Genomic DNA, 328,425 nt, shown 5'->3' with positions numbered 1-328,425 from the left:
GTCCGCTATTTCCCCCCCCGGCGACACCTCCCCTCCGGTATCCCGCACGCCGCGGTTTTCGCGGGACAACACTGAACTGACCGCAAGGGTCGCTGGGCAACGACTGTGGGTGGTTCAATGGAGGCAAACCTTTGGGGAAATAGAATTTTGCGTACCTAAAAAGCGCAATGACCAGTGACACGAAAAAGCGGGAGATGTTCGCGATTATGACGCCGAACTTCCTGGCCCGTCAAGCTTTAGGTCGAGCTTCCGCGGGAAGGAGAGTTTTTTTATAAAAATGCCGGAACTTTTCCCTAGCCAGAATCGTCCAACATCGCCCATGCTAGGGAGAAGGCGCGGTGTTGAGGGAATAGCCGCCCTCAAAAATGCAATGCGGCTGGGGCTAATTTCTCCCCCCTAACAGTTTTGTAACAAAAAGTCACAAAGATACCAGGCGACTGAATTTATGCGAAGTCTCATTTTGGGTTATGGTTTAGGTGCGTTATTGGTGATGCTGGGAACAACCTGGACGCTCCTGGCCGAAAAACCACCGGCCAATGATAGCGACCCCCGCGCCGTGGCCAAGCGGCTGTTTGGCGAAGGAAACTACAATGAAGCCTTTGGCAAATATAAGGGATTGCTGCTTGACCCCCAACAAACAGGCGCGCCCGCTGGCGAGGACCTGCAAATGGCGGTCTCCTGCCTGCAACAACTGGCACGGGATAACGAACTGGACGAATTGCGGGAGCAGGCGATTAAATTGCGCCCGCAGGACTGGCGATTTTTGCAAATGGCGGCTCGCACTTATGCGCAGGGAAACCACTTTGGCTTTACCATCGCCGGCAAGTTTGAGCGCGGGCATCATCGTGGCGGGGGAGAATGGACCAGCTCCGCCAACCGCGACTACGTGCGGGCGCTGCAACTTTTGCAGCAAGCCCTCCCCCATGTCGCCGCGGAAGCGGACGCCCCGTCCAGATCGCAATTTTACTGGGACTTGGCACAAACGCTGCAACAACATCCCCTGCATGGGCAATATTGGCATTTTCAAATGCTCAGCGACCTGTCCACGTTGCCGGATTATGAGTCGCAGAATTTTTATGGAGGAAATACCGCTGGCGGGGCGGCGGTCGATGCCGAAGGGAACCCGTTGTTTTATGCCAGCCCCAAAACCTGGGAAGCGGCCGCCAACGATGGCGAACGCTGGCGTTGGGCATTAACTATGGCGGTGGAAAGCGACCCCGCCGCGCTCAATCGCGCCCGCTGGGCGATGGCCCAATTTTGCCAGACGTTGTACGGCGAGCAAACGCTGGCACAATTTGATTTTTATGCGCCCCGCGCAGCAGTCGAGGCCTGGGACGATGGCAGCGAAGATATCCGTAAACGCCAGGACGTGGCCGATGGGCCGTTTGCCGTCCATACGCTGAAGGAAACCGAGACCCTGGCCAAATTGGCCACCGGGGTCAAGCGGTTTGAACTGCCGGATGAGTTTAACTACATCAAAATCTTCCGCCAAATTATCGAAAACAAGGCCGGGGGGATGGCCGATCAGGCGTATGACGCCCTGGCAGGAGTCTTTGAAAATCGCCGTCAGTTCCCGGCGGCGGCCGAAGTCTGGCAAGCCGCGATCAAGGATATTGGCGCTGGCCATGATAATTACCGCCAAAAACGGCTCGATCAAATCATCAAAAACTGGGGCCGGTTTGAAAATAATCTCACCCAGCCGGCCGGAGAGGCCGCCACGATCGACTTTACCTTTCGCAATGCGAAGAAAGTCGCCTTCACGGCCAAGGCGATCAAAATTGACCAGCTCCTTACCGATGTGCGGGCCTATTTACGCACCCGGCCCAACCAAGTGGACTGGCAGCAGATCAACGTCGGAGACATCGGCTACCAACTGGTCAATGCCAATTTCGCCAAATATGTGGGAGAGCAGGTAGCCCAGTGGGATTTGGAACTAAAACCCGCGGATAACCACTGGGATTCGCGGATCACCGTGGAAACACCTCTGAAAAAAGCGGGTGCCTACCTGCTAACCGCCAAACTGGCAGATGGCAACGAAACGCGGATCATCATCTGGCTACAGGACACCGTTATCATTAAAAAGCAACTCGAGGGGCGAAATCTGTATTTGGTGTTGGACGCCGTGACCGGTAAACCCATTCCCAAGGCCAATGTGGAGTTTCTGGGCTTTCAACAGCAACACACGGGGAATAACCAGTTTACCTTTAACCTGCGAAATTTTGCCGAATTTAGCGACGCCGACGGGCAACTTATGCTGGGGGCGGGCAAAATGCCGCAGGATTTTCAATGGCTCATCATGGCCCGGACCGACGCCGGACGGCTAGCTTACCTGGGCTTTACCAATGTCTGGTACGGCGCGCGGCATGACGAGCAATACGATCAAACCAAGGTCTTTACCATCACCGACCGACCCGTCTATCGGCCCGCTCAAAAAGTGAATTTCAAATTTTGGATCGGCCACGCGAAATACGACTTGCCGGATGATCATAGCCCGTTTGCTAACCAAAATTTAATGGTGGAAATCCATAATCCTAAAGGGGAAAAAGTATTAGAAAAACCGATCGCCTCTGATGAGTACGGCGGCGTGCTGGGGGAGTACGAATTGCCCGCCGACGCCCCCTTAGGCATGTATCAGATATTTTTGGTGGGGCATGGCGGGGGAAGTTTCCGCGTGGAAGAATACAAAAAGCCGGAATTCGAGGTCACCGTCGCGGCCCCGACCGAGCCAGTCCGCCTGGGCGAGAAGATCACCGCCACCGTGCAGGCCAAATATTACTTTGGCGCGCCCGTGGCCAAAGGAAAAATCAAGTACAAAGTGCTGCGCTCGCCGTTTACGGATCGTTGGTATCCGCCGGGACCGTGGGATTGGCTGTTTGGGCGGGGATATTGGTGGTTTGCGTACGATTATGACTGGTATCCCGGCTGGCACCGCTGGGGCTGCATGCGGCCCGTACAAATCTGGTGGTTTCGGCCGAGCGCTCCGCCCGAAGTGGTGCTAGACGCCACGGCGGAACTTCCCGCGGACGGCGTTTTTAAGATCGAAATCGACACCGCGCTCGCCAAGGAGCTGCACTCTGACCAGGATCATCGCTACAGCATCACCGCCGAAGTGGTGGACGAATCACGGCGCGTGATTGTGGGTGCGGGAGAAGTTATCGTCGCCCGTAAACCGTTCGAGGTTACAACATGGCTTACGCGCGGCTACTATCGCACGGGGGACACGATTGATGCCCACTTTATGGCGCAAACACTGTCCAATAAGCCAGTCCAGGGAAAAGGGGAATTGGCGCTTTATCGGATTAGCTATGACAAGGATGGCAAACCGACCGAGGAGCGAGCCGAGTTGTGGAACCTCAACACCGGTGAGGATGGCAGCGCCCGCCAACAGATCAAGGCCGGCGCGCCGGGGCAATATCGCCTCTCTTTCCGTGTGACCGATAGCGCGAATCACACCGTTGAGGGGGCGTACATCTTTACAATTGTCGGCCCGCAATTTGACAGCGCGAAGTACCGCTTTGAGCATCTGGAACTGATCCCCGACCTGCAGGAATACCATCCTGGGGACACGGTCAAGCTGCAGGTCAACACCGACCAGGCGGATAGCACGGTCTACTTGTTTGTGCGACCAACTAATGGCGTCTATTTGCCGCCCCAAGTCCTGCGCATCCAGGGAAAAAGCACGATCGTGGAGATACCTGTCACCTTAAAAGATATGCCCAACTTCTTTGTCGAGGCCCTGACCGTCAGCGGTGCCCAGGTACACACTGAAGTACGCGAAATTGTCCTTCCGCCGGAAAAACGGATCTTGAATGTGGCACTAACACCTTCCGCCGAAGTATATAAACCAGGACAAAAAGCAACCGTCAAAATCAGATTGACCGACCACACAGGCGAGGCGTTTGTCGGCAGCACGGTGGTCAGCATTTACGACAAAGCGGTCGAGTACATCAGCGGCGGCAGCAATGTGCCCGAGATCAAAGAATTCTTTTGGAAATGGCGGCGGCACCACCACCCCCAGACCGAGCATAGCCTACAACAAATTTCCTACGCGATAGGCAAGACAAATGAAATCCTGATGGCCCAGATCGGCGCTTTTGGCAATATCACGCAAGAAGCATTTCTAAATACCCGTAAGGCGGGGATGGCGGGGCGGATGAGAGGCGGTCGGCCCGGACTGGCCAAAGCGGCTTTTGCCCTGCGCGATGGCAATGCCCTAGCCGCTCCCATGGCCGCGGCACCGGGCGCGGAAGGCGCTAGCGAGGCCTTTGGAGCCGCCGCGCCGATGGATGCCCTAAAGTCCGAAGCCACCAGCCTTGCCGCCGCGGATACAGGTGGTGGCGTCGGCCCCGCTCCCGGGCCAAATGTCACGCCCACGATCCGGTCCAACTTTGCCGATACCGCGCTTTGGGTGGGGGCCCTCACTACGGCCAAGGACGGTACGGCGGAAGTCGAACTCACCATGCCCGAAAATCTGACCGGTTGGAAAGTCCGCGCCTGGAGCTTGGGCGTAGGAACGCGCGTCGGCCAGGGGGAAACGATCGTTACGACCAATAAGGACGTGATTGTGCGGTTGCAGGCGCCGCGGTTCTTTGTGGATACCGACGAGGTGGTGCTGTCCGCGAATGTGCATAATTACTTAAAGACCGCCAAGCAAGTGACGGTCAAGCTGGACTTGCCGGGGAATCTGCTCAAACTGGTGGAGAAACCGTTGGCCTCCAACACGACCCCGACGCTTGAAACCGTGATCGAAATTCCCGCCGGGGGCGAGCAGCGCGTCGATTGGCGGGTGAAGGTCACGGGCGAAGGAGAAGCCGTGGTCCGAATGTCGGCCTTGACCGATGAAGATAGCGACGCCATGGAGCAAAAATTCCCCGTGTATATCCACGGCATGTTAAAGATGGACAGCTTTAGCGGGATGCTGCGACCCCAAGATGAAAAAGGGTTGGTGACGTTTAAGGTTCCCGCCGAACGCCGTCCAGAACAAAGCCGCCTGGAAGTGCGGTTCTCACCGACGCTGGCGGGAGCGTGCGTCGATGCCTTGCCGTTTATGGTCGATTACCCATATGGCTGCACCGAGCAAACACTCAATCGCTTTTTACCCACGGTCATCACGCAGCGCATCTTGCAGCGCATGGGCCTGGACCTCAAGGCGATCCAGCAAAAGCGAACGAATCTGAACGCCCAGGAAATCGGCGATCCGATGAAACGCGCCGCCCAGTGGCAGCGGTTTGAGCGGAACCCGGTCTTTGATGAGGAGGAAGTGCGTAGCATGGTCCGGGACGGCGTGCAGCGCCTGACCGAAATGCAACTAAGCGACGGCGGCTGGGGCTGGTTTAGCGGCTTTGGCGAGCATAGCTGGCCCCACACCACGGCGGTGGTGGTGCATGGTTTGCAAATCGCCCAGGCGAATGAAGTGGCGCTCGTGCCGGGAATGCTGGAGAAGGGAGTGGAATGGCTCAAGAATTACCAGACGGAACAAGTTCAATGGCTCAAGAATGGGGACGAAGTCCGCAAAAACAAGGGGAATCCGAACAATCTGCGGTGGAAAGACCAGGCGGACAACCTGGACGCGCTGGTGTATATGGTCCTGGCCGATGCCGATGTCAAGGATCAGGCGATGTGCGATTACTTGTACCGCGACCGGACGAATCTGGCCGTCTATGCCAAGGCGCTGTTTGGCCTGGCCCTGCACAAACAGGCCGAAAAAGAAAAGTTGGCGATGATCCTGCAAAACATCTCGCAATTTGTGGTGGTCGATGACGAAAATCAAACCGCCTACCTCAAACTGCCTCAGGACAATTGGTGGTGGAACTGGTATGGGAGCGAAATCGAGGCGCACGCGTTTTATTTAAAGCTACTCAGTGCGACCGATCCCAAAGGAGAGCTGGCCCCCAAGCTGGTCAAGTACCTGCTGAACAACCGCAAGCACGCGACTTATTGGAATAGCACGCGCGACACGGCCTATGCGATTGAGGCCTTGGCGGACTTTATGAAGGCCAGCGGCGAGGACCAGCCCGATATGATCGTCGAGGTCTGGCTGGATGGTAAACAATACAAGCAAGTCAAAATCACCGCCCAGGATTTGTTTACCGTGGATAACACGCTGGTCCTGACCGGCGACGCCGTCACCACCGGTGAACACAAGCTGGAACTGCGCAAGAGCGGCACGGGGCCGCTATACTACAATGCCTACGTGAGCAACTTTACCCTGGAGGACTTTATCACCCGCGCGGGGCTAGAAGTCAAAGTCAACCGCAAGTTTTATCGACTGGAACCCGAGGATAAGCAAGTCGCCGTGAGCGGCAGCCGCGGCCAGGCAATCAAACAAAAGGTCGAAAAGTACAAGCGGATCGAACTGGAAAACCTCTCCGAGGTGAAAAGCGGCGACCTGCTAGAGGTCGAACTGGAAATCGACTCTAAGAACGACTACGAGTATCTGCTGTTTGAGGATCTCAAAGCGGCCGGGACCGAAACAGTCGAGGTCCGCAGCGGCTACAATGGCAATGCGATGGGGGCGTATGTCGAATTCCGCGACAGTCGAGTGTGCTTTTTTATCCGCACGCTGGCCCGCGGGAAACATTCGGTGGCGTATCGCCTGCGGGCGGAAATTCCGGGGCAGTTTAGCGCGCTCCCCGCGCGGGCCAGCGCCATGTACGCCCCCGAACTACGGGGCAACAGCGACGAAATGAAGCTGCGGATCGTGGATTAGCCGCAAAACATTCATGCCGCAAAATAGCCATTTCAGCCGCAATAACAGCAAGAAAGGCAAAAAATTCTTTAAAATGTAAAATGCTGTTGGTCTCAAAAAAATGCCAAAGAGGGTCTGTAGAAATTGTTTATGGTATGATGAAATTGCATCGACGAATTTACGCGCTGTCTGCCTTTTTCAGTCCCTATTGCTTAACCGCGAAGTTGCGATAATGGCAAAATCCTGTAAATCCATTCTAACCTTTTGCATCGCCTGCACGTGCTTGGCCCTTACCACAGCACTCCCCGCCGCGGAGCCACCCACACCTGCGTACCCCCCGCCGCCTGCCTCCGAGGCCGATTTGCAAAAATCCGCCCGCGATCTCCTAGGCGGGGCGGACCCGACGGAAACCAAGTCCGGGCAACCCACCACGGCCCCGGTCAGCCAACTGGGCTTTGTCCGCACGTCGGTCTTTGGCATCGAGGACGAAGGGGCCAAGTTTGTCTATGTGTTCGACCGCTCCGCCAGCATGGGCAGCCCCAAAAACCGCCCCATCCGCGCCGCCCAGGCGGAATTGCTCAAAAGCCTGGCACCCCTGGGCAAGGTGCATCAGTTTTACATTATATTTTACAACCAGGAGCCGCGATTCTTTCAGCCGGGGGGCGAGCGGGGCAAGCTGATCTTTGCCAACGACCAGAACAAGGCCGCAGCCGAAAAATTTGTCACCTCCATCGAGCCGGAGGGAGCGACCAACCACTACGACGCGCTCCGCCTGGCGCTGCAGTATCGGCCGGATGTGATCTTTTTATTGACGGACGGCGACGCGACCGATGACCTGGCCGCCGCGGACCTGGACCAACTGGAAAAACTCAACGCCGGCGGGGCTAAGATTCACGTCATTCAGTTTACTGGCGAGCGTCCCACCGGACCCAACCTGCCCGAACTGGCCAAACGGCATCGGGGGGAGTTTAAAAGCGTCAAGATTGCGGACCTGCCGGGGGAGTAAAACGCTTTTTAGCTAAACGTAGCGCGGATAGCAATTGTGAAGGCACCCAGCATTGTTTGGTTAATACCAGGTGACTCAACCGCGTTGTGGTAGATTACCTCACCCCGGCCCTCTCCCAAAGGGAGAGGGAGTACCGCGCTAAAATTCTCTAGCAGTTTTTCATGAACATCCGGTGAATTCACCCAATTTGACGCGTCGGACATGAGAAGTCTTGAAAGGACGGGGGGTTACGCGGAATCGGGATAGATTGGCCCTTTAACCCTTGGCCTTGTTATAACGCTCGGTCACCGCGCCCCAGTCAATCACGTTGTAAAAAGCAGCAATATAGTCGGGACGGCGGTTCTGGTAGTTCAGGTAATACGCGTGTTCCCACACGTCCAGGCCCAATATCGGCGTGTTACCATGCATGAGCGGGCTATCCTGGTTGGGCGTGCTTTCCACGACCAATTTTCCTGTTTTATCGACGGATAGCCAAGCCCAACCGCTGCCAAAACGGGTCGTGGCGGCCTTGGTAAAGGCTTCTTTGAAGGCCTCAAAGCCCCCTAAATCCTTGCTGATGGCGTCGGCCAGCACGCCCATGGGACCGGTGGGGGCTCCCCCTTTACCGGGACCCATGATTGTCCAAAAGAGCGAATGGTTGGCGTGTCCGCCCCCATTGTTGCGGACGACGGTGCGAATGTTTTCAGGCACGGCGTCGATTTTAGCAACCAGCTCCTCGATGGGTTGGTTCCCCAGGTCGGTATCCTTGATGGCGTTGTTTAGATTATTGATGTAGGCCTGATGATGCTTGGTATGGTGGATTTCCATCGTTTTGGCATCAATGTGCGGCTCGAGGGCGTTATAGGCATACGGCAGAGGGGGCAAAGTGTACGACATAAGGGTGGCTCCCGGCGAATGATGTGCGGCAGGAAAAGTCCTTTTCAGGAGGACTTGGAAAAACCAATGGACACCATCAGCATATCGGATTGTGAAAGCCGGGGCAATCGGGGGGGAAATCCACCGCGAGAAATGTCCCGTCAACTCGCCCAACGTAATAATTCAGGCCTATTTAGGGGTGCCCAATTGTGGGGAAAAAATTCGACCCCTAGGTGCTGTTTTGAGGGGAGGTGGGAAAATCGTGGTCCGCGTTAGCGGAACTGTATTAACCCCGATGATTGAATCCCCATCGTAGCGGGAAAAACAGCAAGCGGCTTATTGCCGGGATGCTTGTTGGTTATCCGCGGCTTTCAATCCCAGAATCATTTCATTGTACATGGTACGCTCGGCGGCGTGCATGTCACGCGCCTTAAAGTTAAAGTTCATGGCCTGGCTCAGGGCGGCCTTGGCAGCGGGAATTTCGCCTAGCTTAAAGTGGGTGACGGCCAAGTGGTAATATTTGACACCAGACGGCTGCAAAACGGCGTCTTGAAATTTAGCCTTGGCGGCGTCCAGGTCTCCGGCAAACAGGTCAACCGTTCCCTGCGTGTCCATCAAGTCCGACTGGGGGCCCATGTAGTCGATGGCTTCGTTGATGACTTTTTTGGCCTCGGTCAGATTTTCGGGCTTGCCTTGAATCGTCAACACATAGGCCAGGTTATTTTTCATGACGGCGCGGGTTTGCTCGGTCACGGCATCGGATTTGAGATTGATCAACTGGCGATAAAGCTCCGCCGCTTCGTTTAGTTCTCCGCGAATTTCGCGAATTTCGGCCAACACCGCCATGACTTGCGGGGTTTGTTCCTTCCCCTCGCTAAAGTTGCGGTACCATTTGGCCAACATTTGGTAATAGGGTTCCAGCTTGTCCCGGGTCATTTCCGCCTGTCTGTAGCGCAGAACATTAATCGCCTGGACAATCACCATGGGAGTCAGGGCGGGATTGGCGGCCAACTCATCTAGTTGCTTCATTCCCTGGTCAAAGTCGCGGTAGCGAGCGATAAAACGGCCTTGGAGGATTTTGCCTTCGTCATTCATATCGGCAAATTCCTTATAGAGCGCCTCGGCGGCGTTGATTTGCTCCAGATCCTCAAGCAACCTCGCGGCCAGCTTTAGCCGGGGCGCCTCGCTGACGCGCAGCGGGCGTGTCCCCAGGGATTCCACCACATAATCCGCCCCCAGGGTTTCCCGCTTGGTCTTGACCAGGATCGTGGCCTTTAACGACACCGCCAAGGGATGCTTGCGGGCGGCGTCGCGTTGGGCGGGGTCGGTGTAGCTTTCGATGAATTTGTTAAGATACGGCTCGGCCTCGCGATATTTTTCGCTCTGCACCAGCATTTCGGCAAATTGCAAGCTCCAAGTCGGTTCGGGATTGGGTTTGCTTAAAAGTTCCAACATCAGTTCCCTCGCCCGGTCTTGGTTGCCGACCCGGCTTTGCAGCTTGGCCAGGGTGAGCAGTTCGACCGTGGCCAGGGGTTGCCGGGAAGCAAGTTCCTCGAACAAGCGTATCGCCTGCCGCATGTGGATTGGTTCTTCGCGGCCAGCCAATAGCGCGATCCGCAAGAGCAGGTCTGGCAGGGGAAGCGATTTGTCATCCCCCACCGCCAGTGATTTTTCCGTCTCCAAGAATTTCTGATAATCAATATCCCCTTGCGAGACCAACGCCACCACCCGCGAGCGGCGGGCCCATTCTTGCAAATCGGTTTTTTCCTTGGAATCGGGCTGCTGGGCCAATTTGGCGACGATTTTATCCAGCTCGGCGATCGCCGTGGCGTTGTTTTTTGAACGGACATAATAGCCCACCAATTGCCGGCGCAGCGACAAGTTATCAGGCTGGTTGGCAATGGCCGTGGCGTACATCTCTTGAATTTGATCAAGGGGGAGTTCGGCCCGTTCGGCGCATTGGGCGGCGATCAGGTCGCGCGTTTCGGCGGGGGCCTTGCTGCGAATTTCCTCAATCAAGGCCGGGATTTCCGCTTTCTTGTTTTCTTGCAGCAGGCTATTGACCAGCAAAAACCAGCCTTCTAGCAAGCTGGGATCGCGATTTACCACAATACGCAAAATATCGGTCGCCTGGGAAGGTTGTTTGATCCTGAGCAGCGATTGCCCGTACCACAGTTGATCGGCAAGGCTGGCGTCCTCGGCGGGACGCATCTTTTCCAAGAGGGCCTGGGCCTGGTCCAGGCGATTTTTGCGCAGATGAATCTCAAATTGGATTTTTTGCAATGTGCCGTCCAACCGGCCCGTCATCCGCTCGAGAATTTCATCCGCCTCGTCCACGCGGCCCGTGCTAATCAGCAATGTGGTCAACTGGCGGGTGCGGTTGTAGTCCAGATCTCCCTTGCGGGCCGACTGTTGCAACTGCGCGATCATGGTCGTGGCGTCATTGTTAAATCCCGCGATATCCGCCAGCAACTTGTTAGGCTCTTGCCATTCGGGACGCATTTTGGCCAGCTTTTCGGCCAGCACCTGGGCTTTATCCAGTTGGGCTTTTTCCGCGTCGGTCAGGGGAGGCATGGTGGTTTGTTCGGGGGTCATCCGCGCTTTCAGGTCCCTGCGCAACGTCGTCAAGATGATCTGCGCCTGGACGGATAAATCGCTGGTGGAATTATTGCCGGCGATTTTACGCACTTCTTCGGCCATTTTTTCCATGCTGGCGACATCGGATTCATCCCGGGCAATCGATAGCAAGGCGTTATAGGGGCGCAGGTCGTTGGGGTATTTGCCCTTGGCCTCCAGAATGACTTGTTTGGCGTCGTCTCTTTTGCCAATCCGCTGCAGATTTTCGGCGACAAACATATAGACCAGGATGCCTTCATCGTTTTTCAGCTTGGCCGCTTTTTCCAGCAAACCCCGCATGCCGGTTAGGGCCTCGTCTCCCCCCAACCGCGTATATAAAAACGCCTGGATTTGCACCATGGGCAAGGAGGTCTGCACCTCCGGGGGAGCGGTTTGCAGTTCCTTGAGGATCTCATTGGGTTCGCTGGTGCGGGAAGCCACATCCACCCAGGTGGACCACAAGGCGACGTTTTGGGGATTAGCGTCGCGCGCCTGGCGTATGGAACTAAGCGCTGTGTCCTGCTTTCCCTGGCGGCTCATGATCGCGCTGCGAATGGCCAGTTTGTCCTGTTGATTGACGATATCGTCGGGCTGCGCTTCGATCTCTTCGACCATTTTGTCAACCAGCGTCCAATCGCGCTGTTCGGCGGGCTTTTCCAGTTGGTCGCTCACCCGCATATCCAATAGCGGCCGCCATAATTGGGGATGGCGGTATAAAAATTCCTTATTGGTATTGGCGGCGACGATTTCATATTCCTCGCGAGCGGAGCTGAGCTTTCCGGCGCGAAGGTATAATGCCGCCAGGGCCAGGCGGGTTTCAATGTTATTGGGATCGCCGTTTTTGGCCTGTTCATAGTACTTTTTAGCCAAGTCCAGCTCGCCCAAGCGTTCGTAACTGCGGGCGATCCACAAATCCGCCCGGTTCAGATCAACCGGATTGCTAAGTTTTTTTCGCGCGGCCAAAAGGGTGTCGCGGGCTTCGGGCCATTTGCCCTCCATGCCCAACAGCGTCCCTTCAAACAGTTGCAGGCGGTCCAGGCCGACCGATGAAACCTTGCGAATGGTCCCCATGATCGCGCGGGCCTCTTTGAGGTTGGCCGGGGGGAGCAGCATGAGATTGAGCTGCATTTCCAACAATTGCAAGTTTTCAGGCTCGCGCTTGAGCCCTTCGGTTATCACAATATTGGCGGAATCCCGCTTGTTCTGGCGATACAATAATTCCGCGTGCAAGGCATAGGCGTTGATGTTTTCGGGGGCTTTCTCGCGGATAGCGCGGGCGAGCGACTCCGCTTCCTCCATTTTGCGATCTTGCAGCAACCATTGAACCTTCGCGAATAAAAAATCCACGTTGTCCGGATCGAGGGCATGGCCGGCTTGGGCCAGTTCGCGCGCCTTGGTCATGCCTTCGGCTTTGCCACTGTACAACCAATACTGATAAGCCTGATAAAGCGCCTTGGCATCTTTACCGTGGCGGGTCTGCAATTCGTTAATGACCTTTTCGGCCAGGGCGTCATCGCTTTTTTCCTTGGCAATAATCCGGGCTAGCTGCAGGTAGACTTCGGGCTTGTCTTTCCAAGCTGCGGAAACCTCGGCGTTGAATTCGCCCGTCTTGAGGTCCAGGCCCACTAATTGCGCAAAAATTTCCCCCGAGCCTAGTATGTTTCCCTTTAAACGCAAAATCTCGGCTTTGTACAGCAAATCCTCGGAATTCAGTTGTTTCTTTTGTTCCAGCAGGTTGATCTGGGTTTCAGCCTGGGTAACATCGCGGCTGAGCAGCAGCATTTTTACGTAATCGCGCCGCAGTTCGGGTTTGTTGTCGATTTTTTCCAGGGCTTTGTTAAGCGATTTGAGATACGCGCTAAACGATCCGCGGGAAGGTTCGGCCTCAAAGCGGGCTTTACGAATTTTGACCAAAAATTCTTTGGCCTCGAGGTCGTCATCGCGCAAATTGATATAGCGGGAAAGGCTTTTGTCCGCTTCGCCGTATTTCTTTTCGGCATGCAGCGTAACGGCATCGTCATACCAGTTTTTAGCGTTACGTTCTTGTTGAAATCCGTGTAAAAAAACCACGCCCGTGGTCAATAACCCCAGGACCGCCAACAACGAAACCGCCAAAATCCAATTTAAACGCTTCATGGTATTTCCCCTCCCCAGGGGACTTCAGGACAGCCAAAGGTCAAATGTTGCAATCTCCGTGGGGGGCAAATCCCCGTTCATGCTCGCTTGATCCAATACGCTTTTCCCACGGAAAAGTTCAAAATCCCGGCTTCTCTATCCCGTCGCCTCCCACCACGCCCCCCGGGCTAAGAAGCAACCCTCCCCCTCCCAGTCTACCTTTCATTCAGGGTGTAAATAGACAGCACTGTCTAATTACCTTTCCCCATAAATTGAAATAGGCAAAAAAGATGCGTGGGAAGTCGTCGAGGATAAACCAGTCGTAAACTGGCATATCCCGGGCTTAACAGGAAAAGTTAATTGTTGGGTAGTGCTGGACTGTGGGGCTGCTCTGTTCAGCGGGTTATTTGCAAATAAAAATGCACAAAAGCCAGTGCCGTCTGTTTTATCTTTGCAAAAACCTAACCGGTGAACGCCCAACAGTCCACGTGTTACGCCTCCTGGCCACCCAGCCCCGCTCTCCCCTAGCGAATCCTCTCTGTCGCTCATCCATTAAGAGACTAAGAAATCTCAGCCAGGATTTCTTTCCGCCAAACGGGGAACACGCCCCGCCTCCCTCTCGCTAGCAAGCCTCATTCTATTTTGCAACCCCCGGTCGTCAACGGACGCTGACGGTCTTAAAAGAATTCTAACAGACAAAAATAGGAAAATTAGGCGGAATTTCCCGGCTGATTTTGTCGGATCGGTTGAATTATTTTGGTTGAGTTTGCCGATTATACAAACTGTAACGACAAATTGGATTCTGTCAGCACTCCGAATTGCGCGAATCTGGGCGGAGTCGGTGCTGTTGGCAACTCCCTGTTTAGGTATACGCCCATGCGGAATTGGTGCTGCATCAAGCTGATTGTTGGCTCCTGGCTGCTTATAGTGGCAATCTCGGGCTGCGCGCAGTTTCGGGAAACTCCGCCGCCGCCACTGCAAGGGCCAATTTTAGACAATGACCATGCGGCGATTCCCATAGGGCGGGAACTGGACATGTTATCCCTCCCCCGATACACCATTGAACCCCCGGATGTCTTGACCATCGAGGTGGTGCGGATCATTCCTAAGTCTCCGTATCGCCTGCAACCACTCGATTCCGTGCAAATCAATGTGCAGGGGACATTGCCCGACAGTCCGATCGGCGGTCAGTTTTTTATCGATCACAGCGGTGCCGTGCAGCTAGGCCCCACCTATGGCAAGGTTACCATTGCCGGTTTGCCCGTGGAGGAAGCCTCGGAAGTGGTCGAGCGTTACCTGCGCCGCACCCTGCGCGACCCACAAGTCTCTCTTTCGCTGGCGGAATCCGCCGGTTTACAGCAAATTACCGGCACCCACCAGGTCGGACCCGATGGCAAAGTTAACCTGGGAACCTATGGGACCGTGGGTGTGACGGGCCTGACAATTCCCGAGGCGAAACAACGGATAGAAGAGCATTTGGAGAATTATCTAGAAAACCCGCAGGTTTCCCTGGATATCTTTTCTTATGCTAGCAAAAGCTATTACGTCATCACCGCTGGCGCGGGTAATGGCGATAACATTCAAAAATTTCCGATCACGGGAAACGAACGGGTGTTAGATGCCATCGTGCAGATTAACGGGATCTCTCAGTTTTCCAGCAAGACCCTCTGGATCGCCCGGCCGACTCCGGCGGGGGACGGTTGCGATACAATCTTACCCGTGGATTATGAGGGGATTGTCGCGGGAGGGCGGACAGCGACCAACTACCAGATACTCCCTGGCGATCGCCTGTTCATCGAGGAAGATCATTTGCAAGCTTCCAACACGTTTATCAATAAGCTTATCAATCCCTTTGAACGGATCCTGGGCTTTACCTTGCTCGGATTTAACACGACCGGTGCCCTACAACGGTTTCCCGGGGGCTTCCGCAGTCGCTAGTCGGAGTTGCTGAATTGATCCTGGCCGGGGGATACATTTACACAACCACAGACCAAATAACGACTTAAAATTATTTTTTGTTTTGCTTGCACCCCCCGGGGGGGATCACCGTATAATTTGGTGTGAAAGACCGGCCTAGCAGTGACAGTTACCCTCGTCACTAGCCATAACCACGGAAATGAGGTTCGTCATGCGATTTTTCCGACTTTTAGGTAGTTCAATTCTGGCAGTGGTCATTTTGGGCAATATGGCAACCCTGGCTTCGGCGCAAAAGCCATTTTCCAATGTGACCCCACAGCGCCCGCAATTAAGCCCTTACTTGAACTTGCTGAATCAAAACGTACCGGGCGTTTCCAATTATTTTACGCTGGTCCGCCCACAATTGGATCAGCAGGCGAATCTTCGTCGGCAAGAAGATCAAATCCGCCAGTTGCAACGTGCCCAGCAGGTCAATAATCGCTCCCCTTTGTCGGCTCGCGGGTCAAATGACATCCGCGCGACCGGCCATGATACGCAATTTATGTATTTTTCCCATTACTTTAATCAACTGAACCGCGGTCGCTAAGTAACTCCATGGGCATTCCGTCGGGTTTGCTTGCAGTTGGTTTGGAAGCGCGGATGACGGGTAAGGGATCTAATTTAAGCCGGTAAAATCCTATTTACCGGCTTTTTCATGCGCGGAATGGGTTAAGACGGGTAAAATGGGAGGTTTTGACATGTAGTCTGTGGTACAATCAAGAGTTAGGGAAAATCGCCGCTTTTTTCCCAAAGCTCTTTATCCAGTATTCCTAGATTGAATTTCTAGGAGTTCGTGGCATGTCCCAGGCTACCCTTCATTCTGTTACCGCCACGGCTACCGCTGTTTCGAGCGATAAGCCAGACGAAAGCAGTCCCCTTGAGGTGGGACTGGATTTGGTGCAACTAGGGGCAAGTCTCGCGGCAAAGGTGCCTGATGTTCCTCGCGGGGAAAGTCTCGGCTCGTTTTCCACTCCCGCCCAAAATAATCCCCCCCCTAGCCCGACCGCCGGGTCGCGATGGCAACGTTGGGTGAATGATTCCACGGGGCAATTACTTGCCAGTGGGCTTAGCAGTGCCGCGGTACACATGGCGTTGTTGATTGCCTTGGCCATGTGGTGGACGATTGCACAAGAAACTCCGTTGCCCCGCACCCTCGATATTTCGATCCAATCCGAGACGGAACCCCTGGACACGGCCAAGCTTTCTTTAACGCCCACCCCGGAGGATGATCCCACCACCGCGGACCCGTTGGTGGGAATGGAACTACCGGGAAGGCAGGATCTAGCGGGTTGGGAAACACCGCTGATCACACGGACGGATTTGTATTCCTTGGATCAGCCTCCGCCAACCGGAGATGTGACGGTAAAGCCCCCTGGCGCGGCCGCAACCAGTGGAACCGGCCAAGAATCAATCCTAGGTGGTCTCAGCGGCGCTGGCCGGGCCGAGCGTCGCCAACGCGCGCGGGAAGTGGGAGCAACCGCGGAGAGCGAATCCGCCGTGGAGTTGGCGCTAGCTTGGCTGGCCAATCACCAGCGCCCCGATGGCAGTTGGCGGTTTGATCATACGGACGGGGCGTGCGACGGGACTTGTGCAAATCCCGGCACGCACGCCAGCACCACCGCCGCCACATCGCTTGCGCTTTTGGCCTTTTACGGCGCAAACTACAATCACTTGGATGGCAAATATGCCAAAGTAATCAATAACGGACTTTATTACCTAGGCAGCCGAATGTTGGTCACGCCGCATGGAGGCGATTTGCAAGAGGGAACCATGTACGCCCAAGGAATGGCGGCGATCACCCTGTGCGAGGCGTATGCCCTGACGGGTGACGCCACGCTACGGGGCTATGCGGAACGGGCGATTCAGTTTGTGATTTATGCGCAAGATCGCCAGGGAGGGGGATGGCGTTACACGCCGGGGGCACCCGGGGATTTGACGGTAACCGGCTGGCAGCTCATGGCTCTAAAAAGCGCACAAATGGCGGGCCTGGAGGTTCCTTCACCGGTTTTCCATCAAGTCAATAAATTTTTGGATAGCGTGCAAGTCGACCAGGGGGCGGGGTATGGCTATAAATCCCCCCAGCGGCGGGATTCGACCACGGCGGTTGGCCTGCTGTCGCGGATGTATTTAGGCTGGAAACAGGACCATCCGGCGCTTGTGCGGGGAATTGCGGCCCTGGAAAAGACTGGACCCGCGCCGGCGGATATGTACTATAACTATTATGCGACGCAGGTGCTGATGCATCATGGCGGACACGCCTGGCAGCGATGGAATCCGCGCATGCGGGAATATTTGCTGGCACAGCAGGTAAAGACCGGACATGCGGCGGGGAGTTGGTATTTTCCCAATCAGCACGGGGATGAAGGGGGCCGGCTGTTTAATACCGTGCTGGCAACCTTAACCTTGGAAGTGTACTACCGCCACCAGCCCCTTTACCAAAGCGCGGCCGTCGAAAGCGGGTTTTAGAATTATTGTGGTGCATTCGGCATTCATGGGGACTCAAGTTTTACTATCGGGAGTTGGTCAACAGATGTCACGACGAATTGGATTTGCGATCATTTGTGTGTGGGGACTTGGTGGTCTCTTGGGTGGCATTACGCATGCCGCGGACGAACCCGCCTCCGCGACCAACGCCAAGGAAGCGACCCCCGTGGAAGCCGCCGCGCAAGTGGCAGCCGACAAGCCTGCGGACCAAAAAAATGAGCCTCAACCCGCGGAGACCAAGCCCGCCAGTGACAATATACCCGCTGAACCGGCCAAGCCCGCCGACACCAAGCCTACCGAAACCAAGCCCAATGAAGCTAAGCCCGCCAAAAAGGCCGATCCCCCCACGATCAAGATCGCGGGGTTTAAACTAGCGGGCGATATTCCCGAAGGAGTCGAGACCGAGTCGCTTTTTAGCGATACCAGCGACACCATTCAAACAGTCATCAACCGCCTGGAAAAAGCGGCTGCGGACGCCGAACTGGCGGGAATCCTGCTCGAACTGGATGGGACGTCGCTGGGCGCCGCCCGCCGCGAGGAACTGCGTGGCGCGATCCAACGCGTGCGCCGCGCGGGGAAGCCGATTTACGCGTTCCTCAAAAACGGCGATAAATCGGACTATCTATTGGCCAGCGCCTGCGACAAGGTCTTCCTCTTGCCGGAAGGAAACTTGTCACTCTTGGGCGTGCGGATGGAGCTGCAATTTTATAAGGACATTTTTGATAAATACGGGGTGCAGGCCGACATGCTGCAGGTCGGGGATTTTAAGGGGACCGGAGAACCGTACACCCGCAACAGCATGAGTCCCGAATTGCGCAGCAAAATGGAAACGTTGTGCGAGGATATGTTTCAGCAAATGATTGAGCAAATCTCCGTCGACCGCAAACTAGAACGGGGCAAGGTGCGGGACTTAATCGATGAGGGACTACTGACCGGGCGGGAGGCCCTGGCCGCAGGACTGATCGATCGACTGGCCTACGAGGACGAAGTGCGGGCCGAGTTGGCCAAACTCAAGCCCGAAGGCGAATTGAAAATCCTACCTAATTACGGCGCGGCCAAGCGGGAGGAAATCGATTTTTCCGGCATCGGGGGAATGCTGAAAATGATGGAATTGCTTAGCGGCGGCGGAGATAAGAAGAAATCCACCGCCAAGGGAAAGAAAATCGCCGTGGTCTATGCCATTGGGGCGATTGTCGATGGCAAAAGCGGCGTCAGCCTGATGAACGGCGAAACGGTCGGCTCCGACACCTTGTGCAAAGCCCTGACCGACGCCGATAAAAACCCCGATGTGGTGGCGATTGTCCTGCGCATCGACAGTCCCGGCGGATCGGCCCTGGCCAGCGATGTCATCTGGCGCACCGTCACCCAATGCCAAAAACCGGTCGTGGCTAGCATGGGGGACACGGCGGCCAGCGGCGGATACTACATCGCGATGGGGGCGGATCGGGTGCTGGCCGAGCCGGGCACCCTGACCGGCTCAATTGGCGTGGTCGGCGGCAAGATTGCCCTAGGGGGCGCGCTGGAAAAATTTGGCGTTAAGACGGAAGTCATCAGCCGGGGGCGCAATAGCGGTTTGGAATCCACCTTTGCTCCGATGAGTGACTCGGAAAAGAACGCCTTCCTCAAAATGATGCGGGACACCTATCAACAATTTACCGCCAAAGCCGCCGAGGGACGCAAATTGGAACTCAAACAACTGGAGGAACTGGCGGGTGGGCGGGTCTTTACCGGCCGCCAGGCGGTGGTCAATAAGCTGGTGGATCAACTGGGGACGCTGGAAGACGCCGTAGCGGAGGCCCGCAAACTGGCGAAGATCCCCGCCGAGGAAAAACTCCCCCGCATCTACCTGCCCGAGGGGGGGAATCCCCTGGGAGGGTTGGGTGGCCTTTTGGGCGTGCAAACAACGCTCCATTCAACCGTGCCGGTGGAAGTGCGCGACGCCTTGGCCACGTTACGGCGGCTGCCGCTTTTACAACGCGGACTCAGCAAACCGGCGGTCATGCTACCGTACGAGCTGCGGATAAGGTAGGAGGGCGGTTAGAGCTAAATTATTTTTTGGCCGTCTACGGCACTGTCAACGATTCGCTATCAGATGAGCCGTAGGACGGTAGCCCCGGGTTGAAGCGTCAAAAACCGTGGGCTAGTGCCTAGCGGTTGATTTGCCTAACTCGAATGTTTAACTTTGACACAGCACGAGGGTTGTAATTTTGTGTAAATTACAATCAGCGGCGTGTCGTGGTCCCTTCAATCTTTACTTTAGTCTTTACTAAGATCATTCCCCCATGGCCGCCGCGCTCTTTCCTTTATTGCCGCTGGCGGATTTTATGCCCGGCCAAGAGGCGGATTGCTTTGCCCTGCTCACGGCCAAGGAGCTGCTTACCACCCGCGACCACAAACCCTATTACAAAGTCACCTTTCGCGACGCGCGCCGCGAAGTCAGCTTTCCCTTGTGGGCGGACTCCGCCTTTTACGCCAACTGCCGTGATCACTGGCAGCCAGGCATGCACTATAAATTGCGGGCGACCTATAAAGAAACCGCCTATGGTCCGCAACTCGATATCCAAAAACTGCGTCCTGTTACGGACAAGGACCGCCAGGATGGCTTTGATCCGTGGATGTGCATCCCCCGCTCGCGATTTAATAGCGAGCGAATGTTCGCCGAGTTGTGTGACCTCGTGCGTGAAAAAGTCACCACGCCCGCCTTACGCGACCTCACGTTGGCCCTGCTCCAACGCCATCAAACGGCGTTGCTGGCCTTGCCCGCCGCGACCAAGAATCACCATGCCTACGTGGGGGGGTTTTTAGAACATGTGGTAAGCGTCACGCGCACCGCGGTCTATCTGGCGGAAAAATACGACGCCTATTACAGCGAACTGATTCCCCGGCTACGCGTCGAACTGGTCGTGGCCGGAGCGGTGTTGCATGATATCGGTAAATTGCAAGAAATCGAGCTAACCCCCCAAGGGGCGCAGTACACGTCCGCGGGGGCGCTCATTGGCCATATGGTCCAGGGGCGCGATCTGGTCCGCGACGCCGCGGTGGAGTTTTCCTTGCCCGCCGATTTGCAGTTGCGGCTAGAGCACATCATCCTTTCGCATCAACGGCTGCCCGAGTGGGGCTCGCCCAAGCCCCCCATGACCCCCGAGGCGTATTTGGTCCATTATGCCGACGATATCGATGCCAAGATGAATATGCTGGCCGAAGCATTGTCCAATCCCGCCGAGACCGGCCCGCTCACCAGTAAAAAAAACCGTCTCTTCCAGCAACTCTACAAAGGTCCCGGCCCGGACTCTGGGGCGGCGCCGGATGCCTCCCTACTGGATCTTCCCACGGTGGAATGACGCGCGGATACAAGTCACAGTGGACGATTTTCGACTGTGAAGAGCGCGCTTCCCGGATTACCGCGTGAATTCACTGTCGGCCCCGGGAGCAAAATATGCTAAACTTCTTTATTAACCCTTTGTTTCCGCGCACGTTTAAACGCGTATGACCGACGCTCTTTCCCAGCCCCCCGCTTACGCGCGTGCTACTTGGCGTGAATGGCTGGCCAATCCCGATCCCGAGGGAGTTTCTGGAACCCTGCGGCTGTTTCGCGTCTGGGGGGTAATCTTACAAATCTTATCCCTGGGAATCACCTGGCCGGTCTGGTTGGCGCACACTTACACCCAGCCGATTCGGGGCTGGGGAGATTGGCTGGGGATGATTTTTGATTTTCAGCCGGATCATTGGAGCGCGCGCAGCGTGCCGCTGTTGCCCGTGGCGGATGGTTCCTACGGCCCTCCCCTGGATTTTTTGTGGTTGCTGATCGTCTCGGCGGGGGTGATGCTGGTCTATTTTCGGATTGGGCTTGCTTGTCACGCCGGGGTATTGATTTGGGCGATCCTGCAGGATGAAATTCGGCTGCAACCGCAAGTGATCTCGCCGCTTTTGCTCTTGGCGGGGACGCTGCCCGGTCCGGCTGGGCGCGATTTAGCCAGAATTCACCTGGGGACCCTTTGGTTTTATGCTGGCTTGCATAAGCTGCTCTCCCCCCGATTTGCTAGCGAGGGGGTTCATATATTTCCAAATTTGTTCCTGTTCCCCGTTGATGAATCGACCGCCCAGGCGCTGGTCGTGGCGATTCCCCTTGCGGAAATGCTACTAGGCGTGATGGTGTTTGTTCCCTCCACGCGGATTTTTGCCACGATAGGGGGGGTGGTCTTGCATTTGCTGATTTTTATCAGTGCCAGCCGACTGCCATCGGCATTTCAGGCGGTATCCACGGGCCAATGGGAAGCAAGCCTGGCGGCGCTCGATCCCGCCACCTGGCCCGATCCCGTCTGGCCCTGGAATCTGCTGCTCATGGCCGCCGCGCCGGTGTTTCTCTGGCCCTGGCAAGGAGTTTCTTTATCCGTTACTTGGAAACAACTGAACTGGCCCGCGCGGGTTGTCGCGATCATGCTCTTGGCGACGCCCTTAACTTATTATCTGGGTTGGTGGCACGCGTATTTGTCGCATTGTCTGGTCTCCGGCAACGTGGTCCGGGGCTACCGCCTGCCGCGGGAAAAAGTCCCCCGCTTTTATGCCCTGCGTCCACCCGGTGACGACATTTGGGCGTGGCTACAAAACAGCGATCCCGCCACGCGCGAGAAATTTTTGGTGGAACTGCCCCGCGTGGTGCAAGCCGATCTGCGGGTCTCGCTTCCCCCTAGCGTGAATATTTTGCAGCGACTGTTCGCGCGGATTGCCAATAAAGGGGATCAACTGTTGATAAAGGTTCCCCAGTTACTTAGTCAATATAGCGGCGCGCAATCGCGGGAAATCATCCACGGCACCGTCGATGGACTCAAGCAGGGGGATGGTTGGGTGGAATACGACCAGGAGGAGCGGCCGCTGTATTCCGGGGGATATGTGGATGACAAGGAAGAAGGTTGGTGGATCGAATGGCGCCCCGATGGGACCAAGGCTCTCGAGGGAGAATACCGAGCGGGAATAATGCATGGCCGCTGGCGGGTGTATGGCGCCGACGGCAGCGTGCGCGAACATCTTTACATCGAAGGGCGGCAAGTGGAGTAAGCGGAAATGTCATCCCGCCCCTGCCGTAGGCGCGCTGGATGTCAGGCGCACGGCTTGTAAGGAAAAGGATTTCCGCTTCCTCCCGGGTTGACTCTGTCGCGCGCGCTAATTTTGACTAAAGTCCGGTGGAAACGACCGCCGCGCGGAGGGATTGGCCCCGTTGGCTGAATTCTGGGACTCGCTTTCGGACGCCGGTTGTCCCGCCAGGATACGTTGAAAGTGCTCTAGCAATCGCTCCGCCCGTCGATCCACCACGGTCTCGGCCAGCAGGCCCACTTTGTTCTCGGGGGGCATATCCAGGGTGTAACTGATGATATCGCACAGGGTTCCCAATGAAATCCGCTGGCCCAGCACTTCGCGCAACTGCTCGGGTCCATCGGCCAATTTGGGCAATGCCCGTTGAAAGACATCTAATAATTGCGCCTGCAGCGCGTCGCGGTGTCCCTCGCTCGCTAGGGGATACTCATCTTCCAAGATGGTAGCCTGAAATTCGCGATAGAGCTTTTCCGGGGGAAGTTCGGTGATCAACTGCAACCGCCGTACCCCCACCAGCAGGACATTGTAGGTGTTTTTATCGGTCAAATGATAATTCATGACCCGGCAGAGGCAGCCGTATTCCAAAAGCGGGGGGCGTCCTTCGTAATCCCCTTCCCAGCCAGGGGCCAGCACGCCCAATGTCAATAAGCCGTCCCCGGCCAGGGCTTCCTGCAGCAGGGCCTTGTAGCGGGGTTCAAAAATATGCATGGGTTGCATGACATGGGGAAAGAGCACCAAGTTTGGCAGGGGAAAAACCCGCGTTATGCCGCTAAACCGCTCGATCTCAAAGGGGGATTCGTCAAACAAAGGGGGTGGCTCCCGCACGAGGTTGATGCATGAAAACGAACCGGGACTTACGTTGTGACTTCCGCAATAACGCCGATTTTGCGGAGATATTAACCTGACAAGGTGCCCCGCGTCACGCCTAATTGGTTGAGCACCCGCAACTGGCGAAAGGTTTGTCGCGCGGGTTCTTCGCCCGCCAGCACGCGGGCATAGCGGTCCAGCAGCCCGGCGGTTTCGGTCGCGGATTCGCGCAAGAGGTCGACGCGAAAGTACCTTACCCCCCGCGTGAGCATCCGGGGCAAATATTCCACGGCTGTTTGGGGCAATGAATTGTACACCGTATTGCGGCAGCCAGTATCCGCGACCAGGGGCAAATCCGCCCCCACCCGGTCGCGCAACTCCACCCGGTGGTGGTCGCAGGGACGGCCGCAGTCGCGCCAGTCCTTGCCCGTGCTCAGCATCGCGGCAAACACGCAATGCTCCATGTGAAACATGGGCATGTGTTGATGAATGACAGGCTCCAGTCCCAGCGGATCGACGGCGTCCAACAAACCGGCCAGTTGTTCCCAGTTCAGGTCATAGCTGGGTACCAGCCGAGTCAGGCCGCTATCCCACAAAAGCGCCGCGGTCAGGGGATTAGACACATTGAGCGAAAAATCGCCGTACAAGGGGAGACCGGGAAAATGCTCTTGAAAATAGCCCAGGCCCCCCAGGTTGCGGATGAGAATGCGGTCCGGTTGCGCCTTGCCAATGATGGATAACAGGCCTTCTTCGCCCGGCTTCAGAATACGCAGCGTGGCCAACCCAATGGGACAGTTTGCCTCCCGCGCCAGGGGAACCAGCGCGCGATAGCGGCGGACATCTTCAAAATCGCAATAAACGGCCTCCAGCGTGATGGATGGGACAGGGGGTTGCCAAGCCAATACCGCCAGCAGTTGCGCTTCGTTTCGCACCAGCACGCTGATTTGTGGTGCGGCGGGGGGAGCGCGACGGGGCGCGCGGGAAATCTCGCGCAGCCGCTGGGAGAGTTTTTCCGGTTGAAATATCGCGGGGCGCTGCTCTTCCCGCTTTATCAGCAGTTCGGTGACCGCCTCGCGGCGCAGTTCATTGAGCACGCTCTTGGGCAGCATGGCCGTCGGGGGCAAGTGAGTGGCGATCTCCCCCAGGGTGTAGGGGGAGTCCCCCAACCGGCCCAGTTGTTCCCGTAATAATTCCAGCGTGACCGGGTGTTTTTGCGCGACAGCCAAAGGTCCTGGCCAGGTGGCGGCGGCGGTCAAGCCTGTCGTGGCATCCCGGGCGGTTAATGTCACCGCACTCCCCAATGTACCGGCAACTTCAAAATTCACCGTTTGCCGGTGCACCACGGTGTCGCGGGCGTAGGTCTGTTCCATGCGGCGGCGCAGGTCAGGGTCGTCGGTACGCCAGACAATGGCCTCCCGTTCGATCGCGGCAAAATTGATCGCACCGGGTCCAAAGCGAATATTGACCAGGGGTGGTTCATGGGGCGCGCCGCCGGAAAGGATCTCCACGTGATAAAGGCGGCCCCCTTGTTCATCCTGTTCGGGATGCCCTTGGTCAAAGACCACGCCGTCACCCGGTTTTAACAGATCTTGTTTGTGCTCTTCGACCTGGACCACAATGCCGCCATGATCCACGCGCAGCACGGTACCCACGCGGACGCCGCGGGCCTTGGGGAAGCGCGCGGGGACCAGCGTTTGATGATTCAAGCCCCCTAAAAATCCGGTCGTAAATCCGCGGGAAAAGCTCTGCTCTAGATCGATCGCCGCCGCTGGACCAAGGACGAAATTTTGTCCCGCCACCGCCGCATCCAGCGCCGCCCGATAGGTCTGCGACGTGGCCGCGACATAATGAGCGCTTTTCAGGCGGCCTTCGATTTTAAAGCTGGCCACACCCGCGGCCAGCAGCGGTTGGATCAACTCGGGGGCGGCCAAATCCTGGGGACTCAGCAGATAGGCCCGCTCGCCAAAATCCCGCGCGGCGCCATCGACCACCATTTCGTACGGCAGACGGCAGGCCTGCGCGCATTGCCCCCGGTTGGCGCTGCGCCCCCCCAGGGCCTCGCTGGTCAGGCACTGCCCACTATACGCCACGCACAACGCCCCATGCACAAAGACCTCGACCGGCGTGGTTGTGGCGGCGGTGATCTGCTGAATCTCACCCACCGACAGCTCCCGCGCCAGAATCACCCGTTCCACCCCCAGGCGACTGACCCAGTCAATGCCGCGCGGTTCTGTGAGCGTCATTTGCGTCGAACCATGCACGGGCAAGTGCGGCGCGACCCGCCGGATCAAATCCGCCACGCCCAGGTCCTGCACAATGACGGCATCCACGCCGGCCCGGACCAGCTCCCCCAGGATCCGCGCGACATCTGGCAATTCATCGGTAAAAATAAGCGTGTTCAGCGTGACATAACCGCGAACATTATGGTCGTGCAAAAAATCGAGGATTTGAGGCAATTCCTCGGGCGGAAAATTTGTCGCGCGAAAGCGGGCGTTAAAGTTAGGCAGGCCAAAATAGACCGCGTTCGCGCCATTGGCCACCGCCGCGCGGAGCGCCTCCCAGTCCCCGGCGGGGGCGAGCAGTTCGGGAGTTGGGGCCAAACGGGCGGGCATCATGAGGTTAATAAAAAATGAGCGGACCGTCATTGTCGACGGATAAACATTTATTATAGTCCTCGGGGCAGGGTTGCAGTAGTTGCTGGAATAAACCCATTTATAGGCGAAAGCGGCGGTTGATCGCTCCCCGCTTTGTAAAAAAGCTGAAATCATCCCACCCGCTCGGTTAGCGGGTGAACGCATCTGCGGCAATCCTCATAAAAAATGCCCGCTTGTTGCCAAGCGAGCTGTTTTTTTTATAAAAGAAATTTCCGTGAGTAGTCCCGCTACATCCCGCCACGCGCAGATTAGGCCGTGCGTGCGCGGCGGGCGGCACACCAACTCAGACCGACCACGGCAAAACCAGCTAATAGCCAAGTCGAAGGTTCGGGTATAACCGATCCAGAAATAATAATGTTATCCACGCGCCAATTGCCCGAGGTGCTGTTGATGGGATTGCCCGCCAAATTCACATATTGGCCGGCATTCGGCCCACTGGGGGCAAAGGCCGAGACCAAACGCACGCCAAACAGCGGATTATTATCAGCGGCGGTCAGTGACGACAGATCGACCGTGATGCCATTGATCCAACCCTCGGTAGCGCCCGCGGTTTGAATCCCCCCCGCATTCAGCCAAGAGCTGCCGTCGGTCGTGTATTGCGCCTGAAGGTGCTTGACCCCTTGGGTGGTGGCGCTCCAGTCAAAAGTCAAAAAGATATCCTGAAAGCCCGTGGTGCTAGCGAGGAATTCCGCCCCTTGGCTGTATTGGGGGGCCAGGGCGGACCAGCCATTGCCGTTCCCCGTCCCCGCCGAGCGAATCCGCCAGGTCTTGTTGCCGGTGGCCGGGCCGGAGGTGCCGTTTTGCAAGATTACATCCGCCATGCTGACACTGGGGGGCGTGGTCAGATTGTTGGTCATGCCCAGTGTCGTGGCCGAGCCGCTTCCCACGGCGGGGGCGGGTGTGTTGTTTATCCCGACGGCCAATTGTTCAAAGGTAAAGGCGGTGATGGTGTCCGCGGAGGTGTTCAGCGCGACACCTGTGGCGAGCGCGAGAGCCAACGAACCAGCGAGCAAATTGAGCAACTTCATGAGCGGTCTCCCCTAAAAAAATTGTGGCAATTGCAAAAAACAAGCGGACCACGATGGCCGCGGGCAAATGCTATTCCGCTGGTCAGCGTAACAGGGAGGGCCGGGACGTGTGTTTGAATGATGTTAGGATTTAAATAAATTATGTAATTTTTATTGCCATGCCGTTAGGGGACTTGCGAAATCCCCCCAGCCACCAGGGCATCACGGAACGGTTGCTTCGTCCCGCGAATCCAAAACCAGCCAGCCTTGTGGCGCTTGCCCAGGAGGATGTGGCTTTGGTTCATCATGATTAAGAGACTGACTGGTAGTGCAATGATTGAAGTTATCGCCAAAATGCCAATTACAACCGACACAAGGCTGCTGGGTACCACCGTAATAATTGACACAAAAAAAATACAGCAAATCGAACCCAAAAAAATCCCCCAGAGCCACCCATACAAGCGCCAACGGCCGCGCAGATGCTCGCGGCACAGGTAATAATCTACAACACAGCTTTTTTGCAAAGTAACCAAAAAGATAACTCCGGGTAAGACACCCAACAGTATAAACAGATAGTGCCACCAGGCATTCACGCCGATCGTCTTTTGCTGTTTGGGGGCATCGTGCGCGTGGGCGCCGCAAAAGATACAGAGTGGCGGTAGCGTTAGGGGATTGGTCGAGACCACGTCCCGCCCCTGAATATAATAACTGGTTTCCACTCCCGGCGGCATGGCCAAGAGCGTGGTCTGCGGCGCGGCGTAGGGATTATCGGCATGCAACGATTGATTAGCGCGCGGAAGCGCTGGGGTTGGGGGCACCAATTCGGCGACCAGGGGAACTTCCTCGGCCACCGGCAAGGACGGCGTCCCCACGGCGGGGGGCGGGATAATTGGTTTTGCAACCGGATTTGAGGGAGGTATGTAACCAAATGGGCCAGTAGGCTTTGCCATGAGAAGTGCCCCGGAGAAAACTATTGTCTAAAAAACGTCCCGCCACGGAGCTAGTTTATTTTGACCAGGGGCAATTCGCAAGCAGCCCCGCGCGGATGGGGCGATGATGATGCCCGGATTCTGTCGCAAGCCAGTGCCGCCGCGTCCGCTAGAACGAAACACAAATAAAATTTTTTCGAAATTATTCAGCTTCAACTAATCTGGGCCGAAACCGCGGGGCATGCATGAAGGAACCAAGCACAACCCCATCCGGCGGCATAGCGGCGGCCGGGTAGGCATAAGGACGCATGAAGCCGTTGCAACACCCTGATTTTGCAGAATGATGATAATACGCTTTCTAGCTAAACGTAGCGCGGCTAGCAATTTGTGAATGTATCCAGGTATTCATGAGTTATTTCCGCATGACGTAACCGCGTTGCGGTAGAATTTCTTGGCTTGCGGTATTCCCAGGGTAGCCGCTACGCGGCAACCCTGGGCTGAGTTCCATAACCGCTTCGCGGTACTTCGCTACCGCAACGGGGTTCTGTAACAAAGCCCACGGGTTGGAGCGCAGCGAACAACCCTGGGAAAAGAACAAAACCAGTGAACTCCTACTCCAACGGAGTTACGGAATCCCTTGGTAAACTGGGTAAAAACCGCGCTATGATTACTTGCAATTAGTATAAGATGCCAATTATAGATTTGTGCACGAAATTACCAGGTATGGGATCAATAACAAATTTCGTAAGGGGATTAACCCCGCAGTTCCTTTAGGTGTCCTGTGCTGTCCCCCAGGGATTCGACATTCGCCCCGGCCACGGCTAGCATGCCCAGCCACAGGTTATTGAGCGGCGTTTGATTTTCTAGCATGACATGCCGACCGGTGGGGACCGCCCCGCCGCCGCGCCCCGCGACCAGGATTGGCAGCTTGTTATGGTTATGGCGGTTGCCATCGCCAATGCAACTGCCATAGCTGACCAGGCAATTATCCAGTAGCGTCCGGTCCCCTTCGCGCACGCCGCGCAGCTTTTCGAGAAGATAAGCCAAATGCTGCATGTGATAGGCGTTGATCTTGCTGATTTTCTCCTGCTTTTTGGGGTCGCGGCCATGATGCGATAACTCGTGATGCGCCTCGGAGACTTCGATTTCGGGATAGTTCTTGTTGCTTCCCTCGTTGGCCAGGGGGAATGTCACAATCCGCGTGGAATCCGTCTGCCACGCTAGCACCAGCATGTCCAGCATCAGTTTGACATGATTGGTGAATTCCTTGGGGATACCCTCGGGCTTGGCCCCGGCTTTGGCTAGCGAAGCCGGATGGTCGCCGCGCGCTTCTTGTTCGGCCCGTGTGATCCGTTGTTCCAGCTCGCGCACGCTGGTCAGGTATTCGTCCAACTTGCGCTGGTCGGTGCGGCTCAGTTTCTTATTTAAACGGCGGGCGTCTTCTTGGGCAAAATCCAGAATGCTCTTTTGGTATTTCTCTCGCTCGGCGCGGGATTCCCCTTGTTCGTTCTTGGGCCCTTCGCCAAACAGCCGCTCAAACACCAACCGCGGATTGACCTCCGCCGGATTGGGCGTGCTTTCGCTTTTCCAAGAGATATTCGACGAATAGGCGCAGCTATAGCCCGAATCGCACTCGCCCGATTGACGGCTGCGCTCGATCCCCAATTCCAACGACGCAAACTTGGTCAGTTTGCCAATTTGCTGTGCTCCGGCCTGATCGACCGACACGCCCACCTTAATATCCGCCCCGCTGGTTTTATAAGCTTGCTTTCCCGTGAGATAGGTCGCCATGCTACGGGCATGATCGCCTGGGCCGTCGCCGTTGGCCTCGGCATGGTGCTGGGCCAGATTGGTAAAGACGTTGATCGTGTCCTTAAACGCCTCCACTGGTTTGAGCAGGGGCGTCAGCTCATTCAGCGGGCCGGCTTCCTTGGGCGTCCAGTCCGGCATGTGCATCCCATTAGGCACATACAGAAACGCCAGTCGCACCGGGGCCGCGGCTGCATCGGCCGCGCGGGACACTCCCGCTAGCCGCACGGCGGGGAGCATGCCATCGAGCAGCGGCAGCGCCAGACCCACGCCCAGCCCGCGCAAGATGGTCCGCCGGGATAGTTTGCCGAATTCGGATTTTTGGCTGTTCATGGTCGAACTCCTGCGCCACGTTTTTGTTGAAAGGGAGCGCTGTTGACGATTTCGGTCAAGAGCGCGGAAAAACGGTAATCCTGGCTAGCCATAGCGGCCGCAATGCGGTCCACCGTGACTTCATCATACTCTTCCAGGCCCCGGCCGACAGCATAAGTCAGCATTTTTTCGGTTAAACAGCGGACGAATAACTCTTTTTTCGACTTCAGAATCTGTTTTAATTCCACAGGTCCGGAAAATTTGACATTTCCGGGCAAAACCCCGCTAGCATCGATCGCCTCGGTGCCGTCCTGCTCGCGCCAAGCCCCCAAGGCGTCAAAGTTTTCCAGCCCAAAGCCCATGCTGTCCATTTGGCGATGGCAGGACGCGCACATGGGATTTGCGCGGTGTTGCTCCATGCGCTGCTTGAGGGTGCCGACCAGGGGCCCTTGGTCTTCCTTGTCATCTTCTAGTTTGGGGACTTCCGGCGGCGCGGGGGGAGGGGGAGTCCCCAATAAAGTTTCCATGATCCATTTGCCCCGTTTGACCGGTGACGTGCGGGTAGGATTGCTATTGAGGGCCAGAATTCCCGCCATGCCCAGGAGTCCCCCCCGTCGCGCGGCCAGGGGGTTGTCGGCGGAAAGGTCCACGCGGCGAAAATGGTCGCCGGCAATCCCCGGAAAGCCATAATGGAGTGCCAGCCGCTCGTTGAGAAACGTAAAGTCGGCGTCCAAAAACTCTAGAACGCTGCGATCCTCCACCAAAAGTGTGGCAAAAAAGAGCGTGGTCTCTTTTTGCATGGCGGCCCGCAGTTGGTCGTCAAAGGCGCTATATTTCGTCGTGTCAAACTGCACATCCGCCAGCCGCCGCGTTTGCAGCCACTGCCCGCCAAAGTTATCCACCAGGGCCTGCGCCTTGCGGTCGCGCATCATTCGTTTGACCTGCGCGGCCAAATTGTTCCCTTGACGGAGCGCACCCTTTTCAGCCAGGGCAAACAACTCATCATCCGGCATGCTATTCCACAAAAAATAACTCAGCCGCGTCGCCAGTTCAAAATCGTTCAGTTCATAGACAAAATTAGGATCATCCGGCTTGGGGTCCAGCTCTATCCGATACAAAAAATGGGGGGAGACCAACACCGCCGTGCAGGCCAGTTGAATCCCCCGCTCAAACGGTTGTTTGTCTTCCTCGACGGTTTCCCAAATTTTTAGCAGGCGTTCTAGCTCATCGCTGGTCGCCGGCCGGCGAAACGCGCGGGACGCAAACCGGTCGATGATTTTTTCCGCCGCGTCGCGACGGGCTTTGCGGCGTTCAGCGCTCGCTTTTTCGGCGGCGGCCTTTTCGGGATCTTTTTTTAATGTGACAATCCGCTTACGCGGCTTATTCAGATCCTCGGGCTGTAACTTTGGCGGCGTCACAAATAAAATTTGCTTGTGCGTCGCCGGGAGCGTGGACTCGTCTAGCCCTAACGGACCCCGCACCTCCACCCAATGGATGATCAGGTTGCGGTCTCCCCCTTTTTTGGGATCGTCATTTTTTGGCAAGTAGTAATCATTGTCAAAGGAAACCGCCAGCCGCTTATTTCCCGCGGAAAACTCTTGCTGGATTTGAAACACCCGTGGTTTAAAGCGATCATTCGCCACGTCCCAGGTCTTTAGCGCTTTGTCATCAATCTTGAGCGACATCCGCGCCGGATCGGGACCGGCCTGGTCTCCCCAGGCCTCGATACGAACCTGGTATTCGCCCGGCGTGGGAAAATTAAAATCGCCCCGCACCGCGCCGTCCGATGTCAGCAGATGGGCTTCGGATTCGGGCACCCGCCCGCCGTTGTCCGCGGTCAGCTTCGCCCCGGTCATCCGGTTGGTGTACATCTTGGCCGGATCGGGAACGACAATCGCCCGATCCATGATTTTCTCGGCCGCCAAAAAATACTTTTCCAGGAGGATCGGCGGCATCGCCAGGACATCGCCGATGTTGTCAAACCCATAGCCGACGTCGTCGCTGGGAAAATCTTCCGCCGGGCGAAAGTCAACGCCCACGAGATCGCGAATGGTGTTGTTGTATTCGGCGCGATTCAAACGGCGAATGGTGACGCGGCCCGGATCGATCGGGGCGTCCGCCAAAGAGCTTTTTAACAATCCCTCAATCAAGGCGGCGGCGTGATCGCTTTCCCCTTCGGCGGGTTGGGTGTCGTGATCGCTGGGGGGCATTTCGCGGTTGCGCAGTTTACTGGCCACCGTTCGCCAGACCCGTCGTTCCCGCAGCAGTTGCTCGCCCGTGGTTGTTTTTTCCAGATCGATCCCCGCTTCGGCCTCCTTTCCCGCGTGGCAGTCCACGCAATATTTTTTAATAAACGGCACGACTTTGCCGGGAACCTCGGCCGACAATTGCGCGGTCGTGGCGGATGCCGGGGAGGATTCCTCTCCCCTGGCTATTCCTTTACTGGAATCTAGTAAGTCGCTGTTTCCCCACAACAACAACCCGCCACACAACATGCCCAAGAGGCTGCCAACCAGCCGGTGATAACGGCTAGGAGAAAACTGGTTTTTGGCGGCGTTGGCGGATTTATCCAGCATGATCGGCGATTGTAGAATGGCTCTTACCGGATTATAAGCGGTTAACCCGTCACGGCGATCCGGCCGTGGCGCGGGCTATCCCACCAACCGTGGGAGGGTGCTTGTTTTAATAAGCGCGGATTCAGCAAAGAAGGAGGGCCTCTAAGGCCGTAGCTTTGCATGAATCCAGTTTGTTCTACGCGGCAGGTGGGACCGGAGATTCCCCGGCGGGCCGCAGGTCTTTCCTATTTAAGCATACTTGACCACCTGAGTCCAGGTTTTTTTTGCCTGGGTAAAAATCAAATCCGCTCCACATTTTTCGTTATATTTGCAACCAATTATTCAGCAACTGGAAATTACTCGTGTCCCTGCCGCAAAATTTACTCCTCATCGGCGCAAGCGTTCGGGCCGCGGCCGCTTCAGCGGTGCAGGCCGGATATCAGCCAGAACATGGACGCCTCTTGTGGTGCGCCGATAGGTTTGGCGATACCGACCTGCAAATGCTGGCCGAAATCACCGAAATCTGCGACCCCTTCCCCACGGGCTTTCCCTCGCTTTTGGCCAATGCCCCCAGCGGCACGCTGATCTACACCGGGGCGATGGAAAATCACCTCCAGACACTTGCCGCTTGCCTGACGCCGCGACATCGCTTGGCGGGCAATTCGCCAGAGGTTGTCGCCGCCGTGCGAGACCCGTTCTCGTGGACTGCCGTCTTGCGACAAGCTGGCCTGCCGTTTGCGGAAATCCGCAATGAACCGCCAGAAAAAACTTTGCCCAAACCTTTACAAGCAGAATCAGTTCTCCCACAGAATCACACCCCACCCCTGTGGCTGTGCAAACCGCTCCGCTCGGGGGGAGGGATAGGCATCAATTTTTGGAGCGCGGAACCGGCCGCCGCAGCCGTACCTGCAAACCACTTTTGGCAAAAATATATTCCCGGCACGCCTGTCAGCGCGGTGTATGTCGCCGCCGGACGCCAAGCGGTCTGCCTAGGGAGTACCCGACAACTGATTGGGCAGTCGTGGTGTTGGGGGGAAACGGCCAGCCCCGCGGATATGGATGTTAGCGGAAAAGCAGGTCCGCGGGGAAATTACGAATCTGCCACGTCGCGACCGCGCTCCTTTCAATATTGTGGCTCGATGGGGCCGCTGCATTTGCCGGATGATATCTTTGCGCAGTGGCAGGCCATTGGCGATGTGCTGGCCCGCGAGTTTGGCCTCGTCGGCCTGTTTGGCGTGGATGCCATTTGGACCGCCGACGGACGGATCGTGCCGGTGGAAATCAACCCCCGCTACACGGCGTCGATCGAAGTACTAGAGCGTTCGAGTCTGTTAGGAACACGGGGCACCCGTGGCGAACGGCTGCTGGCGATCAAACTGCATCTCGAAGCGTGCCTCCTGGGCAAGTTGCCAGCGCGGGCGATCCCGTTTGCCAGACTGGTCGTGGGGAAAGCGATTTTGCATGTTCCGGACGCCGCGCCGCGGAGAACTGAACTAACGCAAGAAGGATTTGATGGATTGCCTAACCAACAACCCTGGCGATTTACCACGGCCGCCGCGCAGTGGTGCGCGATTCGCAATCTGTCCAGCGGCCGACCGAGTGTGGCGGACTTGCCCATGGCGGAAAGTCCCATTTACGCGGGGGAACCGCTACTGACAATTTTTGCCGAAGGGACCGATGAAACGGCCGTGGAGGCGGAACTGCTCGACACGGCCGGGGAGTTGTATGAACTGCTGCAGGGGGAGGTTGAAATAAATTAAGAATGCAGAATGATGAATGCAGAATAGAAATGCCAGCAATTCTGACTTAACCCACAATCCACTACCTCCCACGGGTCCTGCCGAGGCTCGTCCCCCGTCACCCCTGCACACCCGCCACCCTATCCTACCCAATGCGCCACGCGGCGGATGACCCGATCCGGCGCGTCCTCCAGCACCCAATGTCCCGCGTCGGCGATACGTTCCACCTCCGCCTCGGGCCAGACACGTTCAAATTGCTCTAAAAACCACGGCGTAAAGCACCAATCCCGCATCCCCCAAATCAAAAGCTTGGGCATGTCCCCTAAACTGGGCAGCCCCGCCTCGATCTCGGCCAATTTGGCATAGCTGGGGTGCCGGGGCGATAACGGGATATCCTCGACAAATCGTTGGATTGCCACTCGTTCCGCCCAGGAGCCATACGGAGCCGCGTATCCCGCGCGCACCAGGGGAGTAAGATTTTGCCGCTGTTCCACCGCCATGGAAAAGGCGGCAATTTGAAAGGCATTCAGCCCCCTGACGGCCAACGGACCAAAAATAGGCCAACGGCAGACGGCAATCCGCCACGGGATTTTATCGCTGCGAAACGCCCCGGTGTTCAGCAGGCCTAGGCGCGCCACGCGGTCACGGTGTTCGAGGGCGGCTCCGGTGGCAATGGCCCCCCCCCAATCATGGCCAATGAGCGTGACATGGCGTAACTGCAAACCGGTTAGGAACTTACCCAATTGCCGCACTCGGTCCGCCAGCCGATACGGGCCATCCGGTGGTTTGTCGCTCAATCCGCAGCCAAGTTGGTCCACCGCGATGACGCGATAGCGGGTGGACCAGGCGGTAATGGCATTTCGCCAATAAAACGACCAAGTCGGGTTGCCATGGACCAGGACCAGTGTCGGGGTATCAGCGAGTCGGGGGCCTTCATCCACATAGTGCCAGCGGTGCCCTTCGACCGTAAGTCCTTGCGATTCAAACGGATAAAGAGTACGCCAGTCAGTCACAAGAGTAAGGGACAGGGGTAAGGGACGCAGGTCGCGGGATAAAGCCGCCGAAGGTATCGGCGGAACGGGGTGCGAGGGAAAATGCCACGCCTCAACTTAAATCGTAATTTGCCATTCGTAAATTGTAATTACCACTGTAACTCCTTGCCATTTATCATCTTGCGTAAATCGACCAAAATCCAACCTACGATTATCATAAAGGACTTTCCCGCTGCCGCAATGCCCCGCTGCTGCGATAAAATAGGATTATGCGAACCAATGGGCATAGAAGGACCTATAAGCTAAGGTTGACGGTGGAACATTGTTCCGTCGATACAACTTCATTAGATTTTCCAAATTACCTAAAAAGCGAATCCTGCCGTGACTGAGCAATCGTTTCAACCCGAGCATTTTATCAATCGCGAGATGAGTTGGCTGGAGTTCAACGCCCGCGTCTTGGAAGAGGCCGAGGACCCCACCAATCCGTTGCTCGAGCGGGTTAAGTTCTTGTCGATTTTCAGTTCGAACCTGGACGAATTTTTTATGGTGCGGGTGTCGGGCCTGCGGGAACAGGCGTTTGGCGACGGTGCGCCTCAAGATTACTCCCCCGATGGCTTGCGGCCCATCGTGCAGTTGCAGCGGATCGCGCGGCGTACGCAGGAATTGGTCGCGGCGCAGTATCGATGTTGGAACGACGCGATCCGGCCCCTGCTGGCCGAACGGGAAATTCGGCTGTTGGGCTATCACGAACTGAGCGATGTCCAACGCGACCAGCTAGGCAAGTACTTTCGCGAGCGGGCGTTCCCTATCTTGACGCCGATGGCGGTGGATCCCTCGCACCCCAGCCCGCATTACCACAACCGGGGGTTGTATCTGGCGGCCATGCTGGAACGCCGCCGAGGCCTGGGGCCAAAACAGATGTTCGCCGTGGTGCAGGTCCCCACGGTGTTGCCGCGGTTGGTGCCGGTGGGCCTGGCGGGAGAGCAGCACTTTATCCTGCTGGAAGAAGCGATCTCCGCGTGGCTGCCGGAACTGTTTGGCGGATTTGCCACGCAAAGCTGGACCACGTTTCGCATTACGCGCGATAGCGATGTGGAACTGCTGGAACAAGAATCCGACGATATGCTGCGCTTGATCGAGGAACGGCTCAAGGCGCGGCAACATGGGGACGCGGTGCGGCTGGAAGTGGCCGCCGGCGGCAGCGAGGAACTGCTGCGGAGCATCATTGACGAGGAATACATCCGCGACAATGTGCCAGAGGGCTATAGCGAGGTGTACCGCATCGACGGGCCGCTGGATTTGACCGCGCTGATGGAACTGACCCGCCTTCCCAACCATGCGGCGCTGCGCGATCCCCCTTTTACGCCGCAATTGCCCCGTGGCATCCGTCGCCGCGGCGACGACCTGTTTGCCACGATTGCCCGGAGGGATATTTTAGTCCATCATCCGTATGATACGTTTGACACGGTGGTCGACTTTGTCAATCGCGCGGCCCACGATCCCAAGGTGCTGGCCATCAAGCAAACATTGTACCGCACCAGCGGCGACTCCCCCGTGACCCGCGCGCTGATCCAAGCGGCCGAAAACGGCAAGCATGTCACGGCGCTGGTGGAGCTAAAGGCCCGCTTTGACGAGGCGAATAACGTCTCTTGGGCCAGACAACTGGAACGCGCGGGCGTGCACGTGGTGTTTGGCTTTTTGGACCTAAAAACGCATTGCAAACTTTCCCTGGTCGTGCGGCAGGAAGGAAATAATTTGCGGCGGTACGTCCATTTGGGGACGGGAAATTACAATCCCACGACCGCGCTGGTTTACACCGATCTAGGGTTATTTACCGCGAATGAGGATTTGGCGGCGGACGCCTCGGCGCTCTTTAACCTGTTAACCGGGTATTCCCAGGGGCATCAATGGCGCAAACTGGTCGTCGCCCCCACGGATATGCATCGCCGCACGCTGCAGCTTATTGATGAACAAACCGAGATCGCTCGCCAGGGGGGGCCGTCGCGCATATTTGCCAAACTGAACGCGCTGGTTGATCATCGCACGATTGAGGCCTTGTACCGCGCCAGTCAGGCGGGCGTGCCGATCGATATTATCGACCGCGGCGTCTGCTGCCTGCGGCCCGGCCTGCCGGGAATCTCCGAGACCATTCGGGTGCGCAGCATCGTTGATCGCTTTTTGGAGCATAGCCGCATCTTTGTCTTTGGGCCGGATAGCTCGGCCAAGGTTTTTTTGGCCAGCGCCGATTGGATGCCGCGTAATTTTTATCGCCGGGTAGAGGTCATGTTTCCCGTCGAATCGCCCGAGCTAAAAGACCGCATCCTGCACGAGATCATCCCCGCCTATCTGCTGGATAATGTCAAAACCCGCGTGCTGAACGCGGACTCCACCTACACGCGCCTGCTGCCGAATCATGGCGAATCACCCTACCGTTGCCAGGAACGACTATTGTCCCTGCGCAATTCCGGCTTAGCCAGCACTCCGCAGTTGGAATCCCGCCCCAGCCTCAACGGCTATGCCGAAAACTTTGAGCGGGTTGAAGGAAACCCGTAAAGAGCCCAGGGTATTACAACCGGAACGGAGAAAGTTCTAAAGTTGCATGCTAAATTACTTCCCAGTAAAAACCCGCCACGTTTCGTGCTAACGGACATGCGGGGAATCATCATCGGGTTCTTGTTTTTTTTGAGCGACCCCGATAAGGTTTACAAATTTTTACGGGAAGGAGCCGAGGAAGCAGGGGAAAATACAGAGCCGCGTACCTCTTGCGGGATTAGTGTCGATGAGCGCGGATTAGCGGTAAAAAAATACGTAAGGAACACTAATCCGCACTGATCGACACTTATCTATATTTTGTCTGCTCCGCTCTCTCTGTTTCCTCCTGTTTATCCGGTATCCGCATCAGTTTGGGTCGCATAATAACTGACTTGCCGGTGAAAACCAGCTAAATATCGTGCTAACACGCATTTCGTGTATCATCAGGGTTCCTATTTTTTTGAGCGATTCTTAGCGGAGGATAAGAGATCCGCTGGGCACATTAAAAACTCCAAAATAACACGCGAAAATAGACCCAAAAAATATCTCCAATTAAGTACCGATTGAATAGCCCGCTGGCGGCGATCACGCCCAGCATGACAAATGATGGTTGCAGAGAAAATTCCAGGTATCTTTCAAACAGGCGGGGGGGCAGGACCAATTGCCAGATCGCGCTCCCATCCAGCGGGGGAACGGGGATGAGGTTGAATACCATTAAAATCAGATTTTGCAAGCTGACTAAAAAAATGACGGCGTATACCTTGATTAGCGGGGGGGATGGTTCGTTGGTGAGCAATTCCAGGGGATATCGCAATAAACCATCGTCAAACAAATCCTCCGGGTTAATCAGTCCGCCATGCAACAGGGCCATCATCCCGGCCAGCGTCACCACCATTAAAAAAAAATTCGCCAAGGGTCCGGCCATGGCCATCACCAATGCCCGCCCTGGATAACGCAATCTCCAGTGCAAATTGTAAGGAGCGCTGGCCCACCCCCAAATATTGCCTGTTAAGAGATAAGAGAGCAACGGCAGCACCACCGTGCCGATCGGTTCGCGCTGGATATGCGGCAGGGGATTGATCGTAACCTGTCCCCCCAAATATGCCGTTTCGTCCCCCATCCAATATGCCGCCAGCGCGTGCCCCGCCTCGTGCAATGTCAAACTCAACAAAAACACCAGATACCAAATCAGGCCAAACAGCAAAAAATTGGCGGAAAGTTCCGGCATGCTCGCGCTTTCTGCAAAACGAAAACTGAAACGGGTTTTTCGCTAAAAAACTACCTCGCATTCCAAGTTAAGATCCCAACATCGCCAGCCCGGACGCGCAACCGTTTAATCCGGCGCTTGCGCCTACTTGGCTGGCGTTTTGTCGGCCGCTTGCCGCGCTAGGCGCTCGGCATGTACCCGCGCCACATCTCCCATATAGCCCGGCAACGCATACTTTCCCGCCGCCAGTTCCAAATACTTGCGCGCCTCAACAGGCTCCTGTTTGGCGTCATAATACAGGCCCAGATACAAATGGGCGTAAAATTGCCGGCTTTGCAGTTCCTCCGCGCCGGGCTGTCCCTCTGTAACGGCGGCTAGGACATCGGCGGGCTGGGCCTGGTCGGCAAATAGCTTATGCACCACCATCAGCGGCACGCGGCGGTCGAACCGAACCTTCCACAAATCTGCGGCGGCTTTTTCCCACCCCAGTTGCGGGTCGCGGGCCATGCACATGGCCCGCCAGACGACATTTTCGACATCGTTATCATCCACATTTTGATATTGTTCAAATTGCTTGCGTCCTTTTTCGTAATCGCCTAAATAATAGTAGCAAATACCGCGTTGCCAGTGACCCGGCTCGCGTCGGGGTTGAAGTTCAATAACTTTGTCAAAGTCGGCCAGGGACTCGGCCATAAGCCCGGCTTTAAAGCGCAGTTCACCCCGGAGTTGATAGTTATCCGCCGCTGGTCGCTGCTCGACCACTTGATCCATGGCCAAAAGCGCGGCCTTGTGTCGCAATAAGCCCGAATTCCCCTGAGCTAGCAGACGCAACGCGGAGATAGATTGGGGCTCGGCACTAAGCACTTTTTCCGCCAGGGAGATCGTTTCGGCAAATTCACGCCGCTCTAGTGCTAGCTCCGCCGAAGCCAATAACTCCCCGGATGATGGCGCGGCCCGTAGGCCGCTAGCACCCAAACAAAGGCTCAAAAGGAGCACCCACCGCAAATCGAGGGAAACGGTAAGCATGAAAGAATCTCCCGCTGGAATAGCCTGTCAATCATTCCCAGTTATCTCAATTTGAGACAATTAGCTCAATTTGAGAAGCCATAATCCAGCGTGGGCATCAAAAAAATAGCGGCAAAAAAATTATCTTAAGATGCAACTGGCTACCGGACATGGATTTACGACGTTTTAGTTTAATTATATTCAAAACTCACTAAAGTTTGGCCTTGGCTTTGCATTAATACCGTATCGTGACTCAACCAAGTCTGATCCTGGCTTTGTGGAGGGAGACCAAACCATGTTGATATTAAGCCGAAAAGTTGGTGAACGAATCATGATTGGGGACGGCATTGAAATTGTCGTGCAGCGTATTTCGGGCGAGCGTGTGACGCTGGGGATTGCCGCTCCGGCGGAGGTAAAAATTCTGCGCGGGGAGCTGGCGTCCACGGGGCGCCATGTTCCCGCGCGGGACAATTCGCAGCCCGCCACGCCCTCCGTTCCCGATGTTCCTGGATTGCCCGGCACCATGCCTATTCAATCCGCCTCCTTACGGAAAAAAACGGCCGCACTGCCCAGGAGCTCCGGCCTGGCGCAACCGGAAACAGAGCGAGGCCCTGAGCTCGTGGCGGTAATGGAACGACACCGTGATTATCATCGACTTGCCGCCACGAGCACCTTGGCCCGCCGAATTGCCGCGCGTGGCAAAGCGCACATCGCCTGAGAAGACAGAGTGGATTTCAGCCGTGGCCGACTCCCTGGAAATGCCTGACAACGTGTTAACAACCGGAAGGGCCTAATCCAGGTTAGAGGAGGGACAGACCCAGCACCACGAGTTTCAACTGAGTCGGCCACGGTTATTTAGAGATTGTGAAATTTACAACCGCGAATGGGGATTGAGGGTAAAAAAACCCGACCCCCTTTTGGTGAAGAAGATCTCCCGCTGAAACGCGGGAGAGAATGCTAGCTGTGTAGGATCGTTTCATTGTGGAACTCCACCCAGCGGGCGGCTGCCGCGATTTTTGACTTTTTCGCCGAGGGTCAAAGTCGTGGTGGCTGACCGCTGGGTTTTTTTCTGCGCCCGTGGCGGGCCGTGTCGGCATAAGCGGACGAGATAGCTTGTTCATCGGTAGATCGCTGGCGGGGCAAGCGACCTTACCGTTCTCTTTTGGCATTGCCGCTAGCACGCTGGAACTGCGCTTGCCGCAAATGTACAGCGGTCGGTATCATGCCCCACCTGATTTTCGCCCCGGAAAAGGGAGCCGGCCCCGGGCAAGCCGGAAAACGCGAAAAAACCCGGAAGGAACGGCTATGCAGACCCTGCAATTGACGCTGCGCGCGGTAATCATGTTAGCCACGTTGATCGTGGTGCCGTTAATTGCCATCTTTGGCAAACAACTCCCCGAGCTGGCCCAGGGTTGGTGGGATGCCAACATGGCCACTCGCCCTTGGCAAACACGTCCTCCCGAGGGAAGTGTGGCTCCCCCCGCCACGGGAGCGCGGGAACTCTTGGCCAAGCAATCACTGCGAGCGGATTTATCTCTGGCTCCGCGCGCGGCTTCCGCACCCCTCGCGAATACTCCGATTCCTCCGCAACCGGCCCCCCTGCGGACCAACGCGGCGGGGACATCGCCATTTGCGCCAACGGTCGCGGGCGAGCCGCAACTTTTGCCCCCCGGGGCGCCAGCGGCGCCGCTGCTGGCCCGGCAATCTTCCCCGATCACCGGCATGAACGCGGCAAGCGCCGTGCGTCCGGCCTGGGGGGCGGAACCTGCCCCCCCCGTTAACGCGGTTTCTCCGGCATCCACGGGGAACCTCTCGCAAGATCCAACTCCGGCCCTCGTCACGGCCGAATATACCCAGACGATCCCCGCCGCCGCGGCGCAAACCGCGATGTCAACCAACCAGCTCGCGGAGTTGGCTCCCCTGAGCCGACAACTCAAAGAGTTAGGAGCCAGTTACTTTCGTTTGGAAACGGATGGAACTCCGGCAAACCAATTTGTTTGTTATTGCCAATTGACTCCTCCCGCCGGGGGACCGGTAAAAACCTTTACCGCCCGGCACGCCATTCCCCAGGCGGCCATGGGCGACGTCATCCGCCAAATCAATCACTGGAGGGCCGGCACGAGCGCGGAGTCAGTACCGCCCGCAAATAATTCGGGGGTGGTTATGCCTACCACACTGCAACCACCCTCCGCCGCGACGCAGCCCCTCGCGCCGTCAACCACCGGAGCCGGTCCATCACTATGGCGCTAAGCGGTTACAGTAAAGCCAGCGGCTCTGGCGTCCTTACCTAGCAGGCAAAATGACATTGCGACACGCCAGCGCAAGAAAAATGGCCAGGGAGTACTCCCTGGCCATATGGTGATGCCGGATACATACCGAGCAAAGATGCGGGCTGGATTACTTGGCCTTTTTTTCCTCGGCGGGCTTTTTTTCTTCCACGGATTTCTTTTCTTCGACTTTCTTTTCCAGGGCTTCGTCGGTCACTGTGGGGACAACCCAGACTTTTAATTCGCCTTCGATTTCTTGGCCTAGGTGAATATGCACGGTGTACAGGCCCAGTTCTTTGAGGGGGCCCTTGAGCCGGACCTGGTCGGGGGTAATGGTAATGTCATGCTGTTTGAGCGATTTGACGATTTCCATAGCGCCAACAGAGCCGTAAAGATGTCCTTCGTCGTTGGCGTTGGCCTCGATGGTGACGCTTTTGTTGGCCAGTTGTTCGGCCAATTTTCGCAGTCCAGCCAGGCGCTGGTTTTGAATTTCCAGCAAGCGGGCTTTATGCTTTTCGACCATTCGTTTGTGATGGTCGGTTGCCAGGGTGGCTAGTCCCTGGGGCAAAAGATAATTCATGGCGTAGCCGCGCTTGACCGAGACGACTTCGCCTTGTTTGCCCAAATGATCGACGGACTGGATCAATAATAGTTCCACTCCGCCATTGGCGGCGCGGGGGAGGCGGGTGGAGTGAGAGGAGGCTCGTTTAGATTTTGTAGTTTCAGGCATGCTGCACATCCCCTAGCTGGGAAAAAAGTGATTTTGTGAATGTTGAGTAAAAAAAGCCCGGGCCCGCCTGGTATCCCAGACAAAGCAAGCCCAACGACTAACCAGCCCCAAGGGGCAAATTGGCCTAAAGGCCAAATCGATTGTACGCTATCGCTTATCTCGCCCAGCGGTGCGCGGGTGGTGCTCAAAAAGGAATATCGTCACCGCTGGCATTCGTTTTATTGGCGGGGGGGGCGTCAAAGTCCCCTCCGTAATCGCTATCGTCATAGCCCCCTACGTCTTGATTGTCGGGACTGCCGCCACTGGCGGGGCGCCGGCCTGCGGGCTTTCCACCCCCCCCGCCGCCACCACCCCCCTGGCCCCGACTGCCCAGGAGTTGCATCCGTTCACCGATTACCTTAAGTTTACTGTTCTTTTTGCCATCTTTTTCCCAGGTGTCCAGCTTTAGCCGCCCTTCGATCATCACGGGTGAACCCTTTGTGAGATACTCGCTGGCGATTTCCGCCGTGCGCCCCCAGAGTGTGATATCCACAAAGGTGGTTTCCTCCACCCATTCACCGGTTTGGCTTTTGCGGCGGTCATTAACCGCCAGCCCGATATCGGTGACCGCCATCCCGCTGGGCAGGTAACGGATTTCAATATCGCGGGTTGTATTGCCCAACAATATCACGCGATTGAAACTGGCCATGGCAGACTCTTGGCAAGAGGCAAAGGGGGAATGTTAGGTGACGATTTCTTCGACAGGGGCCGCGGAGGGACGCTCAATCACGACACTTCCCCCGGTGAGGGCGTGGCTGACCAAGGTTTCCACGATGCGTGGATCGACCTTTAACAATAAAAACCGCATGATCCCTTCATCCAGACGGTATTGGCGATTCAATGCTCCCAATTGCTTAGCGTCTAGTTTGAAGTAGCTAAGCCAGTAAGTCCCTTTGCGTTGGCCATCAATGGGATAGGCCAAACGGCGTTCTTCCCACAAACGACTGGCCAGCATTTCGCCCCCTAGGGCTTCAACCGCCTGGGTTAACGCGGCCGCGGAGGCGGCGGGGTCTTTGGCGTATTTATTGGAATCAAAAATGAACAAACCTTCATAGACGTTCTGGGACACAAAGAACTCCTGGAGACACACACAAATGCCGCTCTTTCGGCCGGGGTGTCGTTCCGGCATGGACACGTGCGGGCACGCGCGAAAGGCAGGTCAAAATTTTAGCGGACGATTTGTCCGCGATCCACGCTGGAGCAATTTCCCAGCGTAACTATTAGCGGAAAATATCAATTTCCCGCGGTGTTGTATTGATTCATGGCCGCCGACAAGTCACCCGTCCCCGCCCACAAGGCGGCCGCATCCGCCGCCCGCTGCAACTGGATATCGATCTCGGTTTGCTCTGTGGCGGTGAACCGTCCCAGGACGAACTCCGCCGCGTTCCAACCCGGGGGAAGGGGTCCCACGCCAATTCGCAGGCGGGGGATGTTGTTGGTCCCTAGTCGTTTGAGGACATCGGCCAAGCCATTTTGTCCCCCCGCCGATCCAAAGGGGCGAATCCGCAACCGCCCCAGAGGAATGGCAAAATCATCACATATCACCAATATGTCCGTCGGCGAAACTTTATAAAAGTCGCGGGCCGCCAACACGGACGAGCCGCTCAGGTTCATAAAGGTTTGCGGCCAAATCAGCAATACTTTTTCCGCGGCAACCGCTGCCGCCGCTGAACCCGCGCCGCGGAATGCCGGAGCCGCAACCTCGACCACCTCCGCCTGAAATTGAGTCCGACCCGTGCCCGCCTGCCAACGCCGACGGAGGATCTCGAGGACGTCAAACCCGACATTATGCCGCGTTCCGGCGTATTTTTTGCCGGGATTTCCCAGCCCCACGATGAATTTCATGAAACACAACACTTCATGAATGTCAAACCGGGCTTTTTGATCCAATCAGGCAACACAATACCATTCCCGGGATGTTACTTGTCGTCGGCCTCTTCCTTGTCTTCCGCCTTGCGACCGATGACTTCTGGCTCGGCCCCGCCCGCCGCCAGCGTCAAATCCGCATCGGCTGTCGGTTCCACGCACTGTGCGATGATTAATTCCGGATCGCTGAGCAGTTTTACTCCCACGGGGAGGTCAATTTCGCGAGCGTGCAGGGACTGTCCCTTGGCCAGGTTGGTGACATTCAAAAATAGTTTATCGGGAATGGCGGCGGCCAGGCATTCCACCTGCACCTCATGCACCAAATGGCTGAGGACGCCCCCATCCTTTACCCCTTGGGCGGTACCCTTGAGATCGACAGTGACATCCACTTCGATCCGTTCGTCGGTGGAAACCCGGGTAAAATCCACATGCAACACCTCGATACCCCAGGTGTCATACTGCAAGTCCTTAATGAAGGCGCTTTCGTTGACGCCACCGGCCAATTGCACCATGCGGCTATGGTGGCGGAGTGCGGCGGCAAATTGCTCGGCCGGGAGGGCGAGAGAGACGTTGGCTTCGCCGTGGCCATATAAAATGGCGGGAATTTTACCTTCCCCGCGCAAACGCTTATTTGCCCGGGCACCCCGATTTTCCCGAATTTCGACATTCAATACTTCGGCCATGATCACCCTCGTGGAAACACACCTAGCGGCTGCCCCATTGACAGCCACACGCTTAATACCATCGTGCGTCTAATAACACCACACGCCTCATAACTCCGCACGCCTCATAACTCCGCACTGTTAAAAATGATCAAATCATTTAACACTGCGGAAAGACGCGCAGTCGCATGGAACTTGCAACTCAAGATCAATGAAGGAGTTACCATATATCTACCTCAGGAGGGTAACTCGCTATGTCTGCCCGCGCTGATCGCGGGAATCTAGCATTTTCGGGGATTGGAAAAAAAATTCAAGCCCCCTTCCTCTATGGAAGTTAGAAATATTAACTAGAAATTATCATTTACCAGGAGCAAAAAGGGGGTCCAACCCTCTAAATTTAATGATCTGCCCTACCATTCCCCCTGATCCGCAAGGTTTTTCTAAACCCTTTATTTTTTTTATATTACCATACTTGCGTAACAGTTAAATCGGAATTAGGCTTTGGGGTGTTTGCGGGGTTTAGCTGTTATTGATTTTCCAAAGACGTTAGTCGTGGAATATTTGCGGATTTTGATCGTTTTTTCTTTTCACCTGGAGGATGTGTCCTTATGAAGTTGTCGTTGAAAGTACTATTAGCCGCGACGGTCGGATTGCTGGGCTTGGCCCAGGCAACCGCCGGTCATCATCGCGGCGGCTGCGGGGGCTGTGCTCCGGCATGCGCCCCGGCCTGTGAAACAGCTCCGGCTTGTGGTGGCGATGCTTGCGGGGCTGGCGGCGACGCCTGTGCCGCCACGGGAGCCGCCGGCGCGGGGGGAGCGGGATGTGGCCACTATGAATACGTTGACCAGCAGGTCACGGTCATGGTTCCCCAAATGACCACCCAAAAGAAAACCGTGACGGTCACGGAATACAAGACCGAACAGCAGTCCAAGGAAGTCCAAGTCAAAAAGATGGTCCCCGTGACCGAAATGGTGACCCAAAACTACACGGTGATGGTCCCGGTACAAAAGACCAAGCAAGTCACCGAAACCCAATACAGCACTGTATATGAGGACGTGGTCAAGAACTATACGGTGATGGTCCCCGTGCAAAAAACCAAACAAGTGACGTACACCGTCAATCAAATGCAGTATGAGGACGTGGTCCAAAACTACACCGTGATGGTACCGGTCCAAAAGACCAAGCCCGTAACTTACACCGTCAACAAGATCGTGTACGAAGATGTGGTCCAAAATTACACGGTGATGGTACCGGTCCAAAAGACCAAGCCCGTCACCTATACCGTCAATAAGATGGTTTACGAAGACCAAGTCCAAAATTACACGGTGATGGTCCCCGTGCAAAAGACCAAGCAAGTCACCTACACCGTCAACAAGATGGTTTATGAGGACATGGTCAAGAACTACACGGTGATGGTCCCGACCTATGAAAAGATGACCGGCACCCGCACCGTCAACAAGTGCGTGCCGACCACCGAAACCCGCGATGTCACCGTGGATCGCGGCCATTATGAAGTTCAATGCGAATTGGTTCCCGCGGGCGGAACGGGCGCCGCTGGCGGATCGGCCTGTCCCCCGGCTGCCGAATCGGCCTGCCCCCCCTGCGCCAGCACCACGCCGGCCAGCCTAAGCAAGGGCTTGTTTGTCCGCGTGGGCCACCACAAACGTGGCGGCTGCGCTCCCGCGTGCGCCCCGGCTTGTGAAACCCCGGCCCCGGCCTGTGGTGGCGATGCCTGTGCGACTGGCGGCGATGCCTGTGCCGCCGCCGCCGCTCCGGCTGCTCCCTGCATGGTCCAAGTCGCCAAGAAAGTTTGGGTGCCGAATGTCGTCACCGAACAAGTCACCGTGACGGTCAACCGCATGGTTAGCGAACAAGTTCCCTATGAATACACCGTTTGCAAAATGGTGCCGGAACAAAAAAGCGTCACCGTGAAGGTTGGCAAGTGCGTTCCTGAAACCGTGACCAAGGATGTCACCTACACTGAATGCGAAGCTCAGCAAATGACCCGCACGGTCAAGGTCGCCAAGTGCGTCCCTGAAACCGTGACCAAGGATGTCACCTACACTGAATGCGTGGCTGAACCCCGCACCCGCACGGTCAAGGTCGCCAAGTGCGTCCCTGAAACCGTGACAAAGGATGTCCCCTACACCGAATGCGTAGCCGAAGCCCGCACCCGCACCGTCAAGGTTGCCAAGTGCGTCCCCGTCACCATGACCAAGGATGTCACCTACACCGAATGTGTGGCGGAACCCCGCACCACCACGGTCAAGGTGGCCAAGTGCGTGGCCACCCCGGTTACCCGCGATGTCACCTACACCGTCTGCGAAGCACAACAGCAAACCCGCCAAGTGCCCGTCACCAAGTGTGTGGAACAAGTGGAAACCAAGACCGTGACCTACAACGTCACCACACCGGTCCAAGTGCAAAAGGAAATCGACGTCCAAGTTTGCACGATGGTCCCCTCGACCGTCACAAAGAAAGTGGCTGTGTGGGTGGCTGACGCCGTCGCTCCGGCCAATCCCAGTGCCACCGGCGCCGCGGGTTGCGACCCATGTGCCACGGTTGCCGAACCTTGCTGCAACTAAGTTTTTACCAACTAGGTTTTTGACCAAGGGTGTTGGTCGCGACATTCGCGGCCACACGCCAAGTTAATCAACCATCCACCCCCGCCAGCACCGCTGGCGGGGGTTTTTTCTTTGCGCGAGGGGCAAGCACGTGGCACCGCCAGCATCGACCAAGGGAGAATTGGATCATTCGGCGGATATGTCCAAATGCGCGGCAATAGCCCGCCGGATCCAGCTTTCCGCGGCGGCTTCCCGCGCGGCATTCCATTCCAACAAGTATTCCTCGCCCGTTCCCAAAAAATGCAAGACTCCCCCCGCGGGAGCTATCCCCAGCCCCCGGGCCGCCGCCAATCCATAAACTAATAACTGCGGTTCGTATTGCGCGATGACTGCTTGGCGATTTCCCGCATTCAGGCTGGTGGTTTTATAATCGACAATCCACCACGCCCCCTCCCGATCCTGGTACAGCAAGTCCAAAAATCCCCGCACATAACGGGTAAGCCCCGTCAGCGGGGCGCTGGCGGGATCTTCCGGCACGGGCAATAAAAATTCCACTTCGGTTCGAAATTCCCGACAATCCCGATAGGCTGCAAATCGCGGCGACTGCCAAAATTTTTCCAGTTGCCGCGCTACGCGCGATGTTACCGTTGATTCGGTAATCTCTTGTGCTTCAGCCGCGCGTTCGATCCAGCTCCCCGCTAGGCGCGGCGCGGCGGACAGATTTTCCGCCGTCAGTTTTGCGAGCACCGCGTGGGTAAGGATGCCAAATTCACGCCCATCAAAGCTGGCCTCGTCCTCGTGGGCCACGGTGGTGGGATGCAATGCCTTGGCGGGGCGCAGCGGACCGCCCGCCGCGATTGCGGTTGACCGGTGGGGAAAAGCGGAATTAGTCTTTGGCAAAGTGGAAGGGGCAAATGGTTTCGCGGCGTTGTATTCTGTGTCCCACGCGCCTGGGGCCGGGGGGAAATTTAATTGTTCGTCCGGGATCGGGACGGTGGCGGGAAGCAACATTCCCGAAAGTCGCGAAACGGAGAATTCCTGCCTGCATTTTCCATCGATCGCCAAAGGCTCGATCAAACCTTCCGCCGTGTTATCTTTCGCCACGTTCCGGCGGGCAGTTTGGCCCCCCATCTCCCGGGAGCCGCCGCTGGGACGATCATCGTGGTCGGCAGAGGGATGAATGATAGTAGCGGATTCTTCCAGGCTGACTAAAAGCTTGGCCGCTGACAATTGACGCGGGGCGGACTGCCGGGGTGGCGGCGGGGGTTCTTGCAGCGTAACGCGAATTTGCGGGAGCTGCGGCGGAGCGGGTTCGGGGGACTTCCATTGACCTGTTAACAGATCAAATCGGCGCGCCACATACGGCAGCCACTGCGCGGACAATTTGGCGATTTGCCCCTCCTGTTGAATTCCCGCCGCCAAGATGAGGTAATCCGCCCCCCGCGTTAACGCCACGTACAATAAACGCAGGCTTTCCGCTTGTTCCTGCTGAGAGATTAATTTTTTATACAAATCCAATCCGCCAACGACCGCTTCCTCCCCCTCCCCCGGTTTGGTCATCGGTCCCCACTCGTTATCATACGCCGCGCAGTCGCGACTGGCTTGTTCGCGGCGATTTAAATCAGGCAACACCACCAGGGGAAATTCCAATCCTTTGGATTTGTGGATGGTCATGAGTTTGACCACGTCGGTATCCTCGGGATGGGTGGCGGCCAGCGATTCCTTCGGTTGGACGGCGATAAATTCGGATAATTGCAGCAGAAAATCCCCCAACGCCAATTCGCCGCTGGCGTCGCAGACCCGCGCTTGCTGCACGATTTTTTGTAGATTGGCTAATTTACGCTCGCCTAAAAATTCCGCCAGCAGGGTCGCCTCGTATCCAGTCAGGTCCAGGGCCAGTTGCACCAGATCGGCAATCGGCAGGCGGTCCTTCACCGCGCGCAGACGGGCCAGCGTGTTTGCCGCGTGGCGGACCTGGGCGGTCTCGCGCGGGTCCCAGTTGTCAGGCAATCGGGGATGAAACAACCCCTCGGCGAGGGAGCCCCCGCTGTGTCGCAGCCAAAACAACGTGGCGTCCGCCAATCCAAATAGCGGACTGCGCAGCGCGCCCGCCAGGGCGATTTCATGGGCCGGGGATTGGACCGACTGCAGCAAGTTGTACAGATCGTAGATTTCTTGCTGGCTGTAAAAAGCCTGTCCGCCGACCACATAATAGGGGATGCCCGCTTCGCGCAGGGCTTCCTCGTAATAGCGCGAATCGGCTAGCGTGCGAAAGAGGATCGCAATATCGCCAAAGGCCAGCGGTTTCATCGCCCCGCTTTTTTCCTTTTGCGAAACCAGCAACTCCTCATCAATCAATTGCCGCAAACGCCGCGCGATCCACCGCGCTTCCACGGGCAAGCTTTGGTCTTTATGGGTGGTGGCGGGGGTCCAAAGCCACTCCACCGCCGGTACGGGACCGGTCTGTTTGCGGCGGGGGAGAAGTGGTTCATACTCCAAACCCGTCGAGCGAAACTCTCCGGCGAATAGAGCGTTGACAAAGTGCAATAATTCGGGCTGCGAGCGAAAATTTTCCGACAGCGGCAATTGTCCCGCCGGGGGGGTTTCCGCCCGCAAGCGTAAAAAAATGCGCGGATCCGCCCCGCGAAAACGATAGATTGATTGCTTAAAATCCCCCACAAAAAATAATTTGCCGCTGGAACGCTCGGTTCCGCACAACGCGCTCAAAATTTCAATCTGGATCGGATCTGTATCCTGAAATTCATCCACCAACAACACTCGAATTTGCGCTCGCAACCGCGATTGTAATTCGGCGCGCGCGGGATCGGTTAATAAGGCGCGGGCGTGCGACTGCAAATCGACAAAGTCCAATCCCGGCAATTCAGCCTTGCGCCGGTCGTACTCCGCCAGGATGCGCCGGGTGAGCCGCAACAGGCGCAAACTATGCGCGGCGGCGGGAAGGGCGGCGGCGGCCGTAAATCCCAGGGTTTTTAACAACTTGTCCAGCTCCCACCGGAGGTTCTCGTTGGCTTCTTTATACAGCGCTTGAAATTCCGGTTCGCTAAACATTTTGACGGTGATCCGTTTGCCGTCCATCGTCAATAATGTCGCAGCGCGCAATTCATGCAGTAACTCTTCGGGGCGGGTGGTCGTGGGCAATTCGTCTAACAACGCGCTGAGCCGTTGTTGATGCGTCAGGGCCACGCCCGTCACGCCCAGGCCCGCAGCCAGTTTTTGCCACGCGGCGACCTCTGGCAAATGGGCCACATATTCCACCAGGCCCGGCAGATATCGCGTCTGGTATAGTTTATCCCAATGGGCCGCCAGTTCCGCGGGAGAGAGTGTATCCCAGTCGAGGCCAGAGTTTTCCCGCACATCGGCTAACATTTGGCGGAGGCGCGTTTGCAATCCCTCCAGGCCAAATTCCTCCGCCAGGGCCAGGGCGTCCTCATCCCCGGCGACCAGGGCGTTGCGCAGGGAATCTTGAAGGGCCTCGGCCAAAAACGTATCGGACACTGTTTGATCCAGAACGGCAAAACCGGGATCTAGTCCCGCCTCCACCGCGTGCGCGCGTAGCAAATTGGCGCAAAAAGAATGAAACGTGCTAATCCGCGCCCCTTCCAATTGCCGCAACACGCCGGTCCAATACACCGCTTCTCCATCGTCTGCCCCCCGCAGTCGTTCTTCCACTTTTTGACGAATGCGCGTGCGCATTTCCCGCGCGGCCCGTTCGGTAAAGGTGATCGCCACGATTTGCCCCAGTTCCAGGGGTTCTCCGCCGTGGGTCGCGGGATCTAAATAGGATAAATACCGGGCGGTCAGCACAAAGGTCTTGCCGCAACCCGCCCCTGCCGACAGCGCGACAGAAACGTCGCGCGTGGTTAGCGCCGCCTGTTGCTGGGGGGTCAGGGTGCGCGGCGCCAGGGGCGCGGACGCGTCCACCCCGGCTCCGGTGGCGGCCATTGGCTCCGCCAAAGTGTGCGCGTCAGGAGATTTTTTATTCGCCGGTTCTACGGCAGCGGTCTTGCGGGCACGGCCCATGTTTTCTCCAGACTCCGCGCTTGCGCGACGCGGCAAATGGTTTTATAGTCGCATCCGCTGGTGCATTTGTCATTTTCATTAAACATGGGAAACTCACCCCGTTGAATTCCCCGCACCAGCCCCGCCACCCGTCGCGGCAGTTCCTCTGCGGCTGTTGTCCAAGCCTCGGTCGCCATCAATTTTCCCTCTTTTTGCTCCGCTAAACCATGAAATACGGGTCCGTCCCCCTGCAAGGCCCAATAACCAATCTGCCAAGGGACCAGCCCCTGATCGGGGGCCAAATGCGCGCGGACCGCCCAGGCATATAACGAGAGTTGCAGCGCTTGTCCGGCGGCGAGGATGTCCTCGTTTAATTTGGGGACAGTCTTGCCGCTTTTGTAATCAATAATGCGAAAGACCGGTTCGGAGCCAATCTGACCCAGGTCGATCCGGTCGATTTGGCCACTTAAGTTTAAGGTGAATTCCTCGGCGGTAAATTTCCACGGCTTCGAGGTACAGAGCGGATCATCCCGGTCGCTCGTTTTACCGGGTCCAAAGGCCACTTCAAAATGGCGGGGCCGCAGTTCGGCAAGATTTTGCTTTTGATATTTTTCCGCTTGTTGCAGGTGGGCCGTGAGCAGCTTGAGCACGAACTTTTCGTCCAATTGCAAAAAAACCGCCCCTAATTCCCCTTCCCCGCCGTCAGGCGCGGTTTCCCGTGCCACCCGCGCGCACAACCGGGCATACTCGGCGGGGCGGTCGGTCCAATCCGCCAGGGTCTGGCCCGTGGCTTGCCATTCGCGGTACAGTTTGGCCAGCGCGGCATGCAGCCAAATGCCGCGGCGCAGATAATCCGTTTCAAAGGCCAAATCTGCCGGAGGAGCCAATCCCAGGATTTTATCGGCAAAAAATTTGAATGGACACTCGGCGTACAACTCCAGTTGGCTGATGCTCCAACAATGGTCATCCCCAAACCGCCGCTGAAGCTGGGCCAGTTCAGTGTGGCCTAGCATCCCTTCCCAAGAACCAAATTCCGGACCACTGGCCCGCGCGGCGAGCGAGCGCAGGCCGGCCAGCAGCGGAGCGGAAGGCTGCCCCGTGGCGGGGGATAATTGTCTGGCCAGGGGGTCGATCGTTCCGGCCAGCGCGCTATCCATGGCCCGCAGCAGCGCTTCACGCGGAGAGCAAACCACGCGGTCCGCCGGGGGAACCGGGCTAAGACTTTGGATCGGTTGAACAGGTGTTTGCCCGCAAACGCGCAGAACTTCTTGCAAATAAGGGCTAGGCGAAAGCGACTCGGCTTTGTCATCCAGCGCGGGATAGGACAACACCAACCCGCGGACCGGCTTGGTGACCAGCTCATAAAACAATAGCAGCTCTTCATTGGCGCGCTCGGTTCGTTCCGTAAAGCGCGTGCCGGATTGATTCAGACAGCGCATTTCCTCGCCCGAATAAAGCCGATCCGATTGGCCCGGCAGCGGAAACGCCTTCTCGGTCAACCCCGCCAGGAATAAATAGTCCCATTCACCGACACGCGCGGCCGGGGCGGACAAGATCTGCACGCGTCCCACGCCGTCATTGTCCGGAGGAAGGCATTCACTATCACAGATAAGCTGTAGTTCGTGAAACAAATCCGCCAGGGTAATTTGCCGTTCCGCGACGCCGGACCACTTTTCCCAGCGGGCGACTCCCTGCAACGCCCCTAGCATTTGCCGCCAAGCGGCCAAATCGGCGGTATCCTCGGTTTGCCGGGTGGTGGCATTTTGGGGCAACGGAAGTGGCTGGGCCGCCACGCGCAAAATACCCAGCCGCTCTGCCCAGGCGGTAAGATGCCTGCCCCATTCCCGCCAGGTGGCTTGCGGAGGAAGCAACCGAAAGCAGGCGTGCAACTCTGTCAAGGCCGCGGTGGCCAACTCCGCTTGTTGCGCGGCGGATTCCCAGCGGGCACTATTTTCGGATTGATTCGCCCAGGCATTGGCCCGAATTTCCTGTAAGGTGGCCTGCCGGCGCGTCGCCGCCGCCAGCCAGTTCTTTGCACCAGATAAAACCTGCATTTCCCGCACCGCGGCCGTGGTCGCCCGGCGAATTGCCGCCGATGGTGTGTTTGGCAGGGTGATTTCCCAGTAGGTGTTTTCCAATAATGCTAAAAAACCTCGATAGGGCCAATCATCCCGATGCCAGCGCAACGCCGACAACACCAACCGCGGCAGTGGCGACTGGGCCAGCGGCAAGCCCGCTTCGAGGCGGTGGGGGATGCCAAATTCCGTAAAGACCTGCCGGAGCATTTCGGCGGAGGTGTTCAGCGTACGATAGACCACCGCAATTCGTTCCGGCGATACCGGCGGGCATTCGCCAGTTGCTCCCCGCGCTAGAAGTCGCTTTACCTCGCGGGCCACTTGTCGTGCTTCAAGTAACTCCCCCGCGCAAGGCCAGATTTGCAGGCCGTCGGTCTCCACGGGGGGAACTACCGCGCGGGGATTGCCAAACAAATGCCGCTCTAAATGGGCAAAGACCGGCGGTTGCGGCGCTCTGCCAGTACCGCCAAATGTGGTAAGAGCGGGAGCGATCCGGCCCAGATTTGTTTCGGTCGCGTGAGCAAAGCGTCGGCGTAATTCAGCCAGGGTTTGTCCCGGTTTAGCGAATAACTCGGGCCGCTCGTCGGCAGTCACACCGGCTGGCAGGGTAATGCATAATTGCCGCGCGGTGAGGGAGAGAATTTCTAATAGTGTTAATTGAGCCCGTGAAAAGTCCGAAAATCCGTCCACGATGACGATGTCTGGCAAAAAAGACCGGGGAACGCTCCCCTTGCGCAGTTGCTCGCACGCCAGCCAGAAGCGCCCCTCCTGGTCGTAACATTGCCGCTGTTCCAGCAGCTTTTGATATTCGGCATATAATAAGGCCAGTTCCCGATCCTTCGCTCGCCGAGAAAATGCCCTTAGAGCCGCGGAAAAGTCCTCTGGCCAGATTTCCTGGCGTTTCAGATCGCTTATCAGGTCGTCCAGCCAGGACAAAAATCCGTCGCTGGCGGCGATGGAACCAAAATGCGCTAATTGCCCTGCGGCCAGCGCGGACGCGACAACCTGGCCCAGCACTTGGCGTTTGAGGACGTGATCGAGCGGGCGGAGGGGACAATCGCCGCGCAGGAGGATCTCGCTGGCGAACTGGGCAAAGGTAAAAATGCCAGGCGCAATGCACCCAGCGGTGCCGCTGGCCGCTAATCGAGCCCGAAGTCCGCGCACGGCGTGATGATTGGGGGCCAGCCACAGCAATTGACGTCCGCGTCGTTGGGCCAGCGCGGCCAAATATCGTTCCCAAGCGGCGGCGGACTTGCCGCTGCGCGCCGGACCGAGCAGGAATTCGATTTGGGCGGTCATGGGAAAAAAGTTGGGTGTGTGGCAGCAAATCGCAAAACCGATTATAGGCAATTATCGGCACATTTGTACAGTCGATTTGCGGTGAGAGTTAAGTGGCGTTTATTTGTAAATGAGAAAGTGAGAAAGGAATCAATATTGGGAATCTTGGAAAGGGAAAATTCCTTGGTATAAAATCAAATTCAAGATCCGCTTATTATTGGGCCAGATTCATTCACAGAGGTTCCCCCATGCCCCGTTCCCCCTTTGTCCGCTACCGCAATCTACCCGAATTAGCAGGCTTGTGCAGCATGGCCGATGCCCAAGCTCCGGGACTCGCCGTGGGCGAGTGCGTGGACCGGCTTAAACGCTTTCATTATGTTTGGAAACGGCTGCATGGCATTTGGACCGCGCGAATCACCGCTGAACCGATCTACGAGCTAAAATCCGCGTTTAGCCACCATGCTTATTTGGCCGCGGAGCATGCCATGGCCCTGCGCAAGCGGGTGGGAGAGATGCGCGAACCACCCCTGGGGCTAGAGGAAACGCCCCATCCCGGCCTGCAATATGCCTGTGACGAAGTCCTGGCCACGCCCGACACTCCGGCGTTGCTTTTAGGCATTTACGATGTCCTGCTGCCGGCGCTATGTCAGGCGTGTGAACGTTACCAGCGCGAGACGCATCCCCTGGCTGATGCCCCTTCGCGGCGGATCCTCAAATTTGCCATCCTGGAACTGCGCGAAATTCTGGATTTTGGCACGGCGGCAATGGCGGGTCTGGTTACCGCCGCCGAAAAAGCCGAATACGCCGAATGGCTGGCGGAACTGCGCCAGGCCCTGGCGGCCGCCGGTGAAGTGGATGGCGCCGCAAAGCCAGCGGAAGACGCGGCGATCCAGCTTCCCCCGCCGCGCTATACCGCCCAGCCTTATCAATATGATCGCGTTCCTCGGCGGGACGCGCGTTTTCAGGATGGTTATAACGCGGGAGTCAATCCCGAGGCGTTTCTCTACGATGAGCGATATCGCCCACGTGATAAAACGTTGATGATGTATTATAAAAGGCTTCGCGAGATCGACGTGCCGGAAATGATGGCCAGCATCATCGTTGAGACCACCGACAAGCCGTGGGGCTATTACCTGGATATGACGCGGCAACTGTGGGACGAGGCACGCCACGCCATGCTGGGCGAAGTGGGCTTTATCGCACAGGGGGTTGACTGGACTAAAATCCCGATTAATTTTACGTGGTCGCTCAATCTGAATACGCAGCTTACTCCCGCTGAACGGCATGCCGTGTTATATTTTATCGAGCAAGGCCTGATGCCCCGGTCCGGTAAACGCTTTGAATGGGAAGTCGGCACCGCTAGCGGCGACGAACTTTCGAAGACATTTCAGGATTTTGATTGGGCGGATGAAGTTCTGCACGCCCGGATTGGCCGTGATTGGTATGTCAAGGACTTTGCCGATCCCAAGACCGCGCTCGATTACGGCGACAAATGCTGGAGCAAGGTGGTTTCTCACTGGCGCAGCTACTTGGAACGGGGCCTTACCCAGCATCGCAACTGGTGGCCCGAGATTTATTTGCAGGCATGCCAAGTCTGGGGGGTTGCTCCAGACCCGGCTGCATTAGCCTTTGCCACTACGTATGAGCATCAACGGGCGGATCTAAAGTTGCTTTCCTCATCGGGTTAACCCTACAGTATCTTCCAAAATAGGCGTCCACCAACAACCCGCCCAACAGGCGGGAAGCACAATCACTATGGACAATTTTGACCTGTCGGCCCACGAGATCACAGTTACCCAAGTCGTACGGAATGCGGCCCCCGCCCGACTCTATGAGGATGCCGTCAAACATGAGGGGGCGGTAATCGCCGCGAATGGAGCGTTAATTATTCGTTCCGGCAAAAAAACAGGCCGCAGCCCGCTGGATAAGCGGTTGGTCGAACACCCCGACAGTTCCGGAAATGTCTGGTGGGGACCGGTAAACTTTAAGCTGGATGAACATGTGTTTTTAATCAATCGCCAGCGGGCGATTGATTATCTCAACACCCGCGACGAACTTTACGTGCTGGACGGCTATGCCGGTTGGGATGCGCGCTATCAACTCAATATCCGCGTGATCTGTTCCCGTGCCTATCATGCACTGTTCATGCATAATATGCTTATTCGGCCCACCGAGGCGCAGTTGGCGGATTTTGGCACGCCCGATTACGTGATCTACAACGCCGGGCAGTTTCCGGCGAATCCCCACACCCACCAGATGACCTCCCGGACCAGCATCGACCTGAGTTTAGAGCGGCGGGAATTTGTGATCCTGGGGACGGAATACGCCGGTGAGATGAAAAAAGGGGTTTTTACCCTGATGCACTGGTTGATGCCGAGTCAAGACGTGCTCAGCATGCACTGCTCGGCGAATGCGGGGCCCGCGGGAGACGTCACGCTCTTTTTTGGGTTGTCCGGCACGGGCAAGACCACGCTTTCCGCCGATCCCCGGCGGCGGCTCATTGGCGATGATGAGCATTGCTGGTCCGCGGAGGGAATTTTTAACGTCGAAGGGGGCTGCTACGCCAAGTGTTCCAACCTGAGCGCGCTCAAAGAACCTGAAATATTTCAGGCAGTCCGCTTTGGCACGGTGCTGGAAAACACCGCATTTGACCCCCATACACGGCAGGTCGATTACGCCGATCTTTCCATTACTGAAAACACCCGCGCGGCGTACCCCATTGAGTTTATCCCCAACGCGGTTATTCCCTGCATGGGGGGGCATCCCGCCAATATCATTTTCCTGACCTGTGATGCGTCGGGAGTATTGCCTCCGGTCAGCCGTCTCTCTCCGGCGCAGGCGATGTATCATTTTATTAGCGGTTACACCGCGCGCGTCGCCGGGACCGAAATGGGGGTCAAGGAACCGCAGCCGACGTTTTCAGCATGCTTTAGCGCGGCATTCTTGGTGCGGCATCCGACTGTCTATGCCGAGTTACTTGCGGCCAAAATGCGGACGCATGGCGCGCAGGCCTGGCTAATCAACACCGGCTGGAGTGGCGGGCCGTACGGCATTGGTCGTCGGATGCAGTTGGACTACACCCGCGCCTTAATTGACGCGATCCACAGCGGAGCCTTGGCGCAGGTGGCCACCCGGACCGACCCGACATTCGGAGTCGGGGTGCCGACCGAATGCCCCGGCATTCCGGCGGATATTTTGTGGCCCAAGAATACCTGGACCGACCCGTCGGCGTATGACGCGGCGGCCAGTCGGCTGGCGGGGTTCTTTCAAGAGAATTTTAAGAAATACTCCGACGTGGCCAGTGACGAGATCAAAAACGCGGGCCCGGTGGTATAGACATCCGGCATTCTGGCAGTTTTTGGATGAGTCTGGATCAGTGAAGAGCAGTGCCACTTAGTGTGCCACCGTCTGGGGAAATACAAATTCATGGAACACGAATCCGCGCAAATTGACACCACTGATCCAGACCAAATCATAGCGTCCTTCACAGTTGCTTATCCCGCTGGAAACTGTCGGCAATATTCATATAACGCCATCGCGGTCGCGGTATGGACATTATAACTGTACGGCAGTCCCCAAACGGGAATCTCCGCCACCCGGTCCAGGCAGCGCAGTTCCTCGGGCGTTAAGCCCTGCCGCTCGTTGCCGATCACCAGGGCGGTCTTGCGTTCAAAGACAAACTCATGCAAGCTGACAGAGTTTGTCGTTTGCTCCAGGCCCACCAATTGATAACCGGCCTCCCGCAGTTTTTTGAGCACGGGGGGCAACGTGCGATGCACCTCCAGTTGAACGGTGTCGGCTCCGTCGCGGGCGATTTTTTCGATGATTTTGGCTTGGCCGCAACATATCACCCGGCTGACGCCGCAGCAGCCCGCTGTCCGCAAAATATGCGAAATATTGATCTGGCTGCGTAAAGGTGCGCAGGCAATGAGCAGTTCCCGGGGCTGCCGGAGCTCCGCCGGAGGTTTGTGCCGCAAATGTTCAAATTCTGGCATGGGTAAGTTAATTCTAAGGGAAAAAGGAGTAATCCCCGCCGCCGGATTGGCATTTTGACCGGCAATTCGCTACAACAATTCCTAACCTCCCCCGACCGTCATCGCAATGGCGGTGGGGCCTAGGTAGTGGGGCATAAAAGCATCCTCCTCCCATCAAAAGGACTTTTACCATGCGCGCGATTCTGTTGGCCGGACTCCTGGGCAGCCGGGTTTTTGGACTTTGCCTTTCTCTTTCTCTGATTCCCGTCACGTTTGCCGCCGATCCTCCCATGACCAAACCCACCGACAGCTACGCGGAAAAGACGATCACCTTTACAGGCGGTCCGTACAAGGAAGAGATATTCAAATATCGCCTGCTGGCTCCGGCCAAAGTGGAACCCGGCAAAAAATATCCCGTCGTGCTGTTTTTGCATGGAGCGGGGGAACGGGGGGATGATAATGCCAACCAACTCAAATACTTTCCTACATGGATGGCCGAGCCCGCCTGGCAAGAAAAATACCCCTGCTACGTGATCGCTCCCCAATGCCGCAAGGATAAAAAATGGGTCGAGGTCGATTGGTCAACTACCGCACCAATTAATATGCCCCCGGAACCGGGCGAACAAATGCAAGTCGCCCTTCGCATCCTGGATGAAACCCTCAAAAATTATCCCATCGACCCGGATCGCCAATACTTGACCGGCCTGTCGATGGGGGGCTATGGCAGTTGGGACCTGGCCATGCGCCAGCCCACGCGCTTTGCGGCGGTGGTCCCCATTTGCGGGGGCGGTGACGACCGCCACGCCGCGCTGCTCAAGGATCTTCCCCTTTGGGCGTGGCATGGCGACCAAGATCAGGCGGTCCCGGTGGAGCGTTCGCGCAAGATGATCGCCGCGATCAAAGCCGCCGGTGGCCAGCCCCGGTACACCGAATTGCCGGGCGTCGGCCATGATAGCTGGACCCCGGCATACAAAAGCGAAGAACTTCTCCCCTGGTTGTTTGCTCAAAAGCGCGGTGGGTAATCCCGCACGGCAGCAACCGAGTCGGGCGTGCTGGCGGGCTTTTTTTCCCGCTAGCACGCGCGCGGCCGCTCTTGTCCCGTTTTTGCCCGGCAATTATCATTTTGCCGATTTTCCCTATTCACCACCCGCCACGCCCCATACCGTGTGGTCGGCTGGCCATATGGCCCCCCGCGCTGTCGGAGGTCTGATGCTGTCCCATTTTTTTCGGCATTCGCCACAATTGACCATCACGGGGATTGTCCTTTGGGCAATCGCCTGGGGGCTGCCTGTAAGCAGTCAACTTGCCGCCGCTGAGTTTCCCTATGTGGCTTATGTTAGCCAGAATCAGGCTTTCGCGCACAGTGGTCCCGGCACGGCGGGCGAATACCGGACCGAGCGGCTGGACCGCGGTCAGCGGGTGTTAGTCTTTAAGATGGCGCAGGGTTGGTGCGCCATCCGGCCCCCCCGTGGTGCCTACAGTTGGGTGGAGGGGCGCTTTGTGGAACTAGTCAGCGAGGATCTAGGCCAGGTGCGTGTGAACCAGGCGCCATGCTACATAGGCAGTCAAGTGTTGGAACGTCGTGACCGCCTGCAGGTGGAGTTAAAAGAGGGGGAGTCGGTGGAGATTTTGGAGAGTGTGGAAACTCCAGGGGGATTGTGGTACAAAATCGCCCCTCCCGCCGGGGAGTTTCGGTGGATGCAGGCCAGCGACCTGAGTCGGGACCCACCGGCCGAAGAATCCAAATATCCGCCACTTGGCACCAGCTTTGCCGACAAATCCGCCCCCGTGTATGCGCCACCGGATCGCGCGGCTCCCCCCGACGCCAGCGCTGCACCGCCACAATACACCCCGAATGCCAATCCTGAAATGCCCGCGGAATCAGCGCCGGGCGCTCTCGCACCGGTCCGGTCGGTGCAACCGGCGGTTGTCCGCGCTCCTTGGCCGGAAAATACCGAGTCGACGGCCACGAATCGTTCCACTGCCAATCATTCCCCAGGGGACAGTTCCCCCAGCGGACTGTCCGCTTCCATACCCCCGGTCGGGACTGCACCAGCCAAGAACTCCCCTGGCGGTTGGCAATCCCCCGATTGGTCTAAACTAGGTAACGGCGTCTCTGTTGCAACGCCGAATGCGTCAACCTCCGCTTATCCGCAACCTGGTGGCAATTTCAACCCCGCCGTGGTTCGCCCCGTCCCCAACAATGCGTCACAGGCCAACCCCTCCGCGACCGAACGGCAATTTGCCGCTGAACTTGCCAGTCTGGAGCAAGATTTGGCCGCTATGCTCACGGAAGACCCCGCCGCGTGGAGCTTTGCCTCGCTGAATAAGCGAGCGGATAAACTGCTGGACCAGGCGCAATCCGCGCTCGACCGGGGCAAAATTCGCCTCTTACAGAATAAGCTGTCCCGCTTTGAGGAAATCAAACAACGTGCGCTGAATCAACAGGCCTTGACCGCGTTAACACCACCACCGCATGTCCAGGGCACGCCCCCTTCTGTGTCAAATGCCCTGCCAAATGTGCCAAATATATCCGCTCATCCCGCCCCCACCAACGTGGCCACGGGAGGGGAGTATGATGGAATAGGCAAACTCATGCCTGTGCTTGCTAAACGGCCCAATGCCCCCAAGTTTGCCCTGGTTAATGGCCGCAATCAGGTCGTGGCCTTTGTTACGCCCGCCGATGATCTCAACCTCCAGGCTTGGGTGGGCCAGTATGTGGGAATTCATGGGGAGCGGGGTTTTATGCCGGAGTTAAAGGCGACGCACATCCAGGCAACCACCGTTAGCCCCGTGGATCCAGGGGGGTTAGCTCAGCAGGGAAACGTACCCACCCGTCGATAGCCAATTTCGCTTAAGGGTGCATTCATCAATGCCCGGTCGCGGAACCAATGCAGCTAAAAGAAACCGCGAAAACCAGTACACCCGCCATGATCCTGTGCTGGCTGTTGCGCCTGGTTGGTGGTGTGTGCGCGCTGGCGATTTTGGCGCTGTTTATGCCGCACTGGCTGATGGTGGAGATGCACGCGCGATTAGGTCTGGGAGAGTTTCCCCAGGCACCTATTGCCGAATACTTGGCCCGGTCGGTTTCGGCCCTGTGCGCGTTCTATGGCGGATTGCTTATTTGGTTGGCTAGCGATGTCCGCCGCTACGGGCCGGTAATCGCCTATCAAGCCACGGCCATTATGATATGCGCGCTAAGCGGTCTGTATTTGGGGTTATCCGCCGGGATGCCGCTCTGGTTTGTCGGGGGTGACGCCCTGGCCTGCGTGGCCTTTGGGCTACCCACATTGTGGCTGGTGGCTAAAATTTGACGCGACAAAGCTCATCCAGCCGAAAAATAAATCCCGGGGTGGAATACACCTGCCGATCACAAATATCAGACTTTCCACCCGAATCACGCTCTCCGGTGAGCTGACGGAGAAACAACTACCCCATTAGCACACAGGGTTACTCGCCGCCGACCAGGGGTTCTTTCTTTTCGGTGATGACCGGGCATTGGGGGGCCATCTCGGCGTTGAGTTCGATAAAGCCCTTCCATTCTTCCGGCACATTATCCGCGTGAAAAATCGCCTCCACGGGACATTCTGGCACGCAGGCTTCACAGTCGATGCATTCATCGGGGTGGATGTAGAGGATCTTGTCCCCTTCGTAGAAACATTCCACCGGACAAACCACCACACAATCGGTGTACTTGCAACCAAAACACGGTTCGCACACAATGTGGGCCATCGCTACCACTCCCGGGAAAAGAAAAAACTCTAATTAGCCAATTGCCTAAGATTTATCGGCCAACTCGCCACACTTCTGCGGGAATAATAGTGCCTATCGGACAGGCAGTCAACGGTTTCGCACTGGAAAAATAAGGGATTTGCGCTTTGGCACCCATTGGCTTTGCTAATCATCAACTTTCATAATATTTGCTAGAAGCCCCCCTCAATTTTCATGGGCTTATTGAGATTAAATCACAATATGGCCCGTTGATTTTCGCTCCTTGAACAACAAGTTTACTCGGTCACGGGCTTGATGATTAATTCCCCCACCAAGCCGGGCCTTAACTGTCCGGCGGCGTTGGGCAATTCGGCCCAGATGCGAACTTGTCCATTGACGGCGTTGACTTCGGGGCTGACAAAGGTGATTTTTCCAGGAAATGACTGCGCGTTGTTTTTGAGGGCGGGACAGGCGAACTGCACCTCTGCGCTTGCCAAGTTAAGGGTAGCGGCGGCAGGCAAAAACCCCTCCACGCGTAATCTATCCGACCGTATCAATCGCAGGACGGTCTCTCCCGGTTGGACCCATTCGCCGCGCTGTTTACGGACCTCGGCGACGATGCCATCAAAAGGGGCCAGGATGCGGCGTTTTTCCAGCCGTTCGGTGGCGATGGCCAATTCCTGGCGTTTGCGGATCTCGGTCAATTTAGCCAGCTTAAGGTCTTGCTCGGCTTGTTCTATCTCGAGCGCTGATTTTTCCACCACCAGCCGCAATTGGTCCAACTCGGTCTGTGAGACGCTCTTTTCAAATTTTTCCAGCGATTCCTTGGCCCGTTGATACTCCGCCTGGGCCACCGCCAACCCGGCGCGGGCATAGCGTAGCTTGATATCGTTTTCGGCCAGTTCGGCCGCGGCGGCGGCCGCGGCGACGGCTTCCTCCCGGGCGGCATGTTGTTCGGCCAGATCCAGTCTTGCTAAAGTATCACCTTTTTTTACCGATTGACCCTCGGTCACGGTCAATTCCGCCAGCACGCCCGCGTCGCGCGCGGGAATGTCCGCTTTGTCGATCAGCGTCACCAGGGCGGTGTCGATACGGATCGGTTCAGCGGAATAAATGAATTCCGTGGCCCAGGCGGTCAAGAAAACAAACCAGGGCATACCCCGCGCAATTAATGACCCGCCCCGGCGATGATGCTTGTTGCCTTGCATAAATTCGTTCCGCAAAAAATAACGCCCTGAAATCGCCAAATCGCCGGCAATACGCCCACGGCGATCATGCCGCTAGCTAGTTTATCATAGCCTCCGGCGGGTCACAGCCACTGCTTGCGACGAAACTTAACATAGTGGCAAGGGAGGGGGAATTTGCCGATTTGGCAAAGTCTAACGGCTGAAATGCCGATAATGAGGAGAAATGAAGCGGTTGAGTGATGCATCCGGCATAAAAAGCCGGTACGTCCCCCGGTCGTCGCGCGTGATCGCCAAAACTGCTATCATAACCTCCTTGTAACGTTGGAATTGCCCATGTCCGCGGAATCGCCAGCCCCCAACGCGACGCCAGGCGACAGCTTGGAGAGCGCGGCGGAACCCGCGCTGGATTCCGGCGCGACAGTGCCCAGCGCCGAAGCGCGAGACGCGGCCCTGGCAGAGTTATCACCGTCCGCGACCGCTAGCGGAGCCGCGCTGGCCAGCACCATGCCAACGCGTCCCCTGGCAAGCACCGCGGGAGCCAACCGCCGCAATTTGCGCGACTTACCCGCCTATACGCGCAGCCTACTCCGGATCCCGTTGGCAGTTAGCGTGTCGTTGGCATCCAAGAAACAGAATTTGCATCAAATTTTGCAATTTGGACCAGGCTCGATTATCCAGTTTGATAAATCGTGCGAAGAATTTTTAAGTTTGGAAGTTGGCGGGCAAGTTGTTGCCAGGGGGGAGGCGGTCAAAGTCGGGGAAAAATTTGGCCTGCGCATCGCGCAGATCACCCTGCCCCAAGAGCGATTTAGAGCGATGAAAGGGAAGACCGGCGCGGGGTAATGGGTGGAATCTAATGACTCCCAGGCCTGTCGGACACGTATAAAAATCCCTACCGTAAAAAAACCGGTGCGGCGTTTCCTTTGGCAAAGGGATGATCCCCAAAAGAGAGATCACGCGGCCGTTACCACTTTAACCCAAACTGCTCTCCCCCGGATCCGCGGCCCACGCCTCCTTTGAGTGGGACTTTGCGTTCGCGTACGGGGCGGGATTTGGCGGCTTCTTCCGCAGCAGCTTCGGCGGCCGCTTCTTCCGCGGCGGCGGCCGCGTCCTCGGCGGCCTTTTTGGCCAATTCCGGTTTGATGGTCAGGGCCTTGATCGACAGGCCGATTTTTTGATTGTCAATATCCAGCGAGAGCACCTTGGCGTCGACCGGTTGTCCCTCGGTCAGGACATCCGCCACTCGAAAGATCCGCTTGTGCGAAATTTCCGAGATATGCACCAACCCTTCGACGCCGGCCTCCAGCTTGACGAACGCCCCAAACTCCATGATCCGGCTGACGGTCCCGCTGACGATGGAACTAACGGGATATTTGAGGTTGGCGGTTTCCCACGGATTTTGAAAGAGGTCCCGTAGCGACAGGCTGATTTTGCCCGTGTCGGGATCGATTTTTTGAATCTTGACTTTGACCCGCTGGCCCTCGGTCAGGACTTCGCTGGGATGCTTGACCCGTTCCCAACTAAGTTGGCTAATATGAATCAGCCCATCCATTCCACCCAAGTCGGCAAACGCGCCAAAGTCGCGAATTGAACGAATGACCGCTTCGCGCTCTTGGCCGACTTCTAATTCGGCTTTGAGTTTTTCGCGGGCCTCGGCTTGTTCGCGTTCCAGTATGGCCTTGTGGCTGAGGACCAAATTACGCCGTTCGCGGTTAGCCTCGGTAATGACGCAGGTCAGCCGCTGGCCGACAAACTGCGAGAGGTCCTCCACGCGATACAGCGAGACCTGGCCGGCGGGGATAAAGCCCCGCAGGCGGTTCACTTCGCATTCGAGCCCCCCCTTGTTATGGCCAGAAATCCGCGCGTCCACGACCATCCCTTCGCTCACTTCATTCCAGTCCGAGACATTAATGGCGGACGTGGTCAGGTTGACCTCGTACAGGCCTTCTTCGGGTTGAAACCGCGTGACCATTACCTCTAGCACGGTCCCCGGTTCCGGCGGCTTTTCGCCAAACTCGATCGTTTGCAGCGACCCCTGGTTCATCCCCGGCAACTCCACAAACACAAACTCCCGCGTGACCCGCAGGACGCGCGCGGGTTGCTTGGTGTCCTGGGGTAGGCTGGCCCCGATGGACGGCTTGCTCGACTGGTCAATCAACTCATTTAAAGAGTCCTCGCCCAATGCCGCCGCCAACTCTGCCTCTAGATCTTCGGACAACGGGGCCCGGATGCTGGGCTTTTCAATTCGGGGACCGCTTTTTTCCACAATAAACGCCGGGTTCTTGGGGCTTGCGCCCAATGGAGCGGGCTTGGGGCGGTATTGGGGGGCGTCGCCGGGGGTGGCGGCCGGCGCGGGTTCGGCGTGATCCGGTGTCCCACGGAGCGCGGGAGGGGTGGTGGAAACATTGATAACTTCGGCCACCTCGACGGGGTTGGTCGTTGGTGGGGATGGATTGTTCGAAAGTTCCACGGGTCGCTGGGTGGGTGATGACGACTCGGTCGGTGAGAGACCCTGCTGGCCCTGGGGAGGACGCTGTTGGCCGTGGTGAGGACGCTGGCCCTGCCCGGAACGCGGGGGTTGCGCGGGGCGCTCCTTCTGTGGGGGGCGCTGGACCTGCGCGGGACGTTGACCTTGGGGCGGAGTCCCAGGGGCGGGGGCGGGCGCATTAAGTGGAGCAAAATTCCCCTGCGAATCCATTCGCAAAAAGACCTGTTTTGGCGGGGGCAGCGTTTTGAATTCGGTCGTCACCCGCGGGGGGATCTTGGTCGGGCCGCTATCACGCTGCGAGCCAATTTTTATTCGCGGGCGACTGGCGTTTTCTTCGGTCCCGGAAGTACTGGCAGAGGAGGGGGCCGCGCTCGCGGACGGGGGAGAGTTTGCCGACGCCGGGTCGATCGGCGCGGATTGGACCGAACCCTCGGCCGCGGCGGTCGCCGAGGCAATTGATTCCGGCGGGGGGGCGGATTGTGGAGACTGCGCGGGATCGACCGGGGTCGGAACCGCTGTGACATCCTGACTCATACCGACAAACTCCCATAACAATTAAAAACATCTATGCGTCGTGCGGCCTAAACGCAGCCTCCCGATTTGCTGCTTGCAGAGATTCCTTAGTGTACTTCTGGCGGGGTCGGGGGAAAAGCGACCGCCCCCTAAAATTCCACCGAATTCAGGCGGAATTCGTTTTTTTATAGGTTGTCGCGGTGGTCACCGCACGCAAAAAAACGCAATTTTACCCAACTTGCCAATGAATTACCCGGCGGTAAACCTTATGCCCAAATAATTTCGTTTCCCGCTCCGCGGGATAATGCCTCCACTTAGCCCAGCGCTTATTGGCCCAGAGTGCTAGTGTCGATCAGACGGCCATTGATCATTTGCCCATCGTGCCTGTTGCCGGAAACGCGGTGAATATCGGCCAAAATTTCAAAGCTGATCTGCCGCACGCTGCCATCACAAAAGGCCATATTAAAAATCTGCGTGTGGGCGGCGCCAAATGTCTCCAGCTTGGCGGCGTTGCCCGGTCGGTAGTCAAACTCCGGAGTCAAATGCGTCCAACGATTGATGTCGTTATTATAACCGCAGTTCCAGCCTTCGTTATCATCGTAGCCTTTGCCGCTTTCGTAATCGGTGATGCTGATGTGCCGCTCGCCAATCAAATACGTCTTGCTCATGCCGTCCTTGATCATTCCCTCGCGGACTTCGCTGCGGGCATAAAAAATACCCGACGCGTTGATTGCCGTTTGCGGATAAATTGCGTCAATCTGGGCGTCTTTTTTAGTAAGGAAACTAGTATCGCCCGGCCCCTGAAAATCATTCCCCCCTAGGTCTCCGGCGTTTCCCGCGTAATCAGCATGGCCAATGACGCTGGGTCTGTTGATATTGATCATAAAATTCGCATCCCAGTTATATGGCACCGCGGCAGGAATGCGCCGCGTGGGACAGGTCATGATGCGCAGGGGCGTCTCGGCGGCTTTGCGTCCCGCTTCGCGCTTTTCAGCCACGGATTTTCCCTTGCCCAGATCATGCAGGGGACCTTCCTCGATATAGGGTAAAATATTGTAAATCCAGCCGCCGGTTTGCTTGCGGGTAAAGCCCCGGTCGGGATCACCGGCCCATTTAAAGCCCCAACCCCCGGAGGGCAAAAAACGCTGCGCCCCCAGATGGTTGCGGCATGCGGTGGCGATATTTCGCAGGTTATTGGCACAAGAGACACGATTGGCCGCCTCACGCGCGTTCTGGACCGCGGGTAAGAGCATTGATACCAAGACACCAATAATGGAAATCACCACCAGCAGCTCCACCAGGGTAAAGCCGAGCGCGCCGCGATGGCAATGATAACAAGAGGGACGCATAAAATAGCCGCTCTCTGGGATAAGAAAATTCACCGACTCTTGCCGCTATTTTATCAATAAATGCCCTTGCAAGCGAGCTTGTTGGCAGGATTCGGGCAATTTGTTGTTGACTGAAGGGGCCAGAGCGCGACACTGGAAGCTTTTACTCCAGTTGGGAGGCGTATTTAGGCCACCCGTACCAAATCACCCTGCGGTTGTGCGGCGGCTTTCCGCTGTTGGGCATCCTTTGCCGCTGCAAAGAGTCCCGCCAGCACGGACCACAAGCTGTCGGCGTTGGTCAGACGGTAAAGTGAGTTTTCTGGTAATTCACGCATTAGTTTGTTGTGCGCCCGCCGCAAATTGTGATACGGTAGCGACGGAAACAAATGATGCAAGGCGTGAAATTGCAACCCCACGGGGGCCCATAGCCCTGTCAGCAAGGGACGCCGGGGGTAATTGACCGAATCCAACAATTGCTCGTTAAAAGTCATTTCTTGGCCATCCCCTAAAAAGCGATGGGCACCCAGCGTGCGCACGGCATTCAGGCCCACAATCACTAGAGAAGTTAAATACGCCTGGACCAAAAAGCTGAACGGCAATACGCCGTTGCGGATCGGTGTTTGAAGCATTTCCTGGGTGACACCCGGCTGTTGCCCGCGATACAGCAAAACAGCGACTGTCCAGCAGACGACCAGGCAGCCAAATTCTTGCAATCGCCAGATGCGCAGCACCTGCGGCGTGGGCATGGGCCGCACATACGCGGGCTCCATAATCATGGACGAGGCATGCTTAAATACCCAGCGGCGGACGGCGGGTATGAACCAGGTCAGCGGGGTTAAGATCATGAACCGCGCGATGGCCAGGGCGGGAATAATTAGGATTTGGCTAAGATAAAATAAAATCGCGCCGATCGATTGATTCCCTAGGGGGATATACTCGCCGTCATGGGGGGTGCCGTAATGCTTGCGGCGGTGATGGTCCAAATGCGTATAGTACAAAAACGAAGGGATCAAAAACGGGATCCCACACAACAAGTTCCACACCATGCGAAACGCGCGAAAGCTTGTGCTTTTTAAATGGACTAACTCGTGAATAAACAGCACGCAGCGATAAAATAACAGGCAAGACGCCAAAAACAACAAAACCTGCGCCAAGCTGAACAGCGGAAACTTGCGCACCAGCATAAAACAGACCGTCCCCGCGATATTGCTGGCCAAAAAATCCGTCCAATAAATCCAAGGATTTGGCTCAAAATCATCCTTGACGATTTGCCTGGCCTGGGCGAGCGAAAATGTCGTGGCGGGAGTGACGCGGGGGAGTGATTCGTGGGAAATAAGTGGCATGCAAGAATCCTCATTCGGGGCTGCGGTGCTTCATGCACAGATTGTTCCTAAAAAGGGAACCGCACAATTAGTTATCGAGCGGCGGGGTGGGATACTGCGAATTTTGAGCCGCTGGGCGGACTTTTTGACAAACCGGCGCGCCGCACAGACAACCCATCCTGCCCATACCCCCACAATTTAGCTTGCTAGCATGCCGTAAGCAAGCAGTGCCCGTCGAGGGGAATGAACTGATAGAATTGCGTCCCGCTTAACCCACAATTTGGCTAATGGGGTCCACATGTTCCACGCCGACCAGTTTTTGGTCCAGGCCGTTGTAGAAATAGCTAAGCCGGTTAGGGTCCAGGCCCAATTGCCGCAGAATGGTGGCGTGGACGCGTTTGACGTGGAAGGGTTCTTCGACGGCGGCGCTCCCCAGTTCGTCGGTGGTGCCGACGCTGGTCCCCCCTTTGACCCCGCCCCCCGCCAGCCACATGGTAAAGCCGTAGGAGTTATGATCGCGGCCGCTGCCGGTGGCGTTTTCGGCGGTTGGTTGGCGGCCAAACTCGCCCCCCCAGACCACCAGTGTCGAGTCCAATAACCCCCGCCGTTTCAGATCGGTCAGTAAGGCGGCGATGGGCTGATCGGTGTTTCCCGCGTGGTGGTTGTGGTTTTTTTCCAGGTCGCCATGCGCGTCCCAGTTTTCGTCATTATGTGCTCCGCCAGAATAGAGCTGGATAAACCGCACGCCGCGCTCGACCAACCGCCGGGCCAGCAGACACCGCCGGCCAAAGTCGTCCGTACGCTTATTGCCGACGCCATACAGGTCGAGGGTTTCTTGGGTTTCGCTGGACAAATCGACCGCCTCGGGGGCGCTTTCCTGCATCTTAAACGCCAATTCATAGCTGGCGATCCGCGCGGCTAGTTCGCTATTTCCCGCGTGGTCGGCCTGATGCCGCGTATTGGCTGTGTGCAGCTCGTCCAACAGATCGCGCTGCAATTCGCGGGTCATTCCCTCCGGGGGCCGCAAATCCAAAATCGGCGCGCCATTCCCCCGAAACAGCGTCCCCTGGTAGGTGGCGGGCATGTAGCCGCTGGACCAGTTTTTTGCGCCGCTAATCGGTCCGCCGCTGGGGTCCAACATCACGACAAAGCCAGGCAGATTTTCATTCACCGTCCCCAAGCCGTAATTCACCCATGATCCCAGGCAAGGGGCTCCCGAAAGAATTTTGCCGCTATTCATTTGCAGCATGGCAGACCCGTGGATCGGGGAGTCGGCCGTCATGCTATGGATAAACGCGATCTCATCCACATGGTTGGCCAGATGCGGAAACAAATCGCTGACCCATTTGCCGCATTGGCCGTATTGCTGGAATTTCCAGCGCGGCTCGACGATGCGGCCGGAATTTTTCTTTCCCCCGCGGCCAAATGTTTTGACGGGTATCGTTTTGCCATCCATGCCAATCATCGTCGGTTTGTAGTCAAACGTGTCGATATGGCTGGGACCGCCATACATAAAGAGCCAAATCACGCTCTTGGCCCGCGCGGGCAGCATGGGCGTCTTGGGGGCCAGGGGATTAGCGCTGGTCGCGCCAGCGGTCGCGGCCAAGGCCGGTGAATCAAAAAATCCCTCCGCGGATAATAGCGACACCAGCGCCGCCGAGCCAAAACCGGCCCCCGCCTGCCAGAGGAACTCGCGACGGGTGCGCTGGCAAAACGCTGCCCGGCCGGACTTGAGGGGGCGGGGAGTGCAATCGTAATCGTGGGTGGACATGGGAGTGGGCAGAATTAAAAATTAAGAATTCAAAATTAAGAATGGGGAAGGTGAATTACAAAATGGGAATTGGGTAAATTAGAATTGGTGCTGAGAGCAGGGAGTATTTTGGGTATCACAAATCTCAAATTTGAAATCCGAAATTTCCAATTGCCTAAATCCAACACCTGCCAAAAAAACCAAATCGGCGACAGAGTCGCCTCTTCCATTTACTCGACGTAAATCGCTTCGTTACGGTTGAGCACGCTCAGACAATAATATTTTAACGCCTCCGCGTCGCTCAACTTGTGCTGTTCTTGCAATTGACCTATCAGGGCCACGCCGCGATCCACATCCGCCGGGTCGGCGGGACGCTGCAGGGCATAGCCCAGGGCCGTTGCCACCTGGGCCGCGCGGTCATTAGGTTTTTCGCGTGTCACCCGCTCGGCCAGGGCCGCCGCCCGCTGGTGAAAAAATTCTCCGTTAAACATGGCCAGCGCCTGGCTGGGCTGCGTGGTGATAAACCGCCCTTCGCAACTGCTGTCAGTTTCGGGAAAGTCAAACACGGACAAAAGCGGAGTGATTAGCGAGCGCTTGACATGGATATAAATGCTGCGGCGGGCTTCTTCCGCGGCGGAGGATTTACCCCAACCGTTTCCCGGGACGGATTGTCCCGCTAGTACCTCGGCCTGAATTTGGGGGTAAAAGCTTGGCCCAAACATTTGATTGTTAAATTCCCCGGTCACCACATGCATGGTGTCGCGGACTTCCTCCGCGCTGAGCCGCCGCATATCGTACCGCCAATACAACTCGTTCGCGGGATCGCGGGTCACAGCCACTGGATGATCGGCGTAGGCCAGGCGATACACCTGGGAGGACATGATCAACTTGTGCAATGGTTTTAGCCGCCAGCCGTTGTGGATCAGCTCGCCAGCCAAAAAATCCAGCAGCTCCGGATGAGTCGGCGGCGTCCCCAAATTGCCAAAGTTATTTGCCGAGCGCACAATTCCCCGCCCAAAATGCTGCTGCCAGACCCGATTGGCCATGACCCGCGCGGTGGTGTAATTTTCTGGGGAGGCAATCCAGTTGGCCAAGGCCGTCCGCCTGCCCGAGGTTTTTCCGCCCGCAGAGGATTGGACCGCGGGCGTTCCTCCCCCCAACACATCCAAAAACTGCGGCTCGACCGCGTCTCCCGGTGTGTGGGGATTTCCCCGCAGTAGCACTTGGGTGACGGGCGGCGCGGGGTAGGTGACAATACTCAGGGCCTGCGCCGTGGTGGGGCCTTTCTTTTTTAGCTCCTCCAATTGCTGGCGAAAAGTTTGATAAATGTGGTGTTCCTGCGGCTGCAATAGGTCCTTAATCCGTTCGCGGGTGCGGACTAATTGCTCCTCCTCAGACTTGTCCGCCTTCTCCACTTCCGGCAGTTTTTGCAGCGCAATCAGTTCCAGCGCGCGAATTTCCCCCCCCAAGCGCTCTTGCTCGCTAAGCCATAATCGTTGAGCCTCGGCTTGTTCTTCTGTTTGAATAGCAACTTGGTTGTAATTGTTGCCGTCACCGCGGCGGCCATAGGGTTGGATCTCGTGCAGAAATGCCAAAAATGCGTAATAGTCTTTTTGTGGGATTGGGTCGATTTTGTGATCGTGACAACGGGCACAGCCCACGGTCAGGCCCAAAAACACCTGGCTAGTCGTGCTGACCATATCGTCCAATTCATCATAGCGGGCTTGCTCTGGGTCGGCCGGTTCGTCATCCCACAGGCCCAGGCGGTAGTATCCGGCAGCGATGATTCCCTCGGTCCCGCCGTCTGGGAGTTCGTCCCCGGCCAGTTGTTCCTTGATAAAGCGATCGTACGGTTTGTCGCTGTTAAAGGCGCGGATGACATAATCACGATAGCGCCAGGCGTTCGGTTTGACGCCGTCCCGCTCAAAACTATTCGTCTCGGCATAGCGGACCAGGTCCAGCCATTTCCGCCCGGCGTGCTCTCCGTAATGCGGACTGGCCAGCAACCGGTCGATCACACGATCGTGGGCCTGCGGTGAATTGTCCGCCAGAAAGTCCGCAATTTCCGCGGGACTGGGGGGGAGGCCGGTCGTATTAAAGGTCGCTCGGCGAATCCAGGCCAGTTTGGACGCCTCTCCCACCGGGGACAATTCCGCCTGTTCCAGTTTTTGTAAAATGAACGCGTCAATGGGGTTGCGCACCCAGTCGGACTGTCGCACGACTGGCGGCTCGACGGGTTTGATCGGTTGAAACGCCCAATGGGCTTCCCATTTGGCTCCTTGTTCAATCCAGGCGCGGACAAGCGAGACTTCGGCCTCACTGAGGGGTTTACCGGTAGGGGGCATCCGTTCGTCGGCATCTTCGGCGCTGATCCGCCGCAACAGTTCGCTAGAGTCGGGTTTTCCCGCGACAATGGCATGTTTGTCGGAATCGAGCTTTTGAAAGGCCGCCTCGGGCTTGTGCAGTCGCAAACCCCCTTCGTCGTGACCCGGGCCATGACACGAATAACAACGCCTAGCCAGGATGGGTTGGATTTGCGTGGCAAAGTCAATTTGCGGCAATGGCGCATCAGCTACGGCCGCGCGGGGGAGGGAACAAAACAGCCAGACCAGCCAGATCGCTGCGGCCCAAAACCCACTCCGCGCCATGGCGTAATAAAAATGAAATAGAGCCATCCCAAGTACGGGAATATTGATCGTGCGGCACACAGGCATAGGCAACGCGGTGCGGGGCATGCGCAGGAACTTTCACACAAGGTTAAAAGAAGTGGGGAGGCAGACTGATTCTTTCCACCCCCCGCAAACGAACGGCGGGAACACTCAGCTTAACAAAGATTGCGGAGAGAAGCATCCAAAGGGCAAAACCCCGGAAAGTGACCCCTCGCAAAGATTAACATAAACTAGTGTTTCTTGATAAATTTTACACTTGTCGAAAAAGAGAAATCAATGAGATTATCCAACTCTTGGTTGAGAATCTTTTCCTAATCCAACTGCTTGTATTCGCAAATATTGACGTAATTTTAATAAGTCTGATGGAAAAGGCACTTCCCCAAGTTTCCTGCCGCAAGGATCGCCCGGGGAAAAACCGGTTATGTCAAGAATCTCAATCTTGAGAATCTTTGCGCATTGTGGTTATAGTAGGGTAAGGGGAGTGTAAAGTAATTTAACATTTGGAAAGAGGTCAACGTTTGGCAATGGATCGCAAAAATGTGTTGCTCATGGTGGAAACATCGCTTTATTTTGGGCGGGAAGTCCTGCGCGGGATTGCGCAGTATTTGGTTTCGCTCCGGCATTGGTCGGTATCGCTGGATTTGCGGGAACTGATGGCTCCGCCGCCAACCTGGCTGAAAGATTGGCAGGGGGATGGCATTATTACGCGGTCGGCCTCGCCCGAGGTCGTCCGGCTGATCCAGCGGTTGGGTATTCCCGCCGTCGATTTGACGGATATCCATGGCGACCAGGGCTTGCCGAATATTTGGAACAACCACGAGTCCATTGGCGGCATGGCGGCAGCGCATTTGCTGGAAAGGGGCTTTCGTAATTTTGCGTTCTGCGGGTTTGGGAATCACCTGTGGTCGCGGAGGCGGCGGGACGGCTTTTTGGCGGCCATCCCCCAACCGACCAGTTGCGCCGTCTTTGAATCCGACTGGCTGGGAATGAACGCGCTCCCCTGGGACGAACAACAAAAGCGACTCTGCATCTGGCTAAAAAAGCTCAAAAGCCCCGTGGGTGTCTTTGCCGCCAACGACCTGCGCGGGCAAAACGTGCTTGATGCCTGCCGCAGAATGGATTTGGCCGTGCCAGAGGAAGTGGCGGTCATAGGCGTGGATAATGACGAAATCCTCTGCGATCTGTGCGACCCCCCCCTATCCAGCGTGGTGCTTAACCCGCGCAGGATTGGCTTTGAAGCGGCGCAAATGCTTGATCAACTGATGACGGGCCAGACGCCCCCCCTGCATCAAGTCGTGGTCGAACCGGTGGGCGTGGTGACGCGGCATTCCACCGATGTGTTGGCGATCGACAATGCCGATGTTTCCGCCGCGGTGCGATTTATTCGCGAACATGCCTGCCGGGGGATCACCGTGCCGGATTTGCTGCGGCATCTGCAAGTTTCGCGAAGTGTCTTGGAGCGGCTGTTTCGCAAGTACTTGCGCCGCTCGCCGCAGCAAGAAATCCGCTTGGCGCAGCTCAAGCGGGTCAAGGAACTGCTGGCCGAAACCGAACTGCCCCTGACTGAAATCGCTAGTCTGACCGGCTTTCGCCATAGCGAGTATCTGAGCGTGGTCTTTAAACGGGACGAGGGAAAAACACCGGGAGAATACCGCCGCAACATCCAGCCGCGCGTCCCCGCCGCCACGGCGGAAGGCTAAATTGGCGCACCGAATCTAATCATGGCTCAGAAGCTCTTTCCGTGCGTTGATCGTCCAGGCCGAGGGGTGCGCGGTAAAGCCCAAGCGCGGATAGTAATCCACGGCGGCGGGCGCGGATAAGAGAATTAATGTCGCCCGCGGACCTAATTGCGCCTGGGTCCGGCGAATCAGCTCGCGGCCGATTCCCAGCCGCTGATAGGCGGCATCAACCGCCAAATCCGACAAATAACAGCAATACTCAAAATCAGTCAACGACCGCGCGACCCCCACCAGCAACTCTCCCTCCCAGGCGGTGACCAGCAAGTTGGCCCGGGCGAGCATCGCCGTGATCGTCGCCACGTCATCCACGGGCCGCCGCGCCGCCAGTGTGGAACGCCGCAACAGGTCAATAAACTCCGCCGGTTGCAACGTGCGATCGGTGGCATAGTGCATGGGGTGAGGCCTAGCGGAATACATTTTAAAAGACGGGAACACAGATGCTGCGGATTTTACAGATTTTCACGGATCGGCTTCTCAAATTTCTAATTTCAAGTTGAAGCCACGCAATGCGGATGTTTGCTTCTCTTTGAAATCCCCAGTCCCCTTCTTGTCTTAGCGGTTGAGGACTTGGCATTAGCCACTTTCTAACAGTCCCCGCACCGCCGCCGCCAGATCCGGCTGGCGGAGCAGGCTCTCGCCGACCAGCATCGCATCCACGCGGGCCGCGATCAGTTGCTCCACGTCGGCGCGGGTCTTGATGCCGCTTTCGGCGACAAATACGCATTGGTCGGGGACCCGGGGGCGCAACCGCAGCGCATGGCCCAGGTCGGTGACCATGGTTCGCAAATTACGGTTATTGACGCCGATTAGCGTGGCTCCCGCGTCAAAGACCCGCTGCAGATTCTCCGCGTCATAAATCTCCACCAGCGGCGTCATCCCCAAATCCACAATTAGATTGTGCAGCGAACGCAGGTCGCAATCGTCCAGACATTCAGCAATCAGTAGTACGGCGTCGGCTCCCGCCGCGCGGGCTTCGTAGACTTGATACGGATCAATGATAAAATCCTTGCGCAGCACGGGTAGCGCGACCCCCCGCTTGACCGCTGTCAGGTCCTCCAGCGACCCCTGAAAGTACCGCGCGTCGGTCAGCACGCTCAGGCAGCTCGCCCCCGCGGACTCATACACCCGGGCAATCGCCACCGGGTCCAGGTCTGGCCTGATCAAACCGGCGGAGGGGCTCGCGCGCTTGACCTCGGCAATTAGCTTGATCCCCCCCGGCTGGGCGAGCGGCTGAAAAAAATTTCGCACCGGCGGCGCATCGGCCAACCCAGCTTGGATCTGGACCAGCGGTGTTTGGGCGCGCGCGGCGGCGACTTCGGCGCGTTTATGGGCGACAATTTCCGCAAGAATATCCATACGACTAATTTACGCGGATCGGCGCGTTCCCGCCAGCGATCTATAGGGAAATCTGGCAAAATACAACATGTAACTGTTTGGACGTTTACGGCACAGCAACCGTGGGCTAGCGCCCAACGGCTGATTTGACACTAACTGCGTAAATCATCTGCCGCCACGCGCTAGCGTCCGGTTTAATACTCTTAATCTTGCTTACGGAATACGCTACTACCAACCACGCCACGACCACGGATGCGCCCCGGGCGCGGGCTGCACCGGGATGCGCTGACCGTTGGGCAGGCGGTAACCGGGATATTTGCGTTTGACGGCGTTTAATGGTTCAAAGCCCAGGCGATCCATCTCGCGACCAAAGTGGGTGAACATTTCCACCGCCGGGGCGTTTTGCACGAGGCTACAAAAGAGCGCCGCCGCCAGGAATACGCGTGAAAATTTCATGGTCGCCTCCAGGGGAATATTTGATAAATTTAAGGTTGCGGACGGGGGGGCTTTGAATCATCCCGGTTCGCACATTCACTCCACAAGGATGCGCGGTAAAATGCCCCAGGGCAAGGAAAGATGTGGCGTTTTGGCAACATTTTTGGTCCGCAGGGTCCGCCCAGGCGGTATAATAGAATTAACCTCAACTGTATACCCTTTAATGTAGAAAGGTCACAATGAATTGGCAGTCGCATATCGCCTTTGATCCCGCAATTTGTCAGGGTCAAGCATGCATACGTGGCACCAGGATCCCAATCAGTGTGATTCTTGACAATTTGGCCGCAGGTTTGGACCAACGGGAAATCCTACAAAGTTATCCGGCTTTATCATCCCAAGATTTGGCGGCGGCGTTGAGTTATGCCGCCGAACTAGCCCAGGAACGTATCGTGACCCTACCGCAGGGTGTGGGATGATCTTGAAATTCAAAATTGTCGAAAATTTACCCGTGGAAGTTGCCAGCGAACTTAAGAATGCAGGCCATGATGCGGTTACTGTAGGTGAGCAGGCTCTTTCTGGCATGTCAGACATGGTTATCGCACAAGTTTGCCAGCTAGAGCAAAGGGTTGTGGTCTCATTTGATCAAGATTTCGCGGAAATAAGACGTTTTCCACCAAAAGATTATTCAGGAATTATCGTATTCCGACTAGTTCGACAAGATAAGCAGAATTGCTTGTTAAATCTACGTAAAATTATCCCCTTATTTGAGACTGAGCCTTTGGTAGGGAAAACTTGGATTGTGCAAGAATCTCGCATTAGAATTCGTGGTTAAACTGTAATCAAAGTTAGTCGCCTTTGATTTTATTGATAAATGCACTCCTGGTTTCTTGTTTTACCCCTTTACTTTTCATGCTGCACGTGTGTTAACGTTTTTGAATATTATACTCGTTATTTTTTTAGTCGCTGGGATAATATCCCTGGGATCAATATACATATCATTACGCGGGACCACGCTGCTCTACGCTTGGGCGTGGGGAATCCTCTCTGGCGTGGCGATCACGATTGGCCACGGAGTGAGCCTATACCAGCTATGTACGAGCGGGATAACGGCCGAAAACCTAGATGCCGCCGGGCCGGTACGGTTTTTGATGGTGGCGACCACATTCTTGCCCGCGATGGCCATCCTGGGGGCCAAACGCCCCCAGCACGGAGCGTGGCAACTGATTGTGCTGACCCTGTGGGTCACGTTGATCTGGCCCGCGCTCGAATCGCTGCTGTTGGGTTGGACCTGGGAACTGCACCGTCAACCGGTCCGCGGCGGTTTTGTGGTGATTCTCTTGGTAGTGCAACTGAGCAACTGGCTGCCGACGCGATATTTAGGGCCGGTGGCACTATTAACAGCCGCCCAGACGATATTGCTGTGGCCGCAGCTCCCCTGGTCGGGGGGAGCGCGCTTGGGCGAGTGGGATTGGCCGCTGGGGGTGGGGTGCCTGGGTATGGTTCCGTTGCTGATTCGGACACAAATCACAAAGCCGCCGATGGCATCGGCGGAAAAACAGACACCTGGCTTGACACAGCGTGCTGCGCTTACCCTGGAAGCGAATGTCGACGCAAAGGCATCCCGAGATTTCACACCTGATAGGTTTGACCTGGCCGCACTGGCCAATACCCGTTATGCCGCGGCGTGGCGAGAGTTTCGTGATCTGTACGGGGTAGTCTGGGGGTTGCGCGTGCAAGAACGAATCAACGAAGTCGCGCGGCTACAACACTGGGGCCTGGAACTAACCTGGGCGGGCTTTGTGCCGGTGGAGGAGCCAGCGCGGGAACAATTGCATCCGCAACCAGGGCTAAATGCCTATGGTCGTATAATTAACGATGAACCAGTACCTGACCAAGCCACCGTGGCCGCTGCCCCGTCGCGTGATAAAAAAGTTGTCGCGCAGCCGCCCCCAGCGGAAACATTACACCAAATCCAACAGGCCTGGGAAACAATCTGGAGACGGTTTGTGAGTGCGCGGTGGATTGAGGAACGGGTGGGGCTGTTCCATAATAGTTCTATTGCCAATACCTTTGGCAAAGCAACGGTGTTGCGAAGTACAGAAGAGATACTGACACATACGCGCGAGGATCGCGAGGAATGGGATGACCGCTGATTTATCGTGCTACCAACGTGGCCATTCGTTTGTTACAGTAACAATTGATTATCAGTCAATTCAAACAAGCATTGCTCATTAAATTTTCTGTCAAAAGAAAAAATGCCTCCCCAATATCAATGCATGCAACCGATCCCGCCGGTGCCGGTGGAGTATTCTGGGAAATGGATCGCATGGGATTCCACGCATAGGGAGATATTGGCATCCCATCCAGAATTTCTCGCGCTGTGGAATTTAATTCAACAAATGCAACTTAAAGACGCAGTGTTTGAAAAAATTCCCAGGGCTGATGCGCGCTACATTGGCAGATGATGACTCTCCCCTACCGCGGCCGGATCGCCCCCACGCCCAGCGGCGATTTGCACCTGGGTCATGGGCGTACCTTTTGGACTGCGTTTTCCCGCGCGCGGGCAGCCGGGGGGACGCTGATTTTGCGGATGGAAGATCTGGATCAGGCCCGCTGCCGCCCGGAATACGCGACGGGTGCAATCGCCGATTTGCGGGCGATTGGCATCGACTGGTCCGAGGGGCCGGATGTCGGCGGGCCGGATGGCCCTTACACGCAAAGTGAACGGGGAGCGTGGTATCAGCGGGTGTGGCAACTGTTGCAGGCCACGGGGACGATTTATCCCAGTCCGCATTCGCGGCGGGACGTGGCCGCGGCGCTCTCCGCGCCCCATGAACCAGAGGGACCCGCCCCCGACGACGAAGAACCGATTTTTCCCCCCCGTCTGCGGCCTGTAACTGGCACGGGCGTTGAATGCACAGAGCCAGGGCAGGTTAATTGGCGGTTTCGCGTGCCGGACGGACGGCGAATCGAGTTTGTGGATTTATGCCAAGGGGCGACCGCGCGCGTGGCGGGCGTGGATTTTGGAGATTTTCTGGTCTGGCGCAAGGATGGCTTTCCTAGTTATGAACTGGCGGTGGTGGCGGACGATCACGCCATGCATATCACCGAAGTTGTGCGCGGCGCGGATCTCTTGACCAGCACCGCCCGGCAAATCCTGCTGTACGAGGCATTAGGCTGGCCGACTCCGGCATGGTACCACTGCCCCTTGGTCCTGGATGAACGGGGCCAACGCCTGGCAAAGCGGCACGCCGCGCTGTCGCTGCGCAGCTTGCTCGAGCGCGGAGAGGGGGACAAGGTGTGGCAAGCATGAGAACTCAAAACGCGCGGAGATCGGGGCCACAAAGCCACCGATGGCATCGGCGGTGGGCATGGGGAACTGCGTCAGCCGGATCTAGAATTGGCTACGCTTGCTGAATTGATTGATTGAATTTTATCGTTCTTTTATTTTCAATTATGCCACTTCGATAACACACTTATGACAACCTCTTTGGCCGCTGGTTGAGCGCGGTACCAGCGCAAAGCGGCTCACGCAATTCCATGATATGCTTACTACCATATCGTGGTTGCGTTTTGGCATGATGACCCAACTATTTTTCACGTCTTGGACAATATAAAAGCCAACTTATTATTCACAGGAAATCGCATCCCTGTACCTAAGTATTCCGGCGACATTGTCCCACGGCAAGCAAACATTATTTTGCCCCTGGTTGCAATGACGCTTCTTCCAACGCTTCAAACAACACCGCGCTGGCCGTATAGCCATGCAGGTAATTCCCCCCGCATACCGGGCCGATCTCTCCGGCGGCAAAAAAACCAGCCAAGGGCAACTCTCCCCACTGCCGCGCCAGGGCCTGCGCGTCGTGATGCGGTTCGGCAAACAGCCGTTGTCCCCGTCCGTTGCAAGTAAACAACAATGCCCCCGCGTTTCTGCCCGCGGAGAGCGCGATGGGCCGTAGCAATTCCCGCAAATCTTCGCTGGCGGTTTCCGCGTCCCGCACATGAAATTGCATCGTTTGTCCCACCCGGGCGTCATCCCCGATGGCGATCATGCCGCTTTTGGGATCGGCCCCCACAACGCCCCGCACGAGAAAGTCCCCCCGGCGAAATTCATCGCGGTATTCGCTCATGGCCAGGCCCACATGCAGGCCGCTACGTAACAGTTCGCGGTCGGCCTCGGGCAAGGATTCAAAAATTTCGCGCAACTGTAGCATGGCGGGGCGCCCCCCCAGTTCAAAGATGACATTTCGCTCGGCTTTGGTAATGATCCAGGGACGGCCAATTGGTCGGCAACCTTGGGAGACGACGCTGCGGATGCGCACTCCCCCGGCCAACCAGACGCCGACCGCCCCGCTAGGCAGGATTTCATCTTGAAAGAGCAAACGATTTTGCCCGGGCCCCTGCCCCCCGCTTGCCATACCGCCATGCACAGGCAAACGCGGCGCCTCTTTTTGTAGGTGTTCCAGCAAGTAATCCGCCGGAAAACTGTAAGGCTCGCCCAAGATTAACAATTGGCCGCCATCTTGCTGGGCGGGGAGCCAGTCGGGCGGTTGCGCGGTTAACCGGGGACCGTCGGGCGTGGCCGTAAATTGCCAGTGCACGGGTATTACCCGAGTGGCGGGTAAACAGGCGACCCAGGCTGCTAGCGCCGGTCCCGATTCGATTTCTTTTCCGGTGGCGACCAGTGACTCGGCGGTACAACCCAGCAAGACCGCCTGGGGAAAAGCCCGGCGAAATTCCCCGCTTACCCGCGCAAGAAAGGGCAGATATTCGGGAGTGGCAAAGACCATGGCTAAATGCGCGGGTTGGGCTAGTTGCTCTAAGAGCCGCCCCGCGACCGTCGAGATCGCGCGGGATAGGTCGGGATCGGTGCTGCTGGCGGAGGCAAAAGCGGCGGGTGGCATGGCACAAGGGCTTTCAGAAAAAATCAAGGGAGTGAAATCAAGGTGGCAACAATGTAAGGGATAAGTCGTCGGACGCTAGCCAATGGTTGGAGCGGCAAAAACCGAGGGTTAGCTCGCCATGGCTGATCCGACCTATTCAAATCCATCGCTTTGAGACAGCACTAGCGAAAATCCTCTGGTTCGAGGGCATGATTTTTTAAAAGGCGATATAAAGTTCCCCGGGGCAGTTTGGCCTCGCGCGCGGCGGCGGGGACATCCCCGTGGTGCCGCGCTAACAGATCGCTTAAGTATTGCAACTCATACCGGGCCACATGTTGGTCCCGCAAGGCAAAATATCCCTGCGGCTTATCACTGACCGCCTCCCCCCGGGTTCCCGCCGCCACGACAATCTCATCCGGCAAATCATCCACCTCGATCTTGTTCCCTTGCGTCAACGCCAGCGCTCGCCGAATGGCGTTTTGCAATTCGCGGATATTGCCCGGCCAGGGATATTGCTTGAGCACTTGATAGGCCTCGGGCGAAAAGCCGGTGATCATCCGCCCTGTCTCGCGGGCGTGTTTGTGTAAAAAGTACTCCGCCAACAGACCCAGGTCATCCCCCCGCTGGCACAAGGGGGGCAGGTCAATCCGCACGACATTAACCCGATAATACAAATCCTGGCGAAATTGTCCCTGCCGGATCATGGCATCCAAATCGCGGGAAGTCGCGGCAATCACCCGCAGGTCCACATCCAACTCTTCCCGGCCTCCCACGCGGCGAATCTTGCGCTCTTGCAAGGCGCGTAACAGCTTGGCCTGGAGCGGCAGGGGGAGCTCGCCCAATTCATCCAAAAAGATCGTCCCGCCGTCGGCAAATTCCAATAACCCGATCCGCCGCGCCTCCGCGCCGGTAAACGCTCCCCGTTCGTGGCCAAAAAGCTCGCTTTCGATCAGGTTTTCGGGAATGGCGCCGCAATCAATCGGCACAAAGGGCTGCGCGGCGCGGGGGCTGCGGCGGTGGATAGCGCGGGCGATCAGTTCCTTGCCGGTCCCCGTGGGGCCGAGGATCAACACATCCACCGAGCTGCCGGTCAGCCGTTCGATCGTGCCAAATACTTTTTGCATCGGGGGACTGGCCCCGATAATGTCGGAAAAACCAGCATACGTACGCTCGACTTGGCGCCGCAATAAGCGGTTTTCAGCATCACGGCGGCGGTCCCGCAGAACGCGTTCTACCGCCGCGACCAGATCCTCTTCCCCTACGGGAAAAGCCAAATAATCCGCCGCCCCGCGCCGCAGGCATTGGGTCGCCTCGGGAACGCTGGGAGTTTCATCCAAGATGATGACCGGCTGCGCGGGGTCGCTGGCCAGCGCTTGCCCCAGTAATTCCAACGCGTCAAAAGTTGGCGGCGCGTGGGTGGCAATGATCAAGTCGCAGGGGGTGTCCGCCGCAAGACGCAGCGCCTCCGTGGTGCTAGGGGCATGGACCCACTCGACGCGGAGTACCCGTTGCAATTCCTCGCGCGGCAGGGACAGCCCCGCGGGAGAACATACCAAAATTCGTGCCGGTCGCTTGGCCACCGCGGCATTCTCCCCACAACGACCGCCTAAGATCGTAAAAACATGTCTGTAATGTAGGGCCTGGAACGAAAAAGTGCAATTCGGGGAGCGGTTTGTCAGCGACAAATCCGCCCGAACCTAGGGATGATATTCCGCCAGCAATTGACGGAGATGAAAATGAAATTTGCCCAGGTTCCCGCCGTAATTTCCCGCACTCAGGGCGACCACATCCGGTAGGGCTCCCGCCCGCAGGGCCGTGGCCATGGCCCGGCCCACGCTGGTTTCGTCCACCCCATCAAACACAATTTCACAGGCGTGGTTGGCCGCGGGATGCAACCGAGAAGCGACCCTGCCGCGCAACGTCGGGCAAAACGCCTCCGCCGTGCTGGCCCGCAGCTTTTGATACCTGGAACCAACCTTGCTGCCGCTACGGGCGGCTCCGCCGGGAAAAGGAGTGATCACGCCCGGAAGCTCGGCTACCGCCTGGACCGCCTGGCGAACGGCGGCCAGGACCGTCGCTTGTTGGTCGGCTTGGATAATAATGTTTCCCCCGCCAATCCCTTTTTCCACCCCGACCGACTCCACGCACAGGAATTCCCCATCCATGACGGGGATCCGCCAATAGCGCGTGCTGGCAATTTGCTTGCTTTTTTGAAATCCATCTCCAAAAAAACGGAGCATCTGGCCCAGGGGGATGCGTTCGGCGCTCTCGGGCAAGCCATCATAAACGGCGGTGCTGGGACAGGTCATCAGGCACTGGCCGGCTCGTTTAACCAGTGCTGCCCCCAGGGCGGCGGTGGAAAAGCCAAAGAAGAGCAGGGCAACCGCGGGTCGGCCATCCGGCGACTGGTCGGCGGGGAGCCGTCGTTCCGGGCCAGCCTCCGCATCGCAGGCAATAATCGAACAGGCGTAACCCGTCACGGCGCGCGTGGCGGCTGCCAGCCAGTAATCGTCCGCGGCGGTCACAATCAGCCGGGCATAACGCAGGCGAAAGGCTTCGGCGTAAGTGTCGTCGATCCAGGTCGAGCCTAACTGCATATGCCAAGGGGGCGCGGAAGGGGTGAGCAATGCCAATATCGGAGGGGCCGCAAAATTCGCGCGACCCTCCCGCATTGTACAAAGCGGAGTTAGGATAGCGATATGCGCACTCCCCTGGCATATCAAAATGGCATGTTTTTGCCCGCAAACCAAGTCTCCATCCCCCTCACGGATGCCGGATTTGTCCTGGGCGTGACAATTAGCGAGCAACTGCGCACTTTTCGGGGAAGTTTGTTTCGACCGGCCCAGCATTGGCGGCGGCTGGCGCGCTCGTTGGAAATCGCGGGGATGACATCGCCACTCCCCCTGGAAGAAATCGACCGGGCCGCGGAGGAATTGGCCAAATATAATTACGCGCTCCTGGAAAACGGCGATGATCTGGGCTTGGCGGTGGCGATCACGCCGGGAACGCTGCCATCCTTTGCCCGCGCGGGGCAGACCGGGCCAACCGTCAATATCCACACGTTTCCCCTGGCATTTGACCGCTGGAGTAACGCCTACCGCGACGGCGTTCGCTTAAGAACCACTCCGTATCGCCAGGTTAGCCCCGCTAACTGGCCCGCCGAGTTAAAATGCCGCAGCCGGATGCATTACCATCTGGCGGATCAGTCCGCCGCAACCGCCGAGCAAGGCGCGCGGGCGTTGCTGCTCGACGAATTTGGCCAAGTCAATGAAACTTCCAGCGCAAATGTCCTGGTGGTGCGGGGACCGCGCGTCATTAGCCCCCCCCGAGCGCGAATCCTGCGGGGCATTTCCTGGGAAGTGACGGCGGAATTAGTCACCGCCGCAGGTTGGGTGTTTGAGGACCGGCCGATCGAGCTAGAGGAGTTGCAAGCCGCCGAGGAAGTGCTATTGACCAGCACTCCATTTGGAATATTGCCGGCGGTGAGCTGCAACGGACAGGCCATTGGCACAGGCCAGCCAGGCCCGGTCTTTGGAGAGTTGCTGGGGGCCTGGTCTGAATTAACCGGGGTGGATTTGGCCAGCCAGGCCGCGCGGATGAGCAAACCGGAGAACTGGCAAAGCTGAACGTGAAATCCGGAAAGAAACTTAAAACAAGAAGTTTGAAACTAACTTATTGGAAATCTGAATGCCCCGCAACGACCGCTGCCAATTTTAACGATTTTGTCGTTTTTGCGAGCTTGGGAATTTTTTTGTCGGTTTCGGCATCGATAAGCCTTTCTTTAAATTTGCGTCCCGGCCAAATCTATCCCACAGTTTCTAAACGCGGGAACAGAGGTTTCTTTGTCTGGAAATCTCTGCGCGCGGTCCCCGACCGCCTAGCACAAGGGCTGAGATATGCTATTGGAACGTTTACACAAACACCGTCGCCGGGCCGCCACGCTGGTTCTAACTGCGGTGATGATGATCGTGCTGCTGAGCATGGTCGCGCTGAGTATTGACTGCGGTTATGTGGTGCTGGTCCGCACCCAATTGCAGAACGCCGCCGATTCCGCCGCGTTGGCGGCTTCGTTTGAGATAGGCCGCCCCTTGGCGGATGCCGTGGCCAAGGCCCAGGAATATGGCGCGTTTCACAATGCGGCCGGGCGATCCGTGCAAATAGGGGGCTCTGATGTCGAGTTTGGTATTTGGGACCATGACGCCCGCACCTTTGTCCCGACCGGTTCCACGGCCAATGCCGTCCGGGTGACCGCCCGGTGTGATAGCTCTACGGGAGGCGAGGCGGGTCTTTTCTTTGCCCGGATCTTTGGTCGAAACTCTGTCGCCCTCCAGGCCAGCGCGGTCGCCTCTGCTATGCCGCGGGATATCGCCTTTGTGGTTGATCTCAGCGGCTCGATGAATGACGATGCCGAACCCGCCTGGGCGACTTCCCTGGTCAACGCCACCTATGGCGGAGTGGGGAACGCCGTCATGCAAAAAATGTTTACAGATTTAAACTTTGGCAGCTATCCCGGCACCCTGCAATATGTGGGAGCCCCCCTGGGCGTTAGCGCGAATCAGTATGCTTATGCCCAAATGACCAGCAATAATGGCCCCTTGGCCAACCCCGCGATGAACGGCTATTACCGGATTAACCCCAATGATTCCGAAGCCCTCCGCCGTACCAAGGCGTATCGCTGGATTATTGACAACCAACTGGCGGTGATCATGCCCAATGCCACCCCCACCCCCAACAGCAATAGTAATTTTCAATATTGGTCCGCTTATCTGGATTACATGATCTGGGCGGTGTGGATAGACGAACCGGATCCCAATGCCCCGCCCCCTCCTCCGCCGCCACCCCCCCGCCGCCGAATCCCAACCCGAAACCCAAGCCGAATCCAAATCCCAACCCCAATCCAAAGCCCAAGCCGAATCCGAATCCACCCCCCCCTCCGCCCCCCCCGCCTCCGCCCCCCCCGCCGGCGGGACCCTATCGGCTGGAAGAGCGTACGCGGCATTTGGCGGAAAATAGCGCGGCGACAGCAATTCCTGTCACGCAGGTAGCTTATGGAAGTGGCGCGGTCCGCGCGGCCGCGCGGTTGTCTAGCGGCGTTGTCGCGGCCAGTTATCCCACCGTTCCGCCGTACAAGCGCAACTGGTGCCCCCCCATTTCCACGACCCGAAGGCTGGAACGCCGCTTAAACAATCCCAATTCGTCCAACTGGCCTAGCGCGAACGCCAGCGCGATTTGGAACTACAAAAATAAACTGGGATATCTGACCTATCTGCAGTTCATGCTGGATTTTGGCAAGGATATGAAGCCGGATGGGAGCAACGTTTTTACCCCGCTCTCCACGAGCAGTCCCAACTGCGTCCAACATAGCGAAGGAACCGCCGGGGGAACATTTAATTTTCCCGCCAGCGCCCAACCCGAGCATGCCGCCCGACGGTCGTTGATCGCCGCCCTGGCCACGATCAAGGAACGGAATGATCCCATCCCCAATGTCAATTACCGCGATCATGTCACGTTGATCACTTTTGACAATCTCAGCGGAGGGGACGCGGCGGTCATACAACCGCTCACCAGCAATTATAACAACGTCATGCAAAGCTCGTCGCAGCTGCAAGCGGTCAATGACGACGGTTACAGCACCGCAACCGAAGCCGGAATGATAACCGCGTTCCAAACCATCAAGCCCGTCTCGAAAGGAGGGACCGGCCGCGAACGGACCAGCAAGGTCGTGGTGCTGCTAACCGACGGTGTACCCAACCTGTATCGCACACCCCAGTCCACGATTGACAATTATCGCACCAACAACCCTAGTGGCGAGTTTTATAACAACTATGCCTACTGGTACGACGCGCCCCTGATGCAGACCGCCCAAATGAAAGGGGAAAAGTGGGATGTTTACCCCGTTGGGCTAGGCGTGGCGGCGGATTATGCCTTTTTGGATAAAATGGCGCGGATTGGCGGGACAGCCGACGCGGCTGGCCAAGCCCCCCGGGGGACCGGCGACCCGGCGGCCTACGAAGCGGTGCTAACGGACATCTTTCGCGAGATTATCCTTAAGCCGCGCACGCAATTGGTGCAGTAGAATATTCCCCCCTGCTGGTAAATAACATCGCATCCCCCCCACTCCCTGGGGGGCTTGCATTGTACTCCTCTCACTCCGTGAGAGGGGTTTTGTTTTGTACTCCTCTCACTCCGTGAGAGAATCTTTCAATGTACTCCTCTCACTCTGTGAGAGCGGCTATGATTAGTACTCCCCTCACTCCGTGAGAGAATCTGATTAAGAGAATTATACCGCCACGCGGTTATGGACCTCTGCCCCTGCATTACCACGCGGCAACTAACCTGGAAACACCGCAAGCCATCGCATCCACCCGCAACGCGGTTGTGTCACGCGGAAATAAATCAGCAATGTTTGGAGTCTGATATAATACACGCGGGTCCCTGGCTCACGCTGCGGGCTAATCGGCTATGCGGGTCCCTGGCTGACGTTGCGGGATATTTGACGCTGCGGGCTGAGCGGCAAAGTGTCCCTTGCTCACGCTGCGGGCTGAGCGGCATCCCGTGGGCGAGTGCCCGGCTGATCCGTCCAACTAAAGTCCCTATCTTTGCCACAGCACACTAGCCGCGCTCTGCGCTAATAGAATACTTAGACCAGGAAAGTGCGGGGCAAGCGCGTTATTACGGGGAAATGGCCTAACGCGCCGCGACGTTTTTGCGGGTGACTTGTAACGCGGCGGAAATGACGGGATCATTGGCGTTGACAGGGCCATTCTCCGCCGCTGGCTCGTCGCCCGCGGAATCCCCCGGATCACGCAAGCTCAGGCGAATCGCTTGCGAATTGGCGTTTAATTGACCAGCTTGCAAATGCGCGGGGGGAGTGGGATTAGCCAGGATCACGCCGGTCGGCACCGGGGAAGAGATCGTCAGGCCGCTTTCCGCGGGAAGTAGGGGTTTGGCCGCCGCCCGGACCTCGATCGCGGGTTCAACACCAATTTTGCTGTAGGGTTTGCCCAGGGGAGAATAAAACTTGGCCGTGGTAAGGCGAATGCCGGTGTTGCCGACATTCAAGGGAAAGATTCCCTGGACCGAGCCTTTACCAAAACTGCGCACACCAATAATGGTCGCTCGCTGATGGTCGCGCATCGCCCCGGCAAAAATTTCGCTCGCGCTTGCGCTGTCGCCATCGATCAAAACAACCAAGGGCACTTTCCAGGTCCCCGGCTTATTGGCGGTGTATATAAAGTCTTCTTGTGGATTGCGGCCGCGGGTGGAGACAATCGTCCCTTGTTCTAAAAAGCGATCCGCCGCCTCGACGCTGGCGGTCAGCAGACCCCCGGGATTTCCCCGCAAATCGATAATCAGGCTTTTCATTCCCTGGCGATGCAAGTCCCAAAGTGCCCGATCCAAGTCGCTGGCGGTCGTCTTTTGAAAGGCGGTCAGTTTGCAGTAAGCCGTGCCGCTGGACCGGTCCAAAATGTGGGCTTGTTCAATGCTGGGAACTTCCACTTGTTCGCGGCGCACCTGTAACTGACGTGCGGGTTCTCCTTCCCGTTCAATCACCAGTGTGACCAGGCTCCCTTCGATGCCCTGAAGCAAATCCGCGGCCTTGTCGGTGGAAAGGGTTGTCGTGGACTGGCCATCCACCGCGGAAATCCGGTCGCCACGTTGTAAACCGGCCCGCTCGGCGGGGCTGTTGACAATCACACTGACAATAACCAACTGTTTGCCTATGGCCTTTAATTCCACCCCTAATCCCACAAAGTTGCCGTCAATCTGCGAATAAAGGTCGTTGAGCTGGGAATTTGTCAAAAAGCTGGAATACTCGTCCAAGGAGCCGATCGCGCCGCAGGTGAATTCCAGGATGATCGACGGGGCGGAAAGTGCCAGCCGCTGTTGGCCCAGACGGGCGATTTGCTTGACCAGTTGGACCGCCTCGGTCCGGTCACGCGCTCCGCGCTGCGTGATTTGCCTGGCTTCCGCTAGAAACTGCCGCAACTGCTGGTCATCCCGCCCGGTCAAATGCGCATCGCTAAAACCAGGATTATACAGGGCCACCCCCAACGCCCGCGTGCCACGCTCCACCACCTGGGTCCAGTTGGGTTGCGTGACATAATGGGCAAAGATACGGGCTAGCACCTGCTGGTAAAGCTCCAGGGCTTCGGCTTCTTCCAGGCTTAAAAGCGAATTGCGAAAACTGCTATCGGCATAACGACGGGAAAGGTCGTAATGGATCCGCGTGACATCCAGCCGCTCCGCGATGGCGGTCTGCTGGGGATAAACACGCAGGGCATCTTCATAGAGGGTCAGCGCTTCTCCCCAGCGATATTCAGCCTCTAGCTGGGATCCACGGCGCAACACACCCTCCACCTCGGCGGTGACAGGGGGGGGCAATTTTTGCGGCGCGGGGGCTAGTTGGCCCGGCTTGGAGGCGGCGGGGGCCGAAATCAAGACCTGGCCCGAGGCTGTGAAGCTTGGCCACAACCCCGCCAAAATCAGCGCACAACTTATTCTCAGGCAGAAGGCCCAACCACGCAACATGAGTCAATCCCACAGTGGAAAACGCAAGGAAGGGCGGGTGACGCCTTCCATGGCATCCGACCGTTGGAACGGGATTGGCAAACTTCCTGGCACTCCCGGTGATTAACACCACCAAAGATGCAAGTTGCACGCCAATGCGGCACATCTGTTCACTGTGCGTGACTTTTTTTGGGCGAATATCCGTAGCCAGAGTCGCCCGCAAAAAATTCCACACCCAGACAAGCCATAGGTAATATAGGTTGCAAAGCCGCCGCCGTCAAAAAAGCATGCTGATTTTTTGCCTCATTTCATCGCTATAACCGCTGTTTTCCGGTCAAATTATGCCTGGCATAGCTAATATAGGGTTTGCAAAGTCACCTCTAAAAAAGCTGATGCCGGCCCTGTTGTGTGTGCCCCTCTTTTTTATCCAAGGGCGAACTGGCGGCAATTTTCTTGGGACCTGCGCAGGTCGTCCTTGTAAAAAATGACCCAACAGCAGGTTCAAATCTACAATTTGCCAAGTTTCCGCTAGCGAAAGTTTACCTGACAGCTAAACTTAATTGAGGGAGATTGTTTGGTAGCTAAATGATATTTTTTGAAGCCCGATGAAACTATTTGCCAAAACCGAATATGCCTGCGTTGCCATGATGGAATTGGCCATGGCCGCCAACCGGGGTGAACCGCTGCGAATTCGGGACATAGCGACGCAGCAGGGGATACCCGCGAGATTCTTGGTGCAGATTTTATTACAGCTAAAGGGTGCCGGCCTAGTCGTCAGTACCCGTGGAGCGGCGGGGGGATATCAATTGGCCCTCCCCGCCGAAAAAATCACCCTTTGGCAGGTCATCCAGGCTGTGGAGGGAAATGATCCCGTGCAATCTTCCACCCCCCATGCCACGCCGGTGAATCGCGTGATCCTCAACGTTTGGCGCGAACTGAACGAAAAGGAGGCTCAGTTGCTAAGCGCGCTGACGATTGCCAAATTGGTCGAAAAATCCCAAAGCGAGCGGGAAGAAATGTACTATATCTAAAATTAAACCATCTGTGCCGGGGGGCGTTTTACCAATCCGCTAAAACTGCTTTTCCATGGGAAAATCCCGCAGCATGGCAAGCTCGGTGGTTAATTGTTCTTTTTGCCAATTTAGCCAATATTGCACGCGGCTTTGCCAGGGAAACCGCAGCAGCACCGCCAAGAGCGACAGAAACGCGCCCCCTAACAAAATTGGATTCCCGTCAAACATATAAGCCACTCCCGCCACAAAGCCCGCCCCCTCTGGCAGGGCCGCGCCGATGATCGTGCTGGCTTGATAGGCGTCTAATAGCCGGCTTTCTTGTTGTGGAGAAAGCTCACGGTTTTCCCCCGCTGTTGACCCGCCGCGAATTTCCCGCGCTAGCGTGCGGCGGATCGCGCTGCCGATCATCATCGGCATGGCCAAACCTAAGGATATTTGCAACGGCACAATGATCAAAGCCACCATGCTCAGCGGGGAGAGGCCCATCAATCCTGCCGGGGGTGGGGCCGCCTGGGCTTGCGCGGGTTGGTCATCATCCCAGGCCGGGCGGGGAGCGCCGATCTGGTCGGGGCGCCGGTTGGCCTGTATCACCCCCACAACGACTAAAAATCCCAACAGCCCACTTGCCAAGGCCGCCACCAAGATTTGCCAAACGAGCACACGCTTGGCCAGAGTGTTGCCCACGTCGGAGGAGGTAGTGGCGGCGGCCATGTGTGGCGATTCCCGCTAGGGAAAATGCAAGATGGGCAAAGGGACAATTCACCCCGCGTATGGCAATAAGTTGCCCACGGAGGAATTCGCCCATCTTACCACAGCCGACCTAGGCCGCAATCCGGCTGGTCCGGATAACTCGTTCTTGCTTGAGCAACTGACCGAGGACAATTTGCGTCAGGCTTTCCAGAGATAATTCCAGGATCAACGGGGCGAGTTGATCAGCAATCGTGGAGTGCGCTAGTCGCTGGGAAATCTCGGTCCTTACCAGACCGCCAACCTTGGACCGCACATAACCCCGTGCTTGTGGAAAGGTCATGCTGGACACACGGGGAGTCACCAGGCAGAGTGCCGCGGAATGCACACGCTGGGTTACTTCCTGGGCGAGGGGAGCGGCGATCTGGCGAAGTTTGACTGGGGACAGGCGGTTAAATAGTGACATGCGACAGCCTTCCTGTGGCAAAAATGTCCTAGAAGCGAAAAAACGGCACTTAAAATCAGGGCCGTGTTTTTCTTGGGGGGGATATTAGCTTTATCGTCCGCCACAGCGGCAAGGCTCTAGCCTAGTCCTGGCCTACAATTTCCCCGTAAAAGCGGCCTAATTTAACAGTTAAGGGATCAACGGCAATTGCCGCGCGATGGGAAAATTTTTTTAACGCGGCTATGGCGTAAATTGCCTATTTTTACAACTGTGGGGGTTATGCGAATAATTCTGTAAATTCCGCCAGTGAACTTGGCGATACAATACCTTGTCTTCCTTATTCCCGCATCACACGGGAAAAACACCGTTTCCCGGGGCCACCTATCTTGACCGAGCGGCAAGGTTTTCCTAAGTTACGGTGAAGGGTTGGGGGCGGAATCCGGGGTTTCATTGATTTGACCCCCTCGCTCATCCCATCCCGCCTGATTCAATGGGTCCGTCGCCAAGTGGCTAAGGCCGCGGATTGCAAATCCGCTATCGTGGGTTCGACTCCCACCGGACCCTATGCTTAAAAACCCCGCATTTTCCGCACTATTTGTGAGTTTCGGGGGGGTCGCGGTTGTTAAGTAAATAATTTCTGATTCCGGCGGTTTCCGGTCGTTTCCGGGGCTTAATGGTGCGCATTTTGGTGCGCTTTTTTTTGCGGCGTCGGGACCCGGTTGCCGGACCCGGTCAAGGGTCTCCGTTGTGGTCATCGTGTAGTGCCTCATACTGACCGCGACACTATGCCCGATCCAGGCACTGACCGCATGTTGGGGGCAGGTCTCCGCCCACTCGGTTTCACAACTTCGGCGCAGAGTTTGCAGTAGGTCATCCCAAGGGGCAATCCCAGCCGCCAAAATAAATTTCTCCAGGTTCCGGTGAATCCCCCAGTGGGGCAAGGTCACAATCGCGGTAGCCCCCTCTGGCGCTGCGTCAAACGCAATTTGCAACAACGCTAGCAATTCTGGCCGAATGGGCACGATCCGCGTTTTGCCGGTCTTGGGGGCGGCCACCGTCAGCAGGGATTTTTCCCAATTCACGTTCTGCCAGGTGATGCTATGAGTTTCACTGGGGCAACGTAGTCCCGCCCACCGCGCCAGCGCAAAGACAAGTTTCCATTGGGTCGTGGGGCATTGCTGGAGGATCGCGTCAGCCTGCAGGGGTGTCACATACGTGGTACGCTCCGCCGCCACCGAAGCGCTTTTCAGGATGGCAAAGGGGTTTTTGGCAATCAGGTCTCGTTCCACCGCGTCGGCAAAGATGCTCTTGGCGTTGCGGCAATGCGTCCGCACGGTCGCCTCTGACAACGTCGCGGCGTTGTGCTTGCTCCGCCCTACTTTTTGCTGGAGCAACCAAGCCCGCCAACTTTTTGCGGCGTCGGCATTGAGAGCGTCGATCCGAATTTCCTTGCCAAAGTAGGCGGTCAAGCGCGTTATCGAATCTTGCAACCGGTCTAGGCTTCGCGGCTTCAGTTCCGCTTGGCGTTGCTCGATATGCCGCTCCAGCCACTCGGCCAGCGTCGGGGCCAATTTGTGCTGGGGAGTTCGCCGGTATTCACACAGCCCTTTGGCGGCAATGCGGTCATGGAACTTATCCGACAATCCGGCCAGCCACTCCGCCGCTTCGGCGCTCATGGTTTGGTTTAAGGCGCGGTAGACGGCCAGAATTTCAATCCAGCGGCAAAACTTTTCCCCCAGTTCGATCCCGGCTTTGCCCAGGTGAATTCGCAGTTCACGCTGTTTGTCGTGGGGGTCGGTGAACTTGACGGCCAGCGGGGGATTCTTCCCCTTGGCCAGGCGTACTAAACTTGCCATGCGTGCAACTCCCTTGAAAAAAAGGTCGCTTGTGAGTTGGCGGGGACGTGGTCGGTCGCTCGTTGCGCTAGCTGTCCCGCGTCTTGTATTTACAACGGGCAAACCGGGGACACAAGCGCGAATTCCGGGGTGTATGGGATCCCCGTGGATTTTTCGCGGTAGGGGTCATCCCGTGAGGTTTTCGCGTAATAGCGTTTTCACTACTTTTTGGCGGGCAGCCAGCAACTCGGCATCCGGCGCAAGTTGAGTTGCTCCCAATAATGAACTTGGGTCGATCCCGGCCAGGCACTGCGCCAGTGTCTGGCCGGTAGTCTCCCTCAATTTGTTGTCCAGGCAGCGCCGGAAATAGCCGGGTCGATTCTGGCGCATGCCAGCCAGGGCAGCGGCAATTGAATCTTGCATAGCATGCTCCGAGATTCCGCCAGCATCTACCGCCGCGCCGATCCTTGCCCAGAGTTTCACCCCGTTGCTGTCGGTAGGGCGAATCTTACGCGCTAGCTCAAAGGCGTAGCCGCTCAGGTTCCGAATTTGAATTTCTAAGGTCAGTTCAGAATCAGATTTCCGCCGCGGCTTCTGAATCTGACCAGAATATGAATACAGAGACAGAGTCTGATTCTGAATCTGAGTCTGAATGGTTGCGTCGGGGTCAACCGCCGGATCAACCCCCGGGTTATTCCCCGGATCAACCCCCGGGTTATCCCCGGGGTCAACCGCCGGGTTCCGATTTTGTTGGCGGGCTTTGACCGCCAGCTTGCTTTTTCGGCTTTGAAGGGCGCTGTACTCCGCCTGTTTGGCGCGGACTTTTTCCAGCCGCTCATTGGTAAGCATGCCGTCACACTCCACAAACTTAGCCCGGACCGCCGGGGGAATGGGGCAGCCGACTAATTGCGCGGCTCTGTCAGCCGGTAGGGGACCAAGGTTCCAGGCGTGGCACAGCAGCCGGATATAGATTCCGACTTCGTCGTTGGTCATCAGCGCTGTTCCACCCAAAAAATCCGAAGCGTACAGCAGATATGCGGGGGGCTTGGTCACGGGCCACCCCCGGTGGCAGCGCCACAGTCGGGGTCGGGGCGGTCGGGGTGCGCGGCCAGCCACCGCCGCGCGGCGTCGGCATCGACCAGCCGCCATAGTCGCATGGGTCGGGCGTGGGCCTCTGCCCGGCGGGAGGTGGCATACCCGTCCGCGCGGATGATCCCGGCATCGGCCAGCGGGGTAGGGACCGCACCCAGACAGCGGGGATCGATCCCGTGGGGTAGCTCCACCGCCGCGCGCACGTCATCGGCGGTCACGGTCTCCGCCCCCGCCAGCAGCGCCGTCAGCAGGGCGCGGCGGCCGCGCAGGATGTAGACGGAGCGCCGCGCCTCCAGCAGGCGGTGCGCGGCGTCGCGGCGTCTCTCCCCACTGGGGGGCAGGGGTGGCGGCGGCGGGGGTGGCATGGTCGCGGGTGGCAGGGGCGTCGGCGGCGTAGTCGCCGCATGCCACCCAGGCAGGTATGGGGTATCATGGATCATGGATGGAGTCTCGGTTTGGCGCGGCGGTCGGGGTAGTAGCCACCGCCGCGCGGATGGATGGATATGGGTCACGGTCGCGCTGCGCGGGGTCATCCCGCGCGGCGTGGCTCGGCCAGTGTGGCGAGCGTGGGGATGGTCGGGGACGTGGCGCGGGCCAGGTCACGGGCGTATGGCGTGAGATTGCGCCCGCGCGCGGCCAGCCAGGCATCGACCGCCGCGACGGGGTAACGGATCGCTCCCCCGGGCAGCGTCAGATACGGCAGCCCATGCCGCGCACGCCAGGCATGCAGAGTGCGGGGCGTCACTCTGGCCAGCCGGGCCAGGTCGCGGGTCGTGTACGCCGGGGCAGCCAGCAGCCGATCATCCACCGCCGGTCGATCATGGGTCGTGGTCATTTTATTGACTCCTTTATTTTCGGCGTTGCCGTCTTTTCGTCGTCAGAGCGCGACGAATCAGCATCGCGCTTATTGAGTCGTTGCCCGCTGCGCGTACCGTAGCGCGAAGCATTTTTGAAAGTGTGCGGGCAGACAAAGAATCGAGGGTTTTGGCCATGCCAAAGAATCCCACGCAACACATTTTTCGTGCTGCAAAAGGACGTTAGCCGGACGCGCGTCCGGCTAGAAATAGCTGGAAATTGCGCAATAATTTCAGAATTAAAATATTTTGGCGGAGGTTAGACGGACAATTCGCTGGACTACTCAAAGAGCGATTTGATAGCCGATAATTGGTACAAATATTTGGGTTCGCGTTGTTTACGCTCAGTAACTTCCCGCCACCCGTCGTCATTTCTCATTCGCCAACGATCTAAGGTTTTGCGGGTCGCTTCGGGGTCTTTCTTGTAACGCTTGGCAATGTCGATATGAGTCAAATAAGAATCGGCTTCAATTTTCTCCCCCGCCCCGTTCCCGTCTCCCTTGGGCTTGTCGGGGACCGCGGTCGATTCCGCTTTTTGCTGAGGGGGATGCAACCCCTTTAACTCTTGCAAATGCTTCCAAAATCCCTGCATTGCCGGTTCAATTTCGGCGATATAGACGTGGCAATCCGCCACCGTCATCCGCTTTCCCTTGGGCCAATGCTCAACGATTATATCCAGCCCATTTACCAAGAGTTTCAGCCGATTCAGGGTCGGCTTTGGGTAAGCTAGTGTCGCTATTCGTTGCCTGTTTGGATGAATTAACTCTAGTTGCTCTTTCAACACGGCAAAGAAGTCTACAAATTCCAAGTATTCTATTTCTTTGCCAGCGCGGGACTGGTTGACCAGCCATTCATAATCCTTACAGAAATTATCCGCGATTTGAAAGAATTGTTCCCAGACAATTTCGCCGGCGTTGGTCATGGTCGCTTGGGTCGGGCCGGTCAACCGAATGGGAACAAGCGACTATTCCCATTCGGCTAACCGTGTGCGGTAGCTACTCCGCAAACCCGATGTTCGATGATTTTGGAATGTAAGCCAGTCGGATCGCGCGATCGCTGGCAATTGAAAATCCGAATAACAATAATACCACCCCCGCATTTTCCCTGCAAAAGCGCCCAAAATGCGCTATTGTCTGACCCGCGCCCCTACCACCCCCCCGGGGAAGGACCCAAAGGGGGGGCCTGCCCGGTATGGTCATTCTCCAGGATCGACCAGGAATTGCGCCCGCCGTTCGGATCGAATGCCAGGTCAAACCCCGTGGATCGCATTCTAAATCGATTCCAGGCGTTCCGGGGGGATTCCCGTTATCCGGGCATCATCGGCGGCAACTTGGGCCTGTAGGGCCTCCAGCCAGGCATTGTCGGCGTCCAGGGCGGCCAGCAACTCCGTTAGCCGGGCTTCGTCATCCGCAGCCAACTTGACCAGTTGCGCTTCAAGGGCGGGCTGTTCGGCCTCCAGGTCGGCCAGCAACTTCGTCAGGGCGTCATCGGTCATCGCTTGGTTTCCTCCAGGTGATTGCGGATCATGCCCAGGATGGTGTTTCGCAATCGCTCGGGCAGCAGGGGCCAGAGTGCCGCCAGTTCCCCAACTTCGGATGGATCAACCGCCGGGGTAACGTCGTTTTGACCCTCAAAATGGTGCGCATTTTGGTGCGCTCCGTTTGCCGTGGTCTTGGCGGAATTTGCGTAAGCCGTTACGGCTTCAATGCTTGGCGAAAATTCCGCAGGGGGGTGATTGCGGATTGCAAATCCGCTATCGTGGGTTCGACTCCCACCGGACCCTGTTTCTATTTGCCCAATCTTTCATGGGCCTGACCGGCACGATTGTCACAAGTTGGTAAGAATTTGCTTGCGACGGTCTTTTGGCGGGTTCATAATCCAGAAAAGTCGTGCCGTTATTAAACGGCGCCTCTCGAGAATTTCCGCCCACCATGGAGGCAACAATGCCAGCTCCCGGGAACTCCCCTCGATTGATTGCCAAGTATAGCTGGGTAATGTCAATTTTGACGGTTTGGTGTTATGGCTGGACTCTGGCAGCGTTTGGCCAACAAATATTCCTTGCTCCAGTCGCCGAGGATCCATTTGGCGAGCCGCAAGTTCAACGACCGGCGGTACCGTCAGCGGAATCAAAACCAGAGGGTGAACTGGCCATTCCGCCCCCGGCGGCGGTGGCTGGCCAGTTGCGCGCGTCGTTTGCGGATCAGGGCCAGCTTACCTTGCATCTCTTGGATGAAAAATTGGAGTTAGAGACCCCGTTTGGGACGTTGGCGATTCCCGTGGCGGAGATACGGCAGATAGAGTTTGGCCTGCGGATCACCCCCGCGATCCAGGAAAAGCTGAGCGCGGCCTTGGCCAACCTGGCCAGCGAAAACTTTAACAAACGGGAAGCGGGGGGGAAGACCCTGTTGGAACTAGGAGCAGCGGCATATCCTGACCTGGTTAAGCTGTGTCACTCCCCCGACGCCGAGACCGCCACCCGCGCCAAGGAACTTATCGCCAAACTGGAAGAGACGCTGCCCGCCTCCCGGTTGCAGCCGCGCGCTAACGACGTGGTAACAACGGGGGACTCGATCATCACGGGAAAAATAAAGGCGGAAACGTTCAAAGTCCGCACGTCGCAATTTGGCGAGCAAGAGTTGAAATTGGCCGATCTGCGGCGGTTGAGCACGCGGGGCCTCGAAGGGCGGGAGATTCCGCGGGATGTCACGGATGATCCGGGAAATTTGGTGCAATTTCAGCAGCAGATCGGTAAAACCCTGTATTTTAAAGTGACGGGGCAAGCGCAGGGGTATATCTGGGGGACGGGGTCATACACCACCGACAGCCGCCTGGCCACGGCGGCGATCCACGCGGGAGCGCTGCGCGATGGGGAGACGGGCGTGGTCAAAGTAAAAATTGTTCCCTCGCCGGCGCAGTTTATCGGCTCGACCCAGAATGGAGTCAGCAGCTATCCCTATCCGCAATACACGGCCGCCTACCAGGTGTCCAAAGTGCGCGGTAACAGCGATGAGTAATTGCGAGGGGGGCATAAACTGGGCAAAGCAACCACGAAACTTATCCCTACCGCTGCGGCTTAAAGCGGATCTTTTCAATCAGCTTATCGATTTCGCCATCGGGACGGACCTTGCCCGACACGGCCGAGATGCCCGTGATCACGTATTCGTAGTTGAGATTTTTAGAGCAATCCAATTCCACCTCCAGGTCGGTCTTGGCGGGAGCGCCGGGCTGGCCAACAAGCGCGATCACCCGCTGCTGCACCTGTTCAAACGCGGCCTTGACCTCGGCGCGATGCTGCTCCAGCGCGGCCCGGTATTCAGGGGTGGTATTCCCTAACGGACGCTTGGGACGGGGTGATTTGATCGTCCAAGATTTGTCCTCAAACTTAATCGAGGCCAGCGAGCCGTCCGTGTTGGCCCGCAGTTCCAAAGCCTTGGGCAGGCTAATATTGTCCGGCACCTGCTGCGAGCTGGGGCTGGGCATCTTGATGCTAAAATTTCCCTCGGTATCGACGGTCCTGAGCGAGAACAAAAAAAACGTCAAAAGCTGAAACACGACGTCGATCATGGGCGTCATATTCATTTCGATTTTATCGCTGACAGTTGAACTGCGTTTAATTTTCATCGCTTAGATTCCGTCGGCTATGTCGCAATTGCCACTAGCACAATGGTGTCCAGATCGGGCACTAGTTAGTTATCCGCGCGAACCACGGCCCGCAGATTAAAGTTGGTCAAGCCGTTTTTTTGGCAAAGCCGAATCATTTCCTGCACGTCGCCCGTTTTGGCTAGTTCATCGGCCCGCACCAGGACGACTGTCTCGGTCACGTCCCGGTTGAGGGCTTTTTCTTGTTCGACATAGGTCCGCACATACTGCGAAAACTTATCGAGCGGGATGTAATCACCGGCGGACAGCACCTGGCTCTTGTCGGTCATTTGCACGATAAATAGCTGTCCGGGTTTTCCCTCGGGCGGCTTGGCGATTTGACTGCTGGGAAGCTTGATCTTGTCGCTGGCCTCGATATCGCTCACGCGCATCACAAACATAAAAAATGTGATGAGCTGAAACGTCATGTCGATCATCGGCGTCATGTCCGTCTCGGCCGATGGCAGGCTGGAACTGGTTTTGATTTTCATGAACGCACCAAGTCAAGTGGAGTCTAAACCAAGGGAAAAAGTGAATTGTTGGTGGCAATCACTTTTTACCCATTGTGGAAAACCGGCTCATCAGCGTACCGGCGGTGGACCCAACCTCTGACACGAGACTTTGCAGCCAATTCTTTAAAATGCCGTAAACTAACACCGCGGGAATGGCCAACCACAGACCAACCAGAGTGGTCACGAGCGCGGTCGCCACACCCTTGGCCAAAATGCTGGGGGGCGGAGGAGTCTCGCGGGAAGCAATTTCCTTGAACGCCACCACCATCCCGTCCACCGTTCCCAAGAGGCCCAACATCGGGCTAATCGAGCCGACAAGCGCGATGTAACTCAGTAAATGTTCCAGTTTCATCGTTTCGTTCGCGCCGGCTTCTTCCATGGCCGCGACCGAGGCGTCATATCCGCTGGATAATTTGGACATGCCTCCCGCGAGCACCTTGCCCAGAAAGGACGGGTCGGCCTTGGCCATTTCGTACGCTTCCTGAAAGCGTTTTTCGTTCAAATGCGCCTCAAATCCCTGGACTAATGCCGCAGGCATCATCGCCTCGCGCCGGAGGGCCATAAAATTCATGACTAAAATCGCCACAAATAAGAACGAGTCAATCGCAAATAAAATCGTATAGGTCCAGCCCAATGCCTCAAAAAAGTATTCCAGCTGACTTTGCGTTTTGGGAGCGGAAGAGGTTTCCTCCGTGGCGGTTTCATCGGCGGCGGCCTCATCCTGGGCGACGGCGGCGGCGGGATTAATAAGCGCCGCGGTCGTAAAACACGACATCGCCACGGCCAGGGAGAGGACACTCGCGACAAAGAATCGGCCTGCCCGGGGCGTAAACAAAGACAACATGAATTCCTCCGCGTATTCCGGCGTGTGAAAAGGGCAAATGGGATCGAGGGAGCGGCCAAGAATGACAAGAATCTTTATTGTAATTGCCGCTGGCCAAATTCGACAGTCCGGGAGGCGAATACCCCAAAAATTTGGCGTTTTGCCGCAAGCCGGAGCACACTATCCCCCCGTAGTTCGGCAATTCTAGGCGGATTTATTCCAGCGACTGGCTGGATACAGGTTTTGCAGGCGTTCCTTGGCCTCGGCCGCGCGGTCCCCTTTGGCATTGGGGACGGCCCGCCACAATTTGGAAAGTTTTTCCAGCGCCTCGGCCTGCAAGTCGGGATTTTGGTTAAAAACCAAATCCACCTTTAAAAATGACAATAGCGCGTCGTACTTTTGGTCCTTTGCCAGATAAATATTACCCAGCGCCACGTTCGCCCGGGCATGCGTTTCGGCGTCACTGGCGGACGTGTCGGCGATGATTTTTTCTAATTGCTTGAGGGCGTCATCGGCCTTGCCCTGGCCCGCCTGGGCGACGGCAAAAGCCACTTTGGCCTGTTGAAGCAGGCTGATGAGCGCGGGGGAATCGGGGGTTTGGGATGCCAGGGGAGCAAGCAGCCTCACGGCTTCATCGAATTTATTTTCCCGCAAGGCCCCGCGGGCCTTTAATAGTTCGGCCCGGATTTTGTGTTCCTTGAGGGGGGAGGCGGCCAGGTAGTTATAAAACTTGTAGGCATTTTCCAGACGGTTGGGAGCCTCGGTCAAGAGCGACAAATCGCCAATAGCCTCGGCCACCTGATAATATTGATAATAGTTTTTGTTGGCATTCAAAAAGCGAAACAGGTCTCCCGCTGCTTTGTTTGCCGGAAAATTATCCGGCGGGCTCCCTTGGATCACCAGCATCGCCGGCAAATACGCCGCCATAAAATCAAATTCCTGCTTGACCAAGTCACTGCGAAACGCGGGCATGGGATTTTTAGCAATGTACTCCTGCAAGTCGCCATAGGCGCTGCGATAATCGCCGTGGGTGTATTTGTCGCGAATGGCCTGAAATTCAGTGGGTTCCTCGTCAAAACTAATCCCCAGGATTTCATTCGTGGAAATGACATCGCTTTTGTTGTTGCCAAAGGTATAGGTGACCTCGTTGGCGTTCATGTTTTCGGCGGTTACCCGGCCTTTGAGCGAACCAATGCTTTTTACCCGTCCTTGGTTATCTTTTTCGCTGCGGGGAATTTTAAGAAAAATTTCGTCCGCGCGGACGGATCCCTCCGCCAGAAACTGCACCGGCCCCGGCAAGAGAGCCAGACAAACGATCGTCCCGACCACAACGCGCCAAAAAAGCGGGCGGATGGGCAGGCTTACAAAAGTGTTGCAAAGTATAGAGGAAACCACGGTAATGCTGGATTTGGAAGTTACGGGGGGCATGATAGGGGGATAGGCTGGCGAGGCGGGTGGGTTATTTGGCGGAAGTTTGCGCGGTTTTGGCGTTACCGGGTTTTTCGGCGGTGGATTTGGCCGGTTGTTCCGGCGCGGCCCCATCCGCTTGAAATTCCCGCAGGCCAATCGTCGGCTGGCCCAGCGCCTGTTGGATTTTTTTGGTCAAATCTTCATATTCGGCCCGGCGGTCGGGACCGCCCAAACGGGAATCAATGTCGATCATGTCCTGCCGAATGATGGTCTTGGCTTTTTCGTATTCGATGGTTTGCTTCTTTTTGTCCAGTTCCGCCGCGCGTTCAAAGATACAGCGGGCCATATTGTAGCGGGCCTCAAAGAATAAATCCTTTATCGCGTCATTTTCTCGAAAGCCTTTTTGCTGGTACATGGTGCGGGAAATCTTGTTCCAGCCCCAAATGAGCGGTTTCCCTGCTTTGTCCGGTTCGCCATTGGCGGCCAGGACGTAGCGTTTGGTTTTTTCCTTGTCCCCTGACTTTGTCGCGGCGGCCCAATTTTGCAGCGTATAGGCGGCTTCTTTTTGTGCCACCAGCAGCGTCGGCTTGGCGGCGAGTTTGGTTTTTAGTTTTTCGTAGGCCTCGGGAAATTTACCATTGGCCCGCAACAAGCCGATTTGCTTGACCTCGATCACTTCCAATTGCTTTTCGTTGGCGTACTGGGGATTCGCCGATCCTTGATCAATGATTTTTTGGTAGATTTCAGTGGCTTTGGTCAGGAAATCGCTGGATTCGGCGGCACTTCCCGCCAGTTGCTGATAAGAATCCGCCACCCAGGCCAGCGTGGCGTATTCAGGCGGGTTGTCCGCGGTACCGGCAGCGACTTTGGACAATAGGTTATCCAGCGCGGTGGATAGCTCCGCGGCGCGTTTGTCGTTCCCCTCGCCCCGTAATTTTTTGATTTGGCCGAGTAACTCGCGCCCGCCATTCAGCAAGACACCGCGCACGCGCTGCGCGTTGGCGGGGTCTCCCGCGGCCTCGGCCTGTAGGCGATCGATCATTTTGAGTGCTCCGTCGGTATTGCCGGTGGATAAATAGGCCTGAAAAACCAGCCGTGCCAGGTCAAATTTGATCGACTCGGGAATGTCTTCGGGCGATTTTTCAAATTTACCGGCCAGACCCTGGTCGGGATCGTCAATCAAGGGGAGCGCGGCCGCATAACCAGCGGGGTCGCGAGATAAGAGCCGCAGCAAGAAATACGCCCCCAACACGCCGCGCTGATCTAGACTTTTAGCCTTGAGCGCGGCGGCCAGTCCCTGGTCCAACCCGCCAAAAATCAGTTTGCGCAGTTGCTGCAGTTCGGGATCTTGATCATCCAAGACCTCTCCCGAAGTAGGATATTTACGCTGCAAATACTTTACGGCGGCGGTCGTCCCCAGTTGGATTTGGGCCTCCGCCAGGCGGGGGGACGCGGGGGGGATCGCGGCTAAAACTTTTGTCGCCTCGGGCAGGTCGTTTAACTCGATGGCCGCGGCCAGCATGATCATCCGCGCGGTGTCGGCTTCTTTGCTGTCGCTCCAGGTGCGAATGGTATGGTCCGCCAGCGTGCGAATGCGGCGGGTCATGCCGCGCAGTTCCTTGTCCAGGTTGGCGGAGGACGCCACGTCCGCGGGAGCATTTCCAGCCGGGGTTGCTTTATTATTTGTCACCGGGGATTCAGAATCGGGGGGAGGGGCGTCCGCTGGCTGTTTTTTTAGTTCGGCCAGTTCCTGCCGCAGCAGACGGTACGACTCGATCGCGATCAGCGCGGCATTTTTGGCAATAGGGGCCTGCGGCGTGTTGAGCGTGATCATCTCGGCCAGGACGCCCGCCTCGGGATAGTTTTTACTTTCAAAATGAACCGCGCACAAAAAGAAGCGCAGCTTTGCCAGGTCGTCGGGCTTGGCCTCGATCGTCGCCGCGTCCAGGGCCTGCGAAACCGCGTCCTTGGCCGCTTCCCGCGTGGCGGAGACCGCTTCCTTTAAATTTGGTTCTTCTTCTTTGTTGTCCTTCCCTTGGTTGTAATCCTGCTGCGCCAGATTGTACTGGTCGATGGCCACTCCCGCCTCGCGCAGCAGATCGGCGTAGGGCTTGTCCTCGCGCTGGCCGCCGGCCTTGCCACCCAGTTGCTTATACAAGTCCCGGGCCGACACATAATATTCATGCTGCAGGCGGGTCCGCATGGTGTCGCGCAGCCACTTTAACGCGCGATTCGTGAAATCCTTTTTTTCCTTTTCGTCCTTGGCCGCGGCCGCGTTCTTGGCCGCGTTCGCCGCCGCTAAATAGGCAATGTCCGCTTCGATGGGACGCTGGATCAAATTCAGCGTTTTCATGACTTCATCGATCTGCCCCCACGATTCCTTGGATTTCTCGCCCAGCAAAATCGCCTCAAACGCGTACTTCAGGCACTGCCGGTCAATCACCAGCGGAATGCCCTCTTGCTCCAGGACTTCCCAGGCCAATTTCAGCGTGTCATCGTATTTCTTTTGTTCCAGCAAATTACGGCAGGCCAGCGTGGCCGCCTCATACCCGGCGGGGTATTTTTGCGAGGATTTCCTCGCAAATTTGTCATATAAATCCAAGTAGTATTTGGTCGATTGTTCCAACAGATCGCCGCTTTCCTTGGTATTTGCGGGATAAGTGTGGGCCTTCTCGTACAGTGTCTCGCCCAAGAGTTTGCGGGCGAAGATGAGCGATGGATAGAATTTCTTTTTTAGTTCTTCCTCTTCGTCGTTGAGTTCTTGGCCTTTGCCTAGTTTGTCGCTGAGGGGTTTGAGGATCCCCACAAACAGCGCGTCGACTTCTTGGAGCATTTTTTCGGCGAGTTGCAGTTGCACGCGGGCCTGGTCCCACGGTTCGGCCCGTTTGTCGGGCGACAGTTTGTCCCCTTTGACGCGGAGGGTCTGTCCCCGCATAAAGGCAATGCGGGCGAGTTCGGTCTTGGCGGCGGGGATTTTCTCGCTATTGGGGGAGCTGGCGACAAATTCGCTCAACGCGGTTTGCGCCTTGGCCAAATCCGCGTCCCGCGCGGCCAGATCGCGCGAAGAGAGCGCTTTGCTGGTCAGAATGGCCCCTTGTTCATACTGCAAATCCGCTATTTGCTCGGGGGTCAACTGGGAATCCGACATCAATTTTTGCAAATACAGGTCAGCCACGTCGAACCAGTTACGTGCCTTGAGCGCGGATAAAAATTCGTCACGCGGTTCCGCGCCCAGGACATTCCCCCCGACCTGTAGTCCCGAACAGACCGACAAGCACGCCACGCTGATGGCAACGCCTAGCCCCAGCGCCAATCCCCATTGCAAACGCCGGTAGATACTTCCGTGAGGACTGGGCATGGCAAAAGGATTTCCTCTGCTAATTCCGCGGCCCGGACTGACTTAGGCCAAGCGGAGTTATGTGGTGGGGGATAAACGTGGCAAACAGCGTGGAATAATCAGCACATAGGGAATAGTCCTACCCGGAATACACCATTTGGATCAATCAGCGCGGAAAGAGGCATAACGCGCCTGGCCGATGGCGACCGCCGACGGCCGCACAGACTTGAAAATGAATATTTTGCAAGTCGACGGCAAGTAACCCAAAATCCCCTACGCCAACTCCATTATATTCCCTAAACCAGCGATGCAAGTTCAGCCGCCCCCGGAACGGGGGAAAAAGAGCTATTTTTCCGCGGCCAGGACCGCCCGCCACAGTTGTTCTAGCTGCCGCAGGGAATCTTTATTTCGCAGGCGGGGGGACATCCGGGCCGCGACTTCCCGCAATTGCTGCCAATCATGCGCTCCCGCCGGCGTAAAGTACGAGCCGCGCAAGATTTCGGCTGTTTCCGCGGCAAAGGCGGCCAATTGTAACGACCAGGGAGATTCATTAAAGCTAATCGCAAATTGACGGCGGGTGACGGGCTGGACCTGAGTGTGCGTCTCCCCTTGGTCGTCTTTCCACTGCAATTCCGCCACGGCGATTTGGGCCGGGCCGTCGGGCTGGAGCACGACCTCGTACAGGGCGGTCGCGGTGTCACCGCTGAGCAGGTCCACTTCCAGTGGAGGAGGCGTCAGACTGGCCAGCGCCGTCGCTTCATGCCCGATTAATCGATACAACGCGACACTGCGCGGGTCAAACTTTATCCGCAGGCTAACATGCCGCGCCGCTATTTGCGATTTGCCGGTGATCGCCGCGCGGCAAATACTGGAGAGCTCGCGCACGGTAGCGGGATGCTCTACAACGACCGCGGGCGGGGGGGCAAGTTGGGGAGAATTTTCCGCCAGGGGGGTATTCCAACTGGCAAGGTGGGTTAATACCGGATCCAAGGCGTCCGCCGGACGCAGATCCACCACCCGCCAGCTACCACCCCGCGTAACCAATTCGCGCACCGCTTGTTCCGCGGCGGAAAATTCCGCCATATCCGGATTTGTGCCATTACCCAGTTGCCAGTTACCTCCCGTCACCAGCAATACCCGCGGGGTCGAATCCGTGGTGGCCTGTGCGTCAAAATTTGAAGAGCGGGAAGTTACATCCGCGCCCGAAACACGCTGGGCGGCTAGCACCGCCTGGACAAACCCCAGCCGCGACGTTGTGGCGGGAACTTCCTTGCCCGTGGGGAGAGGCGCCGGGGAAAAATTCCAAATACCGCCAGGGGCGTTGAACTGCTGCGCCAAGGCGCGGTCCAGCCAAATGGCAAAATCCGCCGGAGAGAGTCGTTCCGCCAGAACCTGGGCTTGTTGATCAAAGCCAATCACCGAGATGTGATCCTGGGCTGATAGCTCGGAGTTGATTTTTTGCCAAGTCGCCAACAATAAAGATTCGCGGTCCCGACGCAGTCGGATTGCCCGCAGATCAACCACCCAGATCAAATGAGCGGGGGTGGTTGTAATCCGGGGGGTAGAGGCGGTTTGCACGCCGATCTGCAATAAGCGAATATTCGCTGGATGCCAGGGCGCCCGTCCCGCGGCTGTCCGCAGCGCAAGATTGCCCTGGCTAGGGGGGGCAAATTCGTAATCCATCGCGGCTAAAAAGTCCTCGACGCGAATACTGGCCGCGGAGGGGAGTTGCTTCTGTCGCAAGGCCCGCCAAGCCGCTTGATAACTGGTATCAGAAGTGATCAAGGGAACTTGGCTGCTGGCCAACGCGGCATGAGCGGCGGGAGCCACAAACGGATGCACCCCCTGCCGCAACTGAAACATTAAGTCATATTCCCGCACGCGCGGCGGCAATACGCCACGGGGTTGTGGTTCGGTGACGCTGATTAAATCCCCGGTCGTGCCAAAGCCGGGCTGGTTCCCCAAGATACCCGTGGGATTGCCCGGATTAGCCGTTGGCACAGAGGGTGCGGCGCTCATCGCTGGGGCGCCGCCGGAGGAATCGGGGGTGACGGGCACTGGACTAAACGCAATCGGTGATTCAACCGGCAGCTTTGGTAATGGCCAGGGATCCCCCGCGGGAATTTGATTTTCGAGTCCAGAAAAATCAGGCGAGTCGTCACCTTGCTGGGCAAGGTCCGACGAACTAGCGCCACCGGGGGGGGATGGCAGATCCCCGGGAATTCCAGGGAGCGGCTCTTTATTTTTTGGGTCAAATACTGGCGGCCCATCGGGATGGTGGGCCAAGTTGCGGCCAGCCGGGCCCAACCAACGATCCGCCAATTGACCCCATTCACGGGGAAATTGTCCGCGGGTCAGGGCCATTACCAAAATCGCGGCGGCCGCCGCAAGCGCCGCCCAGACGACTCGCCGCCACTTTGGTGCGTGAATAGCCCTGGTGGAGGGGGTCTCCAACGGAATCATTTGACAACGGTCAAGCAAATCCGCGGGAACCGCCACCGCTCGTAATTCGTCATCCAGATCACCGTCGGTGCCGGTGCCAATGGCCAGCAACCGGTCGCGCAATAAGAGACGTGGGCGGACGCCGCGTAATGCCGCGTCCAAGTCAGCATCGCTAAAGGTCCCAACTTCGCGCAGCCTGGCCAGCACATCCTCCGGAACCGGAAGGCTGTTAAGTTCGGCGTCGATCCAATCCGCGGAGGAGGACATGCTATGCCGTCATTCTACAATCGAAAAAAGTACAAATAAACTAGGTGATTTTTCCGCTGATCTGGGTCTATACCTTGCTGTTGGCCAGCAGATGCTCGCGTAAACGGGCGCGCGCCCGACTGACCCGCGACAGCACGGTTCCCAGGGGAATCTTTAACAAATCAGCCGCTTCCTGGTGTGTTAGTTCCGCCACAACAACTAATAGCAGCGTTTCTTTTAGCTCCAAGGGTAAGGTGCCTAGGGCCTGTTGCATTTCGTCGGTGTAGTCATTTGCCAACGGGTCAATACCCGGGATGCTAACTTCGGGCGGGGTGTCGGCCGTAACGACATTCACGTGGGGTTCGCGCCGCCAATGGTCCACCACCCGCCGTCGCAAGATGGCAGTGAGCCACGCCCGCTCGCCACGAGCTTGGTCAAAGGATTCACGGCTTTTCCACGCGGAACGAAAGGCATCCTGCACAAGATCCTCCGCCTCGTGCTGATCACCGACCAAACGATACGCCAGGCGATACATGGATGGACCATGCTCGTACACCCAACGCTGGAATTGGCTTGGTGACAAGGACACAACACGCTCCGCGAGAATTCTCTAATCTGATTTTCGGTCTCAGGCCGCTAAATTATTCCCCAACAGGAAACCTGCGGGAAATGTCAGTGGATACCCTCGAAATACCATAACCATTTACCGTGTATAGGATTAGAGCATATGACAACTGTCATTTTCGAAATTGGCGATACCGCCAGCGAAGTTGTAACCAGCGTAAGGCGACTAATCCGGCAAACGCACCTATTATGGCAAATAAGAGACTGCCGATAACTTGCAAAATGATTGCAAAAACTTGAAAAATCAATCCCCCCAGCATAGCTCCGACCACCCCCGCCAACATATTCCCCAAGACGCCTACCCGATTAACACGCAAAAATTTTCCGACATACCAGCCCACGGCCAGCCCGACGAGCACATAAGATGTCCATTCTAGCCAGAAAAACATGAAAAATCGCTAGCCTCCGACATTTGGCCAGTGCACGAGCAACCAAGCAACCGGGGGGTTGGCAGCGAAGGGAATCGCGTTTTCGCGGGTCGGCGGCAACTTGCCGAATTTTTACCCGCGATATCAGCGGTAATTCAGACTAAACGGCGAACAGCCACTCCTATAAAACAATTTCCCAGAGCAGCTTTTGCAACTTGGCCTCGCTTATGGCTGCTTAGCCAAACTCTGGGCCAACTCCACCAACGTTCTGACATACAGCCCGCTGGCTCCGCCATCCAACCACGCCTTGGGTTTTTCGGAAAAGGCGGGGCCTGCAATGTCCAAATGCACCCACGGTTGACCCGCGACAAACTGTTCCAAAAATTTTGCGGCGGTAATGGCTCCCCCCCAGCGTCCATCGCCGACATTTTTGATATCCGCCACAGACCCTTGGATTTGTTCTTCGTATTCGGGAAACATGGGAAGCGGCCAGACTGGCTCTCCCGCTTGTTTGGCCGCCGCCAGGACCGTAGTTTGCCAGGCGTCATGGTTGGACATGGCTCCCGCGACATCATTACCCAGGGCCACCACACACGCTCCGGTAAGCGTGGCCAAATCCACAATTTTGGCCGCGCCGCGCTCCAAGGCCACATCCAACACATCTGCCAACACCAACCGCCCTTCAGCGTCGGTATTATGAATTTCGATGGTTTTGCCATTCCGCGCGTGCAAGACATCTCCTAGCTTGTACGCGGCGGGACCGGTCATATTTTCGACCAGTCCGGCCAACATCAGCACATTCACGGGCAAGCGCAGGCGGGCTATCGCGCACATCGCCCCCAGGACTGTCGCGGCGCCGCTCATGTCGCATTTCATGGTCAACATGCCTTCGGGGGTCTTCAGCGACAATCCGCCGCTATCAAAGGTCACCCCTTTACCCACAAGCGCCACGGGAGCTTGGTTGGCCGGACCGCCGTTGTAACGCAGGATCACCAGCCGTGGCTCCCGTGAAGACCCCCGGGCCACGGCCAGCAGCGCGCCGCAGCGTTCTTCCGTTAGCCGCCGTTGATCCCAAATTTCGCATTCCAACCCATAGTGCGCAGCTTGCTGGGCGGCTTCGTTGGCAAAACTTTCGGGATAAATCACGTCCGCCGGCTGGTTGATCAGGGTTCGGGTCAGCCAAATCGATTCCCCCAAAATTTGACCGGTTTGCAAATCAGCGGGGGCCAGGTTGGCAAATACCAACGATTGGGCGGGGAACAGTTTTTTTTGCTGACGATATAGATCCTGCCCCTGCCCTCCATTAAAGGCCCCCGCGACTACGTGCGGCCGCAAATCCGGCAATAGCTTCTCCACATCCGCAAAGGCGACTTGGGGTCGGGACTTGGCGGCGAGGGTTTTTGCTGCTGCTGCGGCGGCCTGATAGGCTCGCCCGGCGTGGAGCAATTCCCGCTCGCCCAGCCCCACTAGCAGCACCAGCCGCGCGGCGGCACCCGTGGCGGTGTGTAGCAGGGTGGTCTCCGACAATTTTCCGGTGAGTTCGGCGCTTTCCCGCAATTTGGTTAGTAACCCACCGTTGGCGGCATCCAACCGCGCGGCGGAATCCGTCCAGGGTTGATCGGCGAAATAAGGCACCACCAGGGCATCGATGGCAAGGGAAAGCGGGTCCTGGGTTGTCACCGAAAGTTGCATGGCAGTTGATTCCACAGAGGAAAGGTTACGTCAATCACCGCATCCGCTAACTACCAAAAAAACGGGTCGCAAGTAATTTGCGACCCGTATGATAGCACAGCTTGAGATTCCCCGTGCGTCCCGGGGGGTAATTTGGACCGCCGGAGAGCAGGGTTATTCGCGTTCTGGCTCGGGCAGTCCGGCCATCTTCATCCCCGGCGCGGGACCGCTATTGTCCGCTACTTCGACCGCGTCGGGAATTTCCGATTCTTCGGTGCCCGTGGCGGACTCATCCACCGCTTCGGTTTCAAAGCGTTCGCTAATAAAGGGGACATCCTTGAACGTCGCCTGCGCAAGGACCAGGTCGATGGCCTTGCGCTCAATAATTTGATTGCGCAGGATGTCCATCATATCCCGTTTTTCCAGGCGGGCCCGCACGCGGCGGACGCTTTCGCCCGTTTGTTGGGCGATCAGCCGAATTTCTTCTTCGTAATCATCCGGGGTATCCTCAATTTTTTCATCCTCGGCCAGGCGCTCCAGAATAAAGTGCTCCTTAATCGCGCGGGCGGTTCCTTTAATCACATTCTGCCGCAGATTATTCTCGTGCGCTTTAATGACATCATCGGTAAAGCCGTTCCGTTGCAGTTCCAGCACTTGGCGTTGCAGCTCGCGGTAGCTTTGGCGACGGAGCATATCCGGGGGGAGTTCCCAATTTGCGCTGGCGGTAAGGGCGGCGGTGATTTGTTCGCGGGCCTTTTGCCGCTGATAATAGGTAAGTTGCTTTTTCAACTCGACCAACACAAAGTCCCGCAATTCTTGCTCGTCCCGAAAGTCACCGATATCCCGTAAAAATTGCGGCGTCATGTCGGGAATCTCCAGCTTCTTGAGGTCGAGCACTTCAAATTCCACATCGACCTGTCGGCCCCGGAGGGCTTCATTGGGGGCATCACCCGAAATATTCGCCGTGGTTTGACGCTTGTCACCAGCGACGGCGCCAACCAACGTTTGCCCAAAGTTGTCAATCCGGCCATCCCGCAGGCTCAATACCGCCCGCAGACACAATTGTTGTTCCGTCAATTGCGATATTTGCTGGCCATTGTGGCTAAACGTGATATTAAGCGTCAGGTAGTCACCCAATTGAGCCGGATTGTCGTGGGGGACCAACCGGCCATGCCGCCGCAAGATATTTTTTAGCTGCTGGTCAATGTCACCCGGGGTAAATTCCCGCACGGGACGATCAATGTGAAGTCCCCGCCACTGGGGCATGTCAAACTCGGGGCGGACTTCCAGCTTAAATTCAAATGTCAGCGGTCCGGCGTTGGGTAATTCAATCGCGGCCAGATCCAAGTCCGGCTCGCTAATTGCCGACAGCTTTTGATCGTCAGTCGCCTGGGCGATGCTGTCCATCAGCAACTGTCCCTTGACCTGTTCGGCCACATCCTTGCGAAAGCGGGACTCCACCAGTTTGCGCGGCGCTTTGCCAATGCGAAAACCGGGAATCGCCGCCTTGGGCAGTACCTCGCCAATCGCCTGGTCAAAGTACCGTTCGATGTCCTGGGGAGGAATGGTCACCTTGACCCGCCGTTGGCAGGCCCCCAATGTTTCCACGTTTACATCCAGGTTGAGTTTGACCTGGGGTTCTTGATCCGAAGACATGGTTTCATCGGCGACGGCGGAAGTGCTGGCGGTATCGGCGGACATAGTGACTTTCTACAACAAAAAAACCGGCTACAACAAAAAACTAGAGGACAAGAGTGCGATTTTGCCAATTAACCGGACGTGGGACAACCCCTCGGCGCGGCGGGCGGATGCGGTTATCTTACCGCCAGGCAATGAGCCAGAACAAAGCGGTCATTCATAGAAAATAAAAAAAACAGCCGATGAAAGCGGGTGATGGGGATCGAACCCACGACAATCACGTTGGCAACGTGATGCTCTACCACTGAGCTACACCCGCATCGCTATCGACTGTTCAACTTTCCATCGTCATATCGACCCTGCCATCCCCACTCGAGTTTTTCCAGTGCCAAAAAATGACCCCAAAACATCGAGCGACCCAGCAAGGGGATTGACCCGCATTGCTCCGCGTTCATCGCGGAAAAATCCTAATTAACAGATTATAGATTCCCTGATCCGCGTTGCAAGGGGCCAAAAACCGCTCTCTCCCGGCCCAACAGGTTCCCAGGATTCGCTCATTTCCCAGGGCTAAATCTCTCCGCAGCGTCGTTGGCGGCCAACTGTCCGATTTGGTAATAAATTAATCCCCTCCAATCCTCATCATCCCTAAAAACCCCCCCGGTCGTGAAGCATTTGCCTCTTGCCGAAGGATGCTTTTCACCTCCCTCGGGGGCGCGTATGCCCCTTTACCGGTCATAAAAATGCCCCATTTTCGCCAATTTGCCAAGGTAAATCCAGGGTGGCTTGCTATTCCCCAAAATTGCTGGGAAGATAGGGGTTTTGGCCATGGCAGCGGCTGTTCAGGGAGCGCCACTTGCAACATACTAGCAGAGTCCGTTGTGTGGCCGTTGGTTCGCAAATTGTTAGGATTGATTACCAAAATTTCCGCGGCAGGGTGGCGGGATTTTTGTCAGGGAACATTGCGGGAGTCGGTCCATGGAAATTCGCGTCATCATCACTTCCCCCGAGATCACGCCGAATGAATTTCGTCTGGCCGTGCCTATCACTATTGGACGCAGCCGGGATGCCAATATCAAACTGGTGCATGGGCAGATCAGCCGGTTGCACTGTGAATTGATCGAATTGGACGGGCAATTGACCGTGCGCGATTTAGGCTCGCTCAACGGGACGTTTCTCAATTCGGAACGGGTCAGCGAGGCGGCGGTTCCCCACGGCTCAAAGCTGGTTGTTGGCTTGGTGGAAATGCGGGTAGAGCAGCTCGATCCACCTCCGCCGCCAGAGGGTCAGACCCGGATTACGGACACGGTGAGAACCGGGGATACCCTGGCGGGAGATCTTCCTCCCCCCCCGCCGGAAGAGACCTGGCCGGTTCCCCCCCCGGCGGAAGAGAAATTTGATCCCAGCCAGTTCTTTATTTCCACCGACAAACCAAAACCGTCGGGAACCGCAGCGCGGCAAGATCTTCCCCCCACGATTGTCGTCAAGCCCGCGGGCAAGCCTCCCCTGTCGACTAAACCAGCCCCGAGCGCGGCGGCCACTGCGGCTGGCGCGGCTGCGGCGCAAACTGCTGGCGCGCCCGCGGAAGCCGTGGTCCCCGCTTTTTTACCGGACGAGAAAGCCGCGGCTGCCAATACCGCGCAGCAGTTTGGGCAGTTTTCGACGGATGCGGCGCATGGTGATTCGCCGGTGGGTCAACCACACGGGGCCACGTCGCCGGACATTCGACCCGCGTCTCCCGCCCCGGACGCGCTGGATGTGGATGCCTGGCTGGCGGAGGATGCCCCGGCTCCCCAGGTGCCAGAGGATGACCTGAATAGTTTCTTTGAAAAGCTGAAATAGGGCAAAATCGGGGCGCGAATTCCCCCGCGATACGACACCCTTCTTGAACAAAGTGGCGCTATCGCATGGAACTGTAATCATCGCGATTTTGCAGCGCATCCTTGCTGCCATACCGGGGCACGATAGGTTTGGCCCTCGTTGTTATAAATAGCTATTCCAGCAGTGATTGCAAGAATGGCTTGGCCGCCGGATTATCACAAGACTGTAAAGCTGCCACGGCGATTTCGCTGCGATAAGACGTCACCAGGGGAAGGGGAATAACGCCCTTCCACGGAGTATTCAGCACCGAAGCGGGGACAATCGCTATCCCCAACCCCGCGGCGACCAGGCTTAGGATCGTGGGAATTTGCGAGGACTGCTGGACAATCCGGGGTTCAAAGCCCGCTTGTTCACAGATTTTGAGCACTTGCACGTAGAGGCCGGGCCGCTCGTCCCGCGGGTAAACGATAAAGTTTTCGTTGGCCAATAGCGCGGGCTTGGCTTTTTTTACCCGGGCCAAGGGGTGCTTGCGCGGCACGGCCGCCACAAACGGTTCGTTGACCAACACGTTGGTTTTAACTCCGGCAAAAGTAATCGAAGAGGAACGGACGATGGCCACATCCAGCTTTGAATCCAAAAGCAGTTCAATCTGCTTGGGTGTCGAAAGCTCCCACAACCTCAAGCTGACATCCGGATGCGTCTGCCGAAATTTGCCTATGGCAAACGGAATGCGCGTGTAGGCCGCTGATCCGACGACCCCCACATCAAGCTGCCCCGCTTCGCCCCGTCCGACTTTACGGGCCGCCTCGACCGTCCCCGCGGCCAGGGACATAATCTTGGTGGCTCCTTCTTTCAGGGCGACCCCGGCCCGTGTCAGGGAAATGCCCCGCCCCGAGCGAACAAACAGCTTGACGCCGATTTCCCGCTCCAGTTGCTTGATCTGAAAACTGAGCGGCGGTTGGGCGATGAGCAGTTTTTCGGCCGCCCGGGTAAAACTTTGCTCTTCGGCCACCGCCAGGAAGTACCGTAAGTGACGCAATTCCATCGAAGATACACCCTTTGTCTGGTGGCACGTGCTGGTTGCCATACCTATTTTGTATGGATAACGCGGTACCCATATATTGGACAGAGGGTTCGTCCCCGTCTAGACTTGGCACGTAACGGGCAGGCGGACTATTCACCCCCAGGTAGGTTCAACTCGCTTTTTCCCGGCCTTAGTTACGATAAACCACTTTTTCCGCAGAGCTCAGCATTTATGCCAGTTACAATATTTGGCGGATCAGCGGCGGTGACCATTCTTCGCACGCTGGTTGTCGGTTTCCTGCTCGGATGGATGATGGGCGCTGACCGCGCGGCGCGGGGCCAAGAGCAGACCGCGACGGCCACGGTTCCAGCCGATCCGGCGGAGCTAAAAAAGGTGGAAGCGCGGGTCCAACACGCGCTTGCCAAGGCCTTGCCGTGTGTTGTCGCCGTGGAAGCAGCGCGAAAGTCGCCCCCCCTGCCCGGTTCCCGGCGGGAACCTTTTGGTTCGGGCGTGATCATCAGTGAAGATGGCTTAATCCTGTCGCAATTTCACGTCAGCCATCAACACGATGGCACCGATTCCTTCAAGAGCCTTCCCGCGGGACACGCCCTAACCGTGATCTTGTTCGATGGCCAGCGCAAGCGGGCCAAACTCTTGGGCGCGGACATTGTCAACGATCTTTCCCTGTTAAAACTTGATGACCCCGGTCCCTATCCCTTTGCGGCCGTCGATGCCCAGCGTCGCCCAAAAATCGGGGAGGAAGTGCTAAAACTGGGCCACCCCGAAGGCTACTTAAAAGGGCGGCCTCCCGTGGCGCGGCTAGGCAAGGTGATTTTTACTAGAGACAGAATCTTTGGCACCGATTGCCAGGTTGTCGGGGGAGATTCGGGGGGACCGTTCTTTAATTTAGATGGGGAATTGGTTGGCATTATTTTATCCAGCGCGGGGGGGGCCGGCGCCGTTATCCAAGAATCCGCCAAGATCGGCCGGGGAGGATTTTTCACCGCCGTGACGGGAAATGAAACAATCGCGACCGACTTGCCCGCTTTGCTGCGGGGTGAATTGCTCATCCCCCCCAGCGCGGAAAAAAACCAGGCCAGCACGACTCCCGTCACCGCAGCCCATCCCGAAATCGTCACCCTCCAAGGGGAATACTGGACCCAAGGATCAAAATCCCTGGCCGCGTGGCAAACCGTTCCCCAACTTTCGGCGGTAAAAGTTGTCACGATCCGCAACGGCAGCCAACGCGTGGCCCGCGGTTGGCTGACGCCAGCGGGAATCGTGACCAAGGCGAGCAACCTGCCCCCTCAACCAACTTGCGAATTTGCCGATGGCGTCCGACTGCCGGCGACGATCATCGGGGCCGACCCCGCCACGGATCTGGCCCTGTTGCATATTGAGTCATCGGCGGACAAGCCCGCGGAAAGCGAAAGCGCGGCAATCCCCTTCACGGGAACGTTTGTCGGCGCGGTGGGTGAAAGTTCCACGCCGTTTGCCGTGGGTGTTGTCAGCGTACCGACGCATGATTCCCAGGGGCCATTTCCCCGGGCTTTGCCTCCTTTTCGGCCCGCCCCCGCCGCCCGCCCCGAGATCATCGGCAGCGCCGTGCAGGGGCGCGGGTATTGGGTGGAATTTGTGGATGGATTGGCGGCGGAGTCGGGAATTCTCCCCGGCGATGTACTGCTAAAAATCGGGGAAACGATGGTGCGCCGCCACCAAGATCTGGCGGAGTCCGTGCAAGGGAAGCTGGCTGGCGACACCCTGCCCGTGCGGTTGCTCCGCAATGCGACTCCGCTAACGGTGAATCTGACCTTGCCCGCGAACCGTTTTTATGAACCCAGTGGGCGGAGGGGGGAGTTTCCCCGTGTCTGGGAGACGGATATTCCGCTAAAAAATGACGAGCTGGGCTGCCCCATCGTGGACTTGGCGGGCCAAGTGGCGGGAATCGCAATCGCGCAAACATCAACGGGGACGGCAGTCATTCCGGTGGATGCCGTGAACGAATTGCTTCCCAAACTGTCCACAAAAGCCTTTCGGGTCACCGTGGAAACCGTCTTGCCCAACCGCGCCGCATCCCCCGCGGCAAAAGCATTGCCGGAAAACAACTTGACCGTCGCGGAGTTGACGGATTTATTGCGCGGTCGCCAGGCGGCTATCCACAGCCTGCAGGTGGAGTACGACCTAACTTCTGAGGCGCTGGTCGAGCCCCTAACGCTCATGAGCTGGCAATGGCATCATGTGCGGGATTACACGGAACAGCACCGCATCGCCTATACCGATAAAAATCAAATGTTTGTGAGCGTCATTCGTCCGCCGGGACAATTGGCCTATGCTCCCGCTGATCGCGTTACGCCCGATCCCCAGGCCCCGCCGGATGTCGTTGACGAAATCGAGCGCGCCCGGCAAGCGGCCTCCTTTCGCAAGCGACGGGGGGACTATGACTATTTCATCGCCATCCGGGGGGGAGAAACCATTCAGCGCCTGTTTGACGGGCGGGACTGCTATGCCTGGAACGAGGGCCGCCAATTGTTTGCCAAGACTTCCCGGGATAACTTTTATGCCCCCGTCATGCTCCTGGCAAATTTGGGGTTGCGGCCGCTTGATCCCCAACCCGATCCCAACGCCCTCACCAGTCAAAAATCCCTGCTGTTTCCCGAGAATTTATCACAATTGACCAACGTGCGAATGTTGCCGCAACAAGAACTGGTGGATGATCGCGCGTGCGTGGTCCTGATTGGCGAGCGGGAAAGCGACGTCGCCGGCAAGCGGGTAAAGATCACGGAAAAGTTTTGGTTTGATCCCCAGCTGAACTACGCCCCCCGGCGCTGGACGCAGTCTATCAATGACACCCTGGCCAGCGAACGCATTAACCAGGATTTTGAGGAGTTCGCGCCTGGCGTGTGGCTCCCCTGGCTCGCCAGCTATAACCGGGCCTGCCCGGACTGGGCGGGCGAGGAGTACAAAAACAAGATCGCCGTGCGTTACCACATGCGACTCAAACGGGCCCGCGTCAACGATGTGCCGGAATCGCTATTCAAGCCCTAGGTTGGCAAGGCGCTGGGGGATAAATGCGCTAGCGGTGCCCGGCTGCAGGGAATCGCAGTAGATTGCCAGGGTAGGCCGCCGATGACAGGCGATTGGTTTCTGGCATGACTTGTTTAAGCGAAAAATTTACGAGCCGCAAGGAATTCTCTGCAAAAAAGTCATGACAATGCTATATTTTATCATCGGCATATGTGACGAAACCAATCATTCCAATAAAAATACACTATCCGACAGGATGTAAAATAGATGAACCTTACTCAAGCTTGGCATATACCATCAAATAGTGGTCGAGACACATTAAATTTTGTTCTAGCAGGTATATTAAAACGGGAATCCGCAGTTGCTTTTAATATAATTCTTAGTTCGCAACGTTATAGCACACAAGAGCAATCTCCGCTTACTAAAGAATTCGTGGACTATTCGTTTAACATTCCCGCCGTAGTAATTCATACAGACAAGCTTCATTTGTTAACCACTTGTTTTGAGCAATGGCTCACGGACAATTCTCCGTTTTCAATTGTTTTGGCCGACAGTCCTGGATATAGCCTTCGCATAAAGGCAAAGAAATCGCGACACTTGATCAGCAGTTTAACTAAGCCGGTTTTATCCATTGATTTTCAACATGGCGCTTTACAGCTAAGAAACAAATACGTAGCGGATTTCTCGTGTATAAACATGGCAGCTACAGAATTGCGCGCAATACTATCCCACTATCACAACAGTGACGGATTAAATAGCGGCTGTTGATGATCGTTGGGGTTTTCTTTCAATCGCGAACGTTACTCAGACAGGGGCGTCCCGATCTTAGTTCCGCAACTTTGGCATCTCGTATAGATAAGATTGCCACTAGCGAAAAAAGCATCATTGCACTTTGGACACAATTGAATTCTTGCCGTTATTCCAGCTATCGCCATGAGAACCATAAATAGCACTGCTAACCCAAAATGAATAACGCCAGTGAAAGTCATCGCCAGAAACAGATAGCATAAGAACCGTGACCACCGTAGTGTCGCCCAAGGGTCACCTGGTGGAGTCGCTTGTTCGCTATTGGTTGACATTTCACACACTTGGATAATGTGTATTTTGAAGATTGTGAATTTACCAATGTCAAAGATGTCCATTACAGCGGACTGGGATGGCTACATTACTAGTATCAAAAACCAAAAACCAATCGGCGACGGAGTCGCCTCCTACACCTCCCTTCTCCCGTCCCCCGCCTCCCATCTCCCTCCCCCGCCTCCCGCTCACTCCCGTCCCTTATCCTCCAGAAACTTCGTTTCCCAGTTGCTTAACTGCGCCTGGATGTCGTCCCAGCTCAGGTAGACCAGCGTGGCCGTCGCGATCGGGTCTTCTTGGTCGCGTTGGCGGTCGGTTCCGCAGACCTGGTCGACTTCTTCCTCGAGCGCGGCCAGCCAGTCCGGCAGGTCCAGCCCTGCCCCGGCGGGAATCCCCGCCAGTTCCCCCGCCTCTTGCTCAAGCAACTCAAAGCTCGCGCTGGCGCGGTTGTGCCGGGCGTCCTCGGCGGCATCCTTGACCAAAGCCCGGATCCGGTCAATATCCAGCGGACGGACAAACCGCTCGGCCAGCCGGTCGGCGATCGTCGGCAGCCGCATCCCGTATTTCTTTTGCAGTTGGGATAGCTTCTTGGCATGGGCGTCGGCGGCGTCGCTGGTCCGTTCTGCCATGGTCCGCCGCCACAGTTCCGCCGCGCCGGTCCGCCCGGCGCGCACCAGCACCTCGTGCGCCATGGTGACGGGGCGCAGGTTCCAGTGGATCCGCTCGTAACCCGCCTTGACGCGCAAAAAATCCAATAACATATAGACCATTTCGCCCCGGTCGGACTGCGTGGTGGTGGCGTTGTAATCGCGGTACTCGGTGTAATTTTCGACAATGGCCTCGATCACCAGTTGCAGGTGGCGTTTATTGTCGGCCTTGGTCAGGGCGGCGGCCAGCTTTTCATCCAGCGGGGATTCCGTTAGCGCGGCGGTGCGCTCCAGCAGTTGTTCCAGCCATTGTTCGACCCCTTGGTGCAGGATCGCCCGCAGGTTGCCCAGGTTAAAGAACTTTTGCGTAAACAGTTCGTGGCCGTATTTTTCGACAAAAGCGACAAACTCTTTCCACTCGGCCTCGCTAGCAATTTTTTCGAGGACGGATAAGCGCAGCGTGCGGCTGTGGGACAGCCATTCGCTGAGCAAGGATTCCGTCACTTGCTGCAAGCATTCGATCAGTTGCAAATCGGCCAGTTCATCCTGGTGATGGCGCAATTCCCAATGATCGGCGGAATCAATGAGGCAGGTCACGAGCGACTTAAACCCGATCTCGAACAAGCGGTCAAATTCGGTCACCGCCCCCGCCCCCAGGGGATGGTCCCGCTCCATCGCGCGGGCGGTCTGGATCAGTTGACACGTCTCGCGCAGCAGGCCCAATTGGGGTAAACGGCCTAAAAGTCCGCGGAGCGTTTGCTGCAGGCCGCGCGCGGCGGCGATACGGCGGGGATCGCCCCCTTTGCCCAGGGGGACGTACAACAGGGATTGCTTATGGATCGCGGCCAAAAACGGGGGCCAGGCGTCGCGCGCGGCGGGGACATCCTCGGCCAACAAGGCCCGCCACAGCAACACGGTAGGCCCCCAATGCTCTGGTTCTTCGCTTTCGGCGGAGCCAACCACGTCGGGGGGGAGCACCGCGCGCAAAAACAGTTCCGCCTCCGCCATGCTGACCGTCGTCGCGATCACCCGTTCCAAAAGGGATTCCTTGATCATGCGGCGGCGGTCGTATTCCACCAGCGCCTCCGGCTCCGCCGATTGCGGCACCAACGGCTGCCGTTCAATAGCATGGGCCAGGGCCGAGAGTTTGCGGCGGTTCTTTTTACTATGGTCCAGCCAGGCCCGCAGATGATCGGCGGTCAGTTGCCAGCGCGGCTGCCGCAGGGGATCGGCCAAGGCGACTTGCTTCCACAGGCGGGCCAGCGTGACTAAAAACGCCAATCGCGAATTGATGCGGTTGGCCTCGGCCTCCAGCTCATAATCGGTGGTGCCGCCAAATTCTTGCAGCGAGGAATCGATGCCGTCCGCCGTGCTGTCGCGATAGATCATTTCATCGTACGCCGCGCCGTACAGATTTTCGTCCTCTTCGTCATCCTCCGGCGGATGAAAGAGATCTTCGATATCATCCTCGGCCGATTTCACGGGTTGGCCGTCAAATTGCAATTCGGGCGCTTCCCAAAAGCTGTCGGAGTTTGCCTCTAGCTGGTCAAAAAACCGCGCGACGCTAAACGCCGATTTAGCGGCAGGGGACGACTGACCGGCGATCCCGGGCGGGGCCGCCGCGGCTGACGCGGGGGGGCTGGTTAAATGCGTGATCATTTTTTCCGCGGCCAGCGGCGCGGGGCCGGGGGGGATCTGCGCCGCGCGTGGCGTGCCAGATTTGCCGGTTTGCAAATTGGCGGCCAGCCATTGCCGCGCCAAGTGGTGAAACGAGAATAAGCCTTCTTCCAGCGCCAGGGTTTCGGCATTGGCCAGCCAGTGCATCATCAGCCCCGCCGCGCTGGCCAGATCATGCTTTTCCAGCAATGCCTCGATCACGCGGGCGTAGGCCTGGGGGGAATCAAATTGTTCGGCATGGCCCCGCCAAAAGCCAATGTTCCCCGCGGCGGCTCCGGCCTGGTGCCACGCGCTGAGAGCTTCCGCCACGCGCTGCGCCGCGTCGTAGGCCTCCCGGCCGGAGACCGGCTTGATCCCCTCGATGCCCGTGGTGGCATACTGGTCCCACCATTCCGCCAACCGGCGAAAATCCGCTGAAATATTTTCACACAAGGCGGCATCGTCCGCCACCGCGGCCAAATGCCACGCCCGCGCCGCCAAGGCAAACACCTGTTCCATCAGGTCGATCAATTCATCCACGCGCAAATCCGGAACGGAATTTTCCACCGCGGGAAAGAGCGAAAATTGTCCGCCAAAGCCCAGGATATTCCACGGATCAACAACCGCGCCGCAGTGAATCGCCCGGCGCAACAGGTTTTCTATTTGGGGCAAATACTCCGCCGCCTGAGAGACTTGATTGGCCCGCGCGGCATGCCAGCCGCTGGTCAAGAGGCAATACAGCCGGCAAGTCATCCGGGCGGAGACCGCGGGGATAATGTCCGCCTGCTGGAGCGCGGCTTCGGGATAACCCAACCGGGCAAACAGCACCGCCAAATGCACATGTTGCATCTGCAGCGCGCGGCGGCGGGCGAGCTGGCTATTTAAATGCTGCCGCGCGCCCGCGAACGGTTGCCGCATCGCTTTTAATTCCGATTGCAGCCGCGTGGCGTGCGGGCCATGCAATTTGGACAAAATTTGCCGATAATAGTCGTCCCGATAATTGGCGATGACCGGCAACAGGTTAGATAACGTCACGCTGGAATCGTGGCACTCGGGACCATTGCCGCTGGTCCCCGCGGCCATGAGCATGGTTCCCGCCAGCACCACCGCGGCTTCTTCCAACAATTCCGCGGCGGATAGCTCTCCGGGCGCTTCCACGCGTTCCAAGAGCGCTTCCAGCAAGGTCTGCTGCAGGACAAAACGGCGGTAAAAACCTTGTTGATCCAGCACATGCGGGTCCCACAGGCCAAAGTGGTAATTCGGCCGCTTGTTGGCGGGATGGTTAAAGTCGTACGCCCGCGGATCAAACGCCAGTTCGCTTAATAGCTCTGGATCAAACCAGGCCATTTGCAACAAACCGGGCTGTAGCTTGTTCAAAATCTCCAAAGCCCGCCGCACAAGCGCCTCATAGCGCCCGGTGGCCACGCCCACGCCCGCCAGGTACAACGGCACGGGGCGGCAGCGTTCATGCGAGTAGGGTTCATGCTTGCGGCGGTTATGAAGGACCGCCACGGGGCGAAAGCCCAGATAGTCATTCAGTTTGGCCAGGCTGTGGTGAATGATGCGGTCGGTTTCTTCCCACGGCGCTCCCGCCTGCAGGATCGCCTCCGCCGCTTTCCCAATAAAAAATGGACGAAACAGCCCCGCCGCACTCTGGTGAAACAGCAAATCGCGGTGATGTTCCAGATAGGCGGGGAGCAAGCGGTTAAATAGCAAATCCAAAACCGCCAACACCTGGGTGCTATCTTGAAAGGCGAGGTTGTCGGCCCGCAGTTCGTCCAGGGAGGAAGTGAGTGCCTGGTGTAACACCAAATATGCCCCGCCGCTGGTCCCCGCCGGAGCGGCCTCCCGCGGGAGGGCGGGGTCGGCGGCTTCGATCTCGGCAAACAACGCGCTCAGGTTCGCCAAAAACTTGGGATCGCTATTCCCCGCAGAAAAATTCAAATACCCCAGCACATCCGCCAGTGCGTCCGCGAACTTCCGTGTGGAGGGGGTGGCCGACATGCAACGTCTCTTCGTCGGGGCGTCTCTTCAAGTGTGACTGGATGGGTACAGGCGGGCGGGGCTGGCCATGATTTTTCGTGAAAGCGCGGATGAAACGGCTTTATGGTGGTGGCTACCCCTCCTCTCTTTCCCGGCCAGAGCGACTATTCATCCTAAAAAAACAATGGCTCGACCGAAAGGGGCGGACGAGGCGGCTTTATCGCTGCCGCTTTAAAAATTTGCTTTACAGGCCAAAAATCGTTACCATTTTTTTGTGAGTAGAACTATGGCCCTGAGGCTCTCCGTAGCGGAACTTGCCAAAAGTTTCGTAAGTGACCCCCCGTAGTGAAACTAGCCAAAAGTTCCGCCGGGCAGTTTTGTCAGCCTTTACCCCACCATCCACAGAATTCTGGCGAATTCTGCTACAGTCGCGCAGTTTATCCGTAGCGGAACTTACCCAAAGTTCCGCCGGGCAGTTTCGTGAACCCCCCATGCTCCCGCAGTTTTACTCGCCTTATTCCACATGACCATGATTCCCCCCTACCCCCCGCACAAGCGTCGCCCCGTCCGGTATTTTCTATCATCCTTGGTGATCGCGGCATTATTATTCCTGGGTGCCGCTTTTTCCGCCCTTGCGGCAAATTGGCCCGAATTTCGCGGCCCGACCGCCGACGGCCTGGCGAATGTCAAAAACGCCCCGACCAAGTGGAGCGAAACCGACAATATCGCCTGGAAAACACCCCTTACCGGCAAAGCCTGGTCCTCCCCCGTCATTTGGGGAGAGCAAATCTGGCTGACGAACGCCCCCCCCGATGGTAAAGAAATGCGGGCCATCTGCTTGGACCTGGCATCCGGTCAAATCGTCCATGATATCAAGCTGTGGGACGTGGCGGAGCCGCAATTTTGTTATGACCTGAATAGTTATGCCTCCCCCACGCCCGTGATCGAGGCTGGGCGGGTGTATGTCCACTTTGGCGTGCATGGGACGGCTTGCTTAGATACAACCAATGGCGAAATTGTGTGGAAGCGGCCGCCGTTTGATCCTGAGTTGCAATGCAACCACCATCGGGGACCCGCTTCCTCGCCAATTTTGCATGACAACTTGTTGATATTGACGTTTGACGGCTTTGATCAGCAGTACGTGGTCGCCCTGGATAAGCAATCCGGGCAAATCGCCTGGCGGACGGACAGAAACATTGACTATGGCACCGACGACGGCGACGCGAAGAAAGCTTATAGCACACCCCGCGTGATTATGGTCGACAATCAGCCCCAACTCATTAGCCCCAGCGCGGGGGCGGTAATCGCCTATGACCCCCGCACAGGAGAAGAACTGTGGCGGGTGAAGTGCGGCGGAATGAATGTCTCCTTGCGGCCCCTGTATGCCCATGGATTGTTGTACAACACCACCGCGGCGGGAGGGTTGCAATTGTTTGCCCTTAAACCGCGCAGTCACAAGCCGGGTGAAAAAGCCGCGGACCTGTCCGACCAGGTTACCTGGAAGCAGGAAAAAGGGGCCAGCAAACGGAGTTCGCCGATCATCGTGGGCGAGCGAATTTACATGGCGGGGGATGACGGGATTTTGACTTGTGTCAACGCGCTCAATGGAGAGGTGGTCTGGACCAAGCGCGTGGGGGGAAAATTTTCCGCTTCGCCGGTGTCCGCCGCGGGAAAAATTTACTTTAGCGATATGGAAGGCCAGACCTACGTGCTAGAACCAGGCGATCAGTATCAGGAACTGGCGGTCAACACCCTAAGCGCGGGTTGCATGGCCAGCCCCGCTGTCGTCGAAGGGGGGCTAATCCTCAGGACCAAGGAAGCGGTGTACCGGGTGGGTAAGTGAGTGGGGGGATCAGGGAGGCGGGGGGCAAAGTCAGAAGTTGGAATGAAGAAGTCAGAATTGCTACAATTGCATTTTAGACGTCTGCATTCCACCCTCTCCCGACAGTGGCTTTCCATTTGTGACAACGTCTTATCGGGAGAGGGCGGGGTGAGGGGACTGCAGCAGTGGCGTTAATCAGAAGTATGAATACGGAAGTCAGAATTCAGAGGGATGATTGTTTGGTATTTTATTCTGCATTCTGCATTCATCCTTCTAACTTTGATTGGGGGACGAGCCTCGGCGACCTCGTAGGGCAAAGTCAGCATTCAGCGATACCACCGGAATGTAGCTCATGATTCTCCCTCCTACCGCGAAGCGGTTACAGAACTTAGCCCCGGGTTGGAGCGCAGCGACTACCCGGGGGAAGCAAAACAACCCCCTCGCATGTTTAGCCGCGCAGCGGCGTTAGGAATATCACGGCACCAGGGATGGTGCCTGCTACAATTGCGGATGGCACTGGAACTTGTTCCGGTGTGCGTAGCAAAAGAAGCCTACTTGGATATAATGGAAATATTTGAAGAATTGCTTCTTGCCGCTGCGCGGCCAAGGAACAAGTTCCTTGGGTACCCGGTGAATAACCGGGGCTACCCGCTTGAGTGCTATCAATAACAAGCTTCAATGCAAGTACGAGACACACGAGGTGTTATAATGCACAGCAAATTTATAACTATTAGCATGTTATCTGCTTTAGGTTTTCTTGCTTTCGGTGTGATGTACTATTTATGCTGCTATGACCCCGAGTATCGAGATACTACGGATAGTGTTGACATTCGTCGAGCGATATTTGCAGCAGAGCAACTTGCTGCTGCCAAGAATGAAGATAGTCAGTACCTCGCTGCAATTGCCTTGAATGCAATTAGAATGCATAATCGCCATATTCATATTAGGGTGTACGCGGTTGACCGTAATGGAAATTGGGACGGCTTAGGTAAGGGTGAAATTGTTGCTCTGCGAGTTCACATTAAATACAGAGATATCGAACTGCTTTTAGAACGCATCGAGATCCTAGGCAAACGAGTGTTCAGAGAGTTTTTTAGATTGTATCATCGTTAAAGGGCACACGATAACTTTGTCGCCCTGTGCCAGAAATTGTGCATACCGGCGGGGTGCCAGCGGGTAGACCAGGCTAATCAGATCCAACCGGCTACCTCAGGAACTTGTTCCTGGGCCGGGCAGCGGTGGGAAGCAAATTCTTAACAAGCGCGATTCAGCACCGGTAAACCCGCGGCATGTCCGACCAGCGGCGCGGATCACCGTCGATGAATTGTGCGCGCATTTCCTTTGCTTGTCTGTTGCTCAGAGGAGTGGGAACCGTTTTAGTTCGACTTTCGGCCAGCATGGCCAAGCCCTTTCTGCTATGGATCACGCTGCTGTTCCAAAGTAACTGACTCGGGGGGAGCATCGTCTTCAATGAGCAGAATATCTACTTCAGTATCAGTGGCTTCATAGTGAGGTACTCGATCCCTTCACGGCTTTATCCGACGATAACATCGTCGGCTTTGTGCGTGTTGCGGCTAACCACGCGGCGAGTGGGAACTCGCCGCTACGGGTGAATTCCGGGCTTGGGCTACACCAAGCAGAAAAATCCAAACACAAAACACCAGACTCCCACTCGCGGATCACCAGGGAATTCGATCCCAACCTATGGCTTAATTGCCAGCACCGCCGTCACGGGGTGATGGTCCGAAGGGGTCCGCCCGTCGCGCGCGGCATGGACGATCGCCGCCGCGCTCACCCGCCAATCCCGGCGGGGTGGCACTGTTTAAGTTTCCATTTTCAGGTAACTTTAGCCCTTGTCTTGCCGATTCCATTTCCTTGCACCAGACTTCGCCATTATGAAAAAGCCGGAGTGTGCCACTGGCATTTTGCCAGTGTTTGCCACAGGGTATGCGATTCCCAATAGCTTAGGAATTCTTAGTCCAGACTTTTCCGAAGTCCCATCCGTCTCAAATCATCAAGCTCCCGTCTCGGCACTGGTGTTCCACCAGTGGCACACGACTGTTTCACAAAATGGTCAAGTTTATGGTTATTCGTGGGTGTGCAAGGAAATGGCTGTCAGCAAGAACAGGGCATGGCTATAATGAAATAAATCGCATTCGTCAGTGCCACCCTGCCGCACCTCGTTTAACCGGCAGACTTACGTCAGCCGCTCGCCAGTCCCCCGCACCTCCGCTCCCCCGCCTATTCAGGTTCCCTGACCCCTGCTCCCTTGCCCCTATTCCCTCATCTCCCACCTCTCCACTACGGACCACGGATGGCATCGGCGGCTTTGAGCGCATGGCGGCTAGCCAAAAGCCAATTCGGCGACGGAGTCGCCTCCTACATTTCTTCCCGCTTCCCACATCTCGTAACCCGTGTCTCTCCTCCCTTACCCATCCCCCTCTTGCCGGGCTTGGGCCAATATCGCCCGGATCTCCGCCAGACGGGCCGCGATTTCCCCCTCAAAGCCCCGCTCTGTCGGCTCGTAATAAATTTTCTCCACGCCCAGATAGTCCTGCGCGGCGACCCCCCGGCGGCATCATGGGCGTATTGGTACCCTTGCCCATGGCCCAGGCGTTTAGCGCCGGCGTAGTGTTTATCCCGCAGGTGGACGGGGACGGGGATAAGCGCTCCTTCGCGGACGTCGCGCTGGGCGGCGCCGATGGCCAGCGTGCAGGCGTTGCTTTTGGGGGCGGTGGCCAGGTAACAGACCGCCTGCGAGAGGGTAAGGGCGCACTCCGGCAGGCCGATAAACTCCGTGGCGTGCATGGCGGCCACGGCCAGCACCAGGGCTTGCGGATCGGCATTGCCGATATCCTCGCTGGCTAGGATGACCAGTCGCCGCGTCAAAAAGCGAACATCCTCTCCCCCTTCTAGCATTCGCGCTAGCCAATAGAGGCCGGCGTCGACATCGCTGCCGCGAATACTTTTGATGAGCGCGCTGGCGGCATCATAATGGCTATCGCCGGCGTCATAGACGATGGCCTTGCGCTGGACGCTTTCGACGGCTAGTTCGCGGGTAAACGTGAGCGGCCGCGCGGGACTGCTGAGAATGCCAACTTCCAACGCGCCCAGCGCGCGGCGGGCGTCCCCATCGCTCACTTCGGCCAGAAATGCCAGCGCATCCGGCGTTAATGAAATTTGCTCCCCGCCAAAACCGCGGTACGGATCGGCCAGCGCCGCCAGGATCACCTGTTGAATCTCTTCCCGGGTCAAAGGTTGAAATTGAAAGATGCGGCTGCGACTGACCAGCGCGCTGGTCAGGGCAAAGAACGGATTTTGCGTGGTGGCCCCAACCAGGGTAACATTCCCGCTTTCCACATCGGGTAACAAAGCGTCCTGCTGGGATTTATTAAAGCGGTGAATTTCATCGATGAATAGCAGCGTCTTGCGGCCATCGACTTCTAAACGGGTGCGGGCTTCTTCCAGGACTTCGCGCAGTTCCTTGACCCCGCTGGTGACGGCGTTTAACTGGCGAAACGCGCTGTGGGTGGCCTGCGCCAAAATGCTGGCCAGCGTGGTTTTGCCGGTCCCCGGCGGTCCATAAAAAATCACCGAGCCCAGCCGATCGGCATCAATCAATCGGCGGAGCAGTTTCCCTTCGCCCAGAAAGTGCCCTTGGCCGACAAACTCCGTCAGGGTGCGCGGACGCATGCGCGCGGCCAGGGGTTCGGCCTGGCGGCGGTTGGCTTCTTCGGCGGCTGCAAAGAGGGACATCGTGGAATGGCGTGAAAAGAGGCAGTCCCGCGAAAAGCGGACATTTTTATTCACAGGGATACGCTAGCAGCATTGTACGCGCGACCGTGGCGTGAAGAAACGAACAATTCACATCGGCACATGAATTTATCACTGGGCAAACCAGCCCGCAAAATGCCAGTCGCGGGCGTGGTTAAGCATACACGAGGCGCGGTTTCTCTTCCGGGCTATCTGTACTGACAGGGGTCGTCATGGCAAAATGAACTATTTGGACAACGCGCCCGGCAGGCGAGCGCGATTGTTATCACACGGAGGACATACGTCATGGCTTTTACCCCCCGCACGGATTCACAGCGCGCAGATAAGCCGCATTTGGGTAAAACCAGCGAGTTGCTCGACCGCCAGCCCCCCCGCAGCCACGAGGCCGAACGGGGCATCCTGGGGAGCATGCTGCTGTTGCCCGAAGTTTGCGACGATGTCTTTCCCCTGATCCACGCGGATGATTTTTATGATGACGCCCACCGCCGCATCTTTGTCCACCTGGACGAGATGCACAATTCCAACCGGCGGATTGATATCACGCTGTTGGTCGAGCGGCTCAAGGCAAAAAACGAACTGGAAATGGTCGGGGGGATGGCCTACCTGGCCAGTTTGGTCCGCGAGGTGCAAAACGCCGCGCACGCCACCGAGTATGCGTTGTTGGTGCGGGAAAAATCCACCCTACGGCAGTTAATCTTTGCCAGCACGGAAATCCTGCGCGACGCCTATGATAGCAACCAGGAACCCAAGCATTTGCTCAGCCAGGCCGAGCAAAAAATCTTTTCCATCTTGGAAAATCAAGGCCAGGGGGAAGTCTCTAGCATTTATGACATTCTGCATCAGGCCATGGATCGGATCGATGCCCGGATGCAGGGAACTCACGCCGCCAGCGGTATTCTCACCGGCTTTAAGGATTTGGACACACAAACGGGGGGGCTGCATAATTCCGAGCTGATCATCCTGGCCGCCCGCCCTTCGATGGGCAAGACCGCCCTGGCCATGAACATCGCCGAACATGTCGCGCTCAACGAAAATCAACCCGTGCTGTTTGTTAGCCTGGAAATGTCCTCGCTGGAATTGGGGGATCGCCTGCTCTGCTCCGCCGCGCGGGTCAATGGGCATCGCCTGCGCAATGGAACGATTAGCAAACAGGACCGTCAGCTTTTAATGGAGACCGCGGGCAAACTTGGTGAAAGCAAGTTGTTTGTGGATGATACCCCCAGCCGCACAATGACCGAAATCGCCGCCAACGCCCGCCGCCTGAAACGGCGCCACGGCCTGGGGTTGGTGGTGGTGGATTATTTGCAATTGATCGAGCCGGACAATCCGCGCGATCAACGCCAGGAACAAGTGGCCAAAATTGCCCGCCGACTAAAAATCATGGCCCGCGAACTAAAGGTCCCCGTTATTTGCCTGGCACAGCTTAACCGCCAGGCGGAAATGAGCCGCGATAACAAACCACGACTAGCCCATCTGCGCGAGTCGGGCGCCATTGAACAAGACGCCGACGTGGTGATGTTTGTCCACCGTGACGACTACTACGCCAGCAACGACCAGGAGCGGGCCGAGCTGGCGGGCAAGGCGGAATTAATCATTGCCAAACAACGCAACGGACCCGTGGGGGATGTCAAACTGGCCTGGTTGAAGGACTTTACCCGTTTTGAAAATTTGGCTTTTGAACGACACGAGGATTTTCAGGATTATGGCGGGGGATTTTAGATTGGGACAATTACAGTAGTGCGTACTATAGTCCGCGGAATAAAGTACAAAGACAATGGCACTAAAACGCGGATGACTCTAGTGAGGGCTGTGCCCGCAACACAAGGGATTGGATAACCATGGGGATGGGAGTCTGACGCAGTGAGAGCGCATTTGGCAGACGACCTTATTCGCGGCAGACTCCTGGCCCCCTTGTGCCAGACTCGTTGGTCCACAACTGCCCGGAAAGCGATATAACTGCGCAAAATATGGGACATTTGTAGGTTTATATGACAGGCATAGCTTAATAAAAAATCCGGCCCGGCCAACCTACAAAGCGACCGTCAGGCAAGGTGGTTGCGTAAAATAGAATAGGCCCCGAAAAAGAGAATTCCCCGGAGCGGTAAATTCCCCATTCACGGATAAAACGTATACCCCTGGGTGGTTGACCACCTGGGCGCAGTTCCCATGTCCACCACCCAGCTTTTGCCGACGCCTGGCCTGGCCCAACAGTCGCCCCGGATAGCCGCGCGGACGCTAGAAATTGGCCGTGAATTATTGGCCGCCGCCCAGCAGGCGCGCCCCCGCTGGTGGCAACGGACGTGGTGGGAAGAACGCTTTTTAACGGCGGCGCTGGCGGACGAAAAAGTCAAGGTTGAGGCCTTTCGCTTTGTCGATGTCCTTCCCATGCTGCGGGAAAATCGCCAAATATTGGCACAATTACGGGAACACTTTGCGGCTATCCGCGATCGGGTCCCCTGGTATGTCGGGGTTCCATTTTCATTATTCAGCGGCAATGTTCTGACGGGGATTCCCCTGGCCGCCGTGGTACGCTGGAATGTCCTCGCCCAGGCACGTAAATTTATCGCGGGGACGAATGTCGCGGAGGTACTGGCCACCGCTCGACGGGAACGCCAACTGGGGAGGGCGTTTACGCTGGATTTATTAGGCGAGGCCGTCACCAGCGACGCCGACGCGGATCGCTACCTCGCCTCTTATCTGGGCATGCTGGACCAACTGTCAAATAAAGTCCAGGCCTGGCCCGAGGCGTCGTTGCTGGACCAGGATAGCCACGGACCGATTCCCCGCGTGAATGTCAGCGTGAAGCTCTCGGCCCTGGATAGCCAGTTTGACCCGATCGATCCAGCGGGAACCACCCGTCGGGTCGCGGGACGACTGCGGGAACTGCTGCGTCTGGCCATGCAGCGCGGGGCGCATGTCCATTTAGACATGGAATCGTACCGGACCAAGGACCTGACCCTGGCGATTGCGAGGAACATTTTTGACGAGCCGGAATTTCGCGATTACCCGCATTTGGGTGTGGTCATCCAGTGCTATTTACGTTCCGCCGCGACGGACTTAGCGGAACTGGCCGATTGGGCCAAGCAGCGCGGCACGCCCATCTGGGTGCGGCTGGTCAAAGGGGCCTATTGGGACTACGAGACAATTCATGCCGGTTTGCAAGGATGGCCGGTGCCGGTGTGGACCCGCAAATGGGAGTCGGATTTGTGTTATGAACAACTCACGCGATACGCGCTGGCGCAGTTTCCGCATTTGCGTTTAGCCCTGGCTAGCCATAATGTCCGATCCCTGGCTCACGGCCTGGCCGTGGCGGAGGAATTGGGCATTCCCCGGCGTGATTATGAATTGCAAATGTTGTTTGGCATGGCCGACAGCCAAAAGCGGGCTTTGACCCAACGGGGGGAACGTCTGCGGATTTATATGCCCTTCGGCGAATTAATTCCCGGAATGGCCTATTTGGTTCGGCGGCTGCTGGAAAACACGTCCAATGATTCGTTCCTCAAGTCCGGTCTGGCCGCGGTTAAATCGCCAGAGGAATTGTTACGCGATCCGGCGGAATTTTTACATTTGTCCTCGACGCGGCACTCTTTAAATGCCGCAGGTGGTCGGTCGGAACCTGTGCAAGCCCCGCTTGTTCCGCAAGCCACTAACTCGGTTGACAGCACATGCCTTTCGGAGCCAGCCATGGAACTTTCTCCGTTTACCAATGAACCGTTGGCTGACTTTGCCCAGGTCGAAAATCGCCAACGGATGCAAGCGGCGATTGCCCAGGTAAGGGGGTGGCTGGGCCGGACATGGCCCGCGCGCGTGGCGGGGCGCGATTTACCGCTGACAGCGACCTTTTCGCGGGAAAATCCGTCCCTCCAGACCGAGGTCATCGGCCATGTGGCCAGTTGCACCGCGGAAGATGCACAACAGGCGGTGGCCGCCGCGCGGGCCGCGCAGCCCGCCTGGGATGCCCTAGGCTGGGAGGCCCGCGCTCAACTTTTGCATGCTATTGCCACCGAACTGCGGCGCAGACGCTGGGAATTGGCGGCATGGCAGGTTCTGGAATGCGGGAAGCCCTGGCGCGAGGCGGACGGCGACGTGTGCGAAGCTATCGACTTTTGTGAATACTACGCCCGCGGCGCGCTGCTCTTTTCCCGACCCAATAGCGTGGATCTGCCCGGTGAGGAAAATCGTCTTACGCATATACCCTTGGGCGTGGCGGCGGTCATTGCCCCGTGGAATTTTCCCTTGGCGATTCTCTGCGGAATGACTGTTGCCGCGCTGGTAACGGGGAACACCGTGGTGATGAAACCCGCCGAACAAGCCTCAATCGTCGCGGCGCAATTTCAATCCGTGCTGGAAGCGGCCGGCGTCCCGCCGGGGGTTGTCAATTTCTTACCTGGCGTCGGCGAGGTGGTCGGCCGCGCGCTGGTCGATCATCCCGATGTGCCGCTGATCGCGTTTACCGGCTCGCGCAAGGTGGGCCTGGCGATTCAAGCGCGGGGGGCGGAGCTGGCCACCTATGGCGGCCGGACCATCAAAAGGTTCATTGCCGAACTGGGGGGAAAAAACGCCATTATCGTCGATACCAGCGCCGATCTGGATGAAGCTGTCTTGGGCGTGCTGACCAGCGCGTTCGGCTTTGCCGGGCAAAAATGCTCCGCCTGTTCGCGAGTGATTGTCGTGGGGGATGCGTATCCGACTTTTGTAAAACGCCTGGTCGAAGGGGCGAGGAGTTTGACGGTAGGCCGCGCCGATCAACCAGGTACGATCATCGGACCGGTGATCGACGCCGCCGCGTTCCGACATATTCAGCAGTACATTCAACAGGGCCAAGAGGCCGGACTGACAGCGTATCAACCTAATATCGGTGAATTAGCAGAGCAAGGACATTTCATCGGTCCCTGGATCTTTAGTCATGTGCCTCCCGATAGTCGCCTAGCCCAAGAGGAGATCTTTGGGCCGGTTTTGGCGGTCATGCCCGCGGCGAATTTGACGGCGGCCCTGGCGATTGCCAACGACACGGACTACGCGCTCACGGGAGGGATCTATACCCGCAGCCCGGCGAATTTAGAGCGTGTCAAAGCGGAATTTCAGGTGGGAAACCTGTACATTAACCGGCCCATTACGGGTGCTTTGGTCCATCGGCAACCGTTTGGCGGATATCGCATGTCGGGGCTGGGAAGCAAGGCGGGGGGACCGGAATATCTGTACCACTTTGTCCTGCCGCGCACGATTACCGAAAACACGTTGCGACGAGGGTTTGCCCCGACGGAATAGGCTCTCAGCCCGCCGCGTCAGCAAGGGAATGAACACATCATATATTTCTCCCAGAGCCACTGCTGGAATATAGTGCGGCATGGAGAAGAATCTAGTCCGCAGATGACACTCACCTGACAGATTTACACTGATCAGAAATGACTTTCTGTTCCCGATTCGTGTCACTCAGTGCAAACCGGCTGATCTGCGTTCCACTGGATGAAAACACCAACTACACCGGCTTATTCGGATTGCGAATTTGATTCGCCGAGTTATTGAGCACGTCGTAACGGCGGGGAGCGCTATCCCGCGAACCGGTAGCGCCGGGTTTGGCCAAACCAGCCCGTTCCAGCAACGACTTTGCAAAGATGTGTTGCGGAGTCGTGTCCGCGTCTTCGGCGGGAGGAGGGCCAACGGCGCCAAGTTCGTAGGGGGAATACTTGACCTCGTAATTGTGCTTGGCCACGGCAATCGTGTCCCCCGGTTCGATCAGTTTCTCGTCCGTGGTAATACGCTTGCCGTTTACCTTGACGCCATTTTGGCTCCCCAAGTCCTTGATGTACCAGTAACCGCCGGTCAGCGTTAGCTGGCAGTGATGGGCCGACACATTCGGGAACCTCAGCACGATATCGCAACTCTCGCGACGTCCAACCAACAATTGTTGTTTGAGCAGGGGTATAGGGTCCCCACCACCCAACGGGTGTAATTCGCCTAACATGGTGCAACTCCACTGTTCCTAGAAACTCTGTTTTGCCTCAAATCCTCACGCAACACGTACCCCAGATGTGTCGGACAGCGGAAAGTAAAGTAAAATTATGGCATTTTGTGCCGAGCCGCAAACCCACACATTTTGAATTGTAATTCCTGACCGTCAAAGGTCAACGCGGCAGACCATCACACGCAGGGTGTGAAACCGACCTAAGTCAAAAACTGGAAATAACTTAGGTATCCGCAAGCAGAAATTGTTACATGGAAAGAACCTCATCGGTAAATCACGGACTCTTCCCCTGCGAGAGTCGATGATCCTACGTTATTCGCGGACTTTTGGATCATTTATTCCACCAGGGAAAAACTTTTTCTCCAGTAGAATGCTAGTAATTCTGCCGCGATGCCCTACTTTCCCGAATGTATCCCAGGGTAAAATAAACCACTCGCCTCTCCGCCACGACCTATTTATATTTTTGGTGCTGGCCATGCCGCCGTGGCAAAACCCTCTTTTACCCGTACTATCCGCGGCACCGAATTCTGGATCGGGGGTCAATGACTTGCTGCCCCGACTTCCGTGTTCTAACCACGTGAGTGTGCCTGGCGTATCCCCGCTCGTCCCGCATTACGACTGGCGGGGGGCGGGGCTACGTTTTTACCAGTACAACTATTATTTGCGGCAGCGGTTTGGCCAGCGCGTCCAAAAGGTCAGCCTGGACGCTAAATTCACCTGCCCTAATGTGGATGGCACGGTCGCCCGCGGGGGGTGCAATTTTTGCGATAATCGCAGCTTTAGCCCCAGTCGCCGCCAGCCAAAATTGTCCATCGCCGATCAACTGCAAGAAGGGATCCGGCGGCTGAAAATTCGCTACAAGGCGGATCGCTTTTTGGCGTACTTTCAGCCAGCCACCAATACCTACGCCCCGGTCGAGCGTCTGCGTCCGTTGTACGAGTCGGCTTTGACCGATCCGCGCGTGGTGGGGATGGCTATTGGAACGCGACCGGACTGCGTGCCGGATGACGTGCTGGATCTGTTAGCGGAATTTGCCGGGAAGATTTACCTGTCGGTGGAATACGGCATGCAAACCATGCACGACCGTTCGCTAACGTGGATGAATCGTGGGCAAAACCACGCCGCCATGATTGACGCCATGACGCGCAGCCAAGGGCGGGGATTTGAAATTTGTGCCCATATCATTCTGGGCATTCCCGGCGAGTCCCCGGCCGATATGCTGGCCACCGCGCGCGAAGCGGCGCGTCTGGGCGTGAACGCCGTGAAGCTACATAATTTGTATGTGGTAAAAAACACGGCTTTAGAAGAAGAATACCTGTCGGGTAAATTGAAGCTGCTTTCGCGGGAGGAGTATTTACGCACCGTGGTGGACGTGCTGGAGGCGCTTCCCCCCGGCTGTCTGGTCGAACGGATTAGCGGCGAAGCCCCGCCAGAGTATTTTTTAGGTCCCGCCTGGGCGTTGGATAAGCCCGCCCTGCGCGCGGCCTTGCAACAGGAATTTGAACGCCGCAACACTTGGCAGGGGGCAAAATATCAACCGTGTTAACCAATCTGGAAATCGCCGCCGCTTTTGACCAAACGGCGGACTTGCTGGAATTTCAAGCGGCTAATCCCTTTCGCGTACGGGCCTATCGCAACGCCGCGCGTTTGATCGAGGATTTGCTGGAACCATTGGCAAAAATTGCCTCCGATCCCGCCCGCAAACTGACCGACCTGGATGGCATCGGCGCCGACCTGGCCGAGAAAATCCAATCGCTGTTGGCCACCGGGGATATGCCGCTTTGGGCGGAACTGCGATCGCAAATTCCCCTGGGGGTATTGGAAATTTTGCGTATTCCCGGTTTGGGTCCCAAAAAAGCCGCGGCCCTGCATAAAGAACTAAAAATATCCTCCTTGGCGGATTTGCGCGCCGCGTGCCAACAACAAGCCGTGCGTAAGCTGAAGGGGTTTGGCGCAAAGACCGAAACAGCCATTCTGGCCGGGCTGGACTTTGTCCAATCCCCCGCCGCGCAGCGGCTTACCTGGGCAGAGGCGGACCGCATTGTCCAGGAATTACGCGCGTATTTATCCACCGCGCCGGGAATTCGACAACTAGAGTTTGCCGGCAGCTACCGCCGTGGCCAGGAGACCGTGGGGGATTTGGACATCTTGATCGATACAGCCGACGGGGGACCGCTGATGGATCATCTGGCGGCGTTTCCCGCGGTTGATCAGGTTTTGGCTCGGGGCGAAACAAAACTTTCAGTCCGACTGACGCAGGGGACGCAGGTTGATTTACGAGTCGTCAACGAATCCGCCTTTGGCGCGGCGTTGCAGTACTTTACCGGTTCTAAGCAGCATAATGTCACGCTGCGCGGCCTGGCCAAGGAACGGGGCCTACGTGTCAATGAATATGGCGTCTTTCAAGTAACCGCCGAGAGTGACGGACCGCATCATCTAACCGACGACACCCCGGAAACACCCTCCGCTGACCAACATAACCTAACGTATCTGGCGGGAAAAACCGAAGCCGACGTCTACGCCAGCCTGGGGCTTCCCTGGATACCGCCCGAGTTGCGTGAAAATCGCCGCGAGTTTACCTGGGCCAGCGAGGGAAAATTACCACCGCTAATCACACAAGCCGACCTGCGGGGGGATTTGCACATGCACACCACCGCCAGCGACGGCCAGCAGACCATTGCCGAAATGGCCGCCGCCGCGCGGGAGCGGGGGTTGGACTATATTTGCATTACCGACCATTCTAAACGTGTCAGCATGGCCAATGGCCTGGATGGCCCGCGCCTGTTAGCCCAATGGGCGGAAATTGACCGGATTAACGCCACCCAACCCGGGATATTAATCCTCAAAGGGGTGGAGGTGGACATTCTCGAAGCGGGGGGACTGGATATCGAGGATGAATTTTTGGCCCAGGCCGATTGGGTGGTGGCCAGCGTCCACTATGGTCAAAACCAACCGCGGGAACAAATCACCGCGCGCATCCTAGGGGCTTTGGCAAATCCCTGGATTTCCGCCATCGCGCATCCCACGGGGCGGCTGATTAATCGCCGCAAGCCCTACGAGGTTGATCTGGACGCGGTTTATCACGCCGCGGCAGAATACGGCAAGGCCCTGGAGCTAAACTCTAATCCGGCGCGATTGGACCTGGACGATGTGGCCTGCGCGGCGGCCAAAAGCCGCGGCATTCCCATCGTCATCTCTAGCGATGCGCATGTGATTAGCGGGCTGGATGTGCTGCGGTATGGCATCTTGCAAGCGCGCCGCGCGGGTCTGACTTCGGCCGATGTGCTCAACACCCGCCCCTGGTCCCAAGTCCAAAAAATGCTAAAGCGTCCACCCGGCAAATCCAAAGCCAAGCAACGCTAATCCCGCCGTTGATCTTGGGCATATTTTAGCATAGCGCGGGTGGCGGACTCCCATTCACCCGCCTTTGCGCGATTAGCTATTAATTCCATTGAATTGTGCTCCATGGCGGTAAGTTCTCCGCGCTGCAACGCGGTTTGCATGCGGAGTAGGGTCTTTTCCAGTAGTGCCGTACTTTGGGTATTGCAGGCCGTATACAGTTGTTTAATCAGGGTCATGCTTTCGGGACTGCTGGCGGGGGGGTAGATGCGCCGCTGGGACCACCAGACCGCCGCCGCGCATAAGATTGTCATCCCCAAACAGGCCATTAACACCCGCAACCGCCACGGGTCAGTCGTGGTTCTTTGTCTAGTATTCACCGGGGCGATCTCCCGCGGCGCAACTGCTCAGCGCCGCCCAGGTGGTCAAGTGGATATCCACGCCGATGAATCTGACATTGGCATCGCCAAACAGCACATTTCCCCCGTCCCAGGGGGAATACATTTGGCAGACATGGCAAGTGGGAAATCCCGGCGGATGCACGATCCCCGGCTCATCCGCCGCCGGACCACTGTGGCATAGCACATACGTTGCCGCGGCATCGCAGGTGGTAAACGGGTATAAGTTTGGATCAATCGGACAACTGGCCGTGCCTGGCACCACGCCCACCCAGGTCTTATCGCTGACAGTGGTGTGCTCCCCCACAAACACGGTTTTGCTGAGGCCGTCGGTGATCTGCGCGGCCCGAATTTTGGAATTGCGATACAGCGGACCGGTTGAAACCGGCGCCCAATCCGCTAACGGGGGATCATACCCCCAGGCTTCATCCTGGCCAGCGTTCCCCACGTAATGGGAGCGGCCAAACTGGGCCAATACTGCCCCGGATTCGGTGCGAATGGGAATAGTAGGCCCTTGATTAGGCGCGGCGGGATTGATAAAGACCGATAATTCTTTTTGGACTAAGGGGGCATTGCGCGGATGGTCGCATGCCAGCTTGAGGTCGAGCTGCTTGTATAAGGCTTCTTCCTCGAGATAAGGCAATAGTTGCGTCCCCCAAGCCCAGCCCGGGGGCGCATCCAATGTACCGCTATCTGTGCCGGGTCCTCCCGTTTCAGACAGATACCCTGCGGGAAACCGCTTGCGAGCGTCGTGGAAATTTTGCAGGGCGATTCCCTGTTGCCGTAAGTTGTTCACACTATGCAGGCGCAGCGCGGCAATTCGCGCTTGTTGCACCGCGGGCAATAAGAGTGAAATCAGAATTCCCATGATCGCCACCACCACTAGTAACTCCACTAGGGTAAAACCCCGCGCGCAATGCCGCACATAGGGGCGAGGAAAACATACTGACCGCAAAATCATGACACAACCCATTTTTAGAATCCAGAAAATAATAGTTTTGATTAATCAAAATAATAGATTCTAATGGCCAAATCAAGGGGTTAGAAAAAATTTTTTCAGCAGGTGGAGGAACCCCCGCTCCCCCCTCCCGGGCAAAAATCAGCCTAAGAGATGGGGCTATCGTCAAAAATAGAAGTGTGTCCCCCGGGAGCGTATGTGGGGGCCAAACGATGGATGCCCGTCATGAGCGCCCTAGAAAATGCGCAATCGTAGGCTTAACTGTCTCTCTCCCTTTTTGTCCGCAAGCCAAAAGGCGTGTGCCGGAAAATAGCAAAAAGATCCTGCATTTGCTTTCGCTTGATGGTTAGGGCCGGATCATAATTATCAAACGCACTAATTCCGCCAGCGAGCCCGCTTGCATCTTTTTCATGATGATCGCGCGGCGCATTTCCACGGTGCGCAGGCCCATATCCAGATCGACGGCGATGGCTTTGTTTGGGAGACCGGCCAGCAATTTTTCCAGGACTTGTTTTTCACCGGTGGAGAGGCTGTTAAAGTTAGCCTCAATTTCATTTTTCTGGGCTTGGATAGTGGCTAGATGTTGCTCTTGGTCCAGGGCGATTTGGATGTATCTCCATAATTCCTGATCGCCAGCCGGTTTTTCCAAAAAAGTGACCGCCCCATTGTACATGGCCCGCACCGCCATGGGGATATCGGCATAACCGGTGATCATAATAACCGGCAAGGTGGACCCCCGCTGTTTCAGTTCCTCCTGCAAGTCCAAACCGCTCATTTGGTTCATCCGGACATCCAGCACCAGACACCCGCGCATTTGTGGTTGGTAGTGGGCTAAAAAATCCTCCGCGCTGTTAAACGTTTGCACGGGTAGCCCATGGGACTGCGCGAGCGCTGCCACCGATTGGCGGGCCGCGGGGTCGTCATCCACCACATAAACCATTCGTTCCCGTGGATTTTCAAGTGCCATCGCCGACTCCAGTGCTGATAGGTGCATAATAATAAGCCTTATGTTCCACCGGGAACTCCATTTGAAATTTGAGCCCCCGGGGTTGGTTGGGTAGGGCAGTTAACTTGCCCCCATGCGCTTCGACAATTGATTTGCTAATGGACAATCCCAACCCGACTCCCTCGGGTTTGGTCGTGTAAAAGGGCTCGAAAATCCGTGCCATCCGTTCAGCGGAGACGCCGGGGCCGTTATCAGCCACTTCCAGGCCCACACTCTGGCCCTCATTTTTCCAGGTGCGGATGGAGATTTGCGGATTGTCAACGGCAACGGTCAATAAAGCATCCAAGGCATTTGTGACCAGGTTGATCAATACTTGCTGTAGCTGCAAAGGCTGTGCCAGGATTTGCGGCAAGTTTGGATCAAGATTGTATATTAACCGGATGGGAGCCTTGCGTAGCCGGACCTGGAGGAGATTGTGGCACTCCATGATCAGTTCGTTCAACTGGCAAATCTGGGGAGATTCGGGGCCGCGGCTGCCAAATCCGCTGACACGACGAATGATCTCGTTCATGCGGCGGATTTGCACGGAGACTTCGGTCATCCAGCCCAGCAACTCGGCGGAGGCGCGGCCCGTCTGGCGTAATTGGTTAAGGCTGGCTTCGGTGTAGTTGCTGGCGGCATACAGCGGCTGGTTAAGCTCATGCGCCAGTTCGGCCACTAGTTGGCCCATCGTGGCCAGCCGCGACAAATGCGATAGTTCCTCGAGCAAGGTGCGGGTCTGATCCTCCGCCTGTAGTTGGGGGGTGATATCGATCGCCATCCCCCCCAAAAATTCGTCGCCGTACGAATTTTTCAAAATGAACTTAACGGACCACCAATGCCGTAATTCGCCCGTGGCGATCGGCACGTCTTCCATGCCGGACCAGGGGGCGCGGCTATGCCAGATTTTTAAATCCTGCTCGCGCAGCCTGTTGGCGACTTCCGGGGGATAAATCTCCCGGTCATGTTGACCAATGATGGGCGGAGGGTTGGCAAAGAGCAATTCGCGAAAATTACGATTGACATAGACATAGTACCCTTCGCGATTCTTGATAAATGCCACGCACTGGCTGTTATCCATAAATTCGCGAAACCGCTGCTCACTATCGGCTAGCGCGATTTGGGCCTGCTTGCGATCGCTAATGTCGGCGGTGATACCCTGTAACCGCGACTGTCCCAGCGCATCGCTAACAAACCCTCCCCGCGACATCAACCACCGCGATTTTCCCTGGGCATTGCGCACGCGATATTCCACGGAATAAGGCTCGTGGCTGTTGAGGCAACGCAAAATTGTTTGGGAAAACTGTTCGTGGTCCTCCGGATGAATGTGTTCCAGCCAAATTTCCAAATCTCCCCGTGACAGCCGCTCGTAATCGCCGGCCTGAAAGCCCATCAACTCGGGCAAATTCCGGGAAAACTGCCCGCGGATGCCTCCTACTTCCCAACTCCAGGCCGCAACCCGACAAGCGGAAAACGCCTGCTCCCATAAGCCAGTTAATTCCCCCATACCGGCGGGGTGATTGTTCGACATGCTTATTTGGGAATGCAATACTCTTTGACATTGCAGGATAACGCCCCAAAAATCCTCGATCGTGGTTGCGCGTACCACTCCCGCGGCTCCCAGGGAATAATACCGCTCCACCTCCGACAAATTTGCCTGCGGGGCCACTACCACCCAGACTCGCTGCGAGTGATTTTCAAATAGCTCTTTCCAAAGGGGATCCGGGGTTTGCCCACCGGCGGCTTGCGCTACATCCTGATCCACCATGCAGATTTCCGGCGGGGGGGCAGAGTGAGCCCCCGTCCTCGAGTGGTATTCTTTGAGATCCGCAAAAGCCTGCCAGGTTCCTCCCCGTTCGCGCACCCGCGCCGCAATGGGACCTGCCACAGCGGGGACCGTGCCAAGCCAAACAATTTTTAGCTCCAGCTTCGGCAAGGAAGCAAGATTATGATTTTCCGCCACGTCAAGGAGTAACAGATTCCCGGACATATGAATCGGATGGGGAGTGCCCTGAAATAGTAGTTTTTGCGCATTACCGAAAAAGCAGTACCGATATTTTAGGTCTATTGGGTCCGTTTTTCAGTAAAAATTGCGACAACCCGCAAGTGATTCAAGCAAGACTGCGCACTTCCGCAACTGAAAACTACTTGTAACATGCCTGGAAAACCGACTCTTTGCTAGTAAAAACCCCCGAAAAACAAAAAAACGATATTTAATTGTTATCATAACCGGGGAAAAAGCGGATTTATCAATTTTTCGGGATACAATCATCGGCATTGAGGACAGTTAGCCCCCCCATTTCAACTAGAGCCTGGCATGGCTTTACTGCAAAATTTTTGGCACGGTAGCTGGGCCGCCTGGCAAATTGCCCGGGATTTGATCTTTCCGCCAGTCTGTTTAACCTGCCAGGTAGAGCTTTCCCCTCCCGTATCGCGGCTGATTTGCGAGCCTTGCGCGCGACGGTTAGTACCCACGGGAAAAGCGTCTTGTCCGCGGTGCGGCGCGTACTTAGAGGTGCCACTTTTCGACGGGGTGGACTGTCGCGATTGTCGGGATGCCAAGTTTGCCTTTGAACGCGTAGTGGCCCTAGGATCTTATGAGGGCTTGCTGCGCGACGCCATTTTACGCTGCAAGTCCGCCCACGAATTCCCCCTGGTGCATGCGCTGGGGCAACTTTTCGTGGATTCCCGCCGTGAGGAACTTCGCGCGATTCCCTATCAGGTGGTTGTGCCTATCCCCATGCACTGGTGGCGACGTTGGCGAAGGGGAATCAACGCCCCGGAACATTTGGCTCAGGCCCTGGCAGCCGTGGTTCAGGCACCCGTGGGCCACGGGTTGGTGCGCAAGCGTCCCACCAAACCCCAGGGGGAACTTTCGGCCCGACAGCGGCGATTGAATTTGCGCGGGGCGTTTGCCTTTGCCCGGGGAGTCAACTATGCCGGAGCCACGGTCTTGCTGGTGGATGATATTTTGACTAGCGGCAGTACCTGCCACCAAGCGGCCAAATTACTGCTGGCGGGAGGAGCGGCCCGGGTGGATGTGGCGGTGCTCGCGCGCGCGTTTTTTTCTCAAACCTAACACTGGCTTATTCGTGCTGGTCTTTGATGAGCCACGGATCGCCCGTGGCAGTTTGCCAGGCATGGACTTTTTGCCTCATTTCCCGCAACCGCGGCGCTTGACCGGGTTCACCCGCCAGATTGCGAGCCTCGTGGGGATCGGACTGCAAATCATACAACTCTTCCGCGGGCCGCTGCAAAAACTCCCCTAAACCGCGCTCCCCATACAATGACTTTTCCTCCCGCAATGCCGCTTGCCACGTGGGAGAGCCGTACAAGTCTTGCGCGGTGGGAAACGGCAGTTGGTGCGCCAGATTGCGAATGTACTTATATTGGCGGGTGCGCATGCCGCGCATTGGATAATACATGGTTACTTCGTGAAAGGTATGACTGCCATACCATTCATCCCAACCCACGGGTGCGGATTCTTCTAAAATTTTGAAAAACGACCGCCCCGCTAAATTTGGCGGTAGTTTGCGGCCTAGGTCGGCGACTTGGGCATACTCCAGAATTGTGGGTAGCAAGTCCACCCAAGACACCAGGGCGTTGTTGGTGCCGCCGGGCAATTTGTGTCCTGGTTGTCGGATAATAAGCGGCAAATGCGTGCCGGCGTCATAAAGGGTGGTCTTGGCCCCGGGCCAGGGCATGCCGTTATCACTGAGAAAGAGGATTAAGGTATCCTCCGCGTGTCCCGCGGCCGTAAGGGCATCCACGATCATGCCAAAGGCGGCGTCCATTCGGGAGATAGCGGCATAGTATTCGGCCAGATCCGCGCGCGTTTCCTGGCGATCGGGTAAAAAGCGCGGCACCATCAATTTTACGGGGTCAAATTTTCGGGGGATAACCTGATCATATTCGCGCTGGTTGGCAAAAGGACGATGCGGGTCGGTCGTGCAAACATAGGCCAAGAATGGTTTGCCCGCCGCGTTACTCATAACTTTCTTAAATCCGTTGGTTAATCCGACCGGGTCGTTATTTCCACCGGTCACGGGGTTGATCATGTTAAATCGCACCACCTCCGCCGGTTCGACATGAAACTTTCCCACCACTCCCGTGTAATAGCCAGTCTCGCGTAACAATGCCGGTAGTGTAGAGACTCCCTCCCGCAGGCGAAAATGATGCTCATTGTGCGCCAAGCCATACATGCCGTGCGTGTGGCTATGCTGACCGGTCAAAATGGTTGCGCGGCTGGGGCTGCAACTCGCGGTATTGCAAAAAGCGTGCGTAAAGCGGGTGCCACTTTGGGCAAAGGCATCGATGTGGGGCGTCACTGCCTGCTGATCACCATAACACCCCAACTGCAAACCCAGGTCGTCCGCGACAAAAAGTAAAATGTTGCGTGGGAGCGCGACCGGAGCCGGCCGCGGTTGTTCCCCGCTGGCCGCCACAGCTCCCCCCCCTGCTAGTAACCCTAATAAACTCCAACCGATCAAAAATAATTGCCAGTGGCGGGGATGCATTTGAATTTTAGGAATCATCAAAGAGGAAAGTACGGCAAAAGGGGTAGTTTTTGCTCTAAAAGCAAAAAAACGGGAATTATTGCCCAATAAGCTTATCAGTCATGGAGGGAGGGGGAAAATCCCGCTTAATGAGATTGGCAAATAAGGAATTAACGTGTTGTAAAGCTCTGTCAGTTAAAAGTTTAATCCATATTTTACAAAAATCCCGTCTCAAAAAACGAGACAAATTTGCAATTTGTTACCATACTAAATCACAGAATCTGAGCGTGGTCAGACCAGGGCTTGAGAAAATGGTGCCTCTCAATCTGCTGGCCCGCTCAGTTTTTTATTTTACACCTGTGTCCCCCTCCAAAGGGAGTTACCCAACCACCACTCATCGTTCTTTGTCACATCTTCCTAAAAGCTGATCTGGCTTTTACTTAGAATAATTGATACTCCACGGTACGTTAAAAACTATTTCTCATATCGATCTACATGCGGAACATTTCGAGCCAGTCCTAGCGGTGGCCAGCAGAGGGGTTAAAATAAGGGGTCTTTAACATGCTAGCGATTGCCGTGACAATCCTTGCGGCTTTCCGCGATGGCTATCCCGGCTGGCTCATCCGTCAGGAGGACCGATGTCTGCTCCCTTTGTGCATCTGCATTGCCATAGCCATTATTCCCTTTTGGATGGGGCCAGCCCGATACCCAAACTGGTCAAGCGCGCCAAATCACTGGGCATGAACGCGCTGGCGCTTACGGATCATGGTAATTTGCACGGCGCGCTGGAATTTTACAACACCTGCCGCAAAGAGGGGATCAACCCCATCCTGGGGTACGAGGCGTACATCTCGCCAGGCAGTCGTTTTCAAAAAGACGCCGGCACGCTTAAGGAAGCCAGTTACCACCTGACGCTACTAGCGCAAAATCGGGTTGGTTTTAAAAATCTAATCAAAATGGCCAGCGCGGCTTACTTGGAGGGTTTTTACTTTAAGCCGCGGATCGATAAGGAACTGTTGGCCGCGCATAGCGAGGGGATCATTTGCCTCAGTGGCTGCGTTTCGAGCGAGTTTAGCAAATTGGTCATGCGCGGCGGCCAGCCCAGCCAGCAGGATTATACCGAAGCGCAGGCCGTGGCGGCTTGGTTTCAAAAATTATTTGGCGAGCGCTATTTTGTGGAGATTCAAAATAACGGCTTGGATATTCAACGGATGCAAATGGAAGGGGCGGTGGAGGTCGCGCGGCGAATGGGTTTGCCGCTGGTGGCGACCAGCGACGCCCATTATGTGAACCAGGAGGACGCGGTCGCGCAGGATGTGCTGCTCTGTATCAACACGGGCAAATTTCGGACGGACACCAACCGCATGCGGATGGAGGGGGACCAGTTTTATTTGCGCGGGCCAGCGGAAATGTACGCGCATTTTCCCGGTTTGGAAGAGGCGGTCAAACAGTCGCAGTTGATTGCGGACACGGTGCAGATCGATCTAGAGTTGGGAAAGCGGCATTTTCCCGTTTACACCCCGCCGGACGAAAAAACCCCCGGCGAATTTCTGCGCGCGCTATGCGAACAAGGGTGCCGCGAGCGGTATGCCGACCACCCCCACCGCTGGGAAGGGGAAAAGGCCCCCGGCGTGGACCACGCCAATCCCGCTTATCAACTGAGCGCCGAGGTGCGCGACCGGCTGGACCGCGAACTCGATGTCATCGAAAAGCTGGGCTTCCCCAACTATTTTTTGATCGTCTGGGATTTTGTGAATTACGCCCGACAACAGGGCATTCCCGCCACGGCGCGCGGTTCCGGCGTGGGGGCGATTGTTTCTTATTCGCTGTACCTCAGCCATGTCTGTCCCTTGGAATATGACCTGCTCTTTGAGCGGTTTTTGGATCTTAACCGCAAGGAAGCGCCCGATATCGACATCGACTTTTGCCAGGATCGGCGGCAATTGGTCATCGATTATGTAAAGTCCAAATACGGCTCGGCCAATGTGGCGCAGATCGGCACGTTTGGCACGCTGGCCGCGCGGGCGGCCATTCGCGATGTCGGACGGGCGCTGGGCATGCCGATTCCCGAAGTTGATAAAATCGTGGCGATGGTCCCCGAGGAACTGGGGATCGAACTAGGCGAAGCCCTGACCAAAAGCGCCGACCTGCGCGCTGCCTACGAACGCGACCCCCAAATCCACGAACTGCTGGACCTGGCGCAAAAAATCGAGGGGCTGGCCCGCAATGTCGGCACCCACGCGGCGGCGGTGGTCATTGCCGACCGGCCCCTGGACGAGTATGTGCCGCTGTGCCGGGTCAAGGACAAGGCCGAAGTCATCACGCAATGGTCGATGGGGGATGTGGAGACGGCGGGGCTGTTGAAGATGGATTTTTTGGGTTTGCGAAATTTGACGATCCTGAGCCGCGCGGTGGAGTTGATCGAGCAGACGACGGGGAAAAAAATTGATCCGCATAAGTTCCCCTTGGACGACAAGCAAACATTCGCGCTGTTATGTCGCGGCGAGACCAAGGGGATTTTTCAGTTGGAAAGCGGGGGGATTCGCGATTTATTGCAAAAGATGAAGCCGGACCACTTTCGCGATATTATCGCGACCAACGCCCTGTATCGGCCTGGACCGCTGGAAGGGGGAATGGTGGAGGATTATGTCAAGGTCAAGCATGGCCAGCAGAAAGCTGAATACATTCATCCCATATGCGAAAAGATCCTCAGCGAGACGCACGGCGTCATGGTGTACCAGGAACAGGTCATGCGAATCCTGAATGAATTAGGGGGAATCGAACTGGCCGCCGCTTACACCTGCATCAAGGCCATCAGCAAGAAGAAAGAAGACACCATCGCCAAAAACCGCGAGCAATTTGTCGCGGGCGCGCAGGCCAACGGCGTTTCCAAGGCGCAGGCGCAAGACTTTTGGAATTTGATTATCAAATTTGCCGGCTACGGCTTTAACAAATCGCACAGCACGGCCTACGCGCTGATCGCCTACATGACGGCGTATCTCAAGGCGCATTACCCGATCGAATTCATGGCCGCGCTGTTGTGCGGCGATATCAGCAGCCGCAATTTCAAGACCAAGGACAAACTGGTCGAGCACCTGGAAGACTGCCGCCGCCTGAATGTCACGGTTTTGCCCCCGAATGTGAACACCAGCAATGTGGAGTTTGGCGTGTTGGGGGGGCAAATTACCTTTGGCCTGTCGGCCATCAAGGGGTGCGGCGGCCAGGCCAGCGAGGCCATCGTGGCCGAGCGCCACAAGCGCGGCCCCTTTAAGGATCTGTTTGACTTTTGTGAACGGGTCGATCCCGGCGCGTGCAGTCGCGCCACGCTCGAGGCCCTGATCAAAGCGGGCGCCTTTGACAGCCTGGGAGCGCGCCGCTCGCAATATATGGCCGTCCTGGACCGCGCCATCCAGACCGGCGCCGCCGCCGCCGCCGACCGCAAAGTGGGCCAACTGGGCCTGTTTGGCGATGATCCTGACGAAGGCCCAGCCGCACAACCGCTCCATTTGCCGGATTTGCCCGAATGGGACGATAAACAACGCCTCATGTGCGAAAAAGAAGTGTTGGGCTTTTATCTCAGCAGCCATCCGCTTGCCGCCTACGCCGAAACTTTAAGCGCTTACTGCAGCCACACCACCGCGGCCATCCCCCAACTGGAAAGTCGGACCGAGGTGTTGTTGGGGGGGATGCTCGGTTCGATCAAGTTTTCTCAGACGAAAAACCCCCGCGCCGGCGAAACCAATACGAAATACGCCATGTTTGATCTGGAGGATGTCGATGGCCTGGTGCGCTGTATTTTGTGGCCTAGCGAGTTTGTCAACTTTGGGCACATGGTGCAGCCGGAGGCGATTTTGGCGGTGCGGGGCAGTCTGGAACGCCGGGTCGGTAGCGACGAGGCGAATATCATTGTCAATGAACTAATACCGCTCGACGAACTGGCCACGCGTATGACGCGCGGCGTGCGGATAAGACTCTTGGAAGACCAGCATGGCCCAAAAAAGCTGCAATCGCTGTACGAGATATTGCGCGGATATCCCGGGACCAGCGAAGTGGAACTCTCCCTCTGGCTAGCAGATGGCGCGCGGGTCCACCTGCGCAGCGAGCAGGTGCGCATTTTATGGAACAACGAACTCAAACAACGCCTCGAAGACCTGCTCGGTCCGGGAAACTACCGCCTCTTGGCCAGCCAGCCCAAGAGCCAACCCGCCCCCTCCCGCAATGGCAGGAATGGAAATGGGTATGGAAACGGCCAGCCACGAGGTGCCGGGGGCTATGGGCGGAGATAAATTGGGGCTTTATTAAATCATTTGATGACCATTTCTTATTTCACCCCCACCACCCAGATCTGATTCCAGATTTTTCCCCCCGCGTCCCGCACCGGTTGCACATAAGCGATTTGATCTCCTCGGGGTGAAAACACGCACGCGAGCGGACGGGCCGCCAGTTCTGCCGGTTCCGTCAGAAAACGCGTTTTTCCCGTCGCCACCTCTGTCACACAGACCCGCCCCGCCAGGACGTGGGCGATGAGTCGGCCATCGGGGCTCCAGGTAAACGCCGATCCAATATCCGCCGCGTTGTGCGTGACCTGGCGTGGCGGCCCCCCCAACGGACTGACTGTCCAGAGTTGCACCACCCCGGCCGCATCCCGCCGCAAAAAGGCGATTTGCGCGCCGTCGGGCGAACTTTGCAGCCAATGCCGCGGGCCGGCAATTCCAGGATACGGCTCTGACGCCGTCAATGTCAGTCGCCGCTGCGCGCAGACTAGGCCACTCGGACCCCGGGGGGGAGCGGGTCGGGTGGTCGGTGCGCCGCAAACCCGCGCATGCTCGCTTTCCAGCTGCGCGCACTCCAGCAAGTGTGCGGGCAAATCGACGATAAACACTTCCCAACAAGGTTGGCCAGTCGAGTCAAGAACGCGCCCCTGAAAGGCTAACGCCCGCTCTTGCTGCGTGCCATCCAGGCGAATGTACCCATTCGTCCCCACCCAGGCTTCCTCACAGGCACGATCAATCTGGTCGCTGCCTGGCAACGGCTGATCGTGCGTTTCGGTCACAATCACACAAAAATGGCTGCCAGCGTGGTTGCGGGGATGGTTGTGATTCACCGCAATCCCCGGTGAATATGGTAAGGCCACGCCCAGCTGTCGGTGATTGGCTTGCGCTGGGATGTTAGGGTGACAATGAGCTTGCCGGGCCAACAGGTGATCTTCATAAGTAAAAGAGAGCCATTCGCCAGCGCCATCCCAGACATGGACATGGCTTCCACCGCGTAACGCTCCAGGCACAAAGGGGGGCGCCACATTGCAGGCATCCAGGGTGACCGCGACGCGTGGCTGGTCCGACTTTACGATGACTCCCCGTCGTTGCCAGGGGGCATAACTCCAATCGGGGGTGGGGTTTTCCGGCCCATGAATAAAGACGACCTGGTCCAGCCGGGGATGATAGGTGGCCACGCCGACATGCGCGCCACGTCCACTTTCGTAAAGGATCTCAATTTTTCCGGTGGCGACCTCAACCCGTTCAATGCGGTTACCATCAAAGGCCGCCCCCAATTGGTCGCCGCGCACATCATAGACGATCCAGCGTCCGTCCGGCGACCAGACGCGGCAGTTGGTCAGGATGTGACCATACGGGGCATGGGTGAGCTGGCGGGGTGTGGAAAATTTTTCGCTGGACATGGCTGCAAAATAGACCCCCATCCCCTACATTGGCAAGGGAGGTTTTTTGTCTCGATCCCCCCCATCAGGATTATTTATCATGCGTCCACTCGCGCGAAATGTTTGGTTATTGGGCTTGGTCGGAATTCTTTTACAATGCGCGGCGGTCCCGGCCGCCGATAATGCCCCCGCTGCCCATCCGGGTTACAAAATCCTGGGCTGCGACAATGGCAAAGTGACCATCCTGAGCGCCGCGGGAAAAGTCCTGTGGCAGGCGGATTGTCCGCTGACCGCGCATGATTTGCAGTTATTGCCGGGGGGCAATATTTTAATGCCGATCAGCGACACGACGATTGTGGAACTTACACCGGAAAAGAAAGTTGTCTGGAAGTATGAGTCGCGGCCACGGGCCGGGTATGAGGGCAAAATCGAGGTGCATGCGTTTCAACGATTGGCCGACGGCCGCACGATGATCGCCGAGAGCGGCAATGCGCGGATCATCGAAGTCGACGCCGACGGTAAAATCACGCACGAGGTTCCGCTGACGGTGGACCGTCCCGACGCGCATCGCGACACGCGGTTGGTCCGCAAATTGGAAAATGGCAACTACCTGGTCTGCCACGAAGGGGACGGCAAAGTGCGCGAATATGACCCGACGGGTAAGGTGGTGTGGAGCTACACGCTGGAACTGGGGGACCGCCAGCCCGCCGGAGGGCATGGACCGGAAGGATACGGCAACGCGCTGTATAGCGCGGTGCGGCTGGAAAATGGCAATACCCTGATCGGCGGGGGGAACAGCCATCGCGTGCTGGAGGTCGATCCGCAGGGAAAAATTGTCTGGAGCATCGAGCAAAACGACCTGCCGGGCATTACCCTAGCCTGGGTGACCGCGGTGCAACAACTGCCGAATGGAAATGTGATCATTAGCAACTGCCACGCCGGACCGGATCAACCGCAATTAATCGAAGTCAACCGCGACAAGGAGGTCGTGTGGCAGTTTCGGGATTTTCAGAATTTTGGCAATAGTCTGGCCATCGCCTGGATTTTGGATGTGGAAGGGGTGCGGCGATAAAAAACCCGGCAAGCATGCGCTGCTCCCCCACCACGAAAAGGGAAACATCGATTAGTGCGGCGGTCTGTAATTAAATGTTGCCTTCCTGGCGGCGACGGAGGGGTTCCTCGCTCACGGGGTATTGATATTGGGCCAAAGAAACAAATTGCCCGGACGTCGCGTCAAAGGCAAACACCTCGCCGGTTTCGATCTTATAAACCCAACCATGCAAGTGCAGGTCGCCGCGGACCAGGCGGGACGCCACGGAAGGGAGCGTGCGCAGGTTTTCCAGTTGCACCAGGACGTTTTCCTCGATCGTGGCGGTGAGCAGTTTCTCCCCGTCCAAGTGGCCGTAATTATCCTGCACAATGCGGCGGGTCGTGGCGGCGTGTTCCAACCAACTGGCGACCGCGGGCAGGGTGGAGACATTTTCGGGCCGCAACAAGCCTTGCATGGCACCGCAGTGCGAATGCCCGCAAATAATGATGTCTTTGACCCCCAATCCCGCAACGGCAAATTCAATCGTCGCCGCTTCGCCGCCGTTGGCCGCGCCATGCGGGGGAACGATATTGCCGGCGTTGCGCAGGATAAACAATTCCCCGGGACGCGATCGGGTCAGTAAATTGGGGTCGATGCGCGAATCCGAGCATGTAATAAACAGTGTCTCGGGATTTTGCCCCCGGGATAACTGCTCAAACAACCCTTGCAACGGGCGAAAGTTTTCTTGTTGAAACCGGTGAATCCCCTCAAGAAGTTTCTGCATGGTGATGCTAAAAAAAGAGAACGAAAGTAATCCGCCTGACCATTTAATCGTGCAGTTTATGCCGGACAATTTCCCCTTCGACCATGTAAATGACGTCTTCCGCCACGTTGGTGGCCATGTCGGCGATTCGTTCGAGGTGTTTGGATACCGAGTTGAGCTTTAACAGGCTTTCCACTTGCGCGGGAGAATTGCGAATTTCACGCATGATCACATCGCGGATGACTTCCCGGTGGCGATCGACTTCGTCGTCTTCGGCGCGGACTTGCCGCGCGAGCGCCGGGCTACCGTTGACCAGCGAATCGAGCGATAATTTAACCATGGCCTGGACCTTGGTCGCCATTTCCCGCAGGTTAATGCGCAAATCCTGCGGGTCGCGCTTGGCCAAATAACTGGCCCGTTTGGCGATATTTTTGGCCAGGTCGCCGATCCGTTCCAAGTCGTTATTGATTTTAAGGATCGCCACCACAAAACGCAAGTCGGCGGCCACCGGCTGATACAGGGCCAAAATTTTTAGGCAGTCCTCTTCCACTTCAACTTCCATTTGGTCGATGATCTGGTCCTCGTTGATCACTTTTTGAGCCAAGTTGGCGTCCCGGTTAACCAGCGCGGCGATGGCGTTGGCAATGGCCTCTTCGACCAATCCCCCTTCGTTTAGGATTTTTTGCTTTAACAGTTGTATTTGGCGTTCGGTATGCTTCATGACAATGATTCCCGGCAATCTCCCTCAATTTTATAACAATAAAAAATTATCGTCCACGCGGCAATTTGTTTACCAACACTCGGCCAGCCCCGGTTGTTAACATCTTTTACATCCCCTCAGGCAAATGGCGTGCCAGGATTATCCGAATCGCCCTGTCACGTAATCCTCCGTCTCCTTTAGCAGTGGTTTGGTAAAAATGTCGGTCGTGGGGCCGTACTCGATCAAGCGGCCCAGGTACATAAACGCCGTATAATCGCTGCTGCGGCTAGCCTGTTGCATGTTGTGCGTGACCATTAGCACCGAATACGATCCCTGCAATTCGCTAATCAAATCTTCGATTTTGCCGGTGGCAATGGGGTCGAGCGCCGAGCAAGGCTCGTCCAAGAGCAGCACCTCCGGCTCGGCGGCAATCGCGCGGGCAATGCACAACCGCTGCTGTTGCCCGCCCGACAGGCCCAGGCCGCTTTCGTGCAGGCGGTCCTTTACCTCGTCCCACAGGGCGGCGCCGCGCAGGCTCCGTTCGCAAACCTCGTCCAGGACGCCCCGATTGCGCTCCCCATCAATTCGCAGCGAATAGATCACGTTTTCATAAATGCTCATGGGAAAGGGATTGGGCTTTTGAAAGACCATACCCATTCGCTTGCGCAGGTCGATGACGTTGGTGGCGGTGTGGTAGATCGAATCGCCGTTCAGCCGCATGTCGCCGTCGATCTTGACATTGGTTAGCAGATCATTCAGGCGATTCACGGATCGCAGTAACGTGGATTTGCCACAGCCCGAAGGCCCCACCAGCGCCGTCACTTTATTTTTGGGGATGGCCATGCTGATCCCATGCAGGGCTTTCTTTGACCCATACCATAACTGAAAATTATCAATCTCCAGCACCGGCTGCTCCTTGGCCACCTGGGCGTGCGTTTCGGTGGGAATCACTTCCCCCCGGGTGACACGGGTAAGCCGGTTTTCGGTGATAACAGCCTCGGCCATGATTGATCGCGCTTGAAAGAAAACAGGAAATGATTAAAAGACCGATAAACCGCCCGCCCCGCGCCGCATTAAAACTGGCTGGACTGATATTTGCGCCGCAGGTAATTTCGCAGCCAAATGGCGGTAACATTTAGTATGGTGATGATGGCAATCAGAAGCAACGTGGAGGTCATGACCAGGGGCATGGCGGCGGCGCTATTTGGGCTAAGGAATCCCACGTTAAACACGTGATACGACAGATGCATGAAACTTCGTTCTAAATGCAAAAACGGAAAATTCCAGTCTAATGGCAGGTCCGGGGCCTGCTTGACCACCCCCACCAGCATCAGCGGGGCGACTTCTCCCGCGCCGCGGGCCATGGCCAAGATCAACCCGGTCATGATCCCCGGCAACGCGCGGGGCAGCACAATGCGGCGGATCGTCTGCCACTTGCTGGCGCCGCAGGCGTAAGATCCCTCGCGCATGGAGTTCGGCACCGCGGCCAGCGCTTCTTCGGTTGCGACAATCACCACCGGCAAGGTCAATAACGACATGGTCAGCGACGCCCACAGCAGACCCCCCTTGCCAAAGACGGCCTGACCCTCGGCCACGGCCGCAGGATAAAATAACCGGTCGATCCCGCCCCCCAGCCATGTGCAAAAGAAAAACAGCCCAAACGCCCCAAAGACAATGCTGGGAACGCCCGCCAGATTATTAATGGCGATGCGGATCATGCTGACGATTAATCCCGGTTGGGCGTATTCCCGCAAATAGAGCGCGGCCAGCACGCCAAAGGGCGTCACCAGGATCGACATAAAGAGTGTCATGGCCACCGTTCCCCAAATACAGGGAAACACCCCCCCAGCCAGATTGGCCTCGCGCGGGGAAGAGCTTACAAATTCCCACCAGCGACTGGCGTACACGCCCAGCTTGCCGAACCAGCCCAGTTGATTGGGCGTGACCAGGCGGACAATTTCTGGCAAAGGGACGCGGATTTCGACCCCCTCGTTCGTACGGCTAAAGACCCGCACCAGGATGGCCGCATTCTCTTCCTCGTCCTGTTTTTGTTTTAACCGAGAAGCCTGCTGTTGTTGCGATTCGCGATGCCATTTTTCAAATTCCGCCAGGGCCAGGGCTGGATCCGTGATAGAAGGTCCCTCCGCTGGGACAAACGCGGCCAAGATGCCGATCAATTTGCCATCGCTCAATCGTTCCACCACCACGGCATCGCGGGGAAAAGGCTCCCGCACCGCGGGGGGAAAGGCCGCCAGCGCCGCGGGAGAGAGTGCCTCGGCGGATAAGAGATCATTCCCCCGCACCCATTTGTCCATGCGGCCGCCATTCAGTTGATTGCTCCCCTGGAAACGCCAGCGGGTGGCTGCGGCGTCAGAGGTGTCGGTGGCTTGCAGTTCCCCGACAAACACCCCTCCCGCCGCTAGCTTGAGCGCTTGGATCGGGGCGGGCCAAAACGTGCTCCCCCCCTGAATGACTATGTAGCCGATCAGGCCAAAAATCATCGCCAGCGCGATAAATAATGCCCCCCCGGTCAGCCAGATCAGGGGCTCGCCCTGCGCTTTTAATAAAAAGTAGTTGGATGGCTGGCGGCGATAGCCCCGCCGACGGCGCGGAGTATCCGCGACAGCCGCGCTGGAGGGGGATTCGTCAGAGCTCATACGCCCTCCGGCGGAATCGCTGCCGCACGACCTCCGCAAGGGTGTTTATCACAAAGGTCATCATAAACAGCACCAACGCGGCCAAAAACAACACCCGGTAATGCGTACTGCCGGCGGGCGTTTCGGACATCTCCGACGCAATCCCCGCCGAAAGCGTCTTAAACCCGTTAAATATGCTGAATTCCATTATCGGCGTGTTGCCCGCCGCCATGAGCACAATCATCGTCTCACCCACGGCGCGTCCCAGGCCAATCATCAACGCCGAAAACAGGCCGCTCATGGCCATCGGTATCACGATCCGCACCGCCGTTTGCCAGGGAGTCGCCCCGGCCCCCAGTGAGGCCGACCGTAGATGATTAGGCACGGTGGAAAGCGCGTCATCGGCAATGGTGTAGATCAGGGGAATAATGGCAAAGCCCATGGTAATGCCCACAACCAGGGCGTTCCGTCGCTCAAAGCCCACCGAGTCCGCCCCTCCCCGAATGTCAAACCCCAGCATCAGCCCGACTTGTGTTAAGAGCGCCGCCATGAGGGCGGTCACCAGCACGGTGGCGGCAATCAGGGCAAAAAACCTGACAATATTTAAAAGCGCCGCGCGGGGGCGGGACCAGCCTTGGGACTTTCTCCGCAGCCAGACATCCCCCCATCGGCCCCCGCTGATGGAGATAAAAATTCCCACCAAGGGCAACAGCAATAAAAACCAGCCCCCCCACGGAGAGGATCTCCCCAGCGGGTTGGTCGGGGACTCGTTAAGCCAATCCATGATAGATTTGCCGAAGATCCACTGTTCCAACGTCTGTCCCGACCACACGCCCAAGAGTACTCCGGGAATAATCGCGAGCGCGATTACAACCAACCGCCAGGAGCCAGCCTGCAGGGTGATCCGCTGGGGGAGGAGTTCCCACAAATACGCCGCTAAAATCAAGCCCAGGGGTACCAGTCCCAGCGCTGCAAAGACCTGTCCCAAGTGATGTTCCAAAAATGGGGCAAAGAGCATTCCCGCAAAATAGCCCAGGACGACGCTAGGCAGGCTGGCCATCATCTCGATCAGGGGCTTGACGCGGGCCTTGGTGGAAGGATGCAAAAATTCGCTGGTAAAAATAGCCGCTAAAAAAGCGAGGGGAGCTCCAAACAGCAAACTATAAAACGTGGCCTTCAGCGTGCCAAAAATCAGCGGGATCAGGCTAAACCGCAACTCCGCGCTTTCGCTGCCAGAGGTTTGCCACTGAAAGACGGGCTGGCGTGATCCTTCGTACCAGACAGGCAAAAAGATGCCAGCCAGGGTAATATCGGGATGCAGTGCCTCGTAGTCCCACGCCTGCGCCGCGCGGGTAGCAATCCTCCCCGTGGGGGCGGATGTCGCGGCTTCCGTTACCTGGGAAAGCGTCACCAACCGCGTCTGTTCGGCATTGAGCGCGGCGTGGGTGATAGGCGATTTCCGCCCCTCTTTGGCGGCGGGGATCTCCGCCAGAATTCGGTCCAGGGTGATATACAATAAGCGGAGTGAGCCTGATTCAGCCAGCGAAATAACAGTACGGTTGCGTTCGGTGGCGATCAGTTGGCGGATAGGCCCCCCCTGGCCGAGAAACTGGTGGGCACGAACCAACGAAGGTTCGTTGGGCGTCATTCCCGGAGAAGGGTTCACCGGAAACCACGCCTGCACCAACCCAGCGCTATCGCCTATTAAAAGGGTTGTTCCACCGAGCAGCATTTCCAGGGTGGTTACTTTTGTGCCGCTAGGCAATGTGGAAGAGAGGTTTGAAAGCACCTTCACCGGGGTGTAGGCCAGCGGCCGCTTTCCGGGTTGGGCCACTTCCGTCCCCAGCCGATACCACTCCAGCGTCCCATCTTCCCACAGGCAATACAATAAATCACCTAGCCCCGACAGACCGATAAACCGGGGAGCCTGACCTTGCTCATTTAATACAGGGAAATCCGCGATCAATTTTCCCTGGGTAGGCTGCAACGCCCCCCCCACTAGCGGCATGCGCATGACTTGGCAGGCGCCATCGTCGCGAAGTGCCGCCGCAACCAACGCGGTGGGGTTATTGTTGGCCAGAGCCAACGCGCGGGGGGGGCCACTTAATTGCCAGGGAAAATACCTTTCCCAGACCAGTTCCAGCGTATCCGCCCGCCACTTGCCGGAGGGGAGTTGGGACCACAGCTTTTCTCCCAGAATGAGGGGTTCGTTCCCCGCTGGCGGGGATGGGTCGGCTCCGGCTATGGGAACAGCGGTAGTCGTGCTTGAGGAAGCTTGGCCTTCTTCGGCGTTATTGGCAGGTATTTTGGGGGGCTGATTGTGGAACGTGGTTACGTTGGCTACTCGCCCATAGTGAAATTCCCCGCTGGCGTTGGCTGCCAGTAGTCGACCATCGGGCAGCACGCTAAGCAGAGTGATCCCGGAAAGCCCCGTTTGATCGGATGAGAGCGTGGACAGTGTGCGTCCCCGCGTGGTCTCCCACACGCTCCAAGCGCCGGATTGATCGATTTGCCAGGCGAGCTTGCCATTGGCCGACAAGCGGATCGCCAGCAATGGGGCACCCTGCGCTGGTAAGGCCGAAAGCTCTGCACCCGTGGTCAATCGCGGGGAACTTCCCAGCGGTAGCACCACCACGACCAAAAACACGCAAATGAGCAAAACCACGATGATCGTGCCAATGCCCCCCACCGTGATCAAAGTCCGCGCTAGACTGTCGGACCACTTGACCCAGGGGCTGGTGACCAACCGGCGTTGATGTCCAGTGAATTTAGCGGGGGCATTCATACAACAAGCGGCGGCGAGTGACTCATGTCCAACACGCGGACAGTCCCGGCAAACCCGGATAAGATCAAATTAAGGGAGTTGCAGCTTCGTGAGTTCTTCCTGGACCTGGTCGGCATTGAGGGGGATGTAGCCTTCCTTCCCCACCAGTGCTTGGCCATCGCGGGATAAAACAAACTTTAAAAACTCGCGTTTGAGCGGAACCACGGGCTTGCCCGGTTCTTGGTTGATGCTGAGATACAAAAATCGGCAGAGGGGGTAGGAATTGTCATAGGCGTGATCCACGTTCGGGGGGATTTTTTTGCCCCCTGGTTCCATGCTCAGCGGCAGCACCTTGACCGCGGCGTTTTGGGTGTAGCCCACGCCGCAATACCCGATCCCATAGCGGTCCTCCGCCACGGACTGAATGACGGCGGCGCTCCCCACGTTTTCGTTGGTGGAGGACTTGTACGTGCCGTTAAACAAGGCCCGTTCCTTAAAAAACAAATACGTTCCCGACGCCGAATCCCGGGAATACAGCTTAATCGGTTTGTCGGCGTATTCGCCGGTGACGCCCAGATCGCCCCAGGTCTTCACATCGGTGGGAAAGCCACCTTTGCGTTCGCTGGAAAAAATGGCGTCCAGTTCGGGCAGGCTTAGGCCGGTCAGGGGATTATCGGGATGCACAAAGACCGACAGCATATCAATGCTGGTCTTGATGGTGGTGGGCTGATAGCCATGCGCTTTTTCAAAAGCGGTGATTTCCTCTGGCTTCCAATCGCGGCTCATCGAACCAAAGGTCGCCTGATTGAGCGCGAGGGCCTTGGGCGTGTCGCTGGACCCCTTGTGTTCCAATTGAACTCGAATGCCAGGATGGATTTTGCGAAATTCTTCCGTCCAAAATCCCATCAATTGGGACATGCTGTCCGAGCCTTTGCTAATAAAATCGCCGGACAGTTCTTCGGTCCCTTTTTTATAGGGAGCAAGTTCTTCCAATTGGGACGCATGTTCGGCGGTGGTCGCGGGGGTGGACTGGGTAGGGGCGGTCCCGGTTCCAACGGGCGGGGAGGGAGAGCAACCGGCCAGCAGGCAAAATCCCAGCGAAGCCAGCATCAACCGTGTCAGCCGATGTATTGTGTTCAACGGATATGGCATATCTTTACAACAGGGTTAGCGGCAAAATGTGGATTTTAGCCATAAATTGTGAGAAAATGATGAGGCAATATCCGGTCGTTAGGCATCCCCGGTAAAAACCCGGAAATTTGGCCGAAATCCAGCGAAATTGACGTCGGGTCGGGCGACGGGGCCAGCTTGACCGCGCGAAGTCGTGCATGCAGACTAACACTTGGCAGCGGCGAAAACAACCCAAGCTCGCGTGTTGGAACTTGCTGGTCTGGCCAGTTAGAACGCCGTTCCCAAAGAACACCCGAAAAAATTGTTTTAGCCTGCCAATATCCGACGCGCCTGTATGAGACACATCATGGCTAATTCCCCCAAACTTGCGCCGTTTCATTCCGGCGGAGCGTTCACCACGCCCCGCCAAGAACGTGCCGTTCTGTGGCTCGTCGCGGGAATGTGCAGCCTGGGGTTGTTGTCACTATTACCGGGCTTGGTTCATACCGGCAGCGGGTTTGCCCCGCAGTATGCCCGGGTTGTGATGTTGGTGGGTTTGTGGCAGTTGGGGTTGGCCATTTGGCAGTTGACTATTCCCGACTGGACGACTCTGAGAATCTCGATGGTCGCTTATGCCATCTTGGCGACCGCGTATGGAGCGATCTTTGCCGTTTGCCTGGTGACTCCCGCCGAGAAGCAGCTCTTTTGGGATTTGACGGAGATTCGAGGTTCCGCGCTTCCTTGGTGTGGCGGAATGGTGGTCCTCACCCTTTTTTTAGCGTATGCCTGTGGAATGGTCGGCAGCCGTTGGCGGCGACAATTGCAAAAAGCGATTCGCCAGGCGGCGGTCGGCCCGCGGCCTTAGTGCGCGAGGGATGGGTTGGCCGCGTCCCAACTGGCGGAATCGGGTTGAAGGGATAGCTGCGACATAATTTCCGAAATAAGTCGTTCGCGATTAACAGGCTTAGTGGTGTAACTATCGCAGCCGGCCGCCAAGCATTTTTCGCGGTCGCCGGCCATGGCATGAGCGGTTAAGGCGATAATTTTGCCAGTATATTCCTTGGCCCGCAGCAGGGCCGCCGCTCCGTAGCCATCCAGCAGGGGCATCTGCATATCCATTAGAATTACATCGTAGGGTGTGCCTCTGTCACGCGCTTCCAAGGCCGACTGTACGGCCATTTCCCCGTTTTCCACCACCGTGACCGTGGCTCCCGCTTTGCGTAACAAAAACGAAATCAACCGTTGATTGTCGGGGCCGTCCTCCGCTAACAAAATAAAGCGATTCGCCAGGGGCAAGTCGGCTTCCTTGGCGGGTATAAAGACATTATCCGTCTCTAATTCTTCATTCGCATGGGGCGGCCATATCAACCATGTCTGTTCTAATGGACCGGTGCCAATGATAGCCCGAAAACGCGTCCCTTTTCCCGGCTCGGATTCCACGATGGTGATGTCTCCCTGCAGGCATTGGGCCAGCCGTTTGCTGATACATAACCCCAGTCCCGTGCCTCCAAAGCGGCGCGTTACGGATGTATCCCCCTGCGAAAAAGGTTTAAAGACTTCCGCTTGCTGCTCCATACTCATGCCGATGCCGGTATCCACGACATCAAACTGTAGGGCGGGAGGAATCTGGTCCAACAATCGCACGGACAAGGTGACACTTCCTTGGTTGGTGAATTTAATGGCATTACCCACCAAATTGACTAGAATTTGCCGCAAACGCATGGGATCGGTTGTAATCCGGGCGGGAATTTTAGATTGGTACTGCAAAACCAGGTTGATCTGTTTGGAATTGGCCCGCACGCGCATCGTGGAGAGTACTTCCTCGATAATGTCCACGGGCGCGCAACTCAACATTTCCACCGCCATTTTGCCGGATTCGATTTTTGACAAGTCTAAGATATCGTTGATAATTCCCAGCAAATGGTCGCAATTGCGCTGAATGGTGCGCACGGCATTGATGCGCAGTTCCGGCGCTCTTCGCAAATCCCCTTCTTCCAACAGTAAGTCCGCGAACCCCACAATGGCGGTCATTGGTGTGCGGATTTCGTGGCTCATATTAGCTAAAAATTCGCTTTTGCTGCGATTGGCGGACTCGGCCGCGTCGCGGGCTTCTTCTAGCAATTGGTTATTACGCTGCAACTGGCGCGCGTATTCTTCCACGCGGGATTGTTGGGCGTGCAAATCTTGCAAGGTCTGGCGAAGCTGTTCCTCGGCTTCGCGTCGTTGGCATTCAATTTTCCAGGCGCTAATTAATTGCGCGCTGGTGACTAATAACGGCTCTAGCCCCGCCAGGAGATCCAGCGTGTAGCCTCCGGGCCGATTCGCCAACCCGATCATTCCCACCAATTCATCCCCGTTTAAGAGCGGAATCCCCAAAAATGAGTCCAACACGGGATGGCCTGGTGGTAATCCTCCCCGCCGTGGATCCGTCTGGGGATGGTTGCTTAATACTACCTCGCGCGTGGTCAGCACCACGCCAAACAGCGTTCGCAGATTCTTTAATTCCAACTCTTGGTTCCCGCGCGAGCGCAGGAATGCGGCAGCGGCCTGATTCCACGAGATATCCGCAAAGGCAATGGTAGACAGATACGGCTGATTATCAGGGGAGTACCGCACTTCGGTAATAAACCCATATTCACTGAGGGTTTCGCGCAAGGTCTCGTTTAATAACTCGCTAAAGACCGCGATCGGATCCCCGCCTTGGATAAAATTTACTTTCACGCGCGAAAGGGTTTGCAATTGCGCTGTTTGTTCCACCAGCCGTTCTTCTAAGTTGCGTCGTTCCGTGATGTCAATCATGACACCCCGCAAGATCAATTTGCCATTGGCTTGCCGCTTTACCGAGATGATATCATCAATCCAGATGATTTCGTCCCGGGCGGATAGCATGCGATACTGAATGCGATGGTCCCGGCCGGCCAGGGTCTCTTTTTTACAACTATTCATGGCATCCTCGCGATCGGCGGGATGCAGGGTCTTGGCCCAAAAGCCAGGTTTCAGCCAGTTGGACAGGGGATACCCCCATTTTTCCGCTTGCGGCGACACATACAAAAAGCATTCGTTGGCGGGATCATATTCCCAGACGATTACATCCGTCCCTTCCAGCAACGTTCGCATCCGTTCGCCGCTTTCCTCGAGTATCCGGTTTTGTCTTGCTAATTCTTGCGCGTGGGACGTCAGTTCTCGCTCCATCGTCGTACGATAGCTTATATCCGTGACGGTCATCAACAAGCGTGCCGGACCGGGCGTGGGAACTGCCGTTAGCGAAACATCCAGCAAGAGGATTCCGCCATCTTGGCGCACCCCCCGCACATCCCGTTCTTGGCATAATGTTCCCAGCGGGGTTTGATCTTTGCGTGCCGGGAATTTCACCGCTCCTTCTTGCCACGGCGGCACCAAAAATAGCTCCCGAGCTTTTAGCCCCAACATTTCGCCTGTTTGATACCCAAAAATTCGTTCAGCCGCGGGATTGGCATGGCAGATTATTTGCCACTCGTCAATCAACAACATTCCATTTGGCACGGCGGTGATGAGGGAACTCAATTGTGATTGCAACCGCTCGAAATTGGCGTGGGTTTGTCGCGCATAGCCGGAAATGCGACTCACGCTAGCGGTAATGGCCATCCATCCCACTACCACCGCTCCCCCAACCATAATTAACAACGGGATGGCATCACCGGCCAACAGTCGCCAATCCCACAACGCATAGCCACCAATTGATAAAAGCACCGCCAGGCATAGCCAGGGGACGGGATCTGCTTTTGCATAGGATATTGCACGAGCAAATATTGTTGACATAGAACGCAAGGCGCGACTCGGCAAGACAAAAAAAGAGTGCTAGCTCCGTTTTTATCGTCTCGGTTGAATCACCTGTTAATGCGCCTAGTAAATATTGCGGAATACCCCTTGACGCTAGTTAGTTTATGCGGATGCCCGCAGGTGTGCTGCGCTCTTTGCCAATGCCTTTCCATAAATTCCCGCAAACTCGGTTAACCCGTTTTTTTCCACAAATGTGCTGCAACTGGGGCCAACTCTGGCTCTCTCTAGCTGGCTACCCGCCAAAATCATGCGGTTCCCGGCATAAGCTACACTTGAGTGGCCATAAACCAAGCTTTCCTGTTGACTAAATATGAATTCCCGCTCCGCCACAACTCCGACTGCAACTCTTTTGCAGATGCAGTTCACCTGCTCCCCCGAATGGTGCCACGAGTGGTGTTGGATGATCCTGGGTTTGCTTTTGGTGTTGATTACGGTATCTCCCTGGGCCAGTGGTTTTGCCACGGTGACGCGTTCCGGCGAAGGAGATCCAGCCCTGTACGCTGCGGAAATCGCCCGTATGCAAGCTGGAGAAAATTTCTACGATGCCGCCGCCGCCGAACTTGTCTCCCGTGGTTATCCCACAAAAAGTGTGTTCAACTGGCGCACCCCTTTTCCCATGGCGGTGATTGCCCTGGTGGGACAAACAGGGGGAAGGTTATTGCTAGTTTGCCTGGGCGTATTGCTATTGAGCTTTGCCGGCCAGGCGTTATATCAACGAGGAGGATTGCTGGCGGCGGGAACGGGTCTGGGCCTTTTAATCGGTTGCGTCTTACCCGTGATGCTGGAAACCGCATACTTGCTTCCTGAAGTTTGGTCAGGAATCTTAGTCGGCTTATCCTTGGCGGCTTATGGTTGCCAGCGGCCTGTCACAGCAGTGGCGGCGGGGGGAATGGCCCTGTTTTTTCGTGAACTGGCCGCCCCGTACGTGCTCGTTTGTCTGTTTTTTGCCGCCAAAGAACGCCGCCGCGGAGAATTAGCCGCATGGGTCACGATTTTGATTTTGTATGTGTTGTTTTATGCGGCGCATTTACAAATGGTGCTGCCGAGAATAACACCCCATGCCACGGCCCATAGCCAAGGCTGGCTGGCGTTTGGCGGGGCGGCGTTTGTGATTTCCCTGGTGCAAATGAATGTTTGGTTGTTGGTCCAGCCGCAATGGTTGAGCGCGGTCGTGCTGACCGTTGCCGCCCGGGGGTGGTCGCTGGCGCGGGAGTCGTGGGAACTACGGGTGGCGGCCACGGGGGTCATCTATTTGCTGGCTTTTGGCTGCATTGGTATGCCGATCAATCAATATTGGGGTGCCCAATGGAGTTCCGTCGTCGCCTTGGGTTGCGGGATGTGCGTGGGAAAACTAACCACGCCTGGAGTAAGGGAATCAGTGACAAAGCCATTCCCCGGGCAGGCGGTAGCCTAATGGTGGGACGTGGCAGCCGAGTTTGGCGATAGCAAGATCAAATAATTGACTTTGGTCCAATTTCAGCAGTGCGTTGCTTATCAGGCCCATAAAAAAACGCCCCGGATGTCTCCGGGGCGTTTTTGTTTGATTAGTGCGTCAGTTTCCTGCAACACTTTGCCGTGCGTTGCGCGGCGTTTACTTTTTACTGATAGAGGCGTCCGTCGTGGATTCGTCGGTGGATTCCGCGGACTTGGTTTTAGCGCGGGTTTTGGCTTCTTCCGCGACGGCTTTTTCGATGATTTTGGCAAAGGCCACGGCGGCCTGCAATTCACCCTGCTTGTAGTAAGGGTCATCCGCTCGGCCCAGGCGATTGATCTTCTTTGCGTTCAGTTCTTCCCAGCTCATGTCATTGGCAAAATGCCAGGTAGCGGCCTGCGCCACGCGTTGACTGACTTTGTCATTTGCAAGCGCGATCAAGACTTTTTCTAAATGCGGATCGGAATTAACTTCGGCCAGGGGCTTCATTTCATACTTGATGTAAGCATTTGGCTCGCGTAGCCCGTGGTTCAGGCAAACCATGGCGACTTTTAATTCTCCCACTTTTTCAGGGGCGATATTAAAGATACCGCCACCACCCCCGCCACCACCGATGCCGCCACCCCCCCCGATTCCGCCGCCGCTATTTTGGTTTTGGTTATTACCCCCATTGTTACCGCCGCCGCCACCGATGCCGCCACCCCCCAACCCCCCCTGGGCCAGAACAGGGACCGCGCCAAAAACGGCTGGCAGCCTGACCGCGACTGGGTCCTTGCCATTGTTCTTGATGCGAATTTTTGCTTCGCGCGATTGATCGGTGTGGATGATCTGCACATCCAACTGACCGTTCGACATGCCGCTAAACAACTCCACCTCGACGGCGGGGGTTGTCGCCGCGGGCTTGGTCGCGTTCGAGGGGGATGTTGCGGGGCTGGCACCTTGGCAAAGCCACGCTGGCAGCCCACACAGGGCCATACTCAAAAAGATAGGGAATACGCGCATCGAAACTCTCCCAAAAGCTCGCCGGGCAACTGTGAGCCAGCGAAAAATAAACGAACCGTTCTGTTCCAAAAAAGAAAAGTTGCCGCACTACTCCACGGGCCTAACGGCCGTGGCTATCGTGCCGCGCATCACACTCAGCGAAAGCCAAACGCCAGGGCGGACAGCGGTGCGGTAATTTCTTTAGAATAATTCACCAAAACGCAAAAACCAAGCAAAAAACGATGTTCCTCCGGGATTTCACCAGCAAAACTTATCCCTTTTTGGGGGTTCCTGATCCAGCCGGGTAAAACCGGGAAACAGCCAATACCCGCCCCTGGCGGAGCTGTCCCGTGCGGGGAAAAGAGATCACTTGGTTAAATTTACGCGAATTTGGCCTAAGTTTCGGCTGCTAACTCCGCCAGGGCCGTCAAAACTTGTTGATCATGGCCGTCCACCTTGACCGCTTTCCAGACTTTGGCAATTTTGCCATCCGGACCGATCAAATACGTCGATCGGGCAATACCCATGCTTTTTTTGCCGTACATGTTTTTTTCCCGCCAGGCGCCGTATTTTTCAGCCACTTTGTGGTCAGGATCAGCCAAGAGGGGAAAATTGAGCTGATACTTATCGCGAAATTTGCCGTGAGAGGCCGTATCGTCGGGGCTAACCCCCAGCACCACGGCGCCGGCCTTGGCCAGTTCTTTTTTGCGATCACGAAAAGCGCAGGCTTCGACGGTACAGCCGGGGGTGTCGTCTTTGGGGTAAAAATAAAGGACCACGGGCTGTCCCTTGAAACTGCTAAGTTTGACTTTGGAGCCGTCATCCGCGGCCAGGGTAAAATCGGGGGCTTTGACGCCAGGTTCCAACCAATCGGACATGTTTATTCCTATTTGTATTTCAGAAGGGAAAAAAGCCATTATTTGCGGCGCACAACCGCAAAACCTGCCAATACCCTAGCGACTAACAAGTCTTTGACCAGAGGGGGCGTGTGAAGGGAAGGATTGCCAGGAAAATGAACTGGGTCCAAAAGGATGCTTGCCCGGACATTCTAACCAGATCGACACAAAGTTTTCCCAGTTGTCCCTGGCGAAAAATCCCCAAAAAAAAGGCAATTAGCGCGGTAAAATCAAAAATCCGTGGCAAGAAGCCCCCCCGGACCTTAGAATAATTATTGAAATTACCTGGCAAGGGGATTTCCTCTTGCCCCCTTTTGTTCAATCTTTTGCCCAGCGGGGGGTCTGCCGCTTTATACGCATGACTGCACCAACACGCGCCTTGTCGTTATCTTCACACCCAGAACAGAGCGTCGGTTTGGCCGATCATAGCCGACAACTGGCGCTCCTGGCCGCTAAAATCGCCGATGATAATCGTGCCCGGGAGATCTTGATTTTGGATCTGCGCGAGGTCACCAGTGTCTTTGACTTTTTTGTCATCGCCAGCGGTTCCAGTATTCGCCAACTGCACGCCATCGCCGACGATATAGAAAAAGGGGTCGCGGAGACGCTAGGCGAAAAAAAACTGGGAATCGAAGGGTACTCCACCGGCGGCTGGTGCCTGATCGACTTTGGCGATGTGGTGGTGCATCTGTTTGATGATGCGTCCCGCGAATATTACGGCCTGGAAGAATTATGGGGCAACGCGCGGCGGTTGGAATTTGGCTCTTTAAACGTGGTTGGTTCTTGAGTTTTTGGCGGCGATTCCTCCCCTTGGAATCCCGGGTCGATCACACTCCCGCGGCATGACGACCGCGGGAGTGCTCAATAAGGCTATAGATTTTCGACCGTCTTTGACTAATGGTATTCCGGTTGCAGGACAATGACGCCTAACGGGGGCAAGGTCAATAACAGCGAATGGCTACGGCCGTGGCTTCCCTGTTCCTCCGCCATCAGGCCCGGAAAGTTGCCGACATTGCCGCCGCCGTAGTATTGGGAATCGCTGTTAAAGATTTCCCGGTACCAGCCGCCACGCGACACGCCCATTCGATAATTATGCCGCGGCACCGGTGTAAAGTTGCAAATCACCAGCACAAAATCGTCGGGGTTTTTGCCTTTGCGCAGATAAGCCAGGATGCTGTCCTGGTAATTGTGGCAGTCAACCCATTCAAAGCCGTGATAATCAAAGTCCATCTGGTGCAGCGCGGGATAATCGCAAACCAATTTATTGAGATCGCGCACGCAGTGTTGCAGTCCCTGGTGGGATTCCCATTGGAGCAAATGCCAATCCAGGCTGGATTCGTTGTTCCATTCCTGCCACTGGCCGATATCTCCCCCCATAAATAACAAATTCTTGCCCGGGTGCGTCCACATATAGCTATACAATAAGCGCAAGTTCGCGAATTTTTGCCACAGGTCGCCGGGCATTTGATCCAACAGCGATCGCTTGCCGTGCACCACCTCGTCGTGCGACAAGGGAAGCACAAAATTTTCGTGAAAGGCGTAAATCAAACTGAATGTCAACTCGTCATGGTGATATTGGCGGTGGATCGGCTCATGCCGAAAATACCGCAGCGTGTCGTTCATCCAACCCATGTTCCACTTTAAGCTAAAGCCCAAGCCGCCCAGATAGGTGGGCCGCGACACGCCCGGCCAGGCGGTCGATTCCTCGGCAATGGTCAGCACGCCGGGAAATTGCGCGTGGACTTCTTCATTGAATTTCTTCAACAAGCTAATCGCTTCCAGATTTTCCCGACCCCCGTATTGGTTGGGCAGCCATTCCCCCGCTTTGCGGCTATAGTCCAGGTACAGCATGGAGGCGACGGCATCGACCCGCAAGCCGTCAATATGATATTTATCCAGCCAAAACAGGGCGTTGCTGATTAAAAAGTTGCGAACTTCGTTCCGCCCATAATTAAAGATCATCGTTCCCCAGTCGGGGTGTTCCCCCAGTCGGGGATCGTCATGCTCGTAGAGCGCGGTGCCGTCAAACCGCCGCAAGCCATGCCCGTCCCGCGGAAAATGCGCGGGAACCCAATCCAGGATCACACCAATATTATGCTGATGGCAAAGATCCACAAAATACATAAAGTCCGCCGGCGAGCCGTATCGGCTGGTCGCCGCGTAATAACCTACCGTCTGGTATCCCCACGAGCCGCTAAACGGATGCTCGCTCACGGGAAGCAACTCGATATGGGTGTAATGCATTTCATTGCAATACTCCACTAATTGCCGCGCCAATTCGCGATAATCCAGGTAGCCAGTGGGATTTTCGCCGGGGCGTTTCCAGCTTCCCAAATGGACTTCGTAAATGTTCATCGGGGCGTCCAGGCCCTGTCGGCGTTCGCGTTCGGCTAGCCAACGGCTGTCGTTCCACTGGTAGGTGTTCAGATCGGCCACCTTGGACGCGGTGAGTGGCGGCACCTCGGCGGCAAAGCCATAGGGGTCGCAGCGATCGCTTTCGTCGTGCGCGGTTTTTACCCGGTACTTATAAATTGTCCCGGCGGCCAGTCCCGGTATAAATAGTTCCCAAAAACCGTTCGCGTGCTTGCGCATGGGATGGCGGCGGCCGTTCCATTCATTAAAATCCCCCACCACGCTGACGCCCTGTGCATTGGGCGCCCAGACGGCAAAATTGACCCCCGCCACACCTTGGCGGGTGCGGATTTGCGCTCCCAAATGCTCATAACTACGCCAGTGCGTTCCCTCGCTCAACAAATGTAAGTCAAAATCGCTCAAGGTATTTTTGTAAGCGTAAGGGTCATGAAGTGTGACTTGCTCGCCCCGTTGATTCGTGACGCGCAACAAATATTCATTCAGCGGCTGCTGCTCGTTGATTGGGCACAAGGCTTCGAACAATCCCGCGGGATGAATCCGCCGCATCGGTTGCGAGCGTTGTTGACGCGGGTCCAACAACCAGACTTGGCTACCTGTAGGCACAAATGCCCGCACCGCCAACAAGCTGCGGTTCTGGTCTTTAATTTCGTGGGGACCAAGGATATCAAACGGTTGTTGATGACGCCCCTCGGCCAAGGCGGAAATTTGATCCAATTCGACGTAAGTTCGCACGCTGTAGCCTCTTGCTAAGGAAATTCTGTCGCCAACTTGATGTTGTGTCCAGTTGACGGCGTCAATTTGGGTGAAATAGGTAATTCTTTTTGCTTATGGCGGGGATATGCTAGATAGCAACTATACATTAGTTGGCATCTACTTTTCAGTCATTCTTTTGATTACCGATGTTGAGATAAGTGGTGTTGCGGAAAGCCGCAGAGGTCCGCCCAGACCTGTTTTACTCCGCAGTGATGCAAAAACCACACCAGACTATCGCCAAGTTCCTGGATTCGCCGCCCTGTTCGACCCCAGATTAACCAGACCCGGCGGCGCAACACGCTCGGACACAATGTACGCCAATGAACTGTCGAGGGTCGTTTGGGCGTTCTAAACGCCAATGAGGCCAAACCGTCGTAGTTGCGATTTTTCGCATGTTGGCGTCCACCGACACGGTGGCTTTGGTTAGATGGCGTTAAGCGTTCTTCCACGCCCTCCGTCGGCTGCCATATTTGATAACCAGCTTCATATTCGGCAAATTCGTCTTGCTCGGTCGGAGAAGGGAGACCATGCGCGGTACGACATCGCCCCAGCGTGGGGAGCACTGGTTCTTGTTCTGGCTGGGTCACCAGTTCGTGCCTTGGCCTGGGGGAATGCTGCCCCATGACGACGGAGATGGTGGCATTTGCCCCGGCTGTTTGACGAGAGGCATCATCAAAAGATTCATGGGCCGCATCAATTCGCCAATATTTGAATTCGACTTGATGACACTGCAGCGCCCGGTCGACCCGCCGCCATAAATCGAGATTCTTGATAGGAACCAACTCGCCAAACGCCTCCCAGTGCCATTGATTGGCACGCCATTCCTCTAGGCCGTGGCGAATCCCCTGCCGCACGTATTGGCTATCCGTGACCAGGGTAACACGGGCGGGTTGGGGGACGGACTCTAATCCGCGCACCACGGCCAACAACTCTAGCCGTTCTCGCGAAGGGATTTCCTCTGTCTCTGAAACTTCCAGTTGGCCCCCCCCGTTAGTCCCTCGCAGGGTAAATTGCCAATTGCCCCGCGCGCCCGCCAGCGAAGTCTGGGTGTGCAATAAATAGTGCGGGCGCTGCGTGCGCATGGCATACCTGGCGGGTGGAAGGGCGAGCCGCCTGGCCCCTGGGTTTGCGCGGATCCAGCGGGAATCCAAGGTTGTCGGAATCAACCTTGACTCAACCGCCGCGGACGATCGGGAAACACCGGGGCACAGGCATCCAACACGGACTGTTGCCCAAAACTGTTCAGGAGGCAATTTCGGGAACTAATTTGCCTATCGTCAAAGCTAAGCTAGACTCTGCAAATTACCCGGATGTTAAAGTCTCGCTTTTCGGCACTCTTTTTGGGACCCGCCCATACAACCGTTGAGTTTGCTAAGATAGTCCCGAATCCTGTTTTGCGAAGTGTTGCTGCAATCCGACGCCGCGGATGTAATTAGATCACAAAAATCAGCTTTTCAACGGGTGAATTGGCATGTGGGGGTGGTGGCGGTACATTCACGAGCGGCTCCTTCGATACTGGCGCGCTTGGGCGGGACCGCGCACGCTAGGCCAACGGGGGGAATACGCCGCGAGACGCTACCTGCAAGCCCGGGGGTATCGCATATTACACGTCAATTATGAGATATTAGGTGGGGAGCTGGATATTGTGGCCCTGGATGGGCGGACGATAGTCTTTGTCGAGGTCAAAACCCGCAAGGACGAAAGCGCGGAAGCAGCGCTTTCCGCCGTGGACGTCGAAAAGCAGCGGCAACTCAGCCGAGTGGCGCTGGCGTATTTGCGGCGGTACCACTTGCTGACGGAACGAGCGAGATTTGACGTATGCGGCGTGATCTGGCCAGAACAAGGGGGCCAGCCCATCATTCAACACATCCGGCACGCCTTTGAGGCGAGTTTTTGAGCTAAGAATGGCGTCAAGGTGGCAGATTAGCGGGTGTCGGCCAGGAGGGACCGCTGCCAGGCGGTAATTTTGGTAATTCCCTCCCTGGCGAGTGTTAGCAGGGCCTGTAGTTCGGCATCATCAAAAGTCGCTTCTTCGCCGGTTCCTTGAATTTCCACAAATTTGCCCCGTCCCGTCATGACCACGTTCATATCCACGGCGGCGGCGACATCCTCGACATAATTTAGGTCTAGTAGCGGTCGGCCATCAACGATCCCCACGCTAATGGCGGCAATACTATCCAGCAAGACCGGCCGGGCGGGGTCTAATTGGGAAGAGATCGCCCCCAGGGCATCGCAGAGGGCCAGGTAGGCTCCGTTAATGCTGGTTGTGCGGGTGCCGCCATCCGCCTCGAGCACTTCGCAATCGCAAACGATCGTCCGTTCGCCCAGGGCGTCCAGATCGACAATCGCCCGCAACGCTCGGCCGATAAGGCGTTGAATTTCGGTGGTGCGGCCATCGACTTTGCCGTCGCGTTCCCGTTTTTTGCGGGGAGCGGTGGACGAGGGGAGCATGTTGTATTCGGCGGTGAGCCAGCCGGTCCCCCGGCCAATCATCCATTCGGGGACTTTGGGCTCGACGGCGGCGGTGCAGAGTACCGTCGTGCCGCCAAATTTGACCAGCACACTTCCGGGAGCGGTGCGCGTGAACCGCCGCAAAGCAGTATGGGGGCGTAAATCGGCGGGTTGGCGGCCATCGGAGCGCATGAAAATTGCTTTTCTGTAGGTGACGTATTGTGTATCGCGGGGGGCGGATTATTAGCGCGCCGGAAAGTTTCTGGACAGGACCATAGAGCCAAAATCGCCGTGATCTACTTCAGATATTACGCTATTTTAGAATTCTTTGTTACTGCTCATTTGCCAAGTTAGATCAATTTTTATTTATGAATTTTCATTTTATTGATTGCATTCTTTCCGGTTTCCCCGGCTGCCAACGCTCGGAACAGAGAACCCCACACGGGAAATCCCCCTATTCCGAGCGTTGGAGCATGGGGTGCCGGTCCCCCGATAGCCATGGCGGCGGGTCGTGATCTGCCATTGACCTGCGCCATGGCCGGCAAAAGCGAGAAATAACGTCTTGGGACGCCCGTTCCGAGGAGTGCCATCCAGCGCCTCTCCCCGGGGTCTTGGCGGAAGAACGTTGTGATTGGAACAAAAGCGCGTCGCCAGGCCGGTTATTGAACCGACGGCTGCGTTTGCAGAGCCTGTTGTTCGTTGTAGGCCTTCATCGCGGCGGCTTCTTGGGCAAGCTTAAATTTCGGGCCGGTGGGGAAATATTGAATGTCGTCCTTCAGGTAGTAGCCGCTGGGAAGGGTTTGCCCCCCCACGTCCACCTGGCAACCGGTAAATGCCGCCAGCGTACCACACATGAGGGTGCATCCAATGGTGCGCGAGAGCCAAACCTGACGAGAGTGGGCCGGCATAAATGGAATTCTCCGATCAAAAGCCACGAACCCGAGACATAATGACCGCTTTTTCCGCATGGAAAAGTCGGCACAAAAGTTATCGTCGGCATAGTCGGCAAAATTTAACATTTTTGACAAAATGCCAGCGAATATCCGTTAACTTGCTAGCGGCTGTATACCCCAGGGGGCGGCAGCCGCTGGATTTTCTGATCGCTGTTATTTCGCATTCCCCGGCCAAACCGGATAAAATGAAACGTTAAGTACCGCTAGCACGCGCGGTCCGCGGTTTTCCCTTTGTTACCCAACATTTGACGGGATGATATTTTCCCGTCAGTTTTCCCCGCCTGTCCGAGGCAAATCATGAAACCATCACCAGGGCTGGTTGCTCACGGCGCGCTTGCCGACTCTTTTTTCCTGGCGACCCGGACTGCCGCATGGCAAACAAACCACCCGCTTCATCAACGCCGCGGCTGGCTGGCGATCGTCCCTTGGATCTGTCTGGCTTTGGGGCTAGTGTGGCCCGCGCGGGATTGTCACGCCCAAATGGGGACCGTCCTGAGTCCAACGTACTATAGCGCGGTGGCGGGCTTGCACGAGGGGAGCTATCAGGCCGCGTTGAATGCGTTTAATGACGAACTGCGCGGCAGCATCAAGTTTGGCACCAATCGCTGGATAGACGCGATTTGTTATTACACGATGATCGGCGAGAGCTATTATCGGCTGGGAAACTTTGAACGGGCGGTGGAAAATTACGGCGCGGCCCTGGCGCTATCCATGCAGTATGCCAACTGGTTGCAGTCGATCAATTTTCCCGGGCAGATCAACTCGCAAAATCATGTGGTGTTTCCGTGGGGGACCCGCTCGCCCGAGACCAAAATGGGAAAGTTTCCCGCGACGATCCTCATGTCCCAGGGAGCGCCCGTGACCGAGGCGACCCTGCAAAAAGGGGGCGTGATCAATCCGCCGAAGCAAGTCTCGGTCCCGGTTCAGGAAATCGTGCGCTGCACGATCCTGGCGATCAAGCGGCGGGCGGAGTTGTTAGGCCCCGTGGCCAAGCATGACACGTTGCTCACACAAATGCTGGATAGCCTGCAAAAAAATCCCGGCCCCCCCAATAGCTGGTCGCAGGCCTGGCACGATGTGCAGGTGGGCACCGCGCTTGCCGCCACGGGGGACAAGGGGCAGGCCATCGCGTTTCTTAAACGCGGAATCGCCCTTAATGGCGAACTGGACCACCCCCTGACCTGCTACGCCTTGGTCGGCTTGGGGCATATCTATCTCGAGGATAATAAATTTGACGAAGCGAACGTCCTCTTTGCGCAGGCGACCTGCGCCGCCGCCGAGTTTGGCGATTTAACCATTCTGGAAGAAGCCTTTCGCTATAGCTACCTGGTCCACACCCTCCGCAATCAAAAAGGGGTCTTTAAAGAGCTAGAACCCGCCTCCGCCTGGGCAAAAAAAGGGGGCTACAAGGAACTCTGGGCGTCGCTTACCATCCTGGCCGCGGAAAGTGCCGCGCTCAATGATCAAACAAAATTAGCCAGCGCGCTGCTGACCGACGCCCGAGCCAAGATTGGCCGCAGCCAGTTGTTGATTGGCGAGGTGGGGGTCCGGTTGAATTACATCACCGCGCTCACCGAATATCAGGCGGGCAAACTAGCGACCGGCGACGCCGCCTGGATGAAATGCCAGGAGCTAGGCAAAAACCATAGCAAATGGCTGTACCACTTGCTGGTGACCGCGGCCCGTTTGGCAAATAACAATCTCAGCGAACGGAATGCGCTGCTCATTTTTGAGCAATTGGCCGGCGATCCCTCTTCCGCCGATTGGGCCAAACGCCCGCTGGATTCGTTGTTAACGCTTTCCAATTCGCATCAACCGTTATTCGAACAGTGGTTTGAATTAACCTTGCCCAAGTCCCCGGAGCGGGCGTTTGAAATTGCCGATCTGGCCAAGCGGCACCGACTGTTCAATTCGCTTCCGTTTGGCGGGCGGGCTTTGTCGATTCGTTGGATCCTCGAAGGCCCCGCCGAGTCGCTCGATCAAACGGCCCAACTGCAACGCCAGGATTTGGTGGTTAAATACCCCCAATATGCCGAGCTGGCCCAGCAATCCGCCAAGCTGAAAGCCGCCATCGCCCAGCTTCCTCTGGCCACCACCAAGCCCGAAGATGCCCGCAAGCAGGCCGATCTGATGAACGAATGGCTGCAAGTTTGCAACGCGCAAGAGTTGCTCATTCGCCAGATGACGCTACGGCGGGAAGCGACCAATTTGGTTTTTCCCCCCAAGATCGCGTTTAACGATTTGCAGCAACGGCTCCCCCAGGGCCAGGTCGCGCTATTGACGTATGCCACATCGCGGCACATTTATGCCATGCTAATTTCTAAAAACAAATACGCCCAGTGGCGGGTGGCCGATCCGGCGCTGCTAGAGAAAAAGACCGTGGCGTTTTTGCGGTCCCTGGGAAATATCGACCCCAATCGGGACCTGGGTGTGGCGCAATTGAAAGAGGATGCCTGGAAGCTGGCGGGCAAGGAATGCATTGACACGTTTTTGGCCGGCTCAAAGGTAAATTTTGGCCACTCCTTTGCCGAGCTTGTCATTATTCCCGACGGACTGCTGTGGTATCTCCCCTGGGAAGCGGTCCAGGTGGGAGATCCCCAGGCCCCCGTTTCTTTCTTATCTAAAACGCGCATTCGCTACGCGCCGACCATGGGGCTGGCGCTGGGGCGGACTACTCCCCGCCCGGCCCAGTTAGAAACAGGAATCGTGGCGGGAAAATTTCATCCCCGCGGCGAGGCGAGCCACACCCTTGACGCGCAGGCCAAACTGGCCGACAAACTCCCCAAGAGCCAACCACTGAAAGCGGGGCTAAATGTCCCCTCCCCGCTATTTGGCGGATTTATCGAACAATTGATTGTCTTGGATGATTTGGCGGTCATGGGCAAAGGGGCCTGGGACTGGGCTCCTTTAAATTTAGACAAGGGCGTGGGTATCGGGGCGGTCGCCAATTGGCTGATCCTTCCCTGGAAACGGATCGATATTGTGATTTTGCCCGGCTTTCACACCGTTGCCGAGGACGCCGTGCGCAATACCAAACTAGGGAATGGCCAGGACATGTTTTTGACCGCGTGCGGCATGATGTCGCATGGAGCCAGAACGGTCCTGATTTCACGTTGGCGGACCGGCGGCGGGGTGGCGTATGAACTCATTCGCAATTTTGTCGCGGAACTCCCCCAGATGAGCGCTCCACAGGCCTGGCAACGGAGCGTGGAACTCATCAAGTCCTGGCCCATCGAACCCACGCTGGAGCCGCGCTTAAAAACCCCGCCCAAGGCTGAGGAACTCATCGCTAGCCACCCCTTTTGGTGGGCGGGTTACATTTTGATAGATACCGGTCTGCCCGGCCTGGACGATCCCCCCCCCGAGGTCCCTCCCGCGGCCGATCCTGCGGCTGATCCTCCCAAACAACTCCCCCCATTGCCGCCGGCTGATCCCGCGGCCGATGCTCCTAAAGAACTCCCCCCATTGCCGCCGGCTGATCCAGCGCAAGCAGAGCAGCCAACTCCGCCAAAGGACAGCAAGGAGTAATCACGCATAAGAGTCATGGCGTAATAGAGTCGTAGAGCATGATATTTCTCCAGTATCCCCCAAGAAAAAATTACCAGACATCAAATGCCCGGTTCACCGGGAATGCGAATCGACCACCAGACTGCGCAATTCCGCCGCTAAAAAGAATGAGCCGGTAATACAGATCACGTCATCATTTGCGGCCCAATTTTGCGCGAGTTCCCAGGCGGTCGCGGGGTCGGCGACGGCCAGCGCGCGTGGCGCGTGAAGCGGTTTACGACGAAAAGTAAAGCGGGAAGTTGAGGGGCGAATCGATCCACGGTCAGGGTAACCGGTCATCTCCCACCCCTCGGCGGTTCCCAGAAGCTGGGATTGCGGGGTGGCTCCCTTCTTTCCCGCGCGACGCTGCACAATTTCTGAAAAATCCGCCTGCAATTGTTGCAGCGGGTAGGCTCGCGGGTTATGGGCATATTGGGTCAAGATCACGCCGTCAAAGGCCCCCGCCACCTGGGTGAGCATTTGTTGAACGGGCTTTTCGCGGGTTGTGGCAAAAATCAGCCATTTCTGCCGACCGGGATAATTCTCGCGCAAGGTTTCCAATAAGGCGGCAATCGAGGCTTCATTGTGGGCCGCATCCAAAATCGTCAACGGGTTCTGGCGGACTACCTCGATCCGCGCGGGCCAGCGGCAATTTGCCAATCCAGCTTCGATTGCCGCAGTGGAGACATTCCAACCGGCGGCTTGCAATCGGCTAATCGTTGCCAAGGCCAGGGCAGCATTCGCCGCTTGATGTCTGCCAGACAAACCCAGGTCTAGCTTTTGGAACTGGGGAACTAAGGAACTAGCCTGGTTACTTTGTGCGGAATTTCGGGAAAAATAATCAACCCGGGCCGGCGTGCCAATTTCGGGACTCGGTAAGTAACAAAAGTCAAAGTCCTGGCCCAACTGGGATAATGGGGCATTTTGCCGAAGGGCAATGTTCGTAATGACTTGACGTGGTTCATTTGCTAACACGCCGCTAACAATCGGGGTGTTGGGTTTGATGATTCCACCCTTTTCATAGGCAATCTGCGCCAGGGTGCGGCCTAATTGTTTTGTATGATCAAAACTAATATTGGTGATCACACTCACCAACGGTTTGACAACATTCGTAGAGTCCAGCCGTCCCCCCAGGCCAACCTCGACCACGGCAAGCTGGCAACCCCGCCGGGCAAAGTGCAGCAGGGCCATGGCGGTCGTCAATTCAAAATAGGTTGGTCCGGAGTCAAAGCGGTAATTCCGGGCCTGGGCACAATCGGTGTCGATTTGGTCGGCTGGGTGGCGTACCAGGTTGACTAACTCGACAAATTCGGCGGGTTCACAGGGGGTGCCGTTGATCTGGATCCGCTCTTCAAAGCGTTCTAAATGGGGAGAAGTGTACAATCCGGTGAGATATTCACGGGACAAAATGGCACTTAAGAGCGCCGCGGTCGAGCCTTTTCCCTTGGTACCGGTAATATGCACAATCCCGTACTCATCCTGGGGGTTTCCCAGCAACCGCAGCAACAGCCGCATCCGATCCAGGCGAAACTCTCCCCGCTGGTACGGCTGCATGGGGATCCGCTCATAATTGATGCGTCCCAGCAGATAATCGATCGCTTTGCTGTATCTTCCGGCCACGCCACAACCCGCGCGCAAGCGCGCTAAAAAATGAATCCGCCTGGGGAGGAAAGGGCAAATCCCCCGGGCGCGAACTTGTTCCCGGGGCAAAAGCATTTTATGATAAGATTTTGCCGATTGCCCAGGGAGTGCGCCGGCTGGGGTGGAGGGGCCAGCGAAGGGCGAAGTGCCGGGGCGGCTGCTCCGCCTGAACTAGCCCGCAATTTGAGGCGTAACTACGGGTAGCTTGGCAATTTTTGGCATAAACTCCTCCTCCGCGCGCGTCTGTGGCGCAGTTTTGCTAGGTTTTGACGTTTTTTACCGGAATCAACATGGCTAGTCCTATTGCCACCGCCGAGCTTGCCGACCCAAACGGCTCTTCCCTACCTATTTCGCCAGGGCAGCCCCCCAAACGGGAAATTGTCGCCGAGGCCCGCAATCTGAGTAAAATCTATCGCGATTTTTGGGGAAGGCAAAAAGTCTGGGCGTTAAAAGCGCTGGATCTCAATATCTTGCGGGGGGAGGTGTTTGGTCTCTTGGGGCCAAATGGTTCGGGAAAAACCACCACTATTAAACTGCTGTTGGGGCTGTTATTTCCCACTTCGGGCAAGGCGCTCGTCTTTGACCGCGAGGCGACCGACGTGGAAAAAAACGAGCGTTTGGGGTACTTGCCCGAGGAATCGTATTTATACAAATTTTTGAACGCGGATGAGACGCTGGATTTTTACGGGCGCTTGTTTAACATTCCGGCGGATGTGCGGCGGGAGCGGATCAATCAGTTAATCGAAGAAGTCGGCCTGGCCCGCGACCGCCGGCGGCCGCTGCGGGAATATTCCAAGGGGATGACCCGGCGGATTGGCTTAGCGCAGGCGCTGATTAACGACCCCGAACTTATCGTCTTGGACGAACCTACCAGCGGGCTGGATCCGTTGGGGACGCGGTGGATGAAGGATCTGATCCTCAAGCTCAAAGCCCGCGGAAAAACCGTGCTCATGAGCAGCCATTTGTTGGCCGATGTCCAGGACGTATGCGACCGAATCGCGATACTGCACCAGGGAGAATTGAAAGAACTGGGGCGGGTGGATTCGCTATTAAAGGTGCGCGACCAGACCGAGCTGCGCACCTCTTCCATGTCCGCCGCCTGCGAAGCGGAAATCCGGCAGGTTCTAGCCAGGCATGACGTCCGGGTCGAACGGCTAGATCATCCAACTACGACCCTGGAAGAGCTTTTTTTGGCCATTGTGCGCGATAGCGAGGCCCGACCCGGCCGCCGCTCGATTGATGAGGGTTGATCACGCATTCTCGCGCCTGCCGGGGGGATTATTACCGGACTGGCGGTGTGTAGGATTTTTTCCAGTAATAGGCCAAACGCCAGCGGGCTGATGTTGCGAATAGCTAGCTCAATTTTTTGAAGATACGCATGGTTTACGAATACGAATATCTGCCGTTTTACGACTGGCTGACCGACATCCTGTTGGGAAAAGGTCCGACGTGGTACTTCTTTGCCCTGTTTTTAGGTTTGGTGGGATTGTCCGTAATCGGGGCGTTGGTCGCGCTGGTGAGGTTGGGGCCCGCGGCCAGCCTGGAGGCGACTTATAATCTCTTAACGGGCACTTTTTTTGACATCATAGGTATCTCTCCCCGGCGGGTGTACGCCCTGTCAAAGCTGGTCATCCTGGAGGCGTGGCGGCGGAGAGTTTGGTTTGTGCTGGTGATTTTTGCCGCGATTTTGATCTTTTCCAATTTGTTCTTAACCGCCAATTCCGATGATCCGGGCAAATTATACACTACGTTTTCCTTGGGTTTTACCACGCGCTACTTAGCGCTGTTTTTGCTGTTGATTCTCAGTGTGTTTAGCATTCCCCAGGACTTCAAAAACAAAACCATTTTTACCGTCGCCACCAAGCCGGTTCGCACATCCGAGTTGATTTTGGGTCGTATATGCGGGTTTATGGCCCTGGGAACGTTTTTGCTGGTGGTGATGGGGACCGTTAGCTACTTTTACTTGGTCTTAAGCCTGCAACACACCCATGACCTGGACGCGGAAACGGTGTCCGCCCTGAATAGTCAAAAAGCGGGGCTGGTCAACGGCAAAACGACGCTTGCGCAGGATCATTTTCACCTTTTGCGGCATGACCCCAAAGTGGAGGAAATGTGGACGGAATTTCAGTTTGGGCATCGGCATGAAATTATAAAAAATCCCGATGGCAGTTACACGCTGCGCGAACCGGAGGAACTGTTGCGGGCGCGGGTCCAGCAACTGGGGACCCTAAAAATTCGCGACGAATACAACGACGAGACCAAGGACCGCGGCGTCAGCGTGGGCAAGGAATGGTCGTACCGGTCGTTCATCGAGGGGAGCAGCCCGATGGCGGCGATTTGGACATTTAAGGATATCACGCCCGAACGGTTTCCGCGGGGGTTGCGATTGGAGCGCACGATTCGTGTGTTTCGCACGTCGCAGGGGGTGATTGACCGGCCGCTCTCGGGGACCATTACGCTGCGCAATCCGCAAACCCGGGTGGAAAGCCGTCCGATTGAATTTTTGTGCAAGGATAACGAGATCGACACGTTTGAGATTCCCCTGCTAGTCGAGGTCCAGGACAAGGAGGGAAATTTGCGACAGGGGAATTTATTTGAAGACTTTGTCAGCGCGGACCATGAACTGCAAATTCTCGTGCAGTGTTCCGCCCCCCAACAATACTTTGGCATGGCGCAGCGTGATTTGTACATCAAGGGGGCCGATATCCCCTTTGAGTGGAATCTGGTCAAGGCGCTGTTTTGCATGTGGCTGCAAATGCTCATCATCGTCAGTTGCGGCGTGTTCTTTAGCACGGTGGTCAGCGCGCCGGTCGCGCTCTTATGCACGGTTGGATTTTTAATTTTTGGGATGAATTTACAGTTCATCAACGATATCACCACCAGCGAACTCTTTATGGAAGAAGGGGCCCGGCTCAAAAAGTATTATGGCGGCGGTCCGCTGGAGGCCACGTATCGCATATTTACCGGCATGAATGTCATCATGCCCCTCGAGAAAACCCCCTTAAGCGCCGTCATCAAGTCCGTCGACCGCCCCATTTTGTGGACCATGTATTTTACCCGCCTGCTCATACCCAACTTTGACCAGTTCAACACCGTATCAATATTGCAGCAGGGATTTAATATCCCCGGCGAACTGGTGGCCCAATTGGCTTTTCAAGCGTTTTTCTTTGCCTTTACGGCGTTTCTGCTTGGCGTGGCCCTGCTGCGCCTGCGCGAGGTGGCATCATGAATTTTGATCGCGGCTGGCAACGTAAATTGCTTTATTTGGGCGGGATTATCCTATTGCTATTGCCCCTGGCTTATTTGGGCCAGCCCGCCGGCAAGGCTAGCGACGCCGCCGGCAATGGCGGCGGTTACGCGGGCAAACTGGCCCAACTGCGCAATGAATACAACCTGAGCACGGCCAACCTGGGGGAGATCGATCCCGCCGGGGCCACCATGCAGCAACTGTTGTTTGGCATGAACTGCTGGGCCGTGTCGCAGCTTTCCAGCCAGGCGCACGAGTATCAAAAAAAGGAAGACTGGGAGAACCTGCGCGCCACCTTGGAGCAGATACTCAAATTACAGCCGAATTATTGGAAAGTCTGGGACTTTCAGGCGCATAATCTGTCTTACAACCTCTCGGTCGAATATGACGATTACCGCGCGCGGTACAAGCAAGTGACCGTCGGCTTTAATTTTTTAAAGGAAGGCATTTTACTGAATAAGACGGAGGCCCGCCTGCCCCACAAGCTGGCCTGGTACATCGGCCACAAAATCGGCCGCGCCGACGAAAAACGCCTGTATCGGCGGTTGTTTCAACAAGACTGGATGAACCTCTTTCATGCCAAGGACGACCCCGACCGCCCCCTGGAAAAACGCGACAATTGGCTGGTGGCCAAGGATAAATTCATTGAAGCCACCAACCAGGCGGACGCCCTGATTGATCGCGGGATTCCCCTCAAAACCACCACGCCATACCTCTTTTATAAGGAAACCGCCTGGTCGCAGATTAGCTATGCCGAGGCGCTGATGGAGGAAGGCCAATTAGAAAAAGGCCGTCCCGCCTGGGAACAAGCCAAACAGGATTTGGATGAATTTTCCAATCGCAAGTTCGAAATCGAAAACACCCGCGTGGTCGCGACCGTGGGGGAGCTGGAGGCTATCGACGAAAAAATCGCCGAGTTGTCCAAACAGTTGGACAATCTGGTCCCCGGAGAGCGCGAGCGGCTCACCGCGGAAAAAATCGCGGCGGTCTCGGATCCCCAGGCCCGCGCCGCCCTGTTAAAGCCCAAATTGCAGCGCACCGTCGAGGAATACCAATTGGCCGGCGAACATGAACACGAGGTCAAGGTTACCTGGCATGAACTGGCCGACCAGGCTGTGGATCCCGCCGTGCGCACCCAAGCAAAAAACCTGGCAAACGAGATTATCCGCCAGGAAGAGCGGCAATTTGAAGTCGATAGCATGCGCGGGCCGCTCAATTACAACTATTGGAAGACCCGCGTCATCGTCGAGAACGAGCCGGACATGCGGGCCACGCATCAACATATTTATGACGCCAAGCAACTGTTTAAGGCAGGCAAGCCCCACGAATCCGTGGCCGAATATGAAAAAGCCTGGTGTCTGTGGCGCGGTATCTTAAACCGCTTTCCGTTATTGCGGAATGATTCGATCACCCCCGAGGAAATCAACGACGATATCCAGCTTTACCGCAAAAGCCTGCAAACCGCGCAATTAAAATTTCCCGAAAATTTTGTGTTGCAGGATGTGGTGGATATCGCGGAAAAGGGATTGTATGGCGGCACGGTCCCGTTCCCCCCGGACTGCATCGATGGCCAGCCCGCCCCAGAGCCAACCACTGCGGCTCCCGCCGTTGACCCCGCCAGTCCCGCTGGCGACGCTCCCGCAAAATCCGACCCGGCCACAGCCGGTAGCGACCAGACGAGTCCGGAAAAAGCAAATCCCGCCAAAGCCGCCACAGAATCAGCTCCTCCCGAGGGTCCCACCCCCGCCCCTCAATCCGCGGACCCAACCCCGGACAGCGTCTCCCCGCCCGCACAACCTACAGATACATTGCCTGCCGACCAGCAACCCGCTGAAAAGAGTGCCGACGAAAGCACCCCAACGGCTGATCAACCGGCCAACTCCACCCCTGCGACTACGGAATCTGTGCCAGCCACCTCCGAGCCTGTGCCAGCCACGCCTGACACCCCTGCGGCAAATCCCAAATAGCCAGACAAATCGCTCTCGGGTTAATATTCGTGCCTAAGGTTTTCTTAACCGGATGAATTAGAACTCGCAATCTTGGGAGAGGGCCTCAAATCCGCTTTGTCGCCCGTGGCCAGGGCGTTGACCGGCTTGAAACGCCCGCGGGTAGTTCTTATATTAGTGAATTACCCAATTTTTGCGTGCATTGGGGATAAATTCCCAAATTTACGGCCTGTTGATTGGCCCCGCGCCATTTCTATTGCTGTTTACGACATTTTTTAGTGTGGAGTTCCCGCCATGACGATGGACAAAAGCTTAAAAATTAAACGGGGAACTTCCAGTGCGCGAAGCGTCCTCAATCGGGCCGAACGCATTACCCGGCTCAAAACCGAGGAAAAATGGCAAGACGGCCAAAGTCCCTTTGGTCTGCCCAAGGTCCGGGTGTATAAATTGGCCATGAAGAAAAAGAAAAAAGCCAAGGAAGAAGGGGATGCCGCCGCTCCCGCCGCCAAGGGGGGCAAAAAATAGCCTTGCCGCAGCGCTACCGCGGAAAAACGCCGCTCTGGATTATCCCCGTTGTGCCCCTCCGCGTGGCGTCTGGGGGCTTTAGCCAGGGGGTTACTCTCCGTCATGAGGTTGCATCTTTTTTGGCGGTCAAATTTGCGGCATCACAGGGATGTTACTGGCATCTGGTCTCAGGCTTGGATATTGGCCTCCCGCTGGGTGGGGGGCTAAGGGTGGTAACTGGCCGCGCGTCGCGGCAGATCCAGATTTTTGCACCGCTTTTTCCCCGCGTGCCCTATGGTAGATATTACATTTTCTTGTCTTCCGCTGCGCACGATTGGCCGGTTGGATATACCGCTGGACGCCTCTCCCAAATATCAAGAACGCTGCCAGCGGATCAAAAACGCCCTGGAAAAGCATGGATCCTTTAATAGCTATTACCTTTATGACGCCATTTGTGCGTTTCAACTGACCAATCACCCCGGTCAGGGTCTGTTGGAATTTAAATTTGAAGGGACCGTTCTTACCGATCAATCCGACGCCCAGACCATTGCCACCGATCTGCGGGTCGAATTGCTGCGGGAAACATGTGATTGGCTGCGGCAACCGATTGTTGAATGGTTTCACGAAACCGTTAATCACGCCGTCCAAGCCGAATTTGACCTCTATATCCAATCCGGCGACCTTAACAAGGCAAAACAACGGGCGGAACAACTCCAGGCCAAGGCCGACGAATCCGGCGGTTACATGGGCATGTACTTGTAATCCATGATGTAGGCGTAACCCGCTGGAGGCGGGCTACCTCCCATTTCCCCTTAAAATAGCGGTGAAATAGGTGGATCAGGCAATCTAGGCCAAAAAATACTGTTTGGCGGACGTGCTCTCTCGTCTCCGGGGATTTTCTGATTTGCCGGGCCCCGCCCAGCCTTGACACCCCACCAAAGACCGCTAAATTAAAGGATTCCTGATCCCTCCTGGCATTTGCCGTCGATCAGAATCATTTGCCTGTTTACGCCGGTTATTGGCAGTAGCCCTGTTTGGAATTTTCATGCCCACAATCAATCAATTAATTAAGAGCGGTCGCAAGGTACAGCGTCGGATTACCAAGTCACCGGTGTTGGACAAATGTCCGCAAAAGCGCGGGGTGTGCTTGCAGGTTAAGACGATGACCCCCAAGAAGCCGAATTCGGCGTTGCGCAAGATCGCGCGGGTCCGTCTGAGCAATGGCAAGGAAGTGACCGTGTATATTCCTGGCGAGGGTCACAACCTGCAGGAACACTCGATCGTACTGGTGCGTGGCGGCCGCGTGCGGGATCTGCCGGGTGTGCGTTATCACATTATCCGGGGCGCGCTCGACACGCAGGGCGTGGCCGACCGCAAGCGTTCCCGCAGTTTATATGGCGCAAAAAAGGCCGCTCCCGCCAAGGGGGGCACCCCCGCCAAGAAAAAGTAGTTCCCCTGCTTTGTTGCGGGAGCTTTATTGTTTGGCGGTTGACCCGCCAGTATGTTGCATCGCTTTACCAAACATTACTTTTCCCTATCGCCGGTTGTTATGGGTCGCATTACCGCCAGTCGCACGTCGCTTCACAAAGACGCCAAATACGGCTCTTTATTGGTCAGCAAATTCATCAATTGTTTGATGCACAGCGGCAAGAAAAACATTGCCCAGGGCATTTTTTACGATGCGATGGACATCATTCAGCAAAAGCTGCCGGACGCCGACCCGCTGGAGGTGTTTACCACCGCGGTCGAGAACGTCAAACCAGCCATCGAGGTGCGCAGCAAGCGCGTTGGCGGAGCCGCGTATCAGGTGCCGATGCAGGTTAACCGCAATCGTCAGCAATCGCTGGCGATTCGTTGGTTGCTGGCCGCCGCCCGCGAGAAAAAAGGGCGTCCCATGTTTGAAAAACTGGCGGAGGAATTTATCGCCGCCTACAAGCGGGAAGGGGCCGCCATTACCAAGCGGGAAAACGTCCATCGCATGGCCGATGCGAATAAGGCGTTCGCCCACTTTGCCTGGTAAGCCACTTTCTTCCATTATTTGACACGCAGATCGCACGGGGGTTGAACCCGCCGGACTCCGCCCGAGCCGGTTGTTTCAACCCCCGTGTTTTTTTATAAAATGATCAGTCCGCCGCGCCGTCGCCGCCTGGAGCCAGCTCGCTCCCACCGAGACATTTCATCAAGCATCCGCATTATTTCCTGTATCCTGGCCGTACCGCATGCCCCGCAATATCCAGACCCTGCGAAATATCGGCATCATTGCCCATATCGATGCCGGCAAAACCACCGTCACCGAGCGCATGTTGTATTATGCCAAGGCCACCCACAAAATGGGGGAAGTCGATAAGGGAACCACCACGACGGACTTTGACCCCGAGGAACAGCAGCGGGGAATCACGATTTACTCCGCCTGTGTCAGCTTTCAGTGGCGGGGGTGCGATTTCAACCTGATCGATACGCCGGGGCACGTGGACTTTACCGCCGAGGTCGAGCGCTCGTTGCGGGTGCTGGATGGCGGGGTGGTCGTCTTTAGCGCGCGGGAAGGGGTCGAGGCCCAAAGCGAAACCGTGTGGCGGCAGGCGGATAAATATGGCGTGCCGCGGCTGGCGTTTATCAACAAATGCGACCGCGAAGGGGCCGACTTTTATGCCACGCTTGAACAAATTCGCAAACGCCTGGGAAGCCATCCCCTGTTGGTGCAAATTCCCGTCGGCATCGGCCCGCCGCATGTCAACAATCCCTTTCGCGGCGTCATCGATCTGGTCGCCATGCGGCTACTCACCTTTACTGGCGAAAAACTAGGGGCCGAGGTGATTTCCCAGGAACTCCCCGAAGACCTTCGCGACGAAGCCTCGCTCTACCGCGAGCAACTGTTGGGCGAGCTATTTAACTTTTCCAACGAACTGGCCGAGCTGGTCCTGGCCGATCAGCCGGTGCCGGAACCATTAGTCAAACAAGTGCTGCGCCAAGCCACGATTGACCGTCAGATTGTGCCGGTGCTCTGCGGGTCCGCGCTGCATTATGTGGGGATTCAGCCGCTGTTGGACGCGGTGGCCGATTATCTGCCCAGCCCCGCCGATCTGCCGCCGGTGGTGGGCGTCGATCCCAAAAACCCCGACAAACAACTGACCCGCGCGGCCAAAGAGGACGAGCCATTCTGTGGGTTGGTGTTTAAGATTTTGGCAGATAAGCATGGGGATTTGCATTTTGTGCGAATTTATTCGGGAGAGCTAAAGGCCAACAGCCGCGTGTACAATCCCGGCAAGGATAAAAAAGAAAACGCGGCGCAGTTGTGGCATATTCAGGCCGACCGCCGCGAGCAGGTCCCCACCGCCGGGGCCGGGGATATCGTGGGCGTGATCGGTCCTCGGTTTAGTATCACCGGGGATACCTTTTGCGAGACGCAAGCCCCGATCTTATTGGAATCGATCGCCTTTCCCGATACGGTCATCAGCATGGCCATCGAGCCGGAAAGCTCGCTCGAACGCAAAAAACTGGGCGAAGTTTTGGAAATGCTAAAGCGGCAAGATCCGACCTTTCGCGCGCTGGAAAACGAGGAAACCGGCCAGACGATCATCAGCGGGATGGGCGAACTTCACCTGGAAGTCATCAAGCACCGCTTGCTGCGGGATTTTAAGCTGGATGTCAAGGTGCATAAGCCGCGCGTGAGTTACAAGGAAACCGTGAACGCCGCGGCGGAAGAAACGGGCAAATGCCAACGTGTGGTCAATGGTCAAAGTCTGTTCGCCGAGTGCCGGGTGCGCATCACCCCCGCCAGCGATGACAAACCGGCCACGGTCAGCACGCAGTGGATCGCCGAGGATTCACACCAAAAGCAATGCGTGTACATCCTGCAGACCGCCTTGCGGGAACATGCCGAAGGGGGGGGATTGTACGGCTGCCCGCTATACAACTGTCATTTAGAATTACTCCCCACCACGCTGCCGGAACCGCTCCCCAACGAGGTCGCGCTGCGGATCGCGGCGGCGGACGCTTTTGACCGGGTATTAAAATCCGCGACCGTCACATTGCTGGAACCGATCATGAAGGTCGAGGTTACCACGCCGGAGGACCATGTGGGGGATGTGATTAACGACTTGCAGCAGCGAAGGGCGATGATCACGGGGTCGCAACTGCGCGGGCCGAATACGGTCTTGGACGCCGAAGCTCCACTTTCGGCCATGTTTGGCTACTCGATGGCGGTTCGCAGCCTTAGCCAGGGGCGGGCCAGCTTTACCATGGAACCGCTGCGGTATGGTCCCGCGCCGGCGGACGTGCAAGAAAGCTTTATGTAAGCATAGCCCCCCGCGGATTCAATCCATCGAGTGGAATAAACGTCCCGCCGTGGCGCCGCAATGACAGCGCCAGCACGGGACAAAAATGGCATTCTTGCGGGCGGATCTCCGTGACGGATGCGGGGGATTGATTCTTTACGGGACCAGGCGAACCAGCCAGCAAATGTAGGCCACCGGGCCGGCGTACAACACGGAATCCAGCAAATCTAGCACGCCGCCAAATCCCGGGAGCCAGTTGCCGGAATCCTTGCGCCCGACGTCCCGTTTGATGAGGGATTCAGCCAAGTCGCCGATCATTCCCGCCACGGCCAAAATCGCGCCATAAATCGCCCAGCGAATCAACTTTCCCGTCGTTGACTCCCACAGACTATCCCGCGGCCAGGAAAGCTCTCCCCAGTTACCGGTCGAGGTATCGCCCGGTGGCAAAAAGGGGGCCCACCAATATCCCAGGGCGATCGCCGCCAGGCAGGCAAAGAGGACCGCGCCGGCGGCCCCTTCCCACGTTTTTCCCGGGCTAAGGATGGGGGTCATTTGGGTGCGTCCCAGGATACGGCCCACGGTAAAGGCTCCGATGTCCCCCGCCTTGGTCACAATGACCAGGCTGGCAATGGCCAAGAGTCCCCGGGCATGCAGGTCGAACGCCCGCAGTTGCACCAGTACGCTGAGCAAAAAACCCAGGTAGCACCACGCCAGGCAATTAAGCGCCAGATGCAAGACGGGCTTGCCTGGTTCGTGATAGCGGCGCATTTCGGCGACAAAGGCGACCAGCAGCATGACCATGCCTGTGAGTCCCGGCCACCCCCAGCGTCCCAGGGGAAAATCAACGGGGTAATCGGGCCAAAAAAGCGGGACGGCGTTGCTGGAGACGATGGCCAGATTGCCGAACAGCATCACCCGCGGCGAAGGATCCCAGCCACGGGCCTGAAAGAGCCACAACAGATCGTTGGTCCCCAGAATCGCCCCGACCAGGACCAGGGGAAAGAGCCATGCCGCCGGGGGCGCGCCCCCGGCTTGTGTGCCATCCAGCCAAAACAAAGCCCCAAATCCGACGATCAGGAATCCGCCCAGTAGCAAACGCCAGTACAACACGAAATGACGCTCCTATGAGGCGTAGGGGGCAAGTTATTTTCCGTCGCGGCCAGTATTACGTAGCGGTGAATTTTAGTCGCCGTGGGGGTTCGTAGCGGCGACTTGTAGTCACCGACGCGGATTTCATTGGTTAGGGTTTACTCAATCCCAAACAATTGTAGGCTCGCCACTCTTTCTCGCTTTTATCGGCGAGGGAACTTCGCCGCTGCGTAGCGGCGACTTGTAGTCGCCGATGCGGATTTCAATCACGCAGTTCAACAGTTAAAGCTCAAAATGCCAAGCTGCTCGTCGTGAACATCATGTCGCCACGCCATCACGTGTTTAATCCTCCGAATCTGCGGTCGCGACTGGCAAAGTCCGCCAGGGCCGAATGCAGGTCGGCTTCGGCAAATTCAGGCCAGCAACGCTCGGTCACCCAAATCTCGGCATAACTAATTTGCCAAAGCAAAAAATTGCTGATACGTCGTTCTCCCGCCGTACGGATCAATAAGTCCGGATCGGGCATGCCAGCGGTATATAAATAACGGGCAAAATCATCTTCTTGCAAGAGAGCGGGTTGCAGTTCTCCGGCCAGACAGTCGGCGGCGATGCGGCGCACGGCGTCCAGGACTTCCGCTCGTCCCCCATAATTGATCGCCAGACACAGCCGCAGGCCGGTATTGGCCCCGGACAGTTCAATTGTCTTATCAATTTCCCGCAGGGTGCTTTCCGGCAGGCCTTCGCGGCGACCGATCACCGCGACTTGGATATTTTGCGCCAGGATCGTGGCCCGCTCTTCAATCATGTACTGTTCGAGCAGATGCATCAGAAAGTCCAGTTCATGCCGGGGACGTTTCCAATTTTCGCTGGATAAACAGTACAGGGTGATTTGCTCTAACCCGATGCGGGTGGCCTCCTCGGTGATGCGGCGGACGCTGGCCACCCCGCGCCGGTGCCCTTCAATCCGCGGCAAGCCCTGCCGCTGCGCCCAGCGGCCATTGCCATCCATGATGATCGCCACATGCCGCGGCAGTCGATCACGCGGTATTTCCAGTGTGGCGGCGGAATCAGTCGCGGTCATAATGATGTTAGGAAGGTATCATCACACTCCCGTGCGATGAAATAAGGACGCAGTCCTGCGTGAAAAGTGCAAACTTTGAAGGTGTATTTGAAAAAGTAAATTGGTTGGTAAGGGAGGTTGGCCGCCAATAACAGTCCCTCTCACGGAGTGAGAGGCATCCTTTTATTGCCGCCAGATTGTTTGTTCCCGATCGGGACCGACGGAGACCACCTCCACCGGCTGGCCCACCAACTCGCTCAAACGCTGTAAATATCCCTGCGCATTGGCTGGCAAATCCTCATACCGCCGCACCCCGGTAATCTCCTTTTGCCAACCGGGCAAGGTCTCGTAAATTGGTTTGGCCAGTCGCAAATCTTCGAGTTGGCTGGGAAAATCCGTTACTCGTTGGCCGTTAATCTCGTAGGCCGTGCAAACCCTCAATTCGCCCAACTCGCTCAGGACGTCAAGCAGCATCACTGCCAGGGCGTCCACCCCGCTCAATCGCGCGGTGTAGCGCGCGGCGACCACATCAAACCACCCGCAGCGACGGGGACGGCGCGTAACCGTGCCATATTCGTTCCCCTTGTCGCGGATATGTTGGCCAATTTCGTTATTTTGCTCGGTGGGAAACGGTCCCCCCCCCACACGGGTGTTGTACGCCTTGACCACGCCCAGAATTTTGTTGATCCATTTTCCGGGGACACCAGAGCCGCTGGACACGCCCACGCCCGAGCTATTGCTGCTGGTCACATACGGAAACGTGCCATGGTCAATGTCCAGCAACGCCCCCTGGGCTCCCTCAAACAGCAGTCGCTGCCCCGCTTCCACCGCATTCAGTAAAAATGTGGTGGTGTCGGCCACATAGGGTCGCAGTCGTTCGGCATAGCCCAGGTATTCGGCGTGAATTTTTGCGGGATCGAGAGGTTCCGTCTCGGGTCCGCTCCAAAGGGGCAAAAATCGGTTTTTCGCTAAGGCAATATGCTCCACCTTGTCACGAAAATCCGCTCGGTACAAATCCCCCAGGCGAATCGCGTGTGATCGACCCACTTTATCACGGTAGCACGGCCCAATGCCACGCTGGGTTGTGCCGATCGCTTCGCCCCCCGAAACACTGGCATCCATCGCCCGATCTTCGGCCATGTGCCACGGAAAAATAACATGGGCACGGTCGCTCAACTTGAGATTGGTGCCGACCTGCACGCCCCGGGCAACGAGTTGGTCAATCTCGCCCAATAAGCTGGGCGGGTTGAGAACAACGCCCCCTGTGACAACCGAGATGACCCGGGGATTAAGAATACCACTGGGGATCAGGGAGAGTTTGTAGGTTTGATCCCCCGCCACCACGGTATGGCCGGCATTGGCCCCACCTTGATAGCGAACGACAATGTCATGCTGTTCGGTCAGCAGATCGACCAATTTTCCCTTGGCTTCATCGCCCCACTGCAAACCAATCACACACGTCGCGGGCACGAGAGAGCCACCTTTCGGGGAAAAACGGGATAAATGGGGGAAAATCTGTTGAAAAAGGGGGTTTCCATGCCCGGAAACTTCTGTCGCCACATTCAGTGAAAAGCCCGGAACACGCCCAAAACAACGTATTTTATGAGTTAGAGCGACTGCTCACAAGGGTTGCCCGGGAGCACGGCTGGCATTATCTGCCGAGGAAATAGAGTGTGATATTGACGTAGGGGAGCATTAATCACCAGTAGCTAGGTGGCAAATATGCTGTCTTGATTTTGGAATTTTTGAATTCCGGGATAGATCGTACATCGTCAATATATATTATGAGTCTAATATTAAACCCTGTGTTGGCGGAATTCCGTTTTTTACCATATTTAGCCGCAATAATCAGTTGTTTACGATTCTTACCAAATCGTTGCGGTAAAGTTAAAGTTTCATTAAGATTGCAACAGTTGAAGGTTTCGCTTTTTTTCTTATCATCTTGGGAGGAACGCTCGTGCAACGGACAACATTTTGGCGGTCTCTTTGCAAATTGGCGCTTGGTTGCGCTTTGGCTTGGCATGTCATTGACGGGGGAATCACGACGGCTGAGGCCTATTTGGGAAGCTTTAATCAGAATGACGGCTATCATTTGAACAGCGGCACCATCCTAGGGGATGTGTCAATCTACAATGCCGGGGCATCAGGAATTAACGCCGGTGGCGGGGGATTTGCCTCAATTAACGCGGATACCGGCTTATGGAAAGTTGTCGGCCCGGTTGGTGGGTATTTTGCCACAGCGGCTAACCGCAACGCCGTCGTGTCTGGCGGGCCTCCTTATCCCACCAATCCTGCCACTGCCGTCGCCGCCTATATCGTCGGGGACCACTTTATGGGCCGCCCAACAGATGGCGTGGCTCTGGCCCTACGCAATGACACCCCCCTGGGGACCGGGGCAATGATATATGATTATTCGTTGGATACCTATGATTTTGGCGGGCCTACACCAGCCAGCGTGAACAGCGGTATTGTTCTGATGCAGTTTTATTTTTGCCCCAATCCGGGGGACACCCCGGTTCCTGGAACCGTCCCCCGCGAAAAATTCACCATGTCCTTGGTGGATAGCGTGGGGAATGTTGGCATGCAGTGGGGTTACGCCCGCGATAACTCGGTCTATTGGCGGGATAGTTCTTCAAATCCCTGGGTGCCGACATCGATCGTGGCCAACCAACTGAACTATGACGGGATGCGGATCAGCCTGGACTTGAATACTGATACTTTTGGCGTGGATTATTATGTGGTCAACACCAACACCTGGAGCACCATGGTCCCCGCGGGTACGCCCATGGGTCAACCGATGCAAAATTTTACCAAGTTGCAATGGCAGCTTGAGGATGGACTCTTTGCGGGTTTAGGCGGGAAAAACTTTTTTGATGATTTTAGCTTTACAATTCCCGAACCATCAACTTACGCCATGTTGGCAATGGCGGCGCTCGGGGGATTGATCTGGCGTCGTCGTCGGGGCTAAATTCGCTGTCAGAATGACAGAAAGTGCAAAGCTAGGCCGTCGTCAGAAACAATCTGGCTGCGGCCTTTTTTTATTGGCCTGGTACCTTGCGTATGCTTAAATAAGGTTCACCAGCCTGCAACGCAAATATCAATTGCTGGCATTGCCATAAATTTGCTTGTTGACCACTCATTGTATTTTCACGCTCTACCCATGAAACCAGAGAATAAAATCGTGCATCGACTGCAGCGCCGCTCCTTTTTGCACCAAGGGGCCTATGGGCTAGGGTTGGCCGCGCTCAATTGCCTGCTGAATCCGGCGTTATTACGCACAGCGCGGGGCGCGGATCCCGCGACAGAAAGCATTCCCATGACTGATCACGCCGCCAGCATGCCAGCCCCTGCTCCCGCAGGCCGCTGGATGGGTGTCATTACCGAGCCGCACTTTCCCATTCGGGCCAAGCGGATCATTCACCTGTACATGGCCGGGGGACCTTCGCACGTGGATACCCTGGATCACAAACCCGTGTTAAACAAACTGGACGGTCAGCCCTTTCCCGAATCTTTCACGGCGGGCCAGCAATTGGCCCAACTGCAAAACACCAAGCTAGTCGCACGGGGGAGCTTTGCGCCGTTTTCGCCCGCGGGACAGTCGGGGCAAATGATCGCCGAGATTTTTCCGGAAATCCGCAAAATCGCCGACGATATTTGCATCTTGCGCGGAATGCGGACCGAACAGATCAATCATGATACCGCCCACGCGTTTATGAATTCCGGCTCGATCATCAAAGGGCGGCCCAGTATGGGGTCGTGGCTCTTGTATGGGTTGGGGGCGGAGACGGACAATTTGCCGGGGTTTGTGGTGCTGACGTCGCAGGGACGATCGGGCCAGCAACCGATTAGCGCGCGGCAATGGTCGGCGGGCTTTTTACCCAGCAAGTTTCAGGGAATCTCCTTTCAAGCCAAAGGAGAGCCGGTCCATTACCTGGGTAATCCGGCGGGCATTTGCCAAAGCACGCAGCGGCAGGTCGTGGAGGAAGTGCAGCGGCTCAATGGGTTGCTGGCGGCGGAAACCCTGGACCCGGAGGTCGAAACGCGCATTGCGCAGTATGAACTGGCGTTCAAAATGCAAGCCTCGGTGCCGGAACTGACCGATATGACGCAAGAGCCAAAACACATTTTGGATCTGTATGGCGTGAAGCAACCGGGGGATGGCACATTCGCCTCGAATGTGCTGTTGGCCCGGCGGATGGCCGAACGGGGCGTGCGGATGATCCAGGTGTATCACCGGGCCTGGGACGCGCATGGCAATATCAAAGGAAACCACACGGACGCCGCGCAAGACGTGGATCGGGCGACGGCGGCGCTGATCCTCGACCTGAAACAGCGGGGAATGCTGGAAGACACCCTCATCCTATGGGGAGGCGAATTTGGCCGCACGCCCATGGCGCAGGGGGATGGGCGGGACCATCACATCTTGGCGTTTAGCGTGTTTCTGGCGGGGGGCGGGATCAAACCGGGAGTTTCGTTTGGGGAAACAGACGAATTGGGCTATCGTTCGGTGCAACCCATTCATGTGCGGGACCTGCATGCCACGCTCTTGCGGCAGATGGGAATCGACCACCGCAAGCTGAGCTTTAAATTCCAGGGACTAGACGCCAAACTGACGGGCGTGGAACCGGCGCGAGTGATTGAGGAGATTGTGTAGCAAGGGAATCCCGTCGCCGGAGAGCGGGGAAATGGTCGCAATGCGGAAGAAAATAACCAAACGAAAGCGTCTGAGCTAACTCGGTAAAAACGCTTTGGCGACTAAAAGTCGCCACTACGTAGCGGCGAGGTTTCCTCGCCGTGAAGTGTGGAAACGGGTGGCGATGTGGAAGAAAATAACGAAACGAAAGCGCCTGAGCTAACTCGGTAAAAAAAGCTTTGGCGACTGAAAGTCGCCACTACGTAGCGGCGAGGTTCCCTCGCCGGGGAAATCCTTAATCTCGAGATTAATCATCAGATTTAGCAAAGAGTATTCACATGACTCCCATTCTATTTTATGGTTTTAATGAGTCAGGAAAAGTTACTATTTATCGGCATGGGATATTACCTCATTGGCGTCAAGATAAATGCACATATTTTGTTACATTTCGATTGGCAGATGCTCTGCCTCTTAAACTTCAACAAGAATTAAAATGCCGACGGGAGACATGGCTGCTTGCCCGAAAAATCGATCCAACGGATCCCTCTTGGAAAGATAGATTCGCGCGTTTATCCTCCGCCGAAAAACGCGCTTTCGAAAGAATGCTGGGTGTCTTCATTAATGATTCACTTGACATGAATTATGGCTCGTGCGCACTGCGGCAGCCGGAAATTGCGAAAAGCGTAGCAAATGCATTAACCTATTTTCAGAATCAGAGAGTTCTAACAGGTGATTATGTGATCATGCCTAATCATGTCCACGCGTTAATGACGCCTATGGAGGGAGTTGCATTAGAGAGGTTGTTGCAATCGATTAAAACCCATACGGCTAAATTCGCAAACTCTTTCCTCGGGCAATCCGGAAAATTTTGGCAAAAAGAAAGTTATGATCATATTGTGCGGGATATTGATCAATTGATCGCTTTTCAAAATTATATTGCGCAAAACCCAAAGAAGGCAAAGTTACGACAAAATGAATACATTCATAAGACTAGCCTTTATCAAGTTGCCAATACATCCTTTAGAGAGTGAAATGATAATCTGGTAAAAGTTACGCAGCGAAACGCTTTGGCGACTGAAAGTCGCCACTACGTAGCGGCGAGGTTCCCTCGCCGTGAAGTGCGTGGAATGGTCGCGATGCGGAAGAAAATAACCAAACGAAAGCGGCTGAGCTAACCCGGTAATAACGCTTTGGCGACTAAAAGTCGCCACTACGGGCCACTGGCGACTCAAAGTCGCTACCAGCTTACTTCGTTTCCGGCTCTTCCAGGTACGTATAGCCCTGCAAGCCTTCTTCGTAGTATTTCAGGAACTTCCCCGCTAGCTCGTAGCTGATTTTACCTTCGCGCACAGCGCATTCGACCGAGTCCCGTAATTGCCGCACCAGATGGTTGGGGTCGTATTCGACATAATCCAGCACCTCGCGGACAGTGTCCCCCTTGATCACGTGCTCCAGCACCACCTGGCCGTCATCCCCCAGGCTGACATGCACGGCGTTGGTGTCGCCGTACAAGTTGTGCAGATCGCCCAATATCTCCTGGTACGCCCCGATCATAAAGGCTCCCAGGTAATAGGGCTGGCCCACGTAATTGTGTAGCGGCAGCGTCCGCTTGACATCGCGGCGGTCGATAAACTGATCGATTTTACCATCGGAATCGCAGGTAATGTCACCCAGGACGGCATTGCGCATGGGCCGCTCATTATGGCGGTGAATGGGAATCACGGGAAAGAGCTGCTTGATCGCCCAACTGTCGGGGATCGACTGAAAGAGCGAAAAATTGCAAAAGTAAGTATCGCTCAGGAGCGAATCCAGCCCTTCGAGTTCCTCGGGGATAAAGTCCAGTTGTGCGGTCAGGCGTTTGATCTTGTGGCAAATCGCCCAATACAGCCCTTCGGCAATGCAGCGCTGTTCCAGCGGCAGATACCCGCCGGTGAACAGGTTCATCGACATATCCAGCGCCTGCTGCGCGTCGTGGTAGCTTTCCAGCAAATTGCGGACGGTCACCCCCTGGTACGCCTCCATCAGGTCGACCAGCGGCTGTTCGGGTTCGTCGGGCAGCTTGGGCGTGTAACCATTTTCCCCTTGCTCCGACACGCCCAAAATGCCAAAAACCAGCGCGCTATGGTAGGCCACGACGGCGCGGCCGCTTTCGCTGACGATGGTGGGATGCGGCACGCCGGTTTCGTCGCAAACGCGTTGAATGTGGTACACCACGTCGTTGGCGTATTCCTGCAGCGTGTAGTTCACACTCGATTCAAAGTTCGTTTGTGAGCCGTCGTAATCGACACCCAACCCGCCGCCGACGTCCATGTATTCCAGGCCCGCTCCCAGGCGTTTGAGTTCGGTATAGATGCGGGCGGCTTCGTTGAGAGCTCCCTTGATATAGCGGATATTGGTGATTTGACTCCCCAGATGGAAATGCAGCAGTTTAAAGCAGTCTTCCATTCCGCGGGATTTGAGTTCTTCCAGTCCTTTGACAATTTCGCTGACCGTCAGGCCAAATTTGCTGCGGTAGCCGCCGCTGGACTGCCAGCGCCCGCTGCCGCGCGCGGCCAGCTTGACGCGCATGCCAAAGTTGGGCCGCACGCCGATTTTTTCGGCGTATTCCAAAATCATCAAGAGTTCGGTGTACTTCTCGACCACGGGAATGATCCGCCGACCGATTTTGTGGGCCAGCATGGCCGTTTCGATGAATTCGGCGTCCTTAAAGCCGTTGCAGATGATCGGGGTGGTGTTGTCCGTCATGGCGACCACGGCCAATAGTTCCGGCTTGCTCCCCGCCTCGACGCCAAAGTTGTAGGGGCGGCCAAACTGCAGCACTTCCTCCACCACTTGGCGTTGCTGGTTGACTTTGATCGGGTACACGCAGCAGTAAGAGCCTTGGTACTTGTGCTCTTGCATGGCGGACTGGAACGCGCCGTGAATCTCCCCTAAGCGGTGCTTGAGAATCTCGGCAAAGCGAATCAAAATCGGCAGATCGATCCCCCGCAATTGCAGATGGTCGACCAGTTGCTTGAGATCGATCGCGCGGGCGGGGTCCTTATTTGGCAGGACCGTGACGTGCCCCAGCTCGTTAATGGAAAAATAGCCATTCCCCCAGCGGGCGATGTCATAAAGTTCTTTGGCGTCCGCCACGGTCCAAGGTTTGACCTCGAGATCGATCATGTCGGCTGGTTCTCCGGCAGAAAAGAGTAGGTGTGCAAAGTATTCACCCGCTGGATAACAATTATTCGCAGCGGCGGCTGGCGGAAAGGCTTTTTTTCTCTAAAACTGGCAAAAAAATCCCAGATCGGCGGCTTTGGCCAAAGAATTTCTTATTTAACTGGATTTTGGCGGCAACGTATAGTGGCCACCCCTTTAAAACGGCGATGAACAGTACCAGGCCGCGGGGGAAACCACCGCGCGGCTGGCACCATTGATCCAACAAGTATTGCCTCCAGGGACAATATCGCCGCACTGGCAAAAAATCTTCCCCGGGGCACCCCGCTTGCGAACCTGCGGCGACTGATTTATTCTTTTAGGAAGTGCATTTCCCGCGGATGTGGCGGAATTGGCAGACGCGCAAGATTCAGGCTCTTGTGTCAGAAATGACGTGGAGGTTCAACTCCTCTCATCCGCACTAGGCCGCAGTTCCCCGCAAAACGCGGGAATTGCGGCTTTTTTTGCTAATTTGCGCGTATTTTTCCGCCCGCCAGGAGCCTCACCCATGACCCCCCGCGTGTTCAATTTTTCCCCGGGTCCGGCCGTTTTGCCCTTGTCGGTCTTGGAGCAGGCCCAACGGGACATGTTGGGCTTGCCGGGAATCGGAATATCCCCGCTGGAAATCAGCCACCGGCACAAATGGTTTGATGGCGTCCTCGCCACGACAAAAAGCCTGATGCGGGAATTATTGGGCATACCCGCGAATTATCAAATTGTGTTTATGCAGGGGGGGTCAAATCTGCAGTTTAGCATGCTGCCGATGAATTTTTTACGCGGGACAAATTTGCCAGCGGATTATGTGGTGACGGGGACCTGGGGCAGCAAAGCCGTGGCCGAGGCCCAGCGCGAAGGGACGGTCAATGTGGCCTGGGATGGTAAAAAGTCCAATTACAACCACCTCCCCCCGGCGGCGGAAGTCCGTCTTAGCCCGCAAGCCGCTTACACGCACATCACCACCAACGAGACGATCCAAGGGGTGCAATTTCCGGCCAATCCCGACTTTGGCGCTGCCCCGCTCATTGCCGACATGAGCAGCGACTTTTTGTGCCGTCCGCTGGATGTCAGCAAATACGCCCTGATCTACGCCTGCGCGCAGAAAAACGCCGGGATCGCGGGGGTGACCATCGCCATCATCCGCGACGATCTACTGGAACGTATTCCCGCTGGTCTACCGACAATGCTGGACTACCGGACCTTTAGCAAAAATGATTCGGTCTTTAATACACCCCCCGTTTTTGCCATTTATGTGTTTCAATTGGTCCTGCAATGGCTAAAAAATGACATTGGAGGCTTGGCCAAGATGCAATCCCGCAACGTTGAAAAGTGTCAGTTGCTCTATGAAGTGCTAGACGGCAAATTTTATGAGGGGCATGCCGCCACCGACTGCCGTTCGCTCATGAATGTGACCTTTCGCCTGCCCAGCGAGGAACTAGAAAAAGCGTTTATCAAGGGGGCCGAAGCGCGGCAACTGTTTGAACTCAAGGGGCATCGTTCGGTTGGCGGGATGCGGGCCTCCATTTACAACGCCATGCCGCTCGAGGGCGTGCGTCTGCTGCGTGACTGGATGGTCGAATTTCGCGGGCAACACGCGTAGCGCAACTGCATTTCAGCCCGCCGCGTTAGCCAGGGAATTGTAGCCCGCTGCGGGCTGGGGGAAACGGAATTCTGGCGAATTCCGCTACATGACAGATTTGAGAAAATCTGCGTAATCTGTCAAATCTATGTTCGAACGCGTGCTCCCTGGCTGACGCGGCGGGTTGAGGTTGTTCCCTTGCTAACGCTGCGGGCTGAGTGACGCTGCGGGCTGAGTGACGCTGCGGGCTGAAACTACACCGTCTGCGCCATTTCCGCCGCGTGGTAACTGCTGCGCACAAATGGACCGCTGGCCACTTGCTTAAAGCCCATTTTTTTTGCCTGTTCGCCAATTTCATCAAATTCCGCAGGCGGCACGTACCGCACCACCGGCAGGTGTTCCAGTGTCGGCTGCAAATACTGCCCCAAGGTCAAAAAGTCGCAATCGGCATCGCGCAGGTCGGCCAGCACATCCAGCAACTCCTCGCGCGTTTCACCCAGACCCAGCATCAGACCGCTTTTGGTCTGGATGGCGGGATTTTGGCGTTTGACCCGCCGCAGCAGTTCGAGCGTCCAGGCGTAATCGCTTTTACGCCCCCGGACGGAGCGGTACAACCGAGGGACGGTTTCGGTATTATGATTAAAGACTTCGGGGGCGGATTCGACCACCCGCGCCAGGCCGTGGGGTTTGCCAATAAAGTCCGGTGTGAGGACCTCGACGGTGGCTCCCGTGCGTCGCCGGACCGCCAGCACGGACTGATAAAAATGCTCCCCCCCGCCGTCGGGTAGATCGTCCCGCGTGACCGACGTGATCACCACATGCCGCAGGCCCAGTCGCTCGGCCGCTTCCGCCACGCGGTCCGGTTCGTCCAGTTCCAGTTCCTCGGTTTTTCCTTTGGGGACCGAGCAAAAACCACAAGGGCGCGTGCAGACATTCCCTAGAATCATGAATGTCGCGGTTTTGCTAGACCAACATTCCAGCCGATTGGGGCACTTGGCGCTTTCGCACACGGTCTCTAGCCGCAGATCGGCGATCAAATTTGCCGTATAGCCAAAAGCGCTGGCTGGGGGAAGGTTGCGCCTGAGCCACGAAGGAAGGCGGGGGCCACTTGTGGTAAGGGGACTGGCCGATCCACAGGCGACAGTCTGATCCGACTGTTGGGAGGCAGGGGAGGGAGCCTGCACGATGGTCAGGGGAAATTGCATCGGAAAGAGCAGGGGGATAATTTGCAGACGGTCAGGGACGCCCTTACCGGGGGCCACTGCCGAATGTTATGCTAATGTTACGAACAGCTTTTAAGTGTAACAAAACCGCCCCGTAGAATTAAGTGGATTGTGGGCGGTACCGTTTCCCCCCTGTCCCATGGCCGCAAAAAAACTCCCACAATCCGGCAAATCCCCCACCAAAGGGGCTCCCGCACCGGGCAAGGCCGCGCCCCCGGGGAAGGGGAATGCTGGCAAAGGGGACGCTGGCAAAGCTTCAACCAAGGATACCGGCGGCAAATCTGGCGGTGCCAAGTCCACGGGAAAAGCGGAGCGGCAGCTTTCCGAAGAGAAGCAAAAAGACAACGAACGGACCATCACCGAGAACCGCAAGGCCCGCTTTGAATATTTTGTGCTGGACACGCTGGAATGCGGCATCGTCCTGGTCGGCACCGAGGTCAAAAGCCTGCGCGCGGGGCATGTCACGATCGAGGATGGATTTGCCCGGATTAAGGGGGGCGAAGTCTGGCTGGTGAATGTCGAGATCAAGGAATATCGCCAGGGAAACCATTGGAACCACGAGCCCAAACGCCCCCGCAAACTTCTGCTTCATAAACGCGAACTTCAAAAATTCGCCGCCAAGTCGGATCAAAAGGGCTTTACCCTGGTCCCGCTCAAAATGTACTTCAAAGGGGGCCGGGCCAAGGTGCTGCTCGGCGTTTGCCGGGGTAAACAAAAACATGACAAGCGGGATTCGCTCAAAAAAGCCGACGCCCAGCGCGATATGCAGCGGGCGCTGCGCCGGGGTAAGTAGAGTGGATATTGAATAGTGGACAGTGGGCGGTGGATAGTGGGGAGTGGGTAGTGGGCGGTGGGGAGTGGACAGAAATGAGCGGATCAGGGAAAATTCCGCATTCCCGTATTTTCATTCTGCCTTCTGCATTCTTCATTCTAAATTTTGCATTCCCATGTCCCACGCCGTTCACCAATTGAATCCTCCCGATGTGGTTCCCATCCGCCGCGCGCTGTTGAGTGTGAGTGACAAAACCGGCCTGGTCGAACTGGCCCGGGCACTGGTTGCGGGGGGGGTGGAACTGCTCAGCACGGGCGGCACGCATAAAACGTTAAGTGACGCTGGCCTGCCGGTGATCGATGTCGCGGATTACACCGGATCCCCCGAAATGCTGGATGGCCGGGTCAAAACGCTGCACCCCCGGTTGCACGGAGGGATCTTGGCGTTGCGGGATCTCCCCGAGCATCAAGCCGCGCTCCGTCAGCACAATATCCCGCTTATTGACCTGGTCGTGGTCAATTTATACCCTTTTGCCCAAACGATTGCCCGGCCCGACGTAACGGACGCCCTCGCCATCGAAAATATCGACATCGGCGGACCCAGCCTGATTCGCGGAGCGGCCAAAAACCATGTTTACACCGCCGTAGCCACCGCTCCGGGCCAGTATGGCCGCATCGCGGCGGAGTTTTCCGCGCGCGGGGGAACCTCCCTGGCCCTGCGCCGGGAACTGGCCCAGGCGGCCTACGCCCTGACCGCCGATTATGACTCGCATATCGCCGCTTATTTTACCCGCACCGCCGCCGTTAACCCGGTCGAGGGGGAGACGGCATCCAATGTCACGGGTACCGCCGCAGAGACGACCATCTGGCCCGAGCGATTAACCCTGTCGCTCGCGCGGGTCGAATCCCTGCGCTATGGTGAAAATCCCCATCAATCCGCCGCACTCTATCGGAACATGCCCACCCAACCCGGGACCTTGCTCACCGCGGAAAAGCTGCATGGCAAAGAGCTGTCTTATAACAATCTCCTCGATCTGGACGCGGCCTGGAGCATTGTTCGCATGCTGCCGGAAGCCGCCGCCGTGGTGATCAAGCACAACAATCCCTGCGGGGCCGCCCAGCACGCTCAATTATCCGTCGCGGCCCGCCGCGCCTGGGATGGCGACCCCGTCAGCGCGTTTGGATCGGTCCTGGGCTTTAATCGTCCGGTCGACATCGCTACCGCCGAAATGCTGTGCGAACCGGACCGCTTTGTCGAAGCGATCATCGCCCCCGCGTTTGAACCCGCGGCGCTTGAATTGCTGACCACCAAGCCCAAATGGCGGACAAGCGTGCGGCTATTGGCCCTAGGGTCCGGTGCCTGGGTGGCCGGGATGGGGGAAGCCGCACAACCCGGAACGGTCCGGGAAAGTTTGCGGCAAATCGATGGCGGCTGGTTGGCCCAAGAGGCGGACACGCTGCCGGATGACCCGGCAATTTGGCGGGTGGCGACCGCCACGCAGCCAGCAGACTATTTGTTGCGGGATTTGCGCTTTGCCTGGGCGATCGTGCGCCACGTCAAAAGCAACGCGATACTGCTGGCCAAAGGGGAAATGACGCTTGGCGTGGGGGCGGGACAAATGAGCCGGGTGGATGCCGTGGAGATCGCCATTCGCAAGGCGGGAGAACGGGCGGAAGGGAGCGTCCTGGCGTCGGACGCGTTTTTTCCCTTTGCGGACTCGGTGGCGTTGGCCGCCGCCGCAGGAGTGCGGGCGATCATCCAGCCGGGCGGGTCCAAACGTGATGCCGAGGTCATCGCGGCCTGCGACGCGGCGGGAATCCCGCTTATTTTGACAGGAAAACGGCATTTCAAGCACTAATATTTAGTGTGTGAATTATACACTTTCTAGCTAAATGTAGCGCGGCTAGCAATTTATGAAGGCATTCAGTATTACTGGGTTATTTCCGAATGACGCAACCGCGTTGCGGTAGATTCCCTCACCCCGACCCTCTCCCAGAGGGAGAGGGGGTACCGCAACGCGCCCTGTTCAATGGTAATACTGGGTAACAAAGCCCACGGGTTGGAGCGTAGCGAACAACCCTGGGAAAAAGAACAAAACCAGTGAACTAATACTCCAACGGAGTTGCGGAATCCCTTGGTAAACTGGGTAAAAACCGCGCTATGAGTACTTGCGATTAGTATTAGTCACCAGTACCTAAATAGTAGTGGTTTGTGGCAATCGAAAAGCTAAGGTAAAGCGGCTTTATCTTATTAAGATAAAGGCTCTTTACTTTAACCTGCCAATAGCGTAAATCACATAAATAAATTGACAATAGACTCGATCACTGGAAATTGCTGAATCGCCCATACATTCTTAATGAAAATAATTGGCATTAATAAATTTATTCGAGGGGCGCAATTCGATGAGGCTGTTGCAAATTTGCTGCTGCCGCAAAGGCCTCTAGCAATTCTTGCCGATACTGATCAACCCAATCATGGATCAAGCGTAGTGCTCGTGGAGGTAGATTTCCCTCTAGAAGTTCCTTGCTTTCAATCGCAATCTTTTACCAGTTGGCCAGAGTAATTTGCGTGGAAATGCGGAGGTTGATGATCGCCATAGTAAATTTGAATAACAATGCCGTAAAATCGAGATATTTCAGGCATGAGAAAATTTGTCATTGAGAGAAGGAAAGAGCTCCTTCGCCGTTTTCCCAGTCATCTGGAGATACCAGGCATCCGGGCAGAGATCAAGTTCGCCCGGCCAGCAGAGTGCCCCCTGGGAGCTAATAGTGACTTTTTCAAAAAAACCCGGCTCATTCCAAACTTTAAATACGCCGCGCCCCGCAAAATGAGCTAAGTCCAATTCCCCTGCTAAACCATCTTCAAAAACTACGTGCAGGCGATAATGTTCGAGTGCCTTGACGTGTAGGATTTTCATGTTGAAAAAGCGTCCCACATATAAAACAGACTAGCAAAGCCGCCGATGGCATCGGCGGGTGAAACGCTAGATTCTAAATTTCAATAAAACTCTATATCGCCAAACTTACAGTGCCATTCCTACAGCGGAAAGCCTTCGTTTACCGCTTCGCGGTTCATAAAGCGGGCGGTGCGATAGTAGACTTCTAGCGTCAAGCATGCCAGTGACGTGGTGTACAACCGCCCCCCCCGATCAGTCGAATGGTCCCCGCCGCCAAAGAACCAACTCCCGGCGTTGGCGCCGTCCGTCGCTTGTTCTTTGATCAGCTTGTCCCGCATGGCGGCGTTCCATTTATCCCATTTTTCTTTATACACGGGGTTTTCGCCCAACTGATACAGCACCTGCGTGGCGTAATAGTTAAAGTACATATTGGTTTTGCTAGGGCCTAAGTCGCTCAGGTACTGCACCCCCTCCGCCAGACCTTGGTTGTCGGCCTTCCAACCCAGATGCATCCGGCACAATAGCCCAATGGCCGTGGTGGCGTTCCCCTTGCCGGGGCCGGTGTAGCCATAATAGGCGCGGTAGTCTTTCTCGTCGGAGACTGAATTCAGGAACACAATCGCTTGCTTGATCGTGTTGGGATCAACCTTTAAGTAGGACATCAAACCGCTTTTGAGCGCCATTAGTTGCCAGCCCACCACCGAGGTGTCACCGGCTTCCCGCGGGGCATAACGCCAGCCCCCCTTGGCGGGATCTTGGGCGTATGAGATAAAATTCAGGCTCCCTTGGGCAAAGGGGAGCAGGGATTTATCCTTGGTCATGCCATAGGCCTCGCACAGGGTCATGGCGACTAGCCCATGAGAATACATCGTCCCCTGTTCCTCATGCCAACTGATCACGCCCGTGGCCAGATTGGTGTACTTTTTATTGTAGTTGGCCTTCAGGAATTCGAGGCCGGCATAGACGGTCTTTTGGTATTTGCTGGCTTCCTTATGGGTGTAGCCCGCGGCCAAGAATGGCAAGAGCGCCATGGCGGTCGCGCCGTTGCGGGCGCGGTCGGCATCGCCAGAGTTGGTCACGCCGGGTTTGTTGACTTTGGCAAAGTCAAAGTTCCATCCGCCGTCAGCCCCCTGGACCGAGGCAATCCATTTCAGACCTTTTTCGACAGCGTCTTCGCTTTGGTCGTTACCGCCTCCTTTTTTGGCCATTCCCTTACGACCACCGGCCGTCCGACCGGCGTATGCACTCCCCGCGCCGCTGGCTTTGTTATTGGAAAGGATCGCCGTTTGATCACCGGTGGGATTTAAAAAGTCAGAAGTGTTTCCCGCAATGTCGGGGCTGACTTCTTCGGAGATACTTGGCAATTCGGACAAATCCGTGCTTTCCACGGGAGACGGATCAGTGACGACTTCTTCCGCCTCAATATCAAATTCAGCGGTTTTTTCTTCAATCTCTGGCAGCGGTTCGTCGGCGATCTCTTCGATTTCTTGGATTTCTTCGGACTTGGCCGTGATAATCGTTTTTTGTTCTACACTAACCGGCGTCACCCAGAGAGCCAGCACCAACACGAACACAATATGCACCACCATGCTGCTGAGTGCACTGGGAATCAAAGTATTCCAGTCAACTCCAGAATCTTCTTCATCTTCGCGGGTGACTAGTCCCAAAGGATTAGCAGGCGCAGCCTTGACGGGGACGGCACGACTGGCGGCCGAGGTAGGAGTGGCTACAGCAGGAACCCCATTAGCCATAGCCGGAACCGCGGTAGCAACGGGAGGTAACGAGGTAGCGACAGCAGATGGCGCAGATGCGGCGACCATGGCCGGAGTAGCCGTAATAGGTGTGGCCACTGGGACCCCCTGCGGTAATTTAGAGCTGGGGGTGTTCACGGGAACTGCGGAGGAGGGTTGAGGCGTCATAACACTTGGCTCCGTGCCCAGCGGTTTTTACTGGTGCAATGAAACTGCGCTAAACTAAGAATAGGAGGGGCAACTGAAAATGCCGTAACAGATTACCCCCCAAAACATTACAATAATGCATGCAAGTCAGATTGCAATAGTTTTCCCCAAAATGCCAAGTAGGTACCATCCGCCCAAAACCCGACTAATCCAACGTCCCCTAGGACGGGCGTTAATAAAAACAGCTACCGTCAGGGAGGCTGATTTCATAGCAGACCAAACCGTCATGGCAGGCAGGAGTATTGCCTGTTGCAAACTTGTTATAAATCATTTCGCCTCAATGGTAAAAAATTATTCCCTTTTCCAGAATATCCAGAAACAACGATTTTTTATCTAAGTCTATAAATAGTATAAGCTTGCGCGATTTTAATTAGCTTTCCACCGCAAACTTTTGCAAAATTGCCCATAAAAAGAACTCCTCCTTGGGCGTCTGGGGAAATCAGTCTATTTCCCACTATTAAGCTGGACTTTGCGTCGCTGCGCTCCCTTTGATGGCTTTCTCAGGCTCTCCCCTGGAAAATTGCCACTTCATCTGATTAAATCAGAGATTACCAAATTTTTGACCATGACCGGGGTTGGTCCTGGCGTGGGACGTACCGCTCGGAACTTTGCCGCGATTTTGCTAATTCTCTTGCATTCGTTTTTCCGTGAGTGATTTTAATGGCCAAAAGTAAAAAGAAGATCGAAGTCGTGTTTCTCGTCTGCGAAGAGTCGGGCGACTACAACTACACCCTGCGCCGCAAAACGGGGGGAGAAAAGCTGAAAATCAAAAAGTATTCCCCTCGGCTGCGCAAACACACCCTGCATAACGAAAAGAAAAAATAAGCTTGTTAGGGCTGGATTTGCTTTCGGCCACTGGCTGTTGCACTTCGCTTGGTAGCGCGATTTACCACCGCGCGCAAAGGCATACCCTTTATTATTAGGACACGGATGTCATGCCCAAGATCTGGCGCAAGTTTCCGCATGATGCCGCGCGGATTCGCGATTTAGAGCAATCGGCGCGAATCCCGGCGGTGGTGGCGCAACTCTTGATTTGCCGGGGGATTATCGATCCGCGGCAAGTGCGGGAATTTCTGGATCCCAAGCTCACCCAATTGCGCGACCCGGCGGAATTGCCGGGAATCCCGAACGCCGTAGAGGAAATCATGGCGGCGGTTGCGACCCAGCAGCCGATTGTGGTCTATGGCGACTATGATGCCGACGGCATGACCGCGACCGCGATTTTGTACGACTGTTTGCGATTATTGGGAGCTGTTGTCAGCTATTACGTCCCAAATCGACTGGACGAGGGGTACGGGCTAAATGAGGATGCCATTCGTCAACTGGCCGCCCGCGGGACAAAGCTATTGGTCACGGTCGATTGCGGGATTGCCAGTTGGGAATTGGCCGATACCGCCCGCGAGTTGGGCCTGCGGCTGGTCATTACCGATCATCATGAATTCGGCCAACACCTGCCCGCCGCGCACGCCATTGTCCATCCCCGCCTGCCGGGCAGCGCGTATCCCTTTGGCGAGTTATGCGGCGCGGGAGTCGCCTTTAAGCTGGCCTGGGCGTTGTGCCAACATGCCAGCCAGTCCAAGAAAGTAACCGAAAAACTGCGGCATTATCTGTTGCAGGCGGTTGGGTTGGCGGCGATTGGCACGGTGGCCGATGTCGTGCCGCTCATCGACGAAAACCGCGTATTGGTTCGTTATGGCTTGACCAGCATCCTGCAGTATCCCGTTCTGGGTTTGGAAAAGCTGCTCTCCCTGACCAAGCTGCGACAAAAGCAGCAACTCGACGCCGAGGATATCGGCTTTAACATAGCTCCGCGACTGAATGCCGCCGGGCGGCTGGGGCAGGCCACGCTGGGCGTGGAGCTGCTGACCACCACCAACCCCGAACGCGCCGCGGCGTTGGCGGAATACTTGCATGATCTCAACAGCAGCCGCGACAGCATCGAGCGCAGCATTTATCTGGCCGCGCTCAAACAAGCCCAAGAGCAGTACGACCCCGTGGGGGACGCGGCGTTGGTCTTAGCGGGAAAAGAGTGGCATCCCGGCGTGATCGGAATCGTTGCGGGAAAGCTGGCGGATAAATTTCATCGGCCGGTCGTGATGATCGCCTTGGACGAAATGGGAATCAAACCGGGGGTAGGCTCGGCGCGCAGCGTTCCCGGCGTGAATTTGCATCATTCCCTAGCCGCATGCGCGGAATATTTACTGACTCATGGCGGCCACGCGGCGGCGGCGGGGCTAAAGATCGACCCGGCGCAAGTGGACAATTTTCGCGAGGCTTTTGTCCGGCAAATCGCGGCGGAATTTGCCCACGCCTCCGGTCCGGCGGAATTGTCAATCGATGCCGAGACGACATTCAGCGCGCTGACGATGAAAGTTGTCGAACAGTTGGAACAACTGGCCCCCTTTGGCCATGGAAACACCCGGCCGATGCTGTGCGCCAGTGACGTGGAACTGATCGAACCCCCTAAGCGGATGGGGGGGGACGGGAGGCATCTTTCCCTCCGGCTGGTTCAGCATGGGACCCGCATCCGGGGGGTAGCCTTTGGCGCGGGGGAATGGGCCGAAGCCCTGCAGGCGCATGGGGGACCGGTGCAACTGGCATTTCGGCCGGTAATTAATGAATTTCAGGGGCGGCGTTCAGTGGAAATTCAAATTACGGATTGGCAGGGCCAGTAAAGGTCACCGGGGTAAATAGCAATATTCGCTCGCCATAGCGGTTCACGTGTCCCCTTGCCCCTTTAATTTCGCGATGTCGCGCAGTTGTTCCCCGCGCAAAAAAACCTCGCGGTAACTGCCGCGAGGTGGAAAGCAAGTCGTGATTTAATCAAAGTGCGGGGCGTCCAAAGCTACTTGCCGCTCGCTTTGCTGGTGTCGGACTTGGGGGCGTTGCCTGGACCGTCTGATTCCACTTTTTTCTTCAGGCTTTCGAATAGTTCTTGGGCGTCTTTCTTGTTGACAAACACCGGTTCTGATAATGCTTTTTCCAGGATATTCAATGCTTCCAGATTTTTGGAGCTATCCGCCAAAATCCGCGCCACATAATAGGCACTGTCGGAATTGAGCGCATTATTATTCGCCAATTGCTGCAAAATTCGGGCGGCTTCTTGAATGTTCCCCAGCTTGTATTGAGTCACCGCGACCGCGGTCAGCGCCTCGCCAAGGAGCTGCGGTTGCGTCCCTTGCTTGTTGTTGGCGTTAAATGTTAATTGTGCCAGTTCGGCGCCGCGACGGCGTTTGTTGGCGTCGTTTTGCTCGGCCAGGACCAGGGCAAGTTGATTGGCCACCTGAAAGTTGCCTGGATAGCGGTCATGCAAATCGTCCAGCAGTTTTTCGGCCCGGTCCAGATCGCGGGTAAAGCGGGCCAGGATTGCCGCTTGCAATTGGGCGTCCTGGGAAGCGGGATCAATGGTCAAGGCTTTACTGGAGACGGCCTTGGCATAGTCCAGGTCGTTTTTTGCAATTGCCCATTGTGTGGCCAGAATGTGGCTCCGCAGCAAACGTTCTTTATTGAGGGCGGGGTCTTCCTTGAGCGCAAGCTCAAAAGCTTTCTTAGCTTCTTTGACATCCATTTGTGAAGTTAAAGGATCCTTTCTTTGTTCATACATCATGGCAATCGCTAGATTTGGCGAGATGGCGTTTTTGTCCAAAGTTGCGGCTTTATTAAAGGATTCCCAGGATTCCTTGAGTTTACCCAACTGAAACAGCACCGCCCCCAAGCGGGTGTGCGGGGCGGATTCCTTGCTGGAGGGATCCATGGCGATCCAGGCGTCCAGGTGTTGCTTGGCCTCACCCCATTGCTTGCGGTTTTCAGCGACCAACGCCCGCGCGCTCAGGTAGGCCTTTTGTAGGGTTGCCTTCCGAATGGGATTGTCACTATAGGTTTCGATCAATTTGCCAGCCCGGTCCAAAATGCAGTCGGCGTCGGTGACGCGTCGTTCACTGAGGGCAATCTGGCCAAACAGGACATACGCTTCGGGGTCGGTGGGGGCGGTGCGTACCGCTTGCTCTAATTCGGCACGAGCCGCGGGGGCGGCATTGGCGGCGGCCAACAGCCGGGCCAACATCACTTCTTCCGGCGGCAGTTTGGGAAAAGCGGTCTTCGCCTCGCTCAGCAATTTGCGGGCGCCCTCCAGATCGCGGGCCAAGAACTTGGCGATTGCCTCATTGACCTTTTGATATTGCGGGGTGTCGGCGTCCGCGACGTCATTGGCCAATAGATTTTTGGCCGAGAATTTTTCTGGGCTAGCGTCACCAGCGGGGGGAGTCGCTCCCGTTGCGGGAGTGGTTGCCGCCGGGGGGGTTGCCGGAGTCGCGCCCTTGGCGGTTTCTCCCTTGGGAGCTTGGGCAAACAGGCTTATTCCGCCTCCCAGAACCCCTCCCGCCAGGCACAAGCCCAGGGCGGCGTGACGCAAGGAAGCGGGTGAAGGTAAGGCGAAATGCACAAAATTAGAGGTCTGTGCCTGGAAAAACTTGTTCATCATGTGCGTGTCGGGAAACTGAAGGAAAATGAAAGAACATGCCACCCTTGCAAAGGGTGCGTTATATCAGAATGGCTCCGGTAGGTTTCTCCCCGCTCTCGGCAAAAGTCGTTCAATCAACACATTTTAGCTTACCGGAACAACAGCGGCGACTCTAGGGAAAAGGAGGGAATTTCCTGGCTAGCCCCGAAAAGTCTGGAGATTTATCTCAATATACCAATTTTGCGGGGGTTTAACCCTTTCCCTCCACCGTTACCTACGAGGCGGATTCGCCCAAGGATCAGTGCGGGGAAGCAAATTCGGAAATATTTGCCCGTTTTGCGGCTCCCGCCCGGATTGCCAGAACAATTCGGCTGAAGTTACGATAAGTCCTCCCGCCTCGACGATTATTGGCGGATGTTGTCCCGGGGGGGGTATTTCCGCACGTCTATGCTGATTGGCCCGATATTTACGCGAGAATTTTTGACCGCGCCGACGCGCGTCAAGTTTTATGCGCTTCCCCTCATCTACCTGGGGACGCTACTCTTGTTGCTCTTGGCCGCGTGGTTGCTTTTGGCGGGAACACAGGAATTGCGCACCCCCGCCGATTCCGCCCGTTTTGGCATGACCATCGTCCCCCTTTTGGCCTGGCTGCAACTGTCGCTGGCGGTGTTTTTTCCGGCGGTCCTGGCGGCGGTCAACGTCGCGCAAGAAAAAGACCGCCGCACGCTGATCTTGCTGCTGCTGACACATTTGCGTAATTCCGAGCTGGTCCTGGGACGATTACTGGCCACGCTGTTGCCCTTGGCGGTGGCGTTGGCCGCGACAGTGCCGTTATTCATGCTGCTGCGGGGGTTTGGCGGGTTTTCACTGTATCAGTTATTGGTAATGTTGGGCATTCAGGCGTTAACCGCGCTCTTGACCGCCAGCCTGGGATCGCTGTTGGCGCTGTGGCGGGAAAAAACATTTCTCAGCCTGGCCCTGACCTTGCTCACCATCGGAATATGGCTGGGGTTTTGGAGCGCGGTGGCTAGTGGTCTGCTGGGGGAGTCCTGGCGCGGTTACTCCACCGCGGACTGGGCCGCAACGTTTAGCCCTTTTGCCGCGCTGGGGCAATCCTTGCAACCGCTGGGGTTGGAACGCCAACCCTGGCCCTATGTTGGCTCGCCGGTCTGGGCCTATGTGGCGTTTGCCGCGACTGGGACGCTGGTGCTCAACGGGATTGCCATTTGGCGGTTGCGGGTATGGAATCCCCCGCGCGAGATTGTGCCCGCCAACCTCAAGGAAACCACGACCCCGGATCAGACGGCCAGCCCCCGCGATATCCATGCCGCACCGGGAAAAACCCGCCCAGTCTGGGCCAATCCCATACTTTGGCGCGAAGTGCGCACCTGGGCCTATGGAAAAAAAATCCTCTGGGTCAAGGCCGTGTATGGAATGGTCTTTGCCGCGGTAGTGTGGGCGTTGGCGACTCGGGCGGGGGGAATGGCCCCCACCCGCGAAACGCTGGCGGTGATGCTAGGGCCCTTGCTCATGCTTAGCTTGATTCTCATCAACGCTTTGGCGGTCAATTCGCTCAGCAATGAAAAAGACCTGGGGGCGCTGGATTTGCTTTTGGTGACGGACCTGTCCCCGCGAGAATTTATCTATGGCAAACTGCTGGGGATCGCCTATGGGGCCAAGGAATTGATATTGTTACCCTTGGCGTTAATTGCGGGATTGTGGTTGACGGGGTGGTGCAATACGGCGAGTTTGATTTATCTCTCCCTGGGGTTGCTTACTTTGGTCTCTTTTGCCGCCATGTTGGGCGTGCATGTCGGCTTGACCTATGACAATTCCCGCACGGCCATCGCGGTTAGCCTGGGGACAATTTTCTTTTTACTGGTGGGAATCGGCATTTGCATGCGGATTTTGATCGCGTTTGGGAATACCTCGCTCGAGATTCAACTGGTGGCGTTTTCGGCGGTGATGGCCGGCGGCGGAGTCGGGATGTATGCCGCGCTGGGGCTGCGCAATCCCTCGCCGGCGATTGCCTTAGCGTCTTGTTTATGCCCCATTGGCACCTTTTTGTTATTTATGTTTTTTCTATCCGGCGGCGTGGTGCATGTGTTTTTGCTCACCGTGGGAATTTATGGCTTTGGCACGCTAGCCATGCTGATCCCCGCCATCGACGCCTTTGATGTGGCGACCGGACGCACCACGGAATAACAGCCCCGGGTAAATAGCCACGACGGGCTTTGATGGGAATAGTGTCTTTACTGACGTGAGTAACCCAGGGAAATTACGATATTCAGGATTTCATCATAAGTGATAAAACGGCGGCGATTGGTCAGCTTGTACCGGTCGATGGCAATCGCCAATTCACGGCCATCCGGCGATAAACCTTCATGGCTATTGGTAAATTGGCGACGTTCCACGGCCGGGCTGTCGCCCGTATAACTGCGTCGATTTAAGAGCGTCCCCGCCGGGGCCGGATGATCGCCAATCCATTCCTCCAAAACCTGGACTTCCGTGGATTTTTCGGGCTGGACGGCAAGGGTTTCAAGGCTCATGGCAAACCTGGGCAAGGGGTGGTGTTTTGCTCCGCGGACTGTAAGCAAATTTAAGTCATTATTTTTGGCCAAACCCGCCAACCCTGGAAAAACCCGCGTTTTCCCCCACGGGCGGGGTTCATATTTTGCCATGCGCGCCGGTTATGCTAGCGATTTTTCTCCTAGCTAGCGGAAACGGGTTCGCGGACGTCTAGCGTGATAGCGCCACCCCCTCCGGTCATTTGTCCCCCCAGCCGCTCTTGCCGGGGAAAGCCCCGCCGGTTATTTCCCTGTTATTTTCGGTCGGGTGATGGGGAAAATTGCCGCGTCTGGTCGCTGTATTTTGCCGGTTTGTCAACGGACGCGCTCCGGCAAAATTGAAAATTCCCCAGGGTGTTGTTTCCTTTATTGATTTTATTATTGCCGCCATGAATTCTATTCCCGCCACGATTCCCCTTTCCGCCACCAAGGCCCCGCAAGAAAGCGGCTTGCTTTTGACACTGGCAAACCGCCGCTGGGGCGTGGGCCTGCTGTTGTTGGTTATCGCGATCTGGGGTTGGACCGATGTGCGACGCCGGGCGCGCACCAGCGCAACCGACCCGTTGGTGCATAAGACCGATGTCACCGTTTATACACAGGCTGGCGCCGCGCTGTTTGATGGACGGCCCCCCTACGAAGTCACCAACCCCCGCGGTTGGCATTATCTGTATCCGCCGCTCTTTGCCATTGGCATGGCGCCGTTATCGCTGCTCCCCACGACCGAGCAAGCACTCGTATGGTTTGGCGTCTCTTGTCTCTGCCTGTGGGGAGCTTGCGCTGAAACCCGGCGACTATATCAATGGGCGGCCGAGATCCCCCGGGGATTTTTATATTCCAGCCGGAAAGTCATCCCCGGTCAGGTTGTTGACTATCGACACGCGCGCTTGACCAATGAAATATTTTTTGCCGCGGGAATTGCCCTGGTCTTTCCCGTTCTTAACTGTTTGCAGCGCGGACAAGTGGGGGTGCCGCTGGTTTATTTGTTGCTATTGGGAACGCGACTAGCCCTGACCGCGGGAACCGTTCATCAACTATTTCTGGCGGGCCTGGTGCTGGCCTTACCCGTGGCGATTAAATTGACGCCGCTATTGCCGGTCGCGGTTTTGGCTGGCGGGATGCTGGTGCGCGATTTGGCTCAGTTGCTTCACTGGTCTCCCACCCCCCCACGGACGAATCGGGAAAATCACGGGCAACAGAATCAAACCATCCAGTTATCCGGCGGCATCTTATGTGTCTCCGGTATCCTGGGCCTGGCCGTGTGGTTTTTGCTGGTGCCGGGATTGATTCTCGGCCAGGAAAAAAACTTAGGTCTGTTACAAACCTGGTATACGCGGGTGGTCAGCAACCAGGATGTGGGAACGGATAATGACTTTAACGCCCGCAGTTTACGCAACCAAAGTTTTGCCAATGGTTTGCGGCGCATGGGTAATTGGTGGGCGTATTGCCAGGGGACCGGCCCCGACGATCGGGTGGCAGATGATTTGGCACATCGGATGCTTCCGCTACCCATGGAAAACCCCGCCGCGGATTTAACTATCAAAGTGGTAGTGGGGGGCGTGTTGATGTTATTGGCCGCCGCCACGCTAAGGCTGGGGATGCGCGCCGCTAACCAACAGCCAGAGGCGGAAAGTACCACGATCCACGCCTCATCCGCGCGGTTGGATTGGCTGGCGGTATTTGGCTTGGCGTGTACAGCGACGGTGCTGGTCTCGCCGCTGTCATGGGGGCATCATTATGTGATTTGTTGGCCGGCGATGGTCTTTGTGCCGCTATTCTTGGCGAGTTGTGGCTCAGAGAGGCTGGCCCGGAGCCTGGCCTGGTCGGCGGCGGGGCTGCTGTTGGCCCATTATGTGATCCTGGATTATGCAGGGCGCGTGGGACTGCTGGGGCTGGGGATGACGGTCTGGTACGGCGTGGGCGTGTTGGCGGTCCTGCGCGGGGGTGGGCGTGGCCAAGCAAACACGTCCTATAGATTGGGCCAACCAACAACGGCGGGCGAATAAGATTGCTTTAATCGTAACGAAACTGCATCGGGGGATTTGCAACGCGCAAACCCCCCCGTTCATTTTTCTTTACGGTTCAGCAGTGCCGCACATATCCGGCGGAACCAGTTACACCTTACGTTGTCCTGAATTCTTCCGCTTACGCGTCGCTCGCTTTCTCCTCGGTCTTTTCGGTGGTTTTTTCCTCCGCGGCTTTCTCCTTGCTCTTATCTTTTGCTTCTTGCTTTAGCTCTTCCAGCTTCTTTTGCTGGGCGGCGGTCAGGACTTCCAAAATTTCGCCATCCCGTTTTTCCTTGAGTGCCTTGAGTTGCTCTTCCAATTTGGAAATTTCTTCCTGGTAGTCGGCTTGCAGTTTGTAGATCGCCTCGCGCTGCTTTTCATCGATTCCCAATTTAGAGTAATACTGCGGAAGGCGAGGCTTTACGGTCTTGGGCTTGTCGGCGGATTTTTCGGGGGCGGCCTTTTCCGGGGCGGCCTTGGATTTGGATTTAGAACTTTCGGCGCTTTTCGCCTTGCCGGACTCAGCCTTTGATTTGGGGCTGTCGGATTCCTTTTGTGCCCAGAGATAGCCCTGGCAGGCCAGCGTACAAGCCAACAACACTCCCAACCCACCCCGCAATGTAAAGTTTTTCATGACAGACTCGGAAAAAAAGAAGTGGCCAAAAAAAGAATGAAATTCGCCTGCCACGAATTTCCCGTAACCTACTTAGCTACAACGTCCGCCGCAAGAATTTTTTTGATTTTTCCTAAAAATTTCACACAACTATCACATAAGTTGGGAGATAAGCCCCCTGCCGTGCCGGGCATCTATTTCATTCCAGAGATCCAACGTCGACTGTAAAGGAGAAAAGTGCTTTTGGGCTAAAGCCAATTTGCGTGCAGAACGTGGAATTTTAGGATTAGTGATTTTTTGGAGGCTAGGGCTTGCATATTCCCGGCAGTTTGTGCGATATTTCACAAAGTTTTACGCCCGGGGGGGACCGCACTCGCTGCCGCAAGTCGCGATTTTCCGGGACTTTTGTGGCTTATTCCGCACTTTTCCGGCTCTAGATGGTGAGTGGCGGTGGTCGAATTTTTAATACAATCGCTGGGTAGTCCCGCTTGGCTGGCTTGGACTTTGGTTGCCTTGTTGCAAGCCGGGCTGATTTTAGGCTTGGTGGCCACCGGCGCGCTCATCTTTATCTGGATGGAAAGAAAGATTTCGGGACGGATCCAGGACCGTCTGGGCCCCACCCGCGTGGGGGGGAAGTTTGGCTGGTTGCAGACCCTGGCGGATGGGATCAAGCTGATCAGCAAAGAAGACACCATGCCGGGGGATGCGGACCCGCTGCTGTTTCGCGTGGCCCCCTATGTCAGCTTTTCCGCGTCTCTCACAGCCTTTTTAGCTTTGCCGTTTGCCGCCAACTGGGCTGCTCTCAACCTGAACGCGGGTGTATTTTTCCTCTTGGCGATTGTCGGTTTAGAGGTTTTTGGTGTCATTTTGGCCGGTTATGCCTCCGCATCCAAATGGTCGCTCTTTGGCGCGATGCGCGAAGCCGCGCAGGTGGTTAGTTACGAGGTCCCGCTGGGGCTTTGCGTGGTTGTGCCGGTGGTTTTAGCCGGAAGCATGGATTTATCGGTCATTGGTGAAAGCCAGCGGGGCTGGTTTACCAACTGGTATGTTTTTCATGATCCCTTTACGTTTATCACATTTTGGGTCTACTTTACCTGTGCCACGGCCAGTGTGAACCGCGCGCCATTTGACTTGGCCGAGGCCGAGAGCGAACTGGTCGCCGGGTTTCATACCGAATATTCCGGGTTTCGCTGGAGTATTTTCTTTTTGGCAGAATACGGATCGATGTTTTTGGTCAGCATGCTCGCCGGAATCTTGTTTTTTGGCGGTTGGAATGGCCCCATCCCGCTATTTGACTTGCTCGGTTGGTCGTATTTGCCGTTTGCGACGGAACCAAGCGTCTTGGGTTACTTGGCCAACTTGGCGGGAGTCGGTAACGTTATTCTCAAGGGGGTAATCGGCGTCACTGTCATGATGTGGGTGCGGTGGACGCTGCCACGCTTACGCATCGATCAGGTAATGACCACCTGCCTCAAATACTGCACGCCCATCGCGGCGGTCATGTTTTTAGGTGTAGTGTTTTGGCAGCAATATCATCTCCCCAGCATGAATCAGTTGCTCCCCTTTGGCCATTATGACAGCGCGGGAAAATGGGTTAGTTTTCCGGCAGGCAGCATACGCGAGGAGTGGTCCGTCGGGCGGCTAAACGGTGCCGCCGCCAGCGACACCCCCTCAACCCCGGCTCCCACGGAAACCCAGGCCTCTCACTTACAAAAAGCTAACCCTAGCGCGAAATTAGCGGTATCAACGCCACAGCCCCTCGCGCCATCCGGGGAGGATCAGCCATGAATTGGCATGCCTTCTTTTTTTATGTCTACGCGACCATGGCCTGCGGCTTTGCCTTGGCGGTGGTCTTTACCAGCAACGTGGTGCGGATGGCGTTTTATTTGACGCTATGCCTGGGGGCGACATCGGGCCTGTTTTATTTGGCCGGGGCGGATTTTGTCGGGGCGATGCAACTGTTGATTTATGTGGGGGGGACGCTGGTATTGCTGATCTTTGGCGTGATGTTAACCGCGCAAGAGCCGTTTATCTCTATCCAAACCGACAGCGGCGAATGGATGAAATCCAGCCTGGTCGGGGGCGCGCTGTTGATTGTGCTATTGGCGGCGGCCGTGCGCATGCCCCAGTGGCTCCCTCCCGCGACAGCTGCGGTTGAGGCCCAGGCCGAACTCACGCCCACGTCCACTCCCCTGGGGTTGGAGTTGCTTTCCACGTATTTGCTGCCATTTGAGATTGTGTCGATGCATTTGTTGGTGGTTTTGGTGGGAGCGGCCTATTTGGCCCGCACCAAAAAGCGGGCCTCGCGCTCGGCGGCGGAGCAAATGGAGTAGCGAATCCCCGGTATTCGTAGCCGAAAGTTGTTTATCAAATGTTCACAATTGGCGTTACCCATTATTTGATTGTCGGGGCGATTTTATTCGTCTGCGGCGTGGTCTGCATGGCGACCAAGCGGAACGCGCTAGGCGTGCTGATGGGGATCGAATTGGTGCTGAACGGGGCCAATGTTAATTTCGTGGCGTTTGGCAGCGTGTATTTGCAGCAAAATCCGCAAATCGCCCTGCGTTTGGACGGTCAGGTGATCGCGCTGTTTGTGATTGTGCTGGCCGCCGCCGAAGCCGCCGTGGCCCTGGCGATCACGCTCAACTTTTATAATAACCACGCCACGGTGGATGTTGATCGAGCCGACGAACTCCAAGGCTAATTCCGCGATCCCGCACGGATCACTTTTTTACATTTATGGATCTTGCCGCGACATTACCGATACTCTTAGGCTTGGCTTGGCTTATTCCCCTGGCCAGCTTTACAGCGATTGTGCTGGCTGGCCCCCGCATGGGCAAGCATGGCGAGTACGCCGCCTACGTGGCCACCGGGGCGATTCTAACGTCGTTTGTGCTCTCGGTGTTTGCCCTGTTTGGCTGGGTGGGGAAGCATGGCTTTGGCGGGGGACATGACGCTGACCACGGAACACACGCGGCTAGCGGGCAACTTCCGCCCCATTCGCTGGCCAGCTCTTTAACTGGGAACAATTCCCCAAAAATCATCCTGGCATCCGCGCTAGCCGCTAATGAACCAGCCTCGGGCCATTCACCGTCGGATCACGGAACCAGCGGCCATGCCGATAAAACCCACGATGGCGACGACCACCACGATCAGGCGGCCCCGGTGGCATATCTGGGCGAATGGTATCGACTGGCCATTATCGGCGGTAGTTTACAGCTCAATATTGGGTATTACATCGACGCCCTCACGGTCATCATGTTTACCATGGTGACGCTGATCGCCTCGTGCATTCACTTTTATGCGATGGGTTACATGCACGATGAGTTGCATGACGTGACCGACCACGAAGTGACTCTCAAGGGGAATCCCTATGGGCATGATGATCATAGTCATCATGAACAGGGCCATCATGAACAGGGTCACGGCCATGCTGATCATGGTCACACAGGCCATGGAGACACGGGCCATGGAGACACGGGCCACGGTCATGATGCCCATAGCCATGACAACCACGGCCACGACTCGCACGGCCACGGCAATCACCTCGTCCGGCCGGGGCGTTTTCATCGCTTTTTTCAGTATTTGTCGCTGTTTTGCTTTAGCATGTTGGGGTTGGTGTACGCGGGCAACATCGCGATGGTGTTTGTATTTTGGGAATTGGTCGGAATTTGCTCGTACTTTTTGATTGGCTTTTACTTTGAACGAAACAGCGCCTCCACCGCCGCGAATAAAGCGTTCATTGTCAATCGGATCGGCGATTTTGGCATGTTGATTGGGCTAATGGCCTTGTGGGGAGCGCTGGGGACGTTCAACTTTGGGGATACGCTTGATTCGACGGGGCATATCACGCAGGCGGGCATCTTTAGCCAGGTCCGCCCCGCCGATCAACACCACCAGTTGACCGTCCCGGCAAACATGGTTCTGTACGCCGCCCGGGACCAGGCTAACGCCCGCGTTCGCGACGCCGCCACTCCCGAGGCCGCGCAGGCCACCCTGGACGCCGCCGTGACCGAATGGCGGGGGGCGGGCATGGGTTATTGGCTGCTCACCATCGCCGGTTTGGGGATATTTTGCGGTTGCGTGGGCAAAAGCGCCCAATTTCCGCTGCATGTGTGGTTGCCCGACGCCATGGAAGGGCCCACCCCGGTCTCCGCGCTAGTCCATTCCGCGACGATGGTGGCCGCCGGCGTGTATCTGGTCGGGCGCTTCTTTCCCGTGTTTACCCCCGAAGCCTTATTGGTGATTGCCTACACGGGCGCGATTACCCTGTTTATCGCCGCCACCATTGCCATCACCGCCAACGATATTAAACGCGTCCTGGCCTATTCCACCGTCAGCCAGTTGGGCTACATGATGCTGGCCCTGGGCGTGGGGGGGTGGCTGGCGGGATTGTTTCACTTGATCACGCACGCGTTCTTTAAAAGCCTGCTATTTATGTGTTCCGGCTCGGTCATTCACGCCTGCCATACCAACGATATGCAGCGGATGGGAGGACTGCGGCACAAAATGCCCTGGACCGCCTACACAATGCTGGTCGGCTGTTTGGCGATTGCCGGAGCGGGAATACCCCTGGCGCATATCGGCCTAAGCGGCTATTACTCCAAGGACGCCATCCTGGAACAGGCGTATCTTTTTAGCCAAAAAAATCCCGCCCATGGGATCCTGTTTGTGGCCCCGGCGCTGGGGGCGGCGATTACTGCGTTTTACATGTTTCGGATGTGGTTTTTGACGTTTGCGGGCAAGCCCCGGGACCAGCATATTCATGACCACGCGCATGAATCCCCTCCCATCATGTACGTGCCGCTGGTGATTCTCTCGGTCTTTGCCATTGGCGTGGGCTGGGGGATTGGCGGTGTCAGTTTGGTGGACCTGCTAGAGCAGGCGCGTCCGCTGGGGACCTTGGCGGGGGCGACGGGCGCGGCCTGGAACGTGGTCGTGCCCAACGAGCATGACAGCCACGCGGGGGGCATACCGATCGTGGCGGGTCTCACGGCGTTTGGCACGGCGGGATTAGGCTTTGTTCTAGCGGTGGTGTTTTATGGCCTGCGATACGCCAATCCGGCGGAGGTCCAACGCGCGTTCTCCCCGCTCTATACGTTTTTGTGGAATAAGTGGTACTTTGACGAACTGTACAACGCGATTTTTGTCCAGCCGGTGATGTTTATTTCGCGTCGATTTGCGGACTTTGACAAATACGTGATCGACCGCATCATCGACGGCGCGGCCTATGCGACCCGGGCGGTCGCGCGGGTGGATGACCTGTTGGACCGCTTTGGCGTGGATGGCGTGGCCAATGGCATCGCGCATTATGTACGGACCACCGGCTATTCCCTGAGCCAGGTCCAGACTGGCAAACTGCGGCAGTACGTGATGTTTATTGCCGTGGGCACAGTCGCCGTCTTTGCCCTGGTGGCGTTTTTGGTCACTTGGAGCATGGCGGGGCAGTAGGGATAGTGGATGGTGAAGAGTGGGAAGTAAGTGGTGGTTTGTGGTTGATCGACGAACTTTTTGAATTGTGCGCTACATATGGATCCGCAAAGTTTGCTGAGCTTTATCGTGTTTTTTCCCGCGGTCGCGGCGCTCGCGCTCGCTGTCTTTCCGCGCGATAAGGTCGATTTAATGCGGTTTTTTGCCCTGGGTGTAACCGCCATTATCTTTTTGCTAACCGCCTGGATGGCTTGGCAATCCGGCCAAGAGGGGCAATTTGTCATTGGCCAGTCCGAACTGCAAAACGCCTTTTCGCGCCCGTGGATCCCCTCGTTCAATATCTTTTATTTTATGGGATTGGATGGCATCAGCTTTCCCCTGCTGCTGTTGACCTCCTTTACCAGTCTGGTTGCCATGGGGGCCAGTTGGAGCATCACCAAACATGTCAAAGCGTACCTCATGCTCTTTCTCGTGCTCGAGACCGGCATGTTGGGCGTGTTTTTAGCCCTGGACTTCTTTTTGTTTTATATCTTTTGGGAAGTCATGCTCCTGCCGATGTATTTTCTCATTGGCATCTGGGGGGGACCACGGCGGGAATATGCGGCGATTAAGTTTTTCCTGTACACGCTGCTGGGCAGTATTCTGATGCTAATCGCCATCCTCATGCTGTACTTTAACAGTGATTTGCGGTCGCTTCCCGTGGATGACCTAATCGCAACCAAGGTGGTGGAGACACCCGAGGCGGCGGAAGCCCTTCGGGGAATGCCCGGTCCGCAGCACAGCTTTAATATCATGGCCCTGGCCAAGGTCGGCCAACTCCCCGATTCTCCCTTTAATAATGAACTGCTGTGGGGGCGCAACCTCTCGTGGTGGGCCTTTTTGCTATTGTTTATCGGCTTTGCCATCAAGGTCCCGGTCGTGCCGGTGCATACCTGGTTGCCCGATGCGCACGTCGAGGCTCCCACGCCCATATCCATGATCCTGGCGGGCGTGCTGTTAAAGATGGGGGGCTACGGCATCTTGCGGATTTGCTACCCCATCTGTCCCGACGGCGGCTATGATCTGGCGGGCTTTGTCACCACCATTGGCGTGGTGAGCATGGTTTACGGGGCCTTTGCGGCGCTCGCACAAAAGGACTTTAAACGGATGGTCGCTTATAGCTCTGTCAGCCACATGGGCTACGTGGTCTTGGGCCTGGGGGTCTGGAGCGCGGCGGGTTGGAATAATTATGATCCCCGCTATTGGGCGATGGGTATGAACGGCGCCATGTTTCAAATGATCGCCCATGGGATTAGTTCGGCCGGGATGTTCTTTATGGTGGGCGTGTTGTATGACCGGGTGCATCACCGGAATTTAGAGGAATTTGGCGGGTTGTTTGGTCGGATGCCCGTTTATAGCGGGCTGGCGTTTGTGATCTTTTTTGCCGGGTTGGGCTTGCCGGGGTTGTGCGGGTTTATTGGCGAAGTGCTGGTGACCCTGTCGGTGTGGAATTACAGCGGCGCCTTGGCGGTGGTAGCGGCATCGGTCGTGATCCTGACCGCGGCTTACATCCTCTGGGCATTGCAGCGGGTTTATTTGGGGGCGGAGTACAAGGGTCCACATGGCGACCATTTGACACCGATCACCCCCCGGGAATTGGCGATCTCGATCCCGCTGGTGGTGTTGGCGATTTACTTTGGCGTCTTTCCGCAAAATTTGCTGGTGTATATGGAACCGACGATCACCCAAACCGCCACCGAGTTGAGTGTTTGGACCAGAAAAATGGGGAAGGAACCGGCGGGCACGGGGAATATTCCCGTGGCGGCGCCGACCAAGCCGACCCTGAATTCGGAAGCTGGCAAAGATGCCCTGTCCGTGAAGGTAGAGCCAATCGCCGCTAACATAGGACCGGCTAGAGGTAATGAGGTTGCAGCCGCGATGCAAGCAGGACTCGCACACACGGAATAGGATGCGGCGTACGGGCTTTCACCCGCAACGGTGCGAGCGATAGGCTGATATAAGGTTGTTTTTTTGCGGACAATGTTTTGAATCGGGCCGTTGGCCCTTTCAAATATATTTTTACCCGAATCCTAGGGCGACGCTACGCTTGCCCTAGGCTGGGATAGGTCGGGCCGTTGGCCCGCAAGTTACAGTGTTTGGTGCCTCTCACGGAGTGAGAGGAGTACAGTGTTGTTTGGTACCTCTCGCAGAGTGAGAGGAGTACAGTGTTGTTTAGCGCCTCTCCCAGCGTGAGAGGAGTACATTATTTAGGAATCGTGGTAATCCTGTGAGCTTGACGGATTTTGTCAATTCGCTGATTGAAAACACCCAGGTGGTCAGCATTCCGCTGTTCCGGCCAGAGTTGATTCTCTGTGTCACGGTGGTGGTGATGTTGCTGGTGCAGGTGTTGTTGCCGCTGCTCAAGGGGGAATCGTTTTGGATTGCCGTCATTGGTTGCGGGTTGGCGCTGTCGCAGTCCCTCCCCTGGAATGGCATCGAAAACCGCGTCGAAATTTTTAACGGCATGCTGGTCTTTGACGCCTTCACGGTGTACTTTCGCGCGTTTTTATTGCTCTTTGCGCTGTTGCTATTGGTTTTGACGTATCTGACCGAAATCCCCGACCGCGACGATGATTCCGACTTTTATACGCTTGTACTGGGGGCCACCTTGGGCATGTGCCTGATGGCGTCAGCCAATCATTTATTGATGGTGTTTTTAGGGGTGGAAATGGCCAGCGTGCCGTCATATGCGCTGGCGGGCCTGCTCAAAGGGCGCCGTAAAGCCAGCGAGGCCGCGCTCAAATACGCCGTGTATGGAGCGGGGGCGGCCGGCATCATGCTGTATGGCATTAGCCTGCTCGCGGGGGTGTTGGGGTCAGTGCATATTCCCACGATGGCTAATAACCTGGCGGTGCTGTTATCCAGCGAGAACGCGTCGCAGGCGTATCTGGTGTTGATCTTGGGGGGACTCATGGTAATGGTCGGCCTGGCGTTCAAGCTTTCCGCCGTGCCGTTTCATTTTTGGTGCCCGGATGTGTTTGATGGAGCCTGCGCCGAAGTAAACGCTTTTCTAAGCATCGCCTCCAAGGGGGCCGCGCTCGCGCTCCTCATTCGCGTGGCGGTTGGATTTGGCTACGGGGCGGATCAGCCGCTCTTGGTAAAGCCGACTTCCCCAACCCCAGCCAGTGCGCAGAATCCGACACCACATAACTCCGCCTCAGGCCAAACAGTTAACTCAGGTCAGCCAGCTTCGACAGCCCGCATCCTCCCCGCCGCCGTGGAAAATGCAGCACACACAACCGCGGCACCAACTCCCCCCGCAACTGGCGTGGCACAGTCCGCCGCCACGGTTGCCGCCACACCGGTCCTGGCCTCCGCCGACAGAGTCGCCGCGCTCGCTCCGGTCCGAACATTTATCATGTGGGTGGTGGGAGTGATGGCCATGGTAACCTGCACCTTTGGCAATCTGGCGGCTTACTCCCAGACCAATATCAAACGCCTGCTGGCCTATTCCACCATTGCCCACGCGGGTTATATGATGATGCCCGTGGCCGCGGGTATGGCCCTGGCGGGGGGCCATCCGGACGCGGCGGAGTCCGCGATATCCGCCATCCCCTTTTATCTGGGGACGTATTTATTTACCAATTTGACCGCCTTGTCGATTGTGGCGTTCTTGCGTAATCGACTCGGGAGCGAGCAATATTCCGCCTACGCGGGGATGATTCGCGTCAGTCCCGGCGTGACCGTTTGCTTGACCTTGGCGCTCATTAGCCTGATTGGGCTGCCTCCGGTCGCCGGATTCGTGGGTAAATTGATGATCTTCTGGAGCTTGGTCCAGGCCGCGACGTTGGTTCCCGCCAGCACCAGTCTGATGATCGCCTTGCTGGTTGTGGCGGGGCTAAACACGGCCATCAGCCTGTATTATTATTTGCGGGTGATCAAGATCATGACCATCGACCCGCTTCCCGCCGATCGTCCCATGCCGCAGTTTTCGCTGGTGTCCCTGGGCGGAATCTACATCGTCGCCGTGACCGTGCCGATTGTGGTCTTGGGGATCTTTTTTGACAGCTTTTTGCAATTGACCCAGACCATTTCGGCGCAGCTTTTGGGTTAAACCGCGGCGGTTCCATTTCCGCGGCGATTCACTCCGACGTGCAACTATTTTCCCTCGCCACGCAACCATTCCGAATCGCAATTGTCGGAATTTGCTATTCAACTTACTTAGACGACCCGCATGCCGGCCAACATGGACAATACCGCGATCCTCAACCAAGTGTTGATCATGCTGAATCGCTCGTTTGCGATGTATCTGCACTACGCCATGCCTTACTTTACCCAGGGAGACGAGCAACTCCGCGCCGCTTTTGAAAATCTGGTCGCCGACCAAAAGTCTTATGTTGATAAGCTGGGCGAAATGATCATCGATCGCGAGACCCGGGCCGAGATGGGGCAATTTCCCATGCAATACACCGACTGCCACGATTTGTCGATACAGTACCTCATCCGCGAACTGGTCCGCGATCAAGAACGCGATGTCCGGGCCTTTACCCGAGCGGTCGAGTTTCTCCGCCGCGACCCCGCGGCCCTGGCCCTGGTCGAGGAAATCCTTGGCAACGCGCAGGGGCATTTAGAGACACTATCGTCCCTCGCCAAACAACAGCGCCCCCCCAGCATGATTTCGACTAATCCCTTGCCCAACGACAGCCCCGCCACGATCCGCATGAGCGCTGCCGTCTAACGGATCGGTTTTGTGAATTTTCCCGTTCCCTTAGGCGGGGGCGTCCCCCAGCCTTTCACCCATGCCGACTTTTTGCCCGCGTAAAAAATCCGCCGCGGGCATCGCTTTTTTTCCGGCGGGCTGCAGGATTTTAATTTCCAGCACGCCCGTGCCACATTGGACCATCAGTTTTCCCTCCTCCGCGGCTAGGATGGTTCCCGGCACCACCGGCGGCACCGCACCCCGGTTCTGACACTCGGCATATTGATGGGCTAGCTCCGCGGCGACCGCGGGGGGGGCTTCCCAGGCTTCTTCGATGATTAACCGCAGCGGGGGAGGAATGTTGCCCGGCGGGCTGTCCCCCGCAGCATTTCCCGCCTGGTCCCTGGATCCCCGCAGCCAATGGGTAAAGCTTTTGGGCCAGGGTTGCCACGCGCGTATTTGATTTTGCAGTTGGATGGCGCTGCGCGACCAGTCCAAGCGACCATCGGCCCGAGAGAGCCGCCGGGCGGGACTGGCCAGGGAAGGATCCTGTAAAACGGCCCGCGTCTGGCCGCCTCGCAACTGCTCGATGGCGTCCTTCACCGCCGTTACGCCCAGTTGGGCCAGGCGAGGTTCCAACTGGACGTTGGTTTCGCGGGGATCAATGGGCGTGGAAACTTGCACCAGGCAGGGACCGGCGTCCAGTTGGGGCGTCATGTGGATCACCGTAACGCCGGTGACGTCGTCGCCGTGATAAATGGCCCATTGGATGGGGGCTGCTCCGCGATATTTGGGCAATAGGGATCCGTGCAGATTAATCCCCCCCAGCCGCGCCAGCCCCAGCGTGGCGGCGGACAGGATTTGCCCGTAATCGCAGACCACAAACAGATCGGCGGCCCACGCCAACAGTTGGGCGTGTGCAGCGGGGCTGTTGATGCTAGCGGGATCGAAGATGGGTAAATTGTGCCGCTGGGCCATTTCGCGCACGGGATTGAACGGGGCGGGGCCTTTGCCGATAGCGGGTTTGTCCGGGCGCGTAACAACGCCAACGATAGGATCCGGACCGGCGCAAAGTTCCGCAAAGGTCGGCACGGCAAAGGGGCCGGTGCCCATTAGAACAAGTCTCAGGGGAGGATGTGCCACGGGCTAATGACCGCCTCTTGTAAAAAGAAAAAAAGTTATATGATAAATTCCAGACGCCGCTAGGTGATTTTACAAAAATCTCCGCACAAATTTGCGGAGTAAGCGTAAAATGACGATGATACCCCTGGCCTGCGGCGCGGCTCAACCCCCGCGGACATTTACCCCGGAAAAGCCACCGTCTGATGGAGTTTCCAGAAGTTTTAGTTGCCAGCTCGCCAGGGGGATTCGGCACGTTATTTTGCTTGGTTCGGTGGGAAAGTTATTTTGGGGAAAGTTAGCATCTATGGCCGCTGGCGACCACATCATTGTGCGGGCACGTTTTTTTACCCATCATGGCATCGACATGGGGGATGGCACGGTCATCCACTTTAATGGGGGCGCGGGCAGGACCGACTCCTTGGCGGATGCCATTCGCCAAAAAGGGGACGCGCGGATCATTCGTTCCACCTTTGACGAATTTGTGTGCGGGCGGGATTTCTGGTACGCCGCGCAGCATGAATCATTTGAGGCCGAGATTGTCTGCCGTCGCGCCGAGAGCCGCCTGGGAGAGGCAAACTATCATGTCGCGACCAACAACTGCGAACATTTTGCCAATTGGTGCAAAACGGGGCGGGCGATCAGCCTGCAGGTTGACGCCTGGCGGCGTTCGCTAAGCACGGGCGCGGTGCGTGGAGCCATGGCCTGGCAAGTGCTGCGGGCCGTTGGCGGCCAAGGAACCACGGGACTGTTTCGCACGGTATCACGCGGGGTTGGGCCGCTATTTGTGGCGGCGGACGCGGCTCAATTGGCCACCACTGTGACGGCACAACAATGCGGCTGGCGGGACGCCCCCGCCCGGCAACTGGGGCAGGGGGTGGGTTTGACATCTAGTCTGGCCGCGGGGGCGGTTGCCGCCGGACCCATAGGCGCCGGAGCGGCCGCTTTATTATGGGCCGCGGGTGAATTTGCCGCCGTCGCGGCCCCTGCCGCCCAGCGGTGGTTAACCGCCACGCGCGACTGTCTCCGCGCATATCGCGAAAAGCAGGCCGCCAGCGCACTAGAAAAGGGAACAGTGGAACTTCTTCCAGAATAACGCTAGCGGCCTGTTGAAATTCAAACCGCATGCACGAATCGTGTTGCTTTTGGTTCGTCAAAAGCGCGACTATGGGGTTAACAAATGATCTCGACAGTCTGCTAGTTATAGGTGAAAAGTAGTTTTTAAAGAAGAACTTTAAGAACACTAATCCTCGCTAATCGACACTAATCCAGAATACAGTTTTGCCACCGCAATCGATCTAAACGTTCCGCTTAGTTCGGAAGTACTGTCTGGATTAGCGAAGATCAGTGCGGATTAGTGGTACATTTGCTTTTCTTTAAAACCCAGATTAGCTAGTAATTTCTTACCGCACGAAGTTTACTTTGACGCCTATTGAATTTCAAAATACAGGCGCAGCCACGGTTGTTTTTGGTTCGCTAAAACTCGACAAATTGTGCCAGCAAATACTTTTCAACAGGCTGCTATGCCCCGCGTTAGCCAGGTAGATCCCCCTTGGATAGCTTGGTGCCGCGCAGTGCTAGATAAGTCAACTTCGGATTTACCCGGCTATTGTCCGCCCCCCATCGACCGGCAGGCAGACACCGGTGATAAAGTCATTTTCTAAAAAGTGCAACACCGCCAGGGCGATATGCCGGGGATTGCCTTCGCTCCGGACCAGCGTGCCCGCGATCGCCTCTTCTCGCTCCTCGGGGGGCAAGTCCGGGGGCAACATCACCGGTCCCGGCAAGATGCCATTGACCCGCACGCGGGGATTGCGCGCGGCCAGTTCAACCGCCAGTGCGCGGGTCAACGCGGTGACTCCGCCTTTGGAGGGAAAGTACGCCGCGTAATCCAGATACGGGCGGACCTCCGCCCAATCGCCAATGGTGACAATCGCTCCCCCTGATTCCTGGCCGACCATGGCCAAGCCGACGTGCTGAGCGCACAAAAAGGTCCCCAAGGTGTTAACCTTAAAGTGGGTTAGCACGTCGTTGGCCGTGACATCCTCCAACCGTTTCCGTTGCCAAATAGCGGCGCAGGTGACCAGGGCGTCTATTCGGCCATAGTGCGCCAGGACGTCGGCTGTCATTTGTCGCGTGGCGTCCTCTTGGGTCAAATCCGCGGCAAACGCCCGCGCCGTCCAGCCCCGCGCGGTAAAGTCCGCCACGGTTTGCTCCGCTTCCGCCGCCGAGGAATTGTAATGAATCGCCAGGCGATAGCCCCGCTCCCCCAGGGCGGCGGCGACATGCCAGCCCACGCGTTCCTTACCAGCGCCGGTGATGAGGGCGACTTTTTGCGGGGACATGGTTGGATCATCCTGGGAAAAAATTGTCGCCAAACTAGCCGGTCCAAAACCCGCGCAGCCGTTCGCTGGGATGCAGGGGAAAGGCTAACTCACGACTAGCGAAAATTTGATCCATGCGCTTTTGTTGTTCCAGTTGAACCAGTTGTGCTTGCCATTGCGCGCGTAAAGGCTCCACCGCCGGCTGCAGGGCGGCATTGGCCCGCGCGATGGCCTGCTGGCGGGGTTTGCCCTGGCGGGGAATTTTTGGCAGGGCGACGGCCGCGGCCTTTGCCTGAATCGTTGACAGCACGGCGGGTTCGCTGGCCTCGCATAAAAATCGCTCGGGTTGATACGTCAACGCGCGTAGCCCCGCCCGCAGCCGCAATTCTTCCCCGCGTTGATAGTGCAAATCCGTTTGCGGCCAACGCAAGGTCCCGGTAACCACCGCGAACCGCGGCGCGGGCCAGCCAAAAAATTCGCTAATGATACGGTCGGTGACCTGGTCGTACTTTGCGCCGCCGATTCCATGCACAAACAAATCCGCCAACAACGTCCGGGAAAGTAGCGTGGTCAGCAGGGCCTTGGTCCGCAGGCAATAGCCGCGCTCCTCGAGCGCGTTCCAAGCGGCGATGGCCTCGTCCAGGGGGAGTCCGGGCGTGCAAGGCAAACTGGCAAAAAAGTCCCCCTGGTCGGTCAATTGCAACTGGTCGTTTTTCCAGCGGGCAAAGACCCGCCGCCGACGGGGAGCCGCCGCGCTCCAGACCCAGAAGGGTGCTTCGAGCCATTCTCCCTGATTCTCCAGCAGCGGCGCTGGATGCGCCGTGCTGCGCAAGCCATGTCGCTGGCGGTATTCCGTGATCGCGGCGTTATACACTTCGCTGAGTCGGGGCAAATTGGCCAACAAATGCAACAACAGCCAGCGCACCGCCGGGAGCTGTTGCATCTGGCTGAGGGGCAGCTCTAGTGTTTGCCAGCCAAAGTTCGCCTCGTATTGATGCCGCGCCTGCGACAATGCCAGGCCCAGATTGCCGGTCGCCCGCGCTCGTTCCACCACCAAGGGCCAATATTCCCGCCAACAGCCCGCGCTCGCTCCGGGCCAGGCCACCGTCAACATCCGTTGCGGCCAACTGGCCAGTAGTTCATGATCCGCTACCAGTCGCAATTCCCAGGGGACTTGGGCGGGACCGCCGTCCAAGGTCACGGGGAGCGAATGGGGAATTTGCACAGAGGAATTGATTTGATCGCGTGCGGACTGTTGGCCATTGGCGGTGCTGGAGTGGGGCCAACCGCTGGCTGCGGGGACGCGAATCGCCGCGGATTTGAGCAAGTCGGTGTCCACGACCATGTTTAACGCCACGGCGCACGGCGCGGCGGGCGGATCCGCTTGCTGGGCATCGATGAGCGGCAACAGATGCGGCGGAAGGCTGGCCGTGATGGCCTGTTCCCCGTGGCGTTCCGTTTGCGGGAAAGGAGCTTGCTCCGCCATGTCCGCCAACCGGGCTTTGAGGTGCAATCGTTGCAGGGTGGCGCGGGAGTGCCGTGCGGTTTCAATCTGCGCCGCGCGGGACAAGCAGCCATTTTTGAGCCAGACGCCGGGATGAAACAGCTCTGGCTGATGCCCCGCGACATAGGTTGTGATCTCGGCCATCCGGTCCGACGGGAAAGCCGCTAGCGGCGAGGAATAATCACGATACTGCCGCGTGGCGGCCAGCGCCGCCTGAAGCACCTCATAGCGGGCCTGCGCGGATAGTTCCCTGAGGCTGCGCCCCTGCGCATCGTAATCCAAATAGTCAAATTCCGCCCGATTGGCCGCGGCCAGATGCAGCCACGCCGCGATCTCCGGATCCACCAACTGGGCTCCATCCGCGCGGGGGGTTGTCCAGTTGGTTTGACTCACGGGAACTTGCTGATCCAGGGGGGTGGGCAACGTGGAAGAAAGCTGCATCATTCGGCGGCATCTCCGCAGGCCTGGCGGGGAGCTGGCATGACCGCGGAAGGAATCAGGGAGTGCGGTTGATGAGTCATTTCGACGGCGGGGGCGGTCCGGGATGCCCCGTGGGCAGGTGGGAAAGGGACGCCCGCGCCAGCATTGGCCGCGACGCTAGTTTCCCTCGCGCGGGAGAGGCGCGTCGCGGCAAAGGCCCGCTCGATCACATCCTGGTAATACGCTAGACGCTTGAGCGAATCATCCAGCGCGCCCCCAAAGGAACGGGCTTCTTCCAGGTAAATCAGCGGCACGGGAAGTTCCTCAATCCGCAGGCCGGCGGCCGCGGCCCGCACCCAAAATTCCAGCGGCATCGCGTAGCCCGGTTCGGTTACCGGCACCTGGGCCAGCGCCGCCACGCGATATCCCTTAAAACCGCAAAACGCGTCGGTCAATCGCAATCCCAGGCGGTCATTTAGCTCGGCGGTGATTTGCACATTGATGCGGCGGCGTTCGACGGGGGGATGGCTATCACCGTCAAAAATCTTGAGATAGCGGCTGCCGGATACCAGATCAATAGGCCTGGGGTCCGGGGACCGCGCGGGCGTAAAGGGAAGTTCGACCGTGGGCAAGCCCGCCAGCACGCGCACAAATTCGGGAATGAGCCGTGGCTGATGCTGGCCGTCGCAATCGACCGTCACCAAAAATTCAAATTCATGTTGCCGGGCATAGTCAAACGCCGACCGCAACGCGGCCCCATAACCCAGATTACGGGGATGGGTCACCACCGCCACATCCCGTCTGTTAGCCAGCAATTCCGCCGTCCCATCGACCGAACCGTCATTTACCACGAGCACTTGGGGGGCAAAGCGGCGGACTTCGTCCAACACACCGGTCACATGCGCGACTTCGTTATACACGGGGAGGGCGACCAAGGCGCGCTCTAAAATCAAGGTGCGCTGCATTTCGGGCAAGATCGCGGAATCCTGGGGGACGGGTAGCATATTTTTAGCGCGCTGGGGAACAGCAATAATTACAAGAATTTAGCGTAAAGCGGCCGAGTGACGGTTGGACACATCCGCCAGCGACTAGCGGATAGTTAGCATTCTAGACGTGCCTGCCGCGGAGTCAACTTGATGAAAAACCGTGCTCCGCCACCCATCCCGGCGGCCACTATTGTGTTTTGCCGATAGCAGCGGCGGCTGGCGGTAAAAAAAGCCGCCAACCTTCCCAGGCTACGCATACGGTTCATGAGGTAAATCGCGGGGGTGGGGGGGAATCGCGACGGGAGGCAACTCATCGCCAAATTCCTCGGCCCAACGGCGGCGGTCCTCTTCGCTAGCATAGTAGGTCAGCCATGTCTCGGCGGAGTCCCCCATGTCGGAACAATCCCAATGCAAATAAGAGCCATGTCCGTCTAGCTTTTTTTCTTCGGATGGCAATATATCTCGGTAGATCACGCAGTACAATTCGCGGTCGGATAAGTGATCGGTAAAATCCAAAACGATCCGCTTGCTAAACAACTGATGGATCGTCTGCCACAGCCGCTCGTGCAAGGTGGCGTCATCCAGCGCCTCCGGAGGGGGCAATTCCAACGGCGGAGAGTACCACTGCGCAATGGGAACAATCGGCGCGCGCTCCCAGGCCAACATCGATTCTAAAAATTCATTTTCCAAGGGAGTGGGAACCTGCTCGCGGTTGATCCACGAGATGGAATCATCCAAATACGGTTCCAATTGGTTGCGCAGTTCGGCGTTGCGCAGCAAATGATCAATTTCCTGGGAAACAGACTCGCGGGCGTGCTGATCGTGGGTGTCGGCCATAACTTTACAAAAGGCAAAAAGCGCTCTGGTATCCGCGGGCGTGTCGGAACATCATTTCCGGGGTTATTTCACCGCGTCCAACGGCGAAATCAGTCATTGCTCCTTGACGGCCCACGGGGGCATAACCTTGAATCTAACTGGCCGGGCGGTGGCTGCAAGAGTTGGGTCGCTGTTCCCGTCCAGAAACGCAAAAAAGGGGGCAATTGTCCCGGTATAATCGTTATAAAGGCCCGGTTTTGCCGCGATTTCCAGGGCCGCTAGCGTGATTTTTGGCAATACTAATCAAGTTTTTGGCGGCTGTTGCTCCGCTGTCCGGCGCGGGGCGTCTCCACCACCGCTACGGAGCCGGTGTTTCGCGGCGAATTTCCACCTGCACCCCGCCGCTATTGTCCGCCAGTTCCGCCGCCGAATCGTTAAGCTTAAAAAACAGCGTCCCCCCCCGCGGCGCGATCAATGTGGCCCGTTCGCCTATCGACATGGGGGTCAAAAACGTCAGGGGGTGAGCCCCGACGGCTTCCGATGCTGGCTGCCGTGCCGAATCATTCCATATCGCCCCCTGCAGTTCCCCCAGGGGACGCCCATGATGATACTGAATGGTGATCCCGTTAGCCCGCGCGGTCCATTTTGGCTCGACGGTCCGGAGGATGAATTCTCCTTCGGCGTTAATCTGATAACTTTGGCCTTGCTCCAATATCACGCCGGAGTTTTGCCAACCCGCATCCGCCCGCACGGTGACTGTCGCGCGGCGCTTGCCCGCGGGAAAGGAGCGTCCGGGTTTGAATTCGACGGCCGTCCGTTGCCAGTCGTATTGGTAGACGGCGTCACGGGTAAAAATTTGCATATCCGCCGCCAACTGCGGTTCCCACTTCTCAAAAGCCGATTTCCAGGTCGCGGCAAAATCGCGGTTTTGCGCGGCGGTGTGAAATTTGCGAAATAGCCGCTGATAGCGCGGGTGATTGTCCAAAACGGCGGCCACATGCCACGCCCAACCGTAAGAGGAATTTCGTCCAAAATCACGGGACTGAAAGTTTTGCAGCTCCGCCCAGGAAAGGCCGCGGTCGCGGGCCAATTCTTCTTGGACCATTTCGATGCGGCCCCATTTAGAAAGTTCCCGGGCGTCCCGGGGAAAGTATTTTCCCCGCAGTTGATCATCTTCCCACAGATGGGTGGCCAATAATTCGGCGACACCTTCGGTATACCAGGGGGGACTGTTGATCCGCGCGATATCAAACTGAAAGAGATGCGTTCCTTCGTGCAGTAATAAATGCCGCCGATAGTAATCGCTGGTTTGTTGCACAAAGTACGCTTCGCCATTGATGGCGTAGCCGTTTTCGAACTGCGGCAGATTATCGGGTAACAGACCGCAGTCAGCAAACAGTTGGCGATTTTCCATCAGAAAGACGCGAATTTGCCAGTTGCGCACGCGTTCCGCCGGCACGGCAAAATATTCGCACAACTGCGGCACAAACGCGTCAAACACCGCTGGAAGCTCATCCACCACGGGGAGCGAGGGAACATCCGTCAAGAGCACGATATGCTGGCCGCGAAGTTCGCGAATGCCATGCGCCCGCGCCTGGCTAAGGTCCAGCGGGCGCAGCTCGGCGGCGGGACTGGCGGTCAACGCCAGGGTCAACAGCGGGGCGCACAGCAAAGCACGGCATAACGCCACGATCATGCGCACCCGGTATCGAGTTGGGACAGCGTGTAAGGGCATGAAAAAAAAGTCCCCCGGAGTCGGCTTGACCCGGCTGTGAATGGGCCACGGCTTATTCATTTGTCAGGTTGGGGATCGGCCCCAGGCTCTGCAAGTAGGCGCGATATTGACTGTCAACTATGTCTAACGGGCTTTGCAATGCCTGCGATAATGCCGCGGCGCCTGGATTCTCCGCGCTGCCCGCCGGGGATGATTTACGCGCGGTAACCGCCGCGCGGTTGCTATAAACGTCTTCCACCAGGCGGATCAAGCCCTCTCGATAACGACCCTCCGCGCCATGAATAAAAAATTGCGTCAACCCCGCGGTTTGGCTGTAAATTTGAGCAAGCCGCGGATCGCGCTGCAACTCCCGCATGCCCATGCCGCTGAGTTCCGCCAGCGGAACATAGCCATCCCCGCGCAACGTGCGATACCTGGCCGCCAAGACGCGCGGGGCATCGCCTCCTCCCACGGACCAGTGCTCCCCGGTATGCGCCAGGGTTTCCATATAACAGGCGACGCCTTCGATGAGCCAAAAATTCGCGAGCGCTCCCGCCTCCTTGGAAGTCGCGCGGGTTTCCTGAAAGAGCTGATGTGTCGCCTCGTGCCAGATGGTGCCGGGGTCTTGATCCGCCCCCGCGAAAAAATATGCCACTTTCGTCGATGCAAAATAAATCCCCAGGGTCTGCTCTATTTGTGGCTGGGCCGTGCGGAGTGTCGCATTGTATTCGTCCCGGGCGGCAAAGAGCGCCACGGCAAACCGTTTGCTTTCGCAGGGTAACGGACGCAATGCCCCTTCAACCTGGGCGTTTTGTGCACCGGGGGGGGATTTTTCCCAAGTTTTTAACAAGGTGTCGGCCAGGGTGAACCGCTGCCGCAGTTCCCGCGGGGTTAAATAATACGCCACCCACACATGCTGCCAGACCTCCCACAACTCCTCTAGCTTTTGTGATAATCGCGCCCCCTCCGCCAGACTGTGATTGGTTGTGACGATAAAATGGGCGTGCTCGCATTTCCAGCCGGTCTGAATGGTCGCATGCAGTTGGGCGTCGCGCTGCGCGCTGATCCATTGGCCCCGGTGTCGGCGTTCTCCCGCGTTATAACGGTCATGGTCCGCCGCGGAGAGCCAGCCATATTCCGGCCGCCAGACCAGCCCCGCGCGCAGCTTGGCGGCCACGGCCGGCCTGGCCCAGCCAACACCGGCGGGAGAACTGATCCGCTCATACCCCAGGATCAATCTGGCCAGCGGTTCGGCGGGGTCTTCGCGTAAAGCCTGCCGCAAGAGTTCCCATGCCAGCGTGACGCGTTCTTGGGTGGCGGCCTCCCGTGCCAACGCCACCAATTCCCGCGCGCGCTCGCTGCGTAAACGCCGCCAGGCGGCGCGCCATTGTTCAATGTCGGCCGTTTGTGGCCGGTCATGCGCCGGGCTGGTTTGGTGGGGGATGTCTGCGCCAGACTCCCGCATGTCCAGCGTAGGGATGATCGAAATATGCAAACGATCGGGATCGGACCCTGGCAACCAGGTTTCCCATTGCCGCCGCAGCGCCGCCAGTTCTGGTTGTTGGGCCTCTGTTACCGGGGAAGGGGCTGATTGGCTTTGGGTCAGCAGTTTTTGGATATCTTGCTGGTAACGCAGGGCCGCAACGGAAATTTTCTTTGGTAGCTCATCGACCGGCGGATCTTGAGCAAATGCACTGGCGCAGCCAAGCAGCAAATACAGCAGACTGACACACCCCACTGCCAACATTCGCTGGAGCGTGTCTTTCGCAACAGGAGTACGACAAAGCCCCGTTGGGTAAATTTTCCCGCAGTTCGCCACGCCCTGGCCCATCCCGTGTAAAGAATTGTTCGGCCCGCTACCCGTGGTCTATTATATCATGCCGTTTGCCGGACGCCGCCTCAGGCAGAGAGCATGCTAGCCAAATGGCTAGCCGCTGCGGCGTGAACTCGCTTTGAGCGGGTTGCGACTATTTTTTTCGGCGTTTTTTAGTCGGTTTGGGGGAGGATTTGCCCTTGGCGGACTTTCGTCCCCCTTCTTCCCGGATGGGACGTTTGCTTTTTGTTTGGCCCGTGCTGCGCCCCCGTTCGGCGGAGCGCGAATTTCCCCCGCTGCGGCCACCGCCGCGGGCATCACCCGCCCGTCTGCTGCGCCGGTCGGGTGCGATGGTGACATCCAGGCCGCCGCTGGCCAATTTGCTGGTAATGCGAAAATCGAGCTCGCGTCGCTCTAAATCCGCCCGCGCGACCGTCACGCGAATTTTATCCCCCAGGCGAAAGATATTTCCCGCGCGGCGGCCAGCTAGCGTATGTGAAGCCCGGTCAAACGTGTAATAATCATCCGCCAGCGCGCTAATGTGAATCATCCCCTCGGCGGGAATGTCGATTCCCTGGGCAAAAATGCCAAATTCCTCCACGCCGGTGATGATGGCGTCCAACTCGGTGCCGACGCGGCTTTCCATGAACATCAGGAGCTTGACCTTGGTCAATTCGCGCTCGGCCGCTTCGGCACGGCGTTCGCGTTCAGAGCAATGCTCTCCCACTAGGGCCAGCGCGGCGACATCCTTGACCGGTTTTCCCCCTTCAAGAATCGTGCGGATCAGCCGATGCACGGTTAGGTCGGGATAACGGCGAATCGGCGAGGTAAAGTGGCAATAGCAATCGCTGGCCAGGGCATAATGCCCTTCCTCAATGGGGCTATACACGGCCCGCTGCAAACTGCGCAGCACGGCGTAATTGACCGCATAGCGTTCGGGCTTGTCCGCCACGGCGGCCAGCACCCGCTGCAGTTCAAACCGGCTTTCCAACGACTGCGCCTCGATTCCCAATTCGTTGACAAACTCGGTCAGTAATTTGAGTTTGCGGGGATCGGGAGTGCCATGCACGCGGCGAAGAAACGGGATCTCCCGTTCAAACAGGAATTGCGCGATCGCCTCATTGGCGGCCAGCATGAATTCCTCGATGATCTGGTGGCTTTCGGTGTTTTGCACCACATGCGCTCCTGACACGCGCCCCTCGCGGTCCAGATCGACCTTGACCTCGCTCATGCTCAGTTCGAGCGCGCCGCGCTTGAACCGCCGCCTCCGCAGCATCATCGCCAGTTCGTGCATCTGACCCAGGAGTTTATGCACCTGGGGGGTTAGCTTTCCTTGCCAATCGTCGCGGTCGGCCAGATACTCGTCCACTTCCTCATAGGTAAATCGTCGCGAACTTTTAATCGCGCCCAGGCATGGCTCGACATGCGTTACCACTCCTTCGGGGCTAAAGTCGATATACACCGTCTGGGTGTAGCGCACCTTGTGCGGTTGCAGGCTAGCCAGATTGTTCGAGATCACCTCGGGCAGCATGGGAATGACGCGGTCGGGCAAATAACAACTGGTCGCCCGCTCGTAGGCTTCGCGGTCCAGGGCTGTTTTTACGGGCACAAAGTGCGATACATCGGCGATATGCACGCCCAAGCGCCAGTGTCCGCGCTCGTCGCGCGCTAGGCTAATGGCGTCGTCAAAATCGCGGGCATCGACCGGGTCGATGGTAATGACGGTTTCACCAGTCAAGTCGCGGCGGATACCGGTGATCGACTCGTCAAAGGATTCGGCGACCGTGCGCGCGGCTTCCAGGGTGTCTTCGGGAAATTCCTGGGGTAAATCGTACTCGTGGATGATCGACAAGGTCTCGATTCCCACATCTCCGCGCTGGCCCAGCACTTGGACAATCACCCCTTCGCCATCGTGGTAGGGTCCGGGAAAGCGGACCATTTCGATGACGACCTTGTCGTTTTCCTGGGCGTTTTTGGCCCCGGGATCTCCCACTAAAATGGGATGTGGAAAAAGCGTGCCATCGATCCTGACAAAGGCTTCTTCTCCCGCGACAAAATAGGTCCCGACAAAGCGGTGGGTTTCGCGTTCGATAATTTCCAAAATTTCGCCGGCTTGGTTATCGCGGCCGGGACGGGGGCGTTTGCTGACTTTGACAATGACTTTATCCCCTGACGCGGCGTCGCCAGCGGCGTCCGAAGGGATAAAAATGTCCAGCGAGCGGTCCGATCCAGGGGGGAGGCCATCCGGACGGACAAACCCATGCCCCGCCTGCGTGCGGCGGAATGTGCCGCTGATTTTATTTCCCCCCAGGACGGTTTTTTTTGGCGTGCCCGATGACGAATTTTCCGCCGGAGTGGAATCATCCGCCAAGGGCGCAAAATCGTTGCGCGGAAGTTTGGCCGATGAGCCAGTGGTCGGCAAATGATTATTAACTGGTTGCGCGGCGATGCCCGTGGCCAGGGGAACGACATGATGCTTATTGCCCCAGGCCAGTTTGCCTTGCTTTACCAGGCGCTTGATGATCCGCTTGAGCAGCACGCCATCGTCCACTGACAAATCGAGTTGCTTGACGATCACCTTGGGCTTGACCGGGCGATATTCCGGCCGCCCCACATGGGCGAGTATGGTCTGGGCCAACGGATGCCGGGTTAGATCGCGTTGGGTAGCGATATTGTCCGGGTCGAGGGGGGAGTCCGCAGGGGAAGCGGGATCGGGCAGGTCGGAAAAATCCGCGTCTGGCATTGGAGAAGACATGGAACGGTGGAGGGGGTTGGTGGCGGCCGGTGGCTGCCCGGAGGAATGATCCATCCTGTTTTGTGAATTTTTTTCAGAAAAATCTGACATTCGAACCCTAGGAAAAAATGAAAATTTGCATTAATTAGGGAAAGGAGTAGATAAAAACGATAGCAGGATGAAACAACCAAGGATGTTTAGGATATTAGCTGGCATTATAGGCAATTTTGGTGCCACTCGGGGGGAAAATCCGGGGTATTCGCCCATTTCCTGTTTTTCAATACCCTCCGCGTCTCCGCTACCCTATAATTGGACGAATTGATCGGGATGATCACCTGCGTTTACTGGCGATCCGACACAGAACAATCTCCTGCCCTATGACTGTTCGCTATCGATGTTCAATTTGCATAACGTGACAAAAAAAGCCTGTCAGACAGGTATGGCCGGAGCGACTGCGCAAATCTGTTTGTTGCTGGCCCTCTTGATCCCGTGCGTCGCGATACGGTCATTATCCGGCGCGGAGTCCACGGCCCAGGCGACGCCAGCGTCTCCCCCCGCCGAAGAGAAAGCCCCGGCGGCCCGGTCCGAAACTCGCAATATCACCTTTGACACGCTCAAGTTTGAGATGAGTAAGGATCAATTATTTGACCGCAAAATGTTGACGAAGGATATTGAAAAATTGGCGGGCTCAAAGATCCGCATCCGCGGATTTATATTGCCCGGCTTTGAAAGCACTGATTTGGAAAACTTTATTTTGGTCCGCGATAACATGGAATGTTGCTTTGGTCCCGGCGCGGCGCTGTATGACTGCATGATCGTGGATATGATACCGGGGCAAAAAACCAATTACACCACCCGCCCGGTGACTGTCGAAGGGGAATTTCAAGTGGAAGAATTTAAGCAGCCGGATGGGACCATCCTGGCCATCTACCATTTGACCGCCGAAAAAGTGCGTTAACTTTGGCGTCTTTCGCGTTTGGCGACTTTTGCGATTAAAAAGGAGATCCCCGGAGGAACTCCGCCGCTTTAAAAACAGCGATTAGTAATTCTTGCGCGATCCAAATCCCCGCAGCATGATCGCCCCCAGCACCAGCGTGGCAATACCCATCATCAGCCATTCCTGCCGATTGAGGCTATTGATCCAAATCCACAAGTCGCGGTAGCGGTCATGTGTGTAATCCGTCCAAGTGGCCCACATTTTTAAAAACCTCGGCTGGCGGCAAAGAATAAACTGGCGTGCGCTTATGCAAGTTTAGTTTACTTTTAGCGACCAGGAACGCGGCTAACGATCAGGGGCGGGTGGCAGGTCCCAGCGAGTCCCTCAACAGGGGGGGTGCCACGGTATATTCCGCGCAATTCATTCAAACCGATCCGCGAATCATCAGGAAAGAGACACTTAAAACAACGTTTACTCCACCAAGGTAAGGCTTTGCCCCAAAAAAACCGGTCTTTTGGCAAAATCATTCCCATACAACCGGTAAGATGTCGTTTTTTCGGGTACAGTTCGGTGAACCCGATGACTTGCGGGGCAGTCTTTGTTACGTATAATAAGACAAATTGTGCGGCAACCAGTTCACGGGAATTGGTGGTATCGTCAATTGTCAGAGATTTGGGGGTGTAGCTCAGTTGGTTAGAGCGCCAGCCTGTCACGTTGGAGGCCGCGGGTTCAAGTCCCGTCACCCTCGTTTTGGATATAAATTTATAACTGCGAATGACTTGTATCAATCTCCTGTACTTCCCGGCAGGATAAAATCTATGCCAAGTCTCTCTTGAGCCGAACGCGATTAAAGGAATTCTACCGCCCAATTGCAAATGGTGGCCTGAATTTGGTATTCTCTTAGATTCCCAAAATTATTGGGCTAACGGCACTATTTTAGGCTTTCAAACCACGCGTTTTTCTTAAATGTGTGGTTGATTTTTGGCTTTTCCTATTAGGCTAGGCTATTAGCTCCTCGTTCAAAGACCTTACCAGATTACAAGCCGGTCCAGATTATTACCCAGCATACTAAAAATTTTTCATTTATCACCGTTCGCCGTATATTATGTTCCAAGCCCTCCAAGATCGCCTGTCAGAAGCCCTCCGCGCCATCCGCGGCAAGGCCAAACTGTCCGAGGCGAATATGCGCGACGGGCTAAAACTGGTCCAGGAAGCCCTGCTCGAGGCTGACGTCAGCTACCCCGTCGTGCAACGCTTTATCAGCGATGTCTCGGCGGATGCCCTGGGCGAGCGGGTTCTCAAATCGCTCGATCCCACTACCCAACTCATCGGACTGGTCCATGATAAGCTGATCGACCTCATGGGGCCTGTGGATCACTCGCTGCATTTACGCCCCACCACCACCGTCATCATGATGTGCGGGCTGCAGGGGTCCGGCAAAACCACGACCGTGGGTAAGCTGGGCAAAATGCTGAAGGAACAAGGAAAAAAGCCCTTGTTCGTGGCGGCGGACTTGCAACGCCCCGCGGCGATCGAGCAATTGCACGTCTTGGGCCAGCAACTTCTAATTCCCGTCTATAGCGAGTCCGGTCAAAGCGACCCCGTGGCTGTGTGCCAAGCGGCGGTAAAAAAAGCCCGCGCGGAATTGATCGATGTGGTGGTCCTGGACACCGCGGGGCGGTTGCATATCGACGCCGAGTTAATGGACCAGCTTAAACGGATCGACCTGCGGGTCGAACCGGATCAGGTCTATCTGGTCGTGGATGGCATGACCGGCCAGGACGCCGTCAACAGCGCCAAGGCTTTTAACGAGGCCTTGGAACTCGACGGCGTCATCATGACCAAATTGGACGGCGACGCCCGCGGCGGGGCGCTTCTGTCCGTCAAGGCGGTCACCGGCGTCCCCGTAAAATTCCTCGGCACCGGCGAGCATCTGGACGCGCTCGAGGAATTTCATCCCGAACGGATGGCGGGACGCATCCTCGGCCAGGGGGACCTGATGTCCCTGGTCGAAATTGCCCACAAAAAACTTGACGAAGAAGAAATGCGGCTGCAGCAGGAGCGCCTGGCCGCCGGACGCTACACGCTGACCGACTTTCGCAAAATGTACGACCAAATGCGAAAGCTAGGGTCGCTCAGCAAGCTCCTGGGCATGATCCCCGGCATGGGACATTTAAAGGATATGCTGCAAGGGGTGGATCTGGAAAAGGACATGAAGCGGTTCTTTGCCATGATCGACAGCATGACGCCCTTTGAACGGGATAATCCCAAGCAAATCGACCAGTCGCGGCGGCGGCGGATCGCCTTGGGGTCGGGGACGGAACCGCACGAAGTCAATGAGCTGATTAAGCAATTTGACGGTATGGCGGGCATGATGAAAATGATGAACGGCAAGGGGATGGGGGGGGGCGACCGCATGGCCGCCTTGCAACAGTTGCAGCGGCAAGGGATGATGAATCCCGGCGGGATGTTCTCTGCGCCAAAGGGAGACACGGGTAAACGCCTGACCGCCGAGGAACGCAAAAAATTACAAAAACAACGAGAAAAAGAGCTGCGCCGCAAAAATCGCGAAAAACGCAAATAGCTTTTGGGGCCGGGTCATTCAACCACGCAGTCGAAGTCACTTACATTTTTTTGTCCACAGAGGAGCCAGCATGTCCGTTCGTATCCGTATGAAGCAAATGGGGCGTACCCACCGCCATTTTTATCGCATTTGTGCGACCGACACCAAAAATCCCCGCGACGGCAAGGTCATCGAGGAATTGGGGACCTATGATCCGCATATCCCCCTCACCGATGCCCGGGTCAAGTTCAATCTTGAACGCCTGCAATATTGGTTGGGCGTGGGGGCGTTGCCCAGTGAGCATGTGGCGATCTTTATCGAAAAATACGGCCCGAATGGCACGCACCTGGACGCCCAAAAGGCCGCCCTCGAAAAACTGCACGGTCCCCGCGCTATTCCCGACGCCGGCGAGGCCAAATTTAAACGCAAGACCAAGGAAGAAATCGCCGCGGAACAAGCCGCCGCCGAGGCCGCAGCCGCCGAAGCAGCCGCCGCCGAGGCCGCGGCCAACGCTCCGGAAGCGACCGCCACCGCCGAGGGAATGCCCACCTCGCCTGAAGCCGCCAGCGAAGGGGTGGATACCAACGCCGACGCCGCCGCGGCCGCCGCAGAGTAATTTAGAGGCAATTGTAAGAGCTGGCGGTAATTTGTAACTGGCGGCAATATGACCCTGTTGTTGACGACTGGCGGGGGAATTTGGTTCGAGCGCGATAATTCCCCCCGCATATTACCGCTGGTCCTCCATGCGATTTGACGTCTTGACCCTTTTTCCCGAGATGTTTCCGGACTATCTGGGACAAAGTCTGCTCAAGCTGGCCATCCATAACCGCCTGGTTGCCGTCCATCTGCATCAACTTCGTGATTGGGCCGCCGGACGGCATCATGTGGTGGATGACCGCCCGTATGGGGGGGGCCCCGGCATGATCCTTAAGGCCGAGCCGGTCGTGGACGCCGTTTGCGCCGTCCAATCCGGCCACCCCGCCCCTTATGCCGTAGAGCCTGCGGCGGACTGGCGCATCTGCGGGCATCCGGCAAATGAAACGCTGTGGCCGCTACCGCCCGCAAATCGCGAGTCTCCACCAGAGCCGATTTTGGAGGGAGAACCCCCAGCCCCGCCGATAGCTTCCTCCAGCAACGCTGATTTCCACGTTGCCCCCGGTCACCTGATCATGCTGACCCCCCAAGGGAGGCGTCTGACGCAGCAAGTGGTGGCCGAGCTAGCCGCCAAACCGCGTTTATTGCTGCTGTGTGGCCGCTACGAAGGCTTTGATGATCGGATTCGCCAAATTTTGCAGCCGGACGAATTGTCGATCGGCGATTACATCCTGGGCGGGGGGGAAGTCGCCGCGATGGTCGTCATCGATGCGGTGATACGGCTGATTCCTGGCGTCCTAGGGGATGAGCGCAGCGCGGCCGAGGATTCATTTTCGGACGAAATCGACGGGCTGGAAGGTCCCCAGTTTACCCGTCCCCGCGAATTTCGCGGGTTAAGCGTGCCGGATGTGCTGCTACGGGGCAATCACGCGGAAATTGCCGCCTGGCGGCGCGAACAAAGCCGTTTGCGCACCAGTGAACGTCGAGGGGAAATGCAGGGTGGGGCGTGAGACGGGCGGGAAGCGGGAGAGTGGCTGGGTTCGAGCCTCAGTGAGAATCCTGTGGGGCAAAGTCTGAAGTATGTATGCAGAGTTCTGAATGACTGCACTTTATTTCTTAATTTTTAATTCTTAATTGCTTCACGTGTTCCCTCCTTGACGAACGGCGTTTTGTGCGCAAAATACAAGTTTGCCCACCTGATCAGTATGGCAAAGGTAGATTCTGTCAAACTTTAGTTACACGGCTTGCTTGGTTTCCGCTGTCGATTAGGGAATCCGCTGCTTCGCTGTGGGAGGACTTTTATGAACAAAGCCCAAATTTTATCCCTCGTCGAAAATTCCAGCCTCAAAACGGAAATTCCCCAATTTGACATTGGCGATACAGTGGATGTGCATACCCGCATCCTGGAAGGGGAAAAAGAACGGATTCAGATTTTCAATGGCGTTGTGATAGCCAAAAGTGGCGCTGGCACGCGAGAAATGTTTACCGTGCGGCGGATCGTGCAGGGGGAAGGGGTCGAGCGCAAGTTCCCCATCCATAGCCCCAAAATCGCCAAAGTCGAGGTCAAGCGCTCGGGCGTGGTCCGCCGGGCAAAACTGTACTATCTGCGTGACCGCGTCGGTAAGGCTGTCCGCCTGCGGGAAAAACGCACCGAAGTGGGCGCTTAATCCCTCGCTGTGGATTCTTCCTTGCTTGATCCCCATTTGCTCAATCCCTATTTGCGGGTGGCGGACGCCCTCGCCGCCAAGTACGAGCTTGTCAAAGGCCCGCTCGGTTTGCCGGGGCATTTGCTAGAGATTCTCCGTCCCCGCAGCGTGGATGCCCTGATCAGCGAGGCAGAGTTCAACCAGGATGGCCGTCTCCCCTATTGGGCGGATGTCTGGCCCAGCGCTTTAGGTTTGGCGGCCCGCATCTTAGAAGAACAAGGCTGCGGGCGGACGTTGCTGGAACTGGGATGCGCGGTGGGTTATGTGGCGTGTTTAGCCGCGCAGCGCGGATTTGTGGTCACGGCGACCGATTACTATGCCGACGCGGGAATCTTTACCCAGCTAAACGCCGCGCTCAATGGCTTGCCAATTCCACGACAGCGCATGGTGGACTGGCGGAACTACCCCGCCGACCTGACGGACTTTGACGTGGTCATCGCCTCGGATGTGCTCTATGAGCAACCTTATTGCGATTTGGTGGCCAGTTGTTTTGCGCGGTCGCTGGCACGGGATGGCCTGGGCCTCCTTACCGACCCCCAGCGGCACCTGGCCGCCGGGTTTACCGACGCAGCGCGTCGGCAGGGGTTGGTGGTAACGGCGCGCCGGGAAATACCGGTGGAAAAAGATGGCCGCCGGCAAGTGATCGATCTATATGAACTGCGGCGCGCGGTGGACGTGTAACTGGCGTTTGCCACACGCTCCCCAGCCACGCATGTTATCGGCGGAATAGCGTTAATAAAGCCGCCGATGTCATCGGCGGAATAGGATCTGCAAACACCGCCTATCCCGGATTGTTCCGTAAAAGTGCGTAACCCTAGCTTACCTGCCGTAAATCCGCCGGATCCAGGCCCAACGTGGTAAGCTCCCACTCGCTGGCCTTTTTTCCCGGGGAAAAGATCAACGCCGCGACTCCGGGTTGCGTGGCCAACAGTTCCGCCGCTCCTTCCGCACCCAGGACATAACAGGCCGTCGAAATGGCGTCCGCCATGGCGCTGGTGGGGGCCAGCACCGTGGCCGACAGCGCTGTTTCGGCGGGCCAGCCAGTGCGCGGATCCAGGATATGCCCATAGCGCTTTCCCTGATGCCAAAAGTGCTGCACGGCCGCCCCCGACGTTCCCGCAGCGCGATTGCGCAAATTTACTTCCAGAATCCGCTGATCGGGCAAATACGGATCGCGCACGCCAATCCACCAGTTATCGGGGCCTTTCACCGGCAATGGGGGAGGTGTCCCGGGGATGCTCTCCCTGGCTATCTCCGTGGCGAGTGGCGCGCGGGCCAGCAAGCTGCTATTCCCCCCATGCAAGAGATACCGTTCCACGCCCGCGGCCGCGAAGATCTCGGCACAACGGTCCAGCGCGTAACCTTTGCCAATGCTGGCCAGATTAAGCGTCAACCCCGGTTGCAAAAAACGGACCGTATGATCACGGGGATTCAATTGCAAATGTTGCGATCCCACTCGTGTGAGCGCAGCGGAGATTTCTTGCTCGCTGGGTAGGCGGCCTTGCTTGCGGGAAAACCCCCAAACTTCGCTCAGGGGGCCGCTGGTGATGTCGTATGCGCCGCGGGATTCGCTCCAGAGCGTCCGCGCTTGACATAACAATTCAAACAACCGCGACTCAACCACGACTGGCTCTGTCGCGGCCAACTCGTTGATCCGGCTGATTTCACTGGTGGATTGGTAAATCGTAAGTTGGGCTTCCAGATTTTCCACGAGATCGAGCGCGGCCAGGGCGGCGGTGGTGGCCTCGGCGGAAGCATCCGCGGGTAGCCACACCGAAAAATCGCAGGCCATCGCTCGGCGGGTGTAGCTGAGCAAATACTCGGTCTTGACCGTGGTCAACGGAGAATGCGGAAATTGCCGATCCAGCATTTCCCGCGCGGCGGCGGGCCAGCTTTTTCCCGTGATAAAATCGCGGCGATGCGAATCAGCCATAAATTTTCGCCGCCCAAAAATGGTTCGCCGTGCAGAAACCGCCTTGCCTGTCAAAACTACGCACTGCCAAATTATTGCCAACCTGGGCCTGAATTCAAGGTATGGATTGCGCTCCAACCTAGACAGAAACAGTTTGTTCCCTCCCGCGCGTTGCCTGCCTGGATGGGGAAAGGCATAATAAACATATTCGCGTGACCCAACCGCTCGATTTGTCCAACCTTGCCCCGAGCCTCGGTAGCCAGCCATGCCGCACGACCCCTCCGCCATTGGTGGAAAAAAGCTTCTCCCTCCTCGCCCCCCTCTTGGACTGTGGGGAGTGATTTACGTGTGTGCGCTCGTTGGGATGGCGGGACTGTGGGGACTTACGCAGGTGGCGGCGCAAACCACTCCCCCGAAGCGGGCTCTTCCCCCCCAATGGGACCAGACTGTGAAGAGCCTGTTTCCCGAGGACGCCGCCAAGGAACTGGTCGGTTCGCGGCCCGCGTTGGGGGCGGGTGCCGCGGCGGTGGCGAACATTCCGGCGACCAGCGGCGGTAACACACCGGTGGCGCTGGACCCCGGCGCGACCGATTGGACAAAAATTATTGACGCCGCCACGCTGGAATCAGAGATCAAATCGTATCTCACGCCCACGGGGGAGGATGTTAAAACGATCAGCGCGTTCAAAAGCGGGGGATATAAACGTTCGCGGATCAGTTACAGCATGCTGGGCCTGATGTTTGGGATTATCGCCGAGTACGCGGGGGATGTGCGTTTTAAAAAGGACGCCCTGGCTGCGCGCGAACTTTTTGGCCGGGTCAGCATGAATCTCAAGGTCTCGACCGACCAGGCCTTTAGCGAATCCAAGAATCGGGCCGAGGACCTGGCAAAAATATTAAGCGGCGAATCGTTGGAAACTCCCCCGGGAATAGAGCCCAAGGCCAAATGGAACGAAAAAGTCGCCAATCGTCCCCCGCTGATGGCCCGGCTGAAGCTAGCCACCGAGGAACGCTTGAATAAATTTACCTCCGACGCGGGGACCTTTGGCAATAGCGCTGACCAAATCCAGCATGAAGCGCAAATTGTGGCGGCTATTAGCGCCGCTATCATTCGCGAAGGTTACGCCGACGCCGATAGCGAGGACTACCAGGGCTTTGCCAATGCCATGCGCCAGGCCGCGACGGAACTTTCATTGGCCGCCAAGTCCAAAAATTACGACGCCGGACGCGCGGCCCTGGGCATCATCAATAAAAATTGCGACGCCTGTCATGGGGTCTATCGCTAAATAGCTTGGCCTACCCGCGGTAATGTAAAAAAAGTTGTGCGCGTATGTCCCTCGATCAAACCCAATCCCAGGCCAGCGAGGAACGCCAGCACGCCCGGCAGCTCAGTCTGCGTTTGGGGCGTCCTCCCCTGGAAATCCCCGGCTATCATTGCGATAAGTGCCTCGGGAGCGGCGCCTTTGGCGAAGTTTGGGTTGCGCGGGATTTGACCACGGGCCGTCCCGTGGCGATCAAGTTTTTTCATGTCTCTCCCGATCAAGATTGGTCGCAACTGGCGCGGGAAGTCGAAAAACTGGCGTTTCTGTCGGCGGACCGTTATGTGGTGCAACTGCTGGATGTCGGCTGGGACGCCGCGACCCCGTATTACGTCATGGAGTACGTGGAAGCCGGTTCGCTGGCGCAGCGGCTGGAGCTGGCCGGGCCTCTGCCAATCGAAGCGGCGGTGGAGATCTTTCGTGAGCTGGCGGTCGGTTTATCCCACGCCCACGGCAAAGGGGTGCTGCACTGCGATCTGAAGCCGGCGAATGTGTTGTTGGATCAAGACGCGCGGCCGCGCTTGGCGGATTTTGGCCAGGCGCGGCTGGCGCACGAACAACAACCGGCCTGCGGCACGCTCTTTTACATGGCTCCGGAACAAGCCGCCGGCAGCGAATCCCCCGATGCGCGCTGGGATGTGTATGGTCTGGGTGCAATCCTGTACGCCATGCTGGCGGGGGAGCCCCCGCGGCAGACGCGGGAACTGGCCGCGCGGCTGGAAAACACCTCCCTGTTGGCCAACCGGCTGGAAGTATACCGCCGCGGCCTGGGACCGCTTTCTGCCGCAGAAATAGCGGCAAAATTTCAACTGGATTGGGCGTTGGCCGAAATCCTGGAACGTTGCCTGGCGTTGGATCCCGGCGAGCGGTTTGCCAATTTGACCGAGGTCCTGACAGCGCTCGATACGCGGGAACGGCGGCGGCGACTGTGGCCGCTGGTTACCCTAGGGGGAGTGGGGCCGGTGGTGGTAATGTCTTGCCTGGCGCTCGTCGCATGGTGGTTCTTTGGTAACGCGTTTGAGGATTTGCGATCATCCCTGACCGGGAAAGCGCTCGAAAGCCTCAAGTTTGCCGGCCACAACGTGGCGGACGCCGCGGGAAGCGATCTCGCCAACCGGTTTGAACTTGTGGAACGCCTGGCGGCAGATCCCGATTTATGCGGCCTGTTGGCGGAATATAAAAGCAGCGAGCAAGTCATGACCCTGGGGGCCAAGCTCAGCGATCCCGTATCCGCCGAAATGCAGCTAGAACCCTATCGCGAGGAATTCAAACAACTCCCCTACTTAACTAAATTACAGGACCGCCTGGCCTCGCTCATCGCCGAACATAACCGCTTTGGCTATGCCAGTTGGTTTTTGACCGACGCGCGGGGATTGCAGGTCGCGCGCCTGCCCGCCAGCCAAACCATCGGTCAAAATTACGCCTGGCGAACGTACTTTCATGGCGGCGCTCGCGATCAAGCCCCCGACTGGCGACCGGCACCGGCTGAATCGCTCAAACGGACGCATCTCTCCGCCGTCTATCGCAGCCAATCCAGCAAGCGCTGGAGCGTGGCGATCTCCACGCCGCTGTTTAAACTGGATGGCAGCCAGGAATTTTTGGGCGTGCTGGCGTTGACCTTTGAGGTGGGGAAAGAATGGATCGAGCTGCATAGCAACTCCGGGCACTTTACCGCGCTGGTTGACCAGCGGACCGGGGATGGCGCCGGGTTGATCGTGCAGCATCCCCTGTTTAGCCAGGTCTCCGCCCCCACGGGGATCTTGCCCGACGAAATTGCCGAACTGCGCGTCCCGGCCACAGAGCTTCCCCCGTTACAAAGCGGCACCGACAACTACCGCGACCCCCTGGGCCGCCATCCGGCTGGACAACGATTTGCCGGACGCTGGCTGGCGTGGCAGCAACCCATCCTTATCCGGGGCAAGCCATCGGGCTGGGTGGTGGTCGTGCAAAGCCCTTACAATCAGGTACTGGGGAGCGAGCTTGACCAGTTTCGCGCGCATTTCTTTTGGAGCGGAATATTTGCCCTGGGCTGCGCCGCCGCGATTACCGCGGGGCTGTGGATTTACGCTTTGCGGCAGATTCGGCTGCCACCGCCACTCCCCCGGCACGCCTAATGACCCACCCCCGGCAACTTTCGCACAAGCATCCTTTCCCGCGAAAAAACTCGGATTCCGGCATGGCCCAACTGATCGCCCAAGGTCACGACTTTGAAAATCGCTGGCGCAAGAACGTCCCCTTGGACCAGGCGTTCATCTTGGGGCGCGAGGCGGGGGAATGGTCGGTGGCATGGGATGCCAAGATTTCGCGCCGGCACTTGGAACTGTTATGGGATGGCCAGTGCCTGCGGCTGCGCCGCCTTTCCACCGCGCGCAATCCGGTCTTTGTGCGGGGAAAAGAAATTCAGGAATGCCAACTAGGCCCGGGGCAGCACTTTGTGATTGGCCGGACAACGTTTACGTTTACCCAGGAACAGGTGGTGGTAGCCCGCGACGCCCCGGAGCCGCGCTATATCGCCAGTTATTCGGCGGCTGATTTGCGGCAAGTCCCTTTTCAACGCGCCGACTGGCGCATTGACAGTTTGGTGCGCCTACCGGAAGTCATCCATAGCGCGGCCAACGAGCAGGAACTGCTCGAACGGCTGGTCACGCTGCTGTTGCATGTGCGGGGAGCCGACGCGGCGGCAATCGTCCAGCAAGAATGGTTGGCCGCGGACTCCCCCCCTTCCACCACCGAAAACGCCCAGACCAACCCCACGATGCGCACGCAGGTATTGCACTGGGACCGCCGCTCCTTGGCCGCGGGACAATTTCGTCCCAGTGGACGACTCATCCAGGCCGCCCTGCTCAAACAACAAACCATCTTGCATCGCTGGCTTTCCCTGGACGAGTCGCTGGGCTACACCATGAGCGAGCAAGACAGTTGGGCCTTTTGTGTCCCGATCCCCAGCCAGACACGCAGCGGCTGGGTCTTATATTTAACTGGCGGCAGCCGCGTTCCCCCACTCCCAGCCGTCGCGCCAACAAACGCGGGTCGGGAACCGGCTTTACCGGTAAATGCCACCGCCGAAGATCCCGAGCTACTGCGCGATGATTTGAAATATGCCGAAATTGTCGCGGCCACGCTGGGTTCCTTATTGGATCTGCGGGATTTAACCCAGCGGCAGGCCACGTTGGGGGCGTTTTTTTCTCCCCGGGTACGGCAACTGCTGGCCGCGCGCGATAGCGAACAAGCTCTGCAACCGCGTGAAACCGCCGTCACGGTCCTCTTTTGCGATTTACGCGGCTTTAGCCGCAAAAGCGAACTGGCCGCCGCTAACTTGTTGAATTTGCTCGAACGCGTTAGCGAAGCCCTGGGCATTATGACCCGTCATATTCTGGCACAAGGGGGGGTGGTCAGTGACTTTCAGGGGGATAGCGCGATGGGCTTTTGGGGGTGGCCCTTTGCCGAGCCAGCCGCGCCCCTGGCGGCTTGCCGTGCGGCCTTGGCAATTCGCCGAGATTTTGCCGCTTTGGCCGGGGATCCCGCACATCCCCTGGCGGATTTTCAGGTAGGGATCGGTCTGGCTTCGGGGCTGGCGGTGGCGGGAAAAATTGGCACCCGCGACCAAGCCCAAGTGACCGCCTTTGGGCCGGTGGTGAATTTGGCCAAGCGGCTGGAAAGCCTGACGCGGCGGATCACCGCGGATATTTTGCTAGACCGGGCGACAGCCCAAGCGGTGGAGAACGCGACCAGCGGAGAATTGTGCTATCGTCCACTGGCCACGGTGCAGCCGTATGGTTGGGAACAAGGAATCCCCATTGGCGAATTGCTGGATGTGGAAGACGAGGGTCCGCAGGCAGCCACCGCCAAATCCGCCTTGGCGGAAAAAATCGAACAACTCTTTACTAGTGGCGATTGGGCGGCAGCGCGCAGCTTGGTGGTGCAACTTCCCCCGCATGATCCCCAACGGCAGTTGATGGAACAGTGTTGGAATCAACTGGGTTCCACTGTCCCTGGGGCATGGGCGGGAAAAATTGAACTGACAAATAAATAAAAGGCCGGAGGTGGCTTTGTAGAAAGCAGATTCGGGTCACACTGGGTAGGCTATCCCCCCAAAGTCCCGGAATTTAGTCCACTGCGGGGGGTTGCGGCTTGCCACGCGACTCGGGAGGGCCATAGTTGGGCGGTGGTTCCTCAAATCGTGGCCTGCCAGGGCCGCCGGGACCGCGTTCAAAGGGGGGGCCGTCTTCCGGCCGTCGCGGTGGTGGAGGCCCATCAAACGGGGGGCCTTCTCCCGGAGGCGGGGGGCCATCTTCCCGGGGACCGCGATTACCTTTGCCGCCAAAACCCTTAGGCCCAAAGGGGCCATCCCCCGGGCGACCTCGATGCCAGCCGTTTCGCTCGTCGAACTTGCGGCGCAATTCCCGCTTAAATTCTTCCGCCGGCAACAATTGTAGTTCGTTGCGTTGATCCTCGGGCAGGCTTTTGTAAAAGCGCTCCAGGTCTTCCTCGCTCACATGCCGCCGCATGGACATGCCGACCTGCATGGAGGTCCAAACCCAGGATTGCAGCAGTTTGAGGTGCTCGTCGACCAGGGTTTCGGGGGGAAGGTTGGTGGTGCCGTTGCGTTGTTGAAATTGTTCGATTCGTTGCAGGGCCGTCTTGGAGAGGCGTTTCTTAAGCTGTTGAATGTCGGCCGCGGTGATCGCCAGGATTTTGGGGTTGGTGCCCGCCAAATGCCGCCAAAAATGAAACATGAGCGCCTTGCGGGCGTGGGGTTCGTTGCTTTCGATGATTTGCTGGAGCTGGTCGGGGGTTTTTTCATCGAGGTTCGCCTCGGGCTGCATACGGCTGGCCACAAACCGCAACACATCGGGCTTCATGGTTTCTAATAATGGTTTTCTGGCCCGCCAAACGATATCTTCAAACCATTCAAAAATCGTACGGTAATCGCGGGGTTCAATCTCTTCCTGGCCATAGCGTTTGACAAATTGCTCATCCTCGTCCTTGACCAATTTCGCTATTCGTTCCAGCCGCGCGGGTGTCGCCAGTTTGGCCAACTCCCCCACTTCCAGGGGAGGGCGATTCATCAGCCACGCCTGATAATTGGCCAGGACTTCCGAAAGCCGCTGGGCCTGGGGATCGGCCCGGAGTTGCCGTTCAAAATCGCGCAGGCGTTGTTGCTCCGCCGGATCGAGGGCCAAAAACTCTTGTTGCTTTTGTTGCAATTGATTTTTTTGGGCGACGGACAGGCCGGCCAAATAGGCCCGTTTGTCGGATTCTGCCGTGAGAGTTAGCGGATCCGGGGAGGGAGCGGCGGATTGGTCTTGGTCGGCGATTTCGCTAAAGTGGCCTTGCTGGTCAAGTAGTCGCAAGAATTGCAAATCGCCCACCTGCTGGTATTGGCGCCATTGTTGCAAGAGCGATAAATCGGCCAGCAAGGTGGCATTGGGATCGGGCCAAAAGGCGCGTAAACCGATAAAGCCCAACAGTAAAGAGGCGATCCCCGCCGCCGCGGTCCATAACCAGCGCTGCCGCCGCAAGCGGGGGGCCGCGGCTTCCAACTCGCGAACTTCGTCCCGGGCCGCCACGGCGACCATGGCGACGGTGGTTTTGGTAAAGTTCTCGTCGACGGTTTCCCGAGGCAGATTATCCAGTAAATCCCAGGCCCCGGATAAATCCCGCAGGCGTTGCCGCACCCGCTCTTCGCGGGAGAGCCGTTCCTCAAGCGCGCGGGCATCCGCCGGCGAGAGTTCTCCGTCCAAGTAGGCGGTTAGCAACTCGTCCAGGGGATCGGGAGGCAATTCGACTTCATTCAGTTCTGGCATGGCTAGGCACCTTCTCGTGCAATACCAACAAGGAAGGTTAATCCGCTGGGGAGTCCGGGGAATCACCGGCCAGGGCAGTATCCGACACCAGCCCCGCCTGGACGGATTCGCCCCGGTGCAAATAAGGTTCCAGAGCGGCCTTTAAATTGCCGCGCGCCCGCGACAGTAGCGACTTGATCGCCTTGGGCGTTAGTTCCATGGCGGTGGCGATTTCCTCGTAACTCATGTTTTCAAATTTATTCAGCAGCACCGCCATTCGCTGACGCTCGTTGAGCGTGCCGATCGCCGCGCGAACCGCGTACCGCAGCTCTTCCTTATCCAATAACCGGTGAGGCATTTGCCCGCTGGCCGCGACGGCCACGCCATCCATCGTGGGAAGTTCCTGCGATTGATCCGCCGGGGCCGCCAGCCGGACTTCCTTGCGCCGCGCCTGCGAACGCCGCGCATTGGAGGCGACATTGTTGGCAATGGTAAATAGCCACGTCGAAAACTTGGCCCCCGGCACATAGCTTTTACGCGAACGGTAAATCCGCAAAAATACATCCTGCGCCAGATCTTCCGCCAAATCCCGCTGCTGCACCAAATGCTCTAACACGTTGACCAACCGGTCTTGATAGCGCAGCATCAACTCTTCAAAGGCGTTGGCGTCGTCGCCGCGCACCGCCAGCATCAACCGCACGTCGGGATCGTGCATGGTATAGCGAAAAGCGGTGGAGTCGCTGATGGACATGCGATAGTTTGTCCCGCCAACGGAATGGAACGGGCGTCGCGGTTCCCCGGAAAGACGGCCCCGCCGCGTTCCCGGGATTTATTGACAAATGCGTAAATTTCTTACCCTCTTTCGCCCTTAATATACAACACCGCGCGGCGGTCTGGGTATCGTCCCCAACCCATTTTGACGCGTAATTTCCGGGCGGACCGCTTTGCGAACCCGCGGGGGCGCAAATCTGTCACAGCAATAGTCTGGACGCCAGCAAACCAGCGGCTCCCGGTGTTCCCCTAAAATACCGCTCACCCGGAAATTTCCCCGCAATTAAATCCCAAATAGCGGGACCGCCACGAATTTGTTACACTGTCAGGACTGAGCAGGAGTAGCGGGAAACGGCGGTTGCGGCCGCCTGGATCCCGCTCCCAGGAAGAATTTTCTTGTAGTTGCACCCGTAGCTCAATTGGATAGAGCATCGGTCTTCGGAACCGAGGGTTGGGGGTTCGAGCCCCTCCGGGTGTAGTTGCGACAGTTGTTGACTCTAATGAATTCTTGGCGACAAGTGCTGAACTAGCAACAACTTGCGAAGAGCCCTCGCTGTCTGCTTTGGGCTGACTCCAATTTTGTCTTTGTGACACAGATTGTCTATTTTGGTCAGTTTGAGCTTCTGGCGCACTCCCAATATACTCCCAGCCGGTTGTTGGTACTTCCGACTGGGACACAGATTTTGAATCCGCGGCTTGGCTATTCGTGGGCTTCCAATGCTGCGGAAGCTTTCCCACTGCTTCTGCCTTTTCCGCCAAGTCTGTATGACTATAGACATTCATTGTTAAGCGAATGTCGGAATGGCGAGCGAGTTTTTGTGTTGTCTTGGCAGAAACGCCTGCACGACCAAGGTTGGTAATAAACGTATGACGAGTCGCATGAAAATCGGCGAAACGTCCTTCACGATCTTGGTATTTCAAAAAGTCCGATTTTTCTCGCTCCATCTTTTCTTCAGATGTCACAGCTTCTTTTATCCAGGAAGCACGTGCATGAGCTAAATCCTTTTGCATCATTTCCGATGTACGGCGATCAAGTCCGCCAGATTGCTTTGATACGGGAAACAGGAGTTCTTGCTTCTGAGGCTTCTTCTGCTGGAGCCATTTAAGCAGATACTCAACGAGTTCAGTAGGAAGCACCTGGGTGTCTGACTTGCGGTGTTTGCTATAACTCGCATTGACTGTAACCGTGGCTGGCGTTGCCTCAATTGAAAACGATTCAATGGTGAGGCTGCCAATCTCACCGCGTCGTAATCCTGTTGCCGCCGCTAGTAGGTACATCATGGCACGATCGGGACCAGCAATACCCACGACGCTAGGGCCAGTTTCCGCAGCTACTACTAATCGTTCAAATTCAGACTGGGATAAAGCCCGACGGTCGTGACGGCGATCGGTGCGTACATTCAGCAATGGAATATTTGCCGTATAGTCGATTACCAAGCGTTTGGTTTTGACCAGCCATAAGCTAAATTGCCTCATGGCTTTGAGATAATGATTGCTTGTCTGCTTGCTCATTCCGGCTTGTCTCCAATCTGACAGACAGCGTTCAATTTTATCCCCTTGAATTTCTTGGAGCGTGTGAAAGTCGCATTCGGTAACGATTCGCGTAATTCGGCTAATTGTTTGGTCACGATGGAATTCACTGACATCGCGGTCAATCAATTGTTGACGAAATCGCTTTACGAAATCAGCGACAGAGCAATATCGCTCGGCATCAGGCAACTGCTTTAAGCCATTCTTGATCATACTCGCTTCCTCCTCCATGCGAACCGCTAATCGTTCGGTTTCAGCACGATCCGTAAATCCTTTAATGGTTCGACGCTTACCATGATGATCCTTGTAACCGATATACCAAAAAGCGCGCTTTTTGCATTTGTCCTGGGTTCGCTTGTATATCGAGGCCATGTCAAGACTCCTAGTGTGGGCGATGACGGGGGGTGTTTATGATGTGGCTGGCTTTAAGTTTCTCTTCGATCCAACGTTCAATGTCTGCTGGCCGCCAGCGGACGGTGCGTCCGAGGCGGATTGGTTGCGGCAGCTCGCCGCGAGAGACAAGCCGCCAGACACTGCGAGTCGAGATACCTAGGATTGTAGCGACTTCTCGCACGCAGATCATGCGTGGGGCAAGCGATTCGGGTGATGATAAGTGTGCCACGGGAATTCCTTCTCAAAGTTTATTGAAAATGGGCGTCAAGATCGTCGAGATTCTGAGTTTTGGTGCTACGGTCAATCGGAGGTTTGTCCGGAGTGTGTTCAGACAGCTTGCGCGGTTCTGGGCTTTTACGCGCCAGCTTCGGTACGCAGAATGTCGCATCCTCCGCAGCTGACCAAGCCTTCAGGAGCATCGAGTCCGAAGGCCGAGGCACGAATTCAGGCACGTCGGAGCGAGGCGCGATGAGCGATTTGCCCCAGAGGACGGCGCCCTCCAGTTTGTCGAAGTAAGAACCGTGCGAGCGGACGATGTAGTAGCCACTTAGACCATTCGTCAAGTTACACGCGTCGATGTCGAGGAACTCGCTCGGCAGAACGAGTCGACGCGTCGTGCGTTGTCGGCTTACGGAGCGACTCTTGCCTCCATTGCCGGTTGATTCTGAAACCGATTCTTCCTCAAACTCTTGATCCCCGAAAAGTTCCGACGCCCATTCGGCCGTCTCAACGCACTCCAAGCGACCGAACCAGCGGTTGGCGATCTGCCCGAGAATTTCGTCGGTTTCCTCGCGACCGTAGAGCGTGCTTCGCCGCAAGCCCTGAACGGACTGAAAAGCCAGTACGCAACACGCCCCTTTCGATCTGCCTTTCTTCATCAAGCTGACCAGTCCATCCAGTTTTCCGGCTTCGCTGATTTCATCCCATAGAAACCACGTCCGCCGCGTAAACGAGTTCGATTGATTTAACACCAGATCTGAGGCCCGTTTGAAGAGACAACGATTGACGGCATCAATCGCCATACGTCCAGTCTCGTAATTCCCCAGAACGAGAATCCAGTTTCCGCGAACCCAGTCTTCAATCGAAAAAGATTCAGCGGCTGTCTCCCAACTCGCCGCGATGTTGGTGAACGGCAGCAATTTCGTGGCGACCGTACTCATGATGTTCGCCGCCGTACGCTCTTCGCCAAAGTATTCACGCTCGATGGATCGCGTCACCCCGTGCTTCCGCAGCACGCGGCGGATCAATCGAGCCGACTGCATGACGCGCAGGAGCGAAGCGAACGTCCAGTGTTCGCCGCTGAGAATGAAGCTCAGCATGACGCCATACAGCAGATGCCGCGCAGCGTCGGCGAAAAACGGTTGTGAATCTTGAACATCAGGGAAAAGTGTTCGAGCTGTCTCCAAGGCAACCGCCGGGTTGGTGACATCGCGGGCAATTTTCCAAGCCGCGCCCCTTTTGTCGAACGGATGGGACGTGACGATCTTGGCGTGCGGGGCGATGGCGCTTAGCAGTGGAAGGATGTCTTGCTTGTGGTCGTAGACCAAGGCGCGGCTGTCGGGTTCGATCCCGATGCCGCCCAGAGATGATTGCATCAAAAGTTGCAAGAGGGTTGACTTGCCACCGCCTGAAGCGGCCACGGCAAGAAAATGTCCGGTAGCTTCGCTATCGTCAAGTTGGTGGCGGCCCCAAGCCAGCTTTTTGCCAGGCTCTGGCACCGGAGGAGGTTTTCGCTTGAATAGCATCGAAGTTCCTTTCTTAGTAAATGTTTCCTCTATTTGATCTCGTGGTAGGTGCGAATCGTGCGGCCGCGGACGTTGCCGGCTGTTGTTGCTGGTGGAGACGATCGAGGACCGGAACCTAGTCGATTGTTGTTGAACCCCCGCCCGCGCGGCTGGACTTCCTCCGATCTTGCCGGCTCTTCCCAGAAGGAGAACAGGGCTCCCAGGATAAAGAACACAATGACTGGCAATGCCCACGACGTGTTGGGAAGCCATCCCGCGAGACCGACCAGACCGAATAAGAATTGGAGCGCTAGGGCTCCCAATCCCGACCAAAGAACGCTGGAGACGACGAGATTGAAAACGTCGCGCGGCAGGTTCTTGGCCGTCGTGTAGATCCGCCTTTGGATGGTTGTGGGAGTACGTTCTTCATAGAAGTTCCAGAGCTTGAGAAGGCCGATCCAGATGATGAAACCTAGGGCCACAAACCCGGCCAGCGTGAGAGAAGTGATCATCTCAAAGTCCCCTTTCATAAGTGTTGTTTTCGCGTTGGCTGATTCGCGCGGCCACGTCATGGGCAAGTTCCTTGACGCGTGAACGGGAAAGCGTGCTCGCGAGTGCTTCCAACTCCTCCCCGGCGTGGGCGCGATCGACAAAGAGACGTGTTGTGCAGCGACCGCGAGTTGCTTGCACGTAGGCCAGTTCGCGATCAGCCATACTTCCGCCGACGAGCAAATACGCATTATCAACCGTTTGACCTTGCGATTTGTGGGTAGTCATACTGAGAGCATGTGTGAGACTTTGGTTCCCATAGTCCGCGAGACGGATCGTGACTTGACGCCCCGAATCGCCGTCGAACCGGACGGTGATCCGCTTTAGGAATCGATCAATCGCGATGACTTCTCCCCTATAGCCATTGCGAATACCATCCGCAAACACGTTCTTGTGAAAAAGGACACGGTCGTGTAGACAGAATCGCTCGCCATCGTGAGGAATCGAGGACGCGAAGTCGATGATTCCAGCTTTCGCGCGTTCGCGCTGGGCGAGTCGATTGGCGGCTCGCGATTCGGCTCGTGTTCCGGTGAAGATAACGTGGTCTTGAGGTCGTGACATTCCTCCATTCGCTTTCCACTCGGCGATCAGCGCGCTCAACGCTCCAGCGCGATCTTCAGCGACGGTGAGCCGTCCTCGTTCGGCGTAATTCCTGAGAGCGCTCGCGGCATCACCATGCCGGAAATCTTGCGCTGCCTGACGGTCGGCGGGGTCTTGCTGACGCAAGTTGGTTGCCAGCATCGCGGCTTGATCTGTCTGCATCAGGTGCGCGAACGGCCCACCCGGAGCAATGGGCTGCAACTGCCGTACATCGCCGACAAGAATGAGGGTGAGCGAAAGTCGCTGCGCCGCTTCCGTCAACCGGAGCATCGTTCCGGCGTCAACCATGCCCGCTTCGTCGATGATCAGAATGTCACCGTATTGGATTTCTGAGGGAGGCGTCGGCACCGCTGTATTGCCTGCGTTGTGGGAGGTTTGCAGGTTGGGTTTGTCGAAACCGTTTGCACCACCCTCCAGACGATGAAGATGGCTCGCAATTGTTCGTGACGGGATACCCGCTTTTTTCGTAAGTTCCTCGGTCGCGGTCCCAGACAGGGCTGCACCATGCACCCTGTAGCCAGCCGCTTCAAAAGCCTCGCGGAGAGCATTGAGGGTGGTACTCTTCCCGGCCCCGGCAACGCCGGTTAGCAGCCGCAGCGCACGCTTGCTCTGGAGAATGTCAGTGACCGCAGTTTGTTGTTCGTCGGAAAGGCGCTGTTTCGAAGGTGACTGAAAATTCGCGTATGATTGAATCTTGGCACCGGGAACGGACCGCAACGTCTCGAAATTTCCCAGCAGTTGTTCTTCCCGTCCCCACATCTCGTCGGTGACATACTGCTTTTCGCCAGACAAGCTGCCGAGACAGCGAATCTCTCGGTCTGCGTCTAGCTTTTTGCGAGTTTGATCGGCCAGCCATACACCCGACACGGCCATAGCCTGACCTGCTTCGCAAACCGTTCGAATTATGTCGCGTTCCGTGAACGTGGCTTGCGTGGTCTCAATTGTTGCGAGTGCTTCGTGCCAGCAGTCGGCAAAGACTTGCTCCCGATTACTCTGCGGTTGCTGTCGGTTCGTGATTGTTTCCAGCATTTGGGGGGTGACGCCAAACTCTCTCGCCATAGCTTCCCATTTCAAAAACAGTTCGGACCTGGCGGGAATGGACGACTTGGTTTTACGAGTGGCAAGATTGGCGCGCTCGCGGGCGGCGGCATCGGAAGCGTTACCAAGACCGTTGCCCTCGGCCGCTATCCGTTCTTCGATTTCGTGCCGACGACCCGACCAGCGCTCGCAGAGTTCGCTCGGCACGTCGGCAATCTCAAACCAGGAAGCGCAGCGTCCTTGTTCGTCAAGCGGCCGGTAAAGGGACACACCCAAGCGTTCAATCAGTTCCGTCGCCAGCACCGCTCGGAACATCGGTCCTAACGTGCGCGCCCATTCGTGCAAGCGGCGGCTGTTGACAGCCGACCAACGACCATCGGTGCCACGGGCGACATTGGCAATCACATGATGGCAATGAAATTGAGGTTGCCAATCGTCACCGTCAATGAGGCGACTTGTTGCGTGTCCGAACTTCGCGATGACTAACTCAGCGAATTGTTCCTGTCGTCCGCCTCGTTCGCGGCGACTAAGGGGAATGTTTGCTGTGAACCAGTCAAGCGTCTGGGTGCAAGCAACTTCAAAGGCTTCTTCAATCGCAGTGCGAATGTAACGCGTACCAAAGCCCCACAACGCGGAAACACTTTTGGGAGCCGAGAAGCACAAGTCGTATCCCGGCACACGCTGTGCGGAATTCGCTAAGCTGATGTTGTTCGTATATTTTTCAGTCTTCGATCGGCGGGTTACTTGAAGCGGCTTTCCGTCAGGGGCGAGACCTTCGAGGATTCGACTGAATGCTTCGGCTTCGACTCGTCCCAAGAGACCGAGCCGTTCGGCACCGCGGCCGTACCAGCGGCCCGGCGGCTCGCCACCGCCGGTGTAGTAGTCGGGATTGACGATACCGTTAAAGTATTCTTCGATCCCGCTTTCGAGAACCGTAAGCGTCAACATCTGAATTCCTAGCTGAGCAAATCGGAGCGGGCGATGGTTTTGGCGTCTTCGAGGGATATCTGGCCACCTGCCGTCAAGAGCGTTACGAGCGAGCGCGCCTGATTGCGGTGGACGAGTTTGAGCCGCACGTGCAGCTTGGAGATTTCCTCCGCGAGACGAGCGGGGCAGATCGCGAAGTGCTCCTCGACGATTGCGCGCACAAGGTCGCTCCGTGTCACGTTCAAGCGACGACACTCTTCGTCGAGTTGCTGAAGTAACTCTTGCTTTACGCGAAAGGCGATCGTCTGGGAGTTCATCTGTTTCTTGGTGGTTTGCGTTGTAAGTCTTGACGGGAAAGGCTCTACCTGCGAGTCGAATGCTTCCTGCAAACACTTATGGGCTTTCTGTAAACGCCCGAAGTCTCTCTTTTATTTCGATTTCTGGAGCGAAGCGATCTCTTAGCAAGCACTGCGGTGCCACGGTGTGGTATGGGTTGAAAAGGTCTGTTATGGGTCTTGTAAGGTACAACTATTGTGCGACGGTCCGCTGGGCTATTTGGGGTGGGACGACGACTTGCACGGAGTTGAGACCACCAATCTGAATCTCGAGTGGCTGGGATGGGGCAACGTCGAGGATTGCGAGCCGATGACAGTTCGCTGTCAGTTCGTCCGCCACTTGGCGAAACGAGACAGTCAGATCGCGGGCGTCGCCGACAACCAGGACACGACCTCCGGTTTTGGTGGCAATTGCCTTAACGTCGGTGAGGTCGTCATTTCCCGAGGTCAGGGCAATGAAATGAATAGAGATCTGTCGCCGCCGGGCTTCGTCAATGAGAGACGCGGGGGAAGGCCCCGGGACCGAGTTGGCGCCGTCGCTGAAGACGACGATGTGCCTCTGACCTGGCCGGTCTGCCAAGGACCGAAGTGCCTCGGCGATTGCGGCAAACAACGCCGTAGCGCCACCCGTTTGGAGCCGCTGACAGCCAACGATGGCCACGTCGCGTTTTGTTCCCCAGTCTGCCACGGTCCTAACGTCGGTACCAAAGGTTGTCACTCTCAAGCTAACTTCGCTGGGGAGCTTCTGCAGCATCTCTACGCAGGCAGCCTTCATGGAATGGTGCTTCTCTCCCTGCATCGAGTCGCTGCGATCAAGCGCTAATGCGAGTTCGAGCGTTCCTTCCCCTGCCAGCGGCCTTGCCGCCAGAGTACAAATACGTCCGTCCTGCCGCGCGACGAAGTCAACGGAACGCAAGGAGGCCATGGGGTTGCCAGCAGCGTCGGTGACTTGCATGTCGGCAATCAACAGTCCCGGCATGGCAGACGGCAAGAACCGTAACAGGCGTGCCCGAGCACCTATAGGTAAAGCTTGCGGCTGCCTGCTCGCAATTGCCGCGCGGACCTCCGTCACGACCTTGGCGGCATCCACCGTGGAAACTTGCTTGTCGGCCGCCACTCGCATCACGTCTTCGAGGAGTTGCCCGACCGTCGTCAAATCGTCCGCGAGTGTAGCGCGGACGACAGCGATAACTGACTGGAGTCGCGTTGCGATGGCGGCATGGAGTGCTGCCGCCGACTGTCGTTCATGCGACGCGAGCAAACGCTCTGCGTCTTCACGGCGAGCGTCAGTTGTTTTCAGTTTTGCCTGGGCGGCGGCCAACTCCCGCTCTCCATCCTGACGGCGAGCTTCAGTTGTTTTCAGTTTTTCTTGAGCGGCGGCTAACTCCCGCTCTCCTTCCTGGCGGCGAGCGTCAGTTGTTTTCAATTGTGTCTGAGCAGCGGCTATCTCCCCAGCGAGTTTTTTCTGCTGGATAAGAGCCGCGAGCGCAGCAAGCACTGAGCGTGGATAATCAGCCGAAACGCCATACTGCTGGGCTACGCGTATCGCCCGATTGAGCAATTCTCCCGCTTGTGCAGGAAAGCGCTCGGCGGCAAGAGTGAGATTCCGGACGGCACGAGTAGCGAGGGACAGGGTGTAATCGGCCGTGTGTAGATTTGCGAGTTCAGCGAGGCAAATCTCGGCGGCTTCCAAGTGATTAGCGCGCTCCTCCAGCAGGCGGACAGAATATTCGACCGACGCTCGATTGCCATCCAGGAAAAAGGCGTGGGTTCCTGGTAGGCGCGCCGCCACGAAGAAGTAGAGCAGCAGCATCCCGGTCCATACAGCACCCATGAATGCACCGACTAATGCTTCGCGAAGCGGGCTTTCCCGAAACTTCTGGTGACCAGTCGTCCGCGTTCGAGTGACCCACAAGAAAATCGTGCCGAGTAGTAGCAATACGCTGGCCGGAATACCTCCTAACTGGATGTGCAGCGTGTCTGCCCACGCGAAGCTCGCGACAGCGACGATATCAATAATCAAAAAAACCAGGAATCGTAGGCAGAATGACATGACATGCTCCTAAATGATTGAAAAATTAAGTAAGACGCTTCGTTTTTGACCGAGGTCGAGTCACTGACATCCCCAACGCCTTGAGGGTACTGAGGCCGTTGGGGAGAAACGATTCCATAAACGGATCTGTAACGACTTCGCGGAGAGAGTGGTGATACGGTTTAGTGAGAATGTCAGTGAGGCGACGCACAAGCCGCATCGTGATCGCCGTGACATTGATCACCGCTGGAACGGAGTCGGCGAATGCAATCGCCACGTCTGGGACGGCAGAAGCCACTTCGCGGCGGAGAACCTCTGCCAAAGGCGCATCGACTGGAGGAAAAATCAGGAAAAATGCTCCCTGTTCCGAGCGCCGCTGTCCACCCCATGGCACGGCCGGAGTTTGGCAATAGGCACCGGAGGCAATTTGGGCAGCAATCTCTTCTACCCGCGGACCCGGAGCGTCTGTGATCAGGGCCAAACCGCTCATAGTCACCGAACACACCGAACCGCGAATCGCATCCATGAACGTGACATTCGTTTTATCGATCGCATCCCATAGTTCCGGCAAGCGCTCGTCGAGTTGGCGCGCGATCACACTGGGAAGTTGCTTACCGAGAGCATGACAAGAATCTTCTATCCGCTTAATCAGCCGGACGAGTTTGCCATGGCAATAATCGAAGTCGGCTTCGATTGTCGCTTGCAGCCGTTCAAGTGCGGCAAGCTCCGTCTTGATCTCAGTCATTTCGACCGAAGAATTATGGACGGCAAAGGCCGCCCGACCGAGCCGGGCAAGTTTCTGGGCCGTGCTACTCCAGACTCCACGCAGGTGGCTCCAGAGATTTCCTGGTACAAGTAGAGCGTGTTGGCGGTGGAAGTCGAGCCGTGACTCGACGATGACTGATTGCAGCGACAACTCCCGCTGCGTTAGCAGTTCTAACTCGATTCGCAACAGGTCCAGCAGCCGCCGTTGAGCCTGCATCCGCTGGTCGAGAACCTCAAGCGTGGCCGCCGGGGCCGCCCAACTGTCTTGCAGTTCCTGAATCTTGAGACGCTCGCTCGCGCTACGTCGCACGAACACCTCAGCAGCATCCAAAAATGGGCAGGACTCCAATTCCTGCAGCAGCGAGTCTGCGGGCAACTTGTCAGCGTCGTCGAGAATTTGCTCAACGGTGCGACCAACGGTCGTGGTGCGATCATGGTCGATTTCCAGGCGCTGAAAGATGGAATCGGACGGCACTCGATCACGAACGAGCCGGAGCGCGGGCAAGTAGGAGTCCGCTATCACGGGAGCGATGTGCTGGTGATCGTTGAGCGGCGACCCGAACGCCGCCTCCCAGATGTGGATGTTTCCATATCGACCATTCTGCGCGCGGTTCGGAGCAGTCCTTTGGAGATTGTATTTTAGCCAACTACTCTGGGCGGCCTGCTCGATCTGCGCGAGATAACCGTCCCGCAATGACTCGTCGATCCCACACAGGGACAGTTCCAAGAGGCGCAAAGTACGGATGTGGCGAGCGTTGCGGTCGGTGGCGGTCACATAGGCCGTCAATTCCGCCAATGCCGCGGCTCCGTTCTTGAGAATCCGGTCGCCAAGCCCTTCATAGGTAAGCGGCCCTGTCACCAGGAAGCTGACGTGCGCGATCGCAGATGTGAACTGGGTTATGAGCGTGGCCAGGGCGTGGGCGACCGGCAATTCGGCACCGGAATACGTCCCACCCGCCGCCGAGCCTAAGAACAAAAAGAGGACTTCTTCGATAGCGCCCCCGGCTGTCTTGCGGATCGCCGGCAGAAGCTGTTGCTTGATGAACTCGACAAAGTCGCGAGATTTCACCAATTCCTGCGCCGCCAGACGACCGACCAGGATCGATTGCCCCATTCCTTCCGAAGCGGCCATGCCCCCCAACGAGCGCATTTTCTCGAGCATGCGTTTCGGCAGCATCTTGCTAAGTGTAAGCGCGGTGTGACCGTGACCAAGGTGGAAGAGCTTGATAGCTGGTTTGTGAGGAAGACCAGAGAGGGCGTCGATCTCTTTCGGCGCGTCTATGACCAGCACATAGGTGATGTGAGGGTAGATTGCCTTGATGTAACGAATCAGCCGTTGCGCGTGCCCGCCGATCAGCACGAGTACGGTTTGATGAGGCCGCCATTTATTGTTGTTGTAAGCCATGCTGGGTCGAACTCCTTGTTAAGGGCAGAAACACTGCGGGTAAGAGATGATGTAAGTAGTACACTTCGCAAAGAAGCTCAAGCGACTCCACCATTTGATTCTGCTTGCGAAATCGCGTTTTCTGTTTGTGCTGGTTGCAGTCCCGAGATGGCGTCGCGGAGTTTCTTGAGCGACAGCTCTAGGTCTATTTGTTTAACGGCATTGAAGTGCTTAGAACCGGTGATCTCCAAGATACGCTTCTCGGTTTTATCGAGCAATTTCAGGGTGATCTTCAAGGCCTTAAGGGCTTGTTCCGCGCTGGCCAAGGGCAATGGTCGCTTCGGGTCATTCATCGCTGCTTTGCGCTGAGCTTTGGGCAGCTTGAGAATCTCGTCGGCTTTCGAGAGACTGAGCTTCTTTGTTTTCACCAATTCGATGAGTTCTGGCTCTCCGGCCTTGGATATTTTCATGGCTTGCTTCATCAAGCTCGGAGAGAGGTTAAATGCCATTGCCAGAAGTTCGTTTGCGGGGCCGCGCAGCACGTCATCAATTGCCACGCCGCCTTTCATCCTAAGAGATGCCTGCTCGCTTGCCTCTGCGCCATACACGGTAGCTACAATAAGTGCATATTCCACGTCAGTCATACGGCGGCCATCGGTTGCTGTACGGTTCCTGTGTAGAACCCATTGCTTGGGCGAGAAACCGTTCAAATCGCAATCAGCAAATTGCACAGCGAGCACGGGAAGGTTGAGACTGACACAAGCTCGGATGCGGCAGCGGCCGTCGAGGACCTTACCCTCGTACAGCACAATCGGCACCTGTTGCTCGAACTGCTGGATGCTCAGCGTGAGGCGCTTGACATCGACCTCGTAGATCGGAAACAGCGCCGCGGCTGCATGCTCAGGCAAACTTGCTGCATGCTCCGGGGCAATCTCGTAAATAGCATGTCCCGTAAGCTTGTCGTGAGTTTTTTCGTCGAGATCAAAATTGATGTCTCGACCTTGCGAGGAGTTTGGCTTAGGGTTTGGGTCGGGGAAATGGCCGTTGAGGCGATTTTTGTGATCCATGGTTGCATCTTGGACGTTCGTTGCCACGTTCGGGGAATAGGTTAAGCGATTGACATTGCTAATTCGCTTCGACGATTAGTCGCTGAAAAAAGCCATCGCCGATGACTATTTAAATAATAGAAGCTTCGCTTTTTCAGTCAAGGGAATGCCAAGCAATTCGGCGAGATTACTCGTCTGTAAGAACGAGGGTGATAGGTAGGACGCGAGTCAGATTGGCAGACTTTCGTTCAGGTGTCGAAGTTTGCTGGACTACAAAGCGACCTGTCTTTTGGCTAACTGATGAAGATCTAAAGGAAATCCCTACAGAAGTTCCTTTGGTCAATTCTTTCAGAGATTTCGTGAGTCGTGATTCCAGCCGTAAAGTCCTCTTGGCTAGATTAATCGCATCAACTAGCTGCTTTTTAACACCGGCTTCGGTTTCTTTTGAATCAAGACGATTGAAGCGTTCGATGCATTGATTCAACTTTCGAGCGATTTTCAGGCGGAAAGTTCGAGGTCGGAGCGAATCCTGGACGATAGTGTAAGCTTTATCAACTATTTGCTTAGTGCTTGCAGTTGTTGAAAGTATTTTGTCTTCCTGCGTACGGACCTGTTCCTCGGAAGGCTGAATTGCAGCCCGGACGCGGGCAACTTCTGGATACTTTGTCTCATTGAGTGCACGTCCATGCGTTCGCTCGTAGGATGCCCATTGCTCGCGTAGCGGCACAATAAGCTGGTCCAGTGCCTCCAATGTTCGCTGCGCCGCCTCGGTCGGAGAGACATTTCGTGGAAGTTCGGGAAGACGTATCAGCAGCTCGTTGTTGGACACTTGGGAAGGTTGCCACTGTTTGTCGTGGAATGTCAACAACCTCAACTCAACCGTACCCCATTCGATATGACAATAATTGATGTTTTCCGCATCAATCTTTGCAAATGCAAGTTCAAGTGCAGCATAGTAATCCTCTTGCGGAAATCCCGGCGAGTTGCTAGAATAATTCCCAATCAAATGAATGTTCGATTTTTGAATTTGCTTGTTGGAGTGGCGATTTGATATAAACGCCCGCGATGCATCCGCGAAACTTTGAAGCAGTTCGTTATCGGGTTGCTGAAAATCACCTGATCGCACGACATCCGCTGCGATGAGCTTACCTTCCGCTGTCAGGATGGCCATGAGAACGTAGGCAGATTGGCTCTTCGCGTCGGATGAATTGCGCCCCTCCAAGGAATCCGGCAATGTCGGCGGGGTGACTACCATGCGAGTCGAGAGTTTCTCAGGAGTACGTTTGGCCATGCTTGTATCGATTTCTTGATATTGAGTTGGATGACAGCCTCAGTCAATAATGCGCGGAGATCAGGATGCAATTCCATCAAGGCTTGGAAAGGCCAGCTAGAGTCTTCATAGCCAAGGAAGCGTGCCTCTCTGTCGAAGCTGAAGCTGCTGCGCTTTACAAGAGCCGTTGACTGATCCGAGGTGTTATAAAGTATTCCAATGTGAATGTTAATGGCATCGACATAAGGAGAGCCGCCACCATTGCAAAACAGCATCCTCTCCATAGGTTGCTGATCTTTTAGTAACGCTTCAGCGTCTTCGCTAGGATGCCCCAACGTCAAGCGGTTTTCCTGCAATGGCCCAATCGGGCGACCGGTTGAGTCGAGTACAGTTCGCTCACGACGCATCGTAAATATCTGTTCGCGAATTCCTCGCCTACGAGGTAAGTCTAGCTTATTGAAGGGAATCTGCACACGCCCCGACGCAATCGCGGAGATCGCTTGCAGTGTCGGGGTTCGACAAGGCCCGAGGAATTTTGTTGTAGACGGGCGATTTACTTGAACAGACCAGCGTTTTTTGTCAAAACTAGGGCGTGACAGGATTTTCCAGATCGGGGTGGTCCAGATAAAGGCCGGCCGGTCGGTCGTCGTGCGGCGGAAGACCTCACCAAACATTTGGTTGATCCACTTGTGCTGTCGCGTCCAGTCGCGTTGCGATGACAGCGCCAAATGATGGCTGACCAGTTTCGTTAGACCTTTAGTCAATTGAAGCTCAAACTGCTCTTCTGTCCCTAGCCAAAGCACATGGCGGTAGCCCTGTCCTAGATCGTTGCCGCCAACTGGTTCCAGCAGAGGTTCCAGAAAGGAAATTCGGCTGCTGTAATCAAATAACGATCGACATAATTCATGGGAAGTCATTGAGTCACCAAAGTCTATGGAAGCCGTTGGTTCCCTGATGCCTCTATTTTATCGCGCGAATGCAAAGATTGCACGCTTTCAACTTTCGTCGCCTTCACGTGGGGGCTGTAACAAATGCTTAAAAAAACAATTATCGTCAAGTTTTTGCTTGTAACAAACAACTTGTAACGCTTTGACATTACGCATTAAAACGCAATTACTACAGCGAGTAAAGAACCTTATTTACACCTCAACTCGCCACAGCAGCGCTGGGCAAGGTTTCTACCTGACGTTCGTAGTAGCGGCGAACATACTCTAGGCGGGTCCGTCCGCCGCTCAGCACAGGCAACCCCTGCTCGCGCTCCTTGGTGACGATGGACCGTTCCAGTTCAGACCCGAAGGCGCTGGCGAGCGCGTCGGTTTCGTACCGCCACAAATCGGCTTCGCACTGCTCCTTGATCCAAGTTTTCAGACGATCAACGCCGTGAGGTAGCATGTGCATGGAGCCAATAGTTTCCTGACCAAGGTTGCGTGGGGGGCGCTGGAGCGCCGTGATTCGTTTACGAAAACAGGCGTCGATGTTTTTGCCCTGCCCTGTGTACCAAACCTCTTGCAGATAGCCACACTCGGTCAGCCATTTGCCCGCGCGGTCGAGAACACGGATCATCTGGCTGGGGCTGTAGTTCGGACAAAGTCCCAGCGTGCCGATGCAAAGTCGGCGGAGGTCGAACTTGGCAACCGGCGCGTGATAGAACCGTTTATCAAGGACTCGAAACAGCCGGAGTGGCACTTCGCGGCGACGCCCTTGAGCGATACGCCTGAAAAGCTGCATGTCGAGTGTGCGGATAAACCCATCCTGAAAACTTTTCCAGATCACTTCGGTCCAGGTAAACGTGCAAAGCTGCTGCTCGGAGCGGCCAGTCGCGACGCGACTCAGATCAAGTTGGTCTCGATTGCAAATCTCTACCTCCGTGATCAGATGGAAGGTCTTGGACTTATACTGTTTCTCCCCCTTGTCCCACCACGCGTTCTTGAACTTGAGGGTTGTGGCGGCGATGCGGTCGAGCGATTCCTCCAAACGCCGGTAAGCCCGTCCATCCGGGGGCCAGCCGATGACCTGACAGAGCCGGTAACGGCTGAAAGCGATCTTTGGTGACACGCACCCTGCTTCATAGGTTAAAGCTTTCATTCCCAAGAGCACTTGGTCGTCTATCGGTCGCGGCAGCCCCCATTTGTCTGAGCCGGTGATGATGAGCGTGCGGGTGACCTCGCGTTTAAGCCTCCGGTCGAACGTCGCATGTTCAACCTCCAGCGTTTTGCCCGTAGTGGTACTGATTGGCCCGAAGGGAAACTCGATCAGGTTCATTTCGTCCTTGCCAAATAGTGGTATGACCTTTCCTTGGTCGTCTCTCGCTTCTCTAGTCAAATTCCTCCCCATTCTTAATAAAGTCGCCCAAACGTTCTTTAATGTTAAGCTAGTTCAAGAGTTCCGCTCCGCCAACCGGCTGAATGTACTCGACAAAACGCTGCTTCCCTTGTCCGGCAACACGGCAAATCTTGTCTCAGGACACGGTACGACTTGCCTCTGAACACAGTAGCTTCCTGTCTGGCAACACGTTGCTCGCTTGTCTGGCGACACAGTAGCTTGTCTCAGAACACGGTAGTCGCTACGCCCGGCCCTAACTTCAAGTTCCTTGAAGTGACTTACCGTGAATTCGTCATCCTTGGCAAGCGGTTTTTTAGAGACCACACGCTCGCCGCTGCCGCCCGCCGAATGGAGTGAGTCATGTATTGCACGATGTAACTAGAGTGTGGACGATCGACGCCGTAAATATGACCTACACAGATTTTCACCGCCGGCGACGTTGAGTGTCGCGCGAAAGAGCTTCGGAATGCGCTGAAAACGAATTGTTGGATTTTGCATGAGAACGACAATCTCGACAACCCCTATCACGATGTCTGGCTGATTGGAGATTGCAGCGTGGCGAGCAACCTTGCTCCTTTAAAATAGCAATTTTGTCTTGGGTAGCGTCAACTTCTGTGAGTTCTGCTCCTGATTTTGACATTTGTTGGCCATGCTGGCTTGGCCAGCCGTACTATCGTGGCCAGCGTGCAAAGCTTGACCGGCTAGTTCGTCTATAATGGACAGGATGTCCTGCGATGCGGGCTCGGCCCGCAAATAGTGACTTGCCAGCATGGAAACTTCCGTGCAAGGCTCGTTCGTATGTTCATTACCTTCACAAACACCAAAGGAGGCGTCGGCAAGAGCACACTCGCCTCGCATCTTGCTATTTGGCTCTTTGACCGCGGTTTCAAAGTCGCGCTCCTCGACACCGATTCCCAAGGTACGTCGTCCGAGTGGCTGCGGCGGGCTGAACCCCAGATCACCATTCGAGCCACGAGCGACAGCGACGGCATCCAAAAATCTCGGGACGAGCTTTTAAAAAGCCACGATTTTGTGATCGCCGACGCGCCGGGCGAAGAAGGGGAGGCGGCCAATGCCGTGACGCTCCTGGCAGATATGGCCATCCTGCCCCTCCAGCCGACCAAGCCGGATGTGCGGGCTTTGAAAGACGCCCTGAAAACAATCCGCCTCGCCCACGCCGTGACAAAAGGCAACCGCCCGGAGACGATCCTGGTCTTCAACTGCGTTCGCAAGAAAAGCCTGCGCACGTCGGTGCTGCGCAAACAACTTGACCCGCTGGGACTGCGGGTCGCGAAAAGCGAAATCCGTCGGCTGGATGCGTTGGCCGATTCTTGTGATTCGGCGGTGACGCGCGAGAACACGCCTAAAAGTAAAGAAGCGGCCGCCGACATCGACGCCTTGTTCACGGAACTTTTGGGAGATCATTTAATTTCAAGGAGAACAGCCAATGAATAAACAACCTGATTTTGGAACCGACCTTGCTTCCCTGCAAGACAGTGTCACGGCGGAAGTAGGGGATGTGTTGCATGCGTTGCAACAGAAACGGTCTGTCGGTCGTTCGTCGAACGCCAAGCAGGAACCACGGCAAACCCCTCCTTCTCTGGCTACGACAATCCAGCCCAAAGCAGCAGTGTCATCCTCAGAATCTCATGCACCGCAGAAACGCAAGGCGAGCCGTAGTCGGCTCGTTCCCGAGCTGGAGCGCGACGATCCATTGGAAAACGTCACCACGCGGTTGCGACAAAGGACCAACAAACTATTAACCGAAGCGGCATTGCGTCAAAGACTGAAGAAGGAGACTCCGGCCACGCGCCAAGACATTGTCGAGGCGGCGCTCGGCGATTGGTTTCGCAAGCACGGCTACCTTCGCGCCCGTGAAGAGAATTCGGACGCCTGACGTTCCTAACCGAGTGCGCCAGTTGATTGCGTTGGTAAAACCATGTTATAGATGCATCTCAGAAGGGCTTTAGGATAGGCCCTTCGACTGTTGATGATCGTAAAACGCTTTGACAAGTTCCATCCGTTTGGAAGCGATTGCCCGAGGAGCATGGCCGCCAGCCATGCAAAAGGGGACGGTGTTTACCGCCCGTCATGATCGCTTGCCGGTAGAGCCGGATGCGCCTTACAGGTGCTTGTCCGTGCTCGAAGGAGGCTGTCCAGAGTAATCCTGCCAGTACGCGCTGCCTTTGTTTCGCAGCCAACCGACCGCAGAGTAATCCTGGATTTCTATCCTATAGCAATTTCTTTTTTCTCAAGCTCTCAGCGAATGGGGGCGATGCGGAACAACTTGCGATGGAGTTCTATCGCAAGCCGTCAGTTATCAAAGTTGGTGAGGCCATGTTTTTGCATGGCGTAATCCACACACGGGGTTCGCTTCCTTATCTAAGGGGCGTCCAACGTTGTCCAGCGTGGGGAGCCGCGCGCCTGGTAACAGGCCGCGCCGGGGAATGACATCCTCGGGTATCGCAGGAAGTCTGCGAACGCGAAAAGCTCAACCATTCAAAAGGCGAGAGATCGCTTGCTGGTAAGTATTGAGAGGGTCGATGCCGAAATCAGTTCGAGGCGGCGATAGCCGCATCGAACTGGGGACAAGCAACCGTTTCTCTGTAACCCGATCTTCTGGATTCGTAGGGGGAAATCGAGCCCTCTGACCTTATCGGTCAAACGGTCTCGGAAAGTAGGACGGCCTGACGGCCGCACCTAGAAACGTGATTGCCATGCTGGGCAACCAGCTCACCCACGGAACTCTCAAAATGAAGAAACTGACTAACGCAGGAACCACTGACGACGCCGGTTGGTAACCGGTGCGCGGCCTCGTCGGCCGCGTGCTTGAAACTCGTCAGTGGGGGAGTGGGCTGCAAGTAGGTAGCCGAAGCGACACGGGCGGAAGCCTGGGGACGTTTCGGACGATGGTCTTTGCGAAGGCAAAGACGCGGGCGGTCGCACGATACGACTCGCCAGCGCCGGGCAAGGCAGTCCGGACTCGTTGGCGCTTCGGGTGGCACCGAAGCAAGTAAGCCACGACGAAAGCAGTGACTGGCCTAAGGGCCAAACGGATGGACAATGCCGCGCACCTGACCGGGATTTGTATTCCCGGTCGGGTGGCGTGCGGCATTTCCTTGGTTGGAAGCATAGTGAGTCAAACGAATTGTCTCCGGGAGGAGATAATCCCTTTGGCAGCGAATCGAGGGTGGACAGTCGACGTGTACGCAGTGCATGGCGACGACACCCGCGTGGTTTTCGGTACAACGGTGGCATGGAATTGAGCGCAGGGCTGCTGAGAATTCAGCAGCCCTGCTGCTCGCGCCGCCGCAACCGCAAGGCTTTCGTAAGTAAGGTTCAAGGGATTTTGCAGAGGTTCCCGGAGCCTTGGTCGTAACTCCAGATGAGTCGCGACCAAGTGTAGAAGGATTTCGTTTCAGGGGCGAGTGATATGGACAAGCTCGCCCTTCTTTGCGACCGCTGGGGTAGGTCTAGCGGTCACCAAGGAGGGCAGTTCAATGGAGTATAAATACGAGGTCACAAGCCTCACGGGATTCTTGCAGCGGGTGGCGACACACCTCCTGCCGAAAGGGTATTATTTTTTTGTGCAGGGGACCTTGCCCGAGGGCAAGAACCCTGTCGCTCTCGACGTCAAGTTGCTCGCGAAGTATGATATTGCCAAGAGTGAAGGTGCCCGCCGCTGGCGGAAGCAGCAAGGACTCGGCAACGTCCAGTATGTTCGCTACAAGAATCACTGGGTACTGTTGGCGACTCACGGCGACCACGCCATCCGAGAGGGAGAAGGGAAGAATCTGAAGGACGCGCGGAGGGCACCGCTGCGCATCGGGGACTACGCTGTCTACGTGAAGCGTGGCAATTTCCTGCGCAAGGCACCCGAGGCGGATGCCGCGACGCCGGATGGCCGATGGCGGGTTCGGGTGCTGATCGCGCGCGAGCCGTACCGGGAACTCTGCGCCCGGTTCCTCGACGCGGCGCGACATCGCCGAGTCGAGGCGCTCATGGAAGAGTTCTATCGCCTTCCCTACGAACCCTACGCTCCCGTCAGGAAGCAACTGTTGAAGCTATTGCGACTTGTGAACACCGAGCGGCAGGCCGCGGGCTATCAGAAAATCCCGGTGTCCTGCCTGCGTTTCAAACGACAGATTGTCCGGGCATTCGGGCCTAGCTCACCTTTTCATTCGCAAACTATTGACGCTAGCGCTGACAAGTGCGCTGCGCAAGATCACTCATTCGGGATTGGCGGCTGAAGCCAAGCTGCGCTCATTCTCGGCGATCCAGTTGGACGCCTGTTGGACGACCGTCAACAGTTCGCGTTCATTCTGAGCGAAAAAGTTTCGCGACTGGCCACGACTGCCGCTGGAAAGGCTCTGCCACGAGCGGGTCAGCGAATAGTCGAAATATACGTATCCGGCGGGCGATTGTCGTCGCCAAATGAGCGCCGCCACGCTCCCGGCGTGGAGCGCGTGAACGGGCGTCTCGGCCGTTTGTGATTTTTTCTTTTTGGAATCAATTCGTTCGGTCATAGGTCTCCTTATCAAAAAAACTACAGCTAATATTCTCACAGGGACGCTTGCTACTCAAATTATTCGGGCTACGCCGCTGCTCTTGAGGAAGTCTGCATCGACCGTGCAATGGCTTGGAACAAACCCACCGTGGCGGAAACATCCCCGAGGGCGTCGTGGGCGGAGGCGGCGTGAAATGGGACGCCGTAGTGCCGGCAAAGGGTAGCAAGCTGGAAGTTGGCAGGTTCTGTTCCACCTTGCGATTGGGCATTCCACAGGGCAAGTTGCAGCGTGCAAAGGACGAGTTTTCGCGCAGGAAGATATACCCGCAAACGGTCGAACCACTCCGATATAAACGGACCGTCGAAGGCGGCGTTATGGGCGACGAGCTGCGCGACCTGATATTTCTTGCCGTCAGCGGTGAGTGCTGGCCGCGTTGCATGGCGACGCAGAAACCCGGCCAATTCCTTGGCGACCTCTGCGGGTTCGCGGCCTTCTTTGGCCCAGACACCCGGATGATAGCTGCTCTTGCGCAAGCTACTGGCTGTTGCAGTTTTGGAAGAAAATCTGATTTTGGCCTCAAACGCCTCGATCGGTTCTAGATCCTCTCCGACGGCGATGGCCGCTATTTGGATGATCGGATGACGTTTCGGGTCGATTCCGCCCGTTTCAAGATCGAAGAAAACTAATGTCTGGTTCATAGCCCCATGATGCCACGAAAAGTGGTGCTACTCAAATACGCCATTACAACTCTAGAAGCTCACAAATTGTGTATTAAATTGCGCAACGAAATAGCATAGTACGCAAGTCCAGTAAGACCGTTGGGGTTGCATCGATAATCAGAATAAACTTTTTTTCATAGTTGCTAGAAGGAAGTTCACGACAGGCGGACATCAAACTCAAACGCAACGCGGGTTTAGGAGCTAGCGTAATAAACTTCGTGGGCGGTTTGGAGACGTTGTATAATCCAGAGCAAGTAGATTTAGGCTTGCTGGTGAATACATATTGTGTTATCAATAAAATGAGGTTCGTATTCATCACGGAGAGAACTAACCAGTTAGCCTCTTCAACAATAGCTACGAAGATTAATGGCTCTCAGTACAACACTTGCCAGAGTAGGTATGTCCGCAGAGCGCATTGCAGAAAAGCTTCAGACACTACTTACCCAAGGGCAACCCTCGTCATAACTCAGTGTCTCCCATGACCTACTCAGTTCCAAGAACTTAGTGTAAGCCGCAATGAATCCTCCAATAGACCCATTCTCGCAAGCTTACCAATTGTAAGGTTAGACGAACCTAGTAGCAGCGCTCGCATGATGGCTAGACGTAACACGGAATCCTTTATGCACTTGTCAAAGAGCAGTCAACCAAAATCTCTAAAGTCCGGGCGGGCTATTCGGAGCCATAATGGCGTTGATAACCCCATACTGCGTCAAGCAATAATGCTGTGTCGGTAAATGTTACGGAGTTTACCAAGCTGCCTCAACAACTGAAGCATCGATTAATTTTGCGGTGCTTGCACCATGCCGTTGCCGATGTTATCAAATGACGCGCCGGGAACAAAAACGGCTGATGCGAGAGTTTTGGCTGCAAGGTTTTTGTTGGTTAAAACACCCGTAAGTTGCAACTGTTGTTGGGCCCACAAAGCTGCACATCCAGCTACGTGTGGAGTGGCCATACTCGTGCCTTGGAGTGTCTGCAATATGCTATTGCTGCCGATCCAAGCAGACGTCACACTTACGCCCGGTCCACATAAATTGCATTGTGTGTTTGAAAAAGCGGCAATGCTTAGGTTACCGGCAGCAGAACGCTGTAATGCTCCGACGGAGATCATACCATCACCCGCTGCTGGCGGTGCTACAGCGACTTCGTACGTAGGTCGATTGCTTTCATTACCTGAGGCTGCAATGATAATTGCTGCTTGTGAGAAGGCATTGGATTGTGCCAACAACTGGGTTAAGCTTGAGAATAAATTCACATTGGCCCGATATTGTTCAAGTGCGATTGACGTCACTGCTTCAACTGGTAAGCCTTGGTCAATCAATTCAGCAACGAAGCCAGGAAAGTCGATGCCCAGCGACATAGAAATGACATTGGCGCCATTTTCATAAGCCCAATTGATCGCAGTTGCCAAAGTGGCAGATGAACCACCACCAGGCCCCAGGACTTTTCCGATTAATGCCTTGGTGACACCCCGCGCCACACCAATGCGTAGTCCGTTAACATCCCTGCCAAAGATTGTTCCGGCACAATGCGTACCGTGACCTACTTCATCGTCATTACTTCCTTGAGTAAAATTGCGACGGACTAATTGAACCCCTTGAAAGGCGACATGGCTAGAGTTAATCCCCGTATCCAAAACGGCAACGACAACTCCTGCTCCAGTAAATGGGCTGGTGTGAGCTTTAACCGCTTCAACTCCCCATGTATTGCCGACTGCCGTAGGAGTTGGTTCGGGAGTTCCTACAGGCTCGATCAATTTTAGAGGCATGGGATCGGCCACCACCACGACTTCTGGATCGCGCTGCAAATCGGCTGCCTCTGCAGCCGTTAAATGAGCTTGTTCGAGAATAGGCTCAACCAATGTGGGCAAGCTTTCTAATCCGAATGGTCCAGCACCAAGTGGACCAGCGGTCCTAGTTCGACGAAACGAGAGCTTACTACGAAGTACAATTCGATCGGATGGACTCCCGTGCATGACACATTCCTTGGGTTGTGAAATAGGGTGATAAGTTACTCGGAGGAATTAATGACTGCGATACGTAACTTGCCGAATCGCCATATTCCGTGAGTGTCCGGCTTACAGCGTGCGGCAGCCTTAATTCAACACTCGTTATTATGTGAGGAGTACTAGGTGGGTGATCCCATGTCACGTGTTCGAATACCGAACTGCGTTGTTAGTTATTGGCCATGTCGAGAATCGGTGATTCTGGCATTCACTTGTAAAACGATATAGTCTTTCAATCTCGTCAATAAAAGAGATAGAACAAAGCCGCTTTGCATACCCAATCAATCAGCTCAAGGAACTCCAAGAACGCTAGAATCGGCAAAAATCCCATAAAATTGTGCAGTGCTGTAAGATGCGGACGTTACTTAGGGTAGTGGAACGAGAATTCGATAGACTTTGATCTCCATGTCCACAAATGGACGTTGTGCAGGGGAGTAACTGTGAGTGCTGTGGTTTGATTATTTAGCTGTCAACAACCTTCACAAAACAGCGATTGTTAATGCAAGCTTATGTCACAAAGTGATATCAAATCGCAACTTAGACTTAAGGGAGTTGGCCCTCGCTTCCGTGATTCGGCCGGTGAACGGGAGTTTGTGAAGGAGCAAATCAAGATTGGCAAGTCGCCGGTTGAAATAGAGCGCGTCGACCGGGTAGAAAGAAGGGTCGCCGATCTAGGGATCGGGACAGAAACCGCAGAAAATTTCGCCCGAAGTTTCAAAGAGGCCGTTGACACTCGTGAGGCACGCACGTTGCCGCGGCCCAAAAACCCTGGCTTGGAGCGGATTATTGGGGAGAACGATCTGCTCTCATCCGTTTTTCTGGAACGGGGGGCCGAAGCAACCAAATCGGTCTGTTGCATCCAGGAGAACTACCGAAGAATTGGAACCGGATTTCTAGTGACGCCACGATTGTTACTCACCAATTCTCATGTCATTGGGGATCCCGCAACTGCGATGCTGTGTATGGCTGAGTTTAACTACGAGGATCGCTTGATTGGTGTCGGGATGGAAACATCGGTTCCATTTAAACTTGCACCTCAGGCACTCTTTTTCTCTAGCCCCGAAGACGAACTCGACTATACGTTGGTGGCCGTGGAACCGATATCTGTGTCCGGCTCGATTGCGATATCCGACTTCGGATTTCTCCGTTTGGAGACATCGGTCGCCAATGCATTACGGGGCGAATGCCTGAATATTCTCCAACACCCCAATGGTGCGCCCAAGCGGCTGGCATTGCGACAGAACCGATTTACTGCGCTACTCGAACGGTATGTGCACTACGAATCCGATACGCTGCCTGGATCTTCTGGATCCCCTGTGTTCAATGATCAGTGGCAGGTCATTTGCCTACATCATGCTGGTGTACCGCTAAAGGATTCTAAAGGCAATATCCTCACATCCGATAACCGGATCTGGAATCCTGACACGGATGATCCGAATTTAATTAAATGGATCGGCAATGAAGGGATTCGAATTAGCCGAATTGTTGCTGATGTCATACGCCAAGTTGCCAAGAAGCATGGCAACGCTTGGCCAGCAATATTAGCGGAATTTCCCCGTGAAACCAACAACCCACCATACTCAGAGGAACAACTAGGCGACAGGAGGGTTGACGAAGTGCCGCCATCGGAAAAACATCTCGCACCTGGCAATGATATTGAGCAACCTATCTACACTAACAAATGCAGTGTCACAGCACACAGCTTGACCGTTACAGTGAGCGTTGGAGATTCAACCCCTGTCGTGGTAACTTTCTCACATGATACTCCCGACCGAGTTAGAACCTGGCGGAAGTCCAGTGTAAAAAACACAGATACGGGAGATACAAGGACTGAATCGGTAAATCTTGTAGAAAGAGGCCTCCTGAATTTGGAGCGTTCACAGACGCGTACGTATTACGAAAAGGAGCGTGACAAAACGAGCCGAGCCAATTATTATCGTGACATCGACCCGCGCAGCACTTCGTTGTTCGACGATCTCAATGCTCTTGTAACCCAGACGCACAAGCAGCAATTGTCATACAAAGTAGCACGAATTGAACACCTGTATGCCTGGGTCGATCTGCAGCGAGACAAAAAAGTACGGAGTATCTACTCCGATGAACGATTCAATCCGAAACAGTTTATCAAAGAGGATTTTGGGATTGAGAGACACCTGGAGCAGCTTATCGAGCGCCGTTCATTGCGGGAGGGGAATCGCTCGCCGGAGGCGCTGGAACGAATGACGGCAATGCTCGAAGCACAACAACCGTTTAACTGCGAACATGTTGTCCCGCAATCCTGGTTTGGCAACGACGCACCGATGCAAGGGGACTTGCATCATCTGTTCACGTGTCAGAGTCAATGCAATAGTTTTCGCGGGAATCGTCCTTACAACGACTTCGGGAAGTTTTCAATCGCACAGGAAGCGGACCGGCCGAAATGTGGCTTCTCGGATGATGGATTGTTCGAACCGTTCATGGGAAAAGGTAAAGTCGCCAGGGCCACGCTCTACTTTTTCGTGCGTTATCGAGGGCATTTCGAGAACATGTACGAAGATGTGCAACAAGGTTTGGAGACCCTCCTTGATTGGCATGAAGGAACGCCGGTGACCGAGCACGAATTACACCGTAACCAGGCGATCGCGGATATTCAGAAGAACCGAAATCCGTTTATTGACCATCCCGATTGGGCTCGTCTTGTATTTAAAGACTAAACGAAACCGACGCCTGCGGTTTATATAAAACTAAATTATTATACGATCGGAATGGTCGCTTCACCACATCAGACTGAGACAATTCATGAATATGATTCTCGCAATTCCAGATTTTTGAGCCGGTCACGGTGTCGAACTCGCATACCTATACTGTAGCTATTACTCGACTAATTCCATTGTTTTGGCCACCACGCGAAACATGTATTTTCACGCCCTACAAAATTCACGACGTCTCGCTTGAATTAATTCGGAAACTCCCGACGTAGATTGACCGGACAATTCAATTTCGCAGTATTGACTTCCTGCATCCATCGACATCCTTAGTGGGATTTTAACCACATCTGAAAGTCCGCGAAAGTTTTGGGCTAGCTTACGCAAGATGCGGTTGGCCTTAGACTGGCAGCCCAATCACTTCGCTCATTTGCCAAATCTGTACACTCATGATCTACTTACCTTACGCCATGCTGTTTGTCATTCTTGTAACAGTAGCTGGTGTGGTGTGGCTTCTCGGTAGGTTGGAAAACAACGAGTCAACAGCAAATCAGGGACCCCTACGATTCGCGGCAGCAACTATGACAGGGGTTCTCTTGGTGTTTCTATTTAGCATGAGCATCTATGCTGCGGAACCTGCGGACACCGTTGGCTCTTCTGGCAAAGAAATCTTCGATGGTTGTCTTAAAGCCCTTCCACCTATCGTTACTCTGGTTTTGGGCTTTTGGTTTGGTTCCAAAAGCAATTCGAACTAACTTGCTAACCAGTGAGCCCCACGATCACATTTTGAGTCCAATTATGCAATCAGTCATCCCAACACCGGACTATTATGTATAATATTGAGTACAGTTTATGGTCTTAACTTTCGTTGTACTGTTTTCTTAAGGACGATGACATGCATGCTCGCACCATCATTGCAATAGTTCTAACGTTTTTTGCATTAACTCATTTGTCACAAGCTCAAACTCCGCGACAGCGGATTGCTCTGAATGGCAATATTTCCAAGTATGCTATTGGGATTCCTAAATGGGCGTCGGACCGGTCAGTTCACAATCACGGAGAAGCCGGTGACTTGATACTTTTGTCTGCTAATTCAAAGTCAAATGAGAACATCACTGTCGGTGTATATTTGTATTATCGAAAAATTGAGAGACAGGGTGAATCGTGGGTGGATGTGTCTGCTTGGGCTTCTGTTCCCGCATCTCCGTTGGGAACAGAATGGGGCTATCGGTCCAATACTCTAGAATCGGCCGGTGTTTGGACAAGGTTTACTAATACCGAGAAAACAGACAAAGCCTACAACATCCAACTGTTTTTGCCTTATGCCGTGATTGAGTTACCGGAAGGCAATTATCGTTTGCGGTATCGCATACGCGTGTGGGCAAACAATCAGCTTGTGGATGACTTCTATACAAACGAGGATCGTTTAGGTCATCTTGGTGGCACAAATCAATTTCGAGACGGAACGGCAATTTGCGCAGCCATCGACGGTCCGACCATTTGTGAATTCAGTTTACTCGGTACTGATGATGAAAAAACGGTCAATCCTGTAATTACAGGTGAAAAGTAGTTACGCATTTCAGGAGCTTCAATTATGCCGCGTTCGCCGAAATTGCTCTTACAAGATCCCATGATTTGGGTGATGTCTGCATTATTTGGTATATGTGTGGCTTGTGTCATCGCCATTATGATTACCATCTTGTACAGACTCACGATGGATAATTTGCGTAGCCAGACCTTCGCAGTTCGCCTGATGCAAATGACTTTTGGAATGCTGGTTGGTCTTACGGTCACTTATCTCGGTGTTATCGTGGCTTGGTATGGCGTAACTGAAGATTTTGGGCTTGAAGTTGATGGCAGCAAGGCAAAAGGCAAACTTGCCGCCGCCGGTCCTGGCGCATTGTTGGTAATCTGCGGTACATTGCTGGTCTACACTTGCGTTCAGAAAGAATTCATTATTTACGACACTACGCCCATTCCAGGCATCCAAGATTTGAAAGCCGATTCGGTCAAGAGTTTACCAAGTTAAAAAAATGCCGTAGGCAAGTTGCAGTAGAACCAAAGTGTTGGACCACTTTACGCTTAGTAATTGTTGTAGTCTTTTGCCCCCCCCTTGTGGGTGGAAGCAAAAAATCACCCAGTATTTGCAGCCTACCTCGGAAGTGCATGTCAGCCAACTTGCCGCTCGGTGGAGCACATGCTCAGCGTTTGTCAGTTGCCTTTGATAAACCGTCCCTTAATCCGCGCGCATCCTACGATCTGCCGTTGAAGGGGTCGTCAACTCACGCCGTTAATTAGCGATGAATCCAGGTTTGCGGACGGACGCAAGTCCATAACTTGGAACAGGCCTCGGGGATAGTCGACCATCATTCTTGAGGTTGCGAGTTCCACAACGCTTAAATCATTGCCTGGGATTGCTTGTCGGCTCAGTCGCCTTCTTCTGCAACGTCAGGATATCTTGCACCTTCAACGTCGGATAGGCGCTATAAAACGGCGGCTCACAAATTAAGTCACGCTTTTTGACAAATTCCAAAAACGCCTCGGGATGCTCCTTGACCGGTAAGGGTGGCGCGTCTTTGATGTGGACCAGGAGTTTATCAAAGACCTCACCCAATTCATCGACAAAGGAGAGGATGTAGGTTTCAAAGTCGTTGTCGTAGGAAGTGATTACAGCCAATTGATCATCGCCGATGAAGACAAATCTTGCGAAGTGCACGTTTCCCAATTTGGTTAGGGCAACTGCGATCGGATTTTTCTCCGGTGGGAGCTGCTGGAGCGAGGTAATTAATTGCTTGAGCTTCACTTTGTCGTCTGGCGATTTGATGGTCATCACTAACGTCAATGCGTTGGTTACATTCTTGGTCATTACAGGCTCCGGTGTGTTGGTGAAATACTCACGATTGATAAATGCTGCTGATTCGGCAGCTTCGTTGGCCGTCCTCATCGAGACTGACTCCACCGCCTTCCCCTCATTGAAAAAATCGGGAAACCAACCGAAATTTCGCACGTTCCACTCATGCTTAGCCAAAACAGCGTCATTCACTCCAGAAATCCCTGCAGGGCGCTGGAACTGAAAAGGGGACACAGTTCCCTGCAAGCTAAGATTAGACCGCCTGGTGCTCTCGCTATGGCAACTGACGCAGTCAGTGTTAAAAAAGTGGGAGATCTGCGGATTGGCGACGATATCGGGTATTTCCCGAAACGTGGCCGGGTGTTCGCCTCCAGGTAACAACAAGCCATCAAGATTAACAGGTTCGAAGAGTACTGAAGTACTCACTCCAAATCCATTGCCGAAGGTCGAATTCTTAGGATGCGGCATTACTTTATCGCCACCTCGAAAAGTCAACATCTGGGCCTGTTCTGTTCCCAGGGTTGGATGTCCTGTACGAACAAATTTGCCTTCCTGCTTGACCATCGCGAAGAAAATCCAAGGCTCGGGAGAATCAATTCCCATAAAGGCCATCGCACTCAATTGCTCTGCCGAGAGGTGCTTTTTGAGGAAGACCCGGAGCTTCTCAGGAAACTTTATAGTCTCGGAGGCAAATGCCGGATGGACACTCAGTTCCCCATCGCTATTGATCCCGGCAGCCAGGAGTTCCGCTTTGAGCGTGGCGAGATCATCCAGAACGATTTTGAATTTGGCTTTGTCCGGATTGACTCGAGCAGGAAGGCCACTCGCGGTAGCAGGTTCGATGCCAGCCACAAAGCTATAGACCAGATGGGCTGTAACATCATGAACAATGACCTTTTCACCCTGCCGCGTCACAGGCTGGACGATCAGTCGAATCTGTGGCGTAGAACCGAACGCGGCAATTAGCTTTTTGTCGCACCCCGGTGCGGAAGGGTCGATACGAATCCCAGCGATTATCCAGTTCGTCGCGGATTCAAATGCCGCTTTCTGATTGCGAAATTTTATCTGGACAATGTTTCCGGCAGACCCAGAGACATTCACCCCTTGAGCGGTGGTTACCAATTGCTGGAAGGCGTTTTCCGGACAGATTGTACTGATTCCATCGGCCAGTTTTTCATCAAGTGCGATAAGTTTATTCAGGTCATCGCTACTCTTGGGAACTGGCCAAAGTATGGAAATATCGTTCACATCCAATCGCGTAGGGGAAGAATTTGCTCCATCCACTGCGATCGCTACCGAGGCCATGGCAGCGATAAATGCCAAGCACAACGAGAGGATATAGATTTTCTGGCAATTCTTCAGCATGATTCCACTCCTATCAGCATGATGCGTACCGATCTCTCAACAGACTCGCACGTAAGAATTAACGCTGGCGTCTTGCAAATCGGAAAATATCGCCTCATTTCTCGACACGGGAGGTTGCGGCCCGTTATTCCAGCCAAGGATGCATCTCACAGACGGGAATATCAGCGAATTCCCTAACATCAAGTGGTAAGGTAAGTTCGCAGACTTGTGCAGGGACTGGACAATTCGATACTTTATTTGGCGTAAATGCATTACGATGGAGCTTAAGGACATTTAGTGCCCCCAGCCCAAGTTACTGATACAAAGCATTCTTACCAGTACGGACAAAGTTAAATGGAATACCACATCTGGCTAGGGCCACTATACCTTTTACGAGTTGCACCGCTGGGAGCGATACGTCACCATTGTCTCATAGCCAAGATCGCCTCAGTGTTACTACGGTTAAAATGATCTAGTAACGTTCCAGTCATCATGGCTTCGTAGGGAGTTCAAATGAGCTTTGTCACGCTATAAATCCATAGAGTCTCGCTCTTTACACCAACTGAATTCAACGAGGCCGAACATTAAGTCCTCGATTTCGGAGATCGGCACTTGGTAGGGCTCCCAGTCCTCAGGTACAGCAAATTCCAGTGGAACGCTTGTTAATTTCTGTTTGAGCACAAAGCCAAAGGCTTTGGGGCCGTCTTCTGTCTTTGCAACAATGATCTTCCAGAACTGCTTAGGGATTTGAATTTTGACCGGTCCGCTGGAATCTACTCCATTAAAACGTTTATCGGCTGGATCGAGAACTGGCCCAGAAAACATGATCACCCGTTCGGTTGTCGTTTCGTCTGCAATCATGTTTTCGAGGTCGCCCCAATTGTCGACACCTTTCGTAGCCTGATTGAACTTGGCCACTTGTGGTGAACAGTTCGTTGTGTGGAACGTGTCGCCATTCCCCTTTTGCATGTCCTCGAATGAGTCCCCCCAGGCCACATCATCTCGGCGGACAAGATGACCGCGGTCGAAGGCCCCTTGATCCTTGATGAAGAACTTGTCAGGCAATTGCTCTTCGGTAGGAATACGCGGGTCAATTACCCAGGCTTCTTGTGTATTGTCATCCTCGAAGCCGTTGAGTTCATCGCGAGTCGGCTTATGACCGTCGGACAGGAATTTGTCGCCGGGTTGCCAACTGACGTTGGAAGCCGTGAAAAGCGCCAGTCGACGATGCTTATGCATGACGACGGAGAATCGGTGGTACTTCAGTTCATGGCTGCCATCTCCCAGCTGAGAAACGGCATTTACCCCAGCCGCTGTGAGTTGCGGGAGAGGGACCATTTCACCACCGTCGAGCTCTAAAAAGTTCGGATCATATCCAGTCCGCAGTTCCAGGTCGGGATGAATGACCGGGACTTGAAACGTCGCTTCGCGAGCGGCGCTAACGGGTGCCGTCATTGGTACGTCGGCAGCCCCCATTACTGGTTGTGCCAATGTAATTGAGACTTGGATAGGAATCGTCCAAGTGGCCGTCTGGTTTCCAGTCTGATTGGAAATGACTTGAGTATCTGGAATGGCTGCAGACGTGACTCCGCCGCCGCTCAGTGACTCGATGCCGCGCCATACGCGGTCCCATTCGTCAGTCGACGGAACGCTGCCCACAAAGTTAACACCTGCATCCACTACGCGCGGATCACGGGCCAGTTCGAACATCGGCACCGAGTAGTTCGCTTTGAGCGTTATGCCAGCAAAATGTAGCCCCACCACCTCTCCTGTTTCAATATCGACAATAGCGGAACCCGAATTTCCGGCTAGCGTGGAACTGTCGTGGGTCATTGCGGGTACAATGTGGTCGAAGCTCTCGATTCGTTCTCGAACCTCGATCTCGCCAGGAGCCAGGCGCTTGACGCCAAAGGTTGTCCCAAATACTTTTCGTTCTAGCCGTACTGCACGACGAGACCGATCCTTGCCTCGTCCGGGATAGCCAATCGCCACGATATTACGACCGATCAGATCCTCTGGTGCTCGTACTGACATTCGTAGTGTACCATTCGCTGTGGTAAGTCCATCGACCCGGAACAGCGCCATGTCCCAATATGGGTGTATCATAACCACGTCGGTCAGGCGGAAACTGGTGGAAAGATCATTGGGTTCGAGTTCGTTTTCACGTCGGAAATCAATCGCTGACTCAATCCCGGGCACGAAGGACAGTTGATTGCGGACACGACCCACACCGCGCACGAAGGCCTCCGCCACGTGCCGGTTCGTCATCATGAGATTTGGGCCGACGATAAAGCCGGTGCCGATGTGCTGCGGGATTCCTCCGGAGATATCTTCAATGCGACCGATGGATGGAATCACCGTATTGATGCGCGTGCGTACTGGATCTACATTGAGTTGCGTCCATGGTGCCGGGAGCACGTCATATTGATCGTCGATGATGAACACAACCGGGCGGCCATCTTCTTCGACAATCGCTTCGAGATGCCTACGCTCGCGGGGTGAGATGTCTTCAAAGTCGCCGTTCTCCAGTTTACGCAGAGCCACAGCGTCCGCATCAATCGATCGTGTTACAAGATAATCCAACGCTCCCCTGATTCCAGGGGAATTGCCAGGCAGGTTTTCTAGACCACTCTCAACCACTGGCCGAGTCGTTCTCCCTAATGCCAGCGATTCCAGCTTGTTGGCTCCGGCAACCTTGGAAAGCTTTCTACGAAGGGCTAGAAATGAGGCGTCTCTGGGCATGGGAAGTCTCCTGTGAATGGCGAAGGAATGAGAGGATTTTTTTGGTTGTGATCTACCTAGATCCCACCTTGGCGATAATCTTGGCGATGTATTTGTCAAGGCTGTGATCGTTGACACTGGGGAAGAAACCTTCTGATTGCGGTCGTGAGACTGATTCCGACAACGAACGATTCACCCGAACAACCTCCTGTCCAATCCGCGATTGGAGGACTTCGTACTCAGCTTCACTCAGCATGGGCAAACCTTGGTTTTGCGATTCCAATTGCAGCGACTCTACGCCAAGGTGTTCTGTCTGTGGCAGAGTCTGACCATTCTGTAGGTTGCCTCGTGCATCGAAATGCAGCAAGCGACCTACATGCCTATAACCCGGAGGTACACGGGGCACGATGTCGTCGTCATTCACAAAACGGAAGAACTTACCGAAGTAGTGTTGCTGGAAGAACATTTGAAAAGCACCGGTACCGACAGCGGGTTGTCCAAATGTCACGATCCAGGATGCTGGCATGAAATTTTGCCACTCGGCAGCCATCACAGTTGCAAGAGCTCCGCCCAAACTATGACCTGTCAAAATGAGCTTTCGCCCGTGGATTCCTGTTATAGTCGACCTTATTCGAGACTCGACGGCTTGAAAAGCGCCGAGGAACCCCCGGTGTACAATTCCGTAGTCACGTGTTCGACCAGGAACATTTATGTTTCGCAGCCAGTCGCCACGACTTTCGGTTCCGCGAAATGAGACTAACGCGATTTCAGGGGACGACGCGACAAAGCATTGCGTGTCATCGACATCTATGAACTCACAGGAATCGAACCCCCATGCTCTCGCCGAGCCAAGGCACGTCGACCTGACACTCACTTCGGACTCATAAGCCAGTTTGCTCGCGAGCGCCAACGACAAGGCGGCCTTCCAGTTGAAGGTCGAGTTCGAGAGGGAGTCCTGGTGGAACGGTGCGGTGTCAATCGCCGGCGGTGAAGGTACTGATTGACCTTCCGTCGTTTTGGGAATTACATCGGAAATCAGATCTCTGTTCGAATCCCGATGAAGTACGGGTGTTCCCAATGACACTGACACTGTCAATGTATACGATGGTGTCAGAAAAGTAGCTGAAGACTTTTTCATCGGATTATCTCGCTGTCGAAAATTTTTGTGTCACTGCCTGTTCCTGAGTTATGAATTGCAGATGATGTCTGGCAGTTGCTCGTTGCGTAGTGCGGTGCCTCGTTACCAAAATTGACCTGCCCGTACTCCTCCGAACCAGCTGCGAACAACTGAGTGGATTCCGATCGCGGTCCTTCAGATGCTGGCCGATGTTCGACAGCGTCAGCCCAGCACTCCATCGTATCCTCAGGAAGCGCAGAGTTGAGCCACGGAGAAGCTTGGAGTAAATCCAAGTGAAGAACACCCCCATGTGAGTAATACCGCTCCTCGCGAGACCGTAATGCATCGCAGTGAGACTTGGAAATAGCGGCCATCTTCCTCATCTGCCAATAAAGTGGAACACCAAATTGCAGAGAGCGTCTGTCTAGAGTTGCTAAGCCATGAATAATCTTCGACACACTGTAGTAATCGAGAAGGGCGTCATACACGTTTTGTTCTAAGACACTTGGTCGTACTCGTCTCGGAAAAGTTGTTACGAAGTGGCCACTATAATAGTCAAGATTGTCCTCGCAAATTCGATGCCTAGGTAGAGACCTACCCGGCAGAGCTGGGTATTCCGACAAGCAATAAAGGCTCAGTCCAGCGACCCCCTCCTTTCGACAAAACTCGATGATCTCCCACGGAGTATCTTCCGTGTCATCATCGAATCCGACCATAAAGAGACCAAAGACTGCGATCCCATGAGACTGTATCTGATCGATGGTCCGGCGAATGTCATCAACACTCTGCCGTTTTTCAATGGATGTCAATTGCTCATCCCGAAGCGTTTCCATCCCGACTGAGACTGTCGACATCCCTGCCTTTTTCATCAAGTCCAGGATGTGTGGGCGACTGCCAATTTCTACGCGGCAAAGGGATGAAAATACGCAATTCAGATCTGCATTGATAATTGACTGAAGCGTCTGCTCAGTATGCGTTGGGTTTGTGCCGAAGTTACTGTCTGAAATCCAAAACCGATTTGTCCCGAAAAACTTCTTTTTTTCCCGAATGTCAGCAATCATACCACTTGTAGTATTGCGACGAAAACCCGTCCCCCCTATCATATTCTCGTAGCAGAAAGAGCATGGAAATGGACATCCCCGAGAAGTGCCAACCAGGGCACATCTTTGAGTCAATGTCAGCATGTCAGCAAGCCGAGACCGTGGATTATATCCCGCGAGTAAAGACAGGTTCTCCCTGTGTCCTGCAACTGACATGTAGGGACGTCGCGGATTATGAACTGCACGACTTCCCTCGCAATACGAAATCCCAGAGACGTTCTGAAAGGACGATTTGGAATCAACGGCTGCAAGAAGCTCTACAATTGTGATCTCCGCTTCGTCTCGAACAACGACATCCGCAAAGTTGAGGGCTTCCCGTGGACTCACCGTTGCATGCGGTCCCCCGGCGATCACCAACAAATTAGGATTTGTCTTCTTCAAGTCGCGAGACAATCTTGCAACTCGAGACAGGTTTGGAGCGGTAACCGCGAAGCCGACAACGTCTGAATTGGCAAGCCGATCATGATTGACACCGTTTAGAACCTCCACGTAGACAGCGACATCATGACCGCGTTCATGAAGTGCTGTCCCAATTGGAAGAACCCCATGCCGAGGCATGACGTATTGCGACGTCAGATTCGGAAACGTCGACTCCAAATCAACAAGTGTCACCTTTCTCGGCATACTATGACATCCCCATTATTGTTGTGAGTCCTTTTGGCTTGGCTGGCCCCAACCCTGCGATACGATCTGCCATGCTCGGCGTACTTCGTTGGAAGTCGATCGCTTGATAACTTGTTCGAGGTCATGGCGAGAATCAGTATCCTGGATTGTTCCGAGCAGCAGAATGCCTCCAATTACCGATGGCCAACGATGGTCAAGTTGCATCGCTGCCTTCCGATAGAGGGGAATGATCCGGCTATCTGTTCGAACGTCGAGTATGTCCTCTGCGTCCTTTCTCTCCAGTGGGCTGTCCTCAGCAATAGACGTCAGTAGCGCGTCTCGATCAGCACTTTGAAGAACGACATCTTGAGTCTTGCTCCATTCCATTATTAGTTGCAGTGTGGCGCGAATAATTGTGTTTTTCTCGACCCTATACGCGGACAACGCAGTTTGGATATCGAGAGTAAGCCCCACGGCCTGCTCATCTAGAGAGAGGGCAACGCGTGACTTATGCCGATAGAATCCAAGAGCCTGCACTGCGACTTGACGAACCGTTGTATAAGGCGAGGTCAACGCCAGCTTTCTGATCAAGCTGTCGACATCGGGAGAGGGCACATTATACATCGTCGCAAGCACATTCCCCTGTGTACGCAAGAGGTTACTTGAGAAGACAGCGGTCAACATCTCTGGTGTCGGGCGAAGCAACTCTGCACCGAAGAAATAGACTTCATTGTACATGGGAGTCTCCCACTTGGAGAACTTCCCAGTTTTCATCTCGTCAGCCAATGCCTCTGCGATTAGGAACTCCTGAAAGGATTTGTGACTGAACCGAAAGCGATCGCCAACTCGAGTGAAAAACGAACAGTTGAAGATACTGTTGGCGCATTCTTCGACTTGTGCTTGGTCTGGCTGCATTGTGCCGAAGCTACGTGTTGCGAACAATTTTAGCTCGCTCAAGCTCCATTCCGAGATGGACTTGTCGTGCCAATGGAATGCCAACTCGCGGAGGAAGACACGGCGTTCGGAAATCGGCCAGCGAGCAGCAACGGCTTGATCTGCTGAAAGCGTCTCCAGTGTGAACGATCGATAGAGGTCAACACGGCGAACAACAGGCGTCCCTGTCGCTGCCTTTTGGAAGTCTTCGGGAGTGAGCTTCGACACGTATTTGCAGAACAAAAAGAGGTGAATCGGCGAACGGCAGACATCTTTGAGATGCTGCGAAGTCTCTAGAATGCTCGCCGTCTCGACTGGCAGTGCAGGTTGCCAAAGTTGTAGATATTCCGAAACTTGTTCATCGGAGAATTGGGCCAGCTTGACGATGGTGTCCGGGTGAACAATTGCAATGTCGTCAGCTGACGGGAAGAACGTGTCGCGACAGGAAATCACCAGTTGCAGAGCCGACAGCCCGCGTGCCTCGTCCAGCATAGCCAGAATCTGTGAGACACGCTGATAGTCAACGCGATCGCAATACTCGTCGAGTCCATCAAGCAGCAATACCACTTGATGATCTGGGTCGTTGAACAGTTCGCTCACCGATGCAGGCGATATGTTGACACTGTAGCGCGCCAAAAACGCAGCCACCCCCTCAGCGAGTGATGTCTTGCCCCTACAGGCGTCCAGGCGGCAGTAGATTGGGATTGGCTTCTCGGGATAGTCACTTAAGGCGTTTTGAGCCATGTCACGCCCCAAGACATGCAGCACGCTGCTTTTCCCGCTTCCATATCCCCCAAGCAGCAGAGTCGTCGAATGATTCTCAACTGGAACGCAGAGTATCTTCGTGAACCACTCGATGATTTTTTGCCGAAACACGCCGTCTTCGACTACTCTGCCGACATAGGCTGAGGGCGTGACGAAGCCTTTAGCAATCTGCAGTTTAGCAAAGAGTTCTGGCGCATTGTTCAGATACTGCCAGATCGCCCAGTACCAAGACGCCTCGCTTTTGGGGGCGGGTACCTCAACTGGTTCATAACCCAACTCATTCAAGCGAAGCAATATACTTTGGATCGATACTGCTTTGAGTTGCAGACTCTCGTCATGCCGTGCTCGATGAAGGCCACACAGCGAGTAATTCTCCCCATCCTTGCGAAAAACTCCACCGCCACTCATCCCGGATCGTGAATGAGTTCCATCGAACGTGATGATGTTGTCAACAACCTTTTCGATCGTCTGTAGCGCATAGCCTGGCTTAGGTCGGACAATGTTGTCGTTTCCATTGTTGTGACCCGCGAACCCGGCTTCTCCCTCTGGATAGCCGGAAATGACGCACTGGTCTCCTAGCTCCAGATTTGTCAGGTGCCAGCGCCGAGTTAAGGAATGACTTGTCCGCGAATGGGACCAGTTTAGCTCAGTAAAAGCCAACAGTGCCCAGTCCGCGGTCTCAATATCCTCAACCGGCTGATTGTAGAACGTGTTGCCAGAATACGTCTTCAGGGGTATTACTGACGTAACTGGCTCAACTGGAATCCCATCAGCTTCTTCATAGCCGTAACCAGCGGGATACACCCAAAGGTTTTCATACCTTGGACCGAGTTCCTGGTCGTTCTTACCCTTGCGGCGAATCACATGGGCACACGTCAGAATGAATGTTTCTTCCGTACCGGGCTGTAACTTCCTTTTCAACCGAATGCCAACACCGGAACCTTGTCCGCTCTCGCCTTTCGACGAGACTCGGATGTACCACACAGAACTACTCGGATAGGGAATCATGCAAATAAGATGCGTTAAGTAGATAGTGCTTCCAACTCAAAGAGACCAAGCCTAAGACACTCAACGAATTCGAGATTGTCGATTCCAGCTAAAAACAAAGTCATGTCCCTGTTTAGTCGCAGTTTTCCCGATCGTTGCTTGTGTAATTTGTAGAAACTCGTACTTCCGTCCTGTCCGCTTCGCTCCATGCTAAGAAACATACAGCCATCTGAGCTGGACCTTAACTGTCGAAACAACTCTCCTACACCGTTTTGAACTGCAGCATCACGTAAAACATGGCCATTAAAGCAAAACGATTCGTAAACATAAGGCATGCTAGCAATTGCTCGCATTAATTCACTGAGTGTAAATTCCGAAAATCGATTCTTAGAATCTATTTCTATAAATGCACGCGAATTGGCATCGTATGCCCAGAATGAAATGTTTGCTGGAAGGCTCGTCACTCGAGCTTCGGCAAACTCTTTGGTAAACGAGCGATTTATAGGATCGGCTAAGAGTACATTCCCGAAGTAAGGTCCACCTATAAACGTTTTGTACAAAAGAAATCGCATCAACGTGAGACCGAATGCTCGAATCCCATGACTCTTCATATTATCTAAGTTCCAGCGTTTCATAGAATCGCTGTTATACACCAAGCAGCCCGTTTGCTTTGCAAGATAAAGTAGGTAGGCATATCCTGCGGCACTAAAAACATGAATTCGCTGAAAGCATTCCAGCCGTTCCTTGCCAATTAATGCCAACCATAGAACTTGCTGACTGCAACCATACCCAGGACCATCAAGAATGAGCGTAGATTTCTGAATATCGTAACTATGAATAAACGACTTTATGGATTGACGGACTTGCTCTAAGTCCCGTTGAGTTGGGTACATTATAATGCCTATCTGGTTACACCCATATTTTGCAACGAAAATTCACCGATGCACCCAAACCACTTAGATCCTGGGCGCAGTACTCCTAAAAAAAACACATCGTTCATGTCGCCATCAAAAGTATTGACACCTAGCTCTTAGGAAAATCCATCAGCATTTTCCAATTCACTTGAAACACAAAAGATGTCCAAATTGGATCATAGCGAAATAGGATGGTTCACCCTGGCTTGGAGTGGGTTGCCTACTCATGGGAGGAGGGGCGCCAAGTTCAATTCATTCAGTGAGTCATTAAGGAAACAACGACTGAAAAAAATCGTCGCAACCAAGCATTCCACTGAAATATACGGGGATTTCTGCTTTCGCCAGAGCTAGCTGTCAGTCGCTCACCCAAATTATGGCGATCGACAGGTGGAAGAGACGAAGACAAAAACGGCCTGTGTTGTGGAAGCCAAAGGGAAACAACAAATCTCGCTGCACTATACCGACTCAAGAACCTGGATTGACCAAATTTTTAACTAACCCAAAAAATTGACAATCACAAGAGGGCAAGCTAAAACAAATGCGGTTTCCCGCCTGACCGTCGCATCGACTTGCCCCTCGAGGTAACGTGTCATGGCGGGGACCACTTGATTATCCATTCGATGTTCTTTCGCTTGCCATTAAGTTAAATTGCTCGAGCATAGAGCTTGACTCAACATCAGCCTTTCACCGCGTGCCAGCACATTCTTACTAGAGCAACTGCCCTAATTCAAGAACGCCAATACCTTTCAGCAGACCTACATTTCAAACTATGACATTTCGCTGAGCCAAGGAGGCACGATGAAAGACGAATTCGTTAGTAATAAGGAGGATTCTAGCGACACGGCTAGTAACTTGCTCCGGGCAGCTATTGCGAACGACCAGTTTGCCTGGGTCGACTTGGTGCACCGTTATTCACGACGGATTTACTTGCAATGCCGTGATTCTGGGTTGCAAGATGCAGATGCGGCGGAAGTGATGCAAGGAGTGTTTATAACGGTGGCAAAGTCGCTATCAAAGCTAAGGCGTGACCGGCCCGGCGACACATTCCGGGGCTGGTTAAGAACCGTCACGCAGAGCAGGATTCACGATTGGTATCGACGCAAAGGAAAGGAGGCCCGGATTGAAGCCACTGGAGGGACCGATCATTGCTTATCGCTAGGACAACTTCCTTGCGGAGATGCGACTACCTGCTCCGCGCAAATATTTGGCCCACCGAGTTTGGAAGCTCAAGCTGTCGCGCAAGTTCGAGAATCATGCAAGCCGGAACACTGGCAAATCTATATGGCTTATGTCAGCGAGACGAGCACGCCCGAAGAGTTGGCAGAACGATTTCAAGTAAGCGTGGGAAATGTTTATATCATCAAGAGTCGACTAACGCAAAAAATCCGCAAGGCATACACTCAACTCGCGCGGACGGAAACAGCTGCTTCCGTGACAGAGGAAACACGCTAAATTGCAGAACGATTGAGCGCAGCCGATAGTTCGGCGGAAGTGCCATGAAATCCATTGACATAAAATCGAGCTGTTTTACTGATCTGCAGTTGCAGGCATTTCTGCGAGGCGAACTTCATGAGCCGCAGGTAGCCGAGATTGGCGATCATTTACAACAGTGTCCCGACTGTCTGGAAATTCTCAATCGATTGTCTGCCGAAGAGCCGAGCGACTCGATTGTCGGTTGGGTGGAAGAATATGAAGGGAATCTGATTCAGGAACCTGGCTATTTGCGGATGCGGGCCAATCTGCTGAATAGAATGCTACCTGGTTCGACGGAGTTGGTCGAGATTCCACAGCAACTCGACCAATACGAATTGCTCGAACCGTTGGGACAGGGGGCAACGGGCAAGGTATATAAAGCCCGGCATCGCCACCTGGGAAGATTGGTCGCCATTAAAGTCCTCGCGCCGGATCGTCTGTTAGACGAAGCGATGATCGCTAACTTCTATCATGAAATGGCTGTCGTCGGACGACTGCAGCACAGTAATGTTTTGCATGCGGTCGATGCCCGTTCGTCTGCTGGATTGCACTTGTTGGTTATGGAGTATGTCCCAGGGCTGAGTCTGCACGAAATCTTGCAACGCTTGGGAAAAGTCCCCTGGAGTGATAGCGTGGACATTGTGCGGCAGGTGGCGCTAGGACTGCAATACGCCTGGGAACAAGATTTGATCCACCGCGACATCAAGCCATCCAACCTCTTATTGAGTGAAAACGGGATTGTAAAAATCCTCGATTTTGGCTTGGCGAAATTCAGCGCTGGCACAGTTACGGCAGCAGATCGGTGGGCCATTGTAGGTACGAGCAATTATATGTCTCCCGAACAATGGTCAGGCAGTCAAGTCCACGATATCCGATCCGATCTCTATTCGCTGGGTTGCACTTGGTACAAACTTGTGACTGGGCAAGCCCCCTTCGCGCCGTTTGAGGGAGATCTGTCGGTCAAAAAGCAGGCCCATCTGGCTGCCACGATCCCCGCTGCACGTGAGCTAATACCGGAATTTCCAGTGGAGTTAGATGCGGCCCTACAAAAGCTACTTGCTAAGTCTCCCGCAGACAGGTTTCAGACTCCACAGGATTTGGTGGATCTATTGCTGCCGTACCGCCAAAGCGCGAACCTGGTTAAGCTTTTGGGGCGTGCCCGTGTAGCAGTCGATGACACCTCGCGGATAGCCGATGGAAAGGAAGTAACGCAAAAGGAACGCTTACCAGGAATACCACCGAGTCATGGATGGCGACCACGATACTGGTTGGTAGGAATTATTGCGGTCGCGTTATTACTTAGCGGGGGATGGCTAATTCGCGTACTTATCAGCAGTCCTCAAATCCCTGGTTGGAAACCGTTCACGCTGGATGCCAACTACGCAACCTACTCATCCGATTTGTCGGGAAAAGTGGAAGCGATCAAGAATGGGAATCGTACGCAACTAAGAATGGAGGGGATCGAGCCGACTTTTTTGAAAGTTGTACAGATTCCGACTAACACTTTGGCGCTCCGGCTTGAGATAGGAGAGCCGTTTCGAGGGCGAGGTGGAATCTTTTGGGGTTTACATCACGAGATTCAAGCGATTCCAGCCAATATACCGCCCGGGAATTCTCGCAATATCATCTCTGTGCAAACGTTGGAGTTGACTAAAAACGTCGATTCCAACCCCGCGAAAACGATTTACAGTCTTGCGCATTCCCAATACTCCTTTAATCTAAACATAAACAATTTTCGGTATATTGACCACATGTTACAACGCTGGGACGTCGAGTGGGATAAACAACGCGCGACACAGCGGATGGAGGTTGAATACACAAAGGCAGGAATGTCAGTTAAATGGAATGACCGATCGTTGCCGACCGAGTTGCCGACACAAGTCCTGCCAACCTTGGGAGCTCTGAATCAGGTTGGCTGGGCTGGCATGGTACTCAATAATGGATTGATGACGGTGAATCATTTTTTGCAATTCAGAAATAACTAATTTGGAGAACCTCATGGGCATCTCTGTGCCAACTGGTCTTGTGAATTGTCTCTGCGGAGCAACTGGGCAGGTTTGTGTCAAAGGGACAGGTGCGAAATCTGGATCGGTTGTTGCCAATCGCGTGTATGGCGCAATTTATCAGCCACCGACGACGCCACCCAATCCAACACAAGGACCACCCTCAGGAGCGTTGTATTGCATCCCCCAAACCAATGGTGATTGGTGTTTAGGAAATGTTTCTGGCGCGGCTTGCAGTGCCCCACCGACACCATATCCTCTAAACTCTATTTGGTGTTGGGTGGAATATTTAGATTCCTTTGGTACACCGACTTACCAAGTCTGGACTCAGGAATTTCGTGGAAAATGCGTAAGTTCCTTACCATCGTGTTGCCCTTCCGCAAGTTCCAGTTCAAGCAGCTCGTCCTCCTCCTCGGGCCCTTAAGAACGGTTTGGGTAATTCTCTTGTTAAGAGTTTATGTTCACACAAGTAATATTAACTTAACATTTGAGGTTCTGCAGTGCTACATTTTGTCCGCCCTTCAGGTGAGGTAGTTGATCTGAGCAACCTTTATCGAAGATCTTCGGCGTTTTTGGTGTGTAGTGGTCCATCGCTTAAGAATCACGAATTGGGAGCGCTCCATCAGCGCGGAATCCTAACGTTGGCGGTCAACAACGCTGCCACGGTAGTGCGGCCCAATTTGTGGACATGCGTCGATGATCCCGGTAATTTCTCAGACGCTATTTGGCGCGACCCGGGGATTGTCAAGTTCGTGCCGGAAGATCATTTTGCAAAAGAGATATTTATTCGAGATGCGAAAATTAATTTGATACCATCTACTCTAAAAGTTCGTGATATGCCAGTCGTATTTGGATATGCGCGAAATGAACGGTTTGTTGCCGAGAGTTTTTTGACCGAGAAGACGATATGTTGGGGTAATAGTGCAGGAAAGATTGACGAACTTGGTCAAAAGGGCTCGCGTTCTGTAATGCTGGTAGCCCTACGTCTATTACATCATTTGGGGTGTCGGATTATTTACCTATTAGGCTGCGACTTCCGGATGGAATATGGTAAACAGAATTACGCTTTTGAACAGGATCGTTCTCCTTCATCTGTCCGTGGCAACAATCGTAGCTATGAAATACTTAACTATCGCTTGGCAGCCTTGAAACCTTATTTCGATGCAACAGGCGTACAGATATACAATAGCACTCCCCATAGTGAATTGACAGCGTTTCCGACAATCGAGTATGCGGTTGCAATCCAGCGCGCGATTGCCGAGCAGCCGAACACAATTATCACTAGCGGGATGTACGATCGAGTTGCTCGTGAACGTGAACAGGCAAAGAAATCAAAACACATACTCATGAATGCAGATTCGGGAATAAGCATGACTCCATTAGAGTTCACGACAATCGTGGCGGTTGATGAGCTGCATCTACCAGAACTGCGTTTAGTCTGGCCTACTTGGGAAATGAATCGGCCAGAGATACTTAAGCAACCATTGCTCATCATCTGTGATGGGAATAGGTCGTTGAGCAGTTGGGAAGAACAACTGCGGTTTGTTAATCACCCAGAAAAGCGGCTTGTAAGCTGGAATATGACCGATGTATCACAACGGGAGAAGATGTTAACGGGATTGGTGGTCTGTGCTGCAACCAAAATCAACACTCCTTGGTATCTTAAGCTTGATACTGATGTTGCGGCAATAAGATCTGGAAACTGGCTAGATTTATCCTGGTTCAGTCCAAGTCAAGATGGAAGAATGCCCGTCTTCATCGCACCCGCTTGGGGTTACACAAAACCTGCGAATATATTAACGGAGTTAGACAAATGGGGGGATAATAATAACTTCATCAAAAGTTTTCCCAGATTGAATTTCCCTATTCGCGATGGGCAGGAGCGGTTTTGCCATCCCCGCATTATTTCGTGGTGCTTTTTCGGTAATACGGATTGGACCAAGAAAATATGGGCAGAGTGCGGCGAGAGGTTGCCAGTTCCTTCGCAGGACACTTTTTTGTGGTATTGTGCTCATCGACGCGGTGACTATTACGTGCGACAGCGAATGAATGAACATTGGGCTCATATTAAAAATCGCCGTCGATTGCAAGCTGCCTGCCTTCAGGCGATCTCGCTCCATAGAGCCAAGGCTTCTCCTGAGGTTTTGGGAGCGGACAAAACTCCGCATTCTCTAATACCCCAAGTCACAAATCGAGGAGTACTCTACCTCCTCACCGGTATTAAGCATGCTGTCCGGCTCGCGGTCAGCATCGCCAGCTTGCGTCGCTACTTTGCCGGGCCGGTCACCATCATGAGTACCCAACCCGAATCGCACGCGTTAGTCGGTTTATTCACAAAGGACCACCGTTTGAACGTATCGCAATTGCAAATTCCACATGTGCAGCGAGAAAAGAATTCCGCATTCCTTACAAAGGTGGCGATGTTACCACATACACCTTATGAAACCTCCTTGTTCTTGGATGCCGATACATTGGTGACCGGATCGATCGAACCACTCTTTGAAGCGGCGGAGGATTCTGGTTTCGCGACAACACAGTTTTCCAAGTGGGTCACTTCGGGACGTAAAATGCAAGGTAGAATACGTTCATGGTTTGATGTTCCGCAAACACTCTTTTCCCGCGAAGAGTTTCACAGACTGCTATTGGAGAATTTGCAAGGATTACCCGCCATCAATTGCGGTGTGCATGCTTATCGGCGTGGAATTCCGTTGTTGCAGAGTTGGTGGAGTCTGGTCGATGCGGGATGGGATCGGTTTATCTGTGATGAAGTGGCATTGCAAATCCTCCTACCGCGATTTCCGCATCGGATTCTTGATCATCGATTCAATTTTTCTCCTAGATATGGTCCACCGGAAGAGGATGCACGAATCTGGCATTTCCACGGTGGCAAGCACTTAAGTCCTGGATTGGCAGCGGAAAAGTGGTTGCCTGCGTTGCAAACAGTCTGGCATGAGAATATCGCCGACATTCAGGCATGGTATCCAGCCCAAGATCAGAACTTACACTCGATCCCTCCTGCCCAGCTTACCCAGTATGCGGTGTAAGGAGAGATTGCTTGATAATCTTCATTGTTTCCTTAAGAAGTATTCACAATCAAAAAAACTCCCCAATTTGATTGACGCAAATTAATAGTCTACTTAACATGATTTACACTTGTGGTGGCGAATCCTTTCCACTTATCTCAGCGGCTTCACATAAGCATACACTAAGGGGGCAAAGTTATGTCGACTACATCGGATAACAGTTCATCATCCTCTAGTTCTTCCTCTAGTAGTTCGTCTTCATCGCATTGCGAACCGCAATTGGCGACGAAACCGTTGCCAGCATCCACCAAAAACTGCTGCGAACCTTGCGGTTGCGGCAACGGTTGCTCCGGACCAGGGGATGTATGTCCAGATTGCGGATGCGTAAAACCAGATGTACCCGGCATCCCCTCGCAAGTGGGACCAACCGGCAGTCAATATTCGTCCGGTTTGATGAACGGCAGCACTCCGACGACAGCGGATTATGGATCGGGATACAATTGGTTCACGACATCGATTCCCAAAATTTACAAGCGTCAAGGGGTGAGCAACGTCGTCTCGGTCGTTTTTAACATGGAACGGATCTTTGATTTCACAGAAATCCCAGTTTACACTTACACGCCATTGCATGACACTGATGCAAGCTTGGAATTTATCAGTGATTACCCGACTTGCGAATTTAAGTTTAGCGATTGCTCCGGATCGACGTGGTACTTTGATGAGACTGGAACCTTCATACGTAAGGTGAGTGGTGGCACCACCGCCATTTCGACAATTAACCCGCTGAACGACCAAGTGGATAATCAAACCGTTTCGGTGACTCAAGGAGGAACGACCTATACGGATCGACTCGACTATACCTATAACGGCTCAGGCCAGCTTCAAACAATCACATCCAAGCGTACCACATCCAGCACATCCATCAATCTGCGTAAGCTGGTTTATGATTACTACACTGGTAGTAATGTTCATGGTAGCGCGGGCGATTTACGGTCAATCACCGTACAATTGCCCCAATCAGGAGGGGGATGGGCTGATGAAGAAACAAGTTACTATCGCTATTACAAGTCAGGCGCCATTCTAGGTTTCGAGCATGGGCTGAAGCTGCGGGTGGGTCCAGAAGCTCTGCGCCGACTCATTCTTGAGCATGGTAGCGATCTTGACGCCATCAGTGATAGTACTGTCAAGAAATATGCCGATAGCTACTACGAATACGATTCGAATCACCGCGCAACAAAGGTTATAACGAACGGCGGTTTGCTCACCTCTACGTTTGCCTACACGGTCAGCACCCATGCCGACGGCTACAACAATTGGAAGCTCAAGACGGTTATGACCCGTCCAGACACCAAGACAGAGACAACCTATTCCAACTTTCTCAGCCAAATCATGCTGCATGATTTGGCGGATGGCTCCAACCATTGGTACAGCTACCATCAATACAACAGCCGCGGATTCGAGACCCTACATGCGATGCCATCCGCCGTGGTGGGTTACAATGATACGTCAGCCAATCTGGCAGTAACCCTCCAAACCACCAGCGGCCTAACGATGGTGACCGATTATTATGACAGCACAACCGCCACGGAAAGCACTCCAGGCGGCGTCAAAGACCAAGTTTCGATCCGCAAATTACGTAAAGGTTCGGGAGGAACCGCGGTAGATGCCAAGCAAAGCGAAACTCAGTACTATCTACGGCGACCCGTTGTGGGTGGTATTTCCCGTGGCACGGTCTATCCACCCGCCAACCAGACAGTTTATAAAAGCGACAATGGAACCGGAGGAATCACGACGGCGTGGTCCTATACCTGGCATAGCGACTCGACCCAGATGAAGCAACGGGTGACGACATTACCCATAGTTTCCACTGGGCAGAACGGGTCAAATTCAGCCAATGTGCGACGGGAATTATTCAACGAGTATGGCGATCTGACGGCGACCCAGGATGAACGCGGCTACATCAACTCATACGAGTATTTTCTACCGACGCATTCTAGAATTAAACAGATTCTTGACGATAATGCACCTGCAGGTTCGGGATGGACCGCCAATGGGGGAACCAGGTTGCAATTAACAAGCGATTATGAAATCGACGACTTGGGCCGTACCACTCAGTCGCTCGGCCCATCCCATGCCATCGATATTTCTGGTACAAACACAACGATCCGCACCGCGAATTGGACCGTCTACAAGGATGCCGAAGACGAAGTCTGGTCGAGCCAGGGTTACGCGACGGGAAGTTCGCCCAGCTATACCTACACCCTCGTCAATCCCGTCTCGCTCAGCCGCCGGGACAAGGCGGGGCGCGTCACCGATTCCATCACCGCGACTCGCGCTTCAACCAGCGGCAAGCTGAGCCAAAGCGACAGTTTCCCGCAATCAACGTGGGTGCGCTGGTCGACTTCAGAATTCAATAATCAATTTCAACTGTCGAACACACGCGAGTATCATCTAATTCCCGCCAGCGGTAGCGGGTCTTCGGGCACGAATTATTATCAAACGACATACGGCTATGATTCGATGAACCGCCAGAACAAGCTGGTCAACGGCATGGGCACAATCACCCGCACGGTATACAACGTACGAAGTCTAATCGTCTCCACCTACGTCGGCACTAATGACACGGGGGCGACCGAGAACGATCCGGACGGCAGCGGCAGCCCGAACAATATGCTGCTTGTCGGATCGAATGTCTATGACGGCGGCGCGGCGAAATTGGATGGCAATCTGACACAAACGACACAGCTGGTTGATGCAACCTCCGGCAATAACCGGGTGACAAATTTTCAGTATGACTGGCGGAACCGCCAGGAAGTGATCGATGGGGAAATCGATTTTTATGTGATTCGCACATATGATAATCTGAATAGGGTTACCCGAGTCGACCGAAAAAACACGACCAGCGGCGGCAACCTGATCGCCCGCAACGACACGGCCTTCGACGACCTGGGACGGGTCTACCAGCAAATTACTTACGCCGTTGACCCGAGCAACGGGAGCGTCGGCAACGCGCTGACCGACAACACCTGGTACGATCCGGCAGGGAACGTGCTCAAACACAAACCTGCGGGGAGCAGCGCGTGGACCAAGTACGTTTACGACCCGGTCGGCCGCAACATGGAAAGCTACACCGGCTATAGCACCACGACCGAGAATTACAGCGAGGCGGGAACCATCAGCACCAGCATCGTCTTCGAGCAGACAACCACCACGTACGACGCGGCGTCGAACGCGATCCAGACCACGACCGCCCAGAGGTTCCATGACGCGCCTGCAACCGGCACGGGGAGCGAAGGAGTTTTGAACGGTCCCAGTGGCAGCAATCCCAAGTCCCGAAATACGTATGTCGCCATCTACCCCGACACAATTGGCCGCACCGGGCACACCGCAAATTATGGCACAAACAACAATACGTCGTTCACACGAGCGGCCACGGTTCCCGCCCGGTCGGACACAATTTTGGTCAGTTCCACGGAATTTAATAGCCGCGGCGAGGTGTTGCTCATAACCGATTCAACGGGACAGGGAACCCGGTATGAATACGATCATTTGGGCCGTCGTACCAAGCAGCTTTACAATTATGTGAATGGGGGTTCCGACCCTGACGAGAACCTGACCACCGAATGGACCTACACGGCCCACAGTCAAATCGCCACGCTCAAGGCGGTAAACGCCGTCACGGGGAACCAAACAACCAGCTATACCTATGGCGTTACGACTGGCGGTGGCTCCGCCTTTAACAGTAATGATCCGCTGCGCGTGGAAACTTATCCCGATTCCGAGACGGTGACGCGGCAGTACAATCGAGCGGGACAAGTGACTAAGTTAACCGACCAAAAAGGGATTGTCCACGAGTTGGATTATGACAAGCTGGGACGTTCGACCGCCGACCGGGTGACGAATCTCCCTTCCGGGACGGACGGGGCGGTACTGCGGATCGGGACGACGTACGAGGTCCGCGGCTTGCCGGAAAAAGTGACGCAGTACAGCGCGGCCTCCGGGGGGAGCGTGGTCAACGAACTCCAGCGGACGTACAATAACTTCCAGCAACTCACCATCGAATACCAGGCGCATGGGGGAGCCGTGAACACAGGAACCACGCCCAAGGTCCAATACGCTTACGCGGATGGCTCGGCCAATACAGTCCGCCCGACGGAACTGACGTATCCCGACAACACGGGGGGAACCCGGAAGGTCACCTATGGTTACGGCAGCGGGGGGAGCGTCTCCGACAAGCTCAGCCGGATCGGCAGCCTATTGTTTGACGGGACGACGGTGGCCTCTTACACCTATTATGGACTGGGAACGGCGGTGAAGGTGTTGTACGACGATGTCACGGTCGCCTGGGACCTGATCACCGGCAGCGGTGCCAATCCCTACGCCGGTCTGGACCGCTTTGGCCGGGTGATCGACAATTTGTGGCGGTATAATGACTCATCGCAGGATATCGACCGGATCAAGTACGACTACGACCGGGCGAGCAACCGGATCTGGCGGGAAAATCCGGTGGCCAAGGCCCAAACGACGCCCCAGTATTACGACGAATTGTACACTTATGACGGGGCCTACCGCCTGTTGTCCATGCAGCGTGGGCAACTGGCGGGGAGTCCCCCCAGTTCGATCACCAACAAACGCTTCGCCCAGGCGTGGCCCTTGTTGGACCCAAGCGGCAATTGGTCGGAATATACCGAGGATACCAACGGCAATGGCACCAACGATTTGGACCAGGACCGGACCGCCAACGCCGTCAATGAGATCACGGCGATCACCAATACCATCGGGGCCGCCTGGAAGCAGCCGGGTTATGACGCGGCGGGGAACATGACCAGCTTGCCGCAACCACTGGCCCCGACGGCGGGCTACTTGGCGACGTACGACGCGTGGCAGCGGCTGGTCAAGCTGCGGACGGACGTAACCACGCCGGTGACGGTGGCCGAATACGCCTATGACGGGATCACGCGGCGGACGGTAAAAAAGCCCTATGCCAGCGGCGCGCTCAGCGAGACGCGGCACTATTATTACACCGCGGCGTGGCAGGTGCTGGAGGAGCGGATCGACGCGGCCACGACCTACGCCCGGCAGTACGTGTGGGGCTTGCGGTACATCGACGATTGCGTGCTCCGCGATCTGGACAGTTCCGGCGACAAAACCCGGGTGTACGTTCTGCAGGACGCTAACTGGAATGTCACCGCCATTACCCTGGGCACCCCGGTGTTTGAGCGGTATGCCTATTCCCCCTATGGCCAGCCGTCGTTTCTGTATCCGGACTTTACCCCCAAGGCCGCGCCGGGGGAATTGGAATGGGACGTCCTTTACGCGGGCTACAAATGGGACGCCGAAAGCGGACTCTTTCAGGTGCGATTCCGATATTTGCACCCCACGTTGGGGGGGTGGGTGACGAGGGATCCACTGGGGTATGAGGGGGGACGCAATCTCTACAATTACGCAGGCAACAGCCCACTCAACTCCACCGACAAGTATGGACTATTTTACTTTCCACCATCGCTAGGTGTACCCCGGCCATCCAGGCTACTTTGCTGGCCGGTATATAATCGGGAAATTACAGACGCCATCATTAGAAATACAAATGGCCTCAGATCCTATGCCGACCGACGGATGAGTACAATTGTAAAGGGTGAAGGAGGATTCAATTGGCCAGGTTGCTCTTACTTAAATCCCTTTCGACCGGACATTGCCATTTCAAATGGCGGGCAGTTGCAAGTTTGGGAGATTAAGCCTATTGAAGGTCTTGCGGATGGTTATGTTCAACTATTGAAATACTTAACAATTTTAAATGGGTGTGGTGTGAATGCCGTTCCGGGAACATGTGGCGGTGGAACTTATGGATACACTAGAGTAGCAGTTGGAACTTGGTGCGAGAGCACGTTAATGTGGGGTTGTTTGGGAGGAGTGGTTTTCTATGAGGTAATTGCTAAGGTTGATTTGGCGGTGGCCGCCTTAGCGGCGGGAGCGGCAGCGGTGGCGCTGGGGGCATTGTTGCTAGCGCCGTTACTGGCGCCGGGTGCGTTACCTATTGCATTGGCACCCGCCGTGCTTTTGGCCGGGGGTGTCGGCCCTGCCGGGCAAAGTGGCCCTGCGGCACCCGCAAATCCTGCCCGATCACCAAGCGGTCCGGCCCCCAATGATAACGGCAATAATGATGGTTACTCTAATGGAGGTAACGGAAATGGGGACCCTCCACCTATTCACCCATCGATTCACGATTATGAAAATCGTCCTTTAGATGTTGAAGACTATAACAGACGCTTAAAAATTTACATCCAAGAACTGCAAGAATGGAATAAGCGCAATCCCAATGATGCTATAGAGGTTCCGGATTACAAATCAAGGTGCCTTACAACTCAACAAGAATGAATGAATCAGCCAGGTTAGCAAAGGCCTACAAGTACGCAGCTAACTTGATTACCTCAAGGTTCCGCTTTGGAAACATCAAAATTTCTTGCCAAGTCGTCGCGAATCATTGAAAAGAATATTCAAAACGACATTTTTGCATTATAAATTAGGATTAGGCAAGCTACCATGATCGATTTTGCCTCCCTGGCGGATATCAATAAGATTGTGATTCCCCAATTATTTTTTGGGCCGGAGAGGCAGGTGCGGACCTCGTGGCGCAAGTTCGTTCGGCAGGTCTGGAAAGAGAAAAGCTGGGACGCGGCGGTCGCCGGATGCAAGTATAAGAACTATTGGGATCTGCAACAGGGAAACATCATTATTTCCAAAGCGGGCGAGAGTCTCTCCAAAAATCCCTACTGGCGGCTGGACGTGGTCCAGGAATTGTCGCTGGCGTCAATCGAAGAGCGGCGGGATCATTGGCAAAAGCACGCCGCGCTCACTTTTCAAGGCATGGACTACTTTTGGTTCGCCTTGGCGAACAACGGGCTTTCATTCAATGGCCTTGATTTCTGCACTAATATTGAAAAAGGTACTACTTTCATGTTTGATAATAAGAATTTGCAGAGTACAGAATTTTATCGTGAGTGGTTCAAATTATATATTAGGTGGCTTCCAGAACTCTATATTTTGTCTGACAAGCTCTATAATATCCAGGTCATCGGTGGACAGGATTGGGTATTAAATACTGAAATACATACTATCTGGAACGTAGGGATATATGCTAAAATCTGCGATTATCGTGAATTTCTACGTCAGAGACACTATAATTTTCGGGAAGGTTTACACCAGCTTTATGCCGACGGACTGATTGAAGTCTCGGATGGACGAGTCCAGTTGATTGAAACATGAATACGGCTAATGGCTTCACCGACAAGCTCAGCCGGATCGGCGGGCTGTCGTTTGACGGGTCGACAGTAGCCTCTTACACCCGCCCCGTGCCAAAAATAGTGTGTCCGTTCCGCGATGTCCGGGGTCGGATAAGAATGTAGGATTATGCGGAGGGTTCGGTAGCCATAGGTTCGGCGGCGTCTTCGCGTTTCCAGACGTCGGGCAGGAATTGCTCCAACTCGGCGGTCGGGATGTCGCCCGTCGCGTCGCGGGGAAGTTGCCCGAGCTTGGCTAGCACGCTGGTGAGGTAGCGTTGCGGATCGACGCCGTGGCGTTCGGCACTGGCGATCAAGCTCCACAGCCGGGCATGATTCTCGGCCGCCGCGTCATTGCCGGCGAAGAGCCAGTTTTTGCGGCCGATGGCGACGCGTTTCAGCGCCCGTTCGCTGGCGTTGTTGTCGATGGCCAAAAACCCCCGTGTGACGTACGCATTCAGCGCCGCCCACTGGTTCTGGGCGTAGGTGATCGCGGCGGCCAGCGGACTGCGCGGTAGGATCTGCTCTTGCTCGGCGTTGAGCCAAGTCTTGATTTTTTCCAGCACGGGCACCGCGCGTTCTTGCCGCGCTGTTGCAATGCGCGCATGTTGCTCCTCGCGCGCAAACGCACTCCACGTGCCGGCGCACGCTTCTTTCAGTTCGCGTTCGATGGCATACAACTCGCCGATGAGCGCCAGCATCTGCGCCGCACGCTGCTCGTCGGAGTCCTGGGCATCGTAGAACTTGCGGCGCGCGTGGGCCCAGCACGCGACTTCCGTCACGTTTTCTTGATGATAAATCCCGTCGTAACCACCGTACGCATCCGCTTGCAGGTAACCTTTGTAACCGGAAAGCCACTTGGCCGGGCCGTCACGCTTGCGGTTCGGCGTGTAGTCGTACACGGTGTAGGGGTTCGCCTCATCCCCCAGGTAGCACCAGATGCGCCCCTGGCGGCACTTTTGCGCACCTGGCGACTGGATTGGCACGGTCGTGTCGTCGGTGTGGATCACCGGCGATTGCCGCACGCGCTCGGCCATCAATGCTACCAGCGGCTGGACCAATTCGCCCGCACAACGCATCCACGCACACATCGTGCTGCGAGCGATTGTGATTTGCTGCCGTGCAAAGATGCCTTCGAGGCGATACAGCGGCAGGTGATCGCCCAACTTGCTGGTGATGACATATGCCAGCAAGCTCGGACCGGGCAGGCCTTTGTCGATCGGCTGTGGCGGCTTTTTGGCCGTGGCGATGTTCGGGTTGTAACCCTCGCCGTCGCACTTGGCACACGCGTACTTGTGGCGGATATGCTTCAAGACTTTGAAGCTGGAAGGGAAATATTCGAGCTGTTCACTAACTTCGGCCCCGATCCGGCAGCGTTCGCACCCACAGTCAGGACATTTTTTGTCGTCCAGGTCGTGTTCGATCTCGATCCGCTCCAGGTGTTCAGGCAGCTTCTGCCGGCCGTGATTTTCGCGGCGCTGAATGCGGCAGGTCGTCAGTTGTTCACCCGCTTCGTCGGCAACGCTCTGTTCATCCACTGGTGCGCTGGCCAGTAAATCCCCAAACAAGAGCAGTTGTCGCGGGTCGAACTTTTCCGACCGCGGGCCATAGTAGCGGCGTAAGATGGCGGCCACCGCCGCTTTGACAGCTTCGTCGATGGCCGCTTGTTGTTCAGCTTTGAGTCGCGCAATCTCGGCCGCCGACTGCGCTTGAAGTTCGGCGATTATCCGCTTCAACGCAACAACATCGTTCGGCAAATCGTCAGGACGCGTCATGCATCCCGTTGTACTGGCGAGTTGCGAATCGCGCCAGCCCAAATGGCAAAAAAATCAGGCCACGCGATGCGACTTGATGTCGAGTCCCGACAGCAACCGCAAGAGCTGTTCAGCACTGATTTCGATCACCGGCTTGCCGGTGCGTGGGAACTGAAACTCGCCCCGTTCCAAACGCTTGTAGTAAATCGCCAAGCCGTTGCGGTCCCACCACAAAATCTTCACCAGGTGGCCCCCCTTGTTGCGGAACACAAACAGGCTGCCCGAGAGGGGATCATGGCCAAGAAAACTGCGGACCACTTCGACGAGTCCGTCAAACGACTTCCGCATGTCGATCGGCGTTGCGGCGATCCAAACCTGCACGTTTTGCAAATCACCAGAGATCATCGAGCACTCCGTGCTTGCAAGACGAAGATCAAGTCGGCCAGTAGCTCGGCAGCTGTCGGCCCCTCGAAGCGCAGCAGGCAACCACCAGGCAACTCCACGGCCACCGATGCTACGGGGGCCGATACCTTGGTTACGACAGCCGGCACGAACGCAGGCTGGGAATTGCCAGCATGATCACGCTCGCCAAGTTGATCATCGCGTTCAGCGATCGTCCGCCGCCAGGCGTAAAACGCTGATTCGGTCAAGTGCTCACGTCGGCAGAACTCACGTACGCTCAAACCGCTGGAAGTGAAACGCTGAAGTACCCCACGCCAGGAAGCTTCCTTCTCCAGGTCTCGTTGATGTTGCGCCATGTCGGATCTCCTGGTCGTGAAAACCAGCAGCTTGACGAACCGGCAGGCAAATCAGAAGATGCGTTCGACGGAACGGACACATGGGGGGTGGTTGTTTGGAACCAGGGCACCAATTCATTCGGTGTGTTCTTATGGTCAAAGGCGCGTTCAGAACGGTCGCAATTATTGTATTACTGTGGAAATACGGGGGTTTTCTGCCTTCGTCGGAGCCAGCCATCGGTCGCTCGCCAAGACTTTGGCGACCGATGGGTGGCAGAGACGATGGCGGAAACTGCCTTTGTTGGTGAAGTCAAAGGGAAGCGACAGATCACCTTTTAGGGTACCGACCCACTGGGAATCCGGATGGACCCAATGATATAATTGGATGTACAAGATCAAGTTTTCAACTCCTGGAAGGGAGATTGTTATGGATTACACATTATTTATTTTTTACGTGGTCTTTGCGGTTTTGGCAACCGTGTGGCTATCTTTAGCAATACCGTATCATTTAAGACAACGTCATCTGACGAACACAATCATAAAGTGGACATGCTGTTTTTGTGGCCACAGATTTACGAACAAGTCGGCTTTTATAGTAATTTCAAAAGAACGTACAAAGCATGACGCATTCATTACTGTTATGTGTGATCGTTGCCAGCTAGGTTGGCACTATGATAGAGATGGAATAGCGATCTTACCTATGGTTATCGATCAATTTAAGAACAGCAAAGATTTCCATACTTACATGGAGACTGGGGATAAAACAACTTAACGGCAAATTGGCACTGCCTCATGTCCGTCTCAAAAAGCTTGTGCAGTAGGTTATAAAGGCAACGGTTGCTTAAAGGTAGATCTTACCGCAATCCCAACAGAAGAATGCTACCATGATCGATTTTGCCTCCCTGGCGGATATCAATAAGATTGTAATTCCCGAATTCTTTTTCGGGCCGGAGCGACAGGTGCGAACCGCGTGGCGCAAGTTCGTTCGGCGGGTGTGGGAAGAGAAAAGCTGGGACGCGGCGGTCGCCGGATGCAAGTATAAGAACTATTGGGATCTTCAGCAGGGAAACATCATCATTTCCAAATATGGCGTGGGGTTATCCAAAAATCCCTACTGGCGGCTGGACGTGGTCCAGGAATTGTCGCTGGCGTCAATTGAAGAGCGGCGTGAGCATTGGCAGAAGCACGCCGCGCTCACCTTTCAAGGCATGGATTACTTCTGGTTCGCCTTGGCGAACAACGGGCTTTCATTCAATGGCCTTGATTTTTTCGACCAAATTAATCGAGGCGATACTCTAACAATCAATCAACAAGAATTAAAGAGCACACAGTTTTATCGCGAGTGGTTCAAGCTATATCTCAAATGGCTGCCGGAAATTTGCATCCTGTCGGATAAACTTTTCAATATTCATGTCGTCGCCGGTCAGGATTGGGTAATTCAGTCAGACATCATTACTTTCTGGGGTGTCGCGATATCCGCTAATATCTTTGATTTTCGCAACCATCAATGCTACAAAATGAAAAATAGCTTTCGCGAATGCGTATACCAACTTTATGCCGACGGACTGATCGAAGTCTCCGACGAACGGGTCCATCTGGTTGAAACATGAATGCAGCCCACGGCGTGTCCGACAAGCTCAGCCGGATCGGCGGGCTGTCGTTTGACGGGACGACGGTGGCCACTTACACCTATTATGGACTGGGAACGGCGGTGAAGGTGTTGTACGACGATGTCACTGTCGCCTGGGATCTGATCACCGGCAGCGGCGCAAACCCTTACGCCGGTCTGGATCGTTTTGGGCGGGTGATCGACAATCTGTGGCGGGAAACCATCAACTCGGTCGATTTGGACCGGATCAAGTACGACTACGACCGGGCCAGCAACCGGATTTGGCGGGAAAATCCGGTGGCCAAGGCGCAAACGACGCCCCAGTACTACGACGAATTGTACGCCTATGACGGGGCCTACCGTTTAGTGACCATGCAGCGTGGGCAACTGGCGGGGAGTCCCCCCAGTTCGATCACCAATAAACGCTTCGCCCAGGCGTGGCCCTTGTTGGACCCGAGCGGCAACTGGTCGGAGTTCACTGAGGATACCAACGGAAACGGCACCAACGATTTGGACCAGGACCGAACCGCGAACACTGTCAACGAAATCACGGCGATCACCAATACCATCGGGGCCGCTTGGAAGCAGCCGGGCTATGACGCGGCTGGGAACATGACCTCCCTGCCGCAACCACTGGTCCCGACTGCGGGCTACCTGGCGACGTATGATGCGTGGCACCGGCTGGTCAAGCTGCGAACCGACGTGGCCGCGCCGGTGACGGTGGCCGAATACGCCTATGACGGGATCACGCGGCGGACGGTAAAAAAGCCCTACGCCAACGGCGCGCTCAGCGAGACGCGGCATTATTATTACTGCGCGGCGTGGCAGGTGCTGGAGGAGCGGATCGACGCGGCCACGACCTATGCCCGGCAGTACGTGTGGGGTTTGCGGTACATCGACGATTGCGTGCTTCGCGATCTGGACAGTTCCGGCGACAAAACCCGGGTGTACATCCTGCAGGACGCTAATTGGAACGTCACCGCCATTACCCAAGGGGGTTTGGTTGGCGAGCGTTACGCCTATTCCCCGTATGGCCAGCCGTCGTTTCTGTACCCGGACTTCACCTCCAAGGCCACGCCGGGGGAATTCGAATGGGACATCCTCTATGCGGGCTACAAGTGGGACGCCGAAAGCGGACTCTTTCAGGTCCGGTTCCGCTATTTGCATCCCACGCTGGGGGGGTGGGTGACGAGAGACAGAGCATTATATTTTGATGGCACTAATTCATATAAGTACGCTCAATGTTGCCCCATCTCATTAACCGACTCATTGGGACTAGCAGCAGTATCGGATACTGAGAAGCAATTATTACAGAAACATTGTAAATGTGGATTAGCTAACTTGTCAGAAAAATACAAGGATGTGTAAACTCTACTAGATGAGAACTTCGAAAATGCACTTGCGGGTGCAACATCTGCCGGAGGACTTGTCGCTTGTGATAACGGCAAACTGAAGGCATTTGTGATTCAGCGAGATACGAGCAATCCTCGTAAGCCAAAAGATGAGTGTGGTCTATTTGAGTGTGTAGATGCTCATGAACAACATCACATCGATCAATCGCAAGTGCTTTGTAAAGATCAAGCAGATTGCAGCAAGATACAAGGAGGATGTTATCTCCTCGCTTGGAGATGCGATCCTATGATGCCGAATTATCCAGAGTGCTATGCAAATGCGATTGATTTTGATTGCGTTGGCAATAAGGCATTGGAATTCAAGAAGAAGAAAAATGATAAATGCATCAAAAATGGCATTGGCAAGTCTTTGTAGTGGACCCCAAGCGCTGGACCACTTTGCGCTTGGTAAATGTTGTAGTCTTTTGCTTCCCCCCGCGGGGGGAAGCAAAAAAACGCCCAGTTTACGCAGCCCCCCTGGCTTGCGCAGACCGGCCATTTCATCGGTTCTTCTTGCACTTTTGTCGCTGACGTGTGCTTGGATCTCCCGCCCGGTCTTCTTCAGGGCTAACTCAGTCGCCTCCCAGGTTCTCCCTCATACAGCTTGAAGCTTGATATACCGACCACGGAGTTTGGTATTCCAGTGACTGGTGAGGTCTCTGCATGTTGTAAAACTCAAAATAATCTGCCAAGCCTTGTTCCAAAGCTAGCGGCGAACGATTGGCGCGCGGGAAACCGCAGCCTAACGCCCGGCACACGCCAGCGAACGGGCGCTCAAACGGGTTGCCATCGGCCGCAAAAACTGGTTCTTCGCTGGCAACGACGCGACCTACGCCAATCATGCGCGGCTCTGGTCGCTGATCGCCACGTGCGAGCGGCACGGGGTTGACCAGCAGTGGTATCTCACGAGCGTCTTCGACGCATCCCGCACCCGATTCCCCATCGACCGCCTCCCAGTAAGAGTTGGCCGCTAGCATGACGCCCCGCCCAAAAAGAAAAAAGCTGGTGTTCGCGGAACGGACACGCCGAGTTGGCGCAATTCCTGCCCGATGTCTGGAAAAAGGAAGACGCCGCCGAACCCCTCCCGACTGAATCGGCAACCGCTGTACTGCCCGAAAATCCCTAAGCCGACTCAATCACTGTGCTTCGCGGAAGGAACACCTAGATTGTCGACCGATAGTTGATGTATGATGTCACTTCACACTTTTCGGAGATCTCGTGAATGTGGCCGGACAACGATACCAACGTAGATTTCATCAACTTCACCGGTGTCGCTGACACCGTTGCGGAACTTATTCTGCAAGCGGACGGTCGCCCGATCTCCATTGGAGTATCAGGTGCGTGGGGTACAGGCAAATCATCACTGATCAAATTGACCCGTGCGTCACTTGGGAGGAAGACGACAGAACAGAGAAAATTCGTTGTCGTAGAGTTCAATGCCTGGCTCTACCAAGGATATGATGACGCCCGAGCCGCCCTGGTCGAGATTATTGCTGAGGCCCTCAAAGCGGAATCGGAGAGTACTGGAAAGTCAGGTGCTCTTGCAAAAGCATCAGAGCTTCTGGGGCGAGTCAATTGGCTACGGATAGCTAAGCACTCAGCCACACTCGCAGCTTCCCTCTTTCTTGGGCTACCAATTGGATTGATGGGTCGCGTCTTGAAATCCGGGAAGGACGCAGTCGATGGCGTAAGTGAAGAAGAAGCGGGAGAAGCAGAGAAAGTCGCTGAGGGAGTAGGGGCGGAAGCATCTGCATTGCTTCGTTCCAAAACTGAAAAATCGCCCCCCAAAGAGATTCAAGGAATCCGTGATTCCTTCGAAGAAACTCTGAAGGAGCTAGGCGTCACATTAGTTGTGTTGATTGACGACTTGGACCGTTGCCTTCCTGAAACCACCATTTCTACGCTCGAAGCAATTCGGTTGTTTCTCTTTTTGCACAATACAGCATTCGTCATCGCAGCAGACAACGAGATGATTAAGTACGCTGTGCGAAAGCACTTTGAGGGAATTGGCGACGACCAACTTATTAGCTATTTCGACAAGCTAATTCAGGTTCCCATTCGCGTTCCTCCGCTCGGCACCCAGGAAGTCCGAGCATACATGATGCTTTTGTTCGCGGATAACGTGAAGCTGAGCGAGGAACCTCAGCAGGACAAAGAAGTGAAAGAGCGGATGCGGAAAGCAGTCTGCGATCAACTCGGGAAGACGTGGCTAGGCAAGCGAGTCGATCGCGCATTCATGCAGACGTTAATGCAGAATCCGCCCGTCGAACTCATTGAAAAGTTTGACGCGGCAGATCGGCTCGCCCCACTCATGACGCAGGCGTCCGGAATCGCCGGGAATCCTCGTTTGATCAAGCGGTTCCTTAATGCAGTCGCTATTCGCAAAAAACTCTCCGATGCACTAGATATCGGAGTCGATGAGGCGGCCCTAGCCAAGATGCAACTCTTTGAAAGATGCGGCAATAAAGAAGCTTACATGGAGCTTATGTCGAAGGTGAATGAAGACGCAGCTGGAAAGCCCAAATTCCTTAACGAATGGGAGGAGAAGGCCACGCAAGGCACAAAGCTCGAGCTAGAAGGGCATTGGGATGACCAATTCACTAGGGATTGGCTGGTTATCCCACCCAAGCTTGGTGACATGGATCTTCGCGGCATTCTCTACGTGAGCCGCGAGCACGCACCAATCGTTACGCCGCAAGACCGACTATCGTCGGAAGCAGCGGAGCTACTCGCCGGGCTGATCGCAGCACCGTCGGTGTCAGGGATGCTAAAAGAACGCCTCGGAAAAATACCGCGACCCGAACTAACGGTGATATTCGACAGAGTGTTAGACCAAGCCCGAGCCATTCAAGAATGGGGCACTCCTCCAATTCTGGAAGCGGCAATCGTTCTTGCTCAGGTCGAGAGTAGCTTTGGCGACCGGCTTGCTGGGTTTCTGTCGGATCGTCCTGCATCGCAAATCACGCCTGCCATCGTCGCTAAGATTAACGCCGAACCGTGGAGCGACAAGGTGTTCGCAAAATGGAATGCGAGCAGTGTAAAGAGCCCAGTTAAGACAGCAATCACAAAGGCGAGCAAACAATAAGATGGGAACGTCGAGCTCCAGTAATGGCCCCGGTGCCAATGTCCCAATGGTTCCACCTTGGGTCCCTCCGTTATCGCCGCCTGATGAAGCCGACGGCACTCCGGCGACTCCAGAAGTTCCAGCACAACCCGATGCACCATTGGCACCTGCCGGACGTTTCTTTTCCACTCGCCTCAATCTCGGTCGGTTCGGTGCTTCCGGTGGACGAGACAACCTAACGCGGGGTGTTGGCAACTACTTCAAGTCTGGTTACGGAGGAGGCGGCACCGCCGCACGTCGCTTCGGGGGAACGGCTCGCTCCGCAGGTGCTCTCTTGGGTGCGTTGTCTGGTGGAGCCGGAGCGGCCCGTACACCAGAACACGACGCACTTGAAGCGGCAGTCCAGGCGGGTGTGGGGACTGAACAAATTATCAATGTACTAATCGAGGCGATTAGCCCAGTTGATGGAACTCAGGATGCCGAAGCGAATCGCAAAGCACTTGCAGATTCACTTTCGGAACTAGTAACGCAGAACCCCAATGCTGACTTCCTGAATTTGACGCCCGAGCAACTCAATCACCTCATGGCACTCTTCGTCGCGAATGATGTTTTCATGCGGTTTTCTCTGGACGTGGGGAAGGCGATTCTTGAACACGCTCCCTCGATTCCAACGGGACTTTCTCGCATCAAGGAAGCAAAGGACTATATTCGCGAGGTCGTCATTGCACAGTTTAACAAACATCTGGCCGCAGGCACGCCGCCGACCAAGGCACGCATGGTCAGTATTGTGTCGTCTGCATTGCGAGATGCGATTGAGGTATTCGAGGGCTATGCATCGTGAAAGTAGCATGCTTGCAATCTATCGAAGAGTTAAACAAGGTCTCTGCGGAGGCAAGTCGAGTGCTCTTGTTCGCACGTTCTGATGACCAGAATGTGGGATCTATTGGTGCGGCACTTAAGGAGTCAATGGAGAGGCACAAGCACCATCCGGCTCCGCGTGCCTGGGACTTCGTTGCGTTAGCGGTTTCGGTGTTTGCGGCGGATCAACTCGTCCCGCGTAACAACTCCTCAGACGGCTGGACAAGAGATATCGAGTTATCCGTCGCCGTCGCAGATCCGATGTTTTGGAACACTCAAAAGGAAACTATCAACGCAGCACTCCGCTTTTTAACGACTGATCGTTGGTCCGTCACTTTCGCCGTTGCTGCTGAACGACTTGAAGTGCCAATGAAAGTCATTCTCTACCCAGAAACGTCCATCAGTCTACTTTCAGGCGGTATGGATAGCCTAATTGGTGCAGTGGACCTCGCAGCAGCGAAGGAAAAAGTCCTGTTGGTAAGCCAAGTTGCCCACGGCGACCGCGACAAACAAAGAAAGTTCGCTGAGGCTCTTGGCCTCACTCACCTCCAGCTGACTCACGGTGCTCAACTGCCTGGAGACAATGAGCAATCGACTCGCTCTCGCTCGATCATCTTCATCGCGTATGGCGTCATGGCAGCCACGCTGCTTGAATCCTACGAGAAGGACGGAGCTATCCTACGAACCCCAGAAAACGGGTTTATGTCAATCAACCCACCACTCACTAACGCACGTCTCGGAGCATTGAGCACACGTACAACGCATCCGATTTTCATGGCCCTGATTCAAGCATTGTTGAACGCCGCCGATTTGCGAGTGGACATTCAGAACCCTTATCAATTCAAGACTAAGGGAGAAATGCTGAAGGAATGCAGCAACCGCGAGTTTATCAAAAAGAACGCCCATAAATCTACGAGCTGCGGCCGTTTCGTTCGCACGGCCTACCAGCATTGTGGACGATGCGTTCCCTGCCTTGTTCGCAGGTCAGCATTTCACCACGCCAGGATCAAAGACAAAACGGCGTACAAGTATGACGACATCGGCAAAGATGATTCGGAACATGCTCGTTTTGATGATGTCCGCTCGGCGGCCTTGGCGGTTGCGACAGTGAAGAGCGAAGGACTCGCTTCTTGGCTCGGTGCAAGCTTAGCCTCAACTTCTATTGGCGACCCTGAACAATATCGCGAAACTGTGGGAAGGGGAATTAAAGAACTCGGCATATTTCTGAAGAAAGTGGGGGTATAGTGATTGATCTTCACTGTCACCTAGACCTTTATCCGAACCCACATGAAGTCGTACGCGAATGCTCGCTAAGGCACATGCACGTGCTTTCCGTAACGACTACACCGAGTGCGTGGCACGGCACCACTGCACTTTCAAAGGACACCACACGAATCAAGACGGCTCTTGGCCTGCATCCGCAGCTCGCGGGCCAACGCAAGCACGAGCTTCCTCTCTTCGACGAATACTTGCCCAACGCGAAATACGTCGGAGAGGTGGGACTCGACGGGGGAGATGAATTCAAGGCAACGTGGGAGGATCAAGTCCGCGTTTTCAACCATGTGCTCCAGCGATGCACCGAAGCTCACGGTCGCATTATTTCTATTCACAGTAGAAGAGCGACTTCAAAAGTACTTGATAAGTTAGAGAACTATCCTGCTTGCGGTGTTCCGATTCTGCACTGGTTCTCAGGCACGCTTCGTGAACTCGACCGAGCAATTAGAGTGGGATGCTGGTTCAGCGTTGGCCCAGCCATGTTGTCTTCCAAGAAGGGACGTGAAATCGCCGCTCGCTTGCCGAGGGAACGCGTATTCACAGAGACCGATGGCCCGTTCGCTCAATGCCTAGGGCGTACATTGCAGCCTTGGGATGTTCGCCTGGCAGTGAAATCTTTAGCAGAAGTCTGGCAAATCCCAGAGACAGACGCAAGCGAAAAGTTGCACCACAATCTCGCTTCGCTCATTACAACTTAGATTGCGAACAGACCTTCAAAAATCAAATCCACTTGCCTACACAAGATCTACAACCGACTAAAAAGTATTGCTATGTAAATTAGCTTAATAGCCAGCAACGAACACCAACATATGTGTCGAATCTCACTTCCTGTCACGTTGAGCCCTCTGCTGTTGGTCCTTAGCTGACTCTGGATCACCCGCATGATTGTAGTATCGTTAAGTAAAGAAACCGTAGTGGATTCGGCGCGGTCTCAATTCACGCAGCCTTACAAGTGATTGAATGTAGTATGGTTCAGCTTCATGTTCCTTCCAATCACCGCCCCAGTTTCCCATCCGCTTCAATACATCATGCGGTGTTATTTGCGACTGCGCATGCAATCCGAATTGCGTTTTGATTTGGAGTCCGCAAATTTAGTCTTTTAGATGGAGTCGTTGTTCTTTCAATTTCCTGACCAACTCACTGAGTTTGGCTTTTTGAACATCATTCCAGATAAGCATATCTTGTTGCGATGCCAATTGCACTTCAGTTACAAGTGGTACAACATCACTGATCGCTATCCTTAGCCCATTAAAATACTCACGCCTGTTGGGTAGCTCGTTAGCGAGATTAACCGATATTTGATCGATGCTCCTTCGCTCATTCTCCGGGTACAAGCCATAATATGGTCCTGAAAAGCCGTTTATGGTCCGGTCAAGTTTGTCAAGGATGTACTTCGATGTTGGTGGCTTATCCAATTCGCTAATAATTATCTCCAGGCGATAATCACACTCCTCGACCATTCTTCGCTGACTGTCGTCGAGAGTCGATGTACTATTTGGCTTCAGTTGCTCTATTGCGCTTTGTAACGCGGGGTTCCTTGTCGATGTTAGCTTGGACACTTCCTTAAGCATCTCTCGATTATCACGGATTTGCTGATTGAGCTTAGTACGATCAATTGGACGACCCATTTGCTCTTCGTGACTTATAGCATCAGCGAGTTCAGCTTGTGAAGGGACTGCGGCCCCATTGAAGGATATCATAAACGCAATATCTTGGGTTCCAATAACTTTATTGTCCGCGTCTGCTAGCAATGATATTGTTGCAAAATAGATCGTGTGTGCGGCAAAAAGGTCCTCCGAGCGGCGTTCCTGAAACTGCACCGTAAATCGTGAGTTGCCGCGCGCGGGAACCTCTTGTTGAAGCGGAAGTTCTCTAGTGTACGGTGTCCCTTTATTGTCCAGCCACTGGAGATAGTTGTGTTCAGAGGGAAGATAAGCTTGAGGAGGTGTCGGAAGTCTATGCAAATTCCAGATTCTATGCACTTGCAACTTAAGGCGCTTCACAACGACCGCACGATCTAGCGAATTGCCAACTATTATGTCCAGTTGCGGTGCTGCAAGGTCACTTACATAGTTTTGAAAGGTAGCATCGACAAGTGTGATTGGAGTAGCTGTTGCCGGAACGTCTGCGTATTTCGGGGACGAGAAAAATATCCAATACACCAAAACAACTACTAGACCACATAAAAGCCATTGCAAAGGCAGTATTGACAGAACGTTAAGAAACCATGACGCTGGTGGTGCTTTTTCGTCCCACGGTGATGGAACTACTTTGTTAGCTTCAATCCAAGGCTTCCAATATTTACGAACGAAATCTTCATTGAAAAAGTCGCTGTGCTTGTAATCAAATCCCCGGTCCGTCACTCCGTTGCGACCAAAACCGTGTCGTCCAGTGTCACCATAGCCCCAGGTTAGACATTTCGCGAGCACGGGCCAAAAATCCTTTGTTCCATAGTCGTTGAGTACATCCGTCGCCAACCTGCTTCGAACATAGTCCCAACGGTAGGATCGAGGAACAATTGACCCAGAAAGAATTAGGTGGTGGAGCTTAATGTCAGGGTTGTCAACAAGAATCTGTGTGATCGCGTACGTTCCAAAGCTGTGTGCAATGACCGATACTTCTGAGTCCACGTTTGATGCTTTTGCATCCTGTATTTGTCTTCGCAAGTCAATTATGGCGAATTGTCGCGTAAAGAAGGGGCACCAAAATCGAATGGCGTCGAGATAGCCATATTTGATTGGGATCACCTTAGTGTTCGGAATTTCTTCTAACACACGCTTTACCATCGGCTGCCATTCAGCAAATGTGCGGATCCCGTGAATGAGAAGAACTACTTCCTTCGGTCGTGGTGATAATAAGCCTGACCTCCATTTCTCCCAAAATATTTCTGTCGCAGCTATTGCAGGGACGTCAATCGTACGCGCTTTCGCTTCGCTTACTCCTGGCTGGACCGTTCGAAGTTGTTGTTTCTTGAGGATAGTTGTGAAGAGCATGCCATCCTTGCATAGGAGATAAACGGCCCATTCGATTGCTGCTGACAAATGCCCGGATGATTTTAGCTGGTCAAGAATCGAATCTTGCGCAACCGCACGGAGGCCATCGGTATCCTGTTCAGCATCGGTGAGAATTCTCGCCAAGTCTGGATAAACACGTTCAATCTCCAATTCGGGTGGCCGAGGTACAGTTGGTTCAAAAGATGAAGTAGCTTCCATATTACACAACAGCCTTTCGGCATCTATCGAATTCAAGCGTTGAGATAATCGTAGGGCGCCTGCTCTGACAATTACGCACAATATATCAAATTTGTGAAATCTCGCTAAGGGCCTATCCCAATACAGAACATAAAGCCACTCTGTGCGTAGGGACTGATATGGAGTCTATTTTCTACCCTGCACGGAGGTTTGCATGTTACGCGATTGGTCGGGCAAGTTAGCGCGGATGCCGGAAAAACTGTGGCGACGATTGGAGTCGCATTTGCCAAAGTATGGAAAAAGTCGTAATGGCGGGCGACCCAGGGTAAGTTTGCGGGGCGTGGCCGACGGCATCTTTTACCTGCTCCGCACAGCTTGCCAAAGGAAGGCCTTGCCGCCGCAGTTCGGCTTGTCCAGCACCGGCAAGGCTGTCGAAGCCGAATCCCGGCATCGCGGATACAATCTGCACGTGCCCAAGGGGGGCGCGGCCCCCACCCCCCGTCGCAAAGGCAAACGCGCGCGACGCTGGGTTGTCGAAGGGAGCCACTCCTGGGCCAATCGCGCGCGGCGGTTGCTTGTGCGATGGGAAAAGAAAGCCGATAATTACTTGGCCTTTGTCCATTTGCAATTCGCTTACATCACCTTGAAGCATTCAGGGCTTTTGGGATAGGCCCTTAGACCACGATTAGGTAGCATTTTTGCAATGATGCGATAATCTGAATCGCATCCACTTTTTGTCGATATCCGAAAGTAATGGATTTTTGTAGTCGGGGAGTTTTATGAGAAATTCATTTATTTGTTCCTTTTTATTTGCAACCGCGATTGCGTTTGCTAAAATAGCGGTTTATGACTGGGCAGACTTCTTTGAGATTGGCAACAGTGAATGGCTGGGGAGGCGAACTCCGTCGTGAGTTGCGTCCGACGGTGACGAGTCGAGTGGAGGCTGGATTCTTTTTGAATCCACTCCTGTGATGACTGCGTGAACTCTTGTGCCAAGGAGAGCCGGTTATGGCCGAGCCATTAAGTCCAATCGTCCGCCGCCCGCATATTCCCGCGTCTCAGACTCCCCCGCCCATGACGGTTGATGCGACCTCCGCGTCATCCACTTGCCAGAGTTGTAGTTGTTCCCCTTCACCATCTGTTGGACCGACCCCCTCGGCGGGACCGACGCCCAGTCCGAGTCCAGGACCCAGACCATCTGCGGCACCTCCGCAAGCCCAGTCCGGACTGGCTTATCCGGCCGTGCAAATGATGCAAGCCCCGGCCGCCCAAGCTATGGGGGAAGCGTTTCAGACGTTGAATCAGGTCTCCGGGTTAGGTGATATCGGCGGCGGCGGCATGGTGGACCCGGGCCGTGGGATGTTGACGACGGCATTGGCGCCGGTGGGAGCGGGTCCCTTCGACCCGATTCCGCTGATTTACTATAACGGCGCCGAGTTAACCAATAGCGACGAGTACCCGGCCGGTTGGAGCGGCACGTTCAAGCGAAGTTTAAGCGAACCGACTGTGGGAGGTGACGTCACGATCCGCACCGGTTCGGGCTACGACTACACCTACACGCCGACGGCGGGGGCGTATTACGACGCTCCGGAGACGGCGGTCAATTCGCTCCAGGCCGACGGGACGGAGTTCATCGAGACGCAGCCGGACGGTTTTCAATATCGCTACGCCCAGACCGGCGCGAATAAGGGCCGGCTCGTGCGGCTGCAAAACCATGTCGGCAGCGTTTGGACCTTGACCTACGTGGGGGGAACCAACCGGGTCTCGTTTGTCACCGACCCGTTCAGTCGCCGCTTGACCTTGACGTATGACGGCAGCAACAAGCTCAATACGATCCAAGACAGCGCGGGCCGGGTGACCACGCTGACGGTGACCGCGAATCGCTTGGTGAATTGGACGACTCCGGAACTCTGCGAGACGGCTTTCCAGTACGACGGCAGCGGCCGGTTGCAAACGCGGATTCAAACCTCGGGGGCCCGAACCACGTTTGCCTATGATGTGAGCAATCGGGTCACTTCGATCCAATACACGGATGGGAAGATCGCCACCTACGCTTACTCGGGCGACACCACGATCTACACCGACCGCTTGGGAAAAATCACGACTCTGGTGCACAATACGGACAAAGCCTTAACCACGCTGATCGATCCATTGGGACTGCGGACCACCTACACCTGGTCGGGGAAACTCCTCCAAGGGGTGCAAAATCCCTTGAACCAGCGAACGAGCTTTGTTTATGAACGCTTGGGGAATGGAGTTTATGGACTGCGGGGCGTGTGCGATCCCATGCAGTCGATCACGACCCTCATTTGGACGTATGACAGCCAAGGGCGAATCACGGCGATTCGCAATCCCTTGGACGAGCGGGTGACGTTGACCTGGGGGAGCGAACAACCGGAGAGCCGCAACTTAATTGAACTCAAAGACGCGCGGGGCATGATCGTCCAGAGCGCTTACGACGGCGCGCAGTTCCAGCTTACGACGATCACCAATCCCTTGAACCAAGTCACGACGGTGACCTACGACAGCGTGGGGCGCAAGCAGACTCAAACCAATCCCACGGGAGGGCGTTACACGCTGAGCTATACGGCCAATAGCCAGGTCGAGACCTACACCGATCCGGTGGGGGCTGTCACGACTTACAGCTATGACGAAGTGAATCGGCTGCTCGGCGTGCAAGACGCGCTGGCGCAGCGCATGACCTACACTTACGGAACCAACTGCCAAGTCCGAACGATGGTTGACCAGCTCGCGCGGGTCACCACGTTCCAATACAACGGGGCCGACCAATTGGAGGCTCAAATCGACTCTTATGGGAACCGGACGACCTACAGTTACACCGGGCGGGGCCAAATCGAGACGGTCACCAATCCGGTGGGAAGCAAGACCACGCTCGTTTACGACGACTTGGGTCGGCAGCGGACCGTGGTCGATGGCTTGGGGCGGCGAACGACCCACGGCTACGACAACGCGGGACGGCAGAATTCGGTGCTCAACGCCCGTAACTATCTCAGCACCACGGTCTTCGACGCCAATGGGCGGCACTCGGTCTCCATTGACGCGCGGAACAATCGCACCACCTATGCCTACGATGCGGCTTCGCGGGTGGTGACCATGCAGGATGCGCGGGGGTACGTCACCACCTCGACCTACAATACAGGAGGCTTGTTGGCGACGACAACTGATCCGCTCTTAAATGTCACTTCTTATAGCTATGACGACGCGGGGCGGCAAATCGAACTGACCAACGCCCTGGGATTTGTGACAACCACCGTCTATGACGGGGATGGCCGGGTGTTGGCGAATGTCGATCCGCTCAATCGCCGCACGACTTTTAGCTACGACATGGAGGGGCAACGCCGCACCAGCCAAGACCCGTTCGGAAACGTGACCACTTTTGGTTACGACGGCCTGGGACGGCAAAATACCTTGCAAAACCCGTTGGGCAACGTCTGGACGACAACCTATGACGCGATTGGCCGCACGCAGATGCAGCAAGACCCGCTCGGTCGCCGCACCACCTACAGTTACGGGATCGCCCAGCAGACGGTGGAAGTCCGGGACGGGCGGGGGAACCGGACGACGCAAATTTACGACGCGGCCGGTCGGCAAGCGGCGGTCGTGAACGCTCTGAACTTCCGGACCACCAC

General features: G+C 55.9%; 221 protein-coding genes, 6 tRNA genes and 3 pseudogenes. 108 read left to right on the top strand and 122 right to left on the bottom strand.

What is annotated here, in order from left to right:
* Positions 1 to 445: 445 nt before the first annotated feature.
* Both SFX18_18610 and SFX18_18605 read left to right on the top strand, forming a co-directional pair.
* On the top strand, positions 446 to 6,709 hold the full coding sequence (locus SFX18_18610; protein ID MDX1965163.1) for an MG2 domain-containing protein: 6,264 nt from the start codon (positions 446 to 448) through the stop codon (positions 6,707 to 6,709).
* 211 nt (positions 6,710 to 6,920) lie between these two features.
* Positions 6,921 to 7,694, top strand: coding sequence for a hypothetical protein (locus SFX18_18605; GenBank protein MDX1965162.1), 774 nt, complete (start codon positions 6,921 to 6,923; stop codon positions 7,692 to 7,694).
* A 255-nt stretch (positions 7,695 to 7,949) separates the two neighbouring features.
* Here the strand turns inward: SFX18_18605 and SFX18_18600 are convergent, their stop codons facing one another.
* Together SFX18_18600 and SFX18_18595 are read right to left on the bottom strand one after the other, a co-directional pair.
* Complete coding sequence (locus SFX18_18600) at positions 7,950 to 8,570, bottom strand: superoxide dismutase (protein ID MDX1965161.1); 621 nt, start codon at positions 8,568 to 8,570, stop codon at positions 7,950 to 7,952.
* A 315-nt stretch (positions 8,571 to 8,885) separates the two neighbouring features.
* Complete coding sequence (locus tag SFX18_18595; GenBank protein ID MDX1965160.1) at positions 8,886 to 13,301, bottom strand: hypothetical protein; 4,416 nt, start codon at positions 13,299 to 13,301, stop codon at positions 8,886 to 8,888.
* Positions 13,302 to 14,156: 855 nt separating this feature from the next.
* Between SFX18_18595 and SFX18_18590 the strand changes: the two genes are divergently transcribed.
* The 6 genes from SFX18_18590 (at position 14,157) to SFX18_18565 (ending at position 22,775) form a co-directional block, all read left to right on the top strand.
* Entirely contained in the window at positions 14,157 to 15,218 is a 1,062-nt protein-coding gene (locus tag SFX18_18590; protein ID MDX1965159.1) for a polysaccharide biosynthesis/export family protein, read from the top strand.
* Between the two features lie 190 nt (positions 15,219 to 15,408).
* Positions 15,409 to 15,783, top strand: coding sequence for a hypothetical protein (locus SFX18_18585; protein ID MDX1965158.1), 375 nt, complete (start codon positions 15,409 to 15,411; stop codon positions 15,781 to 15,783).
* A 251-nt stretch (positions 15,784 to 16,034) separates the two neighbouring features.
* Entirely contained in the window at positions 16,035 to 17,702 is a 1,668-nt protein-coding gene (locus SFX18_18580) for a prenyltransferase/squalene oxidase repeat-containing protein (GenBank protein MDX1965157.1), read from the top strand.
* Positions 17,703 to 17,766: 64 nt separating this feature from the next.
* Positions 17,767 to 19,749: a signal peptide peptidase SppA gene (sppA, locus tag SFX18_18575; GenBank protein MDX1965156.1), complete on the top strand. Its 1,983-nt coding sequence runs from the start codon at positions 17,767 to 17,769 to the stop codon at positions 19,747 to 19,749.
* A gap of 253 nt (positions 19,750 to 20,002) precedes the next feature.
* Complete coding sequence (locus SFX18_18570) at positions 20,003 to 21,061, top strand: HD domain-containing protein (GenBank protein MDX1965155.1); 1,059 nt, start codon at positions 20,003 to 20,005, stop codon at positions 21,059 to 21,061.
* Between the two features lie 145 nt (positions 21,062 to 21,206).
* Positions 21,207 to 22,775: a hypothetical protein gene (locus SFX18_18565; GenBank protein ID MDX1965154.1), complete on the top strand. Its 1,569-nt coding sequence runs from the start codon at positions 21,207 to 21,209 to the stop codon at positions 22,773 to 22,775.
* 105 nt (positions 22,776 to 22,880) lie between these two features.
* Here the strand turns inward: SFX18_18565 and SFX18_18560 are convergent, their stop codons facing one another.
* From SFX18_18560 to SFX18_18535, 6 genes are all read right to left on the bottom strand, one after another.
* Positions 22,881 to 23,636, bottom strand: coding sequence for an LON peptidase substrate-binding domain-containing protein (locus SFX18_18560; GenBank protein ID MDX1965153.1), 756 nt, complete (start codon positions 23,634 to 23,636; stop codon positions 22,881 to 22,883).
* Between the two features lie 71 nt (positions 23,637 to 23,707).
* Positions 23,708 to 26,233 (bottom strand): DUF3656 domain-containing protein, encoded by a 2,526-nt coding sequence (locus SFX18_18555; GenBank protein ID MDX1965152.1) that lies wholly within the window; start codon positions 26,231 to 26,233, stop codon positions 23,708 to 23,710.
* Between the two features lie 287 nt (positions 26,234 to 26,520).
* Complete coding sequence (locus SFX18_18550; protein MDX1965151.1) at positions 26,521 to 27,300, bottom strand: PEP-CTERM sorting domain-containing protein; 780 nt, start codon at positions 27,298 to 27,300, stop codon at positions 26,521 to 26,523.
* A gap of 164 nt (positions 27,301 to 27,464) precedes the next feature.
* Complete coding sequence (locus tag SFX18_18545; GenBank protein MDX1965150.1) at positions 27,465 to 28,151, bottom strand: hypothetical protein; 687 nt, start codon at positions 28,149 to 28,151, stop codon at positions 27,465 to 27,467.
* A gap of 810 nt (positions 28,152 to 28,961) precedes the next feature.
* Positions 28,962 to 30,350, bottom strand: a complete 1,389-nt coding sequence (locus tag SFX18_18540) for a DUF1552 domain-containing protein (GenBank protein ID MDX1965149.1) — start codon at positions 30,348 to 30,350, stop codon at positions 28,962 to 28,964.
* Positions 30,347 to 32,905, bottom strand: a complete 2,559-nt coding sequence (locus SFX18_18535; protein ID MDX1965148.1) for a DUF1592 domain-containing protein — start codon at positions 32,903 to 32,905, stop codon at positions 30,347 to 30,349. Before SFX18_18535 ends, SFX18_18540 begins: the two co-directional genes overlap by 4 nt.
* Before the next feature lie 341 nt (positions 32,906 to 33,246).
* Here SFX18_18535 and SFX18_18530 point away from each other — a divergent pair, with 341 nt between their 5' ends.
* The gene (locus SFX18_18530) at positions 33,247 to 34,644 is read left to right on the top strand and encodes an ATP-grasp domain-containing protein (protein ID MDX1965147.1); all 1,398 of its coding nucleotides are present in this window, start codon (positions 33,247 to 33,249) and stop codon (positions 34,642 to 34,644) included.
* Positions 34,645 to 34,763: 119 nt separating this feature from the next.
* Here SFX18_18530 and SFX18_18525 read toward each other — a convergent pair whose 3' ends face one another.
* Complete coding sequence (locus SFX18_18525; GenBank protein ID MDX1965146.1) at positions 34,764 to 35,636, bottom strand: alpha/beta fold hydrolase; 873 nt, start codon at positions 35,634 to 35,636, stop codon at positions 34,764 to 34,766.
* Between the two features lie 360 nt (positions 35,637 to 35,996).
* Here SFX18_18525 and ppk1 point away from each other — a divergent pair, with 360 nt between their 5' ends.
* Entirely contained in the window at positions 35,997 to 38,168 is a 2,172-nt protein-coding gene (gene ppk1 / locus SFX18_18520; GenBank protein ID MDX1965145.1) for a polyphosphate kinase 1, read from the top strand.
* A 481-nt stretch (positions 38,169 to 38,649) separates the two neighbouring features.
* On the opposite strand, the gene SFX18_18515 is transcribed toward ppk1, so the two are convergent.
* A complete protein-coding gene (locus SFX18_18515) occupies positions 38,650 to 39,375 on the bottom strand; it encodes a site-2 protease family protein (protein ID MDX1965144.1) in 726 nt (241 codons plus the stop codon).
* Between the two features lie 123 nt (positions 39,376 to 39,498).
* Positions 39,499 to 40,380 carry a hypothetical protein gene (locus SFX18_18510; GenBank protein MDX1965143.1) on the bottom strand — a complete coding sequence of 294 codons (882 nt, stop codon included), beginning with the start codon at positions 40,378 to 40,380 and terminating at the stop codon, positions 39,499 to 39,501.
* Between the two features lie 274 nt (positions 40,381 to 40,654).
* Between SFX18_18510 and SFX18_18505 the strand changes: the two genes are divergently transcribed.
* Entirely contained in the window at positions 40,655 to 41,077 is a 423-nt protein-coding gene (locus tag SFX18_18505) for a carbon storage regulator (protein MDX1965142.1), read from the top strand.
* Between the two features lie 587 nt (positions 41,078 to 41,664).
* On the top strand, positions 41,665 to 42,609 hold the full coding sequence (locus tag SFX18_18500) for a hypothetical protein (GenBank protein ID MDX1965141.1): 945 nt from the start codon (positions 41,665 to 41,667) through the stop codon (positions 42,607 to 42,609).
* A gap of 147 nt (positions 42,610 to 42,756) precedes the next feature.
* Here the strand turns inward: SFX18_18500 and rplI are convergent, their stop codons facing one another.
* The 5 genes from rplI to SFX18_18475 form a co-directional block, all read right to left on the bottom strand.
* Entirely contained in the window at positions 42,757 to 43,356 is a 600-nt protein-coding gene (rplI, locus tag SFX18_18495; protein ID MDX1965140.1) for a 50S ribosomal protein L9, read from the bottom strand.
* 184 nt (positions 43,357 to 43,540) lie between these two features.
* Complete coding sequence (ssb, locus tag SFX18_18490; GenBank protein ID MDX1965139.1) at positions 43,541 to 44,044, bottom strand: single-stranded DNA-binding protein; 504 nt, start codon at positions 44,042 to 44,044, stop codon at positions 43,541 to 43,543.
* Positions 44,045 to 44,077: 33 nt separating this feature from the next.
* A complete protein-coding gene (rpsF, locus tag SFX18_18485) occupies positions 44,078 to 44,464 on the bottom strand; it encodes a 30S ribosomal protein S6 (protein MDX1965138.1) in 387 nt (128 codons plus the stop codon).
* A 164-nt stretch (positions 44,465 to 44,628) separates the two neighbouring features.
* On the bottom strand, positions 44,629 to 45,240 hold the full coding sequence (pth, locus tag SFX18_18480) for an aminoacyl-tRNA hydrolase (protein MDX1965137.1): 612 nt from the start codon (positions 45,238 to 45,240) through the stop codon (positions 44,629 to 44,631).
* A 74-nt stretch (positions 45,241 to 45,314) separates the two neighbouring features.
* On the bottom strand, positions 45,315 to 45,944 hold the full coding sequence (locus tag SFX18_18475) for a 50S ribosomal protein L25 (protein MDX1965136.1): 630 nt from the start codon (positions 45,942 to 45,944) through the stop codon (positions 45,315 to 45,317).
* Positions 45,945 to 46,531: 587 nt separating this feature from the next.
* On the opposite strand from SFX18_18475, the gene SFX18_18470 reads away from it, so the two are divergent.
* Positions 46,532 to 48,508 (top strand): hypothetical protein, encoded by a 1,977-nt coding sequence (locus SFX18_18470; protein MDX1965135.1) that lies wholly within the window; start codon positions 46,532 to 46,534, stop codon positions 48,506 to 48,508.
* Between the two features lie 165 nt (positions 48,509 to 48,673).
* On the opposite strand, the gene SFX18_18465 is transcribed toward SFX18_18470, so the two are convergent.
* Together SFX18_18465 and SFX18_18460 are read right to left on the bottom strand one after the other, a co-directional pair.
* Positions 48,674 to 52,528, bottom strand: a complete 3,855-nt coding sequence (locus SFX18_18465) for a UvrD-helicase domain-containing protein (GenBank protein MDX1965134.1) — start codon at positions 52,526 to 52,528, stop codon at positions 48,674 to 48,676.
* Positions 52,498 to 55,881, bottom strand: coding sequence for a PD-(D/E)XK nuclease family protein (locus SFX18_18460; GenBank protein ID MDX1965133.1), 3,384 nt, complete (start codon positions 55,879 to 55,881; stop codon positions 52,498 to 52,500). The genes SFX18_18465 and SFX18_18460 overlap by 31 nt, the downstream gene beginning before the upstream one ends.
* Before the next feature lie 227 nt (positions 55,882 to 56,108).
* Here SFX18_18460 and SFX18_18455 point away from each other — a divergent pair, with 227 nt between their 5' ends.
* Together SFX18_18455 and pckA are read left to right on the top strand one after the other, a co-directional pair.
* Complete coding sequence (locus SFX18_18455) at positions 56,109 to 57,548, top strand: hypothetical protein (protein ID MDX1965132.1); 1,440 nt, start codon at positions 56,109 to 56,111, stop codon at positions 57,546 to 57,548.
* A 67-nt stretch (positions 57,549 to 57,615) separates the two neighbouring features.
* A complete protein-coding gene (gene pckA / locus SFX18_18450) occupies positions 57,616 to 59,196 on the top strand; it encodes a phosphoenolpyruvate carboxykinase (ATP) (GenBank protein MDX1965131.1) in 1,581 nt (526 codons plus the stop codon).
* Positions 59,197 to 59,354: 158 nt separating this feature from the next.
* Here pckA and SFX18_18445 read toward each other — a convergent pair whose 3' ends face one another.
* Positions 59,355 to 59,855, bottom strand: a complete 501-nt coding sequence (locus tag SFX18_18445; protein ID MDX1965130.1) for an RNA methyltransferase — start codon at positions 59,853 to 59,855, stop codon at positions 59,355 to 59,357.
* A gap of 170 nt (positions 59,856 to 60,025) precedes the next feature.
* Here SFX18_18445 and SFX18_18440 point away from each other — a divergent pair, with 170 nt between their 5' ends.
* The 3 genes from SFX18_18440 to SFX18_18430 all read left to right on the top strand — a co-directional run bounded on the left by SFX18_18440 (position 60,026) and on the right by SFX18_18430 (position 63,148).
* Positions 60,026 to 60,856 (top strand): alpha/beta hydrolase-fold protein, encoded by an 831-nt coding sequence (locus SFX18_18440; protein ID MDX1965129.1) that lies wholly within the window; start codon positions 60,026 to 60,028, stop codon positions 60,854 to 60,856.
* Entirely contained in the window at positions 60,783 to 62,678 is a 1,896-nt protein-coding gene (locus tag SFX18_18435) for a hypothetical protein (protein MDX1965128.1), read from the top strand. The genes SFX18_18440 and SFX18_18435 overlap by 74 nt, the downstream gene beginning before the upstream one ends.
* Before the next feature lie 86 nt (positions 62,679 to 62,764).
* Positions 62,765 to 63,148 carry a hypothetical protein gene (locus tag SFX18_18430; protein MDX1965127.1) on the top strand — a complete coding sequence of 128 codons (384 nt, stop codon included), beginning with the start codon at positions 62,765 to 62,767 and terminating at the stop codon, positions 63,146 to 63,148.
* A gap of 136 nt (positions 63,149 to 63,284) precedes the next feature.
* On the opposite strand, the gene SFX18_18425 is transcribed toward SFX18_18430, so the two are convergent.
* On the bottom strand, positions 63,285 to 63,566 hold the full coding sequence (locus SFX18_18425) for a ferredoxin family protein (protein ID MDX1965126.1): 282 nt from the start codon (positions 63,564 to 63,566) through the stop codon (positions 63,285 to 63,287).
* Between the two features lie 275 nt (positions 63,567 to 63,841).
* Complete coding sequence (locus tag SFX18_18420) at positions 63,842 to 64,702, bottom strand: efflux RND transporter periplasmic adaptor subunit (GenBank protein MDX1965125.1); 861 nt, start codon at positions 64,700 to 64,702, stop codon at positions 63,842 to 63,844.
* A gap of 363 nt (positions 64,703 to 65,065) precedes the next feature.
* On the opposite strand from SFX18_18420, the gene SFX18_18415 reads away from it, so the two are divergent.
* Complete coding sequence (locus SFX18_18415; GenBank protein MDX1965124.1) at positions 65,066 to 65,575, top strand: FliM/FliN family flagellar motor switch protein; 510 nt, start codon at positions 65,066 to 65,068, stop codon at positions 65,573 to 65,575.
* A 121-nt stretch (positions 65,576 to 65,696) separates the two neighbouring features.
* On the opposite strand, the gene SFX18_18410 is transcribed toward SFX18_18415, so the two are convergent.
* The 5 genes from SFX18_18410 to SFX18_18390 all read right to left on the bottom strand — a co-directional run bounded on the left by SFX18_18410 (position 65,697) and on the right by SFX18_18390 (position 74,868).
* Entirely contained in the window at positions 65,697 to 67,754 is a 2,058-nt protein-coding gene (locus SFX18_18410) for a S1 RNA-binding domain-containing protein (protein ID MDX1965123.1), read from the bottom strand.
* A gap of 305 nt (positions 67,755 to 68,059) precedes the next feature.
* Positions 68,060 to 69,082, bottom strand: coding sequence for a DUF1559 domain-containing protein (locus SFX18_18405; GenBank protein MDX1965122.1), 1,023 nt, complete (start codon positions 69,080 to 69,082; stop codon positions 68,060 to 68,062).
* Positions 69,083 to 69,246: 164 nt separating this feature from the next.
* Entirely contained in the window at positions 69,247 to 70,404 is a 1,158-nt protein-coding gene (locus SFX18_18400; protein ID MDX1965121.1) for a fatty acid desaturase, read from the bottom strand.
* Between the two features lie 247 nt (positions 70,405 to 70,651).
* Entirely contained in the window at positions 70,652 to 72,154 is a 1,503-nt protein-coding gene (locus SFX18_18395; GenBank protein MDX1965120.1) for a DUF1501 domain-containing protein, read from the bottom strand.
* A gap of 209 nt (positions 72,155 to 72,363) precedes the next feature.
* Positions 72,364 to 74,868: a DUF1549 domain-containing protein gene (locus SFX18_18390; GenBank protein MDX1965119.1), complete on the bottom strand. Its 2,505-nt coding sequence runs from the start codon at positions 74,866 to 74,868 to the stop codon at positions 72,364 to 72,366.
* Positions 74,869 to 75,326: 458 nt separating this feature from the next.
* Here SFX18_18390 and SFX18_18385 point away from each other — a divergent pair, with 458 nt between their 5' ends.
* A complete protein-coding gene (locus SFX18_18385) occupies positions 75,327 to 76,502 on the top strand; it encodes a DNA-binding transcriptional regulator (GenBank protein ID MDX1965118.1) in 1,176 nt (391 codons plus the stop codon).
* 15 nt (positions 76,503 to 76,517) lie between these two features.
* Here SFX18_18385 and SFX18_18380 read toward each other — a convergent pair whose 3' ends face one another.
* The 3 genes from SFX18_18380 to SFX18_18370 all read right to left on the bottom strand — a co-directional run bounded on the left by SFX18_18380 (position 76,518) and on the right by SFX18_18370 (position 78,332).
* The gene (locus SFX18_18380; protein ID MDX1965117.1) at positions 76,518 to 76,934 is read right to left on the bottom strand and encodes a GNAT family N-acetyltransferase; all 417 of its coding nucleotides are present in this window, start codon (positions 76,932 to 76,934) and stop codon (positions 76,518 to 76,520) included.
* Between the two features lie 180 nt (positions 76,935 to 77,114).
* Positions 77,115 to 77,897, bottom strand: a complete 783-nt coding sequence (gene trpC, locus SFX18_18375) for an indole-3-glycerol phosphate synthase TrpC (GenBank protein MDX1965116.1) — start codon at positions 77,895 to 77,897, stop codon at positions 77,115 to 77,117.
* A 207-nt stretch (positions 77,898 to 78,104) separates the two neighbouring features.
* A complete protein-coding gene (locus SFX18_18370; protein MDX1965115.1) occupies positions 78,105 to 78,332 on the bottom strand; it encodes a hypothetical protein in 228 nt (75 codons plus the stop codon).
* 218 nt (positions 78,333 to 78,550) lie between these two features.
* Between SFX18_18370 and SFX18_18365 the strand changes: the two genes are divergently transcribed.
* The 4 genes from SFX18_18365 (at position 78,551) to SFX18_18350 (ending at position 81,624) form a co-directional block, all read left to right on the top strand.
* Positions 78,551 to 78,787 (top strand): DUF433 domain-containing protein, encoded by a 237-nt coding sequence (locus SFX18_18365; GenBank protein ID MDX1965114.1) that lies wholly within the window; start codon positions 78,551 to 78,553, stop codon positions 78,785 to 78,787.
* On the top strand, positions 78,784 to 79,143 hold the full coding sequence (locus SFX18_18360) for a DUF5615 family PIN-like protein (protein ID MDX1965113.1): 360 nt from the start codon (positions 78,784 to 78,786) through the stop codon (positions 79,141 to 79,143). The genes SFX18_18365 and SFX18_18360 overlap by 4 nt, the downstream gene beginning before the upstream one ends.
* A gap of 217 nt (positions 79,144 to 79,360) precedes the next feature.
* The gene (locus SFX18_18355; protein MDX1965112.1) at positions 79,361 to 80,464 is read left to right on the top strand and encodes a hypothetical protein; all 1,104 of its coding nucleotides are present in this window, start codon (positions 79,361 to 79,363) and stop codon (positions 80,462 to 80,464) included.
* 308 nt (positions 80,465 to 80,772) lie between these two features.
* Positions 80,773 to 81,624 (top strand): glutamate--tRNA ligase family protein, encoded by an 852-nt coding sequence (locus SFX18_18350; GenBank protein MDX1965111.1) that lies wholly within the window; start codon positions 80,773 to 80,775, stop codon positions 81,622 to 81,624.
* A gap of 382 nt (positions 81,625 to 82,006) precedes the next feature.
* Here the strand turns inward: SFX18_18350 and SFX18_18345 are convergent, their stop codons facing one another.
* The 3 genes from SFX18_18345 to fhcD form a co-directional block, all read right to left on the bottom strand.
* Positions 82,007 to 83,215, bottom strand: a complete 1,209-nt coding sequence (locus tag SFX18_18345; protein MDX1965110.1) for an FIST N-terminal domain-containing protein — start codon at positions 83,213 to 83,215, stop codon at positions 82,007 to 82,009.
* 161 nt (positions 83,216 to 83,376) lie between these two features.
* A complete protein-coding gene (locus SFX18_18340) occupies positions 83,377 to 84,774 on the bottom strand; it encodes a sigma-54 dependent transcriptional regulator (GenBank protein ID MDX1965109.1) in 1,398 nt (465 codons plus the stop codon).
* Positions 84,775 to 84,891: 117 nt separating this feature from the next.
* The gene (fhcD, locus tag SFX18_18335; GenBank protein ID MDX1965108.1) at positions 84,892 to 85,791 is read right to left on the bottom strand and encodes a formylmethanofuran--tetrahydromethanopterin N-formyltransferase; all 900 of its coding nucleotides are present in this window, start codon (positions 85,789 to 85,791) and stop codon (positions 84,892 to 84,894) included.
* 102 nt (positions 85,792 to 85,893) lie between these two features.
* Between fhcD and SFX18_18330 the strand changes: the two genes are divergently transcribed.
* The 3 genes from SFX18_18330 (at position 85,894) to SFX18_18320 (ending at position 89,270) form a co-directional block, all read left to right on the top strand.
* Positions 85,894 to 86,820, top strand: coding sequence for an aminotransferase class IV (locus tag SFX18_18330; protein ID MDX1965107.1), 927 nt, complete (start codon positions 85,894 to 85,896; stop codon positions 86,818 to 86,820).
* Between the two features lie 270 nt (positions 86,821 to 87,090).
* Positions 87,091 to 88,239 (top strand): pilus assembly protein TadG-related protein, encoded by a 1,149-nt coding sequence (locus SFX18_18325; GenBank protein ID MDX1965106.1) that lies wholly within the window; start codon positions 87,091 to 87,093, stop codon positions 88,237 to 88,239.
* Positions 88,194 to 89,270: a vWA domain-containing protein gene (locus tag SFX18_18320; GenBank protein MDX1965105.1), complete on the top strand. Its 1,077-nt coding sequence runs from the start codon at positions 88,194 to 88,196 to the stop codon at positions 89,268 to 89,270. Before SFX18_18325 ends, SFX18_18320 begins: the two co-directional genes overlap by 46 nt.
* A gap of 611 nt (positions 89,271 to 89,881) precedes the next feature.
* Here SFX18_18320 and SFX18_18315 read toward each other — a convergent pair.
* Positions 89,882 to 91,726: a S41 family peptidase gene (locus tag SFX18_18315; protein ID MDX1965104.1), complete on the bottom strand. Its 1,845-nt coding sequence runs from the start codon at positions 91,724 to 91,726 to the stop codon at positions 89,882 to 89,884.
* A 584-nt stretch (positions 91,727 to 92,310) separates the two neighbouring features.
* Here SFX18_18315 and SFX18_18310 point away from each other — a divergent pair.
* Positions 92,311 to 92,736 (top strand): Rrf2 family transcriptional regulator, encoded by a 426-nt coding sequence (locus SFX18_18310; protein ID MDX1965103.1) that lies wholly within the window; start codon positions 92,311 to 92,313, stop codon positions 92,734 to 92,736.
* Between the two features lie 39 nt (positions 92,737 to 92,775).
* Here the strand turns inward: SFX18_18310 and SFX18_18305 are convergent, their stop codons facing one another.
* Both SFX18_18305 and SFX18_18300 read right to left on the bottom strand, forming a co-directional pair.
* Positions 92,776 to 93,429, bottom strand: a complete 654-nt coding sequence (locus tag SFX18_18305) for a hypothetical protein (GenBank protein ID MDX1965102.1) — start codon at positions 93,427 to 93,429, stop codon at positions 92,776 to 92,778.
* A gap of 109 nt (positions 93,430 to 93,538) precedes the next feature.
* Complete coding sequence (locus SFX18_18300) at positions 93,539 to 93,871, bottom strand: hypothetical protein (protein MDX1965101.1); 333 nt, start codon at positions 93,869 to 93,871, stop codon at positions 93,539 to 93,541.
* Positions 93,872 to 94,342: 471 nt separating this feature from the next.
* On the opposite strand from SFX18_18300, the gene SFX18_18295 reads away from it, so the two are divergent.
* A tRNA-Cys gene (locus SFX18_18295) sits at positions 94,343 to 94,414 on the top strand.
* Positions 94,415 to 95,871: 1,457 nt separating this feature from the next.
* Here SFX18_18295 and SFX18_18290 read toward each other — a convergent pair.
* The 5 genes from SFX18_18290 to SFX18_18270 form a co-directional block, all read right to left on the bottom strand.
* On the bottom strand, positions 95,872 to 96,738 hold the full coding sequence (locus SFX18_18290; protein MDX1965100.1) for a DUF1376 domain-containing protein: 867 nt from the start codon (positions 96,736 to 96,738) through the stop codon (positions 95,872 to 95,874).
* Positions 96,735 to 97,310: a hypothetical protein gene (locus SFX18_18285; protein MDX1965099.1), complete on the bottom strand. Its 576-nt coding sequence runs from the start codon at positions 97,308 to 97,310 to the stop codon at positions 96,735 to 96,737. The genes SFX18_18290 and SFX18_18285 overlap by 4 nt, the downstream gene beginning before the upstream one ends.
* The gene (locus SFX18_18280; protein ID MDX1965098.1) at positions 97,307 to 97,612 is read right to left on the bottom strand and encodes a helix-turn-helix domain-containing protein; all 306 of its coding nucleotides are present in this window, start codon (positions 97,610 to 97,612) and stop codon (positions 97,307 to 97,309) included. The genes SFX18_18285 and SFX18_18280 overlap by 4 nt, the downstream gene beginning before the upstream one ends.
* Positions 97,613 to 97,911: 299 nt before the next feature.
* A complete protein-coding gene (locus SFX18_18275; protein MDX1965097.1) occupies positions 97,912 to 98,553 on the bottom strand; it encodes a hypothetical protein in 642 nt (213 codons plus the stop codon).
* A 348-nt stretch (positions 98,554 to 98,901) separates the two neighbouring features.
* A complete protein-coding gene (locus SFX18_18270) occupies positions 98,902 to 99,126 on the bottom strand; it encodes a hypothetical protein (GenBank protein MDX1965096.1) in 225 nt (74 codons plus the stop codon).
* Positions 99,127 to 99,357: 231 nt separating this feature from the next.
* On the opposite strand from SFX18_18270, the gene SFX18_18265 reads away from it, so the two are divergent.
* Together SFX18_18265 and SFX18_18260 are read left to right on the top strand one after the other, a co-directional pair.
* Positions 99,358 to 99,414 (top strand) — tRNA-Ser (locus SFX18_18265).
* A gap of 160 nt (positions 99,415 to 99,574) precedes the next feature.
* Positions 99,575 to 100,645, top strand: a complete 1,071-nt coding sequence (locus SFX18_18260) for an LCCL domain-containing protein (protein ID MDX1965095.1) — start codon at positions 99,575 to 99,577, stop codon at positions 100,643 to 100,645.
* A gap of 46 nt (positions 100,646 to 100,691) precedes the next feature.
* Here SFX18_18260 and SFX18_18255 read toward each other — a convergent pair whose 3' ends face one another.
* The 11 genes from SFX18_18255 to SFX18_18205 all read right to left on the bottom strand — a co-directional run bounded on the left by SFX18_18255 (position 100,692) and on the right by SFX18_18205 (position 114,660).
* On the bottom strand, positions 100,692 to 101,252 hold the full coding sequence (locus SFX18_18255) for a biopolymer transporter ExbD (GenBank protein ID MDX1965094.1): 561 nt from the start codon (positions 101,250 to 101,252) through the stop codon (positions 100,692 to 100,694).
* 65 nt (positions 101,253 to 101,317) lie between these two features.
* Positions 101,318 to 101,761: a biopolymer transporter ExbD gene (locus SFX18_18250; protein MDX1965093.1), complete on the bottom strand. Its 444-nt coding sequence runs from the start codon at positions 101,759 to 101,761 to the stop codon at positions 101,318 to 101,320.
* A 58-nt stretch (positions 101,762 to 101,819) separates the two neighbouring features.
* Positions 101,820 to 102,626: a MotA/TolQ/ExbB proton channel family protein gene (locus SFX18_18245; protein MDX1965092.1), complete on the bottom strand. Its 807-nt coding sequence runs from the start codon at positions 102,624 to 102,626 to the stop codon at positions 101,820 to 101,822.
* Positions 102,627 to 102,809: 183 nt separating this feature from the next.
* The gene (locus SFX18_18240) at positions 102,810 to 104,033 is read right to left on the bottom strand and encodes a hypothetical protein (protein ID MDX1965091.1); all 1,224 of its coding nucleotides are present in this window, start codon (positions 104,031 to 104,033) and stop codon (positions 102,810 to 102,812) included.
* Positions 104,034 to 104,064: 31 nt separating this feature from the next.
* A complete protein-coding gene (locus SFX18_18235) occupies positions 104,065 to 107,373 on the bottom strand; it encodes a hypothetical protein (protein MDX1965090.1) in 3,309 nt (1,102 codons plus the stop codon).
* A 324-nt stretch (positions 107,374 to 107,697) separates the two neighbouring features.
* Positions 107,698 to 110,061, bottom strand: coding sequence for a von Willebrand factor type A domain-containing protein (locus SFX18_18230; protein ID MDX1965089.1), 2,364 nt, complete (start codon positions 110,059 to 110,061; stop codon positions 107,698 to 107,700).
* A 67-nt stretch (positions 110,062 to 110,128) separates the two neighbouring features.
* Positions 110,129 to 110,629 carry a sigma-70 family RNA polymerase sigma factor gene (locus SFX18_18225; protein ID MDX1965088.1) on the bottom strand — a complete coding sequence of 167 codons (501 nt, stop codon included), beginning with the start codon at positions 110,627 to 110,629 and terminating at the stop codon, positions 110,129 to 110,131.
* Between the two features lie 148 nt (positions 110,630 to 110,777).
* Complete coding sequence (locus SFX18_18220) at positions 110,778 to 111,053, bottom strand: hypothetical protein (GenBank protein MDX1965087.1); 276 nt, start codon at positions 111,051 to 111,053, stop codon at positions 110,778 to 110,780.
* A 204-nt stretch (positions 111,054 to 111,257) separates the two neighbouring features.
* On the bottom strand, positions 111,258 to 112,724 hold the full coding sequence (locus tag SFX18_18215) for a leucyl aminopeptidase (protein MDX1965086.1): 1,467 nt from the start codon (positions 112,722 to 112,724) through the stop codon (positions 111,258 to 111,260).
* A 153-nt stretch (positions 112,725 to 112,877) separates the two neighbouring features.
* A complete protein-coding gene (tig, locus tag SFX18_18210; GenBank protein MDX1965085.1) occupies positions 112,878 to 114,404 on the bottom strand; it encodes a trigger factor in 1,527 nt (508 codons plus the stop codon).
* A gap of 184 nt (positions 114,405 to 114,588) precedes the next feature.
* Positions 114,589 to 114,660: transfer RNA gene (locus SFX18_18205), tRNA-Gly, on the bottom strand.
* Positions 114,661 to 115,316: 656 nt separating this feature from the next.
* Here SFX18_18205 and SFX18_18200 point away from each other — a divergent pair.
* Positions 115,317 to 116,180, top strand: a complete 864-nt coding sequence (locus SFX18_18200) for an FHA domain-containing protein (protein MDX1965084.1) — start codon at positions 115,317 to 115,319, stop codon at positions 116,178 to 116,180.
* 151 nt (positions 116,181 to 116,331) lie between these two features.
* Here the strand turns inward: SFX18_18200 and SFX18_18195 are convergent, their stop codons facing one another.
* Entirely contained in the window at positions 116,332 to 117,204 is an 873-nt protein-coding gene (locus SFX18_18195) for a LysR substrate-binding domain-containing protein (GenBank protein ID MDX1965083.1), read from the bottom strand.
* 210 nt (positions 117,205 to 117,414) lie between these two features.
* On the opposite strand from SFX18_18195, the gene SFX18_18190 reads away from it, so the two are divergent.
* Positions 117,415 to 120,228, top strand: a complete 2,814-nt coding sequence (locus SFX18_18190) for a trypsin-like peptidase domain-containing protein (GenBank protein ID MDX1965082.1) — start codon at positions 117,415 to 117,417, stop codon at positions 120,226 to 120,228.
* Between the two features lie 1,244 nt (positions 120,229 to 121,472).
* Here SFX18_18190 and SFX18_18185 read toward each other — a convergent pair.
* On the bottom strand, positions 121,473 to 125,591 hold the full coding sequence (locus SFX18_18185) for a hypothetical protein (protein MDX1965081.1): 4,119 nt from the start codon (positions 125,589 to 125,591) through the stop codon (positions 121,473 to 121,475).
* Between the two features lie 502 nt (positions 125,592 to 126,093).
* Between SFX18_18185 and SFX18_18180 the strand changes: the two genes are divergently transcribed.
* Positions 126,094 to 127,413 carry a PQQ-binding-like beta-propeller repeat protein gene (locus SFX18_18180; GenBank protein MDX1965080.1) on the top strand — a complete coding sequence of 440 codons (1,320 nt, stop codon included), beginning with the start codon at positions 126,094 to 126,096 and terminating at the stop codon, positions 127,411 to 127,413.
* A gap of 714 nt (positions 127,414 to 128,127) precedes the next feature.
* Complete coding sequence (locus tag SFX18_18175; GenBank protein MDX1965079.1) at positions 128,128 to 128,505, top strand: hypothetical protein; 378 nt, start codon at positions 128,128 to 128,130, stop codon at positions 128,503 to 128,505.
* A 1,266-nt stretch (positions 128,506 to 129,771) separates the two neighbouring features.
* Here the strand turns inward: SFX18_18175 and SFX18_18170 are convergent.
* A complete protein-coding gene (locus SFX18_18170; protein MDX1965078.1) occupies positions 129,772 to 131,148 on the bottom strand; it encodes a replication-associated recombination protein A in 1,377 nt (458 codons plus the stop codon).
* A 303-nt stretch (positions 131,149 to 131,451) separates the two neighbouring features.
* On the opposite strand from SFX18_18170, the gene dnaB reads away from it, so the two are divergent.
* Together dnaB and SFX18_18160 are read left to right on the top strand one after the other, a co-directional pair.
* Complete coding sequence (gene dnaB, locus SFX18_18165; GenBank protein MDX1965077.1) at positions 131,452 to 132,885, top strand: replicative DNA helicase; 1,434 nt, start codon at positions 131,452 to 131,454, stop codon at positions 132,883 to 132,885.
* A 447-nt stretch (positions 132,886 to 133,332) separates the two neighbouring features.
* Positions 133,333 to 136,434 (top strand): proline dehydrogenase family protein, encoded by a 3,102-nt coding sequence (locus SFX18_18160; GenBank protein MDX1965076.1) that lies wholly within the window; start codon positions 133,333 to 133,335, stop codon positions 136,432 to 136,434.
* A gap of 211 nt (positions 136,435 to 136,645) precedes the next feature.
* Here the strand turns inward: SFX18_18160 and SFX18_18155 are convergent, their stop codons facing one another.
* Positions 136,646 to 137,131, bottom strand: a complete 486-nt coding sequence (locus SFX18_18155) for an FHA domain-containing protein (GenBank protein MDX1965075.1) — start codon at positions 137,129 to 137,131, stop codon at positions 136,646 to 136,648.
* Positions 137,132 to 137,714: 583 nt separating this feature from the next.
* Between SFX18_18155 and SFX18_18150 the strand changes: the two genes are divergently transcribed.
* Positions 137,715 to 138,677, top strand: coding sequence for a TIGR01212 family radical SAM protein (locus tag SFX18_18150; protein MDX1965074.1), 963 nt, complete (start codon positions 137,715 to 137,717; stop codon positions 138,675 to 138,677).
* Complete coding sequence (locus tag SFX18_18145) at positions 138,671 to 140,494, top strand: helix-hairpin-helix domain-containing protein (protein MDX1965073.1); 1,824 nt, start codon at positions 138,671 to 138,673, stop codon at positions 140,492 to 140,494. Before SFX18_18150 ends, SFX18_18145 begins: the two co-directional genes overlap by 7 nt.
* Here the strand turns inward: SFX18_18145 and SFX18_18140 are convergent.
* The 4 genes from SFX18_18140 to SFX18_18125 form a co-directional block, all read right to left on the bottom strand.
* On the bottom strand, positions 140,491 to 140,850 hold the full coding sequence (locus tag SFX18_18140) for a hypothetical protein (protein MDX1965072.1): 360 nt from the start codon (positions 140,848 to 140,850) through the stop codon (positions 140,491 to 140,493). The two genes, SFX18_18145 and SFX18_18140, sit on opposite strands and share 4 nt — an antisense overlap.
* Positions 140,840 to 141,829, bottom strand: a complete 990-nt coding sequence (locus SFX18_18135; GenBank protein MDX1965071.1) for a DUF1559 domain-containing protein — start codon at positions 141,827 to 141,829, stop codon at positions 140,840 to 140,842. Before SFX18_18135 ends, SFX18_18140 begins: the two co-directional genes overlap by 11 nt.
* Before the next feature lie 343 nt (positions 141,830 to 142,172).
* The gene (locus SFX18_18130; protein ID MDX1965070.1) at positions 142,173 to 142,793 is read right to left on the bottom strand and encodes a response regulator; all 621 of its coding nucleotides are present in this window, start codon (positions 142,791 to 142,793) and stop codon (positions 142,173 to 142,175) included.
* On the bottom strand, positions 142,783 to 144,801 hold the full coding sequence (locus SFX18_18125) for an ATP-binding protein (protein MDX1965069.1): 2,019 nt from the start codon (positions 144,799 to 144,801) through the stop codon (positions 142,783 to 142,785). The genes SFX18_18130 and SFX18_18125 overlap by 11 nt, the downstream gene beginning before the upstream one ends.
* A 327-nt stretch (positions 144,802 to 145,128) precedes the next feature.
* On the opposite strand from SFX18_18125, the gene SFX18_18120 reads away from it, so the two are divergent.
* Complete coding sequence (locus SFX18_18120; protein MDX1965068.1) at positions 145,129 to 145,890, top strand: ComF family protein; 762 nt, start codon at positions 145,129 to 145,131, stop codon at positions 145,888 to 145,890.
* Positions 145,891 to 145,897: 7 nt separating this feature from the next.
* On the opposite strand, the gene SFX18_18115 is transcribed toward SFX18_18120, so the two are convergent.
* Positions 145,898 to 147,346, bottom strand: coding sequence for a sulfatase (locus SFX18_18115; protein ID MDX1965067.1), 1,449 nt, complete (start codon positions 147,344 to 147,346; stop codon positions 145,898 to 145,900).
* Between the two features lie 599 nt (positions 147,347 to 147,945).
* Between SFX18_18115 and dnaE the strand changes: the two genes are divergently transcribed.
* Entirely contained in the window at positions 147,946 to 151,593 is a 3,648-nt protein-coding gene (gene dnaE, locus SFX18_18110; protein ID MDX1965066.1) for a DNA polymerase III subunit alpha, read from the top strand.
* A gap of 35 nt (positions 151,594 to 151,628) precedes the next feature.
* On the opposite strand, the gene SFX18_18105 is transcribed toward dnaE, so the two are convergent.
* Positions 151,629 to 152,984 carry a DUF3748 domain-containing protein gene (locus tag SFX18_18105; GenBank protein MDX1965065.1) on the bottom strand — a complete coding sequence of 452 codons (1,356 nt, stop codon included), beginning with the start codon at positions 152,982 to 152,984 and terminating at the stop codon, positions 151,629 to 151,631.
* A gap of 79 nt (positions 152,985 to 153,063) precedes the next feature.
* On the opposite strand from SFX18_18105, the gene SFX18_18100 reads away from it, so the two are divergent.
* Positions 153,064 to 154,035, top strand: a complete 972-nt coding sequence (locus SFX18_18100) for a PQQ-binding-like beta-propeller repeat protein (protein MDX1965064.1) — start codon at positions 153,064 to 153,066, stop codon at positions 154,033 to 154,035.
* 70 nt (positions 154,036 to 154,105) lie between these two features.
* On the opposite strand, the gene SFX18_18095 is transcribed toward SFX18_18100, so the two are convergent.
* The 6 genes from SFX18_18095 to SFX18_18070 all read right to left on the bottom strand — a co-directional run bounded on the left by SFX18_18095 (position 154,106) and on the right by SFX18_18070 (position 162,008).
* Positions 154,106 to 154,777, bottom strand: coding sequence for a carbonic anhydrase (locus SFX18_18095; GenBank protein MDX1965063.1), 672 nt, complete (start codon positions 154,775 to 154,777; stop codon positions 154,106 to 154,108).
* Positions 154,778 to 154,820: 43 nt separating this feature from the next.
* A complete protein-coding gene (gene phoU / locus SFX18_18090; GenBank protein ID MDX1965062.1) occupies positions 154,821 to 155,477 on the bottom strand; it encodes a phosphate signaling complex protein PhoU in 657 nt (218 codons plus the stop codon).
* Positions 155,478 to 155,615: 138 nt separating this feature from the next.
* Positions 155,616 to 156,461 carry a phosphate ABC transporter ATP-binding protein PstB gene (gene pstB, locus SFX18_18085; GenBank protein ID MDX1965061.1) on the bottom strand — a complete coding sequence of 282 codons (846 nt, stop codon included), beginning with the start codon at positions 156,459 to 156,461 and terminating at the stop codon, positions 155,616 to 155,618.
* Between the two features lie 68 nt (positions 156,462 to 156,529).
* Positions 156,530 to 158,113 (bottom strand): phosphate ABC transporter permease PstA, encoded by a 1,584-nt coding sequence (gene pstA, locus SFX18_18080; GenBank protein ID MDX1965060.1) that lies wholly within the window; start codon positions 158,111 to 158,113, stop codon positions 156,530 to 156,532.
* Entirely contained in the window at positions 158,103 to 160,877 is a 2,775-nt protein-coding gene (locus SFX18_18075) for an ABC transporter permease subunit (GenBank protein ID MDX1965059.1), read from the bottom strand. The genes pstA and SFX18_18075 overlap by 11 nt, the downstream gene beginning before the upstream one ends.
* A 69-nt stretch (positions 160,878 to 160,946) precedes the next feature.
* Positions 160,947 to 162,008 carry a phosphate ABC transporter substrate-binding protein gene (locus SFX18_18070; protein ID MDX1965058.1) on the bottom strand — a complete coding sequence of 354 codons (1,062 nt, stop codon included), beginning with the start codon at positions 162,006 to 162,008 and terminating at the stop codon, positions 160,947 to 160,949.
* 325 nt (positions 162,009 to 162,333) lie between these two features.
* Between SFX18_18070 and SFX18_18065 the strand changes: the two genes are divergently transcribed.
* Complete coding sequence (locus tag SFX18_18065; GenBank protein ID MDX1965057.1) at positions 162,334 to 162,831, top strand: hypothetical protein; 498 nt, start codon at positions 162,334 to 162,336, stop codon at positions 162,829 to 162,831.
* Here SFX18_18065 and SFX18_18060 read toward each other — a convergent pair.
* Positions 162,828 to 165,764: an ATP-binding protein gene (locus SFX18_18060; protein MDX1965056.1), complete on the bottom strand. Its 2,937-nt coding sequence runs from the start codon at positions 165,762 to 165,764 to the stop codon at positions 162,828 to 162,830. The two genes, SFX18_18065 and SFX18_18060, sit on opposite strands and share 4 nt — an antisense overlap.
* Positions 165,765 to 166,140: 376 nt before the next feature.
* On the opposite strand from SFX18_18060, the gene SFX18_18055 reads away from it, so the two are divergent.
* Positions 166,141 to 167,199 (top strand): hypothetical protein, encoded by a 1,059-nt coding sequence (locus SFX18_18055; GenBank protein MDX1965055.1) that lies wholly within the window; start codon positions 166,141 to 166,143, stop codon positions 167,197 to 167,199.
* Positions 167,200 to 167,376: 177 nt separating this feature from the next.
* Here the strand turns inward: SFX18_18055 and SFX18_18050 are convergent, their stop codons facing one another.
* Positions 167,377 to 168,219 (bottom strand): hypothetical protein, encoded by an 843-nt coding sequence (locus SFX18_18050; protein ID MDX1965054.1) that lies wholly within the window; start codon positions 168,217 to 168,219, stop codon positions 167,377 to 167,379.
* Positions 168,220 to 168,593: 374 nt separating this feature from the next.
* Positions 168,594 to 169,076, bottom strand: a complete 483-nt coding sequence (gene bcp / locus SFX18_18045) for a thioredoxin-dependent thiol peroxidase (protein ID MDX1965053.1) — start codon at positions 169,074 to 169,076, stop codon at positions 168,594 to 168,596.
* 397 nt (positions 169,077 to 169,473) lie between these two features.
* Here bcp and rsfS point away from each other — a divergent pair, with 397 nt between their 5' ends.
* Entirely contained in the window at positions 169,474 to 169,881 is a 408-nt protein-coding gene (gene rsfS / locus SFX18_18040) for a ribosome silencing factor (protein MDX1965052.1), read from the top strand.
* Between the two features lie 107 nt (positions 169,882 to 169,988).
* On the opposite strand, the gene glgB is transcribed toward rsfS, so the two are convergent.
* A complete protein-coding gene (gene glgB, locus SFX18_18035) occupies positions 169,989 to 172,013 on the bottom strand; it encodes a 1,4-alpha-glucan branching protein GlgB (protein ID MDX1965051.1) in 2,025 nt (674 codons plus the stop codon).
* Positions 172,014 to 172,360: 347 nt separating this feature from the next.
* Entirely contained in the window at positions 172,361 to 173,302 is a 942-nt protein-coding gene (locus SFX18_18030; protein ID MDX1965050.1) for an RNase H family protein, read from the bottom strand.
* Between the two features lie 389 nt (positions 173,303 to 173,691).
* Between SFX18_18030 and SFX18_18025 the strand changes: the two genes are divergently transcribed.
* Positions 173,692 to 174,117, top strand: coding sequence for a YraN family protein (locus SFX18_18025; GenBank protein ID MDX1965049.1), 426 nt, complete (start codon positions 173,692 to 173,694; stop codon positions 174,115 to 174,117).
* Positions 174,118 to 174,143: 26 nt separating this feature from the next.
* Here the strand turns inward: SFX18_18025 and rph are convergent, their stop codons facing one another.
* Entirely contained in the window at positions 174,144 to 174,863 is a 720-nt protein-coding gene (gene rph, locus SFX18_18020; protein ID MDX1965048.1) for a ribonuclease PH, read from the bottom strand.
* Between the two features lie 467 nt (positions 174,864 to 175,330).
* Positions 175,331 to 175,579: a hypothetical protein gene (locus SFX18_18015; GenBank protein MDX1965047.1), complete on the bottom strand. Its 249-nt coding sequence runs from the start codon at positions 175,577 to 175,579 to the stop codon at positions 175,331 to 175,333.
* 342 nt (positions 175,580 to 175,921) lie between these two features.
* On the opposite strand from SFX18_18015, the gene SFX18_18010 reads away from it, so the two are divergent.
* Complete coding sequence (locus SFX18_18010) at positions 175,922 to 179,152, top strand: hypothetical protein (protein MDX1965046.1); 3,231 nt, start codon at positions 175,922 to 175,924, stop codon at positions 179,150 to 179,152.
* A 93-nt stretch (positions 179,153 to 179,245) separates the two neighbouring features.
* On the opposite strand, the gene SFX18_18005 is transcribed toward SFX18_18010, so the two are convergent.
* A complete protein-coding gene (locus SFX18_18005) occupies positions 179,246 to 180,886 on the bottom strand; it encodes a folylpolyglutamate synthase/dihydrofolate synthase family protein (protein MDX1965045.1) in 1,641 nt (546 codons plus the stop codon).
* A 215-nt stretch (positions 180,887 to 181,101) separates the two neighbouring features.
* On the opposite strand from SFX18_18005, the gene SFX18_18000 reads away from it, so the two are divergent.
* The 8 genes from SFX18_18000 to fusA all read left to right on the top strand — a co-directional run bounded on the left by SFX18_18000 (position 181,102) and on the right by fusA (position 190,803).
* Positions 181,102 to 182,061 (top strand): ABC transporter ATP-binding protein, encoded by a 960-nt coding sequence (locus SFX18_18000; protein MDX1965044.1) that lies wholly within the window; start codon positions 181,102 to 181,104, stop codon positions 182,059 to 182,061.
* Positions 182,062 to 182,189: 128 nt separating this feature from the next.
* A complete protein-coding gene (locus SFX18_17995; protein ID MDX1965043.1) occupies positions 182,190 to 184,040 on the top strand; it encodes a hypothetical protein in 1,851 nt (616 codons plus the stop codon).
* Positions 184,037 to 186,025 (top strand): hypothetical protein, encoded by a 1,989-nt coding sequence (locus SFX18_17990; protein ID MDX1965042.1) that lies wholly within the window; start codon positions 184,037 to 184,039, stop codon positions 186,023 to 186,025. The genes SFX18_17995 and SFX18_17990 overlap by 4 nt, the downstream gene beginning before the upstream one ends.
* Before the next feature lie 273 nt (positions 186,026 to 186,298).
* On the top strand, positions 186,299 to 186,529 hold the full coding sequence (locus SFX18_17985) for a small basic protein (GenBank protein MDX1965041.1): 231 nt from the start codon (positions 186,299 to 186,301) through the stop codon (positions 186,527 to 186,529).
* A 273-nt stretch (positions 186,530 to 186,802) separates the two neighbouring features.
* Positions 186,803 to 187,270: a hypothetical protein gene (locus SFX18_17980; GenBank protein ID MDX1965040.1), complete on the top strand. Its 468-nt coding sequence runs from the start codon at positions 186,803 to 186,805 to the stop codon at positions 187,268 to 187,270.
* A gap of 283 nt (positions 187,271 to 187,553) precedes the next feature.
* The gene (gene rpsL / locus SFX18_17975; GenBank protein ID MDX1965039.1) at positions 187,554 to 187,958 is read left to right on the top strand and encodes a 30S ribosomal protein S12; all 405 of its coding nucleotides are present in this window, start codon (positions 187,554 to 187,556) and stop codon (positions 187,956 to 187,958) included.
* Between the two features lie 99 nt (positions 187,959 to 188,057).
* Positions 188,058 to 188,528: a 30S ribosomal protein S7 gene (gene rpsG / locus SFX18_17970; GenBank protein ID MDX1965038.1), complete on the top strand. Its 471-nt coding sequence runs from the start codon at positions 188,058 to 188,060 to the stop codon at positions 188,526 to 188,528.
* A gap of 199 nt (positions 188,529 to 188,727) precedes the next feature.
* A complete protein-coding gene (fusA, locus tag SFX18_17965) occupies positions 188,728 to 190,803 on the top strand; it encodes an elongation factor G (GenBank protein ID MDX1965037.1) in 2,076 nt (691 codons plus the stop codon).
* Between the two features lie 135 nt (positions 190,804 to 190,938).
* Here fusA and SFX18_17960 read toward each other — a convergent pair whose 3' ends face one another.
* The 3 genes from SFX18_17960 to SFX18_17950 all read right to left on the bottom strand — a co-directional run bounded on the left by SFX18_17960 (position 190,939) and on the right by SFX18_17950 (position 194,401).
* Positions 190,939 to 191,892 (bottom strand): phosphatidate cytidylyltransferase, encoded by a 954-nt coding sequence (locus SFX18_17960; protein MDX1965036.1) that lies wholly within the window; start codon positions 191,890 to 191,892, stop codon positions 190,939 to 190,941.
* A gap of 313 nt (positions 191,893 to 192,205) precedes the next feature.
* Positions 192,206 to 192,952, bottom strand: coding sequence for an isoprenyl transferase (locus tag SFX18_17955; protein MDX1965035.1), 747 nt, complete (start codon positions 192,950 to 192,952; stop codon positions 192,206 to 192,208).
* Positions 192,953 to 193,114: 162 nt separating this feature from the next.
* Complete coding sequence (locus SFX18_17950; protein MDX1965034.1) at positions 193,115 to 194,401, bottom strand: adenylosuccinate synthase; 1,287 nt, start codon at positions 194,399 to 194,401, stop codon at positions 193,115 to 193,117.
* Between the two features lie 487 nt (positions 194,402 to 194,888).
* Here SFX18_17950 and SFX18_17945 point away from each other — a divergent pair, with 487 nt between their 5' ends.
* The 3 genes from SFX18_17945 (at position 194,889) to SFX18_17935 (ending at position 198,595) form a co-directional block, all read left to right on the top strand.
* A complete protein-coding gene (locus SFX18_17945) occupies positions 194,889 to 195,899 on the top strand; it encodes a PEP-CTERM sorting domain-containing protein (protein MDX1965033.1) in 1,011 nt (336 codons plus the stop codon).
* Between the two features lie 192 nt (positions 195,900 to 196,091).
* Positions 196,092 to 197,585, top strand: coding sequence for a DUF1501 domain-containing protein (locus tag SFX18_17940; protein MDX1965032.1), 1,494 nt, complete (start codon positions 196,092 to 196,094; stop codon positions 197,583 to 197,585).
* A 317-nt stretch (positions 197,586 to 197,902) separates the two neighbouring features.
* Complete coding sequence (locus tag SFX18_17935) at positions 197,903 to 198,595, top strand: transposase (GenBank protein ID MDX1965031.1); 693 nt, start codon at positions 197,903 to 197,905, stop codon at positions 198,593 to 198,595.
* Positions 198,596 to 198,809: 214 nt separating this feature from the next.
* Here the strand turns inward: SFX18_17935 and speA are convergent, their stop codons facing one another.
* Positions 198,810 to 200,729, bottom strand: a complete 1,920-nt coding sequence (gene speA, locus SFX18_17930; protein MDX1965030.1) for a biosynthetic arginine decarboxylase — start codon at positions 200,727 to 200,729, stop codon at positions 198,810 to 198,812.
* Positions 200,730 to 201,099: 370 nt separating this feature from the next.
* On the opposite strand from speA, the gene SFX18_17925 reads away from it, so the two are divergent.
* Positions 201,100 to 201,183 (top strand) — tRNA-Leu (locus SFX18_17925).
* Between the two features lie 87 nt (positions 201,184 to 201,270).
* A complete protein-coding gene (gene serC / locus SFX18_17920; protein ID MDX1965029.1) occupies positions 201,271 to 202,359 on the top strand; it encodes a 3-phosphoserine/phosphohydroxythreonine transaminase in 1,089 nt (362 codons plus the stop codon).
* 233 nt (positions 202,360 to 202,592) lie between these two features.
* Here serC and lipA read toward each other — a convergent pair whose 3' ends face one another.
* Positions 202,593 to 203,543 carry a lipoyl synthase gene (gene lipA / locus SFX18_17915; GenBank protein ID MDX1965028.1) on the bottom strand — a complete coding sequence of 317 codons (951 nt, stop codon included), beginning with the start codon at positions 203,541 to 203,543 and terminating at the stop codon, positions 202,593 to 202,595.
* Between the two features lie 157 nt (positions 203,544 to 203,700).
* On the opposite strand from lipA, the gene smpB reads away from it, so the two are divergent.
* Positions 203,701 to 204,354 carry an SsrA-binding protein SmpB gene (gene smpB / locus SFX18_17910; GenBank protein MDX1965027.1) on the top strand — a complete coding sequence of 218 codons (654 nt, stop codon included), beginning with the start codon at positions 203,701 to 203,703 and terminating at the stop codon, positions 204,352 to 204,354.
* A gap of 154 nt (positions 204,355 to 204,508) precedes the next feature.
* Complete coding sequence (gene purH / locus SFX18_17905; GenBank protein ID MDX1965026.1) at positions 204,509 to 206,191, top strand: bifunctional phosphoribosylaminoimidazolecarboxamide formyltransferase/IMP cyclohydrolase; 1,683 nt, start codon at positions 204,509 to 204,511, stop codon at positions 206,189 to 206,191.
* 777 nt (positions 206,192 to 206,968) lie between these two features.
* On the opposite strand, the gene SFX18_17900 is transcribed toward purH, so the two are convergent.
* Complete coding sequence (locus tag SFX18_17900) at positions 206,969 to 207,250, bottom strand: DUF2442 domain-containing protein (GenBank protein MDX1965025.1); 282 nt, start codon at positions 207,248 to 207,250, stop codon at positions 206,969 to 206,971.
* Positions 207,251 to 207,369: 119 nt separating this feature from the next.
* Positions 207,370 to 208,980 carry a prenyltransferase/squalene oxidase repeat-containing protein gene (locus tag SFX18_17895; protein MDX1965024.1) on the bottom strand — a complete coding sequence of 537 codons (1,611 nt, stop codon included), beginning with the start codon at positions 208,978 to 208,980 and terminating at the stop codon, positions 207,370 to 207,372.
* Between the two features lie 867 nt (positions 208,981 to 209,847).
* Here SFX18_17895 and rpmG point away from each other — a divergent pair.
* Both rpmG and recJ read left to right on the top strand, forming a co-directional pair.
* The gene (gene rpmG, locus SFX18_17890; protein ID MDX1965023.1) at positions 209,848 to 210,012 is read left to right on the top strand and encodes a 50S ribosomal protein L33; all 165 of its coding nucleotides are present in this window, start codon (positions 209,848 to 209,850) and stop codon (positions 210,010 to 210,012) included.
* A 110-nt stretch (positions 210,013 to 210,122) separates the two neighbouring features.
* The gene (gene recJ, locus SFX18_17885; protein ID MDX1965022.1) at positions 210,123 to 211,862 is read left to right on the top strand and encodes a single-stranded-DNA-specific exonuclease RecJ; all 1,740 of its coding nucleotides are present in this window, start codon (positions 210,123 to 210,125) and stop codon (positions 211,860 to 211,862) included.
* Positions 211,863 to 212,032: 170 nt separating this feature from the next.
* Here recJ and SFX18_17880 read toward each other — a convergent pair whose 3' ends face one another.
* Positions 212,033 to 213,667, bottom strand: coding sequence for a hypothetical protein (locus SFX18_17880; GenBank protein MDX1965021.1), 1,635 nt, complete (start codon positions 213,665 to 213,667; stop codon positions 212,033 to 212,035).
* Between the two features lie 459 nt (positions 213,668 to 214,126).
* Between SFX18_17880 and SFX18_17875 the strand changes: the two genes are divergently transcribed.
* Positions 214,127 to 215,851 carry a hypothetical protein gene (locus tag SFX18_17875; protein ID MDX1965020.1) on the top strand — a complete coding sequence of 575 codons (1,725 nt, stop codon included), beginning with the start codon at positions 214,127 to 214,129 and terminating at the stop codon, positions 215,849 to 215,851.
* A gap of 47 nt (positions 215,852 to 215,898) precedes the next feature.
* Here the strand turns inward: SFX18_17875 and SFX18_17870 are convergent, their stop codons facing one another.
* A complete protein-coding gene (locus SFX18_17870; GenBank protein MDX1965019.1) occupies positions 215,899 to 216,195 on the bottom strand; it encodes a hypothetical protein in 297 nt (98 codons plus the stop codon).
* Positions 216,196 to 216,602: 407 nt separating this feature from the next.
* Here SFX18_17870 and SFX18_17865 point away from each other — a divergent pair, with 407 nt between their 5' ends.
* The gene (locus SFX18_17865; GenBank protein MDX1965018.1) at positions 216,603 to 218,216 is read left to right on the top strand and encodes a glycosyltransferase family 87 protein; all 1,614 of its coding nucleotides are present in this window, start codon (positions 216,603 to 216,605) and stop codon (positions 218,214 to 218,216) included.
* 139 nt (positions 218,217 to 218,355) lie between these two features.
* On the opposite strand, the gene SFX18_17860 is transcribed toward SFX18_17865, so the two are convergent.
* On the bottom strand, positions 218,356 to 218,850 hold the full coding sequence (locus SFX18_17860) for a hypothetical protein (protein MDX1965017.1): 495 nt from the start codon (positions 218,848 to 218,850) through the stop codon (positions 218,356 to 218,358).
* A gap of 429 nt (positions 218,851 to 219,279) precedes the next feature.
* Between SFX18_17860 and nuoH the strand changes: the two genes are divergently transcribed.
* From nuoH to SFX18_17825, 7 genes are all read left to right on the top strand, one after another.
* The gene (gene nuoH, locus SFX18_17855) at positions 219,280 to 220,617 is read left to right on the top strand and encodes an NADH-quinone oxidoreductase subunit NuoH (protein ID MDX1965016.1); all 1,338 of its coding nucleotides are present in this window, start codon (positions 219,280 to 219,282) and stop codon (positions 220,615 to 220,617) included.
* The gene (locus SFX18_17850) at positions 220,614 to 221,162 is read left to right on the top strand and encodes an NADH-quinone oxidoreductase subunit J (protein MDX1965015.1); all 549 of its coding nucleotides are present in this window, start codon (positions 220,614 to 220,616) and stop codon (positions 221,160 to 221,162) included. The genes nuoH and SFX18_17850 overlap by 4 nt, the downstream gene beginning before the upstream one ends.
* A gap of 38 nt (positions 221,163 to 221,200) precedes the next feature.
* Complete coding sequence (nuoK, locus tag SFX18_17845) at positions 221,201 to 221,533, top strand: NADH-quinone oxidoreductase subunit NuoK (protein MDX1965014.1); 333 nt, start codon at positions 221,201 to 221,203, stop codon at positions 221,531 to 221,533.
* Between the two features lie 35 nt (positions 221,534 to 221,568).
* On the top strand, positions 221,569 to 224,280 hold the full coding sequence (locus SFX18_17840; GenBank protein MDX1965013.1) for an NADH-quinone oxidoreductase subunit L: 2,712 nt from the start codon (positions 221,569 to 221,571) through the stop codon (positions 224,278 to 224,280).
* A 78-nt stretch (positions 224,281 to 224,358) separates the two neighbouring features.
* Positions 224,359 to 226,206, top strand: a complete 1,848-nt coding sequence (locus SFX18_17835) for an NADH-quinone oxidoreductase subunit M (GenBank protein MDX1965012.1) — start codon at positions 224,359 to 224,361, stop codon at positions 226,204 to 226,206.
* Positions 226,207 to 226,525: 319 nt separating this feature from the next.
* A complete protein-coding gene (locus SFX18_17830) occupies positions 226,526 to 228,352 on the top strand; it encodes an NADH-quinone oxidoreductase subunit N (protein ID MDX1965011.1) in 1,827 nt (608 codons plus the stop codon).
* 120 nt (positions 228,353 to 228,472) lie between these two features.
* Positions 228,473 to 228,976 (top strand): ferritin-like domain-containing protein, encoded by a 504-nt coding sequence (locus SFX18_17825; GenBank protein MDX1965010.1) that lies wholly within the window; start codon positions 228,473 to 228,475, stop codon positions 228,974 to 228,976.
* 30 nt (positions 228,977 to 229,006) lie between these two features.
* Here SFX18_17825 and fmt read toward each other — a convergent pair whose 3' ends face one another.
* Positions 229,007 to 230,050 (bottom strand): methionyl-tRNA formyltransferase, encoded by a 1,044-nt coding sequence (gene fmt / locus SFX18_17820; GenBank protein ID MDX1965009.1) that lies wholly within the window; start codon positions 230,048 to 230,050, stop codon positions 229,007 to 229,009.
* Positions 230,051 to 230,363: 313 nt separating this feature from the next.
* Here fmt and SFX18_17815 point away from each other — a divergent pair, with 313 nt between their 5' ends.
* Complete coding sequence (locus SFX18_17815) at positions 230,364 to 231,152, top strand: lecithin retinol acyltransferase family protein (protein MDX1965008.1); 789 nt, start codon at positions 230,364 to 230,366, stop codon at positions 231,150 to 231,152.
* Between the two features lie 502 nt (positions 231,153 to 231,654).
* Here SFX18_17815 and SFX18_17810 read toward each other — a convergent pair.
* The 7 genes from SFX18_17810 to rnr all read right to left on the bottom strand — a co-directional run bounded on the left by SFX18_17810 (position 231,655) and on the right by rnr (position 242,388).
* Complete coding sequence (locus SFX18_17810) at positions 231,655 to 232,401, bottom strand: SDR family oxidoreductase (GenBank protein MDX1965007.1); 747 nt, start codon at positions 232,399 to 232,401, stop codon at positions 231,655 to 231,657.
* A gap of 34 nt (positions 232,402 to 232,435) precedes the next feature.
* Positions 232,436 to 234,328, bottom strand: coding sequence for a hypothetical protein (locus SFX18_17805; GenBank protein MDX1965006.1), 1,893 nt, complete (start codon positions 234,326 to 234,328; stop codon positions 232,436 to 232,438).
* Positions 234,325 to 235,308 carry a glycosyltransferase family 2 protein gene (locus tag SFX18_17800; GenBank protein ID MDX1965005.1) on the bottom strand — a complete coding sequence of 328 codons (984 nt, stop codon included), beginning with the start codon at positions 235,306 to 235,308 and terminating at the stop codon, positions 234,325 to 234,327. Before SFX18_17800 ends, SFX18_17805 begins: the two co-directional genes overlap by 4 nt.
* A 231-nt stretch (positions 235,309 to 235,539) precedes the next feature.
* On the bottom strand, positions 235,540 to 236,127 hold the full coding sequence (locus SFX18_17795) for a hypothetical protein (protein MDX1965004.1): 588 nt from the start codon (positions 236,125 to 236,127) through the stop codon (positions 235,540 to 235,542).
* Between the two features lie 337 nt (positions 236,128 to 236,464).
* The gene (locus SFX18_17790; protein ID MDX1965003.1) at positions 236,465 to 237,841 is read right to left on the bottom strand and encodes a hypothetical protein; all 1,377 of its coding nucleotides are present in this window, start codon (positions 237,839 to 237,841) and stop codon (positions 236,465 to 236,467) included.
* Positions 237,842 to 237,893: 52 nt separating this feature from the next.
* Positions 237,894 to 239,567 carry a hypothetical protein gene (locus tag SFX18_17785; GenBank protein ID MDX1965002.1) on the bottom strand — a complete coding sequence of 558 codons (1,674 nt, stop codon included), beginning with the start codon at positions 239,565 to 239,567 and terminating at the stop codon, positions 237,894 to 237,896.
* A 220-nt stretch (positions 239,568 to 239,787) separates the two neighbouring features.
* Positions 239,788 to 242,388 carry a ribonuclease R gene (gene rnr / locus SFX18_17780; GenBank protein MDX1965001.1) on the bottom strand — a complete coding sequence of 867 codons (2,601 nt, stop codon included), beginning with the start codon at positions 242,386 to 242,388 and terminating at the stop codon, positions 239,788 to 239,790.
* 418 nt (positions 242,389 to 242,806) lie between these two features.
* Here rnr and SFX18_17775 point away from each other — a divergent pair, with 418 nt between their 5' ends.
* Complete coding sequence (locus SFX18_17775; protein MDX1965000.1) at positions 242,807 to 243,325, top strand: DUF3299 domain-containing protein; 519 nt, start codon at positions 242,807 to 242,809, stop codon at positions 243,323 to 243,325.
* An 81-nt stretch (positions 243,326 to 243,406) separates the two neighbouring features.
* Here SFX18_17775 and SFX18_17770 read toward each other — a convergent pair whose 3' ends face one another.
* Entirely contained in the window at positions 243,407 to 243,565 is a 159-nt protein-coding gene (locus SFX18_17770) for a hypothetical protein (GenBank protein ID MDX1964999.1), read from the bottom strand.
* Between the two features lie 413 nt (positions 243,566 to 243,978).
* Between SFX18_17770 and SFX18_17765 the strand changes: the two genes are divergently transcribed.
* The 6 genes from SFX18_17765 (at position 243,979) to SFX18_17740 (ending at position 248,848) form a co-directional block, all read left to right on the top strand.
* Positions 243,979 to 244,052: transfer RNA gene (locus SFX18_17765), tRNA-Asp, on the top strand.
* Between the two features lie 357 nt (positions 244,053 to 244,409).
* On the top strand, positions 244,410 to 245,888 hold the full coding sequence (gene ffh / locus SFX18_17760) for a signal recognition particle protein (GenBank protein ID MDX1964998.1): 1,479 nt from the start codon (positions 244,410 to 244,412) through the stop codon (positions 245,886 to 245,888).
* Between the two features lie 70 nt (positions 245,889 to 245,958).
* Positions 245,959 to 246,483: a 30S ribosomal protein S16 gene (gene rpsP, locus SFX18_17755; GenBank protein MDX1964997.1), complete on the top strand. Its 525-nt coding sequence runs from the start codon at positions 245,959 to 245,961 to the stop codon at positions 246,481 to 246,483.
* 127 nt (positions 246,484 to 246,610) lie between these two features.
* On the top strand, positions 246,611 to 247,471 hold the full coding sequence (gene trmD / locus SFX18_17750; GenBank protein ID MDX1964996.1) for a tRNA (guanosine(37)-N1)-methyltransferase TrmD: 861 nt from the start codon (positions 246,611 to 246,613) through the stop codon (positions 247,469 to 247,471).
* Between the two features lie 291 nt (positions 247,472 to 247,762).
* Positions 247,763 to 248,128, top strand: a complete 366-nt coding sequence (rplS, locus tag SFX18_17745; GenBank protein MDX1964995.1) for a 50S ribosomal protein L19 — start codon at positions 247,763 to 247,765, stop codon at positions 248,126 to 248,128.
* A 21-nt stretch (positions 248,129 to 248,149) separates the two neighbouring features.
* Positions 248,150 to 248,848: a methyltransferase domain-containing protein gene (locus tag SFX18_17740; GenBank protein ID MDX1964994.1), complete on the top strand. Its 699-nt coding sequence runs from the start codon at positions 248,150 to 248,152 to the stop codon at positions 248,846 to 248,848.
* Positions 248,849 to 248,981: 133 nt separating this feature from the next.
* Here SFX18_17740 and SFX18_17735 read toward each other — a convergent pair whose 3' ends face one another.
* Positions 248,982 to 250,100, bottom strand: coding sequence for an FAD:protein FMN transferase (locus SFX18_17735; protein ID MDX1964993.1), 1,119 nt, complete (start codon positions 250,098 to 250,100; stop codon positions 248,982 to 248,984).
* A gap of 325 nt (positions 250,101 to 250,425) precedes the next feature.
* On the opposite strand from SFX18_17735, the gene SFX18_17730 reads away from it, so the two are divergent.
* From SFX18_17730 to SFX18_17720, 3 genes are all read left to right on the top strand, one after another.
* A complete protein-coding gene (locus tag SFX18_17730; GenBank protein ID MDX1964992.1) occupies positions 250,426 to 251,364 on the top strand; it encodes a hypothetical protein in 939 nt (312 codons plus the stop codon).
* Between the two features lie 44 nt (positions 251,365 to 251,408).
* Positions 251,409 to 253,511, top strand: coding sequence for a serine/threonine protein kinase (locus SFX18_17725; GenBank protein MDX1964991.1), 2,103 nt, complete (start codon positions 251,409 to 251,411; stop codon positions 253,509 to 253,511).
* 62 nt (positions 253,512 to 253,573) lie between these two features.
* A complete protein-coding gene (locus tag SFX18_17720) occupies positions 253,574 to 255,430 on the top strand; it encodes an adenylate/guanylate cyclase domain-containing protein (protein MDX1964990.1) in 1,857 nt (618 codons plus the stop codon).
* Positions 255,431 to 255,503: 73 nt separating this feature from the next.
* On the opposite strand, the gene SFX18_17715 is transcribed toward SFX18_17720, so the two are convergent.
* Both SFX18_17715 and SFX18_17710 read right to left on the bottom strand, forming a co-directional pair.
* Complete coding sequence (locus tag SFX18_17715) at positions 255,504 to 257,204, bottom strand: hypothetical protein (protein ID MDX1964989.1); 1,701 nt, start codon at positions 257,202 to 257,204, stop codon at positions 255,504 to 255,506.
* 37 nt (positions 257,205 to 257,241) lie between these two features.
* On the bottom strand, positions 257,242 to 257,934 hold the full coding sequence (locus tag SFX18_17710) for a sigma-70 family RNA polymerase sigma factor (GenBank protein ID MDX1964988.1): 693 nt from the start codon (positions 257,932 to 257,934) through the stop codon (positions 257,242 to 257,244).
* Between the two features lie 424 nt (positions 257,935 to 258,358).
* Between SFX18_17710 and SFX18_17705 the strand changes: the two genes are divergently transcribed.
* Positions 258,359 to 258,432, top strand: a tRNA-Arg gene (locus SFX18_17705).
* Positions 258,433 to 259,854: 1,422 nt separating this feature from the next.
* Positions 259,855 to 260,037: a hypothetical protein gene (locus tag SFX18_17700; protein ID MDX1964987.1), complete on the top strand. Its 183-nt coding sequence runs from the start codon at positions 259,855 to 259,857 to the stop codon at positions 260,035 to 260,037.
* A gap of 88 nt (positions 260,038 to 260,125) precedes the next feature.
* Here the strand turns inward: SFX18_17700 and SFX18_17695 are convergent, their stop codons facing one another.
* The 10 genes from SFX18_17695 to trfA all read right to left on the bottom strand — a co-directional run bounded on the left by SFX18_17695 (position 260,126) and on the right by trfA (position 273,809).
* Complete coding sequence (locus SFX18_17695) at positions 260,126 to 261,622, bottom strand: type IV secretion system DNA-binding domain-containing protein (protein MDX1964986.1); 1,497 nt, start codon at positions 261,620 to 261,622, stop codon at positions 260,126 to 260,128.
* 29 nt (positions 261,623 to 261,651) lie between these two features.
* A complete protein-coding gene (locus tag SFX18_17690; protein ID MDX1964985.1) occupies positions 261,652 to 262,113 on the bottom strand; it encodes a hypothetical protein in 462 nt (153 codons plus the stop codon).
* A 1-nt stretch (position 262,114) separates the two neighbouring features.
* On the bottom strand, positions 262,115 to 264,736 hold the full coding sequence (gene mobF, locus SFX18_17685) for a MobF family relaxase (GenBank protein MDX1964984.1): 2,622 nt from the start codon (positions 264,734 to 264,736) through the stop codon (positions 262,115 to 262,117).
* 8 nt (positions 264,737 to 264,744) lie between these two features.
* Positions 264,745 to 265,032, bottom strand: a complete 288-nt coding sequence (locus SFX18_17680; GenBank protein ID MDX1964983.1) for a ribbon-helix-helix protein, CopG family — start codon at positions 265,030 to 265,032, stop codon at positions 264,745 to 264,747.
* Between the two features lie 211 nt (positions 265,033 to 265,243).
* Positions 265,244 to 267,103 (bottom strand): VWA domain-containing protein, encoded by a 1,860-nt coding sequence (locus tag SFX18_17675; protein MDX1964982.1) that lies wholly within the window; start codon positions 267,101 to 267,103, stop codon positions 265,244 to 265,246.
* Between the two features lie 25 nt (positions 267,104 to 267,128).
* On the bottom strand, positions 267,129 to 269,252 hold the full coding sequence (locus SFX18_17670; protein ID MDX1964981.1) for a tubulin-like doman-containing protein: 2,124 nt from the start codon (positions 269,250 to 269,252) through the stop codon (positions 267,129 to 267,131).
* A gap of 77 nt (positions 269,253 to 269,329) precedes the next feature.
* The gene (locus SFX18_17665) at positions 269,330 to 270,325 is read right to left on the bottom strand and encodes a hypothetical protein (GenBank protein MDX1964980.1); all 996 of its coding nucleotides are present in this window, start codon (positions 270,323 to 270,325) and stop codon (positions 269,330 to 269,332) included.
* Positions 270,326 to 270,464: 139 nt separating this feature from the next.
* Entirely contained in the window at positions 270,465 to 271,568 is a 1,104-nt protein-coding gene (locus SFX18_17660) for a hypothetical protein (GenBank protein ID MDX1964979.1), read from the bottom strand.
* Positions 271,526 to 272,464: a hypothetical protein gene (locus tag SFX18_17655; protein MDX1964978.1), complete on the bottom strand. Its 939-nt coding sequence runs from the start codon at positions 272,462 to 272,464 to the stop codon at positions 271,526 to 271,528. The genes SFX18_17660 and SFX18_17655 overlap by 43 nt, the downstream gene beginning before the upstream one ends.
* 229 nt (positions 272,465 to 272,693) lie before the next feature.
* Complete coding sequence (gene trfA, locus SFX18_17650; protein MDX1964977.1) at positions 272,694 to 273,809, bottom strand: plasmid replication initiator TrfA; 1,116 nt, start codon at positions 273,807 to 273,809, stop codon at positions 272,694 to 272,696.
* An 858-nt stretch (positions 273,810 to 274,667) separates the two neighbouring features.
* On the opposite strand from trfA, the gene SFX18_17645 reads away from it, so the two are divergent.
* The 3 genes from SFX18_17645 (at position 274,668) to SFX18_17635 (ending at position 278,119) form a co-directional block, all read left to right on the top strand.
* Positions 274,668 to 275,324 carry an AAA family ATPase gene (locus SFX18_17645; GenBank protein MDX1964976.1) on the top strand — a complete coding sequence of 219 codons (657 nt, stop codon included), beginning with the start codon at positions 274,668 to 274,670 and terminating at the stop codon, positions 275,322 to 275,324.
* The gene (locus SFX18_17640; GenBank protein ID MDX1964975.1) at positions 275,317 to 275,766 is read left to right on the top strand and encodes a hypothetical protein; all 450 of its coding nucleotides are present in this window, start codon (positions 275,317 to 275,319) and stop codon (positions 275,764 to 275,766) included. The genes SFX18_17645 and SFX18_17640 overlap by 8 nt, the downstream gene beginning before the upstream one ends.
* A gap of 1,603 nt (positions 275,767 to 277,369) precedes the next feature.
* Complete coding sequence (locus tag SFX18_17635; protein MDX1964974.1) at positions 277,370 to 278,119, top strand: hypothetical protein; 750 nt, start codon at positions 277,370 to 277,372, stop codon at positions 278,117 to 278,119.
* Here the strand turns inward: SFX18_17635 and SFX18_17630 are convergent.
* The 3 genes from SFX18_17630 to SFX18_17620 form a co-directional block, all read right to left on the bottom strand.
* Positions 278,099 to 278,395, bottom strand: coding sequence for a hypothetical protein (locus SFX18_17630; GenBank protein MDX1964973.1), 297 nt, complete (start codon positions 278,393 to 278,395; stop codon positions 278,099 to 278,101). The genes SFX18_17635 and SFX18_17630 overlap by 21 nt on opposite strands.
* Before the next feature lie 68 nt (positions 278,396 to 278,463).
* Positions 278,464 to 279,075 (bottom strand): 3'-5' exonuclease, encoded by a 612-nt coding sequence (locus tag SFX18_17625; protein MDX1964972.1) that lies wholly within the window; start codon positions 279,073 to 279,075, stop codon positions 278,464 to 278,466.
* A gap of 799 nt (positions 279,076 to 279,874) precedes the next feature.
* On the bottom strand, positions 279,875 to 280,966 hold the full coding sequence (locus SFX18_17620; protein MDX1964971.1) for a S8 family serine peptidase: 1,092 nt from the start codon (positions 280,964 to 280,966) through the stop codon (positions 279,875 to 279,877).
* A 644-nt stretch (positions 280,967 to 281,610) separates the two neighbouring features.
* On the opposite strand from SFX18_17620, the gene SFX18_17615 reads away from it, so the two are divergent.
* From SFX18_17615 to SFX18_17600, 4 genes are all read left to right on the top strand, one after another.
* The gene (locus tag SFX18_17615; GenBank protein ID MDX1964970.1) at positions 281,611 to 283,794 is read left to right on the top strand and encodes an endonuclease; all 2,184 of its coding nucleotides are present in this window, start codon (positions 281,611 to 281,613) and stop codon (positions 283,792 to 283,794) included.
* A gap of 440 nt (positions 283,795 to 284,234) precedes the next feature.
* The gene (locus tag SFX18_17610) at positions 284,235 to 284,540 is read left to right on the top strand and encodes a hypothetical protein (protein ID MDX1964969.1); all 306 of its coding nucleotides are present in this window, start codon (positions 284,235 to 284,237) and stop codon (positions 284,538 to 284,540) included.
* Between the two features lie 140 nt (positions 284,541 to 284,680).
* On the top strand, positions 284,681 to 285,355 hold the full coding sequence (locus SFX18_17605; GenBank protein MDX1964968.1) for a hypothetical protein: 675 nt from the start codon (positions 284,681 to 284,683) through the stop codon (positions 285,353 to 285,355).
* Positions 285,356 to 285,379: 24 nt separating this feature from the next.
* Positions 285,380 to 285,814 carry a hypothetical protein gene (locus SFX18_17600; GenBank protein MDX1964967.1) on the top strand — a complete coding sequence of 145 codons (435 nt, stop codon included), beginning with the start codon at positions 285,380 to 285,382 and terminating at the stop codon, positions 285,812 to 285,814.
* 372 nt (positions 285,815 to 286,186) lie between these two features.
* On the opposite strand, the gene SFX18_17595 is transcribed toward SFX18_17600, so the two are convergent.
* The 6 genes from SFX18_17595 to SFX18_17570 form a co-directional block, all read right to left on the bottom strand.
* Entirely contained in the window at positions 286,187 to 288,001 is a 1,815-nt protein-coding gene (locus SFX18_17595; protein ID MDX1964966.1) for a hypothetical protein, read from the bottom strand.
* A 507-nt stretch (positions 288,002 to 288,508) separates the two neighbouring features.
* The gene (locus tag SFX18_17590; protein ID MDX1964965.1) at positions 288,509 to 290,722 is read right to left on the bottom strand and encodes a DNA/RNA non-specific endonuclease; all 2,214 of its coding nucleotides are present in this window, start codon (positions 290,720 to 290,722) and stop codon (positions 288,509 to 288,511) included.
* A 52-nt stretch (positions 290,723 to 290,774) separates the two neighbouring features.
* On the bottom strand, positions 290,775 to 291,839 hold the full coding sequence (locus tag SFX18_17585) for a lipase family protein (protein MDX1964964.1): 1,065 nt from the start codon (positions 291,837 to 291,839) through the stop codon (positions 290,775 to 290,777).
* Positions 291,836 to 293,002 (bottom strand): radical SAM protein, encoded by a 1,167-nt coding sequence (locus SFX18_17580; protein ID MDX1964963.1) that lies wholly within the window; start codon positions 293,000 to 293,002, stop codon positions 291,836 to 291,838. Before SFX18_17580 ends, SFX18_17585 begins: the two co-directional genes overlap by 4 nt.
* A 555-nt stretch (positions 293,003 to 293,557) precedes the next feature.
* The gene (locus SFX18_17575; GenBank protein MDX1964962.1) at positions 293,558 to 296,227 is read right to left on the bottom strand and encodes an NACHT domain-containing protein; all 2,670 of its coding nucleotides are present in this window, start codon (positions 296,225 to 296,227) and stop codon (positions 293,558 to 293,560) included.
* A 14-nt stretch (positions 296,228 to 296,241) separates the two neighbouring features.
* Positions 296,242 to 297,099 carry a hypothetical protein gene (locus SFX18_17570; protein ID MDX1964961.1) on the bottom strand — a complete coding sequence of 286 codons (858 nt, stop codon included), beginning with the start codon at positions 297,097 to 297,099 and terminating at the stop codon, positions 296,242 to 296,244.
* An 819-nt stretch (positions 297,100 to 297,918) separates the two neighbouring features.
* Between SFX18_17570 and SFX18_17565 the strand changes: the two genes are divergently transcribed.
* The 3 genes from SFX18_17565 (at position 297,919) to SFX18_17555 (ending at position 303,640) form a co-directional block, all read left to right on the top strand.
* A complete protein-coding gene (locus SFX18_17565; GenBank protein MDX1964960.1) occupies positions 297,919 to 298,572 on the top strand; it encodes a sigma-70 family RNA polymerase sigma factor in 654 nt (217 codons plus the stop codon).
* Between the two features lie 44 nt (positions 298,573 to 298,616).
* Positions 298,617 to 300,578 carry a protein kinase gene (locus SFX18_17560; GenBank protein ID MDX1964959.1) on the top strand — a complete coding sequence of 654 codons (1,962 nt, stop codon included), beginning with the start codon at positions 298,617 to 298,619 and terminating at the stop codon, positions 300,576 to 300,578.
* Positions 300,579 to 301,237: 659 nt separating this feature from the next.
* The gene (locus tag SFX18_17555; protein MDX1964958.1) at positions 301,238 to 303,640 is read left to right on the top strand and encodes a hypothetical protein; all 2,403 of its coding nucleotides are present in this window, start codon (positions 301,238 to 301,240) and stop codon (positions 303,638 to 303,640) included.
* A gap of 161 nt (positions 303,641 to 303,801) precedes the next feature.
* Here the strand turns inward: SFX18_17555 and SFX18_17550 are convergent, their stop codons facing one another.
* Positions 303,802 to 303,960 carry a hypothetical protein gene (locus SFX18_17550; protein MDX1964957.1) on the bottom strand — a complete coding sequence of 53 codons (159 nt, stop codon included), beginning with the start codon at positions 303,958 to 303,960 and terminating at the stop codon, positions 303,802 to 303,804.
* Between the two features lie 403 nt (positions 303,961 to 304,363).
* On the opposite strand from SFX18_17550, the gene SFX18_17545 reads away from it, so the two are divergent.
* Together SFX18_17545 and SFX18_17540 are read left to right on the top strand one after the other, a co-directional pair.
* Positions 304,364 to 309,994 carry an RHS repeat-associated core domain-containing protein gene (locus SFX18_17545; protein ID MDX1964956.1) on the top strand — a complete coding sequence of 1,877 codons (5,631 nt, stop codon included), beginning with the start codon at positions 304,364 to 304,366 and terminating at the stop codon, positions 309,992 to 309,994.
* Positions 309,995 to 310,159: 165 nt separating this feature from the next.
* Positions 310,160 to 310,882: a hypothetical protein gene (locus SFX18_17540; GenBank protein MDX1964955.1), complete on the top strand. Its 723-nt coding sequence runs from the start codon at positions 310,160 to 310,162 to the stop codon at positions 310,880 to 310,882.
* 142 nt (positions 310,883 to 311,024) lie between these two features.
* Here SFX18_17540 and SFX18_17535 read toward each other — a convergent pair whose 3' ends face one another.
* From SFX18_17535 to SFX18_17525, 3 genes are read right to left on the bottom strand one after another with little or no spacing between them, the layout of a single operon-like run.
* Complete coding sequence (locus SFX18_17535) at positions 311,025 to 312,671, bottom strand: IS66 family transposase (GenBank protein MDX1964954.1); 1,647 nt, start codon at positions 312,669 to 312,671, stop codon at positions 311,025 to 311,027.
* A gap of 54 nt (positions 312,672 to 312,725) precedes the next feature.
* On the bottom strand, positions 312,726 to 313,055 hold the full coding sequence (gene tnpB, locus SFX18_17530; GenBank protein ID MDX1964953.1) for an IS66 family insertion sequence element accessory protein TnpB: 330 nt from the start codon (positions 313,053 to 313,055) through the stop codon (positions 312,726 to 312,728).
* On the bottom strand, positions 313,052 to 313,408 hold the full coding sequence (locus SFX18_17525; protein MDX1964952.1) for a hypothetical protein: 357 nt from the start codon (positions 313,406 to 313,408) through the stop codon (positions 313,052 to 313,054). Before SFX18_17525 ends, tnpB begins: the two co-directional genes overlap by 4 nt.
* Between SFX18_17525 and SFX18_17520 the strand changes: the two genes are divergently transcribed.
* From SFX18_17520 to SFX18_17505, 4 genes are all read left to right on the top strand, one after another.
* Positions 313,397 to 313,726 carry a hypothetical protein gene (locus SFX18_17520; GenBank protein ID MDX1964951.1) on the top strand — a complete coding sequence of 110 codons (330 nt, stop codon included), beginning with the start codon at positions 313,397 to 313,399 and terminating at the stop codon, positions 313,724 to 313,726. The two genes, SFX18_17525 and SFX18_17520, sit on opposite strands and share 12 nt — an antisense overlap.
* Before the next feature lie 545 nt (positions 313,727 to 314,271).
* Positions 314,272 to 314,997 (top strand): hypothetical protein, encoded by a 726-nt coding sequence (locus SFX18_17515; GenBank protein ID MDX1964950.1) that lies wholly within the window; start codon positions 314,272 to 314,274, stop codon positions 314,995 to 314,997.
* Positions 314,994 to 316,364, top strand: a complete 1,371-nt coding sequence (locus tag SFX18_17510) for an RHS repeat-associated core domain-containing protein (GenBank protein MDX1964949.1) — start codon at positions 314,994 to 314,996, stop codon at positions 316,362 to 316,364. The genes SFX18_17515 and SFX18_17510 overlap by 4 nt, the downstream gene beginning before the upstream one ends.
* Before the next feature lie 93 nt (positions 316,365 to 316,457).
* The gene (locus tag SFX18_17505; GenBank protein MDX1964948.1) at positions 316,458 to 316,763 is read left to right on the top strand and encodes a hypothetical protein; all 306 of its coding nucleotides are present in this window, start codon (positions 316,458 to 316,460) and stop codon (positions 316,761 to 316,763) included.
* A gap of 232 nt (positions 316,764 to 316,995) precedes the next feature.
* Here the strand turns inward: SFX18_17505 and SFX18_17500 are convergent.
* Positions 316,996 to 317,112, bottom strand: a pseudogene (locus SFX18_17500) (integrase core domain-containing protein).
* A gap of 497 nt (positions 317,113 to 317,609) precedes the next feature.
* Here SFX18_17500 and SFX18_17495 point away from each other — a divergent pair.
* The 3 genes from SFX18_17495 to qatC all read left to right on the top strand — a co-directional run bounded on the left by SFX18_17495 (position 317,610) and on the right by qatC (position 321,554).
* The gene (locus SFX18_17495) at positions 317,610 to 319,472 is read left to right on the top strand and encodes a P-loop NTPase fold protein (protein MDX1964947.1); all 1,863 of its coding nucleotides are present in this window, start codon (positions 317,610 to 317,612) and stop codon (positions 319,470 to 319,472) included.
* 139 nt (positions 319,473 to 319,611) lie between these two features.
* Complete coding sequence (gene qatB, locus SFX18_17490) at positions 319,612 to 320,292, top strand: Qat anti-phage system associated protein QatB (GenBank protein MDX1964946.1); 681 nt, start codon at positions 319,612 to 319,614, stop codon at positions 320,290 to 320,292.
* Between the two features lie 11 nt (positions 320,293 to 320,303).
* Positions 320,304 to 321,554, top strand: coding sequence for a Qat anti-phage system QueC-like protein QatC (qatC, locus tag SFX18_17485; protein ID MDX1964945.1), 1,251 nt, complete (start codon positions 320,304 to 320,306; stop codon positions 321,552 to 321,554).
* Between the two features lie 1,121 nt (positions 321,555 to 322,675).
* On the opposite strand, the gene SFX18_17480 is transcribed toward qatC, so the two are convergent.
* On the bottom strand, positions 322,676 to 324,796 hold the full coding sequence (locus SFX18_17480; protein ID MDX1964944.1) for a hypothetical protein: 2,121 nt from the start codon (positions 324,794 to 324,796) through the stop codon (positions 322,676 to 322,678).
* 193 nt (positions 324,797 to 324,989) lie between these two features.
* Between SFX18_17480 and SFX18_17475 the strand changes: the two are divergent.
* The 3 genes and pseudogenes from SFX18_17475 to SFX18_17465 form a co-directional block, all read left to right on the top strand.
* A pseudogene (locus tag SFX18_17475) lies at positions 324,990 to 325,184 on the top strand (transposase).
* A 54-nt stretch (positions 325,185 to 325,238) separates the two neighbouring features.
* A pseudogene (locus SFX18_17470) lies at positions 325,239 to 325,445 on the top strand (transposase).
* 338 nt (positions 325,446 to 325,783) lie between these two features.
* The coding region (locus tag SFX18_17465) for a hypothetical protein (protein ID MDX1964943.1) at positions 325,784 to 328,425 on the top strand (2,642 nt) is incomplete at its 3' end.

Source organism: Pirellulales bacterium, from assembly GCA_033762255.1.
In the GTDB taxonomy this organism is placed as follows: Bacteria; Planctomycetota; Planctomycetia; order Pirellulales; family JALHPA01; genus JANRLT01.
This window is presented reverse-complemented; position numbering and strand designations above follow the sequence as displayed.

Coding starts and splice junctions, on each gene's coding strand:
- SFX18_18610 (MDX1965163.1), top strand. CDS start 446: ATGCGAAGTCTCATTTTGGGTTATGGTTTAGGTGCGTTATTGGTGATG.
- SFX18_18605 (MDX1965162.1), top strand. CDS start 6,921: ATGGCAAAATCCTGTAAATCCATTCTAACCTTTTGCATCGCCTGCACG.
- SFX18_18600 (MDX1965161.1), bottom strand. CDS start 8,570: ATGTCGTACACTTTGCCCCCTCTGCCGTATGCCTATAACGCCCTCGAG.
- SFX18_18595 (MDX1965160.1), bottom strand. CDS start 13,301: ATGAAGCGTTTAAATTGGATTTTGGCGGTTTCGTTGTTGGCGGTCCTG.
- SFX18_18590 (MDX1965159.1), top strand. CDS start 14,157: ATGCGGAATTGGTGCTGCATCAAGCTGATTGTTGGCTCCTGGCTGCTT.
- SFX18_18585 (MDX1965158.1), top strand. CDS start 15,409: ATGCGATTTTTCCGACTTTTAGGTAGTTCAATTCTGGCAGTGGTCATT.
- SFX18_18580 (MDX1965157.1), top strand. CDS start 16,035: ATGTCCCAGGCTACCCTTCATTCTGTTACCGCCACGGCTACCGCTGTT.
- sppA (MDX1965156.1), top strand. CDS start 17,767: ATGTCACGACGAATTGGATTTGCGATCATTTGTGTGTGGGGACTTGGT.
- SFX18_18570 (MDX1965155.1), top strand. CDS start 20,003: ATGGCCGCCGCGCTCTTTCCTTTATTGCCGCTGGCGGATTTTATGCCC.
- SFX18_18565 (MDX1965154.1), top strand. CDS start 21,207: ATGACCGACGCTCTTTCCCAGCCCCCCGCTTACGCGCGTGCTACTTGG.
- SFX18_18555 (MDX1965152.1), bottom strand. CDS start 26,233: ATGATGCCCGCCCGTTTGGCCCCAACTCCCGAACTGCTCGCCCCCGCC.
- SFX18_18550 (MDX1965151.1), bottom strand. CDS start 27,300: ATGAAGTTGCTCAATTTGCTCGCTGGTTCGTTGGCTCTCGCGCTCGCC.
- SFX18_18540 (MDX1965149.1), bottom strand. CDS start 30,350: ATGAACAGCCAAAAATCCGAATTCGGCAAACTATCCCGGCGGACCATC.
- SFX18_18535 (MDX1965148.1), bottom strand. CDS start 32,905: ATGCTGGATAAATCCGCCAACGCCGCCAAAAACCAGTTTTCTCCTAGC.
- SFX18_18515 (MDX1965144.1), bottom strand. CDS start 39,375: ATGCCGGAACTTTCCGCCAATTTTTTGCTGTTTGGCCTGATTTGGTAT.
- SFX18_18510 (MDX1965143.1), bottom strand. CDS start 40,380: ATGCTTACCGTTTCCCTCGATTTGCGGTGGGTGCTCCTTTTGAGCCTT.
- SFX18_18505 (MDX1965142.1), top strand. CDS start 40,655: ATGTTGATATTAAGCCGAAAAGTTGGTGAACGAATCATGATTGGGGAC.
- SFX18_18500 (MDX1965141.1), top strand. CDS start 41,665: ATGCAGACCCTGCAATTGACGCTGCGCGCGGTAATCATGTTAGCCACG.
- rplI (MDX1965140.1), bottom strand. CDS start 43,356: ATGCCTGAAACTACAAAATCTAAACGAGCCTCCTCTCACTCCACCCGC.
- ssb (MDX1965139.1), bottom strand. CDS start 44,044: ATGGCCAGTTTCAATCGCGTGATATTGTTGGGCAATACAACCCGCGAT.
- pth (MDX1965137.1), bottom strand. CDS start 45,240: ATGAAATTCATCGTGGGGCTGGGAAATCCCGGCAAAAAATACGCCGGA.
- SFX18_18475 (MDX1965136.1), bottom strand. CDS start 45,944: ATGGCCGAAGTATTGAATGTCGAAATTCGGGAAAATCGGGGTGCCCGG.
- SFX18_18470 (MDX1965135.1), top strand. CDS start 46,532: ATGAAGTTGTCGTTGAAAGTACTATTAGCCGCGACGGTCGGATTGCTG.
- SFX18_18465 (MDX1965134.1), bottom strand. CDS start 52,528: ATGGGCCGTGCCCGCAAGACCGCTGCCGTAGAACCGGCGAATAAAAAA.
- SFX18_18460 (MDX1965133.1), bottom strand. CDS start 55,881: ATGACCGCCCAAATCGAATTCCTGCTCGGTCCGGCGCGCAGCGGCAAG.
- SFX18_18455 (MDX1965132.1), top strand. CDS start 56,109: ATGCCCCGTTCCCCCTTTGTCCGCTACCGCAATCTACCCGAATTAGCA.
- pckA (MDX1965131.1), top strand. CDS start 57,616: ATGGACAATTTTGACCTGTCGGCCCACGAGATCACAGTTACCCAAGTC.
- SFX18_18445 (MDX1965130.1), bottom strand. CDS start 59,855: ATGCCAGAATTTGAACATTTGCGGCACAAACCTCCGGCGGAGCTCCGG.
- SFX18_18440 (MDX1965129.1), top strand. CDS start 60,026: ATGCGCGCGATTCTGTTGGCCGGACTCCTGGGCAGCCGGGTTTTTGGA.
- SFX18_18435 (MDX1965128.1), top strand. CDS start 60,783: ATGATAGCTGGACCCCGGCATACAAAAGCGAAGAACTTCTCCCCTGGT.
- SFX18_18430 (MDX1965127.1), top strand. CDS start 62,765: ATGATCCTGTGCTGGCTGTTGCGCCTGGTTGGTGGTGTGTGCGCGCTG.
- SFX18_18425 (MDX1965126.1), bottom strand. CDS start 63,566: ATGGCCCACATTGTGTGCGAACCGTGTTTTGGTTGCAAGTACACCGAT.
- SFX18_18420 (MDX1965125.1), bottom strand. CDS start 64,702: ATGCCCTGGTTTGTTTTCTTGACCGCCTGGGCCACGGAATTCATTTAT.
- SFX18_18415 (MDX1965124.1), top strand. CDS start 65,066: ATGTCCGCGGAATCGCCAGCCCCCAACGCGACGCCAGGCGACAGCTTG.
- SFX18_18410 (MDX1965123.1), bottom strand. CDS start 67,754: ATGAGTCAGGATGTCACAGCGGTTCCGACCCCGGTCGATCCCGCGCAG.
- SFX18_18405 (MDX1965122.1), bottom strand. CDS start 69,082: ATGCGTCCCTCTTGTTATCATTGCCATCGCGGCGCGCTCGGCTTTACC.
- SFX18_18400 (MDX1965121.1), bottom strand. CDS start 70,404: ATGCCACTTATTTCCCACGAATCACTCCCCCGCGTCACTCCCGCCACG.
- SFX18_18395 (MDX1965120.1), bottom strand. CDS start 72,154: ATGTCCACCCACGATTACGATTGCACTCCCCGCCCCCTCAAGTCCGGC.
- SFX18_18390 (MDX1965119.1), bottom strand. CDS start 74,868: ATGCCCCGCACCGCGTTGCCTATGCCTGTGTGCCGCACGATCAATATT.
- SFX18_18385 (MDX1965118.1), top strand. CDS start 75,327: ATGGATCGCAAAAATGTGTTGCTCATGGTGGAAACATCGCTTTATTTT.
- SFX18_18380 (MDX1965117.1), bottom strand. CDS start 76,934: ATGCACTATGCCACCGATCGCACGTTGCAACCGGCGGAGTTTATTGAC.
- trpC (MDX1965116.1), bottom strand. CDS start 77,897: ATGGATATTCTTGCGGAAATTGTCGCCCATAAACGCGCCGAAGTCGCC.
- SFX18_18370 (MDX1965115.1), bottom strand. CDS start 78,332: ATGAAATTTTCACGCGTATTCCTGGCGGCGGCGCTCTTTTGTAGCCTC.
- SFX18_18365 (MDX1965114.1), top strand. CDS start 78,551: ATGAATTGGCAGTCGCATATCGCCTTTGATCCCGCAATTTGTCAGGGT.
- SFX18_18360 (MDX1965113.1), top strand. CDS start 78,784: ATGATCTTGAAATTCAAAATTGTCGAAAATTTACCCGTGGAAGTTGCC.
- SFX18_18350 (MDX1965111.1), top strand. CDS start 80,773: ATGATGACTCTCCCCTACCGCGGCCGGATCGCCCCCACGCCCAGCGGC.
- SFX18_18345 (MDX1965110.1), bottom strand. CDS start 83,215: ATGCCACCCGCCGCTTTTGCCTCCGCCAGCAGCACCGATCCCGACCTA.
- fhcD (MDX1965108.1), bottom strand. CDS start 85,791: ATGCAGTTAGGCTCGACCTGGATCGACGACACTTACGCCGAAGCCTTT.
- SFX18_18330 (MDX1965107.1), top strand. CDS start 85,894: ATGCGCACTCCCCTGGCATATCAAAATGGCATGTTTTTGCCCGCAAAC.
- SFX18_18325 (MDX1965106.1), top strand. CDS start 87,091: ATGCTATTGGAACGTTTACACAAACACCGTCGCCGGGCCGCCACGCTG.
- SFX18_18315 (MDX1965104.1), bottom strand. CDS start 91,726: ATGTTGCGTGGTTGGGCCTTCTGCCTGAGAATAAGTTGTGCGCTGATT.
- SFX18_18310 (MDX1965103.1), top strand. CDS start 92,311: ATGAAACTATTTGCCAAAACCGAATATGCCTGCGTTGCCATGATGGAA.
- SFX18_18305 (MDX1965102.1), bottom strand. CDS start 93,429: ATGGCCGCCGCCACTACCTCCTCCGACGTGGGCAACACTCTGGCCAAG.
- SFX18_18300 (MDX1965101.1), bottom strand. CDS start 93,871: ATGTCACTATTTAACCGCCTGTCCCCAGTCAAACTTCGCCAGATCGCC.
- SFX18_18285 (MDX1965099.1), bottom strand. CDS start 97,310: ATGACCCCGCGCAGCGCGACCGTGACCCATATCCATCCATCCGCGCGG.
- SFX18_18280 (MDX1965098.1), bottom strand. CDS start 97,612: ATGACCACGACCCATGATCGACCGGCGGTGGATGATCGGCTGCTGGCT.
- SFX18_18275 (MDX1965097.1), bottom strand. CDS start 98,553: ATGACCAACGCCGGCGAAATTGTCTGGGAACAATTCTTTCAAATCGCG.
- SFX18_18270 (MDX1965096.1), bottom strand. CDS start 99,126: ATGACCGATGACGCCCTGACGAAGTTGCTGGCCGACCTGGAGGCCGAA.
- SFX18_18260 (MDX1965095.1), top strand. CDS start 99,575: ATGCCAGCTCCCGGGAACTCCCCTCGATTGATTGCCAAGTATAGCTGG.
- SFX18_18255 (MDX1965094.1), bottom strand. CDS start 101,252: ATGAAAATTAAACGCAGTTCAACTGTCAGCGATAAAATCGAAATGAAT.
- SFX18_18250 (MDX1965093.1), bottom strand. CDS start 101,761: ATGAAAATCAAAACCAGTTCCAGCCTGCCATCGGCCGAGACGGACATG.
- SFX18_18245 (MDX1965092.1), bottom strand. CDS start 102,626: ATGTTGTCTTTGTTTACGCCCCGGGCAGGCCGATTCTTTGTCGCGAGT.
- SFX18_18240 (MDX1965091.1), bottom strand. CDS start 104,033: ATGCCCCCCGTAACTTCCAAATCCAGCATTACCGTGGTTTCCTCTATA.
- SFX18_18235 (MDX1965090.1), bottom strand. CDS start 107,373: ATGCCCAGTCCTCACGGAAGTATCTACCGGCGTTTGCAATGGGGATTG.
- SFX18_18230 (MDX1965089.1), bottom strand. CDS start 110,061: ATGTCCTCCTCCGCGGATTGGATCGACGCCGAACTTAACAGCCTTCCG.
- SFX18_18220 (MDX1965087.1), bottom strand. CDS start 111,053: ATGTTTTTCTGGCTAGAATGGACATCTTATGTGCTCGTCGGGCTGGCC.
- SFX18_18215 (MDX1965086.1), bottom strand. CDS start 112,724: ATGCAACTTTCGGTGACAACCCAGGACCCGCTTTCCCTTGCCATCGAT.
- tig (MDX1965085.1), bottom strand. CDS start 114,404: ATGTCCGCCGATACCGCCAGCACTTCCGCCGTCGCCGATGAAACCATG.
- SFX18_18200 (MDX1965084.1), top strand. CDS start 115,317: ATGGAAATTCGCGTCATCATCACTTCCCCCGAGATCACGCCGAATGAA.
- SFX18_18195 (MDX1965083.1), bottom strand. CDS start 117,204: ATGGAATTGCGTCACTTACGGTACTTCCTGGCGGTGGCCGAAGAGCAA.
- SFX18_18190 (MDX1965082.1), top strand. CDS start 117,415: ATGCCAGTTACAATATTTGGCGGATCAGCGGCGGTGACCATTCTTCGC.
- SFX18_18185 (MDX1965081.1), bottom strand. CDS start 125,591: ATGTCGGCCACCCCCTCCACACGGAAGTTCGCGGACGCACTGGCGGAT.
- SFX18_18180 (MDX1965080.1), top strand. CDS start 126,094: ATGACCATGATTCCCCCCTACCCCCCGCACAAGCGTCGCCCCGTCCGG.
- SFX18_18175 (MDX1965079.1), top strand. CDS start 128,128: ATGTTATCTGCTTTAGGTTTTCTTGCTTTCGGTGTGATGTACTATTTA.
- SFX18_18170 (MDX1965078.1), bottom strand. CDS start 131,148: ATGTCCCTCTTTGCAGCCGCCGAAGAAGCCAACCGCCGCCAGGCCGAA.
- dnaB (MDX1965077.1), top strand. CDS start 131,452: ATGGCTTTTACCCCCCGCACGGATTCACAGCGCGCAGATAAGCCGCAT.
- SFX18_18160 (MDX1965076.1), top strand. CDS start 133,333: ATGTCCACCACCCAGCTTTTGCCGACGCCTGGCCTGGCCCAACAGTCG.
- SFX18_18155 (MDX1965075.1), bottom strand. CDS start 137,131: ATGTTAGGCGAATTACACCCGTTGGGTGGTGGGGACCCTATACCCCTG.
- SFX18_18135 (MDX1965071.1), bottom strand. CDS start 141,829: ATGATTTTGCGGTCAGTATGTTTTCCTCGCCCCTATGTGCGGCATTGC.
- SFX18_18130 (MDX1965070.1), bottom strand. CDS start 142,793: ATGGCACTTGAAAATCCACGGGAACGAATGGTTTATGTGGTGGATGAC.
- SFX18_18125 (MDX1965069.1), bottom strand. CDS start 144,801: ATGTCCGGGAATCTGTTACTCCTTGACGTGGCGGAAAATCATAATCTT.
- SFX18_18120 (MDX1965068.1), top strand. CDS start 145,129: ATGGCTTTACTGCAAAATTTTTGGCACGGTAGCTGGGCCGCCTGGCAA.
- SFX18_18115 (MDX1965067.1), bottom strand. CDS start 147,346: ATGATTCCTAAAATTCAAATGCATCCCCGCCACTGGCAATTATTTTTG.
- dnaE (MDX1965066.1), top strand. CDS start 147,946: ATGTCTGCTCCCTTTGTGCATCTGCATTGCCATAGCCATTATTCCCTT.
- SFX18_18105 (MDX1965065.1), bottom strand. CDS start 152,984: ATGTCCAGCGAAAAATTTTCCACACCCCGCCAGCTCACCCATGCCCCG.
- SFX18_18100 (MDX1965064.1), top strand. CDS start 153,064: ATGCGTCCACTCGCGCGAAATGTTTGGTTATTGGGCTTGGTCGGAATT.
- SFX18_18095 (MDX1965063.1), bottom strand. CDS start 154,777: ATGCAGAAACTTCTTGAGGGGATTCACCGGTTTCAACAAGAAAACTTT.
- phoU (MDX1965062.1), bottom strand. CDS start 155,477: ATGAAGCATACCGAACGCCAAATACAACTGTTAAAGCAAAAAATCCTA.
- pstB (MDX1965061.1), bottom strand. CDS start 156,461: ATGGCCGAGGCTGTTATCACCGAAAACCGGCTTACCCGTGTCACCCGG.
- pstA (MDX1965060.1), bottom strand. CDS start 158,113: ATGAGCTCTGACGAATCCCCCTCCAGCGCGGCTGTCGCGGATACTCCG.
- SFX18_18075 (MDX1965059.1), bottom strand. CDS start 160,877: ATGAATGCCCCCGCTAAATTCACTGGACATCAACGCCGGTTGGTCACC.
- SFX18_18070 (MDX1965058.1), bottom strand. CDS start 162,008: ATGCCATATCCGTTGAACACAATACATCGGCTGACACGGTTGATGCTG.
- SFX18_18065 (MDX1965057.1), top strand. CDS start 162,334: ATGGCTAATTCCCCCAAACTTGCGCCGTTTCATTCCGGCGGAGCGTTC.
- SFX18_18060 (MDX1965056.1), bottom strand. CDS start 165,764: ATGTCAACAATATTTGCTCGTGCAATATCCTATGCAAAAGCAGATCCC.
- SFX18_18055 (MDX1965055.1), top strand. CDS start 166,141: ATGCAGTTCACCTGCTCCCCCGAATGGTGCCACGAGTGGTGTTGGATG.
- SFX18_18050 (MDX1965054.1), bottom strand. CDS start 168,219: ATGCGCGTATTCCCTATCTTTTTGAGTATGGCCCTGTGTGGGCTGCCA.
- bcp (MDX1965053.1), bottom strand. CDS start 169,076: ATGTCCGATTGGTTGGAACCTGGCGTCAAAGCCCCCGATTTTACCCTG.
- glgB (MDX1965051.1), bottom strand. CDS start 172,013: ATGCGGCGGATTCATCCCGCGGGATTGTTCGAAGCCTTGTGCCCAATC.
- SFX18_18030 (MDX1965050.1), bottom strand. CDS start 173,302: ATGCGCACGCAGCGCCCGCACTATTTATTGCACACCCAGACTTCGCTG.
- SFX18_18025 (MDX1965049.1), top strand. CDS start 173,692: ATGTGGGGGTGGTGGCGGTACATTCACGAGCGGCTCCTTCGATACTGG.
- rph (MDX1965048.1), bottom strand. CDS start 174,863: ATGCGCTCCGATGGCCGCCAACCCGCCGATTTACGCCCCCATACTGCT.
- SFX18_18015 (MDX1965047.1), bottom strand. CDS start 175,579: ATGCCGGCCCACTCTCGTCAGGTTTGGCTCTCGCGCACCATTGGATGC.
- SFX18_18010 (MDX1965046.1), top strand. CDS start 175,922: ATGAAACCATCACCAGGGCTGGTTGCTCACGGCGCGCTTGCCGACTCT.
- SFX18_18005 (MDX1965045.1), bottom strand. CDS start 180,886: ATGCTTTTGCCCCGGGAACAAGTTCGCGCCCGGGGGATTTGCCCTTTC.
- SFX18_18000 (MDX1965044.1), top strand. CDS start 181,102: ATGGCTAGTCCTATTGCCACCGCCGAGCTTGCCGACCCAAACGGCTCT.
- SFX18_17995 (MDX1965043.1), top strand. CDS start 182,190: ATGGTTTACGAATACGAATATCTGCCGTTTTACGACTGGCTGACCGAC.
- SFX18_17990 (MDX1965042.1), top strand. CDS start 184,037: ATGAATTTTGATCGCGGCTGGCAACGTAAATTGCTTTATTTGGGCGGG.
- SFX18_17985 (MDX1965041.1), top strand. CDS start 186,299: ATGACGATGGACAAAAGCTTAAAAATTAAACGGGGAACTTCCAGTGCG.
- SFX18_17980 (MDX1965040.1), top strand. CDS start 186,803: ATGGTAGATATTACATTTTCTTGTCTTCCGCTGCGCACGATTGGCCGG.
- rpsL (MDX1965039.1), top strand. CDS start 187,554: ATGCCCACAATCAATCAATTAATTAAGAGCGGTCGCAAGGTACAGCGT.
- rpsG (MDX1965038.1), top strand. CDS start 188,058: ATGGGTCGCATTACCGCCAGTCGCACGTCGCTTCACAAAGACGCCAAA.
- fusA (MDX1965037.1), top strand. CDS start 188,728: ATGCCCCGCAATATCCAGACCCTGCGAAATATCGGCATCATTGCCCAT.
- SFX18_17955 (MDX1965035.1), bottom strand. CDS start 192,952: ATGACCGCGACTGATTCCGCCGCCACACTGGAAATACCGCGTGATCGA.
- SFX18_17940 (MDX1965032.1), top strand. CDS start 196,092: ATGAAACCAGAGAATAAAATCGTGCATCGACTGCAGCGCCGCTCCTTT.
- SFX18_17935 (MDX1965031.1), top strand. CDS start 197,903: ATGACTCCCATTCTATTTTATGGTTTTAATGAGTCAGGAAAAGTTACT.
- speA (MDX1965030.1), bottom strand. CDS start 200,729: ATGATCGATCTCGAGGTCAAACCTTGGACCGTGGCGGACGCCAAAGAA.
- serC (MDX1965029.1), top strand. CDS start 201,271: ATGACCCCCCGCGTGTTCAATTTTTCCCCGGGTCCGGCCGTTTTGCCC.
- lipA (MDX1965028.1), bottom strand. CDS start 203,543: ATGCAATTTCCCCTGACCATCGTGCAGGCTCCCTCCCCTGCCTCCCAA.
- smpB (MDX1965027.1), top strand. CDS start 203,701: ATGGCCGCAAAAAAACTCCCACAATCCGGCAAATCCCCCACCAAAGGG.
- purH (MDX1965026.1), top strand. CDS start 204,509: ATGTCCCACGCCGTTCACCAATTGAATCCTCCCGATGTGGTTCCCATC.
- SFX18_17900 (MDX1965025.1), bottom strand. CDS start 207,250: ATGAAAATCCTACACGTCAAGGCACTCGAACATTATCGCCTGCACGTA.
- SFX18_17895 (MDX1965024.1), bottom strand. CDS start 208,980: ATGGCTAATGGGGTTCCTGCTGTAGCCACTCCTACCTCGGCCGCCAGT.
- rpmG (MDX1965023.1), top strand. CDS start 209,848: ATGGCCAAAAGTAAAAAGAAGATCGAAGTCGTGTTTCTCGTCTGCGAA.
- recJ (MDX1965022.1), top strand. CDS start 210,123: ATGCCCAAGATCTGGCGCAAGTTTCCGCATGATGCCGCGCGGATTCGC.
- SFX18_17880 (MDX1965021.1), bottom strand. CDS start 213,667: ATGATGAACAAGTTTTTCCAGGCACAGACCTCTAATTTTGTGCATTTC.
- SFX18_17870 (MDX1965019.1), bottom strand. CDS start 216,195: ATGAGCCTTGAAACCCTTGCCGTCCAGCCCGAAAAATCCACGGAAGTC.
- SFX18_17865 (MDX1965018.1), top strand. CDS start 216,603: ATGAATTCTATTCCCGCCACGATTCCCCTTTCCGCCACCAAGGCCCCG.
- SFX18_17860 (MDX1965017.1), bottom strand. CDS start 218,850: ATGAAAAACTTTACATTGCGGGGTGGGTTGGGAGTGTTGTTGGCTTGT.
- SFX18_17850 (MDX1965015.1), top strand. CDS start 220,614: ATGAATTGGCATGCCTTCTTTTTTTATGTCTACGCGACCATGGCCTGC.
- nuoK (MDX1965014.1), top strand. CDS start 221,201: ATGTTCACAATTGGCGTTACCCATTATTTGATTGTCGGGGCGATTTTA.
- SFX18_17840 (MDX1965013.1), top strand. CDS start 221,569: ATGGATCTTGCCGCGACATTACCGATACTCTTAGGCTTGGCTTGGCTT.
- SFX18_17835 (MDX1965012.1), top strand. CDS start 224,359: ATGGATCCGCAAAGTTTGCTGAGCTTTATCGTGTTTTTTCCCGCGGTC.
- SFX18_17825 (MDX1965010.1), top strand. CDS start 228,473: ATGCCGGCCAACATGGACAATACCGCGATCCTCAACCAAGTGTTGATC.
- fmt (MDX1965009.1), bottom strand. CDS start 230,050: ATGGGCACCGGCCCCTTTGCCGTGCCGACCTTTGCGGAACTTTGCGCC.
- SFX18_17815 (MDX1965008.1), top strand. CDS start 230,364: ATGGCCGCTGGCGACCACATCATTGTGCGGGCACGTTTTTTTACCCAT.
- SFX18_17810 (MDX1965007.1), bottom strand. CDS start 232,401: ATGTCCCCGCAAAAAGTCGCCCTCATCACCGGCGCTGGTAAGGAACGC.
- SFX18_17805 (MDX1965006.1), bottom strand. CDS start 234,328: ATGATGCAGCTTTCTTCCACGTTGCCCACCCCCCTGGATCAGCAAGTT.
- SFX18_17800 (MDX1965005.1), bottom strand. CDS start 235,308: ATGCTACCCGTCCCCCAGGATTCCGCGATCTTGCCCGAAATGCAGCGC.
- SFX18_17795 (MDX1965004.1), bottom strand. CDS start 236,127: ATGGCCGACACCCACGATCAGCACGCCCGCGAGTCTGTTTCCCAGGAA.
- SFX18_17790 (MDX1965003.1), bottom strand. CDS start 237,841: ATGCCCTTACACGCTGTCCCAACTCGATACCGGGTGCGCATGATCGTG.
- SFX18_17785 (MDX1965002.1), bottom strand. CDS start 239,567: ATGTTGGCAGTGGGGTGTGTCAGTCTGCTGTATTTGCTGCTTGGCTGC.
- rnr (MDX1965001.1), bottom strand. CDS start 242,388: ATGTCTTCTCCAATGCCAGACGCGGATTTTTCCGACCTGCCCGATCCC.
- SFX18_17775 (MDX1965000.1), top strand. CDS start 242,807: ATGGCCGGAGCGACTGCGCAAATCTGTTTGTTGCTGGCCCTCTTGATC.
- SFX18_17770 (MDX1964999.1), bottom strand. CDS start 243,565: ATGTGGGCCACTTGGACGGATTACACACATGACCGCTACCGCGACTTG.
- ffh (MDX1964998.1), top strand. CDS start 244,410: ATGTTCCAAGCCCTCCAAGATCGCCTGTCAGAAGCCCTCCGCGCCATC.
- rpsP (MDX1964997.1), top strand. CDS start 245,959: ATGTCCGTTCGTATCCGTATGAAGCAAATGGGGCGTACCCACCGCCAT.
- trmD (MDX1964996.1), top strand. CDS start 246,611: ATGCGATTTGACGTCTTGACCCTTTTTCCCGAGATGTTTCCGGACTAT.
- rplS (MDX1964995.1), top strand. CDS start 247,763: ATGAACAAAGCCCAAATTTTATCCCTCGTCGAAAATTCCAGCCTCAAA.
- SFX18_17735 (MDX1964993.1), bottom strand. CDS start 250,100: ATGGCTGATTCGCATCGCCGCGATTTTATCACGGGAAAAAGCTGGCCC.
- SFX18_17725 (MDX1964991.1), top strand. CDS start 251,409: ATGTCCCTCGATCAAACCCAATCCCAGGCCAGCGAGGAACGCCAGCAC.
- SFX18_17720 (MDX1964990.1), top strand. CDS start 253,574: ATGGCCCAACTGATCGCCCAAGGTCACGACTTTGAAAATCGCTGGCGC.
- SFX18_17715 (MDX1964989.1), bottom strand. CDS start 257,204: ATGCCAGAACTGAATGAAGTCGAATTGCCTCCCGATCCCCTGGACGAG.
- SFX18_17710 (MDX1964988.1), bottom strand. CDS start 257,934: ATGTCCATCAGCGACTCCACCGCTTTTCGCTATACCATGCACGATCCC.
- SFX18_17700 (MDX1964987.1), top strand. CDS start 259,855: ATGTCAAGACTCCTAGTGTGGGCGATGACGGGGGGTGTTTATGATGTG.
- SFX18_17695 (MDX1964986.1), bottom strand. CDS start 261,622: ATGCTATTCAAGCGAAAACCTCCTCCGGTGCCAGAGCCTGGCAAAAAG.
- SFX18_17690 (MDX1964985.1), bottom strand. CDS start 262,113: ATGATCACTTCTCTCACGCTGGCCGGGTTTGTGGCCCTAGGTTTCATC.
- mobF (MDX1964984.1), bottom strand. CDS start 264,736: ATGTTGACGCTTACGGTTCTCGAAAGCGGGATCGAAGAATACTTTAAC.
- SFX18_17680 (MDX1964983.1), bottom strand. CDS start 265,032: ATGAACTCCCAGACGATCGCCTTTCGCGTAAAGCAAGAGTTACTTCAG.
- SFX18_17675 (MDX1964982.1), bottom strand. CDS start 267,103: ATGTCATTCTGCCTACGATTCCTGGTTTTTTTGATTATTGATATCGTC.
- SFX18_17670 (MDX1964981.1), bottom strand. CDS start 269,252: ATGGCTTACAACAACAATAAATGGCGGCCTCATCAAACCGTACTCGTG.
- SFX18_17660 (MDX1964979.1), bottom strand. CDS start 271,568: ATGGCCAAACGTACTCCTGAGAAACTCTCGACTCGCATGGTAGTCACC.
- SFX18_17655 (MDX1964978.1), bottom strand. CDS start 272,464: ATGACTTCCCATGAATTATGTCGATCGTTATTTGATTACAGCAGCCGA.
- trfA (MDX1964977.1), bottom strand. CDS start 273,809: ATGAACCTGATCGAGTTTCCCTTCGGGCCAATCAGTACCACTACGGGC.
- SFX18_17645 (MDX1964976.1), top strand. CDS start 274,668: ATGTTCATTACCTTCACAAACACCAAAGGAGGCGTCGGCAAGAGCACA.
- SFX18_17640 (MDX1964975.1), top strand. CDS start 275,317: ATGAATAAACAACCTGATTTTGGAACCGACCTTGCTTCCCTGCAAGAC.
- SFX18_17635 (MDX1964974.1), top strand. CDS start 277,370: ATGGAGTATAAATACGAGGTCACAAGCCTCACGGGATTCTTGCAGCGG.
- SFX18_17630 (MDX1964973.1), bottom strand. CDS start 278,395: ATGACCGAACGAATTGATTCCAAAAAGAAAAAATCACAAACGGCCGAG.
- SFX18_17625 (MDX1964972.1), bottom strand. CDS start 279,075: ATGAACCAGACATTAGTTTTCTTCGATCTTGAAACGGGCGGAATCGAC.
- SFX18_17615 (MDX1964970.1), top strand. CDS start 281,611: ATGTCACAAAGTGATATCAAATCGCAACTTAGACTTAAGGGAGTTGGC.
- SFX18_17610 (MDX1964969.1), top strand. CDS start 284,235: ATGATCTACTTACCTTACGCCATGCTGTTTGTCATTCTTGTAACAGTA.
- SFX18_17605 (MDX1964968.1), top strand. CDS start 284,681: ATGCATGCTCGCACCATCATTGCAATAGTTCTAACGTTTTTTGCATTA.
- SFX18_17600 (MDX1964967.1), top strand. CDS start 285,380: ATGCCGCGTTCGCCGAAATTGCTCTTACAAGATCCCATGATTTGGGTG.
- SFX18_17595 (MDX1964966.1), bottom strand. CDS start 288,001: ATGCTGAAGAATTGCCAGAAAATCTATATCCTCTCGTTGTGCTTGGCA.
- SFX18_17590 (MDX1964965.1), bottom strand. CDS start 290,722: ATGCCCAGAGACGCCTCATTTCTAGCCCTTCGTAGAAAGCTTTCCAAG.
- SFX18_17585 (MDX1964964.1), bottom strand. CDS start 291,839: ATGAAAAAGTCTTCAGCTACTTTTCTGACACCATCGTATACATTGACA.
- SFX18_17580 (MDX1964963.1), bottom strand. CDS start 293,002: ATGCTGACATTGACTCAAAGATGTGCCCTGGTTGGCACTTCTCGGGGA.
- SFX18_17575 (MDX1964962.1), bottom strand. CDS start 296,227: ATGATTCCCTATCCGAGTAGTTCTGTGTGGTACATCCGAGTCTCGTCG.
- SFX18_17570 (MDX1964961.1), bottom strand. CDS start 297,099: ATGTACCCAACTCAACGGGACTTAGAGCAAGTCCGTCAATCCATAAAG.
- SFX18_17565 (MDX1964960.1), top strand. CDS start 297,919: ATGAAAGACGAATTCGTTAGTAATAAGGAGGATTCTAGCGACACGGCT.
- SFX18_17560 (MDX1964959.1), top strand. CDS start 298,617: ATGAAATCCATTGACATAAAATCGAGCTGTTTTACTGATCTGCAGTTG.
- SFX18_17540 (MDX1964955.1), top strand. CDS start 310,160: ATGATCGATTTTGCCTCCCTGGCGGATATCAATAAGATTGTGATTCCC.
- SFX18_17535 (MDX1964954.1), bottom strand. CDS start 312,671: ATGACGCGTCCTGACGATTTGCCGAACGATGTTGTTGCGTTGAAGCGG.
- tnpB (MDX1964953.1), bottom strand. CDS start 313,055: ATGATCTCTGGTGATTTGCAAAACGTGCAGGTTTGGATCGCCGCAACG.
- SFX18_17520 (MDX1964951.1), top strand. CDS start 313,397: ATGTTGCGCCATGTCGGATCTCCTGGTCGTGAAAACCAGCAGCTTGAC.
- SFX18_17525 (MDX1964952.1), bottom strand. CDS start 313,408: ATGGCGCAACATCAACGAGACCTGGAGAAGGAAGCTTCCTGGCGTGGG.
- SFX18_17515 (MDX1964950.1), top strand. CDS start 314,272: ATGATCGATTTTGCCTCCCTGGCGGATATCAATAAGATTGTAATTCCC.
- SFX18_17510 (MDX1964949.1), top strand. CDS start 314,994: ATGAATGCAGCCCACGGCGTGTCCGACAAGCTCAGCCGGATCGGCGGG.
- SFX18_17495 (MDX1964947.1), top strand. CDS start 317,610: ATGTGGCCGGACAACGATACCAACGTAGATTTCATCAACTTCACCGGT.
- SFX18_17480 (MDX1964944.1), bottom strand. CDS start 324,796: ATGGAAGCTACTTCATCTTTTGAACCAACTGTACCTCGGCCACCCGAA.